Origin of the sequence: Pseudomonas sp. Pc102, assembly GCF_018408275.1 — a bacterium.
Classification (GTDB): Bacteria; Pseudomonadota; Gammaproteobacteria; order Pseudomonadales; family Pseudomonadaceae; genus Metapseudomonas; species Metapseudomonas tohonis.
The window spans coordinates 2,470,419-2,920,660 of the sequence record NZ_AP021905.1; the positions used below are offsets into that span (position 1 = coordinate 2,470,419).

The window sequence follows — 450,242 nt, forward strand, 5'->3', positions numbered from 1 at the left end:
AGAAACAGCGCGTCGCCGAAGGTCTCGAGTTTCGGCCGGGTGTGGCGCACCAGGGCGTCTTCGAGCGCCAGTTCGTGCAGGTCGAACTGGCGCTGCAGGTTGGTCAGCTCTTCGGCGCCCGGGTCATGCAGGCCGATCCAGACGAAGTGGCCCGGCTTCTTCGCCCACTCCTTGCCCTGGTCGAGGCTGATGTCGGTGATCTTCTTGCCCTTGGCGTAGACGGCGGCGGCTACCACATGGCCCATGCGTTGTTTTTCCTTGTTCGGCGGGTGAGCGGCGGTGAGCTTAACCCGCCCCTGCCTGAGAGTGTCGACGGCTGCGGGGAGTTCTTCCACAAAGGCGGGCACTTCTGCCGAATTACCGGCTGGGTAATGGAGCGGACCGGGCGCTTGTTCTAGATTCGGCGACTCCCGCTCAGAACAAGGAAAACAGGCGTGAACGAGGCCTTCCCATTCGCCGCTGGCACCTTCGACTGCCCGGTGACCCTCTACCCGGGGCAGCCGGGCGCACCTGCGCTGGTGGTGCTGCCCGCCATGGGCGTGGCGGCGCGCAAGTACGAGGCGCTGGCCCAGGTGCTGGTGGCTGCCGGCTGCAATGTGCTGGTGGCCGACTGGCCTGGGCAGGCCACCAGCCTGCCGCGCCCGGATCGTCGCCATGACTATGGCTACCGTGAACTGGTGGAGGACTTCGTGCCCACGCTGCTGGCCCTGGCCGGGCGGCATTTCACCGGGAGCCGCCAGGTGCTGCTGGGGCACAGCCTGGGCGGGCATGTCGCCGCGCTCTATGCCGCTGCCAACCCGGATGCCGAAGTGACGGTGGTCGGCGTCGCCTGCGGCAACATCCATTATCGCCACTGGCGCGGTCGCAAGCGCCTGATGACGCCGACGGTGGCACTGGCCTTCAACCTGATGACGGCGGTGCTCGGCTACCTGCCGGGGCCGCGCATCGGCTTCGGCGGCCATGAGGCTCGCCGCCTGATAAGAGAGTGGGGGCGGGTCGCCTTCACCGGCGATTTCCGCCACGTCGGGTTGCCGCTCGCAGCGCCGGGGGACGTCGGCGTCACCTCGCTCTTCGTCACCATCGAGGGCGACAACTTCTCGCCGGAGGCGTCGACCCTCGGCCTGGCCGCGCTGATCCAGGCGCCGCCCCGCGTGCAGCGCCTGCCATCTCCGCGCCCGCCCCACGAGAACCCCCACAGCGCCTGGTTGCGCGCGCCGGGCTCGGTGGCGGAGTTCGTGCTGGGCTGGCTGGTGGAGCGGGGCGTTTTGATTGCCCGGCATCAGGCTTCGAACCGCGTGGGCTGAAGCCCGGCCTACGGAGTCGCAACGAAAAAGCCCGGCATCGAGCCGGGCTTTTTCATGGGGCGGTGCGATCAGGCCTGGGCCAGTTCACGGTCCATGGCGTTGATGCAGTCGAGCATCTTCTGCCGGCATTCCTCGATCAGCATGGGCAGGTCGTCCAGGCTCAGGCCGACGGTGGGGATGGCGGGCAGGGCGCGGATGATCACCTTGCCGCTGTTCCAGCTGTTCAGGCGCATCTGCTTGACGTAGTTGCTGACGCACACCGGGATGATCGGTACGCCGGCGGCGATGGCCATCTGGAAGGCGCCGCGCTTGAACTGCAGCAGCTCTTCGCCGAGGTTGCGGGTGCCTTCGGGGAAGACCCAGATGGAGGTGTCCTTGTTGCGCAGCGTTTCGGTGGTGGTGAGCATCGCGTCGCGGGCCTTGCGCGCATTGCCACGGTCGATCAGCACGTTGCCGGCGAGCCAGTAGAGCTGGCCGAAGAAGGGCACCCACTTGAGGCTCTTCTTGCCGATGCTGACGGTGCGCGGCGGCACCACGCGGCCGAGCACGTAGAGGTCGTAGTTGGACTGGTGGTTGGCGATGATCACACAGGCCTTGTCGTGCTCCAGCAGCGCCACGTCGGTCTTCACCTTCAGGCGCAGGATGCGCAGCGCCGGCAAGGAGTAGAGGCGGGCGCAGAGACGGCTATTGTCCGGGTTGAACGGGCGGCAGATGCCGAGCAGCAAACCGGCGATGCCGGCGACGATGAAGTGCAGGCCCATTAGAACCATGCGCGGGAGGAAAAGCATCGGGGTCGCCCAGTCAGACAAAAGGCGCGCAGTGTACGGGTGTGCACTTTATTGGGCAATTGCTGCCGGTCAGGGGGTTGTAACCTTTTCTGTGCCGCTGGCCGTGGCTGGGAGGAATTCCGGCGAGGCATACCGCTCGGCGAGGCGATCGAGCGTGCCGTTGGCCTGAACCTTGGCCAGTGCCGTATCGAAGCGCTGCATGAAGTCGGCGCGGTAGGGGTAGGCCGCCGCATTGAGGCGGGTGAAGCCCAGGTGGCCGCGCTCGCTGGCCAGGACCGGGCCTTCCACCAGGCTGGCGGCCTCTTCCTCGGTGATGCTGCCGTCCTCGCGCATCTGCTGCAGCTCCCAGAGGATCGACAGGCGATCGTTGATATAGACGTCGATGCGCTGGTGCAGCAGCTTGAGCAGGTTGGTGCGATTGTCGCGGGCGTAGGACTGGTCGATCTCGCCGGCCTCCACCATCTCGCGGTAGCGCTGGGAATTGACCGTGACGAAGCCGCTGTTGAGGCCCACGCGCAGCCCGGCGTAGGCGCTGGGGAAGTCGTCGAAATGCCGGGTGCCGGCCAGCCCCGGGCGGATGAACACCGCCAGGCTCTCTTCCATGATCGGCCGCGAGTATTCCATCCAGGGGCGTTCGTCCGGGCGGTAGTAGGGCGGGTAGAGGGCGAAGGCGTTGCCCTTGGCCACTTCCGCCAGCCCGCGCGGCCAGGGCACAGGCCGGATGGTCACCTTGTAGCCGGGCATCAGGGCGAAGACGCTGCGCAGGATGTCGGTGTAGAGCCCCTTGGCCTCGCCTTTTACCTCGTAGCTGTAGGGCGGGTAGCCCGAGTCGCAGAGGATGGTGACCTCGATGGGCGTTTGCGCCTGGGCACGGCACAGGGCCGTGGCGCAGAGCAGGGCCACCAGCAGAAATGCACGCATGGCATGCCTCCCGTAAAGCAGCCGCGCGTCTTGCGCGGCCTGCCCGGGTCAGATCTTGAAGCGGCTGAGCAACCTGTCCTGCTGGCCGACCTGTTCCACCATCACCGCGCATTGGCGCACCTGCTGCTCGGCGCCGCCGGCGACCTCGTGGCTGATGTCGCGGATATTGGTGGTGTTGCGGTTGATCTCTTCGGTGGTGGCGCTCTGTTGCTCGGCGGCGGTGGCGATCTGCAGGTTCATGTCGTTGATGCGGTTGATGGCATCGCGGATGCGCCCGAGCATGTCGTTGGCGGCGCCGGCATCGTCGGCGGTCTTGCTGGCGGTGTCGCGGCTTTGCTGCATGCGCTGCTCGGCCTGGCGTACGCCGGTCTGCAGCTGGTCGATCATCTGGCGGATTTCCTGGGTCGACTGCTGGGTGCGCGAGGCGAGGGAGCGTACCTCGTCGGCCACCACCGCGAACCCACGACCGGACTCGCCGGCCCGCGCGGCCTCGATGGCGGCGTTGAGGGCGAGCAGGTTGGTCTGGTCGGCGATGCTGGTGATCACCGAGAGGATGGATTCGATGCTCTGGCTGAGCTTGGCCAACTCGTTGATGGCCTGGCCGGTGTCGTCCATCTCGTTGGCGAGCTGCTTGATCGCCTCGGTGGAGCGGGAGACCACGGTGACGCCGTTCTCGGTCTCCTCGTTGGCGGCCAGCGCGGCCTGGGCGGCAGCCTGGGCGTTGCGTGCCACCTCCTCGGCGGTGGAGGCCATCTCCTGCATGGCGGTGGCCAGCTGGTCCAGCTCCATCAGTTGCACCTGCAGGCGGTTGGCTGCCTGGCCGGCTTCGTTGGAGGTGAGGTCGGTGCTGCCGCGCACCTGCCTGGAGCTGCCCATCACGTCGCCGATCAGGGTCTGCAGGTTCTGCAGGAAGCTGTTGAATTCGCGTGCCACCAGGGAGATTTCATCGTTGCCGGCGGCGGGCAGGCGCTTGGTCAGGTCGCCCTGGCCGCTGTTGATCTCGTGCAGCGAATCGCCCAGTGCGTCCAGCGGGCGCAGCAGGCTCTTCATCAGTACGCCGAGCAGCACCAGGCTGATGACCACGCCCAGCACGGTGCCGATCACGGCGCGCCAGCTGAGGGCATTGGCTTCGGCCATCACCTTGCCCTGGTCGAGCACGACGCCGATGTACCAGTCCATGCCCTTGAGGTTGGGCAGCGGGGTGAAGGACACCAGCAGTTGCTGGTCGCCGGTATCGACCTCCTGCAGTTCCTTGTTCAGGGCCGGGCTCTTGCCGCCGAACAGCTCGCTGTAGGGCTTGCCGTTCAGCTTGGTGTCGGGGTGGGAAATGATGTTGCCGTTGCGGCTGAGCAGGAAGGCGTAGCCGGCGCCGTTGAAGTCCAGTGTATTGACCGCGTCGGCCACGGTCTTGAGGCGGATGTCGCCGCCCATCACGCCGAGGAACTTGCCGGCGTCGGTGATGCGGGCGACGGCGGAGATGAGGATCTCGCCGGTGGTGGAGTCGACGTAGGGCTCGGTGAGCACGGCCTGGCTGCCGGCCTTGCCGGTGGCGTACCAGGGGCGCTGGCGGCCGTCCCAGTCGGGCTTGGGCTGCCAGGATGGGTCGTTCTTGATCGGCTTGCCGTCGGCTTCGAGGGAGCCGAAGACGAGGATGAATTCATTCTTCAGCATCGACGAGTCGACCACGCGCTGGGTTTCCTCGGGGCTGTACTTGCTGTCGATGGTCTGGGCCATCAGGTCCATCAGGCGCAGTTTGGCGTTGAGCCAGTTCTCGATCTGGCGGGCGAGGGCGTTGCTGGATTCGGAGATGCTCGATTCGGCCTGGGCGCGAAGGGTGCTGCGGACCTGGCTGACCTGGGCCAGGGACAGGAGCGCGGTGGTGAGGAAGAGTACGGCTGCGGCGGCAAGGCTGACCTTGTGGGCAATCTTCATACGGAGCTCCTGGCGATTGATATGCCTGATGCCTTCCGTCCGTGCCTGGCGTCATGGCTTAAAAGTAATACAGCTTTTCGAGCTTGTCCGAAGCAAAGTGCCATCATCTGTCGGAAATTCTTGCAGCTCGTCTGGGGAGGGAGTCTAGGCGGCTGCAGCGAGGCGGGAGGCGGAAATGAAAAAGCCCGGCGCGGAGCCGGGCTTTCGACAGCGACGATGCGATCAGAGCGGGTGCTGCTTGTCCTGCTCGATAGCGGCATCCAGGGTCTCGAGCAGCGCCTTGCGCACCTTGAGCTTGGTGTTCCTGTGGGCGGTGGAGTTGATCTTCTTCATCTGCTGGGCGACGGCCTGGGCAGTGGCCAGCAGTTCTTCGGCAGGCACGACCTTGTCGAGGAAGCCGGCTTCCAGGGCACCCTTGGGGTCGAACATCTCGCCATTGATCACCGAGCGGTGGAAGGCCGCCTTGGTCAGGCGGTCACGCGCCAGTTCGATGCCGACGTGGTGCATGGTCATGCCAATCAGCACTTCGTTCAGGCCGATGCTGAACGGGCCGTCGACGCCGATGCGGTAGTCCGCCGACAGCAGCAGGAAGGCACCCTTGGCCACGGCATGGCCGGAGCAGGCGACGATGATCGGGTAGGGGTGGGCGAGCATGCGGCGCGCCAGGGTGGAGCCGGCGGCGACCAGGTTGACGGCGTTCTGCGGGCCGGAGGTCATCACCTTGAGGTCGTAGCCACCGGAGAGGATGCCCGGCTGGCCGGTGAGGATGACGATGGCGCGGTCCTGCTCGGCGCGGTCGAGCGCGGCGTTGAAGGCGGCGATCACGTCCGGGGAAATCGCGTTCACCTTGCCGTTGGCAAGGGTGAGGGTGGCGATGCCGTCTTCGAATTGGTAGGAGATCAGCTCACTCATGGCAGGGGTCCTTGTTGTGGAATGGGGCAGACGTTACTCACGCGCACGGGGCAGGTAAAGCGCTTTGGCTGACTGGCAAGTCAGGCGCACCGGGCCCTTGCTCCTTATAAGGCGCGCTCTATGGCGACGATGCGGACTGCCAATTGGGCGCTGCGCACGCCAGCCGATAACCTCGCCGCCATCGCCTGAAGGAGCTCCCCATGGACCGACCCGCCCATATCGCCAGCATCATCCTCGCCGTCGTCCTGCTGCTCGGCTCGCTGTTCCTGGCCAACAGCGCGGTGCTGCAGAATCCTGCCGGTGTGCTGCTCCTGTTCGTCGCTGGAGTATTCGTTTCCTTCGGCTTCATCTTCTTCGGCAGCCTCAAATTCGACGACTACCGCCAGGGCCAGGACAGCGACTCGACCCGCTCTTCATAAGCGCATGAAAATTCTCAAAAAAATATTTGCATTCCGGAAAACACTCCACTAAATTAGCGCACCTCGACGGGGCTGACGCCTCGTAGAGATCCCGGTGAGGTGTCCGAGCGGTTGAAGGAGCACGCCTGGAAAGTGTGTATACGGGAAACCGTATCGTGGGTTCGAATCCCACCCTCACCGCCACTTTCCGATTCAAGCAAACCCCTGATATTCCTAGTGAAGTCAGGGGTTTTTGCTTTCTAGCGGTTTCGTTCAGGACCATTTTAGGACCAGAACACCGTATTCCAGTCCTGCTCAGGACGCCCCCTGAAACCTGTCATCTCGAAAGTTGCTGCCGCCAGGCTCCTGATTGGGATTGAGAGTGGCTAAAGCGAGCGGATGGCCGTCGGGCCTCTGCGCCTGGAGTACGCCGCTACTTTATGGTTGCGAGCGGGCGCTGCGTATCACTGGCATCCCGGTTTTGGCAGCTGGTCACAGGTGATGGGGTCCTGCCCTGGAAATCCGTAGCTGTACTCCCCGATGATGTCCCTGTCTTCAACGGTGATGTTGAGGTAGGTGCCATCCGCGCAGACCCAGCCACCAGACAGGAACCATGCGTTCCCCATCACTACGCCCCCATCCATTTCGCCAAGGTGGTCCAGGCGGTGAAAGGAGGTCTGGCCGAGCTTGAGCTCGGAAATCAGGGATGGCGTGATACGGCACTGCTCCGGCTCGGTAGCGCATCCGGGGAGGAGGATTGCCATCAGTGCGGGCCAAACATGAGCAAGGCGCCTTGTGTTCACCTTCATAGCTTCAATCCATCCCATCCCGGGGTTGTGATCATTGCATCCTGAGGGAACTGGGGATCGTACTTCACCTTCACGGAAGTGCCCGGCTTGTTCTGGCTAAGGGTTCCGTCGAGGGTCCGTCTTTTGACTTCTCTGATTCCGACGTCCGAGTACGTGTGGCCATCAACGGTATAGGAGACGTTGATCTTCACGACGTAAGAGGAGCCGCCGTTCTGGGGCTTGTGCGTGATCGTCGTGATTGTTCCGGTGGTTTCGGGCCAGCTCTGGTGGATGAGTATCTGCTTGACGCAAAAGTAGGCGAATGCGGCGAAGGCCGCGACCTTGAGGATCGTTCCCAGCTTCATTGTGTTCTTCCTTGAATCGACGTCTTCGGCTGCCCGGGCCTTGGCTGATGTCGCGCAACTCTACTGGCAGTGCGGCGTGTCGGCAAATGTCCGGAAACCGGCTGATGATGAGGTTGGCAAAGGCGCTGGATTCTCAGGGCTCAGAATGAAAAAGCCCCGCATTGGCGGGGCACTCTGCATCCGACTGGCACGTCAGGTTGCTCGTGAGCTGTGCAATGCCAGTGGTTTCGCCTTTCCGCGTCCGAGATAACCTGGTGCCGATTCCGGAGGGAAGCCTGTGAGTTCGGCCACTCAAGGCGGCCCGAACTCGATCTGGGCGCAGCCGTGGGACAGCAGCATCTGCCCGTCGTCGGCCTCGAAGGCGGTGATGGTCTTCGACTTGTCGACCGTGATCGTGATGATGCAGCGGTTGGGGTGGTGGACGTTGTCCCAGTAGTTGGTGGTGACGATGACGTTGCCTTGCTGCTCCGACGAGGTGCCCACCACTTCGTTCCGGTAGTAGGACGTGTCGCTGTACCAGCTGAGCACGACCTCACCGGTGCCGGTGGGGTTCATCTGGTCCGGCTTGCCGAAGAAGTTGATGGCCTCCTCGGCGGAGCGGCCCTTCCATTGGCTGGCGGCGTAGAGCTCGGGGAGCGTGTCCATCTGGATGCAGCCACCGAGTGCCAGCGGCAGGCAGGCCAGGGCGAGTATCCGTAGCGTTTTCATTTGTCTGTCTCCTGGGGCCTGGCTTCCCGTCACTGATTGGCGGGCTTGTTGCCCAGGAGGAGGTCGAGGTCGCGCAGCACGCCCTGGCTGCTGTTCTTCACGGCGTTGGGGCCATGGTTCTCTTCATTGGCGCTCGGGCGGGTGATGCCCCACATCTTGGTGCGGGTGACGGTGGCGAGGACGTCGGCGGTGGTGTTGCCGAGACGCATCATCGCGTTGGATTCGCGCTCGTCGGGTTTGCAGGCGAAGTCGTAGGAGCGGTCGACCCAGCTCTGCGGGACCGGTTTCCAGCCTTGTGGCGCCGGCAGGGACGAGGCGGTGGCGGAGCGGTTATAGGCGGTGACGGCGTTGACCTTCAGCAGGCGCTTCTTGCACTGGAACTGCAGGTCGTAAGCGACGAAATCGGGGGCGTCGGCGGTTTCGAATATCTGCACGACGGTGACGGAGCGGGCGGGTTCTGCCTGGCCGGATTCCATCTTGACTTCGGTGACGGAGGCGCCGTCGGCGTAGAAGAGGTCACGGTTGGGCTGGTCCCCGGTGCCGAAGATCACCCACCAGTCGGCGGCCATCGCCGTTTGCTGGACCTGGATCAGCAGCAGTGCCAGCGATGCGCCCAGTACGACTTTGTTCTTGAGGTTCATGCGTGTCTTCCATGGAGGGCCGCTCGGCAACTGGAGAGGCCAGTCCCTTGCACGGCAAAGCGCGGACGTTAGCGAGTGCCCGTGGCGACTTGAATAGGGCGCATGAGCTAGTGGCGCGGTGCCGTCAGGCAGGTTGTGCGCCCTGTCGCAACCTGCCTGTGGCGCAGTGCCGGTTTTTTCGTGTGGGGTCATTGCTGCATGGGTTGCCGGTGGGTGACGCAAACCGGAAACTGCCTTGCCTGTTCGGGCATGTTCGGTTTCAGTCATGGGCGCCGGTCGGCGCTTCACTCATGGGTATATCGGGAGCTGCATTGTGGTTTCAGGGAAATGGCTGGCGGTGCTCGCCGCGGTGATGGTGTTGTCGGGGCTGCCGGTGGTGGCGGGTGCGCAGATCTACAAATGGGTGGATGCCGACGGCAAGGTGCAGTTCGGCAATGTGCCGCCGCCGAGCGGGGCGGAGCAGATCAAGGGGGCGGCTGCATCCCCGGCCGAGAAGGCGCCCGAGGCGGCTGCGAAGCCGACCACCGATGCCGCGCCTGCAGAGCCTTCGGCCTTCAAGAGCGCCGATATCGTCGGGCGCTGGTACATGAAGAACGATGAAGAAACGCTGGACTGGACCTTCAAGGCCGATGGCGGCTTCGCCGGCACCCTGGTTGACAGCATGGGAACCGGGCGCTCGGCCGGGACCTGGGAGCTGAAGGGCGACACGTTGCGGGTGGTGACCCGCAACACCTTCAAGGACAGCTTCTCGGGCGGTGGGGAGCGCGAGGCTACCGAGCGTTCCGAGTACACCCTGCTCGGTGTCGAGGCGGGCAGCCTGAAGCTGCTGCCGGACCAGTCGCTGTTCAAGCGGCCGCCGTACACCTTCATCAAGCGCTGATCTTCGCGTGCATGAAAAAGCCCCCGGGAGTCGAGGACTCCAGGGGGCTTTTGCGTTTCAGGGCCAGCCGTTGGCTCAGCGCTTGAGCACGTAGGTCTCGCCCCAGATGCTTTCATCCTTGACCGGCTTGGCGTTGAGCTTGACCGGGCGGTACTGCAGGTTGGCCAGGGCCTTGCTCATCTTCATGTAGCCGTACTTGGACGGGTCGCTGGCGCCGCGGAATTCCTGCAGGCCGGTGGGGATGCGCACCATATAGAGGGCGGAGAGTTCGCAATCGAGCTTGTCGTTGGCCACGCGCCGGCAGTCCTTTTCCTCGAAGCCGACGTTGGGGGCCTCGGGGTAGAAACCGTCGACCACGATGGCTTCGCCGGGAGCGACGTCGAAGGAGGCGAAGGCCTTCTTCAGTTCGCTGTGGGCCTCGACGCTGGCCACCTTGCGCTCGTTGATGTCGGCGACCCAACCACCCGCCGAGGTCTGGCGTGTGACGTCGTAGGAGCTGGTTCCCCAGCTCACGCATTCGCCGCTGACCACACGCACGGCGGCGCAATAGTTCTGGTTCACCGTATCGGTCTGGTATTGCGGGTCCTGCCAGCGCTGGCCCCGGTCGAATTCGCTGAATTCCTTCTCCACCAGGGTGACCTTGCCCAGGGGTGAGGGCGCGATGTCGCGGTTGGCCTGGGGATTGGGCGTGGTAGTGCGCGGCGAGTTGTAGAGGCTGCCGACCAGGTCGTAATGGCCGGGCTCGACGATGTAGATCTGGTACAGCGTGCGGCCGAACACCGTCTGGTAGTGGGAGCCGTGGACGCCGATCTTCTCGGCCTTCATGTTGTTGCCCACATAGAGGATGCGCTGGGGGTTGGCGCTGTTTCGCCAGACCGCGGTGCCGGTGCGCAGCTTCTCGAAACGCACCGAATCGTCGTTGTTCTCGAAGTTGTACTGCTGGCTGTCGAGGTTGACGGTGGTGGTGACGACTATCGCCATGCCACTGGCCATCGCCGCCTCGAACAGGTCGTCGGTGGCGGCGTGCAGCTGGCGTGCCTGGGCTTCGACGTCCTGTTCGTACTGGCGCTGCTGGTCGATCAGCGAGGGCGGTGGGACGCAGCCGCCGAGCAGTGCCAGGCCGAGCAGGCTGAGGCAGGGGAGTCCTTTGTTCATGAGGCGTTCCTTCTGGATGCGGGCCTGGAGTCCCGATAGGAGAGGGGATTCGAGGCGGCCAAGCATAGCGGCGGTGCCAGCCACGTTACGCCAACCGGCTCACGCTTGGTCGCCGACTAGTACATCCGTACTAGGGAATGGCCCCCGGCCGAAGCCGGGAGCGCGAGGTTTACAACGGCTTGATGGTGCCGAGCCGGTCATTGATGACGAAGGAGCGGTTGGCACTGTCGACCACGGTGATCTCGGCGCCGGCCACGCCATCGCGGTCGGCGACGGCATAGATGGCGTAGGTCCCGGAGACGGTGTAGTCCTTGGCCTGGCCGGTGCGCTGGTGCACCACGCGGACCTTGCCCGGCAGTGCCAGGATGACTTCCTGTCCCGGCTGGCCATCGGTGTCGGCGAGGGTGCCGTGGACGTTCCAGTTGGAGCCGGTGCCGCCGGGGTAGCTGCTGAGTACGGCCGTCTGCACGCCGCCGGTGATCACCAGCAGGCTGCTGCTGGAGCGTGCCACCAATTCGTTGCCCGGCGCGCCGTCGAGGTCGGCGGCGGTGATGACGCTGGTGACGCCGTCGGTGGGGAACTCGCGGCCGGCCTGCAGGCTGTAGTCGTACAGGCGCAGGCTGGTGCCGGCGGTGTAGGCGAGGGTGGCGTAGGGCAGGGTGCCGAGGTTGTAGGCGCCCTGGTATTGCCAGGTGCCGGTGATGCCGTCGGTGACGTTGCGCTTGGTGCGGTTGAGGTTGCAGATCAGCACCAGGGCGTTGCCGGTGCGGACGATCACCTCGTCGCCCTGGCCGCCGTCCAGCTGGGCGGTGCCGACCACGTCGAAGAGGGTGTTGCCGATGCTGTATTTGCGCACGTCGTTGAGCGCGTGGTTGACGATGGCCACGTCGGGGCCGGCCTTCACCACCAGCTCGGCACCGGGCTGGCTGTCGGTGTTGGCCGCGGTGGCGAGGGTCCAGATGACGTTGCCGAAGTTGTAGCTGCGCTCCAGGGCGCCGGCGGCGTTGCGTACCTCCAGCACGCCGGTGCCGCGATAGACGCTTTCCAGCGTGCCGTCGCCGTTGAGGTCCCATTTGCCGAGCAGTTCGGCGGCGAGGGCATTGAGGGTGAATCCCTGGGCGCCGAGCAATCCGGCGCCGGCCAGTATCAGCTTCGCTAGCTTTTTCATCTCTCAGTCCTTTTCCTTGATGAGTCGGTCGGGAGTCTGACCGGCGCCCAGCAGAGCACAGGGCGGGAAGGCTGGAAATGATGGCAATGAGGCGCTAGGGGTTCCCCCTAGGCGGGCGGGTGCTGGAGCGGTTGCGGCAGTTTGGCGCGGGGGCATCGCCAGGCGGGTGCGCTGGCGATGGGAGGCGGGGTTCTTACCAGTACAGGGTCACGCGGGTGTCGCCCTGGGCGTCGCCGGTCACCTGGGTCACGGGCTTGTCGGCGAGGGTCTCGCTGTGGCCGTTGGCGTGCTCGGTGCGCACCTGGTATTCACCGCCCTGGGAGCAGGATTGACGGGTCACGCTGTAGGAGCGCGAGCGGGCGTCATAGCCGCTGTCGACTGCGCAGGCGCTGGATATCGTCAAGCTGACGCCCAGGTTGCCCGTGGCTTGGCCGGCATTGCTGGTGGTGGAGAAGAAAGCACTGGTGATCAGTAACGCTGCGAAGATGGAGCGCTTGAAGGCCGTACTCATTCCGACTGCTCGACGGTGAAGCCGACGGTGATCGGCCTTCCTGGTCGAGTCACTACGAATCAGCTTGGATTGCTTTCCCTGGATGGATTGAACGCTGCGTTGCAGGGGGCGCTACGCCAGCAGGTTCGCCGTGAACTTGGCGCCAATTGTAAGGTGATGGCCACGTGATGGCTAGCTCATCTCTTAGCCATTTGTCGGCAATCTCTTACATGGTCTAGGGGTTGCCCCTAGAACACCCTACGCCCTCTTGGTGGGGCCGCAACTCTTGCGTCGCGCCCTCTGTCCAACGAGGGCACGTGCTATAAACCTAGGGTTTGAAGCCACTGGAGATGGACAATGAGCGACAACAACAACCTCGCCAAGCAGGAGCCTGCGGGCCTCGCCGAATACGACCTGAGCAAGGCGAAGGACTTCGAGTGGACGGGCCGCAGCATGGACTGGTTCCTGCAGATGCTGGTGCGCCAGGCCAACGACCTCGGTGTGGAGGTCGGCATCACCCTGACCATCGGCGCGGGGATGATCAGCGGCACGCTCATCTCCGTCGAGAGCTACTTTGCCCAGTTCGCCGACGAGTACGCCAACTCCTGGCCGCAGGAGGGGCGGGAGGACATTCGCGCCACCTTCGCCAACCTGGGCGTGATGACCAAGACCACCGGCGACGACCCGAAACTGCTGCCGCCGCAATACATCCACCTGAAGAACGTCAACGTCCATGCCGCCGGCGGCCTGACCTGCACCGGCCTGACACTGTGGCGCGGCACGCTCGCCTCGGTGACCGGGTTCAACCTTGGCACCCTGAGCTGACCTTCACGTCCGACGTCGCGCAACCCCCGACCCGTGACCCAGAGGAGCCCCGGTATTCGTCCGGGGCTTCCTGCTTTCAGTACTTGCGCCGCACCGCGACATCGGTGATGCCCTTCTCGGCGGTCATGCGCAGGTAGTCGCTGTTGTTCCTCGGCTCCCCGGTGAAGGGGATGCCGTGTTTCTCCATCAGCAGGCCATAGATGTCGGAGCTGGACGGCTGGTAATCCACCTCGACCATGAAGGCGCGCGGGGTGCCGTTTTCCTTGTAGATGATCTCGTAGCGGTTGTGGCCCTTCATGTCTTCCTCCTTGCCGGGTGTCCTTGCCAATAGACGGGCAGGGCGGGAATTGGTTTTGCCGATTTTCCCGGGCGGTCCACGGGCGTGATCGTGAACGTCCATAAGCACTATCGAGACGACTGATTTCAAAGCGGCGCGGCGCGCCAATAAAGTTGGCTCCAACAGATTGAAGGAGGCAGCCATGCCGCATATCGACATCATGTCCGTCGTTGGAAGTGCAGTTCCCGAGGCGCTGCGTGCGCAGGGGCATCTGGCCTGCTGGTTCGTGATGATCGACGGCCAGTGCAAATCCGGTCCCTACACCACCCTGGACATGGCCTGCGCAAGCAAGGCGATCTGGGAGTTGGAAATGGCCAAGATGGCCAAGCGACACAAGGGTTTCCTGGCCATGGCCGCCTGAGTTTTCCAGCGCCTGCTCCGGCGCATTTTGGCAGCGTGGGGCTGCCCGTTTATTCCTGGTGCCCATCCCGCACCCCCTTTGGCCCGCCACCTGGCGGGCCTTGTTTTTTCCGCCCGGGCCGGCTGCGGGTAAACTGCCGGCTTTTATCGCGGAAGCCCCTCGTGAACTGGGACATTTTCTGTAGCGTCGTGGACAACTACGGCGATATCGGCGTGACCTGGCGCCTGGCGCGCCAGCTGGTGGCCGAGCACGGCCTGCGGGTGCGTCTCTGGGTGGACGAGCCGGCCGCCTTCGCGCGGCTGTGCCCCGGCGCCGATGCCAGGGCCGATCGCCAGGTGCACCAGGGCGTGGAGGTACGCCACTGGCCGGCCGAGTGGCAGCCGACGGAACCTGCGGACGTGGTGATCGAGGCCTTCGCCTGCCAGCTGCCCGCTGCCTACCGGGAGGCCATGGCTGCACGGGCCCGCTCGCCGCTCTGGTTGAACCTGGAGTACCTCAGCGCCGAGGAGTGGGTGGAAGGCTTCCACGGCCTGCCGTCCCTGCAGGCCGATGGGCTGCAGAAGTTCTTCTTCCTCCCGGGGTTCACCGAGCGCACCGGCGGCCTGCTGCGCGAGCGCGGCTTGCTCGACCGGCGCGATGCCTTGCGCGGGAAGCCCGGGGCCCGGGCCGATTTCCTCCGCACGCTCGGCGTGCAGCACCGGCCGGGTGAGCGGCTGATCTCCCTGTTCGCCTACGAGAATGCAGCGCTGCCCGGCTGGCTCGATGCCTTGGCGGCGGACCCGCGCGCCACCCAGGTGCTGGTGCCCGAAGGGCGCGTGCTGGGCGATGTGGCGAACTGGCTCGGTGCCGGTGGCCTGGCCGTGGGTGACAGGCACCAGCGCGGCAGCCTGGTGCTGCAGGTGCTGCCCTTCCTGTCCCAGGACGATTACGACCGCCTGCTCTGGTGCTGCGACTTCAACGCGGTACGCGGGGAGGATTCCTTCGTGCGTGCGCAATGGGCCGGCCAGCCGATGCTCTGGCACATCTACCAGCAGGAGGACGATGTTCACCTGGAGAAGCTCGACGCTTTCCTCGCGCGCTATGTCGCCGACCTGGACGAGGCGCCGGCGCGGGCGTTGCTCGCGGCCTGGCGGGTGTGGAACCAGGGGGGCGACATGGGCGCCGCCTGGTTGGCGATGCAGTCTTTCGAGGCCTGCTTGCAGGCCCATGCCGCGAAATGGTGCGGGTTGCAGGCGGGTCGCCAGGATCTGGCGGCAGGGCTGGTGCATTTTTATACAAATTGGATATGATACGCGGCCTGTTTTTTGTCACTCATCCAAATCGGATATTCGTATGAAAACCGCTCAAGAGTTCCGCGCTGGCCAGGTTGCCAACATCAATGGCTCCCCCTGGGTCATCCTGAAAGCCGAGTTCAACAAGTCCGGCCGCAACAGCGCAGTCGTCAAGATGAAGCTGAAGAACCTGCTCAACGGTTCCGCCACCGAGACCGTGTTCAAGGCCGACGACAAGCTGGAACCGGTAATCCTGGATCGCAAGGAAGTTACCTACTCCTACTTCGCTGATCCGCTGTATGTGTTCATGGACAACGAATTCAACCAGTACGAGATCGAGAAAGACGATCTGGAAGCCGTACTGACCTTCATCGAAGACGGCATGACCGACATCTGTGAAGCCGTGTTCTTCAACGAGAAAGTCATTTCCGTCGAACTGCCGACCACCATCGTCCGCCAGATCGCCTACACCGAACCTTCCGTTCGTGGCGACACCTCCGGCAAAGTGATGAAGACCGCTCGCCTGAACAACGGTGCCGAGCTGCAGGTTTCCGCCTTCTGCGAAATCGGCGACTCCATCGAGATCGATACCCGCACCGGCGAGTACAAGTCCCGCGTCAAGGCCTAAGCCTTTAGCGAGATGTGAAAAGCCCGGCCTAGGCCGGGCTTTTTGTTGCCTGTGATTTTTCGCCTGGATTCACTGCAGGTGCTTCTTCAGCTCGGCGCCGGCCTGGAGCATGGCCGAGCGCACCGCCGGGACCTGGTTGACCACGTTGAGCAGGCCGTAGTCGTGGATCATGCCGTTGTAGCGCACGGCGGTGACCTCGACGCCGGCGGCGTCCAGCTTGCGGGCGTAGGCTTCGCCTTCGTCACGCAGCACGTCGAACTCGGCGGTCTGGATCAGGGTCGGCGGCAGGCCTTTCAGTTGCTCGGTGGTGGCGCGCAGGGGCGAGGCGTGGATCTCGGCGCGCTGCTTCGGGTCGGTGGTGTAGCTGTCCCAGAACCACTGCATCATCGGCTTGGTGAGGAAGTGCCCCTGGGCGAACTGGTTGTACGAGGCCGTCTCGAAGTTGGCGTCGGTCACCGGCCACAGCAACACCTGGGCGCGCAGTTTCGGGGTGCCCTGTTCCTTGGCCATCAGCGCCACCACCGCGGCCATGTTGCCGCCGACGCTGTTGCCGGCCACGGCCAGGCGCGAGCTGTCGACGCCGATGTCCTTGCCGTGCTCGGCCACCCATTTAGTGGCGGCGTAGGCCTGGTTGATGGCGGTGGGGTACTTGGCCTCGGGGGAGGGGGTGTAGTTCACGTAGACGGCGACCGCGCCGGAGTTCACCACCAGGTCATGGATCAGGCGTTCGTGGGTCGGGTAGTCGCCCAGCACCCAGCCGCCGCCGTGGAAGAACATGAACACCGGCAGGTCGCCCTTGGCGCCTTCGGGGCGGACGAGGGTCAGCTCCAGGGGCTGGCCGTCGATCTCGATGCTCTTCTTCTCGACGCGGGTGCCGGAGAGGTCGACCTTGACGCCGGCCTGGGCGCCCACCAGCACGGCGCGGGCATCCTTCGGCGCCAGGGTTTCCAGGGGCTTGCCGTTGCCGGCTTCGAGGGCTTCGAGGAAGGCCTGGGTGGTGTGTTCCACGCCGGGGCTGCCGGCGGCGAAGGCGCTGCCGATGGACAGGGCGAGAAGGCTGCCGGTGAGGAGGGTGCCGATGCGCTGGGTGGTCATGGTGGTTCTCCGCTGGATTCGTTTGGTTTCGTAAAATATTGCGCGCTAACTAAGTGCGTGGTGTGGAAATTAGCGATCATTTAGTTTGTGCGCAAGATATTTATCGAGAACAAAACCGAATAATACGCCAGCGAAACAGGAATAAGGCCGTCAGACGGCCTTTTGCAGGCTCCTGCGCAGGTTCACCAGTTCGTCCTTCAGCTGGCCGAGGCTGGCAATGTCCATCTCGCTGGCGGCGAGGATGCAGGCGGGCACGCGCTGGGCCTGCTTGTGCATGGCACGGCCCTTGTCGGTGATGTGCAGTTCGACCACGCGTTCGTCGGCGCTGCTGCGGGTGCGGGTGATCAGGCCTTCGGCTTCCAGGCGTTTGAGCAGGGGGGTGAGGGAGCCCGGGTCGGTGAGCAGGCGCGCGCTGATATCGCCCACGGTGATGCCGTCGCCTTCCCAGAGCACCATCATCGCCAGGTACTGCGGGTAGGTGAGGCCCAGTTCCTGCAGCAACGGCTTGTACACCTTGGTCATCAGCAGGGAGGTGGAATACAGGGCAAAGCACAGCTGGTTGTCGAGCAGCAGGTCGTCGCAACGTTCGAGCGGGGTGTTCATGGCGGCCTCCTTGGGGGCTGGAATGGTCATAATTTAGCGCACAAGCCTTTCGTGAGCAAAATTTGACCGGTTCTCATTTCGGCGAGCCGGCACTTGCGCCATGGCGGGCAGAGGCCAGAATTGCGTGCTGAATCCACGCAAGGAAAGCTGCAAATGACCGACACCCAGAACCCCTATCAATCGCCCCAGGCGGAACTGACCCACGAAGCCACCGGCCTGCCGCTGGCTGCTCGGGGCTCGCGCCTCGGTGCCGCGCTCATCGACGGGATGATCCTGTTGTGCGTCACCCTGCCCATCAGCTACCTGCTCGGTCTCTACGATGGAATCATGGAGGGTGCGCAGCCCGGGTTCGGTCAGCAGGCGCTGGGCTCGCTGGTGGGGATCGTCGTGTTCCTGGCGATCAACGGGCACTTCCTGAAGAACTACGGCCAGACCGTGGGCAAGCGCATCCTCAAGCTCGCCATCGTCGATCTGCAAGGCAACAAGCCCGAGTGGATCACCATGTACCTCAAGCGCTACCTGCTCTGGGGCCTGGTCGCCTACATCCCGATCATCGGTGGCCTGGTGCTGCTGGCGAACTACCTGTTCATCTTCCGTGAGGACCGCCGCTGCCTGCACGACCTGACCGCCGGCACCCGCGTGGTGCAACTGCCCAACTGATGGCGCGGCCGCCCGGGCTTTGATCCGGGCGGTTATTCCGTGGTGATGGATTTCGCTTCGCTCTACACCATCCTACGTTGCGGCTCTTGCCCGCTCTCCCCTGGATGGGTAGGAGCGAGCTCTGCTCGCGAAGCGTTTCGCCGGCGTTGCTGTGCCGTACCCTCAAGACTGTCCCAGCCCACTCAGGGCCAGGTCCCAGGGTGGCACGGGGCCGAAGCGGTTCTTGAGAAATTCCAGCAACAGCCGGCTCCGCGAGCTGGCTTCGCCTTCCAGGCGCAGGGCATAGATGCCGCTGGGCTCCGGGGCGGGCAGGCCGTTCTCGCAGAGCAGCGGCACCAACTCGCCACGCAGCAGGTAGTCGCTGATCAGCCAGGTCGGCAGGTGGGCAACGCCCAGCCCGGCAACGGCACTGAACAACAGGGTCTCGGCGTTATTGGCCGTCATGCGCATGCGCCGGGGGCGGATCACCTGGCTGCGGCCCTCCACCTCAAAACGCCAGGCGTAGGGCGGGGCGAGGGCGTCCCAGTCGAGGCCGTCGTGGTCGGTCAGCTCGCGCGGGTCCTGGGGCACGCCGCGCCGGCGCAGGTAGTCGGGACTGGCACAGAGCACGCGCACCAGCGGCGACAGCGGTGTTGCCACCAGGCGGGTGTCCGCCAGCGGGCCGATGCGCAGCACCAGGTCCACCTCGCCCAGGTGGGTGCCGTGCATGTCGATGAAGCTGTCGATCAGCCGCAACTGCACGTCCAGCCCCGGGTAGGTGACGAGGAATTCGGCGATGGCCGGTGCCAGGTGGCGACGGCCGAAGGGGGCGGGCGCATCGATGCGGATCAGCCCCTCCGGCGCGCTACTCAGGGACACGGCCTCGGCCCGTGCCAGGCGCAGCTCGGCGAGTATCCGCCTGGCCCGTTCGGCGAAGGCGAGCCCCGCCGGTGTCGCGCGCACCGCATGGGTGCTGCGGGCGAAGAGGGTGCTGCCGAGGCTGCGTTCCAGGGTGTCGATGCGCCGGGCCACGGCCGAGGGCGTGAGCGGGTGGCGTCGGGCCGCGGCGGAGAAGCTGCCGGCCTCTAGCACGTCGAGGAAGAGGGCCAGCTGTTCGGTCAATGCGTCGGGATTCATGGGAGTGCCTATGCCAATTACGCAAAGCCATTGTGCGTTGCTGTGCGTTTCCGTGCTAGCCAAGGCTGCGTAGCATGCGCGGCATCTGATCGGAGGCGTTATGGATCTGTTTGCTATCGCGTTGAATGTGGTGCTTGGTGCGGCCCTTGGCACCCTGGGTGGGCTGTTCGGGATCGGCGGAGGGCTGATCGCCATTCCCGCCCTGGGCGTGCTCTTCGGCCTCGACCAGCAACTGGCCCAGGGCACCGCCCTGGTGATGGTGGTGCCCAACGTGCTGCTGGCGCTCTGGCGCTACCACCAGCGCAACCGCATCGATCCGCGCTTTGCGTTGTTGCTGGCGGTGACCAGCTTCGGCTTCGCCTGGCTGGCGTCGCTGTTCGCGGTGCGCCTGGAGGCGGAAAGCATGCGCCTGGCCTTCGTCGGCTTCCTGCTGGCCCTGGCGGCCTACAACTTCGCCCGCATGTTCATGGCCACGGCCACGGCCAGCGCGGAACTGCGCCATCCCTGGCCCTGGCTGGGCGTGCTCGGCGGGTTCGCCGGTGCCATGGGCGGGCTGTTCGGGGTGGGTGGCGCGGTGGTCGCCACGCCGGTGCTGACCAGCGTCTTCGGCACCACCCAGGTGGTTGCCCAGGGGCTGTCGCTGTCCCTTGCCGCGCCCAGCACCGCGGTGACCCTGGCCACCTACGGCCTCAACCATCACGTCAAGTGGGCGATGGGCATTCCCCTGGCTGTCGGCGGGCTGCTCAGCATCAGCTGGGGCGTACGCCTGGCCCATGCGCTGCCGGAGCGCGTGCTGCGCACGGCGTTCTGCGTGTTCCTGCTGGTCTGTGCGGTGATGCTGGCGTTCGAGTGATCGAGCCTGCGGCGGGGGCGGGCAGCCTGCATCCTGCGGGAACGCTGCCGGGCTTCGCCAGAGCGAAGCCCGGCACGACTTACAAGCGGAAGCCTTCGACGATGTGCTCGGCCAGGGTCTCGGTCACCGGTGAACTGCTGCGCGGATTGCGCACCAGCACGATGCTGCAGGCGGGCAGGGCGGGCAGGCCCTCGGCTTCGCCCAGGATGCGCATGTCGGGCGTGATCAGGCTCTGCAACTGGGCGGTCACCGCGAGGCCGGCGCTGACCACCGCCATGATCGCCGACAGGCTGGGGCTGGTGTAGGCAACGCGATAGGGGCGCTCGATGGCGTCCAGTGCGTTGCAGGCCCAGGCGCGGCAGAAGCAGTCGGTGTTGAACATCGCCAGCGGCAGCTGGGATTGCTCGTGGGGGCTGAAGCCGATGGCCTCCGCCCAGACGAAGCGCTCCTGGCGCAGCAACTGGCCGATCTCGGTGCCCGGCTCGCGGGTGATGATCGACAGGTCCAGGTCCTGGCGTTGCAGCAACTGCGAGGACGACTCGCAATGCACCTCCACCTGCACCAGCGGGTAGGACTGGGCGAAGCGCGAGAGGATGCCCGGCAGGAAGCGCATCACGTAGTCGTCCGGCGTGCCGATGCGCACCGAGCCGACCATGTGCGGCTCGCGCAGGGTGGTCATCACCTCGCCGTGCAGCTTGAGGATGCGCCGCGCGTAGCTCAGCAGGATCTGCCCCTCGGCGGTCAGCCGGACCTGGCGGCCGTCGCGTTCGAACACCGTGCGCTCCAGCACGTCCTCTTCCAGTCGCTTCATCTGCATGCTCACGGCCGACTGGGTGCGGTTGACCACTTCGGCTGCGCGGGTGAAGCCGCCGTTGTCGGCGATGGCGACGAAGGTGCGCAGCAGTTCCGTGTCGATGGCGGGGTAGCTCATTCATCAATTCCTGAGATGCAGTGCATAAGAAACATTCGTTGGATTGATCATATGCGTCGCAGGAAACTGTCGCCAACCCCACAAGGAGGGCGATGCGATGAAAGGTCAATTCGGTTTCGTAGGCACGCTGCACCCCACCCACCGGCCCGCCGTTCGTGGCTCCCATCTTTCCATCGGCGCGCGCCTGCTGCGCTGGTACCAGCTGTACCGCCAGCGCCGCGAGCTCGCCGGCCTGAGTGATGCCATGCTCAAGGACCTGGGCCTGTCCCGGGGCGACGTGATGCAGGAAAGCGAGCGGCCGTTCTGGGACGACCCGCTGGCCAAGTGATCCCCCACATTTGAGTGAACCCACACAACAAGGAAACGCGATGCAAGTCGAAGTCAGGATCGTGAATGCGTTCGTCGATGGCGGACAAGGTGGCAACCCGGCTGGCGTGGTGCTTGACGCCGATGCGCTGACTGCCGTGCAGAAGCAGGCGATCGCCGCACAGCTCGGGTTGTCGGAGACGGCCTTCGTCTCTGCCTCCGCCCAGGCCGCCTTCAAGCTGGAGTTCTTCACCCCCAACCGGCAGATCCCCCACTGCGGCCACGCCACCGTGGCCACCTTCTCGCTGCTGCGCCAGCTGGGCAAGGTCGGCGAGGGCTGGAGCAACAAGGAAACCATCGACGGCAATCGCGACATCTACATCGAAGGTGACCGCGTGTTCATGGAGCAACGCGCACCGCAGTACCAGGACCTCGAGCCCGGCTCGCGCCTGCTGGCGGAGAGCCTCGCCGCGCTGGGTCTTGCGCCCGGGCAACTGGCCGAGGGGCTGCTGAGCTCGCGGGTCAGCACCGGTGTCGCCTTCGTCGTCGTGCCGCTGCGCAGCGAAGCCGATGTCGCCGCCATCCACACCGACCTGGAGGCCCTCGAACGCATCAGCGAGGAGCTGGACGTCATCGGCTTCTACGCCTTCTCCCGCGACAGCCGCCAGCCTGGCCGCGTAGCCGGTGCGCGGATGTTCGCGCCGCGCTTCGGCATCCCCGAGGGAGCCCGCCACCGGCATGGCCGCCGGTCCCCTGGCGTGCTACCTGCACGACCGCGTGGGTGTGCCCGGCGCACAACTGCTGATCGAGCAGGGCTACCTGATGCGGCCGGCCTCGCCGAGCCTGATCACCGTCGACCTGGACCTGGACGGCGAAGGGCGCATCCAGCGCCTGATGGCCGGCGGCAACGCCCAGGTGATGCGCACGCTGAGCCTCGCTATCTGACCCCAAGGAAGGAGTTCCCGATGGCCCCTGCCTTCGAACTGGCGCAACTGAACATCGCGCGGATGCTCGCCCCCCTGGAGTCGCCGGGCATGGCCGATTTCGTGGCCAACCTGGCGCGCATCAACGGCCTGGCCGAAGCCTCGCCGGGGTACGTCTGGCGGCTGGAGGACGACGGCGGTGACGCCACCGCCATCCGCCCCTTCGGTGACGACGTGCTGGTCAACCTCTCGGTCTGGCGCGACATGGAGTCCCTGCGCGACTTCACCTACCGCGGCGCCCACACCGAGATGCTCAAGCGCCGCAACGAGTGGTTCTCGCGCATCGGCGACGCGCACCTGGTGTGCTGGTGGGTGCCCGCCGGGCATCGGCCTGACGCGCAGGAAGCCGCCGAGCGCCTGGCCCTCCTGCGCGAGCTGGGGCCGGGGCCCGGGGCCTTCACCTTCCGCCATCCCTTCCCGCCGCCGGCCCCGCTCGCGGGCGATGGGAAAGCCGCTGTCGCGGGTGCTAATGTCCTCGGCTGATTCCCGCGCAAGGACCTATCCGATGCCCCTCGAACTCAGCGCTGCCGAAGCCCGCCGCCTGGCCCTGGCGGCCCAGGGCTTCATGCGGCCGCCCCGTGGCGCCATCCGTGCCAGCCATATCCGGGCGCTGGCCGGGCGCCTCGGCGTCGTGCAGATCGACTCGGTCAACGCGCTGGTGCGCTCGCACTACCTGCCGTTCTTTTCCCGCCTCGGCGACTACCCGCGCGAGCTGCTGGACGAGCTCGCCTGGGGCAAGCCGCGGCGCCGCGCACTGTTCGAATACTGGGGGCACGAGGCTTCGCTGCTGCCCCTGGAACTCTACCCGGCGATGCGCTGGCGCATGCAACGGGCCGCCCAGGGGCGTGGCATCTACCAGCAGCTGGCGCGCTTCGGCCGCGAGCAGCGAGACGTGATCCAGCGCGTGCTCGCCGCCGTGCACGAGCAGGGCGCCCTGGGTGCCGGGGCCCTGAGCACCCGCCAGGAACGCGCCGGCCCCTGGTGGGACTGGAGCGCCGAGAAGCATGCGATGGAGTGGCTGTTCGCCGCCGGCGAGGTGACGGTCGCCGGGCGGCGCGGCTTCGAGCGGCTCTACGACCTGCCCGAACGGGTGATCCCGGCCCACCTGCGCACGGGCGCGGAGCTGGCCGAAGCCGATGCCATCCGCCAGTTGTTGCTGCACTCGGCCCAGGCCCTGGGCGTTAGCACCGAGAAGGACCTGCGCGACTACTTCCGCCTCGACGTGGCCGATGCCCGCCAGGGCCTGGCCGAACTGGTGGAGAACGGCGACCTGCAGCCAGTGGCGGTGCGCGGCTGGAAGCAGATGGGCTACTGCCTCGGCGAGCCGGCGGTGCCGCGCAAGGTCAGGGCCAGCGCGCTGCTGTCGCCCTTCGATTCGCTGATCTGGGAGCGTGCCCGCACCGAGCGCCTGTTCGACTTCCACTACCGCCTGGAGATCTACACCCCGGCGGACAAGCGCCGGTACGGCTACTACGTGCTGCCGTTCCTCCACGACGAGCGCATCCCCGCCCGCGTCGACCTGCGCGCCGAGCGTGCCCACGACCGCCTGGCCGTGCACGCCCTGCACGAGGAAACACCCGGGCTCGGCGAGGCGGGCCTGCACGCCCTGGCCGAGAACCTGCGCCGCCTCGCCACCTGGCTGGGGCTGGAGGAGGTCGCCATCACCTGCCAGCGCCCCGGAACCCAGCGCCTGCGCGCGGCCCTGGCGGGGTTGGCTGGCTGAGACGCGCCCGCCGGGTCGCCAGCCAGCCCTGCCGTCCGGCCGGCCACCGGCTTTCGGCGAACGCTGCCGTATAACTGTCGCCACAGCTATGCGACAATCCGCGCGTTTTTTCACATGAACCCCGCTTTCATCGCCAGGCAGCACGGGCCCCATGCCCGGGCGCTGCTCTTGCGCTATGCCCAACGGGTCGGCCATGACGCCGGCCGGCGGGCCTTGCGAACGCTCCAGACGGGTAGCCGACCGGTACCCGGCGACATTCGAAAGCTGCACACATCTGACAGGTAGACCCCTTGATCTCCACCGCCAACATCACCATGCAGTTCGGCCCCAAGCCGCTGTTCGAGAACGTTTCCGTCAAGTTCGGCAACGGCAACCGCTACGGCCTGATCGGCGCCAACGGCTGCGGCAAGTCGACCTTCATGAAGATCCTCGGCGGTGATCTGGAGCCTTCCGGCGGCCAGGTGATGCTGGAGCCGAACGTGCGCCTGGGCAAGCTGCGCCAGGACCAGTTCGCCTACGAAGACTTCACCGTGATCGACACCGTGATCATGGGGCACGAAGAACTGTGGCGGGTGAAGGCCGAGCGTGACCGCATCTACTCCCTGCCGGAGATGAGCGAGGAAGACGGCATGGCCGTGGCCGAGCTTGAGACCGAGTTCGCCGAGATGGACGGCTACACCGCCGAATCCCGTGCCGGCGAGCTGCTGCTCGGCCTGGGCATCCCGCTGGCCCAGCACTTCGGCCCGATGAGCGAAGTGGCGCCCGGCTGGAAACTGCGCGTGCTGCTGGCCCAGGCGCTGTTCTCGGACCCGGAAGTGCTGCTGCTGGACGAGCCGACCAACCACCTGGACATCAACACCATCCGCTGGCTGGAAAACATCCTCACGGCGCGTAACAGCACCATGATCATCATTTCCCACGACCGTCACTTCCTCAACAGCGTGTGCACCCACATGGCTGACCTGGATTACGGCGAGCTGCGCCTGTTCCCGGGCAACTACGACGAGTACATGACCGCGGCGACCCAGTCGCGCGAGCAGCTCCTGGCCGACAACGCCAAGAAGAAGGCGCAGATCGCCGAACTGCAGACCTTCGTCAGCCGCTTCTCCGCCAACGCCTCGAAAGCCAAGCAGGCCACTTCCCGTGCCAAGCAGATCGACAAGATCCAGCTGGCCGAGGTCAAGCCGTCCAGCCGTGTCAGCCCCTTCATCCGCTTCGAGCAGCACAAGAAGCTGCACCGCCAGGCGGTCACCGTGGAGAAGCTGGCCAAGGGCTTCGAAGGCAAGCAGTTGTTCAAGGGCCTGGACCTGCAGATCGAGGCGGGCGAGCGCGTCGCCATCATCGGCCCCAACGGCATCGGCAAGACCACCCTGCTGCGCACCCTGGTGGGCGAGATGACCCCGGACGCCGGCAGCGTGAAATGGACCGAGAGCGCCGAGCTGGGCTACTACGCCCAGGACCACGCCCATGACTTCGAAGACGACGTCACCCTGTTCGACTGGATGGGCCAGTGGACCCAGGGCGGCGAGCAGCTGGTGCGCGGCACCCTCGGCCGCATGCTGTTCTCCAACGACGAGATCCTCAAGTCGGTCAAGGTGATCTCCGGTGGCGAGCAGGGCCGCATGCTGTTCGGCAAGCTGATCCTGAAGAAGCCCAACGTGCTGGTGATGGACGAACCCACCAACCACCTGGACATGGAATCCATCGAGGCGCTCAACCTGGCGCTGGAGAACTACCCGGGCACGCTGATCTTCGTCAGCCACGACCGCGAGTTCGTCGGCTCCCTGGCCACCCGCATCATCGAGCTCTCGGAGACCGGCGTGACCGACTTCAGCGGCACCTACGACGACTACCTGCGCAGCCAGGGCGTGATCGTCTGACGCGCGCTCCAGCGTCCCGAGAAAGCCCCGCCGATGCGGGGCTTTTTTCTGCCCTGCGGGCCGCCGAACTTGATCGGGCCGGCGGGATGCCGGAAAGTACGACCCCGGCCGACCCTGCCCCGCGACGGATCGGCACCCTCGAACCAACCGGCGCGCGCCGGAAACCCCGTGAGGAAAGCATGCACAAAGCGCTCGCGATACTTCTCCTGGCCTCCCCCCTGGCCTTCGCCGACTCCGCCCAGCCCCGCCACGACTGCCACAAGCCCAAGGTGCCCAAGCAGTTCCGCGACGAAGCGCACCGCGACCAGTTCAGCCGCGACGTGGACAGCTACAGCAAGTGCATCAGCGCCTTCGTCACCGAGCAGAACGAAGCCGTGCGCAAGCACCGCGAGGCCGCGCTGAAGGCCACCGAGGAATGGAACGCCTTCGCCAACTCGATGAAGTGAGGCGGTGGATGCGAAAAGCCCGGCCAGGTGCCGGGCTTTTTCGTTTCAGGCGGGGCGGGCAGGGGCGTCAGTCCCTGAAGAACACCTGCACCAGGTGGTAGCCGAACTGGCTCTTCACCGGGCCGTGGATGGTGCGCACCGGCTTCTTGAAGATCACCTGGTCGATCACCCGCACCATCTGCCCGGGGCGCACCTCGCCCAGGTCGCCGCCGCGCTTGCCGGAAGGGCAGATGGAGTGCTTCTTCGCCAGCACGGCGAAGTCCTCGCCCTTGGCCAGGCGCTGCTTGATCTGTTCGGCTTCCGCCTCGGTCTTGACCAGGATGTGGCGGGCAAGGGCCTTGGCCATGGGATTTCCTCGTGGTTTGTGGAGCCGTTCATTGTGCCAGCGCGCGGCGCGCCCATACAGTTCATCGGTTGCGCCTCACCGCGCAGGAAGCCGGGCGAAATTCGCCTACCGTTATTCGAAATGCCCTTTGGACGTTCGCCCCATGGATCTCCCCTCGATGCTCAAGGTTCTGGCCTCCCAGGATGGCTCGGACCTCTACCTGTCCACCGGTGCGCCGCCCTGCGCCAAGTTCAACGGCGTGCTCAAGCCGCTGGGCACCGACCCGCTCAAGCCGGGCGACGTGGCGCGTATCGCCGAATCCATCATGGACCCGGAGCAGCGCGGCGAATTCGACCGCGAGCTGGAGATGAACCTGGCCATCTCCCTGCCCAACATCGGCCGCTTCCGCATCAACATCTTCAAGCAGCGCAACGAGGTCTCCATCGTCGCGCGCAACATCAAGCTGGATATCCCGAAGTTCGAGGACCTCAAGCTCCCCGAGGTGCTGCTCAAGGTGGTGATGGAAAAACGCGGCCTGGTGCTCTTCGTCGGCGGCACCGGCTCGGGCAAGTCCACCTCCCTGGCCGCGCTGATCGACTACCGCAACCGCAACAGCGGCGGGCACATCATCACCATCGAGGACCCGGTGGAGTACGTGCACCGGCACAAGAAATCCATCATCAACCAGCGCGAGGTGGGGGTGGACACCCGCAGCTTCCACGCCGCCCTGAAGAACACCCTGCGCCAGGCGCCGGACGTGATCCTGATCGGCGAGATCCGCGACCGCGAGACCATGGAACACGCCCTGGCCTTCGCCGACACCGGCCACCTGGCCATCTCCACCCTGCACGCCAACAACGCCAACCAGGCGCTGGACCGCATCATCAACTTCTTCCCCGAGGAACGCCGGCCGCAGCTGCTCAACGACCTGGGCAACAACCTCAAGGCCTTCGTCTCCCAGCGCCTGGTGCGCACCTCCGACGGCAAGCGCCGCGCGGCAGTGGAAGTGCTGCTGGGCACCGCCACCATCAGCGACCTGATCAAGCGCGGCGACTTCAGCTCGATCAAGGAAATCATGGAGAAGTCCAAGGCCCTGGGCATGCAGACCTTCGACCAGGCGCTGTTCGACCTGGTGGTGGAGGGCTCGATCCAGGAAGAGGAAGCGATCAAGAACGCCGACTCGGCCAACAACCTGCGCCTCAAGCTCAAGCTGCACCGTGACGGCCCCGGCACCCGGCCCACCGCCGCACCCACCCCGCCCCCCGCACCGACGCCCCAGGCCACCCCGACCCAGGACGCCGCCAGCTGGGGCCTGGAGCTCAAGCTCGAAGAACTGCCCGAGGACGAGCCGCCGCCGGAAGACCCGGGCAAGCACTACTGAACCCTTCCGCCCACCCGTAGGGGGAGAGCCGACCTACGGAGCCTGTCGTTCCAGTAGCGGCTGCGCGTCCTTCAGATACCGCGCCTGGATGCGCTTCAGGCTGCCGTCCGCACGCAGGGCGTCGATGGCCGTGCGCAGGTCGTCCACCAGCTGCGGGTCGCAGGCCAGGGAGCAGGCGAGGTAGAGGTCGGTGGCCGCCAGGGGCGGGCTCATGCGCAGGCGCTGGTGCGAGACCCTGGGCCAGATGTAGAGCCCCTCGGGCACGCCGGTGAACCAGGCGTCGATGCGCCCCATCTCCAGCAGCTGCGCGGGTTTGTCGCCCAGGACCAGGGAGCGTATCTGCCCGCTGTCGAAGCCTTCGCGGCGGAGGATCTCGTTTTGCGCGGTGCCCAGGCCGACGCCGATCTGGCGGTAGCGGGCGCGGGCTTCGGCGAAGTCCTTCACCGGCTCGTCGAGGGTGAAGAAGGCCCGTTGCAACTCCATGATCGGTGCGATCCAGGTGTAGGAGGCCTCGCGATCGGGCGTGCGCGACAGCGGGATGACGAGGGTGTCGCGGCCCTCCATCGTGCGTTTCTGCGCCCGCGCCCAGGGTGCGACGAGGATGCGCACCTGGTAGCCGGCACGCTTGAGCGCCAGCAGGGTGGCGTCGCCGACCATGCCGTGGCTGGTGCCGGCGTCCAGCATCGTCAATGGGGGGGCATCGGGCAGGTACAGGTCGACCTGCTGGAGCCGGGCGCAAGCCTGGGAGGCGCAGCAGAGCAGGGCGGCGAGGCACAGGGTTCTGGCGAGCACGGCAGGGTCCGTTTCAGGGCGACGCCAGGAGTATAGGAGAGGCCGTCGCCGGCCCGGGGCGGTTCGCCGGAGGGGTCACTCCACCTTCTCGTAGCCGGCCAGGGCCTGGGTGACGGCCGCATCGTCCCTGTAGCGCTGGCGCAGCGCATCGAGCTGGGCGTCGATGCCTGTGCACAGCTCCTCCACCGCCTGGGCGAGCTCCTTGGCGCGTTCCGCGTCGTAGGGTTCCTCGCCGAGGAAGTGTTCGCAATTGGCGTAGCGCTCGGCGAAGGAGGCCACGTCCCCGGGCAGGTCGGCTGTGGTCGCGGCGGGTTCGCCTTGCTCCTCGGGCTGGCCGTCGTCCTCGCTGCGCGACGGGCCGGCGTCCAGCCGGTTTTCATCCACCCAGCCGGTGAAATCCTCACCCCTGGAATTGATGTACATGACCTGCATCCAGCCATTCTCGGCGGCGTAGATGGTCACCCCGTCACCGGGGATGATGAACAGCCCGGGGATGGCGCAGGCCTTGTCCGGCGCGCTGTGAAAGTGCAGCCGGCCCTCGCCCTGGACCGTGCCCCACCAGGGCGGATGGAAGCCGGGGGCGTCGGCGGCCTTGGCGGCCAGGGCCTCGCAGTCGGCGCTGGCGGTCGGCTGGTCTTCCACCCGTTGCACGTCCTGCATCAGCAGCGGGGCGTAGTGGAAGGCGGTCTCGGCGGAGAACAGGTGGCCGGCGAGGGTCACCTGCTGGCCCAGGTGCGGCTCGAGCTTCTTGTAGCCGGCCTCGTCCAGCACCAGCTGCACCAGGCGCACGTCCTGCTCGGCGCCCATGTCGGTCTCGTAGTCATTGCCTTTCACACAGGCGGGCTCGGCCAGTACCAGGTAGAAACCGGTGCGCGCCTCGTCGCCGTTCTCGATGCTTTCGAAGTTGGGTGGGCCAGGGTGGGTCTGGCGCTCCAGCTTGCCTTCCAGGCGTGCGGTGGCGGGTTCGAACTCCTGGCACGGGGTGGCCAGGGCGAGGGTGGGCAGGCACAGGCCCAGGCAGAGGAGGGCGCGGGGGATGAGATCCATCTCGGGTTCCAGGTACGGATGAGGCCGCCATGGTAGCGCCGCTGCCCCGGCCATTCCCTTGGCCGTTGGTGCAAGCGTGATGGGGTTCGCAGGGCGGGTGAAGCCCGCGGGTGCCATGCAGCCGCCGGCTCGCACCCGACTTACGGCCTCGTCGCCTTCACCGCGCCAGCTCCGGCAGGTCCCTGAACAGCTCCAGCGCCTGGGGGTTGGCCAGGGCGTCGGTGTTCTTCACCGGGCGGCCGTGGACGACATTGCGCACCGCCAGCTCGACGATCTTGCCGCTGAGGGTGCGGGGGATATCGGCGACGGCGACGATCTTCGCCGGCACGTGGCGCGGCGTGGTGTTGTCGCGGATCACCCGGCGGATGCGCGCCTGCAAGGCGTCGTCCAGCGCCACGCCCTCGCGCAGGCGCACGAACAGCACCACGCGTACGTCGCCCTGCCAGTCCTGGCCGATGGCGATGGATTCCAGCACCTGTTCGACCTTCTCCACCTGGCGGTAGATCTCGGCCGTGCCGATGCGCACGCCGCCGGGGTTGAGCACGGCATCCGAGCGGCCGTGGATCACCAGGCCACCGTGGGCGGTCTCCTCGGCGTAGTCGCCGTGGGCCCAGACGCCGGGGAAGGTCTCGAAGTAGGCCGCGCGGAATTTCTCGCCGTCCGGGTCGTTCCAGAAGCCCACCGGCATGGAAGGGAAGTGCCGGGTGCAGACCAGCTCGCCCTTCTCGCCGTGCACCGGCTGGCCGTGCTCGTCCCACACCTGCACGTCCATGCCCAGGCCCTTGCATTGCAGCTCGCCGCGCCGCACCGGCAGCACCGGGTTGCCGAGGGCGAAGCAGGAGACGATGTCGGTGCCGCCGGAGATGGACGACAGGCACAGCTCGGCCTTGATCTCGCGGTAGACGTAGTCGAAGCCCTCGTGGGCCAGGGGCGAGCCGGTGGAGAGCAGCGTCTTGAGGCGCTCCAGCCGATGGCTCTGGCGGGGCCGCGCGCCGGCCTTCTCCAGCGCCGCGAGGTACTTGGCGCTGGTGCCGAAGATGCTGATGCCCTCGGCGTCGATCAGGTCCATCAGCCGCTCGGGGCCGGGGTGGAACGGCGAGCCGTCGTAGAGCACCAGGGTGGCGCCCAGGGCCAGGCCGGACGCCAGCCAGTTCCACATCATCCAGCCGCAGGTGGTGAAGTAGAACAGCGTGTCGTCGGCCTTCAGGTCGCAATGCAGGGCGTGTTCCTTGAGGTGCTGCAGCAGGGTGCCGCCGACGCCGTGGACGATGCACTTGGGCACCCCGGTGGTGCCGCTGGAATAGAGGATGTACAGCGGCTGCTCGAAGGGCACCGGAACGAACGCGGGTTCGCCGCCGGGGCGGTAGAAGTCGTCCCACAGGCTGACGCGGGCGGCGGTGGCGAAGTCTTCGGCGCGGGCCTCGGGGCGGGCATAGGGCACCACCACCAGTTGGGCGAGGGTGGGCAGGCGCTGGAGGATTTCATTGAGCTTGGCGGTCAGGTCCAGGGCCTTGCCGGCGTAGTGATAGCCGGCGGCGGCGATCAGCACCTTGGGTTCGATCTGGCCGAAGCGGTCGATCACCCCCTGGGTGCCGAAGTCCGGCGAGCAGGACGACCAGGTGGCGCCGAGGCTGGCGGTGGCGAGCATGCCCACCACCGTCTGCCAGGTGTTGGGCATAAAGGCCGCCACGCGGTCGCCGATGCCCACCCCGGCGGCGGCCAGGCGCTGCTGCAGGCCGGCGACGTGGGCGGCCAGCTCGGCGTGGCTGAGCGGCTCGCGGCGACCGTCCTCGGCCACGGCCACCAGCGCCGGGTGGTCATCGCGGCGGCGCAGCAGGTGCTCGGCGAAGTTCAGGGTGGCCCCGGAGAACCAATGGGCGCTGGGCATGGCCGGGCCTTCCTCCAGCACCGTGCGGGGCGGTGTGTGGAAATTCACGTCGAAGGCGTCCACCAGGGCCTGCCAGAAGGCTTCCCGCTGCTCGACGCTCCAGGCGTGCAGGGCGGCGTAGTCGGGCAGGTCGAGGCCGTGGCGCAGGGCGATCTCGCGGCGGAAGGCGTCCATCCGCGTGGCGGCGATGCGTTGCGCGCTGGGGGTCCACAGGGGCTGGCTCATCGGGCGACTCCTCTTCTTCTACGGCTGGGCCCACTGCGCTGGCGGGCGATGTCCATAGCATGGCACGGGCCGTGGACGGCCGCGCCGGTACAAGGTTAGGGGTGGTCTCACTCGCCGGGTTCCGCATGCCCCTGGCGATTCCAGTCGCGCAGGTGCAGCAGCGCGTCGGCCAGGGCCTGGGCGGCGGTGGAAAGCGTGTGCCCGGCGAGCCACAGCAGGCCCACGCGGCGCTCGATCTGCGGGTCGCGCAGGGCGATGCAGCGGGCGCCCAGTTCCTCCATCTGCTGGATGCACAGGCTGGGCACCGCGCTCACGCCCAGGCCCTGGGCGACCATGCGCCCGACCGTCACCAACTGGTGGCTCTCCAGGGCCACCGGCAGCCGGCCGTGCCGCGCCGCCACCCGCTCCTCCAGCAGCAGGCGCACGGCGGAGGGGCGTTGCAGGGTGATGAAGGGCTCGCCCAGCAGCTCCGCCCAGCTCACTTCCCGGCGCTCGGCCAGCGGGCAATCGCCGGGCACCACGGCGACGAAACGGTCGCTGTAGAAGGGCGTGAAGGCCAGGCCGTCGAGGGACTCCGGCTCGAAGGCGATGCCCAGCTCGACGCGGTGGTTGCGCACCATCTCCAGCACCTGCTCGTTGATCACGTCGTGCACCGCGACGTTGACCTTCGGGTGGCGGTCGCGGAAGGCCTTGAGGCCCACCGGCAGCAGGTTGCCGGCGAAGGAGGGCATGGCGGCGATGGCCACCTTGCCCAGCTGCAGGGTGAAGTGCTGGCGCAGCAGCTCCTCGGCGTTGTCCCAGTCCGCCAGCAGGCGCCGGGCGATGGGCAGCAGGGTCTCGCCCTCCGGCGTCAGCGCCACGCTGCGGGTGGTGCGCACCAGCAACTGGCCGCCGAGGGATTCCTCCAGGTTCTTGATCGCCAGGGACAGCGCCGGCTGGGACAGGTGCAGGCGCTCGCAGGCCTGGGCGAAGCTCAGGCTCTGGGCGACGGCGAGGAAGGCACGCAGTTGCTTGACGGTCATTGATTTGTTTTGCCGATCAATAGCGAGGAAAAACAAAATTAACAAATGAGTCGAACGAGGAGAAGCTTGGGCCCACTCGCCGGCCACGTGCCGGGCCAAAGACAATCACAAGAGGCAGCACCATGAGTGGACTCGACAAGCGCGTAGGCAGCTACGAGGAAGCCCTCGAAGGGCTCACCGACGGCATGACCGTCCTCGCCGGGGGCTTCGGCCTGTGCGGCATCCCCGAGAACCTGATCGCCGAGATCCGCCGCCGTGGCGTGCGCGACCTCACCGTGGTCTCCAACAACTGCGGCGTCGATGGCTTCGGCCTCGGCGTGCTGCTGGAAGACCGGCAGATCCGCAAGATGATCGCCTCCTACGTCGGCGAGAACGCCCTGTTCGAGCAGCAACTGCTCAGCGGCGAACTGGAAGTCGAGCTCACCCCCCAGGGCTCCCTCGCCGAGAAGCTGCGCGCCGGCGGCGCCGGCATCCCCGCCTTCTACACGGCCACCGGCTATGGCACCCCGGTCGCCGAAGGCAAGGAGGCCCGCGAATTCAACGGCCGCCCCTACATCCTCGAGCCGGCCATCACCGGCGACTTCGCCATCGTCAAGGGCTGGAAGGCCGACCGCTACGGCAACGTGATCTACCGCCACACCGCGCAGAACTTCAACCCGGTGGTGGCCACCGCCGGCCGCATCACCGTGGTCGAGGTGGAGGAGATCGTCGAACCCGGCGAGCTGGACCCGAGCCAGATCCACACCCCGGGCATCTACGTCGATCGCATCATTCAGGGCACCTTCGAGAAGCGCATCGAAAAGCGCACCACTCGCTCCTGAGCATCCTCTCCGATAACAGAACAAGATGAGGCCTTTGAAATGGCACTGACCCGCGAACAGATGGCCCAGCGCGTGGCCCGCGAACTGAAGGACGGCTACTACGTGAACCTGGGGATCGGCATCCCCACCCTGGTGGCCAACTACGTGCCCGAGGGCATGGAGGTGATGCTGCAATCCGAGAACGGCCTGCTGGGCATGGGCGCCTTCCCCACCGAGGAGGAAGTCGACGCCGACATGATCAACGCCGGCAAGCAGACGGTCACCGCCAGCAAGGGCGCGGCGATCTTCGACTCCGCCGAATCCTTCGCCATGATCCGTGGCGGCCACGTCGACCTCACGGTGCTGGGCGCCTTCGAGGTGGACGTGCAGGGCAACATCGCCTCCTGGATGATCCCCGGCAAGCTGGTCAAGGGCATGGGCGGCGCGATGGACCTGGTGGCCGGCGCCGACAACATCATCGTCACCATGACCCACGCCTCCAAGGACGGCGAGTCCAAGCTGCTCAAGCATTGCAGCCTGCCGCTCACCGGCTGCCGCTGCATCCGCAAGGTGCTCACCGACCTGGCCTACCTGGAGATCGAGGACGGCGCCTTCATCCTCCGCGAGCGCGCCCCGGGCGTCAGCATCGAGGAGATCGTCGCCAAGACCGCCGGCAAGCTGATCGTCCCGGACGATGTGATCGAAATGAGCTTCTGATTGCTCTGCCGCCCCGCGGACGAAACGCCACGCACGCTCGTCCACGGGGCGGTCTTTTGTTCATCGGCCATGCCCGTGCGGCGTGGCCCCGCAGGAGAACCGAACATGCAAGACGTCGTCATAGTCGCCGCCACCCGCACCGCCGTCGGCAGCTTCCAGGGCTCGCTGGCCAACATCCCCGCCCCCGAGCTGGGCGCCGCGGTGATCCGCCAGCTGCTGGCCCAGACCGGCCTCGACGGCGCCCAGGTGGACGAGGTCATCCTCGGCCAGGTGCTCACCGCAGGTTCCGGCCAGAACCCCGCGCGCCAGGCCGCCATCCTCGCCGGCCTGCCCAACGCCGTGCCGGCCATGACCCTGAACAAGGTCTGCGGCTCCGGCCTCAAGGCCCTGCACCTGGCGGCCCAGGCGATTCGCTGTGGCGACGCCGAGGTGATCATCGCCGGCGGCCAGGAAAGCATGAGCCTCGCCCCCTACGTCATGCCCGGCGCCCGCACCGGCCTGCGCATGGGCCACGCCAAGCTGGTCGACACCATGATCCAGGACGGCCTGTGGGACGCCTTCAACGACTACCACATGGGCATCACCGCGGAGAACCTGGTGGAGAAGTACGGCATCAGCCGTGAAGCCCAGGACGCCTTCGCCGCCGCCTCCCAGCAGAAGGCCTGCGCGGCCATCGAAGCCGGGCGCTTCAAGGACGAGATCACCCCCATCCTGATCCCGCAGAAGAAGGGCGAGCCCGTCGCCTTCGCCACCGACGAGCAGCCCCGCGCCGGCACCACCGCCGAAGCCCTGGCCAAGCTCAAGCCGGCGTTCAAGAAGGACGGCAGCGTCACCGCCGGCAACGCCTCCAGCCTCAACGACGGCGCCGCCGCCGTGCTGCTGATGAGCGCCGAAAAAGCCAAGGCCCTGGGCCTGCCGGTGCTGGCGCGCATCGCCGCCTACGCCAACGCCGGCGTCGACCCGGCGATCATGGGCATCGGCCCGGTCTCGGCCACCAGGCGCTGCCTGGAAAAGGCCGGCTGGAACCTCGGCGAGCTGGACCTGATCGAAGCCAACGAAGCCTTCGCCGCCCAGGCCCTGTCCGTGGGCAAGGAGCTGGGCTGGGATGCCGATAAGGTCAACGTCAACGGCGGCGCCATCGCCATCGGCCACCCCATCGGCGCCTCCGGCTGCCGCGTACTGGTGACCCTGCTGCACGAGATGATCAAGCGCGATGCCAAGAAGGGCCTCGCCACCCTGTGCATCGGTGGCGGCCAGGGCGTGGCGCTGGCGATCGAGCGTTAAGCCTCCAGTCGGGCCGAGGAACCCGGCCCGACGCATCACCCGGCCCAGCCTCCCGTGCTGGGCTCCGCTGCGCCCGGTGACAACCTACGGATAAAGGTTGCGCCGGGAATTGCATCACGCACCGCACCGCTCACCGAGCGGCGCAAGACGCATTCCACGCCCTGGGGCGTGGCGTCGTCGTTTCAGGCAAACAGGGGGCAAAGACCCTCGTGCTGGTTCCAACCCTTATCCGGTGCCCGGCCCCGGCCGTGCCATGCCGACAAGAATAAAAGTGAGGTAGACCGATGGTCACGCAACTCGAAGAAAGCCGTTCCGCCCGTTTCGCCATGCGCTGCTCAGCCTGGGCCGAGCGCTGGTTCCCCGACTCCTGGGTATTCGCCGCGCTGGCGGTCCTGATCGTCACCGTCGCCGTGATGGCCATGGGCGCACCCGCCAGCGCCACGGCCAAGGCCTTCGGTGACGGGTTCTGGAGCCTGATCCCCTTCACCATGCAGATGGCCTTCGTGGTCATCGGCGGCTATGTGGTCGCCAGCTCCGGCCCGGCGTCCCGGCTCATCGACCTGCTGGCCCGGGTGCCGAAGAACGGGCGCTCGGCGGTGGCCTGGGTGGCGCTGATCTCCATGCTCGCCTCGCTGCTCAACTGGGGCCTGTCCCTGGTGTTCGGCGGCCTGCTGGTACGCGCCCTGGCCCGCCGTGAAGACATCAAGATGGACTACCGCGCCGCCGGTGCCGCCGCCTACCTCGGCCTGGGCGCCGTGTGGGCACTGGGGCTGTCGTCCTCCGCCGCGCAGTTGCAGGCCAACCCGGCCAGCCTGCCGCCGTCCATCCTCGCCATCACCGGCGTGATCCCCTTCACCGAGACCATCTTCCTCTGGCAATCGGGCGTGATGCTGCTGGCGCTGATCCTGGTGTCCCTGGCCATCGCCTACATGACCGCGCCCAGCGCGGCCAGCGCCCGTGATGCCAAGGCCTGCGGCGTGGACCCGAGCTTCACCGCGCCGCCGCAGCCCAAGCCGACCCGCCCGGGCGAGTGGCTGGAGCACAGCCCGCTGCTGATCATCATGCTGGTGGTGCTGGCCGGTGGCTGGCTGGCCCAGGAGTTCGCCAGCAAGCCGGCGATCACCGCCATCTCCGGGCTCAACACCTACAACCTGCTGTTCATCATGGCCGGTGCGCTGCTGCACTGGCGCCCGCGCAGCTTCCTCGACGCCGTGGCCCGCGCCGTGCCGACCACCACCGGGGTGCTGATCCAGTTCCCGCTGTACGGCTCCATCGCCGCGCTGATGACCACCGTCAACGGCAGCGACGGCCAGACCCTGGCGCACCACATCTCCACCTTCTTCGTGCAGATCGCCTCCCACGACACCTACGCGCTGCTGATGGGCGTGTACTCCGCCGTGCTGGGCTTCTTCATTCCCTCCGGTGGCGGCAAGTGGATCATCGAGGCGCCCTACGTGATGCAGGTGGCCAACGAGCTGCGCTACCACCTGGGCTGGTCGGTGCAGATCTACAACGCCGCCGAGGCGCTGCCGAACCTGATCAACCCCTTCTACATGCTGCCCCTGCTGGGCGTGCTGGGCCTGAAGGCGCGCGACCTGATCGGCTTCTCCTTCGTCCAGCTGCTGGTGCACACCCCGCTGGTGCTGGTGCTGCTGTGGGCCCTGGGCACCACCCTGGAATACGTGCCGCCGGTGATGCCGTGATGGGGAAAGGCGAGGTGAGGTAAACAGCGATGGATGTTGGGCGCAGTCAACGCTGCGCCCAATCCGATTCTGCTTCATTGAAGCTCTCGGCGTGTGTCATAAGTTCTATACGCACTATCTCATCCGCCATTTCTATGATGGAGCCTTGATGGCTGGCAAAGATCAAAGTACCACCCTGTGACCTAAGGAAACGAAGCGCTTTTTTTGCAGTGTTTTCATCTAGAGCGGAAGTTGGTTCATCGAGAATAATTATACGTTTCTGACGTAATACTGCTCTGGCAATACCAATTCGCTGTTGCTCCCCCCCTGAAAGTGAACGGTTTTCTCCACCGACAGCTATGTCTAGGCTATTTGTGCTGACATCGTCGCTCAGGTGAAGGTCTAGTGCGTCAATTACTTCAATCAGCTCGCTGTCATCCACCACCCTGTCCGTGCCGTAAAGCAGGTTTTCACGAACCGTTCCCGAAAAGATAAATGGGGTTTGTTGGACAACGCTTATTTGGTCAATTACCGCATCGGACGAAAGGGTCTTCAGGTCCGCCCCGAAGAGGGCTATGGAACCTGTATAGGTGCGATTTAACCCGATCATACTATTGATTAATGTTGTCTTTCCGCTGCCGGAAGGGCCGCAGATTGCGTAGGTCTTTCCGAGCTGGATGTTGGTGGACAGTGGTTTGATATGCTCGGTTTGATATTTGTCTATCTTGAACAATATAGAGGATTTTTTGCACTGAGTTGTACCGCTTGGAGAGGGGGCGGTGAGCTTGAAATATTTGAGGCCGGCCTCCAGTGCAAGATGATCTCTCTTCAGGCCGACTAAGGAGCTGGCGATTACTGCGAATGGGGCTGTTAGCTGGACGACATAGGAGACCACCATCACAAAGTCGCCGACCGAGAATTGGTTATTAAGTGTAAGGTTGGCCGATGTAAGGGTGAATGCGAGGAGGGTCATACCGATCGCAATGACTTGCAAGCTTAGTAGGAGAGCCATTCGTGAGTTTGCTTTGAAGATAGCCTTTGTATAATTATGAATGACGCTTTTGATTTTTCTTGATTCTCTAGGTTGCGAGGCGTTTATAAGTATTTCGTTGGTTGCATCAATTTTTTCAGACAGGAACTCAGTAAGTTCATTTACTGCATTGAAACAGTCCAGGTGCACGTCTTCTGTTCTTTGTGATACCCATATTGCGATAAGAAATAGCAGGGTGATGGAAACTAAAAATGCGAAGGAGAAAGCTAGGCTCGTTGATTTCCACAAGATGATGAATACAAGAATTAATTCGAAGGCTAATGGTGCTAGAGTCCAGAATAGTGTTTGATTGATTTGTCCAAAACTTGTCATTGATCTGTCAAAATCTGAAAGAATCTCTCCCTTTGTTAGGATTTTATGATTTTCTGGGGTGAGCTTTAAGAAGCATTCGAATAGTGATCTATAAAAAGACGCATCGCAGCGTACCATGACATAAGAGGTTGCTATGCTTTTGAGCCATTCCATTGCATTGCTGACTGTCCAGGCTAGTGCATAGGCAGAGACAACTATATATAAAAGGCTTCTCTCGGCAGAAGAGTTGCTCAGTAAATTTGCTGACTCCCTCAAAAGTAGCGGTACGATAGAGCTGAACGCGGAAATGAATAAAATAATAGCAAGTACTAATGAGAAGTCTCTGAAGAATGCCGGGTATTTTTGTTTAGTTATGTCGAGCGCGTTACGGTAGGAATGAGTTAGTTTGGTGCTCATGGTCGGGATAATGATCTCTTGCTAGATAGAGAGGATTTCATGAAGTGATTCAGGGATTTCTTGTTTGTCGCCTATAACCAAACCGCTATCACTTTCAGTCCACGCATGGGCAAAAAATCATCCGATTTTGAGTGTGAAAACCTCTCCTTTAACTGCTTGGAGAAGATGCATATGACTGCTGCAGGCATGATGTGCTGAGAGATAGTTTTTATGCCTGTTTGATGCTTCGGTCGAAGTGCTTGCTCTAACTATTAATTGGCTGGGTTTAAATGATTGGTTTTTTAGCATTGAAGTCCGCTCCTTCTGCTCCTTCGCTGTGATGCCATTTGATGCTTGTCTTGAATGCGATGAGTTTCAATAGGTAGCGGCTTATGAAAGCTGGCGAAAAGTAGCGACGTTGCTTGCGAAGATTCTTAGGCGGTATTTAAGGGGGTGAAAATGACACAAGGCGCCTAGTCAATTTATTACATTATTTGAATGGTCTGGTGGGGTTTAATTGGCGGTTGGGTGGTAATGCTTTATAAATTCTAGGCGGGAAGCGTTAGGCGTTAAAAGGACCGCTGTTTTCGATCATGTCAGGCCCGGTTTCTTATTGCCAAAAAGCGGCGAAGAAAATTTCGCGAAGGAGCGGGGATAACAGATGGATTTGTTTGGCCTTGGTTAGCCGATAGGGAGCGGAATCTATGCGAACGCTTGAACTGCAAATGCAGGAGCGGGTAGGTGGCGGACTGGCTCCGCCTTCCTGGTTGCAGAGATCGTTGCCTGTGGGGTGGATGAGACCCCAGCGTTAATTTTTGAAAACGGCAAGTAGACCGGAACTATCTGCCCCGCTTGGCCAGCAGCGCGCGGGCGACGCGGGAGCCGTTTTCCTTGCCGAGCACGGCGCAGATGCGTTGGCCGGCGTCCACCAGGCGGTCCATGTCGATGCCGGTTTCGATGCCCATGCCGTTCATGAGGTAGAGCAGGTCTTCGGTGGCGACGTTGCCGGTGGCGCCCTTGGCGTAGGGGCAGCCGCCGAGGCCGGCGACGGAGCTGTCGAACACGGCGATGCCTTCCAGCAGGCCGGCGTGGACGTTGGCCACGGCCTGGCCGTAGGTGTCGTGGAAGTGCCCGGCGAGGCGCTCGCGGGGCACCCTGGCGCCCACCACCTCGAACAGGTGGCGGGTGGCGCCGGCGGTGCCGGTGCCGATGGTGTCGCCGAGGGAGACTTCATAGCAGCCCATGGCGTCCAGCTGGGCGGCGATGGCGGCCACCTGTTCGGCGGGCACCTCGCCCTCGTAGGGGCAGCCCAGCACACAGGAGATGTAGCCGCGCACGCGGATGCCGTTGGCCCGCGCCGCGTCCATCAGCGGCACGAAGCGCTCCAGGCTCTCGGCGATGGAGCAGTTGATGTTCTTCTGCGAGAAGGCCTCGGAGGCGGCGGCGAACACCGCCACTTCCTTCACCCCGGCTTCCAGGGCGGCCTCGAAGCCCTTCATGTTCGGCGCCAGGGCGGCATAGGTGACGCCCGGGCGGTAGGTGATGCCGGCGAACACCTCGGTGCTGCCGGCCATCTGCGGCACCCACTTGGGCGAGACGAAGCTGCCCACCTCGATGTAGCCGAGGCCGGCGGCGGAGAGGTCGTCCACCAGGCGCACCTTGTCGGCCACGCTGATGGGTTGCTTCTCGTTCTGCAGGCCATCGCGGGGGCCGACTTCGACCAGGCGGACCTTCTTGGGAATCGTCATCGCGTCATCTCTCTCATTCATCGGCGGCGCCGAGCCGGGTTCCCGGCTTAATCAGAGTTCATCTCCGTAGGATGGGTAGAGCGAAGCGAAACCCATCAACCCCGCGATGGGTTTCGCGGGGCTCTACCCATCCTACAAGGGCATCGGTGGCAGGTGCCGGGCCGGGCCAGGCTGGTGGATGTAAAGAGCGACGACATCCACCCTACGGGGCTGTGCCCCCTCAGGCCTCTTCCAGCTCCACCAGCGCGGTGCCTTCGGCGACCAGTTCGCCTTCGCTGCAGTACAGCGCCTTGACGGTGCCTGCGTGGGGCGCGCGGATGCTGTGCTCCATCTTCATCGCCTCCAGCACCACCAGGGCAGTGCCGGCTTCGACGGCCTGGCCGGCGTCCACCAGGATGCGCACGATACTGCCGTTCATGGGCGCCGTCAGCCCTCCGTGATGGGCGTGCCCGGCCTGGGCCTCGGCCACCGGGTCGACCTGTTCCACGCGTTGCAGCTCGCCGTCCCATTCCAGGTAGAGGGTGTTGCCCCGGCGGATCGCCAGGCGCTGGCGGGTGATGCCGTCCTGTTCCTGCCACAGGCGTTCGCCCTCGAGGCGGATCGGGCTCGGCGCGGTGCCGCGCAGGCGCACCACCTGGCGTTCCTCGCCACAGGCCAGGTGCAGGTCCACCTCGCTGGGCAGCCCGGGGCGCCAGCCATCGTTGCGGCTCCAGGGCGAATGCGGGTCGTCCTCGCGCAGGCGGGCGGCGCTGCCCTGGCGGAAGGCTTCGGCGGCAACCTGCCAGAGGGCTTCGGGCCGCGCGGCAGGGGCGGGCAGAAGTGGCTCCTGGTGGCGGGCGATGAAGCCGGTGTCCAGTTCGGCGGCGGCGAAGGCGGGGTGGGCCAGCACGCGGCGGAGGAAGGCCAGGTTGGTGGCGAAGCCGCCCACGGCGGTTTCGTCGAGCATGGCCAGCAGGCGCTGGCGGGCTTCCTCGCGGGTCTCGCCCCAGGCGATCAGCTTGGCCAGCATCGGGTCGTAGAAGGGCGAGACCTCATCGCCCTCGGCGACGCCGCTGTCCACCCGGCGGCCGGGGCCGGCGGCGGGTTCGCGGTACAGCGCGAGGCGGCCGCTGGCGGGGAGGAAGTCCTGCTGCGGGTCTTCCGCGTAGAGGCGCACTTCGATGGCATGGCCGTTCAGCGGCACCTGCTCCTGGGTGATGGGCAGCGCCTCGCCCCGGGCGACGCGGATCTGCCAGGCCACCAGGTCCAGGCCGGTGATGGCCTCGGTGACCGGGTGCTCCACCTGCAGGCGGGTGTTCATCTCCATGAAGAAGAAGTCGCCACGCTCGTCGAGGAGGAATTCCACGGTGCCGGCACCGACGTAGCCAATGGCCTGGGCGGCGCGCACGGCGGCTTCGCCCATGGCGCGGCGCAGCTCCGGCGACAGGCCGGGGGCGGGGGCTTCCTCGACCACCTTCTGGTGGCGGCGCTGGATCGAGCAATCACGCTCGTTGAGGTACAGGCAGTTGCCGTGGCGGTCGGCGAACACCTGGATCTCCACGTGGCGCGGCTTGAGGACGTACTTCTCCACCAGCATGCGCGCGTCGCCGAAGGCCGACTGGGCTTCACGCTGGGCCGAGGCCAGGGCTTCGCCCAGCTCGGCTTCGCGCTCGACCACCTTCATGCCCTTGCCGCCACCACCGGCGGCGGCTTTCAGCAGCACCGGGTAGCCGATGCGCTCGGCGGCGGTGCGGAAGGTCTCCAGGTCCTGGGCCTCGCCGTGGTAGCCGGGCACCAGGGGCACGCCGGCTTCCTCCATCAGCGCCTTGGCGGCGGACTTGCTGCCCATGGCGTCGATGGCGCTGGCCGGCGGGCCGAGGAACACCAGGCCGGCGGCCTCGATGGCACGGGCGAAGGCGGCGTTCTCGGAGAGGAAGCCGTAGCCGGGGTGGATGGCCTGGGCACCGCTGGCCTGGGCGGCGGCGATGATGCGCTCGGCCAGCAGGTAGCTTTCCGAGGGCTTGGCGCCCCCCAGGTTCACCGCCATGTCCGCCTCGCGCACGTGGCGGGCGTGGCGATCGATTTCACTGTGCACGGCCACGGTGGTCAGGCCCAGGGCCTTGGCGGTGCGCATCACCCGGCAGGCGATTTCGCCACGGTTGGCGATCAGCAAGGTTGTAATCATTGTTCTGCTCCTTTGGCGAGCTGGGGCTAGTGCTGGCTGCGACTGCTTCCAGCTTCGGGCTTCCAGCTTCTAGCTGTTCGTCTGCCAACTCGGCTTGCGCTTCTCCAGGAAGGCCGTGAGCCCTTCCTGCCCCTCGGGGCTGACGCGGATGCGGGCGATGGCGTTCTCGGTGTAGCGGCGCAGGTTGGGGCTGAGGGCACCGCTGCCGACTTCGCGCATCAGCTCCTTGCTCACGCGCATGGCCTGGGGGCTGTTCAGCAGCAGGTTGGCGGTCCAGTCCTGCACCGCCTGTTCCAGTTCCTCCGCCGGGTAGCACTCGGCGAGCAGGCCCAGTTCGCGGGCGCGCTCGCCGCTGAAGCGTTCGGCGGTGAGGGCGTAGCGGCGCGCGGCGCGCTCGCCGATGGCCTGGACCACGAAGGGGCTGATCACCGCCGGGGCCAGGCCGATGCGCACCTCCGACAGGGAGAACTGCGCGTCGCTGGCACCGATGGCCATGTCGCAGCAGCTGATCAGGCCCAGTGCGCCGCCAAAGGCCGCGCCCTGCACCACGGCCAGGGTCGGCACCTTGAGCTGGTAGAGGTTGTACATCAGCTCGGCCAGCTCGCGGGAGTCGTCCAGGTTGGCGTTGTAGTCGAGGCGCGCGGACTCCTGCATCCAGGCGAGATCCGCGCCGGCGGAGAAGTGCCGGCCCCGGCCGCGCAGTATCAGGAAGCGCACGTTGGCGGCGCTCTTGACGGTTTCGATGGCGAGGATCAGCTCACGGATCATGCCGGCGTTGAAGGCGTTGTTCTTCTCCGGGCGGTTGAGCCAGAGGGTGGCGACGCCGTTGTCGGCGAACTCCAGTTGCAGGGTGTCGAAGTCGGTCATGGGGTTCCCCAGCTGCACGTTTCAAGCGGCAAGCTGCAAGTGCGAGCCGCGGCCCTTGGGGCTTGCGGCTTGCAGCTTGCGGCTGGTTTTTTCACATCCTGAACACGCCGAAAGTGGTCGGCTCGATCGGCGCGTTGAGCGCGCTGGAGATCGCCATGGCGAGCACCTCGCGGGTCTGCGCCGGGTCGATCACGCCGTCGTCCCAGAGCCGCGCGCTGGAGTAGTAGGGGTGCCCCTGGCGCTCGTACTGGTCGAGGATCGGCTGCTTGAGGCGGGCCTCTTCCTCGGCGTTGAACACCTGCCCGGCGCGTTCGCTCTGCTCGCGCTTGACCTGGGCCAGCACCCCGGCGGCCTGCTCGGCGCCCATCACGCCGATGCGCGCGTTGGGCCACATCCACAGGAAGCGCGGGTCGTAGGCGCGGCCGCACATGCCGTAGTTACCGGCGCCGAAGCTGCCGCCGATGATCACGGTGAACTTGGGCACCCTGGCGCAGGCCACGGCGGTGACCAGCTTGGCGCCGTGCTTGGCGATGCCGCCGGCCTCGTACTTCTGGCCGACCATGAAGCCTGTGATGTTCTGCAAGAACAGCAGCGGGATGCCGCGCTGGCAGGCCAGTTCGATGAAGTGCGCGCCTTTCTGCGCAGCCTCGGCGAAGAGGATGCCGTTGTTGGCGAGGATGGCGATCGGGTAGCCGTTCAGGTGGGCGAAGCCGCACACCAGGGTGGTGCCGAACAGGGCCTTGAATTCATCGAACTCGGAGCCGTCCACCAGGCGGGCGATCACCTCGCGCACATCGAAGGGCTGCTTGGCGTCCGCCGGGATCACCCCGTACAGCTCCTCCGCCGCGTAGCGCGGTGGCACCGGCTGGCGGTGGTTGAGCTGGCCGAGCTTGCGCCAATTGAGGTTGGCGATGCTGCGGCGCGCGAGCGCCAGGGCGTGGGCGTCGTCCTCGGCGTAGTGGTCGGCCACGCCCGAGGTCTTGCAGTGCACATCGGCACCGCCCAGGTCCTCGGCGCTCACCACCTCGCCGGTGGCGGCCTTCACCAGCGGCGGGCCGGCGAGGAAGATGGTGGCCTGGTTGCGCACCATGATGGTCTCGTCGCTCATCGCCGGCACGTAGGCGCCACCGGCGGTGCAGGAGCCCATGACCACGGCGATCTGCGGGATGCCCAGGGCGCTCATGTTGGCCTGGTTGAAGAAGATGCGGCCGAAGTGCTCGCGGTCGGGGAAGACCTCGTCCTGGCGCGGCAGGTTGGCGCCGCCGGAGTCCACCAGGTAGATGCACGGCAGGCGGTTTTCCCGGGCGATGGCCTGGGCGCGCAGGTGCTTCTTCACCGTCAGCGGGTAGTAGGAGCCGCCTTTCACCGTGGCGTCGTTGGCCACGATCATGCATTCGACGCCTTCCACGCGACCGATGCCGGCCACCACGCCGGCGGCGGGCACGTCCTCGCCATACACCTCGTGGGCGGCCAGCTGGCCGATCTCGAGGAAGGGCGAGCCGGGGTCGAGCAGGCGGTTGATGCGCTCGCGCGGCAGCAGCTTGCCCCGCGAGGTGTGGCGTTCCTGGGCCTTGGCGCCGCCGCCTTCATGGACGCGCGCCAGCAGCTCGCGTAGCGCGCCGACCTGCTCGCCCATCGCCGCGGCGTTGGCGGCGAAGTCGGGGGAGCGGGGGTTGATCTGGGTGTGCAGGATCATGGCTTCTCCATGAGCTGCAAGCCGCAAGCACCAAGCTGCAAGAGGGGCTCCCTTGCCGCTTGAAGCTTGCTGCTTGCCGCTTACTTAGTCTCGTTGAACAGCTCGCGCCCGATCAGCATGCGGCGGATCTCGCTGGTGCCGGCGCCGATCTCGTAGAGCTTGGCGTCGCGCAGCAGGCGGCCGGCGGGGAATTCGTTGATGTAGCCGTTGCCGCCGAGGATCTGGATCGCGTCCAGGGCCATTTGCGTCGCGCGCTCGGCGGTGTAGAGGATCACCCCGGCGGCGTCCTTGCGGGTGGTCTCGCTGCGGTCGCAGGCCTGGGCCACGGCATAGAGGTAGGCGCGGCTGGCGTTGAGCTGGGTGTACATGTCGGCGACCTTGCCCTGGATCAGCTGGAACTCGCCGATGCTCTGGCCGAACTGCTTGCGGTCGTGGATGTAGGGCACCACCACGTCCATGCACGCCTGCATGATCCCGGTGGGGCCGCCGGAGAGCACCACGCGCTCGTAGTCGAGCCCGCTCATCAGCACCTTCACGCCACCATTGAGCACGCCGAGGATGTTTTCCTCCGGCACCTCGACGTCATCGAAGAACAGCTCGCAGGTGTTGGAGCCGCGCATGCCGAGCTTGTCGAACTTGTTGCTGCGGGAGAACCCCTTCCAGTCGCGCTCGACGATGAAGGCGGTGATGCCGTGGGGGCCCTTGTCCAGGTCGGTCTTGGCGTAGATCACGTAGGTGTTGGCGTCGGGCCCGTTGGTGATCCAGGTCTTGCTGCCGTTGAGCACGAAGCGGTCGCCCTTGCGGTCGGCGCGCAGCTTCATGGAGACCACGTCGGAGCCGGCGTTGGGCTCGCTCATGGCCAGGGCGCCGACGTGCTCGCCGCTGATCAGCTTGGGCAGGTACTTGTGCTTCTGCTCGGCGGTGCCGTTGCGGTTGATCTGGTTGACGCACAGGTTGGAGTGGGCGCCGTAGGAGAGGGCGACCGAGGCGGAACCGCGGCTGATCTCCTCCATGGCCACCACGTGGGCCAGGTAGCCCAGGCCCGCGCCGCCGAACTCCTCGGGCACGGTGATGCCGAGCAGGCCCATCTCGCCGAACTTCTTCCACATGTCCATGGGGAAGGCATTCTCGCTGTCCACCTGGGCCGCGCGGGGCGCCAGTTCGGCGGCGACGAAGTGCTGCACCTGCTCGCGCAGCATGTCGATGGTGTCGCCGAGGGCGAAGTTCAGGCTCGGGTAAGTCATGGTTCCACCTGTGCTTGTGATTGTCGGGAAACGGGTTGTCGGGTCAGGCGCTGGCGCCCTGTTTCTTGGTTTCGGCGAGGGCGGCCAGGCAGCGTTCCTCGGCGGTGTCCAGCTCCAGCTGCATCTGCTGGATGTCGAGCAGCTGCTGTTCCAGCTGCGCGCGGCGGGCGGCGATCTTCTCCATGAAGGTCTCCAGCTGCTTGCGGTTGCCGCTGCTCGGGTCGTAGAGGTCGATCAGCTCCTTGCACTCGGCGAGGGAGAAGCCGATGCGCTTGCCGCGCAGGATCAGCTTCAGCGCCACCAGGTCCTTGGGGCTGTAGATGCGCTCCTGGCCCCGGCGTTCGGGGAAGAGCATCTCCTGCTCCTCGTAGAAGCGGATGGCGCGGGTGGTCACATCCAGTTCGCGGGCGAGGTCGGAAATGCTGTAGGTCTTGGACATGGAAACGGGCTCGGCTGTGTTTACCTTTACGTTAACGTAAACCTGTGCGAACCTGCCTGTCAACGCTCGTCACGGTCGTTCCGCTGGCCCCTTCTGGCGCGAAGATTGCTCGCCATGCCCACGGACGACACGACTCTTTACGGCGCCGGAAGGCGGGTGTAGACATTCTGGGCGACCCTGCCGCCGGGCTCCCATACAGGTGCCGGGCGAGGAGGGCGCTGGAGTACGGATGACATGCGAATAACAAGAAACGACGATGTCCTGCGGCAATCCCGGCTCGCCCGACTGCGCCTGCAGAGCGAGGGCGAACTGCCCGGCGGCGTGCTGCGCGAGGAGATCGACGCCTCCTGGCGGCGCAGCCTCGGCCACGGGCTCGACTGCCTCGAAGGCGACGACGCGGGCATCGAGCAGATGCGCGACCTCGACCTCCTGCTGGCGGGCAATCGCCTGCTGATCGACGCCGCCACCCCCGAACTCGAATACCTGGTGCGTCAGCAGGGGCAGGGCGGCCTGGTGATACTCGGTGACGCCCAGGCCAACGTCCTGGCCATCGAAGGGCAGACCGACGCCCTGCAGCTCGCCGGCCTGCGCGACCTGCGCCCGGGCAGCTGCTGGAGCGAATCCCTGCGCGGCACCAACGCCCTGGGCACCGCCGTGGTCGAGGGCCGGCCGACCCTGATCAACAGCGGCGAGCACTACCTGGACCGCCTCAGCCGTTTCGCCTGCACCTCGGTGCCGCTGAAAGACCCCCATGGCCGCGTGGTCGGCGTCATCGACCTGACCCGCGAAGGCCACTTCGCCGAGCCCCGCGACAGCTTCGCCACGCTGCTGCTGGCGGCCGGCAATATCGAGAGCCGCCTGTTCGGCCTGACCTATCCGCAGCAGCTGGTGCTGGCCTTCCATTCACGCCCGCAGTACCTCGGCTCCGCCTGGCACGGCCTGCTGGCCCTGAGCCTGGACGGCGAGCTGCTGGCCGCCAACGACCAGGCCTGCAACCTGCTGCGGGTGGAGCGCCAGGCGCTGCTGGGGCACCGCTGCGAGGAGCTGCTCGGCGCCCGCGCCTCGGGCTTCCTCGCACGCCTGCTGCAGGGCGGGGTGAGCAGCGTGCAGACCCCGCGCGGCGAGTTCTTCTTCCGTGCCCTGCACCTGCCCCGGCACATCGGTGTCGCCCCGGTGGCACCGGCCAGGCCGACCGCCGCGCCCGCACCGGAGCTGGAAGCCCTGGCCGGCGGCAACGCGCGCCTGGCCCGGGCCTTGCGCATGGCCCGCCAGGGGCTGGCCGGCGAGCTGCCGGTGCTGCTGCTGGGCGAAACCGGCACCGGCAAGGAAGTGGTCGCCCGCGCCTTGCACCAGGCCAGTGCGCGCGCGGGCAAGCCTTTCGTCGCGGTGAACTGCGCGGCGATCCCCGAAGGGCTGATCGAATCCGAACTCTTCGGCTACCGAGAGGGCGCCTTCACCGGCTCGCGCAAGGGCGGCATGGTCGGCCGGGTGATGCAGGCCCAGGGCGGCACGCTGTTCCTCGACGAGATCGGCGACATGCCCCTGGCCCTGCAGGCGCGCCTGCTGCGCGTGCTGCAGGAACGCCGCGTCGCACCGCTCGGCGCGGGCGAGGAGCAGGAGCTGGACATCGCCGTGATTTGCGCCACCCACCGCGACCTGCAGCGCCTGGTGCAGGGCGGGCAGTTCCGCGAAGACCTCTACTACCGCGTCAATGGCGTGAGCCTGCGCCTGCCGTCGCTGCGTGAGCGCGATGACCTGGCCACCCTCATCGCCGAGGTGCTGGCGCGCCTCGGCGAACCCGGCATGAGCCTGGACAAGGACCTGGCCGAACTGCTCGGCGGCTACGACTGGCCGGGCAACATCCGCCAGCTGGAGATGGTGCTGCGCTCGGCCCTGGCCATGCGCGAGCCCGGCGAACGGACGCTGGGCCTGGACCACCTCACCGACAGCCTGCTGGACGAGCTGACCAGCAGCCGTCGCCAGCCCGGCAGCATCCGCGAGAACGAGCTGGAGCTGATCCGCAGCGCCCTGGAGCGCCACCAGGGCAATGTCTCGGCCGCCGCCGACGCCCTGGGCATCAGCCGCGCGACCCTGTATCGCAAGCTGAAGCAGCTCAGGGGATGAGTTCCATGCAGGAGCATATTGTTCTTGTAGGGGCGAATTCATTCGCCAAGGGCAACGCAGTTGCCCCGTTGGCAGTCCTCCGGCCTGCTGGGCGAATGAATTCGCCCCTACAGTGTTTCTGTGCCTCATGACCCGCCTCCTGCTCAAACTCGTCGACGCCAGCGACCCCGACCTGCTGCGTCGCGCCCTGGCCTGGCTCTACGGCTTCGTCCGCCCCCACGGGCGGGCCATCGCCGCGCTGCTGGGGCTGTCCCTCTGCGCCAGCCTCCTGGTGCTGGCGCAGCCCTGGCTGACCAAGACGCTGATCGACGACGGCCTGCTGGCCCGGGACTTCGGCACCCTGGTGCAGGTGGCCCTGGCGATGATCCTGGTCGGGCTGCTCGGCACGGCGCTGTCGGGCATCAACCGCTACCTGCACACACGGCTCTCGGGGCGCATCCTCTTCGCCCTGCGTGACGACCTCTACCGCCACCTGCAGCGCCTGTCGCCGGCCTTCTTCGGGCGCAAGCGCCTGGGCGACATCCTTTCCCGGCTCGATGGCGACGTGGCGGAAATCCAGCGCTTCGCCGTGGACTCGCTGTTCTCCGCCGTCTCCAGCGTCATCGGCCTGGTCGGCGCGGTGGCGCTGATGCTGATGCTGTCCTGGCAGCTGTCGCTGCTGCTGGCGCTGCTGATCCCCATCGAGGTGCTCTGGCTGCGCTGGATGCGGCGCAAGGTGGAGCGCGAGGTGCGCAGCCTGCGCGAGCGTTCGGCGGATGTGTCGTCCTTCCTGGTGGAAACCCTGCCGGCGATGAAATTCATCCAGGCCGCCGGTGCCCAGCAGCGCGAAGCGCGGCGCCTGGAAGGCTTGGGGCAGGGCTACATGCGCCAACTGCTGCGGGTGCAGGTCACCGAGTTCTTCACCCACGCGGTGCCCGGCACGCTCACCTCGCTGTCGCGCGCCTGCGCCTTCCTCATCGGCGGCTACTGGGTGATCCAGGGCACCTGGCAGCTGGGCGCGCTGATCGCCTTCTCCACCTACCTGGGCATGGCCGTGGGGCCGGTGCAGAGCCTGCTGGGGCTCTATGTCGCGCTGCAGCGGATGACCGTCAGCCTCGGCCGGGTGATGGAGCTGCAGCAGGAGCCGGTCACGGTGCGCCAGAGCGATGCGCCGCAGCCGATGCCGGAAGGCCGTGGCGCGCTGCGCCTGGAGGGCGTGCACTTCGCCCACGAGCAGCGCGCCGGCCTGCTACTCGATGGCGTGGACGCGAGCATTCCCGCCGGCCTCAAGGTCGCCATCAGCGGGGCGTCGGGCGTCGGCAAGTCCACCCTGATCGACCTGCTGCAACGCTTCTACGACCCGGACCGGGGCCGCATCCTGCTGGACGGCGCCGACCTGCGCGAACTGGACCTGCTCGCCCTGCGCCGGCGCATCGCCGTGGTCAGCCAGGACATCGTGCTGTTCCGCGGCACCCTGGCGGAGAACCTCGCCTACGCCGCCCCCGATGCCAGCCGCGAGGCCATCGAACAGGTGGCGCGGCTGGCCCGCCTCGATGGCCTGATCGCGTCCCTGCCCCTGGGGCTGGACAACCCCCTGGGCGAGCGTGGCCAGCAGCTTTCCGGGGGGCAGAGGCAGCGCATCGCCATCGCCCGCGCGCTGTTGCAGGACCCGCTGATCCTGGTGCTGGACGAAGCCACCTCGGCGGTGGACGAAGCCACCGAGCGCGAGGTGATCGCCGCCATCGACCAGCTCTTCGCCGGGCGCACGCGCATCCTCATCAGCCACCGTGCCTCCACCCTGGCCGAAGCCGATCTCGCGTTCCGCATGGAGCAGGGCCGCCTGCAGCGCCTGGAGCCGGTGAGCCATGGGCACTGAGCTGGCCATCGGCATCATCGACAGCGGCTTCGCCCTCGAGCAGGCCGAGCGGGTGACACTGGCCCGACGCTTCTGGCTGGAGGGCGGCGAGCTGCAGGAAGGCGAGGCGCAGCCCGATGCCCTCGGCCACGGCCCCCTGGTGCTGGATGCCATCTGCCCGCCCAGCGCGCCGGTGCGCACCTGCATGGCGCAGGTCTTCGGCGAGCGTTGGCAGACCAGCCCGTTGCAGGTCGCCGCCGCCCTGTACTGGCTGGCGGAGCAGGGCGTGGCGTTGATCAACATGAGCCTCGGCCTGCGTAATGACCGCCCCGTGCTGCGCGAGGCCTGCGCGCTGGTGCAGAGCGCCGGTGTGCTGCTCTGCGCCTCCAGCCCCGCCCAGGGCGCGCCGGTGTACCCGGCCGGCTACCCGGGGGTGATCCGCATCACCGGCGATGCCCGCTGCGCGCCAGGACAGTGGTCCTGGCTGGGCAGCCCCCAGGCCGATTTCGGCGCCCATGTCAGTGCCGCCAATGGCGTGGCCGGAGCCAGCATGGCCTGCGCTGCAATGAGCGGAATCATCGCGGCCCACCTGCGCGAGCACCCCGGTGCCGGCCGCGAAGCGGTGCTGCGCTGGCTGCACGAAGGCGCGGCCTTCACCGGGCCGGAGCGCCGCCATGGCTGAGGTCGTCGTGCTCGGCGCCGGCCCGGCGGGCGCTGCGGTCGCCCTGGGGCTGAAACGGCTGGGCTACCCGGTGCGTGTGGTCAGCGAGTGGCGGCGTTTCGCAGCGCTGGAGGGCGTGTCGCAACGGGTGCTCGAAGGCCTGCGTCATGCCGGGCTCACCCGTGCACTGGCCTGTGCCGATGCGCCGTCCGCTCGGCGGGTTGCCTGGGGCGCCGGCAGCCAATCGATCAACCGCGAATGCCTGCTGGATCGCCCGCGCTTCGATGCAGCGCTGCGCGAGGACCTGGCCGCTGCCGGCATCGCGGTGCAGGAAGCGCGGGTGCTGCGGGTCGAGGCGCTGGAGCGGGGGCACCTCGTGCATCTCGACGGCGGGGAGCCGCTGCGTGCGGACTTCCTGGTGGAAGCCCGGGGTCGCCAGGCACCGCTGGCGGGGGGGCGCCTGCGTGGGCCGGAAACCCTCAGCCTGCTCAATACCTGGCGCGAAGCACCGGGCCAGCCGGGCTCGGCGCTGGAAAGCCTGGCCGACGGCTGGGCCTGGATGGCACGGCGGGAGGACGGGCGCTGCTACTGGCAGATCACCCTCAACGCCCGCGACCTGCCGCCCAAGGAGCGCCTGCCGGCCTGGTGCGCGCAGCGTCGCAGTGAGTCCGCCCTGGTGTGCGAACTGTTCGGCGAGGTCGCGTTGCAGCCGGCCAACCTGCATGCCCGCAGCAGCACCGCGATTCTCTTCAACGAGGCCAGTGGCGTGGACTGGCTGCGCGTGGGCGATGCCGCCATGGCGGTGGACCCGCTTTCGGGCAATGGCATCTTCCAGTCCCTGTCCTCCGCGTTGCAGGCGCCGGCGGTGATCAACACCCTGCTGCAACGGCCCGAGCGCGGCGGGTTGGCGCAGCGCTTCCATCAGCAGCGGGTGGAGCAACTGTTCCTGCGCTTCGCCCGCACCGGTCGTGATTTCTACGCCCTGGAGCGGCGCTGGGCTAAGCAGCCGTTCTGGCGTGAACGCAGTGCCTGGCCGGATGCCGAGCCGCTGCACGTGCCAGCCGATGTGGGCCAGCTGCGGGTCGAGCGTGGACCCGTCATCCAGGGCGATTTGATCGAGGAGCGCGAGGTGGTCGTCACCGCCGACCAGCCCCTGGGCATCTGGCACCTGGACGGCATCGCACTCGCGCCCATCGTCCGGGCGCTGCATGGCGGCCGGCTCTCAGAGGCCCTGGCGGAGCAGGCGCCCGAGGCGCGGCGCAAGCTCCAGGGCTGGCTCCTGGCCCAGGGGTATAGGCCCTGATTCGTCCGTTTCCTGCCCTGTTCGGAATGACCGAAGGCTAGAATGCGACGTTGATTCAGCCTGGCCATTGAAGGGACCTCCATGCATTTCGACCTGATCCAGACCCTCAGCCTCGCGGGCAAGAACTCGGTTCCGAACGACGACCGCATCGGCAGCGCCGAGCAGCATGCCTGGGTCATCGACGGCGCCACCGACCTCGGCGAACCGGGGCTCATGGGCGAGCGCGGTGGCGCGGCCTGGCTGGCCGGCTCGGCGCATCGCGCATTCGCCGGTGCCTCGGGCCCGCTGGCGGAACTGTGCAACGGGGTGTTCGACCGCGTCGCCACGGACTATGCGCGTGACCGCCAGCGCGAGCCGGTCGCCCACTGGGAGTTGCCCCGCGCCTCGCTCGCCGCCGTGGCCATCGAGGGCGAAAGCCTCGCCTGCGGCCATCTCGGCGACTGCGTCGTCATCCACCGCAGCGCCAGCGGCGTCGCCTTCCTCACCCCCGAGCCGAACCGCGACACCGAACAGGCCGAAGCCGCGGCCCTGGGCCCGGGCACCGGTGCCGACAACGTGCGCAGCGCCCACGTGCTGGCCGACCGCCGCGCCGCCCGCGAACGCCCGAAGGCGGTGCTGAGCGTCGACGCCGAGCAGGCGAAGGCGGGCATGCACTACGCCCGCGCGCCGCTGGCCAGGGGCGACGACCTGCTGCTGATGACCGATGGCTTCGCCGCGCTGTTCGACACCTACCGCCACTACGACGCCGCCACCCTGGTGGCCCGCGTGCTCGAAAGCGGCCTGCTGCCCCTGGCCGCCGAGCTGCGCCGCATCGAACTCGAAGACGCCGCCTGCCTGCGCTATCCGCGCTTCAAGGCCAGCGACGATGCCTCGGTGATCTGGTTGCGGGTGGGGTAGGGCCGAAAGGCCCGCGTAGGGCGGGTGAAACCCGCGATGTTCCTGTACTCAGGGCGTCGGGTTGCACCCGACCTACGGGATTTGTCCGCGACGCACCACCGGTACCCACACCTCCACGAACCCCGTCCCCTCCATCGGCTCGAAATCGGCGCTGTATCGCTCGAACTCCGGGGCGTCGGCGAAGGCGTACCCGGACTCCGGCAGCCACTTGTTGAAGAGGGGGCGACGTTAGCAGGGGAGCAAAGGGGGGATTTGATCGTTCTTGCGGGCTGCCCGGGCTGGGGCGATTTCAACTATGAGACCTCGGTGCCGGGCAACTCGCGAATGAATTCGCTCCCACACAGGAGCATGGACGTAGAAGCGAGCTCTGCTCGCGAAGGGCGACTGAAGTCGCCCCTACAGGGACGGCGCGGAATTACTCCTCATGCCGCCCTTCGATCCCCCAGCCACTTGCCTTGCACAGCACATCGAAGTCGCGGGCCAGCTCCGCCAGGGTGATGGCGCCGAGGCGGTCTATGAGCAGGGCCTCGGCCTGGTTCAGGGCGTCTTCCAGGGCGGCGTTGACCACGCGCTCGACGGCGCATTCCGGGGTTTCGTTCTCGATGCCGATGGCGAAGATCCTCGGGCCACCGACGGCGTTGTGGATGTCCAGCAGGGTGATGGTTTCGAGATCCCCGGCCAGCGTCCAGCCACCGCCGTGGCCTTTCTCGGAGCTTACGTAGCCGGCCTGTCGCAGGCCGGCCATGGTGCGGCGGACGACCACTGGGTTGGTGTCCAGCATCCGGGCGATCTGCTCCGAGGTGAAGGGCTGGTCGTGGCGGGCCATGTGCAGCAGCACGTGGAGCATGCGGGAGAGCCTGCTGTCCTTTCTCATCGAGTTACCTCTGTTGCGCCTTGCGTCAGGTGGAATGAGTGACGCCACTTTATAAGTTGCGTGATAAAAAATCCTCGCTCTATCATGTAGCTCTAAAAGTTTCATGACTTTCGGCCGGCCGACTGAGTTGGCTCCGGGCGAGCAGAAGAGGAGTGGCAGCGATGCAGTACGACGTGATCATCATCGGCGGCAGCTATGCGGGCCTGTCGGCGGCCATGCCCTTGGCGCGGGCGCGCCGGCGAGTCCTGGTGGTGGACGAGGGGCTGCGGCGCAACCGCTTCGCCGCGCATTCCCATGGCTTCCTGACCCAGGACGGCAATGCGCCCGGCGCCATCGCCAGCCAGGCACGCGGGCAGGTGATGGCCTACGAAACGGTCGAGTGGCTGACCGGCAAGGCCGTCGCCGCTGCGCTGACGGAGCTGGGCTTCCGTATCGAGATCGAAGGCGCGGAGCCTCGCGAGGCGCGGCGGATCATCTTCGCTGGCGGGGTGGTGGATCAGCTGCCCGAGATTCCCGGCCTGGCCGAGCGTTGGGGCAACCGGGTGTTCCATTGTCCGTACTGCCACGGCTACGAGTTGCAGCAGGGGTGGATCGGCGTCATCGCCACGTCTGCCATGTCCATGCACCTGGCGCTGCTGCTGCCGGATTGGGGCCGCACGACGCTGTTCCTCAACGAGGCTTTCGAGCCCGACCCGGAGCAACTGGCCACGCTCGCCGCGCGCGGCGTGACACTGGAGCGCGAGCCTGTGCAACGCATTGATGGTGAGCTGGATGTGGTGCTGCGTGACGGGCGGGTGATCAGCCTGGATGGCCTGTTCGTGCCCACCCGCATCGATGTCGCCAGCGCGCTGCCGCAGATGCTGGGCTGCGAGTTCGACGAGGGCTTCTACGGGCGGATCATCCGCACCGACACCATGAAGGCGACCAGCGTGAAGGGCGTCTACGCCTGTGGCGACGCAGCGCGGATGGGCGGCTCGGTGCCCCTGGCGGTGGGCGACGGGACCCTGGCGGGAGCCGCCGCGCACCAGTCGTTGATCTTCGACAGTCACTGATGGCGGAGGCTCCTATGCACCCTTTTTCCGACCCGCAGGCCGTCGCCCGCTACGCGGAGGGGCCTGTCCGCCAGGTACCCGGGTTCCATGCCTTGCAGCGGATGGCGACCATTCTGCTGGCCGAGCGGGTGCCTGCGCAGGGCCGGGTGCTGGTGCTCGGCGCCGGTGGCGGGCTGGAACTGAAAGTGTTCGCCGAGGCGCAGCCCGGCTGGCGCTTCGTCGGGGTGGACCCGTCGGCGGAAATGCTCGCCCTGGCCCGCCAGACCCTGGGCGAGCTCGAGGCGCGCGTGGACCTGCACGAGGGTCATATCGAGTCGACTTCGCTTGCGCCCTTCGACGGCGCCACCTGCCTGCTCACCCTGCATCTCCTGCCGGAGGAAGGGCGGGGAGCTGCTGCTGCACCAGGCCGGTTTCGAGGGCGTCGAGCTGTTCTACGTCGGCTTCACCTTCAGGGGCTGGGTGGGGTATCGGCCGGGTTGGAAGGCCGATCCGGCGAGCACCGGAGTGGAGGCGCTGGCAGCCGAAAAAAAGCCCGCTCCACGGAGCGGGCTCGTTGCATGGCCGAAGGCGCCGACTCAGCCGATCAGGGTGTAGCCGAAGGGGTTGTGGCGCAGGTCGCCGAGCTTGTAGCCGAAGTCGGGGCGCTTCTTGTAAGGCGTGAGCGGCTCGCTGGCTTCCTCCAGGCCGAAGGTCGCCAGGAAGGCCTTCTCGAAGCGCGCGACCGAGTCGATCTGCTCCTGCTCCGATGGCTCCGCGTCCTCGCCGAAGGCGATCACGAAGTCCGGCAGCCCCAGGTTCTGCATGCCGCAGGTGTAGAGCTTGTCGTCGTCGCTGATGGGCTTGCGCACGAACATCTTGTACAGGGCCAGCAGCATGGACTTCTGGTCGCGCTGCTCCACCGCGTCGGTCATCTGGGTGATCAGCTCGCGCCAGCGCACGAGGCCATGGGCGAGGCCCGCCGTCTCGATCTTGGCGGCGGTGATCATGCCCTTGTCGATCAGGTTGCCCAGGCAGCGGGCCGTCACCATCGAGACCGAGATGCGCGTCCGCTCGGAGAAGATGTTGCGCACGATGAAGTAGGCGGAGGCGGTGTGGTTCTCGATGTTTTCCCAGTCCTGGTCGGTCATCGAGGGCTCGGTGCGGTCCATGCAGGCCGAGTAGGAGCGGAGCATGCGGTCGTCGTTCACCAGTTCGCTGAACTCCGGGTCCAGGCGATAGGTGTCGACGAAGGCTGCGGCGGCCATTTCCTCGAACTCCGACTTCAGCGCATCGAAGGACTCCATGTTGCCCAGCACGTTGAGGATCATCGCCGGGGGCAGGCTGGCCTTGATGTTGGCCAGCTGCTCGTCCTTGGCGGCGATGTAGGCCTCCAGCGCCTCGAAGTGCTTCACGGCGCTTTCCTGGATCGCCGCGCTCTGCTCGGCGATGGGGAAGGTATCGAGCGTGTCCTCGCCCTCTGCATCCACCTCGACGGGCTGGTAGCGCACCTCGTATTCGCGGGTCTCGTGGTCCACCAGCTTGAAGATGTAGTGGCGGTGGTCGCTGTGCCCGTTCCTGGCGGCCGGGCTGTCGAAATTCTCCACCGCGACGCGGATGCGGTGCTGGTCGAACACGACGAACGCCTCCGTCTCCTCGCCATCGTCAAGTTCGAGGGTCACCCACTCGTCGTTGTCATTGCCTTCGATGTACGCGTGGAAGTGCTCTTCCACGTACTCCGAGTTCAGCAGGGCCTGGATGCGGTCGTAATCGATTGCGGCGAGAGCGGGGCTCGGGGCGTTGGCCATGGTGCGTCCTGTCGGGCTGGTTCAGCGGCTGCCGGTGGCAGCGGATGGGTGGGGGATGGGGTGTTGAGGCGGCAATTATCGAGGGAGGCAGGCAGGGAATTCTGTGAGAGAGGCCTGAATCCGTGGAGGAGGGGTGGCCGGTGGTCGGCGGCCGGGTTTGTTGGGAGCGGTTATTTGCCAGGGGCAACATCGTTGCCCCTGGCGATCCCTTCATAGGGAATAGATCAGGGCCCCGGCTATTTACCCGGCAACTGCGCCAACTCTGCCAGTTTGCAGAAGTCTTCATAGTTGTTGCGCGACAGATGGACCATCGCGTCCATCAAGGCCCCTTCCCGGTACCGGCTGAGGTAGGAGTAGTCGGCGCCGTCGCGCAAGGCCGCGAAATCCAGAAGCAACTCCGCCATCACCTGGGTGGTGTGCAGTCGCGTGTCGAGGTGGTCGACCAACTGCTGGATGCGTTGCTCCTTGTAATCGATCAGAGGGGCGCTATTCATGCCGAGGCCTCCTTTGTGGATGTCACAAGGAGACGAGCGGGGTCGTAGATAGCGAGTCGGAACTGTAATTCATGCATGGTGGAGCTCCAGTGTTAAGAGGGAAAGCCACCAGTGTTTCGGGCTGTCAAACCCGGCCAGGGGATTTACCGTGGCCGGGGCAGGATAGGGAGGAGGGGGCGGGAGGGCAAGGGGAGATAGTCAGTATCTATTCGCCGGGCTACGCGTGGCCATCCCTTCTCATGAAGCCCTTCAATGCATCTTGCCTCTTAAACTGCACTGATCAGAGTTTATTGATTACCTCCTGATCCGAATTACGCATGAAATGGCGAAAATAAATAGCACCCCAAAAAGCATCAGAGCTGTTTTGAGCGATTCGTTGCTTGCGATGTATGCAAGTGTTCCAGAGAAACCTATTGCAGTTATCCAGTCATAGGATTTTATGCTGGTTAAACCTAGGATTAAATTCCGATTGGGGGAGAAAAATTTCGCCGCTAAAAGCGAAAGGAACACTACCAATGCAATGGGTTCTGCATCTTTCTCATTTGTGAGTTTCCATAACAAGAAACACAAGAGAGAGATGCCTGCTGATGTACAAATATATAGTGATTTATTCATTTGTTGAGAGCTCTATTTCCATCCTACGGATACATCGACTGTCGAGGAGTTTCCGCTTCCTACATAAGCTCCCATGCCAGTGGCTGGCAGTCTGGCGCCTGCGCCACCTACAGAGACTGTAGGGGCTGCACCAACTTGAACACCCTGCTGGCCTAACCTGACACCCTGAACCGAAAAGGTCTGAACGGCCTGCTGAGAAAATTGATACGGCTAGCGATGCTCTGGAAAGGCTCGCTAAGCAACTGAAGAAGACAGATCTGAAGCTGCATAAAAAGACACCGGCACGAGGCCGGTGTCAGGTGAGAGCTGTATCTATAAATCTAAAGAAACTGGAAAGATAAAGACGCTCCCAAAAGGCTAAGCTCGGCAATGGTTGAAGGGGGTATGAAACCACCTTCTTGCTCATCAGAGCTCTTAACGGGAAGCACTAAGTCTATTTCTAGAAACTCAGGCTTAATGGTATCTCTGGCTTCTCGAATTCGCTCAATGCCACCAAGATGAGTCCAAAGTGCTGGAATCAGCTCATCAATTCGGCAGCCATCAGGGAACTGCACTGAAAATCTAACAAATGAGCGCTTCAATAGACTTTTTACCCCGGGCTTAACTGGTTCACCACGAGTACCAGTTTCAGAGGCTTTCCTTCCTATTGCAGACTCTACTTGTTCAGGCGTCAGCTCAAATCCACGCAAGCATAAAGCTACTGTTTTAACCTTATTAGGTGTCGCGCTCATAGTGGCTCCTTGTCTGCCCCTGGAACACCGTTCCATAGCCAAGTTTTTCCTGTGGTCTTATCACGATAGATGTCAACGCCACCTTCTCCGCGTCCCTTCTTCGCATCGTGAGCATCATCGTAGCCGGCATCCTGTGCTGCTTTATTTCCGTCCCGCTCCTTAACCTTGGTGAGATCTTTTTCATTTGGCGCTGAACTGTCGGTGTCTGATGACTCATTGAAAAGCTTGTCACCAAGATACCAGCTCAGCCCTGCTCCGATGCCTGCACCAATGACACCGCCCACAACGGTTCCTACGCCAGGGCATACAGCTGTGCCAGCTGCGGCTCCCATTTCTGCTGCGGGTGCCGTAAGTACGCTTTGTCCTTTCGGGTCAACGTATTTAAGTGGGTTTCCTTCTACATACCCGTAGGTATTCACCCCGCCTTTGAGCCCAATCGGGTCGCTCTCGACGTAGCGCCCCGTCTCGGGGTCATAATCGCGGAAGTAGTTGTAGTAAAGCGCACTGTGCGCATCGGCGACTTGGCCCGGGAAGCGCAGGATCACATCGATATTGCCGCCATAGGTGTTGGGCTGCCCCACACCAAAGGCATCGCTTTGCCAGCTCCACACCAGGTTGCCGCCCTGGTTGGTGGCCAAGCGCGGGGTGTCGAGGTGGTCGCTGTGCAGGTAGGTGAGGGTGGTACTGGCGATGGTGGTGCCGGCGGCGTCGTAGTTCAGGTCGATCTGGGCGATGGGCAGGCTGTCGAGCCAGACGTAGTAGCTGGCTTTGCTCTTCTTGCCGCTGCTGGTGTAGCGCACCTGGCCGAGCACCTGGCCGTCGGGGCCGTAGAGGTAGGTGTAGGGCGTGTGGGCGGTGCCTTGCAGCACGTCTTTGAGCACGCGCTGGCCGAGGGCGTTGTAGGCGTAGCTGGCGATGGGGGTACCGGCGTCATCGGTGACGGCGTTGAGGCGGCCCTGGTCGTCGTAGGTGTAGCGGCGGCTCTGGCTGTAGCGGGTGTAGTTGCCGGCGGCGTCGGCTTCGACGGCGAAGCTGGTGCTGCGCTGGCTGAGGCGGTTGCTGTCGGGGGCGTAGTGCAGGGTCTGCTTGGCGGTCTGCGCTTCGGTGCCGTTGTTGGTGGCGTAGGTGGTGCGCGAACTGCGGTTGCCGGTGGCGTCGTAGGCGTAGGCCTTGCGGCTGGCGGCGGCCTTTTCCTCGGTCAGGCGGTCGAGGGCATCGTACTGGTAGTCGAGGCTGCCGAACAGGCTGTGGGCGTGCGCGGTGATGTTGCCGTTGGCGTCGTGGCTGTAGGTGCTCTGCCAGTTGCCGACCTGCTGGGCGGTGAGCTGGTAGTCCTGGTCATAGGTGCGGCTGAGGATGATGCCGTTGTTCCAGGTGAGGCTCTTGAGCGGCCCGAAGGGGGCGTAGCCGATGTTGCTGGCGAGGCTGGTGGGGGTTGCGCTGCCCACCGCGAAACCGACCTGGCTGACCTGGCCGGCGGCATTGCGGCTGTAGTGGATGCTGAAGCCGGCCGGGTAGTCGATGCGGATAAGGTTGTTGGCGGCGTCGTAGGCGTAGCCGAGGGTGTCGTATTGATCACTTCCCAGTACGGACACGGAGCGCAGCTGCTCGATGAGGTTGCCGCGCTCGTCGTACTTGTAGCCGAGCACGCCGCTGGCGTCCTGCACCGCAGTGAGGCGGCCCACCCCTTTGTTGCCGTTGGCGGTCATGTCGTAGTGGTACTGGACGTTGAGCGCGGGGGTGGCGGGGTACTGGCGGCCGGTGAGGCGGTCGAGGGCGTCGTAGCTGTAGGTGGTGACGATGCCGCGGGCATCGGTCTTGCGGATGACGTTGCCGGCGGCGTCGTGCGCGTAGGTGGTGGTGCCGGTGTCGGGGCTGATGAGTTGGGTGAGGTTGCCGAGGCCGTCGTATTCGTAGCGGGTGGTGACGCCGCGTGGGTCGACGACCTGGGTGAGGTTGTCCTGGGCGTCGTAGCCGAGGCGGGTGACCTTGCTCAGCGGATCGGTGCTGGAGACCAGGCGATCGAGGGCGTCATAGGCCTTTGTGTGGCTGAACTGACGCGGGTTGGTGTCGGTGGTGGGGTTGTCGTTGAGGTCGTACTGCTGGCTGTGGGTCTGGCCACCGGCGCCGACCGAGCGCAGCAGGCGGCCGAGCTCGTCGTACACCCACTGTTGCTGCTGGGTGAGGTTGTTGGAGGCGTCCTTGATGCGCTGGGCGGTGCGGTTGCCCATGGCGTCGAGGTCGAACTCGACCTGCTCGCCGAGGTTGTTGGTGATCCTGGTCAGGCGCCGGGCATCGTCCCAGGTGTAGGCGAGCCAGCTGCCATCGCCCCGGGTGACCTTGGTGATCTGGCCGATGGCGTCGTGCTCGAAGGCGGTAGTGCCGCCGCCGACGCTGACCGAGGCGAGCCAGCCCTGCGGGGTGTAGGTGAGGGCGGTGGTGACGCCGTTGGGGTCGATGACGGTTTGCGGGGTGCCGTAGCTGTCGAAGCTGGACAGCTGGGTGATGTGACCGAGGGCGTTGGTGACGCTGGTGAGGTGGCCCTGGGCGTCGTAGGCGTAGCGGGTGACGTCCTGGACATCGGTACGCGGGCCGTCGGCGGTTTCGATCTGGCCGCTGGCGGTGTAGGTGTAGCTCCAGTTGCGCGGCGCGGCCTGGAGGCTGGCAGCGGCAAGGGTGCCGGCCAGGGCGAGCGTGAGGACGCTCAAGCGGTGGTGCAGGGGTTTCATGGGCAAGTCCTTTTCACTGTCTATTGGCTGCCAGTTGCTTATTGGTTCGCGGTTGTCTGCTGGCTCAAGAGCCTTCCTTGGGTGTCGTACGTATAGGTAATGGTTTGATCAGGGGTGACCTTGCGGAGAGGCAATAGTCGGGAAGTGTCCCAATCAATGGTTGTGGTGCGTGCGATTGGGGTTCCAAAGGCTTCAGTACGGCTGATTTCAAGGCCTTGATCGTTATAGGCGTATTGAGTGGTGAACCCTTTCGCATTGGTTTTGCTGGCCATCAGCCCACGTTGGTCATAGGTATAGGAAGCGTTGCTTTCCGGGCAGTTGGCAGTGGGCTCTCCTTCTATGCGGGATATGTGCTTGGTGCCGTTGATCAACTCAAAATGAAAGGTTGTTTCCTTGCCGAGTTCATTCGTGACGGTTGTAGTTCCATCGGTGTTGTAGCGAATGGCCACTTTCCCAATTCCGTTTGTAAATGCACTGGATGTGGCTCGACCTTTAGCGTCGTATGTCCAGGTTACGGATCTGATGCCGCGTTCATCGATGATGCCGGTCAGGCGTCTCGAGTCTCCGTCATACAGATAAGAGCGTTTCTCGGTTTTCCCAGAGGGGGCGTACGCGCGGGTAACCGATTCAAGCCGCTGCAGATTGGTATAGGTGTACGTGATGGATAGACCACCAACGGTCAACGTTTGTGGCTGGTGCAGGCCGTCTTCATACAGGGAAAGCGATGCGCCCGTGCTGCTGTTGATACGAAGAAGGGTGCCGTAGTCTTGAATGACCTGATAAGTGCCGGATGGCTGATCAACACGGATTAGCTTGCCCCTGCGGTCGAAGGTAAGTTTTCGGCGGTCAGGCGAAGTGTAGATCCAGTAGTCCGGAGTTTTTTCCAGCCGGCCTGACCTTGGTGACGCAGACGATATTGAACTTCCTTGAATGTTGAAATTTATCTCGCTGCCGTCATGTGCTTCTACGGTGACGAAATTCTCACCAAGCCTCAAGTTGTCTGAATAGTTATGTCGCCAAGCACCGTCGATGCTGTTGTAGAAGCGGCGCAACTCAAGTTCTTTGCCGTTGCTGTAGTCAGTTTCCGTTTGGAAACTGTTCCCCACCGAAAAGTTAATAGGATCACCACTTACAGGGCAGGACTGTGAGGTAGGGATGCCCCGCTGTGCAGTGGATTGGGATAGAGGTTTGCAAGATGCATCGAGTTGGCGAATTTTAGGATCGTCAAGCGAGGCTTCGCCATCGCAACGTTTTCCCAGGTCAGCCGGGATGCTATCGCAAGCTCCTGTTTTTGGATTGTAGGAAGTATTGGCTCCGCAATTGTCGCCAAATCGGTGCGTGCTGGCATTGACGTTGGTCTGGCCTCTGTATTCGCCATAAAGATAGTAATCATAGACGCATTCGGCTGTATCAGAGGCTGTAAATTTGAGTCCACGATAAACGAGTCTTTCGGTACTTGAGGTGAAACCGTCGATATCGCATGTGGCTTCGGCTGATGGATAGTTAACGCCCTGCCAACCATTTGGATAAGCGTTGACTTCCCAGTGATAGGGCTCGGCAATTGATGGAAGCGAATAAAGCATTCCCAAGTAAGCGAGCAGCGCTAGCGGCTGGCGTTTTGCTTTTGCATTGATGCTAAGCCTGCCTCCTTCTATGCGCAGCGGAGAAAGCAGATTTTGAAGTAAAGCGTTCATTACAAAGTCCATGTGTTGATCAGCGCTGGCTTACGCTCTGGCTGAGTGGTCGTCCTTGGTCGTCGTAGCTGTAGGTGGTGATGCGATCGGGCTCGGTCACGCTGGCCGGCAGGAACAGGGTCGGGTGCCAGGTGGTGGTGATGGTGCGCGCCTGGTGCGTGCCGAAGGCTTCGGTGCGGGAGACTTCGAGGCCACGGTCGTTGTAGTCGAAGGTAGTGACGTTGCCCTTGTTGTCGGTACGGGTCTTCACCAGGCCACGGTCGTCGTAGGTGAAGGTGGAATTGCTGTTGGGGCAGTTGGCCGAGGGCTCGCCTTCGATGGCGGTGATGCGCCGTATGCCCTGGATGGTCTGGAAGCGGTAGGTGGTGCGCTTGCCGAGGGCATTGGTGACGGTGGAGGAGCCGTCGGCGTTGTAGCTCACCAGGGTACGTTCGGCACCGCCGGCATGCTCGCTGGAGATGGCACGGCCCTGGTCGTCGTAGGTCCAGGTGGCGTAGCGGATGCCACGTTCGTCGGTGATGCCGGTGAGGAGATTGGGGTTGGCGTCTTCGTATTGATAGGTCTGGCTGGAAACAGCCGCGCCTCGGGTGGTGGTAACAGCAGTCAACCTTCTGATTGAGTTGTATGTGTAGCTGACGGACGTTTCTCCCATTACAAATTGCTTGGGCTGATATTCAGCATCCTGTCGGAGAGTGGCCGTGTTGCCGAGAGAGTCCTTGATGGTTATGAGCGCATCGAGATACGTCAAAGTTTGCCATTGACCATTTTTCTCGGTGATTTTTGAAAGCCGGAGTGCTGAGTTGAAGCTGAATTGGGTGCCGTTAGGCTCTTGAAAAGACCACTCTTCCCCTTGGCGGGTGAGTATTCCGCTCGCAGCTATGCCGTAGCTATTTACACCATCCTGTAGTTGAAATTTGGTTTCACGGCCATCTGCGCGCACAAGGGTTAGAATGCTTGTGTTTTTCTCAAGGTGTGTTGAATAGCTGTGTCGCCAAACTCCGTCGGTACTGTTATAGACTCTTGCCAAACTAATGTTCGAGCCATTCACGGCAGGGGTGTCTACCACAGTCTGAACTTTGTTCCCAATCGAAATATTTATTGGGTTTCCTTTGCGGTCACTTGGTATTGCGCAGGTTAAGTCATTGAGTGGTAAGCCTTTTTTGGCATCCAGTATAGGAGACTCAGTGCAGATAGTTCCGCCACTTGCGGAAACAGTACCGGGCGGGCAGTTCTGTGGGTCGGGACTACAAATGCCAGTATTGACATCCATCTTTGTATATTGGGAGCATGCATCGCCAACAAGAAAGATAGGGATACTGCGATTCATGCCGGGAGGACCCCAATAAGCTTCATTAAAGTTGCAGTAAGCAAAGCGGCCGGCAATATCAATAGGGGTGTCAATATAAAAGCCAGAGTTATAAGAGGCATTAAAAACACTCTTACAGATGGCTAGGGGGTCTGGGCCTCTTTGGTTGGCATATTCCCAGTAATAATCAGCAGCTTCGGAATCCGAAACGAGAAGGAGTGCGGAAATAAAGAACGTTACGAGGTACCGCATATGGCACTTTGCTGCCAGTCCCGGGGCTGCGCCCGCAACTGGTAGCGGGGCGCTATCTTGAAATGAAATACGAATCTGCAATTTAAATCATCCTTGTTTGCATATTGGAATCTGACCGTGGCAGCGCTCAGCGCTGGGTAGTGGCTTGTCCAATCATTCTTCCCTGAACGTCATAACTGTAACTGGTAGTTCTGTCAGGTTCTGTGATGATCACCGGCAGAAACAGGGTCGGGTGCCACTCCGTAGTAACGGTACGCGCTTGGGGCGTGCCAAATGCTTCGGTGCGGGATACCTCAAGGCCACGCTCGTTGTAGTCGAAGGTGGTGATGTTGCCTTTGTTGTCGGTACGGGTCTTCACCAGGCCCCGGTCGTCGTAGGTGAAGGTGGAATTGCTGTTGGGGCAGTTTGTCGAGGGTTCGCCTTCGATGGCGGTGATGCGACGCACGCCCTGGATGGTCTGGAAGCGGTAGGTGGTGCGCTTGCCGAGAGCGTTGGTGATGGTGGAGGAGCCGTCGGCGTTGTAGCTCACCAGGGTGCGCTCGGCACCGCCGGCGTGCTCGCTGGAGATGGCACGGCCTTGGTCGTCATAGGTCCAGGTGGCGTAGCGGATGCCGCGTTCGTCGGTGATGCCGGTGAGGAGATTCGGATTGGAAGAATTTTCGTAATGGTAGAGCCTCTGTTGCATCACATCGCCATGATGCTGCGTTACAGCAGTGAGTCTGTTGCCATTATATGAGTAGCTGATTTGATGAGCCCCGTCTGTGGCTGAAAGCAGTTGGTGAGCGGTATTTTCCTCAAAGCTTAGGGTATGCCCGCTTTCGTCACTCACTTGAATCATTGAGCCGATATAACTTAGCGTCTGAGTCTCTTTCTGAGGATGTGTGGTCTTCGTAAGGCGACCTTGCTGGTCGAAGAAATAAGTCTCTCCATCACTAGACGAGTAACTGAATCCCTCAGTAGTTGCCTTCAGTATCCCAAACTCATCAGGCTCCGACTTTATCCGGTTGTCATAGTTCGTGAAAAAAGACTGCCTGCCTGATGCATGGATGAGGGTGATCTGAGCGCCTGTGATCCAGAGACGGGTAGAATAGCTGTGGCTCCAAGCGCCGTCATAGCTGTTGTACGTTCGAGTCAGGCTTAATTCCGCCAGGCGCAGATCTTGCTCATTCTGTGTTTTGTTCCCAATGGCAAAATTTATGGGATTTCCTTTGAGACTTGAAGGGCAGCTCAATTGCGTTGAAGGAGTGCCAATCTGTTTTTGTGGCATGCTCGATTGCGAAACTGGTATAGAGAATAAAGCTGGAAACCAGCCGTGTTCATCCCAAGGTCGATTCACGCAATTGTTTTCAATTTTCCAGCCTTTGCTGAGCAGTGCGCGCATCTGTGGGTTTCGAACCTCAGTCCAATAGTAGCCATGTGCTATTCCTGTTTGGCCAACATTGATATAGCTGCATCCATATATAATCCAGTCGGTAAGCGTGGGCTCTGCCATGGCTGAGCTGGATACTGAAATAAGCGCCATAAGAATTATATTTTTTTGATCGAGCATACTATTACCTTAACGCGAGGTTTTTGTCTGCGCTAATAGCCTTCCTTGTTCGTCATAACTGTAGTTAGTGGTTTGATCAGGTTCTGTGATGGTGGCCGGTAAAAACAGGGTCGGGTGCCAGGTGGTGGTGACGGTGCGTGCTTGGGCAGTGCCAAAGGCTTCGGTGCGGGACACCTCAAGACCACGCTCGTTGTAATCGAACCTGGTGACATTGCCCTTGTTGTCAGTGCGAGTCTTCATCAGCCCGCGTTCGTCGTAGGTGTACGACGAGTTGCTGTTGGGGCAATTGGCCGAGGGTTCGCCTTCGATGGCGGTGATGCGGCGGATGCCCTGGATGGTCTGGAAGCGGTAGGTGGTGCGCTTGCCGAGGGCGTTGGTGACGGTGGAGGAACCGTCGGCGTTGTAGCTCACCAGGGTGCGTTCGGCGCCGCCAGCGTGCTCGCTGGAAATGGCACGGCCTTGGTCGTCATAGGCCCAGGTGGCGTAGCGGATGCCGCGTTCGTCAGTGATGCCGGTGAGGAGTCGTGAACCGGGGCTCGGATCGTAGTGATAGATGCGTTCGCTCACCTGGCCATCGAGCGTCTTGGTGAGTTTCGCGAGGCGGTTGAAATAATCGTACGTGTACTGGATTTCAATCGAGTTGCCTGCTAGCCGGGTCGGTTGATGCCGTTCATCCTCGGTCAGTGCAAGGCTGTTTCCTGCATCGTCCTGCAAGGTGATCGCGCTGGTTCCATAGCTCAGTGTTGTTTTTTCACCCGAGGGCTGAACGGTATAGCTGAGGCGCCCCTGGCCATCGAAGCCCATGCGTTGATTGTCGGGAGCGGTGTATTCCCAGACGCCCGCAACTTTACGTAGCTCCCCTACACCTTCGCCGGTGGCGTGGGCCTGGTCGCCAGATACCTGGAAGTAGATTTCCTTGCCGTCAGGCAGTGTTATCAGCGCGAAACCCGTGCCTGCGTTCAGGCTTGCCGAGTAGTTGTGCCGCCAGAAGCCATCGATGCTGTTGTAGGTCCGCCGTAAGGCAAGAGGCGAGTTCCCCTGGAAAGTGAAGTCCTGCTCGGTCTGGATCTTGTTTCCCGAGGCGAAGTTGATTGGGTTTCCTGCCGTCGCACCACACGAAGGACCTGCTTCATAACCTTTCTGGCTAGGCGAGCGCGAAAGGCTCTTGCAGCTTCCATCGATCTGCTTGATGAGCGGATTCCCGGCGGTAGCTCCAGATTGGTCCTGGCATACGGAGCCGGCTGACGCATCCGGAGTGGTGCACTTGAGCTTGGTGGGATCGTAGATCGTGCCGCCACTACAGCCGTCGCCAAACCGATAGACCCCCAGAGGTAGCCAAGGGCCTTCTCCCCGGTTCACGCCTTCAGGGGTGATGTAGGTGAAGATGCATTCGACCGCATCGGGTCTGACGAACCGATAGCCGCGATAGATGAATACCTGGCCTTCGGAAGTCGTATGTTCACCGCCCCTGCAACCTGCTTCAGGGTTCTCCACCAGAGGACCCCATCCGCCCCAGCACCAGATTTCCCAGATGTAGTCATAACCGTAGAGGGCGAATGCGTTGTTGGAACTGGCGAGCAGAATGAAGGGGAGAAGGTATTTGCGCATCGAGCAATCCTTTGTCGTAGACAGCCGCAGGGGGCTGACCGCATCCGGCGGTCAGCGCGCTAGTCAATCAGCTTGAAAGCGGGAAATCCATGCTGGCGATGTGCTTCATGGGCTGCTCCGTGGCGCATTCGCTCACGTCTTTTCCGGGCGCTCAAATCGGCTACGGGTCGTTACAGGATGGCGGTAAAAGGCACGAGGCAGGAGTCGTGCCCGTTGCGTTCAAGGGGCGGGTTAGCAAAACATGGGTATTGCCAAGATGGCGCTACTCTCTGCAACACCGCTCCAACTACCAAGGGTTCCCAATCATGACGGCCGAAGAAGCCCAGGCTCTGTTTTGGCGATATGCAGACAGTGTCACCGCCCTATATGAAAATGATGCCGATGTGCCCGAGCTCGAGCCTGATCTCCTCAAGCTGCTGCAGCTGGTGAAGGAGCATGTTGAACATACTGTCCTGTTCAAGCAGTTATTCATTGAACTAGGGACGAGCACGACGCACTGCAGTTGGGTACTGCTGTATTGCATGCGGGATTTGAGGTGGGTTGAAGTCAAAGATGCAATCAATGGCTGGTTCCATGCTCAGGGCGGCAGGAATTCAGTACCAAGGCGGATGAACTATGTCAGCGACGTTAACTGGGTCTATCACGACTCTCCGTGGGGTAAGGCGGACTTCTTCCTCTACTACTGGGAGCGCGAGCATCCCGGCGAGCCTTGGCCTTGCGCTTGAGCATCGCAGCGAGCGACGAGCCAGTCGGTTGATGGCATGTGTTGTTGTCAATGAGCGCTGTTTCGCCTTTGTAGATGGACAGGTACCTGATGCTGTATTCAACGATTGGTCGTTATTCAGTTGGCCTTGCGACCCTGCCTGAGCAGGCTGACGCTGGGGTTCGCATGGGCACCGTGGTAACCGAAAAGATCGATTGCGATGGGGATGACAGCCAGTACCTAGCTTTAACGGTGAGGGAAGAGGGTGCGGAATCGCTATTGCTGGTAGAGGGGTATTACTCGCCAGGCCCTGCAAGCGGCTTTAACCCAGGTGTGCTTGTTGTGCCTGAAACCAGCGTTGTGTTTGTTGGGGCGGGCACGTCCATTCTGTGCTTTTCGCTGACGCCGATAACGCGGTTGGCGCGTGAGCGAGTTGAGGTTGGCTTTTGGCAATGGCAGCGCCATGGAGAGCTGGTAATTATGAGCGCTGAGCTGGAGTTCTCTGTCTGGAGCAGTCGTGGAAAGAAACTGTGGTCGCGTTTCGTTGAGCCGCCCTGGGGTTTCGTCGTGCAAGGCGACGAAGTCGTGCTGGACGTGATGGGCGATCGACAGACCTTTGGCCTGCTGAGCGGAGAACCACGTGGTGCGGCGCTTTGATCACTCTGCAACTCCGGGAAAGATCCACTCTTCAAGCCGTTCATTGACAGGGATTTCATATGCGAGCAGAGCTGCTGCAAGTCATGTTGGCCATCGCCGAGAGCCGCAGGCCTGCATCCGAGCTGGGGGCGTGGTTTGCTGAAAACTCTTCTGAAGTTGAGGCCGCCTTCGGTCGGGCTACCTATCTGCGGATCAGCCAGAGGGGGTTCAAGGGGCTAGGGCAGGCGCTGGAGCAACTGGAAATCGAATTCCATCGCTCCGATATTCATTGCCAGGCATGCGGGGAGCCCCAGTTCGTTGCTTTGCCGGGTAAAACCACGCGTGAGGAGATCATCGAGTTTGCCCGGCGCTGCAAGCTCAAGGGAGCCAGAGAGCTCGAGGAAAGCGGCTGGATACACCCAGGCCAGTACTGCCCGAATGGTTGCACATTGATGCTTTACAGTCTGAGTTCGGTACGCGAGAGCTTCCGTCGCTATTGGGATGCCCTCCATTGAAGGACGTTTTGCTTGAAGACCGTATTCGCGCCCTTGAGGAACGTCTGCCTAGTGGAATAGCGCCTGTCTCGCTTCCGTCTGTTTTCGCTTAGCTCAAAAGGAAATTCGATTGTCCAAAACGTTCGAGGTGTATCCACGAAGTTCCAAGGTCCCCTCATTCCAGGAGCTAGTGGAGCTGGGAACCAAACGCTTGCATCAACAACTGGCTGCTCGTGGGATTTCCTCGTGGCCACAACTGATTGCGACGTTACGGGCATCTGGAACTCACGAGCGACTTCCTTTGGATGCCCTGTCTCCAGTCACATGGGGGCTGCGGAATATCTTTGGCTCTCCGTCGACGGAGTCTTGGGTGGTACCGACGTTACCTGTGAGCAGATATCAGGCGACGATCTGGAGTACTGGGAGGACGTTCTTTCCGAGCATCCACCGGCCATTGCGCTCCGGGATGATGTGAGGCAGTGCCTTGCCAGTGGCGTCTACTGGAGTTTTCGACGATCGGCTGGGCAGCCTGCGATCATCAATTTCGCCTATGGGATCCTGGCGGCTGCACTTGCAGAGCTGACTGAGGGCTTCGTGTATTCGGATGATGCTGCCTGGGATTACGAGCGGTTTCCCGCAAAACCCGGAGAGTTTTATGAGTGGTACTTCGATCCGGAGCAGGCCATTGATCCGGATTTTGCGGAGTGGGCGCGTGACTGCATGGCGGCGATCGCCAACGACGCTATCCGAACTTGAGGCAGGCGCTCGTCGCAAGCTCCTGCCTCTTCCCCCTCACACCCTGATCAACACCGACTTCACCTCCGTGTAGTGCTCGATCGCCGCCGCGCCCATCTCGCGGCCGACCCCCGACATCTTGTAGCCCCCGAACGGCAGCGCCGGGTCGAGGGCGCTGTGGCAGTTGACCCAGACGGAGCCGGACTTGATGCGCGGGATCATGCGGTGCACGGCGGAAAGGTCGTTGGACCAGATGCTTGCGCCCAGGCCGTAGGGGTTGTCGTTGGCCAGGCGCACGGCTTCGTCGAGGTCGTCGAAGGGCATGGCGACCAGCACGGGGCCGAAGATTTCTTCCTGCACCAGGCGGTGCTTCTGGTCGACGTCGACGAGGACGGTGGGTTTGACGAAGTAGCCCGGGCCGAAGCCTTCGCCGCCGCAGGCGACGGTGGCGCCCAGTTCGCGGCCGAGGTCGATGTAGCCGGTGACGCGGTCCTGTTGCTTGGCGGAGATCAGCGGGCCCATCTGCACGCTGGGGTCGAGGCCGTTGCCGAGCTTCATGGCGTTGGCGATGCCGGCGATGTCGGCGACCACGTTGTCGAAGTGCTTGCGGTGCACGTAGAGGCGCGAGCCGGCGCAGCAGACCTGCCCCTGGTTGAAGAAGATGGCCGTGGCGGCGCCGGCGGCGGCCTCCTGCAGGTTGGCGTCGGGCAGGACGAGGGTGGGGGATTTGCCGCCCAGTTCCAGGGTCACGCGGGTCATGTTGTCCATCGCCGCCTTGCCGATCTGCTTGCCCACCTCGGTGGAGCCGGTGAAGGTCAGCTTGTCCACGCCCGGGTGGCGGGTGAGGGCGACGCCGGCGTTGAGGCCGGTGCCGGTCACCACATTGAACACCCCAGCCGGGTAGCCCGCCTCCAGCACCAGCTCGGCCAGCTTGAGGGCGGTGAGCGGGGTTTCGTCGGCGGGCTTGAGCACCAGGGTGCAGCCGGTGGCCAGTGCCGGGCCGAGCTTCCAGCAGGCCAGCAGCAGGGGGAAGTTCCAGGCGACGATGGCGCCCACCACGCCCACCGCCTCGCGCCGGATGAAGCCGTGGAAGCGGTCGTCGGGCATCAGCGGCAGCGACGGGTCGACCGTGGTGCCTTCGATCTTGGTGGCCCAGCCGGCCATGTAGCGCAGGAAGTCGATGCCCAGTTGCACGTCCATCACCTGGGCGACGGCGGCGCTCTTGCCGTTGTTCAGGCATTCCAGCTCGGCCAGTTGTTGGGCGTCGCGCTCCATCAGGTCGGCCAGGCGCCACAGCAGGTTCTGCCGTTCGCGCGGGCGCATGCGGCTCCAGGGCGAGTCGTCGAAGGCCTGGCGCGCGGCACGTACGGCGCGGTCGACATCCTCGGCGGCGGCGGAGGGCACGCTGCCCAGCACATCGCCCGTGGCGGGGTTGCGGAAGTCCAGGGTGGCGCCGCTGGCGGCGTCCTGCCAGCCATCGCCGATCAGCATCTTCAGCGGGCGGTCGAGGAAGTCTCGGGTCTGGGGCAGTACGGGCAGTTCGGAATGCATGGGTAGGGCCTCTGTCGATGGGCATTGCAACGGCTCGCGCAACGCCCGTGCCAAGGCCCCTGCATGCAGTCAAGTGATTGAATGGAAAGGGATTTATCGATAACGGCCCGCACCGCCGCCGTCCCCCACTGTTGCAGTTTGAGACGGGGTGAGACAGCCGCTGGACAGTGCCGCCGCCCGGCCCCCTCGGCCCGGTGGGTGCCGCTGTCTCAGCCTGTGACGAGCTGTCGCGAAATTAGACGCCCGGCCCCGTTACCGAAGGCCCCGGCGCACCCCCGTAAATGGCTTAAGTCGTTGTTCTGCAAGGCCCTGCCAGGCGATGGCACACATTGTGTATTTGCCGTTGCAGACGCACCGCTGGCGAGACGGGTGCGAACCATAAGAACAAAACCGTGGAGGTCCGACCTTGAAGACGATTCGACTCCGGTGGCGTGCGGGCAGCCTGTTGTTGGCTGCGGCAGCCTTGCTGTGCACCCAGGCCCAGGCGGCGGAGGAGGGCCCGGCGCTGCTCAAGAGCAAGTGCATGGGTTGCCACATTCCCGAGGGCGGCGACCGCTACAGCCGCATCAGCCACCAGCGCAAGACGCCCGAAGGCTGGCTGATGAGCATCGCGCGCATGCAGGTGATGCACGGCCTCTCCATCAGCGACGACGACCGCCGCATCCTGGTCAAGTACCTGGCCGACCAGCAAGGCCTGGCCCCCAGCGAGACCGAGGGCGTGCGCTACGCCATGGAGCGTCGCCTCAACACGGTGGAGCAGTTCGACGAGCAGCTGACCCAGATGTGCGGTCGCTGCCACTCCGGCGCACGGGTGGCCCTGCAGCGCCGCCCGGCCAGGGAGTGGGAGCACCTGGTCAACTTCCACCTCGGCCAGTGGCCGTCGCTGGAGTACCAGGCCCAGTCCCGCGACCGCGACTGGCTGGATATCGCCCTCAAGCAGATGGTGCCGGAGCTGGCCAAGCGCTTCCCGCTGGAGGACCAGGCCTGGGCCGACTGGCAGAAGGCGCGGCCCAAGGCGGATGCGCTGCCGGGGCAGTGGAGTTTCAGCGGCCACATGCTCGCCAAGGGCGATGTGCGCGGCGTGATGACGGTGACGGCCGATGCCGGCGACAGCTTCACGCTGCAGGTGAACGGCACCTACGCCGATGGCACGCCCTTCACGGGCAGCGGCTCGGCCATCCTCTACAACGGCTATGAATGGCGCGGCAACGTGAAGGTCGGCGATACCGCCATGCGCCAGGTCTTCGCGGCGCTGGATGGTGAGATGAAGGGGCGCATGTTCGAGGCCGAGCACGACGAGCGCGGCCTCGACTTCAGCGCCGCCAAGGTGGGCGGCGCCAAGCTGCTGGCCGTGCAGCCGGCCTCTATCAAGGCCGGTAGCGAAGCGGAGCTGACCCTGGTGGGCAGCGGCCTCAAGGGCACTCCGCAACTGGGGGCCGGCCTGCAGGTGGTCAAGGTGCTGGAGGCGACGCCGGAGCAGGTGCGCGTGCGGGTCAAGGCCGCCGCCGATGCTGCGCCGGGTGTGCGTGACGTGGCGCTGGGCGAGCTCAAGGGCGTGTCCCTGGCGGTCTACAGCAAGGTCACCGAGGTGAAGGTGGTGCCCGCGTTCTCCATCGCCCGGGTGGGCGAGAACGGCGGCTCCACGCCCAAGGTGCAGGGCCGTTTCGAGGCCGAGGCCTGGGGCCGGGATGCAGCCGGCCAGCCGTACCGCATCGGCTACCTGCCGGCCAGCTGGTCGGTCGCGCCCTTCGACGCACGCGCCGAGGAGGACCAGGACGTGAAATTCGCCGGGCAGATGCAGAAGGACGGCGTGTTCATCCCCGGTGCCGCCGGCCCCAACCCCGAGCGGCGGATGATGACCAACAACGCCGGCAACCTGAAGGTGATCGCCGAGCTGGAGGAGGGCGGCCAGAAGGGCGAAGGCCACCTGATCGTCACCGTGCAGCGCTGGAACAACCCGCCGCTGCCATGAACCGGCCGCGAACCGCATCGACGATTGGGCAAATTCCCCGGAGGTCGCCATGGGCGCAATCTTGAATCTGGTCGAGCGCAACCTGCATGAAGTGCAGGTGGACGCGGACCGCATGCTGTTCCACATCCCCAGCAGTTCGTTGTTCGCCACGGACGCCGTCACCGGCGGCATCATCGACACGCTGCGCCAGCAGGGCTGCTCGCCCGAAGACCTGGTGCAGCGCCTGGCCGGGCGCTTCCCCGGCCAGGAGGTGAGCGAGACCCTGCGCGAGCTGATCGCGCTGGAACTGGTGAGCGACGGCTCGCCGCTGACGCCGGAAATCGGCATCAAGCGGGTCGAGCGCACCGCGCTGAACACCGTGGTGCTGAACGTCAACACCGGCTGCAACCTCAGCTGCACCTACTGCTACAAGGAAGACCTCGACAGGCCCTCGGCCGGTCGCAAGATGGCCGTCGAGACCGCCGAAGCCTCGGTGGAGATGCTGCTGCGCGAGTCCCCCGACGAGCCCCGCTACAGCGTGGTGTTCTTCGGTGGCGAACCGCTCTCCAACCGCGCGCTGATCGAGCACATGGTGGGCTACTGCGAGCGGCGTTTCGCACAGGCTGGCAAGCCGGTGGAATTCATCATGACCACCAACGCCACGCTGCTCACCGAGGAGATCGTCGACTGGCTCGACGCCCATCGCTTCGGCCTCTCCATCAGCATCGACGGGCCGAAGACGGTGCACGACCGCAACCGCATCACCGTGGGTGGGCAGGGCACCTACGACGTGGTGCGGCGCAAGGCCGACATGCTGCTGTCGCGCTACCGCAGCCGCCCGGTGGGCGCACGGGTGACCCTGACCCGGGGCATCACCGATGTCGAAACCATCTGGAACCACCTGTTCAACGAGATGGGCTTCGCCGAGGTCGGTTTCGCCCCGGTCACCTCGGGCGATCTCAGCGACTACAACCTCACGGGCGAGGAACTGGTGCAGGTCTTCGCCACCATGAAGGCCCTCGGCCGGCGCTACCTGGAGGCGGCGCTGGAGCACCGCAACATCGGCTTCTCCAACCTGCACCAGCTGATCACCGATATCCACGAGGGGCAGAAGAAGGCGCTGCCCTGCGGCGCCGGCTTGAAGATGCTGGCCGTGGATCACGCTGGCGGGCTCAACCTCTGCCACCGCTTCACCGGCTCCAGCCTGCCCACCTTCGGCGACGTGCACAGCGGAGTGAAACAGGCCGAGCTCAACGACTTCCTCTCCCAGCGCCTGGACCGCCAGGGCACCGGCTGCGACACCTGCCGCATCCGCAACCTCTGCTCCGGCGGCTGCTACCACGAGAGCTACGCCCGCTACGGCGACCCCACCCACCCGACCTACCACTACTGCGACCTGATGCGTGACTGGGTGGACTTCGGCATCGAGGTCTACAGCCGGATCATGGCCGCCAACCCGGCCTTCATCAGCCGCTACATCACCCCGCGGAAGGCGCACTGACATGAAGCATCTCAAGCCGCTGAACAACAAAGCCCAGTTGCTGGACCAGGCCGTGGCCGAGGACCGTATCGAAGACGTGGTGGCCATGAGCGCCGTGGCCGGCTGCACCTCCACCACCGACCCGGGCTGGGAAGTGGACGCCTTCGGGGGCGTCTCCTCGCTCTGCCAGCCCATGGAGGCGGACCTCTACGGCTGCTCCGACCCCTGCTGGTGGCCGGCCCAGGTGCCGGACATGATGAGCACCTACCAGGACTGGAACGCCAACGCTGCGGATTCCTCGCAGGACTGGCGCAACCTCGGCACCGTCTTCCCCAAAGACAAGTGACCGGCGAGAAGAACAGAAGAGGAATCCGCATGAAACTCAACGTCATCGCCCACTTGGCGACCGCCGTCGCCAGCCTCGCCCTGGGCACCGGCGCCTGGGCCGCCGACAGCGCCGGCCCGGCCCTCAAGCCCGGCAGCGAATACCTGATCGCCACCAACTACCCGAACAACATCCATGTGGTCGACCTGGCCAGCGACAGCCTCTACAAGACCTGCCGCCTGCCCGACGCCTTCGGCCCCGGCACCGCGATGATGGCGCCGGACAACAAGACCGCCTACCTGCTCAACAACCACTTCGGCGACCTCTACGGCGTCGACCTGGACGACTGCAAGACCGTGTTCCACGCCAGGCTCTCGCGCAACCCGGGGGAGAAGGTGCGCTCGATGTTCTCCTTCGCCTTGAGCCCGGACGGCAAGGAGCTGTACACCACGGTCAACCCGACCCAGATGATGAGCGACCACTACGTGGTCAAGCCGCCGCGCCTGGAGGTGTTCCGCACCGCCGACGGCCTCGACGCCAAGCCCGTGCGCAGCTTCCCCATGCCGCGCCAGGTGTACCTGATGCGCGCCGCCGACGACGGCAGCCTGTTCGTGGCGGGGCCGGACATCTACAAGATGGATGTGCACACCGGCCGGTACGAGGTGGCGGTGCCCGGGCGCAACTGGCAGCGCCCCGACTACAGCGCGCCGGACGTGCTGTATTTCTGGCCGCACCAGAGCGCGCTGCACGACTTCTCCATGCTCTACACCACCGCGAAGTTCAAGGACGCGAAGCAGGACCTGGCCACCGCCGACTTCATCTACGGCTTCGTCAGCATCGACCTGAAGACCGGCAAGAGCACGGTGCAGGACTTCGCCCCGCTCACCGAGCTGTACTTCACCGGCATGCGCTCGCCCAAGGACCCGAACCTGATGTTCGGCGTGCTCAACCGCCTGGCCAAGTACGACATCAGGCAGCAGAAGCTGATCAAGGCCGCCAACCTCGAACACACCTACTACTGCGTGGCCTTCAACAAGGCCGGCAGCAAGCTGTACCTCGCCGGCACCTTCAACGACATCGCGGTGTTCGACCCGGACAGCCTGGAGAAGGTGAAGAACATCAAGCTGCCCGGCGGGGACATGGCGATCACCACGACGCAGGTGTTCGTGCGCTGAGGCAATGGGCAGGGCGTTGCGGCCGACATGGCGCAACGCCTCTACGACCAACGGAGACCCCTCCAGGCCTGGCTTAACGTTTACGTAAAGGTTAAATAGGACCGGCTCACCCGCGTTGCCTGCCTGGCAGCGGCAGTCGGTTCAGCGTCGATCCCAACAAGCACAAGAAGGGACCACCATGAATCACCCCAGCTACACCCGTGGGCGCCAGGACAAGCCATTGCTGGCCATGACCCTGGGCGCCGCCTTCGACGCCACCGTGGCGCGCTTCCCCGAACGCGAAGCGCTGGTGGTGCGCCACCAGGGCCTGCGCCTGAGCTGGGCGCAACTGGCGGCGGAAGTGGAGCGCCATGCCCGCGCGCTCATGGCCATCGGCCTGGAGGCGGGCGACCGCCTCGGCATCTGGGCGCCCAACTGCGCCGAATGGACCATCACCCAGTTCGCCAGCGCCAAGGTCGGCGCCATCCTGGTCAACATCAACCCGGCCTACCGCAGCAGCGAGCTGGAATACGCCCTCAAGCAATCCGGCTGCCGCTGGGTGATCTGCGCCGACGCCTTCAAGACCTCCGACTACCACGCCATGCTGCTGGAACTGGCCCCGGCCCTGGCCGACGGCGAGCCGGGCACGCTCGCCAGCGAGAAGCTGCCGGAGCTGCGTGGCGTGGTCAGCCTGGCTGCCGAGCCACCGGCCGGCTTCCTTCCCTGGGCCGCCCTGCAGGCGCGGGCCGGGGAGGTGAGCGCCGCAGCGCTGGCCGAGCGCGAGGGCCAGTTGCAGTTCGACGACCCGATCAACATCCAGTACACCTCCGGCACCACCGGCTTCCCCAAGGGCGCCACCCTCAGCCACTACAACATCCTCAACAACGGCTACATGGTCGGCGAGAGCCTGGGCCTCACCGAGCACGACCGCCTGGTGATCCCGGTGCCGCTCTACCACTGCTTCGGCATGGTCATGGGCAACCTCGGCTGCCTGACCCACGGCAGCACCATGATCTATCCGGGCGATGCCTTCGACCCCCTGGCCACCCTGGCCGCCGTGGCGGAGGAGAAGGCCACCGCGCTGTACGGCGTGCCCACCATGTTCATCGCCGAGCTGGACCACCCTCGGCGCCGCGACTTCGATCTCTCCAGCCTGCGCACCGGGATCATGGCCGGCGCCACCTGCCCGATCGAAGTGATGCGCCGGGTGATCGACGAGATGCACATGGCCGAGGTGCAGATCGCCTACGGCATGACCGAGACCAGCCCGGTGTCCCTGCAGACCGGCCCCGATGACGGCCTGGAACTGCGCGTCACCACCGTCGGCCGTACCCAGCCGCAGCTGGAAAGCAAGATCGTCGACGCCGACGGCCGCATCGTCCCGCGTGGGCAGATCGGCGAGCTGTGCACCCGTGGCTACAGCGTCATGCTCGGCTACTGGAACAACCCGCTGGCGACGACGGACGCCATCGACCCCGGCCGCTGGATGCACACCGGCGACCTGGCGGCCATGGACGAGGAGGGCTACGTACGTATCGTCGGTCGCAGCAAGGACATGATCATCCGCGGTGGCGAGAACATCTATCCGCGCGAGCTGGAGGAATTCTTCTTCACCCACCCGGCGGTGGCCGACGTGCAGGTGATCGGCATCCCCTGCAACCGCTACGGCGAGGAGTTGGTGGCCTGGGTCCAGCTGCACCCCGGCCACACGGCCACGGCGGAAGAGCTGCGCGACTGGGCCCGCTCACGCATCGCCCACTTCAAGGTGCCGCGGCACTTCCGCTTCGTCAGCGAATTCCCCATGACCGTGACCGGCAAGATCCAGAAATTCCGCATGCGCGAAATCAGCATCGAGGAGATCGGCCCGTAGGGGCGAATTCATTGGCGCTGTCTGCGTTAGGTGTTGCTAGGGGATTTGGGACCCGGTTGATTGCCGAGTCTTGCTGATGGTTTCTGTTTCGCCTTGCCGGGCGAGTCTCTTTTTTCAGTCGCCAAAAAAGAAACCAAAAAGGCTTGCCCGGTATGACTCACCCACATAGGTGACAAATCGGTTCAACCACATGGGTAACAGTTTTTAACCTGGCGGGGTTCCCTCAGGAGGGTGCCCCATGCCTTGGCGAGAGCTGAAACCTATGGACGAAAAAGTACTGTTCATTGCTGATTACCTCAGGCAGGTGAGCAGCTTTACTGGGCTTTGCGAGCACTTCGGCATTAGCCGCAAGACGGGTTACAAGTGGGTCGAGCGCTACAGACAAGCCGGGATGCAAGGGCTTGCCGAGCAGAGCCGGCAACGGCACCACCAGGAGCGAATTCCCTACGTCATCCGTCAGTACATCCTCGACTTACGTCGCCGCTCGACAGTTGAGCTAGGGCCCAAGAAGATCCAAGCACTGGTCGAAAGGCGATACCCGGGCCAGAGCCCCTCCAGAACCACGATCTACATGATCCTCAAGCAAGAGGGGCTCGTTACTCCACGCCGAGTCCGCCGCCGGGTACCGAGCTATCCAAAACCGCTGAAGACGACCCATGAGCCCAATGAGCTCTGGAGCGCGGATTACAAAGGCCAGTTTCTGACCCAGGACGGTAAGTGGTGCTACCCCCTGACGGTTATGGATCACGCCAGCCGATACCTCCTTGCCTGTGAAGGAATGGCAGGGACACGACTGGAGGAGACCAAGGCAGTCTTTGAGCGGCTGTTTCGTTGTCATGGGCTGCCGCTGCGACTGCGGACCGACAACGGAACACCGTTTGCCAGTACGGGCAGAACTGGTTTGACTCAGCTGTCGATCTGGTGGTTACGTCTGGGCATCATTCCGGAGCGCATTGCCCCAGGGCGGCCTGAGCAAAATGGGCGGCATGAGCGCATGCACCGGACCTTGAAACGAGCAGTCACCCAGCCTGTGGCGGCGCACATGGCAGAGCAACAACAGCGCTTCGATGAGTTCATTCAGGACTACAACCAGCAGAGACCTCATGAGGCCCTGAAGCAGCAGACACCCAGCCAGTGCTATCAGGAGTCGCCACGTGCTTATCCAGAACAGTTGCCGGAGCTGACGTATCCGGGCCATGTCGAAGTCTATCGGGCAGATTGCAACGGCATCCTCAATCGAAGGGGATTACGTATCTACGTAGGGCACCTCCTCAAGCACGAACAGATTGGATTGGAGCAGATTGGTGAAGAACTCTGGGCTGTGCATTTCGGCCCAGTTGTAATTGGCCGTCTGGATGAGCGAGAACAGCAGGAGGGTTATCTATCCTTGAAAGTGTCACCCATGTGACTGAACTCATTTGTTACCCATGTGGTTGATCCATACATGCCCCTGCATACGGGTCTGGCTCCGCCAGACTTCCCTCGCTCCATCATCGTTTCAGGGGCCCGGCGTAACGGGCCATCCCTGGCCCGGTACGCCTTTCGCGACATCCATGTCGCTCAACCCCTGAAACGACGATTGCGCTCGGCCTCCTGAAGGGGCGTTTGGCCGCTGCTCCAACGTCGAGGCTCACGACTTCACATTGATGTGCGCATCACCACCGGGTGGATGCCGTGGCTGGCGGCTTTCGTAGGATGGTGTAGAGCGAAGCGAAACCCATGCGGTGGGTGTGCCAGGAATCCAGAGTCGTCCTGTTGAATCCACACAGCTAACGCAGTCAGAGCCAATTCATTCGCCTACCGTCTATCGCCAACCCGTGGGAGCGAATTCATTCGCGAAAGGGCCGCGCAGCGGCCCCATTGCCGGCTCGGTTGGCGGCTCTCGTAGGATGGCGTAGAGCGAAGCGAAACCCATGCGGTGGGCGCACCAGGCATCCGGAAAGGCCCTGAAGGCACCGTTGCGAATTGCAGGTCCTGGGCCACGACGTGGCCTTTCGCGAATGAATTCGCTCCTACAGATAGGGATGGATCTAACCGGCTCTGCGCTGGCGGACCATTCGTTGGGGCCGGGGAGCCGACGGCCCCCCGAATCCCCTCAATGCAGCGTCGTCGGCTCGTCCGTCACCAGCACCGTCTCCCAGCCGTCGTAATCGCCGTCGAAGGCCAGCGCCAGGGCCAGCATCGCCAGGGTCAGCTCGTCGATGTGCCCGGGCTGGGGGATGTCCTCGCGCCACAGCTGAACCTTGTAGGCGTCCTCATCCTCGGTCCAACCACAGTTGCGCACGGCGAATTCGAGGGTGGCCGCCTCGGCGATCAGCGCCTGGCCACGGGCCTCGTCGGGCAGGTAGAACCAGTGGTCGATCTCGCGCGGGGTCTCCAGCGTGTCGCCATTGCTTTCCAGCACCGCGCACAGGCGGCGGTTGCTGATGCGTTGCTGGTCCTCGGCGGGCGGGAAGAGGAAGTCGAAGTAGGTCGACCATTCCCGGTCTTCCCGGGTGCCGGCTTCGTACTCGTACTCGGGGAAACCCTCCAGCACGGCGGCCACCCGGCCCTCCCAGAGCGACGGGTCGCCCACGAAGTAGAAGAAATCGCGCAGGCCGTTGCCGGTGTAGCGGCCCAGGTAGGCGCAGCCTTCGTTGACCAGGCGTGCCGTCAACTGGTCCTCGATCTCGATCAGCCGGTCGAATTCATCCTGGCTGGAGAGGCCGTCGTCACGCGGCGTGCGCATGTGCAGGCGCACGTAGGCCATGAACGGCAGGTGCTCCAGGGGCGCCTCGCGCACCGCGCCGAGGTCGACGTAGAGGGAGGCGGGGCGGTCGTCGACCTGTGCGAAATAGAAATCCCAGTCGTCAGTCATGCAGCAGCTCCTTGCGTGGATGGAGCGACTCTACAGAGGCGCGCGCGTTCGCGCACGGATTGCCGGCATGTCGGTTGAACAGCTCCACGGCACGCCTGTCGAAGCTGGGCCATGCCGTTTCGTTTGCCGCCGTCGGAGCCACCATGAATCTCGCCCCCGCCAGTCTCGTCCTCGTCGCCGCCGCGCTGCTGGCCGGCTGCGGCAGCCAGCGCAGCCAGGAGGGCCCGCAGCTCACCCCGGCCGAGGTGCGCGCCCAGGTGGCGCGGCTGATTCCCAGCAGCGTGGTGGACCGCCAGGGCTGGGCCACGGACATCCAGGTGGCCTTCACCGCCCAGGAGCTGGCCACGGTGAAGAGCAACTTCTGCGCGGTGCTGGCGGTGACCGAGCAGGAGTCGACCTACCAGGCCGACCCGGCGGTGCCGGGCCTGGCGAAGATCGCCCGCCAGGAGATCGACCGCCGTGCCGCGCGCCTGCACCTGCCGGGCTTCCTGGTGGATTCGGCGCTGGACATCCGCTCGCCCACCGGCAAGACCTACGCCGAGCGCCTCGCAGCCGTGCGCACCGAGCGCCAGCTGAGCGTGATCTTCGATGACTTCATCGGCATGGTGCCCCTCGGCCGCCAGCTGTTCGGCACCTTCAACCCGGTGCACACCGGCGGCCCCATGCAGGTCAGCATCGCCTTCGCCCAGGAGCACGCCGAGCACTACCCCTACCCGACCACCGGCAGCGTGCGCGACGAGGTGTTCACCCGTCGTGGCGGCCTGTACTTCGGCATCGCCCACCTGCTCGGCTACGAGGCGGACTACCCCGAGCCGCTGTACCGCTTCGCCGACTTCAACGCCGGCTGGTACGCCAGCCGCAACGCCGCTTTCCAGCAGGCGGTGAGCCTGGCCAGCGGCATGCCCCTGGCGCTGGATGGCGACCTGATCATCCACGGCAGCCGCGATGCCGGCTCCACCGAGAAGGCGGTGCGCACCCTGGGGCGGCGCCTGGACATGGGCGATGGCGCCATCCGCCGCGCCCTGGAGCAGGGCGACGGGCCGGATTTCGCCGAAACGGAGCTGTACGAGAAGGTCTTCGCCCTGGCCGAGAAGGGGGCCGGGCGCAAGCTGCCCCGCGCGGTGCTGCCGGGCATCACCCTGCAGAGTCCGAAGATCACCCGCAAGCTGACCACGGCGTGGTTCGCCAAGCGTGTCGACGAGCGCTACCAGCGCTGCATGGCACGTTGAATGGCAATGCCGGCCCGTCGTCAGCTCGGCTGAAAACTTCTTGAACCTCCCACCGGACGGATTTTCCCATGACCAAGGCGGGTGCTCAGGCACGCACCCGCCGGGTCACGAGAGGAGAATAACAATGCCCAGTGTCACCTCAGCACGCCCCGACCGCAGTGAGCTCGCCAACGTCGGCGTCATCGGCCAGGCCCCGTCCACGGCCGATGATCCCGGCGAAGACTGGCGCAGCCGTGGCGAACACGCCTTCGCCGCCATGGCGCGCAGCGATTCGAGCCTGTTCATCGCCAAGCTGGAAGAGGCCGTGCTTGCGGAAAGCATCTGCGTACAGCTCTACGATTCGCTGCTGGACCGTGCCATGCACCACCACGGCAACCGCGCCGAGCTGGTGGCGACCTTCCGGCAGATCCGCGATGAAGAGCTGGCCCACGTCTGGACCCTGATCGAGGCCCTGGAAACCGTTGGCGTGCGGGCCCGCACCGCGCTGGCCGAGCACCCCCGCACCTGGGGCATCGCCGCCCAGCGCGTGGCCCAGGTGCTGGCGCAACCGGACAGCACCGTGCCGCAATGCCTGCACGCCATGCTCATCTACGAGCTGGGCGAGCAGGCCGCCTGGGAAACCCTGGTGACCCTGGTCGGCGCCATGGGTGACGACTCCTGGCTGCGTCGTTTCCAGGCCGTCCTGCAGGACGAGCAGCGCCACGCCAACACCATCAAGGCGCTGCTGTCCCGCGAGCTGCCCGAGGCTTAGCAACCCCAGCAGGGCCCGGCGCCGACCGCAGCGGGCCAGGTCATCCCGTCATCCCCGCGAACGCGGGGACCCACTGAACAGCAGCCCGGTGCTCCCCATCACTTGGCGAACAGCTGCCCCATGTCCTTGAACGCCTTGAACTCCAGGGCGTTGCCGCACGGGTCGAAGAGGAACAGGGTCGCCTGTTCGCCCACCTGGCCCTTGAAGCGCACGTAGGGTTCGATCACGAACCGCGTGCCCAGCCCGCGCAGGCGCTCGGCGAGGGCTTCCCATTCCGCCCAGGGCAACACCACGCCGAAATGCGGTACCGGCACATCGTGGCCGTCCACCGCATTGGTGTGGGCGGCCTCCTGGCTGGAGGTCTTCGGGTGCTCGTGGATCACCAGTTGGTGGCCGAAGAAATCGAAGTCCACCCAGTGTTCGCTGGAGCGACCCTCGGCGAGGCCGAACACCTCGCCGTAGAAGTGCCGCGCGGCGGCCAGGTCATGGACGGGGATGGCCAGGTGGAAGGGGGAAAGACTCATGGGGTGCTGCCTCGTGGGGGTGTGCGCTCCATTCTAGAGATGGGATTGTCGATGGAAAGTCGGGATAATTTGTGCCGAGCACGAATAATTTCGATCAGAGGCCGACCATGCTGCGCGAACTCCGCACCTTCATCGCCGTCGCCCGCCACGGCACCTTCGCCGCCGCCGGGATGCACATCGGGTTGACCCAGTCGGCGGTCAGCGCGCAGATCCGCAACCTGGAGCAAGCCCTTGGCGTGCGCCTGTTCGATCGCACCGGGCGCCAGGCCATCCTCAATGCCGCCGGGCACCGCGCGCTGCCCATGGCGCGGGAGATGCTGGAGATCTTCGCGCGCATGGCCACCCCGGAGGCGGCCGAGCAGTTCAGCGGCGAGCTGCGCATAGGTGCCATCGCCACGGTGCAGACCGGCCTGCTGGCCGCCGCGCTGCTGCGCCTGCGCGAGGCCGCGCCCAAGGTCGAGCCCAAGCTGATCCCCGGTGTCTCGTTGAACCTGCTGAGCCAGGTGGACGCGGGTGAACTGGACCTGGCGATCCTCATCGAGCCGCCGTTCGACCTGCCCAAGGAGCTGCACGCCGAAGTCCTGCGCGAGGAGGATTTCGTGCTCATCGTGCCCCGCGAGCTGGAGGGCGACGACCCGCTGCGCATCCTCGCCAGCCAGCCGCTGGTGCGCTACGACCGCACCTCCTTCGGCGGGCGCCAGGTCACCCGCTTCCTCCGTCGGCAGCGGCTGGAGGTCCAGGTGGCACTGGAGCTCGACGAGCTCGATGCCATCGTGCGCATGGTCGAAGCGGGGCTCGGGGTCTCGCTGATCCCCGAGGCGGGCCTGTGGCTGGAGCGTGAGGCCGCCATCCGCGTCATCCGCCTGGGCGAGCTGACCTTCCAGCGGCGCATCATCCTGCTGACCCGTCATGGCCAGCGCAGCCAGCCCATCCTGCAGCTCTTCGCCCGCTGCCTGCAGGGCGCCTGAGCCCTTGCAGAATACGGCCTCAACAATGGGCCGGCCTTGCATCCTGCAAATGACAGCTTGATATCAGCTTTACGCAACCGTTTGATTAATAAGGATTTAACGGTCGGCCCGAGGCTGGCACGGCGGATGCACTTCCTGTTACGGCAATGAACCGGACAGGAGTGATTGCAATGCAGATCGCCATCAAAGAATTCTTCGACGCCTTCCCTGGCTACACCGTCTCCATCACGCCCCGTCCCGACGGCAAGCTGCTGCTGACCCTCGACAAGGACGACCACCCGACCCTGCGCAAGGCCATCGACAGTGATGCGGTGTTCTGCCAGAAGCGGGTGCGCGGGCTGATCCGCGAGCTGATCCGCGACATCAAGCTCGCTGCGGGCGAGGTGAGCTGGAAGGGCGAGGGCAACCAGTGGGTCCGTGGCGAGCTGCCGACCTTCACCGGCGGCCCGATCCAGGTCACCGCCGCCAAGACGCTGTTCGCCCGCCGCGCCCTGCGCCATGGCTCGGTCGGCCGCCAGGCCGTGGCGGGTTGAGTCGTCTCGTTGCACGCCTCGCCCCGGGGTGATGGGGCTGATCGCGCGCACCCCGCGCGCCGGGCTGATGGGCCCGGGCGCGTCTCAGCGGGTGGCGACGAAGAACAGGCGGGGGAAGGGCAGCAGCACGCAGCCATCGGCGTAGCTGGGATAGGCCGCCGCCACTGCGGCCTCGTAACGGGCCAGGTACTGGTCCTGCTCAGTGGCCGAAAGCGGCGCTAGGAAGGGACGCAGGCCGCTGCCCTTGAACCACTCGACGATAGCCTTCGGGCCGCCCGCCAGCGCGTGGTGGTAGACGGTCCGCCAGACGTTGACCCGTGCGCCGGCTTCGCGCAGGACACCGAAATACCACGACGCCGGATGGCGGCTTTCCCGGGCGCGGTGCGCGTCCGCCAGGCGCTCGGCCCAGGGCCCTTGCGCCGCGATTTCGCGCATCAGCCGGTGGGCCGGTTCGTCCAGGTTGTCGGGCATCTGTACCGCCAGGCTGCCGCCGGGGGCGAGCCGGGCCAGCAGCGCCGGCAGCAGGCTGGCATGGTCCGGAACCCATTGCAGTGACGCGTTGGCGAGGATCAGGTCGACCGGCTCGGCGCTGCTCCAGCGGGTGATGTCGCCCACCTGGAAGTCGACGTCCGGCAGGCGCTGGCGGGCGGCCTCGATCATGTCCTCCGAGCTGTCCAGGCCGGTGACCCGGGCATCGGGAAAACGCTCGAGGAGCAGTTGGGTGGAATTGCCCGGGCCGCAGCCCAGGTCGATCGCCCGCGCCACGGGGTGCTCGGGTACCTGCGCCAGCAGGTCATGGATGGGGCGATTGCGCTCGTCTTCGAACTTCCGGTATTGCGCGGCGGACCAGCTCATCGAAAGGCTCCGGGCTGCGGTGAGAGGGGCTCGATGATCCTCCAGCGCGGCCGATCCTTCCAGCCTGGATGGCGGCGAAGGGCTCCGCAGGCGAGCAGGCGTGCTCGATGCGAGGTGGGCGAGGGGCCGGGGCGGATGCAATGCCTGCAGAACGCAGAAAAGTAAAAAGCCCGCCGAAGCGGGCTTTTTCCAGACCGTCCGACATCCTGTCGGCTGCCATCCTGGCGTTGGTCGATCTTCCCTGACCGAGCGCGTCCTGCGCTTCAGTCGTGTGTGTAGGATAGGTCTGTCAGATAAAGTCGGGCAGAGGAGATTTCATCTGCCTCTTGTAAGCCTTTTGCTATAGCGAAGCGATAAAGATCTGACAGACCACCCAGGTCCGGAGGCCTGCCGCTGCTTCAGCGCAGCTTGCTGCCCAGGACCAGCCCCACGCCTCCCAGCACCGCAATGGACGAGATCGCCAGGGTGAGGGTCAGTGCTTCCCCGAGCAGCAGGATGCCCGCCGTCGCCGCGATGATCGGCACGCTGAGCTGGACCGTGGCGGCCTGGATCGCAGCCAGCCGGGCCACCGCCGCGTACCAGATGGCGTAGCCCAGGCCGGAGGCCACGGCGCCGGAGAGCAGGGCGAAGCCCGCGCCGGCGGGGTCGTAGTGCAGGTCGTGGAGAAAGGGAAGGGCGCAGGCCAGGGCGATCGGGATGCCCCGCACGAAGTTGCCGGTGGTGGCAGCCAGCGGATCGCCGGAGCCCTTGCCCAGCAGCGAATAGACCGCCCAGGCGAGCCCCGCCACCAGCATCAGCAGCGCACTGCCCAGGGGCGGCGCACTGGCGCCCGGCAACAGCAGCACCAGCAACCCGGCCATGGCCAGCAACAGGCCCGTCGCGCCCTGCAGCCCGAGCCGCTCACCGCGCAGGAAACCGTAGGACAGCATGCTCAACTGCACCGCGCCGAACAGCAGCAGGGCGCCGGTGCCGGTCTCCAGGTGGACATAGGCCAGGGAAAAGCCCGCCGCGTACACCACCAGCGCCAGCGCGCCTGGCCAACTGCCTGCCATGGGCTTGCCGGCGCTGCGCCACCTGAGCAGGAACCACAGCATCAGCGCGCCGCTGGCGATGCGCAGCACGGTGAAGCTGGCGGCATCGATGCCCGTGTGCTTCAGGGCCAGGCGGCAAAGCACCGAGTTGCCGGCGAAGGCGAGCATCGCCAGGCCGGTGAGCAGCAACGTGGAGCCTCGGGTGGTGGTCGGGTGGGCGGCAGGCACGGTCATGGCGGGTCCCGTAGCGTCGGGTGGTCGTTGTCGTGGCGCCATACAAGCGCGGCCGCGCGACGGCGGTCAATGCGACCAAGGTGCCGGTTATTCGCGAATGAATTCGCTCCCACGACCCGTCATATGCCTATCCGCAGGATGGGAAGAGCGAAGCGAAACCCATGCTGGGCCGGCAACCACCGTTGATGGGGTTCGCATCGCTGCAACCTGCGAGCATGGGCTGGGCGAATGAATTGGCTCTGTCTGCGTTAAGTGTTGCAGAGGATTTGGAGCCCGGTTGATTGCCGAGTCTTGCTGATGGTTTCTGTTTCGCCTTGCCGGGCGAGTCCCTTTTCCAATCGTTGAAAAGGAACCAAAAAACTTGCCCCTACATACGGGTCTGGCTTCGCCAGACTTCCCTCGCTCCATCATCGTTTCAGGGGCACGCCACGAAGGGCCATCCCTGGCCCATCGCGGCTCTCGCGACATCCATGTCGCTCAACCCCTGAAACGACGATTGCGCTCGGCCTCCTGAAGGGGCTTTTTGCCGCTGCCCCAACATCGATGCTCAATACTTTACGTTGATGTGCGCATCACCACCGGGTGGACGCCGTGGCTGGCGGCTTTCGTAGGATGGTGTAGAGCGAAGCGAAACCCATGCGGTGGGTGTGTCAGGAATCCAGAATCGTCCTGAAAGCACCGTTCTTGAGCCTTTTCGTTGAGCCCACAACAGCTAACGCAGACAGAGCCAATGAATTCGCCCCTGCACGGTGTCACGGCACCTGCCGCAGGTGCTCCGGCGGGATGGCGTAGGTGCCGACCACGTGGGCGACGGGGTCGTCCAGGCCTTCGGAATAGAGGGAGACCTCGCCCATGGCCAGGGTCTTGCCCAGCTTCATCAGCCGGCACTCGCCGATCACCCGGCGGGCGGCTTCCGGCCGGCGCAGGAAGTTGATGGTCAGGCTGGTGGTGACCGCCAGCGGCACGATGCCGATCTGCCCCAGCACGGCGACGTAGAGGGCGACGTCGGCCACGGCCATGAGCGTGGGGCCGGATACGGTGCCGCCGGGGCGCAGGTCGCTGTCGTCCACCTGCAGCGATACCGTGGCGGCCATCGGCCCGACGGACTCGATCACCACGCGGGTCTGCGGGAAGGCGTCCCTGATGAAACTCGCGATCGCGTCTTTGCTGGCCATGTCCGGGCCCCCTGGTCGTTGGATGTCAGCGCTTGTTCGCCTGCTCGGCGAGCATCTTGTCGAGATTCGCCTCGGCCTTGTCCGCGTAGGCCTTGCAGCTGACCGGCTGGGGATGCGGCCTGGCGGCGTTGGCGTAGTCCCAGCCGCTGCCTTCGGCGTGAGGTGTGAGCAGCAGGTCGCAGGGCAGGGCGCGGACGGCGGCGAAGCTTGCGCGGAAGGCTTCCACGAGGTGCGGGTAGCGGGCGTTGTGGCGCAACTGGTAGCCCGGCGCGCTGAGGCTGTCGCTGTAGGCGATGCGCAGGGGCTCGCCGTCCCGGGTGTCGGTCCAGGTCCAGCTCATGCTGCCGGGCGTGTGCCCCGGGGTGAAGTGCACGGTGAAGGTGCTGCTGCCCAGGGTCACGGCCTCGCCGTCCTGCACCAGACGGTCGGTCTGGATCGGTTCGAAGAGCATGCCGCTGCCGAAATGGATGTCGTCGGCGCCGCCACGTTGCAGCAGCACGGCGGATTCGGCGTTGCTCACCAGCATGGCGCCGGTGGCGCGCTTGATCGCCGCCAGCGGGCCGACGTGGTCAATGTGCGCATGGCTGTGCAGGATCAGGCGCACATCCTGCGGGGCCACGCCGAGCTTCTTCATGTTGGCCAGCAGGTGATCGGCCACCTGGGGCATGCCACCGTCGATGAGCACCGCGCCAGCGTCGGTCTTCACCAGCAGGGCGCTGATGCTGGCGGTGCCGATCTGCCATACGTGGTCGCTGATGCGCAGTGGCTCCACCGGCACCAGCCAGGCGTCGAGACCCTTGTAGGCCTCCAGCTGGGGCAGCTGGGCGGGGGCGGCGACCGCCAGGTTGGCGGCGAACAGGGGCAGCGCGAGGCTGGCGAGCAAACGCATCGGAACACTCCATCGATAACGGGGGCGGCATTCTGCCCGGCCGGTACGCCGGGCGCCATGGAGCCGCTCTGACCCTTTTTCGCGCCCGGGGTTCGGCGCGCTCATGCCGCGCCGTCCAGGGCGCGCCACATCAGGGTGTGCTCGGCGCCCCAGGCGTGGAAAGATTCCAGCGGCGTCCAGCCGCGCCGGGCGTAGTAGTCGGCGCGATCCTGGGTGTGCAGGTAGAGCCGCACATGGCCCTGGCTGCGTGCCTGCTCGCAGATGCCCTCGATCAGGCGCTCGGCGATGCCCTGCCCGCGCGCTTCGGGTGTGGTGAACACGCAGGCGAGCCAGGGGCCCAGGTCATCGCGGCCGGGCAGGTCGTCGGCGGCCAGGGCCGCGCCGCCGAGCAGGCGTTCGCCATCCAGCGCCACCAGGCACTGCCACTCGCCACTGAGCTGGCCTTCGGCGAACTCGCGCTGCCAGTCCTCCAGGGGCTGGTCGGCGAACTCGTAGGCGAACTGCCGGTAGAGCCAGAGGGCGTAGGTGTCGCTGTGCTGCGGGTGGTTGCGCAGCCAGTCCAGGCGGTACATGGGGTCGTCCTTGCGGGGTGGGGAGCGCACATGGAACAGCAGTGCGGCGCCCCGCACAAGCGCCGCTTCAGCGCTGCCCCTCTGCCGTGCGGCTGCGGCGCACGTCGGCGATCCCGGACCAGAGCTCGTCGAGGTTCTTGAACGGCCAGTCGGCGGAGGATTCCCGCGCGACGATCTTGTCGCGCCCGGCGAGCTTCGCCAGGTCGATCACCTCCACCGGGATGGCGGCTTTAAGGCGCACGGAATAGAAGACCTTGACCCGCGGCATGGTCAGCGACTTCGGGTGCTGCTCCAGCACGACGCCGAGGCGCCCGCTGTCCAGGCGCACCAGGGAACCGGTTGGATAGATGCCGATGGATTTGACGAACGCCTGGAACACCGCCTCGTCGAAGTGCGACTGGCTCCATTCGGCCATGCGGCGGATGGATTCGGCGGGGTCCCAGCCGCGCTTGTAGGGGCGGTCGGAGGTGATGGCGTCGTACACGTCGCAGACGGCGCCCATCTTCGCCAGCAGGCTGATCTGATCGCTCTGCAGGCGATGCGGGTAGCCGGTTCCGTCGACCTTCTCGTGATGGTGCAGGCAGACATCCAGCACCAGGGCGCTGACCTGGCCGCTCTGCAGGAGTATCTGCGTACCCGCCTCGGGGTGGCTGCGTACCTGCTCGAATTCGCTGTCGGTGAGCTTGCCGGGCTTGTTCAGTACGTCCATGGGCACGGCCATCTTGCCGATGTCGTGCAGCAGCCCGGCCATGCCTGCCTCGCGCACCTGGGCTTCCGCCAGGCCGAGCTGGCGGGCGAGGGCGATCATCAGCGCGCAGACCGCCACCGAATGCATGTAGGTGTATTCGTCGGCCGACTTCAGGCGGGCCAGGCTGATCAGCGCATTGGGACAGCGCAGCACCGAGTTGGCGATTTCCTCCACCAGCCCCTGGGCGTTCTCGACGTCGATGGCCTTGCCCATGCGCGCATCGCCGAACATCGACACCACCGCTTCCTTCGAGCGCGCGCAAAGCTCGGCGGCACGCGCCACCTCGTCCTCCAGGCTGGTGGGGCGCAGGGGCGGCTTGTGCTCGGCGGCGGCCAGGCGCTCGTCGATCTCGGCCTCGACTTCCTCGACGGTGCGGCTGGGCAGGTGCTCGGCCACGTCTGCGCCCTTGCTGGTGTCGATCCACACCTCGGCGATCTCGCTGTTGCGGATGCGTTGCAGGTCCTTGTCGGTCTTGACCACGAACTTGGCGCGGAAGAAGGGATGGTCCATCCATGAGCCGCAGAATTCCTGGACGTACATGCCGAGCTGCAGGTCGGCGGTAGCGATTCGCTTCAGCACCATTGGACATCCTATGGGGTGGCTGGGGCCGCATGCGCCTGGCACGGCTCGATCCTCACCGGTCACGTGCGGGCCGGTGAACGGGCGCGTGGGATGGGGATCACCTCAGGTTGCATGGCGGTACGCACTCACTATAGGCAAGCCTGTGAAGATCGGTGGCCGATCGCTCGGTTGGAGCCCCGGCCCGGCGAGGGCGTTGGCGGCTGGGCTGTTCTATTCTTTGCCGGGGCCGGGAAGCCATGCCGTGGAAGCGTCCCGGGGGCTAGGACGAGAGGAGCCGATGAGGATTCAGATAGTCGATGACGATCCCTGGATCGCCAATCTGCTTCAGCAACTGGTGCTGAGTGTCCGTCCGGGGGCGGAAATCGAGTGTTTCGCAGCGGTTCGTGCGGCCGTCGATGCCTGGCGATCGAACCGCTACCAACTGGTCATCGTCGATTGGAACCTGCCGGATGGCACCGGCCTGGATGTGATGCAGAAGATCCGCCGCATCGACAGGACCGTGCCGCTGCTGGTGGTCACTGGCCGTGCCGACCGGGAAAGCGTGATGGCCGCTCGCCCCATGGGCATCAGCGCCTATATCACCAAGCCCTTCGATGTACCCAAGGTCATCGCCTGCCTGGAGAGCCTGCTGCCCGGCGATGCCCGGGCAGTGGAGCCCGAGGCGCAGCAGGGCAACTTCGAGGAGCACCTGCGCGGCCTGACCGACGAGCAGCTGGACGTGCCGCTGCTGGTCGACGTGAAGGACAAGCTGCAACAGGCCAGCCGGGGCGTGCCGATGGATTTCCAGGAGCTGGCCGCCGACTGGAACCGCGACCCGGCGCTGTGCGCCTACCTGATCGCCGCTGCCAACAGCGCCACCTACGGTAGCGGCCAGGCGCCCTGCATCAGCCTGCCCGAGGCGCTCAAGCGCATGGGCGCCCGCACGTGCATGAACCACGCCATCGCCCTGGCCCTGCGCCAGGCCGGCAGCACCACCGACCCGTTCCTGAAGCTGTTCCTGCAGAACTACCTGGACGAGATCGAGCAGCTTTCCGAAACCGTGGTGCGCACCGCCCGCCAGTGCGGCCTCGACCACGGTCCGCTGCAGGCGGCGGCGCTGCTCTACCGGCTGGGCGAGATGTGCGTGATCTTCCAGGCCCAGCAGTGGATGCGACAGAGCCGCCAGGCCCTCGACGACAACACCCTGACCAAGGCCCTCGCCGACTTCGCCGAGCCGTTCGCCATCCGCCTCAAGGCGCACTGGGGCCTGCCCATGGCCCTGCGCGACCTGATCGGCGCCTGCTATGCGCTGCCGCAGTTCCAGGTGCGCCAGGAGCAGGTGGTCATGCGCCTGGCCGCGGCCCAGTGCGTCGGGGAGTCGGCGGCGGAGATCGAACGCCTCAAGCGCCTGGCCGGCGTGGGCTAGGGCAGCCACAGGGTCCGGAGTGCGCGGCGGCTGCATGCTCCGACGCCTGATTGCGCCCCTTTCACTGGGCCCCCGCATTCGCGAGGGTGACGGGTTTGCACAGCGCTCATCCCCCACCCGTCATCCCCGCGAACGCGGGGAGCCACTTAAAGAACAGCCCGAATCCACCGGCTGCGGGCTTAACGGAAACCTGTGCATCCGCGAAGGATTCGTTTTCGTGCTTCCCGTTGCGGCCCTTTCACTGGGCCCCGCGTTCACGAGGGTGACGGGGTTTTCACGGCGCTCATCCCCCATTCGTCATCCCCGCGAACGCGGGGACCCACTAAAACTGCAGGTCGCCAAGGGGCGTAGTGCGCTGCTCCTGGCGCCCGCCGACCAGCAGAGACCCTTGTCAGTCCAGTTGAACCTGAGCGTGGGATATCTTCGTCTAGGCTGTCAGTTAGTCAGGACCTTAGTGTCATTCGAGGTAGCCAGGGAATGCACGACCTCTACAGCCACGATCCAGTGATCCTCATCGTCGATGACCAGGTCAGCCACATCCGGGTGCTGAGCGAGGCCGTGCGCGACCTGGCGGCCGTGCACATCGCCAATGGCGGCCCGGGGACCCTGGAGATCGCCCGGTCCTGCCGGCCCGATGTGGTGCTGCTGGACATCGAGATGCCGCAGATGAGCGGATTCGACATCTGCCGGCAGATCAAGGCCGATCCCAAGCTGTGCGACGCCTCGATCATCTTCGTCACTTCACACAGCGGGCCGGAGAACGAGCTGCAGGCCCTGGAGTCCGGTGCGCTGGGCTTCATCCAGAAGCCGCTCAACCTGGCGGTGGTGCGTGCCTACGTGAAGGCCCACCTGAGCCTGCGCGAGCAGGCCAAGCGCGTGGCCTACGTCGATGCGCTGACCGGCCTGCCCAATCGCGCGCTGCTGCAGGACCGCGCCATACAGGCGTTGCAGAAAGCGCGGCGGGGCCAGGGCAAGGTGGCGATGCTGATGCTCGACCTGGACAACTTCAAGCTGATCAACGATTCCATCGGCCACACCACCGGGGACCAGGTGCTGCGCGAGGTCGCATTGCGCCTTTCGGCCTCGGTGCGCACCGTCGACACCGTCAGCCGCCAGGGCGGCGACGAATTCGTGGTGCTGCTGCCGGATGTCCAGGGTTTCGACGCGGTGGGGGACTTCGCCGAGCGCCTGCTGTCGATCATCGGCCTGCCGCTGACCATCAACGGCGCCCGCTACGACCTCTCGGCCAGCATCGGCATCAGCGTCTACCCGGACGATTGCGACAACCTGGAATCCCTCTACCGCTACGCCGACTCGGCCATGTACCAGGCCAAGGTGGAGGGACGGAACCGCTTCCGCTTCTTCTCCGAGAAGATCGAGGCCAGCACCCGCGCCCGCCACATGCTCGAACGCCACATGCGCCGGGCCCTGGAGCAGCGGGTGTTCGAGGTGTTCTACCAGGCCAAGATCGACGCCGCCGATGGCCGCCCATCGGGCATCGAGGCGCTGATCCGCTGGCGCACCGCCGATGGCTCGCTGGTCTCGCCCGCCGACTTCATCCCCCTGGCCGAGGAAACCGGGCTGATCATCCCCATCGGCAAGTACGTGCTGCTGCAGGCCTGCAACGACGCCAGGCGTCTGCTCGACATGGGCTACCCGCTGTGCCTGAGCGTGAACATCTCCGCCGTGCAGTTCCGCGAGGAAAGCTTCCTCGGCATGGTCAAGGACATCATCCAGGAGTCGGGCTTGCCGCCCGACCACCTGGAGCTGGAGATCACCGAAGGCGTGCTGGCCCATGACATCGACCAGACGCGCAAGACCCTGCTGGCATTGAAGGAGGTGGGCGTGCGCATCGCCATCGACGATTTCGGCACTGGCTATTCGAGCCTCGCCTACCTCAAGCGCCTTCCCATCGACGTACTGAAGATCGACCAGAGCTTCGTCCGCGAGATGCTCACCGACCGCAGTGACGCGGCCATCATCGAGGCGGTCATCCGCCTCGCCCAGGCCCTGGGACTGGATCTGGTGGCCGAAGGCGTCGAGCATCGCGAACAGGCGCGGCTGCTGCTCGGGCTGGGCTGCCGGATCATGCAGGGCTACCTGTTCTGCCGGCCGGTACCCTTTCCCGAGGCCAGCCGCTTTCTCGCCGAGAACACCACCCACCCGCAACGCTGGCTCGACGCCGGCGATGGAGCCGGCCAATGAGCCGGCGCCTGTCCGCGCCGGTCTACAGCATGCTGGCCGTGGTCCTGGCCGGGATCCTGGCCACCGCGCTGGTGGCCAGCCAGCTGCAGCAGCACAACCAGCAGCGCATCCACGAGGCGCTGACGCGGGTCACCGACGCCATGGCCGATGCCGTGGTGCGTCGCCTGGGCCTCTACCAGTACGGCCTGCGCGGTGCCCGTGGCGCCCTGGTGACGGTTGGCGAGGCGGGCATCAGCCGCGAGCTGTTCAACCGCTACGCCCGCTCCCGCGACATCGCCTTCGAGTTTCCCGGCGCGCGGGGGTTCGGCCTGATCCGCAAGGTCGCTCAGGCCGAAGAGGCCGACTTTCTCCGCCTCGCCCGCGCCGACGGCAAGCCGGATTTCGCCATCCGCCAGATCAGCCAGCACGAGGGCGACCGCTTTGTCATCCAGTACGTGGAGCCGGTGGCCAACAATTCAGCGGCCATTGGCCTGGACATCGCCTCGGAAGCCAATCGGCGCGAGGCCGCGCTGGCCTCCATGCGCAGCGGCGAGGTGCGTCTCACCGCCCCCATCACGCTGGTGCAGGCGGTCGGCAAGCCGCTGCAGTCCTTTCTCATGCTGATGCCCATCTACCAGGGCGTGGCCGTCCCCGCGAGTGTCGATGAGCGCGAGCGGCAGCTCGTCGGCTGGAGCTACGCGCCGCTGCTCACCGAGGAGGTGCTCGACGGCCTGCAGGTGGATGCCCACACCCTGCAACTGCGCCTGCGCGACATCACCACGCCGGGCACCGCAGACGTGTTCTACGAAAGCGCCGCCTCCCCCGACGGCAGTCCCGAGGTGATGAGCCTGCGTGTGGAGCGCAGCCTCTACGGGCGCCATTGGGAGGTTGAGCTGGCCGCCTACCCGGCCTTCACCGCCCAGCTCAACCTGTTGTCACCCCGCCTGGCCTGGGGCGCCGGCCTGGCGCTGACCTGCCTGCTGGCCGCGCTGGTGGGGGCCAATGGCGTCAGCGGGTGGCGCAAGCAACAGGTGTTCGAGCAGCGCTCACGCCTGGCGGCCATCGTCGAAAGCTCCCCCGACGGCATCATCGGTCAGACCCTGGGCGGCGTGGTGACCAGCTGGAACGCCGGCGCCGAGGCGATCTTCGGCTACGACGCGGAGGAGGCCATCGGCCACACGCTCAAGGAGCTGATCGTCCCCGAGGCACGCGTCGATGAGGAGACCGACATCCTGCGGCGGGTCGGCCGGGGCGAGCGTCTCGCCCTGTTCGATGCCGAGCGCCACCGCAAGGACGGCAGCCTGGTCGATGTCTCGCTGTCCATCGCCCCCATCCTGGATCGCCAAAAGCATGTGGTGGGAATCTCCAAGACCGTACGCGACATCTCCGCGCAGAAGCGTGCCGAGGCCCGCATCCTCGAACTCAACGCCGGGCTCGAGGAACAGGTGGCGGCGCGCACCGAGGAGCTGACGGCGACCAACGTGCTGCTCGACAGCGTGCTCAGCTCGGCCTCGGAGGTGTCCATCATCGCCACCGATGCCGACGGCCTGATCCGCGTCTTCAATCGTGGCGCCGAGCGCCTGCTGGGCTACACGGCGAAGGAACTGGTGGGGCGGCAGACCCCTGCGCTGCTGCACGTCACCGAAGAGGTGGTCGAGCGCGGCCATGAACTCAGCGAGCGCTACCGGCAGCCGATCCAGGGCTTCCGCGTCTTCGTCCACGTACCCGAGCACGAGGGCGCCGAGGCACGCGAGTGGACCTACGTGCGCAAGGACGGAACGCGTTTCCCCGTGACCCTGGTGGTCACCGCCATCCGCGACGCCAGCGGCAGGCCCACCGGCTATCTCGGCATCGCCCTGGACATCACCGAGCGCAAGGCCGCCGAGCGCCAGCTGCAGGAAAGCCTGGCCACCACCCGCGCGGTGCTGGACACGGCGGTCAACCCGGTCATCACCTTCGGTCGCGACGGTCGCATCCAGTCGTTCAACCCTGCCGGTGGCGTGGTCTTCGGCTGCGACCCGCAGACCATGCCCGGGCGTCACCTGGAGGAGCTGGTGGACCCGGCCTCGCGCGAGGCCTTCGCCGAACTGATGGCCAGCTACACCGGCCAGGCCACCGGCACCGGGCCCAGCGGCCAGGAACTCTGGGGGCTGCGCGGCGACGGCAGCAGCTTCCCCATGCAGCTCACCCTGGCCGCCATGGGCACCAACGGCGAGCAGCGCCTGGTCTGCGTGGTCACCGACCTCACCCAGCTGCACCTGCAGCGCAAGAGCCTGCTGGCCGCCCGCGACCAGTTGCTGCTGGCCGCCGAGGTGGCCGAGCTGGGCATCTGGTCGTGGAACCTGGCCGATGACACGCTGCAGTGGAACGCCCGCATGTACGAGATCTACGGCCAGCCGCCCGAGCAGGGCGAGCGGGGCCTGCTGCTGGAGCACTGGCATGCCCGCGTGCACCCGGAGGATGTCGACCGGGTGGCCAAGCAGCTGCTCGCCGCCATCGACGGCAGCGCGCGCTACGAACCGATCTTCCGCATCGTCCGCCCCGACGGCCAGGTGCGCTTCATCCAGGCCGCGGCGCAGATCGAGCGCGACGCCCAGGGCCAGCCGACCAAGGTCACCGGCATCAACCGCGACATCACCGCCCAGCGCGAGCTGGAGTCGCGCCTCCTCGAGGCGCGCGACAAGGCTGACGCCGCGAGCGCCGCGAAGAGCTTCTTCCTGGCCAATATGAGCCACGAGATCCGCACGCCGATGAACGCCGTGCTGGGCATGCTGCAACTGGTCCAGGGCACCGAACTCAACGACCGCCAGCTGGACTACGTGCTCAAGGCGCAGACCGCCGCCCGCTCTCTGCTGGGGCTGCTCAACGACATCCTGGACTACTCCAAGATCGAAGCCGGCAAGCTGCAGCTCGACCCCCACGACTTCGAACTGGAAGCGCTGATGCGCGACCTCGCCGTGGTGCTCGCCGGCAACCAGGGCGACAAGGACGTGGAAGTGATGTTCGATCTCGACGCGCGCCTGCCGCAACGGCTGGTGGGCGACAGCTTCCGGCTGCAGCAGGTGCTGATCAACCTCGCTGGCAACGCCCTCAAGTTCACCAGCGTCGGCCAGGTGGTGGTGGGCTTCCGCCTGCTCGACCTGTTCGAGGGTTCGGTGCGGCTGCGGGTCTCGGTTAGCGACACCGGCATCGGTATCAGCCCGGAGCAGCTGGAGCGCATCTTCGACGGCTTCACCCAGGCCGAGGCCTCCACCTCGCGGCGTTTCGGTGGCACCGGCCTCGGGCTGGTGATCTGCAAGCGACTGGTCGAGCTGATGGGGGCCGAACTGAAGGTCGAGAGCCAGCCAGGCCAGGGCAGCCGCTTCTGGTTCGACGTGACCCTGGACCTGGCCGAGCCCGGTGCCCTGCGCGCCGCCTGTCCGGGCGTCGATGCGCCGCTGCGCCTGCTGGTGGTGGACGACAACCCGGTTGCCGGCGAGGTGCTGCTGCGCACCCTGCTGTCCCTCGGCTGGCAGGCCGAATATGCCTGCACCGGCGAAGCGGCCGTGAACCACGTGCGCGAGTCGGCGCAGCGGCTGGAACCCTTCGACCTGGTGCTGATGGACTGGCGCATGCCCGGCCTCGACGGCCTGGCCGCCAGCGAGGCGATCCAGGCCATGGCGGGCGAGCTGCAGGTGCCGCGCATCCTGATGATCACCGCGCACGGCAGCGAGGTGCTGGCCGATCGTAGCCAGCAGGGCAGGGCGCCGTTCGCCGGCTTCCTCACCAAGCCGGTCACCCCCATGCAGCTTGCCAGTGCCGTGCAGCGGGCCCTGGGGCAGGAGGATGCGCCGGTCACCGCCATCGAAAGGCCTCGGCAGCGCCTTGACGGGTTGCGCCTGCTGGTGGTGGAGGACAACGCGCTCAACCGCCAGGTGGCATCCGAACTGCTGGCGGGCGAGGGCGCCGAGGTGCGGCTGGCCAAGGGCGGCCTGGAGGGCGTGCAGGCGGTGCTCGGCAGCCTGAAGGCCTTCGACGCGGTGCTGATGGACGTCCAGATGCCCGACATCGACGGCCTCGAAGCCACCCGGCGTATTCGCGCCGACGGCCGCTACCCGGCGCTGCCGATCATCGCCATGACCGCCAACGCCGCGGCCCAGGACAGGCAGAGCTGCCTGGACGCCGGCATGGACGACCATGTCGGCAAGCCCATCGACATCCACCAGTTGGTGGCCACGCTGCTGCGCTGGACCCAGCCCGGTGCCGTCATCCGCGAAGCGCTCCCCCGTGTGGTGCCGGGGCAGGCAGCCGTGGTGGAGCCCCGCGAGTCCATCCTGGCGCGCTTCGGTGGTAACCAGAAGCTGTTGATGACGGTGCTCGCCAGCTTCGATACCGAGATGCAGAAACAGATGCAGCGCCTGCGCGAGTCCGTCGCCAGCGGCGACCTGCGTACCGTGGTCGGCGTGCTCCATGGCCTCAAGGGCAGCGCCGGGACCATGGGGGCCAGCGCCCTGTGCCTGCGTTCCGGCGAGCTGGAGCAGCAAGGCCTGCACCTGGCTCCCGGGGAGGCCGCCGCCTTCTTCCACGAGCCACCCTGGGTCGACGAGCTGCAAGCGTTGCTGCAAAGCAGCAGCGCGGCGCTGGATCAGCTCTTCCCCGGCGCGGCCGTTCCCCAGGCCACGCCGCCACCACTCGTACGCGACCCGCGCTTCGAGCAGGTCGGGGCACAGGCCATGGCAGACTGGCAGGCGGCGCTGGGCAAGGTGATGGAGCTGCTGGAGACCGGCAGCCTGGCGGCCCTGGACCACACTGAACCGCTGTTGCACAAGGCTCCGCCACCCCTGCGCGAGGCCTGCCTGGCCTTCGTCCGCCTGGTGGACGAGCTGGACTTCGAAGCCGCCCGCGAGTGCGGGCTGCGCCTGCACCGGGGTGAGAGCCATGGATGAGCGGAGGGGCCCTGTGCGACGTCCGCGCCAGCAGGTATCGTGCGCACTTTCCCAGCTGTTCCCCAGGGTTTCGTTGCATGACCAGCACCTTCCTCCGCATCGCCATCCTCGGCCTCGGCGCCCTCTGCTCGGCCACCTCCTTCGCGCGGGTCGAGGTGGAGGCCGTCCAGCACAAGTCCGGGCCGATGCTGCTGGCCAAGGTTTCCGAAGACATCGCCCCCGGTGACTACGACACGCTGATGAAGGGCGTGCTCGGCAACCCCGGAAAATTCGTGCGCAAGATCGTCCTGCTGGACAGCATCGGCGGCAGCGTACCGGAGGCCATCCGCATGGGCCGCCTGCTGCGCGAGACCGGCTTCGACGCGCTGGTGCCCTCCACCGGCCTGTGCCAGGGCACCTGCGTCTACCTGCTGGCCGCCGGGCGCGGCAAGATCGTCAGCGGCTCGGTGGGCCTGCATCGCCCCTATTACGCCCATGGCGACTCCTCCCGCGACGAGGCGCTGTACAAGGGCGTGCGCTACAACTCCGCCGCCTATTTCAAGGAAATGAACATCCCGCCCACCCTGCTGGAGGACATGCAGCGCACCGACCCCCGGCAGATGCGCGTGCTCTCGGCGGCGGAGCTGGCGCGTTACCGCCTCTCCGGGAAGTAGCCCCACGCCAGCCGACCAAACGCCCTGTCGGCGGGGGTTCCAGGCCCGCGGGCTTGCTGTATAAAAGCCACAGGCCATCACGCAGTCGCCGGAACATGCCGCCATGAAAGACGAAGTCGAAACCACCAATGCGGTCTACAAGACGCTGCTGGAGTCCACCAGGGCGATCCCCTGGAAAATCGACTGGAAGACCATGACCTTCGCCTACATCGGCCCGCAGATCGAGGCGCTGCTGGGCTGGAGCCCGTCCAGCTGGATCAGCGTCAACGACTGGGCCGAACGCATGCACCCCGAGGACCGCGACGCCGTGGTCGCCTTCTGCGTCTCGCAGTCCCAGGCCGGCACCGACCACGAGGCCGACTACCGCGCCCTCACCGCCGCCGGCGACTACGTGTGGATCCGCGATGTGGTGCACGTGATGCGCGACGAGGCGGGCGAGGTGCAAGCGCTGATCGGCTTCATGTTCGACATCAGCGAGCGCAAGCACGCCGAGCAGAAGCTGGTGGAGCTGCAGAAGCAGCTGGAAGAGTTCTCCTACAAGGACGGCCTGACCGGCGTGGCCAACCGGCGCATGGTCGACTCGACCCTGGACGTGGAGTGGGCCAACGCCCAGCGCACCCGGCAGCCGCTGTCGCTGATCCTCCTCGATATCGACTACTTCAAGCAGTACAACGACCACTACGGCCACATCCAGGGCGACGACAGCCTGAAGAGCGTCGGCCAGGCGCTGAGCGAGGCCGCCAACCGCCCACGTGACCTCGTCGGGCGCTTCGGAGGCGAGGAGTTCGTCCTCATCCTCCCGGAAACCGACGCCGACGCCGCCCGCCAGGTGGCCGAGCGCTGCCGCCGCCTGCTCCGCGAGCGCTGCATCCCCCACGAGAAATCCGGGGTCGCCTCGCTGCTCACCGTCAGCCTCGGCGTCGGCACCATCATCCCCACCCAGCACGACCAGGCGCTTGCCTTCGTCGAATCCGTCGACCGCCTGCTGTACCGGGCCAAGCAGGGCGGCCGCAACCGCTTCGAAGCCGGCCAGTGGACCGAGCCCGAGGCCCGGCAGGAACAGGGCGGAACAGCCTCGTAGGGGGGGCCGAGCGCAGCGATGCCCAACGCAGCGGCCTTCACCCTTTCGCGAATGAATTGGCTCTGTCTGCGTAAGAGTTGCTAGAAAAATTCAAGTCCAGCTGATTGCCGAGTTTTGCTGATACTTCCGGTTTCGCCCCCGGGCGAGTTTCTTTTGGCAGTCGCCCCAAAAGAAACCAAAAGGGCTTGCCCCTGCATACGGGTCTGGCTTCGCCAGACTCCCCTCGCTCCATCGTCGTTCCAGGGGCCCGCGCTGACGGGCCATCCCTGGCCCGGCAGCGCTCTCGCGACATCCATGTCGCTCAACCCCTTCCACGACGATTGCGCTCGGCCTCCTGAAAGGGGCGTTTGGCGGCTGCTCCAACGTCTTCGCCAGAATCTTCATCGATGTGCGCATAACGCTCGTGGCGAAGCGGCTTCCGTAGGATGGCGTAGAGCGAAGCGAAACCCATGCGGTGGGCGTTTCAGGAATCCCGAACGTCCCTGAAAGCACCGTTATTGAGCCTTCTCGTTGAACCCACAACAGCTAACGCAGACAGAGCCAATGAATTTGCTCCCACGGTGGTAGCGGGTGCACTCATGCACGGCCTGGACCGCTGCGTAGGGTGGAGGTCGCTCTTCACCTCCACCAGCGGCGCCCACCCGGTTTCCAGCCGTAGGTTGGCGCCGAGCGCAGCGAGGCCCAACGCTGGGGCCTTCGCCTTCTCGCGAATGAATTCGCTCCCACAGCAGCGCCCTGGGCGAACGAATTCGCCCCTACGACCCTGGCGGGGCCTTACGCGTCTACCGCCACTTCCACCGCCTCGCCGTTGAGCCGTGCCGGCCACACCCGCAGGCGCTGTTCGGGGTATTCCACGCAGCTGCCGTCCTCCAGGCGGAAGTGCTGCTTGTACAGCGGCGAGGCGATCACCAGTTCGCCCCTGATGTGGCCGAGCAGGCCGCGGCCGATGACGTTGGCGCCGGATTTCGGGTCGCGGTTCTCGATGGCGTAGAGGCGCTCGCCGTCCTCCGCCCCGGGCAGGAGGAAGAGGGCGACCTGGGCGCCGTCGAGCCAGGCGACGACGCCGGAGTTGGCGACCAAGTCGCGGGCCGCGCAGAGCGTGCGCCAGGTGGGCTGGGACGTGGTTCGCAGGGCGTGGGGCTGGCTCATCAATTCACCTCCTCGGTGACGGGTATCAGGTGGAGTTCGCTGGCGGTCGCCGGCCGGCGCTGGCCGCGTTCGCGGACGAAGTGGATGTCGGGGTCGCCGCGCCGGTCGTTGACGAAGGTGCGGAAGCGCTTGAGCTTCTCCGGGTCCTTCAGGGCATTGGCCCATTCGCATTCGTAGCGGTCGATTACCTGCTGCATCTGCGCCTCCAGCTCGGCGCCCAGGCCCAGGCTGTCGTCGAGGATCACCGCCTTGAGGTAGTCCAGCCCGCCCTCCAGGCCCTCGCGCCACACCGAGGTGCGCTGCAGCTTGTCGGCGGTGCGTACGTAGAACATCAGGAAGCGGTCGATGGCGCGCACCAGGGCCTCGTCGTCGAGGTCGGTGGCCAGCAGCTCGGCATGGCGCGGGCGCATGCCGCCGTTGCCGCAGACATAGAGGTTCCAGCCCTTGTCGGTGGCGATCACGCCGACGTCCTTGCTCTGCGCCTCGGCGCATTCGCGGGTGCAGCCGGAGACGGCGAACTTGATCTTGTGCGGCGAGCGCAGGCCCTTGTAGCGGTTCTCCAGGTGCAGGGCCATGGCCACGCTGTCCTGCACGCCGTAGCGGCACCAGGTGCTGCCGACGCAGGATTTGACCGTGCGCAGGGACTTGCCATAGGCATGCCCGGTCTCGAAGCCGGCCTCGATCAGCTCGCCCCAGATATCCGGCAGCTCGTGCAGCTGGGCGCCGAACAGGTCGATGCGCTGTCCACCGGTGATCTTGGTATACAGATCGTATTTTTTTGCCACCTGGCCGAGGACGATGAGCTTGTCCGGGGTGATCTCGCCGCCGGCGATGCGCGGCACGATGGAGTAGGTGCCGTTCTTCTGCATGTTGGCCATGAAGGTGTCGTTGGTGTCCTGCAGCGGCACCAGCAGCGGGTCGGTGATCGACTGGTTCCAGCAGGACGCCAGGATCGAGCCCACCGCCGGCTTGCAGATGTCGCAGCCGGTGTGGCCACGGCCATGGCGGGCCAGCAGTTCCTCGAAGCTGCGGATGCCTTCCACCCGCACCATCGCGTAGAGCGCCTGGCGGGTGTGGGCGAAGTGCTCGCACAGGCTCGTGTCGACGGCCACGCCACGGGCGCCCAGCTCGTGCTCGAAGACCTGCTTGAGCAGCGCGGCGCAGCCCCCGCAGCCGGTGGCGGCCTTGGTCCGTGCCTTCAGCTCGCCCAGGTCGGTGCAGCCTTCGTCCACCGCGCAGCACACCGCGCCCTTGCTGACGTTGTGGCAGGAGCAGAGGGTCGCGCTGGCCGGCAGGGCTTCGGCGCCCAGGGCCGGTGCGCCTTCGGAGCGGGGCAGGATCAGGCTCGACGGGTCCCGGGGCGGCTCGATGCCGTTCTGCGCGTACTGCAGCAGGGTGTCGTAGTAGCTGTTGTCGCCCACCAGCACCGCCCCCAGCACCCGCTTGCCGTCGGCGGACACCACCAGGCGCCGGTAGCTGGCGCTGGCCTCGTCGATGAAGCGGTAGCTGCGCGCGCCGGGCGTGGCGGCGTGGGCATCGCCGATGGAGCCGACGTCCACGCCCAGCAGCTTGAGCTTGGTGGACATGTCGGCGCCGGTGAAGGGTTCGTGGGGCTGGCCGGCCAGCAGCGCGGCGAGGTTGCGCGCCATGGCGTAGCCGGGGGCGACCAGGCCGAAGACGCTGCCGTTCCAGGAGGCGCACTCGCCGATGGCGAAGATCGTCGGGTCGCTGGTGCGGCAGTCGTTGTCGATCACCACGCCGCCGCGCGGGGCGATCTCCAGGCCGGCGGCGCGGCCGAGGGCGTCCTGCGGGCGGATGCCGGCGGAGAAGACGATCAGGTCGGTCTCGAGGAATTCGCCGTCGTTGAATCGCATGCGGTAGGCGTACTCCTCGCCGACGACGATCTCCTGGGTGGCGCGGGCCAGGTGCACGCCCACCCCAAGGGCCTCGATGCGGGCACGCAGGGCGGCGCCGCCGTCGGCATCGAGCTGCACCGGCATCAGCCGTGGGGCGAACTCCACCACATGGGCTTCCAGGCCCAGGGACTTCAGCGCGTTGGCCGCTTCCAGGCCGAGCAGGCCGCCGCCCACCACCACGCCACGCCGGGCGCAGGCGGCGGCCTCGCGGATGCCGTCGAGGTCGTCGAGGGTGCGGTAGACCAGGCGCGAGCGGCCCTCGGCACCGGGAATCGGCGGCACGAATGGGTAGGAGCCGGTGGCCAGCACCAGGCGATCGTAGGGCTGGCGGCCCTCGGCGGTGACCACTTCGCGGCGTTCGCGGTCGATCTCCAGCACCGGCACGCCCAGGTGCAGGTGCACGCCGTGGCGGGCATGGAGGCCGGGCTCGCCCAGGGCCAGGGCCTCGGCGTCCTTGCCGATGAAGTATTCGGAGAGGTGCACGCGGTCGTAGGCGCGCTGGCGCTCCTCGCCGTAGACATGCACCTGGTAGCGCGCCAGGGCACCGCGTTCGATCAACTGCTCCACGCAGTGGTGACCGACCATGCCGTTGCCGATGACGACCAGGATCTCGCTTTTGATCGGGGTGACGATGGCGTTCATGAGCCTTCCTCTGTCGAAGCCGCTGCCAGGGCCTGCGGAAAAAAATGCAAAAAAAAGCGCCTGGAACCGTCGAGCGGCTCCAGGCGCCTTTGCCTGGGATTCGTGGGTGTCGGGGAGGGCCGTGCGGGCTCCGTTGCCCTGGCCATCCGTCCCGCTGTGCTGGGTCATCGGCGACCGCGCGGGAGACCCCGAAGGAGAATCCTACGGGGCCGATCACGGAAAAGCAGGTTGCATGCCAGTTGCGTGAGAGGAGGGCGGCGGGGCGGGCGCGGCCCTTGCGGGGCAAGGTGCGCGGGGCTTGCCGTGGCGGTGGAGTCAGGCCGCGAACGGGGCGGCCGGCTGAACCATGATGGGGCGCCGGGGCACGCCGGTCCCCGTTTTGGAGCGGCGCGCCGGGGCTGTCAGTTGAGCAGGTCGGGGTCGAGCATGTCGCATTCGAAGCTCAGCCAGCCGCCTTCGACGTTGGCGTCGCCGCCGGTGATCGGGCCGTAGTAGGTGAGGCCGATGTCCAGGGTGATGCAGACGTGGGTCGGCTCCTCCGGGGCCGCCAGCTGGCCCTTGAAGTGCACCTTCATCACGCCCGGGGAGACGGTCTCCAGGCCGATGTCCACGCGGGCGTTGTCCACCGCCTCGGCTTCACGCCCGAAGTGTTCGGCGCTGACGGTCAGGGTGGCGGTGTCTTGGTACATGCAGGGTCTCCAGCGATAGGCGCGCGCCCGGGGGCGAAAGGCCGCCAGGGTAATCCAGCGTCGCGGGCGCGGCCATCGCCGGGTGAAAAAAACGCGACCCGCGCGTCAGATAGGCCGAACCCCCGCCGTCGTCGCCTCTCGAACCCTCTACAGCCACAGAGGAGACGCGTCATGACCCAACAGGGCAAAACCGACCCCACGAACCGGCTCCGGCGTGACTCGCCCGAGGAGAGCCGCGGCCTGCCGGGCTACCCGAAAGAGCGCGATGGCGAGCGCGCGCGGCGCCAGGTGGGCGACGAGCTGGGCTTCGACCCCGACTCCCCCGACCTCGCCGACCCGCAGATCGACCCGCCCGGGCCGCCGCAGGTCCCCGCCGGCGGCGACCACCCGGCCAGCCCACGCGCCCCCGGCAAGCAGTACCCGCCCTACGATTGAGCCCGCGCGCCCATCACTCGCGGGCGCCATCCGTCCGCCGGGGCGCCCCGTAGCCCGGGCTTCAGCCCGGGAGAGGGGCGGGTGAGCGCTTCGCGAGCAGAGCCCGCTCCTACGTCAGAGCCCGGGGCGGGCGCCGTGCCCTGCCTTACATGCCCAGCGGCGCATTGGTCGCCACGCGCAAGGCCAGGCCTTCGTAGCCGTCCAGCTCCAGGCGCAGTTCGCCCTGTTCGGTGAGGTCGCCCTCCAGGCGCTCGTTGATCATGTCCACCACCGGGCCCGGCGGGACGTTGGGCAGCACGATGACCTCGCTGAGCGGCTCGGCACCGAAGTTCAGCGCGGTGACCTGGATGCCGCGCCCGGCGGGTAGCTCGTGGACCATCACCAGGAGCGCGGGGTGCTGCGTCTCGGCAATCAGGATCTGCCGGCTGGAGGCCACGCCGTAGGCGCGCCTCACGGCGAGCATGCGCCGCGCCTGGGCGGCGAAGGAGTCCGGGTCCTTGAGCTGTTCCACCAGGCTGCCGTAGAGGCTGCGCGCCTTGGGCATGCCTTCGCTGGAAAGTGTCGCCTCGGGCGCCAGGTCCGCCAGGTCGTAGGCGCCGCGGTGGATCCAGCGCGTGTCGCCGTCGGCCAGCAGCGGCTCCACCTGTTCGGGCGCCAGCGGCAGGGCGCCCACCAGGTCCCAGCCGGAGAGGGCGACGATGCCCGGCTGCATGGCGTTGAACATCAGCAGCAACAGGTGCACCTGGCGGATGCGTGCGATGTCCGCCTGGGTGATGGCGTCGAGATCACGGATGCCGAGGGCGGCGGTGATGATGCTCACCGTGGTGCAGGACACGCCGTTGGTGACGAACTTGAGGTTGTAGGGCGCGTCCTTGCCGGCCAGGCGCTCGTACATCTCGGCGCGGATGTGCTCGCGGAGGATGTTGCCCGGCAGGCTCTGGCCCTTGAACACGTAGGTGTCGTTGGCGTGGAGGGTCCAGAAGTGCACCAGCTCCAGGGTCAGCTCGTCGTGGTTCTGCAGGGCGTGGATCAGCGAGGCCGGGTCGATGCCGAAGGCATGCATCTGGTTGAGCATCAGGCGCAGGAACTCGGTGTCGCCGGTGAGCAGGGCGTGCTGGTAGGCCGGGCGGGTGATGAAGTCGTAGGAGAGGTCGGCGCCGCCCTGGGACATGGCGGCGATGTCGTCGAGGGTCAGGTTCAGCTCCTGGAAGCTGAAGCCGCCGGCCTTGCGGATCATGCCGCCGAGCAACTGGTTGCCGGTGACCGACAGCGGGTGGCTCTCCGACCAGGCGTTGCCCTGGGCACGCCGCTCGACGCCGAGGAAGCCGTTGGCATCCAGGCGCAGCACGCGGGCGCCGAGCACGTCGATGGAGTGCAGGGCGTCGCCGATGATCAGCTGTTGCGCGGCGAAGGTCGGGTCCAGCCAGTTCAGTGACGGCTGGCCTTCCTTGAAGTAGTGCAGGTAGACCCAGCGCCGCAGCTTGCCGTCCACGCCACGCACCGGCGCCGTGGCGCTCCAGTCGCTCTCCTTGACCCCGGGCTCGAAGAAGATCACCCGTTGCAGCTGGCCCACCAGGTAGTGGCGGTCGCGCAGGGCGTCCACCGTCTCCGGCGGCAGGTTCACCGCGTCGCGGCCCTCGGGCACCTCCGGCAGCAGCGGCCAGTCGGCCTCCTGGATCTCCACCATGTGGTAGATGCCGGGGTAGTCCCCATAGGCCATCTCCGCCAGGCGGAAGTCGGCGCCCTTGCCGGTGTGGGCGGGGATGCTGTCGTCGATGGTCACCGCGTTGTGCGCGGCGGCCACGCGGCTGAGGTGGACCTGCTGCTCGTCGGTGCCGAAGCGCGGGTCGATGTCCAGGCCGATGCGGTCGAAGTTGCCGTCCACGGTCGGCGTGTAGTCACGCCCGCGCAACCCGCCGGAGCGCTTCAGCGGCCCGGTGTGGATGCCCTGGATGCCGAGGTCGGAGAAGGCCGCCCAGAGGCGCTCGTCGCCCAGCGCCTCGAGCACCGAGCCGCCCTCGGCGGTGATGATCGAGGCGGGGTAGACGGTGACCCACACCGAGGCCACGGCGGTGACGCTGCGCGGACGGGTCTGCGCATAGGGGTGTTGCCACAGCCGCGGCTGGCCGGCATACAGGCGCGCCCGCTGGCGCGCGGCTTCGAGCATGGAGTGTTCGACCAGCCAGGTGACCTGGTCGCTATCGGGGATGGGCATCGTTCGCTCCCTGGGTGGTGGGCCACCGGGAACGGGCCGGCAGCGCTTCCCTTGTTGAGAGCGATGGAGCGGGGGCTTTGTTCAGGTGATCTCAGACCACGCCCTGGCGGCGCAGCAGCTCCAGCACCTGCACCAGGCTCGGCAGCACGTCCAGGCACAGGGCGCGGGTCGCCTCGGGCGGCTGGCGCAGGTCCGGCACCATCAGCGTGGGCACGCCGGCGGCGTGGGCGGCGGCGACGCCGGGGATGGAGTCCTCGATGGCCAGGCAGGCGCCGGGGTGGCGGTCGATATGCCGGGCGGCGAGCAGGTACAGGGCCGGGTCGGGCTTGCCCAGGGGCACGTCGTCACGGGTGGCGACGGCGTCGAAGTAATGGGCGATGCCCCCCAGCCCCAGGTGCTCCTCGGCGGTCTCGCGGCCCGAGGAGGTGGCGATCGCCATGGGCCGGCCGCTGGCGCGCATGGCCTCCAGCAGCGGCACCACGCCTTCCTTGAGTGGCAGGCCGTTCTCCATGATCCGCGCCTTGTGGGCGAAATAGGCGGCGCCGAAATCCTTGAGCGGGAAGTTCTCGCCGTAGTGGTCGAACAGGCGCTGGCGGTAGGCCGGCCAGTCGATGCCCACCAGCGCCTCGCACAGCTCGGCGGCGCCCGCCAGGCCGAGGGTCTCGATGGCCGCCACGGTGCTCGCCAGGTTGATGCTCTCGGTATCCACCAGGGTGCCGTCCAGGTCGAGCAGGAAACCTTCGATGCGTGCCGCGTCCATTGCCTCTCCCCCGTTGACTGCTGCAGGACGGGCGACAGAATCGCATTCGCGAGCGGGCTGCGCCAAGGGGCGCAGCACCCTGTGGCGCTATCCAGCGCGCGCAGGGTGGATGACGCTCTTTTCATCCACCAGGCGGGGCCAATGGTGGTCTCTGACCGGTGGCCGGCAACGGCTTATTTTTCGCGATGAATTCGCTCCCACGATCGGTGGCTGGGGCCGGGCTTGGGGGCCACGCCTGGCCGCGTTCGGTGGACCGGTGGAGCGTGGTCCACCCTACGACGGTGCGGCTTTCGGGCACGTGCATATCCGGCGGGTAAGGTGGATGGCGCTCTTTTCATCCACCAATCGGAGCTGATTGAGACCTCGGGCTGAAGCCCGGGCTAAGGGGAATCCATCGGCACGGATCGGCCGTAGGTCGACGGTGGGTTCTAGCCCTCCAGGGCCGCGAAGTAGCGGGCCGGCGGCATGCCCAGGGCCTTCTTGAACATGGTGATGAACGCGCTCACCGATTCGTAGCCAAGATCGCCCGAAACCTGCTGCACCGTGGCGCCGCCGGCCAGCAGGCGCAGGGCCACCAGCAGGTGCAGCTGCTGGCGCCAGCGGCCGAAGCTGAGGCCGGTTTCCTTCTGCACCAGGCGCGCCAGGCTGCGTTCGCTCATGGCCACGCGCGCGGCCCATTGCGCCAGGGTGCTGCGATCGGCCGGGTTGTCGGCCAGGGCGGTGGCGATGAGGCGGATGCGCGGGTCGTCCGAGATCGGCAGCAGGTGCCGCTCGCGGGGCATGCGCGCCAGTTCGGCGAGGAGGAAACGCACCAGGTGGTCCGTGGCGCTGCCGGGCTCGTAGTCCCAGGGCAGCTCGGCGAGATGGCGGATGCCCTCGCGCAGCAGCGCCGTGATGCTGAGGGTGCAGCACTCGTCCGGCAGGTCCGCGCAGCCGGGTTCGACGAAGAGGAACCAGATGTGCGCGTTGGCGGTGGCGCGGTTGCTGTGGGGCGTGCCGCCGGGCAGCCAGATGGCGCATTGCGGCGGCACCATCAGCAGGGCGCCCGGCACCTCGCAGGTGACGCCGCCACGCAGCGCGATGATCAGTTGGCCCTTGCGGTGGCGGTGCATGGGCACTTCGCTGCGGCTGTCGGAGGTGTCGACTTTCATCGCCACGGCGGGGCGGTGGGAGAGGTCCGGGTCGATGCTGAGGGCGCGTTCCAGGGACATGGCGAATATGGCCGGATTTGAAAATCGATCGGCAATATATCCAGATTCAGCCGGTGCGTGTAGGCCGTAACGTAGCGGCCCACCCCTCTTCGGCCCGTTTCCATGTCCACCCGCACCCTGACCGCCTCGGTCGCCCGACCCGCCTTGCTGATCGTCGGCATCCTGCTCATCGCCGCCAACCTGCGCGCGCCCGTCACCGGCGTGGCGCCGCTGCTGGACCTGATCCAGCCGGCGTTCGGCCTGTCCAATGCCGAGGCCGGCATCCTCACCACCCTGCCGCTGCTGGCCTTCGCGCTGATCTCGCCGTTCTCCGCATTGCTGGCCCGCGAGTACGGGCTGGAGCCCACGCTGTTCGGCGCGCTGATCCTGATCGCCGGCGGCATCGTCATGCGCTCGCTGGGGCCGGCCTGGTGCCTGTACCTGGGCACCTGGGTGATCGGCTCGGGCATCGCCGTCGGCAACGTGCTGCTGCCGAGCCTGCTCAAGCGCGATTTCCCCCGCAGCATCGCCAGCCTCACCGGCGCCTATGCGGTGACCATGGGCGTCGCCGCCGCCCTGGCGTCGATGGTGGCGGTGCCCCTGGCCCAGGCGGCCGAAAGCGGCTGGCGCCTGGCGCTGGGCTCGGTGATCGTCCTGCCGTTGCTGGCGATGGTGGCCTGGAGCCCGCAGCTGGGCCAGCACAGCGCGCCGGCCCAGGGCACGCCGGGGCCGCTGCACGGCGGGCGCATCTGGCATTCGGCGCTGGCCTGGCAGATCACCCTGTTCATGGGCATCAACTCCTTCCTCTACTACGTGCTGGTGGGCTGGCTGCCGTCGATCATGGCCAGTGCCGGCTACTCACCGGCCGAGGCGGGCACCGCCCATGGCCTGCTGCAGCTGGCGTCGGCGCTGCCGGGGCTGGTGCTGGCGCCGCTGCTCAACCGCATGCGTGACCAGCGGCTGATCGCCCTGGCCATGGCGCTGCTGGCCGGTGTCGGGCTGCTCGGCCTGCTGCTGGCGCCGGGCTGGTCGATCCTCTGGGCCATGCTCTTCGGCGCCGGGGCGGGCGCGGTGATCATCCTCGGCCTGACCTTCATCAGCCTGCGCGCCGGCAACCCGCAGCAAGCCGCTGCGCTCTCCGGCATGGCCCAGTGCGTGGGCTACCTGCTGGCCGCCTTCGGCCCGCCGCTGATGGGCCGCCTGCACGACGCCGCCGGCAGCTGGGGCCTGGCGCTGACGCTGTGCCTGGGGCTGTCCCTGGCCATGGCGGTGGCCGGCTGGCTGGCGGGCAGGGCGCGGCAGATCGGCTAGGGCAGGGCGGGGTCTCGCCGCTGGACGGCCGTGCGTTGCCGGGGCCTGGGCGCTAGGATGATCGCCCCGAGAAACGGACCTTCCCATGACCCTGAAACAGCTCCTCGCCGCCTGCCTGGCCGTGCTCCTCACCGGCCCCGCAGCGGCGGCCCAGACGGTGGACCCCAACAGCGTGCGCCTCAACGATCGCGTGCACGAGCAGCTGTCGCCGCAGGTGCTGGCGCGCATCCGCGCGGTGACCCAGGTGTTCGAGCCCATCGACGGCATCAGCTACGAGCGGGCGGTCGACCTCTACAAGCGCGACGCCGACCCCGAGGCCAACCTGGTGATCTTCGAGGAGATGGCGCGGGTCTACCGCGAGTTCTGCGCCAGCCGCTGCAGCCGACCCGAGGAGCGCATGGACGTCTACCGCCTGGTGCTGCTGCGCTCGATGTACAGCTCCGCGGAGACCCTGCGCCAGGCGCAGCTCGACGTGCTGTCGAAGGCGGAGGCGCAGGCCATAGTCGATGCCTACCGGCTGAAGGCCATCCCCATCACCGTGGAAAAGCGCTAGCCGGCCACCCCTCACTCCACCGGTTCATAGGGCAGCCCCGCGTAGTTCTCGGCGATGCTGGTGCGGCCGGCCTCGGAGCCGACGAAGTAGTCCAGTTCGGCCCGCTGCATGCGGCGGCTGAAGGCGTCGGTGTCGGGGAAGCGGTGCAGCATCGAGGTCATCCACCAGGAGAAGCGCTCGGCCTTCCAGACGCGTTTCAGGCAGATTTCCGAATAGCGTGCGGTTAGGGCGTGGCGGCCTTCGCGGTACACGGCCAGGAGGATCCGGTAGAGGGTGCCGACGTCGCTGGCGGCGAGGTTCAGGCCCTTGGCGCCGGTGGGCGGGACGATGTGCGCGGCGTCGCCCACCAGGAACAGCCGGCCGTGCTGCATGGGCTCCACCACGAAGCTGCGCAGGGGCGCGATGCTCTTTTCCAGGGAGGGGCCGGTCACCAGGCTCGCGGCGGTGTCGGCCGGCAGGCGGCGCTTGAGTTCTTCCCAGAAGCGCGCATCGGACCAGTCCTCCACCCGCTCTTCAATGCCCACCTGCACGTAGTACCGGGTGCGGGTCGGCGAGCGCATGCTGCACAGGGCGAAGCCGCGCTCGTGGGCGGCGTAGACCAGCTCCTCGGCCACCGGCGGGGTATCGGCCAGCACGCCGAGCCAGCCGAAGGGGTAGACCCGTTCGAATTCCCTGAGCACGCCTGTGGGGATGGATCTGCGCGCCACGCCGTGGAAGCCGTCGCAGCCGGCGATGTAGTCGCAATCCAGGCGCAGTGTCTCGCCGTTGTGGGCGAAGGTGACGTGGGGACGGTCGCTCTGCAGGTCGTGCAGGGCCACCTCGGCTGCGTTGTAGAACGTGCGCGCCCCGCTGGCCCGGCGGGCGTCCATCAGGTCGCGGGTGACTTCGGTCTGGCCGTAGATCATCACCGTGCGGCCGGTGAGCCCCTTGAGATCGATGCGTTCGCAGCGGCCATCGAAGGCCAGTTCGAAGCCATCGTGGACCAACCCTTCGCGGTCCATTCGCGCGCCGACCCCGGCTTCGCGCAGCAGCTCGACCATGCCCTGTTCGAGCACGCCGGCGCGGATGCGGTCCAGCACATGATCGGCGGATTGGCGTTCGAGGATGACGGTGTCGATACCGGCCTTGTGCAGCAGCTGGCCGAGCAGGAGGCCGGAGGGGCCGGCGCCGATGATGGCGACTCGAGTCTTCATTGTTGTTGTCCTCATGGGGCCTCGGTCGGCACGTCGCCTGGCCCGTTGTTGTTGTAGTCCTCTGTATTTTTGGTGGATGGTCGGCGCCTTTGAAGGCACTATCCGGTTGGTTTCATGGACTTTCCGAGGTTTTCATGTCGCAGGTTTCCCCGGTTCCGGTGTTCCGCCTCTACGGCGAGACCCGCGCCTGGCCGACGCCGGACCTGATCCATTGCGAGTCGATCCCCGAACGCAGCGCCCTGCACGATTGGGAGATCCGCCCCCATCGGCACGGCGAGCTGGTGCAGGTGCTCTACGTGCAGGGCGGTACGGCGGAGCTGGAGGTGGAGGGCGTGGTCAACCGCGTCGAGGTGGCCGCGCTGCAGGTGGTGCCGGCGCTCTGCGTGCACGGCTTCCGCTTCTCGGAGGACATCCGTGGCTACGTGTTGAGCCTGGCGCTGCCGCTGGTGGACCAGCTCGGCGCGGCCCTGGACGAACCGCCGCTGGCCCGCGCCGCCTGTTATCCGGTGGCGGGGCAGAAGCGCTACCTGGACGCGCTGTTCGAATCCCTGGCCCAGGAGTACGGCGACCAGGCGCCGGGCCGCGAACTGATGCTGCAGTCGCTGATCAGCGCGCTGCTGGTGTGGGTGGGGCGCCGCTCGCTGGATCTGTCCCGCGCCGAGGCGCCGGCGCAGGACCGGGGACGCGAGCACCTGCAGCGTTTCACCCGCCTGCTCGAAGCCCATTACCGCGAACACCGCCCCATCGACTGGTACGCCGCCGCCCTCGGCATCAGCGCCGCCCACCTCAACGCCCTGTGCCGGCGCCTGGCCGGCCAGTCCGCTCTGCAGATGATCAGCGCGCGCCTGCTGCTGGAGGCCAAGCGCTGCCTGGTCTACACGGCGATGACCATCAACCAGGTCTCCGACAGCCTGGGCTTCTCCGAACCGGCCTACTTCTCGCGCTTCTTCAAGCGCGGCACGGGGCTGTCGCCCAAGGCGTTCCGTATTCGTCGGTAGGGGCGGCACCGTGGGTGGGCGCCGAGCGTAGCGAGGACCAACGCAGCGCTGTTCGTCCTCGCGCGGGCTTTGCTTGTGGGAGCGGCTTCAGCCGCGAAAGACCCGCAGCCGGCACAGGGTTGCGAGTGGCTGGATATTCCATCGCGAATAAATTCGCTCCTACAGGCGTGGGTTGGCGCCGAGCGCAGCGAGGCCCAACGCAGCGATGTTCAGCCGTGTCGCGTTGGGCTTCGTACCTCAGCCCAACCTACGAGGCTGGTGTTTCCCGGCCACGCTGCAGGGCCAGCGCCATGGCCAGGCGTTCGAGCCCGATGCCGAAACCGGCGCCCTCGGCATAGGCGCCGCCGCCCACCACCTGGCGCTGGTTTTCCAGCACGGGGCAACGCACCTCGAAGCCCTGGCCGCCCAGGTAGTAGCTCAGCCCGCGGCTGGCACGCAGGTCCAGCTCGTATTCCAGCCCGAGTGAGTCGAGGAAGCCGATGCACAGCGCCTGGCTGCGGGCCAGGCCGCGTTCGGGGTCGCCAAGCACTTCGACGCCCAACTGGGTGAATTCGCGGTAGCGCAGGGCCTGGGGACGCTCGTAGCGGTAGCAGCGTGCGGCGTAGAAGAAGGTGGCTTCCCGGCGCCCGGCCAGCAGGAGGGCGCTGCGCTCCTGGAACAGCGCGGTGGCTTCGGGGATCAAGCAGCAGGGGCGCCCGGCCTTGTCGTCGAAGGCCCACATCTGGCCCATGATCTCGCTGCCGCCGGTCTTCTCGATGAAGGTGTCCTGGCCCCACAGCGCGGGGACTATCGCTTCCTCAGCCCCGGCGTCGATGAAGCCAGCTCCGGAAGCGGCCCTCGATCTCGCGCATGGCTTTGGCTTCTTCGCCGGTGATGATCCGGGTTCCTCGTAGCATGGTCATTTCTGGTTCCTCTCTGGTTTTCTACAGGCATGAAAAAAGGCGCCCTTGGGCGCCTTTGCGTGTCCATCGCAGCCGATTCAGTCAGCTTGCAACGGGCATGAGCAATCACGGCGCCCGGAGGGGGAGCCGTGATGATGGATGCGGTTGCTCAGGAGTCTGGTCATGGCGCGAATCCTGGCATGGGACATCGTTCGTCGGCAAGGGGCGACCCGGAATCGATTGCCGGGTTGCCCCCGACCCATAGGCTCCGCGCTTCAAGGTGGCAGCCATTCGTAGGGGCGACTTCAGTCGCCAAGCAGGCCGCAGGGCTGCCCTGGCTCCGCGTTCCCCGGTGGCACCGTTCGGTGGACGAAAAGAGCGTCGTCCACCCTACGTATCGGTCGGCTTTGTGGCTTGGGTTGGGCACGGTGCCGTAGGTTGGCGCCGAGCGCAGCGAGGCCCAACGCAGCGGGGTTCGGCCGTGTTGCGTTGGGCTTCGTGCCTCAGCCCAACCTACGGGAATCCGCGCTTCCCGGTTGCATCGCTTGGTGGACGAGAAGAGCGTTGTCCACCCTACGCATCGGTCGGCTCCGTGGCTTGGGCGGCCGTTTACCAGTGGAAGGAGACCGAGCCCAGCAGGCTGCGTTCTTCGCCCCAGTAGCAGCGCCCGGCGTTGTTGCAGCCGGCGACGTATTCCTTGTCGAGGAGGTTCTTGGCGTTCACCTCGGCGGACCAGTTGTCGTCGATGGTGTAGCCGATGGCAGCGTCCAGCAGGGTGACGTCACCGGTGTCCAGCCGGCCGTACAGCGAGGCCGGGGTGTAGGCGAAGGTGCTGTCGAAGTGGCGCACGCCACCGCCGATGCGCAGGCCCTTGAGGGCGCCGTCGAGGAAGCGGTAGCTGGCCCAGGCCGAGGCCTGGTTGCGCGGCACGCCGGTCATCTGGTGGTCTTCGAGCAGCGAGCCCTGGGCGTCCCTGGTGATGCGCGAGTCGGTGTAGGTGTAGGCGGCGGTGAGGTTGAGGTTCTCGGTCAGGTCGCTGTTGAGTTCCAGCTCGACGCCCTTGGCGCGGCTCTCGCCGACCTGCCGGTAGTCGTTGGCGGCGCTGTCGAAGATCACGTCGTCGGTCTTGCGCAGGTCGTAGACGGAGGCGGTGAAGGCGGTGTTCCAGCCCCTGGGCTCGTACTTGATGCCGGCCTCGTACTGCTCGGCGGTGGTCGGGTCCAGGGGGCCGGAGCGGCTGGAGGTCTGCTGGGTCGGGGCGAAGGCCGTGGAGTAGCTGACATAGGGCGAGAGGCCGTTGTCGAACTGGTACATCAGGCCGGCCTGCCAGGTGAAGTCGGTGTCCCAGTAGTCGAGGTCGGCGGCGGCGTTGGTGGTGCCGGGCTTGTTGCGGTACTGGCTGTTGACCCGGTCCAAGCGCCCGCCGAGCAGCAGGACCCAGTTGTCGTAGCGGGTCTGCAACTGGCTGTAGGCGGCGTACATCGACTGGTCGAGCTGGGCGTTCTGGATGTGCACGGGGGTGGTCGGGCGGGTGGTCCAGACCGGGTCGAAGACGTTGATCAGGCCACCGGCGCCGGCATCCCAGTTCTGGTTGAACGAGGTGCGGTCGAGGCTGGCGCCGAGCAGCACGGTGTGGTCGAAGTCGCCGCTGGCGAAGTGGCCTTCGAACTGGTTGTCCAGGGAGTAGGCGATGGATTTGTTGGTGCGGTCGTAGGCGGTGTAGGCGAGCGTGGTGCCGAAGCCGCCGGCGTTGAGGCTGCCGGGCCACATCTCGTGGCGGTCGATGCGCGACTGCATGTAGCGCGAGTTCTGGCGGAACTGCCAGGTGTCGTTGAGCGTGTGGGAGAACTCGTAGCCGAGGGTCCAGGTCTCGCGCTCGAACTTGTCCCAGTCGGGGTGGCCGAGCAGGGTGTCCTTGTCGATCTTGCCGTTGGGGTTGTGCAACAGGGTGCCGGCGGCAGGGTAGCCCAGCTCCATCAGGGTGCGGTCGCGCTGGTAGGTCGAGAGCAGCGTGAGCGAGGTGGCGTCGTCGAGGTTCAAGGTCAGCGACGGGGCGATGTAGAGGCGGTCGTCCGGCTGGCCGTCGACCTGGGTGTCGGCGTTGCGGCCGAGCAGTACCAGGCGGCCGAGGATGTTATCGCCGTCGCTCAGCGGGCCGGAGACGTCGATGCCCAGCTGTTGGCGGTTGTTGCTGCCGTAGGTCAGCTCGACTTCGCCGCGCGGGTTGGCGGTGGGGCGCTTGCTGACCATGTTGACCACGCCGCCCGGGGCATTCTCGCCGTAGAGGATGGAGGTCGGGCCACGGAACACCTCGACCCGCTCCAGGCCGTAGGGCTCGCTGGTGGAGTCGTAGCGGTTGCCCTGCATGCGCAGGCCGTCGCGGAGCAGGCCGTAGCCCCAGTCGGTGGCGTTGAAACCACGGACGAAGAACAGGTCGCCGGCCTGGCCGTCACCGGCGGCGAAGGGCGGGGCGTAGATGCCGGGCACGTAGCCGAGCACGTCGGTGAGGGTCTGGGATTTCTGGTCCTCCATGCGCTGGCGGGTGACCACCGATACCGAGCGCGGCGTGTCGGCCAGGGCGGTGGCGGTCTTGCCGGCGGTGGTACTGACTTCGGCGCGGTAGCCGGTGTCGCCCTGGCCGAGGCCGTTGGCGAGGCCGCTGCCGACGATGGCGGACGGCGCCAGTTGCATCGCGCCGTCCTGGGGAGCCGGCTGCAGGACGAAGCCGCCGTTGCCCTGGTCGACGGCCTGCAGGCCGCTGTCCTGCAGCAGTGTGGCGAGGCCCTGGGTGACGCTGAAGCGGCCGTGCAGGCCGGCGCTGGTCTTGCCGGCGGCGAGGCTGTTGTGGCCGGCGAGGTAGATGCCGGCCTGGCTGCTGAATTCATTGAGCGAGGCGACCAGGGGGCCCGGTGCGATGTCGTACTGGCGCTCGGCGACGCCCTGCTGCGCGGTCTCGGCCCGGGCCATCGAGGTGGGCAGCGGCGCGACGCCGAACAGGGCCACCGGGATGGCGAGCGCGAGTGGGCGCAGGGCGAAGCGGAGGGTCGGGTTGGCGAGCAAGTGCATGGTGTCCCCTGGAAATGTTCGGTGGCCGATGGCGGTGTTGTCTGGTTGAACCGAACGAGAAATGAAAAGGGGAACCGCTCGCTGGAAAATATTTTTCCTGGGTGTCGGCGCACCGGGTCCGGCGGGGTGCTCAGGCAGGCTCGACGCTGAGCCACCAGTCGGTGAGGCGCTGCACGCGGATGGGCAGCGCGGCGCCGAGCAGTTGCAGCGCCTGGTCGGTATCGCCCAGGGGGAAGGCGCCCATCACCGGCAGGCCGGAGACCGCCGGGTTGCAGCCGAGGTGGCCGTGGCGGTAGCGGGCGAGGGCTTCGACCAGCTCGCCGAGGGGCATGTCGTCGGCCACCAGCACCTGGCGCGTCCAGGACTCGCCGGCCCGTTGCACCGGGGCGGGCGTGCCCATGGACAGGCGGTCGAAGTCGATGCGCTGGCCAGCCTCGATGACGCTGAGCTGGCCGCTGTCGGCGCTGCGCACTTCCACCGCGCCCTGGTAGACGCTGAGGCGGGTGAAGCCTGGGTCCTGGCGCACGCCGAAGCGCGTGCCGAGGGCGCGCAGGCGGCCGTGGCGGTTCTCCAGCAGGAAGGGGCGCGTGGCGTCCCTGGCGGTGTCGATCAGCACCTCGCCGAAGCGCAGCCGCAGCAGGCGCTGCTCGCCACTGAACTCGGCGTCCACCGCGCTCTCGGCACGCAGCCACAGGTGGCTGCCGTCGGCGAGCACGGTCTCCCGGGTCTCGGCGGTGCCGGTGGCGAAGTCGGCCGTCCAGCCGGCCACCAGGCGCGGCAGCGGCGTGGTGCGCCAGGTGCCCCAGCCGAGCAGCGAGCCGGCGCCCAGCACCAGCAGGCTCTTCAGGCCCTGGCGGCGGCTGATGCGGCGCGGGTCGCCCTGCAGCATGTGGCTCGCCAGCGTGCGCTCGCCCTCGGCTTGCAGCGGGGCGAAGCGCTGGCCGACGCGCTCGACGTACTGCCAGGCGTCGCGGTGTTCAGGGTGCTGGTCGAGCCAGGCCTGCCATTGCGCCTGCAACTGGGCACTGGGGGCGTCGTCGTGCAGCAGCACGTACCAGTGGGCGGCCTGTTGCAGGCTGGTGTGGCTGAGGCTGCGTTCCGGGCTGGCCATGGTGCTCATTCCACCAGCAGGCCGTCGAGTTCGGCCTCCAGCACGGCGCAGTGGAGGAAGGCCTGGGCCAGGTACTTCTTCACCATGCGTTCGGAGACGCCGATCTCCACGGCGATCTCGCGGTAGGGCATGCCGTCGAGCTGGGCCATGAGAAAGGCACGGCGCACCTTGTGCGGCAGGCGCAGGAGCATGGCGTCGACTTCATGCAGGGTTTCGATGATCAGCGCCCGCTGCTCGGGGGACGCCTGCACCGCCTCGGGACGGGCAGCCAGGGCGGCGAGCCAGTCCTGCTCCAGCTGTCGCCGGCGCCAGTGGTCGATGCACAGGCCACGGGCGATGGTCGCCAGGTAGGAGCGCTCGCCCGTCGTGCCGTCGAACACGCGGGGCCGCAGCAGCACGCGCAGGAAGGTGTCCTGCATCAGGTCGGCGGCATCGAAGCCGCTGCCCAGGCGACGGCGCAGGAAACCCAGCAACCAGGCGGAGTGACTCTGGTAGAGGGTATGGATCGGGGCATTGGTCGGCGGCATCGGAGCGGGGGTCCAGCGCGGGTGCGCTCTGTCGCGAATGAGAATTAGTGGCAACTATACGGATCGGCCTTGCGCCCCGCAATGCGTCTTCGTGGTTGCCATCGCTTCCCATGCACCCCGCCGGTTGGCACGGCGCCGCCGGTGCGGCCGGTCGGGTTACTGGCGCGAGAAGCCGCGTCGTTCCAGTCCGTGGGGGGTGGTGCCCAGCTGCAGGGGCGAGCCGATGAAGCCGTGGAGTTCGCCCAGGCTGCGCTGCTTGCTCATGGCATCGACGCAGGCCACCAGCAGCATCTCCTCGGCCACCTCGCGGATCAGGCCGCGGATGCGGCGCTGGCTGAACGCCGCCTCGCCGTCGAACTCCCGGCTCAGCTCCTGGATGCCGCCCTTGCTCAGGGTCAGCAGCCACTTGCCATCGCTGCGCGGGGTGATGGCGACGCTGTGGTCGGGGAACGCTTCGTAGATTTCCTTGATGGCGGTGAACATGGGCTGGGCCTCCTTCTTGTAGTCAGCCCCCAGTCCATTGCAGACGGCGTGCCAGGAAGGCATCCGGCGCGAGCCCAGCAGAATCAAGCGATTGGCTATAAGCGCAGCGTGGACGCTCGTGCAAAACGCATGAAGAGGCCGCAGTGGCCTGGGCAATTTGCAAGGCGGTGCCTGCGCCAGCTGTCGTGGGTGCGATGCAAAGGCTCAAGAGCGGTGTCTGTGGAGCGATGCTGGGCTTCCGGAACACCCACCGCATGGGTTTCGCTTCGCTCTACGCCATCCTACGGGAGGTCGGGCGGACGCCGCCGTGTGCAGCGCCGCCAGGCTTATTCGGGCGGGCGTGGCGTTTCCACCAACTGCGGCTGCAGCAACTCGGCGATGCGCTCGCGCACGCTCTGCTCGGGTTCGCGGTCGAGGGTGCGTCGCAGCAGTTGCAGGGTGTCGGCCGGCCACTGGTTGCGGCCCCAGGCGGCGAGGGTCTTGAGCGCCATGTGGCGGTTGCGCACCACCGGGCTGGCGAGGCCGGTGGTGACCAGGTCCCAGCCCTGCACGGGGAAGCGGCCGAGGTCCTGGAGGATGAAGTCCAGTGCGCTGTGCTGGCGGTATTCCGGGCCCAGGCCGAGGGCGCTGCCGGGGCCGCTGGCGATGTGCGCCAGGTCCAGCTGCTGGCGTGCCAGTTCGATGACCCGGCTGGCCCGTTGCGGGTCGGTGGTCTGCATCAGTTGATACCAGGCCGAGGAGCGCTGGCTGCTCTGGCGTTCGAACCAGGCGTCCCAGGGGTCGATGTCCAGGTGGCCGGCGGCGGTGGCGGCGAGCCAGAAGAGGCGTTCCTCGTCCTCGCCCAGGCCCTGGTGCACCAGTTGCGGCCACTGCGGATTCTCGCGGATGGCGTCGGCACGGCGGGCGATGTCCTCGCGGCAGGCCTCGGTCCACCCGTGACGGGCGAGCTGCTCCCAGTCCTGGTGCGGGTCGCGGGCGAAGTCGCGGATGCCCTCGACCACCAGGAAGTGCCCGAGGTGCCGTGGCGGCCGGCGAGCCAGGTGGTCGAGCAGGTGCAACACCGCCTCGGCGCCGTCGGCGTAGTCGTTGATGTCCTGGGCAGGGCCGCCGTTGATCAGCGCCTCGATCATTTCCACGGCGCCGTCGAGCAGGCCGTCGTCCACATCCTGGCCGCTCAGCGCTGCCAGCAGGTTGCCGCCCACGGCGCAGGGGTAGGCCAGGTATTCCACCATCACCGAGTTCTGGTAGCCCTCGCGCAGCAGCCAGTCCTGCACGGCGGGCGAGGGGGTCTGGGCAAGGCGCTCCACCAGGTGGATGCGACCCCAGCCCCTGACCTTGCGGGCCAGCGCCCACCAGGCGCGCTCGCGCTCGGGTGGCGCCAGGGTGTTGCCCAGGGCAATGGTGGCGAAGAGGGTGAATTCCTCGTGCTGGCCGAAGGTCATGAACAGCTCGCGCTGGCTGCCGCTGTCGAGCACGCCGAGCAGGGCCAGGGCGAACTTCACCGCGCCGCGGTCGGGGCTGCTGCGCGCCAGCCACAGGGCCAGCGCATGGAGTCGCGCGCGGGGCAGGCCGGGGCGCTGCTGCAGGCGTTCGACCAGTTGATCGATGAAGCCGAGCACGCTGCCGTCGGCCACCATTTGGTAGAGGCGGGCCATGTTTCGGGTCGGATCGTCGAGGGTGGCGAGCAGGGCAGCCATCACCTCGTCGGCGGTGTCGACATCGTCGGCAGAGGCGTGGTGGCCGAGCACGCCATCGAGGGCGCCCGGGGCCCAGCGCAGTTCGTTGCCGGTGGCGGTCGGGGCTTCGTCGGGCAGGGTGATCTCGCTGTCCGGCAGGCCGCCGGGGGCCTCGGCGAAGGCGGCGAGGAAGCCATGCAGGCTTGGGCGCTCGATGGCCCAGGGGATGGGATACCCCTGGGTCTGGCCCTTGTCGTCCCTGACGATGCGGAAGAAGGTGGCGATCCAGTTTTTCATCGGTGCGGCGACAACGGCGGGAAAGCGCTCCTGTTTACCGCAACGGCCGGCGTGCGGCAATCGTGGCGCTTCAGGAGCACGACGCAGTCGACGTGGTCAGGTCGAACGGCGGCTGCGGGCCTCGTGGAGGATGCGTTGTAGCTCGGCCACCAGCGCTGCCTGGCAGCGCTCCAGGCGGGGCGCGTCGATGCCGGCCTGGCGCAGGGCGTCGCAGGCGCGCATGAGGCCCGGGGCGTCGATGGTGCAGGCGAGGCCGGAGAGGCGGTGGGCGCACTGGGCGATGAGGTCCGGCCGGTTGCTGGCCAGCGGCGTGGCGAGGCGCTGCAGTTCGTTTTCCAGGTTGCGCTCGAGTTCCGCCAGCAGGCGCTCCATCAGGCTGTGGTCGAGACGTTCCAGGTGGCAGAGGTCGAAAGCCATGGCCGGTACCGGCGACGCGACGGGGCTGCGCCCGGCGAGGGCGGCGGCCAGGCGCTCCAGGGTCACGGGCTTGATCAGCAACTCGTCCATGCCTGCCTCGCGGCAGCGCTCCGCTTCGTCGGCCAGGGCGCTGGCGCTGTAGCCGATGATGCGCCGGGGAGCACGTCCGCTCTCGCTTTCCAGGCGGCGCACCGCGCGGGCCAGGGCGTAGCCGTCCATGCCCGGCATGTTGCAGTCGGTGATCAGCAGGTCGAATTCGTCCTCGGCCCAGGCGGCGAGCGCGCAGGCGCCATCGGTGAGCACGCGGGCGCGGTGGCCGAGGCTGGCCAGCTGCTGCTCCAGCACCAGGGCGTTGATGGACAGGTCGTCGACCACCAGCACACGCAGGGGCTGGGTGTCGGTGCGGGCCGAGGCGGGCGCGTTGCGGTACGCGGCGGAGGGCGCGGGGCGCCAGTCGAGGTTCATCTCCAGGGTGACGCTGCAGCCCCGGCCGGGCTCGCTTTCCAGGCTGATGCGCCCGCCCATCAGGTGCACCAGCTCGCGGCAGATGTGCAGGCCGAGCCCGGAGCCGCCGTGCAGTTGCGCGACCTCGGCGTCGGCCTGGCGGTAGGGCTCGAAGACCCGTGCCTGCACGCCGCGGGGGATGCCGATGCCGTCGTCGCTCACGCTCAGGGTGAGCAGGCTGCTGGTCGGGCCCGTGTCGCGCAGGCGGCCGGCCAGGCTGACGGTGCCGTGGCCGCTGAACTTCACGGCGTTGGCCAGCAGGTTGTGCAGCACCTGGCGCAGGCGCAGGGGGTCGACGCGGTACAGCCGGTGCGCCGGCAAGGCGCAATCCAGTTGCAGCGCCAGGCCCTTTTCGCGGGCGCGGGCGGCGAACAGCTCCAGGCTCTCGCGCAACAGCGCGGCCAGGTCCACGGGGCGGGGCGCCAGTTGCATGCGACCGCTCTCGATGCGGTCGAGGTCGAGGATGTCGCCCACCAGGTCGATCATGGCGTCGGCGGACTGCCGGGCGATGCGCAGGTTCTCCGAGCCCGGCCGGGCGCGGCTCTCCAGCTCCAGCAGGCCGACCAGGGCGTTGAGCGGGGTGCGCAACTCGTGGCTCATGGTGGCGAGGAAACGGCTCTTGGCCGCGCTGGCGTCCAGGGCCTGGCGCTGGGCGTCGCGCAGGCGGGTTTCCAGTTCCTTGCGGTCGCTGATGTCGATCCAGCCGCCGAGTACGCCCAGCAGCTTGCCGCGGGCGCTGTAGAAGGGCACCTGCCACTGGTAGAGGTGGCGCGGGCGGCCGTTTTCCTCGGTGCAGCTGTCGAAGAAGCGTGGCTGGCGGCTTTCCAGCACTTCCTGCAGGCGGCTCTCGAGGGCGTCGGCCAGCGCCAGGCACATGCCCTGCTGGCGTGGCGTGGTGCCGCGCATCTCGTCGAGGGAGCTGGCGAAGAACTGCTCGTAGGCCCGGTTGCAACTGCTCAGGCGGCCTTCGAGGTCGCGCACGTAGAGGGGCGTCGGCTGGCCGTTGAGCAGCGAGAACTGGAAGGCCAGCTGGTCGCTCAGCTGGCATTGCGCGGCGCGGCGCTGGTGGATCTGGCGTTGCAGGCGCCAGTTCCACAAAAGCGAGAGGATCACCACCACCGCCACCAGCACCAGCAGATGCCAGAAGGTCTGCGGCAGGTCGCGCCAGTCGATGTCCGAACGCTCCAGCGTCTCCAGCAGGCTCAGGCCGTCGTCGAACAGGGTGACACCGTAGTCGGGCCCTGACGAGGTGTCGGTCAGGCCGAGGCAGCCGCCGAGGCGTCCCCCTGGCCCGGGCTCGCAGGGGACGAGGTCGGCGATGCGCAGCGGGCAGCTCAAGGCCGCTTCGGCTGGGGCATGGATACCGGCGCCGGAGAGCAGGCCCAGCAGCAGGAGGAGGCGGAGGGAGAAGGTCATGGGCAGTCCTCAGGCCAGGCCGTTTTCCTGGATGTAGAGGTACAGCGCGGCGTTGGTGTCGAGGCCGAGCTTGCGCATGGCGCTGGTCTTCTGTGCGCTGATGGTCTGCTTGCTGCGGCAGAGGCGCTGGGCGATCTCGTTGATGGCCAGGCCGCTGCCGTACAGGCGCAGCACCTCCACCTCGCGCGGGGAGAGTTCGTCGATCTGCGCCAGGGGCTTGCCATGGGCGGCTTCGCCGAGCTGCATCAGGCGCTGCAGGGAGCCGGAAACGAACGGGCGCCTGGTGCTGGCGCCAAGGGCGCGAGGCAGGTCGGCCAGCAACCCGCGCTTGCTCACCAGGCCCTGGATGCCGAGCTTGAGCAGCGAGGCGGCGAGGGCCGGGTTGTCGAGCATGGTGACGACGATGATCGCCAGTTGCGGGTAGCGACGACGCAGTTGCTCGATCAGTCGCAGGCCGTCCGCCTGGCGGCTGTCCGGCATCATCAGGTCGGTGACCAGCAGCTCGCAGGGGCGGGCGGCGAGCTGTTCGAGCAGGCCGTCGGCGCTGTGGGCCTCGCCGACGATCTGCAGCGAGCTCTCACGGCTCAGCACGGCACGCAGGCCGATCAGGGTGATGGGGTGGTCGTCGACTATCAGGGTTCGTCTGTGCATCTGCTACCAGGGCTCGCGGAATCGGTACGGCGCACATGGTAGGGATGGCGGGAACGCGGGTATCGCGACCCGCGTGCAGTTCGGTAGGAATCGGATCAATCCGACATTTGTCGTCGGGCGCTTCCCACCGAGTGCCTGAAGTCTTACGGAAAAGCCTCGGGTGCCGGGAAATGGATGACACCCATGGCTGTAGGCAAGCCGCTACTGGACCTGCTGGCGGGGCGGCTGGATGGCACTGTCGAGTGCCGCGATCATCGAACCCACCAGGCCCGGTTGCTGCTTTTCGGCGTTCTGCAGGATGGGCGCGAGGCTGGCGATGCGCTCGGCGGCGGGGCCGCTGCCACGGTTGGCGGCGACGGCGAACCAGGTGTACGACTCCAGCTCCGGCTGGGTGGAGGGGTACTCGCCGCTGAGCAGTTTCTCGGCGTAGAGCACCATGGCGTCGAGGTCGCCGGAGAGGGCGGCGAGCTTGGTGGCTTCGGCGGCGGCCTCGTTCTCGGCGGGCTCGGCGTTCAGCGCGATGGCGGTGGCGTCGCGCTCGGTCGGTGCGGCGATGCTTGGCGCCAGGCACGGCAGCGGTTCGTGGGCCTGGGCCACCGAGGTTTCGATCGGCTGGCCCTGCTGCTGGCGCAGGGCGAGCTGGTAGAGCGGGGCGGAGACGCTGTCGCCGGCGTCGCTGGCCACCTTGAGCAGCGCCAGGCCGCGCTGCGGGTCGTTCAGGTAGGGCTCGCAGGTGTTGAGGTAGAGCAGGCTGATTTCACGCAGGGCGCGGTCGCTGGTGCGCGCGGCCTTCTCCATCAGGCGGGTGCCGTATTCCACGTCCTGCTGCACCCCGGTGCCGCGCAGGTAGTTCCAGGCCAGCACGCGGCTGGCCTCGGCGCTGCCCAGGGCGTCGGCCTGGCTCAGGTGGTCCAGCGCAGCGGCCTGGTCGGCGGGTACGCCTTCACCGGTCAGGTAGTGGCGGGCCAGCTCGTAGTGGGCGCGGGCGTTGCCGGCGTCGGCGGCCTCGTGGAGGCGGGCCAGCAGGGTTTCGGTGTCGCCGATCTCTTCGGCGACCATGGCCTGGGCGAGGATTTCCCGGGCCGGTTCCGGGCGCGGCTCGATGTTGCGCGTGCTGCCCTTCACGTCGTCCGGGTCTTCGGCGACCCACACCATCGGCGCTTCATAGCTGGGCACGCCGTACACCGGGTTCTCCGGCGGCAGCGGGCGGTTGCGCGTGGCGACGACGGGCTTGGCCTTGAGTGGCTGGAAGCCGGAACTGCAACCGGCACAGAGCGCGGCGGCGAGCAGGAGGAGGGCGAAACGCATCTTCATGGGAACGTAGGGAGCCTTGAAACCATTGCGGGAGACGGGTCGGAGGCTGCATAGCATTCCAGAGTGCGGCGCCCGATCCAAGCCGCAGGCGGGAATTGACGGTGCCGTACGTCAGGCTGGCGAAGCGGGCGCCTTCTCCGTAGGAGCGGCTTCAGCCGCGAAAGGCCCGCAGCCGGGTTGCGAGTGACGGATGCCCCAACGCGAATGAATTCGCTCCCACAAAGAGCTTCGCGAGCAGAGCTCGCTCCTACGGGTTGTGCCTTGGTGTGGGTTGTCGGGTTGCACCCGACCTACAGGCGGCACCAACGGTGCGATGTACGGCCTCGCGGCGGGCTTTACTCGTAGGAGCGGCTTCAGCCGCGAGAGACCCGCAGCCGGCAGTGGGACGTGAGTGGCGGATGCCCCATCGCGAATGAATTCGCTCCCACGGGAGAGCAGCCGAACGTAGCCCGGGCTCCAGCTGGGGCTGCTCGGTGTCAGGCGCCGAGCATCCCCGCGCGGGTCGAGGGGTTGAGCATCGCCCGCAGGCGCGGGTCTTCGGTGTCGATGGAGACCAGGTCGAGGCCACGCTTGCGCAGTTCCTCTTCCTGCTGGATGGCGGCCAGCTCGGTCATGCGCTGGGCGATCTGCTTCTCGATCTGCTCCTGCTTCTCGGGCGGCATGGCGTCGATGTCTTCCTCGGTCAGGCCCATCTCCTTGAGGATCTTGTCGCGCATCTTCTCGCCGGCGGACTTGTCCATGTAGTCGTGGAATTCCTGGGCGGCGGCGCTGCGGGCGGGCTTGTCGACACTGGCGGCGGCTGCGCCGGCATCGGCGTAGACGTCATCGGTGGTCTGGTTGCCGGCCGCTGCGGCGGTGCCGCCTTGCAGGTTCACGCGCATGCGGGCGAAGGCTTCGTCGTAGGCGGCGTCGCGTTGCGCGGCGGCCTGGTCGACCCTGGGCGCGGCCTTGGCCTGGTTCGGCTGTGGGGTGGCGGTCGGCTGCGTGGTCTGCGGGGGGACCGGGCGCCCGTCGCCGTAACGCACGAGCTTGAGCGTGTGCGTCATGTCCTGCAGCTTGGAGCGGTCGAGGCCACCGAGGCCGGTGCTGAAGAGGCTCATGCTGAATCCATCCATAGGAAGTCCTTGTGCCCGCTGGCTGAGCAAGGCCTGTGCCAGCAGCCGGAACGCCCGTGCCAGGGCCTTTCGCTGCCAGGCGGGCGGGTGCCGGGCGGCAAGCGGTTGCCGCCCGTGACCGTCGTCTTGCCGTCGTCTTGCCGCAACCTTGTAGACTGCCGGCCGGTTCGCAAACGGAGCGGGAGGGGTATGGACGGTTTATCGCCACTGGCGGCCTACCGGCACGCGGTGGATGACCTTGGGTTCGCGCCGGATGCCGCGCAGCTGCACGCCGCCACCTTGCTGGAGCAGTGCCAGCAGGCCCTGCACGAGGGGGCCGGCGCCATCGGCGGGGTGTACCTCTGGGGCCCGGTCGGGCGCGGCAAGACCTGGCTGCTGGACCGCTTCCACCAGGGGCTGCGGGTGCCCGCACGGCGTCTGCACTTCCACCACTTCATGCGCTGGGTGCACCGCCGCCTGTTCGCCCTGACCGGCACCGCCGACCCGCTGCGCGCCCTGGCCCGCGAGTTGGCGCTGGAGGTGCGGGTGCTGTGCTTCGACGAGCTGTTCGTCAGCGACATCGGCGACGCGATCCTCCTCGGCGGCCTGCTGCAGGTGATGTTCGAGGAGGGCGTGGTGCTGGTCGCCACCTCCAACCAGCCGCCGACGCAGCTGTATGCGGACGGTTTCAACCGCCAGCGCTTCATCCCCGCGATCGAGGCGATCGCGCGGCACATGCAGGTGGTGGCGGTCGATGGCGGGCAGGACCACCGCCTGCACCCCGGCGCCGCGCAGCCGCGCTACTGGGTGATAGAGCCGGGCCGCCCGAGCGTGCTGGCGGCGGTGTTCGCCGAGCTGGACGACGGCGCCGCCAGCCACGATCGCCCGTTGCACCTGGGCCATCGCGACATCCCCGTGCACCGCCAGGGCCCGGTGGCGCTCTGGTGCGACTATGCCGCGCTCTGCGAGGCGCCGCTGGCCGCCCTGGACTTCATCGCCCTGTGCGACCGTTTCGGCGCCATCCTCCTCGGCGCCGTGCCGCGCCTGGGGGCCGCGCGCCGCGAAGGGCGCATCGCCCGGGGCACCGAGGACGGCGCCGAGCGCGTGGCCGCCGGTGATCGCCAGCTGCCGCAGCTCTCGCCGCTGGACGATGGCGTGCGTCGCTTCATCGCCCTGGTGGATGAGTGCTACGACCGCCGCGTGCCCCTCTACATCGAGGCCGAGGTGCCGCTGGAGCAGCTCTACACCGAGGGTTGGCTGGAATTCCCCTTCCGCCGCACCCTGAGCCGCCTGCGCGAGATGCAACTGGCGCGTTTCGGCCGCGCCTGAGCCCGGCGCGCACGATGGGCGGTCCTTGAGGGGGCGCCGGCGCGGCCGCATATTGGCCGGCATGAAGCCGACTTCCCCTACCGCCGACATCGCCCTGGCCGATTTCCACCCGGCCGTGCGCGCCTGGTTCACCGGGCACTTCGCCGCACCCACCCCGGCCCAGGCCGAGGCCTGGCCGGCCATCCGCGCCGGTCGCTCGACCCTGGTGGCCGCGCCCACCGGCTCCGGCAAGACGCTCACCGCCTTCCTCGCCGCCATCGACGAGCTGGTGGAACAGGGCCTCGCCGAGGGCGGGCTGCCGGATGCCTGCTTCGTGGTCTACGTGTCGCCGCTCAAGGCGCTGTCCAACGACATCCGCATCAACCTCGACGAGCCCCTGGCCGGCATCCGCGCCGAGCTGCAGCGCCAGGGCCTGGGCGAGGTGGCGATCCGCACCGCGGTGCGCACCGGCGACACGCCCCAGGCCGAGCGCGACGCCATGCGCAAGCGCGCGCCGCACATCCTGGTGACCACGCCGGAATCCCTCTACGTGCTGCTCGGCTCCGAGTCCGGGCGCGCCATGCTCGGCAGCTGCCGCAGCCTGATCGTCGATGAGATCCACGCCATCGCCGGCAGCAAGCGCGGCAGCCACCTGGCGCTGAGCATGGAGCGCCTGGAAAGCCTGTGCGGCCGGCCGTTGCAGCGCATCGGCCTGTCCGCCACGCAGAAGCCCATCGAGGCGGTGGCGCGCTTCCTCGGCGGCACGCCTCGGGGGGCGAGTCCCGCGACTGCCTGATCGTCGACGTCGGCTACAGCCGCGAGCGCGACCTGGCCATCGAGGTGCCGCCGCTGCCGCTGGAGGCGGTGATGAGCAACGATGCCTGGGAGACCGTCTACGACCGTCTCGCCCGACTGGTGGCCGAGCACCGCACCACGCTGGTCTTCGTCAACACCCGGCGCCTGGCCGAGCGCGCCGCGCGGCACCTTTCCGAGCGCCTGGGCGAGGCCGCCGTCGCCGCCCACCACGGCAGCCTGGCCCGCGAGCTGCGCCTGGACGCCGAGCAGCGTCTGAAGCGTGGCGAGCTGCGGGTGCTGGTGGCCACCGCCTCCCTGGAGCTGGGCATCGACATCGGCGATGTCGAGCTGGTCTGCCAGTTGGGTTCGCCGCGCAGCATCGCTGCCTTCCTGCAACGCGTGGGGCGCTCCGGGCACAGCGTCGGCGGCACGCCGAAGGGGCGGCTGTTCCCCCAGTCGCGGGATGACCTGGTCGAATGCGCTGCACTGCTCGACTGCGTGCGCCGGGGCGAGCTGGACAGCCTGGTGATCCCGCGCCAGCCGCTGGACGTGCTGGCCCAGCAGATCGTCGCCGAGGTGGCCAACCAGGAGTGGGGCGAGGACGAGCTGTTCGCCCTGATGACCCGTGCCGCGCCCTATGCCGAACTACCCCGGGCAAGCTACGACGCCGTGCTGCGCATGCTCGGCGAGGGCTACAACGGCCGCAACGGCGTGCGCGGCGCCTACCTGCACCGCGATGCGGTCAACCGCCGCCTGCGCGGCCGGCGTTCGGCGCGGCTGGTGGCGCTGACCTCCGGCGGCACCATCCCCGATGCCGGTGACTACAACGTGCTGCTCGAACCCCAGGGCATGCAGGTGGGCACGGTGCACGAGGACTTCGCCGTGGAGAGCATCGCCGGCGACGTGTTCCAGCTGGGCAACCAGTCGTACCGCATCGTGCGCGTGGAGCCGGGGCGGGTGCGGGTGGAAGACGCCCGTGGCCAGCCGCCGAGCATTCCCTTCTGGCTCGGCGAGGCGCCGGGCCGCAGCGATGAGCTGTCCGCCGGGGTCTCGCGCCTGCGCGGGGAGATCGAGCGCCTGCTGGCCGCCGCCGACGGCGATCTGCAGCTGGCCATCGACTGGCTGACGGGCGAGCTGGGCCTGGGCGAGGCCGCCGCCCGCCAGATGGTCGAGTACCTGGCCCGCGCCCGGGCCGCCCTGGGGCGCCTGCCGACCCGCGACTGCCTGGTGATGGAGCGCTTCTTCGACGAGTCCGGCGGCATGCAACTGGTCATCCATTCGCCCCTGGGTAGCCGGGTCAACCGCGCCTGGGGCCTGGCGCTGCGCAAGCGCTTCTGTCGCAGCTTCAACTTCGAACTGCAGGCCGCCGCCACCGAGGACGCCCTGGTGCTGTCGCTGTCCACCAGCCACAGCTTTCCGCTGGACGAGGTGTGGCGCTACCTGCATTCCAACAGTGCCGAGCAGGTGCTGATCCAGGCGCTGCTGGACGCTCCGCTGTTCGGCGTGCGCTGGCGCTGGAACGCCACCAGCGCCCTGGCCCTGCCGCGTGCGTCGGGCGGGCGCAAGGTGGCGCCGCAGCTGCAACGCATGCGCAGCGAGGACCTGCTGGCCAGCGTTTTCCCCGACCAGGTGGCCTGCCAGGAGAACCTGGTGGGCGAGCGCGAGGTGCCGGACCACCCGCTGGTTGCACAGACCCTCGATGACTGCCTGCACGAGGCCATGGACGCCGAGGCCTGGCTCGACCTGCTGCGGCGCATGGAGAGCGGTGCCGTGGAGCGGGTGGCCCGCGACCTGCCGGCACCCTCGGCGCTGGCGGCGGAGATCCTCGGTGCGCGGCCCTATGCCTTCCTCGACGATGCGCCGCTGGAGGAACGCCGCACCCAGGCCGTGCAGAACCGCCGCTGGACCGACCCCGAGTCCAGCGACGACCTCGGTGCCCTGGACGTCGAGGCCATCGCCGCCGTCGCCGAGGAGGCCTGGCCCCAGGTGCGCGACGCCGACGAGATGCACGAGGCGCTGCTGGCGCTGGGTTGCATCACCCCGGCGGAGGTGGAGGCCAACAGCGGTTGGGCGGGCTGGTTGGCGCAACTGGGCCGGGCGCGTCGTGCCGCCTGCCTGCACCTGGAGGGCCGTCCCGCATTCTGGCTGGCCGCCGAGCGCCTGCCGCAGGTGCTGGCCCTGTACCCGCTGGGCTCGCTTGAGCCGGCGATCACCGCGCCGGCCGGGTTCGACACCTGCTGGGAAGCGGAGGCCGCCTTGCTGGAGCTGGTGCGCTCGCGCCTGGGCGGCTTCGGCCCGCTGACCCTGGCGCGCATCGCCGCCGACCTAGGCCAGGCACCGGGCGACATCGCCTTCGCCCTGGCCGCGCTGGAGCGTGAAGGGCACGTGCTGCGGGGCCGCTTCAGCCCCGGTGCGCGGGAGGAGGAATGGTGCGAGCGGCACCTGCTGGCGCGCATCCATCGCTACACCGTCAAGCGCCTGCGCCGGGAGATCGAGCCGGTGGAGCGGGCGGACTTCATGCGCTTCCTCTGCGACTGGCAGCACCTCTCCAGTGCCACCCGCATGCGCGGTGCCGAGGCGCTGGCCGGCGTGCTCGGCCTGCTGGAAGGCTTCCAGGCCGCTGCCGGTGCCTGGGAAGGCGAGTTGCTGCCGGCCCGCGTCGCCGACTACGGCATCAACTGGCTGGACGACCTGTGCCGTTCCGGGCGCATCGCCTGGAGTCGACTCGCCGCCCCGGCACGGGCCGCCGGCGGGCCGTTGCGCAGCACGCCTATCCTGCTGCTGCCGCGCAAGAGCCAGGGGCTCTGGCGTGCCTGCGTGGGCACGGCGGTGGTCGCCGAGCCCTCGCCCCGTGCCGAACGGGTGCGCGAGGTGCTGGCGGGGCAGGGCGCCCTGTTCTTCGACGAGTTGCTGGAGGAGACCCGCCTGCTGCGCAGCGAACTGGAGGATTGCCTCGGCGAACTGGTGGCCCTGGGCCTGGCCAGCGCCGACAGCTTCGCCGGCCTGCGTTCGCTGCTGATGCCCGCAGCCCGGCGCAGCCGTACCGACCGCCGCGCGCGCCTGGCGCTGGCCAGCATGCAGGACGCCGGTCGCTGGTCGCTGCTGCGTGGGCGCGGCGAGGACAATCGCCCCGGCCAGGTGCCGGCCGACGCCCTGGAACATGTCGCCCGGACCCTGCTGCGCCGCTATGGCGTGGTCTGCTGGCGCCTGCTGGAACGCGAGGCGGACTGGCTGCCGAGCTGGCGCGAGCTGCTGCGTGTCTATCACCGCCTGGAAGCGCGCGGGGAGATTCGTGGCGGGCGCTTCGTCGCCGGCGTGGCGGGCGAGCAGTTCGCCCTGCCCGAAGCCGTCGGCCTGCTGCGCGAGGTGCGCAAACGGCCGCTTTCGGGGGAGCTGGTCAGCCTCAGCGCCTGCGACCCGCTGAACCTGCAGGGCACCTTGCTGCCTGGCGCCAAGGTGCCCGCCGTGGCCGGCAACCGCCTGCTGCTGCGCGACGGCGTGCCGGTGGCGACCCTGGTGGCCGGCAAGTTCGCCCTGCTGCAGGAGACCGACGGCTTCACCGCCAGCCAGTGGCAGGCCGCGCTGATCCGCCAGCCGACCGCCAGCGCCCTGCAGGGCCATGGCGCCCGGCGGATGACGATGCGGCCCTGATCGTTGTTCTTTCCTTGTGGGAGCGGCTTCAGCCGCGAAAAGAACCGATGACGGCACGAGGCTGCGAGTGGGTCGGTCGCTCCATCGCGAATGAATTCGCTCCCACGGGGGAGCCTCAGCGGGCCTGCGTAGGTTAGCGCCGGCAGGCGGCCCCTGTGGGAGCGGCTTCAGCCGCGAAAAGACCCGATGACGGCACGAGGCTGCGAGTGGGTCGGGCGCTCCATCGCGAATGAATTCGCTCCCACGGGGAGTCTCTGCAGGCCTGCGTAGGCTGGCGTCGGCAGGCGGCCCCTGTGGGAGCGGCTTCAGCCGCGAAAAGACCCGAGATAGGCACCAGGCTGCGAGCGGGTCGGTGCTCCATCGCGAATGAATTCGCTCCCACGGGGGGCTCTGCGGAGCTGCGTAGGTTGACGCCGAGCGCCTTGTAGGAGCGGCTTCAGCCGCGAAGACCGAAGCCGGCACCAGGCTGCGAGCGGGTCGGGCGCTCCATCGCGAATGAATTCGCTCCCACGGGCTTGCGCTATCGGACAGGCGCCAATGTTTCGTCTCGGCTTATTCGGAATTTTCATCGAGGTTTTTCAGAAGTTACCGCTTGATCCGGGCCTGATCTTTTCCGGCGGCAGCTATGCTCCTTTTGGGCTCGTTCGAGGAGTAAGAGCAATGGATTTCTTCGCCACCCCCGCTTCGCCCCCGTCACCGTCTCCCGCCAGCCGGCCCGTGCCGCCCTGGTGCGTGCTGGTGGTCGACGACGACCCGGAGGTCCATGCCGTGACGCGACTGGCGTTGCGCGGTTTCGAGTTCCAGCAGCGGCCCCTGGAGCTGCTTTCGGCCTATTCGGCGGCTCAGGCGCAGGAGACCTTCCGCCAGCGCGACGATATCGCCCTGGCCCTGGTGGATGTGGTGATGGAGTCCGAGCACGCCGGGCTGGACCTGGTGCGCTACCTGCGCGAGGCCTGCGGCAACCGCATGACGCGCCTGGTGCTGCGCACCGGCCAGGCCGGGCAGGCGCCGGAGGACCAGGTGATCCGCGAGTACGAGGTGGACGACTACAAGGAAAAGACCGAGCTCACCACCCAGAAGCTGCGCACCCTGCTGTATTCCATGCTCCGCGCCTACCGGGACCTGGGGGTGATCGACGCCCAGCGCAAGGGCCTGAGCAATGTGCTGGAGGCCTGCGCCCAGGTGCAGAACGCCGCCACGCTGAAGCTGTTCTCCTCCACGGTGCTGGAACAACTGACCTCGCTGCTGTGCCTCGGGGATTCCGCGCTCTACTGCCTGATCCGCACCGACGACCACGAGCCGCAGACCCGCACCCTGGCGGCCACCGGCGAGTTCGTCCACTACGAGGCGAATGCGGCGCTGGACAACCTGCCGGCGGAGGTGGCCCGCCGCTTCGACCAGGTTCTGGCGCAGGGCGCCTCGCAGCATTTCGACGACGCCTACGTGCTGTACCGGCGCAATGACCGCGGCGTCGCCAGCCTGCTCTATGTCACCCACATCGAGCCGCTCAGCACGCTGGACCGTCAATTGCTGGAAATCTACGTGCGCAGCGTGGCGATCACCTTCGAGAACATCCACCTGATGGAGGACCTGCAGGCCACCTCCAAGGAGCTGGTCTACACCCTGGCCAACGCGGTGGAAGCCCGCAGCAAGGAGACCGGCGCCCATGTGCAGCGGGTGGCGCTGTTCAGCGAACTGCTGGCGCGCCTGCACGGCCTGCCCGAGCGCGAGGTGCAGCTCATCCAGCACGCATCGCCCCTGCATGACATCGGCAAGGTGGCGATCCCCGACGCCATCCTGCACAAGCCCGGCAAGCTGGACGATGAGGAGTGGGCGCTGATGAAGAAGCACGTCGACTACGGCGTGGCCATCCTCCAGCGCTCGCGCCGCGAGCTGATGCGCGTCGGCGCGCTGATCGCCGGCAGCCACCACGAGCGCTGGGACGGCCGCGGCTACCCGGGCGGGCTGGCCGGCGATGCGATCCCCCTGTGCGGGCGTATCGTTGCCCTGGCGGATGTGTTCGATGCCCTCGGGTCCAGGCGCAGCTACAAGGAACCCTGGACGCCGGAGCAGGTGTTGGAGCTGGTCCGTGCCGAGCGGGGCGCCCACTTCGACCCGCACCTGGTCGACCTGCTGGTGGACAATCACGACGAATTCCTGGCCATCCGCGAGCGCTACCCGGACGAGCCGCATCCATGAATGCGGCGCCCGTGCGCATCGGCCGCAGCCTGTCCTCCAGCCTGGTCCGCATCAACCTCCTGTGCGCCTGCCTGCTCGGGCTGGCCATCAGCGTGGTGCAGGTCGGCCTCGACTACTACCGTGCCCGCGAGCAGCCGGAGGAGGACATGGAAGCGCTGTTCAGCCTGATCCGCGAGCCGGTCACGGCGGTGGTCTTCAGTCTCGACCCACGCACCGCCGGCGACCTGCTCAGCGGCATGCTCAAGCAGCCGGCACTGGCCTCGGCGCGCATCCTCCTGCCCGAGGGACGTGTCTTCGCCGAGCACAGCCGCGAGCTGCGCGAGCAGGGCGGGCGGCGCCTCAATGACCTGTTGTTCGGCGCCACCCGCCACTACGCCTGGCCGTTGCAGGCGGACCTGCCCGGCGCCGGCCAGCGCGAGGAGCTGGGCACCCTGCAGGTGGAGGTGGACACCTACCGCTACGGGCACGACTTCCTCGACCGCGCCTGGGTGACCCTGCTGAGCAGCCTGTTCTATGCGCTGGCGATCTCCGCCATCCTGCTGCTGGTGTTCTACCTGCGGGTGACCCGGCCGCTGCGCAGCCTGATCCTGTCCATCGCCCGGGTGGATATCGACGCCCCGGAAGACACCCGCCTGCGGGAGCCCGCCGGCCATGCCGACAACGAGATCGGCGTGCTGGTGCGCTCGACCAACCAGCACCTGCAGGCCCTCGGCGACAACCTGCGCCAGGTGCGCGAGGCCGAGGGGCGCTTGCAGTTCCATTCCGAGCAGCTCGAATCCACGGTCGCCGAGCGCACCCGCGAGCTGTCGCGCAGCGTGCAGCAGCTGCAGGCGGCGCAGCGGCAGCTGATCGAGTCGGAGAAGCTGGCGGCCCTGGGCGGGCTGGTGGCGGGCGTGGCCCACGAGGTGAACACGCCGCTGGGCATCGCGGTGACCGCCTCCTCGGTGCTGTCCGAGGCGCTGGCGGACCTGCGCACGCAGTTCCAGGCGCAGACCCTGACCAGCGAGAGTTTCCAGGCGCTGCTGGAGCTGGCCCAGGACAGCAACGCCATGCTGGCCAGCAACATCGCGCGGGCAGCCAAGCTGATTAGCGACTTCAAGCAGACCGCCGTGGACCAGGTGTCCGAGGCGCGGTGCGAGTTCGAGGTGCAGCAGGCACTGGATGCACTGATCGCCAGCCTGCACCCGGAGACGCGCAAGGTGCCGGTGACCGTGGAGCTGGACTGCGAGAGCGGCCTGCACATGCGCAGCCTGCCTGGGGTGCTGACCCAGGTGGTGGCCAACCTGATCATCAACAGCGTGCGCCATGCCTTCGCCGACACCCCCGAGGCTCGCATCACGCTGCGCATACGCAGCCAGGGAGAGGGCGTCGAGCTGGACTATCGTGACAATGGCTGCGGCGTACCGGCGGCGTTGCACGAGCGGATCTTCGAGCCCTTCTTCACCACCCGCCGCGGCACGGGGGGCACCGGGCTGGGCCTGAACATCGTCTACAACCTGGTCACCCGCAAGCTCCAGGGGCGCCTGGAGTTCCACTCCGAAGAGGGTGCCGGGGTGCATTTCCTGCTCTGGCTGCCGCGCCGGCTGGAGTCCGCCGAGCCGGCCTGAAACGCATCTGCCATCCGGAGGTGTCTCGATGAAATCGATGGCTGTCGTGGTGCTGCTGGCCTGGCTGCTGCCGGGGCTCGCCAGCGCCGAACGCGTGACCCTCGCCGCCGAGGACGACTGGGCACCCTATTCGGTCATCGGCCAGGACGGCTCCTCGCCGCAGGGCTTCGCCGTCGACCTGGTGCGTGCCGCCTTCGCCACCCAGGGCGTGGAGGTGGACTTTCTCACCGTGCCCTTTTCCCGTTGCCTGTTCTATGCCCAGGGCACGCGGGCGGTGGGCTGTTTCGACGTGACCATCACCGAGGCCAATCGCGAGCAGTACATCTGGCACCCGACCCCCCTGTTCGAGGAGGGCCTGGCGATCTTCGGCCGTGCCGATGATCCGCACACCGGCATGGGCGCCAAGGACCTGGCCGGCAAGCTGGTGGGCATCACCAACGGCTACACCTACCCGACCTCCTTCATGGAGGACCCGGCCATCCGCCGCCACAGCGCCAACTCCGACAGCCAACTGCTGCAGATGCTGGTGGCCGGGCGCCTGGACTACATCCTGCTCAACACCATGCCCGGCTACATGCGCATCGAGCAGGACCCCGACCTGCGCGGCAAGGTGAAGCTCACCGGGGTGCTGCAGACCGATGGCTTCTGGGTGGCGTTCTCCAAGGCCCATCCCGACGGTGCGCGCATGGCCGTGATTTTCGAGAAGGGCCTGCAGGCGCTGCACAAGAGCGGGCGCTACGCGAGCATGACGGCGGAGTTCCGCAAGCGTTATGGGCAGTGAGGGGCCCCGTTCAATGGGCCCCCGCGTTCGCGGGGGTGACGAGGTCGCCAATACCGTGTCGCGGCCGTTTCCTCGTGGAGCGGCTTCAGCCGCGAAAGATCCGCCGCCGGCACGAGGCGGCGAGCGGCCTGACATTGCATCGCGAATGAATTCGCTCCTACGGCGTGCGGACGTCGGGTGGGGGATTTCGTGGTGGCGGCGGGCTCGCTAGACTGGCGGCTCCTTCCCGCATCGATGGCCGACCCCATGGCAATGCACACCTGGCTGATCTACCTGCTGGCCGTTCTCGGGCTTTCGCTCACGCCCGGGCCGAATGCCTTGCTGGCGCTGTCCCACGGGGCGTTGCACGGGCACCGTCGGACGCTGTTCACCATCGCCGGGGGCGCGTTGGGGTTCGTGCTGATCATGGCGCTGTCGATGTTCGGCATCGGCGCGCTGCTCAAGGCGTCGGCCGAGGCGCTGACGGTGCTGAAGATCGCCGGCGGCCTGTACCTGATCTGGCTCGGCATCCAGCTCTGGCGTTCGCCGCCGGTGCAGGTCTCGACCGCCGGTGAAGCCGGGCGCCGCAGCGGCGCCAGCCTGTTCCGCCAGGGGATGCTGTCGGCGGTCTCGAACCCCAAGGTGATCCTGTTCTTCGGCGCCTTCCTTTCGCAGTTCCTCGACCCGGGCAAGCCGCTGTGGCTGCAGTTTTTGGTGATGACCCTGACCTTCGTGGGGATCGAGGCGCTGGTGGAGTACCTGCTGGCGCGCCTGGCCCACCGCGTGCGGCCCTGGCTCGCGCGCAGCGGCAAGGGCTTCAACCGCTGCTGCGGCGCGCTGTTCGGCGCCGCGGGCCTGGCCCTGCCGCTGACCCGCTGAGTTCAGCCGGCCCGGACGGACGGGTCGACCGGCTCGCCGTGGCGAGGCAGTACCGGCTTGTGCAGCAGCCCCTTGACCCGTGAGGCGAGGGACTCGATGGCGAAGGGCTTGGACAGCACCTCCATGCCCGGCTCCAGCTGCTCGTTGTCGAACAGGCTGTTCTGCGCGTAGCCGGTGATGAACAGTACGCGCAGGTCCGGGCGCAGACGCCGGGCGATCCGCGCCATCTCCTTGCCATTCATGCCGCCGGGCAGGCCGACATCGGCCAGCAGCAGGTCGATGCGCTGCTCGCCTTCGAGCAGCGTCAGCCCGCATGCGCCGTCCACCGCCTCCAGCACCTTGTAGCCCAGGTCACGCAGCACTTCGCCGATGAGCATGCGCAGCGGCGCTTCGTCGTCCACCACCAGCACTGTGGCCTGGCGCTCTGCGCGTGGCGCTGCTTCCGGCTGGGAGGGACGTTCGATGCGCTCCTCGCCGTGGTGGCGCGGCAGGTGGATGGAGAGGCTGGTGCCCTGGCCGAGCCGCGAGGTGATCTGCACGCTGCCGCCGGACTGCTTGGCGAAGCCATAGACCATCGACAGGCCGAGGCCGGTGCCCTGGCCGGAGGGTTTGGTGGTGAAGAAGGGGTCGAAGACCCGGGCGATCACGTCCTCCGACATGCCGGTGCCGGTATCGGTGACGTACAGCGTCATGTACTCGCCCGGTGCCAGGCCTCGTTCGTTGGCGCGGGCACGGTCCAGGTGCTGGTTGCAGGTGCCGATGCTCAGCCTGCCACCGCCGGGCATGGCATCGCGGGCATTGATGCAGATATTGAGCAGGGCGCTTTCCAGCTGGTTGGGGTCGACCAGTACCGTCCACAGCTCGGGGCCGCTGAGCACCTCCACCTCTATCATCGGGCCCATGGTGCGGCTGATCAGTTCCTGCATGCCGGCCACCAGGCGGTTGACGCTGGTGGGCTTGGGGTCGAGCGCCTGGCGGCGGGAGAAGGCCAGCAGGCGGTGGGTGAGGGTGGCGGCGCGTTCGGCGGCGGTGCGCGCGGTGGATATGTAGCGGTCAAGATCGCCGGTGCGGCCCTGGCTGATGCGCAGCTTGAGCAGCTCCAGGCTGCCGCTGATGCCCGCCAGCAGGTTGTTGAAGTCATGGGCCAGGCCGCCGGTGAGCTGGCCAACGGCCTCCATCTTCTGGCTCTGGCGCAGCAGTTCCTCGGTCTGGTGAAGGGTCTCGGCGCGCTCGCGCTCCAGGGTGATATCGCGGCCGATGGCGCAGATATGGCCTTCGCCGGGGCTGGAGGACCAGTTGATCCAGCGGTAGCTGCCGTCCTTGTGGCGCATGCGGCATTCGAAGTCGCGCAGGGATTCACCCTGCATCAGGCTGTGGGAGGCGCCCCAGGCACGGTTCAGGTCCTCGCTGTGCACCAGGTCGAGGGAGCTGGTGCCCACCAGTTCCTTCTCGGTCCAGCCGAGCACCGGTTCCAGCGCCGGGTTGGCAGCGGTGATGACCATGTCCAGGCGAGTGATCAGCATCACGTCCGGCGACAGGTTCCACAGGCGGTTGCGATCGCGGGTACGCTCGGCCACCTGACGCTCCAGGGAATGGGTGAGCTGGCGCAGCTGCTGCTGGGCGAGGCGCTCGGCGGTGGTCTCGATCACCGTGTCGAGCACGCCGACCACCTGGCCGGACTCGTCGCGCACCGGGCTGTAGCAGAAGGTGAAGTGGCAGCGTTCGGTGCGCCCGTTGCGGTCAATCTCCAGGGGAAAGTCCTGGATGAAGGTGGCTTCCCCGGCGAAGGCGCGATCGGCGATGGGGCCGATGTTGTGCCAGGCCTCCCGCCAGACGTCGTCGAACGGTCGACCCAGGGCCTCGGGCTTGGCACCGAGGATGGGCCGGAAGGCGTCGTTGTACAGGGTGATGCGTGCGGGGCCCCAGAAGAGACAGCTGGGAAAATGCGAGGCGAGCATCATTTCGACCGCCACCCGCAGGCTGGTCGACCAGCCGCTGATGGGGCCAAGGGGCGTCCGTGCCCAATCGTGACCGCGTACCCGCCGGCTCATGAAGCCGGGGGCTGCGGGGAAGGAGTAAGCGTCCATGTCAGTATCCATCGGAGCGAGCATGCAATATCGGTCAAGACGGGCCGATTGGCCACTGCGCCGGGCGATAAAAACGCCCACTGGCGCACAGCCGGGGTGTTCGTTCGTCGCCTCGCCGTGGTGATTGCCCGGGCGTGCCGATGCTGGCAGGGTGACCGTCCCGTTGTCCCGCCCCGGAGCCCTCCATGACCTTCGACCCGACCCTGCTGGCCAAGGCCAGGCACCTCGTCGTCTTCACCGGCGCCGGCATCTCCGCCGAGAGCGGCATTCCCACCTTCCGTGACCGGCTGACCGGCCTGTGGGAGCGCTTCGAGCCCGGTGAGCTTGCCAGCGCCGAAGGCTTTCGCCGTGACCCGGCGCTGGTCTGGGGCTGGTACGAGTGGCGGCGCACCGCCGTGCATCGAGCCCAGCCCAACGCCGGGCACCGGGCCATCGCCGAGCTCGCCGAGCGGGTGCCACGGCTCACGCTGATCACCCAGAACGTCGACGACCTGCACGAGCGCGCCGGCAGCCAGGCGGTGCTGCACCTGCACGGCCGCCTCGATGCGCTGCGTTGCTTCGCCTGCGCGCGGCCGGCGCTGGAGATCCCCCCGCCGGACGAGCCCGACGCCGGGCGCCGGGTGGAGCCGCCGCGCTGCACCCGTTGCAACGGCAAGCTGCGCCCGGGCGTGGTGTGGTTCGGCGAGTCGTTGCCGGCCGATGTGCTGCGCGAGGCGTTCGCGGCCGCGCAGGCCTGCGACCTGCTGCTGTCCATCGGCACCTCCGGCGTGGTGGAGCCTGCCGCGCGGATTCCGCGGCTGGCGCTGGACGCCGGGGCCACGGTGCTGCACCTCAATACCCAGCCGGTGGCGGTGCAGGGTGAGCGCGAGTTCGCCCTGGTGGGCAAGGCCGGCGAGCGGTTGCCGGAATTGCTGCACCAGGCCTTCGGCGCCTGAGCCGGCCGGCGCTCAGGCCGGGAGGGTCACAGGGGGCGGTTCTCGGCGGCTTCGAGCAGCGCCAGCAGGTCGTCGACCGTGGCTTCCAGGTACTGGCCGGCCTTGTAGTCGCGCAGCACCGCCTCACCTGCGCCGATCACCGCCTGCGGGCGTTCGACGAACAGCCCCACCGGCTCGAACGCGGCGTCGAGCACCACCACCAGCGGGATCGAGACCTTGTCGAGGCCGAGGCGGGCCTTGAGGTCGTCTTCGGCGCGGCCCTTGGTGATCACCGCCAGGTCGACCAGCGGCTGGGTGCGGCAGATGAAATCGAGCACGGCGAGGTTGATCTGGCAGTCCGGGCACCACATCTCGCCGGCCACCAGCAGGTGGTAGCGCCGTTCGAGGCGCTGCAGCCGCGCGAGCGCCGCGGGGCCGATGCTGCCCGGCGTCGCCAGCTTCTGCACCACGACGTTGGCGGCGTCCCGCTCGGCGGGCAGGCCGCTGCGGAGGAAGTCGGCGAAGCCCTGGCCGATCTCGAACAACTGCTGGAATGACGCCATGGAAGGCCTCCTGGGTTGGGTGAGGGGAGGCGGGCATCCCAGCAGAAAAGTGGCGTGCGCATCAAGTGCCGCTGCGGCGTCCGCCGGTGGGCGGGGCGCCTTTCATCCAGCCTGGGCGTCGAGCTGTCGGGTCTCGCTGCGCCCGGCACAACCGACGGTGTGCCCATCGTCGGGAATCGCAGGATTGTCTGGCCGCGTGGCGCATGAGCCTGCACTATCTGCGCTCTTTCCACCGACTTCCCGTGGGCCCGCGCCATGTACGACAGCCTCCCGAAACCGATCTCGCTCGGCCTCGCGTTGCGCCGTTGGCGCCTGCTGCACCGGGTGAAGCAGGCCCACGCCGCGCAGCTGTTCGGCGTCGCCCAGTCGACCATCTCGCGCTGGGAAAGCGGGGCGCAGGCGATGGAGCCGGCCGAGCGCGCGCGGGTGGAGCAGGTGCTTGGCGCCCGGCTGGAGGCGGCGGCCGACCAGGCCCTGGCGCGGCTGGTGGGCGACAGCCCGCGCGCGGTGCACCTGGTCTGCGACCTGAGCCATCGCCTGCTGGCCTGTTCCGCCCTGCGCGCCGCCGAATTCGGCGTGCCCCTCTCCGAGCTGCTGGGCCGCTCGCTGTGGCGCTACGCGACGCCGGAGATCGTGCGCAAGGAAGCCGCGCTGGACGCCCTGGGCTGGCGCGACGTGCTGATGCCGCCGGCGCTGGAGTTCGGCAGCGGCAGCAACGAATCCGCCATCGTACCGATCCGCCAGGGCCTGTGCCGCTGGACGCGCATGACGCTTTCCGACGGCACCGCCGCGCGCCTGGTGGAAACCCTCTGAGTGCAGCCCGGCCACGCATATTCCATGCGTGGACGCGACGCCAACCGCGCGCCTAGGCTATGCGCCTGCACGGGAGCCCTCCGGCTCCGACGACCATTTCGCGGGTGAAGCATGAACATCGACACCATCAGGGCGCGGCTCGACTTCCTGCGTGAGGCGGAGCGCCTCAAGGATGTGCTGCGCAGCGCCCACACCTCTTCCGGGCGGGCGGAAAGCACCGCCGAGCACAGCTGGCGCCTGTGCCTGATGGCCATCACCTTCGCCGACGAGCTGGCCGGGCTCGACCTGCTGCGGGTGCTGAAGATGTGCGTGGTGCACGACCTGGGCGAGGCCATCCATGGCGACATCCCCGCCGTCGAGCAGGGCGGCCATCCCGACAAGGGGGCCCAGGAGCGCGAGGACCTGCTGACCCTCACCCGCACCCTGGACGATGGGCTGCGCGGGGAGATCCTCGCGCTGTGGGACGACTACGAGAACGCCGCCTCCCCCGAGGCGCTGGCGGTCAAGGCGCTGGACAAGCTGGAGACCCTGCTGCAGCACACCCAGGGCGCCAACCCGGAGGACTTCGACTACGCCTTCAACCTCGGCTACGGGCGCCGCTACACCAGCGGCGAACCGCTGTTCGCGGCCATCCGTGCACAGCTGGACGAGGACACGAGGCGGCGGATGGAGGCGCAGGCGGGCGCGGCTCGCTGAGCGGCGTTCGAACCCCGTCACGTCGACGCGCTCGCCAGCAGGAAATCCTCACGGCGAGGCCGTCGCCTGTGGAACCATGGCGCGGTGCCTGCCCCCCTCGTGAACCCGCTGCCCGTGGATGCCCGGGTTCATCGCCAGCGGGGGCAGCCGGCGTTGCAGGAGCAACGCCCGGGCGCTTCCTCGATCATTGTCTGGTTCGTACAAGGCCGTATGAAAATCAAACCGTCGCTCCTCGCTCTATTGGGTGCCCTGTCACTCGCCCAGCCAATGCTTTGCCTCGCCGATATCGCCAACGGCAAGAAGCTCTACCAGCAGAGATGCGCCGTGTGCCACGGAGCGGACATCAAGGGCAGCGGCCCGCTGGCCCACAAGAGCGACCCACCGACCCCCGACCTGACGACGGCTGCCTTCCGGCAGCGGCTCGCGGACTACCCGGGGGTCATCGTCTCGTCGGTCATCCTGCGCCCCAATGGCGACCTGATTCCCCGGACGCTGCAGGAGAACGGGGTGAAGATCCCGCCGCACGCCTGGAGCGTCCAGGACTTCCGCGACCTCAACCAGTACATGAGCGGTGTGATCCTCCAGCGGCGCTGAGCGCAGGAGGCGGGCTGCGTCAGCGGGCCGCGTGGCGCTGGTTGCGGCAGCGCTCGGAGCAGTAGCGCACCTCGTCCCAGCAGCGTGCCCAGCGGCGGCGCCAGGCGAAGGGGCGCCCGCACACCGCGCAAATCTTGTGCGGCAGGTGGGTCTTCTTCACAGGGCCTCGCCGGCGTCCAGCCGCGCCAGCAGCCGTTCGCCGCGCTGCCAGAGGGCCTCGACCCGCGCATCCGCCATGCGCTGCAGGTTGCGGTAGACCATGGCCAGGCGCGGATTGCCGCCCAGGCGATCGCGATGGCGCATCAGGAAATGCCAGTACAGCGCGTTGAAGGGGCAGGCGTCGTCCTCGGTCGCCCGCTCCACGCTGTAGCGGCAGCTGGCGCAGTGGTCGGACATCCGCTGGATGTAGCGACCGCTGGCGCAATAGGGCTTGGAGCCGAGGTAGCCGCCGTCGGCGTGCATCACCATGCCCAGGGTATTGGGCAGCTCGACCCATTCGAAGGCGTCCAGGTAGACCGCCAGGTACCACTCGCAGATGGCCGCCGGCGCGATGCCGGCGAGCAGGGCGAAATTGCCGGTCACCATCAGCCGCTGGATGTGGTGCGCATAACCCAGCTCCAGGGTCTGGCCGATCGCCTGGGCCATGCAGCGCATGTCGGTGCGGCCGGTCCAGTAGAACGCCGGCAGCGACCGCTGGTTGCCGAAGGCGTTGAGCGCGGCGTATTCCGGCATGCGCAGCCAGTAGATGCCGCGCACGTATTCCCGCCAGCCGATCAGCTGGCGGATGAAGCCTTCGGCGGCGTTCAACGGCACCCGGTCCCGGCGGTGGGCGTTCTCCACATCGGCGCAGAGCTGGCGCAGGTCCAGCAGGCCGATGTTCAGGGCGGCGCTGATGCGCGCGTGGAACAGGTAGGGCTCGCCCTCGGCCATGGCGTCCTGGTAGTCGCCGAAGGAGGGCAGGGCGAACTCCAGGAAGTGCTGCCAGAGCGCCTGGGCCTCCTCGTGGGTCACCGGGTAGTCGAACCCTTCCAGGCGGCCGTAGTGCCCGGCGAACCGCTCGCCCACCAGGGCCACCACCTCGCGGGTGATCGCATCCTGCCCGAACCGCGCGGGGAAGGGCCCGCGCGCGCCCTTGGGCAGCGCCTTGCGGTTGTCGGCGTCGAAATTCCAGCTGCCCCCCAGCGGCTGGCCGTCCGGCTCAAGGAGCAGCCCGGTGCGCTTGCGCATTTCGCGGTAGAACAGCTCCATGCGCAGTTGCCGGCGGTTGCCCGCCCATTTGGCGAACGCCTCGCGGGAGCAGAGGAAGCGGCGGTCGGCGTGCCAGGTCAGCGGCAAGCCGGTCGAGCGCAGCGACGCCTCCACGCGCCACTCGCCGCACTCGGTCAGGTGGAGCGCCGGCTCGCCCAGGGCGGCGTGCCAGCGCCGCAGCTCGCCGGCCAGGCTGCCGCTGTTGTCGACAGCGTCGAGGCGCACGTAGATCACCCGCCAGCCGCGCGCCTCCAGTGCCGCCGCGAAGTGACGCATGGCGCTGAAGATGAGCACGATCTTGTGCGGATGATGCGGTACGTAGCTCGCCTCCTCCCGGACCTCCGCCATCAGCAGCGCATCGTGGGCCGGGTCGAGTTCATCGAACAGCGAGAGGTCGAAGCTGAGCTGGTCGCCCAGCACCAGGCCGAGCCTGCGTACGTGGCCGTTCACCATTGCGAGTCCAGCGACAGGGGCAGGCGCAGCGGCTCCAGCGGGCCTTCACGGACGCCGCACATCTCGTCGTGGACGCAATGTTGCACCAGCTCGCAGGGCAACCGTGGCAAGCCTTGCAGCAGGTCGCGGAGCTGGGTCGTCGAGCGCAGGCGCAAGACCTTTCCCTGCTCGTCCAGCACCCCTTCGAGGCCCGAGGCGAGCCTGGCCTGCAGGATGTAGAAACCGCCTTCCAGGGACACCACTTCGAGCCCCTCGATACGGCCCGCCAGAGCGGCTTCGCCGAGTTGTTGGAGATTCATCGCCCAGTCCTCCGGCTCATGCCCGGTCAGTCAGTCGTTCGACGCGGCATCGCGGCGGAAGAACAGCGTCACCTGGCCGAGCTCCACCCCGAGCTTGCTCATGCTCGAGCGGTTGATGAGGGTGTCCTCGTCCATCAGGTACATCCAGTCGTCGAAGTCCACTTCCCAGGTCGAGCCATCCACGTCCAGGTTCAGCGTGTAGCGCCAGCGCAGGGCGTTGCCGGCCACTTCGCCATCGGCTTCGCCGATCACGTCCGCCGCGCGGCCGCGCCAGCGCCCTTCGCCGGCCGGGGTCAGGGTCCATACCCGTTGCTGGCGGGTGCCGTCGCTGTAGAGGAAGCGCTCATCGAGGATCAGCCGTTCGCCCTCGCGGCGGCTGGTGATGTCGACCTTGAAGCGCTTGACCACCTCCCCCGAGCGGTTCTGGAACATGCCCCAGGCCTGCACCGGCCGGGAGAAGAACCCCGGCAGGTCCAGCTGCGGCCGCTCCTTCGCGTAGTGATGGACATCCACACCGCCGCAACCGGCGAGCAGCAGGCAGCACAGCAACCCTATTACGGCACGCATCATCGGCCTCCTCATTGGCTTGTTTCATTGAGCCCGAGCAGCTCGCGGCGCAGCTCGGGATTACGGGTACGGGCATCCAGCCAGATGGCGAAGAAGGCCTGGGCGAAGTCGGTGTCGGCGATCGCATGGCGGAATGCCCCGTCGACATAGAAGCGGCTGCCCTGGCCGGGCAGGTACAGGCCGGTGATGCGCTGGCCCGGCTGGATGTCGACGAAGGCCTGGCGCATCTCGCCGTCCCAGGCCGCCAGGCGCTGCTCATCGACCGAGGCGCCCCCCAGCCGGCGCATTTCGTCCAGGCTGGCCTGCACCAGCGTGTCCCGCGACAGCTCGCGGCTGTAGATGAGCTCCAGGGCGAAGGGCTGCTTCCAGTCCACCGGCGCCACCGGGCTCCAGAGCCGGGCCTGGTACACCCGCAGGCCGAACCAGGTGAAGTCGCCCTGGCCGACCAGCCTCGCGCCGGGCAGCTCGCTGCGCCAGTCCGCCCAGCTCGGTGAGCCTGCCAGTAGCAGGCAGAGCAGGGCGACGGCGCGTAATGCCGAGGTGGCAGGCGGTGCCAGGCGCATGAAGGTCTCTCCAAGTGTGCTCATGGGATAGATGATATCTGTACAAATACTAGTTATGTATAAGTATTTGTATAGATTGTTCGTCATAGGTTCACACGATCCGCCCGTGCATCGCGGCTCCGTCCCGAAAAAGGCCATCACGGGGTTGGCGATCCGCGACAGCTACTGCTGCTGGACTATCGTTCGTTGATCCCGGCAACCCGCCGCGTGCGTCTCGTCTTGGGGGAAGGCATGAGCAGGCTCGTCTGCGCTGATTTCGATGAATTCGAGGAAGCCCTGTATGGCGTCGAAGGGCGCTACCTGCTGCGTACACGGCAGCAGCGTGACTGGCGCTTGCGCGTCGTCGAGCTCAACGGCGTGGCGCTGATGTTCGGCCGCGAGGGGGCGGGCACCGTCTACAGCGGGGTCGGCCTGAGCGGCTTCTTCAATATCTTCCTGCCGCTGAGCCGGCACGAGTCCACCGTGCTGGGAGGGCAGCGCCTGGACCGCCGGCTGATCGGCTGGATGGTGCCCGAGGCGATGTTCCATATCGACGCCAGCCAGCCGGCGAGCTGGATGACCGTGGCGATGTCCTGCGAGCTGGTGCTGCGCTGGGCGCAGCAGCACGAGGACGAATTCGACGTGTCGATCCTCTCGCGCAATCTGGTCTGCGTGGCCCAGCAGGACCTGGCGCCGCTGGTGTGGCTGGCCTTGCGCCTGTTGCGCATCGATCACTGCGCACCGCAGGAGCTGCACGCCCCGGCGGCCGAGTGCGCGGCGCGCGGCGATCTGCTGGACCGGGTGTTCCGCAGCCTCCTGCCCGCGACACCGGCCCAGGCCGATAGCGCAGGGCGGCAGAACCACCAGCTGATCCTGCGTCGCGTCCTGGAGTTGCTCGAGGGCATGCCGGATACACCGCTGCACATGACGGACCTGTGCCAGGCCTGCAACAGCTCCGAGCGCACGCTGCGCAACCTCTTCACCCGCTACCTGGGCATGAGCCCGCACCGCTACCTGATGCAGCACCGCCTGCACGCCATCCGTCGCGCCATCCTGCGGGCCTCGGCGGACGAGACCATCACCGAGATCTGCGCGCGCTTCGGCGTGTGGGACTTCGGCCGCTTCGCCGGGCTCTACCGGCGCTACTTCGGCGAACTGCCGTCGCAATCGCTGCGCAGCCGTCGCTCCCTGCCGCCTAGGCGGGGCTGATGCGGCGCTGCAGGGTGGCGCTGGGGTACTCGCCGAACAGGGCGTGATAGTCCGCCGCCATGCGCCCGCCGTCGGTGTAGCCGAAGCGGCGGGCCAGCTCCGCGACGCCGGTCTGGTACGGGTCGGCAACCGCCAGGGCGGCCCGCAGCAGGTGCAGGCGGCGCAGGCGCAGATACCGCGCGGGCGCCACGCCCAGGATGGCGACGAAGGCGCTGCGCAGGGTGCGTTCGCTGACCCCGACCACGCGACACAGCTCGGCCAGGCGCGGTGGGCGCCCGCACCCCTGCGGCAACATGTCCAGCACCTGCTTCAGCAGGCGTTCCTGAGCGGCCCGGCGGCGGCGTTCACGTGGCGTGTTGCGCGTTTGCATGGCGGTGTCCTGGCCAGGAGTGGCGCCTCAAGGGTGCGCCGGGGCGGGTGCCACGGCTACGTAAAACAGGCACGTGCCGGCCGTCGTGCAGATTTGCCGATTTTACGTAGCCGCCAGCGTCCACCTGCAGCGAGCATCCCGGTATCGCTCGCCACCCGCTGCCCCTGCATCACTGCAACGACACCGGCTGCCCGGTTCCGCCGGGCGGCCACCCGGGAGGTTGCATGCGAGGCGATGAGCCCGCGGCAAGCCACCTTCAACCCGCAATGGAGAGCAAGACCATGGGCACCATCACCACCCGCGACGGCACCGAGATCTACTACAAGGACTGGGGCACGGGCCCGGTCGTGGTGCTCAGCCACGGCTGGCCGCTCAACGCCGACAGCTGGGAGGCGCAGATGCTGTTCCTGGCCAGCAACGGCTACCGGGTGATCGCTCATGATCGCCGGGGCCATGGCCGCTCCAGCCAGCCCTGGAGCGGCAACGAGATGGACACCTACGCCGACGACCTGGCCCAGCTGCTCGACCAGCTGGACGTGCACGGCGCCGCATTGTTCGGCTTCTCCACCGGTGGCGGCGAGGTGGCGCGCTACATCGGCCGCCATGGCACGGCGCGGGTGGCCAAGGCCGGGCTGATCGCGGCGGTGCCGCCCTTGATGGTGCGGACCGAGGCCAACCCCGGCGGCCTGCCGGTCGAGGTGTTCGATGGCATTCGCGCGGCCTCCATCGCCGACCGTTCGCAGCTGTACAAGGACGTCGCCAGCGGTCCCTTCTTCGGCTACAACCGGCCGGGCGCCACGCCCTCCCAGGGCGTGATCGACGCCTTCTGGATGCAGGGCATGATGGCCGGGCACAAGAATGCCCTCGACTGCATCAAGGCCTTCTCCGAAACCGATTTCACCGAAGACCTGAAGAAGTTCTCCATCCCCACGCTGATCCTGCACGGCGACGACGACCAGATCGTCCCGGTGGACGCCGCCGCGCGCGCGTCTGCCAGGCTGGTGCCGCACGCCAAGCTGGTGATCTACCCCGGCGCGCCCCACGGCATCACCGACACCCACAAGGAAAAACTCGGCGCGGACATGCTGGCCTTCCTGCGCGAATGAGCCCCTGCGCCCGCGGATTCCCGGCGGGCCACGGCAAGAGGAGAGACGAGATGAGCGGCAAGAAAGCGTTGATCGTGGTGGATATCCAGAACGACTACTTCCCTGGCGGCCTGTGGACCCTGGACAAGGTCGAGGAGGCGGCGGCCAAGGCGGCCCAGGTGATCGCGGCATTCCGCGACAGCGGCGATCTGGTGGTGCACATCCGCCACGAGTTCACCAGCCAGGACGCGCCCTTCTTCCGGCCGCACAGCGAAGGCGCGCAGCTGCACCCGAGCGTGATCAACCGGCCGGGCGAGCCGGTGGTGCTCAAGCACTTCATCAATTCCTTCCGCGAGACCGAGCTGAAGCCGATCCTCGACAAGGCCGGCGTGAGCGACGTGGTGGTGGTCGGCAACATGAGCCACATGTGCGTGGACGGCATCACCCGTGCCTCGATCGATTTCGGCTACCGGACCACCGTGCTGCACGATGCCTGCGCCACCCTCGACCTGGAGTTCGACGGCGTGAAGGTGCCGGCGGCGCATGTGCATGCGGCCTTCATGGCGGCGCTGAAGTTCGGCTATGCACCGGTGATCTCCACCGCCGAGTACCTCCGCCTGCACGCCAGCAGCGCGGCGTGAACAGCCGATCAACCGCGCGGCGCCACCGTGCCGGCGCCCAGCGACGGAGAAGGTCATGAGCGATTCGAGACAGGACACCGGCCTTTTGCTGGTCGACCCCTACAACGACTTCCTCAGCGAGGGCGGCAAGCTCACCGGTCTGGCCAAGCCGGTAGCCGATCGCCTCGGCACGCTGGCCAACCTGCGCGCGGTAGTGGGGGCCGCACGCCAGGCCGGCATCCGCGTGTTCTACGTTCCGCATCACCGCGCCCGGCCCGACGACTTCCAGGGCTGGCTGCATCCCAGCCCCTATCAGCTGGGCGCGGCGAGGGCCCAGGTTTTCGCCGTCGGCAGCTGGGGAGGGGAGTGGCACCCCGACTTCCAGCCCCAGCCCGGCGACGTGGTGGTGCAGGAGCACTGGGGCGGCAGCGGCTTCGCCAATACCGACCTGGACCTGCAACTCAAGCAGCACGGGGTGCGCCGGGTCATCGTCGTCGGCCTGCTGGCCAACACCTGCATCGAGGCCACGTCGCGCTTCGCCGCCGAGCTGGGCTACCACGTGACCCTGGTGCGTGACGCCACGGCGGCCTTCTCCGAAGAGGCGCTGCACGCCGCGCACGAGATCAACGGGCCGACCTTCGCCCACGCCATCGTCACCACGGCCGAGCTGCTTGAGGCGCTGTCCCGTCGCTGACGACCGCGATATCCAGGCCGCCGGTACGCGCGGCCAGCCGGCGACTGACGAGACAGCCTGCGGGGGCGGCACCTGCGCCAGGCCACCGCACCGCCGTATTCCGGGCGCTACTCGTGCTTCGCCGGAAATCGCTCGCGCAACTGCCGTGAGAGATCGCCCAGGGCACTGAATTCCGCGAAGTCCGGCGCGTGGTCCATGCGCTTGGGCCACAGCTGGGCGGCAGTCTTGTGCCAGTAGAGGATGGCGTCGTGCCCTGCGACGGAGTCCGGCATCTGCCGGCGGGTGTATGCCCAGGGCTCGCCCCCCGCCCAGCGCCACTCGCGCGAGACGTCGTCCGGCTCGCCGCTGGTGGCGACCTTGACCAGCTCACCGGCCTGGTAGGTGTAGAAGTAGCGCAGGTACATCTCGTCATCGGTGCCCGTGAGCCAGATCGTGCAGACCTCGCCGTTCGGCTTGCTGGTGACGTAGACCTCGGCTTCGTGGCGATACGGCCAGCCCATGGAGACGGGCAGCGTGGCGAGGTAGCGGCTGTTCTCGTAGCCCTGGCCGTCGGGGAGCGGGCAGTGCTGGCTGAGCGAGTCGAGGCGTGTCGCCGGGTTCCAGCTCCAGCTTCCGTCGGGGGCGGGAATCGCCGAGAACCTATCGAGCAGCTCGTCGCTGACCATCTGCTGGTCATCGCCGAAATGGCCGCGCACGCGCTCCAGCACCGTCTTCCGGTTCGCCCAGCTGATTTCATCGCCGACCTTCAGCCCGCAATCGGCCACCTCGGGCGCCGCTCTGGCGCCGCGCGAATAGGTGAGCAACAGGCCGTTGGAGAGGATCTCGCCGCGTTCGGTGTCGTCTGCGAAGCAGCTCAGGCGGATGTCCATGCGCTGCTCCTCGCACCCCTTGGCGCAGGTCATGTATTCCAGTGACAGGTCGTCGATGCGGAAGATGCCGCCCTGGTCCTCGATGACCGGGGCGAAGTCCAGCTCCAGGGTGCGCGGGCCGGCCGCCATGACCTGCGAGGGCGGCAGCTTCAGCCACACCGTGCGGTTCAGCGTGCGCGTGCAGCGCTTGAAGGAGGGCAGGGTGCCGAAGCGCGAGGGCGAGACGCAGTTGGCTCGCGAGGTGGTCGTCTCCGTGGTGTTCGGCGAACCGTCCACCAGGGGGCGATAGGTGGCGTTGACCTTCACCCGCCAGGTGCCGACCGGGGGCGCGTCGGGGGCCAGCACCTTAAGGCTGACGCGGTGGTTCTCGGCGGCCAGGCGCTGGGCCGCGCAGGGCAGGGGGGCGCCCAGGCAGGCCGCCAGCAGCAGGGCGAGGCAGGGCCGGTTGGCATTCATCAGCCAGCGGGTGCCGAACGGGTGTTTTCTCAACGGAGTCTTCCTTGGGGCGATCGCATCGCTCGCGAGTGCCTGCATTCTGATGGGCGCGGATGCGAACCGCGCGTGCATGGCCGACATTTTCGTCGTCATTGCCCGGGCCATCCGCATCGGCGCGTCCTAGTACAGCTGTGCTAGTTGACCCTCGCTCGCGCCCGTCGCTAGATTCCGGCCCTTCTTCGCCGCAGGGCCCCTCGCCCCGCAGCGCCAACAGTGGCAAGGACAGGCCCTTCATGCACAAGATCACCCCCTTTCTTCTCACCAGCGCCCTGGCGCTCGCCTGCCTGCCCAGCCACGCACAGGACAACGAGGTCTACAGCTGCGACGCCGGCTACTTCCCCTCCGAGGGCAAGTTCAGCCAGCTCTACACCGTCGTGGGCAAGCACCAGACGCACTTCTTCAAGGACGACGAGCGCTGCCCCGAATCGGAAGGGTGCATGCGCAAGGCCTACGTCATCGAGGGCGACGAGGTGCTGGTCAACAAGATCGAAGGGGACTGGGCCTGCGCCTGGTACCAGGGCAAGAAGCGCGAAACCGTGGGCTGGATCGTGCTGGAGAACCTAGCGCCGGCGGCCGACCCCTTGCCCGCATCCACCGACTGGCTGGGCACCTGGAAGGCCCGGGCGGGCTCCATCACCATCGAGCAGCAAGGGCAGGAACCGGGCCTGCACGTGACGGGCGATGCGACCTGGGGCAGCGGCGCCAGCACCCACGTCGGGCAGATCGACGGCACCCTCAAGCCGCAAGGCCGCTACGCGATGACCCGGGACGGCGACGGCAAGTACGACTGCGCGGTCGAATACACCCGGATCGGCCGCTTCCTGATCGTCGATGACAACAACAATTGCGGCGGCATGAATGTGAGCTTCGATGGGGTTTATGTCAGGGAGTGATCAGGCGAGCACCCGTCGTCGCCCGCTCTGCCTGCCAGGACGGACGCGTACCGTAGGGCGTGCCGTGCGAACCGCCGCACGGTGCTTCTGGCGAGCACTGCTCAGCGGAGGCGATGACTGATCCTCTCCGGTTTGAGCAGTTCTTCTGCCCCCTGTGGCCCATAGAACCTCACGTCTTGAACTCCAAACCTGCTGGCTTTGACCACCGTAACGCCTGCGTGCATGCCCACTACAAAGGTGTCGCCTTGCTTGACCAGGCTATTGGGTGCAAAGCGCGACCAAGGCGCTTTGTAGGCAATGATTTCCATCGACGCCTGCTCAGGGGATGGGTTTACGGCAATCAGGCTGTCGGAGGTCAGAATATAGGCAACGCCCTGTTCAAAGAGGATCTTCTCCGGGGCGGAGGGGAGCAGGGTGACCTTGGTCAACTTCGGTTCGCTTGCGATATCCGTCAGCTCATACATGGCGCCAACGTTAATCCCCATGTGGCTGAGCCCGGTAAACACGAAGATCGAGTCTCCGACTTTCTGGATGCTGACGACATTTTCCTTCAGCAAGGTTCTGGTCGTTCCATCCTGCGAGGTGACGGTCAGCTCACCACCCCATTCACCCTGATCCGTACCCCTGATCTTCACGCCACCGACCTGCAACTCGGTCAGGGGCCGCTCCAGGCTCTGTTCATCGTGACTGATGAGGAGCCCGCCACCTTCGGCAGTAACTTGATAAGCGCCAAGGTCCAGTGTTTTCCCGGTGATGCCGCTTTTCGGTACGGCCTGGGCTACCAGGCCGTTCTTTTGAAGTTCGCTTTCGAGGGTGCCTGCGACCGTCGCCATGGAGATCAGGGCTGAGAGTGCAGCGATTGCAATGCGTTGCATGGGAGATATCCGTTCTCTTCAGACCAACGAGTGCGTGCAGTAGCGCTCGATTACCTCGCACAGTTGATCGACATCGCCCAACGGCACGAACTGGCTTAGCGACCAGCCGTTCTCGCCGCGCTTCTGGCTGAAAACGTCATAGCCGACCACGGCGCCGCCAAATCGATAGCGGGAGACGAGCAGCGTGTCTTCGCCATAGATGAAGTCGGGCCTGTGGGAGATGTGGAGGTGCTGGAAGGGGTTGTTGGGGTCGAAGTGAATCGATTCGAACAGGCCCTTCTCATCCAGCCGTTCGAATGCGTCCTTGAGATCATCCTCGAAGCACGCGTGGCCCTTGCCGGCCCGCTCGCGGATGGTCGTGACGGGTACGGTCTTCACGGGCCAGCCGCTGAGTTCCGGCACCAGGTGATCCCAGCCCTTGGCCAGTGCGATATCGCGGGGCGTTTCGCCGTGGGCATTGGCCCGGAACACATTCACCATGCCCTGGAGCCCTTCGAGGATCTCGATGCGCCGGGTCGCGCCCCAACTGCCGGGCTTCTCGGCGAACGGTGCCTTGATCAGCGCGGTGATCAGGGTCTCTCCGTCCCGGGTGAACCCTTCCACCACGTCGTACGGGATGTTGTCCCAGCCGATGGAAAAAACATTGCCTGCCTGGATCAGCGTGGCCAGGGCATCGGTGCTTTGCGTGCTGAGCAGTTCGTTGTTCACCCGCTTGAACGCTTTCAAGGGGAGGTAAACCGCCTGGATGCTCTCCGCTTCCGAGGTGAAGAGAAAGGTGCCGGGAAGCTTGTTCCTGCAGTGCTTGTGCAGCACATCGAGGAAGCTCTGATCGATGTAGGTGCCACCCTCGTGGGTGAACTTCAGCGCGTAGGTTTCCTGCTGCTGGGTGAAGCTCAGGGTGAGCTTGCCAGTGCGACCGGCCTTGATCTGCACGCTCTCCGGCGCCAGGTCGCCATTGCTGATGGCCGCCAGGCGAGCGAGAAGCACCTCGTAGTCCTGCGGCTCATCGATCACGTCGGGGTCCAGCGAGGCAACGTTCGCCGGAATCAGCTCGCGGAATATCTCCACGATACCGGCCTTGTCCTTGGCACTGTTGGGCACTCGGCCTGAGAAAGCCTTGGTTTTACGCAGGATGTCGGTAATCAGGGCGAGGGTGTTCATGAGATGTCCTTATCTCGGCAACCGAGCGGCCAGGTGAAAGAGAACGCGTGGGATGAGTGCGCAGGAAGGGCAGGCGAGGCGTGCACGGCGACATCCATTTCCGGTGGTTGGCGGATAGTGCCACTGCGGATGCGGGTTGGAAATCGAGGCGGTGCGGAACTGTGAAGGGGGCCGAGATACGCCGAGGGTGACCGTAGGTGAGCCGTGCTCCTCCCATCTGCGAACCCTTCGACAGGAACTCATCCTGGGGATTTGACCCGGCCCGCGCCCCGTCGATGATGGCGCCCTGGGCACGCCCATCCGCAGGCAGGGAAGCCACCTCGCCGGGCATCGAGAATGACTAATACAAGGAGGTCGGCAATATGCAGGGCATGGCATTGAACGGGATGCTGCTGGTGGGCACGCTGCCCGCGCTGCTTCCCGGGCGGCGAGCGTTTCTGGTGGCCCTGGCCGGGGTGGCCGTGCTCTACGGGGCGCAAGTCGCCTGGTTCTTCTGGGCCGTGGAGCAGGAGGCGACCGAAGGGCCCGCCTTCCTGGCAGGCATCGCCATCCTGGGCGTCGAGCAGGTGCTCGTCGTTGCCTCGATCATCGGGCGTCTCATCGCCCACGCCCTGGCCCGTAGCCTGAGCCAGCGCGTGCGGGCCGGCGTGCTCTGGGGGCTTGCCCTGCTGGCTGCCAGCATCTGCGCCTTCTCGCTGAGCGGGTACGCCTCGCCCATGCTCATGTTGGTGGCGGTGCCGTTCGTCTGGTTCTGCCTGGCCTTGCTGCTGGCGCCTCGCCCATCTCGGGACCTCTCATTCGCCTGACCCGAACGTAAGGGAGGCTTCAGATGGGGACTTTGCGTCCCTCGACCCCCTGCCTTGTGCATTCATCAAGCGCAGCGGCATTTGGGTCGCTAAGGATTTCCCTACAGAAAATAGGGAAGTGCCGATAACCATTGAGTCCGGATCACAGGAAGATGAAGCGGAACTGAAGACAACCCGAAGCTAATGGAATCGGTGTTGCATCAACCTCTCATTCCGTTTGGCTTGGCTACTCTGAGGAAGGCCGCTCCGGCGACTGGACGACCACCGCAGGCAGTAAGGGCAAAACGTTCCTACCCAATACCGCGAGGAGCTCATCATGCTGTTCAGAAAGAGCCGAGTCAGTCCTGCCACCAAGACACCCCAGGACGAGGGAAACCTCCAGCGCCTGCGTGCCGTCGAGGACAACGTCGCGTCCATCTGCTTCACCCCCCAGGGCGAGATCATCACCGCCAACCCCCTGTTCCTCCAGGTGGTCGGCTACTCCGAGCAGGAGATCGTCGGCAAGCATCACCGCATCTTCTGCGAGGACAGCTTCCGCAATTCCAGCGCCTATGAGCGCTTCTGGGCATCCCTGGCCAACGGCATCTCCCAGCGCGGGGTGTTCAAGCGCATCGCCAAGAACGGCGCGGTGATCTGGCTGGAGGCGACCTACTTCCCGGTCAAGGATGAGTCCGGCCGCGTGATCGAAGTCCTCAAGATCGCCAGCGACGTCACTCAGAAACACTCCGACCTGCTGGTGCTGGCCGCGTTGAGCGATGCGCTGCGCCGCTCCATGGCCATGATCGAGTTCACCCCCGACGGCGAGATCATCGACGCCAACGACAACTTCCTGCGCCTGATGGGCTACAGCCTCGGCAGCCTCAAGGGCCGCCACCACCGCATGCTGTGCCTCGACGAGTTCTACAAGGAGAACCCCGACTTCTGGGCCAACCTCAAGGCTGGCAACTTCTACCGTGGCCACTTCGAGCGCAAGACCGCCTCCGGCAGCACCGTGCATATCGAGGCCAGCTACAACCCGGTGAAGGACGAGTCCGGCACCGTGTTCAAGGTGGTCAAGTTCGCCATCGACGTCACCGAACAGGTGCGCCGCAACGAAGAGGTCAGGCGTGCCGCCGAACTGTCTTTCTCCACCGCCGAGGAGACCGCGCAGATCTCCAACCGCGGCATGGGCTCGCTCGACCAGTCAGTGGCGATCTCCGCCACCACCCTGACCATGGTGAACACCGCCGTGGAGCTCATCTCCAAGCTGAGCCTGCAGGCCAAGGACATCGAGAACATCGTCACCACCATCCAGGGCGTCGCCGAGCAGACCAACCTGCTGGCCCTCAATGCCGCCATCGAGGCGGCGCGGGCGGGGGACATGGGGCGCGGCTTCGCCGTGGTGGCCGACGAAGTGCGGCAACTGGCCGGGCGCACCAGCGGTGCCACCGTCGAGATCAAGAGCGTGGTCACCGAGAACGTGAAGATGACCCAGCAGATCGACGACTACATGAAGAAGATCGAAGCCAGCGCCAAGGACAACAACGCACAGATCTCCACCGTCGCCACCATCATGGGCGAGATCAGCCGGGGCGCCGAACACGTCGCCAAGGTGGTCTCGGCGCTCTTCAAGTAGCTCCGTCGGAGGCCCCCGGCGCGCCCTCCAGCGGGCTCGCCGGCTCGCTCTTCATGCGCGGCATCTCGATGCCGTGCTGCTTCACCCGCCGGTACAGGGTCGCCCGGGATATGCCCAGGGCCCGCGCTGCGGGCAGCGGTTGCCAGCGGTGGCGCACCAGGGCGTCCAGCAGGGCCTGGCGTTCCGGGCTGGCGGGCGTCTCGTCCCGGGGTTCCGGCGCTGCGCCGCGCAGTTCTTCCGGCAGGTCCTGCAGGCGCAGGGTGTCGCCGGGGCAGATGGCGCAGGCATAGCGCAGCACATGGCGCAGCTGGCGCACATTGCCCGGCCAGCGATAGCCCAGCAGGCATTCCAGCGCCGCCTCGCACAGCCCCAGGCGCAGCCCGCAGCGGGCCGCTTCCTCGTCCAGCAGGCGGTTGATCAGCGCCAGCTTGTCCGTGCGCTCGCGCAGGGGCGGCAGCTCGAAGCGCGCGCCGTTGAGGCGGAAGAACAGGTCCTCGCGGAACTCGCCCGCCGCCACCAGCGCCGCCAGGTCCCGGTGGCTGGCGCAGATCACCTGGATGTCTACCGCCTGCCGGCGTGCCGCGCCCAGCGGCGCCACCTCGCCCTCGGCCAGCACCCGCAGCAGGCGGGTCTGCAAGGCCAGGGGCATGTCACCGATTTCGTCGAGGAACAGCGTGCCGCCATCGGCCTGCTGCAACAGCCCGCGCATGCCCTTGCGCTCCGCCCCGGTGAAGGCGCCGGCCACATAGCCGAACAGCTCGCTCTCGATCAGGTTCTCCGGGATGGCCGCGCAGTTCAGCGCCACGAAGGGCTTGCCCCGGCGTGCGCTGGCTTCGTGCAGCTGGCGGGCGAACACCTCCTTGCCGGCGCCGGTCTCGCCGTGGATCAGCACCGGCAGGTGGCGGTCCTTCACCCGCACCGCCAGGCGCAGGCTCTCCGCGATGCGTGGGTCCAGCTGCGTGGCATCGCGGCTCGGCAGCGCCACGCTCACCGCTCGGCGCGGCACGCTGAGGCGGATGTGCAGGCCTTGCTCGGGCACATGGCGCGGGTGCTCGTCGGCGGCGGCCCGCAGCAGGTCCAGGTCGAACACCTCGCCGATGTGCTGCGGCAGGCGCCCGTGGCGTTCCAGCAGGTAGTGCCGCGCCGCCGGGTTCAGCGCCTGCAGGCGGCCGTCGGCGTCCCAGGCGAACAGGTAGTCCGGCTGGCTGTCCACGTAGCCGGGGGCTGAATGGGCGCGCAGCACCCAGTGGCCACGGGTGCTGTGCATGAAGAAGGCGTTCTCGATATCGCGGGCGCTCTGCACTGCCATCTGGCGGATCAGGTGCTGGCTTCGGCGGTCGTCCGGGGACTCCACGGCGGACACGTCCAGCACCCCCAGCAACTGGCCCTGGGGGTCGAACACCGGCGCCGCCGAACAGGTCAGGCCGATGAAGGCGGCGCGGAAGTGGTCGCGCTTGTGCACCGTCACCGGCACTTGGTTGGTCAGCACCGCCGCCACCCCGCAGGTGCCTTCCTCGCCCTCCGACCAGCAGGTGCCCAGGTACAGCCCCGCGCGTCGGCACTCGCCACGGATGGTGGCTTCCACGCGGTAGTCGATGGTGCGGCCCTGGGCATCGGTGAGCAGCACGCAGTAGTCGGCATCGCGCACTCGCCCGTGCAGGCGCGAGACCTCCTCGCCGGCGATGCGCAGGAAGCTTTCCGCGCGTTCGCGGCATTCCTTCAGCAGCGTCTCGCTGAGGATACGCGGCCCCTGCAGCGAGCCCGGGTCCAGGCGGTGCTGGTCCATGGAGCGGCGCCAGGAGTCCAGGATCAGGTCCGGCACCGGCGGTTCGGGCAGGCGTTCGGCGTGGCGCAGCACACGGCTGATGCAGTCCACATGGGCTTTCGAGTTGGCAGGCAGCATGGGGCCTCCACGGCTCGTGTCGTTGTTCTTGTGCCGGTCATTTAAGCGCCGGCCCGGAGGGCGGACAAGCACGGCGGCGCGCCGCCCGGCGGATGAGACGCCGCGTCTCAGCGTCTCGCCGGCGCCCCGTGCAGGTTGACATGGCGCGTCTCAGATCGCGCTGCGCACGGCGCGTCGACAAACCCCTCGCGGCCGCTCTGGCCCGCACCTTTGCGCCCCGCCTGCGCCGTCCTGGCACCGCCCTTGCTCCTGTCCTGGCGACACCGGGACGCCGTCCCGCACCCACAACAACAATTCAGAGGTGCGTCATGACTCTGCGCGTCGGCATCATCGCCAACCCGGCCTCCGGCCGTGACGTACGCCGCCTCACCGCCAACGCCGGGCTGTACTCCAGCACCGACAAGGCCGCCGTGGTGCAGCGCCTGCTCGGCGCGTTCGGCGCCACCGGCGTGGACGAGGTGCTGATGCCGCCGGACATGACCGGCATCGCTGCCGCCGTGCTCAAGGCCAGCGCCAGCCGCCACGCCCACGACAGCCGCTGGCCGCGCCTGGAGTTCCTCGACCTGCCGCTGCGCCAGAGCGTGGAAGACACCCGCCACGCCGCGCGCCTGATGGTCCGGCGCGGCGTCGCCCTGGTGGCGGTGCTCGGCGGCGACGGCACCCACAAGGCCGTGGCGGGGGAGGTGGGCGACATCCCCCTGTTGTGCCTCTCCACCGGCACCAACAACGCCTTCCCCGAGCTGCGCGAAGCCACCGGCGCGGGCCTGGCCGGCGGGCTCTACGCCAGTGGCCGCATCCCGGCGGAGGTGGCGCTGCGCCGCAACAAGCGCCTGCGGGTGCGCATCGCCGCGCGCGGCATCGACGAAACCGCCCTGGTGGAGGTGGCCGTCTCGCCGCTCACCTTCACCGGTGCCCGCGCCATCAGCCGCGCGGAGGACCTGGCCGAGGTCTACGCCGCCTTCGCCGAGCCCCACGCCATCGGCCTCTCGTCCCTCTGCGGGCTGTGGAACCCGGTGTCGCGGCGCCACCCCCGTGGCAGCTGGGTGCGCCTCGCCCCCGGCGCCGAACAGGCCCTGCTGGCGCCGCTCGCCCCCGGCCTGCTGCAGGCCTGCGGCATCGTCGCCAGCGGCAGCCTGGAACCCGGCATACCCCGGCTGCCGCGCCTGGCCGCCGGCACCCTGGCCCTGGACGGCGAACGCGAGATCGAGTTCGCCGCCGCCGACCGCCCCAGCATCACCCTCGAACTCGACGGCCCGCTGAGCATTGACGTCGAGGCCGCCCTGGCCTTCGCCGCCTGCCATCGCCTGCTGGCCGTCCCTGGCAAGCCCGTGAACCACCCTGGAGAACAAGAAGATGTCCACGCTTTCGACTGAGCAATTGCTCCATGCCTACCGCGTGATGCGCACCATCCGCGCCTTCGAGGAACGCCTGCACGTGGAGTTCGCCACCGGCGAGATCCCCGGCTTCGTCCACCTGTACGCCGGCGAGGAAGCCTCCGCCGCCGGAGTGATGGCGCACCTCGACGACGAGGACTGCATCGCCTCCACCCACCGTGGCCACGGCCATTGCATCGCCAAGGGCGTGGACGTGTACGGGATGATGGCCGAGATCTACGGCAAGAAGACCGGCGTCTGCCACGGCAAGGGCGGCTCCATGCACATCGCCGACCTGTCCAAGGGCATGCTCGGCGCCAACGGCATCGTCGGTGCCGGTGCGCCGCTGGCTGCCGGCGCCGCCCTGGCCGCCAAGCTCAAGGGCAACCGCGCGGTGGCCGTGGCCTTCTTCGGCGACGGGGGCTCCAACGAGGGCGCCGTGTTCGAGGCCATGAACCTCGCCTCGGTGTGGAACCTGCCGTGCATCTTCGTCGCCGAGAACAACGGCTACGCCGAGGCCACCGCCTCCAACTGGTCCGTCGCCTGCGACCACATCGCCGACCGCGCCGCCGGCTTCGGCATGCCCGGCGTCACCGTCGACGGCTTCGATTTCTTCGCCGTGCACGAAGCCGCCGGCGCCGCCATCGAGCGGGCCCGGGCCGGGGAGGGGCCCTCGCTGATCGAAGTGAAGCTGACCCGCTACTACGGCCACTTCGAAGGCGACGCCCAGACCTACCGCGCCCCCGACGAGGTCAGGCACTACCGCGAAACCCGCGACTGCCTCATGCAGTTCCGCGAACGCACCACCCGTGCCGGCCTGCTCCAGGCCAGTGCCCTGGACGCCGTCGACGCCGAGGTCGAGGCCTGCATCGAAGAGGCCGTGGTGCGCGCCAAGGCCGACCCCAAGCCATCCCCCGCCGACCTGCTCAGCGACGTCTACGTCGCCTACCCGTAACCGGCCGGCGAGCCGCCAGAAGAACAATCAAAGGAGAGCCATCATGGCCAGAAAGATCAGTTACCAGCAGGCCATCAACGAGGCGCTGGCCCAGGAAATGCGCCGCGACCCCAGCGTCTTCATCATGGGCGAGGACAATGCCGGCGGTGCCGGCGCACCCGGCGAGGATGACGCCTGGGGCGGCGTGCTCGGGGTCACCAAGGGCCTCTACCACCAGTTCCCCGGCCGCGTGCTGGACACCCCGCTGTCGGAGATCGGCTACGTCGGCGCCGCCGTGGGCGCGGCCACCCGGGGCCTGCGCCCGGTGTGCGAACTGATGTTCGTCGACTTCGCCGGCTGCTGCCTGGACCAGATCCTCAACCAGGCCGCCAAGTTCCGCTACATGTTCGGCGGCAAGGCCGTCACCCCGCTGGTGATCCGCACCATGGTCGGCGCCGGCCTGCGCGCCGCCGCCCAGCACTCGCAGATGCTCACCGCGCTGTGGACCCACATCCCGGGGCTAAAGGTGGTGTGCCCCTCGTCCCCGTACGACGCCAAGGGCCTGCTGATCCAGGCCATCCGCGACAACGACCCGGTGATCTTCTGCGAGCACAAGCTGCTCTACTCCATGCAGGGCGAGGTGCCGGAAGAGCTCTACACCGTGCCCTTCGGCGAGGCCAACTTCCTCCGCGACGGCGACGACGTCACCCTGGTGACCTACGGCCGCATGGTCCACCTGGCCATGGACGCCGCCGCCAGCCTCGCCCGCCAGGGCATCTCCTGCGAGGTGCTGGACCTGCGCACCACCAGCCCGATGGACGCCGACAGCATCCTCGAAAGCGTGGAGAAGACCGGCCACCTGGTGGTCATCGACGAAGCCAACCCGCGCTGCTCCCTGGCCACCGACATCGCCGCGCTGGTGGCCGAGCAGGCCTTCCACGCCCTCAAGGGGCCGATCCGCCAGGTCACCGCCCCGCACACCCCGGTGCCGTTCTCCGACGCCCTGGAAGACCTCTACATCCCCAGCGCCGCGAAGATCGAAGCCGCCGTGCTGGCGCTGCTGCAAGGGAGAAACGCCGCATGAGCCGCATCCATACCCTGACCATGCCCAAGTGGGGCCTCTCCATGACCGAAGGCCGCGTGGCCGACTGGCTCAAGCAGGACGGCGACACCATCGAAAAGGGCGACGAAGTGCTCGACGTGGAGACCGACAAGATCAGCAGCAGCGTCGAGGCGCCGTTCTCCGGCGTGCTGCGGCGCCAGGTGGCGCGCCCCGAGGAGGTGCTGCCGGTGGGCGCGCTGCTCGGCATAGTGGTGGAGGGGGAGGCCAGCGAGGCGGAGATCGACGCCGTGGTCGAGCGCTTCCTCGCCGAGTTCGTGCCCGGTGGCGACGGCGAGGCCGACAGCGGCCCCAGCCCGCAGAAGGTCGAGCTGGACGGCCGCACCCTGCGCTACTTCGAGCGCGGCGAGGGCGGCGTGCCGCTGGTGCTGATCCACGGCTTCGGCGGCGACCTCAACAACTGGCTGTTCAACCACGAGGCCCTGGCCACCGAGCGCCGCGTCATCGCCCTCGACCTGCCCGGCCACGGCGAATCCGCCAAGCAGCTGGCCCGTGGCGACCTGGACGAGTTGAGTTGCGCCGTACTCGCGCTGCTCGACCACCTCGACATCGAGCACGCCCACCTGGCCGGCCACTCCATGGGCGGCGCCGTCGCCCTCAACACCGCGCGGCTGGCCCCGCAGCGGGTGCGCAGCCTCAGCCTGCTGGCCAGCGCCGGGCTCGGCGCCGAGATCAACGGCGCCTACCTGCAGGGCTTCGTCGAGGCCGGCAACCGCAACGCCCTCAAGCCGCAGCTGGTGCAGCTGTTCTCCGACCCCGCGCTGGTCACCCGGCAGATGCTTGAAGACATGCTCCGCTTCAAGCGCCTGGAAGGGGTGGACGCCGCCCTGCGCCAGCTCGCCGACACCCTCAACGAGGCGGGCCGCCAGCGGCTCGACCTGCGCAGCGTGGTGGAGAGCGGCCAGCACCCGACGCTGGTGGTCTGGGGCGAGGCCGACGCCATCATCCCCGCCCACCACGCCGAGGGCCTGCCGGCCGACGTGCACATCCTCCCGGGGCAGGCCCACATGCTGCAGATGGAGGCCGCCGACGCGGTCAACGCCCTGCTGCAGGCCTTCCTCCAACGCCACTGACGATCACCGGGCCCGGCACCCGCCGGGCCCCAGGAGAACCCCATGAGCATCCTCCCCAACAGCATGCGTGCCGCGGTGTGGCACGGTCGCAACGACATCCGCGTGGAAGACGTGCCCCTGCCCGGCGACCCTGCCCCCGGCTGGGTGCAGATCCGCGTGCACTGGTGCGGCATCTGCGGCTCCGACCTGCATGAGTACGTCGCCGGCCCCGTGTTCATCCCCGTGGAAGCGCCGCACCCGCTCACCGGCATCAAGGGCCAGTGCATCCTCGGCCACGAGTTCTGCGGCGAGATCGTCAAGCTCGGCGACGGCGTGCAGGGCTTCGCCCCGGGCGAAGTGGTCGCCGCCGACGCCTGTCAGCACTGCGGCACCTGCTACTACTGCCGTCACGGCCTCTACAACATCTGCGAGAACCTCGCCTTCACCGGGCTGATGAACAACGGCGCCTTCGCCGAATGGGTCAACGTCCCCGCCAACCTGCTGTACATGCTCCCGGCCGGCTTCCCCGCCGAGGCCGGCGCCCTCATCGAACCGCTGGCCGTAGGCATGCACGCGGTGAAGAAGGCCGGCAGCCTGCTCGGGCGCAACGTGGTGGTCGTGGGGGCGGGCACCATCGGCCTGTGCACCATCATGTGCGCCAAGGCCGCCGGCGCCGCCCAGGTCATCGCCCTGGAGATGTCCAGCGCGCGCAAGGCCAAGGCCCGCGAAGTGGGCGCCAGCCACGTGCTGGACCCGAACGAATGCGACGTGCTTGCCGAGATCCGCGCGCTCACCCAGGGCCTGGGCGCCGACGTCAGCTTCGAATGCATCGGTAACAAGCACACCGCCAAGCTCGCCATCGACGCCATCCGCAAGGCCGGCACCTGCGTGCTGGTGGGCATCTTCGAAGAGCCCAGCTCGTTCAACTTCTTCGAACTGGTGGCCACCGAGAAACAGGTCCTCGGCGCCCTGGCCTACAACGGCGAATTCGCCGACGTCATCGCCTTCATCGCCGACGGCCGCCTCGACATCACGCCCCTGGTCACCGGCCGCATCGAGCTGGAGCAGATCGTTGAAAAGGGCTTCGAAGAGCTGGTGCACAACAAGGAACACAACGTGAAGATCATCGTCTCCCCGCGTGCGGCATAAGCCCCGACTGAGGCCGCGAACTGCGGCCTGACCCCGGCGCCAGGCCGGGGTTTTTTATGGGGGAGGGGGGAAGGGCTGTTATCGGCGCGAAGCTGCCACAGGAATGTGGTGGCTTGCCACGTGGTTCCGAATCCAGGCGTGGATGCAGTTCAAATTGGAGCGACTCAGCAGGATGACCTGCCATCCTTCCGAAGCAGTTCGTTGGCCATTTCAATGGCCTCTTCATGTGAGGCGGCAAACAGCAGCGGGTAGCCCCAGACTTTGGCGAACAGCCCTGCGAATGCCTTGAAGCCCAGGCGCTTTGCCACGCTGGGTTCGACCATGATCAGGGCCAGAACCAGGCTGCGTAATTGCGCCTTGTGCTTCTTCATCCAGAGCGCGGTGCGTTTCTTTTCTTCCGGTGAGTGGTCGTGGTCGTCGCCGGGTGGTGTATCGCTCAGCAGCACGAAGGGCTCGCCGCGCTGCAGGTTGGCCGCAAACTTGTCGAAGTCCTCCTGGGGGTCGTGCCCGGGCTCTTGGGCGAAGCTCATCCAGACCAAGGGGAAGTCAGTGCTATTCATCGACATGGTGGGTTCCTTTGCTGTTGAGTTGACGCCAACTGGCGGTGATCGCGAATACGCCGGGCAGCGTGATGAAGAAAACCGCCGAGAAGGCGACGTGCCAGCCGTCGCGCAATCCATCGCTGATTCCCCCGAGGGTATTGAGTACGACGAGCAGGCTGCCGACGACCAGGACAGCCCACTTGGCTTTGCGGGTTTCGATCTGGGCGAGGAGGACCGTGACGATCCAGGAGCCGTAGAAAACGGGAAACACCCACAGCACGCCGGGCTCGAAGGTGATCGTCGGGGCCGAGCCATGCGCCCTCACGAAGTCGTTTACGTAGAAGAACAACTGGAAGGTCACGAACAGCACTGCGCCAACGGCGGTCGTCAACCAGAACAGGGTGACCTTGCTCGGGTTGTGTAACTCCAGTGCTTGAAACGGGTTTTGGGTGTGCATGAGCGCGTTCTCGATGTGCAAGGCCAGGTGCGAGTCACTGCAGGCGACTCGCGTCTCGTGGGCGATCAGTACCGGTAGTCCAGCGTGGCCATCAGGTTGCGCGAGGCGCCATAGGTCACGGTGTCGAAGTCACCCTTCTGCAGGGCGTACTTCTTGTCGAACAGGTTGTTGACGTTGAGGCCCAGGTCGATGTTCTGGCTGAGGGCGTAACGTCCCATCACCGAGGTCAGGGCATAGGCACCCTGCTCGCCGCCCAGTGTGCTGGTACCGACTCCCGGCGCCTGGTAGAAGCGGCTCTGCCATTTCACGCCCGTTCCCAGGGTCAGCTTGTTCCACGCGCCGGGCAGCCGGTAGGTGGTAAAAAGCTGGGCTGTGGTGCGCGGCAGCTGAGCGTTCAGACGCACACCGTCGCCATCCTCGGCGGTGAAGTGGGCGATACCGGCGTAGATGTTCCACCCATTGGCCAACTCGCCCTGCAGGTCGAACTCGATACCGCGAGACCGGGTGCCATCGGTGCCGGTATAGGCATTGGCTCCACCCGGGGTGAAGGCTCCGGGGATCAGCTGCGCCGCGTTGTCCAGCTCGGTCTCGAACACCGCGATGGCGGCGTTCAGACGTCCCTCCAGATAAGCCGCCTTGAGGCCGACTTCCTTGGTTTTGCCCTTGGACGGGGTGAGCACGTTGCCGGTCGTGTCGCGGAAGTCGGTTTGCGGGTTGAAGATGCCGGTATAGCTGACGTAGGCCGAGTAAGTGTCGTCGATGTCGTAGACCAGGCCGGCGTACGGGGTGAATTCGTTGTTCTTCTTGTAGTGCAGCGTCGTGCCGTTGGCATCGTCGTCGACCTGGTAATAATTCAGGCGTCCGCCAACGATGAGTTTCAGCGGTTCGGCCAGAGAGAGGCGGGCCGCGCTGTAGACGCCGCTCTGCTTGACCTCGGTGCGGGTCGGGATACGCGGTATCGAATCGAAGTCGGGCCGGGCAAGGCCTGGGCTCAGGGAATAGACGTTGACCGGCGTAAAGCCTGCGAAGAAAGGCGCCACATCGTCCTGGCCGGCCTTGCGGCGTGAATTCGTCGCGCCTACCACCAGGTCGTGCTGGCGGCCCAGCAGTTCGAAGGGACCGCTGGCCATCACGTCGAACGTGTTCTGGCGGCTGCGCCCCTCGGACGCCAACGCCACCGGAAAGGCTCCGCTGGGGAAGGTACCCAGCCCCGTTGCACGATCAGGGCGACCGCTCAACGAGACCAGTTGGGCTTCGCTTTCGGTGCGGTACTGGTTGGCCACGGCCTTGAGCTTCCAGCCGTTGTCGAAGCGGTGCTCGACTTCGGCAAACGCCGTCTTGAGGGTATTGTCGAAATGACTCCAGTTCTGTCCGTAGCTCTTGGAGCGGGAGTACTCGATCTGCGTACCGTCGCTGAACCATAGCGGCAAGCCGCCCCAGGTGGCGCCCTTCGGTGTGATGTCCTGGTAGTCGTAGCCCAGGCTCACCGTGGTATCGGAGGTCAGGTCGGCTTCGATGATGCCGTAGAACGCCTTGCGCTCGGGCTTGTAACCGTCCAGGTATGAGTTCCCGTCCTGATAGGTGCCCACCAGGCGTGCGCGGATGCGGCCGTCCTCAGTAAGCGGTGTCGATACGTCCGCCATGCCCCGGTGAGTATCCCAGCTCCCCGCGCCGAGAGAGGCGGATGCGGCGAACTCAGGTGTCGGCCGTTTACGCACCAGATTGATGGCGGCCGAAGGATTGCCGGTTCCGGTCAGCAAGGCCGAGCCGCCGCGCACCACCTCGACACGGTCGTAAAACGCAGTGTCCAGGGCGTTGATGCCGCTCCCGTTGACGGCGTTGCCGACCACGGTAGGGATACCGTCGTACTGCACGTTGTTGATCAGCAGGCCACGCGAATAAAAACTGGTGCGCTCGGTATCGGCCTGGCGCGCGGTGACGCCCGTGGTGTTCTCCAGCACGCTCTGCACCGTATTGAGCTGCTGGTCGTCCATGCGCTGGCGCGTAATCACGGTCACCGCCTGGGGCGTTTCCTTCAACGACAGCGGCAGGCGTATCGCCGCTGTCGTCTCTCCCGTGGTGTAGGAGCCGGTACCCTCGGTGGTCGCCATGCTCATGCGGTCCGTCACGCTGATCGCCGGTAAGACCACTTCCTCGTGGGCGGTACTCGCTTCCCTGCCCTTTGGCTGAGTTGCCTCGGCGGCGGCTGCGCCCTGAGCACCGATGAGGATCGCCGCCGCAGCTGTCGGGCCCAACAGGCTGAGTGGCGCGCCCCACAAGCCATATCTATATGGGACCTCGCGGCGAGAACAGGCGGCTAGCCGTACGTGCATGGCGAGAGCCCAGCGGGACTTCTCTACAGTCGTAAGAGTGCGCATTAACAATACTCATTTGTATTTAGAGGGCGCATTTAACGACAGAGGGGAGAGGGGAGGATGGCGAAATCAGGCCAGACTATTATTCGCTCAGGCCAAATATTCCCGATTTCATCGCATTGACCGTTTTGAGAAAGAAACTCGCGCAATGCGCAGTTCCGCCAGTGATATGGGCGGCCTGAGCGGCACATGGTATGCGGCGGCCATACCAGTCAGCAGGACATGTTCAGAGGCAGATGGGGACGGGGTGCGTGACGCCGGGGAGCGGAGCAGCCCCTGCTACGCTGGTGCGATCCGACAGGTAGCGAGCTGGAGGCTTGCCCACCGTCTTGCGGAACATGGTGACGAATCCGCTGGCGTTTTCGTACCCCAGTTCCAATGCCACCGATTGCACGCTTTCTCCCTTGGTCATCCGTTGCAGCGCGAGGATCACATGCAGTTGTCGACGCCAGCGGCTGAAGCTCATGCCAATCTCATGCAATAGAAGACGGCTCATGCTTCGCTCACTCATACCGATACGCCTGGCCCAGGCGGCTTTCGAGGTCTTGTCGGCAGGGGCGGCCAGGAGCATTTCTGCGAGGCGACGCAATCGGGGGTCGTACGGCATGGGCAGATGCAAATCTTCTACTGGAGCCGCCACCAGTTCGTCGAGCAATACGGCGAGCAGCCGCTCCTCCCGCCCGCCCGGCTCATACAGCTCGGGAACAGTTGTTGCCTTCAGCATCAACTCCCGTAGAAATGGCGACACCGATATCGTGCAACAGCTGCTTGGAAGATCTGGCGCAGCATCGGGCTCGATGAACAGGCAGTGACACTCGACTTCCCCCGAGCCCCAAGCCGAGTGGGGCAGGTCTCCCGGGATCCACAAGGCGCACTGCGGCGGCACGATCCAGACACCGTCCTCGATTTCGCAGTTGAGGATGCCTCGTACCGAGTAGATCAGTTGCGCCTTGCGGTGCTGATGCGTGGCATTCTCCCAGTCCTTGCCGGCCAGCGTTGCACTCAGTGCCATGACGGGGCGCGAGACGCTGTCGACGTCCCTGGGTGCGATTTGATCGGTGATGGCAATGCTCGACATGATGAACCGGGTCTTGGATGGAGGATGAGGTGATGGCCTGGCCGGAAAATAATATGGGCAACTTGCTCAATTACTTCTAGCCATTCCTCTTGCGCTGCGGCTCCGACCTGTACGAATAAGTCGCCGTCCCCGTGTTCACCCCGTGGAAGCGCCGCACCCGCTCACCGGCATCAAGGGCCAGTGCATCCTCGGCCACGAGTTCTGCGGCGAAATCGTCAAGCTCGGCGACGGCGTGCAGGGCTTCGCCCGGGGGCGGGCACCATCGGCCTGTGCACCATCATGTGCGCCAAGGCCGCCGGCGCCGCCCAGGTCATCGCCCTGGAGATGTCCAGCGCGCGCAAGGCCAAGGCCCGCGAAGTGGGCGCCAGCCACGTGCTGGACCCGAACGAATGCGACGTGCTCGCCGAAATCCGCGCGCTCACCCAAGGCCTGGGCGCCGACGTCAGCTTCGAATGCATCGGCAACAAGCACACCGCCAAGCTCGCCATCGACGCCATCCGCAAGGCCGGCACCTGCGTGCTGGTGGGCATCTTCGAAGAGCCCAGCTCGTTCAACTTCTTCGAACTGGTGGCCACCGAAAAACAGGTCCTCGGCGCCCTGGCCTACAACGGCGAATTCGCCGACGTCATCGCCTTCATCGCCGACGGCCGCCTCGACATCACACCCCTGGTCACCGGCCGCATCGAGCTGGAGCAGATCGTCGAAAAGGGCTTCGAAGAGCTGGTGCACAACAAGGAACACAACGTGAAGATCATTGTTTCGCCGCGTGCGGCATAGGCCCCGACTGTGGCCGCGAACTGCGGCCTGACCCCGGCGCCAGGCCGGGTTGTTTTGTGGGGGGAGTAGGTGGGCTTTTGTTGGGTAGATATCGGCCGGAAGCAGTCATTGTGGCTATATGAGCACCGGGTCGATTCAAGGTGACGGAGAGACGGTACATGCTTCTGGCTGGGATTAGTCGGCTACGAGAGGCAGCTATTGGCTAGGAGCGTACAACGCGACGCTTGTGTAGTATCTGGCATACATCCGACGCACCTGCGCAAAACGCGTTTTCTTTGAAGAGACTGAGCGTACTGCTGCATGTTCCATTTACCACCACCGACATGCGACGACATCGAAACCTACTTCGTTATCTCCATCGAATGAGCGCTATAGCCGTTTGCAGTCCGTTACTGCTGTTAGAAACCAGCCAGGGACAAATGAATGCATAGCCGCTGAAAGCGGCCTTCGAGACTAGAAGCAAGCCAGCCGTGAAGCCGATCAAACAGCACACAGCTTTCATTTTCAACTACTCGTAAAGATAAAAAATTTTCATATGCGTAGACGGGATGAACCAAGGAGAACACATGTCACTCAAAGCGACAAAGGAACACTTGGTGCTATTGCTGGGTGATACCGACAATCGCGTTGTTGCATTATCTGGAAAGTGGGGTACTGGAAAAACTCATCTTTGGAGAGAGGTCAAGCACGAGTCAAATGACGAAAAAGTTAAGAGTGCCCTTTATGTGTCGCTATTTGGCCAATATAGCATTGACCAGATAAAGAGAAAGCTTATCGAGTCGGCCATACCTGTCGTAAAGTCGCACGGCGGTACTTTAGATTCTCTGAAACAGCTTTTTAGGGCTGGTGTGAAAGTTGGCGCTGAGCACTATAAAGCATTGGCGTCACTTAATGACCTAAACTTGCTTTTAATGGCTCCGGTGATTCTGCGAAACGCTGTTATCGTTCTTGATGATATTGAGCGGAAGCATGAAAAACTGGGTGTTGACGAGGTGCTTGGCTTCATAGACGAGTACTCAAACCAGTATGATTGTCGCTTCGTTCTAGTGCTCAACGACGATAAGCTTGTCAATCAAGATTTGTGGAATAATTTTCGTGAAAAGGTCATAGATCAAGAACTCAAGCTAGCCACGACACCGGAAGAGGCGTTTTCCATTGCTATCCAGTTGACGCCCTCATCATTCGCAAACGCGCTAAAACAGGCATCGGTCTCATGTGGTCTGACCAATATTCGCATAATCGGTAAAGTCATCAAGGCTGCAAACCGAATACTAAATAAACACGAGTTGGACGAGTCAGTAATCGCACGAGTAGTCCCATCAATCGTCTTGTTCTCTGCAATATACTATAGAGGGTTGGAGGACGGCCCAGACTTCCAGTTCGCTTTGAATGTGGGATCCCCAGATTGGTCAGGTTATGTTAGTGGTGATAGCAGCGAGCCTAGCGAGGAGGATAAGCGAAATGATCGCTGGCGACTCCTCATGCAGGAGTTAGGCATCTATGGTTGCGATGAATTCGAGGTATTATTGGTCGAATTCTTAGAGTCGGGGCTATTCGAGGCCGACAAGATCGCTGCGATCATAGATCGATATGTTACAGAGAAGCTGAATTTTGAAGCGCGTGAGATGGCAAACAAGTTTTTGTTTAGGGTCTTTTGGGATCACCGCGTCGATGACGCACAGTTAGTTGCTGAGGCCTCTGTACTTCCAAGAATTGCTGGAATGCTGGATCCTTTCATGGTCTCGGAACTGGATCTAGCGTTGGCAAAACTCCCTGGTGGCGATGCTATAGGTAAAGCTATCGTCGATGGCTGGATCGCTGCGTTCAGGGCTCGTAAACCCGAGGTTATGAGTGATTTCAACCTGTTCAACCGTCCATTGCACCCTTCAATCAAGGTCGAGTTCGACACCATCCAGTCCGGCATTCAAGCTCGGATTTCTGTCTTGGATGCATGCATGCATATGATTGAGAACAGTGGGTGGGGCACCATACAGGAGGTGGCAATGCAGAGAGCCACATCAGCCGATTTCGAGATGGCAATCCGCGAGATGGACGTCGACAAGCTGCCACGATTCATGCGTCGTATGATCGAAATGAGGCTCCAGAGGGAAACATTCGACAAGCACTTTGGTACGGCTACCGAACGCTTTGTCGAAGCTTGCAAAACGATCGTGGAAGACGACACTTCTCCTCGGCTGGCAGGTCTCATCAGGCGACTTTTCGACGGAACAGCCATCGCATCTGAACTGGCGCGTCTCGAGCCAAAAGATGCACACGTTGAGGCTGAAGCTCAATCAGCTAAATAGCCAGATGTCCTGTCGAAAATGTCTCCCTGCTTGGCTTGATCACAGAGGGTGGCCGAACTGCGCGATTACTGCGGGCAGGATGAATTGGTCACAAATATTAATCGCTATGGCTTCTTTTGGCCGGTAACTGCCTGTCACTAGGGGCTGCTTCCGGCCAAGAGCGGACGGTCAGCAGTTTCAATATCGTGGTGTTCCCGATTGTTTTCGCCTATGAACCTAGTGAAAGTAGACCGAATGCTTTAGCAATAGCGCGAATTTTGTCCCTTAAAGTTTCGCAATTAGAGAAATCCACAGCCCGACTCGAAATTTTTATTTCGGTATGCTTCATCTGGAGCGGGCCGAGCATAATGCATTTCCCATAATAATCATGGGTGAATTTAGATATATTTTGTGCCTGCCCATAAGTCAAGTCGGAGTAATCCCCGGCGAAAATTATGGCCTTATGGGCTTCTAGTTCATCTATATCTTTAGGGAAGCCTACTATTGAAATGGTTAGGCAGCGAATTCTAAGGAGCTTAAATTCATTCATAATACTCTCATATAGAGAATCCTTTTTTTCTCCTTTTACTATTAATACAGGATCTTTTTGCCAGGTATTCCACCCTAGAGAGTCTGGATGAAGCTCTTTTCTACCATAAACTGATTGTGTGAAGAGAATTCCAAGTTGAGAAATCCCCTCGTCTGTAATAAAGCCGAGTTGCAGTAGTGAATTGATGGAAACCCGACCTATGTCACCTAATTTGTTGCGATCAAAAATTTGATTTTGTTGAAGGATTCCATAGCCAATATTTGGTATTACATTATATTTCTTGGCAATGTATGAATGCCTAAGCAGCTCTAACTCAGTAAAGGACAGTTGCTTGAGGGAAAGAATAAAGTGTCGACGATATTTTCTTTCTAAAGATGCGAATCGCAGGGATATTGTGAGCTTAGCATAGGCTTCAGTTTTATCGCTATCACTGTCTTGCATGCATGCCTGTATAAGGTCGCCAAATTCGATCTCGTAGTCTTCAAGACCCACCTCATGACTGTTAGAAAAGTCATGCTCGATAGAAAGTAAAGCCTTACAATACCGATTGATGCGCACTTCCTGGTGTCGTTTAATTATTCCTGTGATGCCTTTATATATTGCAGCTGCTTTATCTATTCCAGGGATGGAGTCTGATATAACCGAAATAACATCGACAAGAGCATTTGTGTCATCAGCGACTGATTTATCAATTATTTTCTTTGTCATGATTTAATTCGTCGTTTTAGTTCTCAACAATGTAAACCATATCATGGCTGGTACGAATCAATTAGGGCCAGACTACGATATTAATGTTGCTGGCCGTCCGCTTTTGGCCGAAAGCTGTCGTTCTATCAAAAACGCCGCACTCCCATGCGGCGTTTCCATTTCCACCTCCTAGAAAAACCGCCTCCAACTCGGCCCATCCCCCAACAGCGGGTCGTCATGCACCGCCATGAAACGCGGCAGGTCTTGCCGTGCGATCCAGGTTTCGCTTTGCCAGTGCAGGGCGGCGATGCGCTGGTTGGCCCAGGTCATGAGGATGCGTCGCGGGCTGGCCTGCGGGTCGCGGTGGTAGTCGTGGAGGGTGGGGATCACTTCGTCGCTGAGCCACTGGCTGAGGGCGCAATGCTCGGGGTGGCCGAAGCGGTAGAGGGCGCGGTAGAGGCCGGCTTCGCTGATCAGCTCCAATTCTTCGCAAAGGCCTGTGCTGTAGCGCAGGTAGGCGAAGCGGAACTGGTGAGGGTAGAGGCGCTTGGTTAGCCGATACGGCCGGGCGGCGGCGATCATCAAAGCAAAGTCGAGGGCGACGAACCAGGGGCGGTTGTCGATCATGACGGCGCGCAGTTGGTGGCAGTGGCGTTGAAAGGTGATGGGGGTATATGCGTCATGCATGGCGTGACTCCTACTAAGTCCATTTACTTGCCGCCATTCGCTGTCAATCGAAGGGTGGCAAACCGCACGGGGTTGACAGACCGGCTAGTAGGACCGGCAGACCCGAGGGTCTCCCCGCGCGATCTGCCATAGAGCGGTGCAGTGAAAACTGCATGCGCACCGATGCCTGCAAGAAACATTCGCCGTTTCTCGCATGCGCCATCCGGCGCAATCGCGCCTACTAATTCGGGCTGTCAAACCCGGCCACGGGATTGACCGTGACCGGCGCAGGATAGGGACGGGCGAGCCCGAGGGCAAGGGGAGGAGGGGCCGGCATGGCTACAGGCTGCCGTCTTGTCTGGGAGAAAGTGGCGGGTCTTGGGGCGGAAAGTGTTACGTCAGTGCGAGCCCGTGGTCTGCCGCTGACCGAGTGAGGCGGTTGCTTGAACAACCGCCTCAGGCGTACTCAGCGGTGTGGTTGCAGGTTGGGCTGATCGGCACGTTCACCCTCCGATTCGGGATGAACGTGCCGGGGGGCACGGCCCTTCACGGTTGGCGTGGACGCGGCCGCTTTCGATCCGCCGCGAGCCACCTTTGCCACGCCCCTGCTCAAGGCCTCGTCAACCTGGGCGGCGTGCTTCGAAGCTGATGATGTGATCGCTCTGGCAAGGGGGGCGGCCATGCTGGTAGCCACCTGAGGCCACGACCTCTACAAAGCCCGCTTCGCGCAGTGCGAATGCCAGTTCGTCAACGCCCCACCAGCGCAAGTGGAACAGATCCAGCTCGGCGGACTGCAAGGTGCCGTCTTGCCAATGCTGGTAGTGCAGATGGGACAGCGTGGTTTGCTTGCGGTAGTCCACTTCGGCCCGATGGCTGGTCAGCGTGAGGAGGTTGTTGCCATCCACTGTCCAGCTCCGTGCCGCCTGTGCCTCCCCGATGATGCTCTCGATGGGGTCGATGTCCATGATCAACCGCCCGCCGGGCTGCAGGTGATTCCAGAACCGCTTGAGCACGGCCATTGCCGAGGTGGTTTCGGTAATCAGCTGGAATGACCCGGCGGGCATGATGATGGCCGCGAATCGCTGGTCGTAGCGGAACTGCTCGAACGTCTGCTGTGTGAGGGGCGCGGGCAGCCCTCGCGCCCGGCATTCCTGCCGGCAGTATTCGAGCATCTCGTGGGAGGCATCGAAGCCCTCGATGGCCAGGCCCCTCTCCAGCAGCGGTATGAAGATCCGCCCATTGCCCACTGCGGGCTCCAGAACCGGGCCATCAACGTCCGCCAGGCGTTGCTGGTAGTACTCCAGATCTCCAAATGAATGGCCGATGGGTTTATCCAGGTGATAAATCCACGAGGCGAGTCTTCCGTATCGGTTTTGCATATCACTCTCCATGGCAAGCGCGGGATGCTACCCCAACTTCGTGGCCATGCCTTCATAGGGTTGTAGCCCGGCGTTCATGGATGGATGCGGTGATCCACCTGTCGCGCAGCAACTACGAGGATTACCTGCGGCTGGTGGAGAGGGGCGGGCTGCCGTTGGCGCGGCGGGGCCCTGATAGATAGCGGGGCAGGGTGGTGAGTGTCGTCATCCTGGCCACCGCTGAACTCGGCGCCGCCGTCGCGGTTCCAACCTTCACGGGCTTGCGAACCCCGGGTGCCGTGGCACCTGGGCTGGCGCCGTGGTTGCCCGACTTCCTTTATATGAGGTTCGAACCATGCGCCCATTTGCTGCCTTGCCCCTCCGTGCCTTTACCTTCCTGCTCGGCTTGCTGCTTGCCACCGGTGCTTCCGCTGGCGAGGAGGCCATGCTGGTGGATGCCATCAATGCCTACCGCGCCCAGCCGCAGAACTGCGGCAACCAGCCCACCGTTGCGCTTACGCCGCTGACCAACGATCCGCGCCTGGTGCTGCCGACCGAGAACGGCGAGGCCTGGCGCGCGGCGCTGGGGCAATCCGGTTATCGCATCGGGGATGTGCGCACCATCCGCCTCACCGGCCCGGCCAATGCCCAGGCGGCGTTCGCGGCGATGCAGGGGTATTGCGATGTGCTGCTGAACCCGCAGTTCGTCGATGTGGGCGTGAGCCAGGCGGGGCCGGTGTGGCGGGTGACCTTCGCCCGGCCGTTGCACAGCGCGGCCGTGACCGGTGGGCCGTCGCCGGTGTCGGCGCTGCTGGAGCAGGTGAACGCGGCGCGGGCGCAGCCACGTCTCTGCGGGGGCGAGCCCTTCGCCTCGGCGCCGCCGCTGACCTGGAACCAAGCCCTGGCTGCGGCGGCGACCTCTCACAGCCAGTCGATGGCGCTCAACGGTTTCTTCGCCCACCAGGGCACCGACGGCAGCGCGCCGGCGGATAGAGCGCGCAGTGCGGGCTATATGGGCACGCGGGTGGCGGAAAGCATCGCCGCCGGGATGGGCTCGGCGGCCAGTGCGGTGCAGGGCTGGCTGGCCAGCCCCGAGGAGTGCTCGCGCCTGATGAGCCCGCTGTTCACCGACCTGGGCGGCGCGCAGGCACCGGCGGCGAAGGCGGGTGGGGTTTATTGGACGCTGTTGCTGGGCGCGCCGTAGAAACCTAGGTGCGTTGCCATCGCCAACGGTATTGGTGGTCTACCAGAACGTTGTTATTCACGCGCGCGTGGAGGGCTGCATGGGATGTGGCCCGGGCTTGAACCGGGCCAAGGGCGTCATCCCCTCGAGCGCAAGGACTGGCCAGTGCGGTGCGCATTTGCGGATGGCTTTATCAATTCGTCGGGATTGATATGGCCGTTCATTCAGGCGGCACAGTCGGTTTGGCAGCGCACTCGTCCGGATTCGAGCGCAATGGTTAGCTCCACTGCGGCAGGTTGCCGTATGCGCATCTCCACCTCCCGGTAGTCCGGTTCATCGTGTCGATGCCCATCTTGGCTTCAGAAGCTTCGTGCACTTCCAGGGGCTTTTCCCTATTTCCAGCTCACCATGGTTTCAGCCTACTGTCTCGCGCCCGACTGCAGGCTCATGGTTTCGCATCGAGACAGACAGGCGATGCACGTCGGTCACCATAGGGCTGCCAGCTGTGGCGCCCACCCCGATGAGGCCTGACCATGCTCGCTGGCGTTTGCCCCTTCTTTGATCACAGCTATGCCAGTGACGCTTATGTTCGATAGCGGCCGCATCCCTTCGCCGAACCATTTACGTGTTCCTGCAATGCAATGGAGTCCGAGCATGCGCACACTCAACCAGTCCCCCATATACCTGATTGCGCTGGGGGCCTTTGCCCTCGGCATGGCCTCCTATGTCACAGCCGGGCTGATCCCGATGATCGAGGACTCGTTCGCAGTCTCTGTCGCGGTGGCCGCACAGTTGGTCACCTCATTCACACTGGCCTATGGCCTGGGTTCACCGATCTTCGTGGCTTTGACGCCAGCACACCGTCAGCGCGCCGGCCTGCTGCTGGCGCTAGGCCTGTTCGTCATCGCCAACGCAGCCAGTGCGCTAGCCGAGAGCTTCACCGCGCTGATGGCCTGGCGCGCCATCGCCGGCATTGGGGCCGGCGTCTATCTGGCCATGGGTATCGGTGCCTCGGCCTCCGTCTCCACCCCGGAAACCCGCGGCAAGGCCATCGCAATCATCATGGGTGGCATGGCCAGTGGTGTAGTGCTGGGCGTTCCACTCAGCCTGCTGATCGCAGAACAGCTGGGCTGGCAGGCTGCCCTATGGCTGGTTTCCCTTCTCGGCCTGGTGGCCTTCTTCGGCCTGCTGCTGAAGCTCCCGTCCTTACCGGCAGCCGCTGCCACCACACTGGGCCAGAAGCTGGCTATCCTCGGCGACGGCCATGTGCTGGTCATCCTGCTGGTGTCGCTGCTGGCTGCCGTCGCCAGTTTGGGCATGTACACCTTCATCGCTCCGCTGCTGGCTGATCCGTCCTATGGTGCGGTGCATTCGGTCACCCCCTATCTGTGGGTCTGGGGAATCGGCGGTGTGTTGAGCAGCTTCCTGATCGGCCCGCTGGTGGACCGCATCAAGGGCCCGGTACTCACCTTCGTCATCATGCTGATTCTCGCCGTGTCGTTGTTCGTGCTTCCACTTGCGGCTGCCTTCAGCACCTGGCTGGTGATGCTGCCTATCGCGCTGTGGGGCGCAGTTGGATGGGCGCTGCAAGTACCGCAGAACAACGAGCTGATCCTGGCACGTCAGGCACAGGGTGATGGCAACCTGGCTATCGCGTTGAACGAGTCGGCGCTCTACCTGGGTAGCGCCATCGGCGCGGCGGCTGGTGGCTTCGTGCTGCTGTTGCAGATGCCTATCTGGATCCTGACCGCCAGTGCGGGCGGTGTCGCAGCGCTGGGTGCCCTGCTGCAGATTATCAACCTGCGTCGCCAGCCAACCTGGAGCGGTGACGTGCAAACCGAGCCGTGTAACTGACGGAGGCAAAGGGCAGCCCGTCGGAAGCGCCGTGCGGAGGTGCGCACGGCACACCCTACGGCTCGCGTTCATCCTGCCGGGTTCTCAATTCGCATCGTCACAGGCGAACCGATGGCTCATGACCACGCCCTGAGGACGTGGTTTCCCGCGTTCGAACGAAGGCCTGTCGCCCTTACTTCGCCTTGGCCAGGCTTGCCATATAGGCCGCGAACATGTCGCTCAAGGCGCCGATCAGTTCGCTGCGCGTGAGCGGTGGGTGAGGGTGGCTCATGAAGCGGATGATGGTCATCAGCGCGCTGTTGATGACGACGTAGAGCGTGGGCAGCGGGTTGTCGATGGGGATTTCCCGCAGGTGGCGCAGCAGGTAGAGGCGGCAGAAATCGAACAGGTGCTGTTCCATCTCGTCGACCACTTTCAGCGTGCGCAAGTCCTGCCAGTGGCGCGCCAGTTCGAGGTGCAGGCTGGCGTTGCGGTCGATGAACGCGAATACCGCCTGCAGCAGGCGCTCCACGGCGGCGTGTACGTCGTCCGCCAGCAGGGTGGTGGCGTTGTCGCGGATCACGCCGGCCAGCTCCTGGCTCATGCGGTCGAGCAGGGCCTCGACCAGGGCTTCCTTGCTGGCGAAGTACTGGTAGAGCGAACCGACACTGACCCCGGCCTCGGCGGCGATGAGGTTGGTGCTCAGGCGGGCCAGGCCGTCGCGGGCGATGACCAGGGCGCAGGCTTCCACCAGGTCGGCGACCATCTGTTGCGAGCGTTGTTGGCGAGGCTGCTTGCGCATGGCGGGCTCCGGACGCGAATTGAATGCGAGCGGATAGTCGCATTAGCGTGAGGGCGTTTCCAAGCACCTGCCGGAGCCGCTTCCATGCACGCATTTGAACCCGCTCAACCCGCCCAGCCGAGTCCGCTGGGGCCGGACTCACTCACCTGGCGCTACTTCGGCGACCTGCGCGGCCTGCTGCTGATCGGGCGCACGGGCATCCTGCAGAACATGCACCCGGGCCTGGCGGCCGGCGTGCTGCAGCACTCCGACCTGTTCGCCAACCCCTGGAACCGTTTGCTGCGCTCCATCCCGCCCATCCTGGGCGTGGTCTACGACGGCGAGCAGGCTGCCGGCACCGCCTTGCAGGTGCGTGCCTTCCATCGCGATATCAAGGGGCAGGACGGGCAGGGGCGCCCCTACCACGCCCTCAGCCCCGAGCTGTTCTATTGGGCCCACGCCACCTTCTTCGAGGCGCAGATCGCCCTGCAGCAATGGCTCGGTACGCCCCTGGACGAACAGCAATGCGAGCGCCTCTACCAGGAGTCCGTCCACTGGTATGCCCTCTATGGATTGCCGATGGAGCAGGTGCCGGCGAGCTACGCCGCATTCCGGGTTTACTGGCAGCAGATGCTGGAGCAGCGCCTCCAGGCCACGGAGATCACCACCTGGTACTTCGGCCCGACCGCACGCCTGCCGGCGCCCTATCCCTGGATGCGCGGCCCGTTGTGGTGGTGCCTGCAACCCCTGCTGGTGGGCGGCGTGCGCTGGGTGGCGCGGGGCACCTTGCCGCCCGTGCTGCGGGAGCGGCTGGGGCTGCGGTGGACGGCGTGGGACCAGCGCCGGTTGCGCTTGCTCGCCGGTTTCCTGCGGTTGGTCTGGCGTGTGTTGCCTGGGGAGTGGGGCTATTTCCCCCGGGCGCGGAGGGCGATACGGCGTGCGCGGATGGCCGCCAGCGGAGCGCACCAGGCCCGCCAGGCTTGAGGGGCCTGGCGTAGCCCGGGCTTCAGTCCGGGGGCTTTGCGTGCATCCGCTCCCGGGCGGAAGCCCGGGCTACGGGGGCGTGCGACTGGGCGGGGCTTAGTGCGGTGCGCGGTTGCGGATGGTTTTCATCAGGTCGTCGGGGCTGATGTGGCCGACCACGTGGGCCGCGGCGCTGCCAGGTTGCGGCAGGTCGAGGATGTGGCCCTTCATCTTGCCGATGACGTGCATTTCGCAGGGCTTGCAGTCGAACTTCAGGGTCAGCACTTCATCGCCGTGCACCAGCTGCATCGGTGCGACCTTGGTGCGCACGCCGGTCACGCCCTTGGCCTGCTTGGGGCAGAGGTTGAAGGAGAAGCGCAGGCAGTGCTTGGTGATCATCACCGGCACTTCGCCGGCTTCCTCGTGGGCCTCGTAGGCCGCGTCGATCAGTTGCACGCCGTAGCGGTGGTAGAAGTCCCGCGCCTTCTGGTTGTAGACGTTGTAGAGGAACGACAGGTGCGCCTCCGGGTACACCGGCGGTGGCACGGCGACGGGCTTACGGCCGCCGCGCGGGTGGGCGGCGACGCGGGCTGCGGTCAGTGCCTCGATGGCTTCGCGGCGCAGGGCCTTGAGCTGGGAGTTGGGGATGAAGAAGGCCTGGGGCGCGTCCAGCTCCACGGTGTCAGCGTGGTACATCGTGGTGCCCAGCTGGCCGAGCAGGTCGTGCAGTTGCTCCAGGGCCTGCTCGGGCTTGTTGGCGGCGCCGAAGGGGCCGTCCAGGGCGACGCTGGCGCTGACGCCTTCCTCGCTGGTGGCGGTCAGTTCCAGGCGCTCTTCACGCAGCTTGGCGACCCAGGAGAGGCCGACGCGGCGCTCGGAGGAGGTCTTCTGCAGGGCCTGTTGCCAGTTGTGGTCGAGGTTGCGCGAGAGCGGGTGATTGGGGCGCAGGCGGAACAGCCCCTCGGGCATTTCGTTGGGCTCGACGCGGTAGCGGTAGCGCTTCTGGCCGTCTTCCTCGAACTCGCCTTTCGGCTCGGCGATGTTGGCGCGGAAGCCCACCACCTCGCGCTTGACCAGCACGTTGAGGCCGTCGCCGTTGGACAGGGGCTCCAGGGTCACCACCAGCAGGTCGCGCTTGTTGACCTTCTCCACGTTGCCCACCAGCAGGCCGGTGAAGGTGGGGGAGTCGAAGGCGCCGATGTCGATCTTGCGGTCGGTGACGAAGTAGTCGGTGCTGCCACGGTGGAAGGTCTTGTCCGGGTCGGGCACGAAGAAGTGGTCGGTGCGGCCGCTGGAGGCGCGGGCGAGGTCCGGGCGGTTCTCGAGGATGCCGTCCAGGCGCTGGCGGTAGTAGGCGGTGATGTTCTTCACGTAGCCCATGTCCTTGTAGCGCCCTTCGATCTTGAAGGAGCGCACGCCGGCATCCACCAGGGCGCTGAGGTTGGCGCTCTGGTTGTTGTCCTTCATCGACAGCAGGTGCTTCTCGAAGGCGACGACGCGGCCCTGGTCATCCTTCAGGGTGTAGGGCAGGCGGCAGGCCTGGGAGCAGTCGCCCCGGTTGGCGCTGCGGCCGGTCTGGGCGTGGGAGATGTTGCACTGGCCGGAGAAGGCCACGCACAGCGCACCGTGGATGAAGAATTCGATGGCGGCGTCGGTCTCGTCGGCGATGGCGCGGATCTGCTTGAGGTCCAGCTCGCGGGCCAGCACCAGCTGGGAGAAGCCGGCCTGGTCGAGGAACTTGGCCCGTTCCAGGGTGCGGATGTCGGTCTGGGTGCTGGCGTGCAGCTCGATCGGCGGGATGTCCAGTTCCATCACGCCCATGTCCTGGACGATCAGCGCGTCGACGCCAGCGTCGTACAGCTGGTGGATCAGCGTGCGCGCCGGCTCCAGCTCGTCATCGTGGAGGATGGTGTTGATGGTGACGAACACGCGGGCGTGGAAGCGATGGGCGAATTCCACTAGCGCGGCGATATCGGCCACCTCGTTGCAGGCGTTGTGCCGGGCGCCGAAGCTCGGCCCGCCGATATAGACGGCATCGGCCCCATGCAGGATGGCCTCGCGGGCGATGTGCACATCGCGGGCAGGGCTGAGCAGTTCGAGGTGGTGTTTGGGTAGGGACATGGCAAAAAGGCTTCCGGCACGGTGCAGGGCGCGGATTGTACCGGTCCGATGCCCGCTCGGCACCCGGTTCGGCGACGAATAGCGGGTTGGCTGCAAACGCCTGCGCGCTCGCGCTGTTAATCCTGTCCCGGTAATGGGAAAGCTGAGCCTGGAGCGGCGGCGGTGTCGCCTGGTTCCCGCTTGGGGCGCTGTCTAGAGTAGTTGGCTGGACAAAAGGAGTTGCCCCCATGAGACGAAAGGCCCGCATTCTCATTCTCTGCAAGACCTACCCCAGCCCCAGTGCCACTTATGCCGAGACCTCCTGCGTGGCTGGCATGGATGAGCACGGCGCGTTGATCCGTTTGTTCCCCGTGCCGTTCCGCCTCATTGGCCAGGAGCAGCAGTTCGCCAAGTGGCAATGGATCGAAGCCAGTATCGAAAAGAGCACTCAAGACCACCGCCCCGAGAGCCACAAGATCGGCGTGGACACCATTCGGCCCCAGGAAACGCTGCCCGCCGGTGATTGGTTGCTACGCAGGCGCCAACTGGAAAAGTTGCATGTGTATGAGAGCTTCGAGGCGCTGGAGCAGGCGCGGTTGGATCTGGGTGTCACGCTGGGGCTGTTGAGGCCCGCTCGGATAACCGGCCTGCAGATTCGCAAGGCAGGCACCGAACAGTGGACGGCCGAGGAGTTGGAGAAGCTGGAGCAGATGCAGCGCCAGGCCAGCCTGTTCGATGAGGACGAGGTTGCCAGCATCAAGCGCCTGGAAAAGGTGCCGTTCGACTTCTACTACGACTACGAATGCCTGGTCGGCGGGCAGGTGGTCAGCCATACCCACAAGATTTCGGATTGGGAGGCCTGCGAGTTGTAGCCGCAGTCATGGTTCCGATTGGGAGGTGCCCTTCAGGGAAAAGCTCGAAAGGGATCTGCCACGCCAGGACCTGATGTTCCTGATGGGCAACATGCACCGTTTCCCGGGCCAGTGGCTGATCGTCAGCCTGATCTACCCGCCTAGGCTACAGCCGGGAATAGGTCTGCAACTGCCGTTGCTTTGAGGGGGAGGTGAACGGCCTTCAGGGCGCTGTCCAGGCTGTGGGCTCGCTGGGCGATCAGGTTGCGGTGGCAGAACCGGGCGTCCGCTTCGTAGCAGACCATGCAGATCCGCTCACTGGCTGCGTCGGCCAGCAAGCCATGGAGCCGTTCATCCTGGGTCTTGATGTAGGCATTGAAGCCGCGTTCGTAAGTGGCCCAGTCACCGTCTTCCTTGTAGCGCTTGCGTACCGGTTTGGGGCAGCCGAGGGCGGGCTCGTGCTCGTAGGCGATACCTGCTTTTGCCAGGCATTCGGCGAAGGCTTTCTTGGAGAAGCCAGGCTTGCGCGAGAGGGGGTATTCACGAACGTCGAGGACCTTGTCGATCCCGGCTTCTTGCAGGCGCGCGATGAAGGCGTCGATGGAGAGGCCCTCATAACCCGCTGTGTAGATATTCATGATGTCCTCCGCTTCCGTGCCGACCTGGCCGCAAAATCGCGGCGGACTATATCACCGCAGCCCTGAGGCAGGGCTGGCCTACGATGGGCGGCCCATCGGACCGGTGAATGTCCTACAGCCCTCAGCAACTGGAGATATCGCGAATCCAATCGTCGATCCGCGGGCGGGGTTGCAGAAGGTCGGCGTCGGCGGCGTCCAGCCTTGGCAGGCCATGGTGGCCGGCGCGGCGCACGTGCAGGCGGATGCGTGCCTGTTGTTCATCGAGGATGTCGCGCCCCTGGCGCAGGCGGGCCAGGAGGCGGTCGTCCACCTGGTAGCTGCCACATTCCCGGCAGCGCAGGGCGAGACCGGGGCCGCCCGAATCCAGGGGTTTGGCTTCGTGTTCGCAGATCAAGCACTTCACGTGGGGCAACTCCTTTGTCCGGTCGACGGCGGGCTTGAATCGGATCCTGGCCGTGGCGACTGCGGCTCGACGCCGCTGTGCGACGGACAGCATGATCGTTGGTAACCATAGACCGGAGTGATGTGGAGCGAGTTGCAGAATTGTTTGAGCCTTGTGTCGGATGGCCCGGCACGCTTTCGCAAGCGGGTTTGCCGGGCAGGAATTAAGGAGTCGAACATGCAATACCTGATCAGGACGGCCACGGCCGAAGACGCATTGGCCATCAGCCAGGTGGTGCTCGCGGCGCTGGCCGAGAGCAACGCCCGTGACTACCCGCCCAAGGTGATCGCCTCGGTGCGGGCGAACTTCGGCCCGGAGCAGGTGCAGGCCCTGATGGCGGTGCGCGAGGTGCTGGTGGCCGAGGAGCAGGGCTGCGTGATCGGCACCGCCAGCCTGGATGGGGATGTGGTGCGCACCGTCTTCGTCGCGCCGGGCGCCCAGGGGCGGGGCGTCGGCCGGCGGCTGATGGAGCGGATCGAGGCGCTGGCCCGCGAGCGCGGCGTCAGGCTGTTGCGGGTGCCTTCGTCGATCACCGCCGAAGGCTTCTATGCGGGGCTGGGGTTCCGCTTCGTGCAGGAAATCATCCGGGGCGAGGAGCGCACCCTGGTGATGGAGCGCTCGCTCGCCTGACCGGCCTGCGGCCTACCAGCCGCAGGCGGCCTCGAAGCTGTCGGCGCGGGCCATTTCCCACATGCGGCCGTAGAAGTCGGCCTCGATCGTCTCCTTGAGCAGGTCGCCCGGCTTGAGGAAGACGTGGAGCTGGGAGAACAGGCGGATTTCGCTGTCGGAGACGCGGCGCACCAGGTGGCGCGGCTCCAGCTGCGCCGGGTGGTCGAGGCCGGCGGCGGCGAGCATCTCGGCCAGGGCCTTGAGGGTGTTGCGGTGGAAGCTGTGCACGCGCTGGGCCTTGTCCGGCACCACCAGGGCGCGCTGGCGCAGGGCGTCCTGGGTGGCGACGCCGGTGGGGCATTTGTTGGTGTGGCAGCTCTGCGACTGGATGCAACCGATGGCGAACATGAAGCCGCGCGCGGAGTTGGCCCAGTCGGCGCCGATGGAGAGCACGCTGGCGATGTCGAAGGCGCTGACGATCTTGCCGCTGGCGCCGAGCTTGATCTTGTCGCGCAGGTTCAGCCCCACCAGCACGTTGTGCACGAACAGCAGGCCCTCGCGCAGGGGCACGCCGATATGGTCGGTGAACTCCAGGGGCGCGGCGCCGGTGCCGCCTTCCTTGCCGTCGACGACGATGAAGTCGGGGTAGATGCCGGTGGCCAGCATGGCCTTGGCGATGCCCATGAATTCCCACGGGTGGCCCAGGCAGAACTTGAAGCCCACCGGCTTGCCGCCGGACAGCTCACGCAGCTGGGCGATGAACTGCATCATCTCGATGGGCGTGGAGAAGGCGCTGTGGCGCGAGGGGGAGATGCAGTCCTCGCCCATCATCACGCCACGGGTCTCGGAGATTTCCTTCGTCACCTTGTGCTTGGGCAGGATGCCGCCGTGGCCCGGCTTGGCGCCCTGGCTGAGCTTGATCTCGATCATCCGCACCTGCGGGTTCTGCGCCTGGGCGGCGAAGCGCTCCGGGTCGAACAGGCCGGCGGCGGTGCGGCAGCCGAAGTAGCCGCTGCCCAGCTCCCACACCAGGTCGCCGCCGTGCTCGCGGTGGTAGGGGCTGATGCTGCCCTCGCCGGTGTCGTGGTAGAAGCCGCCGAGCTTGGCGCCCTGGTTGAGGGCGCGGATGGCGTTGGCGCTGAGGGAGCCGAAGCTCATGGCCGAGATGTTGAAGATCGACGCCGAGTAGGGCTGCTTGCACTGCGGCTCGCCGATCTCCACGCGGAAGGCCGACGGGTCGCTCAGCGGTGCCGGGCGCATGGAGTGCCCGATGAATTCGAAGCCCGCCTGGTAGACGTCCATCAGCGTGCCGAAGGGCTTGTCGGCCCCCTCGTTCTTGGCCCGCGCGTAGACCAGCGAGCGCTGGGCGCGGGAGAAGGGCAGCTTGTCGCCGTCGGCCTCCAGCAGGTACTGGCGGATTTCCGGGCGGATGCCTTCCACCAGGTAGCGGATGTTGCCCAGGATCGGGTAGTTGCGCCGCACCGCGTGGGGCGTCTGCAGCAGGTCGAGGACGCCGATTAGTGACAGCACGCCGGTGACCAGGGTGAAGGGCCAGAGCCACTCGTGCCCGACGAAGGGCAGGGTGGCGAGGGTGAAGAGCACGCAGAAGGCGAAGAACGCGTAGCGGCTGAGAAGCGACAGGCTCATGCGGATTCCTTGTGAGAGGGCACGGGTTCAGCGTAGCGGAGCGGCAAGGTTACGCGTTGCACCGGTGCGATGGACACCGCTGCCGTGTGGGGCGGTGAAAACACGGGACGTAGGCTAGCGCGGCGCGGCCAGGAAACGCTTCCACAGTTCGGCCTCGCGGCCATTGGCACGCAGCGTGGCCAGGCCCTTGTCGAAGGCTTCCAGGTAGCGCCGGTTATCGGCCGGCTGGCTGGCGAAGAGCAGGTGGTAGTCCCAGCGCTGCAAGGGTTCGGTGGTGGCCAGCTGCGCGGCTTCGTCCAGCTCCAGGCGCTGGTTGATCAGCCATTGCCCGGTGCCCTTGACCATGTCCACCGCGTCGATGCGCCCGGCGGCCAGCTTGCGCAGGTTGCCGGTCTCGTCGCCGCCGACTTCGTATTTCAGCAGGCCGCGTTGCTCGGCTTCCTCCAGCAGCGGGGTCTTCGCAGAGCCCAGGGGCAGGCCGATGGTCAGCCCGCGCAGGTGCTCCATGTCGGCGGGCGTGCCGTCCCAACGCACCGGGTGGGCGCGGTTGTAGAAGAGCACCACCTCGTCGCTGTACACCCGCTCGGAGAACAGGCAGCAGGCCTCGCGCTCGGGGCTGCGGCCCCACACCGCCGAGGCCTGCCAGCGGCCCTGGCGCACCTCTTCGAAGGCGCGCTTCCAGGGGAAGAAGCCGTATTCCACGGTGATGCCCTGGGTGGCGAAGGCTTCGCTGATGAGGGTGGGGATCACGCCGTTGCCGGGTTGCGAGGCGCTGATCAGGGGTGGCCATTCGCCGATGGCGATGCGGATGTGCCCCTCGGCGAAAAGCGGGCGGGAGAGGGCGAGGAGGCAGAGGAGCAGCAGGACCCGGAATCGGGACATCGAATTCTCCCGGCGATGCATGCGCGGCGGCATGCCGCCCGTTCAGCCAAGCACAGGGCATGCCGGCCCGCCAGCCAGCGGCGATGCCCGGTGCCGGTCACGGGGCGCCGAAGGCCTGCGGGCGGTCGAAGAAGCGGCGGCGCTGCTCCACGGGCAGCTTGCCGGCAATCTCCAGCAGCATCGCCTGGGCCGCGCGCTGCAGCGTTGCCGTGGCCTCGCGCTGCTGGGCGAAGCGCCGTTCGACGGCGGCGGCGTCCAGGGGCTCGCGGGCCAGTTCATCGAGCAGTTGCTGGCGGTTGTCGCGGTTGGCCTGGGCCAGGTCGCGCAACTGCGGGGCGTGCTGGCGGATCACCGCGCGCACCTCGCCGCGTTGCTCGGCGGGCAGCTCCCGCACCCGTGCGATCAGTTGGCGCATGGGCTGGCCCTGGAAGCCGGAGTCGCCCGGTGCCGGGCGGGCGATCAGCCAGCCGCCGAGAAAGGCATTGCCGGCCAGGGAGAGCAGCAGGGCGCCGCCGAGCAGCCAGGTCCTGTTCATGGTTCCTCCGTCCACAGCAGTTGGTCCATGGCCTGGGCGGCCACTTCCAGGTCGGCGTCGCCGGCCGGCGCGCCGGCATGCCCGGCGAGCAGCCCGAGCACGCCGCACAGGGCGAGGCTGGCGAGCTTCAGCTGCCAGCCGTAGCGCCATTGTTCCAGGGCCCGTTGCAGGCGTCGGCGCCAGCCCGGGCGCTGCGGTTGCGCGGTGGCGCGGGCGACGATGCGCGCGGCGAGGTCGGCCGGGGGCGTCGGTCTCGGTTGTGCGGCCAGGTGCCGGCGCAGGTCCTGTTCATCGTTCATCGTCGTGCTCCTCGGTGGGGCGGTTGGCCGGGCTTGCGGGCAACCAGCGGCGCAGTTGCGCGCGGGCCCGGCCCAGCAGGCCTTCCAGGGCCTTGAGGTGGAGGCCCATGAGTGCGGCGGCCTGGGGGTTGCTGTGCTCCTCGAAGTAGCAGAGCACCACGGCCATGCGCTGTTTGTCCGGCAGCCGCTGCACCACCCGCTGGACCTCGGCGGCCTCGCGGGCGCGCTGCACCTGCGCGGCGGTGTCGGCGTCGGGGTCCAGCAGTTCTTCCAGCAGGGCGTCGATGTCCTGTTCGGGGCGGCGCTTGCGACGGCGCAACTGGTCCAGGCACTGGTTGACCAGGATGCGCTGCAGCCAGGTGGTGAACAGCGCCCGGCCCGGTTGCCAGTCGGCGGCGTGGGTCCAGATGCGGGTGAAGGCTTCCTGGGCGGCGTCCTCGGCGTCGGCCTGCTCGGGCAGCACGCGCCGGGCGATGGCATAAGCGCGCGGCAGGTGGCGCTGCACCAGGGTGGCGAAGGCGCGTTCGTCACCTTCGGCCACGGCGGCCATCAGGCGTTCGTCGTCGAGCTGCATCCGTCGTGGCTACCCGGGCATCGAGGGCGTTCGGGAATCGGGCAGCAGCGGGATGGGGCGCTTCATCGGGCCTCCGGTTCAGGGCGAGGGGGTGAGGGTGACGCTGCCGCTGCGGGTCTCGCCCTGGCTGCCGGTCACGCTGCGCGAAAGGGTGTTGCTGTCGCGGTCGAAACTGTAGCTGGCCGAACGCTGTGCCGTCTCGCCCGCAGCGTTGGTGACCTGGGTCTGGCGGGTGAGGCCGTCGTCGCCGCGCTGGGACTGCTGGCTGAAGGTTCCGCTGCGACCATCGGTGGTGGTCCAGGTGCCGCTGCTCTGGCCGTCGGCGTGGGTGCCTTCGAGGGTGACGCCACGGCCATCGGCACCGCTGCTGCTGCGGCTGAACTGGCCGCTGTCGCGGTCGTAGCGGGTGGTGCTGGTGCGGCTTGTGCTGCGGCCGTCGTCGCCGGTGACGCTGCGCTGGCGGGTCAGCCCGTCGGCCAGGTTGCCGCTGCGCTGGGTCTGCCAGGTGCCGGCCTGCCCACGTCCGGTGACGAAGCTGCCTGCGTGTTGGCGTTCCCTGGCCTCGGCCAGGCCGGTGCACAGCAGGAGCAGGCAGAGCAGGTGGGGCAGGGCGTTGCGCAGGGTGGCGTTCATGGGAGCCTCGTTGCCGGGAAAAGGGCGGGTTCGAGGGTTGTACGACGGCGTTGGGGGCGCCCCTGCGTTTATTTTTTGAAGGCACCGGGATGGGGCGGATGTCGGGTACAGCTCCGTGCGATCTGTTGTTCCGCTTGGTGGATGGGTGAAGCGTCATCCACCCTACGCAGCGGCGACCGTGGTGCTGGAGTGGGGCACCGAGGTGGGCCGGATGTAGGGTGGATGGCGCTCTTTTCATCCACCGGCGGAGCCCGGCGTGACCACGGATGTTGGGCGAGTGAGGCGGGGTTCAGCCTACGGCTGCGGCGGCAAGGCGTTGCTGCAGGCGGTGATCACGGCGTCGTCGGCCTTGAGGCGGTCGGGCAGGAAGTCGCGGAGGAATTCCACCCAGGTGCGGATCTTCGCGTCGAGGAACTGCCGCGACGGGTAGAGCGCATAGATGCCCAGGGGGAACAGGCTGTGGCGCGGCAGCACGCGCACCAGGCTGCCGTCGGCCAGGCCCTTCACGGCGGAGTACACCGGCAGCACGCCGATGCCCATGCCGGCCATCAGCGCCTCGGTCATGGCGTCCGCGGTGTTGACCTGGAAGGGGGTGTGGTTGATGGAGATCATCTGCTGCCCGTCCGGGCCCTCGAACAGCCACTTGTCCAACGCCATCACCGAGTTCACCAGGCGCAGGCAGCGGTGCTGGGTGAGGTCGGACGGCTGGCGCGGGGCGCCGTGCCTGGCGATGTAGGCGGGGGAGGCGCAGAGCACGCTGTAGGTGGTGCCGAGCTGCTTGGAGATGAAGCCCGAGTCGGGCAGCTCCTGGGCGATCACCACCGAGATGTCGTAGCCCTCGTCGAGGATGTCGGTGGTGCGGTTGGCCAGGGTCAGGTCGAAGCTCACGTCCGGGTAGGTCTCGCTGTACTGGGCGATGGCCTTGATCAGGTAGTGCTGGCCGATGCCGGTCATGGCGTGGACCTTGAGGTTGCCGGCGGGGCGGGCGTGGGCCTCGCTGGCTTCGGCCTCGGCCTCCTCGATGTAGCCGAGGATCTGCTCGCAGCGCAGCAGGTAGCGCTGGCCGGCTTCGGTGAGGGCGATGCGACGGGTGGTGCGGTGCAGCAGGCGGGTGCGCAGGTGGGTTTCCAGGGTGGCCACGGCGCGCGAAACGTACGAGGTGGTCAGGTCGAGGCGGGCCGCTGCCGCGGTGAAACTGCCGGTTTCTGCCACGCAGACGAAGGCGCGCATGTTGAAGAGGATGTCCATGAGGGGCTCCGACCTGGAAGGGGTGCGAATTCTGGCATGAAGTGCCGGGGGATTATGGCCGATCAGTACATAATGAATCGCCTATCCGAGCGCTTATCCTGGCCCCGGGCCGCACATAGAATCGCCGCCGTTTCGGGCCTCTCGGCCCTTGCCTCAGGATGTGCCGCACGTGCCCCGCAATCGTCGGCCCGGGTTGACCCGAGCCAGTCTGTTCGCCGTCTTCCCGCTTCTGTGTTCCTGCATCGATTCCTCCGGCCTTGCGCCAGCCTCCCGGCCCCTCGACGCCCATGAACTGGCGCCGGGCGCCGCCATCGCCGCCGCCCGGGCCGAGGCCGGCTGGCCAGCCGGGCAATGGTGGCGTGCCTTCGGTGACCCGCAGCTGGACCGCTGGATGGACCGCGCCCTGGCCGGCAGCCCGAGCCTGGCCATGGCCGCCGCGCGGGTGCGCCAGGCGCAGGCGCGGGCAGGCGTGGTGGAAGCCGACGAGGCGCCGCAGCTGGGCCTGGACGCCAGCCTGCAGCGCAAGCGCTGGCCCGACGATGCCTTCTATGGTCCCGGCGACCTGGCCCGCAGCAGCAGCTGGAACAACACCAGCCAACTGGGCTTTTCCTACCCGCTGGATCTCTGGGGCCGCGAGCGCAGCCGGGGCGAGTCGGCCCTCGACCAGGCCCGGGCGACGGCGAGCGAGGCACGCCTGGCGGCCCTGGAGCTGCAAGGCAACCTGGTGCGCAGCTACATAGGCCTGGCCCTGCACCACGCCGAGCTGGACATCGCCGAGGCCGAGCTGGCCCGCCAGGAACAGCTGCTGGCACTGGTTCGCCAGCGCCGCCGCGACGGCATCGGCACCGGCCTGGAGGAGACCCGCGCCGGGATGGGCCTGCCCGAGGCCCACCGGCAGATCGACCTGCTGCACGAGGCCATCGAACTGGACCGCAACCAGCTCGCCGCCCTGGCCGGCGTCGGGCCGGGGGAGGGCGAGGCGCTGCAACGCCCGGCCTTGTCGCCGCTGCTGGACCTGGGCCTGCCGCCGCGCCTGCCCCTGGAGCTGCTCGGCCACCGGCCGGACCTGGTGGCCGCGCGCTGGCGGGTGGCGGCCGAGGCGCGGGGCATCGAGGCGGCGAAGGCGGATTTCTACCCCAACGTCGACCTGCTCGGCGGCCTCGGCAGCTCGGCGGTGCAGGGCGGCGTGCTGGATTTCTTGCGCTACGACAAGCTGACCTGGGGCCTTGGGCCGGCGCTGTCCCTGCCCATCTACGACGGCGGCCTGCGCCGTGGGCGGCTGGCGGAGGCGGGGGCCGGCTACGACCTGGCGGTGCAGGGCTACAACCAGGCGCTGGTGCAGGCGATCAAGGGCGTGGCCGATGCCCTGGTGCGGCTGAAATCCCTGCGCGAGCAGCAGCACCTCGTCGCCGAGTCGGTGGACCAGACGCAGCACGCCTTCGATCTCGCGCAACTGGCCCGCCAGCGCGGCCTCACCGACCAGCGTGCGGTTCTGGAGGCGCAACCGGCGCTGCTCCAGGCCCAGCGCCAGCAGCAACGGGTGCGCGCCGCGCGCCTGGTGGCCCAGGCCGACCTGCTGCTGCAACTGGGCGGCGGTGTGCTGCCCGGGGCCTCGGGGCCGCAGCCCCGCGAGCTGGAGCCCGGCGAGCCCACATTGCGATTGACCCACCCCTGAGACGACGACCATGACCACGACCCTGCGCCGCGAGCTGGCCCATTGGGCACGCACCGAAGGCCTCACCTGGGTGTTCATCCTCAAGGCCCTGCTCACCGCCTTCATCGCCCTGTGGCTGGCCTACCGCCTGGAGCTGCCGCAGCCCGGCACCGTGCTGGTGACGGTGTTCATCGTCATGCAGCCGCAGAGCGGCCAGGTATTGGCCAAGAGCTTCTACCGCATCATCGGCACGCTGCTGGGGCTGACGGTGATGGTGGCGCTGATCGCCCTGTTCAACCAGGAGCGGGTGCTGTTCATGCTCGCCGTGGCCATCTGGATCGGCCTGTGCACCGCCGGTGCCGCGCGCTACCGGGATTTTCGCGGCTACGCCTGCGTGCTGGCCGGCTACACCGCGGTGATCATCGGCCTGCCGGCGACCCTGCACCCGGAAGGCGCCTTCATGTCGGCGCTGTGGCGGGTGCTGGAGATCACCCTCGGCATCCTCTGCACCGGGCTGGTCAGCGCGCTGGTGCTGCCGCAGACCAGCAGCGCCGACCTGCGCGCCACCTTGCAGGTGCGCTTCCGCGACTTCGCCGCCTTCGCCTGCGAGGGGCTGGCCGGGCGCCTGGACAGCGAGCGCTTCGAGGCGCTCAACGCACGCTTCGCCGCCGCTGCCGTGGGCCTGGAGAACCTGCGCAACGCCACCGCCTTCGAAGACCCGCACATGCGCCTGCGTGCCGGGCGGCTGGGGCGGCTGAACAACGAGTTCATGGTGCTTTCCACGCGCTTCCACGCCCTGCACCAGTTGCTCAACCGCCTGGCCGAGCCGGCCGGCGGGCAACGGGTGCGCGAGGCCCTGGCCCCGCCCCTGGCGGAGGTGGCGGCATTGCTCGCCGCCCAGCGCGAGCGCCTGGGCAGCGACGCCGAGGCGGCGGAGTTCGCCGGGCGCCTGGCGGCCTGCCGGCAGGAGCTGATGCAGCTGATCCGTGCCGGGCGGGGCCGCCTGGCCGTGCAGCAGGTGGACGAGGCCGGCGCGCTGGATTTCGATACCGCCGCCGAGCTGCTGTTCCGCTTCGTCGACGATCTCCACGGCTACGCCCTGACCCTGGCCTCGCTGCTGGACCACCGCCACGCCCGCGAGGACTGGCGGGAGAGCTTCCGCCCCCGCGCCAACCCCCTGGCCGCCGCCGTGGCCGGCATGCGCAGCAGCCTGCTGATCCTCGCCCTCGGTACCTTCTGGATGGCCACCGCCTGGCCCGCCGGGGAGACCTTCACCATGACCGTGGGGATGATCTCGGCGCTGGCCTCGTCCTCGTCCAACCCCAAGCGCCTGGCCCTGCAACTGACGATCGGCGCCACCGGCGGCGCCCTGGCCGGCATCTTCACCACCTTCTGGGTGCTGCCCTGGCTGGATGGCTTCGCCATGCTCTGCTGCGCCCTGGCGCCCACCTTCGCCCTGGGCGCGCTGCTGCTCTCGCGCAGCCAGTGGTCGGGCTACGGCGTCGGCCTGCTGGTGTGGTTCTGCCTGCTGTCGCTGCCGGCCAACCTGACCCACTACGACCCCTACCGGCTGTTCAACGAGTACCTGGCGGTGCTGCTGTCCATGACCCTGGCCACCCTGGCGGCGGCGCTGATCCTGCCGCCCAACCGGCCCTGGCTGTGGCGGCGCCTGGAGCACGACCTGCGCATGTGCGCGGTGCACACCGTGAGCGGGCGCATCCGTGGGCTGGTGAGCGGCTTCGAGAGCGGCACGCGGGACCTGCTGGCCCAGGCCTACGCCTTCTCCGCCGGGCGCCCGGACGTGCAGCGCCGCCTGCTGCGCTGGATGTACGCGGTGCAGGAAGTGGGGCACGCGGTGATCGAGCTGCGCCTGGAGCAGGCGCGGTTGCCGGCGCTGTCGTGCTACGCCGAGTCCATGCCCTGGCGCCAGGCGGTGCGGGTGATGGGCCGGGCGCTGATCCGCCTGTTGATCCAGCCCGGCGAAGCCAACCGCGTGCGCGCGCTGCAGGCGGTGGAGCAGGCCATCGAGGCGGTGCGCGCCACTCCCGAGCCCTGCGCGCCGCAGTTCGAGACCTCGCCGCTGCGTCGCCTGCAGAGCTACCTGCACTTCATCCGCACCTCGCTGCTCGACCCGCTGGCGCCCTGGGCCGAGGCGGACGAGGCGGCACCTGCCCCGGTACTCGCCCATGCCCCGTGAGATCGCCCTGCACGGCGTCTACCTGCCGAGCCTGACGCTGCTGTTCCTCCTGGCCCTGGCCGGCGGCTGGCTGCTCGACCGCCTCGCCGCGCGCCTCGGCCTGTACCGCTACGCGTGGCACCCGGTGCTGCTGCGGGTCAGCCTGTTCACCTGCCTGTACGGCGCCCTGGCGCTGGCCACCTACCGTTGAGAGACCCCTGTCCGTGAAACGAATCATCAGTGTCGGCGCGACCCTGCTCATCCTCGCCCTGGCGGTGACCCTGGTGCACCAGCTGTGGCAGCACTACATGGAGTCGGCCTGGACCCGGGACGGCCGCGTGCGCGCCGACGTGATCAACATCGCCCCCGACGTCGCCGGGCTGGTGGTGGAGGTGCCGGTGCGCGACAACCAGGCGGTGAAGGCCGGCGACGTGCTGCTGCGCATCGATCCCTCGCACTACGCGCTGGCGGTGAGCGAGGCGGAAGCGGAGGTGGACGCCGCCCGCGCCGAGCTGGACATGCGCCGCCTCAACGCCCGTCGCCGCGCCGACATGGACGACCTGGTGGTGTCGCGGGAGAGCCGCGAGGACGCGAGCCACATCGCCAACGGCGCCGAGGCGCGCTACCGCCGCGCCCTGGCCCGCCGTGATGCCGCGCGGCTGGACCTGGAGCGCACCGAGGTGCGCGCGCCGGTGGACGGCTACGTCACCAACCTCAACGTCTACCGGGGCGACTACGCGCGCACCGGCCAGGCGAGCATGGCGCTGGTGGACGGGCAGTCGTTCTACGTCAACGGCTACTTCGAGGAGACCCGCCTGCCGCGCATCCACGTGGGCGCGAAGGTGGAGATGCGCCTGATGAGCGGTGAGCGCCTGCTGGGGCATGTCGACAGCATCGCGCGGGGCATCTACGACCGCGACAACCCGGAAAGCCGCGAGCTGGTGGCGGACGTCAACCCGACCTTCAACTGGGTGCGCCTTGCCCAGCGCGTGCCGGTGCGCATCCACCTGGACGAGGTGCCCGAGGGGCTGGCGCTGTCCGCCGGGATGACCTGCACCGTGGTGGTGGACGAGGGGCAGGGCGGGGACGCTGCGCGGGGCTGAGCGATTGTTGATCCAGCGGCCACAGTCCTTGTGCTGGATCGGTCTGTAAGCGTCGCGGGGCGCTCCTTAAAATCGTCCTGCCTCCCACGACGAGGCACATGCTGATCTACCTCACCGTGTTTGCGGTGTTGCGCTGTACCTTCGGCCCGTTCGTGGAGAGCGGGCCGAAGCCCCTTCCCAAGGCAATTCGGATAACAGATCAATGAAAGCGTTCATGTTGCTGGCCCTGGCCGGCCTGTCTCCTCTCGTCTTCGCTGCCACCCCCGAACAACCCGCCACCACCCAGGTCGAGCAGTACCACTACGGCATGGAGCTGGACATCGCCCGGGTCATCTCCCGCAGCGAGATCCCCGATGTCTGCGGCGTGGTGCCGGCCTACCTGACCTACGAGGACCACCAGGGCAAGGTCCATCGCCTCGAATACATGGTGTTCGGCAATGGTTGCTCCAACGGTTGAGCCCAGCCGCTCGACGTGACAGATGCCCGGCCCGATGAGCCGGGCATTGTCGTTTCTGGGGGGAGCCATCGGGTGCGTGTGACGTTTGGATTAAATATCTGACTTGCCGGTCGGAATTCATTATCCTGCGGCACTCTTGCTTGCAGTACAGAACAACCCATCAATAAAAGGATCAACTCCATGGCTCAAGTAACCCTCAAGGGCAACCCCGTCAGCGTCGATGGCCAACTGCCGGCCAAGGGCGCCCAGGCACCGGCTTTCAGCCTGGTCGGCGGCAACCTGGCGGACGTGACCCTGGCCAGCCTGAGCGGCAAGCGCAAGGTGCTGAACATCTTCCCGAGCGTCGACACCCCCACCTGCGCCACCTCCGTGCGCAAGTTCAACGCCGAAGCCAGCAAGCTGGCCAACACCGTGGTGCTGTGCATCTCCGCCGACCTGCCGTTCGCCCAGGCGCGCTTCTGCGGCGCTGAAGGCCTGGAAAACGTGATCAACCTGTCCACCATGCGTGGCGCGCAGTTCCTCAAGGACTACGGCGTCGCCATCGCCAACGGCCCCCTGGCCGGCATCGCCGCCCGCGCCGTCGTGGTGCTGGACGAGAACGACAAGGTGCTGCACAGCGAGCTGGTCGGCGAAATCGCCGACGAGCCGGACTACGCAGCCGCCATCGCCGCGCTCTGATCGGGCGAGGGTGACGAAAGGGAGGCCATTGGCCTCCCTTTTTCTTTGGGCGGGATTCCTTGGCCAGGCACGGCGTTGATTCGTGTGTAGGGTGGAGGTCGCTTTTTACCTCCACCAGCGGTGCCTGGATCGGCCGCGAATGGTGGACGGGTGAGGCGTCGTCCACCCTACGCACCGGTCGGATTCGTAGGGCGGGTGGAACCCGCGTGGTATGGCGCCGGGGTGTCGGGTTGCACCCGACCTGCGAGGGGCGTGGTGCCGTAGGTTGGCGCCGAGCGTAGCGAGGCCCAACGCGGAGATGTTCGGCCGTGGCAGGTACTCCCTGTGGGAGCGGCTTCAGCCGCGAAAGGCCCGCCGTTGGCACCAGGCTGCGAGTGGCCGGATAGTCCATCGCGAATGAATTCGCTCCTACGGGGCGTGCCAGGGCCGATCGACGGAGTTGGGATGTGCCTAGTGCCGCAAGGCCGGTTGCGGGGTTGAGCCGTGTGTCGGGTGGAGGTCGCTTTTTACCTCCACCAGCGGTGCCTGGATCGGCCGCGAATGGTAGACGGGTGAGGCGTCGTCCACCCTACGCACCGGTCGGATTCGTAGGGCGGGTGGAACCCGCGTGGGGCGTGTCCGCTCCCGGGCTGAAGCCCGGGCTACGGATGGTGTGGCGCTATAGCGTGAGCTGCAAACGCTTGAACAGCGCGCCGGGCAGGAGGGAGGAGAGGGTCTGGCGTTCGCCGTAGGTGCTGGCGGAGAGGCGCAGCTGGCGTTCGGCGGTGAGGGCTTCGAGCTGCTCGCCGAGGAGGTCGAAGAGGCTGTCGTCGAAGCGCATGGTGCTGACCGGCGCCTGGATGCGGCCGTCCTCCACCCAGAAGGTGGCGAAGCGGGTCATGCCGGTGATGCGGGCGGCGGGCAGGTCGGACCAGTTCAGGTACCAGAGGTTGCCGATGTAGAGCCCGGTGCCGAGGGCGGCGAGGGCGTCCGCCTCGGGCAGGGTGCCAGCGTCCATCACCAGGGCCTGGGGGCTCTCGTCGCCGCTGGCGCCGTTGCCGGCCAGGCCGTATTCCCGGGCGCTGCGCGAACCCACCAGGCGTCCGGTGAGGCGCCCTTGTTCGATGAGGGCGACATCGCTGCGCGGCGAGCCTTCGGCGGTGAAGGCCGGGGACAGGGCGCCGGCCACCTGCTCGTGCAGGCCCAGCAGCGGGCTGAAGCGGGCGCCGTCGCCGTCGAGGCGTTGCAGCGGGCTTTCCTTGGTTGCCAGGGCACGGGCGGAGAAGCCGCCCCAGCAGAGCATGCCGGTGATCTCCTCCAGCGCCGCCGGGGCGATGTAGGCGCGGTAGCCGCCGGGCGCCAGCACGCGCAGCGGCTTGCCCAGGTGCTCCAGCTGGGCGCGGGCGGCGGCGAAGCGGCGATGGAATTCGTCGTCGTTCCAGCCCTGGCCGGCGTAGTCGGCCTTCACCGCCTGGCCGTTGGCGTGGAACAGGCTGAAGTCGAAGTTGAAGCAGTGGGCGCTGTGCCAGCCGAAGGCGCCCCAGCTGTTGGCGAAGCCCCGGTAGAGCGGGCCGGCGGCGTAGATGCCGACCAGGTCCAGGCCTTCGGCGGCGGCGCTGATGCAGGGCAGCACGGCGGCCGGGTCGGGCAGCGGCTGGGTGTCGACGTGGCGCCGCTGCCAGGGCGTGCGGTCGGGCATCAGGTAGGGATCGGGCGGCAACTGGCCGATCACTGCGCGCAGGCGTTCGAGGCCGTCGGCCAGGCGCTGGCGGTCTTCGTCCGGCTGGCCGGAGAGGGTGACGGCCATCTGCGCCTGGCGCTCGGCGGCGATCAGCTGCAGGGTGGCCCCGGCCTGGGACACGTGGCCGGCCTGGCGCACGCGGGCGTGGTTGAAGCGGATGAAGTCGGAGGCCTCGGCGCTGTACCAGAGGGTGAAGTCCTCGCCGGGGCGCATGGCCTGGCGCAGGGCGTCGGCGAGGGCGGCGAAGCCGGCTTCGCGGGCGTCGATATGGATGCTCATCAGGCTGCACCTCCGAATACGTCGACCTGGCTGAATACGCAGGCGGGGGAGGCATGGCCCACCCGCACCACCTGGTTGGGCTCGCCCTTGCCGCAGAAGGGGGTGCCGAGCACTTCGAAGGTGCTGGAATCGCCCACCGCCGCGAGGCTGCGCCAGAAGCTGGCGGAGATGCCCCGGTAGTTGGGGTTCTTCACCACCCCCTTGAGCTCGCCGTTTTCGATGAGCTGGCCCCATTCGCAGCCGAACTGGAACTTGTTGCGCGCATCGTCGATGGACCAGGAGCGGTTGGTGGTCATCAGGATGCCGCGCTCGATGCCGCCGATCAGCTGCTCCAGGCGCTGGTCGCCGGGCTCGATGTTGAGGTTGGCCATGCGGTCGATGGGGGCACGGTTCCAGCTGCAGGCGCGGCTGTTGGCGACGCCCGGCAGGCCGCTGCGTTGCTGCGAGAGGGCGCCGCCGAGGGGGCGCAGGAGCAGGCCCTTCTCGATCAGCAGGGTCTTCCGGGCGGCGCTGCCGTCGTCGTCGTGGCCGTAGCTGGCCAGTTCCTCGGGGATGCCCGGGTCGAAGCTGACGTTGAGCAGCGCCGAGCCGTACTGGTAGTGGCCGAAGTCTTCCTGGCGGATGAAGCTGGTGCCGGCGTAGTTGCGCTCGTCGCCGAGGATGCGGTCCAGCTCCAGCGGGTGGCCGATGGATTCGTGGATCTGCAGCATCATCTGCTCGGGCATCAGCAGCAGGTCGCGCGGGCCTTCCGGGGTGTTGGGCGCCAGCAGCAGCTGCAGCGCCTCGTCGGCCACGCGCGGGGCCGCGCCGCGCAGCCCCAGGCGCCGGATGACCTCGGCGCCGCCCTGCTGGCCGCCGTGGTAGCCGCCGAAGCTGCGGGTCTGGCTGTCGTGGCCGTCGAAGGCGGTGACGCTGGCGCCGGGGTAGACGAATTGCAGTTCCTGCCAGTGCTCGGCGCCAGCGCTGTTGAGGTAGAGCTGCTCGTGGCGGTCGACGCTGAGCAGCAGGGTCCAGTTGACCAGGCGCGGGTCGGCGGGCACCGCGGCGGATTCCTCGCGCAGCAGTTCGATGCGCTCGGCGATGCCGGGCAGCGGCTGGTCGAGGCCGGGGGAGCGGTAGTCGGCGCGGCCCTGGGGCGGCGCGACGCGGGCGTCCACCAGGTTGTACGGGGCGATCAGCCGGGCGCGCGCTTCGGCCAGGTCGAGGGCGCGCTGCAGGCCGGCGGTGCTGAGGTCGCTGGTGGCGGCATAGGCTTCGACGCCGCCGATGCGCACGCTGAGCATGGCGCCCAGGTCGCTGGAGAAGAACGGCGGCTCGGCGACGTTGCGCCTTACCTGGCAGTGCTCGCCGCTCTGGCGGACGATGCGCAGGGCATGGAAGTCGGCGCGGCTGCGCAGGGTGGAGAACTGCTGCTTGAGTCGTTCGAACACGGGGCACTCCCAGGAAGCGGAAAGGCGAGCGCGCATGGTCGCGCGGGTCGCCTGGATGGACAAGTGCGCGCACGGAAAGGAGATGTGACATTTGCGCAGCGCGCCGCCAAGGGCCGCCACCGCTCAAGGCCGCGCCCGCGCTGGGGTAAGGAATGGGTAAATAGGCGGTAAAGAGGCTTTGCCTCGGGGCGCCGAGTGCTTATCGTGCACGCTCTCGCACAGACCGACCTTCAATCATGTCCCCGATACAAGACTCCCGCTCCCCTCGTTCCCGCAACTGGCTGATCATCGCCCTCTGCCTGGCCGCCCTGGTGGCGCTGGTGTGGTGGTTCTGGCCGGCCTCGTCCAAGCACCAGGATGCGGAGGCGAGCCGCACCCGCCCCGGCCCCGCCGGCATGGCGCGCCCGGGCTTCGGTGCATTCGGCGGGCCGGTGCCGGTACGCGTGGCGGCCGCGAGCCAGGGCGATTTCCCGGTGTTCTACAAGGCGCTGGGTACCGTGACCTCGCTGAACACGGTGAACGTGCGCAGCCGGGTCAACGGCGAGGTGATGAAGCTGGCCTTCGAGGAAGGCCAGCAGGTGAAGGCCGGCGACCTGCTGGCGGTGATCGACCCGCGCCCCTATGAGGTGGCGTTGCAGCAGGCGGAGGGCACGCTGCTGCAGAACCAGGCGCAGCTGAAGAACGCCGAGATCGACCTGGCCCGCTACCGCGGCCTCTACGCCGAGGACAGCATCGCCAAGCAGACCCTGGACACCCAGGAGGCCCTGGTGGGCCAGTACAAGGGCACGGTGAAGGCCAACCAGGCGGCGGTGGCCGATGCCAAGCTCAACCTCAGCTTCACCCAGGTGCGCGCCCCGGTGACCGGCCGCGTCGGCCTGCGCCAGGTGGACCTGGGCAACCAGGTCAGCTCCGGCGACACGACGCCGCTGGTGGTGATCACCCAGACCAAGCCCATCAGCGTCACCTTCACCCTGCCGGAGAATCAGCTGCCCTCGGTGGTCACGCGCTTCCGCGCCGGTGATTCCATGGCGGTGGAGGCCTGGGACCGTGGCGACACCCTGAAGCAGGCCGAGGGCGTGCTGCAGAGCCTGGACAACCAGATCGACACCGCCACCGGCACCCTGAAGTTCAAGGCGCGTTTCGCCAACGAGGGCGAGACGCTGTTCCCCAACCAGTTCGTCAACGTGCGCCTGCTGGCCGACACCCTCAGGCAGGCGGTGATGATCCCGTCCGCCGCCGTGCAGTTCGGCAACCAGGGCACCTTCGCCTACGTGATGGACGGCGACAAGAAGGTGCGCGTGCAGGCCCTGGAAACCGGCCCGAGCGATGGCGAGCGCACCGTGATCAAGGCCGGGCTCAAGGCCGGCGAGCGCGTGGTGCTGGAAGGCACCGACCGCCTGCGTGACGGCAGCGAGGTGGAGGTGGTGCACGACAGCGACCAGGTGCCGACCCAGCCGAGCGAGCAGCTGCAAGGCGCGGACAAGGGCGCTGAACAGGGCGACAAGGCTGAAAAAGGCGGCGTATGAACATCTCCCGCCTGTTCATCCTGCGGCCGGTCGCCACCACGCTGAGCATGCTGGCGATCCTGCTGGCCGGCCTGATCGCCTACCGTCTGCTGCCGGTCTCGGCGCTGCCGGAGGTGGACTACCCGACCATCCGCGTGATGACGCTCTACCCGGGGGCCAGCCCGGACGTGATGACCAGCGCCGTGACCGCACCGCTGGAGCGCCAGTTCGGGCAGATGCCGGGGCTGACGCAGATGTCCTCCACCAGCTCCGGCGGCGCCTCGGTGATCACCCTGCGCTTCAGCCTGGAGGTGCAGCTGGACGTGGCCGAGCAGGAGGTCCAGGCGGCGATCAACGCGGCCACCAACCTGCTGCCCAACGACCTGCCGGCGCCGCCGGTCTACAACAAGGTCAACCCCGCCGACACCCCGGTGCTGACCCTGGCGGTGAGCTCAAGGACCCTGCCGCTGCCGCAGCTGCACACCCTGGTCGACACGCGCATGGCGCAGAAGCTGTCGCAGATCAGCGGCGTCGGCATGGTCAGCATCGCCGGCGGCCAGCGCCAGGCGGTGCGCATCAAGGTCAACCCCGAGGCGCTCGCCGCCAACGGCCTGAACCTCTCGGACGTGCGCTCGCTGGTCAGCGCTTCCAACGTCAACCAGCCCAAGGGCAACTTCGACGGCCCGACGCGCACCTCGATGCTGGACGCCAATGACCAGCTGAAGTCGCCGGAGGAGTACGCCAACCTCATCCTCGCCTACAAGAACGGTGCGGCGCTGCGCCTGAAGGACGTGGCGACCATCGTCGAAGGTGCGGAGAACGAACGCCTGGCCGCCTGGGCCAACCAGAACGAGGCGGTGCTGCTGAACATCCAGCGCCAGCCCGGCGCCAACGTCATCGAGGTGGTCGACCGCATCCATGAGCTGCTGCCGAAGATGACCGCCAACCTGCCGGCGGGCCTGGACGTGGTGGTGCTCACCGACCGCACCCAGACCATCCGCGCCTCGGTCACCGACGTACAGCACGAGCTGCTGATCGCCATCGCCCTGGTGGTGATGGTGACCTTCCTGTTCCTGCGCCGGGTCAGTGCCACGCTGATCCCGTCCATCGCCGTGCCGCTGTCCCTGGTGGGCACCTTCGGGGTGATGTACCTGGCCGGCTTCTCGGTGAACAACCTGACGCTGATGGCGCTGACCATCGCCACCGGCTTCGTGGTGGACGACGCCATCGTCATGCTGGAGAACATCGCCCGCCACCTGGAGGAGGGGGCCACGCCACTGGAGGCCGCGCTCAAGGGGGCGAAGCAGATCGGCTTCACCCTGATCTCCCTGACCTTCTCGCTGATCGCCGTGCTGATCCCGCTGCTGTTCATGGCGGACGTGGTGGGGCGGCTGTTCCGCGAGTTCGCCATCACCCTGGCGGTGGCCATCCTGATTTCCCTGGTGGTGTCGCTGACCCTGACGCCGATGATGTGCGCGCGGCTGCTCAAGCCCGAGCCGCAGGAGAAGGAGCAGGGCCGTTTCTACCGCGCCAGCGGCGCCTTCATCGACGGCATGATCGAGCGCTATTCCCACGGCCTGCGCTGGGTGCTGCGCCACCAGGCGCTGACCCTGCTGGTGGCCGTCGCCACCCTGGCGCTGACCGTGGTGCTGTACCTGGCGGTGCCCAAGGGCTTCTTCCCGGTGCAGGACACGGGCGTGATCCAGGGCATCACCGAGGCGCCGCAATCGGTGTCGTTCCGCGCCATGAGCGAGCGCCAGCAGCGCCTCGCCGACCTGGTGCTGAAGGACCCGGCGGTGGCCAGCCTGACTTCGTATATCGGCGTCGACGGCGACAACGTCACCCTCAACAGCGGGCGCATGCTGATCAACCTCAAGCCCCACGGCGAGCGTGACCTGACCGCCAGCGAGGTGATCCAGCGCCTGCAGCCGCAACTGGACAAGCTCAGCGACATCCGCCTGTACCTGCAGCCGGTGCAGGACCTGACCATCGAGGACCGGGTCAGCCGCACCCAGTTCCAGTTCAGCATGGAGTCCCCGGACGCCGAGCTGCTGCGCGAGTGGACCGGCAAGCTGGTGGACGCCCTGGGCCAGCAGCCGGAGCTTTCGGATGTGGCCAGCGACCTGCAGGACAAGGGCCTGCAGGTGTACCTGGACATCGACCGCGACATGGCCGGGCGCCTGGGCGTGGAAGTCTCGGCCATCACCGATGCGCTCTACGACGCCTTCGGCCAGCGGCAGATCTCCACCATCTTCACCCAGGCCAGCCAGTACCGCGTGGTGCTGGAGTCCGCCACGGGCGATCGCATCGGCCCGCAGGCGCTGCAGCAGCTGCGCGTCGCCGGCACCGACGGCGTGCAGGTGCCGCTTTCGACCCTGGCGCGCATCGAGGAGCGGCAGACGGAGCTGGCGATCAACCACATCGGCCAGTTCCCGGCGGTGAACCTGTCGTTCAACCTGGCTCCCGGCGTCGCCCTGGGCGAGGCGGTGCAGGTGATCGAGCGGGTGCAGCAGGCGATCGGCATGCCCGAAGGCATCCAGACCCGCTTCCAGGGCGCGGCGGCAGCCTTCGAGGCCTCGCTGTCGAGCACGCTGCTGCTGATCCTGGCGGCGGTGGTGACCATGTACATCGTCCTGGGCGTGCTCTACGAGAGCTACATCCACCCGATCACCATCCTTTCCACACTGCCCTCGGCGGGCGTCGGCGCCTTGCTGGCGCTGCTGCTGTCGGGCAACGACCTGGGCCTGATCGCCATCATCGGCATCATCCTGCTGATCGGCATCGTCAAGAAGAACGCGATCATGATGATCGACTTCGCCCTCGACGCCGAACGCAACCAGGGCATGGCCCCGAGGACGCCATCTACCAGGCGGCGCTGCTGCGCTTCCGGCCGATCCTGATGACCACCCTGGCCGCGCTGTTCGGCGCCGTGCCGCTGATGCTCGCCAGCGGCTCCGGCGCGGAACTGCGCCAGCCCCTGGGCCTGGTGATGGTCGGCGGCCTGCTGGTGAGCCAGGTGCTGACGTTGTTTACGACGCCCGTGATCTACCTCGCTTTCGATCGGTTGTCGCGGCGCTTCGCCGGCCGCAGTGCCGCCGGAGTCGAAGTATGAGCGCGGCGAGCTTGAAGCTTGAAGCTGGAAGCTTGAAGTGGCAGAGCGGTCTCCTGGGAGTGAGGTTTTTGCTTCCGGCTTCCAGCTTCCAGCTTCCAGCTCAGTGCGGAGCACGGACGTGAACTTATCCGCTCCCTTCATCCACCGCCCCGTCGCCACCATGCTGCTGAGCCTGGCGATCATGCTGCTGGGCGGCATGAGCTTCGGTTTGTTGCCGGTGTCGCCGCTGCCGCAGATGGATTTCCCGGTGATCACGGTGCAGGCGAGCCTGCCCGGGGCGAGCCCGGAGATCATGGCCTCCAGCGTGACCACGCCGCTGGAGCGTTCGCTGGGGACCATGTCCGGCGTCACGCAGATGACCAGCCGCACCAGCCAGGGCTCGACGCGGATCATCATCCAGTTCGACCTGGACCGTGACATCAACGGCGCCGCGCGCGACGTGCAGGCGGCCATCAACGCCTCGCGCAACCTGCTGCCCAGCGGCATGCGCAGCATGCCCACCTACAAGAAGGTCAACCCGTCCCAGGCGCCGATCATGGTGCTGTCGCTGACTTCCGATGTGCTGGAGAAGGGGGAGCTGTACGACCTGGCCTCGACCATCCTGGCCCAGAGCCTGTCGCAGGTTAAGGGCGTGGGCGAGGTGCAGATCGGCGGCAGTTCGCTGCCGGCGGTGCGGGTGGAGCTGGAGCCGCAGTTACTCAACCAGTACGGTCTGTCGCTCGACGAGGTGCGCAGCCGTATCGCCGCCGCCAACCAGCGCCGGCCCAAGGGCGCGGTGGAAGACGACGCGCGCCACTGGCAGGTGGGTGCCAGCGACCAGCTGGAGAAGGCCGCCGACTACGCGCCGCTGATCCTCCGCTACCAGGAGGGCTCGGCCCTGCGCCTGGGCGATGTGGCCAAGGTGCGCGACGCGGTGGAAGACCGCTACAACAGCGGTTTCTTCAACGACGAGAACGCGGTGCTGCTGGTGATCAACCGCCAGGCCGGCGCCAACATCATCGAGACCATCGAGAGCATCAAGGCGCAGTTGCCGAGCCTGCAGGCGGTGCTGCCGGCCAGCGTCAAGCTGAACCAGGCGATGGACCGCTCGCCGGTGATCCGCGCCACCCTGCACGAGGCCGAGCGCACCCTGCTGATCGCCGTGGCGCTGGTGATACTGGTGGTCTACCTGTTCCTCGGCAGCCTGCGCGCCTCGCTGATCCCGGCGCTGGCGGTGCCGGTGTCGCTGGTGGGTACCTTCGCGGTGATGTACCTGTGCGGTTTCTCCCTCAACGTGCTGTCGCTGATGGCGCTGATCCTCGCCGCCGGGCTGGTGGTGGACGACGCCATCGTGGTGCTGGAGAACATCTCGCGGCACATCAACGACGGCATGCCGCCGTTCAAGGCGGCGCTGCAGGGCACCCGCGAGGTGGGCTTCACCCTGCTGTCGATGAACCTGTCGCTGGTGGTGGTGTTCGTCTCCATCCTGTTCATGGGCGGCATCATCGACCGCATGTTCCGCGAGTTCTCCCTGACCCTGGCGGCGGCCATCCTGGTGTCGCTGCTGGTGTCGCTGACGCTGACCCCGATGCTCTGCGCGCGCTGGCTCAAGCCCCACGTGCCGGACAAGGACAGCCGCATGCAGCGCTGGAGCGAGGCCATCCACGAGCGCATGACGCGGCTCTATGACCTGAGCCTCGGCTGGGCCCTGCGCCACCCGCGCCTGACCCTGCTCAGCCTGTTCATCACGATCGGACTCAACGTCGCGCTCTACGTGATCGTGCCCAAGACCTTCCTGCCGCAGCAGGACACCGGGCAGTTGATCGGCTTCATCCGTGGCGACGACGGCCTGTCGTTCACCGTGATGCAGCCGAAGATGGAGATCTTCCGCCGCGCCGTGCTCAAGGACCCGGCGGTGGAGAGCGTCGCCGGTTTCATCGGCGGCAGCGGCGGCATCAACAACGCCTTCATGATCGTGCGCCTGAAGCCGATCAAGGAGCGCGGGCTGTCGGCGCAGAAGGTCATCGAGCGGCTGCGCAAGGAGATGCCGCTGGTGCCCGGTGGCCGGCTGATGCTGATGGCCGACCAGGACATCATGACCGGTGGCTCCCGCGAGCAGCGCAGCTCCGAGTACGAGTACGTGCTGCAGGCCGAGGACCTGGGCGACCTGCGCACCTGGCTGCCGCAGGTGACCGCCGCTTTGAAGGCCCTGCCGGAGCTCACCGCCATCGACGCGAAGGAAGGCGAGGGCGCGCAGCAGGTGACGCTGAAGGTCGACCGCGAGACGGCCAAGCGCCTGGGCATCGACATGAACATGGTCACGGCGGTGCTCAACAACGCCTACAGCCAGCGGCAGATCTCCACCATCTACGACAGCCTCAACCAGTACCAGGTGGTGATGGAGGTCAACCCGAAATACGCCCGCGACCCGGCGACCCTGGAACAGGTGCAGGTGATCACCGCCGACGGCCAGCGCGTGCCGCTCTCGAGCTTCGCCCACTACGAGCGCAGCCTGGAGGAGGACCGGGTCAACCACGAGGGCCAGTTCGCCTCGGAAAGCATCTCCTTCGACCTGGCACCGGGCGTGAGCCTGGACCAGGCCACCGTGGCCATCGAGAAGGCGGTCGCGGCCATCGGCATGCCCAGCTCGGTGGTCGCGCGCCTGGGCGGCACCGCCGATGCCTTCGCCAGCAGCCAGGAGAACCAGCCGTGGATGATCCTCGCCGCCCTGGTGCTGGTGTACCTGGTGCTGGGCATCCTCTACGAGAGCTACATCCACCCGCTGACCATTCTCTCGACGCTGCCGTCGGCGGGGGTGGGCGCGTTGCTGACCATCCAGCTGATCGGCGGCGAGTTCAGCCTGATCTCGCTGCTGGGGCTGTTCCTGCTCATCGGCATCGTCAAGAAGAACGCCATCCTGATGATCGACCTGGCACTGCAGCTGGAACGCAACGACGGCCTGTCGCCGGCCGAGTCGATCCACCGCGCCTGCCTGCTGCGCCTGCGACCGATCCTGATGACCACCCTGGCCGCCATCCTCGGCGCGGTGCCGCTGCTGATCGGTGGCGCCGAGGGCGCGGAGATGCGCCAGCCGCTGGGCGTGACCATCATCGGCGGCCTGGTGCTGAGCCAGATCCTCACCCTCTACACCACCCCCGTGGTCTACCTGTACCTCGACCGCCTGCGCCACCGCTTCAACCGCTGGCGCGGCGTGCGCACCGACGCTTCGCTGGAGACACCGCTATGAGTCCGCAAACCCGCCATCTTTTCCCGGTGCTGGCCCTGGCCATCGCCCTGGCCGGTTGTGCCGTGGGGCCGGATTACCAGCAGCCCGACCATGCCGTGCCCGCCCGCTTCAAGCACGCCGAGGGCTGGAAGGCCGCCGCGCCGGCCGATGCCCTGGCCCGTGGCGCCTGGTGGGAGCTGTACGGCGACGCCACCCTCAACGACCTGCAGCGGCGCCTGGAAACCTCCAACCAGACCCTGGCGCAGTCCGTCGCCCAGTACCGCCAGGCCCAGGCGCTGGCCCGTGGCGCGCGCGCCTCGTTCTTCCCCTCGGTGAGCGCCAACGCCAGCAAGACCCGCTCCGGCCAGGGCGGGAGCAGCAGCACCGTGCGCCTGTCCGATGGCTCCACCGTCACCAGCGGCGGCAGCGGCGGCATCTCCAACAGCTACAGCGCCACCCTCGGCGTGAGCTGGGAGCTGGACCTCTGGGGCAAGCTGCGCCGCCAGCTGGAAGCCGACTCGGCGAGCATGCAGGCCAGCGCCGCCGACCTCGCCGCCGTGCGCCTGAGCCAGCAGTCCGAGCTGGCGCAGAACTACCTGCAACTGCGGGTGATGGATGCGCAGAAGCGCCTGCTCGATGCCACCGTGCAGGCCTACGAGCGTTCGCTGAAGCTCACCGAGAACCAGTTCCGCGCGGGTATCGTCACCCGCGCCGACGTGGCCCAGGCGCGCACCCAGCTCAAGAGCACCCAGGCCCAGGCCATCGACCTCAAGTACCAGCGCGCGCAACTGGAGAACGCCATCGCCGTGCTCATCGGCGTGCCGCCGGCGGAGTTCGACCTGGCCGAGGTGGACAGCGTCCCGAGCCTGCCGCAGGTGCCGGCGCTGGTGCCGTCGCAGCTGCTGGAGCGCCGCCCGGACGTGGCCTCGGCCGAGCGCAAGGTGATCGCCGCCAACGCGCAGATCGGGGTTTCCAAGGCCGCCTACTACCCGAGCCTCAACCTCAGCGCCACCGGCGGCTACCGCAGCGGCGGCCTGAGCGACTGGATCAGCACGCCGAACCGCTTCTGGTCCATCGGCCCCGAGTTCGCCCTCAACCTGTTCGACGGCGGCCTGATCCGCTCCCAGGTCGACCAGGCGGAGGCCAGCTACGACCAGACGGTGGCCAGCTACCGCCAGACCGTGCTCGACAGCTTCCGCGAAGTGGAGGACTACCTGGTCCAGCTCAGCGTGCTGGAGGAGGAGAGCGGCGTGCAGCAGGAGGCCCTGGAATCCGCCCGCGAGGCCCTGCGCCTGGTGACCAACCAGTACAAGGCCGGCCTGCAGGACTACAGCAGCGTGGTCTCCAGCCAGGCCACGGCGCTGTCCAACGAACGCACCGTGCTCACCCTCACCGGCACGCGCCTGACCGCCAGCGTCCAGCTCATCGCCGCCATGGGCGGTGGTTGGGAGCAGGGCCGCCTGGATCAGGTGGACGCCGACGACCAAGGCCAGCCCACGCCCTGAGCGGCGCGGCTGGCGCGTCGCCCATCCCCGGGCTGAAGCCCGGGCTACGCCCCTGAGCCATCGTTCGCTGAAAGGTTGAATGTGCTCTAGCCCCGCTTCGGCGGGGCTTTTTTTGCCTGGCGTTCCCGTAGCCGGAGCGGGTGACGCTGACGTCCTTCGGGACGCCGGCAGCTTGCAAGCTATCGGAGTGATTGGGTTCCTACGGCAGGTCCCGTCGTTTCTTCGGAAGCTTCCCGATCCCCTGGGGGCTTTTCCCTATTCCCTGCTCATCGGGGTTTTCCGCCTACTGTCTCGCCCCGGATGCAGGGCTCGGCGGTTTCTTCGAGGTACGGTCACGAACCGGCGATGCATACGGGCCATCCCATCGATGAGGCCTCGACATGCTTGCCGAACTCCGCCATTTCTTCGATCACAGCCGTCACCGCCTGCAGGTCGGCGAACTCGACGTCGGGCTCGACGTCCTCGCCTTCGTCGGGGACGAGACGCTCAGCCAGCCTTTCACCTACCAAGTCGAGTTCACCGCGTCCCAGCGCGACCTCCCCTCCAGGCGCATCGTCGGGCAGCCCGCCAGCTTCAGCCTCTTCGCGCCTCCCAAGCCGGTGCCCTTCGCCGGCCTGGGCGTGCCGCCGGCCCAGCCGCTGCGCACCCTGCACGGCGTGGTCACGGGCTTCCGGCGGATCTCCGGCTCAAACGACGAGGCCCGCTACGAAATTACCCTGCAGCCGCGCCTGACCCTGCTCGGGCGAGGCCGGCAGTACCGCATCTACCAGCACCTGTCGGTGCCCGAGATCGTCGAGCAGATCCTGCGCAGCGACCGCCACCGCTGGGCCGGGCAGGACTTCTTCTTCGACCTCAGGCGCGACTACCCCAAGCGCGAGCAGGTCATGCAATACGACGAGAGCGACCTGGCCTTCATCCAGCGCCTGCTGGCCGAGGTCGGCATCTGGTACCGCTTCACCGCCGACGAGCGCCTGGGCATCGATGTCGTCGAGTTCCACGATGACCAGCGCAACTACCGGTTCGGCGTCCAGCTGCCCTACCGCCCGCAGTCCGGCACCGCCAGCAGCGGCCAGGACGCTGTCTGGGACCTGCAATCGAGCCACGGCGTGGTGGAAAGGAACCTGCGCATCCGCGCCTACACCCCGCGTGACGCGACGGCCTACCTCGACGGCGACCTCGACCAGACCCGGGGCGACCCGACCACCTACGGCGAGGCCTATCACTACGGCGAGCCCTACATCGAGCTGGACGATCCCGGCTCCCGCGACGAAGACCTGAAAAGCGAAAGCGGCTACTTCTATGCCCGCCTCGCCCACGAGCGCTACCTCAACGACCAGACCCGCCTCGGCGGCCGCACCAGCAGCGCCACCCTGGCACCTGGGCAGGTGCTGAAGATCGAGGGCGGCGCGCCCGAGGCCTTCACCCCAGGCGCCGTCATCACCCGCCTGGTCACCGTCGCCGCCCGCGACCGCAGCTTCGAAGCCCGCTTCGAGGCCATCCCCTACAGCGAAAGCGTGTGCTTTCGCCCGCCGCTGCTGCCGCGCCCCGTGATCGCCGGCACCATCCCGGCCCGCGTCACCAGCGCGCAGGCCGACGACCTCTACAGCCACATCGACCTGGAGGGCCGCTACAAGGTCAGCTTCCTCTTCGACCAGGACACCTGGCCCGCCGGCCAGGAAAGCATGTGGCTGCGCCTGGCGCGCGCCTATGCCGGGGATACCCACGGCCTGCACCTGCCGCTGATCCAGGGCACCGAGGTCGGCATCGCCTTCGAGCGCGGCGACCCGGACCGGGGCTTCATCGCCTTCGCCCTGCACGACAGCCGGCACCCCGACCTCGTCACCCTGAAGAACTACAAGCGCAACGTCCTGCGCACCCCGTCCAACAACAAGCTGCGCCTGGACGACACCCGTAGCCAGGAACACATCAAGCTCGGCACCGAGCACAGCGGCAAGAGCCAGCTCAACCTCGGCCACCTGGTGGATGGGCAACGGCAGAAACGCGGCGAAGGCTTCGAGCTGCGCACCGACGGCTGGGGTGCCGTACGGGCGGGGAGGGGGCTGTACATCAGTGCCGATGAGCAGGCTCGTGCCCAGGGGCAGGTGCTGGCCATGCAGGACACACTCGCCCGGCTGCAACGCGCCGGTGAGGAGATGCAGACGCTTTCCGAGCACGCACAGCTTGCCCATGCCGAGCCGGCCGATGTGCAGGCGCAGCTCGACCTGCTCAGGCAGGACCTGGAGCAGATCAAGTCATCCGTCCTGCTGCTCAGTGCGCCCAGGGGCATCGCGCTCAGCAGCGGTAACCACCTGCAACTTGCCGCGGAACGGAACCTCATCGCCAACGCCGGCAAGGACGCCGCCTTGAGCGTGGTGAGGCGGCTGTTCATCGGGGTGGGGGAGGGCGTCAGCCTGTTCGTGCGCAAGCTCGGCCTGAAGCTCATCGCCAACCAGGGCGCGGTGCAGATCCAGGCGCAGAACGACCGCCTGGAACTGCTGGCGCGCCAGGGGCTGGACATCGTCAGTACCGAGGATGAAATCCGCATCACCGCCAAGAAGAGGATCGTCCTCAACGGTGGGGGCAGCTACATCAGCGTCGATGCCTGTTCCATCGAGTCCGGCACCCAGGGGGACCACCTGATCAAGGCGGCGCATTTCGATTACCAGGGGGCTGCCAGCATGAAAGCCACACACCCGCAGTACCCGAAGCTCGAGTCGGCGCCGCGTCTGAGGCTGCGTATGCCCCAGGTACCCAATGCGCCACGGGCGACCTGGGCCGGCATGCCCTATCGGCTTTATGCCGACGAGCAAGAGCTGCAATGCGGTGTGATGGACGACAGCGGCTACCTGAGTCTCGAGCATCAGGTGGTGACGCGAAGCTACCGGCTGGAACTGGCCAACGGCCTGTCCTTCCAGTTGCCCGTGCCCAGCGAATACAGCAATCCCGAGCTGGGCGAACTGGCCAACCTGGGGTTGCACAAGCACGGTGCCGCTGAGGCAGACGCAACTCCGCAAACGGATCACCGCAGCCTGTACGCCGAGTTGCTTGCCACCCGCTCGGGCCATCAAGGAGAGACCCCATGAGACCGGCCAACGCCAGGCACCCCGATATCGTGGTGCCCATTGCCCTGCACCGCACCCATGAGGCGGTCTGCTGCGCGCCCTGGTTCGTGCTCGATACCGAGTACCGGCCCTGGCCGGCCAGCTATAGGTCGCTGATCAATGGCCAGGAGGCTTTTGGTGCGGTGCACAAGGCCATCGCCGAAGCCCAGCGCTCGGTCGACATCATCTGCTGGGGGTTCCAGCCCTCGATGCACTTCATCCGCGATGGCAGTGATGATCGCTGCATCGGTGAACTGCTCAAAGAAAAGGCTCGGCAGGGTGTACAGGTGCGCATCCTGGGGTGGGAGATGCCACTCAATGCGGCCGGGATGGCCGGAGAGGCCAACCTGCCCGGCAAGGGCGGCATCGCCGATCTGGCAGGGCAGACCACCAGCGACGAGCAATACGCCTACGACCGCCAATGGTTCAAGCAGTACACGGTCGACGATGACAAGGCCGCCGGGTTGGTGGATGCCCATGTCCCGCTGTTCGTCAGCCGTGGTTTCAGCTTGTCCGAACGTGCGGAAATTGCTTACCAGCTCAAGCTCAATCGACTTGACCCTGATCTGTCCAGGCGCTCCATCTTCGCCATGCGCAGCTCGGCGACCCACCACCAGAAAACCGTACTGGTCGACTTCGAGCTGCCGGAGCGGGCCATCGGCTTCGTCATGGGCCACAACATGCTCGACGAGTACTGGGACACCGACCACCACTCAGCCCTCGGGCGGCCCGACCCCAAGCGACCCGACGCGAAGGCCCATGCTCCTAACCGCGGCCCTCGTGGTGCCTTGCCGCGCCAGGACATCTCCTGCCAGATCACCGGCCGTATCCTCAGGGACCTGCACCACAACTTCGCCACCGCCTGGGCCAAGGAAACCGGTGAAGACCTGCAACGTTCACGCAACGTGGACGCGGTCGCCGTGCAGCTCAAACCGCGTCCGGAATGCGGGACTCAACTGATGGCCCAGTTGCTGCGCACCCAGGCCCAAAGTGGGGTGCGCGATATCGAGGCGGGTTATCTGAAGGCGGTCAACAACGCTACCCAGTTCATCTACATCGAGAACCAGTATTTTCGCTGGCCCCCCCTGGCCGAAGCCATCACGCAGGCCGCGCAGGACCAGACCCGCGAAGGCCGCGACCCAGGCCTGCATGGCGCATTGCATTTGTTCGTGGTCACCAATGTCACGGACGACGGCATCGGCAAGGGCACCGTCAACACCCAGCGCATGCTGGAAAGCCTGGGGCGGGCCGACACCATTCCCGAGGTCACCAAGGAGCTGCGTATCAAGCAAGCCAAGCGAGACATGCCGCCCATGCCTCGCCCCGATGGCGCCAATGACTGGCATGGCAAACAGGAGGTGGCCCGATGGCAGGGGGAGCTGGATCGACAGATCGCCGAAATAAAAGACGAGGACCTTATCCCCGAGACACGCCCCGGCCTGAAAGTCCACGTCTGCTCCCTGGTTGCCCCCGACTCACCGGCCGGCAAGCCCTGGGTGCCGGTGTACATCCACTCCAAGCTGATGATCGTCAACGACGTACTCACCACCCACGGCTCGGCCAACATCAACACCCGCAGCATGCAGGTGGACAGCGAGCTCAACATCCTCCACGAGTGGCACGAGGTAACCCAGGCCATGCGCCGCCGGCTCTGGAGCCTGCATACCGCTGGGCAGGGGGCACAGGACAATCCGAAGGATGCCTTTAAGGCTTGGGGGAAGCTCATCAACGAGAACAAAACACGACAAGCCGCCGGCGATATGCCCGAAACACCACTGGTGGAGTTCCTCTACGACAAGACCACCCTGAGCAACCTCGACTGATGCGCAGCCTACTCCTGCTGATGGCCCTGCTGCTGGCCGCCTGCAATGGCCATGGACTCAAACTGAAAAAGGACACCGCCGTGGACCCGCTCCCCCAGATCCGCGCCAACCTGGCCTTCACCTGCCGTCACGAACGCATCCCCGAGGCCTCGGCCGACAGTGACCTGCTGTTCAAGTACGCGCGTTGGCTACAGAAGAACAACCAGCTCAAGCAGGACCCGGCGGTGGACGCCGAAGTCGAACGCCTCTACCGCATCGCCGCCGAACACCAGCACTACAAGGCCAGCATCAACTTGGTCAACGGCGCCTTTCGGGGGCACTTCAAGGTGCGCGGCGCGGAACGTTTGCGGTTGAGCCAGGAAATGATGGAAGCCGGTGTCGCCACGGGCTACTACTTCGTTGGCCTGTTCCTGCAGCGTGGCTCTGCCGGCCTGAGGGAGGACCCGGAATTGGCCCTGCGCTATTACCGCAAGGCCGCCGACGAAGGCAGTGCCCTGGCCCAGGCCCTGGTGGCGGACAAGTTGGCCCCTATCGACATCGCCCCGGATATCGCCCGGCAGATGCGTCGCTGCGCAGCGGAGCAAGGGCATGGCGATGCCGCAACGGACTTGGGGGTTGACCTCAAATATGACAAGCACTTTCAAGAGGCACTCGAAGCCTTTCAGTTAGGGGCGGCGGCCGGAGATGAAGGCTCAGCAGGGCGACTCTGGGAAGCTTTTAGGGGCCTTCCCCTGCAGATACCGCCTATTACCTGGGCCAAGAGAAAGACCTCGAACGCGCCGAACGCTACCAGACCATCTGGCGCATTCTCGCCCGATACTCCTACGCCTCCCCCAAAGTCCCCGAGATCAACGACATCCTCCCACTGCCTCCTGCCAAGCTGCCGCCCTGGGACGGCAAGCTCCAGTGGCTGGAGGAGCGCAAGGCCAATATCCCGCCGCCCAAGCCCAGCGAGGCGCTGATCGGCCAACTGGCCAGGGACAAGCACCTCGACCCCGCCACCGGCCGACCAACGCCCGAGTCGCCCCACTTCGTCTACCTGGATTCGTCACTCATCTGCGTCAGCGGCGAGCCTTGCCCGCGTGCGGGTTACTGGGCAGCGATGGATGTGGACTTCTTCTGGATCACCGTGCAAGGCAAAGCCCGCCAGCGCTTCAAGGAGGGGGAAATCTTGCCCACGCTGACCCTGGAGCAACGCACGCCACGCATATGGCCGCTGCCGGAGAAGGTCACCGCAGGGCCGGAGCGGGTCAGGTGGAAGATGCTCGGTGAAGCCTAGAGCTTGGGGGCTGGTTGTCCTGTGTCTGCTGCTGGCCGCCTGCAATGGCCATGGACTCAAACTGAAAAAGGATACCGCCGTGGACCCGCTCCCCCAGATCCGCGCCAACCTGGCCTTCACCTGCCGTCACGAACGCATCCCCGAGGCCTCGGCCGACAGTGACCTGCTGTTCAAGTACGCGCGTTGGCTACAGAAGAACAACCAGCTCAAGCAGGACCCGGCGGTGGACGCCGAAGTCGAACGCCTCTACCGCATCGCCGCCGAACACCAGCACTACAAGGCCAGCATCAACTTGGTCAACGGCGCCTTTCGGGGCCACTTCAAGGTGCGCGGCGCGGAACGTTTGCGGTTGAGCCAGGAGATGATGGAAGCCGGTGTCGCCACGGGCTACTACTTCGTTGGCCTGTTCCTGCAGCGTGGCTCTGCCGGCCTGAGGGAGGACCCGGAATTGTCCCTGCGCTATTACCGCAAGGCTGCTGACAAGGGCAGTGCCCTGGCCCAGGCCTTGGTGGCGGACAAGTTGGCACCTATCGATATCGCCCCGGATATCGCCCGGCAGATGCGGCGCTGCGCAGCGGAGCAAGGGCATGGCGAGGCCGCAACGGACTTGGGGGTTGACCTCAAGTATCGCAAGCAATTTCGAGAAGCACTTGAGGCTTTTCAGTTAGGAGTTGCTGCCGGGGATGAAACCTCGGCAAGTTATCTGGATGATGGCTTTCGTGGGCCAGCCCCAACAGACACCTTGAACTACCTGGGCCAGAATAAAGACCTCGAACGCGCCGAACGCTACAAAGCCATCTGGAGCATCCTTGCAGACTACTCCTACGCCTCCCCCAAAGTCCCCGAGATCAATGAAATCCTCCCGTTACCCCCTGCTGAGCTGCCACCCTGGGACGGCAAGCTGCAGTGGCTGGAGGAGCGAAAGGCCAATATCCCGCCGCCCAAGCCCAGCGAGGCACTGATCAGCCAACTGGCCAGGGACAAGCACCTCGACCCCGCCACCGGCCGACCAACGCCCGAGTCGCCTCACTTCGTCTACCTGGATTCGCCGCTCATCTGCGTCAGCGGCGAGCCTTGCCCGCGTGCGGGTTACTGGGCAGCGATGGATGTGGACTTCTTCTGGATCACCGTGAAAGGCAAAGCCCGTCAGCGCTTCAAGGAGGGGGAAATCTTGCCCACGCTGACCCTGGAGCAACGCACGCCACGCATATGGCCGCTGCCGGAGAAGGTCACCGTAGGGCCGGAGCGGGTCAGGTGGAGGATGCTCGGTGAAGCCTAGGGCTCGGCTCCGTCTGGTGGATGAAAAGAGCGCCATCCGCCCTACACGGCGGTCATGTTCATCTGCTGGCCCGGCCGCTTTTTGTAGGGGCGACTTCAGTCGCCAAGCGGTGCGCAGCTCCGCCGCTTCTGTACGAGCGAATGAATCCGCCCCTACAGGTCTGCGCCATCCGGGCTGAGAAGCCTGACCAGGCGCTCTTCCAGCTCACGGCCGGCGCTGCCCTGGCCTTGGCGGCTGTAGAGGGCCAGGCGCACGCCCTGGATGTCGGGCAGGCCGCTGTCGGCGTCGAGCACGCGGTGTTGGTCGGTGGCGACGCGCAGGGGCAGGAGGCTGATGCCGAGGCCGGCGGCGACGGCGGAGCAGACGCTGGCGAGGCTGGCGCTGGAGTAGGCGATGCGCCAGCGGCGGCCCTGCACGTCGAGGCCGTGGAGCATCTCGTTGCGGTACAGGCCGCCGGCAGGGAAGGCCACCAGGGGCAGGGGCTCGCGGCCCAGCGCCGGGTTGTGGTGGCTGTCGAACCAGGCCATGGGCTCCGGCCAGGAGGCGAGGCAGTCGTCGCTCTCGCCCATCTGCTTGACCAGCAGCAGGTCGAATTCGCCGTCCTGCCAGGCACGCCGCAGGTCCGGGCCCAGGCCGCTGGTGACTTCCAGGCGCGTGCCGGGGTGGTTGGCGGCGAAGGCGGCGAGCAACGGCATCAGGCGTTCGGCGGCGAAGTCCTCGGGCACGCCCAGGCGCAGCACGCCGGCGCTTTCCAGGTCGCCCATGGCGTCGCGCGCCTCTTCCTGCAGGGCGAGGATGCGTCGCGCGTAGCCCAGCAGGCGCTCGCCCTCGACCGTGGCCACCACGCGACGCTGGCTGCGGTCGAGCAGGCGGCAACCGGCGTCTTCCTCCAGGCGTCGCACCTGCTGGCTGACGGTGGACTGGGTGAGGTGCAGGCGTTCGGCGGCGCGGGTGAAGTTGCCGCAGTCTGCCACCGCCACGAAGCTGCGCAGGAGTTGCGGGTCGAACATGAGGCATGCCTCCTGCCACTGGTTTGCATGGTGATATTTAATTTCAGAATACCTGGCCGGCTGGACATAATCCGCAGGTTTTCCTGACTTTCGGAGATTCCCCATGGCGGATGACCAGGCGTTCCTGCAACGGGCCGTCGACCTGGCGCGTGGCAACGTCGAGCGCGGCGGGCGGCCCTTCGGTGCACTGCTGGTGAAGGACGGCGAGGTGCTGGCCGAGGCGGTGAACGAGATCCACCGGAGCGGCGACCCCACCGCCCACGCCGAGCTGCTGGCCATGCGCGCCGCCAGCCGCGCCCTGGGCCCGCGCCTGGATGGCTGCGTGATCTACGCCAGCGGCCAGCCCTGCCCGATGTGCCTGGCCGCCATGCACCTCAGTGGCGTGAGCCGTGCGGTGTTCGCCATCGCCAATGAGGAGGGCGAGCCCTTCGGCCTTTCCACGGCGGGGGTCTACCAGCAGATGGCGTTGCCCCTGGCGCAGCAGCGCCTGGCGGTGCTGCACCTGCCCCAGGCGGGCGCCACCGCGCTCTACCGGCGCTGGAAGGACCTGCATGCACCAGACTGAAACCCGCCCTCCGCGCGTCGCCTGGCTGCTGCTGGTGGCCCTGGGGCTGAACCTGCGGCCGATCCTCGGCTCGGTCAGCCCGTTGCTGGGGGAGATCCGCGCGGCCACCGGCCTGAGCTTCCAGGGCACGGCGCTGCTGACCACGCTGCCGGTGATCTGCATGGGCCTGGTGGCGCTGGCGGCGGTACGCCTGGAGGCGCGCCTGGGCGAGCGGCGCGGCGTGGCCATCGGGCTGGTGCTGATCTTCGGTGCCTGCCTGGCCCGCTGGCTGTGCGACCGGGGTGATGCGCTGCTGGGCACGGCGCTGCTGGGTGGCATCGGCGTGGCGCTGATCCAGGCGCTGGTGCCGGCGGTGATCAAGCGCCAGTTCGCCGGCCGCGTGGCGCTGGCCATGGGGCTGTATTCGGCCTCGCTGATGAGCGGTGGCGGGCTTTCGGCCCTGCTCAGCCCGGTGCTGGCCAGCCATTTCGGCCATTGGCAGGCGGGGTTGGGCTTCTGGCTGGTGCCGGCGGCGCTGGCGCTGCTGTTGTGGCTGCGCCTGCCGCTGGCGCGGGACGGTTCGCCGCGCGCAAGCGCTGGGCCAGGGCTTCTGGGGGATCGCCGAGCCTGGCTGCTGGCGCTGTACTTCGGGCTGATCAACTGCGGCTACATGAGCATGGTGGCCTGGCTGCCGGCCTTCTATCAGCAGTTGGGCTGGAGCCCGACCCGCAGCGGTTCCCTGCTGGCGTTCATGACGCTGTTCCAGGTGCTGGCGGCGTTAACCATGCCGGCCCTGGCCCAGCGCGGCGTCGACCGCCGGCCGCTGCTGACGCTGTGCCTGGCCGCCCAGGCGGTGGGGTTCGCCGGCCTGTTGTGGGCGCCGCAGCAGGCGACCTTGCTGTGGGTGGCGCTGATCGGCTTCGGCCTGGGCGCCTGTTTCGCGCTGAGCCTGATCCTCACCCTCGACCACCGTCGCGACCCGCGCGAGGCGGGGCAGCTGGCGGCCTTCGTGCAGGGCGTCGGCTTCCTGATCAATGCGGTCTCGCCCTGGTTGACGGGCTGGCTGCGGGAAGTCACCGGGAGCTTCACCAGTGCCTGGGTGGTGCTGGTGGTGATGGTGCTGGCGATGCTGGCGCTGACCCGGGTGTTCAGCCCGGCCAGCTATGGGATGGCGCCGGGCGGCGAGGTGCCGGCCCGGGCCTGAGGCGGGTTACTGCGACTGCTTGCGGTTGACGATCTGCGCGGCCTTGACGATGTCGGCGCCGATGTCGGGGGTGAACTGCTCCCACACCGGCTGCATGGCGGTGCGCCAGGCCTGGCGTTCCTCGGGGCTGAGGGTCACCAGCTGGGTCTTGCCGCTGCTCTGGATGCGCTGGCGGTCGGCCTGGTTCTGCTGCTCGGCGGCGTGGTTCACCGCGAAGGTGACCTCGTCGATGATCGCTTCCAGCTCGGTGCGGGTCTTGTGCGGGATGGCGTACCAGGTGCGCGAGTTGCTCACCAGCATGTAGTCCAGCACACCGTGGTTGGTCTCGGTGATGAAGGGCTGCACGGTGTTGAGCTTCTGGCTGTAGAGGTTGGACCAGGTGTTCTCGGTGCCCTGGACCTTGCCGCTCTGCAGCGCCGCGAAGGCTTCGGCGAAGGGCATCGGCACGGCCTTGGCGCCGAGCTGGGCGAACTGCGCCTCGAGCACGCCGGAGGCCTGGATGCGGAAGGACAGGCCACGGGCGTCGGCCGGCGCGTGCAGGGCGCGGTTGGCCGACATCTGCTTCATGCCGTTGTGCCAATAGGACAGGCCGACGATGCCTTTGTCTTCCATGGAGCGCAGCAGCTGGCGGCCCTTGGCGCGCTTCTGGAAGCGGTTGACGGCTTCGAGGTCGTCGAACAGGAAGGGCAGATCGAAAATCTGCAGCTGCTTGGTGTACTGGTCGAACTTGGCCAGCGACGGGGCCAGCAGGTCCACCTTGCCGTCCTGCAGGGCCTGCAGTTCGTCGGCGTCGCCGAACAGGGTGGAGTTGGGGTAGACCTCCACCTTCACCTGGCCGCCGAGGCGCTCCTGGACCAGTTTCTGGAACATGAGCGCACCCTGGCCCTTGGGCGTGTCGTCGGCGACCACGTGGGAGAAGCGCAGGGTGATGGGGGCTTCGTCCGCCACGGCGTGGCCGAGGGGCAGGCTGAGGACGCAGGCCAGGACGGCGATGTACTTCTTGATCATTGATGTCCCTTTCTTGTTATCGGGCAGATAAATGCGCCCCCGCGGGTGGGCGAGGGCGGCAGGCACAGCGGCTTCCATCGGGGGAGTCCGGCTGAGTCCTTGTCGTTATGGTAGTTCCCGCTCCGGTAGTTTGCCGGTGCGGTATCGGGCAGGGGCTGGCGGGTGGCCATCGACTGCGACCGACCGGCAATTATCTCCCAGAGCCGGCGCTCCAATGAGCGGAGCACTGCTCAGTTCTGGCAAATCGCCGCGTGCCGGGGTGACGTGTCGTCGGCGGGTCGCGTCGCCCGTGCCCCTGGCGGATGACCGGCAGGACGGTCGCGACCCGGCCAGCTATACCCAGTGGAGGCCCGGCCTGCCTGAAGTCGCCGTGGCCTTCCCGGAGGGCTCCATGTCGCACCCTGCCAGAACCGCGCTCGTCACGGGCGCCTCGAGAGGAATAGGCGCCGCCATCGCCCTGCGCCTCGCCCTCGATGGCTTCCAGGTCGTGGTCAACTACGCCGCCCGCCCCGAGGCCGCCGAGCAGGTGGTCAGGTCGATCACCCAGGCCGGCGGCAAGGCCTACGCCATCCTCGCCGACGTCAGCGACCCGGCGGCGGTGGCCGCGCTGTTCGACCATGCCGAGATGGAGTACGGCGGCCTCGACGTGCTGGTGAACAATGCCGGCGTCATCCAGCCCGGGCAGATCGATCTCGCCGACACCAGCGAGGCGCTGTTCGATCGCATCTTCGCGGTCAACGCCCGGGGCACCTTCAACACCATGAAGCTCGCGGCCAGGCGCCTGCGCGATGGCGGGCGGATCATCAATTTCTCCACCAGCGTGGTGGGCCTGGCGCTGCCGGGGTACGCCGCCTATGCCGGCTCCAAGGCGGCGGTGGAGGCGATGAGCCGGGTGTTCGCCAAGGAGTTGCGCGGGCGCGGGGTGACGGTCAACTGCGTGGCGCCGGGGCCGACCGCCACGGAGCTGTTCCTCGATGGCAAGGACCCCGGCACGGTGGAGCGCCTGGCCAATCAGGCGCCCTTGCAGCGCCTCGGACGCCCTGAGGACATAGCCGGTGTGGTGGCCTTTCTCGCCAGTGACGAGGGCGGGTGGATCAACGGCCAGACGCTGCGGGTCAACGGCGGCATCGTCTGAAGCGCTTCAACGCCATCGGAGCCGGGAAAAACACCTGCAAGCCCTGTACAGTCGCGGCGCGGAATCCCGCTCGGCGGTCGATCGATACAGGTGGAGTGTTGGCATGGTGAAGGGAGGCAAGGCGCTGGGCCTGGCGATGACGCTGCTGATGGGCGGCGCGGGCGTGGCCGAGGCGGCATCGCAGCTGCTGTGCGGGATGCGCTGGTCGAGCGAGAACGAGGCGGTCGACCAGCGCCTGGGTGGCGATTGCATGCTGGTGACGGCGGAGGGGGCGTTGCGCGTGCCGCAACTGTTCCAGCAGGTGGGCGGGGGCTGCAGGCCGGCCGCTTCGCCTTCAAGCGTGACGACCTCTGGGGCTATGCCGAGGGTGACGGGCGGGTGCTGGTGGCGCCTTCGCTCAGCATCGCCCGGCCCTTCGTCGAGGGGCGGGCGATGGTCTGCCGCGAAGAGGCCGAACGACGCTTCTGCGGCTACCTGGGCCTGGATGGCGAGCCGGCCTTCCCGCTGGCCGAGGGCCTGTATTTCCTCCGTGACTACCGGGGCGGCCAGACCCTGGCGGCCCCCGATGGCGGTCGGGGCAACTTCTATATGGACGGCAGCGGCAACCGCCAGGAACCGGGCGCGAGCGCGGCCGGGCGCTGCAACGCCTGGGTGCTGGAAACCCGCTCCGCCCGCGCCCTGGGTCGCTTGCCGGCGGATGGGCGGCTGCCGCTGCCGGGGGCCGATGCCCAGCATCCGCTGGGGGACTGCGCCCAGGCGCTGGAGGCGGTGCCGCCCCTGGAGCTGGACCTGGCGGCGCTGTTCAGCGAGTGGCTGAACCTGCAGGTGACCCAGGTGCATGCCCTGAACGAAGGCGTGCGGGTGATGGCCACGGACGGGCCCTGGGGCTGGGGTCTGCTGGATGCGCAGGGCAAATCGCTGTTCGGCCCGGCGCCCCGGCTGTACAGCGAGCCGCTGGAGCTGAGCGTGCGCGAAGGCCTGCTGCCGGTACGCCTGCCCACGGACGAGAACCTGGGGCAGGTGCAATCGCCGAGCACGGTGCGCTTCATGGCGCCGGACGGCCGCTACCCGGTGCCGGGCGATTTCGAGGACGCCCACGGCTTCCACGAGGGCCTGGCGGCGGCGCGCTCGCCGCAGAATCACCTGTGGGGCTTCATCGATCACCAGGGCGCCTGGGTGATCGCCCCGAGCTACGCCGCCGTGATCGAGGACTTCGACCAGGGGCGGGCGGTGGTGAGCCTGGGGCTCGCCAACGAGCGCGGGGTCGAGGCGCTGATCGACCGCAACGGGCAGGTGCTGGCCCGTTACGACGAACTGCTGGCGCGCCACTTCGCCGACCCGCAGCTGGAGCAGTTGCCGGAGCCCCTGCCTTTCCTGCCCTGCGCACTGAGCGGCGCGAACTACCTCTCGCCCGAGGAGCGGCGGGTGGCGCTGGCCGGTCAGGGCGGTGACTGGGCGGGCCTGTGCAGTGACGATCAATTGCGTGCGAAAGCGCAGCAGATGGCGTTGCGCCTGCACGGCAGCCTGACGCCGGAGCGCTCCATCCTCCAGTGGGCCGCTGCCGTCGAGGCCTGGCCGCAGCGCTTGCGTGCCTGCAAGGCCGACGCCGCGTGCCAGCGGGCGCTGCTGGAAGAGGGGTTGAGCGACCCGCATTGGGCGCCGCCAGGGACGGGCGAAGCCAGCTCGGCATTGCCCGAACTCCCGGGCACGGTACCGCCGGCAACCCAGGCGCTCCTGCGCCAGCAGGTGGCGCAATCGGGCAGCTACACGCCCGAAGACGAAGACATGGGCGATGGCTGGGGTGACGCGAGCCTGGGCTTCGGCCTGGTCGACCTGGGCCAGGGCAGGCCGGGCATCCTGGTGTCGCAGAACGTGCAGCGCAGCAACGCCCAGTGGCTGTTCGAGATGGACGCCGCCGGGGCGCCGCGCCTGCTACTGGAGGGGGAAGGCATGCTAGGGAGAGTGGCCGGGCCGCCGACCAAAGGCCATGTGCCTGTGCGCCTCCATGCGGACCAGGGGCAGGGCGTTTCCGATTGGCGCTTCGATGGCAGGGCCTATGTGCTGGAGGCGTCGTGCTGGCAGGCCTGGGGCACGGATGTGCTGTTCGCCTACGACTGCAAGCCTGCCGGCCCCGACTCAGGGCGCTAGGGGGAACTCCAGCACGAAGCGCGTCCAGCCACCGGCCGATTCGCAGCGGATGCTGCCGCCGTGGGCGTGGACGATGGAGCGGGTGATGGCCAGGCCGAGGCCGGCGTGTTCCGCATGGCCTTCGCGGCGCGCCGGGTCGGCGCGGAAGAAGCGGTCGAACAGCCGGGGCAGCAGTTCGGCGGGGATCGGCGCACCGTCGTTGGCCACTTCCAGGCGCACCCGCGCGGCCTCGTGCTGCACGCTCAGACGGATGTGGCCGCCCGGCGGGGTGAAGCGCAGGGCGTTGTCGATCAGGTTGGACAGGGCGCGGCGCAGCATGGCGCGGTCGGCGGGCAGCGGCGCGTCGCCCTGGCGCGTGAGGCTCACCTGGCCGTCCTCGGCCAGGGGCGCGAAGAACTCCGCGAGGGCATCCAGTTCGTCGCCCAGTTGCAGCGGCTCCAGGCGCGTGGCCAGCAGGCCGTGCTCGGCCTTGGCCAGGAACAGCATGTCGTTGACCATCTGCGCCAGGTGCTGCAGCTCCTCCAGGTTGGAGTGCAGGGCTTCGCGGTAGGTGTCGCCGTCGCGCGGCTGGGCGAGGGTCACCTGGGTCTGGGTGAGCAGGTTGGACAGCGGCGTGCGCAGCTCGTGGGCGATGTCGCTGGAGAAGGCCGAGAGACGCTGGAAGGCGTCGTCCAGGCGGCCGAGCATGGCATTGAAGGCGCGGGTCAGTTCGGCCAGCTCGGGCGGCACCGGGTCTTCGGCGAGGCGGGTGGTGAGGGAGTCGGCGGAGACGCCGGCGGCCACTTCGGCCATGCGCCGCAGGGGGCGCAGGCCGCTGCGCACGGCCCAGGCGCCGAGCAGGGCGGTGGCCAGGGCGCTGAGGCCGACGGTGAGCCAGATCAGCCGTTGCATGCGTTCGAGGAAATGCTGGTGGTGGGTGATGTCCAGGCGCAGCTCCAGCCGAGGCGAGTCCGCGCGCGCCGGCTCCAGCGGGGCTTCGAAGCGGCGCCAGGCGATGTCGCCGTGGCTGTCGTGACCGGCGCTGGCCACCGCCAGGCTGTCGAACCAGGGTTCGCCGTCGGCGCCGATGATGCGCAGGGCGAGGTCGGGGTGGCGCTCGAGTTCCGTGCGCAGCTGGTCTTCATGGGGCGCCAGGTCGCCGGGTTGGCGGGCGGGGCCGAGGATGCTGCGGAACACCTCGGCCTTGCCGTCCAGCAACTGGCGGTCGAGCTCGATGAAGTGGGCTTCGCTGGCGCGGTCGAAGAGCACGCCGGCGATCAGCGAGACGGCGGCGGTGCTGGCGGCGAACAGCAGGCTGAGGCGGGCGCCGAGGGACAGGCGGCGCATCAGGCGTCCCGCGCCTCGAGCACGTAGCCCATGCCACGCACGGTGTGGATCAGCTTGGTCGGCCAGGCGTCGTCGACCTTGGCGCGCAGGCGGCGGATGGCGACCTCGATGACGTTGGTGTCGCTGTCGAAGTTCATGTCCCAGACCTGGGAGGCGATCAGCGACTTGGGCAGCACCTCGCCGTGGCGGCGCAGCAGCAGTTCGAGCAGGGCGAATTCCTTGGCGGTGAGGTCGATGCGCTGGCCATCGCGCTCGACCCGGCGGCGCAGCAGGTCGAGGCGCAGGTCGGCCAGTTGCAGGCTGGTGTCCTGCTGGCCGGCGCTCCCCCGGCGCAGCAGGGTGCGCACGCGGGCCAGCAGCTCGGCGAAGGCGAAGGGCTTGACCAGGTAGTCGTCGGCGCCCAGCTCCAGGCCGTGCACGCGGTCTTCCACGGCGTCGCGGGCGGTGAGGAACAGCACCGGGGTCTCCAGGCCGGCGTCGCGCAGGGTACGCAGCACCTGCCAGCCGTCGCGGCCGGGGAGCATCACGTCGAGGATGATCAGGTCGTGGTCGCCGGTCAGGGCCAGGTGCTGGCCGGCGATGCCGTCGCTGGCGAGGTCGACGAGGAAGCCGGCTTCGCCCAGGCCCTGGCGCAGGTACTGGCCGGTCTTGGGCTGGTCTTCGACTATCAGCAGTTTCATGGGGCTCTCGGGGTGGGCGATGGCTGCTTTTATACCGCGCCGGCGGCTGCGGGTGGGGCTTGCTGACAAAGTTGTAATGTTCCGGTCAGCCAGGCGGCAGCCTGGGTTGCCTAAGGTGGTGGCATCCCACTCAAGGAGCCTTGCCATGAAAACCACCTTGCTCGCCCTGGCCATCGGCCTGTCGACCAGCCTGCCGGCGTTCGCCGATTCCTCCGCCGGGCGCTACGCCTTCGGTCATCCGGCCAAGGCCGCCGAGGCCGACCGCACGGTGGAGATCACCCTCGGCGACATGTACTACGAGCCGGCCGAACTGGACGTGAAGGCGGGCGAGACGGTGCGCTTCGTGCTGAAGAACACCGGCACCCTGTTGCATGAATTCAATCTGGGCGATGCCGCCATGCATGCGTCGCACCAGAAGGAAATGCTGCAGATGCAGCAGATGGGCATGCTCACTCCCACCGGCATGAACCACGACATGGGCCAGATGGACCACAGCAAGATGGGCCATGACATGGCCGGCATGGATCACGGCGCGATGATGACGCACGACGACCCCAACAGCGTGCTGGTGGAGCCGGGCAAAACCGCCGAGCTCACCTGGACCTTCAGCGCCGCCACCGGCCTGGAGTTCGCGTGCAACATTCCTGGCCACTACCAGGCGGGGATGGTCGGCCGCCTCAAGGTCACGCCATGAAGCGCACGCTGATCGGCGCCGGGCTGCTGGCCCTGGCCGCCGACGCCCTGGGTGGCGGTTACGACCTGGTGATCGATGAAGGCCGGGTGGAGCTGAGCGACGGCAGCCGGCCGGCGCTGACCATCAACGGCCGGTCCCCCGCCCCGGAGCTGCGTTTCAAGGAGGGCGAGGAGGTGGAGATCCGTGTCACCAACCGCCTGGATCGCGATACCTCGCTGCACTGGCACGGGATCATCCTGCCCTATGACCAGGACGGCGTGCCGGGCATCAGCTTTCCCGGCATCAAGCCCGGGCAGACCTTCACCTACCGCTTCCGCCTGCAGCAGTCGGGCACCTACTGGTACCACGCCCACAGCGACTTCCAGGAGCAGGAGGGGTTGTACGGGCCGCTGGTCATCGAGCCGCGTGCCCGCGAGCCCTACCGCTACGACCGCGAGTACACGGTGATGCTGTTCGACTGGCAGGACGAGAAGCCCGAACGCACCCTGGCCAACCTGAAGAAGGACGCCGAGTACTACAACGACCAGAAGCTGACCATGGGGGATTTCTTCCGCGATGCCGGGCGCGATGGCGTCTGGGCGACGCTGAAGGACCGCTGGGCCTGGGGCGGCATGCGCATGTCGCCGACCGATATCGCCGATGTCAGCGGCTTCCGCTTCCTGGTCAACGGCCGCGACACCGCGCAGAACTGGACGGCGCTGTTCAAGCCCGGCGAGCGGGTGCGACTGCGCATCATCAACGCCTCGGGCATGAGCTACTTCGACCTGCGCATCCCCGGTCTGCCGATGACCGTGGTGCAGGCCGACGGCAACGACGTGTTGCCGGTGACGGTGGACCGCCTGCGCATGGCGGTGGCGGAAACCTATGACGTGATCGTGCAGCCCACCGAGGACCGTGCTTATTCGCTGCTGGCCGAATCCATGGACCGGCGCGGCCTGGCGCGCGCCACCCTGGCCCCGCGCGAGGGCATGGCCGGCGAGGTGCCGCCCCTGGGCGCGCCCCGGCGCTTGACCATGGCGGACATGGGCATGGCCCACGACATGGGCGACATGGATACGGGCGATATGGCGGGCATGGACCACGGCGCCATGGCCGGGATGGACCACGCCGCGATGGGCCACGGGATGCCTGCGTCCCCGGCGGGCAACCCCGACTATGCGCCGGGCAGCGGCGTGGCGCCGGAGGCCGAGGGCGGGCGCGTGCTGGTCTACGGCGACCTCAAGGCGATGCGCCCGGATGCCCGCTACCGCGCGCCGGATCGCACCATCGAGCTGAAGCTCACCGGCAACATGGAGCGCTACTTCTGGTCGTTCGACGGGGTGAAGTACTCGGAGGCGGAGCCCATCCGCCTGCGCTACGGGGAGCGTGTGCGCTTTCGCTTCGTCAACCAGACGATGATGAACCACCCCATGCACCTGCACGGCATGTGGATGCAGCTGGACAAGGGCAACGGCCGGCTCAACCCGCTCAAGCACGTGGTCAACGTCGCTCCGGGCAGCACCCTGGAGGTGGATGTGCCGGCCGACGCCATCGGCGAGTGGGCCTTCCACTGCCACCTGATCTACCACATGGCCAGCGGCATGTTCCGCAAGGTGGTGGTCGAGGCGCCCGACGGCAGCAGCCGGTCCCTGGGCGATGCCATGGACATGAAGGAGGCCGCCCATGCGCAGCATTGAATGGGGGTTGCTGGCGGTTCTGACCAGCCCGGCGGCGCTGGCGATGGACATGGATGCCATGCCCGTCGGCTACTTCGGCTTCGATCGCCTGGAGAGCCGCCTGCATGGCAACGACGCCCAGCTGGCCTGGGCGGCGGAGGGCTGGTACGGCACCGACCTGCACAAGCTGGTGCTGAAAAGCGAGGGGCTGCGCGACGCCGGCGGGCCGACCGTGGACAGCGAGACGCAGCTGCTTTACCGGCGCATGGCGAGCGAGTTCTTCGACTGGCAGGCGGGGTTGCGCCACGACGACCAGCCGGGGCCCTCGCGCAGCCATGGGGTGCTCGGCATCAAGGGCCTGGCGCCGCAGTGGTTCGAGGTGGAGGCGAACCTGTTCGTCAGCGAACGGGGCGATACCTCCCTGCGCCTGGAGGCGGAGTACGAGCTGCTGCTGACCCGGCGCCTGGTGCTGGAGCCGCGACTGGAATACGACCTGGCCCTGGCGGATGACCGCGACCTGGAGCGTGGTGCGGGTGGCAGTACCCTGGAGACCGGGCTGCGCCTGCACTGGCGGCTGGCGCCGGATTTCTCGCCCTATGTCGGCTACGAGTGGGAGCGCACCTATGGCCGCAGTGGCGATTGGATGCGTGAGGCGGGCGAGGCGGACGAGGAGGGCGCCTGGGTGGTGGGGCTGCGGGCCTGGTTCTGAGCGGGCGCCGAGCGGGTTTTGCGGCGGGTGGCGGCCTGTATACAATTGCCGGGTTTTCCCGCTCAGGTCGCCTTCCTCATGCAGCATCCCGCCGAACACTCGCCGCTGGGCAAATCCAGCGAGTACATCAGCACCTACAGCCCGCAACTGCTGTTTCCCATCTCCCGCGTGGCGAAGTGGAACGAACTGGGGCTGACGGCGGAGACCTTGCCTTATAAAGGCGTGGATTTCTGGAACTGCTATGAGCTGTCCTGGTTGACCCCGTCCGGCAAGCCGGTGGTGGCCATCGGCGAGTTCGCCATCCCGGCGGATTCGCCGAACATCATCGAGTCGAAGTCCTTCAAGCTCTACCTCAACTCGCTGAACCAGAGCGCCTTCGCCGATGCCGCCGCGCTGGTGGCGGTGCTGGAGAAGGACCTGTCCGCCGCCGCCGGTGCACCGGTGCAGGTGCGGGTGCGCAGCCTGGCCGAGGTGGAGGCCGAAGGGGTGGCCCGTGCCGCCGGCGTCTGCATCGACGACCTGGATATCGCCATCGCCAACTACGAGCACCCGCAGCCGGAGCTGCTGCGCGCCAACGCTGGCGAGGTGGTGGAGGAGGCGCTGCACAGCCACCTGTTGAAGTCCAACTGCCCGGTCACCAGCCAGCCGGACTGGGGCACCCTGGTGGTGGAGTACAAGGGCGCGCGCCTGGATCACGCCAGCTTCCTGGCCTACATCGTCAGCTTCCGCCAGCACTGCGACTTCCACGAGCAATGCGTCGAGCGCGTCTTCCTCGACCTCAAGCAGCTGTTGAACCCCGAGTACCTGACGGTGCATGCCCGCTACGTGCGCCGGGGCGGCCTGGACATCAACCCCTACCGCAGCACCCACGCGCTGGCACCGGACAACGGGCGGCTCGCCCGGCAGTAGGCGTCCCATTTCCCGGGCCAAAGCCCGGGCTAGCGCCCAGAACGCAAAACCCCGGCACAAGGCCGGGGTTTTTTGTTGCAGCTGCCGTCAGATGCCCATGTTCGCCAGGCTCTGGACGATGTTGCGCAAGGTGCCGGCCAGGGTCGGGTGCTTGATCTCGAAGCGCTCGACCGCGAGGTTGACGCCATCCACCAGGCTGTCGTCGGGCGGGGTGGCCGGCTCGGCGGCCAGTTGCAGTTCGATGTCCTGGATCAGCGTGTTCAGCTCGGCGCGCTCGTGCTCATCCATCGGGGCGTCGCTGGCCAACTGCTCGCGCAGTTCTTGCAGTTGCTGCTGCAGGCGTTCAGACATGGCGTTCTCCTTTCATGTGACTCAGGAGTGGACCTCGGGCGGCTGCCAAAAGGTCCCTCGTGTCGTTGAGATTAATCCAGGAGTGCCGCGCGCGCCTGATCCCGATCAAGGCTGTAACAATTGTCGGCTCAGGGCTTTTCCCCCTTCTGCCGGCGTGCCGCCAGGTCGTCCAGGCAGGCGGGCAGCTCGCCCAGGTGGTCGATCACCGAATGGGCGCCCAGGCGGTACAGCTCCAGGGTCGCGCGGGCGCGTAGCGGGTCGCGCTCGCTGCTGGGCAGGGCCTGCCAGTCGCCGAGGGCCTGGCCGCAAAGGCGCCCGCTGGCGGCCAGGCCCACGGTCCATAGCCCGGCGTTGAGCCCGGCCTGGATCAGGCGCGGTTCGCCGCTGACCAGCACGCAGCCTTCGAGGCGGTCGACGCCCAGGCTGGCGAGGGCGCTCCAGCAGGCGTCGGGCGCGGGCCAGGGGCGGCAGTCGGGGTCGTTGCCGGCAGCCAGGGTGCTGGCCAGGGGGCCGGAGAGGGCGTGGGTGGTGCCTTCGGGCAGTTCGTCCAGCCAGGCGCCGGGGATCTGCCGGGTGGCCAGGAGGTCGAGGAGCTGGTCCAGGCCCGGGGCCGCTTCGGCGTGTTCGTCGGCGGCGCTGGCCAGGGCTTCGGCGAAGCGGGCGAGCTCGGCGGCCTTGGCCGGGCGCTGCAGGGCATGGCCGAGGGCCTGGGTCGGCGGCAGGTTGGCGGCTTCCTGCAGGCGCTCCGGGGCGCAGCGGGGCAGGGTGCGGGTCAGGGCTACGGGGAGGGTCCGGGCGCCGAAGTCCACGAGGCAGCCGGACAGGCCGAAGAGCAGGGCGTTGAACGCGGGCGGTGTGCGGGTGGGCATGGCGAGGTCATCCTGACGGGGTCAGGTCCAGCCTAGCTTCGGCGGATGACGCGGCGATGACGGAAAGATGACGCTCAGGCGCCGTCCATCAAGGCGCGCAGGGCGGCGGGCACGGGGATCGGCCGGTTGCTGGCGTGATCGACCCAGACCAGCTTGCAGTAGCCTTCGCCGTAGGTGGATTGCGGGTCTTCCTCGGTGCTCAGGCGATGCTCGACCACCAGGCTGGAGGTGCCGACCTGGCCGGCGAACAGTTCGACGACCACGGTGGCCGGGTGCACCACGGGGCGCAGGTAGGTGTGCAGGGTCTGCAGGACGACCGGGCCCTGCTCGACGTTGCTCATGGGGATGCCATGGCGCTCGAACCAGGCGACCCGGGCTTCTTCCAGGTACTGGATATAGAGGGTGTTGTTGACGTGGCCGTAGCTGTCCATGTCGCCCCAGCGCACTGGGATGCGGGCAATATGAAGCAATCGTTTTTCCTGCATCGGTGGCCTTCGCTATGCTGCCTATTGCGTTCCCGATGGCCGTATAATGCGCGCCTCACCGGGCTGCCCGCGGGGCTGCCACACTACTTTTCTCTAGGAGAGTCTGCAATGCGAATGATCGGCACCGGGTGGCTCGATCGTCTTGGTCGTGTGTGCGTCGTGGCTGGGCTGGCGCTGCTGCCGCTGGCGGCGGGTGCGGCGGAAAGCGATCCGTGGGAGGGCGTCAACCGGGTGATCTTCCGCTTCAACGACACCCTCGATACCTACGCGCTGAAACCGGTCGCGCAGGGCTACCAGGCGGTGACCCCCGACTTCGTCGAGGATGGCGTGCACAACGTGTTCAGCAACGTCGGCGATGTCGGCAACCTGGCCAACGACCTGCTGCAGGCGAAGTTCCACGACGCCGGTGTCGACACCGGTCGCCTGATCTTCAACACGACCTTCGGCCTGCTGGGCGTGTTCGACGTGGCCACCCGCATGGGGCTGCAGCGCAACGACGAGGACTTCGGCCAGACCCTGGGCGCCTGGGGCGTGGGCAGTGGCCCGTACGTGGTGTTGCCGTTGCTGGGCCGAGCACCCTGCGCGACGCGCCGGCGAAGATCCCGGACAGCTACCTCGGCCCGTACCCGTACATCGACCATGTGCCGACCCGCAACGTGATCCGTGGCGTCAACGTCATCGACACCCGCGCCAACCTGCTGTCGGCGGAGAAGTTCATCCAGGGCGACAAGTACAACTTCATCCGCAACGCCTACCTGCAGAACCGTGAGTTCAAGGTGCGCGACGGTGAGGTCGAGGACGACTTCTAGGCCTTCGTGGGCATGAAAAAGGCGGCCATCGGGCCGCCTTTTTCGTTTCAGGTCATCGCTCAGCGCATCGAGATGATGGCGAGCCCGATGGACTTGCCACCGTTCTCCCCGTCGCTCACGCGCACCACCTCCGCCTCGGCTTCGAGGCCCTGCAGCTCGGCGTGATCGGATGGGATGTGGACCTTGACCTTGTCGCCGATCGCCAGCTCCACGTCCGCTTCCAGCTGCATGCCGGTGCTGGAGAGGTCGCGGCAAAGGGCGGGAATCTCGCGTCCGGCATGATGCAGGACGACGTGGGCTTCGACTTGCATCCGGATGAAATCGCGTTTCTCGCTATAGGCTCGATCGCTTTGGCTCATTGCCACTGTCCTCTTGTATTTGATGGACTCTCCCCGAGCTTCTTATAACTCCCGTCGATTTCTTGTGTAAAGGCAGGTTTCGACAATCGGTGCACGCTTGAATCGCCCCGCGGATGGGAGTACCGTCTGCGCCTTGAAGCGAACCCCCATACGCGCACCAGGGCCTTGGGCCGGGTGTTCAACCAGCCCGTCCCCCGGCGCCGTTTGCCTGGATACTCCATGCACAATACCAGTGCCAAGCTGCTGATCATCGATGACGACGAGGTAGTGCGCGCAAGCCTTGCGGCCTATCTGGAAGACAGTGGTTTCAGCGTCCTGCAGGCTGCCAATGGCTTGCAGGGGCTGCAGGTTTTCGAGCAGGAACATCCCGATCTGGTGATCTGCGACCTGCGCATGCCCCAGGTCGACGGCCTTGAACTCATCCGCCGCGTCAATCAACTGCAATCCGATACCCCGGTCATCGTCGTGTCCGGCGCGGGTGTCATGAGCGATGCCGTCGAGGCCTTGCGCCTGGGTGCCGCCGACTACCTGATCAAGCCCCTGGAAGACCTGGCGGTGCTCGAGCACTCCGTGCACCGGGCCCTGGATCGCTACGCCCTGCGCGTCGAGAACCAGCGCTACCGCGAGGAGCTGGAAGCGGCCAACCGCGAGCTCCAGGCCAGCCTGCACCTGCTGCAGGAAGATCAGAACGCCGGGCGCCAGGTGCAGATGAACATGCTGCCGGTGACGCCCTGGACGGTGGACGGACTGAAATTCGCCCACCAGATCATCCCGTCGCTCTACCTGTCGGGGGACTTCGTCGACTACTTCCGCGTGGACGAGCGCCGCGTCGCCTTCTACCTGGCCGATGTCTCGGGCCATGGCGCATCCTCGGCCTTCGTCACCGTGCTGTTGAAGTTCATGACCACCCGGCTGCTCTACGAGTCCCGGCGTGGCGGCATGCTTCCCGAATTCAAGCCTTCCGATGTGCTCGGCCACATAAACCGCGGCCTGATCAACTGCAAGCTGGGCAAGCACGTGACCATGCTCGGCGGGGTGATAGACGAAGAAAGCGGTCTGCTGACCTACAGCATCGGCGGGCACCTGCCGCTGCCGGTGCTGTTCAGCGAAGGCAAGGCACGCTACCTGAGCGGGCGTGGCCTGCCCGTCGGACTGTTCGATGAGGCGAGCTATGAGGACCAGGTCCTCGAGTTGCCGCCATCGTTCAGCCTGACCCTTTTATCCGACGGCATTCTGGACCTTTTGCCGGGAGATACGCTCAAAGAAAAAGAAGCCGCGCTACCGGAACTGGTGTGCACGGCAGGTGGCAGTCTGGATGGCTTGCGACAGGTGTTTGGACTGGCCAATCTGGGCGAGATGCCGGATGATATCGCCTTGCTGGTGTTGAGCAGGAACCTTGCATGAGTACCGGTAAAATCCAGTTTGCCGAGCAGGACGGAACCTTCGTCCTGAAGTTCGTCGGTGAAATTCGCCTTACCTTGTGTTCGGCTCTGGATGCGACCATTGAAAAGATCTTCTCCGCGCTGAATTTCTCTGCGATCGTCATTGATCTCACGGAAACTCGCAGCATCGACAGCACCACGCTCGGCCTCCTGGCCAAGTTGTCGATCCTTTCGCGGCAGAAGGTGGGACTGTTGCCGACCGTGGTGACCACCCATCCGGACATCACCCGACTCTTGCAGTCGATGGGATTCGACCAGGTGTTCAACATCGTCGGCAAACCGCTGCCATGCCCGGAATGCCTGGAAGACCTGCCTCCGCAGGACCAGACCGAGGACGTGGTACGCACCAAGGTGCTGGAAGCACACCGCATCCTGATGGGGCTCAACGAGTCCAATCGAGAAGCCTTCCACGATCTGGTGAGCGCCCTCGAGCGCAGCTGATCGTCTTTCCCCTGATTGGTGAACCCGCGCGCGCAGCCTTGTGGCTGCGCGCGCGTTTTTATTTCAGGCGCGGGCCTTGAGCAGGGCTTCGAGCTTTTCCTGATCGCGGGCGAACAGGCGGATGCCTTCGGCGAGCTTCTCGGTGGCCATCGCATCTTCGTTGAACTGCCAGCGGAACTGGGCCTGGTCCAGTGCGACGCGTGCTTCGTTTTCGCTGCCGGCGCTGAGCCTGCGCTCCAGGCTGCCCTGGTCGTCCGCGAGCTGTTGCAGCAGGTCGGGGCTGATGGTCAGGCGGTCGCAACCGGCCAATTGCTCGATCTGGCCGAGGTTGCGGAAGCTCGCGCCCATCACCACGGTGTCGTAGCCGTGGGCCTTGTAGTAGCGGTAGATGCGCGAGACCGACTGCACACCCGGGTCTTCGGTGCCTGCGAAGTCGCGGCCCTCGGCCTTCTTGTACCAGTCGTAGATACGGCCGACGAAAGGCGAGATGAGGAAGACCCCGGCATCGGCGCAGGCGACCGCCTGGGCGAAGTTGAACAGCAGGGTCAGGTTGGTCTGGATGCCGTCGCGCTCCAGTTGCTCGGCGGCGCGGATGCCTTCCCAGGTGGAGGCGATCTTGATCAGCACGCGGTCGCGACCGATGCCGGCCTTGTTGTACAGGCCGATCAGGCGCTCGGCGCGGCGCAGCGTGGCCTGGGTATCGAAGGACAGGCGGGCGTCGACTTCCGTGGAGATACGGCCCGGGATCACCTTGAGGATCTCCTGGCCCACGGCGACGCCGAAGCGGTCGCAGGCCAGGCCCAGATCGCCCGCGCTGCCGGCCACGGCTGCATCGAGCAGTTCCGCGTAGCGGGGCAGGGCGGCGGCCTTGAGCAGCAGCGAGGGGTTGGTGGTGGCGTCGACCGGCTTGAGGCGGGCGATGGCGTCGAGGTCTCCGGTGTCGGCGACCACGGTGGTGAACTGCTTGAGTTGATCCAGCTTGGATGTCATGGACGAAGCCTTGTCGTTGCAGATTGCATGACCTTACCCGAGCTCCCTGGCGCGCTCAACGGGGCGGCGCGGGTAAATTCGCGGCCCTGTCCCGCGTCTTTCTCCCTGAAGGGATCGAGCGGAAGCGCCGCCCCTGTCTGACCGCCGGATTCGGTTTTTTTTCCGTTTTTCTTGCGGGTTTTTCGTTCTCGTCCGTCTTTATTGTTAGAGCCCCTGGTTTTCCAGGGGAAAAGAGGCCGGCAGGACCGCCAGCTTCCATGCAAGCCGAACAGGCAACAGATACATCAAGGAGTCATGCCATGCCGATGAGCGACCACCAGCACCTGCGCCACCTGCTGCAGGAGGCCGGCCTGAAAGCCAGCCTGCCTCGCCTGAAAGTACTGGAGGTGCTCTGCGACGCCAGCCAGGAAAGCGGCGGCATATCCACCCGGTTGCTGCACGAACGCCTGAATGCCGCCGGTGAACCCCTCTCGCTGATCAGCGTGCGCCAGGTGCTCGGCCGCATGCTGGAGAGCGGCCTGGTCGTGCCCGGAGGGCATAAGGGGTATTGCCTGGCACCGAGCCAGAACGCGGCTCAGTGGCCGCGCAGCAGCTCGGTGGCCTGATCCAGCAACCCCAGCGGGTCGGTGGTCTTGTGCACGTCCACCGAGAGCAACTGGCGGAAACGCCGTGCACCGGGGAAGCCCTGGCCCAGGCCCAGTACATGGCGGGTGATGTGATGCATCTGCCCGCCCTCGGCGATGTGCCTTTCTATATAGGGGCGCAATGCCGCCAGGGCCTCGGCGCGGGTTGGTTGCGGCCTGTCGTCGCCGAATAGCCGCGCATCCACGCCCGCCAGCAGGTAGGGGTTGTGATAGGCCTCGCGGCCGAGCATCACGCCGTCGAACACCTCCAGATGCGTCGCGCACTCGTCCAGCGTCTTGATGCCGCCGTTGAGGATCAGCTCCAGATCCGGGAAATCCTTCTTCAACTGCGCGGCGACGTCGTAGCGCAGCGGCGGGATTTCACGGTTTTCCTTCGGCGACAGCCCTTCGAGGATCGCGATGCGCGCGTGCACGGTGAAGCTGCGGCAGCCCGCTTCCCGCACCTGGCCGACGAAATCGCATAGTTCGGCATAGCTGTCGCGACCGTTGATGCCGATGCGGTGCTTGACCGTCACCGGAATCGCCACCGCATCCAGCATCGCCTTCACGCAGTCGGCCACCAGGGCCGGATGGCCCATCAGGCAGGCGCCGATCATGTTGTTCTGCACCCGGTCGCTGGGGCAGCCGACATTGAGGTTCACCTCGTCATAGCCCGCTTCCTCCGCAAAGCGTGCGCAAGCCGCCAGGTCCGCCGGTACGCTGCCACCCAACTGCAACGCCAGCGGGTGCTCCGCCTCGTCGTGGCGGAGGAAACGCGCCCGATCCCCTTGCAGAAGTGCCCCGGTGGTGACCATCTCCGTATACAGCAGCGCATGGCGCGAGAGCAGGCGCAGAAAGAACCGACAATTTCTATCCGTCCAATCCATCATCGGCGCAACGGAGAAGCGGCGGGACGGCGCAGGGCGCGTGGTTGCTGGGCTTGAGGCTATTTCTTTAAGCATTTTCGTACAGCTGATAGAGGGCGGTTTGGGGCCGTTTCCGATTGTTTTGAGAGGGTCGTTGCCACAATGTGCCAAGTCGATTCACTGATGTGACAAAAGGCATGGCAACAATCATCAAGCGAAAGCGGAAGGACGGATCTGTGGCCTATCTGGCACGTATCCGCATCATGAATGACGGGGTGCGAGTCTATCAGGAAAGCCTCACCTTCGACCGGCTGCAGAGCGCCAAAGCGTGGGCGGGACGACGTGAGGCGGAGCTGTCCGAGCCAGGTGCGATCGAGAGGGCCAACCGGAAAGGGGTCCTGCTTAAAGACATCATCGGTCAGTACCTGGAGGAGTATGAGCGCGTACGACCCCTGGGCAAGACGAAGAGGGCGACGCTCGAAGCGATTGCCAAAACCTGGTTAGGCGAGTTGACCGACCGCGAGCTTGATAGCAAACGCCTGGTCGAGTACTCGCAGTGGAGGTTGAGCCCAGAAGGCGGTGGGGTTAAGCCGCAGACCACGGGTAACGACCTGTCGCACCTGGGAGCTGTGATGGCCGTGGCCAGGCCGGCATGGGGCTATGAAATTGACCACCACGCCATGAGCGATGCTCGCCGGGTACTGCGCAAGCTGGGAATGGTTGCCAAGAGCCGCGAGCGATCTGTGCGGCCTTCCAGTGAGCAGCTGGGTAGGCTGCTCCACCACTTCGGCGAGATCCTGCAGCGCCGGCCGAGCTCCATCAACATGCTCAAGGTGGTGGGCTTTGCGATCTTCAGCACCCGGCGGCAAGAAGAGATCTGCCGCATTCGCTGGGACGACCTCGATGCGCATCAACAGGCGGTACTGGTGCGGGACATGAAGAACCCAGGGCAGAAGATCGGCAATGACGTCTGGTGTCATTTACCGGACGAGGCATGGCAGATTGTGCAGTCGATGCCGAGGGTGTGTGCGGAGATCTTCCCTTACAACGGCGAATCAATTTCCGCCTCTTGGACGCGCGCGTGCAAGTTTCTGGAAATCGAGGGTCTGACCTTTCATGACTTGCGCCATGACGGCGTAAGTCGCTTGTTCGAAATGGGTTGGGATATTCCGAGAGTGGCCAGCGTGTCTGGGCACCGGGACTGGAACTCGATGCGGCGTTACACGCACCTGAGAGGGAGAGGGGACCCCTACGCGGGGTGGGAGTGGCTGGAGCGAATCCTGGCGGCGCCCGTGGACTTGGGCGCGCGAAGAGAGATGAAGAAGCGCCGGGCTCGTTAGGCTCGGCGCTGGTAGCGTCCCATCAGCTTGTCGTGCTCGATGGTCGCCTTCTCATGCTGGGCGTCGAGATAGGCGGCAAGATCCCTCACATGTACGCCTCGTGCGGTCTTCTGGCTTCGCTCAAGCCTCACCAGCGGCAAGTCGATTTCGCCAGCCAGAACCTTGCGCTGAAACTTCTCCGGAGTGAGGTGGCTGAAGTAGTCCGTGCAGACTCTGTCGACCGGGATAATGGCTTGGCCTTTGTACTGGGCCATCAGTAGAAACATCGTATTCATTGCTTCACTCTCCTTTTGCCTGGCGTGCGTCAGCCGAAGGGCTTGAGTCACCTTTTAAGCGCTGCGGCGATTCTCATCATTGGTTCGGCATGGCCGGCCAGGCCTTCTTCGTCGGCATCGAGCACAGCGTTGTAGACCGCACGCAGGTCGTCGCTACGTACGTGAACGATGCGTGGCTGTTTGTCTGTCTGCCAGCTCGCGATCAACTCGCAGGCTTCGTTCCATTCCTCACCTTCCAGCTTCTCCAGCCAGTCGCAGACTGGGCAATGAAGGCTCTTAAGTTCTCCAGGCATGGCTATGCGCTCCAGTGATGTTGGTCCGAGAGTCGGCACAGGTGATGGCGGTTTGATGTGTGGTGGACTATCCCTTCTCCTACGGGACGCGACTCTGCTAGGGAGGCCAAGATGGATATGACGATTTTCAGTGGCGAGGAGATCCGGCAGCTCTCTTTGCCTGCCGCAATCATCCTGTTGTCGTTAGTTGTGCTGCGTGTAGGGCAAACGCTATCCGAGTCGATTAAAAAGCTCTCCGAGAGAAGGCCCGATATAGAGCGGCAGACAGCAGCCAATTTTCGTTTGGCTTCTACCCCTGAGGGTAGGGATGAGTTGCGCGATTTCTATTTCTCAGAACTCGAAGTTGCGGTTTTTTTTGAGGCCATGACAGAGCTGCTTGATGAATCCGAGTCGTATGAGGATTTTAGAACTCGTTCACTTGAACTGGTTTACAGGCTCCCTGAGCGGCTTCGAGAAGACGAGTCGAAGTGGTGGAAGTGGACGAAGAGCGCAGGTAAGAAAATTGCCGGCAAGCTCTTCGACAAGGCTAATGACCTTGTGAAGTCTGCGCTCGGCGGTTAGAGGTGGGAGCTGCTCTTGGTGGCAGGCCGAACTAAGGTGAGCTGAGCCTCCGCAGTTGCAGAAGTATCCTCTCTCCAATCCACCTCACCACTGGCACCGCCTTGCTGTTGCCCAGGGCCTTGTAGCGAGGCCCGTCCGGACAGTCTTCGGCAGGGCGACCGCGCCAGGGGATAAGCGTGTAGTCATCAGGGAAGCCCTGCAGGCGCTCACACTCTCGCGGTGTTAGGCGGCGAACCTCGTTGGCAACCATCGCAGCGGCATACCCCTGGCCAACCGTGCCGCCACCGCTTTGCAGGGCGCTCGATACGAGGCTCAGCTTCACTTCGGCGCGCTGGTTCTGATGGATCGAAAGCACGGCGTTCTCTCTTCCGCCGTTCCTGCCTAGGGAGTGAGCGCTGTCGTAGGCGGTACTTGGGTCCTGCGTGCCGTGAACGACGAACGTTTCGCTCTCGAAGTCGAGCCTGCCGGCCGAGCCGGCGTTGCAGGCTGTTGCGACGTTGATCGGGCCAGCCTGGTTGTTGCCACCGAAGGCGAGGATGTGACCGGCGTCAGCGCCCTTGTCCGTGGCCAGCCCGCTACCGCCGTGGCCATTGGGGCCACAGCCGGCGGTAAGGGCGCCCACTGTCAGGGGGATGTCGTCGGTGCTGTAGCCGCCTTGGCTTCGAGCGCCGCCAGCAAGGGTGCCGGCAGGGTTTTCTTCCTGGCCACGGCCCGGCGGAGTATCCCGGCGCAGGCTTTCCTGCTCAAAAAGTACCGCAACGGGATCGAACCCTTTTCGAGCACTTGCGACAACGAACACACGGCGGCGTCGTTGGGCCAGGCCGAAATATTGGGCATCCAGAACCCTCCATGCGGCTGTTCGCTTGGGTCCATACACACAACCAGCGTCCGTCCACCTTCCCCCTGCCGGTTGAAGCGCTGCGGGTTCACCCACCAGGGTGCCGAGGATGTGGCCGAACGCGTTCGCCTTGTCCGAGAGGACGCCGGGGACGTTCTCCCAGACGAACACGCACTCGGGGTCACCGCGCAGGATTCGAACATGGTCAACTGCATCTGCAAGCTCCACATATCTGATGGCCAGCAGGCCGCGAGGGTCGTCCAGGCCGTCTCGTTCTCCGGCGATGCTGTAGGTCTGGCACGGGGTGCCGCCGACGAGTATCAGCGGCGCGGCGATGCTGCCTCGCAGGACCTCACGGGCCAGCTTGGTCATGTCGCCCCGATTGGGAATGGTCGGCCAGCGGTGAGCCAGCACGGCGGAAGGGAAGGGCTCAATTTCAGCGAACCAGCGAGCCTCAAAGCCCAGGCACTCCCAGGCCACAGATGCCGCTTCGATACCGCTGCAGACAGACCCATAGTCGATGGTGCAGGTCATGCAGCCGACTCCTTGTGGGGCGCAGCGAGACCGCGCCCTATTGGCGTAGAGAGGTTAAGTGGTCTAGTTTCGAAGGCCCGGCATGGAGCCGGTCATAAGGAGATGGTCATGAGCGACGAACAAAAAGTGCAGGACGATCAACCGAAGGAGATCGACCAGAAGGAGCTGGATGAAGCGGCGATCAAGCCTTCGGGTGTTTTCGAAGATATCCTTAAACAGATCGCTCCTACGGTCCCGCCCATCGTGGGCAATGTCCTGGGCAAGTCCTGAGCTCAGGGGGCAGCACGATGAAATTTGCGATTGGGATGCTGTGCGTTGCATTTGTGGGCACTGCAAACGCCGAGGAGTTTTTGGTGCGCGCTGATCGGGGCCATCAGTGCGTCGGCGATGAGTTCCAGTTGAGCGATGTTTCTGAGCTGGTCTATCTGGACAGGAACTGCGAACTGCAGGTCTCGCGCGCAGCTGAGAAGCATGCCTATGTCTCCCGCAGTGGAGGCTCCGAAGTGAGGGGCTGCTGGCTCAAACTCTCCGATGGGAACTATTCCGTTATGGATGAGGCTGGCGGCCAGCAACTCCTCAATGCGCTTGCGTATGCGCGAGCAGAAACCACGTCTCCCTCCGCCGCCAAGATCATCAGTACGCCACTGCAGGAACCTGACTGCCCCTCACCGTAATGCTCAGGTGATCCGGTCAGGTTCCTTCTGTCAACACGGTAAAGCCGCCCCACATGGGGCGGCTGGTGGACGCTCAAACCTATCCTGCAAATGCGTTCATAGAGGGCTGTTGCTCCTCGTTACGGCGTATCCGTTCCGCCACTTCTTCGCGATGTACCGCAACGTCTTTTGGCGCGGTGGTTGCCAGCTTCACCTGGTTACCTTGAATGCTCACCACAGTGACCGTGATGTTATCGCCGATGAGGATGGATTCGCCGAGGCGGCGGGTAAGAATCAGCATGTCGATTTCCTTTTCGTTGGGGTGAGGTGGGAGGGCCCATATTCAAGTCACCAACTCGAGCCCTCCCAAGGGCTTAGGCCCTTTTCGGACGCCGCCGTGTGCACGGTGGCGGTTTATTGCAGGGCTTCGTCCGTCTGGCGTACCAGTTCGGTGAAGCGGTCTACCTGTTTGGCCTGGAGCGTGACGGTGATGTACTCGGCGCCGTTGGCGATGTCGGCCTGCACTTGCTCGGGGAAGCTGTCTGCAATCGATTTGCAAACCGCGTAGAGGTCGCCCCGCAATGCCCGCGGTACATCGGGCTTGGCAATGGCCTTGGGGGTTACCTTGCTGCCGCCGGCGGCCTTGATCTGATCCAGCTTCGCCTTCAGCACCTTACCGGCTGCTTCACCGTGCCTACGCACGAGCGTGGTGGCGGTGCTGGCGGCGACTTCGCCTGAGGCGACCATCTGCTGCACATCCGTATTGGCGTTGCCGAGGACGAGCACCTGGTCGACGTGTTGCCTCGTTCTGCCCATCTTCTGAGCGATCTGCTCCGGGCTCCATCCGAAGGCCGCAAGGCGCTTGTAGCCCTCCGCCAGCTCCAATGGGGTGAGCTTGCGGCCTTCCTGGCTGGTGATGACACGCAATACCCGCTCGGCATCGTTGCCGGTGAAGGCGGTGATGGCGATCCAGGCTTCGTTGTCCTTCGGGTCGCGAGGGAGGCGGCCTTCTGCGTCGAGTTTCAGGTAGGCGCGACGACGACGGTGGCCATCGACAACCCATAGACCGCCTTCAGCGCGCGGCCGGACTTCTAGCGGTGGGAGCTGGCCGCCCTGGTAGATGTACTCGGCCAGCTCGGCAATGCTTTGTTCAAGATCTTCACCCTCGCTGCGGAGGTTGAAGCCGGGTTCTTCGTGGAGGTCTTCCAGGCGGGCCTTCATGGCGTCTGCGCGCCTCAGGTCACCGTCCTTGATCATCTGTTTGAAGGATTTCGCAGACATGCGCCATTCCTCATGAATGTGGAGCGGGCGGCGGGAGTTGAACCCGCGTCCTTCTGCTTGGAAGGCAGAAGCTCTACCGCTGAGCTACGCCCGCAAAAAGCCCCGGTGTGAACGGGGAAGGGGAAGGCTCGGAAGCCTGAAGTCGATTCATCGATCCGCTGTTATTGGCGCCACCGGCGGTTGGGCGCTTTGCTGTTCCCTCTCGGGCAGGTCGATCCCTGTTCGGGGCCTGGAACAGGCTTCCCCCTGTCCGTGGTATCCGGCGAGCCTCCGGATGGCTAAGCAGAAACCTGCTTGCCATTAATAATTCTGTCGGAATTCAAATAAAGCAATTCATTCAAAATTGAATTATCGAAAAAGGAATTTTCTGCGAGGTTGCGGGATGAGGTCCGACAGATATACTGTATAAAAAAACAGTATTTGGAGGTTTCCTATGTCCAGACACCAGGTTCAGCAACCCTCAACCTTCGAATTGCTTGTCGGGAGGGTTCAGCGGCTCGTTTCTTCGCCACCTGCGCAGTTGGCGAGATGCGTGAAAATTCGTATCGAGGAGGGGGAGTCAGATGCGGACTGGTCTCGACTGATAGAAGATTTGCGCGATTGCGATGGGCTTTTGCTAGGGCAGGAGGAGGATGGAGCGGTCACACTGAGCTGGGATGCATCAGAAGCGAATTGGGCTTGAGGTCTATTCGACTTGATAGACCGCACTTGCTATCAGAGCGCGGGATTTGCAGCGGATGTGCAGTCTATTTCATGAATAGGCTTGCTATGGATAGAAGAGTAATTGCAGGCACGCTCATGAGTCCGACAAATCGCCAAGTGATCGAAATCACCATGGCGCCTCTGTCTCTAGGGAGTCTGCGCAGGCCGCCCCAGGCAGCGCCAAGGATCAGGTAGCTCAAGAGTAGCGAGGCTACTCCACCGCCTATTTTGTTCATCATTATTATGAGCGGGAAGGCGAGCAAGAGTGGGGCGGAAACAAAAAAATCTCCACCATCGCTATTCAGCCACAGCGCCAGTCCATAAGGGATGAGCGAAAGAAAACCAAATGCCAAACCATTGATAAGAGCTGATGTTTTCCGAGTGAACATTCCGTGTTCCTAGCCGCCAAGTCTGGTCTTGTTGGGAGGCCGAAGGGTCAGAGCCCTGTAGCCTTTACATCGACAACCCTGCCGATGATGGACCAGCCCTCGCTCATCTCGATAGGTCTGAAATTGGGATTAAGCGAGACCAGGTACTCGATGCCTGCATCTTTCACGTACTGCTTGAATGCAGTCTCCCCATCCGAGTGATAGGCGATGTAGTACTTGCCGCTTAGGAGATCAAAGCCATACGGCTGAACGAGCAACGGGGCACCTTCTGGGAAGCTTGGCAGGGTATCAACTGCCATGGCTTTGCCTTGGCATTGCACCCAGTAACCGTCTGAGCCGGCGTTCTCTACGGTCTCGTACCACGTTTCTTCGTCGCCCGGTGCTTTGTAGCCAGGTTCCTCAATACGCTTAGCGATGCTTTTCCAATCAATGAGTGGATATTTGCGGGTGGCCTTTTGAGAGTCGGAGATGGCAAGTCGCTCGGTAGGCGTGACTGACAAGACCAACTGCTCAATTTCATCGGCAAGTCGCTTGCTAAAGCGCTCTACAGGTATGCCGAGCAGTTTGGAAATGCCAATGGCGAACTGAATATTCAGCACCATTCGTCCATTCAGATAATTGCTGACGGAGCCCTGATTCATGCCCAGGGCAGCACCTACAGCTTCCTGAGTCAGGCGTTTCCCGCGCTCTCTCGCCGAGTTGAATGCAGTGAATTCAGCCTTAAGTGCGGCGCACTCAGCCTTTTCCCAGTCGTGTAGACGTCGAATCGCAACCATTTCTGAAGTTTATTTCCCCAGGCAATCACGTACAACTTCTTTTGAAATTGCTAGCAGGAATTCCTGTGGCGATACTCCGGCCGCCCCTAGCGACTGGAGAGCGGTATGAAACAGATCCCCATCAAGGAATTTGCGAAGGAGAAAGGGCAGCGCAATGCCGCCACGCTCCTCGGTTTGACCCAAGGCGCCCTTAGCAAGGCCCTGAGGCTCGAGCGCCAGATCCACGTCCGGCTTAACGACGACGGCACCTACTCGGCAGAGGAGGTCAAGCCGTTCCCGTCTCCCTCTCTTCGCAGGTCGTCGCTGTGAATCGGGAGCACAAAGCTATGAACAGGAGGCCGGCATGACAGCGTCATCCCGCAGACGACTTTGCAGTCGTGAGCAGGTGCTGCTCGATCACGCGCAGCAGATGGTGACCCGTGCGATTCCCGAAACCACTTTCGCGACCCGATTGAACAAGGTGATCCATGAGCAGATGGGTAGCCGGGCGGTGCTGAAGAAGGTGCCGGATCTGGACGCCATTTCCGGTGACGACGGCCGGGAGTACCTGAAGCAGACCGCCACCTGGTGGAAGCGGGTGCGGCGCTGGATTACAGCGGAGGTCGAGTTCCCGAGCTGGCTGGAGGAGCCCTGGGTGGCTGCGCTGGAGCCGGAGTATCGAGAGCGTTGCCTCAACGAGCTCAACAGCCGTTATGGGCTGCTCACCGTGCGTGAAGACGTGAAGGGTGAGTGCCCGATGACGGCCTTCGGCGAGCTGGTTTCGCGGATGGGAGGTGCCGTCGAAGCATGTGCGCTGGTGTTGTCGGACGGCGTTGTGGATGACGCCGATCTGGAGCACCTGCCAGTGATGGTCGATCGCCTCTTGGCGATGGAGAGCCGGGCCTGCGAGTTGCGTGTTGCAGCTCAGCGGGTACTGGCCAATCAGAAGAACCACATGGATGTCTCACCACGAGGTGGGGGTAATGATTCTTAGCGATCTGCTGGATCGCCCGATTGCATTTCAGCGGGCGTTCGTCTCGCTTGGAGCAGGTATCACGGGGGCGCTGATGTTGTCCCAGGCGGTGTACTGGTCCAGGCGTACAGACGGCACGGATGGCTGGTTTTTCAAGACCATGGAGGAGTGGCAGGGAGAGACGGGGATGACCCGTTGTGAGCAGGAGGGGGCGCGCAAGAAGCTGGTACGTGCCGGCGTGCTGGAGGAACAGAAAAAGGGTGTGCCGTGCAGGCTCTATTACCGCGTGAACCTGGAGGCGATTGCTGCAGCCCTGGGGTTGGAAACCACGCAGTCAAGGATGCGGAAACCCCGCAAGCCAGTATGCGGAAAACCAGCAGGCCAGGCAGCGGGAAACCCTCGTGCAAGCGTGTTGAAAACCAGCACGCATGGCTGCGGGAAACCAGCATTCCTTAGTAAGACTACAACAGAGATTACAGAAGAGATTACAGCAGAGAGTATTACCGACCCCCGTCCGGCAGAGCCGGCCAAAGGCGGTGAAACGACTGCTCCGATGGTTGAGCCGCGATGCAAGATCCCGGATGACATGCCGGGGCCGAGGGACCCCACCTGCAAGACCTACCGAGCCTGGGCGAACTACGCGATGGCTTATCGCAAGCGCTACAAGGCATGGCCGATCTGGAACGCCAGAGTGGCGGGACAGGTTGGCCAACTGATCGACCGCCTGGGCAGCGACGTGGCCCACCATGTGGCGGCGTACTTCCTGAGCATCAACGACGCCAGGTTGATCAACGGCTTTCATGGCATTGGTGACCTATTGAGCCGGGCCGAGGCATACCACACGCAGTGGGCGACCAATACGCAGATGAACCACCGCACCGCCCAGGAGCTGGAGGGCCGGCAGGCGAACCTGACCGCTGCGCAGCGGGCGCTGGAGACGCTGAGGGCGCGGAGGAACGGCGATGCTGACGGGTGAGCAGGAGGAGGCGTTGCTGCTGGCGCTGTTCGCCACTGCCGAGGCGATGGGGCATCAACTGGCCGAGAGCGCAGGGCTGATGATGATCGAGGACCTGCGTAACTACGACGAGCCAGTGATCGTTGCCGCGCTGCAGGCGTGCCGGCGAGAGGTGTCCGGGAGGTTGACCAGTGCGGCCATCCTGCAGCGGGTGCTGGTGGCCGATGGTCGTCCGGGGCGGGATGAGGCCTGGTCCATCGCGCTGAAGGCCGCTGACGAATTCGATTCGGTGATGTTGACCGAGGAGGTGTTGGCGGCCCTGCAGGTGGCCCGACCGAGCTTGGAGGCGCGCGACAAGGTTGGCGCGCGGATGGCATTCCTCAGCGCTTACGACCGGTTGCTGGAGGCTGCCCGACTGGCTGGCAAGCCGGTGCGGTGGTCGTTGTCCATTGGCTTCGACTCGGGCCGCCGTGCTGTGGCGGTGGAGCAGGCGGTGCAACTGCAGCGCCTGACCGCACAGGAGGGGCGGGCATTGCTGGCGGACATGCGCGAGAACCACGTCACCCAGGATGGCAGCGCGATTGCCGGCCTGATCACCGGGCAGGTTGCCCCCGCGTCGCCTGGTATTCACGAACGGTTGCAGGCGATCCGCAACGAGCTAGTGGCCTCCAGGGAGCGGAAGGCCAGAGCCCGGCGCGAACAACTCAAACGCTACGACCGAGCTCTACGGGATCGCTTCGACGCGATGCTCGCCGAGGCGAAGGGAGGACACCATGGCTGACTTGGCCAAGGAGCTGAAGTGGCGCACGAAGCGCGACCAACACCGCAACCCGATCCCGGGTTGCTGGGAAACCCGTTGCGGCTACACGGTGGCGCTATGCCGGTTGCCGGAGCACCGCTACACGGTGACGGCGCCAGATGGGCGATTGCCGTTCGCCTACACCGGGGCGTCGGAGGATGTGCCGCGCCTGATTGAGGCGCACAAGGCTTCGCTGGAGGTGGAGCCATGAGGACGCAGGTAGTGACCTTCAGCGACGCGGAGCTGCGCCGCCAGGGGGAGGGGCGGGCGGTGGAGCTGCGTGACCCTCGCTACCCCGGGGTGCGCTTTCGCTTCACGGGCAACCGCGAGGCCGGTAGCTGGTTTCTGATCCACCGCCGGCAATGGCGTCGGGTGGGTGGCTATCCGGAGCTGGGAACCCGTGCGGCGCTGGAGGCGATCCGCGCCACACGTGTCCGCCTGGCCGTCGACCCGGATGCGGTGATCGGCAAGGGGCACTGGCACACGCTGGGTGAGTTGCTGACCTGGTACCACGACCGCATCAAGACGAACCGGAACATCTCGTCCAAGCGACGGGATTCGGTGTTGTCGATCCTGACGTTGCACTTGATCCCGAGGTTGGGCGATCTGCTGCTGGCTGAGGTCGATGTGGAGCAGGTGGACGCTTTGCTCATGTGGCCGCTGCAGCAGCGCTATTCGGTGGGGCACCTGCGGCATATCTTCCGGGTGCTGGTGATGGCGCTGGAGCAGGCTCTGGAACTGGAGATGATCGAGGCGAACCCGCTGGCGGGCATGCGCTTCCGGCGCTTCGTGAAGGCTCGCGGCAAGCCCCGGCCGGCGCGGCTGCACAGCATGGGTGTTGAGTCACTGCTCAAACTACTGGGCGAGCACTTTGAGCGTGCCCCGGGTGAGGCGATGCTGGCGCTGATGATGCTTGCGCATGGCAGCCGCATCGGTGAGACACGACTGGCGCATAGGCGACACGTCAGCCTGCGGGAGCGGCTCTGGTTGCTGCCGGCGGATAACACGAAGACCGGTACCGAGCATGTGCTGCCACTGACGGACCAGGTGGTGGCGTTGCTGGAGCGCTACTTCGAGCGCACAGGTGGGCAGGGCGATGGCTTCTTGGTGGTGGACCGCGACGGCTTGCCCTTCAGCGCCCGGCAGGCGAGTGAGGTGTTCTCCACCTTGGGCGGTGGGGAGTGGACCAGCCATGACCTGCGCAAGCTCGCGCGCACCGGCTGGGCCGACCTGGGCGTGGACTACCTGATCGGCGAAATGCTGCTGAACCACGCGATGGGCTTCTCGGCGGAAACCTACATCAACACCTCGGCGGACGACCTGAAGCTGGACGCGCTACAGCGTTGGCACGCCTGGCTAGATGAGCGTGGCTTCGACGCCATCCACGGTGCGACAGATGCAAGACGCGCCGTTTCGACAGGGCCGCAAAAGCCCAGCAATCACGCGCCTTACAGCGCCAATCCGGATTCTTCACGGTAGAGGAGGCGAATCAGGTGCCGCAGGCCGCTGCGGCACCGCATCAGTGACGAACAGGAGCCTCAACGGCCGCATGGAAGGGCATCAGGAACCAACTGGAGACCGACCATGGCAACAACGAAAGACACCGAGCGCCTGCTGGAGCAATGGGGCATCTGGGCGAGGCAGGGCGCCAACGTGCGTGGGCTGAACGTCCGTGGCTACCAGGCTGCGGCGATGATCACGGACGACGATGCACTGCTGATCGACCGCTTGGTGGCCCGCCTGGGGCAGCGCTACGAGGAGTGCGCGGAGGTGATCGTTCGGTATTACACGAGCGGGGCGACCTTCAGGATCGTAGGCAAGCGGATGGGGTTCGGGGAGGAGAAGACGCGGCAGCTCTGGAAGGCTGGTGTGGCGTGGGTGGATGGGGCGTTGGAGGCGAGGCGGGTGGCCTGAAGTAGCGCCTTGGGAGTCGGTCTGGAGTTCTTGAGGCTTTGTCACTGCACGTAAGAAGCGTTGGGCGAGGCGTGTGCAGTCGCTGCTTGGCGCGTATAGCTAAGGATGGATGTGATAAGAGCATGTCAGCTAAGACCTGACATGCTCTCCATCATAGTGAAGCAATTAAAATTGCTCGGTCTGTGTGTGTCAAAATTATATGGGTGTGGTGGTGTTCTTTGTTTTGATGTTGATTTTATCAAGTAGGGAATGGAATGAATTTATCGCTTCAACCATGTAGTTGAAGTCGTTTTTATTGATGTCTTTGAGGTCCGGCCATTGGATTTCTTCTTCCAGTACCTTCAATAGTGACTCCTTGTGCTGTTCAAAGCCATGTAGACGGTTTTCGTTAATGGCGTGATAGGAAAGCAGGTAGCGATTAAATACCGATTTTGCTCGTAAATAGGATACAGATGAGTCTACATAGTTTCGATATTGTTTTAGATACCATGCGGCTAGAAACTCAATGACAATAAATGTAAGTGAGCATGAGGCTACGCCTAGCCAAACATGGCCACCGAGGCCTTTCCACCAAATTACGATCTGCCAAATAATGATGGTTGTTACGTAAAAATATATTCCTCGCCTCAAGTACATTGTGCCCTTGTCTAGAAGCTTTGATGACTTTTCCTCTGCTGTAGCTATCTGGTTGTCTAGAGAAGCGACTATTTCTTTGATGTGCCGCTCAAAGCTCGATGACTCATCTGAAATGACCGAATGCTTGAGTGGCTCTGCATTAATTTGCATCGTATCGGGAGACGGCTTAACAGGTATTTCAGTAGATTTCAGTTTTTCTGCGACATTTTTTCTCGCTCGCTTTTTATCAATATCCTGAAAGGTTCCTGTGTCGTCTTCGAAGAAGATTGACATCTTGTTGAGTGAATACAGTGCGGCAAAAGATGCCATTGCGCCTAGGATAAATTTATAGCCATTTTCAGCGAGTATTCTGACTGCGTCTGTCGGTGTGCCGTCATTGATTATAAGATAGAAAAGGAAGCCGCTAATTGTTGCGCTCAGAATGGCGGTGATCTTGTTGTAAACTAGTTTTGTTTCTTTTAGCTTCTTCGCTTTAGCTTGTTTTAATTCTTCTTCGGCAAGGTATGCTTCTATTTCTAAGGCGTGCCTTTCTTTGCGTCTCTCTTCCTCGGCTAACCAAGCTTGATGTGCCTTCTCTTGTTCTTCTAATTCCTCTTCCTGTTGCTCAATGCTTGCCAGTATGTCCTCGTACTCTGCGGGAGATAGCGTTGTGTGCCAGTCTGGAATTTGTTTGTTCTCAGGCGGGGGTGTGCTCATAATTAATTCCCTTTAATTTTAACTGTGGCAGGTTGTAGGCTCAGTGCTAGGGTAGAGCTTCAGGTTTTAATTCATAGTTTGCATTACATCAACAAAGACAGATCGACTCAATACTCTGATGCTCGAACAGTCTGGTATGTCGGGTTATGCAATTCGGTAGTGCTTGCATTAGCTATTGACAAAGCCGGGTATAGATCGTATTTTTCAGGCACCTTGCGGTTAACCCCGCACAAAAAAAGCCCCAGCCATTGCGCCGGGGCTTTTTCGTTTCTGGCTTGGTCATGCGCTTTGCGGCCGCTCTCCAGCTTCAACACTTACCGCCAGCCGCTTACCCAGCTTCGCCAGTGCCGCTTCGACGGCCTCCATCTTCGAGATGTGGAGGAAGTCCACCAGGCGGTCGACCTGCATGGGCGCGACGCTCAGCAGTCGGCGCAGGTCTGCCTTGCGCAGTCCCTGTTCCATCATGGCGTTCCAGAGGTAGATCTTGGCGACGGTGACGGCGGGTAGACGCACCACATATTCCCCAACCTCAGCAGGGCTTGCTGCTGGAATAGTGCGGCGCTGATCCACGTAGAGGGAGAGGGTGGACTCGATGGCGTCCACAGCTTCGGCCAGCGCATGCGCGACGTCATCGCCGTAGCTGTTCAGCTCTGGAAGATCGCGGCAGAAGACTGCTAGCCCTGGGGTGTCACCGGCTTCAAGCCGGATTGCGTAGTCGTGCATGTGTGGTCCTCAAAATGAGCCGCTCAGTCTTCACTGCCGGTGGCTGACCATCCTCCGAGCTCGCTCTGTTTCGTCCTTGGCTGTGTCATTCGGTTGGCTCAACGATACAACATAAATGTTGTGTAGGCCGTTTCCTCTCATACGCCTGTTGAAGCCTCCGTTCCGGGAGGTTCTGAGACATGAAGATGCCTGATAGACCTGATACCTGGGGCGCGCTGCTCGACTGGCTGCGCGAGCAGTCGCTGCCGCTCTATGCGGCGGCACTGGCATTCGCGATGGCGGTGCTGCGCATCCTGTACGGAGGCGGCACGCGCCAGCAGATGCTGGTGGAGGGCGCGCTCTGCGGTGGCCTCACGCTGACGCTGTGCAGCGCGCTGGAGTGGCTGAACATACCCATCTCCATGTCCACCTTCGTGGGTGGTTGGGTGGGGTTCCTGGGCGTGGAGAAGATCCGCGAGATCGCGGGCCGCTTCTTCGATATCAAGCTGCCGAGGAAGTGACGTGGCGAGGATCAGGACGCTGCGCCCACGGGTCTCCATGCAGCGAGGCGGGCGCGTGCCCACCGTGCAGCCAGGCTCATGGCGCCAGGGCAAGACGTCTTCACAGCGCGGCTACAACTACGCCTGGCAGCAGGCACGCGAGCAGTACCTGCGGGCCAACCCGCTGTGCGTGTACTGCAAGCGCAAGGGGCTGCTAACGGCGGCCACGGTGGTTGACCACATCGTGGCGCATCGCGGGGACCCGGAGCTGTTCTGGGATCGCGAGAACTGGCAGTCGCTCTGCGCGCCGTGCCACTCGGGTGACAAGCAGCGCGAGGAGGCGAACCGCGAGGGGTAGGGGGGTGAAAAATTTCCAGACCTTTCGCCTTGCTAGACCGCCCCCTGACTCACGCACAGATTTTTTCGGCTGTGGAGGAAATGTTAATGGCTTTAACACCCAGGAAGCGGCGCTTCGTCGACGCTCTTGGGCGCGGTGCGAGCAATAAGGAGGCGGCCATCGAAGCCGGCTACAGCCCAGCAACGGCGGGGCCTGCGGGCTCCCGGCTGGCGAAGGATGCGGACGTGCTCGCCGAGCTCGCCCGACGTGCAAAACCCAAGGGCGCCGGTGTTAACACCGAAGCGCCAGATGTTAAACCCCCGGTGCCTCCGGTCGAGGACGATCCCCAGGCCTATCTGCTCGACGTGATGAACGACGGCGAGGTCGATACCAAGCTACGGCTCGACGCGGCCAAGGCGCTGATGCCGTACATGCACGTTCGCAAAGGGGAGGCCGGCAAGAAGGCAGGCCGAGACGATGCCGCGAAGAGTGCCGCCACCGGCCGCTTCGGCCAGGGCGCCGCACCCAAGGTGGTGCCGATCAAGAGGTGATGAATGCAGTGGACGACGGCTTGCCCGGACTGGGAAGCGCGGATCGTCACCCGCCAGAGCCTCGTCCCGATCCCACCGCTGTTCCCGCAGGTCGCCGAGCAGGCGCTCGATGTGTTCCGCGAGCTGCGCATCGTCGACATGCCCGGCAGCCCGACCATGGGCGAGGTCAGCCTGAGCTGGGTGATGGACTTCGTCGGCGCCGTCTTCGGTGCCTATGACGAGGAGACCGGCCGGCGGCTGATCAACGAGTTCTTCCTGCTCATCAGCAAGAAGAACTCCAAGTCGACCACCGCCGCCGGGATCATGCTCACCGCACTGATCGTCAACTGGCGGCACTCGGCGGAGTTCCTGATCCTCGCGCCGACCATCGAGGTGGCCAACAACAGTTTTCACCCCGCCCGGGACATGATCAAGGCGGACGACGAACTGGCCGACCTGCTCCACGTGCAGGAGCACATCCGCACCATCACCCACCGTGTCACCGGTGCGACGCTCAAGGTCATCGCTGCCGACAGCGAGACGGTGGGCGGCAAGAAGGCGACCGGCGTGCTGATCGACGAGCTCTGGCTCTTCGGCAAGCAGCCCAACGCCGAGAACATGCTGCGCGAGGCCTGCGGCGGTCTGGCCTCGAGGCCGGAGGGGTTCGTCATCTTCCTCTCCACGCAGTCGGACCAACCGCCCGCCGGCGTCTTCCGGCAGAAGCTGCAATACGCGCGTGGCGTGCGGGACGGTCGCATCGACGACCCCAACCTGCTGCCGGTGATCTACGAATTCCCCGAGCGCATGCTCAAGGCCAACGAGCACCGCAACCCGGCGAACTTCCACATCACCAACCCCAACCTCGGGGCGTCGGTGGACGAGGCCTTCCTGCGGCGCGAATTCCGCAAGGCCGAGGAGGGCGGCGAGGAGTCGTTGCGCGGCTTCTTCGCCAAGCACCTCAACGTCGAGATCGGCCTCGCACTGCGCTCCGACCGCTGGGCCGGCGCCGAGTACTGGGAAGAGCAGGGCGTCGAAACCGGCCTGACCCTGGAAGACCTGATAGCGCGCTGCGAGGTCATCGACTTCGGCATCGATGGCGGCGGTCTGGATGACCTGCTCGGCCTCGCCGCCCTGGGCCGCGAACTGCACACCCGCAAATGGCTGCTCTGGACCCACGCCTGGGCACACCCCTCGGTGCTGGAGCGGCGCAAGAGCGAGGCACCGCGCTTCCGCGACTTCGAGCGCGACGGCCACCTGACCATCGTCGAGCACATCGGCGAGGACGTCAGCCAGGTCGCCGGGCTGGTCGCCCAGGTGTACCACGCCGGTCTCCTCGACCAGGTGGGCGTCGACCCGGCCGGCATCGGCGCCGTGCTCGACGCCCTGGTCGAAGCCGAGGTGCCCGAGGAGCAGGTCATCGGCATCTCCCAGGGCTGGCGGTTGGGCGGCGCCATCAAGACCACCGAGCGCAAGCTCGCGGAAGGAACGCTGCTCCACGGCGGCCAACCGCTGATGGCCTGGTGCTGCGGCAACGCGCGGGTCGAACCGCGCGGCAACGCCATTCTCATCACCAAGCAGGCCAGCGGCACCGGCAAGATCGACCCGCTGATGGCCACCTTCAACGCCGTCACGCTCATGTCGCTGAACCCGGAGGCACGCCACGGCACCTCCATCTACGACCAAGGGGTCGGAATATGAAATTGCAGATTCTTTCCTGGCTCACCGGGCTGGCCGGCTTCGGCCTGCTGGTGGCCGGCGTCGAACAGGTGCACAGGCCCAGCGCCCTGATCGTCGCCGGGCTCGGCCTGCTCGCCTGGGCCTGGCTGGCCGACCGCGCCGGCGCCATCCAACAGTTCCGCAAGCGAGGCTGAGCATGTTCTTCGCCAACCTGCTCGGCAGTGGCAACCTGACCGACAGCGGCAGCGACTTCTGGCGCAGGTTCCTCGGCAGCTCGCGCAACAGCACCGGCATCACCGTCACGCCAGACAGCGCGCTCGCACTGCCCGTGCTGCAGAACTGCGTCAGCCTGCTGGCCGAAAGCATCGGCCAGTTGCCCCTAGAGGTCTTCCAGCGCTACGGCGAGGGCCAGCGCAAGCCGGCCATCAACCACCCGCTGTACGACGTATTGCGCTACCAGCCCAACGGCTTCCAGACGCCCTACGAATTGCGCGAAGCCGAGCAGCTCGCCCTGGGCATGCACGGCAACAGCTTCGGGCTGGTGGAGCGGCGCGGCGACGGCAACGTCACCGCCATCTGGCCGCTGGACCCGGAGCGGGTCGGCGTCTTCAGGGGCAGTGACCTGCTGCCGTACTACCAGGTCGGCGCCCACCCCGAGCGACTGCCCATGCGCCAGATCCACCACGTGCGCTGGCACAGCCGCAACTACTACCGCGGCCTCTCGCCCATCGAGCTGCACGCCGACGCTATCGGCCTCGCCGAGGCCGTGCGCCAGTACACCGGCAAGAGCTTCGCCAACGGCGTGGCCATCTCCGGTGTCATCGAGCGCCCGCGTGAAGCGCCGCCGATCAAAGACCAGACCAGCATCAACAGCATCACGGACCAGTGGGCACAGAAGTACGGCGGCATGGACAACGCCAAGAAGGTCGCCCTGTTGCAAGAGGGCATGACCTTCAAACCCATGTCCATGAGCAACGTCGATGCCGAGGTCCTGGGCATCCTCAAGGTCAGCGGAACCGACGTCGCGCGGATCTACAAGATCCCGCTGCCCATGGTGAACGACCTCGAGAAGTCCAACTACAACACCCTGGAGCAGCTGCTCATCCATTACGTGGTCTTCGCCCTGCTGCCCTGGGTGAAGCGCCACGAGCAGGCCAAGATGCGTGACCTGCTGCTACCCCAGGACAGGCGCGACCACTTCATCGAATTCAACATCTCCGGCCTGCTGCGTGGCGACCAGAAGAGCCGCTACGAGGCCTACGCCATCGGCCGCCAATGGGGGTGGCTATCGGTGAACGACATCCGCCGCCTGGAGAACCTCCCGCCCATCCAGGCCGGCGACATCTACCTGCAACCGCTGAACATGATCGACTCCACCAAGGGCATGCCGGACCTCAACAACCCCGGCGTGCGCGCGCAGCTGGAAATGCAGCAACGCCAGATCGAAAGGATGCTTGCACAGTGAAACGCTACCTGCGGGCCTCCAGCCTGCTGTTCAACCAGCCGCTGCTGGTCACCCCCGACGTGCTCGACATGGGCGTGCGCTGGGCCAACCAGACCATGAACCTCAACATCGTCAACGTCGGCCCACCCGGCGCGCTCGGCCTCCGGAAGGATGGCGACGACCCCGGCGCCCAGCTCGAACGCATCGAAGAACGCCGCCGCGCCCGCGTCGCCCAGACCGGCATCGAGGTCATCCCCGTGCACGGCATCCTCGTCAGCCGGGGCGGGCACATGAACCCCTGCGAGACCATGACCAGCTACGACGGCCTGCGCACCTCCATCCAGCAGGCCGTGGCCGACCCGATGGTCGAACGCATCGTGCTGGATATCGACACCCCGGGCGGTTCTGCGACGGGGGCCTTCGAACTGGCCGCCAGCATCCGCGCCATGGCCCAGCAGAAGCCCATCACCGGCATCGTCAACTTCATGGCCTTCAGCGGCGGCTACCTCATCGGCAGCGCCTGCAGCGAGCTGGTGGTCAGCCAGACTTCCGGCGTCGGCTCCATCGGCGTCATCGCCAGCCACCTCGATCGGTCGCGGATGGAGGACCGCCTCGGCGTCACCGTCACCACCGTCTACGCCGGCGCCCACAAGAACGACCTCACCCCGCACGAGCCCATCAGCGAGCAGTCCCTGCAACTGCTCAACGAGCTGGTGCAGGAGAGCTACGGGCACTTCGTCGACGCCGTGGCCGAGTACCGCGGCCTCACCGCCGCCCAGGTTCGGGGGACCGAAGCCCGTACCTACAGCGGCCAGGCCGGTATCGATGCCGGGCTCGCCGACCGCCTGCAGGCACCGCAGGACGCACTCGACGGCATCGCCCGCGCAGTGGCCACCAGCCGCGCCGAGCGGCAGAACCGCAAGCTCGCCGTGCGCGCCGCCGCCCTCAACATCCAGACGCTGATCTGACCGCGTTCGCGGCAGTCACCCAAGCCCGCCCTGTGCGGGCTTTTTCATGCCCAGGAGGCACCATGTCCCAAGTACTCAAACTGCGCAGCGAACGCGGCCAGCTCAATGACGAGCTGCAGGCCCTGGCCAAGCTGGATGCGACCGAGACGCTGAGCAAGGAGCAGCTCGCCCGCTTCACCGAACTGGAGGGCCAGATCACCGCGCTGACCGACCGCATCGCCCGCGCCGAGTCGGCCGAACGCGCCGCCGCAGCCTCCGCCGTACCGGTGGAAGAGGGCGCCCAGGGCATCCAGGGCCCGCCCGGCACCATTGAGGGGCCGCACTCGCCCAAGCCGGTCGCAGGCGCCAAGGTCGCGCAGATGGTGCGCCTGCTCGCGGCCACCCAAGGCAACCAGCAGATGGCCGCGCAAATGGCCAGGGAGGGCGGCTTCGGGGCCGACGTCGCCATGGCGCTCAACACCGTCACCCCGGGTGCGGGTGGCGTGCTGGTGCCGGAGAACTTCAGCACCGAGCTGATCGAGCTGCTCAAGCCCAAGTCCGTCGTCCGCGCCATGGGTTGCCGCACGCTGCCGCTGAACAACGGCAACCTCACGCTGCCGCGCATCCGCAAGGGCACCACCGTGCACTACATCGGCGCCGACACCGACATCCCCGTGACCGGTATGCAGTTCGCGGACCTCAAGCTGTCCGCCAAGACCCTGGCCGCCATCGTCCCCATCGCCAACGACCTGATCGCCTATGCGGGGGTCAGCCCGCGAGTGGACGAGCACGTGGTGCTGGACGTGACCGAGAGCATCAGCCTGGCTGAAGACCTCCACTTCCTGCGCAGCCCGGGTGGCGACATCCTGCCCAAGGGCACCCGATTCTGGGCGCACGTCAGCAATCTGGTGCCCGCTCCGGTGAAGGACGACCTGCAGAGCGTCGAGCTGTTCCTCTCCGCCATCCTGCTGCGCCTGGAGGGCGCCAACGCCCACATGGCCAGCCCCGGCTGGGTCATGGCGCCGCGTACCCGCCGCTGGCTCGCGTCCCTGCGCGATGGCAACGGCAACAAGGTCTACCCCGAGCTCGACCAGAAGATGCTCAAGGGTTACCAGGTGGGCATCACCACCCAGATCCCAATCAACCTCGGCGACAAGGGCGACGAGTCAGAGATCCACTTCGTCGACTTCGGTGACTGCTACATCGGCGAAGGCGACGGCATGGTCATCAACTTCTCCAGCGAGGCGACCTACAAGGACGCCGACGGCGAAGTCGTCAGCGCCTTCCAGCGCAACCAGACCCTCGTCCGCGTCATCGCCAAGCACGACTTCGGCCCGCGCCACATCGAATCCGTCGCTATCGGTACCGGCGTGCGCTGGGGCGTTGAACTCTGAAGCAGGGCCCCGAACTCTCACACCGAGGAAGCACCATGGAAAAGAAAGAGATCGTCCAGTTCGTAAAACCCTGGCGCGGCTACGCGCCGAAAGAGAAGGCCGGCTTCGATACCGACACCGCCAAGGCCCTGGAGAAGGCCGGCATCGCCTTCCCGCCCGGCAAGGCGCCCAAGGCCAGCGCCGAGCAAGGCTGATGGCCCGCCGCATCGCCTACCTCGGCGAGCCGGTGCTCACCCTGGCCCAGGTGGCGCAGCAGTGCCGCCTGGAGCCGGATGACGCGCAGGTCGAACTCATCGAGCAGGTCATCATCCCGGGCGTCACTGCCCAGTGCGAAGCGATCACCGGCGCCGCCATTCGTGAAGCCCGCTACGAGGAGGACTGGCCCGAGAACTATCGCGCGGGCCGCGCCCTGGATATCGGCCAGGCCCACACAATCGAGCGCATAGAACGTGTGCAGGCGGACGGCCAATTGCAGGCGCTGCAGGACGCGCACCTGCTCCACCAGGGCCTGCGCGAAAGCCGCCTCGAGTTCCCAGGTGGGCGCCCGTCGGGCCGGCTGCGCATTCGCTACCGCGCCGGGGTGGATCTGGACGACCACCCCGGCGTACGCAACTGGCTGCTGATGCACGCCGCCACCGCCTTCGAATACCGCGAGACCCTGGTCAGCGGCGCCCAGCTGATGCCGCTGCCCAGTCACTTCCTCGACAGCCTGCTGGCCGACATCACCCTGCCGCCCAGGTTCTGAACGGAGACCGCATGAACAGCTACCTGTACGAACTGATGCAGAACCTCACCGAAACCCTGCAGGCCCAGGCCGACGCCATCGACCGGCTGGTGGCCAGCAACAACCAGCTGCTGGAAGTCCTGCTGGACGAGGAGGGCGCCGAGGCCCCACCGAGTACCTATATGGACGGCTCACCCATCCACGAGCCCTCCTGATGCGCGCCGGCAGCCTGCGCCACCAGGTGGTGATCGAGGCGCCGCAGCAGGAGCAAGACCCGGATAGCGGCGCCATGGTCACCACCTGGGTGGAGTGGGCGCGGGTCTGGGCCGGCATCGAGCCGCTGTCCGCCCGCGACTTCATCGCCGCCCAGGTGGTGCAGAGCGAAGTCACCGCGCGCATCGTCATCCGTTATCGAGCGGGCCTCACCGCCGCCATGCGCATCAACTACGCCGGCCGCCTCTACACCATCCACGGCGTGCTGCCGGATGCCAGGAGCGGCCGCGAGTACCTCACCCTGCCCGTATCGGAGGGCGTGAACGATGGCTGATATCGAATTCACCCTGGAAGGCATCGACACCCTGCTGGGCAAGCTGGATGCCGTCAGCGACGACCTCAAGCAACGCAGCGGTCGCTACGCGTTGCGCCGTGCCGCCCGCCTGGTGGCCGAGGCCGCGCGCGACAACGCCCGCAAGCTGGACGACCCACAAACCCGACAGAACATCGTCGCCAACATCGCGGTGCGATGGGACAGACGCCGCAGCCGCAACGGTGACCTGGCTTTCCGGGTCGGTGTGCTCGGTGGCGCCAAGCAGACCCACAACTACCACACCCGGCGCGGGCGGCCCTCGCGGGAGTACTGGGTTGGCGGTGACAGCGGCAACCCGGGTGGCGACACCTTCTACTGGCGCTTTCTCGAATTCGGCACCCGGCATATCCGTGCTGAAGGCTTCATGCGGCGAGCGCTGGCCGAGAACATCGAAGCCGCAACCGGCGCCTTCATCAACGAGTACGAGAAGTCCATCGACCGCGCCATCAAGCGCGCGGCCAAACGCGCCGCCAGGAGCAACTGATGCACCCGCCCATCTTTCGCACCTGCGTGCGCAGCGCCGCGGTGGTGGCGCTGCTCGGCAGCAAGCCCACGCGGCTCTACCCATTCGGCGAGGCGCCGGAGAACGTCCAGCTTCCTTACGCCGTGTGGCAAATCATCGGGGGAGCACCGGAGCAGTTTCTCGCTGGCTCGCCGGACATCGACAGCTACGCCCTGCAGGTGGACGTGTACGCCACCAGCGCCGCCATCGCCCGCGCGGTGGGCCGTGCCCTGCGCGATGCCATCGAAACCGAAGCCTGCATCACCCGCTGGGGCGGGGAGATGCGCGAGCCAAACACCCGTGACTACCGCCTGAGCTTCGATCTCGACTGGTGGACACCCCGCAAGCCCTGACACCCGCAACAACGAGGAAAACCCATGTCCGTATTGTCCCAGGGCACCCAGCTCTACGTGCTGGTGCCCAGCCCCGCGGCGCCCGACAAACTCGAAGTGATGGAGTTGCAAGGCGTCACCGCCTTCAGCCCTGGCGGCAACCCAGCCGACCAGATCGAAACCACCACGCTGGACAAAAGCGTGCGCAGTTACATGCGCGGACTGCGAGCACCAGGGCAGGCCACGCTGACCATTTACGCCGACCCTCGCTGCGCGTCCCACGTGCGCCTGCATGCGCTGTCCGAGGACGACAGCATCGAGAGTCTCGCCTGGGCGGTGGGCTGGTCGGACGGCAAGGACATTGCCCCCAAGCTCAACGCCAAGGGCGACGACTTCGAGCTGCCCGACACCCGCACCTGGTTCGTGTTCGACGGGTACGTGAGTGATTTCCCGTTCGACTTCGCGGCCAACGCCATCGTGACCACCGCCGCCACCATCCAGCGCACTGGCGGCTCCGCCTGGATCAGAAAGAAGACCTAAGCCATGCCCTTGTCCCTCGAAAACCTCGCAAGCATGGGCGCCTTCACCGGCGCCCTGGTGGAGCGCGAAATCACCTGGCGGCAGGGCGCGGCCGAGCACCGCGTCACCGTCTACGTGCGGCCGCTGTCCTACCTCACCACCGTCACCGACCTGCGCGCCAGCCGCGACGACAGCGACCCGGTGGCCGCGCGCATCGCCGCCAGCATCTGCAACGCCGAAGGCAAGCCGGTGTTCACCGTGGGCGACATCACCGGGGACGCCAACCCCGAGCGCGGCCCGCTCAACGACCAGCTGGCGCTGGCCCTGCTGGTGGCCATCGGCGAAGTGAACCAGCTGGGAAAGACCAAACGCTCAGCGAGCTAGACGAGCTCTGGCACGAGCTGGTGCTCAACGGCATCGGTGGGCGAACCATAGTCGAAGCCCAGCAGCGGCTCAGCTACCGCGAGTTCCTCAGCTGGGCGCGCTTTCGCAACAAGCGCGGTTCCCTGCACCCCGGCATGCGCATCGAGCGCGGCACCGCGCTGCTGGCCTCCCTCCACGCCAACACCCATGGCAGGGGCGGCTACAGCCTCTATGACTTCATGCCTCACGAGCAGGCACCCGCGCTGACCCTGGAGCAGGCCATGGCCACCTGGGCCTGACCGCCCACAACCGGAGTGATTCATGGCGACCCGATCCCTCGGCCAACTGACCCTGGACCTGATCGCCCGCATCGGCGGCTTCACCGGGCCCATGGACCAGGCCGCGCGCAACGCCGAGAAAAACGCCAGGCGCATGCGCCAGTCCGCCAAGGGGGCGGCGGTGGCCTGGGGCGAACTCACCAAAATCGCCGCCGGTGTGGCGGCCGGATTCTCGGCGCTGTCGGTCATCCGCAGCGTGATCGACAACACCCGCGCCCTGGAGCAGGAACAGGCCCAGCTCGCCGCCGTGCTGCGCTCCACGGGGGAGGCGGCCGGTTTCAACCGCGCCCAGCTCAACGCCATGGCCGAGTCCCTGGCAGGTGTGAGCGTCTACAGCACCAACGAGATCAACCAGGCGCAGACCACCTTGCTCGCCTTCAGCGGCGTGGTGGGCAATGAGTTCACCCGTGCCATGCAGGCCAGCATGGACATGGCCACGCGCACCGGCATGTCCGTCAGCGCCGCTGCAGAGATGGTTGGGCGTGCGCTGGATGTGCCATCCCAGGGCCTCACCTCGCTGAGCCGCCAGGGCTTCCGCTTCAGTGCCGAGCAGAAGCGACTCGCCGAGCACCTGGAAGCCACCGGCCGCACCGCCGAGGCCCAGGCCATCGTGCTGGAGGCACTGGAAGAGTCCTACGCCGGCTCCGCACGTGCCGCCCGCGACACCTACGGCGGTGCGCTCAGTGCGTTGCGCAACACCCTCGACGGCCTGCTCACCGGCGATGAAGCAAGCATGGAGGCCGCGCGAGAGGCGGTGGAGCGCCTCAACGACGTGCTCTCCTCGGAAGACACCAAGGTCGCCTTTGCCGACTTCATCGCCGGCGTGGCGGATGTCGCCACCGAGGTGGCCACCGCGACCGCCCAGCTCGCCGAGTTCGTGCACTGGGTGCATGCCGCGGGCGTAGGCGCCAAGGCCGCGTTCGAGCTGGCCGGCAAATCTGCAGGTGCTGTGGCGGCCATCACCGAGACGGCCACCCAGGGCACCCACTGGTGGGAATACCTCAGCCTGCAGACCGCCCCGGCTGCCATCAGCCGGGGGCTGATCAGCAACTGGAAGCAGACCCGCGAAGTCATCGACGCCGCCGGCGAAGACCTTGCCGCCACCACCGAGCACTACGCTGCGCGGATCGACGAGATCCTCGAACGGCCGGTGGACGGCTCGGCGGTCGAGCAGCACACCCGGGTCATCGACGGGCTGCTGGGTGATGTTGCCAGCAGCGCAGGGGATGCCGCCGAGGCCTTAGCGGCCATGGACGAGCAAGCCCTGCGCGCGGCACAGCGGGCCTTCGAGGCCCTGCAGAAGCAGGTGGACGCCCTCAGCCTGCAGGCCCGTACCCTCGGCATGGCGGCGGATGAGGAGAAGCTCTACCGCCTCGCCGTCGAAGGCGCCACCGAAGCCCAGCTCGCCCAGGCCAAGGCGGCCCTGGAGCAGATCAGCGCCTTCGAGCAGCAGAAGAAGATTCAGGAGGACTACCGCCGCCTGGTGGGCGAACTGCTCACCGACGAGGAGAAGCTCACCGAGCAGGCCCGCGCGCGCCTGGCCGTGCTCGATGCCATGCGCGACATCAGCGCCGAGGAGCGCGAGCAGCAGGCCGGCCGCATTGCCGCCGCCGTGGTCACCGATGCGCCCAGCTTCGGCGGCCTGGCCCCGGAGGTGGGCGGCCCCATGGGCGAACTGGACAAGCTCGACCAGGCCGAGCAGGAGCTGGAGCGCTGGTACGCCACCCAGCTCGACATGCTGGAGCAGTTCCGCGCCGAGCGTGCCGACATGACCGAGCAGTGGGATGCCCAGGAACAGGCCGTGAAAGCCCAGCATGAGGCGCGGCTGGACGAGATCGAGCAGGCCCGCCAGCGGGCGCGCATGGCGTCGGGGGAAGCCTTCTTCGGCGGCATGGCCGGGCTGGCCAAGGCCTTCTTCGGTGAGCAGTCCTCGCTCTACAAGGCCATGTTCGCCGTCGAGAAGGGCTACGCCATGGCCAAGGCCATGATCAACGTGCCCAAGGCCTACTCCGAGGCCTATGCCGCCGTGGTCGGCATCCCCGTAGTAGGGCCGGTGATGGCGCCGGTGGCGGGTGCGGCCGCAGCCGTCGCGCAGATGGCCCAGGCCTCCAGCATCGGCTCCATCAACCTCGCCGGCATGGCCCACTCAGGGCTCGACGAGATCCCGCGCGAGGGCACCTGGCTGCTGGACCGTGGCGAGCGGGTGGTAGACGCCCGCACCAACGCCGACCTCAAGGACTTTCTCGCCAGCCGCCAGGCCATCGACAGGCCCGCCGGCGCCCCGGTCGTGCAGGTGACCGTGAACGTGGACAGCGACGGCAACTCCAGCACCGAGGCCACGGCACCACAGGAGTACGAACGCATGGGCCAGCAATTGGGGCAACTGGTGGACGAGGCGGTACGCCGCGCCATCCAGCAGGAGCAACGCCAGGGTGGGCTGCTCGACCCGACACGGGAGCGACGCTGATGGAAACCTTCGACTTTCCCGTTCTGGTCGGCGCCAGCGGCGAGGTGCGCCAGGCGGTGCTGGAGAACCGCTTCGGCGACGGCTACGTACAACGCATCGGCGTCGGCCTCAACAACCAGTCGCAGCAGTGGTCGGTCTCCGTCACCGGCACCTTCGGGCAGCGCAATGACATCGCCCCGGTACGGGCCTTCCTCGACCGCCACCAGGGCTGGCGCAGCTTCCTCTGGACGCCCCCTGGCGGCGAACAGGGGCTGTACATCGCCAACGGCTACCGCACCCGCGCGCAAGGCAACGGCGTGTTCACCCTGAGCTGGACCTTCGAGCAATCCTTTCACCCCTGAGGCAGAGCATGAGCATCGAACCCATCGACCTGGGCCTGGCCCCGGACGGTGAAAAAGGCGACAACGCCCGCGAAGCATTCGACAAGGTCAACCGCAACCTGCAGGCGCTCGAGGACGGCAAGCAGGCCAAGGCGCAGAACCTCACTGCCCTGGCGGAGCTGCAGGGCGCGGTGGACCGCCTTCCGTACTTCACGGGTGCCGGCGCACTCAGCCTGGCCGTGTTGACCCAGGCCGCGCGGGATTTTCTCGCTGCCCCCAGTGCTGCACAGCGGCAGCAGGCGCTCGGGCTGGGCAGTGCGTCCCTCCACGCGATACTCGATGGCAGCGAGGATCGCACGCGTGGGCGGGTCATACGGTCCGGCGATGCGGGCATCGCCGGCTACTTCGACATGCGCGGGACGGTCTATGAAACCGGCACGCCGGCCGATGTCGCCGGCCATGGCTTTCAGGTCGGCTTTTCCCAGGGCGCCAATATCGGCGTTCCCGGAGGCTACTGGCAGATGAGCCCCTACGGGGTACTGACGGTAGTGGCTCCGCTGCCGGGGATCACAAGCAACCCTGCCATCGGCGCGACGCATCAGCGCATCTACAGCTCCTATGACCGGACCTTCGTGCAGTTCGCCATCAACTCCAAGACCTGGTCTGGCTGGATGGAGACGATGCACTCGGGCAGCTACGCGCGTATCGCCAGTGACATCGCCGTTACTTTCAAGGCACGGCAGACCTTCGAAGCCAGCAGCGCCAACAGGCTCGATTATTTCTGCGCGGAGTTCATCACGTCTGCCGGCACCACCAACGCGGGGAGGGTGTTGTTCAGCCAGAGATCCACCTATGGGCTGGCTCTGGCCATGAACGGCTCGGGTAGTGAGTCGGCATCTGCCACCTTCCAGTGGGTTCGTTGCAGAGATGGGGCGCTGCAATCCAGCCCGCTCACCTTCACCTACAGCGGCAACGTCCTGGCCCAGGGCTACGTGCGCCTGGGAGCGGATGCGCCGGCCATCAAGCAACGCAAGCTGACCGGTACGACGCCCGGCAAGGCCGGCACGGCCGTGGTCATTGCCCATGGCTTGCCCGTGGCGAAGATCCTGGCCGTGGAGGTGCTCATCGAATACCTGCCCAACCAGCTCATCCCGGCCCTGACCGCAGGCGCCGCTCCCGGCATGGCCGGCTTCCAGATCGAGTGGTACGTGCTGTCGAACGGTATCCAGCTGGTGGCCACCGCCGATGGGTCGGATGAGGTGCTGTCCAAGCCCGTCCGCATCCTGGTCACCTACGAGGAGTAACCGTGTTCAGCGCCGATATCCAGCGCCTGCAACCAGGCAACCAGGTGCGCCTGTTCGAAGTGGATTGCACGCCGATGGGGGGCGAGGTCCTGCGCTTCCATGGCCATGCAATCGCGTTGCACCCGGACCGCCTAGAGGCTGACGAGAACGTACTTTTTGCCGGCTCTCTGCTATGGAAAGCCGGAGACCAATCCAAGCTAGCCGGCAGTGGCCGCTCGGTACTCAGTGGGCTCATGCACGCAGTGACCATCATCTGGCAGGGCGAGACCTACAAGGCCATCAGCATCGACGCCCAGGGTTTCGACCTGCGCGGGGAAGGGCGCCAGGCTGCGCCCACGCTCAGCATCGGCAACCTCATCGACGGCGTGCAGGGCGCGGTATCGGCCTTGTGCCTGGCGCTGCGGGATCTTGCCGGCGCCAAGGTCATCTACCGCGAAACCTTCGTTCACTACCTCGATGCGGCCAACTTCGAAGGCGGCAATCCGGAGGCAGCCCACCAGGAGCGCATCAGCATCTGGTACATCGAACAGAAGGTGGATGAAGACGAGCAGCGCGTGCAGTTCGAACTCTCCGCACCGACGGACCTCCAGGGCATCCGCCTGCCGCTGCAGCAGATCACCAGCCGCTGCCGCTGGGCGCATATGGGCCAGTACCGTGGCGAGGCCTGCAACTACCTGGGCACGGCGCTCTTCACCAAGCGCAACGAGCCCACCGACAACCCCGCCCTGGACCTCTGCCGGGGCGACTGGCGCGCCTGCAAGCTGCGGCGCAACACCGCCCGCTTCGGCGGCGCACTGGCCTCCAGCCTGCTGCACAGTTCGAGGTAGCCATGATCATCAACAAGCACCTGCGTGCCGCCATCCGCGAGCATGCCGAACGCGAGCACCCGCGCGAAGCCTGCGGTCTGCTCATCCGCGGCGCTGAGCGGCGCGAATACGTGCCTTGCGGGAACATCGCCCGTACCCCCAGCGAGCACTTCATCATCGACCCGGCCGACTGGGCCCAGGCCGAAGACCGGGGCAGGGTGCTCGCCATCATCCACAGCCACCCCGACGCAACCGCCGCCGCCAGCATGGTCGACCGCGTGGCCTGCGAGCTTCATGGCCTGCCCTGGGGCATCGTCAGTTGGCCGGGTGGGGACATGGAGTGGATTCAGCCCAGCGGCTATAGCGCGCCGCTGCTCGGCCGCGACTTCGGCCACGGCATGCTCGACTGCTGGGCCGCCTGCCGCGACTGGTATGCCCGCGAGGCCGGCATCCAGCTTCCCGACTTCCAGCGTCCCGACCTCTGGTGGGAAGACCCGCACAGCCCCAGCTTCTACGAAGACAACTATGCCGCCTGCGGCTTCGAGCGGGTCGAGCAGCCCCGGCGCGGTGACCTGCTGGTGCTGCAGATCCCCAGTCCGGGACGCCCCTGCCATCACCCCAACCACGGCGCCATCTACCTGGGCGACGACCCCAGCTTCAGCAGCGAGCCGGCCCCGCCGCTGGGCGGTACCGGCCCCTTCATTTTCCACCACTTGTACGGCAGCGCCTCGCGCCGCGACGTGTTCGGCCACTCCATGGGCCAGCGCGTGCGGCTCATCCTGCGGCACAAGGAGTACCCGGCATGATGCGCACCATCCGGCTCTACGGCGTGCTGCGCCAACGCTTCGGCCGCGAGTACCGACTCGATGTCATCAGCCCCGCAGACGCCATCCAGGCGCTGTGCCTGATGCTCCCAGGCTTCGAGCGCTTCCTCGCCACCGCCGAAGAACGCGGCCTGGTGTTCGCCGTCTTCGCCGGCAAACGCAACCTGGGCGAGCACGACCTCAGCCTGCAGGGCGCAGACGAAACCGACATCCGCATCGCGCCCATAGTCGCCGGCAGCAAACGCGGCGGGCTGTTTCAGGTGATCGTTGGTGTGGTGCTGATCGTCGCCGGGGTGTTCACCGGCGGTACCAGCTCAGCGGCGGGCATGGCCATGCTCGGCGCAGGCGCCGGGCTCGCCATTGGCGGTGTCATGCAAATGCTTTCACCCACCCAGGGGCAGGTCAGGGCACGGGAGGAGGAGGGCAACGCCGCCAGCTACGGCTTCGGCGGCGCTGTCAGCACCATCGCCCAAGGCAACCCATGGCCCCGGCTCTATGGGGAGCGGGAGATTGGCGGGGCAGTGGGGAGTGCGGGGGTTTATGCGCAGGATCAGGTTTAAGTCTGAAAAACGAAGCCCCGCAGCATGCGGGGCTTCGTCCTTCCAGAATTATTAGCCTCCACGGTACAGGGCTAGTGTTTAACATCAACTGGCATCATGTGCTTTTTCCAGTCGTCGATTGGCGTCAATTCCAAATGGTAGCTAGAGGTTCCCGCGTAAGGGCGAGCGGGAAGATGTCGGCTCACTACGAAAATCGAGTCGTCGTTGAAGGAGTCGCTGAACCCTATCACTTGATTTCTCCCCCAGATACCAGGGGTGATTGCGCCATGACCAGCTGTTCTAGGGTCCTTAGTCCAAATTTTAAGCTCTTGCGCCCAGCTCGCGACTTCATGTGCTTTTTGAAATTGCTTTTTGCGTTGCTCTTCTTCGTGAAAATAGAGCTGGCTAGATCTCTCTGTGATTTGAACATCAAGAGGGGCGGATCCTAAGTCAGCTTGGCGAATGTACTGTTCAAGCGCCTTCGTTACGATCTGGTTCTTTGAAAGCCCGCTATCCATTGATAGGAAATCTAGGATCTCCTCAAGCTGCTGGCTGAGTCTTACAGATAGCATGTTTACCTCCTTGGTGTGTTTGCATGCTTAATGAATACATTGTAATCATAATGACTGAGTGTCAAGTTTGCAGAGGTTATTTTTCAGCCCGCCCCGTGCGGGCTTTTTCATGCCCGCAGGAAACCCATGACCGCACTCCACGCACCCGCCACTGGCGCCAAGGGCGGCAAGAAAAAGCAGCGCCAACCCTCCATCGTCCGCGACAGTACACCTTCGACGGCGGTCGCCAAGCTGCTCTACATCTACAGCTGGGGCGAGATAGTCGGGCCGGTGGATGGCCTGCGTTCGGTGATGATCGACGGCACGCCCGTGATGGCCGAGGACGGCAACCTCAACTACCCGGATGTGAAGTGGCAGTTCCGCCCCGGCGCCCTGCATCAGGAGCCGCTGGAGGGCTTCCCCGAGGTCAACAACGAGCTGGGCGTGGGAGTCGAGCTGCGCTCAGGTACTCCCTGGGTGCGGGCGATCACCACGCCTGAGCTGAGTGCAATCCGTTTGCGCCTTTCCTGGCCGCACCTGCAGAGCCAGGACAGCGCCGGCAACATCAATGGCTGGCGCATCGCTTATGCCGTGGACGTAGCCACCGATGGCGGCCCCTTCATCACGAAGCTGGAGAGCGAGGTCAGCCGCAAGAACACCACCAAATACGAGCGCAGCCACCGCATCGACCTCCCCGCAGGCAGCCGCTGGACAGTGCGCGTGCGGCGCCTGACCGACAACCAGTTCAGCTCGCTGATTTCCGACTCCATGTACGTCGAATCCATCACCGAGGTGATCGACGCGGACATGACCTATCCGCTCACCGCCGTCGGTGCCATCGAGTTCGACGCCGTGCAGTTCGGCGGGCGCACGCCCAAGGTTTCCGTCCTCATGCGGGGTGCGATGATCCAGGTGCCCGCCAACTACGATCCCGAGCTGCGTCTGTATTCCACCAGCGGCCCAGGCACCTCCGGCGGGGTGTGGGACGGCACCTTCAAGGTCGCCTACACCAACAACCCGGCATGGATCTGGTACGACCTGGTCACCAACCCCTACCTCGGCCTCGGCCAGCGCATCACGGCGGACATGGTCAACCGCTGGGCGCTCTACCGCATCGCCCAGTACTGCGACCAGCTGGTGCCGGACGGGCAGGGCGGCATGGAGCCGCGTTTCACCTGCAACCTCTACCTGCAGCAACAGGCCGAGGCGCATGTGGTGCTGCAGGACATCGCCGCCATCTTCCGGGGCATGTGCTACTGGGACGGCCAGCAGATGGTCGCCACCGCCGACATGCCGCAAGACCCGGTCTACAGCTACAGCCGCGCGAGCATCAAGGGGCCGATCAAGTACACCGGCACCCGCTGGCGCGACCGCCGCTCCCTCGCCCTGGTCAGCTGGGACAACCCCGCCAACGGCTTCGAAACCGAGCAGGAACCGGTGTGGGACGAGGAGGCCATGGCCGACTACGGCCTGCGTGAGCTGCGCATGGGCGTTGTGGGGTGCACCAGCCTCGGCCAGGCCCAGCGTGCCGGTGACTGGGCGCTGAAGACCGAGAAGCTGCAGACGCGCCCGGTAACCTTCAGCGTCGGCCTGGACGGCCATATCCCGCGCCCCGGACAGGTCATCACCCTCAGTGACGAGCTGCTCGCCGGCCGCGCCAACGGCGGGCGCATCCGGGCCGCCTCCGGCCGCATCATCACCCTCGATCGCGAGGTGGAAGTGCCCGCCGGCTCGCGCCTGCTGTGCAACCTGCCCAGCGGCCGCAGCGAGGCGCGTGAGGTGCGCTTCGCCAATGGCAAGCAGCTCACGCTGGCCGCGCCCTATAGCGAGCGGCCACAGCCCGAAGCCGTGTGGGTGCTGGATGCCGGCGACCTCGCCGCCATGCAGTTCTACATCTACAACGTTACGCGCCCTGACTGGGGCAGCTTCAAGATCGAGGGCATCCAGTACGAGCCCGGCAAATTCGAGCTGATCGACCACGGCGCGGTGATCGAAGAGCGCCCCATCAGCATCATCCCGCCCAGCGTGCAGGCGCCGCCCGGCAAGGTGGAAATCAGCCAGCACCTGGCGGTGGACCAGGGCCTGTCCATCACCACCATGACCATCGCCTGGAGCGCCGCGCCCAACGCCGTGGCCTACCAGGTGGAGTGGAAGTGGAACGACCGCGACTGGGTGCGCGTGCCGGATACCGGCGAGCTGTTCATCGACGTGCCCGGCATCTACGCCGGGCAGTACCTAGCGCGGGTCAGGGCGGTCAACGCCCTGGGCGCTGCGTCCCTGCCGGCCAGCAGCATGCTCACCCACCTCGAAGGCAAGAAGGGCGCTCCGCCGGTGCCGAGCTTTCTCGCCACCGACAGCCTGTTGTTCGGCATTGGCCTGCGCTGGGGCTTCCCCGAGGGCACGGCCGATACCCAATACACCGAGCTGCAGCGGAACACCTCACCCACCGAAGAGCGTGCCCAGCACCTGGGCAACTACGCCTACCCGCAGCGCGCCCACTCGCTCACCAGCCTGGCCGCTGGAGCCGAGCTCTGGTTCCGCGCACGGCTGGTGGACCGTGCCGGCAACATCGGTGCCTGGACGGAGTGGGTGAGGGGACAGGCCAGCAGCGATGCCGGCCCCATCCTCGACTACCTGGGTGAGCAGATCTCCGAGACCCAGCTCGCCAAAGGACTGCTGGAGCGCATCGAACTGGTGGATGGCCCCGCCAGCAAGCCCGGCAGCGTAGCAGCGCGGGTGAAGTCCGAGAGCGATGCGCGCATCAGTGCCGATAGCGCCCTGGGCAAGCGTATCGACTCGCTTGCCGCCACCTCCCAGCAAGCGGCTGCACTGGTTCAGGGGGAAGCGACCGCTCGCGCGGACGCGGATGCCGCCCTCGGTCGCCGGGTCGACTCGGTGAGCGCGACTGCCCAGCAGGCCTCAGCCGCGGTGCAGGCCGAAGCCAAGGCCCGTGCCGATGCCGATGGCGCCCTGGGCCGCCGTGTCGACACCATCCAGGCGGTGGCCAACAACGCCTCGGCCAGCGTGCAGCAGGTCAGCCAGGCGCAGGTGCGCACGGATGGCCGGCTCTCGGCGATGCACACCATCAAGACCGAAGTTGCCCGCAACGGCCAGACCTACATGGCAGGCATCGGCATCGGGGTGGAGAACACCCCAGGCGGCATGATCAGCCAGGTCCTCATCTCTGCCAGCCGCTTCGCCATCATCGATCCCAACTCCGGTGCCACTGTGTATCCCTTCGTGGTGGAGAACGGGCAGATCTTCATCAACGAAGCCTTCATCGGAAAGCTGGATGTACGCGAGGCGCTGCTGGAGGCAACGCTGGAATCGAAGGCTCGGCTGCCAGACGGTTCACCGGTACTGAGCCTCAACTTCAAAACGGGCGAGGTGCGCTTCGGCAGCGCCATCCCAGGGGGAGGGCGTATGACGCTCAACAACCGATTGCTGGAGATCTTCGACGCAGCCGGTACACGTCGCATCCGGCTTGGACTGTGGGGGTAAGGCATGCGCGCAGGGTTGCAGATCTGGGACGCCTCGGGCCGCCAACTGCTGGATACGGACGACCGCACCGGGCTTGTGCTGGGCTTCGTGGATACGGGCGGTGTGAGCGGGAGCAGGACGGTCCAAGGCCCACCGGGCCAGGTGTTCTTCTTCAGTCTGCCCCGTGGCTCCATCCAGCGCGGCGGCAAGACGGCGCGCGTGGTGGTCGAGAACCGGACCATCTCCTGGTCCTACATAGTTGGCAGGGGCGAGTACGCCGTGCCCGTACGCATCATCTACGGGGTGCGCTGAATGCTTGCGGGAATCGAGATCGTCAATGACTGGGGCACTACCCAGATCACCGAGGCCTACGCCAACTTCGTGTTCATCGGCAAGTACCAGGTGCCCCTCAGCAGCTACGTCGGATACTTCAGCATCCGCGCCACCAACCCGATTCTGGCCTTCCGAGGCGCTCGAGCCTGCGTCACGGCGTTCACCTTGAACGGCGACATGCATCACTTCACCTTGCGCGGTGTGGATAGCGGCATCACGGTCTATGTGTTCGATAGCCCTCCATCTGCTATGCCCAAGGCGCGAGAGGGGCTGCAGGTGTTCAAGGCGGACGGCAGTCTCGGATACGACTCCAGCTTCCCCTACATGAAGATCCTGCAGATTTCGCCCGTGCCCGCGCCGCTCCCTATAGACCGCTTCAAGCCTTACGACCATCGCGAGATCCAAGCTCCTGCAGGGCGCACCTGTGCTGTCTTCATCGGTTACCACCGTATGGGCGAATACCACATTCCCTTCACTGAGGTGCTCTACCTGAAGGATGCGGTTGGCATCATCGGGCAGACGGCAAGCATCGGCGCGCTGCCGTGGGGTAACCAAGGTGGGAACAACACGGGGAGCAGCGGGGTGCGCTACGACATCAACCCGCCGCCGGCGATTGTGTTTGTGGACGTAGAAGGGCTTTAGAACCGAGGCTTGGATAAAACACGAAACCCGACGAACGGTAGCTTTTTAGCCCATTGCATGTTCGAGAGAGTGACATAGCGTGGGTATCGCAATTCAATTACGAGTGAGCGATACCTAATGAAACTACGTGTTAACCCCCACCCTTGGCGCAGTCGTCCTCTACCTTCTGGTCAATGGCTTCGACGTTCATATCTCGTTTCGACCAACTCAAGGTGCAGTAGCGTTGCTTGCGCACACGACGAAGCTCTAGCCCGTGCGGTGTGAGGCAAGCGAGCGGTCTGCCGAATATGATTCAGCCTTGCGTCGTCTCGTGAGGCCGCATCATCGGCGGGTTCAGTCGCGTATCCAGCCCGAACCTCTCCTGGCACACCACCTCATACAGCCCCTTCGCCAACAGCGGGTTGATCAACAGGTTCCAGCTGTGGCGCGAAACGGAGGAGGGGATCAGCACAAAAGGGTGCTTCGCCAGTAGCTCATCACCAAAGCGTTGCTGGCCGCCGCTTGGGATGCCGGGCACCAGCCAGTTCGAATTCGGAACGCTGTCCCCATCCACCCGGTGGATTGCGGAAGGTTCTGTTATCCGAGCACCGGTCAGGACGTGTGGCACGGTATCCAGTGCTTTGAAACCCTTGTGCACGGCGACCTCAAGAATCGCCGTTGCCGGGTCCAGGCTGCTGTAAACCGCTTTCACTCCCTTTGAGTTCCAGCGGCCGCCGACCAGCTCGGCTCCGATCCCGCTGTCCCAGGTACCTGCGTGCTGTGCAGCGTCCAATCGCCAGAAGTGAATCTCACCGCTCCCTGGTGTCGTGATCACTGATAGACCCCGTGTTCCAGGCGAGTGAGGAACTCATCCACCAGCTCGAACCCGATCGGGTTGGTAAGCAGGTCAACCGGCTTGTGGCCGTCCAACCCCATCACCGGCTGCGACATCCAGCGTTCGGCCTCGTCGCTGCTACCGAATACCAGCGTTGCTTTCTCCAACACTTGGGCGAAGCGCACAGCTCGGGCGCTTTGGTCAGGATTCAGAGGCTCATCCGGGTTCTTCAGCCGGCGGTGCAGGGTGCGCTCAGACAGGCCGAAGATCTTGATGAGTATTTGCTCGTCCTTCAGCAGCGAGACCGAAGACACGAAGGTGATCACGTCCGAAAGCGGGATGCCTTTCTCGGTCAGCTTGTAGATGGAAACGCGGTCATCGAAGCGAGCACGGCCCCGGAGCAGGATTTCCGAAGTGCTGTCCTTGCCATGCTTCAGCGACTTGGGGGCACGTTTGCCCTGCGGCTCGGCGGATGCGGTAGTGCTCATATTGCAAGCTCCTGTTTTGACACATGGCTATCAGTGTACTGCCAAATGGCGAGGAGTGGGGCGAAATGGTTCACCCCGCCTTTGCAGATGCCAGGTCACGTCTAGGTCGGCTCTTGATCCACCTTTGCATAGACCGTTGATACCATGAGCGATTAGCTCAATCTTCGGTAACCCATTTGAGAAGCTCAGGATGGAGCTTCATCAGTGAGCCTTGCTGTCTATAGATGACATTTTCACAGAATTTTATTTCAGCAAGCTGAGCTTCATCGATCACTACATCTCGATAATCACCTGGGCGCGCCTTGAGCAGGTTCTCGCGGCGATCGAGAAGATTGTTTTCGATATTAACGAATCTCTCCATGCAATAAAGACCAGTGTCATCCGTAAGCAAGGTGGCTAAGGCGATTTTGGTAACTGCTTTGACGGTTTCGGCGTTAAGCTGGTTTCTGTTTGTGCCACTACCAGTGGTGGGGTTGCCTCCCGATTGGCCGGTAGCAGCAACTGTTTCTGCCGCCTTGATTTTTTCACTAAGTTCTTGAGCTTGTTTCTTTAATTCTTCAATTTTTTTCTTCTCATCATCGCCTAAGTTCTGGCCATCAGCTTTTGGTCCTCCATTCTTTTCAATTTTTTGCTGCTCTTGTTCGAGTTTCTTAAGTTCGGACTTGTCTGCTTTCGATGCTAGTGTGCTCTCAGATTCTCCCTTTGATGACAGTATCACTGGCTGGACAGTGCTTGGGTCGGTTAGCTGTTCTATGGCCGACATGGCCATTTGATATCGGTGAAGTCGAGATTTGTAAAAATTGAACTGCCCATCATCAACGGTGTCATTCATTCTATCTACGCATAGGCTATATATTTGATCCCGGGAGAACTGAATGTTTCTTGAGCGGACGCCTATGTAGGCCGCCGATGTCTGGGCCGCAGCAGCAATTGCGGCTTGTGCTTGGTCTGACAGATCAGTCTTACCCGCCAATTCTATTGCGTAAGCAGTCATCACATCCGCTTGTGGGCTTGGGCAAACAGTCCCGTTTCTACTTAATATTTCTCGTTGTTTGGAATCAATTAAGGCTGATTTGCTAGTTGGTTCGTTTTCGTCAAACACGTGTGTCCTGTATATGCTGTCCCAGTTAGCGCAGCCTGAAATAACTAAAGATGCAAAAATTATTGGTGAGCTTGCTTTTAGCATGTTGACCTCCATGTCTCCAATTGATAGTTGTTTTGGACGCTTGTGTGTTCGTTAGGGAGCCTTTTGATTGCAGTTGGTACTGCTGGCTACCTGCTTGCACAGAGGATGGTTCATAGCATTCTGATGTCAAGTCGATCTAGAGTATCGCTTCATGCGGAGAGCAAGTGGCGATGCACATTTAGAGGGTGTCGTAGGTGTGCTGTTGCTTATTTAAGACTACCCATGCCTCCTGATTTATCTGTTCTCTTTACCTTCTTCATTCGGGCCAGGTTCTTCGGGGCTGAATGTCTGATCGGATTGAGGAGGGCTTCGTGTGTGTAATGTTTGTGAAACAGCCGATCCTCGGATGGCGAGACTGCTATTTGATAAAGGAGAGTGGATTGGCTCGGACTACGTAGTGTCCGTAATTTTCCGCCAGACCGGAGAGGCTTATGCAACTAACTACTGAGCATCTGCTGCAAATCCTCCCCAACGCCCGCCATGCCGCGGGCGTTTTTGTTTCTCATCTCAACGCAACCGCCGAGCGCTGGCAGATCAACACGCCCCAGCGGCTGGCCGCCTTCCTCGCCCAGGTTGGCCACGAGTCTGGCCACCTGCGTTTCACCCGCGAGATCTGGGGGCCGACGCCGGCCCAGGAGCGCTATGACGTGCGGGTTGATCTGGGCAATACGCCGGAGCGGGATGGCGACGGCAAGAAGTACCGGGGCAGGGGGCTGATTCAGATAACCGGGGCAGCCAACTACCTGCGCTGCAGCCTGGCGCTGTTCGGTGACAAGCGCTTGCTGGCCGAGCCCGAGCTGCTGGAGCAACCCGAGCACGCTGCGCAGTCGGCGGGCTGGTTCTGGTGGGATGCCGGGCTCAACGAGCTGGCGGACCGGGACGAGTTCACCCGCATCACCCGCCGCATCAACGGCGGCCTCAATGGTCTGGAGGATCGCCAGCGAATCTGGCGACGCGCCCGCGAGGTGTTGATGGCGAAGGAGGGCGCATGAGGCTGTTCAGCCCATGCGTAGTCGTCGCCCTTTTGCTGGTGCTGCTCTCCGGCTGGGCCGGCTGGCAGGCCCAGGGCTACCGACTCGGTGAGCGACATGCACTTGACTTGGCCGGCCGGGACAAGCTGCACGCCAACGCCCTCGACGAAATCGCTCGCGCGGCTGAAGCCAGCAAAAGGGCAGAGCAGGGCAAGCGTCTTGCCTTGGAGCAGCAGCTGCAGAGCCAAGATGCCCTTCATCACGGGAGACTCATCCATGCCCAGCAAGAAGCTGCTCGCCTGCGTGACCGCATTGCTACTGCTGACTTGCGGCTGTCAGTCCTACTCGACGCAAGCTCTGCCGGCAGCAACTGTGGAGTGCCTGCCTCCACCACCGCCGGCAGCCTGGTTCATGCAGCCCCGCGAGCCGAACTTGACCCAGCGCATGCTCAACGAATTCTCGCCATCGTCGGTGACGGCGACCAAGGACTGATAGCTCTGGAAGCTTGCCAGATGTACGTAATGCAGATATCTGGGCAGCGATAGCCCCATTGGATTGGTAGGCCAAGTACACGACTTCGGCACCCGCCAGACATTATCCATACCGCGGTAGCACACATACCCGCCACGCAGCTGCGCGTTAATTGTGAATGTGAGTTCTTTCCCCACAGCAGCCAGTGCTTTTGTCGTGTCGTCACTCGGTTCCTCCCGCCTTTGGATCGGCAGCTGTCTTTTGCCTACGAACTAGCTTTTCAAAGCCAAATGCAAGCAGCCTGAATGACGTTATTTCGTCCTCTCAAGCAGGCCACTGCATGGCTTCTTTAATCACAAGCAGGGAAGAATCATGAACGTGAAGATAAGAGCACTTATATTTTTCGTACTGTCGGCAATTTCATTCAATGCATTGGCATTGACCATCACTCCTACCAATCTGGCATTTAGCGCAAAGGGTGTGCTGGTCATAAAGGCGGGGCTGCTGCCAGCCGTGACGTGCAATGTGGAGTTCATCGGCGTGACCAATAGCAACAACACCGCAACGATCAATTCGGTCAGCGTAACGGGAAGCGGATTGTGTGCATCCGTCACTGCATCGGGACTACCATGGACCTGGACGGCTACGAGCCTCACCAATGCCACGATCTCAGGGGTCAAGTTCTCAGTTGCAGGCACCACCTGCAGCAGCAGCCCTGTGACGTTGAACGCCGTTTGGTTGAATGCGGCGAACACGCTGATCATCAACCCTAACCAGCCTGTCGGCAGCTGCGTAATCCAGACCTTGAGCCTAACGCCCAATCCCCCGTTGGTAGTCGTGCCCGTTCCCTGAACCAGGAATGAGAAAGGCGCCTCTCGGCGCCTTTCTCAATACTCCAACCGGGCCTTGCCCTTCTCCGCCACCAGGTGGTCGAGCTTCACCGCCCCCTCCGCGGCTATCTGCTCCACCTGCTGGATCAGGCTCGGGTTGCGGTCCAGCAGCGTCAGCAGCACCCACAGGGCACGAGGCGGCTCCACCTCCGCTCGCTCGTAGCGCGAGAAGGCGTTGTGCCCGCCGCCGGCGATGGCCACCATCTGCTTTTGCGTCCGATTCAGGCGCTTGCGCATGCGCTTCATTTCTTCTGCCACCGCCTGGCGCGCGTCCTCGATCAGCTCATCGCCCGCTTTGGCATAGCGCAGGGCGCTGTCCGTATCGAACTCCACCTCATCACACTCGCTGCATGCCCAACCGGCCAGGCCGGGCACCCTGCGTTTCAGGTCCTGGTAGCTGACCTCGAGGGCGCGCCCCTCGAAGCGCGCCATGCCCTGTGGTGCACCGCAGCACAGGCATTCACGTTTCATCTTCATGTCCGCTCCTTGAAGGAGATCACCGGCGGCCCCTCGGGGCGGCAGGTCACCTTCACATACAGCTCGATTCCGCAATCCGTGGTGGGGTGGTACACGTCCTGCCACAGCCGGCTATCGGCATAGGTGGTCATCGATTTGTAGAACACCCGGCGGCTCAGCCCCTGGACGATCGCCAGCATCTCCGCACTGGTCAGCCCCAGCGCCCTGCCGCCATCCAGCGCGGAGCGCGTGAAAGCCGCCACCCCGAGCCGCGCCACATCGACCTTGACCGCCTCCAGGTCGTAGTGAGGCTTGCGCTTTTCCATCCAACCCTCGACTCGATAAAAATTACCCTTAAAGGGTAATTTCATCAACCTGGATTGGCTGTCGGCTGGAAGTAGGAGAAGGCAGCGAGCGGATGTAGGCACCCATTCCAGCGACACGGCGGCATCTCTATACTGCTGGCCGCCCCACTCGGGCTATCCACCGCATCAAGGACGAACGATGGTTGTCTTCTACTGGCTGGTAATGGGCTACGTGATTGCGCCCGTCTTGCTGGGTCTGCTCTGCCGCACACTGATCAGACACCACCTCGTGCCAGATCTCATCAACCGTGTACCTGCTCGTGTCAGAGCCCTAGACGCCAAGGTACTGCTCGCCGGGGGGATCGTCTTCTTCCTGGGCGTGATGGGCATCATGGTCGGGCACAAGGCCAGCGGGGGCGATGCTCCTTTCTGGCTACTGATAATCGCGCCGCTGGCAATGTACGTGTGCACGGCGCGCCTGTTCTACCTTCGTTTCCAAACGCTCATCGTCAAATACTCGGCCACCCGAATAGCCAAACTGCTTTTCGCGCTGCTGGTATTCATCGCTGTATGGCTGTCCAACGTCTACACCGATAGCGTTTTCCTCAACTACACACGCATTGCCCCATCCGACCTTCCTGCAGCCAAGACTGGAGTGCTGGCTATCGTGACGGTCTTTGTGTGGGTCACGTTGATCAGCCTGCTAACACTGGTTCCCTACTTTTTGATGGCGGTTACCATGTGGGTAATGGCGCCCAAGAAAGTGTCCGCCGAAGCGGTGTTGTGCTTGAGCCCCAGCACGCACCAGACTCCACAGCCCCCTCCACTTTCTGTCACTCTCATCCTTTTCGCCGGCCTGGCCTTCAGCAGCGTCAGCCCCCTTAACCTGGTGGACTACACAAGCAGAAACCCGGCTTTCGAGCCATTCGTACGCAAGCTCATTGTGTTCGCCTCGTTTCACTTGAAAGACAGCCAATGTGCCGGCGATCAACCCACAGGCAGCGTATTTGCCCCTCTCGGTTACGAGCGACTGGCGATCGCAATTCCTGACGAAGAAAAGGGATACCTGTTCAAGACTTTCAAGTGCCCAAACGGCGATGCGGCAAAGGTCCGCGAGAGGAAGCCGAAGGTCACCGTACCCTTGGAGTTTGATCAGCAAGCGCTGTAGTGCTTAATCGACTTAAATGCGGCTGGCTCACTCTAATAGCTCTCCTGAGCCATGAGTTGCTGCACGATGCGAAGGGCGCACTAGGGCTCTTGCTTTACTGAGCGCCACGGCCTGCTAGGCACACCAGATGTGCGACAAATGAAGTTCCTATCTGCGCATATTAAAAAATCTTGTCGCGCCAGACCTCACTCCACGTCGTGATCGACCTGCTCCTGTTCAGCCCTTGTATGAAGGCGACGCGTGGGCTGGTGCTGCTCATCACCGCCTCGGTGGTGGAGATATTTTTGGTGGCGAATTTTCCGTACGGAGCTGCCAGCTGTAGATATGCGTTTTCTGCTTCCTCTGCATTCGCCCAGAAGAAGCGCCCACCGCCTTCCTGTCTGATCTGCTTGCCGGCCCGCTGCCAGTTTTCCTGTGTGTAGTAGTGGTTGAATCTGAAGCGCAGCCTGAGGTTTTTCTCCTCGATCTTCATCTTTGCAAACGCGCGCGGAATGGTGTCGCTGATGCAATGCTTGCAGGGACTCCAGTTACCGTAGAGCACGATCTTTGCGTTCGCGGGTATCTCCGCGTATCCCCACCATACATCCAGCTGGTGAAGCAGCATGTCTTCCACGTGCACCAGTGTGCCGCTCCCATACGTGTGCTCAGAAGAGCGAATCTTTCCCTCCACCTCAACCATGAGCTTGGAGCTCATGTTGTTGTCGAAGGCGTACATGCTGTGAAAGTGCTGAGCCCGCGCTGATAAGTCGCCCATGTGAATCTCCCTCTCTAACTGTTCATCCCAGACTTCTTGCTTCGCACCGCTATCGTTCCGTCAGCACCGGCCACCGATCATGTATCCAGGCAAACTCCTCGGGCGGATCGGTGGTCACCACATACACCCGCCGATCCTCACCCTCGCCAATCACCACGCACTCCAGGGCCTGGCCCTCAGGCACATCGAACCAGTGTGACGGCCGATTCTTCTCTCCTTTCTGACCTTCCTTCTCCATGAAGCGCTGCACCAGGCCGAAGGCGCGGCGGGGCTGGTACTTCGCCCAGCCGCCGGCCTGCACGGTGCTGAGCCGGGCCCAGCCGCCCTGGGGGCCAGTGCCGGGCTGGCCTTCGCGGCGGCCCCAGCCGATCCAGTCGATCTGGCTGCCGCCATCGAGCTGCACCGGAATCGCTGCTTTGGGGTTAGGGAAGTAGATCTTCCACACCTTGTCCGCCTCTCTGGCTTCAACGCCGCCGCACATACGCGCCTCCGGTTTCGGGTGTCAGGTTTCAGCGTAGGACAGGCTCACGGCCTTCCTCCCGTCGGCTGACGGATTGACCGATTAGGGAACCTGAAAAATACTGTATCTATATCCAGTATTCGCGAGTGTGTGAGATGTCGCTTTCGATCCTTGCCCGGGGCCAGCGCCTGCGGGAACGTCTGCTAGCCGAGGCCGCTGATCTACGCATCACCGGCTTCCAATCCCCTGCCGAAGACGAGAAGGAGGAGGGGCTTTCCCTCGACCGGCTCACCGGTCTGGGAGCGCCGCACATCTGGGGCGTGCGGGTACTGGATGGCACGCTGGAGGGCTTCGGCGTGTTCCAGGGCGACCGCCTCATCGTCAACCGCGCGGCCAGCCATGTGGATGACCGGCTCGTGGTGGTGGACCTGGGCGGGGAGGGTTACCGGGTGCGCCTGGTGGTGAAGGACATGTTCGGCGGCCGCTGGCTGCGCGCCGCCGAGACGCACGTCCATGACATCCAGCTCGACGGCGACGAGCCCATCGAGATCTGGGGCGTGGTGACCTGGGTGGTCAGCCACGTGGCCCCATGAGCGGCCAGCGGATCTTCGCCCTCATCGACTGCAACTCCTTCTATTGCAGCTGCGAACGCATCGGCCAGCCGGAGCTCAAGCGCCGGCCGGTGGTGGTGCTCTCCAACAACGACGGCTGCGTTATCGCCCGTTCCGCCGAGGCCAAGGAGCTGGGCATCGCCATGGGCGCACCCTTCTACCAGGTGCGCGAGCAGATGCGCCGCAGCGGCGTGGTGGCGCGCTCGAGCAACTACACGCTGTACGCCGACATCAGCAACCGGGTGATGCGGGTGATGGCCGAGATGCTGCCCGGCATCGAGGTCTACTCCATAGACGAAGCCTGGGGCGACATGACTGGCATCGCCGACCTCGAGGCGCACGGCCGCGCCATCCGTCAGCGCCTGGCACGCGAAATCGGCATGCCCGTGGGCATTGGCATCAGCACCACCAAGACCCTGGCCAAGCTCGCCAACTGGGCGGCGAAGAAGTGGAAGGCCACCGGCGGCGTGCTCGACCTCACCGACCCGGCCCGCCAGGAGCGGCTGCTGCGCCTTGCCCCCATCAGCGAGGTATGGGGCATCGGCCACCGCTCGGCGGCGAAGCTGGCCGCGCTGCGCATCAACAGCGCCTGGGAGCTGGCGAACTTTGACATCGGTACCCTGCGCAAGACCTTCGGCGTCACCATGGAGCGCACCGCGCGCGAGCTGCTCGGCGTGAGCTGCATCGGTTTCAATCAAGGCCCGCCGCCGAAGGAGGCCATCTGCAGCAGCAAGATGTTCGGCGTGCGGCAGACCGAGCTAGCGCCGATCCGCGAAGCCCTGGCCGCCTATGTGAGCCGCGCCGCCGAGAAGCTGCGCAGCCAGGGCTCGCTATGCCAGACCATCCAGGTAGGCCTGCAGACGCAACTCGCTGAAAGGGAAGGGCCGCGCTTCTGTGAGGCGATCACCCTGGCGTTGCCCGCGCCCACCAACGACACGCGGGAGATCCTCGCGCTCGCGCAACGCGGGCTCCGTGAGATCTACCGACCCGGGTACCGCTTCTCGAAGTGCTCCATCCTGCTGATGGACCTGTGCCAGCCCGGGGAGGTGACGCCGGACTTGTTCGCCCCCACGCAACGCCGAGGCGCTGAACGCCTGATGGAGGTGGTGGACCAGATCAACCAGCGGGAGGGGCGGGGCACGGTACATATTGGGCGGGTGTCGATGGTGCGGACTTGGGAGATGAGGAGAGAGATGCTGAGTCCGAGATATACAACGAGATGGGAAGATGTGATCGGAGTTCGGGGATAAGATTAGTTGGTATTCTATCTGACAGTAAGGCAGTCTTGATTTATGTGTTAGAAGACAAAGCCCCCTCAGGGGCTTTGTTGTTAAGGTAGGTTTTTGTTGGAGTGATGAATGTGTGGTTATTAATATAGCAGTTCATCAGATTTTGGATGTGACATGAGAATAAATAGACACAGCATGTCCAAGCCCACCTCGTCAGAGTATTTATAGTCACTCCCGGGAGGTGTGTTCGGTGATTTTATAAATTCGTCAGTTTCTGGGTCCATGATGAAGCTATAGTAAGGGGGTAGCGGAGACCATCTAATGGTCTTGTGGTAAATGGGGCCATCTACTCCCTCTAGAATCCATTTTGCTCCATCGAAGCCTGTTTTTCCGTGCTCGGTTGGTAGCTTCCAGAAATTTGAACCTAACTCGAAGGTTTGAAGGTTATTAATTTGGTTCTCTGTAAGAAATATTTTTTCTTCATTGCTTCTGTTGCTCATTGTTTTGCCTTTTTTTATTGTTAGGCTTGGCTTTTCATCTCCATTTCTTACTATGAGTGTGAAGGTGGTGTTGCTCTCTTTTTCGCCTTTTGACAACGTAAATCTAAATGCCTTGTAGTCTGTGGTGTCTTTTTTTGCATAAGATCTAAGTTCAATTTCCTCTGGCGTCTTTGATTTGCTTGAGCTGGTATCACTTGCCTGGGATAAATTGACTAATATCGCTTGTGTCAAAAAAAGATAGAAGGCTAGTAAGGGTTTTTTTCTCATTGTCTATTGTCCTGGCATGGGGCGGCGCGCAGTTTCTATTGCCGGCCTTTTGGCATTTGGTGGGTAGTAAACTTTATAATATCCATCATGGGTGACGACAGAGACAGGTACATTTAACTTGCCTGATGTTTCTCGGTCTTGTGGAGAGAATCCACTGTTACTCGGATGGTTGTGGCCATGTTCATAGGGCGGTGTATTTTCGTCGATAGCAGTTTGAGGCACCACATGCGATTTGTGTCCATTTGAGGTCGGTGTTGTGTAAGCCCAGAAATCACACCCGTCCGCAGAAAGTTTGTAAATGTAGGCTGTAAACTCAACTCCCATTTGGATGCCTCTTTTGCGTATATCTTTGAGCATTTCAATTCGAGCCTCCGAAAGGGTGTCGTATGGGACGTGAGGCTCTAATCCAAATATATCTTTGTAGTAAATCGGGTTGCCCATTACATACCCATAGGTATTCAGCCCCCCATCCAGCCCAATCGGATCACTCTCCACATACCGCCCGGTCTCCGGGTCGTAGTCCCTGAAGTAGTTGTAGTAGAGCGCACTGTGCGCATCGGCGACTTGGCCCGGGAAGCGCAGGATCACATCGATATTGCCGCCATAGGTGTTGGGCTGCCCGACACCAAAGGCATCGCTCTGCCAGCTCCACACCAGGTTGCCTCCCTGGTTGGTGGCGAGGCGCGGGGTGTCGAGATGGTCGCTGTGCAGGTAGGTGAGGGTGGTGCTGGCGATGGTGGTGCCGGCGGCGTCGTAGGTCAGGTCGATCTGGGCGATGGGCAGGCTGTCGAGCCACACGTAGTAGCTGGCTTTGCTCTTCTTGCCGTTGCTGGTGTAGCGCACCTGGCCGAGCACCTGGCCGTCGGGGCCGTAGAGGTAGGTGTAGGGCGTGTGGGCGGTGCCTTGCAGCACGTCTTTCAGCACGCGCTGGCCGAGGGCGTTGTAGGCGTAGGTGGCGATGGGGGGGGACCGGCTTCGACGGCGTAGCTGGTGCTGCGCAGGCTGAGGCGATTGCTGTCGGTGGCGTAGTGCAGGGTCTGCTTGGCAGTCTGCGCTTCGGTGCTCCATATATCTGTAGGAGGCAAAGCGGCGCAGTTTGTTGGCGCCGCTCTGATGTCCATTGTTACTTTGAAAGTCAGAATATAGTCTGCTGGCTAATCTGCTTCAATGATACGTAACAACTATATTATCAATATTTTTTGTTTCAGTGAAGGGTGCTTTTCCGATGCCAGTATAATCCACATTTAACTCTCGGTCGGATAGCCATTTGACAGATATTTCTGATTGACCCTCAATCAAAAAAATACTCCGGCTCTTATCGTTGATTTCATCATCATTTCCTTTGCTGATTACGGCTACACCTCTCACAAATCCTACTGTTGCGCCGCAGTTTCGTTCGAACGTCAGTGCTTCGCTCTTGTTGTTTGGAGAGGTTGTTCTTCCTAATACCTCTATAGAACAGTCGTCCGCGCTGCATCCTGAGATTAGTAGGAGGGATAAAAGTATCGTTTTGTTAATTTTTCCAGCACTCACAATATTTAACTCCGTTTCTGATTTGAGTTTGATCATCTGGATCGTCTCCATTCGACCCAGTACCGTTCCATGGATTGATTCTGGAACCGGGATTGCCCCACTCAGGCCTTGATGTGCCGGCTGCCTGTTGTGCTCGGCCTGCCTCGCTCAGAAGTGTAGCTTCTGGAAAACCCATGGCATAACCGGAAGCGCCATAGTTAAAATTTCCAAAGTCTTGATATATTGCTCCGAATTGCTTGTAGTCCCATGGGCCTCTGTTTCTAACTTGGTTATAGAACCAAAATGGATTGTATTGATCCCGGGCAAGTGACATGTTAAGAGTGACATATGCGCCCGGTGGCGCTGGTGGAATTCTTCCGCACTTTGTGTGAGTCATTTCGGCTGTGTAATAGCCGTCTGGCGGCAGTGGTCCAACGAAATCATCAGGGTATTCCTTTAAACCGAAAATATCTGTAAGTCTGATTGGGTTAGCTGACACATACCCATAAGTATTCAGCCCCCCATCCAACCCAATCGGATCACTCTCCACATACCGTCCAGTCTCCGGATCGTAATCCCTGAAGTAGTTGTAGTAGAGCGCACTGTGCGCATCGGCGACTTGCCCGGGGAAGCGCAGGATCACATCGATATTGCCGCCATAGGTGTTGGGCTGCCCGACACCAAAGGCATCGCTCTGCCAGCTCCACACCAGGTTGCCTCCCTGGTTGGTGGCGAGGCGCGGGGTGTCGAGATGGTCGCTGTGCAGGTAGGTGAGGGTGGTGCTGGCGATGGTGGTGCCGGCGGCGTCGTAGCCAAGGTCGATCTGGGCGATAGGCAGGCTGTCGAGCCAGACGTAGTAGCTGGCTTTGCTCTTCTTGCCGTTGCTGGTGTAGCGCACCTGCCCGAGCACCTGGCCGTCGGGGCCGTAGAGGTAGGTGTAGGGCGTGTGGGCGGTGCCTTGCAGCACGTCTTTCAGCACGCGCTGGCCGAGGGCGTTGTAGGCGTAGCTGGCGATGGGCGTGCCGGCCTCGTCGGTGACGGCGTTGAGGCGGCCCTGGTCGTCGTAGGTGTAGCGGCGGCTCTGGCTGTAGCGGGTGTAGTTGCCGGCGGCGTCGGCTTCTACGGCGTAGCTGGTGCTGCGCTGGGCGAGGCGGTTGCTGTCGGTGGCGTAGTGCAGGGTCTGCTTGGCGGTCTGCGCTTCGGTGCCGTTGGTGGTGGCGTAGGTGGTGCGCGAACTGCGGTTGCCGGTGGCGTCGTAGGCGTAGGCCTTGCGGCTGGCGGCGGCCTTTTCCTCGGTCAGGCGATCGAGGGCGTCGTACTGGTAGTCGAGGCTGCCGAACAGGCTGTGGGCGTGGGCGGTGATGTTGCCGTTGGCGTCGTGGCTGTAGCTGCTCTGCCAGTTGCCGACCTGCTGGGCGGTGAGCTGGTAGTCCTGGTCGTAGGTGCGGCTGAGGACGATGCCGTTGTTCCAGGTGAGGCTCTTGAGCGGCCCGAAGGGGGCGTAGCCGATGTTGCTGGCAAGGCTGGTGGGGGTGGCGCTGCCCACCGCGAAACCGACCTGGCTGACCTGGCCGGCGGCGTTGCGGCTGTAGTGGATGCTGAAGCCGGCGGGGTAGTCGATGCGGATGAGGTTGTTGGCGGCGTCGTAGGCGTAGCCGAGGGTGTCGTACTGGTCGCTCCCCAGCACGGCCACGGAGCGCAGCTGCTCGATGAGGTTGCCGCGCTCGTCGTACTTGTAGCCGAGCACGCCGCTGGCGTCCTGCACCGCAGTGAGGTGGCCAACCCCTTTGTTGCCGTTGGCGGTCATGTCGTAGTGGTACTGCACGTTGAGCGCGGGGGTGGCGGGGTACTGGCGGCCGGTGAGGCGGTCGAGGGCGTCGTAGCTGTAGGTGGTGACGATGCCGCGGGCGTCGGTCTTGCGGATGACGTTGCCGGCGGCGTCGTGCGCGTAGGTGGTGGTGCCGGTGTCGGGGCTGATGAGTTTGATGAGGTTGCCGAGACCGTCGTATTCGTAGCGGGTGGTGACGCCGCGCGGGTCGACGACCTGGGTGAGGTTGTCCTGGGCGTCGTAGCCGAGGCGGGTGACCTTGTTCAGCGGGTCGGTGCTGGAGACCAGGCGGTCGAGGGCGTCATAGGCCTTTGTGTGGCTGAACTGGCGCGGGTTGGTGTCGGTGGTGGGGTTGTCGTTGAGGTCGTACTGCTGGCTGTGGGTCTGGCCACCGGCCCCGACCGAGCGCAGCAGGCGGCCGAGCTCGTCGTACACCCACTGCTGTTGCTGGGTGAGGTTGTTGGAGGCGTCCTTGATGCGCTGTGCGGTGCGGTTGCCCATGGCGTCGAGGTCGAACTCGACCTGCTCGCCAAGGTTGTTGGTGATCTTGGTCAGGCGCCGGGCATCGTCCCAGGTGTAGGCGAGCCAGCTGCCGTCGCCCCGGGTGACCTTGGTGATCTGGCCGATGGCGTCGTGCTCGAAGGCGGTGGTGCCGCCGCCGACGCTGACCGAGGCGAGCCAGCCCTGCGGGGTGTAGGTGAGGGCGGTGGTGACGCCGTTGGGGTCGATGACGGTTTGCGGGTTGCCGTAGCTGTCGAAGCTGGACAGCTGGGTGATGTGGCCGAGGGCGTTGGTGACGCTGGTGAGGTGGCCCTGGGCGTCGTAGGCGTAGCGGGTGATGTCCTGGACATCGGTGCGCGGGCCATCGGCGGTTTCGATCTGGCCGCTGGCGGTGTAGGTGTAGCTCCAGTTGCGCGGGGCGGCCTGGAGGCTGGCGGCGGCGAGGGTGCCGGCCAGGGCGAGCGTGAGGACGCTCAAGCGGTGGTGCAGGGGTTTCATGGGCAAGTCCTTGTGCAGATCAGCGCGGGCTGACGCTCTGGCTGAGTTGTCGTCCTTGGTCGTCGTAGCTGTAGGTGGTGATGCGGTCGGGCTCGGTCACGGTGGCCGGCAGGAACAGGGTCGGGTGCCAGGTGGTGGTGATGGTGCGTGCCTGGGGCGTGCCGAAGGCTTCGGTGCGGGACACTTCGAGGCCACGCTCGTTGTAGTCGAAGGTGGTGATGTTGCCCTTGTTGTCGGTACGGGTCTTCACCAGGCCACGGTCGTCGTAGGTGAAGGTGGAGTTGCTGTTGGGGCAGTTGGCCGAGGGTTCGCCTTCCACGCTGCTGACTCGCTGGATATTACCAACGGTGACCATACGGAACAGAGTGGTTTTACCTAGTTCATTGGTGACTCTGCGAGTCCCATCGCTATTGTATTCAATCAACTGAATACCTTCGCTGTTTGCAATCTGCTTTGACTTGATACGGCCTTGGTCGTCGTACCCCCAGGTAACATATCGCACCCCCCGCTCATCGGTGACTCCAGTCAGAAGTGAACTGTTTCTACTGTCTTCATAGTGAAGCTGAGACGTCCGGGTAGCGTTACCTTGTGTACGGCTAATTGCTATTAGCCTTTGGTTTGAGTCGTAGTTATATTGAATGGTGGTGCCCGGAGCCGTGACTGATATTGGCTGGTGCTGTACGTCCTCGGAGATGACAAGTTTGGCACCTGTTTGATTGGTCACGGTTATCGCGTTTTCAAAATAGGTTAGTTCTTGAGTGCCGAGGGCTGATTTCTTTCGAATAAGTTGGCCATTCTCATCAAAAACCAGTGTTTCATTGTTTGCTGCTGCATACGTCCAGCCGTTCCCGTTCTTGGTCAATGTTCCGAAGTCGTTGTTGGGGGCGCTAATTGTTCCGCCATCTGTGGAATATATGAATTTCGCGCCATCCTCACCTACGCGGACCACTCCATGCAGATTGACCTGAAGACGGGCGGAATAGTTGTGCCTCCAGGCCCCTTCACGACTGTTGTAGGTGCGAGTGAGATTTAAGCTTGGGTCGCTTGGCGATGTGTAGTCCTTGCTCTCTTCAAACAGGTTTCCGCTAGTCAGTTCGAAAGACTGTGTTGTACACGCAGTCGCGGAGGGTTTTCCTAATGGTGGGTTTATCGTGGGGATGCAGGTCTCTGCTCTGTCATCATAAGCAGAGCCTTGTGGACACGAGTCACCATAGCGAACAGTGGACATGTTCAGGTAGTTGGATGGGCCATCTATTGTGGGGGGTGTCCCCAAAAATACGTTCGATGAATAAAGTAGGCGCATCTATAAGCATAAGGAATAGAGAAAGGCGCCTCTAAGCGGGCAAAAATAACGGACCTGTTTCCTTCTCCATCATAGAAGGGAGGTACATCGGCGTCTTTGCATGCCTCGGTTGGCGTGGCGAAATGCTTTCCGCTCTCACGGCGTACCCAATAATAATCTTCGGCTTGGGAAGCGGTGGCAGTGAGTAGGCAGACCAAGATTAGCGACAGTACACTCAGTCGGTGGTAAAGAAGTCTCATGGGCAAGTCCTTGTACGATCAGCGCTGGCTGACGCTCTGGCTGAGTGGGCGTCCTTGGTCGTCGTAGCTGTAGGTGGTGATGCGGTCGGGCTCGGTCACGCTGGCCGGCAGGAACAGGGTCGGGTGCCAGGTAGTGGTGACGGTGCGCGCCTGGGCAGTGCCGAAGGCTTCGGTACGGGACACCTCGAGGCCACGCTCGTTGTAGTCGAAGGTGGTGACGTTGCCCTTGTTGTCGGTACGGGTCTTAACCAGGCCGTGGTCGTCGTAGGTGAAAGTGGAGTTGCTGTTGGAGCAGTTGGCCGAGGGTTCGCCTTCGATGGCGGTGATGCGTCGCACGCCCTGGATGGTCTGGAAGCGGTAGGTGGTTTGCTTGCCGAGTGCGTTGGTGACGGTGGAGGAGCCGTCGGCGTTGTAGCTCACCAGGGTGCGTTCGGCGCCGCCGGCGTGCTCGCTGGAGATGGCACGGCCCTGGTCGTCGTAGGTCCAGGTGGCGTAGCGGATGCCGCGTTCGTCGGTGATGCCGGTGAGCCAGATGCGGTTCCTGGGATCTTCGTAGTGGTAGATGCGTTGAGTGCTCTGTCCGTTCTCGGTTTTAGTCACAGAGGTTAGGAAGCCATATTGGTTATAGCCGTACTGAACCGACACTCCCGTGGCATTTAATGAAAGTGGATGACCGTTGCTGAGGTAATTGACGGTTATCGAGTTACCTTTTGCATCGCTGATGGTCCGAACACTACCTGCATGTGCAATAGTGAGGGCTTCACCATCGCTTTTAGTTAAAGTGATCAGTCTGCCCGTGCTATCGAAGGTCAATTGCTCATTCTGTCTGGAACGATAAGTCCACTTTCCATTTACTTTTGTCAATGTTCCAGGCTCACCGCCCTCGGGAACGGCTACCCCGTTGACGATGTTGAAGAGCGCCTGATAGCCGTCATCGAATGTAACCATGATGCTGACAGGTGTGATAATGGCGCTCGCGAAATACATCCCACGCCATAGCCCGTCTGCGCTGTTATAAGTGCGTGCGAAAACTAATGAAGAGCCTTTCAGGTGATAATCGCTCTCGACTTGAAATTTATTGCCCGAACTGAAATCGATGGGGTTGCCTGCACAATTTTTTGGGGTGTTTTCAGATGCATGCTGTTCAGGAAGGCCTTTGATTTTCCTATCTTGAACGTTAAGTGGAGATTCGCAAGCGCCCGTATATGGGTTGAGAGATCGCCCATTGGCGCATTCATCCCCCATAAAATTAACACCAATGGCTCCTAGTGCACCCCCATCGCTTAGTCTGTAGATGATGCAGGCTCCGCCGGCAAGCATGCCGGGTTGATAGTATGAGGCATCGTAATAGTGTGGCTGCCAAACGGAGACGATGTCTTCATGTTGTTTATCCCAGTCTTTACAGGCCTCTGGGCCGGACGAATAGTGCGGATAAAAGCGTTGACTTAGCCAGAAAAAATACTCTTCTGCTGTAGCTTCGAGGGGTAGAGTGATAGCAGACAATAAGAACAGGGCAATGAATGCTTTTGAGGTTCGATTATGACAACCCTCTGGGCTCTGGATGGCAGCTTGGTTGTGTTCAGGTTGGGTTTTACAGCCACTCACGGATTACTTCCTTGTATTTAGTTTGTACTGATTTGCTGGCTGAGCTCTCGTCCTTGCTCGTCATAGTTATAGCTGGTAGTCCGATCAGGTTCTGTGATGGTCACCGGCAGAAACAGAGTCGGGTGCCATTCCGTAACAACGGTGCGCGCCTGAGGCGTGCCATAGGCCTCGGTACGCGACACTTCGAGGCCACGCTCGTTGTAATCGAACCTGGTGACATTGCCCTTGTTGTCAGTACGGGTCTTCACCAGGCCTCGGTCGTCGTAGGTGAAGGTGGAATTGCTGTTGGGGCAGTTGGCCGAGGGCTCGCCTTCGATGGCGATGATGCGGCGGATGCCCTGGATGGTCTGGAAGCGGTAGGTGGTGCGCTTGCCGAGGGCGTTGGTGACGGTGGAGGAGCCGTCGGCGTTGTAGCTCACCAGGGTGCGTTCGGCACCGCCAGCGTGCTCGCTGGAGATGGCACGGCCCTGGTCGTCATAGGCCCAGGTGGCGTAGCGGATGCCGCGCTCGTCGGTGATGCCGGTTAGCAGCGAAGGATTTTTAATGTCTTCATATAGATACTCTCGTTTCTTGGTGTCTCCACCAACTGTTCTGGTGACTCCAATTATTCGATTGCTTTTATCGTACTGAAAAGTAAGCCGAGTGCCAGCTTGTATTACCTCGATGGGTTGCCGGGCAGAGTCCTCTTTGATGGTTAGTGATGTGCCAGATAAGTCTCGGACCTCTATCAAGTCTGCTAGATAAGTCATAGTGATCGTTGAGTTTGGTGTCTCTTGTCTAATAAGTCTTCCTGAGTCGTTGAAGAGCAGGTGTTCCCCATCGTGGGATCTATATGACCAAGCGTCGTCCAGCTTTGCCAAGCTTACTTGTTCGTCTTGTGGGGAGTTCCAGATACCATTATTTTTTGTAAATAGGATTTCTTTTCCTGTTTTGGTTATAACCGTTGTGTATTGGTCGGGTATAAAGCGTAGATGTGCAGAGTAGTTGTGCTGCCAATTCCCGTCGTCACTATTGAAGGATCGTGAGAACTCTAAGGTTGAGGCCGTCGGGGGGATGTCGGTTTCTGTTGAAAATTTATTGCCGGTAACTATGTTTAATTCGATCTTGTTTATTGCGCATGCCGCGGGATTTGAGGCTGGTTGAGGTCCTTTGAATTGGTCATTGCTGCAGGTTCCTTTTGTCGGGTTATAGACTTTTTCTTGTTTGCACCCACTGCCATAACGATAGGTTTTCCGCTCAGTAAGAAGTCGCCCAATATCGCGCAGGTCGTGATACCAACATATTGCATAGGTATCGGAAATGAATTGGACGTGTGAAAAGGAAGCAAATGGGGATGGGTAGTTGGAGGAGCAGGACGCTGCAGGTGATGGGAAGCTCTCAAAGGTGCCTGGGTGGCGCCAAAAATAATAATCTTGCGCATAGGATGTGGCTGTTGGACAGAGCGCGCCAAGGAGGAAAGTGAGAAATGGTTTAGTAATTTGATGGCGGAAATTATATCTGAACAACGTACATTCCTTGTCGTATGAGGGCGGGCATCTCGCTCGGTTATGAGGTGGTCAATCAGCAGTCTTCTGTGTTGACAGCTCAATCTTAAATTCCGTAGCGGCTTGATTACATTTTTCTAGCGGTGATCTCATCGATTCCACATAAACCGCTTGGGCTGCATATGCGAGATACTCAAGGTTTTCTTCTTGATCATGGCAAATACGGATAGCGAAGAGATCATATTCAAGGCTGCTACAACGATTAGCCTGACAAACCTAGCCGCACTACTAGAAAAAATGCATAGAGGTGGTTTGCGCATCGAGCAATCCGTTGTCGTAGGCAGTCGCAAGAGATAGAAATCGCGTCCAGCGATGACCTAGTCAATCAGCTTGAAAAGCAAAAATCTATACTGGCAATACGGTTTGAGGCATTCGATGACAGGCATAGGCATGCGAGGCGGTGCTCCAGAGATCGATATGCGAGCCATTCGAGGCTTCGACCTGTGTTGTGAAGGAGCTGCTCCAGTTTCGCATCGCGGCCCAGGGGCTGGCGATGACATGAGGAGGCGGGTGGCGCGCAGGCGACTTCTGGCCTGAAGCTGCCTTTCTGTTACGACGGGTCAATGGCACATATTTGGTACATGCCTATTGCAGAGGGGGCTCAAAGCCGCGAGATATGGAGGTCCTCAGCGAGAATGCGTCCAATCCATCATCGGCGCAACGGAAAAGCGGCGGGACAGCGCAGGGCGCGTGGTTGCTGGGCTTGTGTATGGATCAACCACATGGGTAACAAATGAGTTCAGTCACATGGGTGACACTTTCAAGGATAGATAACCCTCCTGCTGTTCTCGCTCATCCAGACGGCCAATTACAACTGGGCCGAAATGCACAGCCCAGAGTTCTTCACCAATCTGCTCCAATCCAATCTGTTCGTGCTTGAGGAGGTGCCCTACGTAGATACGTAATCCCCTTCGATTGAGGATGCCGTTGCAATCTGCCCGATAGACTTCGACATGGCCCGGATACGTCAGCTCCGGCAACTGTTCTGGATAAGCACGTGGCGACTCCTGATAGCACTGGCTGGGTGTCTGCTGCTTCAGGGCCTCATGAGGTCTCTGCTGGTTGTAGTCCTGAATGAACTCATCGAAGCGCTGTTGTTGCTCTGCCATGTGCGCCGCCACAGGCTGGGTGACTGCTCGTTTCAAGGTCCGGTGCATGCGCTCATGCCGCCCATTTTGCTCAGGCCGCCCTGGGGCAATGCGCTCCGGAATGATGCCCAGACGTAACCACCAGATCGACAGCTGAGTCAAACCAGTTCTGCCCGTACTGGCAAACGGTGTTCCGTTGTCGGTCCGCAGTCGCAGCGGCAGCCCATGACAACGAAACAGCCGCTCAAAGACTGCCTTGGTCTCCTCCAGTCGTGTCCCTGCCATTCCTTCACAGGCAAGGAGGTATCGGCTGGCGTGATCCATAACCGTCAGGGGGTAGCACCACTTACCGTCCTGGGTCAGAAACTGGCCTTTGTAATCCGCGCTCCAGAGCTCATTGGGCTCATGGGTCGTCTTCAGCGGTTTTGGATAGCTCGGTACCCGGCGGCGGACTCGGCGTGGAGTAACGAGCCCCTCTTGCTTGAGGATCATGTAGATCGTGGTTCTGGAGGGGCTCTGGCCCGGGTATCGCCTTTCGACCAGTGCTTGGATCTTCTTGGGCCCTAGCTCAACTGTCGAGCGGCGACGTAAGTCGAGGATGTACTGACGGATGACGTAGGGAATTCGCTCCTGGTGGTGCCGTTGCCGGCTCTGCTCGGCAAGCCCTTGCATCCCGGCTTGTCTGTAGCGCTCGACCCACTTGTAACCCGTCTTGCGGCTAATGCCGAAGTGCTCGCAAAGCCCAGTAAAGCTGCTCACCTGCCTGAGGTAATCAGCAATGAACAGTACTTTTTCGTCCATAGGTTTCAGCTCTCGCCAAGGCATGGGGCACCCTCCTGAGGGAACCCCGCCAGGTTAAAAACTGTTACCCATGTGGTTGAACCGATTTGTCACCTATGTGGGTGAGTCATACCCTTGAGGCTATTTCTTTAAGCATTTTCGTACAGCTGATAAAGGGCGGTTTGGGGCCGTTTCCGGGGGCATGGCGACGCTCAGGAAACGAAAGCGCAAGGACGGAGCAGCGGCCTATTTGGCCCAGGTCCGGATCATGCGAAAAGGGGTGCAAGTCTATCAGGAAGCCTGGTCTTTCGCTGGCTGCACAGAGCCAGCGCCCGGGCGCCCAGGTGGTGTTTGCACCAGGCAACGCTTTCTGCCCGCTGTGATCATCCTGTTGCCATTGGTGGTTCCAGGTGTCGGGCAACTGAAAGTACACAGCGGCAGACGGAAGTCGGGCTGGCCTAGTACTTGTATCCCATGTAAACCGCCGCATTCTTATTGAGTTCGCGGACTTCGGACTCTCGAATGCGCATTCCATATGAGTAATGCACCGAGTCAGAACTGCTGGAGCTTTCGTCATCCTCCACCGCGTGCGCGCTGGGTATCTCGCGGGAGATATTCGTTTGAACGGCGTGGTGTACCTTGTTTCCGCTTTTTGATGGGCCCGAGACGCTGTACATCGCCCTGTAGTCAGTCCCCCTGGAGGCATCAGTAACAATCTCGGACCACTTCGCTTCGTTTAGCCAACCCCAATAGCTGTTGTTATTGACCTGTTTCGTAAGAGAAAAGGTGATGTCGGTACGTTCTGCCTGGCCCTTTGTCAGGAAGGTGCCGGCATCTTCGATCGTGAACCCGGCGTAACGGCAAAGGTATGCGATGAGGGCGAAGGAGGTCCTGCTGTTACCGTTAGCGCAATGTACCGTCGCGGAGCCCCTGGTTTGCAGTTCCGAATGGATGATGTCCGCAGCCGCTATGAAACAGGGGATGCATTTATCTGCGGTGTCATCCATGCCATGGCTCATATGGCGCAGATCCACTCTGTTCGCGGTCTTCGAAAGGTCGTGATGTGTTCCGAAGTAGATGGTTTCCCCTCCCGGGCCTTGGATGACTCCTCCTCTGTAACCTGCCGAGATTGTCCAGCCACTCTTCTCGTATGGCATGACCTGCCTCCATTCTCGCCACTGTTCCCTGTATGCGCGCGCCGGGTGCTGCCCCGCCAGTGCGCTGAATCAATCTAGTAGCCGGAGCGGTATGCCGCCAGCGATCCGGAGGAGGGGCAGCGCTCAGGCCTGGCGATGTGACGCATCGATCGGTAGCTCGATCTTGAAGCGGGTTCCTTCGCCTTCATGGCTTTGCACCGACAGGGTGCCGCCATGCTTCTGCACGATCCCATAGGAGAGCGAAAGCCCCAGGCCCGTGCCCTTGCCGACCGGCTTGGTGGTAAAGAATGGATCGAAGATGTGGGGCAGCACATCATTGGGAATGCCACTGCCGTCATCCGCTATCTCGATCCCCACCCGCCCGTCGCCCGCCCAGGTGGTGATCACGATTCTTCCTCGTGCCTCCCCCATGGCTTGCGCTGCGTTGACCACGAGATTCATGACGACCTGGTTGATCTGAGAGGGCAGGCATTTCACCTCCGGCAGGTCGCCGAAGTTCCGCACTATATCGGCGCGGTACTTCACCTCGCTCGCCACGATATTCAGCGTCGACTCTATGCCCTGATGGATATCGGCCCATTGCCACTCCGTGTCGGTATCGACGCGGGAGAAGTCCTTCAGGTCCTGGATTATCTTGCGGACCCGGCCGATGCCTTCCCTCGTTTCATTCAGCAGCGAGGGGATGTCGTCCTTGAGGTAGTCCAGGTCGACGCGCTTGCGAAGGGCGCTCACCCGCGCCTTCAAGTCCTCGTCTGCGATGGATGGCTCCGCCGATTCATAGGCCTGCAGGACTTCAAGCAGTTCGCGGAAGTAGGTTTCCAGCGTGCTGTGATTGGATGAGATGAATCCGATCGGATTGTTGATCTCATGCGCCACGCCAGCGGCGAGCTGCCCGATCGATGCCAGTTTCTCGTTCTGTATCAACTGGCTTTCCAACTGTTTGCGCTCGGCTATCTCCTGCTGCAGGACGCTGTTGGTACGTGTCAGGTCCTCGGTCCGGACCCGCACCTGGTGTTCGAGGCTTTCCATCTGCTGCTGCAGGCGCTGGGTCATGTCCCACTTGGCGGTGAGCGAACAGGCGAGCTGGCTGACTTCGATATTGTCGAAGGGCTTCTTCAGGATCAGCAGCCTGTCAGCCACCCGGAGCCTGGCGAGCAGCTCTTCCCATGAATAGTCGGCATATGCGGTGCAGACGACGACTTGCAGTCGCGGGTCCGCCTGCCAGAGGTGTTCGATGGTTTCCACCCCATCCCACCCCTGCGGCATGCGCATGTCGACAAAGGCCATCGCATAAGGCCTGCCCTCGGCCAGTGCCTTCTCCAGCAGCTTCAGGCCATCCTGGCCGCGATAGGCCGAATCGATCTCGAATTCTCTCGCCTCCGTGGTCGGGCCCGTGCCGAACAGCTGCGCTTCGAATGCGTCCAGCGCCTGGGTATCGCTGGGCTCCGGCGCGAGGATCTTGCGAAAGTCGTCGTGGATGGACGGCGTGTCGTCGATCAGCAGAATGCGGCGGTTACCCGGGTTGTCCATGCGCCAGCCCTCTCTTCTTCATAGGGATTTCCAGGGTGAAGCAGGCCCCCGCCCCCGGGCCGTCACTCTCGACCCGCAACGAGCCGTCCATCTCGATGGCGGCGAGCGCGCAACTGTGAAGCCCGAAACCGTGGCCGTCTTTCCGGGTGGTGAAGCCATGGGCGAAGATGCGCGTCAGGTTGGCCTGCTCGATCCCCTCGCCGTTGTCCCTGACGCGGATGGTCAGGCTGGAGGCTCCCAGTTGCACGGACAGGGTCAGGCGTCGCGGCCGATCCTCCTGCGTACTCATGGCCTGCTTGGCGTTACTGATCAGGTTCACCAGGATGAGCAGGGTGCGGTGCTTGTCCAGGACGACCTCCGGCAGGTCGTCATATTCCTTCACGATCTCGACGTGGTGTCGAACCAGCGCGTCGGATTGCATGCGCAGCGCATCTTCCATCAGCTCATTGATGCTGATGGGTTCGACGATGCTGGAGGGGCCTGCGTAGGACTGCTGCGTCGAGACGATTTCCTTGATGTGATTGACGCTCCGTGTCATCTGCTCGAGCTCATTGACGATGCTCTCCCGCTCCGACGAGAGCGCCTCCGATACCTGGGCGATGTAGCCGGGCAGCAGCTTTCCCTTCTCGTCGTGACTGATGAAGGCGCCGAGGTCGTCCTGGTGCGCCGTCATCATCTCCACCGCCCTGGCCAGGCCGAGCGCTTTGGAATTGCGCACCCGGCGGGCCACCAGGTCGGCGGAGATATTCACGCTGTTCAGCACATTGCCGACGTTGTGCAGCACGTTGGTCGCGATCTCGGCCATGCCCGCATGCCGGGCAGCGGCAACCAGCTCGCTCTGGGCCCGTTGCAGTTCGTGGGTCCGTACCTGTACTCGCCGTTCGAGCTCGTCATTGGCGGCTTGCAACGCCTTGTTCATGCGGTTGATCTCCGCATAGCTGCGCAGGAGCCAGTAGCCCAGGAATAGCAGCAGCGCCGCCAGGATGGCCGCGAACACCAGCAGGTACCGGTGGGAGACCTGGTCCTGGGCGGCGGCCGCCAACTGCTCCCCGCTCAATACTTCGATCAGCGCGTCCAGACGCGTGGCCACCGGCACGGCGGCGATCTGGTTGAGCAGGGCGTTGACGTGCTTCTGCTCGCTGAGAACGGTCCGGACATGAGCCGAGAACAGGTCGATGGCGCTGCCGATGTCAGGGCTCAGCCCGGCCTTCTGTTCCTCGATCTTCTGCAGTCCGAGCTGTATCTCCTCGGCCTTGTCGTCCGTGGTGACCTGCGAATACTCCATCGTGCTCAGGAGTGCGTCGAACACGTAGCCGGACGTCGTGTCGAGCACCATGCTGCTGCGCTGGTCACTGATCAGGTTCTGCACGTCATCTTCGGCGGTGGGTAGAAAATTCAGTGAATTGCGCAGGATGGCGTTATGCGACTTGAACGCCTCGATCAGGCCGGACTTCTCCTCCAGCGCCGTCCTGTACAGTTCCGTGTTCCGTTCCCAGCGCTCCGGGTTGTGCAGGGGCGCCTCCGCGAGGCGTTGTTCGAGGCGCTGCCAGTTGCTCTCCATTTCGCTGAGCGGGTCGACCAGCAGGTCGTAGTCGAGGTTGATGCCGATACGCGAGCGCAGCACCTGGACTTCCCATTGGGCGTCGCTCTGCTTGATCTGGCGGAGTATCGCCAGCGACCCGAAGTAGCGGGCTGGCTCGTAGGCATCCGCCCGGAGGAACAGGAACAGGAGCGTGCCGGCGAGCGCGAGAGCGGCGCCCACCAGCACGATCCAGAGGTTACCCCTGCGGATATCGCTCACTGCGCACCTTGCATTTCGCCCGTCAGTGTTTTCAGGAAGAGGATGATCAGCCGCCTGTCCTCCGGGTCCGCCTTGCGGCCCAGCTGGTATTTGAACATCACGTCCACGGCGTCCTCCAGGGTCTGCGCCGAGGCGTCGTGGAAGTAGGGCGCGGTGAGCTCGACGTTGCGCAGGCCCGGCACCTTGAACACATGACGGTCCTCGTCCCGGCCGGTGACCAAAAAGCGCCCGAGGTCGGCTTCAGAGCTGCTCCCCTTGTCCTTGAAATAGTCCCCCATGACCCCGAATTTCTGGAACATGTTGCCGCCCACGTTCATGCCCTGGTGGCAGGAGATGCATCCGCTCTGCTTGAAGCGCGCATACCCCGCCTTCTCCTCATCGCTGATGGCCGTGGAGTCGCCCTCCAGGAACAGGTCGAATCGAGCCTTCGGTGTGAGCAGCGTCCGCTCGTAGGTCGCGATGGCGTTCTGGACGTTCGCCTGGGTCACCCCATCCGCGTAGCTAGACTCGAAGGCATCCCTGTAGGTCTCGTCCGCCGCCAGGCGCGCGAGCAATGCAGGCCATTCGGCCCCCATTTCCCTGGGGTTGCGGATGACATCGTCGATCTGCGCCTCCAGGCTCGCGGCGCGGCCATTCCAGAATTGGCGGAAGTTGAGGCTGGCATTGAACACGGTGGGTGTGTTCACCAGCGTCAGGTCACCGATGAGGCCGACGGACAGGCTCTTGCCATCGGCCCCGCCCCGGTCCAGCTGGTGGCAGCTGGAGCAGGCCACGGCACCGTTGGCGGAGAGGCGCGTGTCGTTGAACAGCCGGCGGCCCAGCTCGGCTCGGCCCGCGTCTTCGGTATGCCAGCGCGGCAAGGGCTTGATCGGTTCATTGAGCGGTGCGGCGACGCAAGGGGAGGCCAGCGGCAACACCGCCAGTGCAAGGTGCAGGATGCGCCGCTTGATGTCGGCGTTCATCGTTCCACTCCGGCGTGGCCGTTGCGACGTCTGGCGAACTCGGCGAATTCGGCGGCCGGCAAGGCCCGTGAAAAGTAGAAGCCCTGGGCTTCATCGCAATGCCGGCTCGTCAGAAACTCCAACTGCTCGGCGGTCTCGACCCCCTCGGCCGTGACGGTGAGCCCGAGGCTGTCGGACATGGCGATGATCGCGGCGACGAGGGCCGCGTCCTTCTCATGCACGCCTATGTCGCGGATGAACGACTGGTCGATCTTCAAGGTATCGACCGGGAACAGCTTCAGGTAGCCGAGATTGGAATAGCCGGTGCCGAAATCGTCGATCGCCAGCCGTACCCCGAGCGACTTGGCGCCCTGCAGCACGAGGGCGCTGTCTTCATGATCCTGCACCAGCAGGCGCTCGGTTATCTCCAGCTCAATGCAGCCGGGATCGACGCCCGAACTCTCCAGCGCTTGCTTCAGTGCCGGGAGGAAGTCGTCCTGGCGGAAGTCCACGGGGGAAAGATTGATCGCGGTACAGAGCGGGCCGAGCCCATGAAGGTTCCACAGGTGCGTCTGCCGGCTCGCCTCCTTCAGCACCCATCGGCTCAAGGGCACGATGAGGCCGGACTCTTCCGCTATCGGGATGAAGCAGGTTGGCGGAATGGCCTCGCCGTTGGGCTGGAACCACCGTATCAGGGCTTCGCAGCCGATGACGCGGTCGGTGCGCAGGTCGATCTTGGGCTGGTAATGGAGCACGAACTCTTCGTTTTCCAATGCGCGTCGGAGCGCCACTTCCAGCGACTGTTGGTCCCGGGCGCGCTGCTTGAGCATCGGATCGTAGAGCCGTGCCGTGTTGCGCCCCTGGCCCTTGGCCTCGTGCATGGCGGTCTCGGCCCGCTTGATCAACATGCGCGGGTCGTCGCCGTGGCCGGGGTAGCGGCTCACCCCGACGCTCGCCGTCACGGCCAGCACTTCACCTTCAATGAGGCGCGGTGTGGCGATGGCGGCCAGGAGCTGGGCGGAAAATGCGGTGTCGCCCCCTCTGTCGGCGAAGTCGCCCACCACCACGAATTGGTCCGAGCCTGGCCTGTAGAGCACGTCCTCGTCCTTCAGGGCGCGCTGGATGGCGGTGCCGCTCGCCTGCAGCACGGCATCCCCGAATGGATAACCCCAGGCGTTGTTTATATGTTTGAGACGGTCGAGGCCGATGTACAGGAGAGAGAATCCGGACGTCGGCGATGTGCGGATGCACCGCACCAGCCGGTCCCGCAGAAGGTTCAGGTTGGGTAGCCCGGTCAGTGCGTCGTATTGCAGATGGTGCGCGAGTCTCAGCAACTCCGATGCACGGTGTTCGATCGTGATCTCCATGGCCTTGACCCTGATCTTGTTCTCTTGCATGGCCTGCCACTTGGCCGTCAGGGTGTTTGCAATCTGGCGGATTTCGATGGCATCGAACGGCTTCTTCAGCACCAGCAGCCGGTCATTGAGGTTCAGGCGTTCGCTCAGTTCGTCCCAGACCAGGTCGGAGAACGCCGTGCACAACGCGATCTGCAGATCAGGATCGAGCCGCCAGAGCCTTTCGATGGTTTCCAGGCCGTTCCAGCCCGGGGGCATGCGCATGTCGACGAAGGCCATCGCGTAGGGGCGGTATTCGGCCAGCGCCTGTTCCGCCAGGGCGTGGCCGTCCAGGCCCTGGTAGGCATGATCCAGTTCGTAGCGGATGGAGGGCCTGGGTTCCGCTACTCCGAAGAGCAGGGACTCCATCGAGGAGAGGCCCTGTGTCGCCTCGGGGCTGAGGATCTTGCGGTAGTCCTCGTGCATCGAAGGGGTGTCGTCGATGATCAGGACGCGCCGATTTCCCGCAGGAATGTAGTGGCTCATGGCAGCGCACGCGGTCGATGTCGCCGCGCCGCCCCACTGGCTGGAAACAATACGCGCATCGGTTGCCACATCCCTGCAATTGGCCCGTCCCTTACTTCTTAAAGTACGGGCTTGGCCATTGTTCAAGTTCACTCGCCGGGCGGTGGCACGGTGCAGTTCGCAAGCGCCAGGGTCGATGGCGGGAAAACCTGGATGCTTCCGCTACACGCTCATGGGTGCGTACAAGTCATGTCCAAGTGTTCCGTTCCTGTCGATCTCCATCCTGCAATTGCCCATGGCTCGCCGCTTTACGGGCAGTGAAAGCGACTACGCTGAAAAACATCTTCGACCCGGCTCCGATGCGAGCCATGGCAAGAGCGGATGGCATGGAAGACAACACACCCACGGATGCGACCCGTTTCACTGTGCTTCTGGTTGACGATGAGGTCTTCATCCTCAACAGCCTGAAAAGGCTTCTGCGCAGCCAGCCTTACGATCTCCTCCTGGCGGAGAGTGGCGAGCAGGCTCTCGAACTGCTCGCCAGCCACCCCGTCGATCTGGTCGTGTCCGATGCCCGCATGCCATCGATGGACGGTGCGACGCTGCTGGCGGAAATCTATCGACGTCATCCGCAGACCATCCGCATCCTGCTCACGGGCTACACGGACATGCCGACCCTGATCAAGGCGATAAACGAAGGGCGCATCCATCGCTACCTGAGCAAGCCCTGGGATGACGCGGAGCTCCTGTCCACCCTCGAACAGTCGCTGGCCCACCTGCACTCCGAGCGTGAGCGCCAGCGGCTCGAGAAGGTGACCCTGCAGCAGAAGGCCGCCCTCGAACAGCTCAACGCGACGCTGGAGAAACGCGTCGAGTCGCGTACCGCAGAGCTCCAGCAGACGGCCGACATGCTCGACCTGGCCTACGCGGAGCTCAAGCGCAGCTACGTGGTCAGCACCGAGGTCTTCTCCCTTCTGGTCAACCAAAGGCTTCCCCAGGGCAAGCAAACCAACCAGGCGCTCAACGAACTGGTCCGTGCCTGCTGCAATGCGGGCCTCGTGGAGCCCTCGCTGGAGCACGACCTGATCATGGCCGCCGCCCTCTATAACGTGGGCAAGCTCGGCTGGAGCGACAGCATGCTGGCGAGGCCGTCGGACCTGATGCACCACCATGAGCGCGACACGTTCAGGGCCTACCCGGAAACCAGCGAATCGCTGCTGATGTCGCTCGAGCCGATGCAGGATGCGGCACGGCTGATCCGCCACCATCAAGAGCGCTGGGATGGCAGCGGCTTTCCGGACCATCTCAAAGGCAGCGCCATCCCCCAGGGTTCGAGATTGCTCAAGCTCGCTGTGGACTTCGTGGAGTTGCAACGAGGCCTGGTGCTGGAGCGCAACATGAACCGGGACGAGGCCCTGATGTTCATTCGCAAGTACGCGGGACGTCTGTACGACCCCGACATGATCGAGCCCTTCGTCCAGGTCTGCGCCTCATACCTGACGGACATCACGCTCGCCGATCCCCGCGTGCGCGGGCTGGGTACGCGCGACCTCGAAGGCGGCATGGTGCTGGCGCGCAACCTCAACGCGGACAACGGGATGTTGCTGCTCAACGCGGGCAAGGTGCTGACCCCGGCGCTGGTGGAGAAACTGATCGCCTTCGAGGCGATGGAAGGCGCGCGTTACACCGTATTCGTACGCGTTGCAGAAACTGCCTGATTTCACTGGAGGTACCCATGGCACGTATCCAATTGGTCGACGATGACCCGTTGATCCTCCGCACGCTCCAGCGAGCGATGCGCGATGCCGGCTGGGAGCTGGAACCCTTCGACGATCCGGTCCTGGCGTTGCACGCCCTGGCGGAAAAACCCTATGAGGTGATCGTCTGCGACCACCATATGCCCGACATCGATGGCGTCACCTACCTGCAGTTCGCCAAGCAATGCCAGCCCGCCAGCATCCGTATCCTCCTGAGCGGCATGGCCGATCACCAGGCGCTGATGCAGGCGATCAACCAGGCTGAAATCTATCGGTTCATCCCCAAGCCCTGGGAAAACGAAGAGCTGCTCGCCACCGTGCGGGGGGCGTTGACCCTGTACCGGACGCGCGAGCATGACCGCAGGGAACTCGACCTCCTGCAGATCCACAAGCACCGCGGCGAAGCCGAGCGCATGCAGATCAAGGTGCTCAAGACCCGCCACGGTGAGCTGTACGAAGTGCAGCGAGATGAACAGGGCCGCATCGTGCTGGACGGGGAGGAGTGAGCTCCGACGCTACGGCCCACCCGTCCTCCCATCACTCCTCGTCGGTCCCGTGGAACCACGCCCGGGGGCCTGGCCATGGATCATCCCCGCCCCTGCCGGACTTCCTGCCTGCTGCCATCGCCTCGCAGCGGGCCTTGGCCCGGTTTCGCCGTCTTGCCAACAGCGTCACGAACCCGAGCACGTGCGCCCCGGAGAGTGTGGCGATCCATGCGCCGGATCAATGGCGGCGGGTTTCGAGTCGCTAGGATGCGCCCGAATCCAACCACGAAAAGGAGTTCTTCATGTCAGATCGGGTTTCCATTCACCTGGCGGGCGCTCCGGGTATCCAGGCTGCGGAGAAGCTGCTCGAGCTGGATGGTTACGGCAGTTTCAGGCAGGTCATGAGCGGGGAGATGTCCGCGGCGCTGGACGAGGAGTGCTACCTGCTGGCCCTCGAGGGCGACTATGTCGGCTTCGCCGTGATCCGAGGCGCCTCAGCCGGCAACTCGGGCTTCTTCGAGATCTTCCGGCTGTTCGTTGCCGTACCCGCGCGCGGCAAGGGCGTGGGCAGGCGCGCGGTCGCCCAGCTCATCGAGTTGCTCAAGAAGCGGGGCAAGGATGAGCTGGTGCTGGAGGTCGAGAGCGAGGCCGCAGCAGCGTTCTGGGAGGCCGTGCTGCAGGGCTACAAGGTCCACGACCTGCATAACGGCAAGCGCATCGTCCATCTCTACCCCGCCTGAACCTCCCGGCCCGGCGCGGCATCGCTGGCGGATCGGGTTCCGCGATGCCGCTGTCCCGGTGGTGCCGCCGTCAGGCTCAACCGGTGGCCGTGAATTGTGCGGGCAGGTCGAGGCGCTGGCGCAGGTCGCGGAAATGGGCGAGCGAATCGCGGAAGAAGGCTGCCGGCAGCACCCCGTAGTGCCGCAGCGCATGCTCCACCCGGTCCAGCCCGGCCCGCTCGGCCAGCTCATAGGCGCGCATGCCCTTTTCGATGCGCTCGGTGGTGCTGGCGAAGTCGGCGAACTTCATGTCGCGGCTGCTGGGGAAGTAGGCGAATTCGATGCGCGGGCGTAGCGCCACCCGGCGGATCAGCGGCCAGTCCAATGCCGCCAGGGCCCGTTCCACGGCCGGCCCGACGATGGCGGCCTGCTCCCACAGGAAGAACGCCTCGAACAGTTCGCGCCGCTCCGGTTGCGACAAGGGCTCGCCCAGTGCCTGGGCGTGGTGGCAGGCGTCCAGGGCGGCCAGCAGGCGGGGCTGCAGGAAGCGTGTGGCCCCCGGCGCCTGGCCATGCAAACGGCTGAAGTGGTAGGCCGTGTAGGCCTCGACACAGACCTGCCGGTTGATCTCGCGGAAGGCGTCGGCGAAGGCGTGCAGCTGGCGCAGCTTGTCCTGGCGCAGGGCGGGGGAGAAGAGGAACTGGGCGGAGAGCAGGGCGCCGACCCGCATGCCGAGGGCGAAGTAGCCGGCACCCCACAATGCGCCGTGTGCGGCGATCAGCGGGAAGACGTTGCGTCCGCCGGAGCATTCATAGAGATGGTGATAGACCGAGGCGCGCTGCCCCAGGTCGGTGATGGCGCCGGCCAGGAGCGTCGCCTCCTGGTGAATCCGCTGGTGGTCTCGGGTGAGGGTGTCGCCGTCGCTATCCATATGCAGGGCTCCAGAACGAATCGTCTGGATTAAATCTATGCAGGCGCGGCTCTACCAGCCTCGCGGCAAATTGCCTCAGGGTTCGTCACGGCTCCAGGCCCCTCGCAGATTGAAAGGGTGACGACGGCCTCATTGCGCGGCGTGCGACGGCATTGTCAGCAGGTCCTGCCGATACGCCCGCTGGTCGGGCCGGCATCGGCTTCGCGGCGAAAGGCCAGTACTCTCGCGCGCCTGTCTGTTCCCTGGCGGGACGCCTGTCCGCATGCGGCGTCGGCGCGCCATCCGGGAGCAAGATCCATGGAGCCGTAGTTGCAGGACATTGGATGTCGTCTTCACCCCTCGCATGGCCGGTTTTTTTCCGGCCCATTCGCTGCGCCCCGTACCGATCTCGCGTTGCACCTGGGGCCCGTCGCCCGATGCCGTCCGGCATTTCGTCGACACAGTCACGTTCGGCAGATTTCCCTGGGCGTGCCTGTGGGGATTTCGCCCTGCTGTCCGTCTTCAGTCTCATCGCCCTGTCGATCCAATCCGCCAACGCGCCGCTGCCCGCCGGGCTGACGTCGCCGGCACCTTCCGTTCGTTCAAGGAGAACCCCATGAGCATCGTCTCGAGAACCGCTCTGCTGCCGCTACTGGCAGCCGTGGCACTGGCCGGCCTGTCGGGCTGCGCCACCGAAACCTCCACCGCCGTCGCGGTGCAGCAGGTCGAAAGCGTCAACCGCCCGTATAGCGGCCCGCGCTCGCCCATTGCCGTCGGCAAGTTCGACAACCGCTCCAGCTACATGCGCGGCATCTTCTCCGACGGCGTCGACCGCCTCGGCGGCCAGGCCAAGACCATCCTCATCACCCACCTGCAGCAGACCAACCGCTTCAGCGTGCTGGACCGCGACAACATGAGCGAGATCCAGCAGGAGGCGGCGATCAAGGGCCAGGCCCAGCGCCTCAAGGGGGCCGATTTCGTGGTCACCGGCGACGTCACCGAGTTCGGTCGCAAGGAAGTGGGCGACCACCAGCTGTTCGGCATCCTCGGTCGCGGCAAGACCCAGATCGCCTACGCCAAGGTAGCGCTGAACATCGTCAACATCTCCACCTCCGAGGTTGTCTATTCGACCCAGGGCGCGGGCGAGTACGCGCTGTCCAACCGCGAAGTGATCGGCTTCGGCGGCACCGCCAGCTACGACTCCACCCTCAACGGCAAGGTGCTGGACCTGGCCATGCGCGAGGCGGTGAACAAGCTGGTCAATGCGGTCGACAGCGGTGCCTGGAAGCCGCAGAACTGAAATCACGGATGCTCTAGGGAATGACAATGGAAATGCGCAAGACCATCGCCTGCTCGGCGGCATTGCTGGGCAGCCTGATGCTGGCCGGCTGCAGCGGGCCGAAGACGCTGTACCAGTGGGAGGGCTACCAGACCCAGGTCAACCAGTACTTCAAGGGCGAGGCCCGGGAGGCGCAGGTCGAGGCGCTGGAAGCCGACCTGCAGAAGATCAAGGCGAAGAATGGCGCGGTGCCGCCGGGCTACCACGCCCAGCTCGGCCTGCTGTACTCGACCCTCGGCAAGGATGACCGGATGATCCAGGCGTTCCAGACCGAGAAGGCGCTGTTCCCCGAGTCCGCCTCGTACATGGACTTCCTGATGAAGAACGCCAAGGGAGGCGCACAATGACCCGCCTGTTTTCCCGGTTGTTGGCCTGCGCCGTGCTCGGCGCGCTGATCAGCGGCTGCGCGCCGACCAAGAGCGTGGATTACTCGGCCTTCAAGGAGGCGCGCCCGCGTTCGATCCTGGTGCTGCCGCCGCTCAACGAGTCGCCCGACGTGAAGGCGACCTACAGCATGCTGTCCCAGGTCACCTATCCCCTGGCCGAGGCCGGCTACTACGTGCTGCCGGTGGCCCTGGTGGACGAGACCTTCCGCCAGAACGGCCTGACCGCCGCCGGTGACATCCACCAGCTGCCGCCGGCCAGGCTGCGCGAGGTGTTCGGTGCCGACGCCGCGCTCTACGTCACCGTGAGCGAGTACGGCACCCAGTACATGCTGATCAGCAGTGCCTCGATCGTCACCGCCAGCGCCCGCCTGGTCGACCTGAAGAGCGGCACCACCCTGTGGACCGGCTCGGCGACCGCCTCCAGCGAGGAGGGCAACAACGGCAACAGCGGTGGCCTGGTCGGCATGCTGGTGACCGCTGCGGTGAAGCAGATCATCAACAGCTCCATGGAGGACGCGTCTTATCCCATCGCCGGGATGACCAGTGCGCGCCTGCTCTCGACCGGCCGCAACGGTGGCCTGCTCTACGGTCCGCGCTCGCCGAAGTACGGCACCGACTGATCGGATCGCCGGCGCACCGGCCGGTGCGCCGGCTCCTTCTTCTTTCAGCTTGGCTCCCGCATCGCCATGGCGGCGTTTGCGCTCAATGGCTCTCGATGCGATTGCGGCCGTTGGCCTTGGCGCGGTAGAGCGCCAGGTCGCTGCGCGACAGCGCGGCTTCGGCCGTGGCGTCGTCGGCGCTGATGCGGGTGATGCCGATGCTCACCGTCAGGGGGATCACCTCGCCCTGGTGGCGCAACGGGGTCTCCGCCAGCTGCTGCTGCAGGCGCTGGGCGAACACCAGGGCGCTGTCGTGGCTGGCATCGTTGAGCACCACGGCGAACTCCTCGCCGCCCATGCGCCCGGCGAAATCCACCCGCCGCATCTGCTGCACCAGCAGGGTCGCGAAATGGCGCAGTGCCTCATCGCCCACTGCATGGCCCCAGCGGTCGTTGATCACCTTGAAGTGGTCCAGGTCGAGCATCAGCAGGGCGGCGCCATGGCCGGTGGGGCGGCGCAGCCGGGCCAGTTCTTCCTCGATGCGCGACATGAAGTGACGGCGGTTGGGCAGCTGGGTGAGGAAGTCGGTGGTGGCCAGTGCCTGCAACTCCGCCTCGATGCGTTTGTGTTCGGTGATGTCGGTGACGAAGCCGTGCCAGAGCACGCTGCCGTCAGCCAGGCGTTTGGGGTGTGCATTGCCCTGGCGCCAGCCGGTGTCGCGGCCGGGCACCAGCACCCGGTACTCCATGTGCCAGGGGGTGAGGGCCACTGCCGAGGTCTCCAGGGAGTCCTGGTAGGCGGCCAGGTCGTCCGGGTGGATCAGCGCCAGGATGCGCTCGCGCCCCGTCGGCAGCTTCAGCTGTTCGGGGGAAAGGCCATAGACGTCCTGGCTGCCGGCGCTGACATAGCGGTAGCTGCCGCTGCCGTCGGCGAGGCGCAGGTACTGGAAGACCATGCCGGGGATCTCGTTGGTCAGGTCCGTCAGCAGGTCGAGGTTCTGCTGCAGGCGCTCGGCCATGTGCCGGGTCCGGGTGATGTCGGTGGTGGTACCGAGCATCCGCAGGGGGCGGTCCTGGTCGTCGCGCTCCACCACCTTGCCGCGGCTGATCACCCAGATGTAATGGCCGTCCTTGTGGCGCAGGCGGTGCTCCACCTGGTAGTCGGGGGTGCGTTGCTCGAAATGCTCGAGGATGCTGCGCTTCACGTAGTCGAGGTCATCGGGGTGGACGCGGGTGTAGCTGTCCTCGATGCGCGTGCCGATCTCGTCGTCGGCATAGCCCAGCAGTGATTTCCAGCCGGGCGAGTAGTGGATCAGCCCATTGACCACGTCGCGGTCCCAGATGCCGGTGCCGCTGCCGGCGACGGCTAGGGCCAGGCGCTGTTCCTTTTCCCGTAGCACCCGCAGCCATTCGCGCATGCCCAGCACTTCGCGGTGCCGGGTGAACAATTCGCTCGCCAGGTTGGCGAATTCGGCCAGTGCGACTGGGTCCACCTCGCGGGGCTGGTCGTCGAACAGCAGCAGTTCGCCGCCGCCATCGGCGATGGGGCAGCGGGCTAGCGGTTGCGGGGTGCCGGAGACCAGCACCCGCGCGGCCCTTTGCTGGTCGATGCCGTCGCAGGCGAGCGGGCCATCGGGCTCGATGAGCACGACGGCACCGATGCCGAAATGCAGGCGCACGAGATGCAGCAGGGAAGAGAATCGGTTGGCCGTGGTGCTCACATCGGTACCTCGAGAACGGCTATCTGCCCTGGATGAAGTGGAGGCTCATCGTTCCGTCCCTGGTCCGCTGGCGGCAGTGCGATCCTGCCGCGCGGCACTGTGTCATCGACCTTGCAATGAATGTAACAGGGTGTGACTTCAATCAAGGGGTTCCCTTGCTTCTGGATGCTAGCTTAGTGCTATTAACTTGCCATGGAAGGGTGGGCCCGTGCAGCAGGAAGTGCTTGCCGCTTCCGATTTTCCGATGCCGCGCTTGGCTTTCCATGGTTATCCGGGCGAGTCGTACGCCTGACGCCGCCCTGGGCATGTCAGGGCTCCAACCGGAAGGGACGCCATGATCAGCTTCAAGACTTCGCCCGAAACCCACCGCACCCTCAGCAAGGTGTCGATGATCCTGCTGAGCCTCGCCGCCATGATCGGCGCTGGCTTCCTCATCGTCACCGCGATCCTCAACTACCTCGATGCCAACGCCATCCTCAAGGACCATTCCGAGGTGGTGGCGCCGGTGAGCCTGGACGCCGTGACCGAGGAACACCACCGCCGCGGCCGTACCAGCGAGACCTACCACTTCCACTATGTCTTCGAGGTGGCCGGCAAGGCCTACGACGGCACCTTCGAGACCTCCGCCTCCAATGCCGAGCCCTATCTCAGGGAGGGCGCCTCGGTGAAGGTGGCCTACGCCAATGCCGCGCCGTCCCGTTTCGGCCGCCTGGAGGTGCTGCAGAGCCAGGCCGATTTCGGCTCCAGCATCACCCGCGCGCTGACGGCGATCCCGCTGGCCGCGCTGATCGCCTTCATCCTCCACCTGATGCTGACCCGCCGCCTGTTCGTGCCGCGGGAAACCTCGGCCTGATGCGCAGAACCCCGCTTGCGCGGGGTTCTTTGCTGGCTGGGCAGGGCGTCTCAGGCGCCGCAATCGTTCTGCAGGGTGGCCTGGGTGATGTTGCTGTCCGCCGGCACGCTGCGGGTCAGCCAGACGTTGCCGCCGATGACCGAGCCCCTGCCGATGGTGATGCGCCCGAGGATGGTCGCGCCGGCGTAGATCACCACGTCGTCCTCGACTATCGGGTGGCGCGGCTGGCCCTTCTGCAGGTTGCCCGACTCGTCCGAGGGGAAGCGCTTGGCGCCCAGGGTCACCGCCTGGTAGATGCGCACCCGCTCGCCGATGATCGCCGTCTCGCCGATCACCACGCCCGTGCCGTGGTCGATGAAGAAGCTCTTGCCGATGGTGGCGCCGGGGTGGATGTCGATGCCGGTGGCCGAGTGGGCGATCTCCGCGATGATGCGCGCCAGCAGCGGCAGGCCGTTGCTGTAGAAGTAGTGCGCCAGGCGGTGGTGGATCACCGCATGCACGCCCGGGTAGCACAGCAGCACCTCGTCGACGCTGCGCGCGGCGGGGTCGCCCTGGTAGGCGGCCAGCACGTCGGTGTCCAGCAGCACGCGCAGTTGCGGCAGCGCGGCGGCGAAACCCTTGACTACGCGGATCGCCTGGCACTCGCTGTCGCCATCGTCGGCGCTGCCGTTGCGGGCGGCGTAGCCGAGCTCGCGGCGCACTTCGATCACCAGCGCGTTGAGCGCCGTGTCCAGGGTGTGGCCGACGTAGAAGTCTTCGCTCTCCTCGCGCAGGTCGGTGGGGCCGAGGCGCATGGGGAAGAGGGCGCCACTGATGGCTTCGATGATCTGGCCGACCGCGACGCGCGACGGCAGTTCGCGACCGCCACGGTCCTGGGTACGGCCATGGCGGTTGCGCCACTCGGCGCGGGCGGCGCGCAGTTCGGAGACGATCTGGTCCAGCTGCCAGCTGACCTTGGGGCAGCCGCTGGGGCCGGGAGTGAACTTGTTCATGGTTGATCCTGTTGGTGCGCAAGGCTGGCGATAGCCTTGCGCAGGAGGGCGCTTCTCGGCAAGAAGATTCGCAGCGGATCAGTCGGCGGGGATCAGCCCTTCGGCTTCCTGGCGGCTCTTCATGCTGGCGGTGGTGCCGATGGAGGCGAGGATGATGGCGCCGATGGCCAGCCATTGCAGCAGGGACAGGCGCTCGCCGAGGAACAGCAGGCCGGAGAGGGCGCCCAGGGCCGGCTCGATGCTCATCAGCGTGCCGAAGGTGCGCGCCGGCATGCGGGTCAGGGCGTACATCTCCAGGGTGTAGGGGATGGCGGTGGAGAGCAGCGCCACGCCGAGCGCGGTGGGGATCAGGGCGAGGTTCAGCAGGTCCGTGCCGGCGTGCACCATGCCGAAGGGCGCGGCGACGAAGGCGGCCACCATCACGCCCAGGCAGGCGCTCTGCATACCGTGTTCGGCCCCGGCGCGCTGGCCGAAGATGATGTAGAGCCCCCAGCAGACCCCGGCGCCCAGCGCATAGGCGGCGCCCAGCGGGTCGATGCCGGCGGCGCCTTCGCCGATGGGCAGCAGCAGCGCCAGGCCGGCCACGGCCAGGGCGATCCACACGAAGTCCAGCAGGCGTCGGGAGGACAGGATCGCCACCGCCAGCGGGCCGGTGAACTCCAGCGCCACGGCGATGCCCAGCGGCACCGTTTGCAGCGACATGTAGAACAGCAGGTTCATGAAGCCCAGCGCCGAGCCGTAGGCCAGGACGCTGCCCAGGGCGCCGGTGTTGATGCGGGTGCGCCAGGGGCGCAGCACCAGCAGCAGGAAGAGGGCGGCGAAGATCAGGCGCAGGCTGGTGGTGCCCTGGGCACCGATGACGGGGAAGAGCGACTTGGCCAGGGAGGCGCCGCTTTGTACCGAGGTCATGGCGACCAGCAGGATGCCGACGGGAAGCAGCGTCGAGGTGAGGGGGCGGGAATTCATGAAAGGGTCCGGATCAGGCAGTGGCGAGGAGGTGACGCTTGTTCTGGTTGGTTATGTGCAACATAATGCGCAAAATTCACCCTTTGAGCAATATATTGCCCAGCACCATGGACCGACCCAACGTACTCGAACACGTCTCCGGCAATGTGCGCCGGCTGCGCAAGGAACTCGGCCTCAGCCAGGACGCCCTGGCCACCGCCTCGGGGGTGAGCCGGCGGATGATCGTCGGCATCGAGGGCGGCGATGTGAACGTCAGCCTGGCCACCCTGGACCGCATCGCCGAGGCACTGGGCGTGCTCTTCCCCGACCTGGTGCAGGCGCCGAGCCGGCCCGACCGCTCGCGCATCGAGGCGGTCGCCTGGGTCGGCCGCGACCCGCGCAGCCGCGCCACCCTGCTGGCCAGCGCCCCGGCGCGGCGAGAGGTCGAGCTCTGGGCATGGTCGCTGGAACCGGGGGAACGCTATGTGTCGGAGGCCGACGCCGAGGGCTGGCGGGAGATGGTCTATGTCACCGAAGGTGAGCTGATCCTGGAACTGCCGGGCGGCGAGGTGCGCGTCGGCGCGGGGGACTTCCATGTCTTCGCCAGCAGCCAGCCCTATGGCTATGCCAACCGTGGCGAAGTCGCGGTGCGTTACATCCGCAACGTGGTGAGCTGAAGCCTCACCCCCGGTCGATGCCGTCGTCGTTGGCGGCCTCGTCCGGCTCGCCGTCATCGTCGTCGTTGCTGCCGCTGAAGGCTTCCATGCACACCAGGCTGTGCGGGCCCTGGTCGTCATGGATCGTCCAGGCGCCCTTGTCCCCGTCGAACCGCGCCGCCAGGACCTGCTCCGCGCTGAACTGCCAGCGGCGCTGGGTACGGCCATCGACGCACTCGACCAGCAGGGCACCGGCGTCCAGCTCGAACTGCCAGGCGTGCAGGCCATCGATCTCCAGCATGTCGCTGTTGGCCAGGCGGTTGAGGAGAGTGATTTCGTTGCTCATGGGCGGGGCTCCCGGGGTGAATGGCCGGCGATGATAGTGCAGCGCCGGCCCGGGTGCGACCTCAGCGGGTGCGCAGGCCTTCCAGCAGCGCTTCGTGGAACACCTCCGGCGCCTGGATCTGCGGCGAATGGCCGAGCTCGGCGAAGGTCACCAGGCGGGCATTGGGGATGCGTTCGACGGCTTCCTGGCCGAGCACCTTGTAGTTGCCCAGCCGGCCGCGCAGCGCTTCGGGCGCGGCGTCCTTGCCGGGGGCGGTGTTGTCGGTCTGGCCGATGAGCAGCAGCACCGGTATGCGTAGTTTGTCGAACTCGTGCACCACTGGCTGGGTGTAGATCATGTCGTAGGTCAGCGCCGAGTCCCAGGCCACCGCCTCGCGCCCCGTGCCGCGGTACATGCCGGCCTGCATCTCCACCCATTTGTCGAACTCCGGCCGCCACTGGCCCGAGTAGTAGGTGTTCTTCTGGTAGGTACGGATGGCCTCGTCGGTGGTCTTCAGCTCGCGCTGGTACCACTCGTCGACGCTGCGCCAGGGCACGCCCTTGGCCTTCCAGTCCTCCAGGCCGATGGGGTTGACCATCACCAACTGCTCGACCTGCTCCGGGTACTGCAATGCATAGCGGGTCGCGAGCATGCCGCCCATGGAATGGCCCAGAAGCGTGACCTTCTCCAGCCCCAGGCTGGCCAGCAGCGCATGGGTGTTGGCCGCCAGTTGCTGGAAGCTGAACTGGTAGCGCTGCGGCTTGCTGGACTTGCAGAAACCCACCTGGTCCGGCACCACTACGCGGTAGCCGGCCTGGACGAGTACCTGGATGCTGCCCTCCCAGGTGGCGCCGCAGAAGTTCTTGCCGTGCAGCAGCACCAGGGTGCGGCCGTTGGGCTTGCCGGGCTGGACGTCCATGTAGGCCATCTGCAGTTGCTCGCCCTGGGATTCGAAGGCGAAGCGCTTGACCGGGTGCGGGTAGTCGAAGCCCTCCAGTTCCGGTCCGTAGGCGGGCGGTTCGGCGGCGAGGGCGGGCAGGACGAGGCTCAGCAGCAGGGCGGTGAAGGCGATGCGCATGGTGGGGGCTCCTTGGTCCGGTACGGGGGTGGGCAAGGGTTTTGCCAGACAACGGTGCGCCGCGACAGGAAAAGCAGCCGTGGCGCTGTAACCGTTCTTTTCGATCAGGGCTTGCGGGGCTCGATCAGGCTGTCGGCTTCGCTGAGGTAGGCCTTGCCGGTCTTGCGCTGGTACAGGCACAGCTCGCGGCCCGCGCGGTTGTTCATGTGGGCCTGGGGGTAGCGGCCGCTGAGCACCAGGGCGGTGAGCCCGAGGCGATCGTCGAAGAGCACCGGCTTGCCGGCGGCCCTCACCTCCTTGAGACCGCTGAGCTGGGTACAGGCGGCGAGCATGCGCCTGTCCTGCTCCTGCCAGGCCTCGGGGGTGGAGGCCTGGGCGCCGGCGGCGCAGAGCAGCAGGGTGGCGAGCAGGGAGCGGTGAGTCTTCAAGGGCGTTCTCCATCGAGTGGGTCCAGCTGCGTAGACCGCGCGCATGGCCGTTCGTTTGCCGGCCCGGCCATGCGCCGGGTGCCTGCCGTCAGCGTTTCGCGTTGCCGGTCGCCATGCTGGCGAGCACGCCGTCACGGCGGATCAGGCCATGGAACAGCGCCGCCCCCAGGTGCAGCAGCACCGTGGCGAACAGCAGGTAGCCGAGCCAGTAGTGGGCCTGGCGCAGCACGGCGTAGAGCGCGGCGTCATGGGGCGCGATCGCTGGCAGCTGCAGCCAGCCGAGTACCACCACCGGGTAGCCGCCGGCGGACAGCATCGCCCAGCCCACCAGCGGCATCGCCAGCATCAGCGCGTAGAGCAGCAGGTGCGAGAGATGGGCGAGCCCGCGCTGCCAACCCGGGAGGTCGGCAGGCAGCGCAGGTGGTGGCCGACGCAGGCGTACCGCGATGCGCAGCAGCACCAGCACCAGCAGGACGAGGCCCAGCGGCTTGTGCAGCTCCACCAGCCAGGTGTGGCGGGTGGACAGGGTGATCACCATGCCGGCACCGATGAACAGCATGGCGAGGATGAGCAGCGCCATGGACCAGTGCAGCAGGCGGGCGAGGGGGCTGAAGCCCGAGGCGTGGCGGTTCATGGGTGGGCTCCTGCGGGGGCGGTGGGCGCACCTTCACGGGTGCGGCGGTTGAAGGACACTGCGTAGGCCGCCGAGCGGGCGGCGAGGATCGGGTCGTCCGAGGGCTCGATGCCGTCGGGGAGGATCAGCGGGTCGAAGTTGAGGTCGCGGCAGGCGCCCTGGTCCTCGGCCTGCGCCCGGTCGATCACCAGGGTGCCGGCGTCGATGCGCTGGCGCGAGGCGGGCCAGGGGCGGGACGGGTCATCGCTGGGGTCGCCGGCCTCGGCCAGGGTCAGCACCAGGTGCCAGCGCAGCGGCCCTTGTTGCAGGCGCTGGAACAGGTCGTGGGCGAGGAAGTCCTTGTCGTCCGCCTCACCGGCCAGCGGCTGGTAGGGCGTCTCCGGCTCCATGGCCCAGCGCACGTAGCGGCCATTGCCGTCGCCGTCCACCAGGCGGAAGGCGTTGATGCTGTTGTAGGTGGCGTTGGCGAAGCTGTTGGAGGCCTTGTTGTCCTTGGCCCACTGGCGGAAGGCGGCGCTTTCCGGGTGGGCGGTGAAGAAGGCCTGCAGGCGCGCCGGGTCCGGCTTGCCGGTGGCCGGGTCGGGCTTGGAGGCCAGCACCTGCTCGAAGAAACCCTCGATGCCGGAGACCGGCAGCACCGGTGGCGTGTTCATGCCGGTGCGCCATTCCTGGCCGCTGGCCGTGCGCAGCTGCAGCGCCAGGCTGCGCACCGGCACGCTGGCATCGGGCGCGTAGGGATTGCTGCCACCGATGGCCAGGCGCCCGACCACCGGCACTTCGCCCGGGGCGAACACCTCGGCGCGGGACAGCCCGGCGGCCGCACCGTTGCTGGCGAAGTGGCCGCTGACGCAGAGGCCCTTCGCGTGGTTCTTGCGGTAGCCGGGGTAGCTGCCGGCGTTGGCCTCGAAAGTATCGATGATGCGTTGCGGGGTCAGGCGCTGCGGGCCGATCCAGCCGGCGACGTAGGCGAAGGTGCCGGCCAGCGTGGCCAGGCCGAGGCCTATCAGCGCCAGGCGGCCCAGGGTCTGGGAGGGGGAAAGCGGGGGTTGGCTCATCGGTGGCTCCAGGGTGAGCGATCGGGTCGTCGAGCCCGTGGGACGAACGGGATGGAGATTTATTCCCGGCACCTGGAATAAAGTCGTTTCCCGGGCGTCTTCCTCGCACCCGATCCACGACGAGCCGCGCCACCCATGCACGACATCGATGACGACGAACTCCGCGAGCTGTTGCAGCGCCTGCGCCGCTTCGCCCTGTGGCTGACGCGCAACCCCGCCAGCGCCGACGACCTGGTGCAGGCGACCCTGGAGCGCGCACTGGACGGCCGTGCCGGGCCGCGTACCGACGGCAGCCTGCGCGCCTGGCTGTTCGCGATCCTCTACCGCAAGTTCCTCGACGGCCAGCGACGTGCCCGGCGCTATGCACGCATCCTCGAGTTCTTCGGCGCGGCGCCGGCCGAAGCCCCCTCCACCGAGGAACGGGTGATGGCGCAATCCACCCTCGAAGCCTTCGCCCGCCTGCCCGCCGAGCAGCGTGCGCTGCTGGTGCTGGTGAGCGTCGAGGGCCTGAGCTACAAGGAGGCCGCCGTGGCCCTGGACGTACCCATCGGCACCGTGATGTCCCGCCTGTCCCGTGCGCGCAAGGCCCTGCGCGAGCTGGCCGAGGGCGAAATCGCCAACCCCCCGCTACGGATACTCAAATGAATCGCCTGGAACCCAGTGAGAACGACCTGCACGCCTACCTGGACGGCCAGCTGGACGCGGGCCAGCGGGCCTGGGTGGAAGCCTGGTTGGCGAGCGACCCCGAGGCGCGCGCTCGCGTGGACGCCTGGCGCCGGGATGCCCAGCAACTGCGGGCCGGCCTTGCCAACCTGGAAGCACGCCCGGCCAACCCGGCGCTGGACCCGCTGGCGATCCGCCGCTCCCTGCGTGCGCGTCGGCGCCAGCGCCTGGCCACGGCCGCCGCGCTGGTGCTGGCCCTGGGATTCGGCGGCCTGGGCGGCTGGCAGGCCCGTGACCGCACGCTGCTGGCGGAGAACCCGCCGATGCAGGACGCCCTGGAGGCCCACCGCCTGTTCGCCACCGGGCAGGCCAGCGTGGTCGATGTCGCCGCCCGTGATCCGGGGCAGTTGCAGGCCTGGCTGGACCAGCGCTTCAGCCATGCCTCGCGCATCCCCGACCTCGCGCCCTACGGTTTCCACCCCGTGGGCGGGCGTCTGCTGACCAACGAGCAGGGCGCCGCGGCCATCCTGCTGTTCGAGGACGTGGGCGGGCAGCGCATCAGCCTGTACCTGCGCTCGCCCGGTTCGCTCTACGCCGAGATGCCCGCCGGCAGCCGCCGTGATGGCGAGCTGGAAGCGCGCTACTGGTCGCGCGATGGCTACAACTACGCGCTGGTCGCGCCCAACGATGATCCGCGCAGCGAGGTGGTGCAGCGGGCGTTCTCGTTGTAAGGGGCGAACCGTAGGTTGGCGCCGAGCGCAGCGAGGCCCAACGCGGCGATGCTCGGCCCCGCTCCGAGTGCTATCTGTAGGAGCGGCTTCAGCCGCGAAAGACCCACCGCCGGTACAGGGCTGCGAGTGGCCAGGCACTTCATCGCGAATGAATTCGCTCCCACAGAGTCCAGCCACAGCTTCGCGAGCAGAGCTCGCTCCTGCGGTTTCGTAGGGCGGGGGGCTCGTGGGTGCACAGTGGTGCTGTCTGGGAGCGCGAATGGTGAACGGATGAAGCGTCGTCCACGCGGGCGTGTGGGCGACGTGGATGTGGGGGAGCCCCGCGCCGAGTGGCACGGGGCGGGCATTCACATGCCGTTGGCGAAGGCCGGGATGCTCAGGTCGATGGTTTCGCGGACGGGCTTCAGCGCGCTGGCGTACTTGGCCAGGATGTCCAGGTCGTAGTCCATGCGTGCACGGATGCGCTGGTCGTCTTCACCGGCCACTTCGGCACCGTTGAGCACCTTCTCCACGCCGCGCACGATCAGGTGCTCGGGCAGGTAGCAAAGGCGGCAGTTCTTGTAGCTGGAGGCGCGCAGCTCGCTGATCGGGTAGCCGCCGCCGATGCCCGAGGACACGCCTACCAGCAGGCCCGGCTTGTGGGCCAGTTCCGCCTTGCTGGCATAGATGAAGAAGTTCTTGATCGCCGGGCAAGCCATGCCGTTCCACTCCGGGGCGATGACGATCACCGCGTCGGCGGCCTTGAGCTGCTGCTGGAATTCGGACCAGGGGCCCGTGTCGTCGGCCGGCCACAGGGGCAGCGGCCGGGCGCCCAGGTCGATGACGCTGGTGTGGGCTTCGCTGGCCAGTTGCAGTTCCACCAGGCGCTGGCGAATGAAGCGGGCGACCTTGCCGGACTGGCTGTTGGCACGGCTGGAGCCGGCGACTATGGCGTAGTTGAGCATCTCGGGTTTCCTTGCTGAGGGATGACGCAGGCTAGCTGGCGGCGAAACGGCGGACAAGCACCGGCGCGTCAGTCGGGCGGGCAAATGGTGTCAGGGCGCAGTGGACGCCCTGGCGCGGGCGTCCACTGGTTCGCATCAGACGCGGAACTGGTCCATCAGCCCCTGCTGGTGGTTGGCCAGGCGGTTGAGCGCCTGGCTGACCTGGGCGGATTCCTGGGCCTGGCCGGAGAGGGATTCGGTGACGTCGCGGATGGCGGCGACATTGCGGTTGATCTCCTCGGCCACCGCGCTCTGCTCCTCCGCGGCGCTGGCGATCTGCAGGTTCATGTCGGTGATCACCGCCACCGCGTCGCCGATGCGGTGCAAGGCGGCGACCGCGTGCTCGACCTGCTCGACGCTGCCCTGGGCCTGGCGGTGGCTGCTGTGCATGGAGCCGACCACTTCGCGGGTGCCGTTCTGCAGGCCTTCGATCACCTGGCGGATTTCCTCCACCGAGTCCTGGGTGCGCTTGGCGAGGTTGCGCACCTCGTCGGCGACCACGGCGAAGCCGCGCCCGGCTTCACCGGCGCGGGCCGCCTCGATGGCGGCGTTGAGCGCCAGCAGGTTGGTCTGCTCGGCGATGGCGCGGATCACCTCCAGTACCGAGCCGATCTGCTCGCTGCTGCTGGCCAGGCCCTGGACCTCCTCCATGGCGGCGCTCATCTCGCTGGCCAGTTGCTCGATGGCGCTGGTGGTCTTGCCGATCACGCCCAGGCCGTCGCGGGTGGCATGGTCGGCGCCGCGCGCGGCTTCGGCGGCCTGGGCGGCGCTGCGGGCGACGTCCTGGGCGGTGGCGCTCATCTCGTGGGAGGCGGTGGCGACCTGGTCCACTTCGCGGTACTGCTGCTGCATGCCGGCGCTGGTCTGGCTGGCGATGGCGGCGGACTGGTCGGCGGTGCTGCGGGCGTCCTGCACCGAGCGCTTCACGTCGGCGATGATCGGCTGCAGCTTGTCGAGGAAGCGGTTGAACCAGCCGGCCAGTTCGCCCAACTCGTCCTGGCGCGCGTAGTCCAGGCGGCGGGTGAGGTCGCCTTCGCCGCTGGCGATGTTCTTCAGCATGGCGGCCACCCCGAGGATGGGCCGGGTCACGCCCAGGGCGGTGAGCCACACCAGCAGCAGGCCGACCACGGCGGCGGCGAGGCCGATCAGGGTGGCCACCAGGCTGCTGGAGGCGCTCTGCTCATCGAGTTGTGCCTCGAGCTTCAGGGCCGGGCCCAGCAGGACCTTGTCCGGCACTTCCAGCAGCACGCTCCAGGCGGCGCTCGTGGGGATCGGCTTGAACGGCTGGATGACGCGCAGGACGCCATCGTGGTCGATTTCGGCGGATTTGCCGGCCGTGACCACCGCGGCGATCTCGCCGGCGTCGGTGCCGAAGGCCTTGTCCAGCTTGAGGCTGAGCTGCGAGGCGTCGCGGCTGTGGCCGGCGAGCAGCCCGGTGGGGCTGATGATGCTGACCTGGCCCTGGCCGTCGTAGAGGTCCTTGCTGCCATCGATGCTGAGCTGCTGGAGGCTGTCCAGGCTGATGTCCAGGCCCATGACGCCGATCACCTTGCCGTTCAGCTCCAGGGGGAAGGCGATGCTGGTCATCAGCACCTTCTTGCCGCCGACGTCGTCGTAGTAGGGCTCCAGCACGCAGGAGTCGCGGGTCTTCAGCGGGCAGGTGTACCAGCTGTTGTAGGGCATGCCGCTGGCCATGGGGCTGCTGTCGCCGAGCAGCTCCTCGGTCATGGATTCGGACTCCAGCTTGCCGGGGGTGGCCTGCGACCAGTAGAGCGAGAAACGGCCCTTGTCGTTGCTGCCCAGCTCGGCCTGGTCGATGAACAGTTCGTCCTTGCCGTCCAGGGCGTTGGGCTCGAACACCAGGTAGAGGCCGAGCAGGTTGGGGTTGGCCTCCAGGCTGGTCTTCACCTGGCGGGTCATGTCCTCGCGCAGGTCGAAGGCGTCGAGGAAGCGCTTCTCGGCCTGGTCCTTGAGGAACAGCACCTGGCGCGAGAAGCCCTTGCCGTACTGGTAGGTGTCCATGAAGTAGCGCTGGATGCGCAGGGCCTGCAGCTCGCCACGGGCCTGCATGCGCTGGCGTGCGCTCTGGTCGAGCATCTGCGAACTGGCGGACTTCACCAGCTCGGCGCTGCGTTTGGACTGGTAGAGCGAGGCACCGACCAGGAGGGTCACGATGGCCAGCAGGCAAAGGCCGGCGAGCAGGGTGATCTTCCACTGAATGGACAGGCGACTGAACGGCATGGGGCTTTCCTTCTATCTCGTCGGACTGCAAGCCGCTATCGGCGCGGCAGGGAAAAACTTGATGCGCCTGCCATGGCGATGCGGCTCCATACGGAATGCATGGGAGCGGCGAATTTGGATGCAAATATTATGCACAGGGCGTCCAGTATTTCGCACGGCGTTTCTTTTGACACCCGCCCGCTCATTCGGCAGAGTACGCGGCTTTTTTTGCGGGACACCGCAAGGCGGGAGAGAAGCGGATGAATGCGGTGATTGTAGCTGTCGCCATCATGCTGGTGCTGAGCCTGTGCCGGGTGCACGTGGTAATGGCCCTGGTGATCGGTGCGCTGGCGGGTGGCCTGCTCGGCGGCCTGGGTGTGCAGGGCACGCTGGATGCCTTCAACAAGGGGCTCGGTGGTGGCGCGACCGTCGCCCTGTCCTACGCGCTGCTGGGGGCTTTCGCCGTGGCCATCGCCCGCTCCGGGCTGGCCCACGCGCTGGCCGACGGCATCGTCGGCCGGGTCGTGCGTGGCGGGGAGGCGGGCGGCGCTGCGCTGAAATGGGTCCTCATCGCCCTGTTGCTGGGCGTGGCGATCTCCTCCCAGAACATCCTGCCGATCCACATCGCCTTCATCCCGCTGCTGGTGCCGCCGCTGCTGTATGTGCTGACGCGCCTGCAGATCGACCGGCGCCTGGTGGCCTGCGTGATCACCTTCGGCCTGATCACCCCCTACATGTTCCTGCCGGTGGGGTTCGGCAACATCTTCCTCAACGAGATCCTGCTGGCCAACGTGGCGAAAAGTGGCGTCGACGTTACCGGTGTGAATGTCACCGAGGCGATGTTGATCCCGGCGCTGGGCATGGTGGCCGGCCTGTTGCTGGCCGTGTTCGTCAGCTACCGCCGCAAGCGCACCTACGACCTGGCGCTGATCGCCCGCGCCGAGCAGGTGGAGGCGAAGTACGACCGGCGCAGCCTGGCGGTGGCGGGCGTGGCCATCGTCGTCGCCTTCGTGGTGCAACTGTGGCTGGACTCGATGATCGTCGGTGCGCTGGTGGGCTTCCTGGTGTTCTCGCTGTCGGGCGTGGTGCGCTGGAACGAGGTCGACGACCTGTTCACCCAGGGCATGAAGATGATGGCCATGATCGGCTTCATCATGATCGCCGCCGCCGGTTTCGCCGAAGTGATGCGCGCCACCGGCCAGGTGACCAGCCTGGTGGAGGCGTCCGCCGCGCTGATCGGCAACAGCCGGGCCCTTGGCGCGCTGCTGATGCTACTGGTGGGCCTGCTGGTGACCATGGGCATCGGCTCTTCGTTCTCCACCGTACCGATCATTGCGGCGATCTTCGTGCCGCTGGGCATGCAACTGGGCTTCAGCCCACTGGCCATCGTTTCCATCGTCGGCACCGCCGGTGCCCTGGGAGATGCCGGCTCGCCCGCCTCGGACTCCACCCTGGGCCCGACTGCCGGCCTCAATGTCGACGGCCAGCATGATCACATCTGGGACACAGTGGTACCCACTTTCCTGCATTACAACCTGCCGCTACTGGCATTCGGCTGGGCGGCGGCCATGCTTCTCTGACAGCCACCGTGTTGCCCGGCTGAACGTTGGTGCCCACCAACCGCTACAGCTATTCACGGGGCTGCCGATAAGCGGTCGATCCCGCCTCGTTTTCCCGGCCTGCCTCCCTTCAAGGAATGGAAATATGCGCCTGACACTCAAATCCAAGGTCCTGCTGCTGGCGCTCGCGCCGGTGATCCTCTTCGCCCTCGTGCTCAGTGGCGCCGCCGCCAAGGTGCTGCTCAACCTGGCGGAAGGCGAGGTGAAGGAAACCCGCGAACGGCTGATCCAGGAGAACCGCCAGGAGCTGCAGCACTACATGCAGATCGCCCTGGGCTCGGTCCAGACTCTCTATGACGCGTCCTCGGCCAACGACATGGCGGCCCGGGACCAGGCCATCGAGATCCTCAAGAAGATCAAGTACGGCAAGGACAGCTATTTCTTCGCCTACGATTCGCAGGTGATCCGCCTGTTCCGCGGCGACAGCCCGGTGGACGTGGGCAAGAGCTTCTCGGGCCGCAAGGACGTCAACGGCGTGGCCGTCAACGACGAGCTGGTCCGGGTCGCCAAGGACGACAGCCACTACGTGTTCTATCACTCGCCGCTGCCGGGCAACGAGAGCGTGCAGGTACCCAAGCTCGGTTACACCTACTACCTGCCCAAATGGGACATGGCACTCGGCACCGCGGTCAACCTCGATGGCGTCGAGGCCCAGGTGGCTGCGGTGCAGGAGGCGATCGACGCACGCATCAGCACCATCCTTACCAGCATCGCGGTGATCGCCGCGATCCTGCTGGTGGTGTTCGGCATCGTCGGCACCGCGCTGAGCAACGCATTCCTGCGTCCCTTGCAGCAGATCAAGGCCAACCTGGACGACATCGCCGCGGGTGAAGGCGACCTGACTCGCCGCCTGCCGGCCAACAGCCATGACGAGCTGGGTGAGCTGGCGGGGTCCTTCAACCGCTTTGTCGAGAAGATCCACGGCCTGGTGCGCCAGATCGTCGATATGACCGGCCAGCTTACCGGCCTGGTGGGTGAGGTCTCGGCACAGGCGCATCGCTCCGAGCAGGCCATGGAGCGCCAGCGCCACGAGACCGATCAGGTGGCCACGGCGATCAACGAGATGTCCGCCGCGGCGCACGAGGTGGCCAAGAGCGCCCAAGGTGCCGCAGAGGCTGCCCAGCAGACCGACCAGGAAGGCCAGGCGGCGAAGAAGGTGGTGGATGGCAGCATCACCCGCATCCATGCGCTGGTGGGGGACATCCGCGAGAGCGGCGCGTCCCTGGACAGTTTGCAGCAGGACGTGCAGTCGATCGTCAGCGTGCTGGGGGTGATCCGTTCCATTGCCGAGCAGACCAACCTGCTTGCGCTCAACGCCGCCATCGAGGCCGCACGTGCTGGCGAGGCGGGCCGAGGCTTCGCCGTGGTCGCCGACGAGGTGCGCGCGCTGGCCAGCCGCACCCAGCAGAGCACCCAGGAAATCCAGGGCATGATCGACCGCCTGCAGCAGGGCACACAGGAGGCTGTGACCTCCATGCGCCGCTCCAGCGACGCCGGCGACATCACCAGTGAACAGGCCAACCAGGCCGGCTCCTCGCTGGACGCCATCGCCCAGTTGATCGGGACCATCAATGCGATGAACGCGCAGATCGCCAGCGCCGCCGAGGAACAGACGGCCGTGGCCGAGGAGATCAACCGCAGCGTGCACCAGATCGCCGTCGCCGTTGACAGCGTCGCCGACGAGACCCAGCAGGGCGCACAGACCGCCCGTAGCCTGGCGGCCCTTGGTGAGCGCCTGGGGGCCCTGGTGCGCCAGTTCCGCATCTGATTCCTTTCAGTGGGCTCCCGCGTTCGCAGGGAGTGACGTGGGTGGAAATCCCGTTTCCCCGTCATCCCCGCGAGCGCGGGGATCCACTGGAGAACCACGCCCCCATTCGCCACGCCCACAAAGTCTTCGCACTTTGCCCGCTTCGCGGCGGACTAATCAGGAACCCCACCTGACGGCGTCCGCTCCATGTCCGAATCCCGTTACCCCCTTGAAATCCGATCGCTGATCCTCCTGCTGGTCCTGGTGACCCTGGCCTTCGGCTGGATTCTCCTGCCGTTCTACGGCGCGGTGTTCTGGGCGGTGGTGCTGGCGGTGGTGTTCAGCCCCCTGCAACGGCGGCTGGCCCTGAGGATGGGGGGACGCGGCAACCTGTCGGCGCTGATCTCCCTGGGCGTCTGCCTGCTGGTGGCGATCCTGCCGGTGTTCCTCATCGCCGCGCTGCTGGTGCAGCAGGGGGCGGATCTCTACCAACGGCTGGATTCCGGCGAGCTGGACGTCGGCTCCTATGTCGCGCGGGTGCGCGAGGTGCTGCCCGAGTTCCTTCAGCACCAGCTCGACCGTTTCGGCCTCAACGATTTCGACGGGCTGCGCGACCGCATCGCCAGCGGCGCCATGCAGGGCAGCCAATTCATCGCCACCCAGGCGTTCTCCATCGGCCAGGACACCTTCCAGGTGGTGATCGGCTTCTTCCTCATGCTCTACCTGCTGTTCTTCTTCCTGCGCGATGGCCTGGACATCGTCCGTGGCATCCGCACGGCGGTGCCCCTGGGGGACAACCACAAGCGCCGCTTGCAGATCAAGTTCACCCGCGTGGTCCGTGCCACGGTAAAGGGCAACGTGGTGGTGGCCGCGCTGCAGGGCACCCTGGGCGGGCTGATCTTCTGGGTGCTGGACATCCCCAGCGCGCTGCTGTGGGGCGTGATCATGGCGTTTCTCTCGCTGTTGCCGGCGGTGGGGTCGGGGATCATCTGGGCGCCGGTGTCGGCCTACCTGCTGCTTTCGGGCAGTACCTGGCAGGGCGTGGTGCTGGCGGTGTTCGGGGTGCTGGTGATCGGCATGGTGGACAACGTGCTGCGCCCCATCCTGGTGGGCAAGGACACGCGCATGCCGGACTACCTGGTGCTGCTCTCCACCCTGGGCGGGTTGTCGCTGTTCGGCCTCAACGGCTTCGTCATCGGCCCGCTGATCGCCGCACTGTTCATGTCCAGCTGGGACCTGTTCACCAGCACCCGGCGCCAGGTGAAGCTGCCCTGACCCTCGCTCAGCGCAGGATGCGGCGGAAGGTCAGGCTGATGCGCGGCCCGGCTGACGCAACCCGGGGAATGGCGTGCAGCCAGTGGGCCTGGACGGCCTGGTCCATATACAGCAGCGAGCCCGGCGACAGCTCCCAGGTGACTTCCCGCTGGCGGTCCGCCTTGCTGCGGAAGTGAATCGGCCGGGCGCTGCCGAGCGAGAGGATGGCGACGCCGGTATCGGCAGCCAGTTCGGAGCAGTCGTCGGAATGGAAGCCCATCGAGGACTGGCCGTCCTCGTAGAGGTTGAGCAGGCAGTTGTTGGGCAGGAAGCCCAGCCGTCGGTGCAGCCGTTCGCACAGGGCCTGTAGGGCGTCCGGTAGCGAGGTGGCGGGGTAATCGATCTGCGAATAGTTGTAGGCGACGCCAAAGCTGGCGGTGCGGCGGGCACGCATGCGCGTGTCCCACTCGACGCTGGCCACCAGGTGCTGGAAGAGCTCGTCGGGGGCGTCGAGGAAGCCGGGGTCGAACGAAAGGTCTGGCGTGTCGTGCATGGGGCGGCATCCTTGCTGAAGGGGGGATTGTATGCCGGGGACGGATGCTCTGCATCGCCGGAGGGCAATGGTCGGGCCGGGGTGGGGGAGGGCAGCGCGGAGGCGTCGCCGGGGTGTTCGGGCCGCGGATGAGCTTCCCGTTTTCCACGCAAGAAAAAACCCGGCCAAGGCCGGGTTCTTTCATTGCAGCGAGTAGCTTCAGTGTGCGAGTGCCACCAGGCCGGAGTGCTGGACCAGGTCCAGCAGCGGCTGCGGGTAGACGCCGAGGAAGAAGGCCAGCAGGGCCACGAACAGCAGCATGATGCCGCCGGCGCGTTGCGCCCAGTGCAGGTCGGCGTCGTGGCGGCGCAGGTTGGGCTCCACCAGGAACAGGGTGACCATCACCCGCAGGTAGTAGAAGACGCCGATGGCGCTGCCCAGGACCATCACGCCCAGCAGCAGCCACAGGCCCGACTCGACACCGGCGGCGATCACGAAGAACTTGCCGATGAAGCCCGCGGTGAGCGGGATACCGGCGAGCGACAGCATCATCACGGTGAGTACGGCGGTCAGGTACGGACGGCGCCAGAACAGGCCGCGGTACTCGTACAGGGCGTCGCAGTCGCGGCCGTTGTACGGGGTGGACATCAGGGTCACCACGCCGAAGGCGCCGAGGCTGGTCAGCACATAGGTGGCCAGGTAGACGCCGATGGCTTCCACGGCCATGCCCTTGCTGGCGATCAAGGCGATCAGCAGGTAGCCGAAGTGGGCGATGGAGGAGTAGCCCAGCAGGCGCTTGATGTTGTTCTGCACCAGCGCGAGCAGGTTGCCGAACAGGATCGAGGCGATGGCGATGGCGCCCAGCAAGTCGTTCAGCCAGCCGCCGGCGGTGGCCGGGGAGATCTGGTACAGGCGCAGCAGCACGGCGAACACGGCGACCTTGCTGGCGGTGGCCAGGAAGGCCGATACCGGTGCCGGGGCGCCTTCGTACACGTCCGGGGTCCACAGGTGGAAGGGCACCAGGGAGAGCTTGAACGCCAGGCCGATCAGCATCATGCCGATGCCCAGGTGCACCAGCATGTTCGGTGCGCCTTCGGTGGAGAACCTCGCACCGATGCCGGCGAAGCTCAGGGTGCCGGCGTCGGCGTAGAGCAGGGCCATGCCGAACAGCAGGAAGGCGGAACCGGCGGCCGAGAGCACCATGTACTTGATGCCGGCTTCCAGCGAGCGCTTGTTGAAGAAGGCGTACGCCACCATGCCGTAGACCGGCACCGAGAGCAGCTCCAGGCCGATGAACAGGCCAGCCATGTGCTGCGCGGTGACCAGCACCAGGCCGCCGCAGGCGGACAGCAGGATCAGCAGGTACATCTCCTCGCGGTTGCCCGGGTAGCCCTGGCCGGTGTTGCCGCCCAGGTAGGCGTGGATCAGGGTGACGCAGGCGAGGGTCGATGCCAGCACCAGGCCCATGTAGTAGCAGCCGAAGGTGTCGATCCTCAGGAGCGGGGTGACCTCGATGGGCGTGACGCCCAGGGCCGGGATGATCGACAGCAGCGCCAGGTTGAGGCCGATCACCGAGAGCCCGAAGGTCAGGGTGTGGTTGCGCTTCCAGGCGATCGCCAGCATCACTACGACGACCGTGGCACAGGCGACGAGCAGCGGCAGCAGGGCGATCAGGTGTTGAGTCGTGAATTCCACAGCGTGATGTTCCATAACAGCTACCGGGCCGAGGCGAGTTGGGTGAAGGCTGCGTCCAGCCACTGATGCACGCCGTGCATGCTAGCGGCGGAAGTGTCCAGCACCGGTTGCGGGTAGACGCCCAGGAGGATCAGCAGGGCGGCGAGGCCGAGCACCATTGTCAGCTCGCGGGGCTTGAGGCCCAGCAGCGGGGTGTCGGACTTGGCCGGGCCGAAGTAGGCGCGGTGAATCATGATCAGCGAGTAGACCGAGCCGAACACCAGGCCGGTGGCGGCGATGACGGTGACCCAGGCGGCCTTCTGGAAGGAGCCGACCAGGATCAGGAACTCGCCGACGAAGTTGCCGGTGCCGGGCAGGCCGAGGGCCGCCGCGGCGAAGAACAGGCTGATGGCCGGCAGGTAGGGCATGCGGCCCCAGATGCCGCCCATCTCGCGCATGTCACGGGTGTGCAGGCGCTCGTAGAGCTGGCCGCAGAGGATGAACAGCGCCGCGGCGGAAAGGCCGTGGGCCATCATCTGCACCACCGCGCCCTGCAGGGCGATCTGGCTGCCGGAGTAGATGGCGATCAGCACGAAGCCCATGTGGGAGACGCTGGAGAAGGCCACCAGGCGCTTGATGTCGGTCTGCGCGAAGGAGAGCAGGGCGCCGTAGATGATGGCGAACACGCCGAGCCAGTGGGCGATGGGCGCGAACTCGGCCGATGCATGGGGGAACAGCGGCAGGGCGAAGCGCATCAGGCCGTAGGCGGCGGTCTTCAGCAGGATGCCGGCCAGGTCCACGGAGCCGGCGGTCGGGGCCTGGGCGTGGGCGTCCGGCAGCCAGGAGTGGAACGGCACCACCGGGAACTTCACCGCGAAGGCGATGAAGAAGCCGAGCATCAGCAGGTATTCGGCGGTCGGGGTGAGCTGGACCTTGAGCAGGTCGGCGTAGTTGAAGGTCATCACGCCGGTGTTGTTGTAGTTGATCAACACCAGGCTGAGGATGGCCACCAGCATCACCAGGCCGCTGGCCTGGGTGAAGATGAAGAACTTTGTGGCGGCGGTGATGCGGGTCTTGCCCTTGCTGCCGCTGTGACCCCAGAGCGCGATGAGGAAGTACATCGGCACCAGCATCATTTCCCAGAAGAAGAAGAACAGGAACAGGTCGACGGCGAGGAACACGCCGACGACGCCGCCGAGGATCCACATCAGGTTCAGGTGGAAGAAGCCGACGCGGTTCTGGATCTCGTTCCAGGAGCAGAGCACGGACAGCACGCCGAGCAGGCCGGTGAGGGTGACCATCAGGACCGACAGGCCATCCATCGCGAGGTGGATGGTGATGCCGAAACGCTCGATCCACTGGACCTTGAACTCGTGCGCCCACACCGGGCCGGCCTCGGGGGAGGGCGCCAGGGTGAAGTCGCCGGTGGCCCACAGCCAGAGGCCGAGGCCGAACAGCAGGGACATGGTCAGCAGCGCGATCCAGCGCGGCAGGGTGTTGCCGAAGCGCTCACCTTGCCAGCACAGCAGGCCGCCGATGAAGGGGATCAGGATTAGCCAGGGCAGAATCATGACGGGCTGGTTTCCTTAAGAAGATTCAAGTCAGCAACACGGCGCCGAGCACGAGCACGGCTCCGCCGACCAGGGATACTGCGTACCAGCGCAACTGGCCGGTCTGGCTGCTGCTCAGCAGGCCGTTGCCGCCCCGCACGATGCGTGGGATCAGGCCGATGCCGGAGTCGATCGGGTCGTGACCGAGCAGGCGGGTGATCAGCAGGTACGGTTTGACGAACAGCTTGTCGTAGACCCAGTCGAAGCCCCAGGCGGCGTACCACCAGGCGCCGAGGAAGCGGCCCGGCGCGCTCTGGGCGACGGCGCTGATGAAGCGACGCTTGCCGAGGAAGAGCAGGGCGGCCAGGAGGATGCCCGCCAGGGCGATGGCGCCCGAGGCGATCTCCAGGCTGTGCTGCGCTTCGCCGCCGGCATGGCCGACGCTCTGCGGCAGCACGCCGTGCAGCGGCGGGGTGATCAGCGCGCCCACGAAGGTGGACAGCACGATCAGCACCGACAGCGGCAGCCAGTGGGCCACGCCGTGGCCGGCATGGGCCTCGGTCTTGGCCTCGCCATGGAAGGCGATGAAGATCAGGCGGAAGGTGTAGATCGAGGTCAGGAAGGCGCCGGCCAGGCCTGCGTAGAGCAGCCACTGGTGGCCGCTGGCGAAGGCTTCCCAGAGGATCTCGTCCTTGGAGTAGAAGCCGGCGGTGACCAGGGGCAGGGCCGCGAGGGCCGCGCCGCCGACGATGAAGCTGGCGTAGGCCAGCGGCAGCTTCTTCCACAGGCCGCCCATCTTGAAGATGTTCTGCTCGTGGTGGCAGGCGTTGATCACCGCACCGGAAGCGAGGAACAGCAGGGCCTTGAAGAAGGCGTGGGTCATCAGGTGGAAGATCGCCGCGTCCCATGCGCCCACGCCCAGGGCGAGGAACATGTAGCCGATCTGGCTCATGGTGGAGTAGGCGAGGATGCGCTTGATGTCGGTCTGCACCAGCGCGGCGAAGCCGGCCAGCACCAGGGTGACGCCACCGACGATGCCGACCAGCTCGAGGATCTCGGGGGTCAGCAGGAACAGGCCGTGGGTACGGGCGATCAGGTAGACGCCCGCGGTGACCATGGTGGCCGCGTGGATCAGGGCGGAAACCGGGGTCGGGCCCGCCATCGCGTCGGCCAGCCAGGTCTGCAGCGGCAGCTGGGCGGACTTGCCCACGGCGCCGCCGAGCAGCATCAGGGTGGCGATCCACAGCCAGGCGTCGCCGGCTACGTATTTCTGCGGGGCCAGCACCATCAGCTCCTGGATGTTCAGGGTGCCCAGGTGCATGAACAGCAGGAACAGGCCGATGGCCATGAACACGTCGCCGATGCGGGTGACGATGAAGGCCTTGAGCGCGGCGTTGCCGTTGTTCGGGTTGCTGTAATAGAAACCGATCAGCAGGTAGGAGCAGAGGCCCACGCCTTCCCAGCCGAAGTACAGGAACAGCAGGTTATCGCCGAGCACCAGGAACAGCATGCTGGTGATGAACAGGTTGGTGTAGGAGAAGAAGCGCGAATAGCCTTCTTCACCGCGCATGTACCAGGAGGCGAACAGGTGGATCAGGAAGCCGACGCCGGTGACCACGCCCAGCATGGTCAGCGACAGGCCGTCCAGGTACAGGGTGAAGCTCGGGGCGAAGCCGTCGACGTTCATCCACTGCCAGAGCACCTGGGTGTAGACGCCGCCTTCCGGCGGGGCGACGTTGAACTGGAAGATGATCCAGGCCGCGGTCAGTGCGGAGAGGCCTACGGAGCCCACGCCGATGACGGCGGAGGTATTTTCGGAGAAGCGCCCGCGGGAGAACGACAGGATCAGCCAGCCGAGCAGCGGGAAGAGGAAGGTCAGGAATAGAAGGTTCATCCGCGCATCTCGCTGGCAGCGTCGATATCGAGGGTGTGGAAGCGGCGATACAGCTGCAGCAGGATCGCCAGGCCGATGCTGGCCTCGGCGGCTGCGAGGGTGATCACCAGAATGAACATGATCTGGCCGTCTGCCTGCGCCCAGCGGGCACCGGCGACGACGAAGGCCAGGGCGGCGGCGTTCATCATCACTTCCAGGCTCATCAGTACGAAGAGGATGTTGCGGCGCACCATCAGGCCGACCAGCCCGAGGCCGAACAGCATGCCCGCGACGGCGAGGCCATGTTCCAGGGGGATTGCTTGCAGCATGGCGTTACTCCTTCGCTTCGTGGCGGCCGAGGTGGTAGGCCGCGACCAGGGCTGCCAGGAGCAGCATGGAGGCGAGTTCGACGGCTAGCAGGTAGGGCCCGAAGAGGCTGATGCCCACTGCCTTGGCGTCTACCGTGGTCTGGCCGATGGTGGCGCCGCTGCTCTGGCTGAACAGCACGTAGAGCAGCTCGGCGAGCAGGGCCAGGGACAGCACCGAAGGGCCGACCCAGATGCCGGGTTTCAGCCACTTGCGTTCCTGCTCGACGATGGCCGGGCCGAGGTTGAGCATCATCACCACGAAGACGAACAGCACCATGATGGCGCCGGCGTAGACGATGATCTCCAGGGCGCCGGCGAAGGGGGCGCCGAGGGCGAAGAAGCACATCGAGACGGCCAGCAGGGAAATGATGAGGTAGAGCAGCGCATGCACCGGGTTGGTGTTGGTGACCACCCGCAGGGTGGACACGACCGCGACGCCTGCAGCGAAATAGAAAGCGAATTCCACGCACGTCTCCTTAGGGCAGCAGGCTCTTCACGTTGATCGGCTCGGCTTCGTTCTGCGCGGCGCCTTTCGGCTTGCCGGCGATGGCCATGCCGGCCACGCGGTAGAAGTTGTAGTCCGGGTTCTTGCCGGGGCCCGAGATCAGCAGGTCTTCCTTCTCGTAGACCAGGTCCTGGCGCTTGTACTCGCCCATCTCGAAATCCGGGGTCAGCTGGATCGCGGTGGTGGGGCAGGCTTCCTCGCACAGGCCGCAGAAGATGCAGCGGGAGAAGTTGATGCGGAAGAACTCGGGATACCAGCGGCCGTCCTCGGTCTCGGCCTTCTGCAGCGAGATGCAGCCGACCGGGCAGGCCACGGCGCACAGGTTGCAGGCCACGCAGCGCTCTTCGCCGTCGGGGTCGCGGGTCAGCACGATGCGGCCGCGATAGCGCGGCGGCAGGTACACGGGCTCTTCGGGGTACTGCAGGGTGTCACGCTTGCGGAAGCCGTGGGAGAACACCATCACCAGGCTGCGCAGCTGGGTGAAGGTGCCGACCACCACGTCGTAGATGTACTTGATCATGGTCTTTCTCCTTACTGGGCCGTGGCCAGCACGACGGCGCCGGTCACCAGCAGGTTGATCAGGGTCAGCGGGAGGCAGAACTTCCAGCTGAAGGCCATCACCTGGTCATAGCGCGGACGCGGGATCGACGCGCGGAGCAGGATGAACAGCATGATGAAGAAGGCGGTCTTCAGGGCGAACCAGATGAACGGGATCTGCGGCAGGATGCCGAAGGGGCCGTGCCAGCCGCCGAAGAACAGGGTCACCAGCAGCGCGGACACCAGCACGATGCCGATGTACTCGCCGACGAAGAACATGCCCCATTTCATGCCGGCGTATTCGATGTGGTAGCCGTCGGCCAGTTCCTGTTCCGCTTCCGGCTGGTCGAACGGGTGACGGTGGGTCACGGCGACGCCGGCGATGAAGAAGGTACAGAAGCCGAAGAACTGCGGAATGATGAACCACAGGTGCTGGGCCTGGTATTCGACGATGTCGCGCATGTTGAACGAGCCGACCTGGGCGACCACGCCCATCAGCGACAGGGCCAGGAACACCTCGTAGGAGACGGTCTGGGCCGAGGCGCGCAGGCTGCCGAGCAGGGCGAACTTGTTGTTGCTCGACCAGCCGGCGAAGAGCACCGCGTACACGGTGATGCCGGCCATGGCGAAAAAGAACAGGATGCCGATGTTCAGGTCCGCGACGCCCCAGGTGGGGGTGATCGGGACCACGGCGAAGGCGATGAGCAGGGCGCTCATGGCGATCACCGGCGCCAGGGTGAAGATCACCTTGTCGGCGAACGGCGGCGTCCAGTCTTCCTTGAAGAACATCTTCAGCATGTCGGCGGCGATCTGGAACATGCCGAACGGGCCGACGCGGTTGGGGCCGTAGCGGTCCTGCCACCAGCCCAGCAGGCGTCGTTCGACGAAGCTCAGCAGGGCGCCGCAGACGACCACGGCAAGCAGGATCACGATGGCCTTGAGCACCGCGATGATGACGTCGATCACCTCGGGAGTGAGCCAGCTCATTGCGCGGCCTCCTGCAGCAGGGTCACGGTGGCACCGGCGACGGCACCCGGGATGCCCGGCAGGCCGGCGGGCAGGCCGACGAGGCCCGCGGCCAGCTCCTCACGGACCTGCAGCGGCAGGCGCAGGGCCTGGCCGTTGACGCGCAGCGACAGCATGGCGCCGTCGTTCACGCCCAGGCGGTCCGCCTCGGACTTGGCCAGGGCGACATAGGCCTCGGGCATGCGCTCCTGGATCGGCGCGGCGCGGGAGGAGTTCTCCTCGCTGCCGAACAGGTGGTGGAAGGGGACGACCTGCCAGGTGCCTTGCGCGGGGTTGAAGGGCGCAACGGCGGCGAACCAGGGCAGGGTGGCGCCCTTGGCCTCGATCAGGCGCACGCCCGGGTCACCGGCGCGCAGGTGGCCGCCGACTTCGTCCTGGAACTTGTTCCAGGCCTGGGGCGAGTTCCAGCCCGGGGACCAGGCGAAGGGGATCTGCTGACGGGGTTCGGCGCTGCCGGCATAGCCTTCCATGGAGAAGGCGAAGGGCGAGTCCTTGTCTTGCGGCTGGCGCGGCTCGTGCACGCTGATGTTGGCGCGCATGGCGGTGCGGCCGCTGTAGCGGTGCGGCTCGCGGGCCAGCTTCAGGCCCTTGATGCGGAACGAGGCGCTGGGCGCGGCGTCGCGGATCGAAGCCAGCTGGCTGTTGCTGTCGGCGACGGCGGCGGTGACCTGGTCGAGCTGGGTCCAGTCGACGGACTTGCCTTCCAGGGTGCTGTGCAGGGCGTGCAGCCAGCGCCAGCCCTCGCGGACGAGGATGTTGGCGTCGTAGTAGGTCGGGTCGTAGACCTGGAAGAAGCGCTGGGCGCGGCCTTCCTGGCTGACCAGGGTGCCGTCGCCTTCGGCGAAGCTGGCGACCGGAAGTACCAGGTGGGCGCGCTCGACGGTCGCGGTCTGCTGGTGGTCGGCGACGATCACCACCTTGGCGGCGGCCAGTGCGGCGTCGACCTTGGCGGCTTCGGCGCGGCGGTACAGGTCGTTCTCCAGTACTACCACGGCGTCGGCCTGGCCGGCGGTCAGGGCTTCCAGGGCGGCGTCCACGGATTCGCCACCGAACAGGGCCAGGCCCATGCTGTTGGCTTCCGGGACCACCAGGCTGATTGAGCCGTTCTTCTCACGGTTCTTCAGGGCGCTGGCGATGTTGGCGGCGGCTTCGATCAGGGCCTTCTCGCCGAGGGAGGCGCCGGAGACGATCAGCGGACGCTTGGCTTGGATCAGGGCGTCGGCGATGGCCTTGACCAGCTCGGCGGCCTCGTTGTCCAGGCCATCCACGGCCGGGGCGCTCGGGTCGATGGCATGGGCCACGGCGAAGCCGATGCGGGCGAGGTCGGCCGGGGCGGCGTGTACGCACTGGGTGGCCACGTCGTCGAGGCGGGTCTCGGCGATGCTGGCGATGAACAGCGGGTTCAGCGCGTCCTGGGCGACGTTCTGCACGGCGGCCATGTGCCAATCCTGGATCTTCATCGAGGCAGCGATGTCGGTGGCCTTGCCCTTGACCGACTGGCGCAGCGCCAGGGCGACGCGCGCGGCGGTCTGGGTCAGGTCTTCACCGAGCACGAAGACGGCGTCGTGGCTTTCGATGTCACGCAGGGTGGGCACCGGCAGCGGGCCGTTCTGCAGGATGTCGCGGATCAGGCGGATGTTCTCCAGTTCGCTGGCGGCGATGCCGGAGTAGTAGTTGGCTTCGCCCACCAGTTCACGCAAGGCGAAGTTGGACTCCAGGCTGGCACGCGGCGAGCCGATGCCGATCACGCGCTTGCCCTTGAGCAGCTCGGCGGCCTTGTCCAGCGCTGCGTCGAGGCCCAGTTTCTGGGTGCCGAACGACGGCTGGCGCGGGCGGTCCTCGCGGTTGACGTAGCCATAGCCGAAGCGACCGCGATCGCAGAGGAAGTACTGGTTCACCGAGCCGTTGAAGCGGTTCTCGATGCGGCGGATCTCGCCGTAGCGCTCGCCGGGGCTGATGTTGCAGCCGCTGGAGCAGCCGTGGCAGATGCTCGGGGCGAACTGCATGTCCCACTTGCGGTTGTAGCGCTCGGAGTGGGTCTTGTCGGTGAACACGCCGGTCGGGCAGACCTCGACCAGGTTGCCGGAGAACTCGCTCTCGAGGGTGCCGTCCTCGACGCGTCCGAAGTAGACGTTGTCGTGGGCGCCGTAGACGCCGAGGTCGGTGCCGCCGGCGTAGTCCTTGTAGTAGCGCACGCAGCGGTAGCAGGCGATGCAGCGGTTCATCTCGTGGGAGATGAATGGGCCGAGCTGCTGGTTCTGGTGGGTGCGCTTGGTGAAGCGGTACCGGCGCTCGTTGTGGCCGGTCATCACCGTCATGTCCTGCAGGTGGCAATGGCCGCCTTCCTCGCACACGGGGCAATCGTGCGGGTGGTTGGTCATCAGCCATTCGACGACGCTGGCGCGGAATTGCTTCGCCTCTTCGTCCTCGATGGAGATCCAGGTGTTGTCGGTCGCGGGGGTCATGCAGGACATGACCAGGCGGCCGCGCTTGTCGTTTTCGTCGGTGTACTGCTTGACCGCGCACTGGCGGCAGGCGCCGACGCTGCCGAGCGCCGGGTGCCAGCAGAAGTAGGGGATGTCGAGTCCGAGGGACAGACAGGCCTGCAGGAGGTTGTCTGCACCATCGACTTCGAGCGTCTTGCCGTCTACGTGGATAGTGGCCATGGTTCAGTCTTCATCTGCCCGTTTGACCGGGCTTGGCTAATGGAATCAGGTTGCGGTCGGGGCCGCGCGTGGCGGCCGCCAACCGGCGGAACTGGCTCTTATGCGCCGACCGGTTCGGGTCGGATCGCCGGTGCGTTCTCGGCGATGCCTGCTTCGAACTCCGGACGGAAATACTTCATCGCGCTACCCAGCGGCTCGACGGCGCCCGGTGCGTGGGCACAGAAGGTCTTGCCTGGGCCGAGGAAGTTGACCAGCCCTTCGAGGGTCTCCAGGTCGCCTCGCTGGCCTTCGCCGCGTTCGAGGGCGCGCAGGACCTTGACGCTCCAGGGCAGGCCGTCACGGCAGGGCGTGCACCAGCCGCAGGACTCGCGGGCGAAGAACTCTTCCATGTTGCGCAGCAGCGAGACCATGTTGATGCTGTCGTCCACCGCGAGCGCCAGGCCGGTGCCCATGCGGGTGCCGACCTTGGCGATGCCGGCGGCGTACATGGGGGCATCCAGGTGCTCGGGGAGCAGGAAGCCGGTGCCAGCACCGCCGGGCTGCCAGGCTTTCAGCTTGAAGCCATCGCGCATGCCGCCGGCGTAGTCCTCGAAGAGTTCACGGGCGGGTACGCCGAAGGGCAGTTCCCAAAGGCCGGGGTTCTTCACCTTGCCGGAGAAGCCCATGAGCTTGGTGCCCATGTCTTCGCTGCCCGGACGGGCGAGGCCCTTGTACCAGTCCACGCCGTTGGCGACGATCGCCGGCACGTTGCACAGGGTCTCGACGTTGTTGACGCAGGTGGGCTTGCCCCAGACGCCGACGGCGGCGGGGAAGGGCGGCTTGGAGCGCGGGTTGGCGCGGCGGCCTTCCAGCGAGTTGATCAGGGCGGTTTCCTCGCCGCAGATGTAGCGGCCGGCACCTGTGTGGACGAACAGCTCGAAATCGAAGCCCGACCCGAGGATGTTCTTGCCCAGCAGGCCGGCGGCCTTGGCTTCGTCGATGGCACGGTTGAGGTTGCGCGCCGCGTCGACGTATTCGCCACGCAGGAAGATGTAGCCGCGATAGGCCTTGAGGGCGCGGGCGCTGATCAGCATGCCTTCCACCAGCAGGTGGGGCAGCTGTTCCATCAGCATGCGGTCCTTCCAGGTGTTGGGCTCCATTTCATCCGCGTTGCACAGCAGGTAGCGGATGTTCATGGATTCGTCGGCGGGCATCAGGCCCCACTTCACGCCGGTGGGGAAGCCCGCGCCGCCGCGGCCCTTGAGGCCGGAGTCCTTGACGGTCTGCACGATGTCGGCCTGGGCCATCTCGCCGAGGGCCTTGCGTGCGGCTGCGTAGCCGTTCTTCTGCTGGTATTCCTCGAGCCAGACGGGCTGCGCGTCGTCACGCAGGCGCCAGGTCAGCGGGTGCGTCTCGGCGCTGCGCTGGATGCGGTTGGCCGGGCCGACGGAGGTGAGGGTCTTCATTGATAGGCCTCCAGCAGTTGCGCGACGCCGTCGGCGCTGACGTTGCCGAAGGTGTCGTCGTCGATCATCAGGGCCGGGGCCTTGTCGCAATTGCCCAGGCAGCACACCGGCAACAGGGTGAAGCGATTGTCGGCGGTGGTCTGGCCGAGGCCGATGCCGAGGTTCTGCTGGATGCTGCCGAGTACCGACTCATGGCCGCCGACGTAGCAGGTCATGCTGTCGCACACGCGGATGATGTGGCGGCCCACCGGCTGGCGGAATATCTGACTATAGAAGGTGGCCACGCCTTCGACGTCGCTGGCGGGGATGCCGAGGATCTCGCCGATGGCATCGGCGGCGCCGTCAGGCACCCAGCCGCGCTCCTTCTGGACGATCTTCAGGGCTTCGATTGACGCCGCGCGCGGGTCCTCGTAGTGGTGCATCTCGTGCTCGATGGCCGAGCGCTCGGTTTCGCTGAGGGCGAAACGGTCGGTCTGGATAATGCTCATGTCAGCGGTCCACGTCAGCCATAACGAAGTCGATACTGCCCAGGTAGGCGATCAGGTCGGCCACCATGCTGCCGCGGATCACCGAGGGGATCTGCTGCAGGTGGGGGAAGCTGGGCGTGCGGATCCGGGTGCGGTAGCTCATGGTGCTGCCATCGCTCGTCAGGTAGTAGCTGTTGATGCCCTTGGTCGCCTCGATCATCTGGAAGGCTTCGTTGGCCGGCATGACCGGGCCCCAGGAAACCTGCAGGAAGTGGGTGATCAGGGTTTCGATGTGCTGCAGCGTGCGTTCTTTCGGCGGCGGCGTGGTCAGCGGGTGGTCGGCCTTGTATGGGCCTTCCGGCATGTTCTTCAGGCACTGGTCGATGATGCGGATGCTCTGGCGCATCTCTTCGACGCGGACCATGCAGCGGTCATAGGCGTCGCCGTTGTGGGCCAGCGGCACTTCGAACTCGAAGTTCTCGTAGCCGGAGTACGGGCGGGCCTTGCGCAGGTCGAAGTCCAGGCCGGTTGAGCGCAGGCCGGCACCGGTGACACCCCATTCCAAGGCTTCCTTGGTGTTGTACTGGGCGACGCCGATGGTGCGGCCCTTGAGGATGCTGTTCTTCAGCGCGGCCTTGGTGTACTCGTCCAGGCGCTTGGGCAGCCATTCGACGAATTCCTTGACCAGGCCATCCCAGCCGCGCGGCAGGTCGTGGGCGACACCACCGATGCGGTACCAGGCCGGGTGCAGGCGGAAGCCGGTGATGGCTTCGATGACCTTGTAGGCGCGCTGGCGGTCGGTGAAGGTGAAGAACACCGGGGTCATGGCGCCGACGTCCTGGATGTAGGTACCCAGGAACAGCAGGTGGCTGGTGATGCGGAAGAATTCAGCCAGCATCACGCGGATGGTGTCGACCTTCTGCGGCACCTTGATGCCGGCGAGCTTCTCCACCGCGAGCACGTAGGGCAGGTTGTTCATCACCCCGCCGAGGTAGTCGATGCGGTCGGTGTAGGGGATGAAGCTGTGCCAGGACTGGCGCTCGGCCATCTTCTCGGCGCCCCGGTGGTGGTAGCCGATGTCCGGGACGCAGTCGACGATCTCTTCGCCGTCGAGCTGCAGCACGATGCGGAAGGCACCGTGGGCGGAGGGGTGGTTGGGGCCGAGGTTGAGGAACATGTAGTCCTCGTTCTCGCCCTGGCGCTTCATGCCCCAGTCCTCGGGGTTGAAGCGGGCGGCTTCTTCCTCGAGTTGCTGCTTGGCCAGGGTGAGGCTGTACGGATCGAACTCGGTGGCGCGCGCCGGGTAGTCCTTGCGCAGCGGGTGGCCTTCCCAGGTGGGCGGCATCATGATCCGCGAGAGGTGCGGGTGGCCGGTGAAGTGCACGCCGTACAGGTCCCAGACTTCACGCTCGTACCAGTTGGCGTTGGGCCAGATGCCGGTGACGCTGGGCAGGTTGAGGTCGCCTTCCTGGAGCGACACCTTGATCATCACGTCGCTGTTACGCTCCATGGAGATCAGGTGGTAGAACACGGTGAAGTCGGCGCCCGGCAGGCCGCGGCGATGCGTACGCAGGCGCTCGTCGACCCCGTGCAGGTCGTACAGCATGACGAAGGGGCGCGGCGAGTTGCGCAGGAAGGTCAGCACCTCGACGAGCTTCTCGCGAGCGACCCAGATGACCGGCATGCCGGTGCGGGTGGCTTGGAGGGTGAAGCTCTCGGCGCCAAAGCGGGAATTCAGTTCAACGACGACATCTTGGTCGTCAGCCTTGTAAGGCGGAATAGACAGAACGGTGTCTGCAGTCATGGTCTCGGTCGCTTTCGGTCAACGTACAGAGTGAGCCGGGTCTCTTCTTGTGGAAGAGACCGGATCAGACTTCGTCGGGGCTGCGCAGGTTGGTGACCTGGATACGCTGTTCGCGGCGCTGTTCCTTCTGCGACGGCATTTCGGCACGGTAGATGCCTTGGTCGCCGACGACCCAGGAAAGCGGACGGCGCTCCTGGCCGATGGATTCCTGCAGCAGCATCAGGCCCTGCAGGAATGCCTCCGGACGAGGAGGGCAGCCAGGGATGTACACGTCCACGGGGAGGAACTTGTCCACGCCCTGGACCACCGAATAGATGTCGTACATGCCGCCGGAATTGGCACACGAGCCCATCGAGATCACCCACTTGGGCTCCAGCATCTGCTCGTAGAGGCGCTGGATGATGGGCGCCATCTTGATGAAGCAGGTGCCGGCGATGACCATGAAGTCAGCCTGGCGGGGTGATGCGCGAATGACTTCCGCACCGAAGCGGGCGATGTCATGCGGCGCCGTGAAGGCGGTGGTCATCTCCACGTAGCAGCAGGACAAACCGAAGTTGTACGGCCACAGGGAGTTCTTGCGACCCCAGTTGACTGCACCGTTGAGAACATCTTCCAGCTTGCCCATGAAGATGTTCTTGTGGACCTGATCTTCTAGCAGGGGGTCGGAAACGATCTCCCGCTCACCGATCGGGTACTGCTCGTTGGGAGCAGTCGGATCGATCCGAGTAAGTTTGTATTGCATCGCCAAAGCCTCATTGTTTTAGCTTCGCCTGCCGATTGCGACGACCTTCGGGGGCCCAGTCGAGGGCTCCGATGCGCCAGAGATAGGCAAGACCTGCCAACAGAATTGCTATGAAAATGGTAGCTTCGATGAGGCCCGCCCACCCGCTTTCACGAACGGATACGGCCCAGGCGAAGAGGAAGAGGGCTTCGACGTCGAAGATCACGAAGAGCATCGCGACCAGATAGAATTTTGCGGAGAGGCGCAGGCGGGCACTGCCGGTGGGGAGCATCCCGGATTCGAATGGTTCGTTCTTGGCGCGACCGTGGGCGCGGCTGCCGAGCAGGCTCGATACGCCGAGCATGAAGGCGCAGAGGCCGATGACGCCCAGCAGGAAAACAGCGAAACCCCAGTTATGGGAAAGAATGGCAGTGGCTTCCGACATGCCTGAACTCCTTCAACAAGGAACGGCGTTCACTCGTTATTAAAATGATCCTTGCCCGCACAAGAGTGCCCGGCAATCTATTCGGACAATTTTATGCCCGTATGGGCGTACAAGTAAATTTTTCAGACTAAAAAATTAACCCGAAAGCCAGTTTAAAGACCTTGTACAGCTCTGAAAGCCTAGGGCGGCGAGGGTTCCGGTTTTTTGTCAGGCTTTGGTCGGATTGCGGCGCTATGCCGCAGGGCGCAGATATAGATAAGTTAATGATAGTCATTATCATTTGACTGGAGAATATATAACCACTACATAGCGAGTCCTACGGAAGTGGTTAAAACATGCGCACTTAATAGCCGCTGTTACTCACAACTTCTTTCCTCTATGCCTAATTCATATGTGGCTGTCGTTGTTGCCCTGGCGACCTTGTACTAGCGTGCTAGGTGCGTCGTGGATGCGGCGCGTTCCCCCTGTTTACCTGTCGTACTCAGCGGGTCGGCTGGACCACGGATTCGCCTGCCTGGGCGCGCTGGTCCACGTGAAAAACAAGAAAAAGAGGGAATCGCCATGGGCGTTGCCAAGTCGCTGCGTCACTGCTTCGTGCTCCTGCTGTTCTGCCTGCCGTCCCTGCCTGCCCACGCCGAGCTCGGCGATTACGGGTTCTGGCGGACCCTGGTCAACCTCACCTCGCCACCGAAGGCCGACAACAAGGTGCTGCCCGAGCAGCGGGTCGGGCCCTATCCGTTGCTGGCCAACCCCGCCGGGTTCGATTCCGGCTTCAAGGCGGGCAACTACTACGCCTGGCAGACGGTGCAGCTCGCTCCCGAGACGGGCGCCGTGTGCGGCAACGGCTCGCCCTACAAGTTCTTCGTCAATCGGGTGCCCAACACCAGCAACACCATCATCTATATGGAAGGCGGTGGCGCCTGCTGGGACTACGCCAGCTGCACCGGGCAAACCGGCATCCGTGGTGCGCGCAACCCCAACGGGATTCCCGATGACTACATGAAGCTGCTGAACCCCAGCGCCAGCCTGGTCAGCCCCTTCGTGGTGCGGCTGCATCCCTGGACGCGGGTGAAGACGCAGAACTGGAACATGGTCTATGTGCCCTATTGCACGGGCGACATCTATTCCGGCGACAAGGTGGCGGTCTACCAGGACCCCACCGGGCAGAAGCCGCAGCTGATCTGGCACCACAACGGGCTGCGCAACACCCGTGCGGTCACGGCCTGGCTCAAGGACAACCTGGAGCGCCCGGAGCAGATGCTCTCCACCGGCTGCAGCGCCGGCGGGGCGGGGAGCCTGATCAGCCATGCGGTGACCCGCCAGGACATCGCGCCCACCCGCGGTTTCATGATCGACGACTCGGGGCCGGTGTTCAGCGCGGTGACCGGCGGCAGCAACCAGGCCTACCCGTCGCTGCCGTTGCAGACCTTCATCCGCCAGGCCTGGGGTCTGGACAATGGCCCGCTGCAATTGCTGCAGAGCCGCCTGCCCGGCGTCACCCTCAACGATCTGGGCAGCATCTACCCGGCGCTTTCCGCGAACCTGCCGGGTGATCGCCTCGGGCACACGCACTTCTGGAAGGACCTCAACTACTCGTCGTATTCCTACGAGCGCTTCTATCCGGAGATCGCCAACGCACCGGACCAGGCCACCAAGGAGGCGCTAATCCACGCCAAGTGGGACGTGGACACCGGTCGCCTGCGCAATACACTGGCCAACCTGCACAATTTCGGCGGTTACTTCCCGCAGTACCGCGCAGTGAACGAGAGCCATTGCACCAGCATCATCGAGTTCGCCAATGCCGATATCCAGGAGCAGAACCTGCAGCTGGATGATTTCGTCAGCAACGTGCTGGATGGCAGCGGGCCGGTGATGGATGCGTCCGAGACGAGCGATGCGGCCGATCGGGCCAAGCCCTTCAACCTGCTCTACTACATTCTCAACCAGCTGCTCTGATGGGGTGTCGCGAGGCGGGCGATCCGCCTCGCGATCTCAGTGATAGGCCTGCTCGCGGGCCTGCTGCAGGCGCTGCCTGAGGTACTCGTCGCGGCTCAGGCCGTCTGGGATGCTCTGCATCGCCAGCACTTCTTCGACGATGCGCTTTTCTTCCTGCTTGTAATGATCGAACTGGGGCGAGGGCTTCGCCGCCAGCTTCTTCTCCAGCGCATCGCTGCGAGCCTTGTAGCGTTGCAACAGGGCATTGGCCCGCGCTTTCTGTTCTTCCACGTCCGTGCTGGTGGCCTGGATCAGGGCGATCTGCAGCATCAGCGATTCGCTCGCTGCCAGCTCGCCGCTCTGCTCGTGGGCCTGTACTTCCTCGGCCAGCCGGGCGGCCTGTTGCTCGCGCGCTTCTGCCGACAGGCCGGGCGCGGCCTTGAAGAAATCGCGGTAGGCCGCGTGGAACTCCAGGCGCTTCTCGTATTCCGCCATCCGCGCGGGATCGATGCGCGGCGCCCCCGTCGTCTCCGGCGCGTCGCTCGCCGCATATGCAGGCGCCTGGGTGGCCCGTGGTGCGGGCTGGGTGGTGACCTGGGCTTCGGCGGACAGGCGCCAGTAGAGGGTGGCGGCGGCGGTAACCGCAGCGATCGCGGTACTCGCCAGAATGAGATTGACTCGGGCCATCGGGGTTCTCGCCCTTCCAGTTGGGACACCCGTACAGCTTAGTCAAGGCTCGCGCTTGCGGCTGACCCAGGCCCAGATCATTTCGCAACGGATCGGCTCGATGCCGGCTTCGTCGGTGATGATCACCGCGACACGGACCTCACCCCGGTCCTCTTCGTGGATGCGGCGGACCTGCTCGGCGTCCAGTTCGGCTACCGCCTTCAGGCCGCCCGTGGCGCGCTTGAGGTAGTCCACGTGCAGGCTCTTTATCAGCGGCAGCTTGTCGTCCGGCACGTTCATGCCCACCAGCAGTCCGGTGGCGGACTCTGCCAGCAATGCCATGGCGGCCGCATGCACGCCCTTGATGTGGTTGCGCACGCGGGGGCGGTTGGCGAGGCTCATCACCGCGCGCTGCTGGCTCAGGTGATGGACGCGTACGCGGGCGGTGCCGGCGAAGCGGACCTGGCTGCCGATCAGCAGGCTCAGGAGGGGTGTGTGCAGGGCGGCGGGCAGCCGGCTTACCAGGGCGGTGGCGCGACTCAGGCGGTTGGCTGGCATGGATGGGCCCTTGGTGAGTGGGCGGCCAGTCTGTCATCGGTAAAAAGGACCGGCCATTGCTGGCCGGTCGCAAATGCCTGGCACTTCGGCCAGTGGCTGGGGGGTCAGAGAATGCGGCGGCGGTCCTCCCGGGTGATCACCACCGTGGAGGAGCGCGGCCGCTTGCCCGGTCCATCCGGCCAGGTGCTGGTCAGGTTGGTGGGCGTGGAGCCCTCGCCCGGGTGCTGGATATTGACGAACAGGGTGCGGAAGTCCGGGGTCGCGGCGATGCCGGTGACCTCGGCGCCCAGCGGGCCGACCAGGAAGCGCTTGAGTTCACCGCTGCGCGGGTCCGCCACCAGCATCTGGTTGTTGCCGAAGGGGCCGGAAGCCAGCTGGCTGCCGCTCATGTCGGTCTGGATCCACAGGCGACCGTCGTCGTCGAACCACAGGCCGTCGGGGCTGGCGAGGATGTTGCTGGCGTCCAGCGGCTTGCCGTTCGGGCCTCGGCTGTCGGTTTCCGGGCCGGCGAGCATGAACAGGTTCCAGTTGAAGGCCTGGCCGGCGTAGTCGCGGCTCTGTTCGCGCCAGCGGATGATGTGGCCGTAGGCGTTGGCGGGGCGCGGATTGGGCGCATCCGGCGTGGTGCGCGCGGTGTTGTTGGTGAGGGTGAAGTACACCTCGCCGTTGTCCGGGTTGACCGCTCCCCACTCGGGGCGGTCCATCTTGGTCGCGCCGACCACGTCCGCTGCCAGGCGGGTGTTGACCAGTACCTCGCCCTGGTCGGCGAAAGCCACGCCGGCGGCGAGGCAGGCCTTGAGGAAGGTTTTGTCGTTGATGTCCAGCGCCAGCCACTGGCCGCTGCCGTCGGCGTTGAAGCGCGCCACGTACAGGGTGCCGTCGTCGAGCAGGCGGCCGTTGCTGCGGCCGGGGCGGTAGGCGTCGCGGCTGACGTATTTGTAGATGTACTCGTTTTGCGAGTCGTCGCCGGAATAGCACACCACCGGGCGGCCGGCCTTCACCGGGGCGAAGATCAGGCCTTCGTGGGCGAAGCGGCCCAGGGCGGTGCGCTTGACCGGTACGGAGTCGGGTTCGAAGGGGTCGATCTCGACGATCCAGCCGAACTGGTTCGGCTCGTTGCGGTAGTCGCCCTTGGCGTCGGCGGCCTTGCGGGTGGCGTCGAAGCGCTCGAACTCGTCGCCGGGGAGGGTTTCCCAGCCGAAGCGGCTGCCGTTGCGCAGGCCGTAGCGTTTCAGTTCGCGGGGCAGGTCGGTGTCACGGGTGGAGAAGTAGCCGGCCCAGTTCTCCTCGCAAGTGAGGTAGGTGCCCCAGGGCGTGAAGCCGTTGGAGCAGTTGTTCTGGGTGCCGCGTGCAGCGGTGCCGTTGGGGCTGTGGCGGGTCTGCAGCAGTTTGTTGCCGCGTGCCGGGCCACTGATCTGCATCGGCGTGGCGGCGGTGATGCGCCGGTTGCGGCGGCTCGGCACCACCGTCCATTCGCCGCGCACGTCACGGCGGATCTCCACCACCGATACGCCGTGGGCGTTGATTTCCTTGCGCACTTCCTCGGCGCTCGTGCGCTTGCCGTTCACGACGGTCGGGCCGTTGGGGTGCAGCAGTGGCGCGTCGATGTACTCGTGGTTGAGTACCAGCAGGCCATGGTCGGAGCGCAGGCCCAGGCCGTGGCGGGTGTCGATGGGGAAGAAATGCATGCCGTCGTGGTGCATGCCGGTCTGTTCGGCCTGGTCTTGAGCGCTGTTGCTGGCGTCCTCGGCGAACGCCGGGTAACGGCCGGTGATGGGCGTGCCCCAGGGAATGAAAGGCGTTGCCTTGTAGCCCGGCGGCACGGTGATGGTGTCGGCGCGGCCGGCCGGGATGCCTTCGAAGGCCAGTCGGCGGCGCGGCTTGAAGGGGAAGCCGAGGCCGCGGGCTTCGCCCTGGCTGGCCTCGGCCTGGCCGGGCAGGGACACGCCGAGGAAGGCGAGGGCGCCGAGTGCGGCGCCACCGGCCAGCACCTCGCGGCGCTTGACGCCCTCGATCAGCTCGCTGATGTGGGGGTTCCTAGACTGGTTGCTCGGCACTTCGTCGCCATTTCCAAAGAGGACGGCGTTCTCTTTCTCGTTGTTCAAGGCTCTGTCTCCATACGGGCGAATCGGCGGAGACTTGACGCTACGGCCTCAAGGCGACGGAACTGTGACAGGGCGATGGGCGTGGTGCCTTATGTGCGGTGCCGCACAAAACGCTTCAGGGTGTCCCGGATGATACGGGCGTCGGCCGGATGGCGAAGATCAGTGCGCCGCCGCGGAGCGCTTCGATCACCTGGTCGCGGTCGCCGCCGGAAAGCACCAGGCAGCCGAAACTGCGCCCGGCCACGCCGTGCTGGCGGATGAACCTGTCTTCCATGTAGTCCATGGCGTGGATGACGATGGCGCGCTGCATGGCCTTGTCGTTGCTCGGGTCCAGCCCGGCCAGGCGCATCGACAGGCCGTGGCCGGGCTGTTCGCTCCGGTAGACCTCGCCGGTGCGGTAGGCGCCGAGGGCGGAGGCGTGGCTTTCCGGTTCGTTGGAGAAGCGCTCGGCGTAGCCGTCGTGGTCGGCATCCGAGCCCTTGCCATGGGCCACGCGGTAGCTCGCCAGCAGCTCGTGGGTGTCGCGGTCGTATAGAAGGAAGCGCTTCTGGTCGGAGCGCTGGGAGTAGTCGACCACGGCGAAGCGCGGGTACTCGTTGTGCTGAAGGTGGTCGAGGATGGGCTGGAGCGTGCCTGGGGTGAAGCGTTGCTCCAGGTCGCCGGCATGGGCGAGGAGGGGGAACAGGGCCAGCAGGCAGGGAATGAGCGATCTGGGCATCGGATTGAAACCGTCGGCTGTCGGCCAGAGGTAAGTTCAGACGCGCGATGGATGCAAGGCGTTCCCCCGGGGAGGTTTCGCGGAGCATAAAAAAAGCCCCGGCATCGCTGCCAGGGCTTCGAGGCATCCAGCCGACCCGAGGGTCGTGCTGGTGAACAGTTCCTATTAGTGGAACTGGTTCATGGTGTTGTCTTTACCGCTCGCCTTCAGAGCCGCTTCGCCAGCGAAGTACTCTTTGTGGTTGTCGCCGATGTCGGAGCCAGCCATGTTCTGGTGCTTGACGCAGGCGATGCCCTGGCGCAGTTCCTGACGCTGTACGCCTTTGACGTAGGCCAGCATGCCCTGGTCGGCGAAGTACCCTTTGGCCAGGTTGTCGGTGGACAGCGCGGCGGTGTGGTAGGTCGGCAGGGTGATCAGGTGGTGGAAGATGCCGGCGTGAGCCGAACCGTCGCGCTGGAAGGTGCGGATCTTCTCGTCTGCAACCTGTGCCAGTTCGGTTTCGTCGTACTCGACGCTCATCAGCTTGGCGCGGTCGTAGGCGGAAACGTCCTTGCCTTCGGCGACGAACGCGTCGAACACCTGCTGGCGGAAGTTCAGGGTCCAGTTGAAGGACGGGCTGTTGTTGTAGACCAGCTTGGCGTTCGGGATGACCTGACGGATGCGGTCAACCATGCCCTTGATCTGGCCAACGTGCGGCTTCTCGGTTTCGATCCACAGCAGGTCGGCGCCGTTCTGCAGGCTGGTGATGCAGTCCAGTACGCAGCGGTCTTCGCCAGTGCCGGCACGGAACTGGAACAGGTTGGACGGCAGGCGCTTGGGACGCAGCAGCTTGCCTTCGCGGTTGATCACCACGTCGCCGTTCTTCAGCTCGGCCGGGGTGATTTCTTCGCAATCCAGGAAGGAGTTGTACTGGTCGCCCAGGTCGCCCGGCTGCTTGGTCACGGCGATCTGCTTGGTCAGGCCGGCACCCAGGGAGTCGGTACGGGCAACGATCACGCCGTCGTCAACGCCCAGCTCGAGGAAGGCGTAGCGAACTGCGTTGATCTTGGCGAGGAAGTCTTCGTGCGGAACGGTCACTTTGCCGTCCTGGTGGCCGCACTGCTTCTCGTCGGAAACCTGGTTCTCGATCTGGATGCAGCAGGCACCCGCTTCGATCATCTTCTTGGCCAGCAGGTAGGTGGCTTCCGGGTTACCGAAGCCAGCGTCGATGTCGGCGATGATCGGAACGACGTGGGTTTCGTAGCCGTCGATCTGGGCCTGGATCTCGTCGGCCTTGACCTTGTCGCCAGCGGCGCGGGCAGCGTCCAGGGCGGTGAAGAGCAGGTCCAGTTCGCGGGCGTCAGCCTGGCGCAGGAAGGTGTAGAGCTCTTCGATCAGGCCGGAAACGGCGGTTTTCTCGTGCATCGACTGGTCCGGCAGCGGGCCGAAGTCGGAACGCAGGGCCGCGACCATCCAGCCGGACAGGTAGAGGTAGCGCTTGTTGGTGGTCTTCAGGTGCTTCTTGATGGAGATCAGCTTCTGCTGACCGATGAAGCCGTGCCAGCAGCCCAGGGACTGGGTGTAGACGGAGGCGTCGGCGTCGTATTCGGCCATGTCCTTGCGCATGATGGCCGCGGTGTACTTGGCGATGTCCAGACCGGTCTTGAAGCGGTTCTGGGCGCGCATACGGGCGACGGATTCCGGGTTGATAGCGCTCCAGCTGTTGCCTGCGGCTTCTTTCAGAGCGGCAACTGCCTTGATGTCGTTTTGATATGCGGACATGGTCAATCCTTCAAATGTGTTTGGTTGAGCACCGACTTCCCCCTGTGAGCCCTGGAAGGCATCACGGGTAGCTCACCACAGAACGTCGAGAATGTGACCGGTACGAGTAGGACACTCGAGAGGAGGGGTGACGAGACGAGCGGTACAGATGACCTCGCTGTCCGGCCTGCTCGCCTTCGGCTCGTGGATGCCTTGGCGGATCAGGTTCGGTTGGATCGTCGATCTGGCTGCTGCGTTAAACGCTTCCCCGTCCCTCAGGACAACTTCGTTCCAGTCGCAACCTCGTCGAACTGCCTTGTGGGCTGTAACAACACGGGACGGCTCGAAGGTATTGAGCGCGGCCCGGGAGCCCGTTGCAGGGCCCCTGGTTAGCGGGAGCGGGGCCATGATGCGCTTCAAACAAGTGTTCGTCAAACGTTTTGTAGTGATTTTTTCGCACTACTACATAAGTCTTAAGAACGACCGATTGGTCAGGGAAGGGGTGGGTCAGTCGAGGCTGTCGACCTTCAGGCGCATGGTCATGTTTTCGCCGCCCTGGGTGCTGCGGCGCTGCAGGAAGCCGCTGTCATCGGACTGGCTGGACTGATTGACGCCGCCGACCGTGATCCACTCGCCGAGACGACCGCTGACGCGGGTATCGGTGCTCTGCACGTCGATCACGCCGGGCTGGGACTGACTCAGACGGTCGCTGTTGCTGCTGATGCTGACGTGGACGATGTCGCCGGTGACGCTGGCGGTGACATAGAAGCCGCGGGTCACGTTGCGGTATTCGGTGTTGCTGTAGACCTGCCCGTAGGGGCCGGTGCTGGCGGTGGTGATGGGAACGCTCTGGCCGACCTGGATCAGCGCCGGGTAGCCCTCGCTGGCCTGGACCTGTTGCACGCCGCCGCCGCGGCTCTCGGTGCTGCGGCGGATGATGCGCACCTGGTCGCGGCCGCGCACCTCGCCACGCCCGGCTTCCACGTCGACGCCGCCTACGCTGGCCGAGCCGTTGACCGCATAGCCGCGGTCGTCCTGGTAATTGCTGTCGCTGGTGTCCACGGAGATCAGCAGGCGCTTGGGCGCGGTGTCCAGCTGGCCAAGGACCTTGCGCAGTTCCTGGATCTTCGCCGGCTCGGCATTGACGATCAGCTGGTTGCCGTAGGCGCTGACGCGGCCTTCGTTGCCGAGCACCGATTGCACCACGGGCATCACGTCCTCGGCGGTGCGGTAGTTGAGCGGGATCACCTCGGTCGCGGCCTGGAGCGGCAGGCTCAGGGCAAGGAGCAGGGCGGCGAGGAGCGCGCGTGGGGTCATAGCAGGAAACTCCGCAGGTCGGGATCGCTGACGCTCTGCTCCCAGGCCTGGTCGAACTGGGCCTGGCGCAGGCGGCAGCGCCCGGGGTCGTTGTACAGAGCGTAGCCGGAGAAGCTGTCCAGTTCCGGGCGCAGCAGCAGGCCGCGATCATCCACCAGCAGGTAGGCGCACTCTTCGTTGGAGTGATCGGGGTTGAGTTTGCGGATCTGGCTGTTGCTGGACAGGCGGCGCACCAGGTTGAGCAGGCGATGGCCTTCCTTTACCGGGCGCGTGACGTCACGTATCAGGATGCGCAGGCGGTTGCGCGGGTTGGCCAGGAGGAAGCGGGTGCAGGCGTCCTGGATGCTGCTGTGGTGGTAGAGCCAGGCTTCGAGGTCCGGCGTGTAGAGGCACAGGCTGCGCTGCGCCTGTTGCAGCAGGGCGAGGGCGTGGGGGCGTGCATCGTCGGGTTTGGCGAAGCGCTGCAGGTCGGTGTGTTCGCCAAGGGTGTAGGGCGCGGGCTCCCAGGGGGCCGGCTCGCGCAGATCCGGGGCCGGGTTGTGGACCTCGAAACGCCCTGGTGACTGGAATTCGATGGCCGGCAGTTCGGCATCGGGTTCTTGGTTTTCCGGGGCGTTGGGTTCCATATCGACCTCTACTGGCTGTCGCGCACCATGTCCACGTGAGGGATGCCGGCTTCGAGGAACTCGCCGCTGACGACGCGGAAGCCGTGGCGTTCATAGAAGGGGGTGGCGTGCACCTGGGCGGAGAGCATCTGCTGCTTGAGGCCGCGACGCTCCGCTTCGGCGATCACTGCTTCCAGCAGGCGGTCGCCGACCCGCAGGCCGCGCCAGTCCTTGAGCACCGAGACGCGGCCGATGTGACCATCGGGCAGCAGGCGCGCGGTGCCGATGGCGTAGTCGCGCTCCAGAGCGAGGAAGTGGACCGCGTCGACGTCTTCCGCATCCCATTCCTGCTCCGGCGCCACCGCCTGTTCGGCGATAAACACGGTTTCGCGGATGCGGCGCAGGTCGGCATTATCCTTCTGCCAATCGGCGATGCGGACGTGTATCTCACTCATCGGCAAACTCCAGACTTCCTTGCTTGACCAGTTCCCACAGAAGCTTACGCCCGTCCTCGTCGGCCAGCCATTGGCCGAGGTTGTCGATGTGCAATGCGTCGCTGGCGCAGACCAGTTTCAGCAGCTCGCGCAGGCTGCTGGGCAGCAGGCGGCTCTGGCCGCTGGCGAAGAGCACCAGGCCGATATCCACTTCGGACCAGGCCATGCGGGCGCTGGGGTTGCGGATCAGCACGGCGCCATCTTCCAGGGCGCCGACGAACTCGTCTTCTTCCACTTCGGTGCCGGCGACCAGCTCGGGATAGCGCGGCTCGGTCATGAACTGGCCGAACCAGGTCAGCAGCAGGCGTTCGTCGCTCATGTGCTCGGCCAGCAGGGCCTTGAGGCGGTCGAGGGAGTCCTGCTGGATCTGGTAGGGGTCGCTGACCGGCGCGATGTCGGCATCGCTGTAGCGTTCTTCGTCCGGGATGAACTGGGCGAGGAAGTCGGTGAAATGGGTCAGTACTTCAGCGGCGCTGGGGGCGCGGAAGCCGACCGAGTAGGTCATGCAGTCGTCCTCGGCTATGCCGAAGTGGGCCAGGCGCGGCGGCAGGTAGAGCATGTCGCCCGGCTCCAGTACCCATTCATCGGTGCCCTGGAAGTCGGCGAGGATGCGCAGGTCGGCGTGGGGCAGCAGTGGGCTCGAGGCGTCGCACATCTGGCCGATCTTCCAGCGGCGCTGGCCATGGGCCTGGAGCAGGAAAACGTCGTAGTTGTCGTAGTGCGGGCCGACACCGCCGCCGGGGGCGGCGAAGCTGACCATGATGTCGTCGATGCGCCAGCTGGGCAGGAAGCGGAAATGCTCCAGCAGTTCGGCGACTTCCGGGACGAACTGGTCGACGGACTGGACGAGGAGGGTCCAGTCCTTTTCCGGCAGGCCCTGGTAGGTGTCTTCGGAGAACGGGCCGCGACGCAGCTCCCACGGGTGCTCGCCATGTTCGATCACCAGGCGCGATTCGACTTCCTCTTCCAGGGACAGGCCGGCCAGCTCGTCGGGGGAGATGGGGCTCTCGTAGTCCGGGATGGCCTGGCGGATCAGCAGGGGTTTCTTCTGCCAGTAGTCGCGGAGGAATTCACGGGCGGAGATGCCGCCGAGGATTTGCAGGGGGAGATCGGAAGTCATGGCGGAACCTTTCAAATAAAAACGCCCGGCACAGCCGGGCGTGCAAGGGGGCGATAGCCGTCAGATACGCTTGGCCTGGGCCGCCGCGTTGCCGATGTAGGCGGCGGGGGTCAGCTTGCGCAGTTCGGCCTTGGCTTCGGCCGGCATGTCGAGGCCGTCGATGAAAGTCTGCAGCGCTTCGGGGCTGATGCCCTTGCCGCGGGTCAGTTCCTTCAGCTTCTCGTAGGGGTTTTCGATGGCGTAGCGGCGCATCACGGTCTGGATCGGTTCGGCGAGGACTTCCCAGCAGGCGTCCAGGTCGGCGGCGATGCGTGCTTCGTTCAGCTCGAGCTTGCCGATGCCCTTGAGGCTGGCTTCGTAGGCGATGACGCTGTGGGCGAAGCCGACGCCGAGGTTGCGCAGCACGGTGGAGTCGGTCAGGTCGCGCTGCCAGCGGGAGATCGGCAGCTTGCTGGCCAGGTGCTGGAACAGGGCGTTGGCGATGCCGAGGTTGCCTTCGGAGTTCTCGAAGTCGATCGGGTTGACCTTGTGCGGCATGGTCGAGGAGCCGATCTCGCCGGCGACGGTCTTCTGCTTGAAGTAGCCGAGGGAGATGTAGCCCCAGACGTCGCGATCGAAGTCGATGAGGATGGTGTTGAAGCGGGCGATGGCGTCGAACAGCTCGGCGATGTAGTCGTGCGGCTCGATCTGGGTGGTGTAGGGGTTGAAGCTCAGGCCCAGGTCACCTTCGATGAATTCGCGGGCGTTGGCTTCCCAGTCGATTTCCGGGTAGGCCGAGAGGTGGGCGTTGTAGTTGCCCACGGCGCCATTGATCTTGCCCAGCAGCGGTACGGCGGCTACCTGGGCGATCTGGCGCTCCAGGCGGTAGACGACGTTGGCCAGCTCCTTGCCCAGTGTGGTGGGGGAGGCGGGCTGGCCGTGGGTGCGGGAGAGCATCGGCACGTCGGCGAAGCGGATCGCCAGCTCACGGATGGCGTTGGCGGTCTGGCGCATCAGCGGCAGCAGCACGCCGTCGCGGCCTTCGCGCAGCATCAGGGCGTGGGACAGGTTGTTGATGTCCTCGCTGGTGCAGGCGAAGTGAATGAACTCGCTGACCTTGGCCAGTTCTGGCAGCTTGGCGGCCTGCTCCTTGAGCAGGTACTCCACGGCCTTGACGTCGTGGTTGGTGGTGCGCTCGATTTCCTTGATGCGCTCGGCGTGCTCCAGCTGGAAGTTCTCGGCCAGCTCGTTCAGCAGGGCGTTGGCTTCGGCGGAGAAGGGGGCGACTTCCGGAACGCCGGCGTGGGCGGCAAGGCGTTGCAGCCAGCGGACTTCGACCTGTACGCGGAAGCGGATCAGGCCATATTCACTGAAGATCGGGCGCAGTGCGCTGGTTTTGCCGGCGTAGCGGCCATCGACGGGGGAAACCGCGGTGAGCGAGGAGAGCTGCATGGGGCGTTCTCGGACAATCGGTCAACGAAAAGGGCGCACATCATACACGAAAACCGGCCCCGATAACGTGAGCGGGCTTGCGCCGTTCGGCGCAAGCCCGCGAATTCAGCTGCGCAGCATGGGATAGAGCTCGCCCAGCAGCTTGCGGCGGCTGAACAGCAGCTGCCAGCGATGGCCGCCGAGTTGGCGCCAGAGACGGGCGGAGCGGATGCCGGTGAGCAGCAGGGCGCGGATCTTGGCGGCATTGCTGGGTTGTTGCAGGTGGCGCATGTCGCCATGGACCTGGATGCGCTGGCGGAAGGTGCTGAGGGTGTCCTGGTAGAGACTGCCGCACGAGGCGATGACGTTGTCGTGGACGACGCCGAAGTGCTGCGTCTGCTGCTGGATCTGGTCGAGCCGGCTGCCGATCAGTTGCAGCATGTCCTCGCGCTTGTTCAGCTGGCGCTCCAGGGTCAGTAGCGATAGGGCGTAGCGCAGCGGTTCGCGCTGCAGGCTGCTGGGCTCGCGTTCCAGGGCGCTGATCAGGGCCTTGTAGCCGTCGCGCAGGTTGATGTCGTCGCCGCCATAGACGTCCAGGGTGTTCTTCGGGTCGCGAACCAGCAGGCTGCCGAGCATGCAGCCCAGCGGCGCTTCGCTGACCTGGCCGGTCTTGGCGATCTTGTCCACCAGCACGGCGGCTTCGAACACGGCGCCCAGTGCTACGAGTTGTTCCTGCAGGGGCGTCATGGGCGGCGCACCTCGGCGTCCCAGGCTTCGGCCGTTTCGATCACGCCGCCACCCAGGCAGATTTCGCCGTCATAGAAGACGACCGACTGGCCGGGCGTTACAGCCCTCTGGGGGGCGTCGAAGACTGCACGGTAGCCATTGGCGGTGCGCTCCAGGGTGCAGGCCTGGTCGCTCTGCCGGTAGCGGACCTTGGCGGTCAGGGGGCGGGGCTGGTCGAGCTCGATCGGGTTGACCCAGAAGATCTCCGAGACGAGCAGCGCGCGGGAGAACAGCCAGGGGTGTTCGTTGCCCTGGCCGACGACCAGTACGTTGCGCGCGACGTCCTTGGCCAGGACGTACCAGGGTTCGTCGCTGGCATCCTTCATGCCGCCGATGCCGAGGCCCTGGCGCTGGCCGATGGTGTGGTACATCAGGCCGTGGTGGCGGCCGATGACTTCGCCGTCGGTGGTTTCGATGTCGCCGGGCTGGGCTGGCAGGTATTGCTTGAGGAAGTCGCTGAAGCGGCGCTCACCGATGAAGCAGATGCCGGTGGAGTCTTTCTTCTTCGCGGTGGCCAGGCCGTGTTTCTCGGCGATGGCGCGGACTTCGGGCTTCTCCAGTTCGCCTACGGGGAACAGGGTGCGGGCAATTTCCTTGCCGCCGACGGCGTGGAGGAAGTAGCTCTGGTCCTTGTTCGGGTCCAGGCCCTTGAGCAGCTCGGTGCGGCTGTCGACGTCGCGGCGACGCACGTAATGGCCGGTGGCGATGAGGTCGGCACCGAGCATCAGGGCGTAGTCGAGGAAGGCTTTGAACTTGATCTCGCGGTTGCAGAGGATATCCGGGTTGGGCGTGCGGCCCGCCTTGTATTCGGCGAGGAAGTGCTCGAACACGTTGTCCCAGTACTCGGCGGCGAAGTTGGCTGTGTGCAGCTTGATGCCGATGCGATCGCACACGGCCTGGGCGTCCGCCAGGTCTTCCTTGGCGGTGCAATATTCGGTGCCGTCGTCCTCGTCCCAGTTCTTCATGAACAGGCCTTCCACCTGGTAACCCTGTTCCATCAGCAGGAGGGCGGAAACGGAAGAGTCCACGCCGCCGGACATGCCGACGATCACGCGGGTTTTGGCTGTATCGGACATAAGACTCTGGGACTGCTGCAAAAAAGAACGGGATTCTAACAGGTGCGGTCGGCTCGGGCGATCACGCCGGGTCGCGGATCAGGCTCAGGGGGAAGCGTTCTCCGGCCAGGTAGTCGTCGATGCAGCGGATGATCAGTGGGCTGCGCCATTGTTCACGGTGCGCCAGGAGCTCGTCACGGGTCAGCCAGCGTGGGCCGATGATGCCGGTGTCGAGCTCGTGCTCGGGGCGGTGGCGCAGCGGGCGTGCAGCGAAGCAGACGCGCTGGTAGGTCACGCCGTTGCTCGGCGCGGTATAGAGGTAGATGCCGGTGACGGCGGTCAACTCGACTTCCCAACCGGTTTCCTCGAGGGCTTCGCGCAGGGCGGCCTGGATGAGACTTTCGTCGGCTTCCAAGTGGCCGGCAGGCTGGTTTAATACCGCCCGGCCATCCGATATCTCCTCGACCATCAGAAAACGGCCCTGGTCTTCTACCAGGGTGGCGACTGTGACATGGGGGGTGAAGCGCATGGGATCCTCCTCGGTGGGCGGCCAATCTTAGTCATCCGCAGAGGGGGAGGCGAGAGGAGCGGCAATCCGGAAGCAAGCTGCTAGGATGAATAGCGCTTGCTCAGGTGGCCATGTGTAGCGATGTTGTAGTTTGACTACATGCACGGCTAAAGCACAGGTTTCATGCGGGTTTAACTGCCAGCCCGATCTGCATAAACAAGGAAAAGTGCGTGACTTTCTGTAGAAAAACTACAAGAATGTGCCGCCTTTCCGAGACCCAAGATCCATCCGTCGCGCCGACCGCGTGATGGTTGTCAGACCACGAGAACTACGGAGTCCAGCATGGGATACCAAAAGATCCAGGTGCCTGCTACCGGTGACAAAATCACCGTCAATGCCGATATGTCCCTGAACGTCCCGAACAACCCGATCATCCCCTTCATCGAAGGCGATGGCATCGGCGTCGACATCAGCCCAGTCATGATCAAGGTGGTAGATGCCGCCGTTGCCAAGGCCTACAACGGCACTCGCAAGATCTCCTGGATGGAAGTCTACGCTGGCGAGAAGGCCACCCAGGTCTACGATCAGGACACCTGGCTGCCGAAAGAAACCCTGGAAGCGGTACGTGACTACGTCGTTTCCATCAAAGGCCCGCTGACCACTCCGGTCGGTGGTGGCATCCGCTCCCTGAACGTGGCCCTGCGCCAGGAGCTGGACCTGTATGTTTGCCAGCGCCCCGTTCGCTGGTTCGAAGGCGTGCCCAGCCCGGTCAAGAAGCCCGGTGACGTGGACATGGTGATCTTCCGCGAGAACTCGGAAGACATCTACGCCGGCGTCGAGTGGAAAGCTGGCTCCCCTGAGGCCGAGAAGGTCATCAAGTTCCTCACCGAGGAAATGGGCGTCAAGAAGATTCGCTTCACCGAAAACTGCGGTATCGGCATCAAGCCGGTTTCCCTGGAAGGCACCAAGCGTCTCGTGCGCAAGGCCCTGCAGTACGCCGTGGACAACGATCGCAGCTCCGTGACCATCGTCCACAAAGGCAACATCATGAAGTTCACCGAAGGTGCCTTCAAAGAGTGGGGCTACGAAGTCGCGCGTGAAGAGTTCGGCGCCGAGCTGCTGGATGGCGGCCCGTGGATGCAGTTCAAGAACCCGAACACCGGCAAGAACATCGTGGTGAAAGACGCCATCGCCGACGCCATGCTGCAGCAGATCCTGCTGCGTCCGGCTGAGTACGACGTGATCGCCACCCTGAACCTGAACGGTGACTACCTGTCCGACGCCCTGGCGGCCGAGGTGGGCGGGATTGGTATCGCTCCGGGTGCCAACCTGTCCGACACCATCGCCATGTTCGAAGCGACCCACGGCACTGCGCCCAAGTACGCTGGCCAGGACAAGGTCAACCCGGGTTCGGTCATCCTCTCCGCCGAGATGATGCTGCGCCACATGGGTTGGACCGAGGCTGCCGACCTGATCATCAAGGGCACCAACGGTGCCATCGCCGCGAAGACCGTGACTTACGACTTCGAGCGCCTGATGGACGGTGCCAAGCTGGTTTCCTGCTCTGGCTTCGGCGACGCCACCATCGCTCACATGTGAGACTGATGGCGTAACGAAAAGGCCGGTCATCATGACCGGCCTTTTTTATGCCCTAAGGAATGGGCTCAAGCTTCGACCGTGCTGCCCTGGGGGAGGCTGGCAGTGGCGGCAGGTGCTTCGGAGTTTGCCGTGACCGTACTGATGTTCACGGCGTGCAGGCCTTTGGGGCCCTGGATGATATCGAAGCTTACCGGTTGGCCAGCTTTCAAGGTTTTGTAACCATCCATCTGGATGGCCGAATAATGGGCGAACAGGTCCTCATCTCGGCCGTCAGCGAGGATAAATCCATAGCCCTTGGCGTTGTTGAACCACTTGACCTTACCGCTAACCATGCTGATATCCCTCTGCAAAGGACTCCATCACTGGAGTATCATCCACTTCGACCCCGCGCCTGTTTCGACCGAATGGACGAGGGTGCGGAACCCCTGATACCCGTAGGTGGGTATCCATTGTTTGTAACACCGTTTTGCCTTTAGTCAAGGCGATGCAGCGACCAGCTGAGAAGCGGGTCAAAGTCCAAACGGCGTCTCCCTTTCGCCTATCAAGAAGCTTTATTCCAGCATGCATGCAAGCAGCCAGATTCGACTAACATTCAATCAGGATCGCCCTGAGCATCATGGGGACGACGACACGGGTCTGGTCGTCCAGGAAGCCAAGCCGATCCTTCAGGCGCCACCTATGTATAAGGTGGTCATGTTTAACGATGACTACACGCCGATGGATTTCGTCGTCGAGGTGCTTGAGGTGTTCTTCAACCACAACCGCGAGACGGCGACCAAGGTCATGCTGACCGTTCACACCGAGGGGCGGGCGGTCTGTGGGGTGTTTACACGCGATATTGCTGAAACCAAGGCTATGCAGGTGAATCAATACGCGAGAGAGAGTCAGCATCCGCTACTCTGTGAGATCGAGAAGGACGGTTAACGCCGACCGCTTGGGTATGAGGTGAAGCTATGTTAAACCGTGAGCTCGAAGTCACCCTCAATCTTGCCTTCAAGGAGGCCCGCGCCAAGCGTCATGAGTTCATGACGGTCGAGCATCTGTTGCTTGCCCTTCTTGATAACGATGCCGCTTCTGCAGTGCTGAAAGCCTGTGGTGCGAACCTGGACAAGCTGCGGCATGACCTGCAGGAATTCATTGACTCCACTACGCCGCTGATCCCCCAGCATGACGAGGACCGCGAAACCCAGCCCACGCTCGGTTTCCAGCGCGTGTTGCAGCGCGCCGTGTTCCACGTGCAGAGCTCGGGCAAGCGCGAAGTCACCGGTGCCAACGTGCTGGTGGCCATCTTCAGCGAGCAGGAAAGCCAGGCGGTATTCCTGCTCAAGCAGCAGAGCGTCGCCCGTATCGATGTCGTCAACTACATCGCCCACGGCATCTCCAAGGTGCCCGGCCATGGCGAGCAGCATGATAGCGAGCAGGAAATGCAGGATGACGAAGGTGGGGAATCCTCTTCCGCTGGGCATCCTCTGGATGCCTATGCGAGCAATCTGAACGAGCTGGCGCGCCAGGGGCGCATCGATCCGCTGGTCGGGCGCGAGGCCGAGGTCGAGCGCGTGGCGCAGATCCTTGCCCGTCGCCGCAAGAACAACCCGTTGCTGGTGGGGGAGGCGGGTGTCGGCAAGACGGCCATCGCCGAAGGCCTGGCCAAGCGCATCGTCGACAATCAGGTCCCCGACCTGCTGGCCGACAGCGTCGTCTATTCGCTGGACCTGGGGGCTTTGCTTGCCGGTACCAAATACCGTGGTGACTTCGAGAAGCGCTTCAAGGCGCTGCTGAATGAACTGCGCAAGCGTCCGCACGCCATCCTCTTCATCGACGAGATCCACACCATCATCGGAGCTGGCGCAGCCTCGGGCGGGGTGATGGATGCGTCCAATCTGCTGAAGCCGTTGCTCTCTTCCGGTGAGATCCGCTGCATCGGTTCCACGACCTTCCAGGAGTTCCGTGGCATCTTCGAGAAGGACCGCGCACTGGCGCGCCGCTTCCAGAAGGTCGATGTTACCGAGCCTTCCGTGGAGGACACCGTCGGCATCCTTCGTGGCCTGAAGGGGCGCTTCGAGCAGCACCACCACATCGAATACAGCGATGAGGCCTTGCGTGCGGCTGCCGAGCTCGCGGCGCGCTATATCAACGACCGTCATATGCCGGACAAGGCCATCGACGTCATCGACGAGGCGGGCGCCTATCAGCGCTTGCAGCCTGAAGACAAGCGTGCTCCGCGTATCGATGTTGCGCAAGTCGAGGACATCGTCGCCAAGATCGCGCGGATTCCTCCGAAGCACGTCACCAGCTCCGACAAGGAGTTGCTGCGCAACCTCGAGCGCGACCTGAAGCTGACGGTATTCGGCCAGGATGCGGCCATCGACTCCCTGTCGACTGCCATCAAGCTGTCCCGGGCAGGGCTCAAGTCGCCGGACAAGCCTGTGGGCTCCTTCCTCTTCGCCGGCCCCACCGGCGTGGGCAAGACCGAGGTCGCTCGTCAGTTGGCCAAGGCCATGGGGATCGAGTTGGTGCGCTTCGACATGTCCGAGTACATGGAGCGGCACACCGTTTCGCGCCTCATCGGTGCGCCTCCGGGGTACGTTGGTTTCGATCAGGGTGGGTTGCTCACCGAAGCCATCACCAAGATGCCGCACTGTGTCCTCCTGCTCGACGAGATCGAGAAGGCGCACCCCGAGGTCTTCAACCTGCTTCTGCAGGTCATGGACCACGGTACGCTCACCGACAATAACGGCCGCAAGGCGGACTTCCGTAACGTCATCGTGATCATGACCACCAACGCGGGGGCTGAAACCGCGTCGCGCGCCTCCATCGGCTTCACCCATCAGGACCACTCGTCCGATGCGATGGAAGTGATCAAGAAGAGCTTCACGCCGGAGTTCCGCAACCGCCTGGACACCATCATCCAGTTCGGTCGCCTCACTCACGAAACCATCAAGAACGTCGTCGACAAGTTCCTGACCGAGCTGCAGGCCCAGTTGGAAGACAAGCGCGTTCAACTGGTCGTCAGTGACGAGGCGCGCGGTTGGCTGGGTGAGCGTGGCTATGACGCGCAGATGGGGGCTCGACCGATGGCGCGCCTGATCCAGGACAAGATCAAGCGTCCATTGGCGGAGCAGATCCTCTTCGGCGAGTTGGCCGAGCACGGCGGCGTGGTCCACATCGACGTGAAGGACGATGAGCTCGAATTCGACTTCGAGACCACTGCTGAAATGGCCTGATGCTGATATGGAGAAACGCAAAAAGCCCGGCGATTGCCGGGCTTTTTGTTGTGTGCCTGATTAGCGGGCGCGGTAGGTGATGCGGCCTTTGCTCAGGTCATAGGGGGTCAGCTCGACGCGAACCTTGTCACCGGTAAGGATGCGGATGTAGTTCTTGCGCATCTTGCCGGAAATATGCGCGGTGACGACGTGCCCGTTTTCCAACTCCACGCGGAACATGGTGTTGGGCAGGGTATCGATGACAGTGCCTTCCATTTCGAAGCTGTCTTCTTTCGACATGCAGTAAAGCCCTCGGTATCAATGATTGGCCGGGTGCAAACGGCGCCTGGCAAAAACGGCGTGCATTGTGCCCGAAAAATGCATCGTAAGCCAAGGGTTTCAGGTGAGGGTGACCCAGCGCTGATTGACGAACAGCTCGATGGGGCGGTACTGGGTCTTGTAGTTCATCTTCCTGCAGTTCTTGATCCAGTAGCCGAGATAGACCGCCTGGAGGCCCAGGCGCAAGGTCTCGCCGATCTGCCAGAGGATGGCGAAGCGGCCCAGGCTGCGGCGCTCTTCCGACGGATCGTAGAAGGTGTAGACGGCCGATAGGCCGTTGGGCAGGACGTCGGTTACGGCAATCGCGACCAGGCGACCCTCCAGGCGGAATTCGTAGAAGCGCGAGAACGGCAGGTCGCGGACCAGGAAGGTGGAAAACTGATCGCGGCTTGGTGGGTACATGTCGCCGTCGGCATGGCGCTCCTCGATGTAGCGCACATAGAGGGCGTAGTACTCCTCGTTGAACGCTGGGCGAACGGCACGGACTTCGATGTCGGTGTTGCGCTTGAGGATGCGCCGCTGCTGGCGGCTGGGTGCGAAGGCATCGGCGGGGATGCGGGCCGGTACGCAGGCGGTGCAACGCTGGCAATGGGGGCGGTAGAGGTGGTCGCCGCTGCGGCGGAAACCCATTTCCGAGAGCTCGGCGTAGACCTCCACATCCATCGGCTGGCTGGGATCGAGAAACAGTGTGGTGGCCTGTTCCTCGGGCAGGTAGCTGCAAGGATGCGGTTGAGTGGCATAGAACTTCAGGCGAGCCAGCTCGGTCATGGTCGAATCTCGAAAAAGCCTTCCGCAAGTGTAAGCCAGGCTTGGCGACTCGCCTAGGCGACAGCCCAGTTGGCGCTGTTGGGTTGGTCGAGATAAAGCTGGAGGTAGCGTGAGAACTTCTCGCGGGTGATCGAGCGGGCGCCGAAGCTGTGCAGGTGCTGGGTCGGCATCTGGCAGTCGATGAGCACGAAGCCCCAGTCGTTGAGGTGGCGGGTGAGGGTCACGAACCCGACCTTGGAGGCGTTGTCGGTGCGGCTGAACATGGATTCGCCGAAGAACAGCTTGCCCATGGCGAGCCCGTAAAGGCCGCCGACCAGTTCGCCATCCAGCCAGACCTCGACCGAGTGGGCGACGCCGCGGCGATGCAGTTCCAGATAGGCGGCCTGCATCGGCGTGGTGATCCAGGTGCCATCGGTATAGCTGCGTGGCCCGGCGCAGGCCGCGATGACGGCGGCGAAATCCTGGTCGAAGGTGACGCGGAAGCGTTGCTGGCGGATCAGCTTGGCGAGGCTGCGGGAAACATGCACTTCCTGCGGGGGCAGGACGGTGCGCGGGTCGGGTGACCACCAGAGGATCGGCTGGCCGTCCTGGAACCAGGGGAAGCAGCCGTGGCGATAGGCCTGGACCAAGCGTTCGGGGGACAGGTCGCCGCCGGCCGCCAGCAGTCCATTGGGCTCGCGGAGGGCGCGCTCGAGGGGCGGGAAGGTCAGGTTTTCGCGGCTAAGCCAGGTCAGCATGGGAAGGGGAGGGCGGCGTGAGGTGCGCCGCCCCTGCGCCTCAGTTGTCGTCGAGGAATTTTTCGGCATCCAGCGCGGCCATGCAGCCGGCACCTGCCGAGGTGATCGCCTGGCGATAGACGTGGTCGGCCACGTCGCCAGCGGCGAAGACGCCCTCGATGCTGCTGGCGGTGGCGTTGCCTTCGGAGCCGCCGCGGACCACCAGGTAGCCGTCACGCATTTCCAGTTGGCCCTGGAACAGTTCGGTGTTGGGCTTGTGGCCGATGGCGATGAATACACCGGCCAGGGGCATTTCCTTGGTTTCGCCGTTGGTGGTGTCTTTCAGTCGGACGCCGGTCACGCCGGTGGCGTCGCCCAGTACCTCTTCCAGGGTGTGATTCCAGTGCAGGCGCACGTTGCCGTTCTTGGCTTTCTCGAACAGCTTGTCCTGGAGGATCTTCTCCGAGCGCAGCTTGTCGCGGCGGTGGATCAGGTGGACTTCCTTGGCAATATTGGAGAGGTAGAGGGCCTCCTCGACGGCGGTGTTGCCGCCGCCGATCACGCAGACCACTTGGTTGCGGTAGAAGAAGCCGTCGCAGGTGGCGCAGGCCGATACGCCCTTGCCGGCGAAGGCCTCTTCGGACGGCAGGCCCAGGTACTGGGCGGAGGCGCCGGTGGCGATGATCAGCGCGTCGCAGCTATAGGTGCCGCTGTCGCCCTTGAGGATGAAGGGGCGCTGCTGCAACTCGGCGGTGTGGATGTGGTCGTAGACGATCTCGGTGTCGAAGCGCTCGGCGTGCTTCTGCATGCGCTCCATCAGGGCGGGGCCGGTGAGGCCTTCGACGTCACCCGGCCAGTTGTCGACCTCGGTGGTGATGGTGAGCTGGCCGCCCGGCTGGATGCCGGTGATGACAACGGGTTTGAGGTTGGCGCGGGCGGCATACACGGCAGCGGTGTAACCGGCTGGGCCGGAGCCCAGGATGATCAGGCGTGAATGCTTGACGTCGCTCATAAAAAGGCCTCATAAGTCTTTGTCACAAAAGAGAATGCATGCTCAAATTGAGCGCTGCGCAAGATGCTGGCGGCTATGCTACACCGAAGCACGAATCACCCGCAAAACGCGCCGCGGCCAGGGCGGACGCTGTGGCGCCGGGCGGTTAAACCCGTACAATGGGCGGCATTTCCGCCAGTAACCGATTCTTGAACGCGCCAAGGGCGCAGGAAAAAAGGCGTTTGAAGAATTCCACGAGTACTGCCCAGACGCCCGTCTGGCGCCAGCAATTGCATTACCGCCTCAAGGAAGGTGCGCTGATCGCGCTGGGCGCGTTGTGCCTCTACTTGTGGATGGCGTTGCTCACCTACGACTCTTCCGATCCGGGCTGGACCCACACCAGCAATGTCGAGCAGGTACAGAACGCCGCAGGCCGCCTGGGCGCCTGGTTCGCCGACATCCTCTTCATGGCCCTCGGCTACTTCGCCTACATCTTCCCGTTGCTGCTTGCGATCAAGACGCTGCAGGTGTTCCGTCATCGCCACCAGGCCATCGACTGGAGTGGCTGGCTGTTCTCCTGGCGCCTGATCGGCCTCGTCTTCCTGGTGCTTTCGGGCGCCGCGCTGGCCGATATCCACTTCCAGGACAGCGTCGGCATGCCAGCATCCGCCGGCGGTGCGCTGGGCGAAAGCCTCAGCCACCTGGCGGTCAACGCTCTGAACGTGCAGGGCAGCACACTGATGTTCTTCGCCCTGTTCCTCTTCGGCCTGACGGTTTTCACCGACCTGTCGTGGTTCAAGGTGATGGACCTGACCGGCAAGATCACCCTCGACCTGGTCGAGCTGATCCAGAGCCTGATCAACCGCTGGTGGAGTGCACGTGCCGAGCGCAAGCAACTCGTGGCCAAGCTGCGCGAGGTGGATGACCGCGTCAACGAGGTCGCCGCGCCCGTGGTTCGCGACAGTCGCGAGCAGGCGAAGGTCAAGGAACGCCTGATCGAACGCGAAGATGCCCTGGCCAAGCACATGATCGAGCGCGACAAGCGTCCTGCACCGGTCATCACGCCCCCTGCGCCGGCCAAGGCTGCCGAGCCCAGCAAGCGGGTGCAGAAGGAGAAGCAGGTCCCGCTGTTCGTCGACAGCGCGGTAGAGGGCACCCTGCCGCCGATCTCCATTCTCGATGTGGCCGAGAAGAAGCAGAAGAGCTACTCCCCCGAATCCCTCGAGGCCATGTCGCGCCTGCTGGAGATCAAGCTCAAGGAGTTCGGCGTCGAAGTGATAGTCGAATCCGTGCACCCGGGCCCCGTGATCACCCGTTTCGAGATCCAGCCCGCCGCAGGCGTCAAGGTCAGCCGTATCTCCAACCTTGCCAAGGACCTGGCGCGTTCCCTCGCCGTGATCAGCGTCCGCGTGGTGGAGGTCATTCCCGGCAAGACCACCGTGGGCATCGAGATTCCCAACGAAGACCGCCAGATCGTGCGCTTCTCCGAAGTGCTGTCCTCGACCGAGTACGACGAGGCCAAGTCGCCGGTCACCATGGCCCTCGGCCATGACATCGGCGGGCGCCCGGTGATCACCGACCTGGCCCGCATGCCGCACCTGCTGGTGGCCGGTACCACCGGCTCCGGTAAGTCCGTGGGCGTCAACGCCATGATCCTGTCGATCCTGTTCAAGTCCACGCCCGAGCAGGCGAGGCTGATCATGATCGACCCGAAGATGCTCGAACTGTCGATCTACGAGGGCATTCCGCACCTGCTGTGCCCGGTCGTGACCGACATGAAGGAAGCCGCCAACGCGCTGCGCTGGAGCGTCGCCGAGATGGAGCGGCGCTACAAGCTGATGGCCGCCATGGGCGTGCGCAACCTTGCGGGCTTCAACCGCAAGGTCAAGGACGCGGAGGAGGCGGGCACGCCGCTGACCGACCCGCTCTATCGCCGCGAGAGCATGGAAGACGAAGCGCCGCTGCTGAAGCAATTGCCGACCATCGTGGTGATCGTCGATGAATTCGCCGACATGATGATGATCGTCGGCAAGAAGGTGGAAGAGCTGATCGCCCGTATCGCGCAAAAGGCACGTGCGGCGGGCATCCACCTGATCCTCGCCACCCAGCGCCCCTCGGTGGACGTGATTACCGGCCTGATCAAGGCCAACATCCCGACCCGCATGGCCTTCCAGGTCTCCAGCAAGATCGACTCGCGCACCATCCTCGACCAGGGCGGCGCCGAGCAACTGCTGGGCCACGGCGACATGCTCTACTTGCCGCCGGGCACCGGCCTGCCGATCCGTGTCCACGGTGCCTTCGTCTCCGATGACGAGGTGCATCGCGTGGTCGAGGCCTGGAAGTTGCGTGGCGCTCCCGACTACATCGAAGACATTCTCGCGGGTGTCGACGAGGGTGGTGGTGGCTCCAGCGGCGGCTTCGATGGCGGTGAGGGCGGTGAAGGCAGTGAGGAAGACCCGCTCTACGACGAGGCCGTGCGCTTCGTCACCGAGAGCCGCCGCGCGTCCATTTCCGCGGTACAGCGCAAGCTGAAGATCGGCTACAACCGCGCCGCCCGGATGATCGAGGCGATGGAGATGGCCGGTGTGGTCACGCCCATGAACACCAACGGCTCGCGTGACGTGATCGCGCCGGGCCCGGTTCGCGACTAACCCTGAACGGAATTCTGATGAGGACCCCCATGCGACTGATCCGCATGCTGCTCGTTGCCGCACTGAGCCTTGGTGCCATGCAGGCCCAGGCTGATGACCAGGTGGCCATCGCCCGCCTGACCGAAATGCTCAACAAGGCCCAGACCATCACCGGTCGCTTCTCCCAGCTGACCCTCGACGGTTCCGGCACCCAGCTTCAGGAAACCTCCGGCGAGCTCGCCCTCAAGCGCCCGGGCCTGTTCCGCTGGCACACCGACGAGCCGATGGAGCAACTGCTGGTCTCCAACGGGCAGAAGGTCTGGCTGTATGACCCGGACCTGGAACAGGTCACCATCCAGACCCTTGATCAGCGCCTCACGCACACGCCTGCGCTGCTGTTGTCCGGCGATGTCTCCAAGATCAGCGAGAACTTCGAGATCGCCCACAAGGAAGGAGGCGATGTGGTGGACTTCATCCTCAAGCCGAAGGCCAAGGACACCTTGTTCGACACCCTGCGCCTGTCCTTCCGCAATGGTGTGATCAACGACATGCAACTGATCGACAGCGTCGGCCAGCGCACCAACATCCTCTTCCTCGGCGTGAAGATGAACCAGGCCATCGACGCCGCCCAGTTCGACTTCAAGGTTCCGGAAGGCGCCGACGTCATTCAGGAATAAGAGGTTTCACGCGCACCCATGGACCTGTTCCGTTCCGAGCCCATCGCCCAGCCCCTGGCCGCGCGCCTGCGTGCCAACAGCCTGGACGAGTACGTTGGCCAGGAGCACCTGCTGGCGCCGGGCAAGCCCCTGCGTGAGGCGCTGGAGCAGGGGGCGTTGCACTCGATGATTTTCTGGGGGCCGCCCGGGGTCGGCAAGACCACCCTGGCCAAGCTTCTGGCCCAGGTCAGCGATGCCCATTTCGAGACGATTTCCGCGGTGCTCTCCGGCGTCAAGGAAATCCGCCAGTCGGTGGAGATGGCCAAGCAGCAGGCCGCCCAGTACGGGCGCCGCACCATCCTCTTCGTCGACGAGGTGCATCGCTTCAACAAATCCCAGCAGGATGCCTTCCTTCCCTATGTCGAGGACGGCACGCTGATTTTCATCGGTGCCACCACCGAGAATCCCTCGTTCGAGCTTAACAACGCGTTGCTTTCCCGTGCCCGGGTCTATGTGCTCAAGAGCCTGGACGAGGCGGCACTGCGCCGTCTCGTCGACCGCGCATTGAACGAAGACAAGGGGCTCGGCAAGCGCAAGCTGCGCCTGCCAGATGAGAGCTTCGCGATCCTGGTGGCGGCAGCCGACGGCGATGGCCGGCGCTTGCTCAACCTGCTGGAGAATGCGGCGGACCTCGCCGAGGACGACAGCGAGATCGCCCCCGAGCTGCTGCAAAACCTGCTCGGTGACAGCCGTCGTCGTTTCGACAAGGGTGGCGAGGCCTTCTACGACCAGATTTCCGCGCTGCACAAGTCGGTGCGTGGCTCCAGCCCCGACGGTGCGCTCTATTGGTATGCACGCATGATCGACGGTGGCTGCGACCCGCTCTACATCGCGCGTCGCGTGGTGCGCATGGCCAGCGAAGACATCGGCAATGCCGACCCCCGTGCCTTGAGCCTGTGCCTGGCCGCCTGGGACGTGCAGGAGCGCCTCGGCAGCCCGGAGGGTGAATTGGCGGTGGCCCAGGCCATCGTCTACCTGGCCTGCGCGCCGAAGAGCAACGCTGTCTACACCGCTTTCAAGGCGGCCATGCGTGATGTCGCCGAGAACGGTTCCCACGAGGTGCCGCTGCACCTGCGCAATGCGCCGACCAAGCTGATGAAGCAACTCGGCTACGGCGACGAATATCGCTACGCCCATGACGAGCCGGATGCCTATGCGGCGGGCGAGGACTACTTCCCGGAGAACCTCGAGCCCCGCCAGTACTACCAGCCTGTACCTCGGGGGCTGGAGCTGAAGATTCGCGACAAGCTCGATCACCTGGCTGGGCTCGATGCGCGCAGCCCCAGAAGGAGAAGGCCTTGAGCCCCCTGATTCTCTCGGTGTCCCTGGGTGGCATCGTCGGCACCCTGCTGCGTTTCGCCACGGGCAACTGGGTGGCTGCCCACTGGCCTCGTTACTTCTACGCCGGTACTCTTGCCGTCAATATCGTCGGTTGCCTGCTCATCGGCTTTCTCTACGGCCTGTTCCTCCAGCGTCCTGAAGTGCCTGTGGAGATCCGTGCCGGGCTCATGGTCGGTTTCCTGGGCGGCCTGACGACGTTTTCATCCTTTTCCCTGGACACGCTGCGCTTGCTGGAAAGCGGCCAGCTGCCCCTGGCCTTCGGCTATGTGGCGGTGAGCGTGCTGGGAGGCCTGCTCGCGACCTGGGCCGGCCTGACACTGACCAAATTCTGATAGACGGGAACCTCACATGCTCGATTCCAAACTGGTACGCACCCAGACCCAGGAAGTGGCCGATCGCCTCGCCACCCGCGGCTTCCAACTGGACGTGGCGCGCCTCGAATCCCTGGAGAACCAGCGCAAGTCCGTGCAAACCCGCACCGAGCAGCTGCAGGCCGAGCGCAACAGTCGCTCCAAGGCCATTGGCCAGGCCAAGCAGCGCGGCGAGGACATCGCGCCGCTGCTGGCCGATGTCGACCGCATGGGGACCGAGCTGGACGAGGGCAAGCGCGAACTGGAGAGCATCCAGGCCGAACTGGACAACCTGCTGCTGAACATCCCCAACCTGCCGGACGCCTCCGTCCCCGTGGGCGAGGACGAAGATGGCAACGTCGAGGTCCGCCGCTGGGGAACCCCGCGCAGCTTCGATTTCGAAATCAAGGACCACGTGAGCCTGGGTGAAACCCATGGCTGGCTGGACTTCGAAACCGCCGCCAAGCTCTCCGGCGCGCGTTTCGCCCTGTTGCGCGGCCCCATCGCCCGCCTGCACCGTGCCCTGGCGCAGTTCATGATCAACCTGCATACCGCCGAGCACGGCTATGAAGAGGCCTACACCCCTTACCTGGTCCAGGCCCCGGCGCTGCAAGGCACCGGCCAGTTGCCCAAGTTCGAGGAAGACCTGTTCAAGATCGGTCGCGAGGACGAAGCGGATCTCTACCTGATCCCTACCGCCGAAGTGTCCCTGACCAACATCGTCGCCGGTGCAATCCTCGACGCGAAGCAACTGCCGTTGAAGTTTGTCGCCCACACCCCCTGCTTCCGCAGCGAGGCGGGCGCTTCCGGTCGCGACACGCGCGGCATGATCCGCCAGCACCAGTTCGACAAGGTCGAGATGGTGCAGATCGTCGAGCCGTCCAAGTCCTTCGAGGCGCTGGAAGGCCTGACCGCCAATGCCGAGAAGGTCCTGCAGCTGCTGGAGCTGCCGTATCGCGTTCTCGCCCTGTGCACCGGCGACATGGGCTTTGGCGCGACCAAGACCTACGACCTGGAGGTCTGGGTGCCGAGCCAGGACAAATACCGCGAGATTTCCTCCTGCTCCAACTGTGGTGACTTCCAGGCCCGCCGCATGCAGGCTCGCTACCGCAACCCGGAAACCGGCAAGCCCGAGCTGGTGCACACCCTCAACGGCTCCGGCCTGGCCGTCGGCCGTACCCTGGTAGCCGTGCTGGAGAACTACCAGCAGGCGGATGGCTCCATTCGCGTGCCGGAAGTCCTCAAGCCCTACATGGGCGGTATCGAAATCATCGGTTGATCCTCGCCGCTCCCGCCTGCGCGGGAGTGATTCGAGCCTCCCCGAGCGCCCGCGTTCCGGTCCCTGCCGGATGCGGGCGTCGTTTTCCACGGCAACCACTGCAGCAAGGCGCTCCCATGGATTTCCTCCCGCTCTTCCATAACCTCAAGGGCCGTCAGGTGCTCGTCGTCGGCGGTGGCGAAGTCGCACTGCGCAAGGCTCGCCTGCTGGCGGATGCCGGGGCGGTTCTCCAGGTGGTAGCGCCGCAGATCGACAGCCAGTTGATCGAGCTGGTGGGGGCTTCGTCAGGGTTGGCCCATGTCCGTGGCTATGTGGAGGCGGACCTCGACCAGTGCGTGCTGGTCATTGCCGCGACCGATGACGAGTCCCTCAACGCATTGATCTCGCAGCAGGCCCAGGCGCGCGGCGTGCCGGTCAACGTGGTCGATGCGCCGGCGCTGTGCAGCGTGATCTTTCCCGCCATCGTCGACCGTTCGCCGCTGATCGTCGCCGTGTCCAGTGCCGGGGATGCCCCGGTGCTGGCCCGGCTGATCCGCGCCAAGATCGAAACCTGGATTCCTTCCGCCTACGGCCAGTTGGCGGGGCTCGCCAAGCGTTTCCGCAGTCGGGTCAAGGCCTTGTTCCCCGATGTGCAGCAACGACGCGTGTTCTGGGAGGACGTTTTCCAGGGGGCGATCGCCGAGCGCATGCTTGCCGGGCAGCCCGCCGAGGCCGAGCGCATGCTCGAAGAACGTGTGGCGGGTGGCGGTACGCAGCGGGCGCTGGGCGAGGTCTACCTGGTGGGCGCCGGCCCCGGTGATCCCGACCTTCTGACCTTCCGCGCCCTGCGCCTGATGCAGCAGGCCGACGTGGTGCTCTACGACCGCCTGGTGGCGGGCCCGATCGTCGAGATGTGCCGGCGCGACGCCGAACGCATCTATGTGGGCAAGCGTCGTTCGGAGCATGCCGTGCCGCAGGAGGAGATCAATCGCCTGTTGATCGACCTGGCGCTCCAGGGCAAGCGCGTGCTGCGCCTTAAGGGAGGAGACCCGTTCATCTTCGGGCGTGGTGGCGAGGAGATCGGCGAGCTGGCGGCCAACGGCATTCCCTTCCAGGTGGTGCCGGGCATTACCGCTGCCTCGGGCTGCGCGGCCTATGCCGGTATCCCGCTGACTCATCGTGACCACGCCCAATCGGTGCGTTTCGTCACCGGGCATCTGAAGGACGGCAGCAGCGACCTGCCCTGGAGCGACCTGGTCGCGCCAGGCCAGACCCTGGTCTTCTACATGGGCCTGGTCGGCTTGCCGAGTATCTGCAGCGAGCTGATCCGACACGGGCGCTCGGCCAATACCCCGGCCGCCCTGGTGCAGCAGGGCACCACCAGCAACCAGCGGGTCTTCACCGGCACGCTTGGCGACCTGCCGCAATTGGTCGCCCGGCATGAGGTGCATGCGCCCACGCTGGTGATCGTGGGCGAGGTGGTGCAACTGCGTGACAAGCTCGCCTGGTTCGAAGGGGCTCAGGTCGACTAAGCCACCCCTTTGCCGGGTAGGTGGTCGCGACCGTGGGGCTGGTTGAAATCCTGCAGCGGGCCGGCGGGGATGATCCCGGTCGGGTTGATGGTGCGGTGGCTCGCGTAGTAATGCCCCTTGATGTGCTCGAAGTTCACCGTTTCGGCAACGCCTGGCCACTGATAGAGCTCACGCAGCCAGCCAGACAGGTTGGGGTAGTCGGCCAGGCGCCTCAGGTTGCACTTGAAGTGCCCGTGATAGACCGCATCGAAGCGGATCAGCGTGGTGAACAGTCTCCAGTCGGCTTCGGTCAGGTGGGCTCCTGCCAGATAGCGACGCTTGCCCAGTAGCGCTTCCAGCCTGTCCAGCTCGCGGAACAGTTCGCCGAAGGCTTCCTCGTAGGCTTCCTGGGTGGTGGCGAAGCCCGCCCGGTATACGCCGTTGTTGATGGCCGGATAGATGCGTTCGTTGAGGGCGTCGATCTCCGTCCGCAGGGCGGGCGGATAGAAGTCCTGGTGATCATTGGTGAGGCCGTCGAACGCCGAGTTGAACATGCGGATGATCTCGGAAGATTCGTTACTGACGATTCGCTCCTCGAATGTGTCCCACAGCAACGGCACGGTCACGCGGCCGGTGTACCCGGCATCATCGCGGATGTAACGCTGGTAGAGATAATCCAGGTTGCCGAGGGCATCGCCACTCGAGCCATGACTGCGATCGAAGGTCCAGCCGTTCTCCAGCATCAGCCAACTGACCACCGAGACGTCGATCAGGCTTTCCAGCCCCTTCAGCTTGCGGAAGATCAGCGTGCGGTGCGCCCAGGGGCAGGCCAGTGATACGTAGAGGTGATAGCGCCCCGGTTCGGCTGTGAACCCGCCCTTGCCGCTCGGGCCGGGTGACCCGTCAGCGGTGATCCAGTTGCGCCGGCGTGCGCTTTCACGTTGGAAGCGACCGTCCTTGGCGGTGTCGTACCACTTGTCCTGCCATTTGCCTTCGACCAGCAATCCCATGGCCCTGACCCTCTGAATTGGAAATTGGGCTCAGTCTAAAGGTGTTGAGTCGATTGAATGGCGCAAATTCAAAGTGTTTTTGATCGATTAATTCGAAGCGTTTCGCTCTTTCCACAGCCGCTCGGCTTCGCTGAGGGCGGTCTCGCGAGGATGGCCGAGACCGCGCAGCGCGAGTGCCATGGTGCCGAGGATGGCGAGCCGGGCGTAGGCGTCGTCGATACTGCCGTCCCACACACCCAGTAGCTGCGCTGCTTCGATGCGCTCTGGTTTGACATGGCGCAGCGGCGATAGGGCGGGCCACTCTTCATCCCAGGCCTCGCCGCCTTCGGTGCCAAAGAGGTGGCAGGCGGCATCCGGGTTCACTTCGATCTCGCCGCCTTCGCCCTTGATGACGATGGCGTGGTCCCCCAGCAGTTGGCTGGCTTCCCTGTGCACCGCCTGGTAGCCGGGATGGAAGATGCTCTGCAGGCCACAGCGGGCGCCGAGTGGGTTGAGGATGCGAGCAAGCGAGTGGATGGGAGAGCGCAGGCCGAGGGTGTTGCGCAGGTCGATCATGCGCTGCAGCGTCGGCGCCCAGGCTCCCAGTGGGATGAAGGCGAGGCGGTGGTGGTCCAGCGCCTGGCTGACCTGCTGCCAGTCGGCGCAGTTGGGGATGCCCAGCAGCTCCAGGCATTGTTCGGTGTAGATGCGCCCGGCCGTGTGCAAGCCACCGCCGTGCAGCAGGATGCGTACCCCGCCATTGGCCAGGGCCTTGGCTGCCAGGAGGAACCAGGGATGGTGGCGCTTCTTGCCGGCGTAGCTGGGCCAGTCGATGTCCACCCGGATCGCCGGGGCAAGGTTGCGCGCGCGGAAGGCTTCGGTGAAGCCGGCCAGCTCCTCGGCGCTTTCTTCCTTGTGCCGCAGCAGCATGAGGAAGGCGCCGAGCTGGCTGTCTTCGGTCTTGCCGTCCAGCAGCATGCCCATGGCTTCGCGGGCCTCTTCGCGGGTCAGGTGGCGGGCGCCACGCTTGCCCTTGCCGAGGATGCGGACGAACTGGGCGAAGGGGTGTTCAACAGGGGCGGCGGGAGTCATAGGCAATTGGTCGGCTTGGGCAGGCCGGCGAGCTTGGCGGCAAGCTTGGCCGGTGCGCCCTTGAACAGGTGGTTGAGGTGCAGGCTGTTGCCCTTTTCCGGGCCGAGCTGCTGGGCGACGTACTTGATCAATGGCCGATTGGCCGGCGACAGCTGGAATTCGTCATAGAAGCGCCGCAGCAGCTCGAGGATTTCCCAGTGCTCGGCCTGCAAGGTGATCTCCTCCCGCGCAGCGAGGGCTTCCGCCACGGGGCGGGACCAATCGGCCAGCTCTTGCAGGTAGCCATCCTTGTCGAGCGGGATGCTCCGTCCGTTCAGGTCGAGGCTGCTCATAGCCAGCTGTTCACCTTGTCGTACTGCACGCATAGCGCCACGAAGCCGGGGTAGTCCAGCAACTTGATGCGGGTGGGCGGGCTGCCGATTGCGCGCGCCGCCACGTCTTCTTCCAGCGCGAACAGGGCAATGCCTTCGGGGAGCTGCTCCAGGCATTGACGTGGGTGGGTCGAGGCGCGCAGGGCCTGGACGGCTTCGCCGCTGAGCAGGATCGCGTCCTCGTTGCCCAGCAGGCGCAGGCAGCTGTCGAAGCGGTCGTCGCCAAACGGCGAATGGGAAAGCAGGTGCAGTGTACTCATCAGAGGGTGATCACTTGGTCATGGCGCTCGATGAGGGCGCGCAAGGCGGCATCATCCAGCACTTCGACGGGAAGATTCAGGCTGTCGGTGGCCAGGCCGCGCTGGCTCAGGCTGTGGGCGCTGGCGTAAAGGGATTCCACGCCGAACAGCGGCAGTGCCTGCAGGTTGGCGGTGAGGTCCTTCTGCTCCAGCCTGCCCGGAGTCTGGCCGCTGGCGAGCTGGAAGACACCGTCATCGAGGAACAGCATCGCCAGCGGCAAATCGAAGGCGCCGCCGGCCAGTGCGATGTCCAGCGCTTCGCGCGCACCCGGGCCGGCCCAGGGCGCGCGGCGGGTGATGATCAACATGGATTTGGCCATCTCAGTCCCCCCCGAAGCAGATCAGCCGATCGGCCATCTGCGCGGCTTCATGCAGCTGGCCCAGGCCGGATAGCGCCCAGCCTGGTGCCAGGTTGGCGGCTGCACGACCATAGCGCTCGGCCTCCTCCTGATTGATCACGCCTCGACGCAGGGCGGCGGCGATGCAGACCACGCCATCCAATTGATGATCGGCCACGAACTTGGACCAGTCGCGGGCGATGTCCGGCTCGTCCTGTGGAGTCACCACATTGGCTGAGGCACTGTGAACGCCGTCCTGGTAGAAGAACAGGCGCATGATTTCGTGGCCGCCGTCCAGCACCGCTTCGGCAAAGCGCAGGGCGCGGCGGGAGGAGGGCGCATGGGCAGGAGCGAAGAGGGCTATGGCGAATTTCATGACAGGGCTTCGAGCGGAATAGCTGAGCGCATGATACGGCTTGCGACCGGCTTTTGCAGGCAAGAAAAAGCCCGCCGAAGCGGGCTTCTGCAAGGCGCGGCTATCAGTCGTCGCCGCTCATCACGCCGAAGATCTGCAGCAGGCTGACGAACAGGTTGTAGATCGACACGTACAGGCTGATGGTGGCCATGATGTAGTTGCGCTCACCGCCGTGGATGATCGCGCTGGTCTGGAACAGGATGCAGACCGAGGCGAAAACCACAAAGCCAGCGCTGATCGCCAGCTGCAGGCCGCTGATGTCGAAGAAGAAGCTCGCCAGCATCGCGCCGATCAGCACGAAGAAGCCAGCGGTGATGAAGCCACCCAGGAAGCTCATGTCCTTGCGGGTGGTCAGCACGTAGGCGGACAGACCGAAGAACACCAGCGCCGTCATGGCGAAGGCCGAACTGATCACTTCACCGCCGTTGGGCATGCCCAGGTAGCGGTTGAGGATCGGGCCGAGGGTGTAGCCCATGAAGCCGGTCAGGGCGAAGGTAGAGAGCAGGCCCCAGGCCGAGTTGCGCAACTTCACGGTAAGGAAGAACAGGCCGTAGAAGCCGATCAGCACCACGAAGATGCTCGGGTAGGCGACGCGCATTTGCTGCGCGACATAGGCGACCAGGCCGCTGAATGCCAGGGTCAGCGCCAGCAGCCCGTAGGTGTTGCGCAGCACACGGCTGATTTCGAGCCCGCCGGCCTGCGCCTGGTTCAGTACGTAATCTTGATCGCTCATTGCAAAACTCCTGCAAGAAATTGGGTCCGTGACCGCAGTCGCCCGAAATGATAACAGAGGTCCGTAGCGGCTCTGTTGCGAGAGTTTGACAGCGTGTTGCGTTCGGGTAGTATGGCGGCCCGCAAATGCGGAAGTGTGGCCGAGTGGTTGAAGGCAGCGGTCTTGAAAACCGCCGACGGGAAACTGTCCGTGAGTTCGAATCTCACCGCTTCCGCCATATAACTCGTTGATTTCATTGATATTTTTCTTGAAATGCCCCCGGAAGGGAACGTTTCTGGGAACAAACTGGGAATCAGCGGCAAAAAAGGAGCCCCCTGGGGCTCCTTTTTTATTGGGGTCAGGACAGGTGCAATGCCTGGTTCAGGAGGGTCACGAAATCGGGGCCGTCTTTGCTGATCCACTTCGCGTAGTGCTTGAAGATCATCGCCGTGGACGTGTGGCCCATCTGGTCGGCTATCCATTCGGGGGTGGCTATGCCGCTGCTGAGCATCTGGCTTGCGTAGGTGTGGCGACACTGGTTGGGGCCGCGTGGGCGGATGCCGGCTTTCTCCAGGTGCGGCTTCCACCAGCCGTTGCGCAGGGTGTCGGAGGTCGAGTAGGGCTAGCCGGTGACTGAGTTGTGGAAGACGAAGCGGACTTTCTGCGCTTTCGTCTACGCGCCCAACGGCAAGAAGGAGGGGCTGCAGCTGATCCCGGTGATTGAGGTGGCGGCGAAGGATGAGTTCGGCTCGATCAAGAACATCACCCGCGACGACATGCTGGACGGCCTGCGCATACCGCCCCAGCTGATGGGCATCGTGCCGGTGAACGCGGGCGGCTTCGGCTCGATCAGGGATGCGACGGAGGTGTGGGTGCAGAACGAGCTGGAGCCGCTAAAGGCGCGGCTCCGGCAGGTGAACGAGTGGGTGGGGGAGGAGGTGGTGAGGTTTGAGGCCCGAATGGGCTGGCCTTCTTTACTCGTAGTGGGTCGTTGATCGCAGGCGCTCTTCCAGCAGAATGACTACGCCTGGGAAATATCTGTTGTCATGCTCGTAATGAGGCTTCCCGAGAGTCGGGAACACATAGGCCATATGGATAGGCCTGCCTCGTTTCGTCGCGATCTCGTGAACTTTGCCGAGCCAATCTTCTAGAAGGCCTTGCAATTCGGTGTTTTCATCTTTCAGTAGTTTCGAGGAGATCGAAGGGACTACGAATGTAACGGCGAACCGGCGATGGTAGTGGTGGGAGAGCAGGTAGTTACTGTCTTTCCAGGCTGCGTCCATACCATCGATCACGTACTTGTAGCCACCCACTGGCTGCAGAGCCTGCTTGGCCTCGATGGCTATCTGGGTTCTTTTCGGACTGACGAGCACCAGATCTACTCGCCCTTTCCTCAGAGTGCCATGGTCGACGCCTTCGATAGCAATCTTCAGGCGTTTGGCGCTGACATATTCTTCCAGGGCGCTCCAGCCCATCGTCCAGGCTGCACCGGCCAATGTGCTCAGTGTTGCACGCTCGTTGTACCACCAGGGGTTATCGTCTGCTTGGTTGCAATAGCGCTCGACTGCTGCAATCCAGCTTTTCAGAAGCGCGCGAATCTCAGGATCGCTGCCTGCGACCTTTACTTTGGAGAGGGTTTCGCTCATTTGCCGTCCTTAGGCTTGGTGGTGCTACTTGATTTGCACCTTCGAGGATTTGGGGGAGAACTTGAAAGGCAGGACGGCAGCCTGGGTGTAGCTTTTCCCGTCGCAGATCGTCGGCTGATTGAATACCAGGCCACGTGCGATCTGAAGCGCGGTTTCGTCCAAACGAGGGTCGTCCGTGGCGACGACCCTTGCTCTCTTCACCGTTGCGTCCCTATCAATCAGGATTTCAACCCTGACGGTTCCGTCGATGCCTGGTATGTGCTTCACCTCATCGTGACGAGTCCAGCTGGACGGAAGGGTGCATGTTGCGCCTTCGGGTGGAGAGGTGCTGCAACCGGCGATTGCGGAAAGGACTAATAGAACTGCTGCTTTGGGGGCTTGCACCACTGCTCCTTATGGTGTGCTTGTTCGAGGAGTGAGACCGTTTATCACTGCCAGAATCATACCTGAGCACGCATCCCCTGGCGCGCAGTCGTCCCCCCGCCACGCCTGCGGGCTAAATGGAGCGATTTTTCTTCAGCGATGCATCCAGCTGCGAACTATGGGGCAACACGCTTGGGCTGTGATTTCAGCGCCGCGGAATTCCCTGCGTATCCCTGCGCTTGTTCTACGAGTGGGAGGCTGGAATTCAGGTTCGATCTTGAAGAGCGGTAATTTCGGTCATTCAACCAAGGAGGGTGGCTTGAGGCCCTGAATTCAGTGGAGTTTAGCGATTACCGTGGAGTGGTCGGGTGCGGTCATCTCAAAGGTAATTTTTTATAACTATATGATTTTAAAGGTTTTTATTTTTGTAGTGACGGCGTCAGGGGTCACGCCATGACCTCGAAATTACCTTGAAATGACTATGAGGTAAATTAAATAAGATACTGATATGTAAAGTTTTTTTTGTTATTTCAGAGCCGTATGACCGAAATTACCGTGGAATTTTGGGTCAACCGAAAACGGCAGATTCCCTGTTCCGGGGCCCGCTTCCGGACTCCATGCAACTTTCAGGCTGGGAACAAACTGGGAACAAAAACTAGAAAAACGCACCTCTGTAAGCCACGTAGAATGCGGCCTCCTGAGGAGGTGTGTCCCGTCCTGAATAAGGTTTACACCTTCGCCCTTATTTCAGGAGAACCCCGATGGCAGAAGGTATCCGTCGCAGTCAGCGTGATTACACACAGGCTTTTAAACTGGCAGTGGTCGATCAGGTCGAAAAAGGCGAAATGAGCTACAAAGAGGCTCAGGCTCGCTACGGCATCCAGGGCCGATCGACGGTGCTGGTGTGGTTACGCAAGCATGGCCGGCAGGACTGGAGTCAGGGAGCTTCCATTCGATCCGCCAGGAGCAAGCCGATGTCCGAACCCAACCTGCCACTGACGCCGGAGCAGCGCATCAAGGAGCTGGAGCAGCAGCTGGAAGTCATGAGCCAGAAGGCCCAGTTCTTCGAGGCGGTCGTGACTGTACTGAAGAACGACTACGGCGTATCCGTTGTAAAAAAGCGTCCCGGCAAGTCCTCACGCAAAGGCAAGTCCCGGCGCTGAGCGTTAGCAGGGCTTGCCAGTTCATGGGCTTGAGTCGCCAAGCCTATTACCAGCGCAACCGCTCGGCGGACCGGCGTTCCGAGCAAGATTCGCTGATTGCCCAGGTCGTGCGTGAGGTACGGATGCGGCAGCCCCGTCTGGGAACGCGCAAGTTGCATTTTTTGCTGCAGGATCAGGCCAGGATCGCGTTCCATGTGGGTCGGGATCGCCTGTTTAGGGTGCTGGCGGAGCATCGCCTGCTGGTCAAACCCAAGCGGGCGTACCACAAGACCACCCACAGCTTTCACCGGTTCTATCGTCATCCGAATCTGCTCAAGCCAGGGCCACAGCAGGTGTTGCCCTGCGCCCCGGAACAGGTATGGGTGGCGGATATCACCTATTTGCCGAGCCAGAGCGGTCCGCTTTACCTGAGCCTGGTCACCGATGCCTATTCGCGCAAGATCGTCGGCCATCACGTCCACGACAGCCTGCATGCCGAGTCGGTGGCCCGAGCCTACAGCCAGGCGCTGCGGTACCGCACGACGCGGAACCCCCTGGTGCATCACTCCGACCGAGGCATCCAGTACTGCTCGGAGCTGTACCAGCGCCTGCACGCGCAGCACGGGGCAACCTGCTCGATGACCGATGGTTACGACTGTTACCAGAATGCGCTGGCTGAGCGCGTCAACGGCATCCTGAAGAACGAGTTGCTGGAGCACCCACCCACCGACCTCGGACAGGCGCGCCGCATGGTGCGCGAAGCCGTCGATATCTATAACCGGGAGCGGCCTCACCTGGCTCTGAAATACAAAACGCCCAATGCGGTGCATCGGGCGTTTTGAGGTCTGGAGCCTGACCTGAAAGGTGTAAACCTATTTCAGGACTAGACAGTGGATCGATTTTGATGAGTTCGAATCTCACCGCTTCCGCCATCTTCCTTCGCAGCAAAGCCCCGTTATGCGGGGCTTTGGCGTTTCTGGAGCAGGGGAATTTCCGAGCATTCGCTCGTTGAGCTCCATCACTATCACCGTCTTGCCTTCTGGATTCGCAGCCTCCTTGGTCGATGGTGGGGCGACGAACTGCCGATAACTACGTAGGGATCGCTCGACTGCTTGCCGTCGCGAAGTGATTTGGCGCGGCCGGCAGCGTTTCAACACAACTCATGTCTCTGTCGATGCATCGTGGCTGTACGCGGCTTTCGCTCCAGCCACTGGCGTGCCATACCTTTAGATCGGTCCTGTGATCCGGGCTCAGGCGCAGGCGTCTCCTTGCCTGGTGCTCGATTGTCAGTCCTCAAGGTCTGTGTTTTGCTGGCGCTTGCTATTTGACGGTTATGAATCAAGCTAGGTCTTGTGAACCAGTCTTGATAATGTATCTGCCTTTCCACAATCCAGCCGCCCAGGCGGTCTGCGATGCACTGCGAGGTGTCGCTTGATTAGGGTACTGGTGGTCGATGACCACGATCTGGTTCGAACGGGTATTACGCGCATGTTGGCCGACATCGACGGCCTGCAGGTGATCGGGCAGGCCGACAGCGGCGAGGAGGCCCTGAAGAAGGCTCGCGAACTCAAGCCTGATGTCGTACTCATGGACGTCAAGATGCCCGGCATCGGCGGTCTGGAGGCCACCCGCAAGTTGCTGCGCAGCCAACCCGATCTCAAGGTCGTGGCCGTTACCGTGTGTGAAGAGGACCCGTTTCCTACGCGCCTGCTTCAGGCAGGTGCCGCCGGGTACCTGACCAAGGGCGCGGCGCTGGAAGAGATGGTCCAGGCCATCCGCCAGGTCTTTGGCGGGCAGCGTTACATCAGTCCGCAGATCGCTCAGCAGTTGGCGCTCAAGTCATTCCAGCCGCAGACCAGTGGTTCCCCCTTCGATCTTCTTTCGGAGCGTGAGATCCAGATCGCCCTGATGATCGCCAACTGCCAGAAGGTGCAGACCATTTCCGACAAGCTCTGCCTATCGCCTAAGACCGTGAATACCTACCGCTACCGGATCTTCGACAAGCTTTCCATCTCCAGTGACGTCGAGCTGGCCCTGCTGGCCGTGCGGCACGGCATGGTGGACGCCGTCAGCTAAGATGTCCGACATTTTCGACGCAAGTGATTTCCTTGCCGCCTGCAGTGGGCGTCCGGGTGTCTACCGGATGTTCGACGAGGGCGGCAAGCTGCTCTATGTCGGCAAGGCGAAGAACCTCAAAAAGCGCCTCGCCAGCTATTTCCGCAAGACCGGGCTGGCGCCCAAGACTGCCGCGCTGGTTGCAAAGATCGCGCAGGTCGAGACCACCGTCACCGCCAACGAGACCGAGGCGCTGCTGCTCGAGCAGACCCTGATCAAGGAGTGGCGACCGCCGTACAACATCCTCCTGCGCGACGACAAGTCCTACCCCTATGTGCATCTCTCGGATGGCCCCTATCCACGCCTGAGCATCCATCGTGGTGCGAAGAAGCAGAAGGGGCGTTACTTCGGCCCCTATCCCAGTGCGGGAGCGATCCGCGAGAGCCTCGCTCTGCTGCAGAAGGCGTTCCTGGTGCGCCAGTGCGAGGACAGTTATTTCCGCAACCGTACCCGTCCTTGCCTGCAGTACCAGATCAAGCGCTGCAAGGGCCCTTGCGTGGATTTGGTGGAGCCTGCCGAGTACGCCGAGGACGTTCGCCATTCGGTGATGTTCCTCGAGGGGCGCAGCAATGCATTGGCGACGGAGCTGTCTACCAGCATGGAGCAGGCCTCCTTGCGCCTGGAGTTCGAGCGTGCCGCCGAGCTGCGTGATCAGGTCGCGATCCTGCGTCGTGTGCAGGACCAGCAAAGCATCGAGGGCGGTACCGGCGATGTCGATGTGGTAGCTGCCATCGTCAACCCGGGCGGCGCCTGCGTGCATATGATCAGCGTGCGTGGTGGTCGGGTGCTCGGTAGCAAGAACTTCTTCCCTCAGGTTGCAATAGAAGAGGAGGTCGGTGATGTGCTGGCCGCCTTCGTGGCGCAGTACTACCTCGGCAACCTGGAACGCGATCTGCCGCAGGAGCTGATCGTCAACACGGCCCATGAAGACTTCCCGACGCTGATCGAGGCCATCGCAGAGTTGCGTGGGCGCGAGTTGAGCATCAGCCATCGGGTGCGGACCAATCGTGCGCGCTGGCAACAACTGGCCGTCACCAATGCCGAGCTGGCCTTGGCCGCGCGCCTCGCCAATCGTCAGCACATGGCCGACAAGTTCGAGGCACTGGCCGAGGTGCTGGAGCTGGAAGAGCCGCCGCAGAGGCTCGAGTGCTATGACATCAGCCATTCCAGCGGTGAGGCGACCGTTGCCTCCTGCGTGGTCTTCGGTCCCGAGGGTGCGCTCAAGTCGGATTACCGTCGCTACAACATCGAGGGTGTCACGGCGGGGGATGATTACGCAGCCATGCACCAGGCGCTTACCCGTCGCTTCAGCAAGCTCAAGGACGGGGAGGGCAAGCTGCCCGACATCCTTCTCGTGGACGGCGGCAAGGGTCAGATGGCCATGGCGCAGGAAGTGCTCCAGGAGCTGGCGGTGCCGGACCTTATCCTTCTCGGCGTGGCCAAGGGCGTGACCCGCAAGCCCGGTTTCGAAACCCTCTATCTGAACGATGCCGCCCACGAGTTCACGCTGCCTGCGGATTCGCCTGCCCTGCACCTCATTCAGCAGATCCGCGACGAGGCTCACCGCTTCGCCATCACCGGCCATCGTGCTCGTCGTGGCAAGGCTAGACGGACCTCGAGTCTCGAAGAGGTGGCTGGCGTCGGTCCGAAACGCCGTCGCGACCTGCTCAAGCATTTCGGCGGGCTGCAGGAACTGGGGCGTGCCAGCGTCGAGGAGATCGCCAAGGCGCCTGGTATCAGTAAAAAGCTCGCGGAGTCGATTTATGCGGCTCTGCACAGCGAGTAGAATGCCCGCTCATTTCCGGTTCAGCTGTCACGATGAATATTCCAAATCTCCTCACCGTTCTGCGCGTTCTGCTGATTCCCGTCTTCATCCTGCTGTTCTACATGCCGTTCTCCTGGAGCTATCTGGCAGCCAGTGCGGTATTCGCCATCGCAGCGGTGACCGACTGGTTCGACGGCTACCTGGCTCGTCGCTGGGAGCAGAGCACGCCCTTCGGCGCCTTCCTCGATCCGGTCGCGGACAAGTTGATGGTCGCCGTGGCCTTGGTGTTGTTGGTGGAGGAGCATCACAACCTGTGGTTGAGCCTGCCTGCCGCAATCATCATCGGCCGCGAGATCGTCGTGTCCGCTCTGCGGGAATGGATGGCCGAGATCGGTGCCCGTGCGCATGTAGCGGTATCCAACCTCGGTAAGTGGAAGACCGCGGCGCAGATGCTGGCGTTGGTCATCCTGCTGGCCAATCCGCCGCATTTCACCTTCTGGGTGCTGGTGGGCTACGTGCTGCTGATCGTCGCTGCCGGGCTGACCCTTTGGTCCATGCTGCACTACCTGCTGGCCGCCTGGCCGCATCTCAGCACCGAGCCGAAAAAGAAATAAACTATTTTTGAATCAAGGGGTTGACGGGCGCCGATGAATCTATAGAATGGCGCCCGTCACCAAGACAAAGCGGGAATAGCTCAGTTGGTAGAGCACGACCTTGCCAAGGTCGGGGTCGCGAGTTCGAGTCTCGTTTCCCGCTCCAGATTGTCGCGATAGACGCCGCCCAAAGCGGCGTCTTCGTTTGAGGCCGGATGGCAGAGTGGTCATGCAGCGGATTGCAAATCCGTGTACGCCGGTTCGATTCCGACTCTGGCCTCCAATATAAAACCCCGCAGGTTAACGCCTGCGGGGTTTTTTCTTTGGGTGCTGTCATGCATCGTTCGTGTAACTCCGCAGGCCGCCATCAAGTGGTTGAATTCACGACCGCGCCCGAATGTCGGTACTTGCGCTTGGTTATCTTCGCTGCTTCGAGCAGTCGATCGAATGTAGATAGCTGATCTGCGTGGTTTTTTCGTCAGCTTGCGCGAGCGATGGGGGGTGTATATAGTCCTGCCCTCGCGAATGGAGGGGCTTCCTTTCCAGTGCGCTGCGCTACCGCCCGAATGGCGAAATCGGTAGACGCAAGGGACTTAAAATCCCTCGGGGGAAACCCCGTGCCGGTTCGACCCCGGCTTCGGGCACCATATGAATCAAGGGCTTGCGTGCATCCTGTACGCAGGCCCTTGCTGTTTCTTGGTACGCAATTCTGTTTTCGGTACGCAATTCAGCGAGTCGGGGTGACTTGGCGTTCGCTATCGGAGTAGGCACTTCCGGGACTGTTGCGATATAAAATTCGGCGTCTCGTAAACTCCGCTGGTTCCTGTCGGTCAGATTCATCGAAACAACTCAAATAAAGGCCTTCCATGTCCAAACTCGCAGAATTCAAAGCCCTCGAAGCCAAACTCGCCGAGCAACTTGCCCAGCTCGATGCCTTGAAGAACGATAAAGAACTCAAGCGTGAAATCGAGTTCGAGCAGAAGTTGCGAGCGCTGCTGGGTGAGTATGATTACTCCCTGCGCAATATAATCGCGATCCTCGAACCATCGGCTTCGCGCAGCCCCGCGCCGGTCAAGGCGCGTGGTCAACGCCGTGAGCGTGCCACCAAGATCTACATCAACCCCAAGACCCAGGAGCGTGTGGAGACCAAGGGTGGCAACCATGCCGTGTTGAAAGCGTGGAAAGCCGAGCATGGCGCTGAGGTCGTGGAGTCCTGGCTGCAGTAAAGGACTTCCTCTGTTTCGCAATAAGCCCGCTTCGGCGGGCTTATTGTCATCTGTGGCGGAAGGCTCCGGCAGCCGTTGACTGTCAGGCTGTCAGCCCGCGCAGAGCACCTTGAGTAACACCTCTCTTATATTTCCGCGATTGTGGAGCGAGGCATTATCGCTGCGGTGGATAGGCCGCGCCGAAAGTGTGTATGCACTCCACAGGCTCGATTTTCAAACTCTCATCCCCCCTTCTTTGGGTCGGTGGCCCCGAAGGTGCGGGTAGCTAGCCTCCAGATGCCGATATCCAGGCGCGCATCGATAAAGACCCGGGATGAGAGGACTCAAGGAAATGATCAGATATGCCCTAGTTGCCCTGCTGCTGTTCGCTGGCCAGATCGCCCAGGCCGCGACCATCAATGCCATGAACCTGCCGTTCTACTTCTTCGGGACGCTGGCCCTGAGGCCGAGTGGTCTGGGCACCACCATCACCTGCAATGTGGAGCTCACCGGAATCGCCACTCCGTCGGTCGCGACGATCCTGAACGCCAAGTTCACCGGATTGGGCCTGTGCCCGGCCCTGAGCGCCGCCGGGCTGCCCTGGTCCTGGACGCCCACCAGCGTGACGAGTGCCTACATGGCGGGAGTGAAGCTCTCGCTGGCAGGTACTGCTTGCAATACATCCCCAGTCACCCTCAACGGTGCCTGGAGCAATTCGAGCACCGCCTTCACCGCATCGCCCTATCAGCCGCTGGGAGGCTGCATCGTGCAGTCGCTGTTCCTGTCTCCGACGCCGTCCTTCACCATCAGCCCGTGACACCCTTGCCCGGCGGCGCGAGTCTCCAGCGCGCCCCGGGCTGGTCAGGCGCTGAGTTTCTTGGGGTGTGGCACGCCCGCCTGGATGCGCTCGTAGACTTCCTTGCGATGCACCGCAACGTTCCTCGGCGCGATGATGCCGAACTTCACCTGGTGCCCGTGGATGCTGATCACTTCCACGGTGATGCCGCCTTCAATGACGAAGCGTTCGCCGACCGAATTGATGAGGAGCTGCATGTCGGGTCTCCCTGCAGGGTTGTCGTGAGGCGTTGTGGCAGCACTCCCCGGGACGTTGCCATGGCTCCGTGACTGGCGTGGATTGCAGCTGCCTGATCACCTGACCCATCGCCCTGTTTCGAAGTTCCCGCTATCTCGATGCATGGCCATGCCGTTGCGCTTTCCCGACCAGGGGATGGGGCGGCTCCGCTTGTCCGATTCCCCGTGTGCTGCGCGAACCGCTTTGCCGGGGCGCTGCCAAAGTTGAAATTTTTCTTGCAGTGGCCCGTCTCGCCCGTGCTTCGCTGCACTTTTCAGCTAGCCTCAGTGCTGCCTGAAGGAGTCAGGTTCAAGAGGTCGATGAATGGAATCCAAGGAACAGCAACTGGTTCGCCTGCTCAGTCTCACCACCCGCAGCCTTACCCACCTCACTGCCGCGATGACCGAGATGTCGTTCGAGATGATGCGCAGCGACGACCAGGCCATCAAACAGGCCGGGCAGCGCATGATCGACCACCTGGCGGCCATCGGTGCCGGTCTCGACCAGCACTGGGAAACCCTGGGCACCTACGCCGGTGAGCCCGTCGTCCACGAGGCCACGGAAACCCTGGTCGAGGTCGAGCTCAACTTGCCCGCCGACGAGCGCTGAGCGCCATCACGGCGCGGTCATCCTACTGTCACCGTTCTGCCACCGGAGTCCGCTGCAATTCCCCGTATCCATAGGGGAGGGTGGGCCATGCAGCTTTGCGTCGTCGGTGCGGGTTACGTCGGGCTGGTGGCAGCGGCCTGTTTCGCCGAGATGGGCAATCGGGTCGTCTGCGTGGAGCGTGATCCATGGCGCCTGGCGCGGCTGGTTCGCGGCGAGCCGACGATCTACGAGCCCGGCCTGGAAGCCATGCTGAAGATGCACCTCGCCAGCGGCCAACTGAGCTTCAGCGCGCGGTTGGAGGAGGGGATCGACCGGGCGGAGATCATCTTCATCGCCGTCGGCACCCCCAGCGGCGAGGACGGTTCCGCCGACCTCTCCCATGTGCTGGCGGTGGCCGACCAGCTGGGTGCCGCGCTGCACCGCCCCTGCCTGGTGGTGAACAAATCCACGGTGCCGGTGGGCACGGCGGAGCGGGTGGCTGATCGCATCCAGATAGCACTCGCGCGGCGCGAGCTGGCGTTCACCGTCCCGGTGGCGAGCAACCCCGAGTTCCTCAAGGAAGGCTCGGCGATCGACGACTTCATGCGCCCGGACCGCATCATCATCGGCTGCGACGACGCGGCCTCGGGCGAACTGTTGCGGCGCCTCTACGCACCCTTCTCGCGCAATCACGACCGGGTACTGGTCATGGCCACGCGCGCCGCCGAGTTCAGCAAGTACGCCGCCAATGCCTTCCTCGCCACGCGGATTTCCTTCATGAACGAGATGGCCGGGCTCTGTGCACGCCTGGGCGTCGATGTGGAGGAGGTGCGTCGTGGCATCGGCAGCGACCGGCGCATCGGCACCCATTTCATCTACGCCGGTTGCGGCTATGGCGGCTCGTGCTTCCCCAAGGACGTGCGCGCGCTGATCCGCAGCGCCGAGCAGGAGGGCATCGAGCCCGGCATCCTGCGGGCGGTCGAGGCGCGCAACGCGCTGCAGAAGACCCTGCTGTTCCAGTCCGTGCGCGAGCACTTCAACGGCTTCGTGCGGGGCCGCACCGTTGCGATCTGGGGGCTTGCCTTCAAACCGGGCACCGATGACCTGCGCGAAGCGCCGAGCCTGGTCCTGCTCGACGCGCTGCTGGCTGCCGGCGCCCGCGTCCGTGCCAGCGACCCGGTGGCCGCGCCAGCCGTGGCGGCGCGCTACCCGGAGCAGCTCGCCAGTGGCCAGCTACACTTGGGCGACTCGCCGTACCAGGCCGTGGAAAATGCCGACGCCCTGGTGCTGGTGACCGAATGGAAGCAGTTTCGCCAGCCGAACTTCGAGCGGATTCGCGGTCTGATGAAAATGCCGGTCATCTTCGATGGCAGGAATCTCTATGACCCGGCGCAACTGGCCGATCTGGGGTTTCTTTATCGCGGCATAGGACGCCCAGCAGCTGGGCATTGTAAGGCGACTGCGGCCTGATTAGACTGCGCGGCAGTTCGCCCAACACCCCACCTTTTCAAGGTTAAACATGATCAAGAAATGCCTGTTCCCGGCCGCTGGTTACGGTACCCGTTTTCTGCCCGCCACCAAGGCCATGCCCAAGGAAATGCTGCCGGTGGTGAACAAGCCACTGATCCAGTACGGCGTTGAAGAGGCCCTGGATGCGGGTCTCAGCGAGATCTCCATCGTCACCGGCCGCGGCAAGCGCGCCCTGGAAGACCACTTCGACATCAGCTACGAGCTGGAACACCAGATCAAGGGCACCGACAAGGAGAAATACCTGGTCGGCATCCGCCGCCTGATCGACCAGTGCAGCTTCTCCTACACCCGCCAGGTGGAAATGAAAGGCCTGGGCCACGCCATCCTCAGCGGCCGCCCGCTGATCGGCGACGAGCCTTTCGCCGTGGTCCTGGCGGACGACCTCTGCCTCAATCTCGACGGCGACGGCGTGCTGACCCAGATGGTCAAGCTGTACAACCAGTTCCGCTGCTCCATCGTCGCCATCCAGGAAGTGCCGCCGGAGGAAACCTCCAAGTACGGCGTGATCGCCGGCGAGATGATCCGTGACGACATCTACCGCGTGAACAGCATGGTCGAGAAGCCCAAGCCGGAAGACGCCCCGTCCAACCTGGCGATCATCGGCCGCTACATCCTGACCCCGGACATCTTCAAGCTGATCGAAGAGACCGAGCCGGGCAAAGGCGGCGAAATCCAGATCACCGACGCCCTGATGAAGCAGGCCCAGGACGGTTGCGTGCTGGCGTACAAGTTCAAGGGCAAGCGTTTCGACTGCGGTGGCGCCGAAGGCTATATCGACGCGACCAACTACTGCTTCGAGAACCTCTACAAGACCGGCAAGGCCTACTGATCAGGCCGCGCCAGTCGCACCGACAAGGCCGCCTCCGGGCGGCCTTGTCGTTTCCGCTCCAGCCGTAGACCGGGCTCCAGCCCGGGAAGCCCGGCTCAGGGAATCACCATCGCCTCCGAGCCAGGCCCCAGTGGCTGCCCATAGCTGAACTCCACATAGTTGCCCGCCGGGTCGCGCAGCCCGCAGTAGTAGCCCACCGGGTAGGGTTCGTCCCGCGGCGCCCAGACCAGGCAATCCTCGGTTTCGGCGAGGGCGGCGATGGCGTCCACCGCCTCGCGGCTGTCCAGGGCGAAGCCGAAGTGGCTGTAGTCGTCCGGCGCCAGGTCGCGCGGGCGGCCGCCGGGCATGATCACGAAGATGAAGCGGTGCTCCTGCCCGGGCTCGGCCATCCAGACGATCCGCGAGCCCTTGCCGGCGCGCTCGTGAATCACCCGCATGCCACAGAACCGTTCATAGAAGTGGATGCAAGGCTCCAGGTCAGGTACGTGCAGGGCGAGATGGGTGAGGGCAGGGCGCATGACGATTCCTCCTTCGCTGGGTCAAGCATAGGCCTGGCAACTGGTCAGCGGCGTGCGTTCAGGTATGCTGGCCGCCTGTTTCTGGAGACCCTGCCATGGCCTACGATTTCGACCTCTTCGTCATAGGAGCCGGTTCCGCCGGCGTTCGTGCCTCGCGTTTCGCCGCCGGTTTCGGTGCGCGCGTCGCGGTAGCGGAAAGCCGCTACCTGGGCGGCACCTGCGTCAACGTCGGCTGCGTGCCGAAAAAGATGCTGGTCTACGGCGCCCACTTCTCCGAAGACTTCGAGCAGGCCGAAGGCTACGGCTGGAACCTGGGCGAGGCGGGCTTCGACTGGGCCACCCTGATCGCCAACAAGAATCGCGAGATCCAGCGCCTCAACGGCATCTACCGCAACCTCCTGGTCAACAGCGGCGTCACCCTGCTGGAGGGCCACGCGCGCCTGGTGGACGCCCACACCGTGGAGGTCGGCGAGCAGCGTTTCAGCGCCGAGCACATCCTCGTCGCCACCGGCGGCTGGCCGCAGATCCCGGAACTCCCCGGCCGCGAACACGCCATCAGCTCCAACGAAGCCTTCTTCCTCAAGGAACTGCCCCGGCGCGTGCTGGTGGTCGGTGGCGGCTACATCGCCGTCGAGTTCGCCTCCATCTTCCACGGCCTGGGCGCCAAGACCACGCTGCTCTACCGCCAGGACCTGTTCCTGCGCGGCTTCGATGGCGCCGTGCGTACGCACCTGCGTGACGAGCTGACCCGCAAGGGCCTCGACCTGCAGTTCAACGCCGACATCGCGCGCATCGACAAGCAAGCCGACGGCAGCCTGCTGGCCACCCTCAAGGACGGCCGCACCCTGGAAGCCGACTGCGTGTTCTACGCCACCGGCCGCCGCCCGATGCTGGATGGCCTGGGCCTTGAGAACACCGGCGTCGAGCTGGATGAGCGCGGCTTCATCAAGGTGGACGACGAGTACCGCACCGCCGAGCCCTCGATCCTCGCCCTGGGCGACGTCATCGGCCGCGTACAGCTTACCCCGGTCGCGCTGGCCGAAGGCATGGCCGTCGCCCGTCGCCTGTTCAAGCCCGCCGAGTACCGCCCGGTGGACTACGACCACATCCCCACCGCCGTCTTCAGCCTGCCCAACATCGGCACCGTCGGCCTCAGCGAGGAAGATGCCCGCGCGCGCGGTCACAAGGTCAAGGTCTTCGAGAGCCGTTTCCGCCCCATGAAGCTGACCCTCACCGAGAACCAGGAGCGCACCCTGATGAAGCTGGTGGTCGACGCGGAAAGCGACCGCGTGCTTGGCTGCCACATGGTCGGCCCCGAGGCGGGCGAGATCATCCAGGGCCTCGCCGTGGCCCTCAAGGCCGGCGCCACCAAGCGCATCTTCGACGAGACCATCGGCGTGCACCCCACCGCCGCCGAGGAGTTCGTCACCATGCGTACCCCCGTGGGAAGCTGACGCGGAAATGGCCCAGCTCTTCTACCTGTCGGACCTGTTCGGCGTCGCCGTCTTCGCCATCACCGGCGCGCTGATGGCCGGGCGCAAGTCCATGGACCTGTTCGGCGTGCTGGTGATCGCCATCATCACCGCGCTGGGCGGCGGCACGCTGCGTGATGTCATCCTCGGCAACCACCCGGTGAGCTGGATACGCGACGACACCTACATCCTCGTCGCCTCCCTGGCGGCCGTGGGCACGGTGCTCTGGGTCCGCCTGACCCGCCCCATCAACGAAACCGGCCTGCTGGTGGCGGACGCCTTCGGCCTGGCGGTGTTCACCGTCTATGGCACCGAAGTGGCCCTGCAGCACCAGGTGCCGCTGAGCACGGCGGTGATCATGGGTGTGATCACCGGCGTCGCTGGCGGCGTGATGCGCGACGTGATCTGCAACGAGATCCCGCTGATCTTCCAGAAGGAGATCTACGCCATCGCCTGCGTGGCCGGCTCCCTGGTATTCATCGGCCTGCTGCACCTGGGCCTGCCGCGCTGGTTCGATACCGGCGTGGCCATGCTGGTGGTGCTCGGCACGCGCCTGGCGGCGATCCGCTGGGGGCTGTCGCTGCCACGCTTCCACCTGCTGGACCGGGACTGAGCGCGCCCGGGATCGCTACCGCGCCTGGTTCGCGGCGGGTCGTTCGGCCCGCACCTCGATCGTCACCTCGCCGCCCCGGGCGAAGCGCAACGTCAGCGGAAAACGTTCGCCATCCTTCAATGCGCCCTTGAGGCCCACCAGGGTCAGGTGGCTGCCCATCGGCGCCAGCTTCAGCACGCCGCCGGGCGGCACGCCGAAGGACACCAGCGTCATCACCCGCCGTGCCTCGCCGATGCGCACCGTAGTCTGCAGGTCCACCCGCCAGGCGCGGGGCGTACTGGCGCCCACCAGGCGATCGCCCTGGGCGCCCGTGTCGGTGATGTCCAGGGAAACCACGGCAGCGGTGGCATCCCAGTCGGACGGCTGCGCCCGCGCATCACCGAGCGACAGCTCGGCGGCCTGGGCGGTGGCCCCGGCCAGCAGCATCAGCACGGCCAGTGCGTGGCGTTTCCAGGGCATTGAGTTGGACAGGAGGAGAGGGCGCATGAGAGGTCCGGAAGGCGGTGGATCGCCGCGCACGATACCACCGCCTGCAGGGATCGCCCTCAGTCCGCCGCCGGCAGGGCGACTTCCGAGAGTGGCACCGGCATCACCACCGGGGTGCCGGCGGGCAGCGCGGCGCGGGTGCGCTCGACCATGCCCTGTTCATCCAGCAGGCGGATGGTCTGCGGCCGCTCGGGATCGTTGCCGAAGAAGTCCTCCCAGTGGCCGAGCACCACGAGGCGCGGGCGGCTGACCTTGAGCAACGCGTCCGGGTAGCGCTGCACCTGGTTCCACGAGCCGACGCAGAGAATCTCCACGTCGATGCCCTTGCCATCGGCGAGGATCGGCGGGAAGCCGTAGGGCGGCGTGCTGGCGGAATCCTGGTAGTGGATGCGGTACACCGGCCTGCCGGCGTCATCCAGCAGGTCCACCAGCCAGGCCAGGGTCTGGCCTTCCTTCCAGTTCCATACGGCCGTCGGCAGCTCCGTCAGGTCCTGGTCGTAGCGGCCGCGCAGGAAGGTCATCCCGGCGAAGTGCGGGGCGTGCATGCTCTGGATCGGCATGGCGCGGAAGCGTCGCTCCCTGGAATAGAGCCACGTCCCCGGCTGCGCTGCCGTGCCGGGTTCGCCGGCTTCCTTGATGTTGGCCATGGCCGGCTCGGCGTTGACGATGCGCGCCGCCGGCAGCGCCGCCCGCAGGATGTGCCCGGCGGTGGCCGAGCCGTAGGCGATGGCATTGGGCGCCTGCTTCTGCATCACCCGTGGCACATCGAGCAGGTGGTCGTAATGGGCGTGGCCGATCAGCAGCATGCTGACGTCATCGGCCGGTGGCATGCGCGCGTCGATGGTCGCCTCGTCTGCCTTCACTCGCAGCGGCGGCAGGCCGAGGAACGATGGATTGCTGAAGGACGGGGCGATCAGCAGCCCTTCGTCGCGCCAGTGCATCAGGTAGCCGCCCACACCCAGGTATTGCAGCTTCGGCGGGGGCGCATCGCGCTCGAAGGTCAGCGGCAGGTTCACCGGGTCGCGGGCGCACCCGGCCAGGCTGAGCAGGAGCAAAAAGGCGTATCGGCGCACGTGGGTCCCTCCGGTTGGCATGGTCCGAGCGCACGAGTATGGCGTGCCGCCGCTGCGCTTTCACCCGTCGTTCGGGCGGTTGCCCGGGCGCGCGATTGACGATTGGCGAATGCCCGGAAAACCGCGACACTGCACGCTGTTTTTGCGCCTCGCTTCATCCAGGGAGAGATCGAAATGCCCAGATTGCCGCTTCTTTTCGCCTTGCTGGCCTGCGCGGGTATCGCCCAGGCGGAAATCAAGACCCAGGAAATCCCCTACAAGGCCGCCGACGGCACCGCGCTGGTGGGCTACTACGCCTACGACGATGCCGTCGAAGGCAAGCGCCCCGGCATCGTCGTGGTGCACGAATGGTGGGGGCTGAACGACTACGCCAAGCGCCGCGCGCGCGAGCTTGCCGAACTGGGCTACAGCGCCCTGGCCATCGACATGTACGGCGAAGGCAAGAACACCGAGCACCCGGCCGATGCGCTGGCCTTCATGCAGGCCGCGCTCAAGGATGGCCCCGCCGCCAAGGCGCGCTTCCTCGCCGGGCTCGACCTGCTCAAGCAGCAGCCGCAGACCGACGCCACCAAGCTCGCCGCCATCGGCTACTGCTTCGGCGGCAAGGTGGTGCTGGACGCCGCCCGCCAGGGCGTGCCGCTCGCGGGCGTGGTGAGCTTCCACGGCGCCCTGGCCACGGCCACCCCGGCCACCAAGGGCAGCGTCAAGGCCAAGGTGCTGGTGGAGCATGGCGGCCAGGACAGCATGGTCACCAAGGCCGATGTCGCCGCCTTCAAGGAGGAGATGGACAAGGCCGAGGTCGACTACCGCTTCGTGCTCCAGGCCAAGGCCAAGCACGGCTTCACCAACCCGGATGCGGATCGCCTCAGCCACGCCGGCCACGGCAGCGAGAAGGGCCCGGACATCGGCTACAGCCAAGTGGCCGACGAAAATTCCTGGGCCGACATGCAGGGCTTCTTCAAGGACCTCTTCCCCCGGTGACCCCGTGTCCGCGCCGCTCTCAGCGTGACGGGCGGCGCAGGCGCGGCGTATGCCCCTGGCTGTCGTTGCGCTGCCCGGTGCGGGCCTGGTCGCGACGCGCTTCCTCCACAAGCACCTCGTGATCGGCGATCTCCGCCGGCGTCTGTTGCGGGTCGTTCAGGTTGTTGCGCTTGCGCTGTGTCATCGACGTCTCCTCGCCCTGCCTTGCACGCCCCCGCGAGTCGGTCGCGGGGGCGATGTTCATGGCGGTGGAGTACAAGAGGCAGGCCCGGGTTCAACCTATGCTTGGGCACAGGGTCGATGCGACGCACCTTCGGCCCGGGTGCCTGTCAAACACAGAGCCCACACGTCGATATCGCTAAATGTTGTTCTAATAACAAAATGGCGCTTATGAAATGGCGTGATTCCATGATTCTGAGTTATCTTGATGCGATTAAAACAAGATATCGCCTGGAGCCGCTGATATGCATCCCCGCATTATCGAAGTAACCGAACGCCTCATCGCCCGCAGCCGACCCACGCGCGAGCGCTACCTGGCGATGATCCGCGAGGCCGCCGGCAAGGGCCCGCAGCGCGGCAAGCTGCAATGCGCCAACTTCGCCCACGGCGTCGCCGGCTGTGGCGGCGAGGACAAGCAGCGCCTGCGCCTGATGGACGCCGCCAACGTCGCCATCGTGACCGCCTACAACGACATGCTCTCCGCCCACCAGCCCTACGAGCACTACCCCGAGCGCATCCGCCAGGCGCTGCGTGGAGTCGGCTCCGTCGGCCAGGTCGCCGGCGGCGTCCCCGCCATGTGCGACGGCGTCACCCAGGGCGAGCCCGGCATGGAGCTGGGCATCGCCAGCCGCGAGGTGATCGCCATGTCCACCGCCGTGGCGCTGTCCCACAACATGTTCGACGCGGCGGTGTTCCTCGGCGTCTGCGACAAGATCGTCCCCGGCCTGATGATGGGGGCGCTGCGCTTCGGCCACCTGCCCACCCTGTTCATCCCCGCCGGGCCCATGCCCTCGGGCCTGTCGAACAAGGAGAAGGCCGACGTCCGCCAGCGCTACGCCGAAGGCAAGGCCACCCGCGACGAGCTGCTGGAATCCGAGATGGCGGCGTATCACGCCCCCGGCACCTGCACCTTCTACGGCACCGCCAACACCAACCAGATGCTGATGGAGATGATGGGCCTGCACCTGCCGGGCGCCTCCTTCGTCAATCCCGGCACGCCGCTGCGCGATGCCCTCACCGAGGAGGCCGCGCGCCAGGTCACCCGGCTCACTCGGCAGGCCGGCGACTTCACGCCCATCGGCGAGCTGATCGACGAGCGCGTGCTGGTCAACTCCATCGTCGCCCTGCACGCCACCGGCGGCTCCACCAACCACACCCTGCACATGCCGGCCATCGCCCAGGCCGCCGGCATCCAGCTCACCTGGCAGGACATGGCCGACCTCTCCGAGGTGGTGCCGACCCTGGCCCATGTCTATCCGAACGGCAAGGCCGACATCAATCATTTCCACGCCGCTGGTGGCGTCGCCTTCCTGGTGCGTGAGCTGCTCGACGCCGGGCTGATGCACGAAGACGTCAACACCGTCGCCGGCCGCGGCCTGCGCCGCTACACCCGGGAGCCCTTCCTCGAGGACGGTCGCATCGCCTGGCGCGACGGCCCGGCGAAGAGCCTGGACGAGAACATCCTGCGTCCCGTCTCCAACCCCTTCTCGCCGGAAGGCGGGCTGCGGGTGATGGAGGGCAACCTCGGGCGCGGCGTGATGAAGGTCTCCGCCGTGGCGGCCGAGCACCAGGTGGTCGAGGCCCCGGCGCGGGTCTTCCATGACCAGCAGGCCCTCGCCGACGCCTTCGCCGCCGGCGAGCTGGAGCGCGACATGGTGGCGGTGATGCGCTTCCAGGGGCCGCGCTGCAACGGCATGCCCGAGCTGCACAAGATGACCCCCTTCCTCGGCGTGCTGCAGGATCGCGGCTTCAAGGTGGCGCTGGTCACCGACGGGCGCATGTCCGGTGCCTCGGGCAAGATCCCGGCGGCCATCCACGTCTGCCCCGAGGCCTACGACGGAGGTCCACTGGCGCGCGTGCGCGACGGTGACATCATCCGCGTCGATGGCCGGGCCGGAACCCTGCGGGTGCTGGTGGATGCCGACGCGTTCGCCGCCCGCGAACCGGCGCCGATCCAGCACAACGCCGAGGTCGGTTGTGGCCGCGAGATGTTCGCCTTCATGCGGGCCGCCTTCAGCACGGCGGAGCAGGGGGCGAGCGCCTTTACATCCAGCCTGGAGAACCTGAAGTGAAGTTGGCGCTGGTCGGCGATATCGGAGGCACCAACGCGCGTTTCGCCCTGTGGCGCGATGAGCGGCTGGAAGCGGTCAAGGTCCTGGCGACGGCGGATTTCGCCACCCCGGAGCTGGCCATCCAGCATTACCTGGCGGGCCTCGGCCTGGCACCGGGTGCCGTCGCTGCCGTCTGCCTGGCCTGCGCCGGGCCGGTGGGCGGCGAGGATTTCCGCTTCACCAACAACCACTGGCGCCTCAACCGCCTTACCTTCTGCGAAGCCCTGGGCGTCGAGCGGCTGCTGCTGATCAACGACTTCTCCGCCATGGCCCTGGGCATGACCCGCCTGCAGCCCGGCGAGCGCATGACCATCTGCGAAGGCGAGGCCGAAACCGATCGCCCGGCGGTGGTCATCGGGGCCGGCACCGGCCTCGGCGTCGGCACCCTGCTGCCCCTGGGCGAGGGGCGCTGGGCCGCGTTGCCGGGGGAGGGCGGGCATGTCGACCTGCCCATCGGCAGCGTCCGCGAGGCCGAGCTGTGGCGCTACCTGCACGAGCGCCAGGGCCACGTCAGCGCCGAGAACATCCTCAGCGGCGGCGGCCTCCTGCAGCTGTACCGCGCCAGTTGCGCCCTCGACGGCATCGAGCCGCACCTGGACAGCCCGGCCGCCATCACCTCGGCGGCGCTCGCCGGCGACAGCGAGGCGAAGGCGGTGCTGGAGCAGTTCTGCGTCTGGCTCGGACGGGTCGCCGGCAACAACGTGCTGACCCTCGGCGCCCGTGGTGGGGTCTATGTGGTCGGTGGCGTGGTGCCGCGTTTCGCCGACTTCTTCAAGGCCAGCGGCTTCGCCCGCGCCTTTGCCAGCAAGGGCTGCATGAGCGAATACTTCGGCGGTGTGCCGGTCTGGCTGGTCACCGCCGAGTACCCGGGCCTGGAAGGCGCAGGCGTGGCGCTCCAGCAGGCCTTGCAGGCCTGAGGCGCAAACGCAGGAAACAGACGCGTTGCACGTTCCCCGCAGGACGCCTGATGTAGGGTGGACCACGCTTCACCGGTCCAACGATGGTTATGCATCGCTGCCGACAGGTGGGTGAAAAGAGCGTCATCCACCCAACGCCAACGCCCTGCATCCGAACGGACATGACCCATAACAACAAGGGAAGGCCCACGTGAGCCAAGCCGGTAAAACCATCCTCCTGGTCGATGACGACGAGGAGATCCGCGACCTGCTGCAAACCTACCTGAGCCGCGCCGGCTTCCAGGTGCGCACCGTGGGCGACGGCGCCGCCTTCCGCCAGGCGATGGGCGAAGTGGCCGCCGACCTGGTGATCCTCGACGTGATGCTGCCCGACGAAGACGGCTTCAGCCTGTGCCGCTGGGTGCGCGAGCACCAGCGCCTGGCCCATGTGCCGATCATCATGCTCACCGCCAGCTCCGACGAGGCCGACAGGGTGATCGGCCTGGAACTGGGCGCCGACGACTACCTCGGCAAGCCCTTCAGCCCCCGCGAGCTGCAGGCGCGCATCAAGGCGCTGCTGCGCCGTGTCGGCTTCGCCCAGGAGCGCGGTGCCGGCGAGGCCCAGGTACTGGCCTTCGACGAGTGGCGCCTGGACATGGTCAGCCACCGCCTGTTCCACATCGATGGCGAGGAGGTGATCCTCTCCGGCGCCGACTTCGCCCTGCTCAAGCTGTTCCTCGACCACCCGCAGCAGATCCTCGATCGCGACACCATCGCCAACGCCACCCGTGGTCGCGAGGTGATGCCCCTGGAGCGCATCGTCGACATGGCCGTGAGTCGCCTGCGCCAGCGCCTGCGCGACACCGGCAAGGCGCCGCGGCTGATCCGCACCGTGCGCGGCTCGGGCTACCTCCTGGCGGCCCAGGTCTCGCCCCATGCCTAAGCGCCGCTGGAACCCGATGCCGCGTTCGCTGCTCGGGCGCATGCTGTTCCTCACCCTGCTGGTGGTGCTCCTGGCCCAGGCGCTGTCCAGCGTCATCTGGGTCTCGCAACTGCGTGCCAGCCAGATGGAGGGCCTGCTCACCAGCGCGCGCAGCCTGGCCCACTCCATGGCCGCCAGCGTCGCCTACTTCCGCTCGCTGCCCCTGGGCTACCGGCCACTGGTGCTGGACCAGCTGCGCAGCATGGGCGGCACGCGCTTCTTCGTCTCGCTCAACGACAAGCCGCTGAACATGCAGGTGCTTCCCGCCACCCCGCGCAAGGAGGCCGTGCTGGAGGTGGTGGACGACGTCCTGCGCGAGCGCCTGGGCAGGCAGGTGGACCTCTCCGTGCAGTTCGTCAGCCCGGACGACCTGCGCATCTTCAATGGCGAGCTCAAGCTCGACGAACTGCCGCGCTCCTGGGCCCACTACGCGCTGAGCCTGGAGCCGCTGAACCCGCCGGTGCTGGTCACGCAGATCCAGATCGCTCCCAATGAGTGGCTGTACCTCGCCTCGCTGATGCCGGAGCCCTACGTCGGCCTCGAAGACCAGGGCCTCCCGGCGCAGCAGCTGTGGTTCATCATCCTCACCAGCACCTTCCTGCTGCTGTTCATCGGCCTGCTGGTGCATTGGCAGAGCCGGCCGCTCAAGCGCCTGGCGGCCGCCGCACGGGACATGTCCCTGGGTGCCGACGTGGAGCCGCTCGCCGAGGCGGGGGCAGCGAGGTGGTGGAGGTGAGCCGCGCCTTCAACAGCATGCGCGAGCGCATCAGCCGCTACCTCAACGAGCGCAGCCAGCTGTTCAGCGCCATCTCCCACGACCTGCGCACCCCCATCACCCGCCTGCGCCTGCGCGTCGAGCTGCTGGAGGACGAAGCCCTGCAAGCCAAGTTCGGCCGCGACCTCGACGACCTGGAGCTGCTGGTCAAGGGCGCGCTGCAATGCGTGAAGGACACCGACATCCACGAGAACATCGAGCCGGTGGACCTCAACCACCTGCTGCACTGCCTGGTGGACCCCTACCTGGGCAACGGCCGCGTCACCCTAGAGGGCACCGCGCGCCGGCCCTTCCCGGGCAAGCCCCTGGCCCTGCGGCGCTGCATCGGCAACCTGGTGGACAACGCCCTGAAGTATGGCCAGCGCGCCCACCTGCACATCGAGGACGGCCGCGACGCCTTCGTGCTGCACGTGGACGACGAAGGCCCCGGCGTGCCCGAGCAGCGCCTGGAGCAGGTCTTCGAGCCGCACTTCCGCCTCTCCGGGCAGCAGCAGGGCTACGGCCTGGGCCTGGGCATCGCGCGCAACATCGCCCACAGCCACGGCGGCGAAGTGAGCCTGCGCAACCTGCGCGAAGGTGGCCTGCGGGTGACCCTGGAACTCCCCCGCGTCGCCGACTGAGCGCAGCCCAACAGCGTCCATCAGGGCCAGGGCTCCAGCCCCAGCAGCCGGCGCCCGTGTTCGCTGAGCTCCGCGCGGGCGAAGTGGCGGCGCTCGTACTCCCTCGGATCGCCAGGGAAAGGGTCGCCCAGCGGGTGGGTCTGCGCAGCCCAGGTGTGGATGCGCGCCTGGCGCAGCGGTTCGTTGTCGAAGTCCGCCGGGAACATCGAGATGTACTGCGCCAGGCGCACGCGGTCCTCCGAGCGGTTGGGGCGCACGCCGTGGGCCAGCAGGCTGTTGAAGATCAGCAGGTCGCCTTTCTCCAGGCTGATGTTCTCGATGCGGTGCTCGCCGATATCCGGCTTGAACGGGTTGGCGCCCTCGGGCTGGCGTGCCCACCACTGTTCGATCTCCGCGAAGATCCCCGGCACGCACTGGAAGCCGCCGACCTCGTCGTCCTGCCGCGCCAGCGACAACACGCCCTGGGCGGCGATGGGCAGCGGCCGTTGGGACACATCGACATCGAAGTGGATGAAGCCGTCCTTCCTGCCCGCCGCGCGCGCCGCCTTGTTCGGCGGGTTGAGGTTGGCGCGGTCGATGGCCACCCACAGGTCCTCGCGGTCCCAGATGTCGACGAAGGCGTCGTAGATGCGCCGGTTCTGCCGGGTGTCCCACAGGCTCTGGTGGTTGTAGACCTCGACCATGCCGGTGTTGTTGAGCTCGGTCATGCGGTGCTCGCGCAACTGCGGGCGGTACCAGGTGGCCGGGTCGTGCGGGTCCATCTCCTGGAAGCGCCAGAGCATCTCCACCACCGCATCGGCCTCGGCGGCACTGACCGCATTGCGCACGATCACATAGCCCTTGCGGGTCCAGTGCTGCCAGTCGGCCTCGCTCAGCACCCGCAGCGGGCGGCGCTTGTCGATGGCCTGCAGCGGCGTGGTGGAACGCCCCGCGCCAGGGTGGTTGCCGTGCCCGTCGGTGTAGAGGGTCGCCATGTCGTTCTCCTGCGTTGTTGTTATGGGAACGCTTCGCAGGCTATCCAGCGGCGCAGGGCGAGGCTGCCGCGGTTAAAGGCCAAAACCGATACTTTCATGGCGTGATGCCAGGCCCGGGTTCGGCTATCGTGCCGTTCATGCGCGCATTCCTCGAAACCATCACCCCCGACGACGGCGCCTCCTGGGCCCTGCTGAACCGCCGCCTGGAGGAGGGCATCCCCTTCCAATGGCACCACCACCCGGAGTACGAGCTGACCCTCACCCTCAACAGCCTGGGCCATCGCTACATCGGCGACGACATCGAGCCCTACGGGGACGGCGACCTGGTGCTGGTCGGCCCCGGCGTGCCCCACAGCTGGTGCTCCCGCGAGCGGATCGATGCCGGGCGGCCCCACGTGGCGCTGGTCATCTGGTTCCACCGCGACTGGGCCAACGGCCTCCTGGCGCTGCTGCCGGAGCTGCGCGACCTCGGCGTGCTGCTGGCCGGCGCGGAGCGGGGCCTGAGCTTCGGCGCGGCGACCCGCGCCCGCGTGCGCCCGCTGATCGAGGCGATGCCGGAGGCGGAGCCGGGCCGGCGCCTGATGTTGCTGCTGGAGGTCCTGCTGCTGCTCTGCCGCGATCCGGACCTGCTGCACCTGGCCAACGCACCGCGCATGCCCGCCAGTGCACCCCTGGCCGACCCGCGCATCCAGCGGGTGCTGGACCGGCTGCACCAGGGCTTCGCCGCGCCGCTTTCCATCCCCGAGTTGGCCGAACTCGCCTGCGTCAGCGTCTCGGCCTTCCATCGGATGTTTCGCCGCCATACGCGGATGACCGCCGTGCAGTACGTCACGCGGCTGCGCATCGGTCGCGCCTGTTCGCTGCTCATCGCCACCGACCTGCCGGTGGTGCGCATCGCCGAGCAGGTGGGCTATGCCAACCTCTCGCTGTTCAACCGGCAGTTCCTCGCGCACAAGGCCAGTACCCCGAGGGACTTCCGCCGCCTCCACCGCAAGGCGGCGAACCCGCCCCCCAGCGAGGTCAGGAACGGAGTGGACCCCGTGACGTGATTTCCGCCCTGTGTAACCGAACCGTGACCTTCGGGCATCCCTTTGTTACCCGGCGCCCCGACCATCCTGTTTAGACTTCCGGCAAGCGCAAGCACCGACTTGCACAGCCATAAAAACAAAAAGGTGATTCCCTCATGAATGCTCTCTCTCGCCTGGCCGTTGTCGTATCCCTCGCTTCGCTCTTCCCCCTTTCCGCACTCGCCGGTGAAGTGGAGGTCCTGCATTGGTGGACGTCCGGTGGCGAGAAGCGCGCCGCCGAAACCCTCAAGGAACTGGTCGAGAAGAAGGGCCACACCTGGAAGGACTTCGCCGTCGCCGGCGGTGGTGGCGAGGCCGCGATGACCGTGCTGAAGACCCGCGCCGTTTCCGGCAACCCGCCTTCGGCCGCGCAGATCAAGGGGCCGGACATCCAGGAGTGGGGCGAGCTCGGCCTGCTCACCGAGATGGACGACGTGGCCGCGGAGGGCAAGTGGGACGCGCTGCTGCCCAAGCAGGTCGCCGGCATCATGAAATACGAGGACCACTACGTCGCCGTGCCGGTCAACGTGCACCGGGTCAACTGGCTGTGGATCAACCCCGAGGTGTTCAAGAAGGCCGGCGCCACGCCGCCCACCACCCTCGATGAATTCTTCGTCGCCGCCGACAAGCTCAAGGCCGCCGGCTTCATCCCCGTCGCCCACGGTGGCCAGCCCTGGCAGGACGGCACCACCTTCGAGAACATCGCCCTGAGCATTCTCGGCCCGCAGGACTACCACAAGGCCTTCGTCGAGCTCGACCCGGCCACCCTCTCCGGCGAGAAGATGGTCAAGGTCTTCGCCACCCTGCAGAAGCTCCATGGCTACATCGACGCCAACGCCGCCGGTCGCGACTGGAACTCCGCCGCCGCGCTGGTCATCAACGGCAAGGCCGGCATGCAGATCATGGGTGACTGGGCCAAGGGCGAATGGACCGCCGCCGGCAAGGTGGCGGGCAAGGACTATGTCTGCGTGCCGTTCCCCGGCACCCAGGGCAGCTTCGACTACAACATCGACTCGCTGACCATGTTCAAGCTCAAGGACGACGCCAACCGCAGCGCCCAGGAAGACCTGGCGCGCATCGTCATGGGCACCGAGTTCCAGACCCTGTTCAGCCAGAACAAGGGCTCCATCCCGGTGCGCCAGGACGTCGACATGAGCAGCTTCGACAGCTGCGCCCAGGCCTCCATGAAGGACTTCAAGGAAGCCGTCGGCAACGGCGGGCTGCAGCCGAGCATGGCGCACCTGATGGCCTCCTCGGGCTATGTCCAGGGTGCGGTGTTCGACGTGGTCACCAACTTCTTCAACTCGCCCTCGGCGGACCCGAAGAAGGCCGCCCAGCAACTGGCGGCCGCCATCCAGGCCGTGCAGTAAGCAACCGGGCCGCCCCGGCGGCCCGCTCCTTTCCCTGATTCGCAACGGTGCCGGCAGGCGCCACGGCTTCCTGCTGCCCGGATTTCCCCTCCGGGGCGCCCGGGCGACCTGCCATACGGAGTGATCCATGAGTTCAACCGCAGTCTTCGCCAAGGCGTCGCCACTCGATGCGCTGCAGCGCTGGCTTCCCAAGCTGGTCCTGGCGCCGAGCATGCTCATCGTGCTGGTGGGCTTCTACGGCTACATCCTCTGGACCTTCCTGCTGTCGTTCACCAACTCGCGCTTCATGCCCAGCTACAAGTGGGTGGGCCTGCAGCAGTACGAGCGCCTGTGGGACAACGACCGCTGGTGGGTGGCCAGCCACAACCTGCTGGTGTACGGCGGGCTGTTCATCACCATCAGCCTGGCGATCGGCGTGTTCCTCGCCGTGCTGCTGGACCAGCGCATCCGCCGCGAAGGCTTCATCCGTACCGTCTACCTGTACCCCATGGCGCTGTCGATGATCGTCACCGGCACCGCCTGGAAGTGGCTGCTCAACCCCGGCCTGGGGCTGGACAAGCTGCTGCGCGACTGGGGCTGGGAAGGCTTGCGCCTCGACTGGCTGGTGGACCCGGACCGCGTCGTCTACTGCCTGGTGATCGCCGCCGTATGGCAATCCTCCGGCTTCGTCATGGCGCTGTTCCTCGCCGGCCTGCGCGGGGTCGACCAGTCGATCATCCGCGCCGCCCAGGTGGACGGCGCCAGCCTGCCGACCATCTACCTGCGCATCGTCCTGCCGAGCCTGCGCCCGGTGTTCTTCAGCGCGCTGATGATCCTCGCCCACATCGCCATCAAGAGCTTCGACCTGGTGGCCGCGATGACCGCCGGCGGCCCCGGCTACTCCTCCGACCTGCCGGCGATGTTCATGTACGCCAGCACCTTCACCCGTGGGCAGATGGGCCTCGGTGCGGCCAGCGCCATGCTCATGCTCGGCGCCGTGCTGGCGATCATCGTGCCCTACCTGTATTCCGAACTGAGGAACAAGCGCCATGACTAGCCTGGCCGGAAAACCCCCGCTCAGCCTCAGCCGCCTGGCCATCCACGCGACCCTGATCGTCGCCTGTGCCCTGTACCTGGTGCCGCTGGTGGTGATGCTGCTGACCAGCTTCAAGACCCCCGACGACATCCGCACCGGCAACCTGCTGTCGCTGCCGGACGTGTTCACCCTCATCGGCTGGACCAAGGCCTGGACCCAGGTCGGCGGCTACTTCTGGAACTCGGTGATGATCACCGTGCCGGCGGTGCTGATCTCCACGCTGCTCGGCGCGCTCAATGGCTACGTGCTCTCCATGTGGCGCTTCCGGGGTTCGCAGCTGTTCTTCGGCGCGCTGCTGTTTGGCTGCTTCCTGCCGTTCCAGGTGGTGCTGCTGCCCGCGTCCTTCACCCTCGGCAAGTTCGGCCTGGCCAACACCACCGCCGGCCTGGTGCTGGTGCACGTGGTCTACGGCCTGGCCTTCACCACGCTGTTCTTCCGCAACTTCTACGTCAGCATCCCCGACGCCCTGGTGCGCGCGGCGCGGCTCGACGGCGCGGGGTTCTTCACCATCTTCGGGCGCATCCTGCTGCCCATGTCGGTGCCCACCGTCATGGTCTGCCTGATCTGGCAGTTCACCCAGATCTGGAACGACTTCCTCTTCGGCGTGGTGTTCGCCAGCGGCGACAGCCAACCCATCACCGTGGCCCTCAACAACCTGGTGAACACCAGCACCGGGGCCAAGGAATACAACGTCGACATGGCCGCCGCGATGATCGCCGGCCTGCCGACCCTGCTCGTCTACGTGTTCGCCGGCAAGTACTTCCTGCGTGGCCTCACGGCCGGCGCGGTGAAGGGCTGAAAAGCGGCTGCGCCCGCTCGCGGCGCTTTTGAATGGTGGAGAAAGAAATGGCAACCCTCGAACTGCGCAACGTCAACAAACGCTATGGAAGCGGCCTGGCCGACACCCTCCGGGACATCGAACTGTCCATCGACTCGGGCGAGTTCCTGATCCTCGTCGGCCCCTCGGGCTGCGGCAAATCCACCCTGATGAACTGCATCGCCGGGCTGGAAGACATCACCGGCGGCGCCATCCTCGTGGACGGGCAGGACATCAGCGGCATGAGCCCCAAGGACCGGGACATCGCCATGGTGTTCCAGTCCTACGCCCTGTACCCGACCATGAGCGTGCGCGAGAACATCGCCTTCGGCCTGAAGATCCGCAAGCTGCCGGCCGCCGAGATCGAGGCCGAGGTCAGCCGCGTGGCCAAGCTGCTGCAGATCGAGCACCTGCTCGAACGCAAGCCCGGCCAGCTCTCCGGCGGCCAGCAACAGCGCGTCGCCATGGGTCGCGCCCTGGCGCGGCGGCCGAAGATCTACCTGTTCGACGAGCCGCTCTCCAACCTCGACGCCAAGCTGCGGGTGGAGATGCGCACCGAAATCAAACTGATGCACCAGCGCCTGAAGACCACCACCGTCTACGTCACCCATGACCAGATCGAGGCCATGACCCTGGGCGACAAGGTGGCGGTGATGAAGGATGGCGTCATCCAGCAGTTCGGCACCCCGCAGCAGATCTACAACGACCCGGCCAACCTCTTCGTCGCCGGCTTCATGGGCTCGCCGCCGATGAACTTCATCCCCCTGCGCCTGCAGCGCCGCGACGGCCAGCTGTGGGCGCTGCTGGACAGCGGCCAGGCACGCTGCGAGCTGCCCCTGGGCGAGCTGGGGGAGGGCATCGAAGGGCGCGAGGTGATCCTCGGCGTGCGCCCGGAGCAGATCCTCGCCAGCGCACCGGCCGGCGCCACGCTGCCGGGCATCCGCGCCGAGATCGAAGTCACCGAGCCCACCGGCCCCGACACCCTGGTGTTCACCAGCCTCAACCAGACCAAGGTCTGCTGCCGCCTGGCGCCGGACGCCGCGCCGCAAATAGGTGAAACCCTGTCGCTGTATTTCGATCCCAGCAAGGTGTTGCTCTTCGACGCGCAGAGCGGTGAGCGCCTGGGTGGGCTGGGAAAGTCACGAACCGCTGAGCGCGCGGGGAATGTCGCGCAGTTCAAGGGGCGTTGAAAGGACGGTCGCCCGGGCTGCCATCCGAGCCCAGGGACGGCCCTGATATCCAAGGCAATACAACAATAAAAACTGGAGTGGATATGAACGTGAAGAAAGGTTGGTGGATGCTGCCCTGCGCCATGATGGCGCTGCCCGGAGCGGCCAATGCGCTGGATTTCACCGGCTACATGCGCAGTGGCGCCGGCAGCTCGACCGATGGTGGCACCCAGTCGTGCTTCCAGCTGCCGGGGGCGCAATCCAAGTACCGCCTGGGCAACGAATGCGAGCAGTACATCGAGCTGGACCTGCGCCAGGACGTGTTCAGGCTCGACGACGGCTCGGTGATCAGCCTCGAAGGCATGGCCCAGCTCTACAACCAGTACGGCCACACGCCCAAGTTCACCGGCGACTACGGTTTCGCGCGGATGAACCAGATGTACGCCGAGTGGAGCAACATGCCCGCGCTCAATGGCGGCTCCTTCTGGGCGGGGCGTCGTTTCTACAAGCGTAACGACATCCACATCTCCGACTTCTACTACTGGAACCAGAGCGCCACCGGCTTCGGCTTCGACGAAGTGGCCATCGGCGACCTGAAGTACAGCTACGTCTTCTCGCGCAAGGACAACTACGACCAGAAGCCCTACATCAACCGCCACGACTTCAACGTCGGCGGCTTCCAGACCAACCCCGGCGGCGAGATGGAAGTGGGCTTCAGCTACATCGACAAGCCCGACAGCACCGACGCCCACAGTGGCTGGGCGGTGACCGCGCAGCACAAGCAGAAGCCCTTCGCCGGCGGCGCCAACACCTTCGCCCTGCAGTACGGCCGCGGCCCCGGCACCGGCCTGGGCTACACCGGCGACCCGACCCTGGACAACAGCGCCTCCAGCTGGCGCGCCGTGGAATTCTTCGACTGGCAGATGACCCCGCGCTTCGGTGGCCAGTTCGAGATCGTCTACCAGAAGGACAAGCGCCCCGACGGCGCTGACCAGAACTGGCTGTCGGTGGGCGTGCGCCCGGTCTATGCCATCACCGAGCAGTTCAAGCTGGTCACCGAACTGGGGCGCGACCAGGTGGAAGCCCCTGGCGGCACCCGCAAGCTGACCAAGTTCACCATCGCCCCCACCTGGTCGCCCGCCGGCCCGGGCTTCTGGGAACGCCCGGAAATCCGCCTCTACTACACCTACGCCAGCTGGAACGAAGCGGCGCAGCGTTCGGCCAGCCTGCTGGCGGCCGGCTCGGCGCTCTCCGACACCGGCGCCTACGGCACCGACCTGCACGGCTCCAACGTCGGCGTGCAGATCGAGTACTGGTGGAAGTGAGCATGAGCGGCGCGGCCCCGCGATGAGTCGTGGCGAACCGCGCCGCCATGGACTGGAGCTGGCGGCGACGGAGACGGCGGAGCATCCGCTCGCCGGGCTCTTCGTCCCCGGCATGCGCCAGGTATTCCGCTGGAGCAGCGAGCAGGGCCGCGAGCTGCTGCTCATCGACCACCCGCGCTGCCGCGCCATCTTCGCCCGCCAGGGCGGCCAGCTGCTGCACTTCCAGCCGCGTGGCGAACGCCCGATGCTGTGGTGCGCCGCGCGCTGGCCCAGGCTGGGTGCGATCCGTGGCGGCGTGCCGGTGTGCTGGCCCTGGTTCGGTCGCCACCCGCAGGAAAGCGGCTGGCCCCACCACGGCTGGGCACGGCTCACCGACTGGCGCCTGCTGGAGCGCGAAAGCTCGGAGGCCGGCGTGCGCCTGCGCTGGCGCCTGGCGCTGCACGACTGGGAAGTGGAGTTGCAGGCGGAGCTGGGCGATGAACTCGCCCTGACCCTCACCACCCGCCACGCCGACCAGGAGCCCTGCATGCTCAGCCAGGCGCTGCACGCCTATTGGCGCATCAGCGATATCGCCCGGGTCGCCGTGCTGGGGCTGGAGGGCGCCAGCGGGCAGGACCTGCTCAATCGCCAGCGCATCATCCAGCAGGGCGAATTGCGTCCGATGGAAGGCTGCCACCGCGTCTTCGACCACGACGGCCCGCTGCGCCTGCAGGATGCCGGCTGGCAAAGGCGCTTGCGCATCGACACCGGCGGCTCGCCCAATACCGTGGTCTGGCACCCCGGCGGCCGCCCCCTGGCCGACGTCGGCTGGAAGGAAGGCCTCGGCTTCGCCAGCATCGAAGCCGCCGCCTGCGGCACCGGTGGCCAGGTCTTGGCGCCAGGGGAGACGGCGCGCATCCAGCTGCGTGCCAGGGTGGAGTGAATACCTGAGGTAGCCCGGGCTTCAGCCCGGGGGGCAGGCTGAGGGCTCGGCAGTATGAGCACGTGCCGTAGGGTGTGCCGTGCGCACCTCCGCTCGGTGCTTCCGGCGAGTCCGAGGTGCGCGCAGCACACCCTACGTCCTGAGTGAGCGGCGGCTGCATGCTCCGAGGCCTGGTTGTGCTCCCTTCCAGGGGATTAAAAGCAACGCCACGTTCCAAGAAAGTGGACGTTTACTCGCGGGCGGGACAGTCCCCCGACCACCGGCCCCGAATCAATCCCGCCACCATGGGTCTGCCCTTGAAAGGGCCTCAGCCCGGCTCTTCGTCCGAGGGGTAGCGGCTGGCGTTGAGGCTTTCCTTGATCTTGCGCAGGTGCGGTTGGAAGTCGACGCCGCGGCGCAGGGTCACGCCGGTGGCGAGCACGTCGAGCACGGTGAGCTGGATGATGCGCGAGGTCATCGGCATGTAGATGTCGGTGTCCTCCGGCAGGGGGATGTCCAGGCTCAGGGTGCTGGCGCGGGCCAGCGGCGAGCCGGCGGCCGTGAGGCCGAGCACCGAGGCGCCGTTCTGCCGCGCCAGGCGCGCCACCTCCACCAGTTCGCGGGTGCGGCCGGTGTAGGAAATGATCACGAACAGGTCGCCGGTGTGGGCCACCGAGGCGAGCATGCGCTGCATCAGCACATCGGAATGGGCCGAGACGGCGAGGTTGAAGCGGAAGAACTTGTGCTGGGCGTCCAGCGCCACCGAGGCGGAGGCGCCCAGGCCGAAGAAGTGGATCTGCCGGGCCTGGATCAGCAGGTCCACGGCGCGGCTGATCAGGTGCGGGTCGAGCGCGTTGCAGGCGCTGTCCAGGGAGGCGATGGCGCTGCCGAAGATCTTGCGGGTGTAGGCCTCGGGGCCGTCGTCCGCTTCCACGGCGCGGCTCACGTAGGCGGCGCCGCTGGCCAGGCTCTGCGCCAGCTGCATCTTCAGCTCCGGGTAGCCATTGACGCCGAAGGAGCGGCAGAAGCGGTTCACCGTCGGCTCGCTGACGCCGGCGGCCTGGGCGAGGGCGGCGATGCTGAAGCGGGTCGCCTGCTGCGGGTCCTGGAGGATCACCTCGGCGACCTTGCGTTCGGCCTTGTTGAGGTCTTCGAGTCGACCCTGGATCTGTTCCAGAAGATTGCGTACGCGGTCCATGGAGGTTCCTTGAAAGGGGCCTGCAAAATCGGTGGCCTATCGTAATGAGGGGCACCGGCCAGAGCCAGAAGTAACAGGAGGGTGACAAAATGTTGTTCTTATTACTACATTTATTCTTGAAATGGCCATTCTCACCGTGTATTTCTTATTCAACCTCGTAAAAGAACAATCATCATGGCTTCCCTATCCGTAGAACCCTGCACCTTCGCCCTGTTCGGCGCCCTCGGCGACCTGGCCTTGCGCAAGCTGTTCCCGGCGCTCTACCAGCTGGACCGCGCCGGCCTCCTGCACGGCGACACGCGCATCCTCGCCCTGGCCCGCGAAAGCGGGGAGGGCGGTGCCCGCCTGGCGTCCATCGAGGAGCACCTGCGCCGCTACGTACCGGAGCGGGAGATCGATGCCGCAGTGCTGCAGCGCTTCACCGCGCGGCTCGACTACCTGTCGATGGACTTCCTCCACGCCGAGGGCTACCAGGTGCTGGCCGAACGCATCGGCCCCGAGGAGCGGCTGATCGCCTACTTCGCCACCCCCGCCTCGGTCTACGGTGCCATCTGCGAGGGCCTGGCCCGCGTCGAGCGCGCCCGCCATACCCGCGTGGTGCTGGAGAAGCCCATCGGCCACGACCTCGAGTCCTCGCGCCGGGTCAACGACGCGGTGGCCGTGCATTTTCCCGAGAACCGCATCTACCGGATCGACCACTACCTGGGCAAGGAGACGGTGCAGAACCTCATCGCCCTGCGCTTCGCCAACAGCCTGTTCGAAACCCAGTGGAACCAGCACCACATCTCCCACGTCGAGATCACCGTGGCCGAGCAGGTGGGCATCGAGGGCCGCTGGGGCTACTTCGACGAAGCCGGCCAGTTGCGCGACATGATCCAGAACCACCTGCTGCAGCTGCTCTGCCTGATCGCCATGGACCCGCCCAGCGACCTCTCCGCCGACAGCATCCGCGACGAGAAGGTCAAGGTGCTCAAGGCCTTGGCGCCGATCACCGCCGCCCAGGTGGCGCAGCAGGTGGTGCGCGGCCAGTACATCGCCGGCAGCAGCCAGGGCAAGGCGGTGCCGGGCTACCTGGAAGAGGAGAATTCCAACACCCAGAGCGACACCGAGACCTTCGTCGCCCTGCGTGCCGATATCCGCAACTGGCGCTGGAACGGCGTGCCGTTCTACCTGCGCACCGGCAAGCGCATGCCGCAGAAGCTGTCGCAGATCGTCATCCACTTCAAGGAGCCGCCGCACTACATCTTCGCCCCCGAGCAGCGGCCGCTGATCAGCAACCGGCTGATCATCCGCCTGCAGCCCGACGAGGGCATCTCCCTGCAGGTGATGACCAAGGACCAGGGCCTGGACAAGGGCATGCAACTGCGCAGCGGCCCCCTGCAACTGAGCTTTTCCGATACCTACCGCAGCGCGCGGATTCCCGATGCCTACGAACGCCTCCTGCTGGAGGTGATGCAGGGCAACCAGAACCTCTTCGTGCGCAAGGACGAGATCGAGTACGCCTGGCAATGGTGCGACCAGCTCATCGATGGCTGGAAGCAACTGGGCGACTCCCCCAAACCCTACGCGGCCGGCACCTGGGGGCCGGTCGCATCCATCGCATTGATCACCCGTGACGGCAGGAGCTGGTATGGCGATCTGTAATCTCGACCTGCCCACGCAGGTCACCGGGTCAGCCTCGGCAGCCCCGAACAACTGGCCGGCGAACTGGCCCTGCATGTAGCCGGCGCCCTGCGCTCGGCCATCGAATCCCACGGCGTGGCCTCCCTCGTTGTGTCCGGTGGGCGCAGCCCCATCGCCTTCTTCGAGCGTTTGTCCGCCCAGGCGCTGGACTGGTCCCGCGTGGCCGTGAGCCTCGCCGACGAGCGCTGGGTGCCGGTCGGCCACGCCGACAGCAACGAAGGCCTGGTGCGGCGCCACCTGCTGCGCGGCCCGGCGGCCAAGGCACGCTTCATCGGCCTCTACCATTCCGCCGCCAGCCTGGACGAGGCGGCGCGCCTGGCCGATGCCGCGCTCGCCGAGCTGCCGCAACCCATCGACGTGCTGGTGCTGGGCATGGGGGAGGACGGCCACACCGCCTCGCTGTTCCCGAGGAGCCCCGGCCTGGAGGCCGCCTTGAGCCACGCCTGCACCCAGCGCTGCGTACCGATGCAGGCCCCGAGCGTGCCACGCCAGCGCCTGTCCATGCCGCTGCCGCTGCTCGCCGGGGCGCGCCTCACACTGCTGGCGGTGCAGGGCCAGGCCAAGCTCGACACCCTGGCCGCCGCGCTGGCCGGCGAGGACGTGGCGGCGATGCCCATCCGCGCCTTCCTGCGCCAGCCCCTCGAGATCTACTGGTGCCCCTGAGCCCGAAGGACCCCGTCATGACCCAGAACCCGTCCCAAGCGCGCAGCGTGCCGAGCATGGCCGAGAAGGTCGAGATGATCGACCGGCTCTGCGCCGAAGCCCGCATCCTCCCGGTGATCACCATCGAGCGCGAGGAACACATCCTGCCCCTGGCCGATGCCCTGGCCGCCGGCGGCCTGCGCGCCCTGGAAATCACCCTGCGCTCCGAGCACGGCCTCACCGCCATCCGCCTGCTGCGTGAACAGCGCCCGGACCTGCTGATCGGCGCCGGCACCGTGCTGGACGAACAGATGCTCGCCGAGGCCGAGGCCGCAGGCGCGCAGTTCATCGTCACCCCCGGCTGCACCGCCGAGCTGCTGGACGCCGGCCGGCAAAGCCCGCTGCCGTTGCTGCCCGGCGTCGGCAGTGCCTCGGAAATCATGCTCGGCCACGCCCGTGGCTATCGGCGCTTCAAGCTGTTCCCCGCCGAAGTGGTAGGCGGTGCGGCGGCCCTCAAGGCCTTCGCCGGCCCCTTCCCGGGCATCCGCTTCTGCCCGACCGGCGGAGTGAAGCCGGACAACGTGCGCAGCTACATGGCCCTGCCCAACGTCATGTGCGTGGGCGGCACCTGGATGATGGAAAGCGCCTGGGTGCGCGCCGGCGACTGGGCGCGCATCGAAGCCACCACCGCCGAGGCGCTCAGGCTGCTGCAGTGATGCCGCGTTTCGCGCGGGTGTCGGTGGTGTCCACCGTCATTCCCGCGAACGCGGGAACCTACTGAACGAGCAGAACCCACCGAGCGGGCCACAACCCACTGAAAAGCACAGTGCAGCGACGCCCCCAACAAGCAACACAGACCCCAGCGAGGATCGCCCCATGTCCCGTTTCGCCCCCGAAGCCCTGTTCCCCCACGCCGATGACATCCCCGAAGCCTGGCGCCTCGGTGCGCCGGTGGAGCAGCGCGAATACCTGGTGGACGGCGAGTTGCGTCGCTGGGACGGCCCGCTGGCCACGGTGCGCAGCCCGATCTTCCTCAAGGGCGAGCGGGGCGAGGAGCAGGTCATCCTCGGCAGCACGCCGCTGCTGGATGCCGATGCCGCGCTGCAGGCGCTCGACGCCGCCGTGCGCGCCTACGACAACGGCCAGGGCGCCTGGCCCAACCTGCGCGTCGGCGAGCGTATCCAGCATGTCGAGGCGTTTTTGGCGCGCATGCGCGAGCGCCGCCACGAGGTGGTGCGCCTGCTGATGTGGGAGATCGGCAAGAACCTGAAGGATTCCGAGAAGGAGTTCGACCGCACCTGCGACTACATGGTCGACACCATCAACGCGCTGAAGGAACTCGACCGCCGCTCCAGCCGCTTCGAACTGGAGCAGGGCACCCTCGGGCAGATCCGCCGCGTGCCCCTGGGCGTGGCGCTGTGCATGGGCCCCTACAACTACCCGCTGAACGAGACCTTCACCACGCTGATCCCGGCGCTGATCATGGGCAACACCGTGGTCTTCAAGCCGGCCAAGTTCGGCGTGCTGCTCATGCGCCCGCTGCTGGAGGCCTTCCGCGACAGCTTCCCGGCCGGCGTCATCAACATCATCTACGGCCGTGGCCGCGAGACCGTCAGTGCGCTGATGGCCAGCGGCAAGGTCGACGTCTTCGCCTTCATCGGCACCAACAAGGGCGCCAGCGACCTGAAGAAGCTGCACCCGCGCCCGCACCGCCTGCGCGCCGCCCTGGGGCTGGACGCCAAGAACCCCGGCATCGTCCTGCCGCAGGTGGACCTGGACAACGCCGTCAACGAGGCCGTCACCGGTGCGCTCTCGTTCAACGGCCAGCGCTGCACCGCGCTGAAGATCCTCTTCGTCCACGAAGACGTGCTCGAACCCTTCCTCGCGCGCTTCAGCGCCAAGCTCGCCGCGCTCAAGCCGGGCATGCCCTGGGAAGACGGCGTGGCGCTGACGCCGCTGCCCGAGCCGGGCAAGGTGGACTACCTCGCCACCCTGCTGCAGGACGCCACCGCCAAGGGCGCCCAGGTGGTCAACGACGGCGGCGGCCAGAGCCGCGAGAGCTTCTTCTACCCGGCGCTGCTGTGCCCGGTGAGCCCGGACATGCGCATCTACCAGGAAGAGCAGTTCGGCCCGCTGGTGCCGGTGGTGCCCTACCGCGATGTGCAGACCGCCATCGACTACGTGCTGGATTCCGACTACGGCCAGCAGTTGTCCATCTTCGGCAACGACCCCGCCGAAGTCGGCCGCCTGGTGGACGCCTTCGCCAACCAGGTGGGGCGCATCAACATCAACGCCCAGTGCCAGCGCGGGCCGGACACCTTCCCCTTCAACGGGCGCAAGAACTCAGCCGAAGGCACCCTGTCCGTGCACGACGCGCTGCGCACCTTCTCCATCCGCACCCTGGTGGCCACGCGCTTCCAGGAAGACAACAAGACGCTGATCAGCGAGATCATCCGCAACCGCGAATCCAGCTTCATCAGCACCGACTACATCTTCTGATGCGCCTGGCACCCATTCTCGCGCTGCTGTTCCTGGCCGGCACCGCACACGCGGCGGAGCCGGCCTGCGGCGACTTCCTCGAACAGCTCGGGGTCGAGTCGCCCGGGCTGCACTTCGAGGGCTGCAAATTGGAGGAGGGCGGCCAGTTGCGCCAACTGGTGGCCGAGTACCAGGTGCCCGGCCCCGAGGCCCATGGCGTGGAAAAGCTGCTGCACCAGCGCTTTGGCCTGCAGCCGCTGCGCTTCATGTGCTGCGGCTGGGACACCTCGCCCGCCTACGCGCCCCATGCCAGTGGCCGGCCCTACGAGATCCACATGAACTCCGGCGAAACCCTGGAAAAGGACTGGGCGCGCATCGACCGCTTCCATGTCAGCGTCACCCTCTACCTGGAAGACCCGTGATCCCGGGGGCTGCTACGCGCCAAGTAGGGTGGATGACGCTCTTTTCATCCACCGGCGGTGTGGCCGGGGAGCGCGGAGTTGGGGCAGACCTGCGGCCTGCTTGGCGACTGAAGTCGCCCCTACGTCGCCCCTACGGTGTGGTGCCACAGTGGGCGGTTTCTTGTGAGAGCGAATTCATTCGCGATGGTGCGTCTGGCCAACCGCAGCCACGCACCGGCTGCGGGTCTTCGCCGCTGAAGCCGCTCCCACAAGGAGAGCCCGCTGCGATGCCAACCTCCGGAGCGGGTCCGGGCGTAGGGCGGATGACGCTCTTTTCATCCGCCAGGCGATGTGGCCGGGGAGCGCGGAGTTGGGGCAGACCTGCGGCCTGCTTGGCGACTGAAGTCGCCCCTACAAGGTCGTGCCAGCGGGTGTCTTTTGTGGGAGCGAATTCATTCGCGATTGTCTCCGCCCCAGGCTGCGGCAATCGCGGCGGGGCGGGTGAACCCGCGAAACACGCCGGTAACGCGATGCCCCTCTCAACCCCCGCGCCGCACCTGCAACCGTCGCGGTATCGCCAGCACCCCCGGGCGGTAATCCCCGGCAATCGCCTGCAATGCACGCTCCAGCACCTGCTCGGCGATCAGCTCGTGCTGCTGGCGCATGGAGTTCACCGGCAGCGGCAGGAAGTCCAGCAACTGGGTGTCGCCGAAGGTGCCGAGCTGCAGGTGCTGCGGCCAGGCGCCGTGCTCGCGCAGCACATCCAGCACGCCGGCCAGCAGCACGTAGGCGGTGGTCACCAGCGCATCCGGCAGGCGGCCCTGGCGTTCCAGCAGCTCCTGCATCATGCGCCGCCCGCACTCACGGCTGAATTCGGCGCCGCACTGCACGAGTGTCTCGCCGCCAAAGCCCGCCAGCGCGGCTCGGAAGCCCGCCTCGCGGTCGCGGCTGATGGGCAGCTCCGGCCGCGCGCCGAGCAGCGCCACCTGGCGCGGCAGCGGGTTCAGCAGGCTGCGGGTGAGCAAATGGGCGGCCTGGTGGTCATCGCTCACCACCGAGCAGAAGCGCGCCGGGTCCAGCTCGCGATCGACGGCGATCACCGGCAGCCCGGCGTCCAGCAACGCGCCGAGGCCCGGGTCCTGTGGCGGCAGGCAGCTGGCGACCACCAGTGCGTCGCAGCGCCGCGCGCTGAAGAGCTCCAGCAACTGGCGCTCGCTCTGCGGCTCGTCGTCGGAGCTGGCGATCAGCAACTGGTAGCCCCGCGCCCGCGCCTGCTGCTCCAGCAACTTGGCCAGGCGGGCGTAGCTGGGGTTCTCCAGGTCCGGAAGGATGAAGGCCAGGGTGCGGGTCTGCCCGCGCCGCAGCCCGGCCGCGTGGGGGTCGGGCCGGTAGCCGTGGGCCTCGACCACCGCGCGTACCCGCTCGACGGTGGCGGGGAGATGCGCTTTTCCTCGGCCTTGCCGTTGACCACGTAGCTGGCCGTGGTGACCGAGACGCCGGCCAGCCGGGCGATGTCGCTGAGTTTCAAATGCCGATTCCTTGTTCCTGTGCCTGCATGGGGGCAAGGCGTGCGATTCATCGCATGGGCTTCAAGCCGCGAAGAATATCGAGTAACGTGCCGCCAGTTTAGTGAAACGATTCAGCAAGTGCTTTGTCCAGATAGTCGCGGGCCCTCTGCCAGGGTTCGGACAGCGCCTAAGCTGAAGATTCATCGCACAACGACAAAAGGGCCCCAAGGCCCGTGTGGAGGAAACGGCATGCTCGAACTCACCCCGGCATTGGTGTCCATGGGCCTGGCGGCGACGGACAAGGCCGCCGCCCTGCAATTGGTGGCCGGCCGCCTGGTGGGGGATGGGCTCGCCGGCGAGGGCTACCTGGCCGCGCTGCAAGCGCGTGAAGCGCAGGGCTCGACCTACCTCGGCCAGGGCCTGGCCATTCCCCACGGCACCCCGGAAACCCGTCACCTGGTCCACGCCACCGGCGTGCGCCTGCTGCACTTTCCGGACGGGGTGGACTGGGGCGACGGCCAGCGCGTCTACCTGGCCATCGGCATCGCCGCGAAATCCGACGAGCACCTGCGCTTGCTGCAACTGCTGACCCGCGCCCTGGGCGAAGGCGACCTGGGGGACGCCCTGCGCCGCGCCGAATCCGCCGACGCCATCATCGCGCTGCTCCAGGGCGGCCCTGGCGAGCTGGCGCTGGACGAGCAACTGGTGGCGCTGGGCAGCACCGCCGAAGACTTCGACGAACTGGCCCTGGAAGGCGCGCGCCTGCTGCGCCGCGCCGGCTGTGTCGACAAGGGGTACGCCAACCAGCTGTTGCAGGGCGAGGCGCTGCCCCTGGGCGAAGGCCTCTGGTGGCTGGACAGCGACCAGGCGGTGAGCCGCCCCGGGCTCGCCTTCGTCGCCCCGCGCACGCCCCTGCGCCATGAGGGCCAGCCGCTGGCCGGGCTGTTCTGCCTCGCCAGCCGGGGCGATGCCCACGTGGCGCTGCTGGAGCGTCTCTGTGCGCTGCTGATCGAAGGCCGTGGCGCCGAACTGGCCCGTGCCGCCGATCGCCGCCGGGTGCTGGAGACCCTGGCGGGCGACGCCACGGCCGACTGGCCGAGCCTGCGCGTGCCCCTGGCCAACGCCCACGGCCTGCACGCCCGCCCGGCCAAGGAGCTGGCGCAACTGGCCAAGGGGTTCGCCGGGGACATCCGCGTGCGCGTCGCCGACAGCGGGCTGCCGGCGGTCAGCGCGCGCAGCCTGAGCAAGCTGCTGGGCCTGGGCATCCGTCGGGGCCAGGTGCTGGAGCTGCTGGCCGAACCGGGCATCGCCGCCGAAGCCCTGCCGGTGCTGCGCCAGGCGGTGGAGCAGGGCCTGGGCGAGGAGGTGGAGCCCCTGGCGGACGGCGCCCCGGAACAGCCCGAAGCCGAGTCGCCGGAAGCCGCCCCCGCCGCACCGGCGCCCGGCAGCCTGCTCAACGCCGTACCGGCCTCGCCGGGCATCGCCATCGGCCCGGCCCACGTGCGGGTGGCGCGGACCTTCGACTACCCCGCCCGTGGCGAGACGCCTGCCAGCGAGCGCAAGCACCTGCATCAGGCACTGGCCCAGGTGCGCGCGGAGATCGAGGCGCTGGTGCAGCGCAGCGAGGTGAAGGCCATCCGCGAAATCTTCGTCACCCACCTTGAAATGCTCGCCGATCCGGCCCTGGGCGAAGAGGTGGAGGCCCGGCTGCAGCGTGGCGAAAGCGCTGCCGCCGCCTGGGCGGGCGTGATCGCCACCGCCGCCGCGCAGCAGGAATCCCTGCAGGACGCGCTGCTGGCCGAGCGTGCCGCCGACCTGCGCGACGTCGGCCGCCGCGTGCTCGCCAAGCTCTGCGGCGTCGTGGAGCAGGCCGAGCCCGAACGCCCCTACGTGCTGGTGCTGGACGAGATGGCGCCCTCCGACGTCGCGCGGCTGGACCGTACCCGCGTGGCCGGCATCCTCACCGCGCGCGGCGGCGCCACCTCCCACAGCGCCATCGTCGCCCGCGCCCTGGGCATTCCCGCCCTGGTCGGCGCCGGGGCCGTGGTGCTGGCCCTGGAGCCGGGCACGCCGCTGCTGCTCGACGGCGGCCGTGGGCGCCTGGTGGTGGCGCCCGAACAGGCGTTGCTGGAGCGCGCCCGTGCCGAGCACCAGGACCGCGAGCGCCTGCTGCGCGAGGCCGAGGCGCACAAGCTGGAGCCGGCACGGACCCGTGACGGCCACAGCGTCGAGGTCTGCGCCAACCTGGGCGACGCCGCCGGCGCCGTGGCGGCAGTGGAGCAAGGCGCCGAGGGCGTCGGCCTGCTGCGCACCGAGTTCATCTTCATGGCCCATTCCCAGGCGCCCGATCTGGCGACCCAGGAGGCCGACTACCGCAAGGTGTTCGACGCCCTCGACGGCCGCCCGCTGGTGGCGCGCACCCTCGATGTGGGCGGCGACAAGCCCTTGCCCTATTGGCCCATCGCCCACGAGGAGAACCCCTTCCTCGGCCTGCGTGGCGTGCGCCTGACCCTGCAGCGGCCGAAGGTGATGGAGACCCAGCTGCGCGCCCTGATGCGGGCCTCCGAGGGCCGGCCGCTGCGCATCATGTTCCCCATGGTCGGCAGCGTCGGCGAGTGGCGCCAGGCCCGAGACATGGCCCTGCGCCTGGCCGAGGAGATCCCCCAGGCCGACCTGCAGCTGGGGATCATGGTCGAGGTGCCGTCCGCCGCGTTGCTGGCGCCGGTGCTGGCGCGCGAGGTGGACTTCTTCAGCATCGGCACCAACGACCTCACCCAGTACGCCCTGGCCATCGACCGTGGCCATCCCACGCTTTCGGCCCAGGCGGATGGCCTGCACCCGGCCGTGCTGCAACTGATCGAACTCACCGTGCGCGCCGCCCATGCGCGCGGCAAATGGGTGGGCGTGTGCGGCGAACTGGCCGCCGACCCGCTGGCGGTGCCGCTGCTGGTGGGGCTGGGGGTGGACGAGCTCAGCGTTTCGGCACGCAGCGTGCCCGAGGTCAAGGCGCGCATCCGTGAACTCAGCCTGGCCGACGCCCAGGAACTGGCTGGCGTGGCGCTGGCGGCGGAAAGCGCCGAAGCGGTACGGGCCCTGGCGGAGAAATTCTGATGGCGCGCATCCTCACGCTCACCCTCAACCCGGCGCTGGACCTCACCCTGCGGCTGCCGCGCCTGGAACCCGGCGCGGTGAATCGCGGCCAGGCGCTGGTCAGCCACGCCGCCGGCAAGGGCCTCAACGTCGCCCAGGTGCTGGCCGACCTGGGCCATGCGCTCAGCGTCAGCGGCTTCCTGGGTGCCGGCAATGCCCAGCCCTTCGAGGCGCTGTTCGCCCGGCGCGGTTTCCACGATGCCTTCGTCCGCGTCGAGGGCGAGACCCGCAGCAACCTCAAGCTGGCCGAGGACGATGGCCGCATCACCGACATCAACGGCCCCGGCCCGGAGGTGGACGCCGCGGCAAGGGACGAACTGCTGCGCCGCCTCGACGCCCTGGTGCCCGGCCACGACCTGGTGGTGGTGGCCGGCAGCCTGCCACGGGGCGTGGACGCCGACTGGTTCGCCGCGCTGCTGCGGCGCCTGCATGGGCTGGGCGCCCGGGTGGCGCTGGACAGCAGCGGCGCGGCCCTGCGCGCGGGGCTCGCCACCGCGCCCTGGCTGGTCAAGCCCAATGTCGAGGAACTGGCCGAAGCCTGCGGCCAGCCCATCGACGAGCTGGCCGAGCAGGCCGAGCAGGCGGCGCGCCTGCGGGCTTCCGGCATCGAGCACCTGGTGCTGTCCATGGGCGCCGAGGGTGTGCGCTGGTTCGCCGGTGCCCAGGCGTTGCAGGCGCGCCCGCCCAGGGTGCAGGTGGCCAGTACCGTGGGCGCGGGTGATTCGCTGCTGGCCGGCATGGTCCACGGCCTGCTGGCCGGTTGGCCCGCCGAGCGCACCCTGGCCCACGCCACCGCCATCGCCGCCCAGGCGGTGACCCAGATCGGCTTCGGCATCCATGACCGGGCGCAGCTGGCGTCGCTGGAAAGCGGCGTCGTCGTGCAACCCGCAGAAGAACAACACGAGGTTCCCCGATGAGATTCGTCCTTGTCACCGCCTGCCCCAACGGCGCGGTCAGCAGCCTGATCAGCGCGCGCCTGCTGGAGGCCGCCGCGCGCCGCCTGGGCTGGACGCCCCAGGTGGAAATGCCCGGCGGCGAAACCGTGCCCGCCGAAGCGCTGGCGGCTGCCGACTGGGTGCTGGTGGTGAAGACCGGCCCGCTGGACCTCTCGCGTTTCGCCGGCAAGCGCCTGTACCTGGCGACACCGGCCGAGGCCCTGCACGAGCCGCAGGCCTTCCTCCAGCGCGCCGAGCGTGACGCACAGGTGCAGGACACCGCGCCGGCACCCGCCGCAGCGGCCGTGGCGGGCGAGCGGCCGCGCCTGGTGGCGGTCACCGCCTGCCCGACCGGCGTCGCCCACACCTTCATGGCCGCCGAGGCGCTGAAGCAGGCCGCTGCGCGCCTGGGCATGGAACTGCAGGTGGAGACCCAGGGCTCGGTGGGCGCCCGCGACCCGCTGTCGGCCGAGGCCATCGCCGCTGCCGACGTGGTGCTGCTGGCCACCGACATCGAGGTGGACACCGCCCGCTTCGCCGGCAAGCGCGTCTACCGCTGCGGCACCGGCGTCGCCCTCAAGCAGGCCGACGCCACCCTGCGCAAGGCCCTGGCCGATGCCCAGGTGCGGCAGGCCGGCAAGCCCGGCAGCACCCAGGCCGAGGGCCAGGGCGAGGCCAAGGGGGTCTACAAGCACCTGCTTACCGGCGTGTCCTTCATGCTGCCGATGGTGGTGGCGGGCGGCCTGCTGATCGCCCTGTCCTTCGTCTTCGGCATCGAGGCCTTCAAGGAGCAGGGCACCCTGGCCGCCGCGCTGATGCAGATCGGCGGCGACACCGCGTTCAAGCTGATGGTGCCGCTGCTCGCCGGCTACATCGCCTATTCCATCGCCGACCGCCCGGGCCTGGCGCCGGGGATGATCGGCGGGCTGCTGGCCGCCACCCTGGGCGCGGGCTTCATCGGCGGCATAGTCGCGGGCTTCCTCGCCGGTTACTCGGCCAAGGCCATCAGCCGCTGGGTCAGGCTGCCGCAGAGCCTGGAGGCGCTCAAACCCATCCTCATCATCCCGCTGCTGGCCAGCCTGGTCACCGGCCTGGTGATGATCTACGTGGTCGGCAAGCCGGTGGCCGGCATGCTCGCCGCGCTGACCCAGTTCCTCGACGGCATGGGCAGCACCAACGCCATCCTCCTCGGCGTGCTGCTGGGCGGGATGATGTGCGTCGACCTCGGCGGGCCGATCAACAAGGCCGCCTATGCCTTCTCCGTCGGCCTGCTGGCCTCGCAGAGCTACGCCCCCATGGCCGCGACCATGGCCGCCGGCATGGTGCCGCCCATCGGTCTGGGCATCGCCTGCCTGCTGGCCCGGCGCAAGTTCGCCCAGAGCGAGCGCGAGGCCGGCAAGGCCGCGCTGGTGCTGGGGCTGTGCTTCATCTCCGAGGGCGCCATCCCCTTCGCCGCCAAGGACCCGCTGCGGGTGATCCCCGCCAGCATCGCCGGCGGCGCGCTCACCGGTGCGCTGTCGATGTACTTCGGCTGCAAGCTCATGGCGCCCCACGGCGGGCTGTTCGTCATGCTCATCCCCAATGCCATCAACCATGTGCTCGCCTACCTGCTGGCCATCGTCGCCGGCAGCCTGGTCACCGGCGTGCTCTATGCCGTGCTCAAGCGCGGCGATGCCCAGGAGTTAGTGCCTTCGCAGGCTGGGTAGAGCGGAGCGAAACCCATGGGGGCGTGCCGCGCATCCGATGGGTTTCGCCGGGCTCTACCCCTCCTGCGGACTCCTCCACCTTCACCCACGGAGCCACGCAATGCCCCGCACCCTGAACAAGGAAACCCGCCTGTGCATGTCGCTGTCGGGCCGCCCCGGCAACTTCGGCACGCGCTTCCACAATTCGCTCTACGAGCAGCTGGGCCTGGACTACGTCTACAAGGCCTTCACCACCACCGACCTGCCGGCGGCCATCGGCGGCATCCGCGCGCTGGGCATCCGGGGTTGCGCGGTGTCGATGCCGTTCAAGGAAGCCTGCATCCCCCACCTCGATGAGCTGGATGCCTCGGCGGCGGTGATCCAGTCGGTCAACACCCTCGTCAACGACGAAGGCCACCTCAAGGGCTACAACACCGATTACCTGGCGGTGGCCAGCCTGCTGCGCAGCCACGGCGTCGACCCGCAGTCGGATTTCGCCCTGCGCGGCAGCGGCGGAATGGGCAAGGCGGTGGCCTTCGCCCTGCGTGACAGCGGCTTCACCCAGGGCACCCTGGTGGCACGCAACGAGGTACGCGGCAGCGCCCTGGCCGCCACCTGTGGTTTCGCCTGGCAGGCGGAGCAGGGCGGGTTGCGCCCGCGGCTGCTGGTGAACGTCACCCCCATCGGCATGGACGGCGGCCCCGAAGCCGGGCAACTGGCCTTCGACGAGGCCACCATCGAGGCCGCCGAGGTGATCTTCGACGTGGTCGCCATCCCCGTGGAGACTCCGCTGATCCGCGCCGCCCGTGCCCTCGGCAAGCGGGTGATCACCGGCGGCGAAGTCATCGTGTTGCAAGCGGTGGAGCAATTCGTGCTCTATACCGGCATCCGCCCCGACGCCGAGCAGATCGCCCAAGCGGCGGCCTTCGCGCGCAGCTGAGGGCATCCTCCAGGAGCACACCGATGATCAAGCAGGTAGGCGACACCCCGATCCTTCCCCTTCACCGCGCCAGCTGCCACTGCGGCGCGGTGGTGCTGGAACTGACCCTGCCCGACGGGCTGGTGAGCCCGCGCCGGTGCGACTGTTCCCTGTGCCGGCGCAAGGGCGCCATCGTCGCCAGCGTGCCGCTCGCCGGGCTGCGTGTGGTACAGGGCGCCGAACTGCTTAGCCTCTACCAGTTCAACACCCGCACCGCGCGGCACTACTTCTGCTCGCGCTGCGGCATCCACACCCACCACCAGCGCCGTTCCAGCCCGGACCAGTACGGCTTCAACGTCGGCTGCCTGGACGGGGTCAACCCCTTCGACCTGGGCGAGGTGCCCACCAGCGACGGCGTCAATCACCCGGCCGATCGCTGAACGGGACCGTCAGCTGTGCCGGCGACGATTCGAGCTGAGAGGACTCGGCAGGATGAGCTCGTGCCGTAGGGTGTGCCGTGCGCACCTCCGCTCGGTGCTTCCGGCGAGTCCCAGGTGCGCGCAGCACACCCTACGTCCGAAGTAAGGGGTGGCTTCACACCCCGAGGTTGGGTTGTGCCGCTTCCAGAATGCCCAAAGCGAAGCCACTTTCCCCAAACGCGGGTGTCAGCATCGTGATGCGACTCCGCCCCACGTACAAAACACAAAGGCCGCTGTCCTCCCGGAGCAGCGGCCTTTTCGTTTTCATCCCGGCTCAGGTGAGCAGCGCGATGAGGATGATGATCGGGATCGGTACACCCAGGAACCAGAGCAGCAGCGAACGCATGGTCGTTCTCCTCGTTCAGCGAAGGGGGGCGGTGCGGTGGTAGGCGAGGCCGTCGGTCACCGTGTCGCGGCTGCGACCGCCACGGGTGGCGGCGAAGCTGGCGGTGAAGGCGCCGATGAGCAGGGCGACGAACATCCACAGCGAGGCATGGATGCCGGCCTTGCGGGCCGCATCGGCGGCCTGGCGGGCGTCGTTCACGGCCTGCTGAGCCATGGCGTGGACCTGTTCGACGCGGGTCTGGGCTTCGGCCTGGGTCAGGTTGGTGCGCTGGGCCACCAGGCGCACCAGGTAGTCGTGGTCCTCGGGGCTCAGCTGGCCACCGTCTGCCAGGCTGCGCACGAAGATGCGCGACACCACGCCGTGGGCGGCATCGTCGACGGTGGGGGCCGGCCGGTCGTCACGGAACAGCGTGTCGATGTAGTAGCCGTAGGGGTTCTGTGCATCGTCGCTGGCGCCGGGCGCGGTTCCGGCGCTGGCACCGGCGGCGATCGCCGCACCGGCCTGCACGCCACCGCCCACCAGGTTGCCGACGGTGCCCACCAGCAGCGCGGCGGTCACCAGCGTGGCGACGGCCCAGGCGAGGAAGCCATGGGCGGTGTCGCGGAAGAACACCTCGTCGCCGTGCAGGCGGCTCCAGCGCAGCCTCAGGCGCCCGGCGAGGTAACCGCCGAGGCCGGCGGCCGCCAGCTGGGTGAAGGCCAGCCAGGCGATGCCGGCGAAGCCCAGCCCCTCGGCACCTATGCCCTCGTGTTGCCAGGGCGAGATGGCCGCGAAGCCGAGGCCCAAGCCCAGCAGCACGAGGATCAGGGACAGCGCGGCGGCGGCCGCCGCGCCAGCGAATACCGCGCTCCAGGAAACGCCGGAGGCGTCGTTGACTTCCAGGGCGGTTGCGTAGGCATCAGAAGTGGTGTTCATCGTCGTGTCCTTGTTCGGGAAGGCTCAACGCCGTGACCGCCAGGGGCGACGGTCACCGTGCCTTATTTGCCGGCACTCATGGAATTGGGTGCCGGACGGCGGGCAAAGGTTCAGGGATTATCTTGCCGGCTCGACGTGCACCGGCGTGCTGGTGCGGCGGCATTGGCTCCTCTAAAGTTCGGCGACGCGTTTTCATCGTTTGGTATCGCCATGGGATTTCTGGATTTCCTCTTCAACCGCAAGCCCTCCCCGGATGACTTCGCCGTGCTCTTCGAGTCCGCTGCGCGCAAGGCCGGCTTCAAGGGCGAACTGACCTATCGCCCCCGGGAATTCCGCCTGGTGTATGGCGACAGCGCCTTCTTCAACCTGCACAACGCCTACCGTGAATACTGCGGGCAGCGCGGTGCCAAGCGCCGGCAGGCGTTGCAGAGCTACATCACGGCGCTGTGCGAGAACCAGCGCAGCCTGGCGCTGCCGCTGGACGAGGCGCGGCCGCTGCTGCTGCCGGTGGTGCGCAGCCGCGGAATGATCGAGGACCTGCGCCTGCACCACCTGCGCACCGAGGGCAACGACCTCGAATTCGATCCGGTCTACCTGCCCATGGGCGACGACGCCGTGGTGCTGCTGGCCATCGACCACCCCGAATCCACCGCCACCCTGGTGCAGGGCCCCGACAAGAGCTGGGGCATCACCCTCGAAGAGGGGATGGCCATCGCCCTGACCAACCTGCGCGACAGCACTGGCGACGCCTTCGTCGAGGTGGTGCCAGGGCTGTTCCGGGGCAACTGGAACGACAGCTACGACATCAGCCGCATCCTCCTGCCCGATGTGCTCGAGCGCCTGCCGCTCAAGGGCCGGCCGCTGTTCATGGTGCCCAGCCGCGAGACCCTGCTGGTGACCGGCGACCGTGACGGCCACGGCCTCGCGGCGATGGTCGAGCTGAGCCTGGAGGCCGCGACCGAGGGCCGCGCGATCTCCTCCGGGCTGTACTGCTACCAGGACGGCAAGGTGGCGCCCTACACCGTGCACAACCCGCTGCTGCAAGCCCGGCTGGAGCGTATGCGCCGTCTCGCCACCAAGGCCGAGTACGACACCCAGAAGCACGCGCTGGACCTGATCCACGAAGAGAACAGCACCGACATCTTCGTCGCCACCTACCAGCTGTATGCCGTCCAGGAAGACCCGGACATGCTGTTCTCCATCGCCAGCTGGACCGAGGGCGTGGACAGCCTGCTGCCCCGCGTCGACCGCCTGGTGCTGGTGCGCCCCAACGAAGACTGCAGCGACGCCGAGACCCGCGCCGTTTCCTGGGAGCAGGCCATGGCGCTGCTGGGTGATCTGCTCGAAGAAGCCCCCGGCTTCTACCCGCCGCGCTACCGCACCCTGGGCTTCCCCGAACCCAGCCGTGCCGAGCTGCTGGACGAGCTGGGCTAGCCGGCTTCCCGGGCCGAAGCACGGGCTACCGGTAGGTTGGCGCCGAGCTCGCGAGGCCCAACGCTGCTGGGCTCGATGGGGCACCGCTGCTACAAGGGCTTCTCCTTATGGAAAACGCCTACAAGGCAACGCCGTTGCGGGCCTACAAGGGGCTTGGATAGGGTTCCGCCGCTGCTTTCCACAGAAAGCAGTCGGGTGTGGAAGCCCGGTATCAGAAACAATGACCCATGCCATAGCGACGCCTGGCGTCGGCAGTCTATGGCGGACCGTGTGAGTGGGCTCGCGCCCAGCCGGTTTTGGGTCGTTTTCCCGGTACTTCCACCTCGCACGGTCCGCCACCCTTCATGCAGTGGGTGGCGGCTCTATCACAGGATGGATGGAGTACTGCCATGAACCTTCCCGAGATCACCCCTCGCATCTTCCTGCGTCACCAGCGTCAACTGCGCGCCTTCCTGATGGGCCACGAAGCCTGGTTTTCCACCCGCGACCTGCGCCGCCTGCTCACACCGATATCAACCGCCGGACCCTGTTCCGCCTCTGCGACGACCAGCACCGCCGTGTGCGCCTGCGCACCGCCAACGGCTGGTTCGAGGAGGAATCGGTGGTGAGCGAATCCGGCCTGCACGACCTGCTCAGCGTCTACTGCTTCCACCCGGAGAACCGCATGCTGCGGCGTTGGGTCAGCCAGGAGGTGGTGGCGGTGCTGCGCATCGGTTGAGGGGGTCAGAACAGCGTTCGCAGCCGGTGTCCCCTGGGCGCACCACAGCCACCGTAGTTGCACAGGATGCTGTTGCCCGCCTCGGTGGGCAGCAGCTGCACATTGGCCTCGACGTCGAAGGCGATTCGGTAGCGGCTTGCAGCCTGGTCGGACAGCGGCACCATGAGCTGCGCGCGGCCGCAGTCGCCGGCGTCGACGGCCAGGTCCCACTGGCCGTAGGGAAGCTGGAAAGCGGCCGACTCTGCCGTCTCCAGCTGCACGGCGAGCTTGCCATTGATGTAGACGCTGGCCAGGCATTTGCGCCCCCACCAGGCATCGTCGCGGTTGACGATCAGGTACTGGCTCGGCTCGGCGGGTACCCCCTGATAGGCGAACAGCCGCTCCGGCGGAACCGGCCACGTCTGGTTGGCGGGGATCTGCTTGCTTTGGCAAGCGGTGAGCGACAGGCAGCAGAGCAGCAGGAGAGGGCGCATGGTTCATCCTTGAATGGGGAGTGCCGGGCGTGAATATATACGGCGGCCAGGCGCCGGAGAAATGGATCGCTAAGCGCTACCAGGATTCATAAGGGATGCCGTGCTGCTTGATATAGGCCGCCGATTCAGGCTCAAGCGCGGGCCAGGCGTACTGTCCATTGGTTTCGCCTTGGGACGGCCCCAGTGGTTCGACCTTGGCCTGGTAGCGCCCGATCTCGATATTCGACAGGCATGGCCCACCCACCCAGGCCTTTGCGATGCCACCGGGGGCCATGCCGATGGAGATGTCGAAGCGATACTGGTTATCTCGCCATTGCTTTCGTCCCGAGCAGTAAGCCCGTTGTGGCTTGAGCATCTCGTCGCGCACCCACTGAGGGATATCGATGCGCAGCTTGTAGGTCTGGGGTTCCACCAGGGACTGCCAGCGCACGAACAGGGTTTCGGGCAAGTCGACATTGCTGACCGGCATCATCTTCCCACCACCGTCGTACCAGCCGGGCGTCTTGTCGTTGTAGGCCACTACACCGCCGTGGATATCGAAGTACGCATAACCACGGCGATCGATGACATCCACGCTTTCCACCCAGACCTCCATGAAGCGGGGTGCGCCTATCCCGACATACCAGTAGTCATAGGGCAGCCTCGGCCGGTTGGAGCCTGCCGCGCAACCGGCCAGGGCAAGGATGAAAAGGGCCAGCAACAGGCGCTTCATTGCGGGTACCCCGCTTGCGGTTTGTTGTCGAGGATGAAGCGGGCGTCGGGGAGCCGGTCTGCCAGCCCGCCCCCTGCCCAGGCGTGGCGATTACCAGGATTCATAAGGGATGCCGTGCTGCTCGATATAGGCCTGCGCGGCCCCAGTAGGAGGGCGGTAGTAGCGCCCATTGGAGTGGCCCTCGTAGGGGCCCCTCGTATCGACCTTGGCCTGGTAGCGCCCGATCTCGATATTCGACAGGCATGGCCCACCCACCCAGGCCTTGGCGATGCCACCGGGGCCATGCCGATGGAGACAATCTTGCGGTAGTCGGTCTCCCAGCTTTTGGAGCCCTGGCAGTAGGTGCGCTGCGGCTGGAGCATCTCGTCGCGTACCCATTGCGGGATATCGATGCGCAGCTTGTAGGTCTGGGGTTCCACTAGGGACTGCCAGCGCACGAACAGCGTTTCGGGCAAGTCGACATTGGATGCCTGCTTCATGGCACCGCCGCCGTTGTGCCAGCCAACCGGGTTGCCGGTGTAGCTGACGACTCCACCGTGGATATGGAAGTACGCCAGTCCTCGGCGATCGATGACATCCACGCTTTCCACCCAGACCTCCATGAATCGTGGCGCGGCAAGACCGACGTACCAGTAGTCATAGGGCAGCCTCGGCTGGCCGGAGCCTGCCGCGCAACCGGCCAGGGCAAGGATGATAAGGGCCAGCAACAGGCGCTTCATTGCGGGTACCCCGCTTGCGGTTTGTTGTTGAAGACCAGCCGCTGGTTGGGCGCGGGTTTGCTGATCAGCAGCCCCTTGCTCGGTGTCCAGTGGGCGGACAGGTGGATATAGCGTGCCCGCAGGTGGCGCAGGTCGTCGGGGCTCAGCTGGGATGGGGCACCTTGTACATAGGCGAGGATTTTCTCGGCAATGGGGGCAAGGTCATCCGGAATGGCGAACTCCGGTGTTGAGGGCAGGGATTTGAACGGCACCCCATGCTTCACCCCCAGCTCACGCATGGCGCGCAAGGCCACCCGCGATAACTCGCCACGCACCTTTCGCTGTAGCACGACACCGACCAGGGCTTGCAGGCCGGTTCGCTCCTGATCGGCGTGGGCGCCCTGGACCGGCCAGGCGTTGATCCGGATTTCGCCATCGCCGGGCAGGCCGAGGGACTGGAGGCGGCTGGCTTCGTGCTGGGCCTCCAGCCACGCCGGGGTGGCGTCCAGCGGTTGGCCGGGGCGTTCCCTTGCCAGGCGCGGTTGGGAGGCCAGCAGGCGCTCTTCCATCAGCGGCGGGTAGCCGCCACCGATATCCGAATGGACGCCTGGCAGGCTGATCTCCTGGTGATGCGGGGCCACGCTGTTGAGCGCGAAGTTCCAGCGCCGCTCGGAGCCTGCCACCAACTGGACTACCTTGCGCGCACACCCGGGTGGGAGATAGAGGTTGATGCCGGGGTTGTCGGCGTTGGCCGGGCTCCAGTCGCCCCGCAGCGGGTCGACCGTGGCCGCCACGGTATCGAACAGGCCGATGAAGTTGAGGCGGGTATCGCGCTGCCAGTCGAAGCTTCTGGCCAGGCCGAACCGGCCGGCCCGGAGTACCTCGGCCAGCAGGCCTCCATCGGGTTTGAGCACTTCGTTGGCGAAGTGCCGAGCCGCCGCCGCGCCGCGACTGAAACCGAAGAGGTCGAACTCCAGCGCCCGGATCTGGATGCCTGGATTGGTTTTATCAAAGCGATCCAGCTGATCGGCAATCAGCCCTGGGCTCTGTGCCACCCGATGCAGGATGCCGGTATCGCCCCGCCCGCTGGCCTGGGCCGGCAGTAGGGAGTCCGAGCCGCCGCTAGTGGTGCCGATGCCTTCCAGGTACACCGGGACGTAGCCGGTATCGGCTTCTGGCCCCAGGCGTATGGTCGTGTTGTCCTGATACAGCCTGCTCAGATGCGCCACATTGCTCGGCGCATTGCCGTAGCTGTTGTCAGGCACTTTGCGGAAGAAACCGCCCTCGTCCGGGTCGCGGTAACCGTAGCGGGCGCAGTGGCTGATGAGGGCGCTCAGTGCTTGTTCGTCGAACTGCTGGCGATCTTCGCGCCTGCACTGTTCGGTGAGCGCCGAGTTGGCCTGGTTGTTTCCGGTGCCATCGAAGAACAGGCCCAGGCGCAGCGTGATGCCGATGTCCTCTTTCTTCTCTTCCTCGCTTTTCAGCCCATGTCCTTGCAGGTCGCTCCTGGCGGGCTCAGGCGTGCTTGTGGCGCGCGTTGTGGCAAATGGTGCCGCGGTGCCTCCAGGTGTCGAGCCAGAGGAGGTGGCGCTCCGATTGGAGTTGTACGTTGCGCTGGATAGCGAGTGGATCAGAAGCGAGCCGCAGGGGCAGCTGCTGGCGCTGTCCAGCGTACCTGCCATCTTTCGTCCTCGGCTGAGCATGTGAGCGATGCCGCCGACGATCAGGTAGACCTTGCCATCCTTGCCACAGGTGACACGGTCGCCCTCCCGGGCGTGGACGACGCCGCGCCATTTGACCTGGTTGTCGCCCTCCAGAACCGTTCCCCCACAGGTGGTTTTGTCGCCTGCGCGAATGAAATGCCCAATAGCCATGTCGATCCCCCATCCCCTGTCGTTGAGCGGAGCCCGCGCGCCTGGAGCGCCCGGCCGTGAACCGCGCCAGCAGCCCGCAATCAGGGCAGGGGCGCGAGGTCTCAAGGCTCGGGATGTGGCAAGGGAAAGGAAATCGGAAAGGGCTGAAGGTGGGGTGTGTCCTGTCCGTAAAGGCTCAACGCATCCGGCCGGGCCTGGAAGGCACGCAATGCGCTGAAGGGTTGGCTGTCACGCGGCGTGGGGCGAGTGAGACCCTTCGCCAAACTAAAGATTGGCTATACCTGCTGTGGGTTCCTGGCCTTACTGGCGGGTGTTAATTATCTGACTCACGGCTTCCCGATTTCGGGGCTGGGTATCGGTCCGCTAAAGGATGCAGGTCAGCGGAAACATGGACATGTTGAACAACAATAACGAGCGGCTCATCCGCCTGCGGGACATAGACAAGCGCTATCGGCTCGCCGAGCAGGAGCTGCGCATCCTCGGCGGCGTCTCCCTGGAGATCGCCCGGGGCGAGAGCTGCGCCATTCTTGGCAGTTCCGGCTCGGGCAAGAGCACGCTGCTGAACATTCTCGGCCTGCTGGACCTGCCCACCAGCGGCTTCTACCACCTCGCCGGGCACGATGTATTCACGGCCAGCCCGGATGACCTGGCGGCGCTGCGCAACCGCCTCATCGGCTTCGTCTTCCAGAGCTTCAACCTGCTGCCCCGGCTCAGCGCGCTGGACAATGTCGCGCTGCCGCTCAGCTACCGCGGCGTGGCCCTGCGCGAGTCCCGCGAGCGGGCTCACGCCATGCTCGAACGGGTGGGGCTCGCGGCCCGCGCCGGGCACTTGCCGGCGGACCTTTCCGGCGGCCAGCGGCAGCGCGTGGCCATCGCCCGCGCGCTGGTGGGCGAGCCGGCGCTGATCCTCGCCGACGAGCCCACCGGCAACCTCGACGCCGCCACCGCCGAAGACATCATGCAGCTGCTGCTGGAGCTCAACCGCGCCAGCGGCGTGACCCTGGTGATCGTCACCCACGACCCCGGCATCGCCGCGCGGCTGGAACGGCGCATCCGCGTGCGCGAGGGCAGGGTGGTGGACGAGGCGGTCCCGGCATGACGCTGCTGGACGCCGCTCCGGCCCCCTCGCTGTCGCAGCTGCTGCACGAGGCGCTGGGCAGCCTGCGCAACCTCGGGCGGCGCTCGTTGCTGGCGCTGCTGGGGATCGTCATGGGCAGTTGCTCGGTCATCGCCTTGCTGAACATCGGGCAGAACGCCGCCGACCAGGCCATGAGCGTGTTCCGCGAGATGGGCACCGAGGCGGTGGTGGTGCAGCTGCCTTCGTCCCCCCGGGGCGCCGATGGCCTGCCGTTGGCGCTGGACGGCCGTACGCTGGAGGCGGACGTACCCGGCATCGAGCACGCCAGCCCGCTGGTGCTCTACAGCAGCCAGGTGGTGTTCCACGGGCGCACCCGCAACCTGGCGCTGGTCGGCGCCGATGCGTCGCTGGGCGAGGCCGCGCGGTTGCGGGTGGCGCAGGGACGCTACCTGTCGGTTTTCGATGCCCGCCAGACTTTCGTTGTGGTCGGTGCCGAAGCGGCCCTGGCGCTGGGGGTTGCCGGTGATCCGCTGGAGGTGGGCGACAGCCTGCGCATCGACGACTACCAGTTCCAGGTGATCGGCATCCTCAAGCCCCAGGGCGCGGGCGGCATCATCCCCTTCACTGCCGATGAGTCGCTGTTCCTGCCGTTGGCGGGGATGGCGCGGGTCAACCCGGCGCCGAACATCGGCACGCTGATCGCGCGGGTGGTGCCCGGGCGGGACGTGCCCAGCACCGGCGAGCGGCTGCTGCAGCGGATCAATCGCGAGATCGCCGGCGAACAGAAGGGCACGCTGCAGGTGGCCCAGCAGATGATCGATGCCATGCAGCAGCAGACCCGCACCTTCACCTACCTGCTGGCGGCCCTGGGCGGCATCTCCCTGGTGGGCGGCGGGGTGGGGGTGATGAACGTGATGCTGATGAACGTCAGCGAGCGACGCCGCGAGATCGGAGTGCGCATGGCGCTCGGCGCGCGGCGGCGGGACATCCGCAACCTGTTTCTGGTGGAGGCGGTGGCGCTGACCGCCGCCGGCGCGGTATCCGGGGCGCTGCTCGGCGTGGCCGCCGCCTGGGGCTACGCGCGTATCTCCGGCTGGGAGTTCGCCATGGCGGCCTCGGCGTTGCCGTTGGGCATGGGCAGCACGCTGCTGGTGGGGCTGTTCTTTGGCCTGTACCCGGCCATCTCGGCGGCGCGCCTGCAACCGGTGGAGGCGTTGCGCGATGCCTAGTCGCCTGCTCGCCGTGCTTCTCCTGGCCCTGGTCCTGCCCGCCCAGGCCAAGCCCTGGGGCGAAGAGCGCATGGACCCTTCCGCGCCGACCATGGGGCGCCAGGGCAATGGCCCGTTGCTCAGCGAGCAGATGGCCGACCTGACGCTGCTGGACGCCGTGTTCCTCGGCCTGCGCAACAACCGCAGCATCCAGAGCGGCTACCTGCGGCGCATCGCCGAGAAGTTCGACCTGCGCGTCGCCGAGGACGTCTTCAATCCCAAGCTCTACATCACCGGCAGCTACCGGGCCAACCGCAACCACCAGGACCGCTACCGCGATGGCCGCATCGGCCCGACGGCCACCCTGCTGAACGAGTACGGCACGCAACTCGCGCTGGGCTGGAGCACGGGCTACAACGACGCCGACCGGGCCGGGCGCCAGCGCAACGATGGCGTCGACCTGAGCATCATCCAGCCCCTGCTGCGCGGCGCCGGGCGCGAGGTGAACACCGCGCCGGTGCGCCTGGCCCAGCTGTCGGAGCAGGCCAACCGGCTCAACCTGAAGTCCAGCGTGTCGCAGACGGTGACCGCCATCATCAGCGCCTACCGCAACCTGCTGCGCGCCCAGGAGCAGCAGCGCATCGCCCGTGCCGCGCTGGAGCGCACCCAGCAACTGGTCTCGGTCAACCGCTCGATGATCGAGGCCGGGCGCATGGCCGAGTTCGAGATCGTGCAGACCGAGGCCGACCTCGCCACCCAGGAGCTGAGCGTGGAGGAGGCCGCCAACCAGCTGGACTCCGCGCGCCTGGAGCTGCTGCGCCTGCTGGCCCTGGACCTGTCCTCGCAGGTGCGCGCCAGCGACGCCCTGGAAGCCGAGCGCATCGAGGTCAACCGTGAGCAGGCGGTGCGGCTGGCCGAGCAGCAGCAACCGGACTACCTGCGCCAGCTGATCAACCGCCAGCAGGCGGACATCAACCTGGTGGTGGCGAAGAACCAGCGGCTCTGGGACCTGTCCCTGGAAGTGGGGGCAGCCAGACGCGGGACCGCTACGACTACCCGCACACCAGCGGCAGCGACCGTTCCTGGGACAGCTACGCCGGGGTTCGCGTGGACATCCCCATCGGCGACCTGACGCGGCGCCAGGGCGAGGTGCAGGCACGGGTCAACGTCGAGGACCAGGAGCTGCAGGTGGCCGACGCGCGGCAGGCGCTGGAGCGCAACGTCACCGACGTGGTGCGGGACGTGGGCACGCGCTGGCGCCAGCTGGAGATCGCCAACCGTGCGCTGGAGCTGTCGCGGCGCAAGCTGGACATCGAGCGCGACAAGCTCAACGCCGGGCGCTCCAGCAACTTCCAGGTGCTCAGCTTCGAGAGTGACCTGCGCAACGCCGAGAACGCCCGCCTCAATGCGCTGATCGCCTACCTCGAGGCGCAGACGCAACTGGACCTGGCCCTGGGCATGACGCTCGACAGATGGGACATCTCGCTCAATGACTACTGACCGTTCCCCGCTGGCCCGTCGCGGCCTGCTGCTCGCCGTCGCCGTGCTGGTCATCGCCGGCATCACCTGGGGCCTGCGCGAGGCGCCCGGGGCGGCGCCGGCGGCCATGCACTGGCAGCGTGTGGACCCGGCGCCGCTGGAGCACAGCATCGGCCTGGTGGGGCGCATCGAACCGGACAGGACCCTGGCGCTGGGTGCGCCTTTTGCCGGCATCGTGGCCGAATCCCTGGTGGAGCCGGGGCAGCGGGTCCAGGCCGGGCAACTGCTGCTGCGCATGGACGCGGCCGAGACCGAGGTGCAGCAGCGCGACGCGCTGTCGGCCCTGCTCAAGGCGCGGCGCGCAGTGCAGGAGCTCAAGGACTGGGAAAGCGGCGAGGAGATGTCCCGCGCGCGGCGGACCCTGCGCAGCGCCCAGCTGGCCCTGGCCAGCACCGAGAAGAAGCTCGGCCAGACCCGCGCGTTGTTCGAGCGCGGCATCATCCCGCGCAACGAGCTGGAGGACCTGGAGCAGCAGGCGCGCCTGCAGCGCATGGACCTGAGCGCCGCGGAGCGCGACCTGGCCCGCTCCCAGGCGCGTGGTAGCGGCGAGTACCTGCAGATCGCCGAGATGGAGCTGGCCAACGCGAAGGTCAAGCACGACGCGCTGCGCAAGCTGCTGGAGGCACGGGAGATCAAGGCGCCCTTCGCCGGCATCGTGGTGCCGGCCCCGGGGCTGAGCCTGGATGACGCCGCGCGCGGGCCGGTGCAGGCCGGCTCCCAGGTGACCCAGGGCGCGCCGCTGTTCGGCCTGGCCAGCATCGAGCGTCTGAAGATCGTGGCACGGGTTTCCGAACTGGACGTCAACCAGCTGCGCGAAGGCATGGCGGTGGACGTGCAGGGCGACGGCTTCGAGGGCGAGGCGCTGCACGGGACCGTCAGCGTGGTGGGCGGCCAGGCGCTGCCGAGCACGCAGGGTGGCGCGCAGTTCGAAGTGATGGTCGCCATCCCCGATCTCAACGAGGAGCAGATGCGCCGTGTACGGCTGGGCATGAGCGCACGCCTGTCGATCCTCGCCTACCGCAACGAATCCGCCATGGTCGTGCCCCCGGCGCCCTGCGCAGCGTGGACGGGCGCTGGCTGCTGGACTACCGCCCCAGCCTGGAACAGCCCGCGCGGGAAGTGCAGGTCCGCACCGGCCGTGCGACGCCGGCGGGTGTCGAGGTATTCGGCCTGGAGCCAGGGTTCGTCGGCATCTCCGGCTGAGCCTCCGCGTTTCGCATCCCCCGCCGGGTATCCCCCGGCCTACGCTGATCCCTCCGCAATCCCCGTAGGTTGGCGCCGAGTGCAGCGAAGCCCAACGCCATGGGGCCCGCTGAGACGCCGATGCGTTGGGCTTGGTGCTTCGGCCCATCGGCTTTCTGCTTCCAATTCGCACGATCGCGCGTACTACCGGGCTTTCTGCCCGCAGATTCGCCGTGGATGGGCGCGGATTCATTTTTCGAACAATCAATTCATGCACCAGAACGATGCGCGGAGAGGAGGGGTGTCCGTTATGGAAACACCCGTCAAGGCCCGAGTTGTCGGGACAGTCAGCTATATGGCGCACGGCCTTTGACGCAGGTGTGTAGGAAGTTCACGTTTTTGCGGCTCCGCTGGCAGGCTCTGGGGCGGGGGTGCCCAACCTTTTGCTAGGTATGAAATGCGGTCCAGCGACCTAATCTCGTTCCCGGCGCTACCCACTGGGAAGTCACCCACGAACGGCACGAGCCCGGGTCCCACAGGTAGATCGCCCACGAGTAACAACCCCTGGCGAGTCGGTAAAGATCGCTACGCATTGGAACGCAGCAGGGAGGTGGCAACGGATGCTCCATTTTTCGCCTGATTCAGGCATCGCCCCTATCACTCGCCGGGAATCTGCCGCCCGGCTCCCTCGCCTCGTATCGAGCCTCGTGCCCGACCCGATGCGTCCTCTCCGCCCCGGTGGCGGAAGCGGTGGAAACCCTCTCGCAGGCCGTCGTGTGTCCATGGCCCTGCATCGAAACGAGCGTGATTGAGCGACAGCGTTGAGGAACTCGTCCGGCACCTGCCTCGGCAGGTACCGGCCCGATCAGTGCCATGCGGACGTTGTTGGATGGATGACATGACGCAGCCTGGATAGCTGCACTTCGATTGTTATTTGTCTGCAACGGAAGTTGGCCTGGGAACTTGCCCGGAAACAGTGTGTGTCGTTGTTGATCGTTATCGGAGTTGGAATGATTTCCGCCGGTAATTCTAACAGCGGGTTGATGGGCAAGTTTGAAAAGCGGTCATGGGTTAAACAGGAAGGTCTTCGTGGTGTATTCCCAGTGACCAAAAACAAAACCATGTTTTGCTTATCAACCAAGGAACGAAAACAATGAAAATGTCCAAACTCTCCGTTGCTACCGCTGCTCTGGCCCTGTGCATGGGTGCTTCCTCGGCCATGGCCGTGACCATCACCCCGGCCAACACCGCCTTCTCCGCCAAGGGTGTTTCGGTGGTCAAGCCCGGTCTGCTGATCCCCGCAGTGACCTGCAACGTTGAATTCATCGGAACCACCTCGGTTGGCGGCGCTGACAAAGCCACCATCACTGCCGTGAACATCACCGGCGGCACCCTCTGCAGCGCAGCAAGCGCCGCTGGCCTGCCCTGGACCCTGACCGCATCCAGCCTCACCGCTGGCAACGTCAGCGGCGTCAAGTTCACCGTGGCCGGTATCAACTGCAGCAGCTCCCCGGTCACCGTGAACGGTGTCTGGAGCAACGCTGACAACAAGCTCACCCTGAACCCGAACCAGCCGGTTGGCTCTTGCACCATCCAGAGCCTGTATGTGAATCCGACCCCGGCATTCACGCTGGTTCCGTAAGCGTGAACGGCCTTCCCATCCCAGGGTGGGAAGGCCGCTTTCATTGTAATTGGAATACTGTCGCGATATGGGTTCAGCACAGTGGGCAAGTTAATAAACGTTTCGAGCCATTAGTGAGGAAGTTTGATTTCCTGAACTATCAGTTGTGCAGGACACGCCCCGTGAGGCAGAAAATTATAATAAGCAAGGAGTTGTCATGAAGACGTATTCGAAGCGCCCCTCTCTTTTCAATTTCACGCGCAAACGCAGTTTGCTGAGCCTGGCCATCCTCGGTGCCGTGATCGGTGCCCAGCAAGCCGAAGCCGGTGCCTTTGCCGTACCCACCTATGGCACGCCCGGTTGGGGCCGCGCCTTCGCCGGCGGTTCGGTGTGGAAGAACGACCCCAGCGCCGCTTTCAACAACCCGGCCGCCATGGCCTTCATCGAGCGGCCCATCGGCCAGGTGTCGGCGATCTATGCCGATATCGACATGAAGTTCAAAGGGCAGGCCTATGACTACCAAGGCAACCCGCGCGTCGAATACGACGACGTGAACGATGTCGGCGGCCCCAACGCCCGGGCATTGGGCGATGGGGGCAACGGTGGCTTCAGCAAGTGGCTGCCTACGCAGTTCCTGGTGATCCCGGTCGGCGATCGTTTCGCTTTCGGTCTCGCGCAGGTCGTACCCATGGGCATGCGCAGCACCTGGGACAAGAATTTCGTCGGCAAGGACTTCGCCCTTGACACCAAGATCGAGACCGCAGCCTTGGCAGGTTCGTTGTCGTTCAAGATCGATGATCAGTGGGCCGTGGGTGGGGGCGTGGTGATCCAGCGCACCCAAGGCTTTGTCGGGCAGAACGTCGACCTGCTGGCCGCTGCCGGCGCTGCGCCCAACTCGCCATTGAACGGTGTGCCGGCAGGCGCGTCGAAGGCGACGATGCGGGTCAAGGTCGATAACATTTCGCCCGGCTGGTTCGCCAGCGTTGCCTGGAAGCCGACCGCGCGGGACACCCTGGGCCTTGCCTATCACGCCAAGATCAAGAACGAGCTGGATGGTGACTACAACTGGCATTTCAACGATGCCACCGGCATGGCTCCCTTCGACTCCATCGGCCTGATGAACCCGGACGCTCTTGCCCTCGTCTATCCGGGCCTGGTGTTGAATCCCAATGGCGACCATGCCGAATCGCGCATGGACATTCCCGCCATGGCCACCCTGGACTGGGTGCATGACTTCAACGACAGCTTCAGCCTGGCCGCCAGTGTGACCTGGACCGAATGGTCGTCCTTCCAGTCCCTGAAGCTGACCTCCCACGGCAACCTGATCGTCGACATCCCCTACAACTACAAGGACACCTGGATGTACTCGGTGGGCGGTGACTACCGCTTCAACGACCAACTGACCCTGCGTGCAGGCGTAGCGATGGACCAGACGCCGACCCGCAACTCCACCCGCGATGCGCGCATCCCCGACGGCGACCGCACCTTCGTCTCCCTCGGCGGCAGCTACCGCTTCGCCTCCGACCCGAACCTGAGCGTGGATGTGGCCTATTCCCGCCAGTTCGTCGACGAGGGGCGCCTGCGCACCCAGAACCAGGATCGCCTGGGTGGTGGCCGCATCGACGGTGAAGTGGAGTCCAAGGGGCAGATCTTCAGCGTCTCGGCCACCTACATGTTCTAACCGCCGTTGAAAAACGCAGACGCCGCAGCGGCAACGCAGTCGGTTTTTCAATAGCCTGCAAGGCTGGAAATTCCCCACCTGTGCTCTCGATCGTCACCCGGTTCCCGGGGCATCGGGCCGATCAGAACAGGCGGGGAAGTTGGGGCGGGTCCGGGCTCGTGTCCTCACCACGGGTGGGCCTGCCCCCTTTTTACGTCGGCCGCCGGAAGGAATCAGCGGCCATTCTCTTTCCGCCGGGCAGGCCTGTCGCCCGTGCCGGAACCCTCGCGCCGCAAAGTCTGAACCCTTGGCCCATCCGGCCCTCTGGATAAAGAGGCGACCGAACGGGGGACGGGGAATGAGACGAATGGGCCGGCGACCATGAGCTTCCTGCTGTGGATGGCAGTGCTCGGCGTGCTGTTGCTGATCCTGGCGCTGGCCTCGGCTTACCTGCGCTGGCTGCCGGTCACGTCCTCCTTGCTCTATCTCGCCTGCGGGCTGGCCATCGGGCCCCTGGGGCTGAACCTGTGGCGGGACGACTTCATCGACATCGCCCCCTGGCTCGAGCACCTCACCGAAGTCGCCGTGCTGATCTCCCTGTTCATCGGCGGCCTCAAGCTGCGCCTGCCCTTGCGCCATCCGAGCTGGATCAAGGCCTGGGTCCTGGCCGGGCCGGTGCTGGTGCTGACCATCGCCCTGGCCACCTGGATCGGCTACCAGTGGCTGGGGTTCGGACTGGGGGCGGCGCTGCTGTACGCCGCGATCCTGTCGCCCACCGACCCGGTGCTGGCCAGCCTGGTGCAGGTCAACCACGCCCGTGACGATGACGCCCTGCGCTTCAGCCTGTCCGGCGAGGCGGGGCTGAACGACGGCATGGCGTTTTCCTTCGTGGCCGGCGCACTGGTGCTGCTGGGCCTGCGGCAGGACGGGCCCTGGGAGTGGGCATTGCTGTCCTTCGCCTGGGCCGTGCCCGTGGCGCTGGCGCTGGGCTTCTTCCTCGGCAACCGGGTGGGTCGCCTGGCCATCAGCGCGCGGGTGCGCAGTGTCGATACGGCGATCTCCGCCAACGTCTTCCTGGGCATGGCGCTGGTGTCCCTGTCCTATGTCGGAGCGGAGCTGCTGGAGGCCTGGGGCTTTCTCGCCGCCTTCGCCGCCGGGGTCGGCCTGCGCCATGCCGAGATCCGCTCCAGCGGTGGCTCCGAGGTGCCGGCGGAGGAGAGCACGGTGCTCAAGGCCGGGCTGTCCGACGACGGCCTGCCGGTGAGCATCGAATATGGCGAGGATCGCCGCGAGCACCGCAAGATCGCCGCCGGCACCCTGATCGTCGACATCCTCTCCTTCGGCGGATTGCTCGAACGGGCGCTGGAGGTGGTGCTGGTGATGATTCTGGGCGCCACCCTCAGCGCCTGCTGGGACTGGCGCGGCGTGTGGCTCGCCCTGGCGCTGTTCTGCCTGGTGCGACCGCTGGCCTGCTGGCTCCTGTTGCCGCGCACGGGCCTGGATCGCTGGCAACGGCTGCTGGTGGGCTGGTTCGGCGTGCGCGGCATCGGCAGCCTCTACTACCTGTGCTTCGCCCTCGATCACGGCGTGGAAGGCGCGGCGGCGCGCGAGGCCATGGGCATCAGCCTCACCGTGGTGGCCTGCAGCCTGCTGCTCCACGGGCTCAGCACCCAGCCGCTGCTGGACCTCTACGAGGCCCGGCAGCGCAGGGCGGGGGCAAGGCTCAGTCGGCGATGAGGTTGCGGCGGTCGTCCTTGGCGCCGGCGCCCACCAGCACCTGCGCCTCGTCCTCGCTGATCAGTGCGTTGCCGGCCGGGCAATGGATCACCGAGGCGCGCAGGTCGGCGTCGGTGGTGATGACGATGTCGCGGATCGGCATTTCGCTGTGGTTGCCGTCCAGTTCGATGGCGCAGGTGCCGCCATCCAGGTCGATGGTCACGGGCATGTCGGTGTCCTCGTGTGGCTGGGCTCGCTCGGTAGAAGCGCGGCCGCTCGCAAAGGTTCAGGCGGGGCGACCGCAGGCTCAGGAATAGAAGGCCGAGTGGTGGGGAAAATCGCCCACCCGCTCGCCGATGACCATTTCCGCCACCCAGCTCGTCAGCAGGCTGGTGTAGGCCTTCTGGCTGCGGTCGCCGCTGAGCGCGTGGTCGGCGCCATCAAGGATGCGGTGGGTCAGCGAATGGGCCCGTTCGAAGGCCGAGCGGTAGCTCATGATGGTCGGGTGCGGCACGTAGTCGTCGTGCTCGGACTCGATGATCAGCACGTCCCCTTCGAATGCCGCGCAAGCGGCCAGGGCGCGGTTCTCCGAGGGGCGCACGGCGGTGAGCCGGTAGCTCGCCAGGCGCTGGCGGTCGAGGGCGTCCTTGGGGCGCTGCCACTCTTCGTCCCAGTACAGGGCCGGCACCCGCAGGGCCAGCCAGCGCACCGCGCGCAGGGTGCTGAGAAGGGTGGCCAGGTAGCCGCCGTAGCTGCTGCCGATCACCGCGATGGCCGAGGTGTCGGTGGCCGGGTGGCTGGCCAGCAGGTCGTAGGCGGCGACGAGGTCGGCGAGGTTGTCCTCGCGCGTCACCGTCTTCTTCTGCACCTCGGTCTTCTCGTGGCCGCGCAGGTCGAAGGTCAGGCACACGCAACCCAGGCCGGCGATGCCCTTGGCGCGTGCCAGGTCGCGTTGCTGGCTGCCGCCCCAGCCGTGGACGAAGAGGATGCCCGGCACCTTGGCCGCCGGGGTCAGGAAGGTCCCGGCGATCTGCTCGTTGCCCACCTGGATATCCACGCTCTCACTACGCGTCGCCATAAGGTTCCACCCGTGCGAATTTGACGATGGGGCCGACCTCGGCGTCGTGCCCCCGGTAGAGCAGTGCCGCGCCGCCGGGCACTTCGAAGTCGCCGTAGCGCTCGACCGTCGCGGTGCGGATGCGGGTCAGCGCCGGGTCGGCGGCGAAGGCCTCGATGGCCAACACCTCGGCCGCGCTGGCACCGCCGATGCGCCAGGATTGCTCCAGCACGCCCGAGCGCAACTGGCCGCGTGCATTGATGCCCTGGGCGATATCGTAGTTGCGTCGCGAGGCGATGAAGCCCGGGAAGCAGGCCTGGGCCGCCTGCTCGTACGCTCGCGCCTGCTCGATGGCCAGGCGCACCGGCTCGTTGCCGGCGAGGCTCAGCAGGTCCTGCCAGCCGCCGCGTGCCACCACCAGCTCGGAGCCGCCATAGACGCAGGTGCCGGCGTTGTCCTCGGTCTGCGACTGGGTGCCGAAGTAGCTGGCGGTGATCCCGGCCAGTTGCACCTGGCCGACGCTGTAGGTGACGACGTCCTCGAGCTGCTCCTCCAGCACCAGGCCCCAGGTGGCGATCTCGTCGAGGTCCTGGGTGGCGATGGCCTCGCGCAACTGCTCGTCGTCGGTCACCCGGCACTGGCCGCGCCCGGCGGTGGCGCGCACCGGCTTGACCCGCAGCGGCCCGCTCAGCAGCAGGCGGATACCGGCCTGCATGGCGTCGTCGATGTTGAAGGCGCTGTAGCCGCCGAGCACGGCGCGCTCGGTGAGGTGGGAGAAGCCTTCCGACCAGCCCGGCGGCGCATGGGCGGCTGGGCCGGGCAGGGGATGGGTGATGGCCTTGGTGGCCATGAAGGGCTCGGCGACCAGGCCGCCGAAGAAGTCGGCGTCGGAGCGGATGCCCAACTCGCGCGCCGTGCTGCGGCCGATCAGGGTGTCGTTGGGGATGAAGTAGTGCGCGCGGGTGTCGCCCTCCCGGTGCAGGCCGAGGAAGGGCGTGCCGAGCAGGGCGGCGATGCGCTCGCCGAGCCACTGGTGGGTGCGGCGCTCGTGCTCGGGAGCGTTATGGCGCACATCGAGCAGGGCGACGCCCTGGCGGTCCGATGGGGCATCTGGCATGGATGGCTCCTCATGAGGGCGGGAGGGCAGGTCAGGGCGTCTGCCAGGTGCCGCCACCGTTCTCGCAATCGATCTTCGCCTGCGCGGGGTCACGGGCCTGGTAGTGGTAGGTGACAACCTTGGCGTCGGCGGGGATGTTCACCGGGTCGCTGCCTTCCTCGCCGCTGGAGCCGGGGTTGGCCAGGGCCTCCTGGGTCAGGGCTCCGGTGCAGCGGCCGAACCAGCCGCTCTTGCAACTGGCCACCTTGTGTTTTTCGCTCTGCAGCATGTCCTTGCTCTCGTTGCTGCAGGACCAGTCCACCGAGCCGGCCGGCATGCCCGGGTACTCGTAGCAGGTCTGGGCTTCGACGCCCGGGACCTGGCTGCTGGCCGGTCGGGTCTGCACCTGGCAGGCATCGGCCAGCGCCAGGGACGAGGCCAGGCAGCCGGCCAGCAGCAAGGGGATCCTGAGGGTCATCGCGTCTCTCCTCGCGCACCGTCGGCGCGCCATCTGTACGGCTACTGCTGGAAGGGGGTCTTCACCAGGCTCGCCGGGCTGACGAGTTGCCTGCCCGGAGGCACACGCTCGACCACCGGCAGGGGGTGCAGCCGGTGCACGCTGGCGCGTGGGCGGGCAGGGGCGATGCCACGGTAGAGGACGGCGGCGCCGACCAGGATGTCGGCGAGCCCGAGCAGACCACGGGTGGCGACGCCCTTGCGGATGAGCAGGAGGCCGCCACCGATGGCGACCAGGCGTTGCAGGCTGGAGGGTTCGGCCATGGGATTCTCCTCGTGGCGAGTGGTGTCAGGATGCCTGTTTCAGCGCTTTCACCAGCTCGTCCTTGCGCATGCTGGAACGGCCGGGAATCTTCTTCGCCCGGGCGCGGATCATCAGGTCCGCCTTGCTGGCATCCTCCAGGCGGGTGCCGGGGCGCGGCGCCCCGTGCCTGGTCGCCACCGCCTGGCGTGCCGAGGATTTGCGCGCAGCCGCCTTGCTCGCCGAGGAGGTGCTGCGGCCCGAGCCGCCGGCCTTCTCTCCGCCGCCCGACTGCTTGTTCACCGTGGCCCAGGCCCGCGCTTCGGCTTCGCCATGGGCGATGCCCTTCTGCTCGTAGCTCGCCTCGATATGGGCGGCCTTGCGCTTCTGTTCTTCGGTGTATTTGGCTTTGCTTCCGCGTGGCATGGGAAACCTCCTTGAATCGCGTTCGTCTCGCCCCGCCGGCGGTGCGCCGCTGCGGAGCCCTCAGGATTTCTGAATGGCGGTACGGGGCAGAGTTCAGGTTTTTTGCCCCCCGGGCATGACCGGCGGTCGCGGTGCGGCGTGCGTAATGCACGATTAGGTTGAACTCCCGGCGCCTTCCGGCGGACTCACTCCCTATGAGGAAATCGCGGCCCCGGCGTGCGCCTGCACGCCCTTGCGCGGGTCGCTCCGGGCTCCGGCGCAGGCCGCTTTCCCGTATCCGATCAGCAGACTGGGCAGAAGGACGAGGTGACATGAAAAGAGATTGGGAGCTGATCCGCGCATTGCTGCTGGAGATCGAGGCGCTCGGCCATGGCCAGCACTTCCACCCGCAGCCGCTCGCCGGCCATGGGCTGGAGATGGTCAGCCACAACCTGCACCTGATGTGCCAGGCGGGGTTGGCCGAGTGCACGCCGCATCATCCCTGGAACGGCGACCCGGTGATGATCGCCAAGGGGCTCACCCTCGCCGGGCACGACCTGCTCGACCTCATCCGCGATGAAGCCGCCTGGCGTGCGAAGCGGCAGTTCATCGAGCAGCGCATGGGCGGCGTGAGCCTGGAGACCCTGCGCTCCACCGCCATCCCTCCCGCCGTGGGAGACGCGGCGCGCCAGCTGCGCCTGGCGCAGAACGACGCCCAGTTCAGCTGAAGGGCACGGGGCGCCGGGCACACCGCCCGTGCCACGCCCGCCATCCACACCACCGGGCAAGGAGCAGCACATGTCCACCGAGCAAACCAGCGCAACGGCCGGCCCGACCCCGGTCGAGGCCTTCAAGCAGAACATCCTCGCCAAGCTCAAGTACGCCGTGGGCAAGGACCCGCGCAATGCCTACAGCCATGACTGGTTCGAGGCCGTCGCCCTGGCCGCGCGCGACCACCTGGTGGACAACTGGGAAGAGACCGAGGCACAGGTCGACCGCAAGCAGCACAAGCGCGTGTACTACCTGTCCCTGGAATTCCTCATCGGCCGCCTGCTGGTGGATTGCCTGAGCAACCTCGGCCTGCTGGAGACCGCCCGTGCGGCACTCGCCGAACTGGATGTGGACCTGGAGACCATCCGCCAGGTCGAGCCCGACGCGGCCCTCGGCAACGGCGGCCTCGGTCGCCTGGCCGCGTGCTTCATGGAAAGCATGGCGACCCTCGGCCTCGCCGCCCACGGCTACGGCATCCGCTACGAGCACGGCCTGTTCAAGCAGGTGGTCAGCGATGGCTGGCAGCAGGAGCACACCGAGACCTGGCTGGACTTCGGCAACCCCTGGGAGTTCGAGCGCCCCGAGGTCAGCTACAACATCGGCTTCGGCGGCAGCGTGCGCACCGAGGATGACGGCGGCGAGATGCCGCGGCTGACCTGGGAGCCCAACGAAACGCTGCGCGCCATCGCCTACGACACCCCCGTGGTGGGGTGGCGCGGCTCCAGCGTCAACACGCTGCGGCTGTGGCGTGCCCGCGCCATGGAAGACCTGCAGCTGGAGCGCTTCAACGCCGGTGACCACTTCGGCGCCGTGGCCGACGTGGTGCGCGCCGAGAGCATCTCGCGCGTGCTGTACCCGGCCGACAGCACCGAGGCCGGCCAGGAACTGCGCCTGCGCCAGGAATACTTCTTCGTTTCCGCCTCGCTGCAGGACCTGCTGCACCGCCACATGGCCGCCCATGGCGACATCCGCTCGCTGCCGGACAAGGCCGCCATCCAGCTCAACGACACCCACCCGGCCATCGCCGTGGCCGAGCTGGTGCGCCAGCTGGTCGACGTCTACCGCATCGACTGGAACGAAGCCTGGGGCATGACCGTGGCGACGCTGTCCTACACCAACCACACGCTGCTGCCGGAGGCCCTGGAGTCCTGGCCGGTATCGCTGATGGAACGCCTGCTGCCGCGGCACATGCAGATCATCTACCTGATCAACGCCTACCACATCGATTCGCTCCGGGCGCAGGGCATCCACGATTTCGACCTGCTGCGCTCGGTGTCGCTGATCGAAGAGGACCACGGCCGCCGCGTGCGCATGGGCAACCTGGCCTTCCTCGGCTCGCACAGCATCAACGGCGTCTCGGCGCTGCACACCGACCTGATGCGCGAAACGGTGTTCCGCGACCTGCACCGGCTCTACCCGCAGCGCATCAGCAACAAGACCAACGGCGTGACCTTCCGCCGCTGGCTGTACCAGGTGAACCCGCTGCTCACCGGCTCCCTGGTCGACGCCCTCGGCGAGGACCTGCTGGATGCCCCGGAGGAGCGCCTTCGCGATCTCGAGCCGCACGCCGACAAGGCCGGCTTCCGCAAACAGTTCGCCGCCCACCGCCAGCACAGCAAGCGCGCCCTCGCGGGCCTGGTGCAGGAGCGCCTGGGCATCCACCTCGACACCGAGGCGATCTTCGACGTGCAGGTCAAGCGCATCCACGAATACAAGCGCCAGTTGCTCAACCTGCTGCACACCGTGGCGCTGTACCAGGCCATCCGCAACGAGCCGACCACCGACTGGGTGCCCCGGGTGAAGATCTTCGCCGGCAAGGCCGCGGCCAGCTACCACCAGGCCAAGCTGATCATCAAGCTGGCCAACGACATCGCCCGCACCATCAACGCCGACCCGACCGTGCGCGGGCTGCTCAAGGTGGTGTTCATCCCCAACTACAACGTCAGCCTGGCGGAGGTGATCATCCCGGCGGCGGACCTCTCCGAGCAGATCTCCACCGCCGGCCTGGAAGCCTCCGGCACCAGCAACATGAAGTTCGCCCTCAACGGCGCGCTGACCATCGGCACCCTGGATGGCGCCAACGTCGAGATGAGCCAGCTGATCGGTGCCGAGCACATGTTCATCTTCGGCATGACAGCCGCCCAGGTGGAGCAGCGCAAGCGCGCCGGCGAGCTGGACATGAGCGCAGTGGTGGCCGGGTCCGAACGGCTGGCCGGCGCCCTGGAGGCAGTGCGGCGTGGCGTCTTCTCGCCGGACGACCCGCAGCGCTACGAAGCGCTGGTGGAGCACCTGGTGCGGGACGACCGCTTCATGGTCTGCGCCGACTTCGACGCCTACTGGCACGCCCAGCGCCGCGTCGACGCC

General features: G+C 65.6%; 411 protein-coding genes, 6 tRNA genes and 17 pseudogenes (2 of these 434 cut by a window edge). 222 read left to right on the top strand and 212 right to left on the bottom strand.

Annotated elements, in window-relative coordinates; genetic code table 11:
- Nucleotides 1–245, bottom strand: partial view of a magnesium and cobalt transport protein CorA gene (locus PHLH3_RS11550; protein ID WP_173178396.1) — the beginning only. 727 nt of this gene lie to the left of the window's left edge; the window shows 245 of its 972 coding nt (coding positions 1–245); the start codon lies at nt 243–245; its stop codon lies beyond the left edge, outside the window.
- A gap of 189 nt (nt 246–434) precedes the next feature.
- Between PHLH3_RS11550 and PHLH3_RS11555 the strand changes: the two genes are divergently transcribed.
- Nucleotides 435–1,304, top strand: a complete 870-nt coding sequence (locus tag PHLH3_RS11555; RefSeq protein ID WP_213629298.1) for an alpha/beta fold hydrolase — start codon at nt 435–437, stop codon at nt 1,302–1,304.
- Between the two features lie 68 nt (nt 1,305–1,372).
- On the opposite strand, the gene PHLH3_RS11560 is transcribed toward PHLH3_RS11555, so the two are convergent.
- From PHLH3_RS11560 to PHLH3_RS11575, 4 genes are all read right to left on the bottom strand, one after another.
- Nucleotides 1,373–2,092, bottom strand: coding sequence for a 1-acylglycerol-3-phosphate O-acyltransferase (locus PHLH3_RS11560; RefSeq protein ID WP_111264136.1), 720 nt, complete (start codon nt 2,090–2,092; stop codon nt 1,373–1,375).
- A 69-nt stretch (nt 2,093–2,161) separates the two neighbouring features.
- Nucleotides 2,162–3,013 carry a transporter substrate-binding domain-containing protein gene (locus PHLH3_RS11565; RefSeq protein WP_213629299.1) on the bottom strand — a complete coding sequence of 284 codons (852 nt, stop codon included), beginning with the start codon at nt 3,011–3,013 and terminating at the stop codon, nt 2,162–2,164.
- Nucleotides 3,014–3,061: 48 nt separating this feature from the next.
- Nucleotides 3,062–4,945 carry a methyl-accepting chemotaxis protein gene (locus PHLH3_RS11570; protein WP_213629300.1) on the bottom strand — a complete coding sequence of 628 codons (1,884 nt, stop codon included), beginning with the start codon at nt 4,943–4,945 and terminating at the stop codon, nt 3,062–3,064.
- A 222-nt stretch (nt 4,946–5,167) separates the two neighbouring features.
- Nucleotides 5,168–5,857 carry a crotonase/enoyl-CoA hydratase family protein gene (locus PHLH3_RS11575; RefSeq protein WP_213629301.1) on the bottom strand — a complete coding sequence of 230 codons (690 nt, stop codon included), beginning with the start codon at nt 5,855–5,857 and terminating at the stop codon, nt 5,168–5,170.
- A 200-nt stretch (nt 5,858–6,057) separates the two neighbouring features.
- Here PHLH3_RS11575 and PHLH3_RS11580 point away from each other — a divergent pair, with 200 nt between their 5' ends.
- Nucleotides 6,058–6,276 carry a hypothetical protein gene (locus PHLH3_RS11580; protein WP_213629302.1) on the top strand — a complete coding sequence of 73 codons (219 nt, stop codon included), beginning with the start codon at nt 6,058–6,060 and terminating at the stop codon, nt 6,274–6,276.
- A gap of 93 nt (nt 6,277–6,369) precedes the next feature.
- Nucleotides 6,370–6,459 (top strand) — tRNA-Ser (locus tag PHLH3_RS11585).
- A gap of 260 nt (nt 6,460–6,719) precedes the next feature.
- Here the strand turns inward: PHLH3_RS11585 and PHLH3_RS11590 are convergent.
- From PHLH3_RS11590 to PHLH3_RS11605, 4 genes are all read right to left on the bottom strand, one after another.
- Nucleotides 6,720–7,064 (bottom strand): hypothetical protein, encoded by a 345-nt coding sequence (locus tag PHLH3_RS11590; RefSeq protein WP_213629303.1) that lies wholly within the window; start codon nt 7,062–7,064, stop codon nt 6,720–6,722.
- Nucleotides 7,061–7,408, bottom strand: coding sequence for a DUF3592 domain-containing protein (locus tag PHLH3_RS11595; RefSeq protein WP_213629304.1), 348 nt, complete (start codon nt 7,406–7,408; stop codon nt 7,061–7,063). Before PHLH3_RS11595 ends, PHLH3_RS11590 begins: the two co-directional genes overlap by 4 nt.
- A gap of 291 nt (nt 7,409–7,699) precedes the next feature.
- A complete protein-coding gene (locus tag PHLH3_RS11600) occupies nt 7,700–8,116 on the bottom strand; it encodes a hypothetical protein (RefSeq protein WP_213629305.1) in 417 nt (138 codons plus the stop codon).
- 29 nt (nt 8,117–8,145) lie between these two features.
- The gene (locus PHLH3_RS11605; protein ID WP_213629306.1) at nt 8,146–8,757 is read right to left on the bottom strand and encodes a hypothetical protein; all 612 of its coding nucleotides are present in this window, start codon (nt 8,755–8,757) and stop codon (nt 8,146–8,148) included.
- Nucleotides 8,758–9,070: 313 nt separating this feature from the next.
- On the opposite strand from PHLH3_RS11605, the gene PHLH3_RS11610 reads away from it, so the two are divergent.
- Complete coding sequence (locus tag PHLH3_RS11610) at nt 9,071–9,637, top strand: DUF4124 domain-containing protein (RefSeq protein ID WP_213629307.1); 567 nt, start codon at nt 9,071–9,073, stop codon at nt 9,635–9,637.
- Nucleotides 9,638–9,712: 75 nt separating this feature from the next.
- Here PHLH3_RS11610 and PHLH3_RS11615 read toward each other — a convergent pair whose 3' ends face one another.
- From PHLH3_RS11615 to PHLH3_RS11625, 3 genes are all read right to left on the bottom strand, one after another.
- A complete protein-coding gene (locus PHLH3_RS11615) occupies nt 9,713–10,792 on the bottom strand; it encodes a hypothetical protein (protein WP_213629308.1) in 1,080 nt (359 codons plus the stop codon).
- A 169-nt stretch (nt 10,793–10,961) separates the two neighbouring features.
- On the bottom strand, nt 10,962–11,960 hold the full coding sequence (locus PHLH3_RS11620) for a hypothetical protein (RefSeq protein WP_213629309.1): 999 nt from the start codon (nt 11,958–11,960) through the stop codon (nt 10,962–10,964).
- Nucleotides 11,961–12,153: 193 nt separating this feature from the next.
- Nucleotides 12,154–12,471, bottom strand: coding sequence for a hypothetical protein (locus PHLH3_RS11625; protein WP_173178406.1), 318 nt, complete (start codon nt 12,469–12,471; stop codon nt 12,154–12,156).
- A gap of 336 nt (nt 12,472–12,807) precedes the next feature.
- On the opposite strand from PHLH3_RS11625, the gene PHLH3_RS11630 reads away from it, so the two are divergent.
- On the top strand, nt 12,808–13,275 hold the full coding sequence (locus tag PHLH3_RS11630; protein WP_213629311.1) for a hypothetical protein: 468 nt from the start codon (nt 12,808–12,810) through the stop codon (nt 13,273–13,275).
- 76 nt (nt 13,276–13,351) lie between these two features.
- Here the strand turns inward: PHLH3_RS11630 and PHLH3_RS11635 are convergent, their stop codons facing one another.
- On the bottom strand, nt 13,352–13,573 hold the full coding sequence (locus PHLH3_RS11635) for a hypothetical protein (protein ID WP_213629313.1): 222 nt from the start codon (nt 13,571–13,573) through the stop codon (nt 13,352–13,354).
- A gap of 181 nt (nt 13,574–13,754) precedes the next feature.
- Between PHLH3_RS11635 and PHLH3_RS11640 the strand changes: the two genes are divergently transcribed.
- The 3 genes from PHLH3_RS11640 (at nt 13,755) to efp (ending at nt 15,872) form a co-directional block, all read left to right on the top strand.
- Nucleotides 13,755–13,973 (top strand): hypothetical protein, encoded by a 219-nt coding sequence (locus PHLH3_RS11640; RefSeq protein ID WP_111264147.1) that lies wholly within the window; start codon nt 13,755–13,757, stop codon nt 13,971–13,973.
- A gap of 161 nt (nt 13,974–14,134) precedes the next feature.
- A complete protein-coding gene (earP, locus tag PHLH3_RS11645; RefSeq protein WP_213629314.1) occupies nt 14,135–15,262 on the top strand; it encodes an elongation factor P maturation arginine rhamnosyltransferase EarP in 1,128 nt (375 codons plus the stop codon).
- 43 nt (nt 15,263–15,305) lie between these two features.
- Nucleotides 15,306–15,872, top strand: coding sequence for an elongation factor P (gene efp, locus PHLH3_RS11650; protein WP_173178410.1), 567 nt, complete (start codon nt 15,306–15,308; stop codon nt 15,870–15,872).
- Between the two features lie 69 nt (nt 15,873–15,941).
- On the opposite strand, the gene PHLH3_RS11655 is transcribed toward efp, so the two are convergent.
- Both PHLH3_RS11655 and PHLH3_RS11660 read right to left on the bottom strand, forming a co-directional pair.
- A complete protein-coding gene (locus tag PHLH3_RS11655; protein WP_213629316.1) occupies nt 15,942–16,967 on the bottom strand; it encodes an alpha/beta hydrolase in 1,026 nt (341 codons plus the stop codon).
- A 150-nt stretch (nt 16,968–17,117) separates the two neighbouring features.
- Nucleotides 17,118–17,570: a MarR family transcriptional regulator gene (locus tag PHLH3_RS11660; RefSeq protein ID WP_213629318.1), complete on the bottom strand. Its 453-nt coding sequence runs from the start codon at nt 17,568–17,570 to the stop codon at nt 17,118–17,120.
- Nucleotides 17,571–17,723: 153 nt separating this feature from the next.
- On the opposite strand from PHLH3_RS11660, the gene PHLH3_RS11665 reads away from it, so the two are divergent.
- A complete protein-coding gene (locus PHLH3_RS11665) occupies nt 17,724–18,230 on the top strand; it encodes an RDD family protein (protein ID WP_213629320.1) in 507 nt (168 codons plus the stop codon).
- A 162-nt stretch (nt 18,231–18,392) separates the two neighbouring features.
- Here PHLH3_RS11665 and PHLH3_RS11670 read toward each other — a convergent pair whose 3' ends face one another.
- Entirely contained in the window at nt 18,393–19,346 is a 954-nt protein-coding gene (locus PHLH3_RS11670; protein ID WP_213629322.1) for a LysR family transcriptional regulator, read from the bottom strand.
- A gap of 100 nt (nt 19,347–19,446) precedes the next feature.
- Between PHLH3_RS11670 and PHLH3_RS11675 the strand changes: the two genes are divergently transcribed.
- On the top strand, nt 19,447–20,199 hold the full coding sequence (locus PHLH3_RS11675; protein ID WP_213629324.1) for a sulfite exporter TauE/SafE family protein: 753 nt from the start codon (nt 19,447–19,449) through the stop codon (nt 20,197–20,199).
- Between the two features lie 79 nt (nt 20,200–20,278).
- Here PHLH3_RS11675 and PHLH3_RS11680 read toward each other — a convergent pair whose 3' ends face one another.
- Complete coding sequence (locus PHLH3_RS11680) at nt 20,279–21,130, bottom strand: LysR substrate-binding domain-containing protein (protein WP_173180311.1); 852 nt, start codon at nt 21,128–21,130, stop codon at nt 20,279–20,281.
- A gap of 97 nt (nt 21,131–21,227) precedes the next feature.
- Between PHLH3_RS11680 and PHLH3_RS11685 the strand changes: the two genes are divergently transcribed.
- The 6 genes and pseudogenes from PHLH3_RS11685 to PHLH3_RS11705 all read left to right on the top strand — a co-directional run bounded on the left by PHLH3_RS11685 (nt 21,228) and on the right by PHLH3_RS11705 (nt 26,468).
- The gene (locus PHLH3_RS11685; RefSeq protein ID WP_213629326.1) at nt 21,228–21,458 is read left to right on the top strand and encodes a DUF1127 domain-containing protein; all 231 of its coding nucleotides are present in this window, start codon (nt 21,228–21,230) and stop codon (nt 21,456–21,458) included.
- 40 nt (nt 21,459–21,498) lie between these two features.
- Nucleotides 21,499–22,098, top strand: a pseudogene (locus PHLH3_RS30345) (PhzF family phenazine biosynthesis protein); the annotation flags it as partial.
- A 303-nt stretch (nt 22,099–22,401) separates the two neighbouring features.
- Nucleotides 22,402–22,902 carry a DUF3291 domain-containing protein gene (locus tag PHLH3_RS30350; protein WP_244863065.1) on the top strand — a complete coding sequence of 167 codons (501 nt, stop codon included), beginning with the start codon at nt 22,402–22,404 and terminating at the stop codon, nt 22,900–22,902.
- A gap of 22 nt (nt 22,903–22,924) precedes the next feature.
- Nucleotides 22,925–24,142: a winged helix-turn-helix domain-containing protein gene (locus PHLH3_RS11695; RefSeq protein WP_213629330.1), complete on the top strand. Its 1,218-nt coding sequence runs from the start codon at nt 22,925–22,927 to the stop codon at nt 24,140–24,142.
- Between the two features lie 290 nt (nt 24,143–24,432).
- Nucleotides 24,433–26,022: an ABC-F family ATPase gene (locus PHLH3_RS11700; protein WP_173180316.1), complete on the top strand. Its 1,590-nt coding sequence runs from the start codon at nt 24,433–24,435 to the stop codon at nt 26,020–26,022.
- Nucleotides 26,023–26,201: 179 nt separating this feature from the next.
- Entirely contained in the window at nt 26,202–26,468 is a 267-nt protein-coding gene (locus tag PHLH3_RS11705) for a hypothetical protein (protein WP_213629332.1), read from the top strand.
- A 67-nt stretch (nt 26,469–26,535) separates the two neighbouring features.
- On the opposite strand, the gene PHLH3_RS11710 is transcribed toward PHLH3_RS11705, so the two are convergent.
- On the bottom strand, nt 26,536–26,814 hold the full coding sequence (locus PHLH3_RS11710; protein WP_044409048.1) for a peptidylprolyl isomerase: 279 nt from the start codon (nt 26,812–26,814) through the stop codon (nt 26,536–26,538).
- A 142-nt stretch (nt 26,815–26,956) separates the two neighbouring features.
- Here PHLH3_RS11710 and PHLH3_RS11715 point away from each other — a divergent pair, with 142 nt between their 5' ends.
- Nucleotides 26,957–28,174: a PilT/PilU family type 4a pilus ATPase gene (locus PHLH3_RS11715; protein WP_173180318.1), complete on the top strand. Its 1,218-nt coding sequence runs from the start codon at nt 26,957–26,959 to the stop codon at nt 28,172–28,174.
- A gap of 33 nt (nt 28,175–28,207) precedes the next feature.
- Here PHLH3_RS11715 and PHLH3_RS11720 read toward each other — a convergent pair whose 3' ends face one another.
- From PHLH3_RS11720 to PHLH3_RS11735, 4 genes are all read right to left on the bottom strand, one after another.
- Entirely contained in the window at nt 28,208–28,966 is a 759-nt protein-coding gene (locus PHLH3_RS11720) for a transporter substrate-binding domain-containing protein (protein WP_244863020.1), read from the bottom strand.
- A 75-nt stretch (nt 28,967–29,041) separates the two neighbouring features.
- Nucleotides 29,042–30,013 carry a DUF4431 domain-containing protein gene (locus PHLH3_RS11725; RefSeq protein WP_213629333.1) on the bottom strand — a complete coding sequence of 324 codons (972 nt, stop codon included), beginning with the start codon at nt 30,011–30,013 and terminating at the stop codon, nt 29,042–29,044.
- Between the two features lie 157 nt (nt 30,014–30,170).
- Nucleotides 30,171–32,126 (bottom strand): acetoacetate--CoA ligase, encoded by a 1,956-nt coding sequence (locus PHLH3_RS11730; RefSeq protein ID WP_213629335.1) that lies wholly within the window; start codon nt 32,124–32,126, stop codon nt 30,171–30,173.
- 107 nt (nt 32,127–32,233) lie between these two features.
- Entirely contained in the window at nt 32,234–33,148 is a 915-nt protein-coding gene (locus PHLH3_RS11735) for a LysR family transcriptional regulator (RefSeq protein WP_213629337.1), read from the bottom strand.
- A gap of 122 nt (nt 33,149–33,270) precedes the next feature.
- On the opposite strand from PHLH3_RS11735, the gene PHLH3_RS11740 reads away from it, so the two are divergent.
- From PHLH3_RS11740 to PHLH3_RS11755, 4 genes are all read left to right on the top strand, one after another.
- Nucleotides 33,271–33,969 (top strand): CoA transferase subunit A, encoded by a 699-nt coding sequence (locus tag PHLH3_RS11740; RefSeq protein WP_213629339.1) that lies wholly within the window; start codon nt 33,271–33,273, stop codon nt 33,967–33,969.
- Between the two features lie 39 nt (nt 33,970–34,008).
- Nucleotides 34,009–34,665 (top strand): CoA transferase subunit B, encoded by a 657-nt coding sequence (locus tag PHLH3_RS11745; RefSeq protein ID WP_173180323.1) that lies wholly within the window; start codon nt 34,009–34,011, stop codon nt 34,663–34,665.
- 105 nt (nt 34,666–34,770) lie between these two features.
- Complete coding sequence (locus PHLH3_RS11750) at nt 34,771–35,949, top strand: acetyl-CoA C-acetyltransferase (RefSeq protein WP_213629341.1); 1,179 nt, start codon at nt 34,771–34,773, stop codon at nt 35,947–35,949.
- 284 nt (nt 35,950–36,233) lie between these two features.
- Entirely contained in the window at nt 36,234–37,652 is a 1,419-nt protein-coding gene (locus PHLH3_RS11755) for a short-chain fatty acid transporter (protein WP_213629343.1), read from the top strand.
- A 46-nt stretch (nt 37,653–37,698) separates the two neighbouring features.
- Here PHLH3_RS11755 and PHLH3_RS11760 read toward each other — a convergent pair whose 3' ends face one another.
- From PHLH3_RS11760 to PHLH3_RS11790, 7 genes are all read right to left on the bottom strand, one after another.
- Nucleotides 37,699–39,390, bottom strand: a complete 1,692-nt coding sequence (locus PHLH3_RS11760; RefSeq protein WP_213629345.1) for an ABC transporter ATP-binding protein — start codon at nt 39,388–39,390, stop codon at nt 37,699–37,701.
- 818 nt (nt 39,391–40,208) lie between these two features.
- A complete protein-coding gene (locus PHLH3_RS11765) occupies nt 40,209–41,117 on the bottom strand; it encodes a hydroxymethylglutaryl-CoA lyase (RefSeq protein WP_213629347.1) in 909 nt (302 codons plus the stop codon).
- A gap of 220 nt (nt 41,118–41,337) precedes the next feature.
- Nucleotides 41,338–43,281 carry an acetyl/propionyl/methylcrotonyl-CoA carboxylase subunit alpha gene (locus PHLH3_RS11770; RefSeq protein WP_213629349.1) on the bottom strand — a complete coding sequence of 648 codons (1,944 nt, stop codon included), beginning with the start codon at nt 43,279–43,281 and terminating at the stop codon, nt 41,338–41,340.
- 69 nt (nt 43,282–43,350) lie between these two features.
- Complete coding sequence (locus PHLH3_RS11775) at nt 43,351–44,148, bottom strand: gamma-carboxygeranoyl-CoA hydratase (protein WP_213629351.1); 798 nt, start codon at nt 44,146–44,148, stop codon at nt 43,351–43,353.
- Nucleotides 44,149–44,239: 91 nt separating this feature from the next.
- On the bottom strand, nt 44,240–45,844 hold the full coding sequence (locus PHLH3_RS11780) for a carboxyl transferase domain-containing protein (RefSeq protein ID WP_213629353.1): 1,605 nt from the start codon (nt 45,842–45,844) through the stop codon (nt 44,240–44,242).
- Between the two features lie 80 nt (nt 45,845–45,924).
- Nucleotides 45,925–47,088, bottom strand: a complete 1,164-nt coding sequence (locus tag PHLH3_RS11785; RefSeq protein WP_173180051.1) for an isovaleryl-CoA dehydrogenase — start codon at nt 47,086–47,088, stop codon at nt 45,925–45,927.
- Between the two features lie 43 nt (nt 47,089–47,131).
- Nucleotides 47,132–47,527, bottom strand: coding sequence for a MerR family DNA-binding transcriptional regulator (locus PHLH3_RS11790; RefSeq protein ID WP_021218137.1), 396 nt, complete (start codon nt 47,525–47,527; stop codon nt 47,132–47,134).
- A gap of 234 nt (nt 47,528–47,761) precedes the next feature.
- Between PHLH3_RS11790 and PHLH3_RS11795 the strand changes: the two genes are divergently transcribed.
- The 5 genes from PHLH3_RS11795 (at nt 47,762) to PHLH3_RS11815 (ending at nt 54,346) form a co-directional block, all read left to right on the top strand.
- Nucleotides 47,762–49,651 carry a sigma-54-dependent Fis family transcriptional regulator gene (locus PHLH3_RS11795; RefSeq protein WP_213629355.1) on the top strand — a complete coding sequence of 630 codons (1,890 nt, stop codon included), beginning with the start codon at nt 47,762–47,764 and terminating at the stop codon, nt 49,649–49,651.
- Nucleotides 49,652–49,778: 127 nt separating this feature from the next.
- Nucleotides 49,779–51,506, top strand: coding sequence for an ABC transporter ATP-binding protein (locus PHLH3_RS11800; RefSeq protein WP_213629357.1), 1,728 nt, complete (start codon nt 49,779–49,781; stop codon nt 51,504–51,506).
- Nucleotides 51,496–52,167 (top strand): peptidase S8 and S53 subtilisin kexin sedolisin, encoded by a 672-nt coding sequence (locus tag PHLH3_RS11805; RefSeq protein WP_213629359.1) that lies wholly within the window; start codon nt 51,496–51,498, stop codon nt 52,165–52,167. Before PHLH3_RS11800 ends, PHLH3_RS11805 begins: the two co-directional genes overlap by 11 nt.
- A complete protein-coding gene (locus PHLH3_RS11810; RefSeq protein WP_213629361.1) occupies nt 52,160–53,449 on the top strand; it encodes an FAD-dependent monooxygenase in 1,290 nt (429 codons plus the stop codon). The genes PHLH3_RS11805 and PHLH3_RS11810 overlap by 8 nt, the downstream gene beginning before the upstream one ends.
- Before the next feature lie 81 nt (nt 53,450–53,530).
- Nucleotides 53,531–54,346 (top strand): protein phosphatase 2C domain-containing protein, encoded by an 816-nt coding sequence (locus tag PHLH3_RS11815; protein ID WP_111264197.1) that lies wholly within the window; start codon nt 53,531–53,533, stop codon nt 54,344–54,346.
- A 72-nt stretch (nt 54,347–54,418) separates the two neighbouring features.
- Here PHLH3_RS11815 and PHLH3_RS30655 read toward each other — a convergent pair.
- Nucleotides 54,419–54,553: pseudogene (locus PHLH3_RS30655) on the bottom strand (AraC family transcriptional regulator); the annotation flags it as partial.
- Nucleotides 54,554–54,761: 208 nt separating this feature from the next.
- Entirely contained in the window at nt 54,762–55,220 is a 459-nt protein-coding gene (locus tag PHLH3_RS11825; RefSeq protein WP_213629363.1) for an Rrf2 family transcriptional regulator, read from the bottom strand.
- Nucleotides 55,221–55,381: 161 nt separating this feature from the next.
- On the opposite strand from PHLH3_RS11825, the gene PHLH3_RS11830 reads away from it, so the two are divergent.
- Together PHLH3_RS11830 and PHLH3_RS11835 are read left to right on the top strand one after the other, a co-directional pair.
- Complete coding sequence (locus tag PHLH3_RS11830) at nt 55,382–56,272, top strand: NAD(P)/FAD-dependent oxidoreductase (RefSeq protein WP_213629364.1); 891 nt, start codon at nt 55,382–55,384, stop codon at nt 56,270–56,272.
- Between the two features lie 14 nt (nt 56,273–56,286).
- Nucleotides 56,287–56,746 (top strand): annotated as a pseudogene (locus tag PHLH3_RS11835) (class I SAM-dependent methyltransferase); the annotation flags it as partial.
- A gap of 101 nt (nt 56,747–56,847) precedes the next feature.
- On the opposite strand, the gene PHLH3_RS11840 reads toward PHLH3_RS11835, so the two are convergent.
- The 8 genes from PHLH3_RS11840 to PHLH3_RS11875 all read right to left on the bottom strand — a co-directional run bounded on the left by PHLH3_RS11840 (nt 56,848) and on the right by PHLH3_RS11875 (nt 69,034).
- A complete protein-coding gene (locus PHLH3_RS11840) occupies nt 56,848–58,056 on the bottom strand; it encodes a hypothetical protein (protein ID WP_213629370.1) in 1,209 nt (402 codons plus the stop codon).
- Between the two features lie 236 nt (nt 58,057–58,292).
- Complete coding sequence (locus tag PHLH3_RS11845) at nt 58,293–58,550, bottom strand: hypothetical protein (protein WP_173180033.1); 258 nt, start codon at nt 58,548–58,550, stop codon at nt 58,293–58,295.
- Between the two features lie 935 nt (nt 58,551–59,485).
- Nucleotides 59,486–59,896, bottom strand: coding sequence for a hypothetical protein (locus tag PHLH3_RS11850; RefSeq protein WP_213629371.1), 411 nt, complete (start codon nt 59,894–59,896; stop codon nt 59,486–59,488).
- The gene (locus tag PHLH3_RS11855) at nt 59,893–62,625 is read right to left on the bottom strand and encodes an RHS repeat-associated core domain-containing protein (RefSeq protein WP_213629373.1); all 2,733 of its coding nucleotides are present in this window, start codon (nt 62,623–62,625) and stop codon (nt 59,893–59,895) included. The genes PHLH3_RS11850 and PHLH3_RS11855 overlap by 4 nt, the downstream gene beginning before the upstream one ends.
- A gap of 38 nt (nt 62,626–62,663) precedes the next feature.
- Complete coding sequence (locus PHLH3_RS11860) at nt 62,664–64,319, bottom strand: DUF6531 domain-containing protein (protein ID WP_213629375.1); 1,656 nt, start codon at nt 64,317–64,319, stop codon at nt 62,664–62,666.
- Nucleotides 64,320–64,338: 19 nt separating this feature from the next.
- A complete protein-coding gene (locus PHLH3_RS11865) occupies nt 64,339–64,926 on the bottom strand; it encodes an RHS repeat protein (protein ID WP_213629377.1) in 588 nt (195 codons plus the stop codon).
- Between the two features lie 1,078 nt (nt 64,927–66,004).
- Complete coding sequence (locus PHLH3_RS11870; RefSeq protein ID WP_244863021.1) at nt 66,005–67,426, bottom strand: DUF6531 domain-containing protein; 1,422 nt, start codon at nt 67,424–67,426, stop codon at nt 66,005–66,007.
- Between the two features lie 9 nt (nt 67,427–67,435).
- The gene (locus tag PHLH3_RS11875; RefSeq protein WP_213629379.1) at nt 67,436–69,034 is read right to left on the bottom strand and encodes a DUF6531 domain-containing protein; all 1,599 of its coding nucleotides are present in this window, start codon (nt 69,032–69,034) and stop codon (nt 67,436–67,438) included.
- Between the two features lie 89 nt (nt 69,035–69,123).
- Here PHLH3_RS11875 and PHLH3_RS11880 point away from each other — a divergent pair, with 89 nt between their 5' ends.
- The 4 genes from PHLH3_RS11880 (at nt 69,124) to PHLH3_RS11895 (ending at nt 71,623) form a co-directional block, all read left to right on the top strand.
- On the top strand, nt 69,124–69,759 hold the full coding sequence (locus PHLH3_RS11880) for a hypothetical protein (RefSeq protein ID WP_213629380.1): 636 nt from the start codon (nt 69,124–69,126) through the stop codon (nt 69,757–69,759).
- Between the two features lie 89 nt (nt 69,760–69,848).
- Entirely contained in the window at nt 69,849–70,394 is a 546-nt protein-coding gene (locus PHLH3_RS11885; protein ID WP_213629382.1) for a hypothetical protein, read from the top strand.
- Nucleotides 70,395–70,453: 59 nt separating this feature from the next.
- Complete coding sequence (locus tag PHLH3_RS11890; protein ID WP_213629384.1) at nt 70,454–70,888, top strand: hypothetical protein; 435 nt, start codon at nt 70,454–70,456, stop codon at nt 70,886–70,888.
- Between the two features lie 345 nt (nt 70,889–71,233).
- Nucleotides 71,234–71,623, top strand: a complete 390-nt coding sequence (locus PHLH3_RS11895; RefSeq protein ID WP_213629387.1) for a hypothetical protein — start codon at nt 71,234–71,236, stop codon at nt 71,621–71,623.
- Nucleotides 71,624–71,659: 36 nt separating this feature from the next.
- Here the strand turns inward: PHLH3_RS11895 and PHLH3_RS11900 are convergent, their stop codons facing one another.
- Nucleotides 71,660–73,153, bottom strand: a complete 1,494-nt coding sequence (locus PHLH3_RS11900) for an aldehyde dehydrogenase family protein (protein WP_213629388.1) — start codon at nt 73,151–73,153, stop codon at nt 71,660–71,662.
- Between the two features lie 406 nt (nt 73,154–73,559).
- Between PHLH3_RS11900 and peaA the strand changes: the two genes are divergently transcribed.
- From peaA to PHLH3_RS11930, 6 genes are all read left to right on the top strand, one after another.
- Complete coding sequence (gene peaA / locus PHLH3_RS11905; RefSeq protein ID WP_213629390.1) at nt 73,560–75,125, top strand: quinohemoprotein amine dehydrogenase subunit alpha; 1,566 nt, start codon at nt 73,560–73,562, stop codon at nt 75,123–75,125.
- Between the two features lie 49 nt (nt 75,126–75,174).
- Nucleotides 75,175–76,605: a quinohemoprotein amine dehydrogenase maturation protein gene (peaB, locus tag PHLH3_RS11910; protein WP_213629392.1), complete on the top strand. Its 1,431-nt coding sequence runs from the start codon at nt 75,175–75,177 to the stop codon at nt 76,603–76,605.
- 1 nt (nt 76,606) lies between these two features.
- Nucleotides 76,607–76,930: a quinohemoprotein amine dehydrogenase subunit gamma gene (qhpC, locus tag PHLH3_RS11915; RefSeq protein WP_173180023.1), complete on the top strand. Its 324-nt coding sequence runs from the start codon at nt 76,607–76,609 to the stop codon at nt 76,928–76,930.
- Nucleotides 76,931–76,959: 29 nt separating this feature from the next.
- Nucleotides 76,960–78,084, top strand: a complete 1,125-nt coding sequence (gene peaD, locus PHLH3_RS11920; RefSeq protein WP_213629394.1) for a quinohemoprotein amine dehydrogenase subunit beta — start codon at nt 76,960–76,962, stop codon at nt 78,082–78,084.
- A gap of 178 nt (nt 78,085–78,262) precedes the next feature.
- Nucleotides 78,263–79,933, top strand: coding sequence for an AMP-binding protein (locus tag PHLH3_RS11925; RefSeq protein WP_213629396.1), 1,671 nt, complete (start codon nt 78,263–78,265; stop codon nt 79,931–79,933).
- A gap of 238 nt (nt 79,934–80,171) precedes the next feature.
- Complete coding sequence (locus tag PHLH3_RS11930) at nt 80,172–81,341, top strand: integrase core domain-containing protein (protein WP_213625044.1); 1,170 nt, start codon at nt 80,172–80,174, stop codon at nt 81,339–81,341.
- Between the two features lie 687 nt (nt 81,342–82,028).
- On the opposite strand, the gene PHLH3_RS11935 is transcribed toward PHLH3_RS11930, so the two are convergent.
- Entirely contained in the window at nt 82,029–82,790 is a 762-nt protein-coding gene (locus tag PHLH3_RS11935) for a DUF695 domain-containing protein (protein WP_213629398.1), read from the bottom strand.
- A 143-nt stretch (nt 82,791–82,933) separates the two neighbouring features.
- Between PHLH3_RS11935 and PHLH3_RS11940 the strand changes: the two genes are divergently transcribed.
- Nucleotides 82,934–84,019 carry a DUF1615 domain-containing protein gene (locus PHLH3_RS11940; protein ID WP_173180395.1) on the top strand — a complete coding sequence of 362 codons (1,086 nt, stop codon included), beginning with the start codon at nt 82,934–82,936 and terminating at the stop codon, nt 84,017–84,019.
- Nucleotides 84,020–84,143: 124 nt separating this feature from the next.
- Nucleotides 84,144–84,770: a ferritin-like domain-containing protein gene (locus PHLH3_RS11945; RefSeq protein ID WP_213629400.1), complete on the top strand. Its 627-nt coding sequence runs from the start codon at nt 84,144–84,146 to the stop codon at nt 84,768–84,770.
- 98 nt (nt 84,771–84,868) lie between these two features.
- Here the strand turns inward: PHLH3_RS11945 and PHLH3_RS11950 are convergent, their stop codons facing one another.
- Entirely contained in the window at nt 84,869–85,294 is a 426-nt protein-coding gene (locus tag PHLH3_RS11950; protein WP_213629402.1) for a VOC family protein, read from the bottom strand.
- A gap of 107 nt (nt 85,295–85,401) precedes the next feature.
- Here PHLH3_RS11950 and PHLH3_RS11955 point away from each other — a divergent pair, with 107 nt between their 5' ends.
- Both PHLH3_RS11955 and PHLH3_RS11960 read left to right on the top strand, forming a co-directional pair.
- Nucleotides 85,402–86,262 carry a LysR family transcriptional regulator gene (locus PHLH3_RS11955; RefSeq protein ID WP_213629404.1) on the top strand — a complete coding sequence of 287 codons (861 nt, stop codon included), beginning with the start codon at nt 85,402–85,404 and terminating at the stop codon, nt 86,260–86,262.
- A gap of 170 nt (nt 86,263–86,432) precedes the next feature.
- Entirely contained in the window at nt 86,433–86,795 is a 363-nt protein-coding gene (locus tag PHLH3_RS11960; RefSeq protein WP_111263190.1) for a DUF3509 domain-containing protein, read from the top strand.
- Nucleotides 86,796–86,879: 84 nt separating this feature from the next.
- Here PHLH3_RS11960 and tam read toward each other — a convergent pair whose 3' ends face one another.
- The 6 genes from tam to PHLH3_RS11990 all read right to left on the bottom strand — a co-directional run bounded on the left by tam (nt 86,880) and on the right by PHLH3_RS11990 (nt 92,878).
- On the bottom strand, nt 86,880–87,650 hold the full coding sequence (gene tam, locus PHLH3_RS11965; protein WP_213629406.1) for a trans-aconitate 2-methyltransferase: 771 nt from the start codon (nt 87,648–87,650) through the stop codon (nt 86,880–86,882).
- Nucleotides 87,651–88,048: 398 nt separating this feature from the next.
- Nucleotides 88,049–88,915: a DMT family transporter gene (locus PHLH3_RS11970; RefSeq protein ID WP_213629408.1), complete on the bottom strand. Its 867-nt coding sequence runs from the start codon at nt 88,913–88,915 to the stop codon at nt 88,049–88,051.
- 752 nt (nt 88,916–89,667) lie between these two features.
- Complete coding sequence (locus PHLH3_RS11975; protein ID WP_213629410.1) at nt 89,668–90,090, bottom strand: PaaI family thioesterase; 423 nt, start codon at nt 90,088–90,090, stop codon at nt 89,668–89,670.
- A gap of 25 nt (nt 90,091–90,115) precedes the next feature.
- On the bottom strand, nt 90,116–90,979 hold the full coding sequence (gene blaPAM, locus PHLH3_RS11980) for a PAM family subclass B3 metallo-beta-lactamase (protein WP_213629411.1): 864 nt from the start codon (nt 90,977–90,979) through the stop codon (nt 90,116–90,118).
- Nucleotides 90,980–91,080: 101 nt separating this feature from the next.
- Complete coding sequence (locus PHLH3_RS11985; RefSeq protein WP_213629413.1) at nt 91,081–91,551, bottom strand: GNAT family N-acetyltransferase; 471 nt, start codon at nt 91,549–91,551, stop codon at nt 91,081–91,083.
- A 67-nt stretch (nt 91,552–91,618) separates the two neighbouring features.
- The gene (locus tag PHLH3_RS11990; RefSeq protein ID WP_213630511.1) at nt 91,619–92,878 is read right to left on the bottom strand and encodes an HD-GYP domain-containing protein; all 1,260 of its coding nucleotides are present in this window, start codon (nt 92,876–92,878) and stop codon (nt 91,619–91,621) included.
- Between the two features lie 280 nt (nt 92,879–93,158).
- Between PHLH3_RS11990 and PHLH3_RS11995 the strand changes: the two genes are divergently transcribed.
- The 5 genes from PHLH3_RS11995 to PHLH3_RS12015 all read left to right on the top strand — a co-directional run bounded on the left by PHLH3_RS11995 (nt 93,159) and on the right by PHLH3_RS12015 (nt 103,129).
- A complete protein-coding gene (locus tag PHLH3_RS11995; protein WP_213629415.1) occupies nt 93,159–94,286 on the top strand; it encodes a response regulator in 1,128 nt (375 codons plus the stop codon).
- A gap of 477 nt (nt 94,287–94,763) precedes the next feature.
- Nucleotides 94,764–96,491, top strand: coding sequence for an EAL domain-containing protein (locus PHLH3_RS12000; RefSeq protein WP_213629417.1), 1,728 nt, complete (start codon nt 94,764–94,766; stop codon nt 96,489–96,491).
- Nucleotides 96,488–101,395 carry a PAS domain S-box protein gene (locus PHLH3_RS12005; RefSeq protein ID WP_213629419.1) on the top strand — a complete coding sequence of 1,636 codons (4,908 nt, stop codon included), beginning with the start codon at nt 96,488–96,490 and terminating at the stop codon, nt 101,393–101,395. Before PHLH3_RS12000 ends, PHLH3_RS12005 begins: the two co-directional genes overlap by 4 nt.
- 77 nt (nt 101,396–101,472) lie before the next feature.
- Nucleotides 101,473–102,048, top strand: a complete 576-nt coding sequence (locus tag PHLH3_RS12010; protein WP_213629421.1) for a hypothetical protein — start codon at nt 101,473–101,475, stop codon at nt 102,046–102,048.
- A gap of 103 nt (nt 102,049–102,151) precedes the next feature.
- Nucleotides 102,152–103,129 carry a sensor domain-containing diguanylate cyclase gene (locus tag PHLH3_RS12015; protein ID WP_213629423.1) on the top strand — a complete coding sequence of 326 codons (978 nt, stop codon included), beginning with the start codon at nt 102,152–102,154 and terminating at the stop codon, nt 103,127–103,129.
- 774 nt (nt 103,130–103,903) lie between these two features.
- On the opposite strand, the gene nirD is transcribed toward PHLH3_RS12015, so the two are convergent.
- The 3 genes from nirD to PHLH3_RS12030 form a co-directional block, all read right to left on the bottom strand.
- The gene (gene nirD / locus PHLH3_RS12020) at nt 103,904–104,278 is read right to left on the bottom strand and encodes a nitrite reductase small subunit NirD (RefSeq protein WP_213629425.1); all 375 of its coding nucleotides are present in this window, start codon (nt 104,276–104,278) and stop codon (nt 103,904–103,906) included.
- On the bottom strand, nt 104,278–106,836 hold the full coding sequence (nirB, locus tag PHLH3_RS12025) for a nitrite reductase large subunit NirB (RefSeq protein WP_213629427.1): 2,559 nt from the start codon (nt 106,834–106,836) through the stop codon (nt 104,278–104,280). The genes nirD and nirB overlap by 1 nt, the downstream gene beginning before the upstream one ends.
- Nucleotides 106,837–107,237: 401 nt before the next feature.
- Nucleotides 107,238–107,525 (bottom strand): hypothetical protein, encoded by a 288-nt coding sequence (locus PHLH3_RS12030; protein WP_213629429.1) that lies wholly within the window; start codon nt 107,523–107,525, stop codon nt 107,238–107,240.
- A gap of 171 nt (nt 107,526–107,696) precedes the next feature.
- Here PHLH3_RS12030 and PHLH3_RS12035 point away from each other — a divergent pair, with 171 nt between their 5' ends.
- Nucleotides 107,697–107,960: a DUF6021 family protein gene (locus PHLH3_RS12035; protein ID WP_244863022.1), complete on the top strand. Its 264-nt coding sequence runs from the start codon at nt 107,697–107,699 to the stop codon at nt 107,958–107,960.
- Between the two features lie 145 nt (nt 107,961–108,105).
- Here the strand turns inward: PHLH3_RS12035 and treS are convergent, their stop codons facing one another.
- The 3 genes from treS to PHLH3_RS12050 all read right to left on the bottom strand — a co-directional run bounded on the left by treS (nt 108,106) and on the right by PHLH3_RS12050 (nt 112,146).
- Complete coding sequence (treS, locus tag PHLH3_RS12040) at nt 108,106–110,175, bottom strand: maltose alpha-D-glucosyltransferase (RefSeq protein ID WP_213629431.1); 2,070 nt, start codon at nt 110,173–110,175, stop codon at nt 108,106–108,108.
- Between the two features lie 91 nt (nt 110,176–110,266).
- Nucleotides 110,267–110,935 (bottom strand): HAD family phosphatase, encoded by a 669-nt coding sequence (locus PHLH3_RS12045; protein WP_213629433.1) that lies wholly within the window; start codon nt 110,933–110,935, stop codon nt 110,267–110,269.
- 428 nt (nt 110,936–111,363) lie between these two features.
- A complete protein-coding gene (locus PHLH3_RS12050) occupies nt 111,364–112,146 on the bottom strand; it encodes a helix-turn-helix transcriptional regulator (protein ID WP_213629434.1) in 783 nt (260 codons plus the stop codon).
- Nucleotides 112,147–112,248: 102 nt separating this feature from the next.
- Here PHLH3_RS12050 and PHLH3_RS12055 point away from each other — a divergent pair, with 102 nt between their 5' ends.
- Together PHLH3_RS12055 and PHLH3_RS12060 are read left to right on the top strand one after the other, a co-directional pair.
- Entirely contained in the window at nt 112,249–113,436 is a 1,188-nt protein-coding gene (locus PHLH3_RS12055) for an MFS transporter (protein WP_213629436.1), read from the top strand.
- Between the two features lie 85 nt (nt 113,437–113,521).
- The gene (locus PHLH3_RS12060; protein ID WP_213629438.1) at nt 113,522–113,989 is read left to right on the top strand and encodes a hypothetical protein; all 468 of its coding nucleotides are present in this window, start codon (nt 113,522–113,524) and stop codon (nt 113,987–113,989) included.
- 11 nt (nt 113,990–114,000) lie between these two features.
- Here the strand turns inward: PHLH3_RS12060 and pobA are convergent, their stop codons facing one another.
- The gene (gene pobA, locus PHLH3_RS12065; protein WP_213629440.1) at nt 114,001–115,182 is read right to left on the bottom strand and encodes a 4-hydroxybenzoate 3-monooxygenase; all 1,182 of its coding nucleotides are present in this window, start codon (nt 115,180–115,182) and stop codon (nt 114,001–114,003) included.
- 134 nt (nt 115,183–115,316) lie between these two features.
- On the opposite strand from pobA, the gene PHLH3_RS12070 reads away from it, so the two are divergent.
- Nucleotides 115,317–116,180 carry a helix-turn-helix domain-containing protein gene (locus PHLH3_RS12070; protein WP_213629441.1) on the top strand — a complete coding sequence of 288 codons (864 nt, stop codon included), beginning with the start codon at nt 115,317–115,319 and terminating at the stop codon, nt 116,178–116,180.
- A 247-nt stretch (nt 116,181–116,427) separates the two neighbouring features.
- Here PHLH3_RS12070 and PHLH3_RS12075 read toward each other — a convergent pair whose 3' ends face one another.
- The 10 genes from PHLH3_RS12075 to PHLH3_RS12120 all read right to left on the bottom strand — a co-directional run bounded on the left by PHLH3_RS12075 (nt 116,428) and on the right by PHLH3_RS12120 (nt 129,623).
- Entirely contained in the window at nt 116,428–116,994 is a 567-nt protein-coding gene (locus PHLH3_RS12075; RefSeq protein ID WP_213630515.1) for an ATP phosphoribosyltransferase regulatory subunit, read from the bottom strand.
- A 676-nt stretch (nt 116,995–117,670) separates the two neighbouring features.
- The gene (locus PHLH3_RS12080; protein WP_213630517.1) at nt 117,671–120,028 is read right to left on the bottom strand and encodes a TonB-dependent siderophore receptor; all 2,358 of its coding nucleotides are present in this window, start codon (nt 120,026–120,028) and stop codon (nt 117,671–117,673) included.
- A gap of 229 nt (nt 120,029–120,257) precedes the next feature.
- On the bottom strand, nt 120,258–121,238 hold the full coding sequence (locus PHLH3_RS12085) for a FecR domain-containing protein (RefSeq protein ID WP_213629443.1): 981 nt from the start codon (nt 121,236–121,238) through the stop codon (nt 120,258–120,260).
- 5 nt (nt 121,239–121,243) lie between these two features.
- The gene (locus PHLH3_RS12090; protein ID WP_213629445.1) at nt 121,244–121,765 is read right to left on the bottom strand and encodes a sigma-70 family RNA polymerase sigma factor; all 522 of its coding nucleotides are present in this window, start codon (nt 121,763–121,765) and stop codon (nt 121,244–121,246) included.
- 156 nt (nt 121,766–121,921) lie between these two features.
- Nucleotides 121,922–122,248 carry a hypothetical protein gene (locus tag PHLH3_RS12095; protein WP_213629446.1) on the bottom strand — a complete coding sequence of 109 codons (327 nt, stop codon included), beginning with the start codon at nt 122,246–122,248 and terminating at the stop codon, nt 121,922–121,924.
- A gap of 326 nt (nt 122,249–122,574) precedes the next feature.
- Nucleotides 122,575–124,221 carry a hypothetical protein gene (locus PHLH3_RS12100; RefSeq protein WP_213629448.1) on the bottom strand — a complete coding sequence of 549 codons (1,647 nt, stop codon included), beginning with the start codon at nt 124,219–124,221 and terminating at the stop codon, nt 122,575–122,577.
- 96 nt (nt 124,222–124,317) lie between these two features.
- A complete protein-coding gene (locus PHLH3_RS12105) occupies nt 124,318–126,558 on the bottom strand; it encodes an ATP-binding protein (protein ID WP_213629450.1) in 2,241 nt (746 codons plus the stop codon).
- A gap of 9 nt (nt 126,559–126,567) precedes the next feature.
- Entirely contained in the window at nt 126,568–127,209 is a 642-nt protein-coding gene (locus PHLH3_RS12110; RefSeq protein ID WP_213629452.1) for a response regulator, read from the bottom strand.
- Between the two features lie 201 nt (nt 127,210–127,410).
- Nucleotides 127,411–128,523, bottom strand: a complete 1,113-nt coding sequence (locus tag PHLH3_RS12115) for an SEL1-like repeat protein (protein ID WP_213629454.1) — start codon at nt 128,521–128,523, stop codon at nt 127,411–127,413.
- Between the two features lie 476 nt (nt 128,524–128,999).
- Entirely contained in the window at nt 129,000–129,623 is a 624-nt protein-coding gene (locus tag PHLH3_RS12120) for a hypothetical protein (protein WP_213629456.1), read from the bottom strand.
- 204 nt (nt 129,624–129,827) lie between these two features.
- Here PHLH3_RS12120 and zapE point away from each other — a divergent pair, with 204 nt between their 5' ends.
- The 6 genes and pseudogenes from zapE to PHLH3_RS12150 all read left to right on the top strand — a co-directional run bounded on the left by zapE (nt 129,828) and on the right by PHLH3_RS12150 (nt 140,816).
- The gene (gene zapE / locus PHLH3_RS12125) at nt 129,828–130,946 is read left to right on the top strand and encodes a cell division protein ZapE (protein ID WP_213629458.1); all 1,119 of its coding nucleotides are present in this window, start codon (nt 129,828–129,830) and stop codon (nt 130,944–130,946) included.
- 61 nt (nt 130,947–131,007) lie between these two features.
- Nucleotides 131,008–135,371, top strand: a pseudogene (locus PHLH3_RS12130) (DEAD/DEAH box helicase).
- Between the two features lie 660 nt (nt 135,372–136,031).
- A complete protein-coding gene (locus tag PHLH3_RS12135; protein ID WP_213629460.1) occupies nt 136,032–137,570 on the top strand; it encodes a DUF3369 domain-containing protein in 1,539 nt (512 codons plus the stop codon).
- Nucleotides 137,567–139,177 carry an ATP-binding protein gene (locus tag PHLH3_RS12140; RefSeq protein WP_213629462.1) on the top strand — a complete coding sequence of 537 codons (1,611 nt, stop codon included), beginning with the start codon at nt 137,567–137,569 and terminating at the stop codon, nt 139,175–139,177. Before PHLH3_RS12135 ends, PHLH3_RS12140 begins: the two co-directional genes overlap by 4 nt.
- A gap of 28 nt (nt 139,178–139,205) precedes the next feature.
- Entirely contained in the window at nt 139,206–139,958 is a 753-nt protein-coding gene (locus PHLH3_RS12145; RefSeq protein WP_213629464.1) for a transporter substrate-binding domain-containing protein, read from the top strand.
- Nucleotides 139,959–140,204: 246 nt separating this feature from the next.
- Nucleotides 140,205–140,816 carry a LysE family translocator gene (locus PHLH3_RS12150; RefSeq protein ID WP_213629465.1) on the top strand — a complete coding sequence of 204 codons (612 nt, stop codon included), beginning with the start codon at nt 140,205–140,207 and terminating at the stop codon, nt 140,814–140,816.
- Between the two features lie 2 nt (nt 140,817–140,818).
- Here PHLH3_RS12150 and PHLH3_RS12155 read toward each other — a convergent pair whose 3' ends face one another.
- Nucleotides 140,819–142,903 (bottom strand): ATP-binding protein, encoded by a 2,085-nt coding sequence (locus PHLH3_RS12155; RefSeq protein ID WP_244863023.1) that lies wholly within the window; start codon nt 142,901–142,903, stop codon nt 140,819–140,821.
- 185 nt (nt 142,904–143,088) lie between these two features.
- Between PHLH3_RS12155 and PHLH3_RS12160 the strand changes: the two genes are divergently transcribed.
- Complete coding sequence (locus PHLH3_RS12160) at nt 143,089–143,838, top strand: NAD-dependent deacylase (protein ID WP_213629466.1); 750 nt, start codon at nt 143,089–143,091, stop codon at nt 143,836–143,838.
- Nucleotides 143,839–143,864: 26 nt separating this feature from the next.
- On the opposite strand, the gene PHLH3_RS12165 is transcribed toward PHLH3_RS12160, so the two are convergent.
- Entirely contained in the window at nt 143,865–144,380 is a 516-nt protein-coding gene (locus tag PHLH3_RS12165; RefSeq protein WP_213629467.1) for a thioredoxin family protein, read from the bottom strand.
- Between the two features lie 255 nt (nt 144,381–144,635).
- Here PHLH3_RS12165 and PHLH3_RS12170 point away from each other — a divergent pair, with 255 nt between their 5' ends.
- From PHLH3_RS12170 to PHLH3_RS12180, 3 genes are all read left to right on the top strand, one after another.
- Complete coding sequence (locus PHLH3_RS12170; protein ID WP_213629468.1) at nt 144,636–145,193, top strand: helix-turn-helix transcriptional regulator; 558 nt, start codon at nt 144,636–144,638, stop codon at nt 145,191–145,193.
- 111 nt (nt 145,194–145,304) lie between these two features.
- On the top strand, nt 145,305–145,889 hold the full coding sequence (locus PHLH3_RS12175) for an HD domain-containing protein (RefSeq protein ID WP_213629469.1): 585 nt from the start codon (nt 145,305–145,307) through the stop codon (nt 145,887–145,889).
- Between the two features lie 210 nt (nt 145,890–146,099).
- Entirely contained in the window at nt 146,100–146,483 is a 384-nt protein-coding gene (locus PHLH3_RS12180) for a cytochrome c (protein WP_213629470.1), read from the top strand.
- Between the two features lie 19 nt (nt 146,484–146,502).
- Here PHLH3_RS12180 and PHLH3_RS12185 read toward each other — a convergent pair whose 3' ends face one another.
- From PHLH3_RS12185 to PHLH3_RS12205, 5 genes are read right to left on the bottom strand one after another with little or no spacing between them, the layout of a single operon-like run.
- Nucleotides 146,503–146,643 carry a DUF2256 domain-containing protein gene (locus tag PHLH3_RS12185; RefSeq protein WP_173174516.1) on the bottom strand — a complete coding sequence of 47 codons (141 nt, stop codon included), beginning with the start codon at nt 146,641–146,643 and terminating at the stop codon, nt 146,503–146,505.
- The gene (locus PHLH3_RS12190) at nt 146,640–148,184 is read right to left on the bottom strand and encodes a cryptochrome/photolyase family protein (RefSeq protein WP_213629471.1); all 1,545 of its coding nucleotides are present in this window, start codon (nt 148,182–148,184) and stop codon (nt 146,640–146,642) included. The genes PHLH3_RS12185 and PHLH3_RS12190 overlap by 4 nt, the downstream gene beginning before the upstream one ends.
- A complete protein-coding gene (locus tag PHLH3_RS12195) occupies nt 148,178–148,483 on the bottom strand; it encodes a DUF6482 family protein (RefSeq protein ID WP_173174511.1) in 306 nt (101 codons plus the stop codon). Before PHLH3_RS12195 ends, PHLH3_RS12190 begins: the two co-directional genes overlap by 7 nt.
- A gap of 30 nt (nt 148,484–148,513) precedes the next feature.
- Nucleotides 148,514–149,050 (bottom strand): DUF3833 domain-containing protein, encoded by a 537-nt coding sequence (locus PHLH3_RS12200; protein ID WP_213629472.1) that lies wholly within the window; start codon nt 149,048–149,050, stop codon nt 148,514–148,516.
- 11 nt (nt 149,051–149,061) lie between these two features.
- On the bottom strand, nt 149,062–149,613 hold the full coding sequence (locus tag PHLH3_RS12205) for a chalcone isomerase family protein (RefSeq protein ID WP_213630521.1): 552 nt from the start codon (nt 149,611–149,613) through the stop codon (nt 149,062–149,064).
- A gap of 231 nt (nt 149,614–149,844) precedes the next feature.
- Here PHLH3_RS12205 and PHLH3_RS12210 point away from each other — a divergent pair, with 231 nt between their 5' ends.
- Complete coding sequence (locus tag PHLH3_RS12210; protein WP_173174505.1) at nt 149,845–150,801, top strand: helix-turn-helix domain-containing protein; 957 nt, start codon at nt 149,845–149,847, stop codon at nt 150,799–150,801.
- Here PHLH3_RS12210 and PHLH3_RS12215 read toward each other — a convergent pair.
- Nucleotides 150,788–151,171, bottom strand: a complete 384-nt coding sequence (locus PHLH3_RS12215; RefSeq protein WP_213629474.1) for a helix-turn-helix domain-containing protein — start codon at nt 151,169–151,171, stop codon at nt 150,788–150,790. The two genes, PHLH3_RS12210 and PHLH3_RS12215, sit on opposite strands and share 14 nt — an antisense overlap.
- 281 nt (nt 151,172–151,452) lie before the next feature.
- On the opposite strand from PHLH3_RS12215, the gene PHLH3_RS12220 reads away from it, so the two are divergent.
- The 3 genes from PHLH3_RS12220 to PHLH3_RS12230 are packed head-to-tail and all read left to right on the top strand — an operon-like array spanning nt 151,453 to nt 153,570.
- Nucleotides 151,453–152,277, top strand: coding sequence for an alpha/beta hydrolase (locus PHLH3_RS12220; RefSeq protein ID WP_213629476.1), 825 nt, complete (start codon nt 151,453–151,455; stop codon nt 152,275–152,277).
- 50 nt (nt 152,278–152,327) lie between these two features.
- Complete coding sequence (locus PHLH3_RS12225) at nt 152,328–152,897, top strand: cysteine hydrolase family protein (protein ID WP_213629478.1); 570 nt, start codon at nt 152,328–152,330, stop codon at nt 152,895–152,897.
- A gap of 55 nt (nt 152,898–152,952) precedes the next feature.
- Complete coding sequence (locus PHLH3_RS12230) at nt 152,953–153,570, top strand: isochorismatase family cysteine hydrolase (RefSeq protein WP_213629479.1); 618 nt, start codon at nt 152,953–152,955, stop codon at nt 153,568–153,570.
- A gap of 107 nt (nt 153,571–153,677) precedes the next feature.
- Here the strand turns inward: PHLH3_RS12230 and PHLH3_RS12235 are convergent, their stop codons facing one another.
- Entirely contained in the window at nt 153,678–154,928 is a 1,251-nt protein-coding gene (locus PHLH3_RS12235) for a hypothetical protein (protein ID WP_213629481.1), read from the bottom strand.
- Nucleotides 154,929–155,167: 239 nt separating this feature from the next.
- On the opposite strand from PHLH3_RS12235, the gene PHLH3_RS12240 reads away from it, so the two are divergent.
- On the top strand, nt 155,168–155,827 hold the full coding sequence (locus PHLH3_RS12240) for a hypothetical protein (RefSeq protein ID WP_213629483.1): 660 nt from the start codon (nt 155,168–155,170) through the stop codon (nt 155,825–155,827).
- Nucleotides 155,828–155,928: 101 nt separating this feature from the next.
- Here the strand turns inward: PHLH3_RS12240 and PHLH3_RS12245 are convergent, their stop codons facing one another.
- Both PHLH3_RS12245 and PHLH3_RS12250 read right to left on the bottom strand, forming a co-directional pair.
- On the bottom strand, nt 155,929–156,702 hold the full coding sequence (locus PHLH3_RS12245; RefSeq protein WP_213629485.1) for a hypothetical protein: 774 nt from the start codon (nt 156,700–156,702) through the stop codon (nt 155,929–155,931).
- An 18-nt stretch (nt 156,703–156,720) separates the two neighbouring features.
- On the bottom strand, nt 156,721–157,863 hold the full coding sequence (locus tag PHLH3_RS12250) for a hypothetical protein (protein WP_213629487.1): 1,143 nt from the start codon (nt 157,861–157,863) through the stop codon (nt 156,721–156,723).
- 362 nt (nt 157,864–158,225) lie between these two features.
- Here PHLH3_RS12250 and PHLH3_RS12255 point away from each other — a divergent pair, with 362 nt between their 5' ends.
- Complete coding sequence (locus tag PHLH3_RS12255; RefSeq protein WP_213629489.1) at nt 158,226–158,669, top strand: hypothetical protein; 444 nt, start codon at nt 158,226–158,228, stop codon at nt 158,667–158,669.
- A gap of 316 nt (nt 158,670–158,985) precedes the next feature.
- Complete coding sequence (locus tag PHLH3_RS30660; protein ID WP_213629491.1) at nt 158,986–160,284, top strand: PAS domain-containing methyl-accepting chemotaxis protein; 1,299 nt, start codon at nt 158,986–158,988, stop codon at nt 160,282–160,284.
- Here the strand turns inward: PHLH3_RS30660 and PHLH3_RS12265 are convergent.
- Nucleotides 160,277–162,187, bottom strand: a complete 1,911-nt coding sequence (locus PHLH3_RS12265; RefSeq protein ID WP_213629493.1) for a sigma-54-dependent Fis family transcriptional regulator — start codon at nt 162,185–162,187, stop codon at nt 160,277–160,279. The two genes, PHLH3_RS30660 and PHLH3_RS12265, sit on opposite strands and share 8 nt — an antisense overlap.
- 308 nt (nt 162,188–162,495) lie before the next feature.
- Here PHLH3_RS12265 and PHLH3_RS12270 point away from each other — a divergent pair, with 308 nt between their 5' ends.
- From PHLH3_RS12270 to PHLH3_RS12290, 5 genes are all read left to right on the top strand, one after another.
- Entirely contained in the window at nt 162,496–163,560 is a 1,065-nt protein-coding gene (locus PHLH3_RS12270) for an NAD(+)/NADH kinase (protein WP_213629494.1), read from the top strand.
- The gene (locus PHLH3_RS12275; protein ID WP_074967763.1) at nt 163,541–164,515 is read left to right on the top strand and encodes a thiamine pyrophosphate-dependent dehydrogenase E1 component subunit alpha; all 975 of its coding nucleotides are present in this window, start codon (nt 163,541–163,543) and stop codon (nt 164,513–164,515) included. The genes PHLH3_RS12270 and PHLH3_RS12275 overlap by 20 nt, the downstream gene beginning before the upstream one ends.
- A gap of 43 nt (nt 164,516–164,558) precedes the next feature.
- Complete coding sequence (locus PHLH3_RS12280) at nt 164,559–165,578, top strand: alpha-ketoacid dehydrogenase subunit beta (protein WP_044400480.1); 1,020 nt, start codon at nt 164,559–164,561, stop codon at nt 165,576–165,578.
- Nucleotides 165,575–166,687: an acetoin dehydrogenase dihydrolipoyllysine-residue acetyltransferase subunit gene (locus PHLH3_RS12285; protein WP_213629496.1), complete on the top strand. Its 1,113-nt coding sequence runs from the start codon at nt 165,575–165,577 to the stop codon at nt 166,685–166,687. The genes PHLH3_RS12280 and PHLH3_RS12285 overlap by 4 nt, the downstream gene beginning before the upstream one ends.
- Before the next feature lie 63 nt (nt 166,688–166,750).
- On the top strand, nt 166,751–167,815 hold the full coding sequence (locus PHLH3_RS12290) for a 2,3-butanediol dehydrogenase (RefSeq protein ID WP_244863066.1): 1,065 nt from the start codon (nt 166,751–166,753) through the stop codon (nt 167,813–167,815).
- Between the two features lie 164 nt (nt 167,816–167,979).
- On the opposite strand, the gene PHLH3_RS12295 is transcribed toward PHLH3_RS12290, so the two are convergent.
- From PHLH3_RS12295 to PHLH3_RS12310, 4 genes are all read right to left on the bottom strand, one after another.
- Nucleotides 167,980–168,381, bottom strand: coding sequence for a hypothetical protein (locus tag PHLH3_RS12295; protein ID WP_213629500.1), 402 nt, complete (start codon nt 168,379–168,381; stop codon nt 167,980–167,982).
- Entirely contained in the window at nt 168,368–168,814 is a 447-nt protein-coding gene (locus PHLH3_RS12300) for a hypothetical protein (protein ID WP_244863024.1), read from the bottom strand. The genes PHLH3_RS12295 and PHLH3_RS12300 overlap by 14 nt, the downstream gene beginning before the upstream one ends.
- Before the next feature lie 65 nt (nt 168,815–168,879).
- Entirely contained in the window at nt 168,880–170,925 is a 2,046-nt protein-coding gene (locus PHLH3_RS12305) for a TonB-dependent siderophore receptor (protein WP_244863025.1), read from the bottom strand.
- A 490-nt stretch (nt 170,926–171,415) separates the two neighbouring features.
- Nucleotides 171,416–172,267, bottom strand: coding sequence for a helix-turn-helix transcriptional regulator (locus PHLH3_RS12310; RefSeq protein WP_213629502.1), 852 nt, complete (start codon nt 172,265–172,267; stop codon nt 171,416–171,418).
- Between the two features lie 95 nt (nt 172,268–172,362).
- Here PHLH3_RS12310 and PHLH3_RS12315 point away from each other — a divergent pair.
- Together PHLH3_RS12315 and PHLH3_RS12320 are read left to right on the top strand one after the other, a co-directional pair.
- Nucleotides 172,363–173,044, top strand: a pseudogene (locus tag PHLH3_RS12315) (zinc-binding dehydrogenase); the annotation flags it as partial.
- Nucleotides 173,045–173,610: 566 nt separating this feature from the next.
- The gene (locus PHLH3_RS12320) at nt 173,611–175,350 is read left to right on the top strand and encodes a P-loop NTPase fold protein (RefSeq protein ID WP_213629504.1); all 1,740 of its coding nucleotides are present in this window, start codon (nt 173,611–173,613) and stop codon (nt 175,348–175,350) included.
- Between the two features lie 208 nt (nt 175,351–175,558).
- On the opposite strand, the gene PHLH3_RS12325 is transcribed toward PHLH3_RS12320, so the two are convergent.
- The 3 genes from PHLH3_RS12325 to PHLH3_RS12335 all read right to left on the bottom strand — a co-directional run bounded on the left by PHLH3_RS12325 (nt 175,559) and on the right by PHLH3_RS12335 (nt 178,611).
- Nucleotides 175,559–176,587: a hypothetical protein gene (locus tag PHLH3_RS12325; protein ID WP_213629506.1), complete on the bottom strand. Its 1,029-nt coding sequence runs from the start codon at nt 176,585–176,587 to the stop codon at nt 175,559–175,561.
- 168 nt (nt 176,588–176,755) lie between these two features.
- Entirely contained in the window at nt 176,756–177,253 is a 498-nt protein-coding gene (locus PHLH3_RS12330; RefSeq protein ID WP_213629508.1) for a BRO family protein, read from the bottom strand.
- A 599-nt stretch (nt 177,254–177,852) separates the two neighbouring features.
- On the bottom strand, nt 177,853–178,611 hold the full coding sequence (locus PHLH3_RS12335; RefSeq protein WP_213629509.1) for a class I SAM-dependent methyltransferase: 759 nt from the start codon (nt 178,609–178,611) through the stop codon (nt 177,853–177,855).
- A 334-nt stretch (nt 178,612–178,945) separates the two neighbouring features.
- On the opposite strand from PHLH3_RS12335, the gene PHLH3_RS12340 reads away from it, so the two are divergent.
- Together PHLH3_RS12340 and PHLH3_RS12345 are read left to right on the top strand one after the other, a co-directional pair.
- A complete protein-coding gene (locus tag PHLH3_RS12340; protein WP_213629511.1) occupies nt 178,946–179,794 on the top strand; it encodes a CAP domain-containing protein in 849 nt (282 codons plus the stop codon).
- A gap of 633 nt (nt 179,795–180,427) precedes the next feature.
- Entirely contained in the window at nt 180,428–181,627 is a 1,200-nt protein-coding gene (locus tag PHLH3_RS12345; protein ID WP_213629513.1) for an MFS transporter, read from the top strand.
- 172 nt (nt 181,628–181,799) lie between these two features.
- On the opposite strand, the gene PHLH3_RS12350 is transcribed toward PHLH3_RS12345, so the two are convergent.
- Complete coding sequence (locus PHLH3_RS12350) at nt 181,800–182,408, bottom strand: TetR/AcrR family transcriptional regulator (protein ID WP_173174440.1); 609 nt, start codon at nt 182,406–182,408, stop codon at nt 181,800–181,802.
- An 84-nt stretch (nt 182,409–182,492) separates the two neighbouring features.
- On the opposite strand from PHLH3_RS12350, the gene PHLH3_RS12355 reads away from it, so the two are divergent.
- On the top strand, nt 182,493–183,371 hold the full coding sequence (locus PHLH3_RS12355) for an oxygenase MpaB family protein (protein WP_213629515.1): 879 nt from the start codon (nt 182,493–182,495) through the stop codon (nt 183,369–183,371).
- A 96-nt stretch (nt 183,372–183,467) separates the two neighbouring features.
- Here the strand turns inward: PHLH3_RS12355 and PHLH3_RS12360 are convergent, their stop codons facing one another.
- Nucleotides 183,468–185,471, bottom strand: a complete 2,004-nt coding sequence (locus PHLH3_RS12360; protein ID WP_213629517.1) for a U32 family peptidase — start codon at nt 185,469–185,471, stop codon at nt 183,468–183,470.
- A gap of 227 nt (nt 185,472–185,698) precedes the next feature.
- Here PHLH3_RS12360 and PHLH3_RS12365 point away from each other — a divergent pair, with 227 nt between their 5' ends.
- Entirely contained in the window at nt 185,699–186,322 is a 624-nt protein-coding gene (locus PHLH3_RS12365) for a hypothetical protein (protein ID WP_213629519.1), read from the top strand.
- Nucleotides 186,323–186,462: 140 nt separating this feature from the next.
- Here PHLH3_RS12365 and PHLH3_RS12370 read toward each other — a convergent pair whose 3' ends face one another.
- Nucleotides 186,463–186,939 carry a DUF488 domain-containing protein gene (locus PHLH3_RS12370; RefSeq protein ID WP_213629521.1) on the bottom strand — a complete coding sequence of 159 codons (477 nt, stop codon included), beginning with the start codon at nt 186,937–186,939 and terminating at the stop codon, nt 186,463–186,465.
- Nucleotides 186,940–187,060: 121 nt separating this feature from the next.
- Nucleotides 187,061–187,342 (bottom strand): hypothetical protein, encoded by a 282-nt coding sequence (locus tag PHLH3_RS12375; RefSeq protein ID WP_111261574.1) that lies wholly within the window; start codon nt 187,340–187,342, stop codon nt 187,061–187,063.
- Nucleotides 187,343–187,558: 216 nt separating this feature from the next.
- On the opposite strand from PHLH3_RS12375, the gene PHLH3_RS12380 reads away from it, so the two are divergent.
- Nucleotides 187,559–188,011, top strand: a complete 453-nt coding sequence (locus tag PHLH3_RS12380; RefSeq protein ID WP_213629523.1) for a GNAT family N-acetyltransferase — start codon at nt 187,559–187,561, stop codon at nt 188,009–188,011.
- A gap of 12 nt (nt 188,012–188,023) precedes the next feature.
- Here PHLH3_RS12380 and PHLH3_RS12385 read toward each other — a convergent pair whose 3' ends face one another.
- From PHLH3_RS12385 to PHLH3_RS12415, 7 genes are all read right to left on the bottom strand, one after another.
- Complete coding sequence (locus tag PHLH3_RS12385) at nt 188,024–189,637, bottom strand: FMN-binding glutamate synthase family protein (protein ID WP_213629525.1); 1,614 nt, start codon at nt 189,635–189,637, stop codon at nt 188,024–188,026.
- A gap of 114 nt (nt 189,638–189,751) precedes the next feature.
- Nucleotides 189,752–190,519 carry a transporter substrate-binding domain-containing protein gene (locus PHLH3_RS12390; RefSeq protein ID WP_213629527.1) on the bottom strand — a complete coding sequence of 256 codons (768 nt, stop codon included), beginning with the start codon at nt 190,517–190,519 and terminating at the stop codon, nt 189,752–189,754.
- A 97-nt stretch (nt 190,520–190,616) separates the two neighbouring features.
- Nucleotides 190,617–191,054 carry a periplasmic heavy metal sensor gene (locus PHLH3_RS12395; RefSeq protein ID WP_173174424.1) on the bottom strand — a complete coding sequence of 146 codons (438 nt, stop codon included), beginning with the start codon at nt 191,052–191,054 and terminating at the stop codon, nt 190,617–190,619.
- Nucleotides 191,051–191,353, bottom strand: coding sequence for a hypothetical protein (locus tag PHLH3_RS12400; protein ID WP_213629529.1), 303 nt, complete (start codon nt 191,351–191,353; stop codon nt 191,051–191,053). Before PHLH3_RS12400 ends, PHLH3_RS12395 begins: the two co-directional genes overlap by 4 nt.
- Nucleotides 191,343–191,927: a sigma-70 family RNA polymerase sigma factor gene (locus tag PHLH3_RS12405; RefSeq protein ID WP_213629531.1), complete on the bottom strand. Its 585-nt coding sequence runs from the start codon at nt 191,925–191,927 to the stop codon at nt 191,343–191,345. Before PHLH3_RS12405 ends, PHLH3_RS12400 begins: the two co-directional genes overlap by 11 nt.
- Nucleotides 191,928–192,005: 78 nt before the next feature.
- Nucleotides 192,006–192,560, bottom strand: coding sequence for a hypothetical protein (locus tag PHLH3_RS12410; protein WP_213629533.1), 555 nt, complete (start codon nt 192,558–192,560; stop codon nt 192,006–192,008).
- A gap of 294 nt (nt 192,561–192,854) precedes the next feature.
- Nucleotides 192,855–193,808, bottom strand: a complete 954-nt coding sequence (locus tag PHLH3_RS12415) for a LysR family transcriptional regulator (RefSeq protein WP_173174416.1) — start codon at nt 193,806–193,808, stop codon at nt 192,855–192,857.
- 169 nt (nt 193,809–193,977) lie between these two features.
- Here PHLH3_RS12415 and PHLH3_RS12420 point away from each other — a divergent pair, with 169 nt between their 5' ends.
- The 6 genes from PHLH3_RS12420 to tpx all read left to right on the top strand — a co-directional run bounded on the left by PHLH3_RS12420 (nt 193,978) and on the right by tpx (nt 199,876).
- Nucleotides 193,978–195,483 (top strand): efflux transporter outer membrane subunit, encoded by a 1,506-nt coding sequence (locus tag PHLH3_RS12420; RefSeq protein ID WP_213629535.1) that lies wholly within the window; start codon nt 193,978–193,980, stop codon nt 195,481–195,483.
- 10 nt (nt 195,484–195,493) lie between these two features.
- Nucleotides 195,494–197,659: an FUSC family protein gene (locus tag PHLH3_RS12425; protein ID WP_213629537.1), complete on the top strand. Its 2,166-nt coding sequence runs from the start codon at nt 195,494–195,496 to the stop codon at nt 197,657–197,659.
- Complete coding sequence (locus PHLH3_RS12430) at nt 197,649–197,849, top strand: DUF1656 domain-containing protein (RefSeq protein ID WP_213629539.1); 201 nt, start codon at nt 197,649–197,651, stop codon at nt 197,847–197,849. Before PHLH3_RS12425 ends, PHLH3_RS12430 begins: the two co-directional genes overlap by 11 nt.
- A 7-nt stretch (nt 197,850–197,856) precedes the next feature.
- Nucleotides 197,857–198,741 carry an HlyD family secretion protein gene (locus tag PHLH3_RS12435; RefSeq protein ID WP_173174565.1) on the top strand — a complete coding sequence of 295 codons (885 nt, stop codon included), beginning with the start codon at nt 197,857–197,859 and terminating at the stop codon, nt 198,739–198,741.
- Nucleotides 198,742–198,943: 202 nt separating this feature from the next.
- Nucleotides 198,944–199,198, top strand: coding sequence for a DUF2790 domain-containing protein (locus tag PHLH3_RS12440; RefSeq protein ID WP_213629541.1), 255 nt, complete (start codon nt 198,944–198,946; stop codon nt 199,196–199,198).
- Between the two features lie 180 nt (nt 199,199–199,378).
- On the top strand, nt 199,379–199,876 hold the full coding sequence (tpx, locus tag PHLH3_RS12445; protein WP_043244675.1) for a thiol peroxidase: 498 nt from the start codon (nt 199,379–199,381) through the stop codon (nt 199,874–199,876).
- Nucleotides 199,877–200,534: 658 nt separating this feature from the next.
- Here the strand turns inward: tpx and PHLH3_RS12450 are convergent.
- Nucleotides 200,535–201,875 (bottom strand): TldD/PmbA family protein, encoded by a 1,341-nt coding sequence (locus PHLH3_RS12450; RefSeq protein WP_213629542.1) that lies wholly within the window; start codon nt 201,873–201,875, stop codon nt 200,535–200,537.
- Nucleotides 201,875–203,305 carry a TldD/PmbA family protein gene (locus tag PHLH3_RS12455; protein ID WP_213629544.1) on the bottom strand — a complete coding sequence of 477 codons (1,431 nt, stop codon included), beginning with the start codon at nt 203,303–203,305 and terminating at the stop codon, nt 201,875–201,877. Before PHLH3_RS12455 ends, PHLH3_RS12450 begins: the two co-directional genes overlap by 1 nt.
- Nucleotides 203,306–203,541: 236 nt before the next feature.
- Between PHLH3_RS12455 and PHLH3_RS12460 the strand changes: the two genes are divergently transcribed.
- The 9 genes and pseudogenes from PHLH3_RS12460 to PHLH3_RS12495 all read left to right on the top strand — a co-directional run bounded on the left by PHLH3_RS12460 (nt 203,542) and on the right by PHLH3_RS12495 (nt 220,114).
- Nucleotides 203,542–204,831: an MdtA/MuxA family multidrug efflux RND transporter periplasmic adaptor subunit gene (locus tag PHLH3_RS12460; protein ID WP_213629546.1), complete on the top strand. Its 1,290-nt coding sequence runs from the start codon at nt 203,542–203,544 to the stop codon at nt 204,829–204,831.
- Nucleotides 204,828–207,922, top strand: a pseudogene (locus PHLH3_RS12465) (MdtB/MuxB family multidrug efflux RND transporter permease subunit). The gene PHLH3_RS12460 and the pseudogene PHLH3_RS12465 overlap by 4 nt, the downstream one beginning before the upstream one ends.
- A 118-nt stretch (nt 207,923–208,040) precedes the next feature.
- Nucleotides 208,041–211,148: an efflux RND transporter permease subunit gene (locus PHLH3_RS12470; RefSeq protein ID WP_213629548.1), complete on the top strand. Its 3,108-nt coding sequence runs from the start codon at nt 208,041–208,043 to the stop codon at nt 211,146–211,148.
- Entirely contained in the window at nt 211,145–212,632 is a 1,488-nt protein-coding gene (locus PHLH3_RS12475) for an efflux transporter outer membrane subunit (RefSeq protein WP_213629549.1), read from the top strand. Before PHLH3_RS12470 ends, PHLH3_RS12475 begins: the two co-directional genes overlap by 4 nt.
- 380 nt (nt 212,633–213,012) lie before the next feature.
- Nucleotides 213,013–215,715 (top strand): type VI secretion system tip protein VgrG, encoded by a 2,703-nt coding sequence (gene vgrG, locus PHLH3_RS12480; protein ID WP_213629551.1) that lies wholly within the window; start codon nt 213,013–213,015, stop codon nt 215,713–215,715.
- Nucleotides 215,712–217,556: a phospholipase D-like domain-containing protein gene (locus PHLH3_RS12485; protein WP_213629553.1), complete on the top strand. Its 1,845-nt coding sequence runs from the start codon at nt 215,712–215,714 to the stop codon at nt 217,554–217,556. Before vgrG ends, PHLH3_RS12485 begins: the two co-directional genes overlap by 4 nt.
- A gap of 365 nt (nt 217,557–217,921) precedes the next feature.
- Nucleotides 217,922–217,999: pseudogene (locus tag PHLH3_RS30790) on the top strand (hypothetical protein); the annotation flags it as partial.
- A 308-nt stretch (nt 218,000–218,307) separates the two neighbouring features.
- Nucleotides 218,308–218,508 (top strand): annotated as a pseudogene (locus tag PHLH3_RS30795) (DUF6396 domain-containing protein); the annotation flags it as partial.
- A gap of 406 nt (nt 218,509–218,914) precedes the next feature.
- Nucleotides 218,915–220,114 (top strand): DUF6396 domain-containing protein, encoded by a 1,200-nt coding sequence (locus tag PHLH3_RS12495; protein WP_348529844.1) that lies wholly within the window; start codon nt 218,915–218,917, stop codon nt 220,112–220,114.
- A gap of 152 nt (nt 220,115–220,266) precedes the next feature.
- On the opposite strand, the gene PHLH3_RS12500 is transcribed toward PHLH3_RS12495, so the two are convergent.
- Nucleotides 220,267–221,124 carry a LysR family transcriptional regulator gene (locus PHLH3_RS12500; RefSeq protein ID WP_213629555.1) on the bottom strand — a complete coding sequence of 286 codons (858 nt, stop codon included), beginning with the start codon at nt 221,122–221,124 and terminating at the stop codon, nt 220,267–220,269.
- A gap of 103 nt (nt 221,125–221,227) precedes the next feature.
- Here PHLH3_RS12500 and PHLH3_RS12505 point away from each other — a divergent pair, with 103 nt between their 5' ends.
- The gene (locus tag PHLH3_RS12505) at nt 221,228–221,689 is read left to right on the top strand and encodes a nucleoside deaminase (protein ID WP_213629557.1); all 462 of its coding nucleotides are present in this window, start codon (nt 221,228–221,230) and stop codon (nt 221,687–221,689) included.
- The gene (locus PHLH3_RS12510; RefSeq protein ID WP_213629559.1) at nt 221,676–222,872 is read left to right on the top strand and encodes a CynX/NimT family MFS transporter; all 1,197 of its coding nucleotides are present in this window, start codon (nt 221,676–221,678) and stop codon (nt 222,870–222,872) included. The genes PHLH3_RS12505 and PHLH3_RS12510 overlap by 14 nt, the downstream gene beginning before the upstream one ends.
- Before the next feature lie 6 nt (nt 222,873–222,878).
- On the opposite strand, the gene PHLH3_RS12515 is transcribed toward PHLH3_RS12510, so the two are convergent.
- Nucleotides 222,879–223,880, bottom strand: a complete 1,002-nt coding sequence (locus PHLH3_RS12515) for a TRAP transporter substrate-binding protein (protein ID WP_213629561.1) — start codon at nt 223,878–223,880, stop codon at nt 222,879–222,881.
- A gap of 391 nt (nt 223,881–224,271) precedes the next feature.
- Here PHLH3_RS12515 and PHLH3_RS12520 point away from each other — a divergent pair, with 391 nt between their 5' ends.
- On the top strand, nt 224,272–225,015 hold the full coding sequence (locus PHLH3_RS12520; RefSeq protein WP_173174388.1) for an SDR family oxidoreductase: 744 nt from the start codon (nt 224,272–224,274) through the stop codon (nt 225,013–225,015).
- 246 nt (nt 225,016–225,261) lie between these two features.
- On the top strand, nt 225,262–227,163 hold the full coding sequence (locus PHLH3_RS12525; protein ID WP_213629563.1) for a WG repeat-containing protein: 1,902 nt from the start codon (nt 225,262–225,264) through the stop codon (nt 227,161–227,163).
- On the opposite strand, the gene PHLH3_RS12530 is transcribed toward PHLH3_RS12525, so the two are convergent.
- On the bottom strand, nt 227,152–228,489 hold the full coding sequence (locus tag PHLH3_RS12530; RefSeq protein ID WP_280527455.1) for a heavy metal sensor histidine kinase: 1,338 nt from the start codon (nt 228,487–228,489) through the stop codon (nt 227,152–227,154). The two genes, PHLH3_RS12525 and PHLH3_RS12530, sit on opposite strands and share 12 nt — an antisense overlap.
- Entirely contained in the window at nt 228,489–229,169 is a 681-nt protein-coding gene (locus tag PHLH3_RS12535) for a heavy metal response regulator transcription factor (protein ID WP_173174380.1), read from the bottom strand. Before PHLH3_RS12535 ends, PHLH3_RS12530 begins: the two co-directional genes overlap by 1 nt.
- 145 nt (nt 229,170–229,314) lie before the next feature.
- Here PHLH3_RS12535 and PHLH3_RS12540 point away from each other — a divergent pair, with 145 nt between their 5' ends.
- From PHLH3_RS12540 to queF, 4 genes are all read left to right on the top strand, one after another.
- Nucleotides 229,315–229,863: a cupredoxin family protein gene (locus PHLH3_RS12540; RefSeq protein ID WP_213629565.1), complete on the top strand. Its 549-nt coding sequence runs from the start codon at nt 229,315–229,317 to the stop codon at nt 229,861–229,863.
- Entirely contained in the window at nt 229,860–231,539 is a 1,680-nt protein-coding gene (locus tag PHLH3_RS12545; RefSeq protein ID WP_213629567.1) for a copper resistance system multicopper oxidase, read from the top strand. Before PHLH3_RS12540 ends, PHLH3_RS12545 begins: the two co-directional genes overlap by 4 nt.
- The gene (locus PHLH3_RS12550) at nt 231,526–232,227 is read left to right on the top strand and encodes a copper resistance protein B (protein WP_213629569.1); all 702 of its coding nucleotides are present in this window, start codon (nt 231,526–231,528) and stop codon (nt 232,225–232,227) included. Before PHLH3_RS12545 ends, PHLH3_RS12550 begins: the two co-directional genes overlap by 14 nt.
- Nucleotides 232,228–232,305: 78 nt before the next feature.
- Nucleotides 232,306–233,136 (top strand): NADPH-dependent 7-cyano-7-deazaguanine reductase QueF, encoded by an 831-nt coding sequence (gene queF / locus PHLH3_RS12555; RefSeq protein ID WP_213629573.1) that lies wholly within the window; start codon nt 232,306–232,308, stop codon nt 233,134–233,136.
- Between the two features lie 87 nt (nt 233,137–233,223).
- Here the strand turns inward: queF and PHLH3_RS12560 are convergent, their stop codons facing one another.
- The 3 genes from PHLH3_RS12560 to PHLH3_RS12570 all read right to left on the bottom strand — a co-directional run bounded on the left by PHLH3_RS12560 (nt 233,224) and on the right by PHLH3_RS12570 (nt 234,841).
- Nucleotides 233,224–233,487: a DUF4404 family protein gene (locus PHLH3_RS12560; RefSeq protein WP_173174370.1), complete on the bottom strand. Its 264-nt coding sequence runs from the start codon at nt 233,485–233,487 to the stop codon at nt 233,224–233,226.
- 128 nt (nt 233,488–233,615) lie between these two features.
- Nucleotides 233,616–234,356 (bottom strand): HAD family phosphatase, encoded by a 741-nt coding sequence (locus tag PHLH3_RS12565; RefSeq protein ID WP_173174368.1) that lies wholly within the window; start codon nt 234,354–234,356, stop codon nt 233,616–233,618.
- A 74-nt stretch (nt 234,357–234,430) separates the two neighbouring features.
- A complete protein-coding gene (locus PHLH3_RS12570; protein ID WP_213629575.1) occupies nt 234,431–234,841 on the bottom strand; it encodes a thioesterase family protein in 411 nt (136 codons plus the stop codon).
- Between the two features lie 108 nt (nt 234,842–234,949).
- On the opposite strand from PHLH3_RS12570, the pseudogene PHLH3_RS12575 reads away from it, so the two are divergent.
- Nucleotides 234,950–235,650 (top strand): annotated as a pseudogene (locus PHLH3_RS12575) (VacJ family lipoprotein).
- A 59-nt stretch (nt 235,651–235,709) separates the two neighbouring features.
- On the opposite strand, the gene PHLH3_RS12580 reads toward PHLH3_RS12575, so the two are convergent.
- Nucleotides 235,710–236,009, bottom strand: coding sequence for a PilZ domain-containing protein (locus PHLH3_RS12580; RefSeq protein WP_111264162.1), 300 nt, complete (start codon nt 236,007–236,009; stop codon nt 235,710–235,712).
- 219 nt (nt 236,010–236,228) lie between these two features.
- Between PHLH3_RS12580 and rssB the strand changes: the two genes are divergently transcribed.
- A complete protein-coding gene (gene rssB, locus PHLH3_RS12585; RefSeq protein WP_213629577.1) occupies nt 236,229–237,413 on the top strand; it encodes a two-component system response regulator RssB in 1,185 nt (394 codons plus the stop codon).
- Nucleotides 237,410–237,892 (top strand): anti-sigma factor antagonist RssC, encoded by a 483-nt coding sequence (gene rssC, locus PHLH3_RS12590; RefSeq protein WP_021219130.1) that lies wholly within the window; start codon nt 237,410–237,412, stop codon nt 237,890–237,892. The genes rssB and rssC overlap by 4 nt, the downstream gene beginning before the upstream one ends.
- A 63-nt stretch (nt 237,893–237,955) precedes the next feature.
- On the opposite strand, the gene tal is transcribed toward rssC, so the two are convergent.
- Nucleotides 237,956–238,882 (bottom strand): transaldolase, encoded by a 927-nt coding sequence (tal, locus tag PHLH3_RS12595; protein WP_213629579.1) that lies wholly within the window; start codon nt 238,880–238,882, stop codon nt 237,956–237,958.
- 299 nt (nt 238,883–239,181) lie between these two features.
- Here tal and PHLH3_RS12600 point away from each other — a divergent pair, with 299 nt between their 5' ends.
- Nucleotides 239,182–239,487, top strand: a complete 306-nt coding sequence (locus tag PHLH3_RS12600; RefSeq protein WP_173174357.1) for a hypothetical protein — start codon at nt 239,182–239,184, stop codon at nt 239,485–239,487.
- On the opposite strand, the gene dusA is transcribed toward PHLH3_RS12600, so the two are convergent.
- Nucleotides 239,457–240,467 (bottom strand): tRNA dihydrouridine(20/20a) synthase DusA, encoded by a 1,011-nt coding sequence (gene dusA / locus PHLH3_RS12605; protein ID WP_213629580.1) that lies wholly within the window; start codon nt 240,465–240,467, stop codon nt 239,457–239,459. The two genes, PHLH3_RS12600 and dusA, sit on opposite strands and share 31 nt — an antisense overlap.
- Nucleotides 240,468–240,568: 101 nt before the next feature.
- Here dusA and PHLH3_RS12610 point away from each other — a divergent pair, with 101 nt between their 5' ends.
- Nucleotides 240,569–241,711, top strand: coding sequence for a tyrosine-type recombinase/integrase (locus PHLH3_RS12610; protein WP_213629582.1), 1,143 nt, complete (start codon nt 240,569–240,571; stop codon nt 241,709–241,711).
- Here the strand turns inward: PHLH3_RS12610 and PHLH3_RS12615 are convergent.
- A complete protein-coding gene (locus PHLH3_RS12615; RefSeq protein ID WP_213629584.1) occupies nt 241,708–241,986 on the bottom strand; it encodes a pyocin activator PrtN family protein in 279 nt (92 codons plus the stop codon). The two genes, PHLH3_RS12610 and PHLH3_RS12615, sit on opposite strands and share 4 nt — an antisense overlap.
- Before the next feature lie 47 nt (nt 241,987–242,033).
- Complete coding sequence (locus tag PHLH3_RS12620) at nt 242,034–242,279, bottom strand: hypothetical protein (protein WP_184490350.1); 246 nt, start codon at nt 242,277–242,279, stop codon at nt 242,034–242,036.
- A 111-nt stretch (nt 242,280–242,390) separates the two neighbouring features.
- Here PHLH3_RS12620 and PHLH3_RS12625 point away from each other — a divergent pair, with 111 nt between their 5' ends.
- Nucleotides 242,391–242,840, top strand: a complete 450-nt coding sequence (locus tag PHLH3_RS12625) for a hypothetical protein (protein ID WP_213629586.1) — start codon at nt 242,391–242,393, stop codon at nt 242,838–242,840.
- 31 nt (nt 242,841–242,871) lie between these two features.
- On the opposite strand, the gene PHLH3_RS12630 is transcribed toward PHLH3_RS12625, so the two are convergent.
- Nucleotides 242,872–244,212, bottom strand: a complete 1,341-nt coding sequence (locus PHLH3_RS12630) for a DNA cytosine methyltransferase (RefSeq protein ID WP_213629588.1) — start codon at nt 244,210–244,212, stop codon at nt 242,872–242,874.
- A gap of 108 nt (nt 244,213–244,320) precedes the next feature.
- On the opposite strand from PHLH3_RS12630, the gene PHLH3_RS12635 reads away from it, so the two are divergent.
- The gene (locus PHLH3_RS12635) at nt 244,321–244,482 is read left to right on the top strand and encodes a hypothetical protein (protein ID WP_213629590.1); all 162 of its coding nucleotides are present in this window, start codon (nt 244,321–244,323) and stop codon (nt 244,480–244,482) included.
- 17 nt (nt 244,483–244,499) lie between these two features.
- Nucleotides 244,500–244,886: a hypothetical protein gene (locus PHLH3_RS12640; RefSeq protein ID WP_213629592.1), complete on the top strand. Its 387-nt coding sequence runs from the start codon at nt 244,500–244,502 to the stop codon at nt 244,884–244,886.
- 79 nt (nt 244,887–244,965) lie between these two features.
- On the opposite strand, the gene csrA is transcribed toward PHLH3_RS12640, so the two are convergent.
- From csrA to PHLH3_RS12670, 5 genes are all read right to left on the bottom strand, one after another.
- Nucleotides 244,966–245,166 (bottom strand): carbon storage regulator CsrA, encoded by a 201-nt coding sequence (gene csrA / locus PHLH3_RS12645; RefSeq protein ID WP_213629594.1) that lies wholly within the window; start codon nt 245,164–245,166, stop codon nt 244,966–244,968.
- A gap of 113 nt (nt 245,167–245,279) precedes the next feature.
- Nucleotides 245,280–246,146, bottom strand: coding sequence for a ParB N-terminal domain-containing protein (locus PHLH3_RS12650; RefSeq protein ID WP_213629596.1), 867 nt, complete (start codon nt 246,144–246,146; stop codon nt 245,280–245,282).
- Between the two features lie 19 nt (nt 246,147–246,165).
- Nucleotides 246,166–246,240, bottom strand: a tRNA-Gly gene (locus PHLH3_RS12655).
- A 652-nt stretch (nt 246,241–246,892) separates the two neighbouring features.
- Nucleotides 246,893–247,237, bottom strand: coding sequence for a hypothetical protein (locus PHLH3_RS12665; protein WP_213629600.1), 345 nt, complete (start codon nt 247,235–247,237; stop codon nt 246,893–246,895).
- Nucleotides 247,238–247,284: 47 nt separating this feature from the next.
- Complete coding sequence (locus tag PHLH3_RS12670; protein WP_213629602.1) at nt 247,285–248,013, bottom strand: XRE family transcriptional regulator; 729 nt, start codon at nt 248,011–248,013, stop codon at nt 247,285–247,287.
- 105 nt (nt 248,014–248,118) lie between these two features.
- On the opposite strand from PHLH3_RS12670, the gene PHLH3_RS12675 reads away from it, so the two are divergent.
- From PHLH3_RS12675 to PHLH3_RS12705, 7 genes are all read left to right on the top strand, one after another.
- Nucleotides 248,119–248,322, top strand: coding sequence for a Cro/CI family transcriptional regulator (locus tag PHLH3_RS12675; protein WP_213629604.1), 204 nt, complete (start codon nt 248,119–248,121; stop codon nt 248,320–248,322).
- 34 nt (nt 248,323–248,356) lie between these two features.
- Entirely contained in the window at nt 248,357–248,986 is a 630-nt protein-coding gene (locus tag PHLH3_RS12680; RefSeq protein WP_213629606.1) for a hypothetical protein, read from the top strand.
- A complete protein-coding gene (locus PHLH3_RS30365; protein WP_244863026.1) occupies nt 248,976–249,941 on the top strand; it encodes a helix-turn-helix domain-containing protein in 966 nt (321 codons plus the stop codon). The genes PHLH3_RS12680 and PHLH3_RS30365 overlap by 11 nt, the downstream gene beginning before the upstream one ends.
- Nucleotides 249,928–250,701, top strand: a complete 774-nt coding sequence (locus PHLH3_RS12690; RefSeq protein ID WP_213629608.1) for a hypothetical protein — start codon at nt 249,928–249,930, stop codon at nt 250,699–250,701. The genes PHLH3_RS30365 and PHLH3_RS12690 overlap by 14 nt, the downstream gene beginning before the upstream one ends.
- On the top strand, nt 250,694–250,930 hold the full coding sequence (locus PHLH3_RS12695; protein ID WP_244863027.1) for a hypothetical protein: 237 nt from the start codon (nt 250,694–250,696) through the stop codon (nt 250,928–250,930). The genes PHLH3_RS12690 and PHLH3_RS12695 overlap by 8 nt, the downstream gene beginning before the upstream one ends.
- Nucleotides 250,931–250,941: 11 nt before the next feature.
- Complete coding sequence (locus tag PHLH3_RS12700) at nt 250,942–252,198, top strand: site-specific integrase (protein WP_213629610.1); 1,257 nt, start codon at nt 250,942–250,944, stop codon at nt 252,196–252,198.
- Nucleotides 252,199–252,303: 105 nt separating this feature from the next.
- A complete protein-coding gene (locus PHLH3_RS12705; protein WP_213629612.1) occupies nt 252,304–252,633 on the top strand; it encodes an antiterminator Q family protein in 330 nt (109 codons plus the stop codon).
- Nucleotides 252,634–252,828: 195 nt separating this feature from the next.
- On the opposite strand, the gene PHLH3_RS12710 is transcribed toward PHLH3_RS12705, so the two are convergent.
- Together PHLH3_RS12710 and PHLH3_RS12715 are read right to left on the bottom strand one after the other, a co-directional pair.
- On the bottom strand, nt 252,829–253,965 hold the full coding sequence (locus PHLH3_RS12710; RefSeq protein WP_213629614.1) for a hypothetical protein: 1,137 nt from the start codon (nt 253,963–253,965) through the stop codon (nt 252,829–252,831).
- A gap of 279 nt (nt 253,966–254,244) precedes the next feature.
- Complete coding sequence (locus PHLH3_RS12715) at nt 254,245–254,688, bottom strand: type II toxin-antitoxin system HicB family antitoxin (protein ID WP_213629616.1); 444 nt, start codon at nt 254,686–254,688, stop codon at nt 254,245–254,247.
- Between the two features lie 179 nt (nt 254,689–254,867).
- On the opposite strand from PHLH3_RS12715, the gene PHLH3_RS12720 reads away from it, so the two are divergent.
- The 23 genes from PHLH3_RS12720 to PHLH3_RS12830 all read left to right on the top strand — a co-directional run bounded on the left by PHLH3_RS12720 (nt 254,868) and on the right by PHLH3_RS12830 (nt 271,141).
- Nucleotides 254,868–255,188: a phage holin, lambda family gene (locus PHLH3_RS12720; RefSeq protein WP_184490333.1), complete on the top strand. Its 321-nt coding sequence runs from the start codon at nt 254,868–254,870 to the stop codon at nt 255,186–255,188.
- A 1-nt stretch (nt 255,189) separates the two neighbouring features.
- Nucleotides 255,190–255,525 (top strand): HNH endonuclease, encoded by a 336-nt coding sequence (locus tag PHLH3_RS12725; RefSeq protein WP_213629618.1) that lies wholly within the window; start codon nt 255,190–255,192, stop codon nt 255,523–255,525.
- Nucleotides 255,526–255,611: 86 nt separating this feature from the next.
- Nucleotides 255,612–256,055, top strand: coding sequence for a terminase small subunit (locus PHLH3_RS12730; protein WP_213629620.1), 444 nt, complete (start codon nt 255,612–255,614; stop codon nt 256,053–256,055).
- Between the two features lie 3 nt (nt 256,056–256,058).
- Complete coding sequence (locus PHLH3_RS12735) at nt 256,059–257,732, top strand: terminase large subunit (protein ID WP_213629622.1); 1,674 nt, start codon at nt 256,059–256,061, stop codon at nt 257,730–257,732.
- On the top strand, nt 257,729–257,905 hold the full coding sequence (locus tag PHLH3_RS12740; RefSeq protein ID WP_213629624.1) for a hypothetical protein: 177 nt from the start codon (nt 257,729–257,731) through the stop codon (nt 257,903–257,905). The genes PHLH3_RS12735 and PHLH3_RS12740 overlap by 4 nt, the downstream gene beginning before the upstream one ends.
- Nucleotides 257,906–257,907: 2 nt before the next feature.
- A complete protein-coding gene (locus PHLH3_RS12745) occupies nt 257,908–259,176 on the top strand; it encodes a phage portal protein (protein WP_213629626.1) in 1,269 nt (422 codons plus the stop codon).
- A complete protein-coding gene (locus PHLH3_RS12750) occupies nt 259,173–260,123 on the top strand; it encodes a S49 family peptidase (RefSeq protein WP_213629628.1) in 951 nt (316 codons plus the stop codon). The genes PHLH3_RS12745 and PHLH3_RS12750 overlap by 4 nt, the downstream gene beginning before the upstream one ends.
- A gap of 62 nt (nt 260,124–260,185) precedes the next feature.
- Entirely contained in the window at nt 260,186–261,496 is a 1,311-nt protein-coding gene (locus tag PHLH3_RS12755; protein WP_213629630.1) for a phage major capsid protein, read from the top strand.
- A gap of 35 nt (nt 261,497–261,531) precedes the next feature.
- Nucleotides 261,532–261,690, top strand: coding sequence for a hypothetical protein (locus PHLH3_RS12760; RefSeq protein WP_213629632.1), 159 nt, complete (start codon nt 261,532–261,534; stop codon nt 261,688–261,690).
- A complete protein-coding gene (locus PHLH3_RS12765; RefSeq protein ID WP_213629634.1) occupies nt 261,690–262,241 on the top strand; it encodes a hypothetical protein in 552 nt (183 codons plus the stop codon). The genes PHLH3_RS12760 and PHLH3_RS12765 overlap by 1 nt, the downstream gene beginning before the upstream one ends.
- An 11-nt stretch (nt 262,242–262,252) precedes the next feature.
- Nucleotides 262,253–262,435 carry a hypothetical protein gene (locus PHLH3_RS12770; protein WP_213629636.1) on the top strand — a complete coding sequence of 61 codons (183 nt, stop codon included), beginning with the start codon at nt 262,253–262,255 and terminating at the stop codon, nt 262,433–262,435.
- Nucleotides 262,435–262,767, top strand: coding sequence for a phage head closure protein (locus PHLH3_RS12775; RefSeq protein ID WP_213629638.1), 333 nt, complete (start codon nt 262,435–262,437; stop codon nt 262,765–262,767). Before PHLH3_RS12770 ends, PHLH3_RS12775 begins: the two co-directional genes overlap by 1 nt.
- On the top strand, nt 262,760–263,290 hold the full coding sequence (locus tag PHLH3_RS12780; RefSeq protein ID WP_213629640.1) for an HK97-gp10 family putative phage morphogenesis protein: 531 nt from the start codon (nt 262,760–262,762) through the stop codon (nt 263,288–263,290). Before PHLH3_RS12775 ends, PHLH3_RS12780 begins: the two co-directional genes overlap by 8 nt.
- Complete coding sequence (locus tag PHLH3_RS12785) at nt 263,290–263,661, top strand: DUF3168 domain-containing protein (RefSeq protein WP_184490320.1); 372 nt, start codon at nt 263,290–263,292, stop codon at nt 263,659–263,661. The genes PHLH3_RS12780 and PHLH3_RS12785 overlap by 1 nt, the downstream gene beginning before the upstream one ends.
- Before the next feature lie 24 nt (nt 263,662–263,685).
- Nucleotides 263,686–264,180 carry a phage tail tube protein gene (locus PHLH3_RS12790; RefSeq protein WP_213629642.1) on the top strand — a complete coding sequence of 165 codons (495 nt, stop codon included), beginning with the start codon at nt 263,686–263,688 and terminating at the stop codon, nt 264,178–264,180.
- A 3-nt stretch (nt 264,181–264,183) separates the two neighbouring features.
- Complete coding sequence (locus PHLH3_RS12795; RefSeq protein WP_213629644.1) at nt 264,184–264,543, top strand: phage tail assembly chaperone family protein, TAC; 360 nt, start codon at nt 264,184–264,186, stop codon at nt 264,541–264,543.
- Between the two features lie 20 nt (nt 264,544–264,563).
- Entirely contained in the window at nt 264,564–264,821 is a 258-nt protein-coding gene (locus tag PHLH3_RS12800; RefSeq protein ID WP_213629646.1) for a hypothetical protein, read from the top strand.
- Between the two features lie 22 nt (nt 264,822–264,843).
- The gene (locus PHLH3_RS12805; RefSeq protein ID WP_213629648.1) at nt 264,844–267,327 is read left to right on the top strand and encodes a phage tail length tape measure family protein; all 2,484 of its coding nucleotides are present in this window, start codon (nt 264,844–264,846) and stop codon (nt 267,325–267,327) included.
- Nucleotides 267,324–267,668, top strand: a complete 345-nt coding sequence (locus PHLH3_RS12810; RefSeq protein ID WP_213630530.1) for a phage tail protein — start codon at nt 267,324–267,326, stop codon at nt 267,666–267,668. The genes PHLH3_RS12805 and PHLH3_RS12810 overlap by 4 nt, the downstream gene beginning before the upstream one ends.
- 8 nt (nt 267,669–267,676) lie before the next feature.
- Entirely contained in the window at nt 267,677–268,951 is a 1,275-nt protein-coding gene (locus tag PHLH3_RS12815) for a hypothetical protein (RefSeq protein WP_213629649.1), read from the top strand.
- A 2-nt stretch (nt 268,952–268,953) separates the two neighbouring features.
- Nucleotides 268,954–269,778, top strand: coding sequence for a phage minor tail protein L (locus PHLH3_RS12820; RefSeq protein ID WP_244863028.1), 825 nt, complete (start codon nt 268,954–268,956; stop codon nt 269,776–269,778).
- 2 nt (nt 269,779–269,780) lie between these two features.
- The gene (locus PHLH3_RS12825; protein ID WP_213629651.1) at nt 269,781–270,563 is read left to right on the top strand and encodes a C40 family peptidase; all 783 of its coding nucleotides are present in this window, start codon (nt 269,781–269,783) and stop codon (nt 270,561–270,563) included.
- Nucleotides 270,563–271,141 carry a tail assembly protein gene (locus PHLH3_RS12830; protein ID WP_213630535.1) on the top strand — a complete coding sequence of 193 codons (579 nt, stop codon included), beginning with the start codon at nt 270,563–270,565 and terminating at the stop codon, nt 271,139–271,141. Before PHLH3_RS12825 ends, PHLH3_RS12830 begins: the two co-directional genes overlap by 1 nt.
- A gap of 71 nt (nt 271,142–271,212) precedes the next feature.
- On the opposite strand, the gene PHLH3_RS12835 is transcribed toward PHLH3_RS12830, so the two are convergent.
- Entirely contained in the window at nt 271,213–271,692 is a 480-nt protein-coding gene (locus tag PHLH3_RS12835) for a CopG family transcriptional regulator (RefSeq protein ID WP_213629653.1), read from the bottom strand.
- Between the two features lie 126 nt (nt 271,693–271,818).
- Between PHLH3_RS12835 and PHLH3_RS12840 the strand changes: the two genes are divergently transcribed.
- The 3 genes from PHLH3_RS12840 to PHLH3_RS12850 are packed head-to-tail and all read left to right on the top strand — an operon-like array spanning nt 271,819 to nt 276,126.
- The gene (locus tag PHLH3_RS12840) at nt 271,819–275,172 is read left to right on the top strand and encodes a host specificity protein J (protein ID WP_213629655.1); all 3,354 of its coding nucleotides are present in this window, start codon (nt 271,819–271,821) and stop codon (nt 275,170–275,172) included.
- Between the two features lie 3 nt (nt 275,173–275,175).
- On the top strand, nt 275,176–275,463 hold the full coding sequence (locus tag PHLH3_RS12845) for a hypothetical protein (RefSeq protein WP_213629657.1): 288 nt from the start codon (nt 275,176–275,178) through the stop codon (nt 275,461–275,463).
- Nucleotides 275,464–276,126, top strand: a complete 663-nt coding sequence (locus PHLH3_RS12850) for a hypothetical protein (RefSeq protein WP_213629659.1) — start codon at nt 275,464–275,466, stop codon at nt 276,124–276,126.
- 292 nt (nt 276,127–276,418) lie between these two features.
- Here the strand turns inward: PHLH3_RS12850 and PHLH3_RS12855 are convergent, their stop codons facing one another.
- The 3 genes from PHLH3_RS12855 to PHLH3_RS12865 form a co-directional block, all read right to left on the bottom strand.
- Nucleotides 276,419–276,940, bottom strand: coding sequence for an RES domain-containing protein (locus PHLH3_RS12855; RefSeq protein WP_213629660.1), 522 nt, complete (start codon nt 276,938–276,940; stop codon nt 276,419–276,421).
- The gene (locus PHLH3_RS12860; protein WP_213629662.1) at nt 276,937–277,428 is read right to left on the bottom strand and encodes an antitoxin Xre/MbcA/ParS toxin-binding domain-containing protein; all 492 of its coding nucleotides are present in this window, start codon (nt 277,426–277,428) and stop codon (nt 276,937–276,939) included. Before PHLH3_RS12860 ends, PHLH3_RS12855 begins: the two co-directional genes overlap by 4 nt.
- Nucleotides 277,429–277,585: 157 nt before the next feature.
- Nucleotides 277,586–278,614: a hypothetical protein gene (locus tag PHLH3_RS12865; RefSeq protein WP_213629665.1), complete on the bottom strand. Its 1,029-nt coding sequence runs from the start codon at nt 278,612–278,614 to the stop codon at nt 277,586–277,588.
- Between the two features lie 431 nt (nt 278,615–279,045).
- Here PHLH3_RS12865 and PHLH3_RS12870 point away from each other — a divergent pair, with 431 nt between their 5' ends.
- A complete protein-coding gene (locus tag PHLH3_RS12870) occupies nt 279,046–279,606 on the top strand; it encodes a glycoside hydrolase family 19 protein (RefSeq protein WP_213629667.1) in 561 nt (186 codons plus the stop codon).
- A complete protein-coding gene (locus PHLH3_RS12875) occupies nt 279,603–280,130 on the top strand; it encodes a lysis system i-spanin subunit Rz (RefSeq protein ID WP_213629669.1) in 528 nt (175 codons plus the stop codon). Before PHLH3_RS12870 ends, PHLH3_RS12875 begins: the two co-directional genes overlap by 4 nt.
- Before the next feature lie 279 nt (nt 280,131–280,409).
- Here the strand turns inward: PHLH3_RS12875 and PHLH3_RS12880 are convergent, their stop codons facing one another.
- From PHLH3_RS12880 to PHLH3_RS12890, 3 genes are all read right to left on the bottom strand, one after another.
- A complete protein-coding gene (locus PHLH3_RS12880) occupies nt 280,410–280,820 on the bottom strand; it encodes a hypothetical protein (RefSeq protein ID WP_213629671.1) in 411 nt (136 codons plus the stop codon).
- A gap of 123 nt (nt 280,821–280,943) precedes the next feature.
- The gene (locus PHLH3_RS12885) at nt 280,944–281,423 is read right to left on the bottom strand and encodes a type II TA system antitoxin MqsA family protein (protein WP_213629673.1); all 480 of its coding nucleotides are present in this window, start codon (nt 281,421–281,423) and stop codon (nt 280,944–280,946) included.
- Nucleotides 281,420–281,728, bottom strand: a complete 309-nt coding sequence (locus tag PHLH3_RS12890) for a type II toxin-antitoxin system MqsR family toxin (protein WP_213629675.1) — start codon at nt 281,726–281,728, stop codon at nt 281,420–281,422. Before PHLH3_RS12890 ends, PHLH3_RS12885 begins: the two co-directional genes overlap by 4 nt.
- A 178-nt stretch (nt 281,729–281,906) precedes the next feature.
- On the opposite strand from PHLH3_RS12890, the gene PHLH3_RS12895 reads away from it, so the two are divergent.
- Nucleotides 281,907–282,875, top strand: coding sequence for a hypothetical protein (locus PHLH3_RS12895; protein ID WP_213629676.1), 969 nt, complete (start codon nt 281,907–281,909; stop codon nt 282,873–282,875).
- Nucleotides 282,876–283,035: 160 nt separating this feature from the next.
- Here PHLH3_RS12895 and PHLH3_RS12900 read toward each other — a convergent pair whose 3' ends face one another.
- Both PHLH3_RS12900 and PHLH3_RS12905 read right to left on the bottom strand, forming a co-directional pair.
- Entirely contained in the window at nt 283,036–283,629 is a 594-nt protein-coding gene (locus tag PHLH3_RS12900) for a hypothetical protein (protein WP_213629678.1), read from the bottom strand.
- Nucleotides 283,630–283,678: 49 nt separating this feature from the next.
- On the bottom strand, nt 283,679–284,110 hold the full coding sequence (locus PHLH3_RS12905; RefSeq protein ID WP_213629680.1) for a hypothetical protein: 432 nt from the start codon (nt 284,108–284,110) through the stop codon (nt 283,679–283,681).
- Nucleotides 284,111–284,244: 134 nt separating this feature from the next.
- Between PHLH3_RS12905 and PHLH3_RS12910 the strand changes: the two genes are divergently transcribed.
- Both PHLH3_RS12910 and umuC read left to right on the top strand, forming a co-directional pair.
- Complete coding sequence (locus tag PHLH3_RS12910) at nt 284,245–284,682, top strand: S24 family peptidase (protein ID WP_213629682.1); 438 nt, start codon at nt 284,245–284,247, stop codon at nt 284,680–284,682.
- Nucleotides 284,679–285,950, top strand: a complete 1,272-nt coding sequence (umuC, locus tag PHLH3_RS12915) for a translesion error-prone DNA polymerase V subunit UmuC (protein ID WP_213629684.1) — start codon at nt 284,679–284,681, stop codon at nt 285,948–285,950. The genes PHLH3_RS12910 and umuC overlap by 4 nt, the downstream gene beginning before the upstream one ends.
- 119 nt (nt 285,951–286,069) lie before the next feature.
- Here umuC and PHLH3_RS12920 read toward each other — a convergent pair whose 3' ends face one another.
- The 13 genes and pseudogenes from PHLH3_RS12920 to PHLH3_RS12980 all read right to left on the bottom strand — a co-directional run bounded on the left by PHLH3_RS12920 (nt 286,070) and on the right by PHLH3_RS12980 (nt 304,903).
- Nucleotides 286,070–286,696 (bottom strand): hypothetical protein, encoded by a 627-nt coding sequence (locus PHLH3_RS12920; RefSeq protein WP_213629686.1) that lies wholly within the window; start codon nt 286,694–286,696, stop codon nt 286,070–286,072.
- A 405-nt stretch (nt 286,697–287,101) separates the two neighbouring features.
- A pseudogene (locus tag PHLH3_RS30370) lies at nt 287,102–287,656 on the bottom strand (RHS repeat-associated core domain-containing protein); the annotation flags it as partial.
- Nucleotides 287,657–287,860: 204 nt separating this feature from the next.
- A complete protein-coding gene (locus tag PHLH3_RS12930; protein ID WP_213629690.1) occupies nt 287,861–288,265 on the bottom strand; it encodes a hypothetical protein in 405 nt (134 codons plus the stop codon).
- Nucleotides 288,210–291,035 carry an RHS repeat-associated core domain-containing protein gene (locus tag PHLH3_RS12935; protein WP_213629692.1) on the bottom strand — a complete coding sequence of 942 codons (2,826 nt, stop codon included), beginning with the start codon at nt 291,033–291,035 and terminating at the stop codon, nt 288,210–288,212. Before PHLH3_RS12935 ends, PHLH3_RS12930 begins: the two co-directional genes overlap by 56 nt.
- A gap of 19 nt (nt 291,036–291,054) precedes the next feature.
- The gene (locus PHLH3_RS30375) at nt 291,055–291,354 is read right to left on the bottom strand and encodes an RHS repeat domain-containing protein (protein WP_244863029.1); all 300 of its coding nucleotides are present in this window, start codon (nt 291,352–291,354) and stop codon (nt 291,055–291,057) included.
- A gap of 1,241 nt (nt 291,355–292,595) precedes the next feature.
- Nucleotides 292,596–293,177 (bottom strand): RHS repeat protein, encoded by a 582-nt coding sequence (locus PHLH3_RS12945; protein ID WP_213629696.1) that lies wholly within the window; start codon nt 293,175–293,177, stop codon nt 292,596–292,598.
- Between the two features lie 1,022 nt (nt 293,178–294,199).
- The gene (locus PHLH3_RS12950) at nt 294,200–295,687 is read right to left on the bottom strand and encodes a DUF6531 domain-containing protein (RefSeq protein WP_213629698.1); all 1,488 of its coding nucleotides are present in this window, start codon (nt 295,685–295,687) and stop codon (nt 294,200–294,202) included.
- A 782-nt stretch (nt 295,688–296,469) separates the two neighbouring features.
- On the bottom strand, nt 296,470–297,639 hold the full coding sequence (locus PHLH3_RS12955; RefSeq protein ID WP_213625044.1) for an integrase core domain-containing protein: 1,170 nt from the start codon (nt 297,637–297,639) through the stop codon (nt 296,470–296,472).
- Between the two features lie 413 nt (nt 297,640–298,052).
- The gene (locus tag PHLH3_RS12960; RefSeq protein WP_213629700.1) at nt 298,053–298,751 is read right to left on the bottom strand and encodes a dual specificity protein phosphatase family protein; all 699 of its coding nucleotides are present in this window, start codon (nt 298,749–298,751) and stop codon (nt 298,053–298,055) included.
- 123 nt (nt 298,752–298,874) lie between these two features.
- On the bottom strand, nt 298,875–300,281 hold the full coding sequence (locus PHLH3_RS12965) for an ATP-binding protein (protein ID WP_213629702.1): 1,407 nt from the start codon (nt 300,279–300,281) through the stop codon (nt 298,875–298,877).
- Nucleotides 300,265–302,082 carry a DAHL domain-containing protein gene (locus PHLH3_RS12970; RefSeq protein WP_213629704.1) on the bottom strand — a complete coding sequence of 606 codons (1,818 nt, stop codon included), beginning with the start codon at nt 302,080–302,082 and terminating at the stop codon, nt 300,265–300,267. Before PHLH3_RS12970 ends, PHLH3_RS12965 begins: the two co-directional genes overlap by 17 nt.
- Entirely contained in the window at nt 302,079–303,044 is a 966-nt protein-coding gene (locus PHLH3_RS12975; RefSeq protein WP_213629706.1) for a cytochrome c peroxidase, read from the bottom strand. The genes PHLH3_RS12970 and PHLH3_RS12975 overlap by 4 nt, the downstream gene beginning before the upstream one ends.
- Nucleotides 303,041–304,903, bottom strand: coding sequence for an EAL domain-containing protein (locus PHLH3_RS12980; protein ID WP_213629708.1), 1,863 nt, complete (start codon nt 304,901–304,903; stop codon nt 303,041–303,043). Before PHLH3_RS12980 ends, PHLH3_RS12975 begins: the two co-directional genes overlap by 4 nt.
- Before the next feature lie 365 nt (nt 304,904–305,268).
- Between PHLH3_RS12980 and PHLH3_RS12985 the strand changes: the two genes are divergently transcribed.
- From PHLH3_RS12985 to PHLH3_RS12995, 3 genes are all read left to right on the top strand, one after another.
- Nucleotides 305,269–306,600: an HD domain-containing phosphohydrolase gene (locus tag PHLH3_RS12985; RefSeq protein ID WP_213629710.1), complete on the top strand. Its 1,332-nt coding sequence runs from the start codon at nt 305,269–305,271 to the stop codon at nt 306,598–306,600.
- A 17-nt stretch (nt 306,601–306,617) separates the two neighbouring features.
- Nucleotides 306,618–307,145, top strand: a complete 528-nt coding sequence (locus PHLH3_RS12990; protein ID WP_213629712.1) for a response regulator — start codon at nt 306,618–306,620, stop codon at nt 307,143–307,145.
- Nucleotides 307,146–307,426: 281 nt separating this feature from the next.
- Nucleotides 307,427–307,864 carry a GNAT family N-acetyltransferase gene (locus tag PHLH3_RS12995; RefSeq protein ID WP_213629714.1) on the top strand — a complete coding sequence of 146 codons (438 nt, stop codon included), beginning with the start codon at nt 307,427–307,429 and terminating at the stop codon, nt 307,862–307,864.
- A 76-nt stretch (nt 307,865–307,940) separates the two neighbouring features.
- On the opposite strand, the gene PHLH3_RS13000 is transcribed toward PHLH3_RS12995, so the two are convergent.
- On the bottom strand, nt 307,941–308,774 hold the full coding sequence (locus PHLH3_RS13000; protein ID WP_213629716.1) for a hypothetical protein: 834 nt from the start codon (nt 308,772–308,774) through the stop codon (nt 307,941–307,943).
- 595 nt (nt 308,775–309,369) lie between these two features.
- On the opposite strand from PHLH3_RS13000, the gene PHLH3_RS13005 reads away from it, so the two are divergent.
- Genes PHLH3_RS13005 through PHLH3_RS13015 form a run of 3 tightly spaced genes read left to right on the top strand, consistent with a single transcriptional unit; the run spans nt 309,370 to nt 311,098 of the window.
- Nucleotides 309,370–310,053, top strand: coding sequence for a CsgG/HfaB family protein (locus PHLH3_RS13005; protein WP_213629718.1), 684 nt, complete (start codon nt 309,370–309,372; stop codon nt 310,051–310,053).
- Between the two features lie 32 nt (nt 310,054–310,085).
- Entirely contained in the window at nt 310,086–310,439 is a 354-nt protein-coding gene (locus PHLH3_RS13010) for a DUF4810 domain-containing protein (protein WP_213630537.1), read from the top strand.
- Entirely contained in the window at nt 310,436–311,098 is a 663-nt protein-coding gene (locus PHLH3_RS13015) for a DUF799 domain-containing protein (RefSeq protein WP_213629720.1), read from the top strand. Before PHLH3_RS13010 ends, PHLH3_RS13015 begins: the two co-directional genes overlap by 4 nt.
- An 82-nt stretch (nt 311,099–311,180) precedes the next feature.
- On the opposite strand, the gene PHLH3_RS13020 is transcribed toward PHLH3_RS13015, so the two are convergent.
- A complete protein-coding gene (locus tag PHLH3_RS13020; RefSeq protein WP_244863030.1) occupies nt 311,181–312,797 on the bottom strand; it encodes a sensor domain-containing diguanylate cyclase in 1,617 nt (538 codons plus the stop codon).
- 334 nt (nt 312,798–313,131) lie between these two features.
- Between PHLH3_RS13020 and PHLH3_RS13025 the strand changes: the two genes are divergently transcribed.
- On the top strand, nt 313,132–313,650 hold the full coding sequence (locus PHLH3_RS13025; RefSeq protein WP_213629722.1) for a DUF3592 domain-containing protein: 519 nt from the start codon (nt 313,132–313,134) through the stop codon (nt 313,648–313,650).
- Between the two features lie 50 nt (nt 313,651–313,700).
- Here PHLH3_RS13025 and epsC read toward each other — a convergent pair whose 3' ends face one another.
- Both epsC and rhtA read right to left on the bottom strand, forming a co-directional pair.
- A complete protein-coding gene (epsC, locus tag PHLH3_RS13030) occupies nt 313,701–314,642 on the bottom strand; it encodes a serine O-acetyltransferase EpsC (RefSeq protein ID WP_213629724.1) in 942 nt (313 codons plus the stop codon).
- A 78-nt stretch (nt 314,643–314,720) separates the two neighbouring features.
- A complete protein-coding gene (gene rhtA / locus PHLH3_RS13035; protein ID WP_213629726.1) occupies nt 314,721–315,608 on the bottom strand; it encodes a threonine/homoserine exporter RhtA in 888 nt (295 codons plus the stop codon).
- 65 nt (nt 315,609–315,673) lie between these two features.
- Between rhtA and PHLH3_RS13040 the strand changes: the two genes are divergently transcribed.
- Nucleotides 315,674–316,264 carry an XRE family transcriptional regulator gene (locus PHLH3_RS13040; protein ID WP_213630540.1) on the top strand — a complete coding sequence of 197 codons (591 nt, stop codon included), beginning with the start codon at nt 315,674–315,676 and terminating at the stop codon, nt 316,262–316,264.
- Nucleotides 316,265–316,268: 4 nt separating this feature from the next.
- Here the strand turns inward: PHLH3_RS13040 and PHLH3_RS13045 are convergent, their stop codons facing one another.
- The 5 genes from PHLH3_RS13045 to PHLH3_RS13065 form a co-directional block, all read right to left on the bottom strand.
- The gene (locus tag PHLH3_RS13045; protein ID WP_213629728.1) at nt 316,269–316,589 is read right to left on the bottom strand and encodes a DUF5629 family protein; all 321 of its coding nucleotides are present in this window, start codon (nt 316,587–316,589) and stop codon (nt 316,269–316,271) included.
- A 61-nt stretch (nt 316,590–316,650) separates the two neighbouring features.
- Nucleotides 316,651–317,646, bottom strand: a complete 996-nt coding sequence (locus PHLH3_RS13050) for an alpha/beta hydrolase (RefSeq protein WP_213629730.1) — start codon at nt 317,644–317,646, stop codon at nt 316,651–316,653.
- 104 nt (nt 317,647–317,750) lie between these two features.
- Nucleotides 317,751–318,074, bottom strand: coding sequence for a hypothetical protein (locus PHLH3_RS13055; RefSeq protein ID WP_244863031.1), 324 nt, complete (start codon nt 318,072–318,074; stop codon nt 317,751–317,753).
- An 88-nt stretch (nt 318,075–318,162) separates the two neighbouring features.
- Entirely contained in the window at nt 318,163–318,708 is a 546-nt protein-coding gene (locus PHLH3_RS13060; RefSeq protein ID WP_213629732.1) for a cytochrome b/b6 domain-containing protein, read from the bottom strand.
- Nucleotides 318,705–319,763, bottom strand: a complete 1,059-nt coding sequence (locus tag PHLH3_RS13065; protein WP_213629734.1) for a catalase family peroxidase — start codon at nt 319,761–319,763, stop codon at nt 318,705–318,707. Before PHLH3_RS13065 ends, PHLH3_RS13060 begins: the two co-directional genes overlap by 4 nt.
- Nucleotides 319,764–319,898: 135 nt before the next feature.
- Between PHLH3_RS13065 and PHLH3_RS13070 the strand changes: the two genes are divergently transcribed.
- Complete coding sequence (locus PHLH3_RS13070) at nt 319,899–320,408, top strand: sigma-70 family RNA polymerase sigma factor (RefSeq protein ID WP_213629736.1); 510 nt, start codon at nt 319,899–319,901, stop codon at nt 320,406–320,408.
- Nucleotides 320,405–321,157, top strand: a complete 753-nt coding sequence (locus PHLH3_RS13075; RefSeq protein WP_213629738.1) for an anti-sigma factor — start codon at nt 320,405–320,407, stop codon at nt 321,155–321,157. The genes PHLH3_RS13070 and PHLH3_RS13075 overlap by 4 nt, the downstream gene beginning before the upstream one ends.
- A gap of 347 nt (nt 321,158–321,504) precedes the next feature.
- Here the strand turns inward: PHLH3_RS13075 and PHLH3_RS13080 are convergent, their stop codons facing one another.
- On the bottom strand, nt 321,505–322,101 hold the full coding sequence (locus PHLH3_RS13080; RefSeq protein WP_213629740.1) for an NAD(P)H-dependent oxidoreductase: 597 nt from the start codon (nt 322,099–322,101) through the stop codon (nt 321,505–321,507).
- Nucleotides 322,102–322,236: 135 nt separating this feature from the next.
- Complete coding sequence (locus PHLH3_RS13085) at nt 322,237–324,381, bottom strand: methyl-accepting chemotaxis protein (RefSeq protein ID WP_213629742.1); 2,145 nt, start codon at nt 324,379–324,381, stop codon at nt 322,237–322,239.
- A gap of 239 nt (nt 324,382–324,620) precedes the next feature.
- On the opposite strand from PHLH3_RS13085, the gene PHLH3_RS13090 reads away from it, so the two are divergent.
- The 3 genes from PHLH3_RS13090 to PHLH3_RS13100 all read left to right on the top strand — a co-directional run bounded on the left by PHLH3_RS13090 (nt 324,621) and on the right by PHLH3_RS13100 (nt 329,001).
- Nucleotides 324,621–325,940, top strand: coding sequence for a Na+/H+ antiporter NhaC family protein (locus PHLH3_RS13090; RefSeq protein ID WP_213629744.1), 1,320 nt, complete (start codon nt 324,621–324,623; stop codon nt 325,938–325,940).
- A 124-nt stretch (nt 325,941–326,064) separates the two neighbouring features.
- Nucleotides 326,065–327,747: a methyl-accepting chemotaxis protein gene (locus PHLH3_RS13095; protein ID WP_213629746.1), complete on the top strand. Its 1,683-nt coding sequence runs from the start codon at nt 326,065–326,067 to the stop codon at nt 327,745–327,747.
- 186 nt (nt 327,748–327,933) lie between these two features.
- Nucleotides 327,934–329,001, top strand: coding sequence for an AI-2E family transporter (locus PHLH3_RS13100; protein ID WP_213629748.1), 1,068 nt, complete (start codon nt 327,934–327,936; stop codon nt 328,999–329,001).
- A 7-nt stretch (nt 329,002–329,008) separates the two neighbouring features.
- Here PHLH3_RS13100 and PHLH3_RS13105 read toward each other — a convergent pair whose 3' ends face one another.
- The 14 genes from PHLH3_RS13105 to PHLH3_RS13170 form a co-directional block, all read right to left on the bottom strand.
- Complete coding sequence (locus PHLH3_RS13105; protein ID WP_213629750.1) at nt 329,009–329,533, bottom strand: alpha-ketoglutarate-dependent dioxygenase AlkB; 525 nt, start codon at nt 329,531–329,533, stop codon at nt 329,009–329,011.
- A gap of 198 nt (nt 329,534–329,731) precedes the next feature.
- Nucleotides 329,732–331,207 carry an NADH-quinone oxidoreductase subunit NuoN gene (gene nuoN, locus PHLH3_RS13110; protein ID WP_213629752.1) on the bottom strand — a complete coding sequence of 492 codons (1,476 nt, stop codon included), beginning with the start codon at nt 331,205–331,207 and terminating at the stop codon, nt 329,732–329,734.
- A 20-nt stretch (nt 331,208–331,227) separates the two neighbouring features.
- Complete coding sequence (gene nuoM, locus PHLH3_RS13115) at nt 331,228–332,757, bottom strand: NADH-quinone oxidoreductase subunit M (RefSeq protein ID WP_173174310.1); 1,530 nt, start codon at nt 332,755–332,757, stop codon at nt 331,228–331,230.
- Nucleotides 332,758–332,782: 25 nt separating this feature from the next.
- A complete protein-coding gene (gene nuoL / locus PHLH3_RS13120; RefSeq protein WP_111262123.1) occupies nt 332,783–334,630 on the bottom strand; it encodes an NADH-quinone oxidoreductase subunit L in 1,848 nt (615 codons plus the stop codon).
- Complete coding sequence (gene nuoK / locus PHLH3_RS13125) at nt 334,627–334,935, bottom strand: NADH-quinone oxidoreductase subunit NuoK (protein ID WP_031287559.1); 309 nt, start codon at nt 334,933–334,935, stop codon at nt 334,627–334,629. Before nuoK ends, nuoL begins: the two co-directional genes overlap by 4 nt.
- Nucleotides 334,936–334,942: 7 nt before the next feature.
- Nucleotides 334,943–335,443 (bottom strand): NADH-quinone oxidoreductase subunit J, encoded by a 501-nt coding sequence (nuoJ, locus tag PHLH3_RS13130; protein WP_173174308.1) that lies wholly within the window; start codon nt 335,441–335,443, stop codon nt 334,943–334,945.
- Nucleotides 335,444–335,453: 10 nt separating this feature from the next.
- The gene (gene nuoI, locus PHLH3_RS13135; protein WP_021219042.1) at nt 335,454–336,002 is read right to left on the bottom strand and encodes an NADH-quinone oxidoreductase subunit NuoI; all 549 of its coding nucleotides are present in this window, start codon (nt 336,000–336,002) and stop codon (nt 335,454–335,456) included.
- A gap of 11 nt (nt 336,003–336,013) precedes the next feature.
- On the bottom strand, nt 336,014–337,006 hold the full coding sequence (gene nuoH, locus PHLH3_RS13140; protein WP_173174304.1) for an NADH-quinone oxidoreductase subunit NuoH: 993 nt from the start codon (nt 337,004–337,006) through the stop codon (nt 336,014–336,016).
- Nucleotides 337,003–339,711, bottom strand: coding sequence for an NADH-quinone oxidoreductase subunit NuoG (gene nuoG, locus PHLH3_RS13145; protein ID WP_213629754.1), 2,709 nt, complete (start codon nt 339,709–339,711; stop codon nt 337,003–337,005). The genes nuoH and nuoG overlap by 4 nt, the downstream gene beginning before the upstream one ends.
- 98 nt (nt 339,712–339,809) lie before the next feature.
- Nucleotides 339,810–341,156, bottom strand: a complete 1,347-nt coding sequence (nuoF, locus tag PHLH3_RS13150; protein ID WP_173174300.1) for an NADH-quinone oxidoreductase subunit NuoF — start codon at nt 341,154–341,156, stop codon at nt 339,810–339,812.
- Entirely contained in the window at nt 341,153–341,644 is a 492-nt protein-coding gene (nuoE, locus tag PHLH3_RS13155) for an NADH-quinone oxidoreductase subunit NuoE (RefSeq protein WP_021219038.1), read from the bottom strand. Before nuoE ends, nuoF begins: the two co-directional genes overlap by 4 nt.
- Nucleotide 341,645: 1 nt before the next feature.
- A complete protein-coding gene (nuoC, locus tag PHLH3_RS13160; protein WP_173174298.1) occupies nt 341,646–343,427 on the bottom strand; it encodes an NADH-quinone oxidoreductase subunit C/D in 1,782 nt (593 codons plus the stop codon).
- 64 nt (nt 343,428–343,491) lie between these two features.
- Complete coding sequence (locus PHLH3_RS13165; protein ID WP_111262129.1) at nt 343,492–344,169, bottom strand: NADH-quinone oxidoreductase subunit B; 678 nt, start codon at nt 344,167–344,169, stop codon at nt 343,492–343,494.
- Nucleotides 344,170–344,179: 10 nt separating this feature from the next.
- Nucleotides 344,180–344,593, bottom strand: a complete 414-nt coding sequence (locus PHLH3_RS13170) for an NADH-quinone oxidoreductase subunit A (RefSeq protein ID WP_111262130.1) — start codon at nt 344,591–344,593, stop codon at nt 344,180–344,182.
- Nucleotides 344,594–345,154: 561 nt separating this feature from the next.
- Here PHLH3_RS13170 and PHLH3_RS13175 point away from each other — a divergent pair.
- Nucleotides 345,155–346,549 carry a pectin acetylesterase-family hydrolase gene (locus PHLH3_RS13175; RefSeq protein ID WP_213629756.1) on the top strand — a complete coding sequence of 465 codons (1,395 nt, stop codon included), beginning with the start codon at nt 345,155–345,157 and terminating at the stop codon, nt 346,547–346,549.
- Between the two features lie 36 nt (nt 346,550–346,585).
- On the opposite strand, the gene PHLH3_RS13180 is transcribed toward PHLH3_RS13175, so the two are convergent.
- The 13 genes from PHLH3_RS13180 to PHLH3_RS13240 form a co-directional block, all read right to left on the bottom strand.
- A complete protein-coding gene (locus tag PHLH3_RS13180) occupies nt 346,586–347,215 on the bottom strand; it encodes a hypothetical protein (protein ID WP_213629758.1) in 630 nt (209 codons plus the stop codon).
- Nucleotides 347,216–347,257: 42 nt separating this feature from the next.
- Complete coding sequence (locus tag PHLH3_RS13185; RefSeq protein ID WP_173174292.1) at nt 347,258–347,752, bottom strand: DUF4442 domain-containing protein; 495 nt, start codon at nt 347,750–347,752, stop codon at nt 347,258–347,260.
- 104 nt (nt 347,753–347,856) lie between these two features.
- The gene (locus tag PHLH3_RS13190; protein WP_213629760.1) at nt 347,857–349,857 is read right to left on the bottom strand and encodes a PhoX family phosphatase; all 2,001 of its coding nucleotides are present in this window, start codon (nt 349,855–349,857) and stop codon (nt 347,857–347,859) included.
- 115 nt (nt 349,858–349,972) lie between these two features.
- Complete coding sequence (locus PHLH3_RS13195) at nt 349,973–350,575, bottom strand: murein L,D-transpeptidase catalytic domain family protein (RefSeq protein WP_213629762.1); 603 nt, start codon at nt 350,573–350,575, stop codon at nt 349,973–349,975.
- 165 nt (nt 350,576–350,740) lie between these two features.
- Entirely contained in the window at nt 350,741–352,336 is a 1,596-nt protein-coding gene (locus PHLH3_RS13200; RefSeq protein ID WP_111262136.1) for an isocitrate lyase, read from the bottom strand.
- 486 nt (nt 352,337–352,822) lie between these two features.
- Nucleotides 352,823–353,632 carry a secretin N-terminal domain-containing protein gene (locus tag PHLH3_RS13205; protein WP_213629764.1) on the bottom strand — a complete coding sequence of 270 codons (810 nt, stop codon included), beginning with the start codon at nt 353,630–353,632 and terminating at the stop codon, nt 352,823–352,825.
- A complete protein-coding gene (locus PHLH3_RS13210; protein WP_213629766.1) occupies nt 353,629–354,258 on the bottom strand; it encodes a histone acetyltransferase HPA2 in 630 nt (209 codons plus the stop codon). Before PHLH3_RS13210 ends, PHLH3_RS13205 begins: the two co-directional genes overlap by 4 nt.
- A gap of 8 nt (nt 354,259–354,266) precedes the next feature.
- On the bottom strand, nt 354,267–354,692 hold the full coding sequence (locus PHLH3_RS13215) for a GNAT family N-acetyltransferase (RefSeq protein ID WP_111262139.1): 426 nt from the start codon (nt 354,690–354,692) through the stop codon (nt 354,267–354,269).
- Nucleotides 354,685–355,851 (bottom strand): cupin domain-containing protein, encoded by a 1,167-nt coding sequence (locus tag PHLH3_RS13220; RefSeq protein WP_213629768.1) that lies wholly within the window; start codon nt 355,849–355,851, stop codon nt 354,685–354,687. The genes PHLH3_RS13215 and PHLH3_RS13220 overlap by 8 nt, the downstream gene beginning before the upstream one ends.
- 60 nt (nt 355,852–355,911) lie before the next feature.
- Entirely contained in the window at nt 355,912–357,282 is a 1,371-nt protein-coding gene (gene purB, locus PHLH3_RS13225; RefSeq protein WP_213629770.1) for an adenylosuccinate lyase, read from the bottom strand.
- 105 nt (nt 357,283–357,387) lie between these two features.
- Entirely contained in the window at nt 357,388–358,008 is a 621-nt protein-coding gene (hflD, locus tag PHLH3_RS13230; RefSeq protein WP_213629772.1) for a high frequency lysogenization protein HflD, read from the bottom strand.
- A complete protein-coding gene (mnmA, locus tag PHLH3_RS13235; protein ID WP_213629774.1) occupies nt 358,005–359,123 on the bottom strand; it encodes a tRNA 2-thiouridine(34) synthase MnmA in 1,119 nt (372 codons plus the stop codon). The genes hflD and mnmA overlap by 4 nt, the downstream gene beginning before the upstream one ends.
- A 61-nt stretch (nt 359,124–359,184) precedes the next feature.
- Nucleotides 359,185–359,631: an NUDIX hydrolase gene (locus PHLH3_RS13240; RefSeq protein WP_213629776.1), complete on the bottom strand. Its 447-nt coding sequence runs from the start codon at nt 359,629–359,631 to the stop codon at nt 359,185–359,187.
- 321 nt (nt 359,632–359,952) lie between these two features.
- Here PHLH3_RS13240 and icd point away from each other — a divergent pair, with 321 nt between their 5' ends.
- Nucleotides 359,953–361,209, top strand: a complete 1,257-nt coding sequence (gene icd, locus PHLH3_RS13245) for an NADP-dependent isocitrate dehydrogenase (protein ID WP_111262145.1) — start codon at nt 359,953–359,955, stop codon at nt 361,207–361,209.
- A gap of 65 nt (nt 361,210–361,274) precedes the next feature.
- Here icd and cspD read toward each other — a convergent pair whose 3' ends face one another.
- A complete protein-coding gene (gene cspD, locus PHLH3_RS13250; RefSeq protein ID WP_111262174.1) occupies nt 361,275–361,541 on the bottom strand; it encodes a cold shock domain-containing protein CspD in 267 nt (88 codons plus the stop codon).
- 229 nt (nt 361,542–361,770) lie between these two features.
- Here cspD and clpS point away from each other — a divergent pair, with 229 nt between their 5' ends.
- Both clpS and clpA read left to right on the top strand, forming a co-directional pair.
- Nucleotides 361,771–362,133 (top strand): ATP-dependent Clp protease adapter ClpS, encoded by a 363-nt coding sequence (gene clpS / locus PHLH3_RS13255; protein WP_213629778.1) that lies wholly within the window; start codon nt 361,771–361,773, stop codon nt 362,131–362,133.
- A gap of 29 nt (nt 362,134–362,162) precedes the next feature.
- Nucleotides 362,163–364,433: an ATP-dependent Clp protease ATP-binding subunit ClpA gene (gene clpA, locus PHLH3_RS13260; RefSeq protein ID WP_173174271.1), complete on the top strand. Its 2,271-nt coding sequence runs from the start codon at nt 362,163–362,165 to the stop codon at nt 364,431–364,433.
- Between the two features lie 60 nt (nt 364,434–364,493).
- Here the strand turns inward: clpA and infA are convergent, their stop codons facing one another.
- The 4 genes from infA to trxB all read right to left on the bottom strand — a co-directional run bounded on the left by infA (nt 364,494) and on the right by trxB (nt 367,247).
- Nucleotides 364,494–364,712, bottom strand: coding sequence for a translation initiation factor IF-1 (gene infA / locus PHLH3_RS13265; protein WP_016492441.1), 219 nt, complete (start codon nt 364,710–364,712; stop codon nt 364,494–364,496).
- Between the two features lie 99 nt (nt 364,713–364,811).
- Nucleotides 364,812–365,519, bottom strand: a complete 708-nt coding sequence (locus PHLH3_RS13270) for an arginyltransferase (RefSeq protein WP_213629779.1) — start codon at nt 365,517–365,519, stop codon at nt 364,812–364,814.
- Between the two features lie 53 nt (nt 365,520–365,572).
- Nucleotides 365,573–366,256: a leucyl/phenylalanyl-tRNA--protein transferase gene (aat, locus tag PHLH3_RS13275; RefSeq protein ID WP_213629781.1), complete on the bottom strand. Its 684-nt coding sequence runs from the start codon at nt 366,254–366,256 to the stop codon at nt 365,573–365,575.
- 40 nt (nt 366,257–366,296) lie between these two features.
- Entirely contained in the window at nt 366,297–367,247 is a 951-nt protein-coding gene (trxB, locus tag PHLH3_RS13280; protein WP_111262150.1) for a thioredoxin-disulfide reductase, read from the bottom strand.
- A gap of 221 nt (nt 367,248–367,468) precedes the next feature.
- Here trxB and ftsK point away from each other — a divergent pair, with 221 nt between their 5' ends.
- From ftsK to cysG, 6 genes are all read left to right on the top strand, one after another.
- Nucleotides 367,469–369,877 carry a DNA translocase FtsK gene (ftsK, locus tag PHLH3_RS13285; protein ID WP_173174263.1) on the top strand — a complete coding sequence of 803 codons (2,409 nt, stop codon included), beginning with the start codon at nt 367,469–367,471 and terminating at the stop codon, nt 369,875–369,877.
- 29 nt (nt 369,878–369,906) lie between these two features.
- Nucleotides 369,907–370,533: an outer membrane lipoprotein chaperone LolA gene (gene lolA / locus PHLH3_RS13290; RefSeq protein ID WP_213629783.1), complete on the top strand. Its 627-nt coding sequence runs from the start codon at nt 369,907–369,909 to the stop codon at nt 370,531–370,533.
- An 18-nt stretch (nt 370,534–370,551) separates the two neighbouring features.
- Nucleotides 370,552–371,874, top strand: coding sequence for a replication-associated recombination protein A (locus PHLH3_RS13295; RefSeq protein ID WP_213629785.1), 1,323 nt, complete (start codon nt 370,552–370,554; stop codon nt 371,872–371,874).
- Nucleotides 371,871–372,245, top strand: coding sequence for a fluoride efflux transporter CrcB (gene crcB / locus PHLH3_RS13300; RefSeq protein ID WP_111262154.1), 375 nt, complete (start codon nt 371,871–371,873; stop codon nt 372,243–372,245). Before PHLH3_RS13295 ends, crcB begins: the two co-directional genes overlap by 4 nt.
- Before the next feature lie 16 nt (nt 372,246–372,261).
- Nucleotides 372,262–373,542, top strand: coding sequence for a serine--tRNA ligase (gene serS / locus PHLH3_RS13305; RefSeq protein ID WP_213629787.1), 1,281 nt, complete (start codon nt 372,262–372,264; stop codon nt 373,540–373,542).
- Nucleotides 373,543–373,658: 116 nt separating this feature from the next.
- Nucleotides 373,659–375,053 carry a siroheme synthase CysG gene (cysG, locus tag PHLH3_RS13310; RefSeq protein WP_213629789.1) on the top strand — a complete coding sequence of 465 codons (1,395 nt, stop codon included), beginning with the start codon at nt 373,659–373,661 and terminating at the stop codon, nt 375,051–375,053.
- On the opposite strand, the gene PHLH3_RS13315 is transcribed toward cysG, so the two are convergent.
- The 7 genes from PHLH3_RS13315 to PHLH3_RS13345 all read right to left on the bottom strand — a co-directional run bounded on the left by PHLH3_RS13315 (nt 375,050) and on the right by PHLH3_RS13345 (nt 379,269).
- Entirely contained in the window at nt 375,050–376,042 is a 993-nt protein-coding gene (locus PHLH3_RS13315) for a glutathione S-transferase family protein (RefSeq protein ID WP_213629791.1), read from the bottom strand. The genes cysG and PHLH3_RS13315 overlap by 4 nt on opposite strands.
- Nucleotides 376,043–376,129: 87 nt before the next feature.
- Entirely contained in the window at nt 376,130–377,113 is a 984-nt protein-coding gene (locus PHLH3_RS13320; RefSeq protein ID WP_213629793.1) for a glycosyl transferase family protein, read from the bottom strand.
- Nucleotides 377,110–377,445 carry a TusE/DsrC/DsvC family sulfur relay protein gene (locus PHLH3_RS13325; protein WP_173174249.1) on the bottom strand — a complete coding sequence of 112 codons (336 nt, stop codon included), beginning with the start codon at nt 377,443–377,445 and terminating at the stop codon, nt 377,110–377,112. The genes PHLH3_RS13320 and PHLH3_RS13325 overlap by 4 nt, the downstream gene beginning before the upstream one ends.
- Entirely contained in the window at nt 377,442–377,744 is a 303-nt protein-coding gene (tusB, locus tag PHLH3_RS13330) for a sulfurtransferase complex subunit TusB (RefSeq protein WP_213629795.1), read from the bottom strand. Before tusB ends, PHLH3_RS13325 begins: the two co-directional genes overlap by 4 nt.
- Nucleotides 377,744–378,103: a sulfurtransferase complex subunit TusC gene (tusC, locus tag PHLH3_RS13335; protein WP_213629797.1), complete on the bottom strand. Its 360-nt coding sequence runs from the start codon at nt 378,101–378,103 to the stop codon at nt 377,744–377,746. The genes tusB and tusC overlap by 1 nt, the downstream gene beginning before the upstream one ends.
- Before the next feature lies 1 nt (nt 378,104).
- On the bottom strand, nt 378,105–378,497 hold the full coding sequence (tusD, locus tag PHLH3_RS13340) for a sulfurtransferase complex subunit TusD (protein ID WP_213630544.1): 393 nt from the start codon (nt 378,495–378,497) through the stop codon (nt 378,105–378,107).
- A gap of 103 nt (nt 378,498–378,600) precedes the next feature.
- Nucleotides 378,601–379,269, bottom strand: a complete 669-nt coding sequence (locus tag PHLH3_RS13345; RefSeq protein ID WP_111262163.1) for a Bax inhibitor-1/YccA family protein — start codon at nt 379,267–379,269, stop codon at nt 378,601–378,603.
- Between the two features lie 129 nt (nt 379,270–379,398).
- Here PHLH3_RS13345 and PHLH3_RS13350 point away from each other — a divergent pair.
- Nucleotides 379,399–379,486 (top strand) — tRNA-Ser (locus PHLH3_RS13350).
- 120 nt (nt 379,487–379,606) lie between these two features.
- Here the strand turns inward: PHLH3_RS13350 and PHLH3_RS30665 are convergent.
- Nucleotides 379,607–379,849: a tyrosine-type recombinase/integrase gene (locus PHLH3_RS30665; protein WP_280527458.1), complete on the bottom strand. Its 243-nt coding sequence runs from the start codon at nt 379,847–379,849 to the stop codon at nt 379,607–379,609.
- A 67-nt stretch (nt 379,850–379,916) separates the two neighbouring features.
- On the opposite strand from PHLH3_RS30665, the pseudogene PHLH3_RS13360 reads away from it, so the two are divergent.
- A pseudogene (locus PHLH3_RS13360) lies at nt 379,917–380,243 on the top strand (hypothetical protein); the annotation flags it as partial.
- Here PHLH3_RS13360 and PHLH3_RS13365 read toward each other — a convergent pair.
- Complete coding sequence (locus tag PHLH3_RS13365) at nt 380,223–380,894, bottom strand: hypothetical protein (protein WP_213629799.1); 672 nt, start codon at nt 380,892–380,894, stop codon at nt 380,223–380,225. The pseudogene PHLH3_RS13360 and the gene PHLH3_RS13365 sit on opposite strands and share 21 nt — an antisense overlap.
- Before the next feature lie 24 nt (nt 380,895–380,918).
- Complete coding sequence (locus PHLH3_RS13370) at nt 380,919–381,278, bottom strand: energy transducer TonB (RefSeq protein WP_213629801.1); 360 nt, start codon at nt 381,276–381,278, stop codon at nt 380,919–380,921.
- A 740-nt stretch (nt 381,279–382,018) separates the two neighbouring features.
- On the opposite strand from PHLH3_RS13370, the gene PHLH3_RS13375 reads away from it, so the two are divergent.
- From PHLH3_RS13375 to PHLH3_RS13415, 9 genes are all read left to right on the top strand, one after another.
- A protein-coding gene (locus PHLH3_RS13375; protein WP_213629219.1) for an IS3 family transposase occupies nt 382,019–383,241 on the top strand; the annotation gives its coding sequence in 2 pieces (ribosomal slippage) (nt 382,019–382,382 and nt 382,382–383,241; 1,224 coding nt in all).
- A gap of 589 nt (nt 383,242–383,830) precedes the next feature.
- Nucleotides 383,831–384,475 (top strand): UvrY/SirA/GacA family response regulator transcription factor, encoded by a 645-nt coding sequence (uvrY, locus tag PHLH3_RS13380; RefSeq protein ID WP_111259911.1) that lies wholly within the window; start codon nt 383,831–383,833, stop codon nt 384,473–384,475.
- 1 nt (nt 384,476) lies between these two features.
- The gene (gene uvrC, locus PHLH3_RS13385) at nt 384,477–386,300 is read left to right on the top strand and encodes an excinuclease ABC subunit UvrC (protein WP_213629803.1); all 1,824 of its coding nucleotides are present in this window, start codon (nt 384,477–384,479) and stop codon (nt 386,298–386,300) included.
- Between the two features lie 32 nt (nt 386,301–386,332).
- Nucleotides 386,333–386,893: a CDP-diacylglycerol--glycerol-3-phosphate 3-phosphatidyltransferase gene (gene pgsA / locus PHLH3_RS13390; protein ID WP_111259913.1), complete on the top strand. Its 561-nt coding sequence runs from the start codon at nt 386,333–386,335 to the stop codon at nt 386,891–386,893.
- A gap of 69 nt (nt 386,894–386,962) precedes the next feature.
- Nucleotides 386,963–387,038: transfer RNA gene (locus tag PHLH3_RS13395), tRNA-Gly, on the top strand.
- Nucleotides 387,039–387,081: 43 nt separating this feature from the next.
- Nucleotides 387,082–387,155, top strand: a tRNA-Cys gene (locus PHLH3_RS13400).
- Between the two features lie 277 nt (nt 387,156–387,432).
- Nucleotides 387,433–387,519 (top strand) — tRNA-Leu (locus PHLH3_RS13405).
- Nucleotides 387,520–387,738: 219 nt separating this feature from the next.
- Nucleotides 387,739–388,098, top strand: coding sequence for a histone-like nucleoid-structuring protein, MvaT/MvaU family (locus PHLH3_RS13410; RefSeq protein ID WP_213629805.1), 360 nt, complete (start codon nt 387,739–387,741; stop codon nt 388,096–388,098).
- Between the two features lie 331 nt (nt 388,099–388,429).
- Nucleotides 388,430–388,894: a hypothetical protein gene (locus PHLH3_RS13415; protein WP_213629806.1), complete on the top strand. Its 465-nt coding sequence runs from the start codon at nt 388,430–388,432 to the stop codon at nt 388,892–388,894.
- Nucleotides 388,895–388,938: 44 nt separating this feature from the next.
- On the opposite strand, the gene PHLH3_RS13420 is transcribed toward PHLH3_RS13415, so the two are convergent.
- Nucleotides 388,939–389,130, bottom strand: coding sequence for a carbon storage regulator (locus PHLH3_RS13420; RefSeq protein ID WP_111259916.1), 192 nt, complete (start codon nt 389,128–389,130; stop codon nt 388,939–388,941).
- 343 nt (nt 389,131–389,473) lie between these two features.
- Here PHLH3_RS13420 and PHLH3_RS13425 point away from each other — a divergent pair, with 343 nt between their 5' ends.
- The 3 genes from PHLH3_RS13425 to galU all read left to right on the top strand — a co-directional run bounded on the left by PHLH3_RS13425 (nt 389,474) and on the right by galU (nt 392,096).
- A complete protein-coding gene (locus tag PHLH3_RS13425; RefSeq protein WP_111259917.1) occupies nt 389,474–389,758 on the top strand; it encodes a hypothetical protein in 285 nt (94 codons plus the stop codon).
- An 87-nt stretch (nt 389,759–389,845) separates the two neighbouring features.
- Nucleotides 389,846–391,207: a UDP-glucose/GDP-mannose dehydrogenase family protein gene (locus PHLH3_RS13430; protein ID WP_213629808.1), complete on the top strand. Its 1,362-nt coding sequence runs from the start codon at nt 389,846–389,848 to the stop codon at nt 391,205–391,207.
- A gap of 49 nt (nt 391,208–391,256) precedes the next feature.
- Complete coding sequence (galU, locus tag PHLH3_RS13435; protein ID WP_074972625.1) at nt 391,257–392,096, top strand: UTP--glucose-1-phosphate uridylyltransferase GalU; 840 nt, start codon at nt 391,257–391,259, stop codon at nt 392,094–392,096.
- Between the two features lie 95 nt (nt 392,097–392,191).
- Here the strand turns inward: galU and PHLH3_RS13440 are convergent, their stop codons facing one another.
- On the bottom strand, nt 392,192–392,614 hold the full coding sequence (locus PHLH3_RS13440) for a VOC family protein (RefSeq protein ID WP_213629810.1): 423 nt from the start codon (nt 392,612–392,614) through the stop codon (nt 392,192–392,194).
- A gap of 95 nt (nt 392,615–392,709) precedes the next feature.
- Here PHLH3_RS13440 and gorA point away from each other — a divergent pair, with 95 nt between their 5' ends.
- Together gorA and PHLH3_RS13450 are read left to right on the top strand one after the other, a co-directional pair.
- The gene (gorA, locus tag PHLH3_RS13445) at nt 392,710–394,068 is read left to right on the top strand and encodes a glutathione-disulfide reductase (protein ID WP_213629812.1); all 1,359 of its coding nucleotides are present in this window, start codon (nt 392,710–392,712) and stop codon (nt 394,066–394,068) included.
- Between the two features lie 7 nt (nt 394,069–394,075).
- Nucleotides 394,076–394,699 (top strand): trimeric intracellular cation channel family protein, encoded by a 624-nt coding sequence (locus tag PHLH3_RS13450; RefSeq protein ID WP_213629814.1) that lies wholly within the window; start codon nt 394,076–394,078, stop codon nt 394,697–394,699.
- 15 nt (nt 394,700–394,714) lie between these two features.
- Here PHLH3_RS13450 and PHLH3_RS13455 read toward each other — a convergent pair whose 3' ends face one another.
- Both PHLH3_RS13455 and PHLH3_RS13460 read right to left on the bottom strand, forming a co-directional pair.
- On the bottom strand, nt 394,715–395,185 hold the full coding sequence (locus PHLH3_RS13455) for a copper chaperone PCu(A)C (RefSeq protein ID WP_213629816.1): 471 nt from the start codon (nt 395,183–395,185) through the stop codon (nt 394,715–394,717).
- A gap of 59 nt (nt 395,186–395,244) precedes the next feature.
- Nucleotides 395,245–396,258, bottom strand: coding sequence for a hypothetical protein (locus PHLH3_RS13460; protein ID WP_213629818.1), 1,014 nt, complete (start codon nt 396,256–396,258; stop codon nt 395,245–395,247).
- A gap of 174 nt (nt 396,259–396,432) precedes the next feature.
- On the opposite strand from PHLH3_RS13460, the gene PHLH3_RS13465 reads away from it, so the two are divergent.
- Entirely contained in the window at nt 396,433–397,239 is an 807-nt protein-coding gene (locus PHLH3_RS13465; RefSeq protein ID WP_213629820.1) for a dienelactone hydrolase family protein, read from the top strand.
- 19 nt (nt 397,240–397,258) lie between these two features.
- On the opposite strand, the gene PHLH3_RS13470 is transcribed toward PHLH3_RS13465, so the two are convergent.
- Entirely contained in the window at nt 397,259–397,423 is a 165-nt protein-coding gene (locus PHLH3_RS13470) for a hypothetical protein (protein ID WP_173174219.1), read from the bottom strand.
- A 280-nt stretch (nt 397,424–397,703) separates the two neighbouring features.
- On the opposite strand from PHLH3_RS13470, the gene edd reads away from it, so the two are divergent.
- From edd to PHLH3_RS13490, 4 genes and pseudogenes are all read left to right on the top strand, one after another.
- Entirely contained in the window at nt 397,704–399,530 is a 1,827-nt protein-coding gene (gene edd, locus PHLH3_RS13475; RefSeq protein ID WP_213629821.1) for a phosphogluconate dehydratase, read from the top strand.
- Nucleotides 399,527–400,486, top strand: a complete 960-nt coding sequence (locus PHLH3_RS13480; RefSeq protein ID WP_213629823.1) for a glucokinase — start codon at nt 399,527–399,529, stop codon at nt 400,484–400,486. The genes edd and PHLH3_RS13480 overlap by 4 nt, the downstream gene beginning before the upstream one ends.
- Before the next feature lie 190 nt (nt 400,487–400,676).
- Nucleotides 400,677–401,408 carry a response regulator gene (locus tag PHLH3_RS13485; protein WP_173174213.1) on the top strand — a complete coding sequence of 244 codons (732 nt, stop codon included), beginning with the start codon at nt 400,677–400,679 and terminating at the stop codon, nt 401,406–401,408.
- Nucleotides 401,401–402,842, top strand: a pseudogene (locus tag PHLH3_RS13490) (ATP-binding protein). Before PHLH3_RS13485 ends, PHLH3_RS13490 begins: the two are co-directional and overlap by 8 nt.
- A 20-nt stretch (nt 402,843–402,862) precedes the next feature.
- Here the strand turns inward: PHLH3_RS13490 and PHLH3_RS13495 are convergent.
- The gene (locus PHLH3_RS13495; RefSeq protein ID WP_213629825.1) at nt 402,863–403,816 is read right to left on the bottom strand and encodes a phytanoyl-CoA dioxygenase family protein; all 954 of its coding nucleotides are present in this window, start codon (nt 403,814–403,816) and stop codon (nt 402,863–402,865) included.
- 137 nt (nt 403,817–403,953) lie between these two features.
- Here PHLH3_RS13495 and PHLH3_RS13500 point away from each other — a divergent pair, with 137 nt between their 5' ends.
- The 7 genes from PHLH3_RS13500 to PHLH3_RS13530 all read left to right on the top strand — a co-directional run bounded on the left by PHLH3_RS13500 (nt 403,954) and on the right by PHLH3_RS13530 (nt 411,561).
- Nucleotides 403,954–404,865 (top strand): AraC family transcriptional regulator, encoded by a 912-nt coding sequence (locus PHLH3_RS13500; protein WP_213629827.1) that lies wholly within the window; start codon nt 403,954–403,956, stop codon nt 404,863–404,865.
- Between the two features lie 134 nt (nt 404,866–404,999).
- Nucleotides 405,000–406,253 carry an ABC transporter substrate-binding protein gene (locus PHLH3_RS13505; RefSeq protein ID WP_213629829.1) on the top strand — a complete coding sequence of 418 codons (1,254 nt, stop codon included), beginning with the start codon at nt 405,000–405,002 and terminating at the stop codon, nt 406,251–406,253.
- A gap of 127 nt (nt 406,254–406,380) precedes the next feature.
- The gene (locus tag PHLH3_RS13510) at nt 406,381–407,289 is read left to right on the top strand and encodes a sugar ABC transporter permease (protein ID WP_213629830.1); all 909 of its coding nucleotides are present in this window, start codon (nt 406,381–406,383) and stop codon (nt 407,287–407,289) included.
- Nucleotides 407,282–408,127 carry a carbohydrate ABC transporter permease gene (locus tag PHLH3_RS13515; protein ID WP_213629831.1) on the top strand — a complete coding sequence of 282 codons (846 nt, stop codon included), beginning with the start codon at nt 407,282–407,284 and terminating at the stop codon, nt 408,125–408,127. Before PHLH3_RS13510 ends, PHLH3_RS13515 begins: the two co-directional genes overlap by 8 nt.
- 47 nt (nt 408,128–408,174) lie before the next feature.
- Nucleotides 408,175–409,335, top strand: coding sequence for a sn-glycerol-3-phosphate ABC transporter ATP-binding protein UgpC (gene ugpC / locus PHLH3_RS13520; protein WP_173174201.1), 1,161 nt, complete (start codon nt 408,175–408,177; stop codon nt 409,333–409,335).
- An 83-nt stretch (nt 409,336–409,418) separates the two neighbouring features.
- Nucleotides 409,419–410,639, top strand: a complete 1,221-nt coding sequence (locus PHLH3_RS13525; RefSeq protein WP_173174199.1) for a carbohydrate porin — start codon at nt 409,419–409,421, stop codon at nt 410,637–410,639.
- A gap of 112 nt (nt 410,640–410,751) precedes the next feature.
- Nucleotides 410,752–411,561 carry a D-hexose-6-phosphate mutarotase gene (locus PHLH3_RS13530; RefSeq protein WP_213630546.1) on the top strand — a complete coding sequence of 270 codons (810 nt, stop codon included), beginning with the start codon at nt 410,752–410,754 and terminating at the stop codon, nt 411,559–411,561.
- Nucleotides 411,562–411,868: 307 nt separating this feature from the next.
- Here PHLH3_RS13530 and PHLH3_RS13535 read toward each other — a convergent pair whose 3' ends face one another.
- Nucleotides 411,869–412,738, bottom strand: a complete 870-nt coding sequence (locus tag PHLH3_RS13535; RefSeq protein ID WP_173174197.1) for a MurR/RpiR family transcriptional regulator — start codon at nt 412,736–412,738, stop codon at nt 411,869–411,871.
- Between the two features lie 174 nt (nt 412,739–412,912).
- Between PHLH3_RS13535 and zwf the strand changes: the two genes are divergently transcribed.
- The 5 genes and pseudogenes from zwf (at nt 412,913) to PHLH3_RS13560 (ending at nt 417,963) form a co-directional block, all read left to right on the top strand.
- Nucleotides 412,913–414,382 (top strand): glucose-6-phosphate dehydrogenase, encoded by a 1,470-nt coding sequence (zwf, locus tag PHLH3_RS13540; RefSeq protein WP_213629832.1) that lies wholly within the window; start codon nt 412,913–412,915, stop codon nt 414,380–414,382.
- A pseudogene (pgl, locus tag PHLH3_RS13545) lies at nt 414,369–415,084 on the top strand (6-phosphogluconolactonase). Before zwf ends, pgl begins: the two are co-directional and overlap by 14 nt.
- Before the next feature lie 17 nt (nt 415,085–415,101).
- A complete protein-coding gene (locus tag PHLH3_RS13550) occupies nt 415,102–415,779 on the top strand; it encodes a bifunctional 4-hydroxy-2-oxoglutarate aldolase/2-dehydro-3-deoxy-phosphogluconate aldolase (RefSeq protein WP_213629834.1) in 678 nt (225 codons plus the stop codon).
- Between the two features lie 160 nt (nt 415,780–415,939).
- Nucleotides 415,940–417,562, top strand: coding sequence for an NADP-dependent glyceraldehyde-3-phosphate dehydrogenase (locus PHLH3_RS13555; protein ID WP_213629836.1), 1,623 nt, complete (start codon nt 415,940–415,942; stop codon nt 417,560–417,562).
- Complete coding sequence (locus PHLH3_RS13560) at nt 417,562–417,963, top strand: DUF4952 domain-containing protein (protein ID WP_213629838.1); 402 nt, start codon at nt 417,562–417,564, stop codon at nt 417,961–417,963. Before PHLH3_RS13555 ends, PHLH3_RS13560 begins: the two co-directional genes overlap by 1 nt.
- Before the next feature lie 518 nt (nt 417,964–418,481).
- Here the strand turns inward: PHLH3_RS13560 and cra are convergent.
- Nucleotides 418,482–419,470 (bottom strand): annotated as a pseudogene (cra, locus tag PHLH3_RS13565) (catabolite repressor/activator).
- Between the two features lie 229 nt (nt 419,471–419,699).
- Between cra and ptsP the strand changes: the two are divergent.
- From ptsP to PHLH3_RS13590, 5 genes are all read left to right on the top strand, one after another.
- Nucleotides 419,700–422,561: a phosphoenolpyruvate--protein phosphotransferase gene (ptsP, locus tag PHLH3_RS13570; protein ID WP_213629840.1), complete on the top strand. Its 2,862-nt coding sequence runs from the start codon at nt 419,700–419,702 to the stop codon at nt 422,559–422,561.
- Nucleotides 422,561–423,517, top strand: a complete 957-nt coding sequence (gene pfkB, locus PHLH3_RS13575; RefSeq protein WP_213629842.1) for a 1-phosphofructokinase — start codon at nt 422,561–422,563, stop codon at nt 423,515–423,517. The genes ptsP and pfkB overlap by 1 nt, the downstream gene beginning before the upstream one ends.
- Complete coding sequence (locus tag PHLH3_RS13580) at nt 423,514–425,241, top strand: PTS fructose-like transporter subunit IIB (protein ID WP_213629844.1); 1,728 nt, start codon at nt 423,514–423,516, stop codon at nt 425,239–425,241. The genes pfkB and PHLH3_RS13580 overlap by 4 nt, the downstream gene beginning before the upstream one ends.
- 100 nt (nt 425,242–425,341) lie before the next feature.
- Nucleotides 425,342–426,160, top strand: a complete 819-nt coding sequence (locus tag PHLH3_RS13585) for a shikimate 5-dehydrogenase (RefSeq protein WP_213629846.1) — start codon at nt 425,342–425,344, stop codon at nt 426,158–426,160.
- A 23-nt stretch (nt 426,161–426,183) separates the two neighbouring features.
- Nucleotides 426,184–426,579 (top strand): GFA family protein, encoded by a 396-nt coding sequence (locus PHLH3_RS13590; protein WP_213629848.1) that lies wholly within the window; start codon nt 426,184–426,186, stop codon nt 426,577–426,579.
- Between the two features lie 400 nt (nt 426,580–426,979).
- On the opposite strand, the gene PHLH3_RS13595 is transcribed toward PHLH3_RS13590, so the two are convergent.
- Nucleotides 426,980–427,879 (bottom strand): hypothetical protein, encoded by a 900-nt coding sequence (locus PHLH3_RS13595; RefSeq protein ID WP_213629850.1) that lies wholly within the window; start codon nt 427,877–427,879, stop codon nt 426,980–426,982.
- A gap of 210 nt (nt 427,880–428,089) precedes the next feature.
- Between PHLH3_RS13595 and PHLH3_RS13600 the strand changes: the two genes are divergently transcribed.
- Both PHLH3_RS13600 and PHLH3_RS30385 read left to right on the top strand, forming a co-directional pair.
- Nucleotides 428,090–429,313: a hypothetical protein gene (locus PHLH3_RS13600; RefSeq protein WP_213629852.1), complete on the top strand. Its 1,224-nt coding sequence runs from the start codon at nt 428,090–428,092 to the stop codon at nt 429,311–429,313.
- A 559-nt stretch (nt 429,314–429,872) separates the two neighbouring features.
- Nucleotides 429,873–430,031, top strand: a complete 159-nt coding sequence (locus PHLH3_RS30385; protein ID WP_244863032.1) for a hypothetical protein — start codon at nt 429,873–429,875, stop codon at nt 430,029–430,031.
- 5 nt (nt 430,032–430,036) lie between these two features.
- Here the strand turns inward: PHLH3_RS30385 and PHLH3_RS13610 are convergent, their stop codons facing one another.
- The 5 genes and pseudogenes from PHLH3_RS13610 to PHLH3_RS13625 all read right to left on the bottom strand — a co-directional run bounded on the left by PHLH3_RS13610 (nt 430,037) and on the right by PHLH3_RS13625 (nt 433,788).
- Nucleotides 430,037–430,504: a hypothetical protein gene (locus tag PHLH3_RS13610; RefSeq protein WP_213629854.1), complete on the bottom strand. Its 468-nt coding sequence runs from the start codon at nt 430,502–430,504 to the stop codon at nt 430,037–430,039.
- A gap of 76 nt (nt 430,505–430,580) precedes the next feature.
- Nucleotides 430,581–431,216: a DUF2931 family protein gene (locus PHLH3_RS13615; protein ID WP_213629855.1), complete on the bottom strand. Its 636-nt coding sequence runs from the start codon at nt 431,214–431,216 to the stop codon at nt 430,581–430,583.
- Between the two features lie 90 nt (nt 431,217–431,306).
- Nucleotides 431,307–431,594 (bottom strand): DUF2931 family protein, encoded by a 288-nt coding sequence (locus tag PHLH3_RS30800; protein WP_348529845.1) that lies wholly within the window; start codon nt 431,592–431,594, stop codon nt 431,307–431,309.
- A pseudogene (locus PHLH3_RS30805) lies at nt 431,552–431,935 on the bottom strand (DUF2931 family protein); the annotation flags it as partial. The gene PHLH3_RS30800 and the pseudogene PHLH3_RS30805, both read right to left, overlap by 43 nt.
- Nucleotides 431,932–433,788: a DUF2235 domain-containing protein gene (locus tag PHLH3_RS13625; RefSeq protein ID WP_213629857.1), complete on the bottom strand. Its 1,857-nt coding sequence runs from the start codon at nt 433,786–433,788 to the stop codon at nt 431,932–431,934. The gene PHLH3_RS13625 and the pseudogene PHLH3_RS30805, both read right to left, overlap by 4 nt.
- A 394-nt stretch (nt 433,789–434,182) precedes the next feature.
- Here PHLH3_RS13625 and PHLH3_RS13630 point away from each other — a divergent pair, with 394 nt between their 5' ends.
- The 8 genes and pseudogenes from PHLH3_RS13630 to PHLH3_RS13665 all read left to right on the top strand — a co-directional run bounded on the left by PHLH3_RS13630 (nt 434,183) and on the right by PHLH3_RS13665 (nt 443,813).
- Nucleotides 434,183–434,887 (top strand): ABC transporter ATP-binding protein, encoded by a 705-nt coding sequence (locus PHLH3_RS13630; RefSeq protein WP_111260006.1) that lies wholly within the window; start codon nt 434,183–434,185, stop codon nt 434,885–434,887.
- Nucleotides 434,888–434,892: 5 nt separating this feature from the next.
- On the top strand, nt 434,893–436,095 hold the full coding sequence (locus PHLH3_RS13635) for an ABC transporter permease (protein WP_244863068.1): 1,203 nt from the start codon (nt 434,893–434,895) through the stop codon (nt 436,093–436,095).
- Nucleotides 436,088–437,574: pseudogene (locus PHLH3_RS13640) on the top strand (TolC family protein). Before PHLH3_RS13635 ends, PHLH3_RS13640 begins: the two are co-directional and overlap by 8 nt.
- Nucleotides 437,564–438,816, top strand: a pseudogene (locus PHLH3_RS13645) (HlyD family efflux transporter periplasmic adaptor subunit). The pseudogenes PHLH3_RS13640 and PHLH3_RS13645 overlap by 11 nt, the downstream one beginning before the upstream one ends.
- Nucleotides 438,817–439,775: 959 nt before the next feature.
- Entirely contained in the window at nt 439,776–439,952 is a 177-nt protein-coding gene (locus tag PHLH3_RS13650; RefSeq protein WP_158545570.1) for a hypothetical protein, read from the top strand.
- A complete protein-coding gene (gene praA / locus PHLH3_RS13655) occupies nt 439,949–440,437 on the top strand; it encodes an alkane oxidation protein activator PraA (RefSeq protein WP_111259954.1) in 489 nt (162 codons plus the stop codon). The genes PHLH3_RS13650 and praA overlap by 4 nt, the downstream gene beginning before the upstream one ends.
- Before the next feature lie 196 nt (nt 440,438–440,633).
- The gene (locus tag PHLH3_RS13660) at nt 440,634–442,097 is read left to right on the top strand and encodes an outer membrane protein transport protein (protein WP_213629861.1); all 1,464 of its coding nucleotides are present in this window, start codon (nt 440,634–440,636) and stop codon (nt 442,095–442,097) included.
- Nucleotides 442,098–442,457: 360 nt separating this feature from the next.
- Complete coding sequence (locus PHLH3_RS13665) at nt 442,458–443,813, top strand: cation:proton antiporter (RefSeq protein ID WP_213629863.1); 1,356 nt, start codon at nt 442,458–442,460, stop codon at nt 443,811–443,813.
- Here PHLH3_RS13665 and PHLH3_RS13670 read toward each other — a convergent pair.
- The 6 genes from PHLH3_RS13670 to PHLH3_RS13695 form a co-directional block, all read right to left on the bottom strand.
- Complete coding sequence (locus PHLH3_RS13670) at nt 443,800–444,021, bottom strand: DUF3203 family protein (RefSeq protein ID WP_173174151.1); 222 nt, start codon at nt 444,019–444,021, stop codon at nt 443,800–443,802. The two genes, PHLH3_RS13665 and PHLH3_RS13670, sit on opposite strands and share 14 nt — an antisense overlap.
- 78 nt (nt 444,022–444,099) lie before the next feature.
- Nucleotides 444,100–444,870 (bottom strand): alpha/beta fold hydrolase, encoded by a 771-nt coding sequence (locus tag PHLH3_RS13675; RefSeq protein ID WP_213629865.1) that lies wholly within the window; start codon nt 444,868–444,870, stop codon nt 444,100–444,102.
- The gene (locus tag PHLH3_RS13680; protein ID WP_213629867.1) at nt 444,857–445,966 is read right to left on the bottom strand and encodes a DUF3182 family protein; all 1,110 of its coding nucleotides are present in this window, start codon (nt 445,964–445,966) and stop codon (nt 444,857–444,859) included. The genes PHLH3_RS13675 and PHLH3_RS13680 overlap by 14 nt, the downstream gene beginning before the upstream one ends.
- A 31-nt stretch (nt 445,967–445,997) precedes the next feature.
- Complete coding sequence (locus PHLH3_RS13685; RefSeq protein ID WP_213629869.1) at nt 445,998–446,423, bottom strand: hypothetical protein; 426 nt, start codon at nt 446,421–446,423, stop codon at nt 445,998–446,000.
- Nucleotides 446,424–446,464: 41 nt separating this feature from the next.
- The gene (locus PHLH3_RS13690; RefSeq protein ID WP_213629870.1) at nt 446,465–446,725 is read right to left on the bottom strand and encodes a hypothetical protein; all 261 of its coding nucleotides are present in this window, start codon (nt 446,723–446,725) and stop codon (nt 446,465–446,467) included.
- 25 nt (nt 446,726–446,750) lie between these two features.
- Nucleotides 446,751–447,128, bottom strand: coding sequence for a termination factor Rho (locus PHLH3_RS13695; RefSeq protein WP_213629872.1), 378 nt, complete (start codon nt 447,126–447,128; stop codon nt 446,751–446,753).
- Between the two features lie 311 nt (nt 447,129–447,439).
- Here PHLH3_RS13695 and PHLH3_RS13700 point away from each other — a divergent pair, with 311 nt between their 5' ends.
- Nucleotides 447,440–447,835 carry a DUF2513 domain-containing protein gene (locus PHLH3_RS13700; protein WP_173174139.1) on the top strand — a complete coding sequence of 132 codons (396 nt, stop codon included), beginning with the start codon at nt 447,440–447,442 and terminating at the stop codon, nt 447,833–447,835.
- Nucleotides 447,836–447,905: 70 nt separating this feature from the next.
- A protein-coding gene (locus tag PHLH3_RS13705; protein ID WP_213629874.1) for a glycogen/starch/alpha-glucan phosphorylase crosses the window boundary here: on the top strand, nt 447,906–450,242 show its 5' portion. Its footprint extends 132 nt past the window's final position; 2,337 of the gene's 2,469 nt are visible here — the first part of the coding sequence; the start codon lies at nt 447,906–447,908; the stop codon falls past the right edge of the window.

Coding starts and splice junctions, on each gene's coding strand:
- PHLH3_RS12780 (WP_213629640.1), top strand. CDS start 262,760: ATGGCTGATATCGAATTCACCCTGGAAGGCATCGACACCCTGCTGGGC.
- PHLH3_RS13075 (WP_213629738.1), top strand. CDS start 320,405: ATGAATCGCCTGGAACCCAGTGAGAACGACCTGCACGCCTACCTGGAC.
- PHLH3_RS11590 (WP_213629303.1), bottom strand. CDS start 7,064: ATGAAGGTGAACACAAGGCGCCTTGCTCATGTTTGGCCCGCACTGATG.
- cysG (WP_213629789.1), top strand. CDS start 373,659: ATGGATTTCCTCCCGCTCTTCCATAACCTCAAGGGCCGTCAGGTGCTC.
- PHLH3_RS12050 (WP_213629434.1), bottom strand. CDS start 112,146: ATGTCCCTGGAACGCGCCCTCAGCATCGACCCGGACCTCTCCCACCGC.
- PHLH3_RS12600 (WP_173174357.1), top strand. CDS start 239,182: ATGCCGATGAGCGACCACCAGCACCTGCGCCACCTGCTGCAGGAGGCC.
- PHLH3_RS11770 (WP_213629349.1), bottom strand. CDS start 43,281: ATGATTACAACCTTGCTGATCGCCAACCGTGGCGAAATCGCCTGCCGG.
- PHLH3_RS12500 (WP_213629555.1), bottom strand. CDS start 221,124: ATGTTCGACCCGCAACTCCTGCGCAGCTTCGTGGCGGTGGCAGACTGC.
- PHLH3_RS11860 (WP_213629375.1), bottom strand. CDS start 64,319: ATGAACGCTTTACTTCAAAATCTGCTTTCTCCGCTGCGCATAGAAGGA.
- PHLH3_RS12285 (WP_213629496.1), top strand. CDS start 165,575: ATGAGCCGCATCCATACCCTGACCATGCCCAAGTGGGGCCTCTCCATG.
- PHLH3_RS12765 (WP_213629634.1), top strand. CDS start 261,690: ATGGCCCGCCGCATCGCCTACCTCGGCGAGCCGGTGCTCACCCTGGCC.
- csrA (WP_213629594.1), bottom strand. CDS start 245,166: ATGCTGATTCTTACCCGCCGCCTCGGCGAATCCATCCTCATCGGCGAT.
- PHLH3_RS13630 (WP_111260006.1), top strand. CDS start 434,183: ATGTTGAACAACAATAACGAGCGGCTCATCCGCCTGCGGGACATAGAC.
- PHLH3_RS12430 (WP_213629539.1), top strand. CDS start 197,649: ATGCCCCGTGAGATCGCCCTGCACGGCGTCTACCTGCCGAGCCTGACG.
- PHLH3_RS12085 (WP_213629443.1), bottom strand. CDS start 121,238: ATGGCCAGCCCGGAACGCAGCCTCAGCCACACCAGCCTGCAACAGGCC.
- umuC (WP_213629684.1), top strand. CDS start 284,679: ATGAGCGGCCAGCGGATCTTCGCCCTCATCGACTGCAACTCCTTCTAT.
- PHLH3_RS13010 (WP_213630537.1), top strand. CDS start 310,086: ATGCGCAAGACCATCGCCTGCTCGGCGGCATTGCTGGGCAGCCTGATG.
- PHLH3_RS11710 (WP_044409048.1), bottom strand. CDS start 26,814: ATGGCCAAGGCCCTTGCCCGCCACATCCTGGTCAAGACCGAGGCGGAA.
- PHLH3_RS12760 (WP_213629632.1), top strand. CDS start 261,532: ATGGAAAAGAAAGAGATCGTCCAGTTCGTAAAACCCTGGCGCGGCTAC.
- PHLH3_RS11800 (WP_213629357.1), top strand. CDS start 49,779: ATGACCCGCCTCCTGCTCAAACTCGTCGACGCCAGCGACCCCGACCTG.
- PHLH3_RS12850 (WP_213629659.1), top strand. CDS start 275,464: ATGCTTGCGGGAATCGAGATCGTCAATGACTGGGGCACTACCCAGATC.
- PHLH3_RS12255 (WP_213629489.1), top strand. CDS start 158,226: ATGCAGGGCATGGCATTGAACGGGATGCTGCTGGTGGGCACGCTGCCC.
- PHLH3_RS12830 (WP_213630535.1), top strand. CDS start 270,563: ATGCGCACCATCCGGCTCTACGGCGTGCTGCGCCAACGCTTCGGCCGC.
- PHLH3_RS11565 (WP_213629299.1), bottom strand. CDS start 3,013: ATGCGTGCATTTCTGCTGGTGGCCCTGCTCTGCGCCACGGCCCTGTGC.
- PHLH3_RS12355 (WP_213629515.1), top strand. CDS start 182,493: ATGCACGCATTTGAACCCGCTCAACCCGCCCAGCCGAGTCCGCTGGGG.
- PHLH3_RS12815 (WP_213629649.1), top strand. CDS start 267,677: ATGAGCATCGAACCCATCGACCTGGGCCTGGCCCCGGACGGTGAAAAA.
- PHLH3_RS12325 (WP_213629506.1), bottom strand. CDS start 176,587: ATGACAAAGAAAATAATTGATAAATCAGTCGCTGATGACACAAATGCT.
- PHLH3_RS11945 (WP_213629400.1), top strand. CDS start 84,144: ATGCCCAGTGTCACCTCAGCACGCCCCGACCGCAGTGAGCTCGCCAAC.
- PHLH3_RS12995 (WP_213629714.1), top strand. CDS start 307,427: ATGTCAGATCGGGTTTCCATTCACCTGGCGGGCGCTCCGGGTATCCAG.
- PHLH3_RS11560 (WP_111264136.1), bottom strand. CDS start 2,092: ATGCTTTTCCTCCCGCGCATGGTTCTAATGGGCCTGCACTTCATCGTC.
- PHLH3_RS12345 (WP_213629513.1), top strand. CDS start 180,428: ATGCGCACACTCAACCAGTCCCCCATATACCTGATTGCGCTGGGGGCC.
- zapE (WP_213629458.1), top strand. CDS start 129,828: ATGGACGGTTTATCGCCACTGGCGGCCTACCGGCACGCGGTGGATGAC.
- PHLH3_RS12885 (WP_213629673.1), bottom strand. CDS start 281,423: ATGAAGATGAAACGTGAATGCCTGTGCTGCGGTGCACCACAGGGCATG.
- PHLH3_RS13600 (WP_213629852.1), top strand. CDS start 428,090: ATGGGATTTCTGGATTTCCTCTTCAACCGCAAGCCCTCCCCGGATGAC.
- PHLH3_RS12440 (WP_213629541.1), top strand. CDS start 198,944: ATGAAAGCGTTCATGTTGCTGGCCCTGGCCGGCCTGTCTCCTCTCGTC.
- PHLH3_RS12095 (WP_213629446.1), bottom strand. CDS start 122,248: ATGTTCACCGCCATCAAGGAAATCTACGAAGCGTTCCCCGACCACAGC.
- PHLH3_RS12120 (WP_213629456.1), bottom strand. CDS start 129,623: ATGAGCCTCTTCAGCACCGGCCTCGGTGGCCTCGACCGCTCCAAGCTG.
- PHLH3_RS12975 (WP_213629706.1), bottom strand. CDS start 303,044: ATGAACGCCGACATCAAGCGGCGCATCCTGCACCTTGCACTGGCGGTG.
- PHLH3_RS11940 (WP_173180395.1), top strand. CDS start 82,934: ATGAATCTCGCCCCCGCCAGTCTCGTCCTCGTCGCCGCCGCGCTGCTG.
- PHLH3_RS11750 (WP_213629341.1), top strand. CDS start 34,771: ATGCAAGACGTCGTCATAGTCGCCGCCACCCGCACCGCCGTCGGCAGC.
- PHLH3_RS11850 (WP_213629371.1), bottom strand. CDS start 59,896: ATGAGCGCGACACCTAATAAGGTTAAAACAGTAGCTTTATGCTTGCGT.
- PHLH3_RS13320 (WP_213629793.1), bottom strand. CDS start 377,113: ATGACTCCCGCCGCCCCTGTTGAACACCCCTTCGCCCAGTTCGTCCGC.
- nuoE (WP_021219038.1), bottom strand. CDS start 341,644: ATGAGCATTATCCAGACCGACCGTTTCGCCCTCAGCGAAACCGAGCGC.
- PHLH3_RS12675 (WP_213629604.1), top strand. CDS start 248,119: ATGAAACAGATCCCCATCAAGGAATTTGCGAAGGAGAAAGGGCAGCGC.
- PHLH3_RS12290 (WP_244863066.1), top strand. CDS start 166,751: ATGCGTGCCGCGGTGTGGCACGGTCGCAACGACATCCGCGTGGAAGAC.
- efp (WP_173178410.1), top strand. CDS start 15,306: ATGAAAACCGCTCAAGAGTTCCGCGCTGGCCAGGTTGCCAACATCAAT.
- PHLH3_RS12170 (WP_213629468.1), top strand. CDS start 144,636: ATGTACGACAGCCTCCCGAAACCGATCTCGCTCGGCCTCGCGTTGCGC.
- PHLH3_RS13090 (WP_213629744.1), top strand. CDS start 324,621: ATGAATGCGGTGATTGTAGCTGTCGCCATCATGCTGGTGCTGAGCCTG.
- PHLH3_RS13315 (WP_213629791.1), bottom strand. CDS start 376,042: ATGGGATTGCTGGTCGAAGGCAAATGGCAGGACAAGTGGTACGACACC.
- PHLH3_RS13560 (WP_213629838.1), top strand. CDS start 417,562: ATGCGCCTGGCACCCATTCTCGCGCTGCTGTTCCTGGCCGGCACCGCA.
- PHLH3_RS12000 (WP_213629417.1), top strand. CDS start 94,764: ATGCACGACCTCTACAGCCACGATCCAGTGATCCTCATCGTCGATGAC.
- PHLH3_RS11805 (WP_213629359.1), top strand. CDS start 51,496: ATGGGCACTGAGCTGGCCATCGGCATCATCGACAGCGGCTTCGCCCTC.
- PHLH3_RS11595 (WP_213629304.1), bottom strand. CDS start 7,408: ATGAAGCTGGGAACGATCCTCAAGGTCGCGGCCTTCGCCGCATTCGCC.
- PHLH3_RS11765 (WP_213629347.1), bottom strand. CDS start 41,117: ATGACGATTCCCAAGAAGGTCCGCCTGGTCGAAGTCGGCCCCCGCGAT.
- PHLH3_RS13170 (WP_111262130.1), bottom strand. CDS start 344,593: ATGTCGGAAGCCACTGCCATTCTTTCCCATAACTGGGGTTTCGCTGTT.
- PHLH3_RS12415 (WP_173174416.1), bottom strand. CDS start 193,808: ATGGACATCCTCTTCAACATGCGCGCCTTCGTCTGCGTGGCAGAAACC.
- PHLH3_RS12100 (WP_213629448.1), bottom strand. CDS start 124,221: ATGAAAAACTGGATCGCCACCTTCTTCCGCATCGTCAGGGACGACAAG.
- icd (WP_111262145.1), top strand. CDS start 359,953: ATGGGATACCAAAAGATCCAGGTGCCTGCTACCGGTGACAAAATCACC.
- PHLH3_RS11830 (WP_213629364.1), top strand. CDS start 55,382: ATGCAGTACGACGTGATCATCATCGGCGGCAGCTATGCGGGCCTGTCG.
- PHLH3_RS11790 (WP_021218137.1), bottom strand. CDS start 47,527: ATGTCCAAGACCTACAGCATTTCCGACCTCGCCCGCGAACTGGATGTG.
- PHLH3_RS12545 (WP_213629567.1), top strand. CDS start 229,860: ATGAAGCGCACGCTGATCGGCGCCGGGCTGCTGGCCCTGGCCGCCGAC.
- PHLH3_RS11760 (WP_213629345.1), bottom strand. CDS start 39,390: ATGAGCACCAAACTAACTCATTCCTACCGTAACGCGCTCGACATAACT.
- PHLH3_RS13610 (WP_213629854.1), bottom strand. CDS start 430,504: ATGCGCCCTCTCCTGCTGCTCTGCTGCCTGTCGCTCACCGCTTGCCAA.
- vgrG (WP_213629551.1), top strand. CDS start 213,013: ATGCTTGCCGAACTCCGCCATTTCTTCGATCACAGCCGTCACCGCCTG.
- PHLH3_RS12035 (WP_244863022.1), top strand. CDS start 107,697: ATGACCCAACAGGGCAAAACCGACCCCACGAACCGGCTCCGGCGTGAC.
- PHLH3_RS12010 (WP_213629421.1), top strand. CDS start 101,473: ATGACCAGCACCTTCCTCCGCATCGCCATCCTCGGCCTCGGCGCCCTC.
- PHLH3_RS13270 (WP_213629779.1), bottom strand. CDS start 365,519: ATGACCGAGCTGGCTCGCCTGAAGTTCTATGCCACTCAACCGCATCCT.
- pgsA (WP_111259913.1), top strand. CDS start 386,333: ATGAATATTCCAAATCTCCTCACCGTTCTGCGCGTTCTGCTGATTCCC.
- rssB (WP_213629577.1), top strand. CDS start 236,229: ATGCACAATACCAGTGCCAAGCTGCTGATCATCGATGACGACGAGGTA.
- PHLH3_RS13675 (WP_213629865.1), bottom strand. CDS start 444,870: ATGGCGACGCGTAGTGAGAGCGTGGATATCCAGGTGGGCAACGAGCAG.
- PHLH3_RS11635 (WP_213629313.1), bottom strand. CDS start 13,573: ATGAAGGGCCACAACCGCTACGAGATCATCTACAAGGAAAACGGCACC.
- PHLH3_RS11655 (WP_213629316.1), bottom strand. CDS start 16,967: ATGACCACCCAGCGCATCGGCACCCTCCTCACCGGCAGCCTTCTCGCC.
- PHLH3_RS13500 (WP_213629827.1), top strand. CDS start 403,954: ATGCGCGCATTCCTCGAAACCATCACCCCCGACGACGGCGCCTCCTGG.
- PHLH3_RS11605 (WP_213629306.1), bottom strand. CDS start 8,757: ATGAACCTCAAGAACAAAGTCGTACTGGGCGCATCGCTGGCACTGCTG.
- PHLH3_RS12140 (WP_213629462.1), top strand. CDS start 137,567: ATGAATGCGGCGCCCGTGCGCATCGGCCGCAGCCTGTCCTCCAGCCTG.
- PHLH3_RS12570 (WP_213629575.1), bottom strand. CDS start 234,841: ATGCAGGAAAAACGATTGCTTCATATTGCCCGCATCCCAGTGCGCTGG.
- PHLH3_RS12965 (WP_213629702.1), bottom strand. CDS start 300,281: ATGGACAACCCGGGTAACCGCCGCATTCTGCTGATCGACGACACGCCG.
- PHLH3_RS12755 (WP_213629630.1), top strand. CDS start 260,186: ATGTCCCAAGTACTCAAACTGCGCAGCGAACGCGGCCAGCTCAATGAC.
- PHLH3_RS12770 (WP_213629636.1), top strand. CDS start 262,253: ATGAACAGCTACCTGTACGAACTGATGCAGAACCTCACCGAAACCCTG.
- PHLH3_RS12305 (WP_244863025.1), bottom strand. CDS start 170,925: ATGGCGACCACCGAGGGTACCGGCTCCTACACCACGGGAGAGACGACA.
- PHLH3_RS12960 (WP_213629700.1), bottom strand. CDS start 298,751: ATGCCATACGAGAAGAGTGGCTGGACAATCTCGGCAGGTTACAGAGGA.
- nuoH (WP_173174304.1), bottom strand. CDS start 337,006: ATGAGCTGGCTCACTCCCGAGGTGATCGACGTCATCATCGCGGTGCTC.
- PHLH3_RS11885 (WP_213629382.1), top strand. CDS start 69,849: ATGCTGTATTCAACGATTGGTCGTTATTCAGTTGGCCTTGCGACCCTG.
- PHLH3_RS11935 (WP_213629398.1), bottom strand. CDS start 82,790: ATGACTGACGACTGGGATTTCTATTTCGCACAGGTCGACGACCGCCCC.
- PHLH3_RS13685 (WP_213629869.1), bottom strand. CDS start 446,423: ATGACCCTCAGGATCCCCTTGCTGCTGGCCGGCTGCCTGGCCTCGTCC.
- PHLH3_RS13700 (WP_173174139.1), top strand. CDS start 447,440: ATGAAAAGAGATTGGGAGCTGATCCGCGCATTGCTGCTGGAGATCGAG.
- PHLH3_RS12205 (WP_213630521.1), bottom strand. CDS start 149,613: ATGCGCCTGGCACCGCCTGCCACCTCGGCATTACGCGCCGTCGCCCTG.
- PHLH3_RS13025 (WP_213629722.1), top strand. CDS start 313,132: ATGATCAGCTTCAAGACTTCGCCCGAAACCCACCGCACCCTCAGCAAG.
- PHLH3_RS12625 (WP_213629586.1), top strand. CDS start 242,391: ATGGATATGACGATTTTCAGTGGCGAGGAGATCCGGCAGCTCTCTTTG.
- PHLH3_RS12460 (WP_213629546.1), top strand. CDS start 203,542: ATGTCCCCGATACAAGACTCCCGCTCCCCTCGTTCCCGCAACTGGCTG.
- PHLH3_RS12060 (WP_213629438.1), top strand. CDS start 113,522: ATGACCCTGAAACAGCTCCTCGCCGCCTGCCTGGCCGTGCTCCTCACC.
- PHLH3_RS11995 (WP_213629415.1), top strand. CDS start 93,159: ATGAGGATTCAGATAGTCGATGACGATCCCTGGATCGCCAATCTGCTT.
- PHLH3_RS11740 (WP_213629339.1), top strand. CDS start 33,271: ATGAGTGGACTCGACAAGCGCGTAGGCAGCTACGAGGAAGCCCTCGAA.
- PHLH3_RS12860 (WP_213629662.1), bottom strand. CDS start 277,428: ATGAGCACTACCGCATCCGCCGAGCCGCAGGGCAAACGTGCCCCCAAG.
- PHLH3_RS12695 (WP_244863027.1), top strand. CDS start 250,694: ATGGCTGACTTGGCCAAGGAGCTGAAGTGGCGCACGAAGCGCGACCAA.
- PHLH3_RS11625 (WP_173178406.1), bottom strand. CDS start 12,471: ATGAGTACGGCCTTCAAGCGCTCCATCTTCGCAGCGTTACTGATCACC.
- PHLH3_RS12825 (WP_213629651.1), top strand. CDS start 269,781: ATGATCATCAACAAGCACCTGCGTGCCGCCATCCGCGAGCATGCCGAA.
- PHLH3_RS11825 (WP_213629363.1), bottom strand. CDS start 55,220: ATGAGAAAGGACAGCAGGCTCTCCCGCATGCTCCACGTGCTGCTGCAC.
- nirD (WP_213629425.1), bottom strand. CDS start 104,278: ATGAGCCAGCCCCACGCCCTGCGAACCACGTCCCAGCCCACCTGGCGC.
- PHLH3_RS11950 (WP_213629402.1), bottom strand. CDS start 85,294: ATGAGTCTTTCCCCCTTCCACCTGGCCATCCCCGTCCATGACCTGGCC.
- PHLH3_RS11715 (WP_173180318.1), top strand. CDS start 26,957: ATGGATCTCCCCTCGATGCTCAAGGTTCTGGCCTCCCAGGATGGCTCG.
- PHLH3_RS12200 (WP_213629472.1), bottom strand. CDS start 149,050: ATGCGTGCCGTAATAGGGTTGCTGTGCTGCCTGCTGCTCGCCGGTTGC.
- PHLH3_RS12835 (WP_213629653.1), bottom strand. CDS start 271,692: ATGCTATCTGTAAGACTCAGCCAGCAGCTTGAGGAGATCCTAGATTTC.
- PHLH3_RS12090 (WP_213629445.1), bottom strand. CDS start 121,765: ATGCCGCCGACCAATGCCCCGATCCATACCCTCTACCAGAGTCACTCC.
- PHLH3_RS12405 (WP_213629531.1), bottom strand. CDS start 191,927: ATGCAGCTCGACGACGAACGCCTGATGGCCGCCGTGGCCGAAGGTGAC.
- PHLH3_RS12980 (WP_213629708.1), bottom strand. CDS start 304,903: ATGAGCCACTACATTCCTGCGGGAAATCGGCGCGTCCTGATCATCGAC.
- PHLH3_RS11660 (WP_213629318.1), bottom strand. CDS start 17,570: ATGAACACCCCGCTCGAACGTTGCGACGACCTGCTGCTCGACAACCAG.
- PHLH3_RS11975 (WP_213629410.1), bottom strand. CDS start 90,090: ATGGCCAGCAAAGACGCGATCGCGAGTTTCATCAGGGACGCCTTCCCG.
- PHLH3_RS12155 (WP_244863023.1), bottom strand. CDS start 142,903: ATGGACGCTTACTCCTTCCCCGCAGCCCCCGGCTTCATGAGCCGGCGG.
- PHLH3_RS11630 (WP_213629311.1), top strand. CDS start 12,808: ATGAGCGACAACAACAACCTCGCCAAGCAGGAGCCTGCGGGCCTCGCC.
- PHLH3_RS13185 (WP_173174292.1), bottom strand. CDS start 347,752: ATGCCAGCCAACCGCCTGAGTCGCGCCACCGCCCTGGTAAGCCGGCTG.
- PHLH3_RS12080 (WP_213630517.1), bottom strand. CDS start 120,028: ATGGCCCGGGCCGAGACCGCGCAGCAGGGCGTCGCCGAGCGCCAGTAC.
- PHLH3_RS13465 (WP_213629820.1), top strand. CDS start 396,433: ATGCCCAGATTGCCGCTTCTTTTCGCCTTGCTGGCCTGCGCGGGTATC.
- PHLH3_RS12630 (WP_213629588.1), bottom strand. CDS start 244,212: ATGACCTGCACCATCGACTATGGGTCTGTCTGCAGCGGTATCGAAGCG.
- PHLH3_RS12710 (WP_213629614.1), bottom strand. CDS start 253,965: ATGAGCACACCCCCGCCTGAGAACAAACAAATTCCAGACTGGCACACA.
- tusD (WP_213630544.1), bottom strand. CDS start 378,497: ATGAAATTCGCCATAGCCCTCTTCGCTCCTGCCCATGCGCCCTCCTCC.
- PHLH3_RS13695 (WP_213629872.1), bottom strand. CDS start 447,128: ATGCCACGCGGAAGCAAAGCCAAATACACCGAAGAACAGAAGCGCAAG.
- PHLH3_RS12475 (WP_213629549.1), top strand. CDS start 211,145: ATGAGTCCGCAAACCCGCCATCTTTTCCCGGTGCTGGCCCTGGCCATC.
- nuoC (WP_173174298.1), bottom strand. CDS start 343,427: ATGACTGCAGACACCGTTCTGTCTATTCCGCCTTACAAGGCTGACGAC.
- PHLH3_RS11955 (WP_213629404.1), top strand. CDS start 85,402: ATGCTGCGCGAACTCCGCACCTTCATCGCCGTCGCCCGCCACGGCACC.
- clpA (WP_173174271.1), top strand. CDS start 362,163: ATGTTAAACCGTGAGCTCGAAGTCACCCTCAATCTTGCCTTCAAGGAG.
- PHLH3_RS12775 (WP_213629638.1), top strand. CDS start 262,435: ATGCGCGCCGGCAGCCTGCGCCACCAGGTGGTGATCGAGGCGCCGCAG.
- PHLH3_RS12210 (WP_173174505.1), top strand. CDS start 149,845: ATGAGCAGGCTCGTCTGCGCTGATTTCGATGAATTCGAGGAAGCCCTG.
- PHLH3_RS11640 (WP_111264147.1), top strand. CDS start 13,755: ATGCCGCATATCGACATCATGTCCGTCGTTGGAAGTGCAGTTCCCGAG.
- PHLH3_RS12395 (WP_173174424.1), bottom strand. CDS start 191,054: ATGAACAGGACCTGGCTGCTCGGCGGCGCCCTGCTGCTCTCCCTGGCC.
- PHLH3_RS11755 (WP_213629343.1), top strand. CDS start 36,234: ATGGTCACGCAACTCGAAGAAAGCCGTTCCGCCCGTTTCGCCATGCGC.
- trxB (WP_111262150.1), bottom strand. CDS start 367,247: ATGAGCGACGTCAAGCATTCACGCCTGATCATCCTGGGCTCCGGCCCA.
- PHLH3_RS11775 (WP_213629351.1), bottom strand. CDS start 44,148: ATGACCGACTTCGACACCCTGCAACTGGAGTTCGCCGACAACGGCGTC.
- PHLH3_RS13590 (WP_213629848.1), top strand. CDS start 426,184: ATGATCAAGCAGGTAGGCGACACCCCGATCCTTCCCCTTCACCGCGCC.
- PHLH3_RS12360 (WP_213629517.1), bottom strand. CDS start 185,471: ATGTCCCTACCCAAACACCACCTCGAACTGCTCAGCCCTGCCCGCGAT.
- PHLH3_RS13215 (WP_111262139.1), bottom strand. CDS start 354,692: ATGAGTGAGATACACGTCCGCATCGCCGATTGGCAGAAGGATAATGCC.
- PHLH3_RS11875 (WP_213629379.1), bottom strand. CDS start 69,034: ATGCGCAAATACCTTCTCCCCTTCATTCTGCTCGCCAGTTCCAACAAC.
- PHLH3_RS12015 (WP_213629423.1), top strand. CDS start 102,152: ATGAAAGACGAAGTCGAAACCACCAATGCGGTCTACAAGACGCTGCTG.
- PHLH3_RS13200 (WP_111262136.1), bottom strand. CDS start 352,336: ATGTCCGCATATCAAAACGACATCAAGGCAGTTGCCGCTCTGAAAGAA.
- PHLH3_RS11840 (WP_213629370.1), bottom strand. CDS start 58,056: ATGGCCAACGCCCCGAGCCCCGCTCTCGCCGCAATCGATTACGACCGC.
- PHLH3_RS12230 (WP_213629479.1), top strand. CDS start 152,953: ATGAGCGATTCGAGACAGGACACCGGCCTTTTGCTGGTCGACCCCTAC.
- PHLH3_RS11890 (WP_213629384.1), top strand. CDS start 70,454: ATGCGAGCAGAGCTGCTGCAAGTCATGTTGGCCATCGCCGAGAGCCGC.
- PHLH3_RS30800 (WP_348529845.1), bottom strand. CDS start 431,594: ATGGGTACGCGACGAGATGCTCCAGCCGCAGCGCACCTACTGCCAGGG.
- PHLH3_RS12520 (WP_173174388.1), top strand. CDS start 224,272: ATGTCGCACCCTGCCAGAACCGCGCTCGTCACGGGCGCCTCGAGAGGA.
- PHLH3_RS12400 (WP_213629529.1), bottom strand. CDS start 191,353: ATGAACGATGAACAGGACCTGCGCCGGCACCTGGCCGCACAACCGAGA.
- PHLH3_RS12930 (WP_213629690.1), bottom strand. CDS start 288,265: ATGATCAAACTCAAATCAGAAACGGAGTTAAATATTGTGAGTGCTGGA.
- PHLH3_RS12365 (WP_213629519.1), top strand. CDS start 185,699: ATGAGACGAAAGGCCCGCATTCTCATTCTCTGCAAGACCTACCCCAGC.
- PHLH3_RS12680 (WP_213629606.1), top strand. CDS start 248,357: ATGACAGCGTCATCCCGCAGACGACTTTGCAGTCGTGAGCAGGTGCTG.
- PHLH3_RS12620 (WP_184490350.1), bottom strand. CDS start 242,279: ATGCCTGGAGAACTTAAGAGCCTTCATTGCCCAGTCTGCGACTGGCTG.
- PHLH3_RS12055 (WP_213629436.1), top strand. CDS start 112,249: ATGTCCACCCGCACCCTGACCGCCTCGGTCGCCCGACCCGCCTTGCTG.
- infA (WP_016492441.1), bottom strand. CDS start 364,712: ATGTCGAAAGAAGACAGCTTCGAAATGGAAGGCACTGTCATCGATACC.
- PHLH3_RS13105 (WP_213629750.1), bottom strand. CDS start 329,533: ATGCACGACACGCCAGACCTTTCGTTCGACCCCGGCTTCCTCGACGCC.
- zwf (WP_213629832.1), top strand. CDS start 412,913: ATGGCTTCCCTATCCGTAGAACCCTGCACCTTCGCCCTGTTCGGCGCC.
- PHLH3_RS12920 (WP_213629686.1), bottom strand. CDS start 286,696: ATGAGAAAAAAACCCTTACTAGCCTTCTATCTTTTTTTGACACAAGCG.
- PHLH3_RS12865 (WP_213629665.1), bottom strand. CDS start 278,614: ATGCTAAAAGCAAGCTCACCAATAATTTTTGCATCTTTAGTTATTTCA.
- PHLH3_RS12380 (WP_213629523.1), top strand. CDS start 187,559: ATGCAATACCTGATCAGGACGGCCACGGCCGAAGACGCATTGGCCATC.
- PHLH3_RS12560 (WP_173174370.1), bottom strand. CDS start 233,487: ATGTCTGAACGCCTGCAGCAGCAACTGCAAGAACTGCGCGAGCAGTTG.
- PHLH3_RS12705 (WP_213629612.1), top strand. CDS start 252,304: ATGGCAACAACGAAAGACACCGAGCGCCTGCTGGAGCAATGGGGCATC.
- PHLH3_RS12745 (WP_213629626.1), top strand. CDS start 257,908: ATGTTCTTCGCCAACCTGCTCGGCAGTGGCAACCTGACCGACAGCGGC.
- PHLH3_RS13345 (WP_111262163.1), bottom strand. CDS start 379,269: ATGAGCGATCAAGATTACGTACTGAACCAGGCGCAGGCCGGCGGGCTC.
- PHLH3_RS12485 (WP_213629553.1), top strand. CDS start 215,712: ATGAGACCGGCCAACGCCAGGCACCCCGATATCGTGGTGCCCATTGCC.
- PHLH3_RS11810 (WP_213629361.1), top strand. CDS start 52,160: ATGGCTGAGGTCGTCGTGCTCGGCGCCGGCCCGGCGGGCGCTGCGGTC.
- PHLH3_RS13690 (WP_213629870.1), bottom strand. CDS start 446,725: ATGGCCGAACCCTCCAGCCTGCAACGCCTGGTCGCCATCGGTGGCGGC.
- hflD (WP_213629772.1), bottom strand. CDS start 358,008: ATGACGCCCCTGCAGGAACAACTCGTAGCACTGGGCGCCGTGTTCGAA.
- tusC (WP_213629797.1), bottom strand. CDS start 378,103: ATGGCCAAATCCATGTTGATCATCACCCGCCGCGCGCCCTGGGCCGGC.
- PHLH3_RS12870 (WP_213629667.1), top strand. CDS start 279,046: ATGCAACTAACTACTGAGCATCTGCTGCAAATCCTCCCCAACGCCCGC.
- PHLH3_RS12840 (WP_213629655.1), top strand. CDS start 271,819: ATGACCGCACTCCACGCACCCGCCACTGGCGCCAAGGGCGGCAAGAAA.
- clpS (WP_213629778.1), top strand. CDS start 361,771: ATGCATGCAAGCAGCCAGATTCGACTAACATTCAATCAGGATCGCCCT.
- blaPAM (WP_213629411.1), bottom strand. CDS start 90,979: ATGCGTTTGCTCGCCAGCCTCGCGCTGCCCCTGTTCGCCGCCAACCTG.
- rhtA (WP_213629726.1), bottom strand. CDS start 315,608: ATGAATTCCCGCCCCCTCACCTCGACGCTGCTTCCCGTCGGCATCCTG.
- PHLH3_RS12335 (WP_213629509.1), bottom strand. CDS start 178,611: ATGCAAAACCGATACGGAAGACTCGCCTCGTGGATTTATCACCTGGAT.
- tal (WP_213629579.1), bottom strand. CDS start 238,882: ATGACATCCAAGCTGGATCAACTCAAGCAGTTCACCACCGTGGTCGCC.
- PHLH3_RS11735 (WP_213629337.1), bottom strand. CDS start 33,148: ATGACCGTCAAGCAACTGCGTGCCTTCCTCGCCGTCGCCCAGAGCCTG.
- PHLH3_RS12615 (WP_213629584.1), bottom strand. CDS start 241,986: ATGAATACGATGTTTCTACTGATGGCCCAGTACAAAGGCCAAGCCATT.
- PHLH3_RS12535 (WP_173174380.1), bottom strand. CDS start 229,169: ATGAAACTGCTGATAGTCGAAGACCAGCCCAAGACCGGCCAGTACCTG.
- PHLH3_RS13470 (WP_173174219.1), bottom strand. CDS start 397,423: ATGACACAGCGCAAGCGCAACAACCTGAACGACCCGCAACAGACGCCG.
- PHLH3_RS13050 (WP_213629730.1), bottom strand. CDS start 317,646: ATGCGCATCGCCTTCACCGCCCTGCTGCTGAGCCTCGTCCTGCCCGCC.
- PHLH3_RS12300 (WP_244863024.1), bottom strand. CDS start 168,814: ATGCACACCCAAAACCCGTTTCAAGCACTGGAGTTACACAACCCGAGC.
- PHLH3_RS12805 (WP_213629648.1), top strand. CDS start 264,844: ATGGCGACCCGATCCCTCGGCCAACTGACCCTGGACCTGATCGCCCGC.
- PHLH3_RS13420 (WP_111259916.1), bottom strand. CDS start 389,130: ATGCAGCTCCTCATCAATTCGGTCGGCGAACGCTTCGTCATTGAAGGC.
- PHLH3_RS12900 (WP_213629678.1), bottom strand. CDS start 283,629: ATGGGCGACTTATCAGCGCGGGCTCAGCACTTTCACAGCATGTACGCC.
- PHLH3_RS12350 (WP_173174440.1), bottom strand. CDS start 182,408: ATGCGCAAGCAGCCTCGCCAACAACGCTCGCAACAGATGGTCGCCGAC.
- epsC (WP_213629724.1), bottom strand. CDS start 314,642: ATGAACAAGTTCACTCCCGGCCCCAGCGGCTGCCCCAAGGTCAGCTGG.
- PHLH3_RS13210 (WP_213629766.1), bottom strand. CDS start 354,258: ATGGAACCCAACGCCCCGGAAAACCAAGAACCCGATGCCGAACTGCCG.
- PHLH3_RS12895 (WP_213629676.1), top strand. CDS start 281,907: ATGGTTGTCTTCTACTGGCTGGTAATGGGCTACGTGATTGCGCCCGTC.
- PHLH3_RS12330 (WP_213629508.1), bottom strand. CDS start 177,253: ATGCATGACGCATATACCCCCATCACCTTTCAACGCCACTGCCACCAA.
- cspD (WP_111262174.1), bottom strand. CDS start 361,541: ATGGTTAGCGGTAAGGTCAAGTGGTTCAACAACGCCAAGGGCTATGGA.
- PHLH3_RS12310 (WP_213629502.1), bottom strand. CDS start 172,267: ATGTCGAGCATTGCCATCACCGATCAAATCGCACCCAGGGACGTCGAC.
- PHLH3_RS12890 (WP_213629675.1), bottom strand. CDS start 281,728: ATGGAAAAGCGCAAGCCTCACTACGACCTGGAGGCGGTCAAGGTCGAT.
- PHLH3_RS12955 (WP_213625044.1), bottom strand. CDS start 297,639: ATGCCTTGGCGAGAGCTGAAACCTATGGACGAAAAAGTACTGTTCATT.
- PHLH3_RS13550 (WP_213629834.1), top strand. CDS start 415,102: ATGACCCAGAACCCGTCCCAAGCGCGCAGCGTGCCGAGCATGGCCGAG.
- PHLH3_RS12640 (WP_213629592.1), top strand. CDS start 244,500: ATGAAATTTGCGATTGGGATGCTGTGCGTTGCATTTGTGGGCACTGCA.
- PHLH3_RS11745 (WP_173180323.1), top strand. CDS start 34,009: ATGGCACTGACCCGCGAACAGATGGCCCAGCGCGTGGCCCGCGAACTG.
- PHLH3_RS13430 (WP_213629808.1), top strand. CDS start 389,846: ATGCAGCTTTGCGTCGTCGGTGCGGGTTACGTCGGGCTGGTGGCAGCG.
- PHLH3_RS12910 (WP_213629682.1), top strand. CDS start 284,245: ATGTCGCTTTCGATCCTTGCCCGGGGCCAGCGCCTGCGGGAACGTCTG.
- PHLH3_RS12530 (WP_280527455.1), bottom strand. CDS start 228,489: ATGCGCCGCCTGTCCCTCGGCGCCCGCCTCAGCCTGCTGTTCGCCGCC.
- PHLH3_RS13195 (WP_213629762.1), bottom strand. CDS start 350,575: ATGCCCAGATCGCTCATTCCCTGCCTGCTGGCCCTGTTCCCCCTCCTC.
- PHLH3_RS12340 (WP_213629511.1), top strand. CDS start 178,946: ATGCGCCCATTTGCTGCCTTGCCCCTCCGTGCCTTTACCTTCCTGCTC.
- PHLH3_RS12410 (WP_213629533.1), bottom strand. CDS start 192,560: ATGAACGCCACCCTGCGCAACGCCCTGCCCCACCTGCTCTGCCTGCTC.
- PHLH3_RS12450 (WP_213629542.1), bottom strand. CDS start 201,875: ATGAGCATCCATATCGACGCCCGCGAAGCCGGCTTCGCCGCCCTCGCC.
- nuoL (WP_111262123.1), bottom strand. CDS start 334,630: ATGAACCTTCTATTCCTGACCTTCCTCTTCCCGCTGCTCGGCTGGCTG.
- PHLH3_RS12715 (WP_213629616.1), bottom strand. CDS start 254,688: ATGCACGACTACGCAATCCGGCTTGAAGCCGGTGACACCCCAGGGCTA.
- pobA (WP_213629440.1), bottom strand. CDS start 115,182: ATGAAGACTCGAGTCGCCATCATCGGCGCCGGCCCCTCCGGCCTCCTG.
- PHLH3_RS11725 (WP_213629333.1), bottom strand. CDS start 30,013: ATGGATCTCATCCCCCGCGCCCTCCTCTGCCTGGGCCTGTGCCTGCCC.
- PHLH3_RS13065 (WP_213629734.1), bottom strand. CDS start 319,763: ATGAGCCAACCCCCGCTTTCCCCCTCCCAGACCCTGGGCCGCCTGGCG.
- PHLH3_RS11930 (WP_213625044.1), top strand. CDS start 80,172: ATGCCTTGGCGAGAGCTGAAACCTATGGACGAAAAAGTACTGTTCATT.
- PHLH3_RS12175 (WP_213629469.1), top strand. CDS start 145,305: ATGAACATCGACACCATCAGGGCGCGGCTCGACTTCCTGCGTGAGGCG.
- PHLH3_RS12005 (WP_213629419.1), top strand. CDS start 96,488: ATGAGCCGGCGCCTGTCCGCGCCGGTCTACAGCATGCTGGCCGTGGTC.
- dusA (WP_213629580.1), bottom strand. CDS start 240,467: ATGCTTAAAGAAATAGCCTCAAGCCCAGCAACCACGCGCCCTGCGCCG.
- galU (WP_074972625.1), top strand. CDS start 391,257: ATGATCAAGAAATGCCTGTTCCCGGCCGCTGGTTACGGTACCCGTTTT.
- PHLH3_RS11795 (WP_213629355.1), top strand. CDS start 47,762: ATGCGAATAACAAGAAACGACGATGTCCTGCGGCAATCCCGGCTCGCC.
- PHLH3_RS11675 (WP_213629324.1), top strand. CDS start 19,447: ATGGATCTGTTTGCTATCGCGTTGAATGTGGTGCTTGGTGCGGCCCTT.
- PHLH3_RS12105 (WP_213629450.1), bottom strand. CDS start 126,558: ATGACCTTCTCCCTCCGCCTCCTCCTGCTGCTGGGCCTGCTCTCCGGC.
- PHLH3_RS13005 (WP_213629718.1), top strand. CDS start 309,370: ATGAGCATCGTCTCGAGAACCGCTCTGCTGCCGCTACTGGCAGCCGTG.
- PHLH3_RS12150 (WP_213629465.1), top strand. CDS start 140,205: ATGGCAATGCACACCTGGCTGATCTACCTGCTGGCCGTTCTCGGGCTT.
- PHLH3_RS13205 (WP_213629764.1), bottom strand. CDS start 353,632: ATGACCCCACGCGCGCTCCTCGCCGCCCTGCTCCTTGCCCTGAGCCTG.
- PHLH3_RS13680 (WP_213629867.1), bottom strand. CDS start 445,966: ATGCCAGATGCCCCATCGGACCGCCAGGGCGTCGCCCTGCTCGATGTG.
- peaB (WP_213629392.1), top strand. CDS start 75,175: ATGGGCGCAATCTTGAATCTGGTCGAGCGCAACCTGCATGAAGTGCAG.
- PHLH3_RS12245 (WP_213629485.1), bottom strand. CDS start 156,702: ATGCAACGCATTGCAATCGCTGCACTCTCAGCCCTGATCTCCATGGCG.
- PHLH3_RS12985 (WP_213629710.1), top strand. CDS start 305,269: ATGGAAGACAACACACCCACGGATGCGACCCGTTTCACTGTGCTTCTG.
- uvrC (WP_213629803.1), top strand. CDS start 384,477: ATGTCCGACATTTTCGACGCAAGTGATTTCCTTGCCGCCTGCAGTGGG.
- PHLH3_RS12905 (WP_213629680.1), bottom strand. CDS start 284,110: ATGTGCGGCGGCGTTGAAGCCAGAGAGGCGGACAAGGTGTGGAAGATC.
- PHLH3_RS12320 (WP_213629504.1), top strand. CDS start 173,611: ATGTCACTCAAAGCGACAAAGGAACACTTGGTGCTATTGCTGGGTGAT.
- PHLH3_RS11985 (WP_213629413.1), bottom strand. CDS start 91,551: ATGTACCGCCTGGACTGGCTGCGCAACCACCCGCAGCACAGCGACACC.
- PHLH3_RS13615 (WP_213629855.1), bottom strand. CDS start 431,216: ATGAAGCGCCTGTTGCTGGCCCTTTTCATCCTTGCCCTGGCCGGTTGC.
- PHLH3_RS12030 (WP_213629429.1), bottom strand. CDS start 107,525: ATGTACCAAGACACCGCCACCCTGACCGTCAGCGCCGAACACTTCGGG.
- pfkB (WP_213629842.1), top strand. CDS start 422,561: ATGGCGCGCATCCTCACGCTCACCCTCAACCCGGCGCTGGACCTCACC.
- PHLH3_RS13180 (WP_213629758.1), bottom strand. CDS start 347,215: ATGGCCCGAGTCAATCTCATTCTGGCGAGTACCGCGATCGCTGCGGTT.
- purB (WP_213629770.1), bottom strand. CDS start 357,282: ATGCAGCTCTCCTCGCTCACCGCGGTTTCCCCCGTCGATGGCCGCTAC.
- PHLH3_RS12735 (WP_213629622.1), top strand. CDS start 256,059: ATGCAGTGGACGACGGCTTGCCCGGACTGGGAAGCGCGGATCGTCACC.
- PHLH3_RS11575 (WP_213629301.1), bottom strand. CDS start 5,857: ATGAGTGAGCTGATCTCCTACCAATTCGAAGACGGCATCGCCACCCTC.
- PHLH3_RS12650 (WP_213629596.1), bottom strand. CDS start 246,146: ATGTCTGCGAAATCCTTCAAACAGATGATCAAGGACGGTGACCTGAGG.
- PHLH3_RS13080 (WP_213629740.1), bottom strand. CDS start 322,101: ATGCTCAACTACGCCATAGTCGCCGGCTCCAGCCGTGCCAACAGCCAG.
- PHLH3_RS12135 (WP_213629460.1), top strand. CDS start 136,032: ATGGATTTCTTCGCCACCCCCGCTTCGCCCCCGTCACCGTCTCCCGCC.
- PHLH3_RS12635 (WP_213629590.1), top strand. CDS start 244,321: ATGAGCGACGAACAAAAAGTGCAGGACGATCAACCGAAGGAGATCGAC.
- PHLH3_RS13100 (WP_213629748.1), top strand. CDS start 327,934: ATGTCCGAATCCCGTTACCCCCTTGAAATCCGATCGCTGATCCTCCTG.
- PHLH3_RS12550 (WP_213629569.1), top strand. CDS start 231,526: ATGCGCAGCATTGAATGGGGGTTGCTGGCGGTTCTGACCAGCCCGGCG.
- PHLH3_RS12220 (WP_213629476.1), top strand. CDS start 151,453: ATGGGCACCATCACCACCCGCGACGGCACCGAGATCTACTACAAGGAC.
- PHLH3_RS12730 (WP_213629620.1), top strand. CDS start 255,612: ATGGCTTTAACACCCAGGAAGCGGCGCTTCGTCGACGCTCTTGGGCGC.
- PHLH3_RS13455 (WP_213629816.1), bottom strand. CDS start 395,185: ATGCGCCCTCTCCTCCTGTCCAACTCAATGCCCTGGAAACGCCACGCA.
- PHLH3_RS12215 (WP_213629474.1), bottom strand. CDS start 151,171: ATGCAAACGCGCAACACGCCACGTGAACGCCGCCGCCGGGCCGCTCAG.
- PHLH3_RS30660 (WP_213629491.1), top strand. CDS start 158,986: ATGCTGTTCAGAAAGAGCCGAGTCAGTCCTGCCACCAAGACACCCCAG.
- PHLH3_RS12425 (WP_213629537.1), top strand. CDS start 195,494: ATGACCACGACCCTGCGCCGCGAGCTGGCCCATTGGGCACGCACCGAA.
- PHLH3_RS11615 (WP_213629308.1), bottom strand. CDS start 10,792: ATGAACAAAGGACTCCCCTGCCTCAGCCTGCTCGGCCTGGCACTGCTC.
- PHLH3_RS12670 (WP_213629602.1), bottom strand. CDS start 248,013: ATGGTTGCGATTCGACGTCTACACGACTGGGAAAAGGCTGAGTGCGCC.
- PHLH3_RS11855 (WP_213629373.1), bottom strand. CDS start 62,625: ATGAAACCCCTGCACCACCGCTTGAGCGTCCTCACGCTCGCCCTGGCC.
- PHLH3_RS12250 (WP_213629487.1), bottom strand. CDS start 157,863: ATGAACACCCTCGCCCTGATTACCGACATCCTGCGTAAAACCAAGGCT.
- PHLH3_RS12275 (WP_074967763.1), top strand. CDS start 163,541: ATGTCCACGCTTTCGACTGAGCAATTGCTCCATGCCTACCGCGTGATG.
- PHLH3_RS12265 (WP_213629493.1), bottom strand. CDS start 162,187: ATGCTGCCTGCCAACTCGAAAGCCCATGTGGACTGCATCAGCCGTGTG.
- PHLH3_RS13450 (WP_213629814.1), top strand. CDS start 394,076: ATGGCCCAGCTCTTCTACCTGTCGGACCTGTTCGGCGTCGCCGTCTTC.
- PHLH3_RS13580 (WP_213629844.1), top strand. CDS start 423,514: ATGAGATTCGTCCTTGTCACCGCCTGCCCCAACGGCGCGGTCAGCAGC.
- praA (WP_111259954.1), top strand. CDS start 439,949: ATGAAAATGTCCAAACTCTCCGTTGCTACCGCTGCTCTGGCCCTGTGC.
- PHLH3_RS13510 (WP_213629830.1), top strand. CDS start 406,381: ATGAGTTCAACCGCAGTCTTCGCCAAGGCGTCGCCACTCGATGCGCTG.
- nirB (WP_213629427.1), bottom strand. CDS start 106,836: ATGAACGCCATCGTCACCCCGATCAAAAGCGAGATCCTGGTCGTCATC.
- PHLH3_RS12505 (WP_213629557.1), top strand. CDS start 221,228: ATGGCGGATGACCAGGCGTTCCTGCAACGGGCCGTCGACCTGGCGCGT.
- PHLH3_RS11670 (WP_213629322.1), bottom strand. CDS start 19,346: ATGAATCCCGACGCATTGACCGAACAGCTGGCCCTCTTCCTCGACGTG.
- PHLH3_RS13365 (WP_213629799.1), bottom strand. CDS start 380,894: ATGAGCGAAACCCTCTCCAAAGTAAAGGTCGCAGGCAGCGATCCTGAG.
- ugpC (WP_173174201.1), top strand. CDS start 408,175: ATGGCAACCCTCGAACTGCGCAACGTCAACAAACGCTATGGAAGCGGC.
- PHLH3_RS12990 (WP_213629712.1), top strand. CDS start 306,618: ATGGCACGTATCCAATTGGTCGACGATGACCCGTTGATCCTCCGCACG.
- PHLH3_RS12270 (WP_213629494.1), top strand. CDS start 162,496: ATGACTCTGCGCGTCGGCATCATCGCCAACCCGGCCTCCGGCCGTGAC.
- PHLH3_RS12540 (WP_213629565.1), top strand. CDS start 229,315: ATGAAAACCACCTTGCTCGCCCTGGCCATCGGCCTGTCGACCAGCCTG.
- PHLH3_RS11695 (WP_213629330.1), top strand. CDS start 22,925: ATGCCCCTCGAACTCAGCGCTGCCGAAGCCCGCCGCCTGGCCCTGGCG.
- serS (WP_213629787.1), top strand. CDS start 372,262: ATGCTCGATTCCAAACTGGTACGCACCCAGACCCAGGAAGTGGCCGAT.
- PHLH3_RS11685 (WP_213629326.1), top strand. CDS start 21,228: ATGAAAGGTCAATTCGGTTTCGTAGGCACGCTGCACCCCACCCACCGG.
- PHLH3_RS12720 (WP_184490333.1), top strand. CDS start 254,868: ATGAAGATGCCTGATAGACCTGATACCTGGGGCGCGCTGCTCGACTGG.
- PHLH3_RS12390 (WP_213629527.1), bottom strand. CDS start 190,519: ATGTCCCGATTCCGGGTCCTGCTGCTCCTCTGCCTCCTCGCCCTCTCC.
- PHLH3_RS13040 (WP_213630540.1), top strand. CDS start 315,674: ATGCGCAAAATTCACCCTTTGAGCAATATATTGCCCAGCACCATGGAC.
- PHLH3_RS30350 (WP_244863065.1), top strand. CDS start 22,402: ATGGCCCCTGCCTTCGAACTGGCGCAACTGAACATCGCGCGGATGCTC.
- PHLH3_RS13015 (WP_213629720.1), top strand. CDS start 310,436: ATGACCCGCCTGTTTTCCCGGTTGTTGGCCTGCGCCGTGCTCGGCGCG.
- PHLH3_RS13325 (WP_173174249.1), bottom strand. CDS start 377,445: ATGAGCAGCCTCGACCTGAACGGACGGAGCATCCCGCTCGACAAGGAT.
- PHLH3_RS13000 (WP_213629716.1), bottom strand. CDS start 308,774: ATGGATAGCGACGGCGACACCCTCACCCGAGACCACCAGCGGATTCAC.
- PHLH3_RS11705 (WP_213629332.1), top strand. CDS start 26,202: ATGCACAAAGCGCTCGCGATACTTCTCCTGGCCTCCCCCCTGGCCTTC.
- PHLH3_RS13505 (WP_213629829.1), top strand. CDS start 405,000: ATGAATGCTCTCTCTCGCCTGGCCGTTGTCGTATCCCTCGCTTCGCTC.
- PHLH3_RS30365 (WP_244863026.1), top strand. CDS start 248,976: ATGATTCTTAGCGATCTGCTGGATCGCCCGATTGCATTTCAGCGGGCG.
- gorA (WP_213629812.1), top strand. CDS start 392,710: ATGGCCTACGATTTCGACCTCTTCGTCATAGGAGCCGGTTCCGCCGGC.
- tusB (WP_213629795.1), bottom strand. CDS start 377,744: ATGAGTACACTGCACCTGCTTTCCCATTCGCCGTTTGGCGACGACCGC.
- PHLH3_RS12115 (WP_213629454.1), bottom strand. CDS start 128,523: ATGAAGATGCGTTTCGCCCTCCTCCTGCTCGCCGCCGCGCTCTGTGCC.
- PHLH3_RS12580 (WP_111264162.1), bottom strand. CDS start 236,009: ATGAGCCAAAGCGATCGAGCCTATAGCGAGAAACGCGATTTCATCCGG.
- PHLH3_RS13585 (WP_213629846.1), top strand. CDS start 425,342: ATGCCCCGCACCCTGAACAAGGAAACCCGCCTGTGCATGTCGCTGTCG.
- PHLH3_RS13175 (WP_213629756.1), top strand. CDS start 345,155: ATGGGCGTTGCCAAGTCGCTGCGTCACTGCTTCGTGCTCCTGCTGTTC.
- nuoG (WP_213629754.1), bottom strand. CDS start 339,711: ATGGCCACTATCCACGTAGACGGCAAGACGCTCGAAGTCGATGGTGCA.
- PHLH3_RS12190 (WP_213629471.1), bottom strand. CDS start 148,184: ATGGTGAACGGCCACGTACGCAGGCTCGGCCTGGTGCTGGGCGACCAG.
- PHLH3_RS12385 (WP_213629525.1), bottom strand. CDS start 189,637: ATGAGCCTGTCGCTTCTCAGCCGCTACGCGTTCTTCGCCTTCTGCGTG.
- PHLH3_RS13220 (WP_213629768.1), bottom strand. CDS start 355,851: ATGACTTCCGATCTCCCCCTGCAAATCCTCGGCGGCATCTCCGCCCGT.
- PHLH3_RS12045 (WP_213629433.1), bottom strand. CDS start 110,935: ATGGACGCGGCACGCATCGAAGGTTTCCTGCTCGACCTGGACGGCACC.
- treS (WP_213629431.1), bottom strand. CDS start 110,175: ATGCCCATCCCCGATAGCGACCAGGTCACCTGGCTGGTCGAACACTCC.
- PHLH3_RS13070 (WP_213629736.1), top strand. CDS start 319,899: ATGCACGACATCGATGACGACGAACTCCGCGAGCTGTTGCAGCGCCTG.
- PHLH3_RS12690 (WP_213629608.1), top strand. CDS start 249,928: ATGCTGACGGGTGAGCAGGAGGAGGCGTTGCTGCTGGCGCTGTTCGCC.
- PHLH3_RS13660 (WP_213629861.1), top strand. CDS start 440,634: ATGAAGACGTATTCGAAGCGCCCCTCTCTTTTCAATTTCACGCGCAAA.
- PHLH3_RS12740 (WP_213629624.1), top strand. CDS start 257,729: ATGAAATTGCAGATTCTTTCCTGGCTCACCGGGCTGGCCGGCTTCGGC.
- PHLH3_RS13530 (WP_213630546.1), top strand. CDS start 410,752: ATGCGCCAGGTATTCCGCTGGAGCAGCGAGCAGGGCCGCGAGCTGCTG.
- PHLH3_RS12295 (WP_213629500.1), bottom strand. CDS start 168,381: ATGTCGATGAATAGCACTGACTTCCCCTTGGTCTGGATGAGCTTCGCC.
- PHLH3_RS13060 (WP_213629732.1), bottom strand. CDS start 318,708: ATGAACCGCCACGCCTCGGGCTTCAGCCCCCTCGCCCGCCTGCTGCAC.
- PHLH3_RS13045 (WP_213629728.1), bottom strand. CDS start 316,589: ATGAGCAACGAAATCACTCTCCTCAACCGCCTGGCCAACAGCGACATG.
- PHLH3_RS12160 (WP_213629466.1), top strand. CDS start 143,089: ATGACCTTCGACCCGACCCTGCTGGCCAAGGCCAGGCACCTCGTCGTC.
- PHLH3_RS13525 (WP_173174199.1), top strand. CDS start 409,419: ATGAACGTGAAGAAAGGTTGGTGGATGCTGCCCTGCGCCATGATGGCG.
- edd (WP_213629821.1), top strand. CDS start 397,704: ATGCATCCCCGCATTATCGAAGTAACCGAACGCCTCATCGCCCGCAGC.
- PHLH3_RS12845 (WP_213629657.1), top strand. CDS start 275,176: ATGCGCGCAGGGTTGCAGATCTGGGACGCCTCGGGCCGCCAACTGCTG.
- PHLH3_RS11580 (WP_213629302.1), top strand. CDS start 6,058: ATGGACCGACCCGCCCATATCGCCAGCATCATCCTCGCCGTCGTCCTG.
- queF (WP_213629573.1), top strand. CDS start 232,306: ATGCAGCATCCCGCCGAACACTCGCCGCTGGGCAAATCCAGCGAGTAC.
- PHLH3_RS12610 (WP_213629582.1), top strand. CDS start 240,569: ATGGCAACAATCATCAAGCGAAAGCGGAAGGACGGATCTGTGGCCTAT.
- PHLH3_RS13625 (WP_213629857.1), bottom strand. CDS start 433,788: ATGGCTATTGGGCATTTCATTCGCGCAGGCGACAAAACCACCTGTGGG.
- PHLH3_RS11665 (WP_213629320.1), top strand. CDS start 17,724: ATGACCGACACCCAGAACCCCTATCAATCGCCCCAGGCGGAACTGACC.
- PHLH3_RS11880 (WP_213629380.1), top strand. CDS start 69,124: ATGCTGGCGATGTGCTTCATGGGCTGCTCCGTGGCGCATTCGCTCACG.
- PHLH3_RS11970 (WP_213629408.1), bottom strand. CDS start 88,915: ATGACCGTGCCTGCCGCCCACCCGACCACCACCCGAGGCTCCACGTTG.
- PHLH3_RS11815 (WP_111264197.1), top strand. CDS start 53,531: ATGCATTTCGACCTGATCCAGACCCTCAGCCTCGCGGGCAAGAACTCG.
- PHLH3_RS13670 (WP_173174151.1), bottom strand. CDS start 444,021: ATGCCCGTGACCATCGACCTGGATGGCGGCACCTGCGCCATCGAACTG.
- PHLH3_RS12565 (WP_173174368.1), bottom strand. CDS start 234,356: ATGCCCACCCGCACACCGCCCGCGTTCAACGCCCTGCTCTTCGGCCTG.
- PHLH3_RS12110 (WP_213629452.1), bottom strand. CDS start 127,209: ATGCACAGACGAACCCTGATAGTCGACGACCACCCCATCACCCTGATC.
- PHLH3_RS12180 (WP_213629470.1), top strand. CDS start 146,100: ATGAAAATCAAACCGTCGCTCCTCGCTCTATTGGGTGCCCTGTCACTC.
- PHLH3_RS12790 (WP_213629642.1), top strand. CDS start 263,686: ATGTCCGTATTGTCCCAGGGCACCCAGCTCTACGTGCTGGTGCCCAGC.
- PHLH3_RS13415 (WP_213629806.1), top strand. CDS start 388,430: ATGATCAGATATGCCCTAGTTGCCCTGCTGCTGTTCGCTGGCCAGATC.
- PHLH3_RS12240 (WP_213629483.1), top strand. CDS start 155,168: ATGCACAAGATCACCCCCTTTCTTCTCACCAGCGCCCTGGCGCTCGCC.
- aat (WP_213629781.1), bottom strand. CDS start 366,256: ATGCTGACCTGGCTTAGCCGCGAAAACCTGACCTTCCCGCCCCTCGAG.
- PHLH3_RS11620 (WP_213629309.1), bottom strand. CDS start 11,960: ATGAAAAAGCTAGCGAAGCTGATACTGGCCGGCGCCGGATTGCTCGGC.
- PHLH3_RS12935 (WP_213629692.1), bottom strand. CDS start 291,035: ATGAAACCCCTGCACCACCGCTTGAGCGTCCTCACGCTCGCCCTGGCC.
- PHLH3_RS12880 (WP_213629671.1), bottom strand. CDS start 280,820: ATGATCAGCGTGTTCGCCGCATTCAACCAAACGGCGTTCAACGTCACA.
- PHLH3_RS11680 (WP_173180311.1), bottom strand. CDS start 21,130: ATGAGCTACCCCGCCATCGACACGGAACTGCTGCGCACCTTCGTCGCC.
- PHLH3_RS11845 (WP_173180033.1), bottom strand. CDS start 58,550: ATGAATAGCGCCCCTCTGATCGATTACAAGGAGCAACGCATCCAGCAG.
- PHLH3_RS11780 (WP_213629353.1), bottom strand. CDS start 45,844: ATGATCCTGCACACCCAGATCAACCCCCGCTCCCCCGACTTCGCCGCC.
- PHLH3_RS12785 (WP_184490320.1), top strand. CDS start 263,290: ATGCACCCGCCCATCTTTCGCACCTGCGTGCGCAGCGCCGCGGTGGTG.
- PHLH3_RS11900 (WP_213629388.1), bottom strand. CDS start 73,153: ATGCATTCCGAACTGCCCGTACTGCCCCAGACCCGAGACTTCCTCGAC.
- tam (WP_213629406.1), bottom strand. CDS start 87,650: ATGAGCTGGTCCGCCGCGCAATACCGGAAGTTCGAAGACGAGCGCAAT.
- PHLH3_RS13595 (WP_213629850.1), bottom strand. CDS start 427,879: ATGAACACCACTTCTGATGCCTACGCAACCGCCCTGGAAGTCAACGAC.
- qhpC (WP_173180023.1), top strand. CDS start 76,607: ATGAAGCATCTCAAGCCGCTGAACAACAAAGCCCAGTTGCTGGACCAG.
- PHLH3_RS12165 (WP_213629467.1), bottom strand. CDS start 144,380: ATGGCGTCATTCCAGCAGTTGTTCGAGATCGGCCAGGGCTTCGCCGAC.
- PHLH3_RS11870 (WP_244863021.1), bottom strand. CDS start 67,426: ATGCTCGATCAAAAAAATATAATTCTTATGGCGCTTATTTCAGTATCC.
- PHLH3_RS13295 (WP_213629785.1), top strand. CDS start 370,552: ATGGACCTGTTCCGTTCCGAGCCCATCGCCCAGCCCCTGGCCGCGCGC.
- PHLH3_RS13555 (WP_213629836.1), top strand. CDS start 415,940: ATGTCCCGTTTCGCCCCCGAAGCCCTGTTCCCCCACGCCGATGACATC.
- PHLH3_RS11570 (WP_213629300.1), bottom strand. CDS start 4,945: ATGAAGATTGCCCACAAGGTCAGCCTTGCCGCCGCAGCCGTACTCTTC.
- PHLH3_RS11600 (WP_213629305.1), bottom strand. CDS start 8,116: ATGAAAACGCTACGGATACTCGCCCTGGCCTGCCTGCCGCTGGCACTC.
- PHLH3_RS12280 (WP_044400480.1), top strand. CDS start 164,559: ATGGCCAGAAAGATCAGTTACCAGCAGGCCATCAACGAGGCGCTGGCC.
- PHLH3_RS12515 (WP_213629561.1), bottom strand. CDS start 223,880: ATGATCAAGAAGTACATCGCCGTCCTGGCCTGCGTCCTCAGCCTGCCC.
- PHLH3_RS12795 (WP_213629644.1), top strand. CDS start 264,184: ATGCCCTTGTCCCTCGAAAACCTCGCAAGCATGGGCGCCTTCACCGGC.
- PHLH3_RS13085 (WP_213629742.1), bottom strand. CDS start 324,381: ATGCCGTTCAGTCGCCTGTCCATTCAGTGGAAGATCACCCTGCTCGCC.
- ptsP (WP_213629840.1), top strand. CDS start 419,700: ATGCTCGAACTCACCCCGGCATTGGTGTCCATGGGCCTGGCGGCGACG.
- PHLH3_RS13095 (WP_213629746.1), top strand. CDS start 326,065: ATGCGCCTGACACTCAAATCCAAGGTCCTGCTGCTGGCGCTCGCGCCG.
- PHLH3_RS13665 (WP_213629863.1), top strand. CDS start 442,458: ATGAGCTTCCTGCTGTGGATGGCAGTGCTCGGCGTGCTGTTGCTGATC.
- PHLH3_RS12225 (WP_213629478.1), top strand. CDS start 152,328: ATGAGCGGCAAGAAAGCGTTGATCGTGGTGGATATCCAGAACGACTAC.
- rssC (WP_021219130.1), top strand. CDS start 237,410: ATGAGTACCGGTAAAATCCAGTTTGCCGAGCAGGACGGAACCTTCGTC.
- PHLH3_RS12070 (WP_213629441.1), top strand. CDS start 115,317: ATGTCGCAGGTTTCCCCGGTTCCGGTGTTCCGCCTCTACGGCGAGACC.
- peaD (WP_213629394.1), top strand. CDS start 76,960: ATGAAACTCAACGTCATCGCCCACTTGGCGACCGCCGTCGCCAGCCTC.
- PHLH3_RS13425 (WP_111259917.1), top strand. CDS start 389,474: ATGGAATCCAAGGAACAGCAACTGGTTCGCCTGCTCAGTCTCACCACC.
- PHLH3_RS13535 (WP_173174197.1), bottom strand. CDS start 412,738: ATGGACCGCGTACGCAATCTTCTGGAACAGATCCAGGGTCGACTCGAA.
- PHLH3_RS13165 (WP_111262129.1), bottom strand. CDS start 344,169: ATGCAATACAAACTTACTCGGATCGATCCGACTGCTCCCAACGAGCAG.
- mnmA (WP_213629774.1), bottom strand. CDS start 359,123: ATGTCCGATACAGCCAAAACCCGCGTGATCGTCGGCATGTCCGGCGGC.
- PHLH3_RS12875 (WP_213629669.1), top strand. CDS start 279,603: ATGAGGCTGTTCAGCCCATGCGTAGTCGTCGCCCTTTTGCTGGTGCTG.
- PHLH3_RS11925 (WP_213629396.1), top strand. CDS start 78,263: ATGAATCACCCCAGCTACACCCGTGGGCGCCAGGACAAGCCATTGCTG.
- nuoF (WP_173174300.1), bottom strand. CDS start 341,156: ATGAAGACCCTCACCTCCGTCGGCCCGGCCAACCGCATCCAGCGCAGC.
- nuoM (WP_173174310.1), bottom strand. CDS start 332,757: ATGATTCTGCCCTGGCTAATCCTGATCCCCTTCATCGGCGGCCTGCTG.
- PHLH3_RS12195 (WP_173174511.1), bottom strand. CDS start 148,483: ATGAATCTCCAACAACTCGGCGAAGCCGCTCTGGCGGGCCGTATCGAG.
- PHLH3_RS12665 (WP_213629600.1), bottom strand. CDS start 247,237: ATGTTCACTCGGAAAACATCAGCTCTTATCAATGGTTTGGCATTTGGT.
- PHLH3_RS13495 (WP_213629825.1), bottom strand. CDS start 403,816: ATGGCGACCCTCTACACCGACGGGCACGGCAACCACCCTGGCGCGGGG.
- lolA (WP_213629783.1), top strand. CDS start 369,907: ATGCGACTGATCCGCATGCTGCTCGTTGCCGCACTGAGCCTTGGTGCC.
- PHLH3_RS13440 (WP_213629810.1), bottom strand. CDS start 392,614: ATGCGCCCTGCCCTCACCCATCTCGCCCTGCACGTACCTGACCTGGAG.
- PHLH3_RS13515 (WP_213629831.1), top strand. CDS start 407,282: ATGACTAGCCTGGCCGGAAAACCCCCGCTCAGCCTCAGCCGCCTGGCC.
- PHLH3_RS12145 (WP_213629464.1), top strand. CDS start 139,206: ATGAAATCGATGGCTGTCGTGGTGCTGCTGGCCTGGCTGCTGCCGGGG.
- PHLH3_RS11785 (WP_173180051.1), bottom strand. CDS start 47,088: ATGACTTACCCGAGCCTGAACTTCGCCCTCGGCGACACCATCGACATG.
- PHLH3_RS11960 (WP_111263190.1), top strand. CDS start 86,433: ATGCAGATCGCCATCAAAGAATTCTTCGACGCCTTCCCTGGCTACACC.
- PHLH3_RS12370 (WP_213629521.1), bottom strand. CDS start 186,939: ATGAATATCTACACAGCGGGTTATGAGGGCCTCTCCATCGACGCCTTC.
- nuoI (WP_021219042.1), bottom strand. CDS start 336,002: ATGATCAAGTACATCTACGACGTGGTGGTCGGCACCTTCACCCAGCTG.
- PHLH3_RS12510 (WP_213629559.1), top strand. CDS start 221,676: ATGCACCAGACTGAAACCCGCCCTCCGCGCGTCGCCTGGCTGCTGCTG.
- PHLH3_RS11730 (WP_213629335.1), bottom strand. CDS start 32,126: ATGAGCCAGCCCCTGTGGACCCCCAGCGCGCAACGCATCGCCGCCACG.
- PHLH3_RS13410 (WP_213629805.1), top strand. CDS start 387,739: ATGTCCAAACTCGCAGAATTCAAAGCCCTCGAAGCCAAACTCGCCGAG.
- PHLH3_RS13240 (WP_213629776.1), bottom strand. CDS start 359,631: ATGCGCTTCACCCCCCATGTCACAGTCGCCACCCTGGTAGAAGACCAG.
- tpx (WP_043244675.1), top strand. CDS start 199,379: ATGGCTCAAGTAACCCTCAAGGGCAACCCCGTCAGCGTCGATGGCCAA.